Annotated in this window: 327 protein-coding genes, 2 tRNA genes, 1 rRNA gene and 5 pseudogenes (1 of these 335 running past the window's edge); 203 read left to right on the top strand and 132 right to left on the bottom strand. The window is 60.5% G+C overall.

The window, feature by feature from the left end; genetic code table 11:
* The first annotated feature begins 6 nt into the window (after positions 1–6).
* Positions 7–119, top strand: a 5S ribosomal RNA gene (gene rrf, locus CSQ92_RS19350).
* A gap of 238 nt (positions 120–357) precedes the next feature.
* On the opposite strand, the gene CSQ92_RS19345 is transcribed toward rrf, so the two are convergent.
* A complete protein-coding gene (locus tag CSQ92_RS19345) occupies positions 358–930 on the bottom strand; it encodes an acyloxyacyl hydrolase (protein WP_225317447.1) in 573 nt (190 codons plus the stop codon).
* A gap of 93 nt (positions 931–1,023) precedes the next feature.
* On the opposite strand from CSQ92_RS19345, the gene CSQ92_RS19340 reads away from it, so the two are divergent.
* A complete protein-coding gene (locus CSQ92_RS19340) occupies positions 1,024–1,926 on the top strand; it encodes an NAD(P)-dependent oxidoreductase (RefSeq protein WP_373606053.1) in 903 nt (300 codons plus the stop codon).
* Position 1,927: 1 nt separating this feature from the next.
* Here CSQ92_RS19340 and CSQ92_RS19335 read toward each other — a convergent pair whose 3' ends face one another.
* A complete protein-coding gene (locus tag CSQ92_RS19335) occupies positions 1,928–3,121 on the bottom strand; it encodes a M20 aminoacylase family protein (RefSeq protein ID WP_099395075.1) in 1,194 nt (397 codons plus the stop codon).
* A gap of 206 nt (positions 3,122–3,327) precedes the next feature.
* Here CSQ92_RS19335 and CSQ92_RS19330 point away from each other — a divergent pair, with 206 nt between their 5' ends.
* The 4 genes from CSQ92_RS19330 (at position 3,328) to CSQ92_RS19315 (ending at position 10,151) form a co-directional block, all read left to right on the top strand.
* On the top strand, positions 3,328–5,403 hold the full coding sequence (locus tag CSQ92_RS19330) for a molybdopterin-containing oxidoreductase family protein (RefSeq protein WP_099395074.1): 2,076 nt from the start codon (positions 3,328–3,330) through the stop codon (positions 5,401–5,403).
* 1 nt (position 5,404) lies between these two features.
* Positions 5,405–6,454: an aminopeptidase gene (locus tag CSQ92_RS19325; protein ID WP_099395073.1), complete on the top strand. Its 1,050-nt coding sequence runs from the start codon at positions 5,405–5,407 to the stop codon at positions 6,452–6,454.
* Between the two features lie 276 nt (positions 6,455–6,730).
* Positions 6,731–8,413, top strand: a complete 1,683-nt coding sequence (locus CSQ92_RS19320) for a long-chain fatty acid--CoA ligase (RefSeq protein WP_070254814.1) — start codon at positions 6,731–6,733, stop codon at positions 8,411–8,413.
* A 55-nt stretch (positions 8,414–8,468) separates the two neighbouring features.
* Positions 8,469–10,151, top strand: coding sequence for a long-chain-fatty-acid--CoA ligase (locus CSQ92_RS19315; protein ID WP_099395072.1), 1,683 nt, complete (start codon positions 8,469–8,471; stop codon positions 10,149–10,151).
* A 3-nt stretch (positions 10,152–10,154) separates the two neighbouring features.
* Here CSQ92_RS19315 and CSQ92_RS19310 read toward each other — a convergent pair whose 3' ends face one another.
* Both CSQ92_RS19310 and CSQ92_RS19305 read right to left on the bottom strand, forming a co-directional pair.
* Positions 10,155–11,744, bottom strand: coding sequence for an alkaline phosphatase D family protein (locus tag CSQ92_RS19310; RefSeq protein ID WP_099395071.1), 1,590 nt, complete (start codon positions 11,742–11,744; stop codon positions 10,155–10,157).
* A 42-nt stretch (positions 11,745–11,786) separates the two neighbouring features.
* Positions 11,787–12,227 (bottom strand): acyl-CoA thioesterase, encoded by a 441-nt coding sequence (locus CSQ92_RS19305; RefSeq protein WP_052139932.1) that lies wholly within the window; start codon positions 12,225–12,227, stop codon positions 11,787–11,789.
* Between the two features lie 61 nt (positions 12,228–12,288).
* Here CSQ92_RS19305 and CSQ92_RS19300 point away from each other — a divergent pair, with 61 nt between their 5' ends.
* The 12 genes from CSQ92_RS19300 (at position 12,289) to CSQ92_RS19250 (ending at position 24,145) form a co-directional block, all read left to right on the top strand.
* Positions 12,289–14,139 (top strand): ABCB family ABC transporter ATP-binding protein/permease, encoded by a 1,851-nt coding sequence (locus CSQ92_RS19300; RefSeq protein ID WP_099395122.1) that lies wholly within the window; start codon positions 12,289–12,291, stop codon positions 14,137–14,139.
* Positions 14,140–14,334: 195 nt separating this feature from the next.
* Entirely contained in the window at positions 14,335–15,291 is a 957-nt protein-coding gene (locus CSQ92_RS19295; protein ID WP_034778971.1) for an amino acid ABC transporter substrate-binding protein, read from the top strand.
* Positions 15,292–15,391: 100 nt separating this feature from the next.
* Complete coding sequence (locus tag CSQ92_RS19290; RefSeq protein WP_034779060.1) at positions 15,392–16,141, top strand: amino acid ABC transporter permease; 750 nt, start codon at positions 15,392–15,394, stop codon at positions 16,139–16,141.
* A gap of 1 nt (position 16,142) precedes the next feature.
* Complete coding sequence (locus tag CSQ92_RS19285; protein WP_034778970.1) at positions 16,143–16,835, top strand: amino acid ABC transporter permease; 693 nt, start codon at positions 16,143–16,145, stop codon at positions 16,833–16,835.
* A 19-nt stretch (positions 16,836–16,854) separates the two neighbouring features.
* On the top strand, positions 16,855–17,580 hold the full coding sequence (locus tag CSQ92_RS19280; RefSeq protein WP_070254805.1) for an amino acid ABC transporter ATP-binding protein: 726 nt from the start codon (positions 16,855–16,857) through the stop codon (positions 17,578–17,580).
* Between the two features lie 37 nt (positions 17,581–17,617).
* The gene (locus CSQ92_RS19275; protein ID WP_244517445.1) at positions 17,618–19,066 is read left to right on the top strand and encodes an amidohydrolase family protein; all 1,449 of its coding nucleotides are present in this window, start codon (positions 17,618–17,620) and stop codon (positions 19,064–19,066) included.
* Between the two features lie 149 nt (positions 19,067–19,215).
* Positions 19,216–20,280, top strand: coding sequence for a dihydroorotase (pyrC, locus tag CSQ92_RS19270; protein ID WP_099395070.1), 1,065 nt, complete (start codon positions 19,216–19,218; stop codon positions 20,278–20,280).
* Between the two features lie 7 nt (positions 20,281–20,287).
* Positions 20,288–21,106, top strand: coding sequence for a DUF3025 domain-containing protein (locus tag CSQ92_RS19265; protein ID WP_070254801.1), 819 nt, complete (start codon positions 20,288–20,290; stop codon positions 21,104–21,106).
* Position 21,107: 1 nt separating this feature from the next.
* The gene (locus tag CSQ92_RS19260) at positions 21,108–22,112 is read left to right on the top strand and encodes a Gfo/Idh/MocA family protein (RefSeq protein ID WP_099395069.1); all 1,005 of its coding nucleotides are present in this window, start codon (positions 21,108–21,110) and stop codon (positions 22,110–22,112) included.
* A complete protein-coding gene (locus CSQ92_RS19255; protein WP_099395068.1) occupies positions 22,109–23,323 on the top strand; it encodes an MFS transporter in 1,215 nt (404 codons plus the stop codon). Before CSQ92_RS19260 ends, CSQ92_RS19255 begins: the two co-directional genes overlap by 4 nt.
* Positions 23,323–23,448, top strand: coding sequence for a hypothetical protein (locus CSQ92_RS29450; protein WP_257219282.1), 126 nt, complete (start codon positions 23,323–23,325; stop codon positions 23,446–23,448). Before CSQ92_RS19255 ends, CSQ92_RS29450 begins: the two co-directional genes overlap by 1 nt.
* A gap of 205 nt (positions 23,449–23,653) precedes the next feature.
* Positions 23,654–24,145 carry an REP-associated tyrosine transposase gene (locus CSQ92_RS19250; protein WP_099395067.1) on the top strand — a complete coding sequence of 164 codons (492 nt, stop codon included), beginning with the start codon at positions 23,654–23,656 and terminating at the stop codon, positions 24,143–24,145.
* A gap of 116 nt (positions 24,146–24,261) precedes the next feature.
* Here CSQ92_RS19250 and recG read toward each other — a convergent pair whose 3' ends face one another.
* Positions 24,262–26,364, bottom strand: coding sequence for an ATP-dependent DNA helicase RecG (gene recG, locus CSQ92_RS19245; RefSeq protein ID WP_099395066.1), 2,103 nt, complete (start codon positions 26,362–26,364; stop codon positions 24,262–24,264).
* Positions 26,365–26,542: 178 nt separating this feature from the next.
* Here recG and queA point away from each other — a divergent pair, with 178 nt between their 5' ends.
* From queA to CSQ92_RS29100, 9 genes are all read left to right on the top strand, one after another.
* Positions 26,543–27,598 (top strand): tRNA preQ1(34) S-adenosylmethionine ribosyltransferase-isomerase QueA, encoded by a 1,056-nt coding sequence (gene queA, locus CSQ92_RS19240; protein ID WP_099395065.1) that lies wholly within the window; start codon positions 26,543–26,545, stop codon positions 27,596–27,598.
* Between the two features lies 1 nt (position 27,599).
* On the top strand, positions 27,600–28,739 hold the full coding sequence (tgt, locus tag CSQ92_RS19235) for a tRNA guanosine(34) transglycosylase Tgt (RefSeq protein WP_034745502.1): 1,140 nt from the start codon (positions 27,600–27,602) through the stop codon (positions 28,737–28,739).
* A 196-nt stretch (positions 28,740–28,935) separates the two neighbouring features.
* Entirely contained in the window at positions 28,936–29,268 is a 333-nt protein-coding gene (gene yajC / locus CSQ92_RS19230) for a preprotein translocase subunit YajC (RefSeq protein ID WP_034778948.1), read from the top strand.
* 97 nt (positions 29,269–29,365) lie between these two features.
* Entirely contained in the window at positions 29,366–31,231 is a 1,866-nt protein-coding gene (secD, locus tag CSQ92_RS19225) for a protein translocase subunit SecD (protein ID WP_070254791.1), read from the top strand.
* Positions 31,232–31,321: 90 nt separating this feature from the next.
* Positions 31,322–32,344 carry a protein translocase subunit SecF gene (gene secF, locus CSQ92_RS19220; RefSeq protein WP_099376224.1) on the top strand — a complete coding sequence of 341 codons (1,023 nt, stop codon included), beginning with the start codon at positions 31,322–31,324 and terminating at the stop codon, positions 32,342–32,344.
* A gap of 74 nt (positions 32,345–32,418) precedes the next feature.
* A complete protein-coding gene (locus tag CSQ92_RS19215) occupies positions 32,419–33,168 on the top strand; it encodes a hypothetical protein (protein WP_143450403.1) in 750 nt (249 codons plus the stop codon).
* Positions 33,165–33,866, top strand: coding sequence for a helix-turn-helix transcriptional regulator (locus tag CSQ92_RS19210; RefSeq protein WP_180277056.1), 702 nt, complete (start codon positions 33,165–33,167; stop codon positions 33,864–33,866). Before CSQ92_RS19215 ends, CSQ92_RS19210 begins: the two co-directional genes overlap by 4 nt.
* A gap of 74 nt (positions 33,867–33,940) precedes the next feature.
* Complete coding sequence (locus CSQ92_RS19205; protein ID WP_092607177.1) at positions 33,941–34,567, top strand: glutathione S-transferase family protein; 627 nt, start codon at positions 33,941–33,943, stop codon at positions 34,565–34,567.
* A gap of 196 nt (positions 34,568–34,763) precedes the next feature.
* Complete coding sequence (locus CSQ92_RS29100; protein WP_175445094.1) at positions 34,764–34,928, top strand: hypothetical protein; 165 nt, start codon at positions 34,764–34,766, stop codon at positions 34,926–34,928.
* Here the strand turns inward: CSQ92_RS29100 and CSQ92_RS19200 are convergent.
* The 3 genes from CSQ92_RS19200 to CSQ92_RS19190 all read right to left on the bottom strand — a co-directional run bounded on the left by CSQ92_RS19200 (position 34,925) and on the right by CSQ92_RS19190 (position 36,828).
* The gene (locus CSQ92_RS19200; protein ID WP_070254782.1) at positions 34,925–35,773 is read right to left on the bottom strand and encodes an HDOD domain-containing protein; all 849 of its coding nucleotides are present in this window, start codon (positions 35,771–35,773) and stop codon (positions 34,925–34,927) included. The genes CSQ92_RS29100 and CSQ92_RS19200 overlap by 4 nt on opposite strands.
* A gap of 290 nt (positions 35,774–36,063) precedes the next feature.
* Positions 36,064–36,348 (bottom strand): hypothetical protein, encoded by a 285-nt coding sequence (locus CSQ92_RS19195; RefSeq protein WP_034778933.1) that lies wholly within the window; start codon positions 36,346–36,348, stop codon positions 36,064–36,066.
* Between the two features lie 45 nt (positions 36,349–36,393).
* Positions 36,394–36,828: a MarR family transcriptional regulator gene (locus tag CSQ92_RS19190; RefSeq protein WP_170846347.1), complete on the bottom strand. Its 435-nt coding sequence runs from the start codon at positions 36,826–36,828 to the stop codon at positions 36,394–36,396.
* A gap of 131 nt (positions 36,829–36,959) precedes the next feature.
* Between CSQ92_RS19190 and CSQ92_RS19185 the strand changes: the two genes are divergently transcribed.
* The 10 genes from CSQ92_RS19185 (at position 36,960) to CSQ92_RS19140 (ending at position 51,938) form a co-directional block, all read left to right on the top strand.
* On the top strand, positions 36,960–37,904 hold the full coding sequence (locus tag CSQ92_RS19185) for a GlxA family transcriptional regulator (RefSeq protein WP_099389242.1): 945 nt from the start codon (positions 36,960–36,962) through the stop codon (positions 37,902–37,904).
* Positions 37,905–38,044: 140 nt separating this feature from the next.
* Complete coding sequence (astC, locus tag CSQ92_RS19180; protein ID WP_034778927.1) at positions 38,045–39,286, top strand: acetylornithine/succinylornithine family transaminase; 1,242 nt, start codon at positions 38,045–38,047, stop codon at positions 39,284–39,286.
* Between the two features lie 94 nt (positions 39,287–39,380).
* Complete coding sequence (locus tag CSQ92_RS19175) at positions 39,381–40,412, top strand: arginine N-succinyltransferase (protein WP_070281817.1); 1,032 nt, start codon at positions 39,381–39,383, stop codon at positions 40,410–40,412.
* A 13-nt stretch (positions 40,413–40,425) separates the two neighbouring features.
* Positions 40,426–41,478, top strand: a complete 1,053-nt coding sequence (gene astA / locus CSQ92_RS19170) for an arginine N-succinyltransferase (RefSeq protein WP_099395063.1) — start codon at positions 40,426–40,428, stop codon at positions 41,476–41,478.
* Positions 41,471–42,967, top strand: a complete 1,497-nt coding sequence (astD, locus tag CSQ92_RS19165) for a succinylglutamate-semialdehyde dehydrogenase (protein ID WP_099395062.1) — start codon at positions 41,471–41,473, stop codon at positions 42,965–42,967. The genes astA and astD overlap by 8 nt, the downstream gene beginning before the upstream one ends.
* Before the next feature lie 20 nt (positions 42,968–42,987).
* The gene (gene astB / locus CSQ92_RS19160) at positions 42,988–44,328 is read left to right on the top strand and encodes an N-succinylarginine dihydrolase (RefSeq protein WP_099395061.1); all 1,341 of its coding nucleotides are present in this window, start codon (positions 42,988–42,990) and stop codon (positions 44,326–44,328) included.
* A gap of 148 nt (positions 44,329–44,476) precedes the next feature.
* Positions 44,477–49,204, top strand: a complete 4,728-nt coding sequence (locus tag CSQ92_RS19155; RefSeq protein WP_099395060.1) for an NAD-glutamate dehydrogenase domain-containing protein — start codon at positions 44,477–44,479, stop codon at positions 49,202–49,204.
* The gene (locus CSQ92_RS19150) at positions 49,204–50,217 is read left to right on the top strand and encodes a succinylglutamate desuccinylase (RefSeq protein WP_099395059.1); all 1,014 of its coding nucleotides are present in this window, start codon (positions 49,204–49,206) and stop codon (positions 50,215–50,217) included. The genes CSQ92_RS19155 and CSQ92_RS19150 overlap by 1 nt, the downstream gene beginning before the upstream one ends.
* 149 nt (positions 50,218–50,366) lie before the next feature.
* A complete protein-coding gene (locus CSQ92_RS19145; RefSeq protein WP_099395120.1) occupies positions 50,367–51,329 on the top strand; it encodes a DUF2167 domain-containing protein in 963 nt (320 codons plus the stop codon).
* Between the two features lie 99 nt (positions 51,330–51,428).
* Positions 51,429–51,938, top strand: a complete 510-nt coding sequence (locus CSQ92_RS19140; protein WP_180277055.1) for a DUF1993 domain-containing protein — start codon at positions 51,429–51,431, stop codon at positions 51,936–51,938.
* A 109-nt stretch (positions 51,939–52,047) separates the two neighbouring features.
* Here CSQ92_RS19140 and CSQ92_RS19135 read toward each other — a convergent pair whose 3' ends face one another.
* Positions 52,048–52,608, bottom strand: coding sequence for a glycine zipper 2TM domain-containing protein (locus CSQ92_RS19135; protein WP_070254766.1), 561 nt, complete (start codon positions 52,606–52,608; stop codon positions 52,048–52,050).
* Between the two features lie 161 nt (positions 52,609–52,769).
* Between CSQ92_RS19135 and CSQ92_RS19130 the strand changes: the two genes are divergently transcribed.
* The 6 genes from CSQ92_RS19130 (at position 52,770) to CSQ92_RS19105 (ending at position 61,795) form a co-directional block, all read left to right on the top strand.
* Positions 52,770–53,882, top strand: a complete 1,113-nt coding sequence (locus tag CSQ92_RS19130) for an NADH:flavin oxidoreductase/NADH oxidase (RefSeq protein ID WP_099395058.1) — start codon at positions 52,770–52,772, stop codon at positions 53,880–53,882.
* 160 nt (positions 53,883–54,042) lie between these two features.
* Positions 54,043–55,626 carry an ATP-binding cassette domain-containing protein gene (locus CSQ92_RS19125; protein ID WP_099395057.1) on the top strand — a complete coding sequence of 528 codons (1,584 nt, stop codon included), beginning with the start codon at positions 54,043–54,045 and terminating at the stop codon, positions 55,624–55,626.
* Positions 55,627–55,880: 254 nt separating this feature from the next.
* Positions 55,881–56,339: a RidA family protein gene (locus tag CSQ92_RS19120; RefSeq protein ID WP_070254760.1), complete on the top strand. Its 459-nt coding sequence runs from the start codon at positions 55,881–55,883 to the stop codon at positions 56,337–56,339.
* A 116-nt stretch (positions 56,340–56,455) separates the two neighbouring features.
* Entirely contained in the window at positions 56,456–57,886 is a 1,431-nt protein-coding gene (locus tag CSQ92_RS19115) for an amino acid permease (protein WP_034778907.1), read from the top strand.
* A 419-nt stretch (positions 57,887–58,305) separates the two neighbouring features.
* Entirely contained in the window at positions 58,306–59,778 is a 1,473-nt protein-coding gene (locus CSQ92_RS19110) for an amino acid permease (RefSeq protein WP_080753216.1), read from the top strand.
* A gap of 67 nt (positions 59,779–59,845) precedes the next feature.
* A complete protein-coding gene (locus CSQ92_RS19105) occupies positions 59,846–61,795 on the top strand; it encodes a S9 family peptidase (protein ID WP_257219281.1) in 1,950 nt (649 codons plus the stop codon).
* An 11-nt stretch (positions 61,796–61,806) separates the two neighbouring features.
* Here the strand turns inward: CSQ92_RS19105 and CSQ92_RS19100 are convergent, their stop codons facing one another.
* The gene (locus CSQ92_RS19100; RefSeq protein WP_099395056.1) at positions 61,807–63,957 is read right to left on the bottom strand and encodes an FUSC family protein; all 2,151 of its coding nucleotides are present in this window, start codon (positions 63,955–63,957) and stop codon (positions 61,807–61,809) included.
* A gap of 90 nt (positions 63,958–64,047) precedes the next feature.
* Complete coding sequence (locus CSQ92_RS19095; RefSeq protein ID WP_099395055.1) at positions 64,048–65,736, bottom strand: M14 family zinc carboxypeptidase; 1,689 nt, start codon at positions 65,734–65,736, stop codon at positions 64,048–64,050.
* 150 nt (positions 65,737–65,886) lie between these two features.
* Between CSQ92_RS19095 and CSQ92_RS19090 the strand changes: the two genes are divergently transcribed.
* Positions 65,887–66,456, top strand: coding sequence for a hypothetical protein (locus CSQ92_RS19090; RefSeq protein WP_099395054.1), 570 nt, complete (start codon positions 65,887–65,889; stop codon positions 66,454–66,456).
* 68 nt (positions 66,457–66,524) lie between these two features.
* Here CSQ92_RS19090 and CSQ92_RS19085 read toward each other — a convergent pair whose 3' ends face one another.
* From CSQ92_RS19085 to purB, 7 genes are all read right to left on the bottom strand, one after another.
* Positions 66,525–68,678 (bottom strand): S46 family peptidase, encoded by a 2,154-nt coding sequence (locus CSQ92_RS19085; RefSeq protein ID WP_070254752.1) that lies wholly within the window; start codon positions 68,676–68,678, stop codon positions 66,525–66,527.
* 307 nt (positions 68,679–68,985) lie between these two features.
* On the bottom strand, positions 68,986–69,255 hold the full coding sequence (locus CSQ92_RS19080) for a GlsB/YeaQ/YmgE family stress response membrane protein (protein ID WP_034778894.1): 270 nt from the start codon (positions 69,253–69,255) through the stop codon (positions 68,986–68,988).
* A gap of 166 nt (positions 69,256–69,421) precedes the next feature.
* Positions 69,422–69,997, bottom strand: a complete 576-nt coding sequence (locus CSQ92_RS19075) for a YceI family protein (RefSeq protein ID WP_034778892.1) — start codon at positions 69,995–69,997, stop codon at positions 69,422–69,424.
* On the bottom strand, positions 69,997–70,122 hold the full coding sequence (locus CSQ92_RS29445) for a hypothetical protein (protein WP_257219280.1): 126 nt from the start codon (positions 70,120–70,122) through the stop codon (positions 69,997–69,999). The genes CSQ92_RS19075 and CSQ92_RS29445 overlap by 1 nt, the downstream gene beginning before the upstream one ends.
* Before the next feature lie 17 nt (positions 70,123–70,139).
* Positions 70,140–70,694: a YceI family protein gene (locus CSQ92_RS19070; RefSeq protein ID WP_034778891.1), complete on the bottom strand. Its 555-nt coding sequence runs from the start codon at positions 70,692–70,694 to the stop codon at positions 70,140–70,142.
* A gap of 43 nt (positions 70,695–70,737) precedes the next feature.
* Positions 70,738–71,262, bottom strand: coding sequence for a cytochrome b (locus tag CSQ92_RS19065; protein ID WP_099395053.1), 525 nt, complete (start codon positions 71,260–71,262; stop codon positions 70,738–70,740).
* 185 nt (positions 71,263–71,447) lie between these two features.
* The gene (gene purB / locus CSQ92_RS19060; RefSeq protein WP_070281806.1) at positions 71,448–72,827 is read right to left on the bottom strand and encodes an adenylosuccinate lyase; all 1,380 of its coding nucleotides are present in this window, start codon (positions 72,825–72,827) and stop codon (positions 71,448–71,450) included.
* A 277-nt stretch (positions 72,828–73,104) separates the two neighbouring features.
* Between purB and CSQ92_RS19055 the strand changes: the two genes are divergently transcribed.
* The 5 genes from CSQ92_RS19055 (at position 73,105) to CSQ92_RS19035 (ending at position 80,556) form a co-directional block, all read left to right on the top strand.
* A complete protein-coding gene (locus CSQ92_RS19055) occupies positions 73,105–73,719 on the top strand; it encodes a glutathione S-transferase N-terminal domain-containing protein (RefSeq protein WP_070281805.1) in 615 nt (204 codons plus the stop codon).
* 7 nt (positions 73,720–73,726) lie between these two features.
* Positions 73,727–74,755 (top strand): LacI family DNA-binding transcriptional regulator, encoded by a 1,029-nt coding sequence (locus CSQ92_RS19050; RefSeq protein ID WP_099395052.1) that lies wholly within the window; start codon positions 73,727–73,729, stop codon positions 74,753–74,755.
* A 300-nt stretch (positions 74,756–75,055) separates the two neighbouring features.
* On the top strand, positions 75,056–77,350 hold the full coding sequence (locus tag CSQ92_RS19045; RefSeq protein ID WP_099395051.1) for a TonB-dependent receptor: 2,295 nt from the start codon (positions 75,056–75,058) through the stop codon (positions 77,348–77,350).
* A 15-nt stretch (positions 77,351–77,365) separates the two neighbouring features.
* Positions 77,366–79,228, top strand: a complete 1,863-nt coding sequence (locus CSQ92_RS19040; protein WP_257219278.1) for an alpha-amylase family glycosyl hydrolase — start codon at positions 77,366–77,368, stop codon at positions 79,226–79,228.
* A complete protein-coding gene (locus CSQ92_RS19035) occupies positions 79,225–80,556 on the top strand; it encodes an MFS transporter (RefSeq protein ID WP_099395050.1) in 1,332 nt (443 codons plus the stop codon). The genes CSQ92_RS19040 and CSQ92_RS19035 overlap by 4 nt, the downstream gene beginning before the upstream one ends.
* Before the next feature lie 182 nt (positions 80,557–80,738).
* Here the strand turns inward: CSQ92_RS19035 and bfr are convergent, their stop codons facing one another.
* Positions 80,739–81,215 (bottom strand): bacterioferritin, encoded by a 477-nt coding sequence (gene bfr / locus CSQ92_RS19030; RefSeq protein WP_034778875.1) that lies wholly within the window; start codon positions 81,213–81,215, stop codon positions 80,739–80,741.
* Between the two features lie 421 nt (positions 81,216–81,636).
* On the opposite strand from bfr, the gene CSQ92_RS19020 reads away from it, so the two are divergent.
* On the top strand, positions 81,637–82,317 hold the full coding sequence (locus CSQ92_RS19020; RefSeq protein ID WP_070281800.1) for a Fe2+-dependent dioxygenase: 681 nt from the start codon (positions 81,637–81,639) through the stop codon (positions 82,315–82,317).
* 213 nt (positions 82,318–82,530) lie between these two features.
* Here the strand turns inward: CSQ92_RS19020 and CSQ92_RS19015 are convergent, their stop codons facing one another.
* Complete coding sequence (locus tag CSQ92_RS19015; RefSeq protein ID WP_052139928.1) at positions 82,531–83,232, bottom strand: energy transducer TonB; 702 nt, start codon at positions 83,230–83,232, stop codon at positions 82,531–82,533.
* 17 nt (positions 83,233–83,249) lie between these two features.
* Positions 83,250–83,465, bottom strand: coding sequence for a (2Fe-2S)-binding protein (locus CSQ92_RS19010; RefSeq protein ID WP_034745611.1), 216 nt, complete (start codon positions 83,463–83,465; stop codon positions 83,250–83,252).
* Between the two features lie 412 nt (positions 83,466–83,877).
* Here CSQ92_RS19010 and CSQ92_RS19005 point away from each other — a divergent pair, with 412 nt between their 5' ends.
* From CSQ92_RS19005 to CSQ92_RS29095, 4 genes are all read left to right on the top strand, one after another.
* Positions 83,878–84,162: a FeoA family protein gene (locus CSQ92_RS19005; protein WP_034778868.1), complete on the top strand. Its 285-nt coding sequence runs from the start codon at positions 83,878–83,880 to the stop codon at positions 84,160–84,162.
* 2 nt (positions 84,163–84,164) lie between these two features.
* A complete protein-coding gene (feoB, locus tag CSQ92_RS19000) occupies positions 84,165–86,066 on the top strand; it encodes a ferrous iron transporter B (RefSeq protein WP_070281896.1) in 1,902 nt (633 codons plus the stop codon).
* Positions 86,067–86,075: 9 nt separating this feature from the next.
* Positions 86,076–86,351 (top strand): hypothetical protein, encoded by a 276-nt coding sequence (locus CSQ92_RS18995; protein WP_099395048.1) that lies wholly within the window; start codon positions 86,076–86,078, stop codon positions 86,349–86,351.
* A 72-nt stretch (positions 86,352–86,423) separates the two neighbouring features.
* Positions 86,424–86,585, top strand: coding sequence for a hypothetical protein (locus CSQ92_RS29095; protein WP_161784184.1), 162 nt, complete (start codon positions 86,424–86,426; stop codon positions 86,583–86,585).
* Between the two features lie 36 nt (positions 86,586–86,621).
* Here the strand turns inward: CSQ92_RS29095 and CSQ92_RS18990 are convergent, their stop codons facing one another.
* Positions 86,622–87,626, bottom strand: coding sequence for an AraC family transcriptional regulator (locus CSQ92_RS18990; RefSeq protein ID WP_257219277.1), 1,005 nt, complete (start codon positions 87,624–87,626; stop codon positions 86,622–86,624).
* Between the two features lie 44 nt (positions 87,627–87,670).
* On the opposite strand from CSQ92_RS18990, the gene CSQ92_RS18985 reads away from it, so the two are divergent.
* Positions 87,671–88,660 carry an oxidoreductase gene (locus CSQ92_RS18985; RefSeq protein WP_099395046.1) on the top strand — a complete coding sequence of 330 codons (990 nt, stop codon included), beginning with the start codon at positions 87,671–87,673 and terminating at the stop codon, positions 88,658–88,660.
* 45 nt (positions 88,661–88,705) lie between these two features.
* Here the strand turns inward: CSQ92_RS18985 and nagZ are convergent, their stop codons facing one another.
* The 4 genes from nagZ to CSQ92_RS18965 all read right to left on the bottom strand — a co-directional run bounded on the left by nagZ (position 88,706) and on the right by CSQ92_RS18965 (position 94,210).
* The gene (gene nagZ / locus CSQ92_RS18980; RefSeq protein ID WP_099395045.1) at positions 88,706–90,247 is read right to left on the bottom strand and encodes a beta-N-acetylhexosaminidase; all 1,542 of its coding nucleotides are present in this window, start codon (positions 90,245–90,247) and stop codon (positions 88,706–88,708) included.
* Between the two features lie 181 nt (positions 90,248–90,428).
* Positions 90,429–92,039 carry an FMN-binding glutamate synthase family protein gene (locus tag CSQ92_RS18975; protein WP_070254731.1) on the bottom strand — a complete coding sequence of 537 codons (1,611 nt, stop codon included), beginning with the start codon at positions 92,037–92,039 and terminating at the stop codon, positions 90,429–90,431.
* Positions 92,040–92,142: 103 nt separating this feature from the next.
* Entirely contained in the window at positions 92,143–93,156 is a 1,014-nt protein-coding gene (locus tag CSQ92_RS18970; protein ID WP_099395044.1) for a M48 family metallopeptidase, read from the bottom strand.
* Between the two features lies 1 nt (position 93,157).
* The gene (locus CSQ92_RS18965) at positions 93,158–94,210 is read right to left on the bottom strand and encodes a YjgN family protein (protein ID WP_257219276.1); all 1,053 of its coding nucleotides are present in this window, start codon (positions 94,208–94,210) and stop codon (positions 93,158–93,160) included.
* A 163-nt stretch (positions 94,211–94,373) separates the two neighbouring features.
* Between CSQ92_RS18965 and CSQ92_RS18960 the strand changes: the two genes are divergently transcribed.
* The 3 genes from CSQ92_RS18960 to CSQ92_RS18950 all read left to right on the top strand — a co-directional run bounded on the left by CSQ92_RS18960 (position 94,374) and on the right by CSQ92_RS18950 (position 96,348).
* The gene (locus CSQ92_RS18960; RefSeq protein ID WP_070254729.1) at positions 94,374–95,045 is read left to right on the top strand and encodes a glutathione S-transferase; all 672 of its coding nucleotides are present in this window, start codon (positions 94,374–94,376) and stop codon (positions 95,043–95,045) included.
* Between the two features lie 71 nt (positions 95,046–95,116).
* Positions 95,117–95,890, top strand: a complete 774-nt coding sequence (locus CSQ92_RS18955; protein ID WP_034778849.1) for a 5'-3' exonuclease — start codon at positions 95,117–95,119, stop codon at positions 95,888–95,890.
* Between the two features lie 50 nt (positions 95,891–95,940).
* Positions 95,941–96,348, top strand: a complete 408-nt coding sequence (locus CSQ92_RS18950) for a response regulator (protein WP_034779039.1) — start codon at positions 95,941–95,943, stop codon at positions 96,346–96,348.
* On the opposite strand, the gene mnmA is transcribed toward CSQ92_RS18950, so the two are convergent.
* The gene (gene mnmA / locus CSQ92_RS18945) at positions 96,345–97,466 is read right to left on the bottom strand and encodes a tRNA 2-thiouridine(34) synthase MnmA (protein WP_034778847.1); all 1,122 of its coding nucleotides are present in this window, start codon (positions 97,464–97,466) and stop codon (positions 96,345–96,347) included. The two genes, CSQ92_RS18950 and mnmA, sit on opposite strands and share 4 nt — an antisense overlap.
* A gap of 30 nt (positions 97,467–97,496) precedes the next feature.
* Positions 97,497–97,976, bottom strand: a complete 480-nt coding sequence (locus CSQ92_RS18940; RefSeq protein WP_010401817.1) for an NUDIX hydrolase — start codon at positions 97,974–97,976, stop codon at positions 97,497–97,499.
* Between the two features lie 412 nt (positions 97,977–98,388).
* On the opposite strand from CSQ92_RS18940, the gene CSQ92_RS18935 reads away from it, so the two are divergent.
* Genes CSQ92_RS18935 through CSQ92_RS18925 form a run of 3 tightly spaced genes read left to right on the top strand, consistent with a single transcriptional unit; the run spans position 98,389 to position 101,303 of the window.
* On the top strand, positions 98,389–99,501 hold the full coding sequence (locus tag CSQ92_RS18935) for a Re/Si-specific NAD(P)(+) transhydrogenase subunit alpha (protein ID WP_099389220.1): 1,113 nt from the start codon (positions 98,389–98,391) through the stop codon (positions 99,499–99,501).
* Positions 99,502–99,525: 24 nt separating this feature from the next.
* The gene (locus CSQ92_RS18930) at positions 99,526–99,840 is read left to right on the top strand and encodes an NAD(P) transhydrogenase subunit alpha (RefSeq protein WP_034778841.1); all 315 of its coding nucleotides are present in this window, start codon (positions 99,526–99,528) and stop codon (positions 99,838–99,840) included.
* An 8-nt stretch (positions 99,841–99,848) separates the two neighbouring features.
* A complete protein-coding gene (locus CSQ92_RS18925; protein ID WP_034778839.1) occupies positions 99,849–101,303 on the top strand; it encodes an NAD(P)(+) transhydrogenase (Re/Si-specific) subunit beta in 1,455 nt (484 codons plus the stop codon).
* 45 nt (positions 101,304–101,348) lie between these two features.
* Here CSQ92_RS18925 and CSQ92_RS18920 read toward each other — a convergent pair whose 3' ends face one another.
* From CSQ92_RS18920 to CSQ92_RS29440, 6 genes are all read right to left on the bottom strand, one after another.
* Positions 101,349–102,302 carry a GGDEF domain-containing protein gene (locus tag CSQ92_RS18920; RefSeq protein ID WP_034778836.1) on the bottom strand — a complete coding sequence of 318 codons (954 nt, stop codon included), beginning with the start codon at positions 102,300–102,302 and terminating at the stop codon, positions 101,349–101,351.
* Positions 102,303–102,417: 115 nt separating this feature from the next.
* Entirely contained in the window at positions 102,418–103,560 is a 1,143-nt protein-coding gene (locus CSQ92_RS18915) for a UbiH/UbiF/VisC/COQ6 family ubiquinone biosynthesis hydroxylase (protein ID WP_099395043.1), read from the bottom strand.
* 9 nt (positions 103,561–103,569) lie between these two features.
* The gene (locus CSQ92_RS18910) at positions 103,570–104,892 is read right to left on the bottom strand and encodes an aminopeptidase P N-terminal domain-containing protein (RefSeq protein ID WP_180277062.1); all 1,323 of its coding nucleotides are present in this window, start codon (positions 104,890–104,892) and stop codon (positions 103,570–103,572) included.
* Positions 104,892–105,611, bottom strand: coding sequence for an N-acetylmuramate alpha-1-phosphate uridylyltransferase MurU (gene murU / locus CSQ92_RS18905; RefSeq protein WP_099395041.1), 720 nt, complete (start codon positions 105,609–105,611; stop codon positions 104,892–104,894). The genes CSQ92_RS18910 and murU overlap by 1 nt, the downstream gene beginning before the upstream one ends.
* Before the next feature lie 62 nt (positions 105,612–105,673).
* A complete protein-coding gene (locus CSQ92_RS18900) occupies positions 105,674–106,741 on the bottom strand; it encodes an aminoglycoside phosphotransferase family protein (protein ID WP_034778830.1) in 1,068 nt (355 codons plus the stop codon).
* Between the two features lie 53 nt (positions 106,742–106,794).
* The gene (locus tag CSQ92_RS29440) at positions 106,795–107,127 is read right to left on the bottom strand and encodes a hypothetical protein (RefSeq protein ID WP_230520392.1); all 333 of its coding nucleotides are present in this window, start codon (positions 107,125–107,127) and stop codon (positions 106,795–106,797) included.
* Between the two features lie 6 nt (positions 107,128–107,133).
* Here CSQ92_RS29440 and CSQ92_RS18895 point away from each other — a divergent pair, with 6 nt between their 5' ends.
* The 4 genes from CSQ92_RS18895 (at position 107,134) to rsmA (ending at position 112,488) form a co-directional block, all read left to right on the top strand.
* On the top strand, positions 107,134–109,095 hold the full coding sequence (locus CSQ92_RS18895; RefSeq protein ID WP_244517449.1) for an LPS-assembly protein LptD: 1,962 nt from the start codon (positions 107,134–107,136) through the stop codon (positions 109,093–109,095).
* A gap of 103 nt (positions 109,096–109,198) precedes the next feature.
* Complete coding sequence (locus CSQ92_RS18890) at positions 109,199–110,587, top strand: peptidylprolyl isomerase (RefSeq protein WP_240317565.1); 1,389 nt, start codon at positions 109,199–109,201, stop codon at positions 110,585–110,587.
* A 19-nt stretch (positions 110,588–110,606) separates the two neighbouring features.
* Positions 110,607–111,656, top strand: a complete 1,050-nt coding sequence (pdxA, locus tag CSQ92_RS18885; RefSeq protein ID WP_099395040.1) for a 4-hydroxythreonine-4-phosphate dehydrogenase PdxA — start codon at positions 110,607–110,609, stop codon at positions 111,654–111,656.
* Positions 111,657–111,708: 52 nt separating this feature from the next.
* A complete protein-coding gene (gene rsmA, locus CSQ92_RS18880; protein WP_034778823.1) occupies positions 111,709–112,488 on the top strand; it encodes a 16S rRNA (adenine(1518)-N(6)/adenine(1519)-N(6))-dimethyltransferase RsmA in 780 nt (259 codons plus the stop codon).
* A gap of 14 nt (positions 112,489–112,502) precedes the next feature.
* Here rsmA and CSQ92_RS18875 read toward each other — a convergent pair whose 3' ends face one another.
* Positions 112,503–113,420 (bottom strand): LysR family transcriptional regulator, encoded by a 918-nt coding sequence (locus tag CSQ92_RS18875; protein WP_070281784.1) that lies wholly within the window; start codon positions 113,418–113,420, stop codon positions 112,503–112,505.
* Positions 113,421–113,645: 225 nt separating this feature from the next.
* Here CSQ92_RS18875 and CSQ92_RS18870 point away from each other — a divergent pair, with 225 nt between their 5' ends.
* The 7 genes from CSQ92_RS18870 to CSQ92_RS18840 are packed head-to-tail and all read left to right on the top strand — an operon-like array spanning position 113,646 to position 120,573.
* A complete protein-coding gene (locus tag CSQ92_RS18870) occupies positions 113,646–114,761 on the top strand; it encodes a porin (protein ID WP_225317437.1) in 1,116 nt (371 codons plus the stop codon).
* A gap of 57 nt (positions 114,762–114,818) precedes the next feature.
* Positions 114,819–115,841, top strand: coding sequence for an ABC transporter substrate-binding protein (locus CSQ92_RS18865; protein WP_034778817.1), 1,023 nt, complete (start codon positions 114,819–114,821; stop codon positions 115,839–115,841).
* Positions 115,842–115,862: 21 nt separating this feature from the next.
* Entirely contained in the window at positions 115,863–116,702 is an 840-nt protein-coding gene (locus CSQ92_RS18860) for an ABC transporter permease (RefSeq protein WP_099389214.1), read from the top strand.
* Positions 116,699–117,478: an ABC transporter permease gene (locus CSQ92_RS18855; protein ID WP_099395038.1), complete on the top strand. Its 780-nt coding sequence runs from the start codon at positions 116,699–116,701 to the stop codon at positions 117,476–117,478. Before CSQ92_RS18860 ends, CSQ92_RS18855 begins: the two co-directional genes overlap by 4 nt.
* A 13-nt stretch (positions 117,479–117,491) precedes the next feature.
* Positions 117,492–118,523: an ABC transporter ATP-binding protein gene (locus CSQ92_RS18850; protein ID WP_034778812.1), complete on the top strand. Its 1,032-nt coding sequence runs from the start codon at positions 117,492–117,494 to the stop codon at positions 118,521–118,523.
* Positions 118,524–118,542: 19 nt separating this feature from the next.
* Positions 118,543–119,487: a nucleoside hydrolase gene (locus CSQ92_RS18845; RefSeq protein ID WP_249153598.1), complete on the top strand. Its 945-nt coding sequence runs from the start codon at positions 118,543–118,545 to the stop codon at positions 119,485–119,487.
* Positions 119,488–119,511: 24 nt separating this feature from the next.
* Entirely contained in the window at positions 119,512–120,573 is a 1,062-nt protein-coding gene (locus tag CSQ92_RS18840) for an adenosine deaminase family protein (RefSeq protein ID WP_099395037.1), read from the top strand.
* Here the strand turns inward: CSQ92_RS18840 and CSQ92_RS18835 are convergent.
* Positions 120,570–121,952: a short-chain fatty acyl-CoA regulator family protein gene (locus CSQ92_RS18835; RefSeq protein WP_099395036.1), complete on the bottom strand. Its 1,383-nt coding sequence runs from the start codon at positions 121,950–121,952 to the stop codon at positions 120,570–120,572. The two genes, CSQ92_RS18840 and CSQ92_RS18835, sit on opposite strands and share 4 nt — an antisense overlap.
* Positions 121,953–122,109: 157 nt before the next feature.
* Between CSQ92_RS18835 and CSQ92_RS18830 the strand changes: the two genes are divergently transcribed.
* From CSQ92_RS18830 to mmsB, 5 genes are read left to right on the top strand one after another with little or no spacing between them, the layout of a single operon-like run.
* Positions 122,110–123,618 carry a CoA-acylating methylmalonate-semialdehyde dehydrogenase gene (locus tag CSQ92_RS18830; RefSeq protein WP_034778805.1) on the top strand — a complete coding sequence of 503 codons (1,509 nt, stop codon included), beginning with the start codon at positions 122,110–122,112 and terminating at the stop codon, positions 123,616–123,618.
* Between the two features lie 9 nt (positions 123,619–123,627).
* Positions 123,628–124,788 (top strand): acyl-CoA dehydrogenase family protein, encoded by a 1,161-nt coding sequence (locus tag CSQ92_RS18825; RefSeq protein WP_070254718.1) that lies wholly within the window; start codon positions 123,628–123,630, stop codon positions 124,786–124,788.
* Positions 124,785–125,570, top strand: a complete 786-nt coding sequence (locus CSQ92_RS18820; protein WP_092607275.1) for an enoyl-CoA hydratase — start codon at positions 124,785–124,787, stop codon at positions 125,568–125,570. Before CSQ92_RS18825 ends, CSQ92_RS18820 begins: the two co-directional genes overlap by 4 nt.
* Positions 125,563–126,693: an enoyl-CoA hydratase/isomerase family protein gene (locus tag CSQ92_RS18815; protein ID WP_099395035.1), complete on the top strand. Its 1,131-nt coding sequence runs from the start codon at positions 125,563–125,565 to the stop codon at positions 126,691–126,693. The genes CSQ92_RS18820 and CSQ92_RS18815 overlap by 8 nt, the downstream gene beginning before the upstream one ends.
* Before the next feature lie 27 nt (positions 126,694–126,720).
* Positions 126,721–127,623 (top strand): 3-hydroxyisobutyrate dehydrogenase, encoded by a 903-nt coding sequence (gene mmsB / locus CSQ92_RS18810; RefSeq protein ID WP_099395034.1) that lies wholly within the window; start codon positions 126,721–126,723, stop codon positions 127,621–127,623.
* 186 nt (positions 127,624–127,809) lie between these two features.
* On the opposite strand, the gene CSQ92_RS18805 is transcribed toward mmsB, so the two are convergent.
* Entirely contained in the window at positions 127,810–128,424 is a 615-nt protein-coding gene (locus CSQ92_RS18805; RefSeq protein WP_143450402.1) for a hypothetical protein, read from the bottom strand.
* 3 nt (positions 128,425–128,427) lie between these two features.
* Positions 128,428–129,027, bottom strand: a complete 600-nt coding sequence (locus CSQ92_RS18800; protein ID WP_070254715.1) for a hypothetical protein — start codon at positions 129,025–129,027, stop codon at positions 128,428–128,430.
* Between the two features lie 244 nt (positions 129,028–129,271).
* Between CSQ92_RS18800 and CSQ92_RS18795 the strand changes: the two genes are divergently transcribed.
* Positions 129,272–129,997, top strand: coding sequence for an HAD family hydrolase (locus tag CSQ92_RS18795; protein WP_180277054.1), 726 nt, complete (start codon positions 129,272–129,274; stop codon positions 129,995–129,997).
* A 102-nt stretch (positions 129,998–130,099) separates the two neighbouring features.
* Positions 130,100–131,116, top strand: coding sequence for a heat-inducible transcriptional repressor HrcA (gene hrcA, locus CSQ92_RS18790; protein WP_034778783.1), 1,017 nt, complete (start codon positions 130,100–130,102; stop codon positions 131,114–131,116).
* A gap of 48 nt (positions 131,117–131,164) precedes the next feature.
* On the opposite strand, the gene fur is transcribed toward hrcA, so the two are convergent.
* On the bottom strand, positions 131,165–131,596 hold the full coding sequence (gene fur / locus CSQ92_RS18785; RefSeq protein ID WP_034778781.1) for a ferric iron uptake transcriptional regulator: 432 nt from the start codon (positions 131,594–131,596) through the stop codon (positions 131,165–131,167).
* A gap of 195 nt (positions 131,597–131,791) precedes the next feature.
* On the opposite strand from fur, the gene CSQ92_RS18780 reads away from it, so the two are divergent.
* Genes CSQ92_RS18780 through CSQ92_RS18770 form a run of 3 tightly spaced genes read left to right on the top strand, consistent with a single transcriptional unit; the run spans position 131,792 to position 133,579 of the window.
* Positions 131,792–132,415 carry an outer membrane protein assembly factor BamE gene (locus tag CSQ92_RS18780; RefSeq protein ID WP_070281774.1) on the top strand — a complete coding sequence of 208 codons (624 nt, stop codon included), beginning with the start codon at positions 131,792–131,794 and terminating at the stop codon, positions 132,413–132,415.
* A 19-nt stretch (positions 132,416–132,434) separates the two neighbouring features.
* Positions 132,435–133,244 carry a 4-hydroxy-tetrahydrodipicolinate reductase gene (gene dapB, locus CSQ92_RS18775; protein WP_070281773.1) on the top strand — a complete coding sequence of 270 codons (810 nt, stop codon included), beginning with the start codon at positions 132,435–132,437 and terminating at the stop codon, positions 133,242–133,244.
* An 8-nt stretch (positions 133,245–133,252) separates the two neighbouring features.
* Positions 133,253–133,579 carry a barstar family protein gene (locus CSQ92_RS18770; RefSeq protein WP_099395033.1) on the top strand — a complete coding sequence of 109 codons (327 nt, stop codon included), beginning with the start codon at positions 133,253–133,255 and terminating at the stop codon, positions 133,577–133,579.
* Positions 133,580–133,621: 42 nt separating this feature from the next.
* Here the strand turns inward: CSQ92_RS18770 and CSQ92_RS18765 are convergent, their stop codons facing one another.
* Together CSQ92_RS18765 and CSQ92_RS18760 are read right to left on the bottom strand one after the other, a co-directional pair.
* Positions 133,622–134,869, bottom strand: a complete 1,248-nt coding sequence (locus CSQ92_RS18765; RefSeq protein WP_099395032.1) for a CaiB/BaiF CoA transferase family protein — start codon at positions 134,867–134,869, stop codon at positions 133,622–133,624.
* Positions 134,869–136,047, bottom strand: a complete 1,179-nt coding sequence (locus CSQ92_RS18760) for an acyl-CoA dehydrogenase (protein WP_034778773.1) — start codon at positions 136,045–136,047, stop codon at positions 134,869–134,871. The genes CSQ92_RS18765 and CSQ92_RS18760 overlap by 1 nt, the downstream gene beginning before the upstream one ends.
* 159 nt (positions 136,048–136,206) lie before the next feature.
* Here CSQ92_RS18760 and CSQ92_RS18755 point away from each other — a divergent pair, with 159 nt between their 5' ends.
* Positions 136,207–137,112: a LysR substrate-binding domain-containing protein gene (locus tag CSQ92_RS18755; protein ID WP_034778771.1), complete on the top strand. Its 906-nt coding sequence runs from the start codon at positions 136,207–136,209 to the stop codon at positions 137,110–137,112.
* Here CSQ92_RS18755 and CSQ92_RS18750 read toward each other — a convergent pair.
* Together CSQ92_RS18750 and CSQ92_RS18745 are read right to left on the bottom strand one after the other, a co-directional pair.
* Positions 137,109–137,474, bottom strand: a complete 366-nt coding sequence (locus CSQ92_RS18750) for a VOC family protein (RefSeq protein WP_070254874.1) — start codon at positions 137,472–137,474, stop codon at positions 137,109–137,111. The two genes, CSQ92_RS18755 and CSQ92_RS18750, sit on opposite strands and share 4 nt — an antisense overlap.
* Before the next feature lie 76 nt (positions 137,475–137,550).
* Positions 137,551–138,315, bottom strand: a complete 765-nt coding sequence (locus CSQ92_RS18745) for an AraC family transcriptional regulator (protein ID WP_257219273.1) — start codon at positions 138,313–138,315, stop codon at positions 137,551–137,553.
* 155 nt (positions 138,316–138,470) lie between these two features.
* On the opposite strand from CSQ92_RS18745, the gene leuS reads away from it, so the two are divergent.
* The 25 genes from leuS (at position 138,471) to hldE (ending at position 172,560) form a co-directional block, all read left to right on the top strand.
* Positions 138,471–141,110 carry a leucine--tRNA ligase gene (gene leuS, locus CSQ92_RS18740; protein WP_099395031.1) on the top strand — a complete coding sequence of 880 codons (2,640 nt, stop codon included), beginning with the start codon at positions 138,471–138,473 and terminating at the stop codon, positions 141,108–141,110.
* Positions 141,111–141,112: 2 nt separating this feature from the next.
* Positions 141,113–141,703: an LPS-assembly lipoprotein LptE gene (locus CSQ92_RS18735; RefSeq protein WP_070254709.1), complete on the top strand. Its 591-nt coding sequence runs from the start codon at positions 141,113–141,115 to the stop codon at positions 141,701–141,703.
* Between the two features lie 10 nt (positions 141,704–141,713).
* Complete coding sequence (holA, locus tag CSQ92_RS18730; protein WP_034778765.1) at positions 141,714–142,730, top strand: DNA polymerase III subunit delta; 1,017 nt, start codon at positions 141,714–141,716, stop codon at positions 142,728–142,730.
* A 23-nt stretch (positions 142,731–142,753) separates the two neighbouring features.
* Complete coding sequence (locus CSQ92_RS18725; RefSeq protein WP_099395030.1) at positions 142,754–144,025, top strand: glutamate-5-semialdehyde dehydrogenase; 1,272 nt, start codon at positions 142,754–142,756, stop codon at positions 144,023–144,025.
* A gap of 70 nt (positions 144,026–144,095) precedes the next feature.
* Complete coding sequence (locus CSQ92_RS18720; RefSeq protein WP_034745744.1) at positions 144,096–144,533, top strand: CopD family protein; 438 nt, start codon at positions 144,096–144,098, stop codon at positions 144,531–144,533.
* A 10-nt stretch (positions 144,534–144,543) separates the two neighbouring features.
* Positions 144,544–145,161, top strand: a complete 618-nt coding sequence (locus tag CSQ92_RS18715) for a 2-hydroxychromene-2-carboxylate isomerase (protein WP_034778761.1) — start codon at positions 144,544–144,546, stop codon at positions 145,159–145,161.
* Between the two features lie 80 nt (positions 145,162–145,241).
* A complete protein-coding gene (locus tag CSQ92_RS18710; RefSeq protein ID WP_371933489.1) occupies positions 145,242–146,447 on the top strand; it encodes a THUMP domain-containing class I SAM-dependent RNA methyltransferase in 1,206 nt (401 codons plus the stop codon).
* 74 nt (positions 146,448–146,521) lie between these two features.
* Positions 146,522–147,802, top strand: coding sequence for a multidrug effflux MFS transporter (locus tag CSQ92_RS18705; RefSeq protein WP_205412502.1), 1,281 nt, complete (start codon positions 146,522–146,524; stop codon positions 147,800–147,802).
* Positions 147,803–148,005: 203 nt separating this feature from the next.
* Positions 148,006–150,168 carry an HDOD domain-containing protein gene (locus CSQ92_RS18700; RefSeq protein WP_180277053.1) on the top strand — a complete coding sequence of 721 codons (2,163 nt, stop codon included), beginning with the start codon at positions 148,006–148,008 and terminating at the stop codon, positions 150,166–150,168.
* A 5-nt stretch (positions 150,169–150,173) separates the two neighbouring features.
* The gene (locus CSQ92_RS18695; protein WP_099395028.1) at positions 150,174–152,378 is read left to right on the top strand and encodes an EAL domain-containing response regulator; all 2,205 of its coding nucleotides are present in this window, start codon (positions 150,174–150,176) and stop codon (positions 152,376–152,378) included.
* Positions 152,379–152,380: 2 nt separating this feature from the next.
* Positions 152,381–153,955 carry an SEL1-like repeat protein gene (locus CSQ92_RS18690; protein WP_099395027.1) on the top strand — a complete coding sequence of 525 codons (1,575 nt, stop codon included), beginning with the start codon at positions 152,381–152,383 and terminating at the stop codon, positions 153,953–153,955.
* A gap of 175 nt (positions 153,956–154,130) precedes the next feature.
* Positions 154,131–154,835 carry a DUF4197 domain-containing protein gene (locus CSQ92_RS18685; protein ID WP_099395026.1) on the top strand — a complete coding sequence of 235 codons (705 nt, stop codon included), beginning with the start codon at positions 154,131–154,133 and terminating at the stop codon, positions 154,833–154,835.
* Positions 154,836–155,260: 425 nt separating this feature from the next.
* On the top strand, positions 155,261–158,161 hold the full coding sequence (locus CSQ92_RS18680; RefSeq protein WP_373606052.1) for a YjbH domain-containing protein: 2,901 nt from the start codon (positions 155,261–155,263) through the stop codon (positions 158,159–158,161).
* Positions 158,162–158,217: 56 nt separating this feature from the next.
* Positions 158,218–160,128, top strand: coding sequence for an SLBB domain-containing protein (locus tag CSQ92_RS18675; RefSeq protein WP_099395024.1), 1,911 nt, complete (start codon positions 158,218–158,220; stop codon positions 160,126–160,128).
* A gap of 52 nt (positions 160,129–160,180) precedes the next feature.
* Positions 160,181–161,395 carry a GumC family protein gene (locus CSQ92_RS18670; protein WP_070254705.1) on the top strand — a complete coding sequence of 405 codons (1,215 nt, stop codon included), beginning with the start codon at positions 160,181–160,183 and terminating at the stop codon, positions 161,393–161,395.
* A 79-nt stretch (positions 161,396–161,474) separates the two neighbouring features.
* On the top strand, positions 161,475–162,857 hold the full coding sequence (locus CSQ92_RS28865) for a polysaccharide biosynthesis C-terminal domain-containing protein (RefSeq protein WP_139179184.1): 1,383 nt from the start codon (positions 161,475–161,477) through the stop codon (positions 162,855–162,857).
* An 11-nt stretch (positions 162,858–162,868) separates the two neighbouring features.
* Positions 162,869–163,438 carry an acyltransferase gene (locus tag CSQ92_RS18665; protein WP_081345533.1) on the top strand — a complete coding sequence of 190 codons (570 nt, stop codon included), beginning with the start codon at positions 162,869–162,871 and terminating at the stop codon, positions 163,436–163,438.
* A gap of 223 nt (positions 163,439–163,661) precedes the next feature.
* Positions 163,662–164,795: an NAD-dependent epimerase/dehydratase family protein gene (locus CSQ92_RS18660; protein ID WP_070254703.1), complete on the top strand. Its 1,134-nt coding sequence runs from the start codon at positions 163,662–163,664 to the stop codon at positions 164,793–164,795.
* The gene (locus CSQ92_RS18655; protein WP_099395023.1) at positions 164,792–165,673 is read left to right on the top strand and encodes a glycosyltransferase family 2 protein; all 882 of its coding nucleotides are present in this window, start codon (positions 164,792–164,794) and stop codon (positions 165,671–165,673) included. The genes CSQ92_RS18660 and CSQ92_RS18655 overlap by 4 nt, the downstream gene beginning before the upstream one ends.
* Positions 165,674–165,727: 54 nt before the next feature.
* The gene (locus CSQ92_RS28860) at positions 165,728–167,053 is read left to right on the top strand and encodes a hypothetical protein (protein WP_143450401.1); all 1,326 of its coding nucleotides are present in this window, start codon (positions 165,728–165,730) and stop codon (positions 167,051–167,053) included.
* A 73-nt stretch (positions 167,054–167,126) separates the two neighbouring features.
* Positions 167,127–168,188: an acyltransferase family protein gene (locus CSQ92_RS18650; protein ID WP_071653650.1), complete on the top strand. Its 1,062-nt coding sequence runs from the start codon at positions 167,127–167,129 to the stop codon at positions 168,186–168,188.
* Entirely contained in the window at positions 168,169–169,182 is a 1,014-nt protein-coding gene (locus CSQ92_RS28855) for a hypothetical protein (RefSeq protein WP_139144112.1), read from the top strand. Before CSQ92_RS18650 ends, CSQ92_RS28855 begins: the two co-directional genes overlap by 20 nt.
* A 56-nt stretch (positions 169,183–169,238) precedes the next feature.
* Positions 169,239–170,258, top strand: coding sequence for a glycosyltransferase family 9 protein (locus CSQ92_RS18645; RefSeq protein WP_143450400.1), 1,020 nt, complete (start codon positions 169,239–169,241; stop codon positions 170,256–170,258).
* Positions 170,259–170,520: 262 nt separating this feature from the next.
* Positions 170,521–171,102: an SIS domain-containing protein gene (locus tag CSQ92_RS18640; RefSeq protein WP_070254701.1), complete on the top strand. Its 582-nt coding sequence runs from the start codon at positions 170,521–170,523 to the stop codon at positions 171,100–171,102.
* Positions 171,103–171,117: 15 nt separating this feature from the next.
* Positions 171,118–172,560, top strand: coding sequence for a bifunctional D-glycero-beta-D-manno-heptose-7-phosphate kinase/D-glycero-beta-D-manno-heptose 1-phosphate adenylyltransferase HldE (hldE, locus tag CSQ92_RS18635; RefSeq protein WP_099395021.1), 1,443 nt, complete (start codon positions 171,118–171,120; stop codon positions 172,558–172,560).
* Positions 172,561–172,660: 100 nt separating this feature from the next.
* Here hldE and rfbD read toward each other — a convergent pair whose 3' ends face one another.
* The 10 genes and pseudogenes from rfbD to CSQ92_RS28845 form a co-directional block, all read right to left on the bottom strand.
* Positions 172,661–173,533, bottom strand: coding sequence for a dTDP-4-dehydrorhamnose reductase (gene rfbD / locus CSQ92_RS18630; protein ID WP_092607336.1), 873 nt, complete (start codon positions 173,531–173,533; stop codon positions 172,661–172,663).
* A 41-nt stretch (positions 173,534–173,574) separates the two neighbouring features.
* Complete coding sequence (gene rfbC / locus CSQ92_RS18625) at positions 173,575–174,120, bottom strand: dTDP-4-dehydrorhamnose 3,5-epimerase (RefSeq protein ID WP_034745785.1); 546 nt, start codon at positions 174,118–174,120, stop codon at positions 173,575–173,577.
* A gap of 24 nt (positions 174,121–174,144) precedes the next feature.
* A complete protein-coding gene (rfbA, locus tag CSQ92_RS18620) occupies positions 174,145–175,038 on the bottom strand; it encodes a glucose-1-phosphate thymidylyltransferase RfbA (protein WP_099395020.1) in 894 nt (297 codons plus the stop codon).
* A complete protein-coding gene (gene rfbB, locus CSQ92_RS18615) occupies positions 175,038–176,117 on the bottom strand; it encodes a dTDP-glucose 4,6-dehydratase (protein WP_099395113.1) in 1,080 nt (359 codons plus the stop codon). The genes rfbA and rfbB overlap by 1 nt, the downstream gene beginning before the upstream one ends.
* A 108-nt stretch (positions 176,118–176,225) precedes the next feature.
* A complete protein-coding gene (wbaP, locus tag CSQ92_RS18610; RefSeq protein ID WP_099395019.1) occupies positions 176,226–177,689 on the bottom strand; it encodes an undecaprenyl-phosphate galactose phosphotransferase WbaP in 1,464 nt (487 codons plus the stop codon).
* Between the two features lie 77 nt (positions 177,690–177,766).
* Positions 177,767–177,987, bottom strand: a pseudogene (locus CSQ92_RS18605) (cupin domain-containing protein); the annotation flags it as partial.
* Positions 177,988–178,030: 43 nt separating this feature from the next.
* Positions 178,031–178,114 (bottom strand): annotated as a pseudogene (locus tag CSQ92_RS29620) (sugar phosphate nucleotidyltransferase); the annotation flags it as partial.
* 246 nt (positions 178,115–178,360) lie between these two features.
* Entirely contained in the window at positions 178,361–178,717 is a 357-nt protein-coding gene (locus tag CSQ92_RS18595) for a diacylglycerol kinase (protein WP_070254697.1), read from the bottom strand.
* Positions 178,718–179,018: 301 nt separating this feature from the next.
* Positions 179,019–179,255, bottom strand: a complete 237-nt coding sequence (locus tag CSQ92_RS28850) for a hypothetical protein (RefSeq protein ID WP_143450399.1) — start codon at positions 179,253–179,255, stop codon at positions 179,019–179,021.
* A gap of 63 nt (positions 179,256–179,318) precedes the next feature.
* Complete coding sequence (locus CSQ92_RS28845) at positions 179,319–179,675, bottom strand: hypothetical protein (protein WP_143450398.1); 357 nt, start codon at positions 179,673–179,675, stop codon at positions 179,319–179,321.
* A gap of 520 nt (positions 179,676–180,195) precedes the next feature.
* Here CSQ92_RS28845 and CSQ92_RS18590 point away from each other — a divergent pair.
* From CSQ92_RS18590 to CSQ92_RS28840, 3 genes are read left to right on the top strand one after another with little or no spacing between them, the layout of a single operon-like run.
* Positions 180,196–180,972: a sialate O-acetylesterase gene (locus tag CSQ92_RS18590; RefSeq protein WP_180277051.1), complete on the top strand. Its 777-nt coding sequence runs from the start codon at positions 180,196–180,198 to the stop codon at positions 180,970–180,972.
* Positions 180,973–180,987: 15 nt separating this feature from the next.
* Positions 180,988–182,001 carry an acyltransferase family protein gene (locus CSQ92_RS18585; RefSeq protein WP_081345529.1) on the top strand — a complete coding sequence of 338 codons (1,014 nt, stop codon included), beginning with the start codon at positions 180,988–180,990 and terminating at the stop codon, positions 181,999–182,001.
* Entirely contained in the window at positions 181,985–182,737 is a 753-nt protein-coding gene (locus tag CSQ92_RS28840) for a hypothetical protein (RefSeq protein ID WP_143450396.1), read from the top strand. The genes CSQ92_RS18585 and CSQ92_RS28840 overlap by 17 nt, the downstream gene beginning before the upstream one ends.
* A gap of 562 nt (positions 182,738–183,299) precedes the next feature.
* Here the strand turns inward: CSQ92_RS28840 and CSQ92_RS18580 are convergent.
* The gene (locus CSQ92_RS18580; RefSeq protein ID WP_099395017.1) at positions 183,300–184,394 is read right to left on the bottom strand and encodes a hypothetical protein; all 1,095 of its coding nucleotides are present in this window, start codon (positions 184,392–184,394) and stop codon (positions 183,300–183,302) included.
* A 163-nt stretch (positions 184,395–184,557) separates the two neighbouring features.
* On the opposite strand from CSQ92_RS18580, the gene CSQ92_RS18575 reads away from it, so the two are divergent.
* Positions 184,558–185,076 carry a DUF1249 domain-containing protein gene (locus CSQ92_RS18575; protein WP_099395016.1) on the top strand — a complete coding sequence of 173 codons (519 nt, stop codon included), beginning with the start codon at positions 184,558–184,560 and terminating at the stop codon, positions 185,074–185,076.
* 100 nt (positions 185,077–185,176) lie between these two features.
* The gene (locus CSQ92_RS18570; protein WP_099395015.1) at positions 185,177–186,091 is read left to right on the top strand and encodes a GIY-YIG nuclease family protein; all 915 of its coding nucleotides are present in this window, start codon (positions 185,177–185,179) and stop codon (positions 186,089–186,091) included.
* 28 nt (positions 186,092–186,119) lie between these two features.
* On the opposite strand, the gene CSQ92_RS28835 is transcribed toward CSQ92_RS18570, so the two are convergent.
* Positions 186,120–186,524 (bottom strand): hypothetical protein, encoded by a 405-nt coding sequence (locus CSQ92_RS28835; RefSeq protein ID WP_143450395.1) that lies wholly within the window; start codon positions 186,522–186,524, stop codon positions 186,120–186,122.
* A gap of 294 nt (positions 186,525–186,818) precedes the next feature.
* Positions 186,819–187,550, bottom strand: coding sequence for a hypothetical protein (locus CSQ92_RS18565; protein ID WP_143450394.1), 732 nt, complete (start codon positions 187,548–187,550; stop codon positions 186,819–186,821).
* Positions 187,551–188,283: 733 nt separating this feature from the next.
* Here CSQ92_RS18565 and CSQ92_RS18560 point away from each other — a divergent pair.
* The 3 genes from CSQ92_RS18560 to CSQ92_RS18550 all read left to right on the top strand — a co-directional run bounded on the left by CSQ92_RS18560 (position 188,284) and on the right by CSQ92_RS18550 (position 191,527).
* On the top strand, positions 188,284–189,861 hold the full coding sequence (locus tag CSQ92_RS18560) for a hypothetical protein (protein ID WP_143450393.1): 1,578 nt from the start codon (positions 188,284–188,286) through the stop codon (positions 189,859–189,861).
* Positions 189,858–190,850 (top strand): hypothetical protein, encoded by a 993-nt coding sequence (locus tag CSQ92_RS18555; RefSeq protein WP_099395012.1) that lies wholly within the window; start codon positions 189,858–189,860, stop codon positions 190,848–190,850. Before CSQ92_RS18560 ends, CSQ92_RS18555 begins: the two co-directional genes overlap by 4 nt.
* A 395-nt stretch (positions 190,851–191,245) precedes the next feature.
* The gene (locus CSQ92_RS18550) at positions 191,246–191,527 is read left to right on the top strand and encodes a hypothetical protein (protein ID WP_099395011.1); all 282 of its coding nucleotides are present in this window, start codon (positions 191,246–191,248) and stop codon (positions 191,525–191,527) included.
* 1,110 nt (positions 191,528–192,637) lie between these two features.
* Here CSQ92_RS18550 and CSQ92_RS28830 read toward each other — a convergent pair.
* The 3 genes from CSQ92_RS28830 to CSQ92_RS18525 all read right to left on the bottom strand — a co-directional run bounded on the left by CSQ92_RS28830 (position 192,638) and on the right by CSQ92_RS18525 (position 197,068).
* Complete coding sequence (locus tag CSQ92_RS28830) at positions 192,638–195,580, bottom strand: plasmid replication protein, CyRepA1 family (protein ID WP_143450392.1); 2,943 nt, start codon at positions 195,578–195,580, stop codon at positions 192,638–192,640.
* Positions 195,581–195,636: 56 nt separating this feature from the next.
* On the bottom strand, positions 195,637–196,251 hold the full coding sequence (locus CSQ92_RS28825; RefSeq protein WP_143450391.1) for a hypothetical protein: 615 nt from the start codon (positions 196,249–196,251) through the stop codon (positions 195,637–195,639).
* 97 nt (positions 196,252–196,348) lie between these two features.
* Positions 196,349–197,068 (bottom strand): hypothetical protein, encoded by a 720-nt coding sequence (locus CSQ92_RS18525; protein WP_099395006.1) that lies wholly within the window; start codon positions 197,066–197,068, stop codon positions 196,349–196,351.
* A 205-nt stretch (positions 197,069–197,273) separates the two neighbouring features.
* Here CSQ92_RS18525 and CSQ92_RS18520 point away from each other — a divergent pair, with 205 nt between their 5' ends.
* The 3 genes from CSQ92_RS18520 to CSQ92_RS29435 all read left to right on the top strand — a co-directional run bounded on the left by CSQ92_RS18520 (position 197,274) and on the right by CSQ92_RS29435 (position 200,238).
* Positions 197,274–198,065 carry a hypothetical protein gene (locus CSQ92_RS18520; protein ID WP_099395005.1) on the top strand — a complete coding sequence of 264 codons (792 nt, stop codon included), beginning with the start codon at positions 197,274–197,276 and terminating at the stop codon, positions 198,063–198,065.
* Positions 198,066–198,472: 407 nt separating this feature from the next.
* Positions 198,473–199,612 (top strand): tyrosine-type recombinase/integrase, encoded by a 1,140-nt coding sequence (locus tag CSQ92_RS18515; RefSeq protein ID WP_099395004.1) that lies wholly within the window; start codon positions 198,473–198,475, stop codon positions 199,610–199,612.
* A gap of 230 nt (positions 199,613–199,842) precedes the next feature.
* Entirely contained in the window at positions 199,843–200,238 is a 396-nt protein-coding gene (locus CSQ92_RS29435; RefSeq protein WP_180277050.1) for a hypothetical protein, read from the top strand.
* A gap of 111 nt (positions 200,239–200,349) precedes the next feature.
* Here CSQ92_RS29435 and CSQ92_RS28820 read toward each other — a convergent pair whose 3' ends face one another.
* Positions 200,350–200,640 (bottom strand): hypothetical protein, encoded by a 291-nt coding sequence (locus tag CSQ92_RS28820; RefSeq protein ID WP_143450390.1) that lies wholly within the window; start codon positions 200,638–200,640, stop codon positions 200,350–200,352.
* 445 nt (positions 200,641–201,085) lie between these two features.
* Positions 201,086–201,430, bottom strand: a complete 345-nt coding sequence (locus CSQ92_RS18505) for a hypothetical protein (RefSeq protein WP_143450389.1) — start codon at positions 201,428–201,430, stop codon at positions 201,086–201,088.
* Between the two features lie 150 nt (positions 201,431–201,580).
* On the opposite strand from CSQ92_RS18505, the gene CSQ92_RS18500 reads away from it, so the two are divergent.
* The 4 genes from CSQ92_RS18500 (at position 201,581) to CSQ92_RS28815 (ending at position 203,613) form a co-directional block, all read left to right on the top strand.
* A complete protein-coding gene (locus CSQ92_RS18500) occupies positions 201,581–202,021 on the top strand; it encodes a hypothetical protein (protein ID WP_099395002.1) in 441 nt (146 codons plus the stop codon).
* Positions 202,022–202,102: 81 nt separating this feature from the next.
* Positions 202,103–202,813 (top strand): AbiU2 domain-containing protein, encoded by a 711-nt coding sequence (locus tag CSQ92_RS18495; protein WP_099395001.1) that lies wholly within the window; start codon positions 202,103–202,105, stop codon positions 202,811–202,813.
* A gap of 163 nt (positions 202,814–202,976) precedes the next feature.
* Positions 202,977–203,210 carry a hypothetical protein gene (locus CSQ92_RS18490; protein ID WP_099395000.1) on the top strand — a complete coding sequence of 78 codons (234 nt, stop codon included), beginning with the start codon at positions 202,977–202,979 and terminating at the stop codon, positions 203,208–203,210.
* Between the two features lie 109 nt (positions 203,211–203,319).
* The gene (locus tag CSQ92_RS28815; protein WP_143450388.1) at positions 203,320–203,613 is read left to right on the top strand and encodes a hypothetical protein; all 294 of its coding nucleotides are present in this window, start codon (positions 203,320–203,322) and stop codon (positions 203,611–203,613) included.
* Positions 203,614–203,883: 270 nt separating this feature from the next.
* On the opposite strand, the gene CSQ92_RS28810 is transcribed toward CSQ92_RS28815, so the two are convergent.
* The gene (locus CSQ92_RS28810) at positions 203,884–204,588 is read right to left on the bottom strand and encodes a hypothetical protein (protein WP_143450387.1); all 705 of its coding nucleotides are present in this window, start codon (positions 204,586–204,588) and stop codon (positions 203,884–203,886) included.
* A 196-nt stretch (positions 204,589–204,784) separates the two neighbouring features.
* Complete coding sequence (locus CSQ92_RS18485) at positions 204,785–205,072, bottom strand: H-NS histone family protein (protein WP_099394999.1); 288 nt, start codon at positions 205,070–205,072, stop codon at positions 204,785–204,787.
* A 740-nt stretch (positions 205,073–205,812) separates the two neighbouring features.
* Between CSQ92_RS18485 and CSQ92_RS18480 the strand changes: the two genes are divergently transcribed.
* Both CSQ92_RS18480 and CSQ92_RS18475 read left to right on the top strand, forming a co-directional pair.
* Complete coding sequence (locus CSQ92_RS18480; RefSeq protein WP_099394998.1) at positions 205,813–206,004, top strand: hypothetical protein; 192 nt, start codon at positions 205,813–205,815, stop codon at positions 206,002–206,004.
* A complete protein-coding gene (locus tag CSQ92_RS18475) occupies positions 205,997–207,886 on the top strand; it encodes a DNA cytosine methyltransferase (protein ID WP_180277049.1) in 1,890 nt (629 codons plus the stop codon). Before CSQ92_RS18480 ends, CSQ92_RS18475 begins: the two co-directional genes overlap by 8 nt.
* A 2-nt stretch (positions 207,887–207,888) precedes the next feature.
* On the opposite strand, the gene CSQ92_RS18470 is transcribed toward CSQ92_RS18475, so the two are convergent.
* Positions 207,889–208,878 (bottom strand): HNH endonuclease, encoded by a 990-nt coding sequence (locus tag CSQ92_RS18470; protein ID WP_099394996.1) that lies wholly within the window; start codon positions 208,876–208,878, stop codon positions 207,889–207,891.
* Positions 208,879–209,168: 290 nt separating this feature from the next.
* Between CSQ92_RS18470 and CSQ92_RS18465 the strand changes: the two genes are divergently transcribed.
* The 3 genes from CSQ92_RS18465 to galE all read left to right on the top strand — a co-directional run bounded on the left by CSQ92_RS18465 (position 209,169) and on the right by galE (position 211,184).
* A tRNA-Gly gene (locus CSQ92_RS18465) sits at positions 209,169–209,242 on the top strand.
* A gap of 92 nt (positions 209,243–209,334) precedes the next feature.
* On the top strand, positions 209,335–210,015 hold the full coding sequence (trmB, locus tag CSQ92_RS18460) for a tRNA (guanosine(46)-N7)-methyltransferase TrmB (protein WP_099394995.1): 681 nt from the start codon (positions 209,335–209,337) through the stop codon (positions 210,013–210,015).
* A 149-nt stretch (positions 210,016–210,164) separates the two neighbouring features.
* Complete coding sequence (galE, locus tag CSQ92_RS18455; RefSeq protein ID WP_070281718.1) at positions 210,165–211,184, top strand: UDP-glucose 4-epimerase GalE; 1,020 nt, start codon at positions 210,165–210,167, stop codon at positions 211,182–211,184.
* A gap of 176 nt (positions 211,185–211,360) precedes the next feature.
* On the opposite strand, the gene CSQ92_RS18450 is transcribed toward galE, so the two are convergent.
* From CSQ92_RS18450 to CSQ92_RS18410, 9 genes are all read right to left on the bottom strand, one after another.
* The gene (locus CSQ92_RS18450) at positions 211,361–212,647 is read right to left on the bottom strand and encodes a Glu/Leu/Phe/Val family dehydrogenase (protein ID WP_034785857.1); all 1,287 of its coding nucleotides are present in this window, start codon (positions 212,645–212,647) and stop codon (positions 211,361–211,363) included.
* Between the two features lie 162 nt (positions 212,648–212,809).
* Positions 212,810–213,787, bottom strand: coding sequence for a LysR family transcriptional regulator (locus CSQ92_RS18445; protein WP_099394994.1), 978 nt, complete (start codon positions 213,785–213,787; stop codon positions 212,810–212,812).
* 44 nt (positions 213,788–213,831) lie between these two features.
* Positions 213,832–214,326, bottom strand: a complete 495-nt coding sequence (locus CSQ92_RS18440) for a hypothetical protein (protein WP_034785860.1) — start codon at positions 214,324–214,326, stop codon at positions 213,832–213,834.
* On the bottom strand, positions 214,326–216,149 hold the full coding sequence (gene recQ, locus CSQ92_RS18435) for a DNA helicase RecQ (RefSeq protein WP_099389180.1): 1,824 nt from the start codon (positions 216,147–216,149) through the stop codon (positions 214,326–214,328). Before recQ ends, CSQ92_RS18440 begins: the two co-directional genes overlap by 1 nt.
* Positions 216,150–216,155: 6 nt before the next feature.
* The gene (locus CSQ92_RS18430; RefSeq protein WP_034785863.1) at positions 216,156–217,001 is read right to left on the bottom strand and encodes an undecaprenyl-diphosphate phosphatase; all 846 of its coding nucleotides are present in this window, start codon (positions 216,999–217,001) and stop codon (positions 216,156–216,158) included.
* 156 nt (positions 217,002–217,157) lie between these two features.
* Positions 217,158–218,306 carry an MFS transporter gene (locus CSQ92_RS18425; RefSeq protein ID WP_099394993.1) on the bottom strand — a complete coding sequence of 383 codons (1,149 nt, stop codon included), beginning with the start codon at positions 218,304–218,306 and terminating at the stop codon, positions 217,158–217,160.
* Positions 218,307–218,339: 33 nt separating this feature from the next.
* Positions 218,340–219,110 (bottom strand): DeoR/GlpR family DNA-binding transcription regulator, encoded by a 771-nt coding sequence (locus CSQ92_RS18420; protein WP_099394992.1) that lies wholly within the window; start codon positions 219,108–219,110, stop codon positions 218,340–218,342.
* Between the two features lie 90 nt (positions 219,111–219,200).
* Positions 219,201–219,473 (bottom strand): YkgJ family cysteine cluster protein, encoded by a 273-nt coding sequence (locus tag CSQ92_RS18415; protein ID WP_099394991.1) that lies wholly within the window; start codon positions 219,471–219,473, stop codon positions 219,201–219,203.
* Between the two features lie 70 nt (positions 219,474–219,543).
* Entirely contained in the window at positions 219,544–220,413 is an 870-nt protein-coding gene (locus CSQ92_RS18410) for a head GIN domain-containing protein (RefSeq protein WP_099389176.1), read from the bottom strand.
* Between the two features lie 338 nt (positions 220,414–220,751).
* On the opposite strand from CSQ92_RS18410, the gene CSQ92_RS18405 reads away from it, so the two are divergent.
* The 4 genes from CSQ92_RS18405 (at position 220,752) to CSQ92_RS18390 (ending at position 224,041) form a co-directional block, all read left to right on the top strand.
* On the top strand, positions 220,752–221,402 hold the full coding sequence (locus tag CSQ92_RS18405) for a TetR/AcrR family transcriptional regulator (RefSeq protein WP_034788763.1): 651 nt from the start codon (positions 220,752–220,754) through the stop codon (positions 221,400–221,402).
* A 169-nt stretch (positions 221,403–221,571) separates the two neighbouring features.
* A complete protein-coding gene (locus CSQ92_RS18400; protein ID WP_099389175.1) occupies positions 221,572–222,222 on the top strand; it encodes a protein-L-isoaspartate O-methyltransferase family protein in 651 nt (216 codons plus the stop codon).
* Between the two features lie 13 nt (positions 222,223–222,235).
* The gene (locus CSQ92_RS18395; protein ID WP_034788759.1) at positions 222,236–222,559 is read left to right on the top strand and encodes a rhodanese-like domain-containing protein; all 324 of its coding nucleotides are present in this window, start codon (positions 222,236–222,238) and stop codon (positions 222,557–222,559) included.
* A 141-nt stretch (positions 222,560–222,700) separates the two neighbouring features.
* Complete coding sequence (locus CSQ92_RS18390) at positions 222,701–224,041, top strand: TolC family outer membrane protein (RefSeq protein ID WP_070254684.1); 1,341 nt, start codon at positions 222,701–222,703, stop codon at positions 224,039–224,041.
* Positions 224,042–224,116: 75 nt separating this feature from the next.
* Here the strand turns inward: CSQ92_RS18390 and CSQ92_RS18385 are convergent, their stop codons facing one another.
* Entirely contained in the window at positions 224,117–224,584 is a 468-nt protein-coding gene (locus CSQ92_RS18385) for a DMT family transporter (protein WP_099394990.1), read from the bottom strand.
* A gap of 91 nt (positions 224,585–224,675) precedes the next feature.
* Between CSQ92_RS18385 and CSQ92_RS18380 the strand changes: the two genes are divergently transcribed.
* Entirely contained in the window at positions 224,676–225,581 is a 906-nt protein-coding gene (locus CSQ92_RS18380; protein WP_099394989.1) for a LysR substrate-binding domain-containing protein, read from the top strand.
* A gap of 4 nt (positions 225,582–225,585) precedes the next feature.
* Here CSQ92_RS18380 and gloA read toward each other — a convergent pair whose 3' ends face one another.
* The 3 genes from gloA to CSQ92_RS18365 form a co-directional block, all read right to left on the bottom strand.
* Positions 225,586–225,993 carry a lactoylglutathione lyase gene (gene gloA / locus CSQ92_RS18375; RefSeq protein WP_071653386.1) on the bottom strand — a complete coding sequence of 136 codons (408 nt, stop codon included), beginning with the start codon at positions 225,991–225,993 and terminating at the stop codon, positions 225,586–225,588.
* A gap of 124 nt (positions 225,994–226,117) precedes the next feature.
* Complete coding sequence (locus tag CSQ92_RS18370; protein WP_070254681.1) at positions 226,118–226,540, bottom strand: OsmC family protein; 423 nt, start codon at positions 226,538–226,540, stop codon at positions 226,118–226,120.
* Positions 226,541–226,646: 106 nt separating this feature from the next.
* Positions 226,647–226,913: a hypothetical protein gene (locus CSQ92_RS18365; protein ID WP_099394988.1), complete on the bottom strand. Its 267-nt coding sequence runs from the start codon at positions 226,911–226,913 to the stop codon at positions 226,647–226,649.
* A gap of 256 nt (positions 226,914–227,169) precedes the next feature.
* On the opposite strand from CSQ92_RS18365, the gene CSQ92_RS18360 reads away from it, so the two are divergent.
* The 7 genes from CSQ92_RS18360 to can all read left to right on the top strand — a co-directional run bounded on the left by CSQ92_RS18360 (position 227,170) and on the right by can (position 236,124).
* On the top strand, positions 227,170–228,129 hold the full coding sequence (locus tag CSQ92_RS18360) for an NAD kinase (protein WP_231958491.1): 960 nt from the start codon (positions 227,170–227,172) through the stop codon (positions 228,127–228,129).
* 49 nt (positions 228,130–228,178) lie between these two features.
* Positions 228,179–229,846 (top strand): DNA repair protein RecN, encoded by a 1,668-nt coding sequence (gene recN, locus CSQ92_RS18355; protein ID WP_092607376.1) that lies wholly within the window; start codon positions 228,179–228,181, stop codon positions 229,844–229,846.
* A gap of 149 nt (positions 229,847–229,995) precedes the next feature.
* Positions 229,996–231,105, top strand: a complete 1,110-nt coding sequence (gene hemH, locus CSQ92_RS18350; protein WP_099394987.1) for a ferrochelatase — start codon at positions 229,996–229,998, stop codon at positions 231,103–231,105.
* A gap of 344 nt (positions 231,106–231,449) precedes the next feature.
* Positions 231,450–231,986, top strand: a complete 537-nt coding sequence (gene grpE, locus CSQ92_RS18345) for a nucleotide exchange factor GrpE (RefSeq protein WP_034788734.1) — start codon at positions 231,450–231,452, stop codon at positions 231,984–231,986.
* A gap of 91 nt (positions 231,987–232,077) precedes the next feature.
* On the top strand, positions 232,078–234,021 hold the full coding sequence (gene dnaK, locus CSQ92_RS18340) for a molecular chaperone DnaK (RefSeq protein ID WP_034745982.1): 1,944 nt from the start codon (positions 232,078–232,080) through the stop codon (positions 234,019–234,021).
* Positions 234,022–234,182: 161 nt separating this feature from the next.
* On the top strand, positions 234,183–235,316 hold the full coding sequence (gene dnaJ, locus CSQ92_RS18335) for a molecular chaperone DnaJ (protein ID WP_034745985.1): 1,134 nt from the start codon (positions 234,183–234,185) through the stop codon (positions 235,314–235,316).
* Between the two features lie 136 nt (positions 235,317–235,452).
* Positions 235,453–236,124, top strand: coding sequence for a carbonate dehydratase (gene can / locus CSQ92_RS18330; RefSeq protein WP_034788731.1), 672 nt, complete (start codon positions 235,453–235,455; stop codon positions 236,122–236,124).
* 21 nt (positions 236,125–236,145) lie between these two features.
* Here the strand turns inward: can and CSQ92_RS18325 are convergent, their stop codons facing one another.
* On the bottom strand, positions 236,146–236,631 hold the full coding sequence (locus CSQ92_RS18325) for a tetratricopeptide repeat protein (RefSeq protein ID WP_099394986.1): 486 nt from the start codon (positions 236,629–236,631) through the stop codon (positions 236,146–236,148).
* Between the two features lie 211 nt (positions 236,632–236,842).
* Here CSQ92_RS18325 and CSQ92_RS18320 point away from each other — a divergent pair, with 211 nt between their 5' ends.
* From CSQ92_RS18320 to CSQ92_RS18305, 4 genes are read left to right on the top strand one after another with little or no spacing between them, the layout of a single operon-like run.
* The gene (locus CSQ92_RS18320) at positions 236,843–237,727 is read left to right on the top strand and encodes a TauD/TfdA dioxygenase family protein (protein ID WP_070254678.1); all 885 of its coding nucleotides are present in this window, start codon (positions 236,843–236,845) and stop codon (positions 237,725–237,727) included.
* 34 nt (positions 237,728–237,761) lie between these two features.
* Entirely contained in the window at positions 237,762–238,775 is a 1,014-nt protein-coding gene (locus CSQ92_RS18315; RefSeq protein WP_034788721.1) for an ABC transporter substrate-binding protein, read from the top strand.
* Position 238,776: 1 nt separating this feature from the next.
* Positions 238,777–239,622 (top strand): ABC transporter ATP-binding protein, encoded by an 846-nt coding sequence (locus CSQ92_RS18310; protein WP_099394985.1) that lies wholly within the window; start codon positions 238,777–238,779, stop codon positions 239,620–239,622.
* Positions 239,619–240,491 carry an ABC transporter permease gene (locus CSQ92_RS18305; protein WP_099394984.1) on the top strand — a complete coding sequence of 291 codons (873 nt, stop codon included), beginning with the start codon at positions 239,619–239,621 and terminating at the stop codon, positions 240,489–240,491. Before CSQ92_RS18310 ends, CSQ92_RS18305 begins: the two co-directional genes overlap by 4 nt.
* Here CSQ92_RS18305 and CSQ92_RS18300 read toward each other — a convergent pair whose 3' ends face one another.
* Positions 240,492–241,385: an HTH-type transcriptional regulator ArgP gene (locus CSQ92_RS18300; RefSeq protein WP_218964080.1), complete on the bottom strand. Its 894-nt coding sequence runs from the start codon at positions 241,383–241,385 to the stop codon at positions 240,492–240,494.
* Positions 241,386–241,523: 138 nt separating this feature from the next.
* On the opposite strand from CSQ92_RS18300, the gene CSQ92_RS18295 reads away from it, so the two are divergent.
* The 5 genes from CSQ92_RS18295 to CSQ92_RS18275 all read left to right on the top strand — a co-directional run bounded on the left by CSQ92_RS18295 (position 241,524) and on the right by CSQ92_RS18275 (position 247,987).
* On the top strand, positions 241,524–243,953 hold the full coding sequence (locus CSQ92_RS18295) for a penicillin-binding protein 1A (protein ID WP_099394982.1): 2,430 nt from the start codon (positions 241,524–241,526) through the stop codon (positions 243,951–243,953).
* 4 nt (positions 243,954–243,957) lie between these two features.
* Positions 243,958–244,581: a trimeric intracellular cation channel family protein gene (locus CSQ92_RS18290; RefSeq protein ID WP_070254674.1), complete on the top strand. Its 624-nt coding sequence runs from the start codon at positions 243,958–243,960 to the stop codon at positions 244,579–244,581.
* A 94-nt stretch (positions 244,582–244,675) separates the two neighbouring features.
* Positions 244,676–246,565 (top strand): beta-propeller domain-containing protein, encoded by a 1,890-nt coding sequence (locus tag CSQ92_RS18285; RefSeq protein ID WP_099394981.1) that lies wholly within the window; start codon positions 244,676–244,678, stop codon positions 246,563–246,565.
* 49 nt (positions 246,566–246,614) lie between these two features.
* Positions 246,615–247,181, top strand: a complete 567-nt coding sequence (locus CSQ92_RS18280; RefSeq protein ID WP_257219265.1) for a sigma-70 family RNA polymerase sigma factor — start codon at positions 246,615–246,617, stop codon at positions 247,179–247,181.
* On the top strand, positions 247,178–247,987 hold the full coding sequence (locus tag CSQ92_RS18275; RefSeq protein WP_099394980.1) for a hypothetical protein: 810 nt from the start codon (positions 247,178–247,180) through the stop codon (positions 247,985–247,987). The genes CSQ92_RS18280 and CSQ92_RS18275 overlap by 4 nt, the downstream gene beginning before the upstream one ends.
* A 6-nt stretch (positions 247,988–247,993) precedes the next feature.
* Here the strand turns inward: CSQ92_RS18275 and CSQ92_RS18270 are convergent, their stop codons facing one another.
* Positions 247,994–249,139, bottom strand: coding sequence for an MFS transporter (locus CSQ92_RS18270; protein WP_099389165.1), 1,146 nt, complete (start codon positions 249,137–249,139; stop codon positions 247,994–247,996).
* A gap of 282 nt (positions 249,140–249,421) precedes the next feature.
* On the opposite strand from CSQ92_RS18270, the gene CSQ92_RS18265 reads away from it, so the two are divergent.
* The 7 genes from CSQ92_RS18265 to CSQ92_RS18235 all read left to right on the top strand — a co-directional run bounded on the left by CSQ92_RS18265 (position 249,422) and on the right by CSQ92_RS18235 (position 257,688).
* Positions 249,422–250,189 carry a gamma-glutamyl-gamma-aminobutyrate hydrolase family protein gene (locus tag CSQ92_RS18265; RefSeq protein WP_099389164.1) on the top strand — a complete coding sequence of 256 codons (768 nt, stop codon included), beginning with the start codon at positions 249,422–249,424 and terminating at the stop codon, positions 250,187–250,189.
* Positions 250,190–250,243: 54 nt separating this feature from the next.
* Positions 250,244–251,614: a glutamine synthetase family protein gene (locus CSQ92_RS18260; RefSeq protein ID WP_034788700.1), complete on the top strand. Its 1,371-nt coding sequence runs from the start codon at positions 250,244–250,246 to the stop codon at positions 251,612–251,614.
* A 12-nt stretch (positions 251,615–251,626) separates the two neighbouring features.
* Positions 251,627–253,087 carry an aspartate aminotransferase family protein gene (locus CSQ92_RS18255; RefSeq protein ID WP_099394979.1) on the top strand — a complete coding sequence of 487 codons (1,461 nt, stop codon included), beginning with the start codon at positions 251,627–251,629 and terminating at the stop codon, positions 253,085–253,087.
* Positions 253,088–253,224: 137 nt separating this feature from the next.
* Positions 253,225–254,373, top strand: a complete 1,149-nt coding sequence (locus CSQ92_RS18250) for an ABC transporter ATP-binding protein (RefSeq protein WP_099394978.1) — start codon at positions 253,225–253,227, stop codon at positions 254,371–254,373.
* Positions 254,374–254,380: 7 nt separating this feature from the next.
* A complete protein-coding gene (locus tag CSQ92_RS18245) occupies positions 254,381–255,322 on the top strand; it encodes an ABC transporter permease subunit (protein WP_099394977.1) in 942 nt (313 codons plus the stop codon).
* The gene (locus CSQ92_RS18240) at positions 255,319–256,164 is read left to right on the top strand and encodes an ABC transporter permease (RefSeq protein ID WP_099394976.1); all 846 of its coding nucleotides are present in this window, start codon (positions 255,319–255,321) and stop codon (positions 256,162–256,164) included. Before CSQ92_RS18245 ends, CSQ92_RS18240 begins: the two co-directional genes overlap by 4 nt.
* 36 nt (positions 256,165–256,200) lie before the next feature.
* Positions 256,201–257,688, top strand: coding sequence for an aldehyde dehydrogenase (locus CSQ92_RS18235; RefSeq protein WP_099394975.1), 1,488 nt, complete (start codon positions 256,201–256,203; stop codon positions 257,686–257,688).
* A gap of 141 nt (positions 257,689–257,829) precedes the next feature.
* Here the strand turns inward: CSQ92_RS18235 and panB are convergent, their stop codons facing one another.
* The 6 genes from panB to CSQ92_RS18205 form a co-directional block, all read right to left on the bottom strand.
* Positions 257,830–258,705 carry a 3-methyl-2-oxobutanoate hydroxymethyltransferase gene (gene panB, locus CSQ92_RS18230; protein WP_170846355.1) on the bottom strand — a complete coding sequence of 292 codons (876 nt, stop codon included), beginning with the start codon at positions 258,703–258,705 and terminating at the stop codon, positions 257,830–257,832.
* Between the two features lie 110 nt (positions 258,706–258,815).
* Positions 258,816–259,304 carry a 2-amino-4-hydroxy-6-hydroxymethyldihydropteridine diphosphokinase gene (folK, locus tag CSQ92_RS18225; RefSeq protein ID WP_099394974.1) on the bottom strand — a complete coding sequence of 163 codons (489 nt, stop codon included), beginning with the start codon at positions 259,302–259,304 and terminating at the stop codon, positions 258,816–258,818.
* Positions 259,304–260,674 (bottom strand): polynucleotide adenylyltransferase PcnB, encoded by a 1,371-nt coding sequence (gene pcnB, locus CSQ92_RS18220; protein WP_099394973.1) that lies wholly within the window; start codon positions 260,672–260,674, stop codon positions 259,304–259,306. The genes folK and pcnB overlap by 1 nt, the downstream gene beginning before the upstream one ends.
* Entirely contained in the window at positions 260,667–261,338 is a 672-nt protein-coding gene (locus CSQ92_RS18215; RefSeq protein ID WP_099395110.1) for an HAD family hydrolase, read from the bottom strand. The genes pcnB and CSQ92_RS18215 overlap by 8 nt, the downstream gene beginning before the upstream one ends.
* Positions 261,338–262,006, bottom strand: coding sequence for a DnaA regulatory inactivator Hda (gene hda, locus CSQ92_RS18210; RefSeq protein WP_058048421.1), 669 nt, complete (start codon positions 262,004–262,006; stop codon positions 261,338–261,340). The genes CSQ92_RS18215 and hda overlap by 1 nt, the downstream gene beginning before the upstream one ends.
* Positions 262,007–262,222: 216 nt before the next feature.
* Positions 262,223–263,305: an AI-2E family transporter gene (locus CSQ92_RS18205; RefSeq protein ID WP_034788685.1), complete on the bottom strand. Its 1,083-nt coding sequence runs from the start codon at positions 263,303–263,305 to the stop codon at positions 262,223–262,225.
* Positions 263,306–263,493: 188 nt separating this feature from the next.
* Between CSQ92_RS18205 and purM the strand changes: the two genes are divergently transcribed.
* A complete protein-coding gene (purM, locus tag CSQ92_RS18200; protein WP_034788683.1) occupies positions 263,494–264,537 on the top strand; it encodes a phosphoribosylformylglycinamidine cyclo-ligase in 1,044 nt (347 codons plus the stop codon).
* A gap of 67 nt (positions 264,538–264,604) precedes the next feature.
* Here the strand turns inward: purM and CSQ92_RS18195 are convergent, their stop codons facing one another.
* Together CSQ92_RS18195 and CSQ92_RS18190 are read right to left on the bottom strand one after the other, a co-directional pair.
* Complete coding sequence (locus CSQ92_RS18195; protein ID WP_099394972.1) at positions 264,605–265,936, bottom strand: MFS transporter; 1,332 nt, start codon at positions 265,934–265,936, stop codon at positions 264,605–264,607.
* 130 nt (positions 265,937–266,066) lie between these two features.
* Entirely contained in the window at positions 266,067–267,683 is a 1,617-nt protein-coding gene (locus CSQ92_RS18190; RefSeq protein ID WP_099394971.1) for a GMC family oxidoreductase, read from the bottom strand.
* Between the two features lie 163 nt (positions 267,684–267,846).
* Between CSQ92_RS18190 and CSQ92_RS18185 the strand changes: the two genes are divergently transcribed.
* Entirely contained in the window at positions 267,847–268,695 is an 849-nt protein-coding gene (locus CSQ92_RS18185) for an IclR family transcriptional regulator (RefSeq protein ID WP_092607425.1), read from the top strand.
* Here CSQ92_RS18185 and CSQ92_RS18180 read toward each other — a convergent pair.
* The 6 genes from CSQ92_RS18180 to CSQ92_RS18155 all read right to left on the bottom strand — a co-directional run bounded on the left by CSQ92_RS18180 (position 268,692) and on the right by CSQ92_RS18155 (position 276,740).
* On the bottom strand, positions 268,692–269,918 hold the full coding sequence (locus CSQ92_RS18180) for a 6-phosphofructokinase (RefSeq protein ID WP_099394970.1): 1,227 nt from the start codon (positions 269,916–269,918) through the stop codon (positions 268,692–268,694). The two genes, CSQ92_RS18185 and CSQ92_RS18180, sit on opposite strands and share 4 nt — an antisense overlap.
* 33 nt (positions 269,919–269,951) lie before the next feature.
* Positions 269,952–272,039: an alpha/beta hydrolase family protein gene (locus CSQ92_RS18175; protein WP_099394969.1), complete on the bottom strand. Its 2,088-nt coding sequence runs from the start codon at positions 272,037–272,039 to the stop codon at positions 269,952–269,954.
* 88 nt (positions 272,040–272,127) lie between these two features.
* The gene (locus CSQ92_RS18170) at positions 272,128–274,176 is read right to left on the bottom strand and encodes a sodium:solute symporter family protein (RefSeq protein WP_070281689.1); all 2,049 of its coding nucleotides are present in this window, start codon (positions 274,174–274,176) and stop codon (positions 272,128–272,130) included.
* Positions 274,173–274,478 carry a DUF4212 domain-containing protein gene (locus CSQ92_RS18165; RefSeq protein WP_070281688.1) on the bottom strand — a complete coding sequence of 102 codons (306 nt, stop codon included), beginning with the start codon at positions 274,476–274,478 and terminating at the stop codon, positions 274,173–274,175. Before CSQ92_RS18165 ends, CSQ92_RS18170 begins: the two co-directional genes overlap by 4 nt.
* Positions 274,471–276,003: a sensor histidine kinase gene (locus tag CSQ92_RS18160; protein ID WP_373606051.1), complete on the bottom strand. Its 1,533-nt coding sequence runs from the start codon at positions 276,001–276,003 to the stop codon at positions 274,471–274,473. Before CSQ92_RS18160 ends, CSQ92_RS18165 begins: the two co-directional genes overlap by 8 nt.
* 2 nt (positions 276,004–276,005) lie before the next feature.
* Positions 276,006–276,740 carry a response regulator gene (locus CSQ92_RS18155; protein ID WP_034746066.1) on the bottom strand — a complete coding sequence of 245 codons (735 nt, stop codon included), beginning with the start codon at positions 276,738–276,740 and terminating at the stop codon, positions 276,006–276,008.
* 241 nt (positions 276,741–276,981) lie between these two features.
* Between CSQ92_RS18155 and recA the strand changes: the two genes are divergently transcribed.
* Both recA and recX read left to right on the top strand, forming a co-directional pair.
* Positions 276,982–278,085 carry a recombinase RecA gene (recA, locus tag CSQ92_RS18150; protein ID WP_099394968.1) on the top strand — a complete coding sequence of 368 codons (1,104 nt, stop codon included), beginning with the start codon at positions 276,982–276,984 and terminating at the stop codon, positions 278,083–278,085.
* A gap of 228 nt (positions 278,086–278,313) precedes the next feature.
* A complete protein-coding gene (gene recX / locus CSQ92_RS18145) occupies positions 278,314–278,769 on the top strand; it encodes a recombination regulator RecX (protein WP_070254658.1) in 456 nt (151 codons plus the stop codon).
* An 83-nt stretch (positions 278,770–278,852) separates the two neighbouring features.
* Here recX and CSQ92_RS28805 read toward each other — a convergent pair whose 3' ends face one another.
* Positions 278,853–279,062 carry a hypothetical protein gene (locus CSQ92_RS28805; RefSeq protein WP_143450386.1) on the bottom strand — a complete coding sequence of 70 codons (210 nt, stop codon included), beginning with the start codon at positions 279,060–279,062 and terminating at the stop codon, positions 278,853–278,855.
* Positions 279,063–279,260: 198 nt separating this feature from the next.
* Here CSQ92_RS28805 and CSQ92_RS18140 point away from each other — a divergent pair, with 198 nt between their 5' ends.
* The 4 genes from CSQ92_RS18140 to CSQ92_RS18125 all read left to right on the top strand — a co-directional run bounded on the left by CSQ92_RS18140 (position 279,261) and on the right by CSQ92_RS18125 (position 282,639).
* Positions 279,261–279,821, top strand: a complete 561-nt coding sequence (locus CSQ92_RS18140) for a DUF2889 domain-containing protein (protein ID WP_034788654.1) — start codon at positions 279,261–279,263, stop codon at positions 279,819–279,821.
* 72 nt (positions 279,822–279,893) lie between these two features.
* Positions 279,894–281,063: an ADP-forming succinate--CoA ligase subunit beta gene (gene sucC / locus CSQ92_RS18135; RefSeq protein WP_034788653.1), complete on the top strand. Its 1,170-nt coding sequence runs from the start codon at positions 279,894–279,896 to the stop codon at positions 281,061–281,063.
* Positions 281,064–281,076: 13 nt separating this feature from the next.
* Complete coding sequence (gene sucD / locus CSQ92_RS18130) at positions 281,077–281,958, top strand: succinate--CoA ligase subunit alpha (RefSeq protein WP_034746085.1); 882 nt, start codon at positions 281,077–281,079, stop codon at positions 281,956–281,958.
* 216 nt (positions 281,959–282,174) lie between these two features.
* Positions 282,175–282,639 carry a pilin gene (locus CSQ92_RS18125; RefSeq protein ID WP_099395109.1) on the top strand — a complete coding sequence of 155 codons (465 nt, stop codon included), beginning with the start codon at positions 282,175–282,177 and terminating at the stop codon, positions 282,637–282,639.
* 21 nt (positions 282,640–282,660) lie between these two features.
* Here the strand turns inward: CSQ92_RS18125 and CSQ92_RS18120 are convergent, their stop codons facing one another.
* On the bottom strand, positions 282,661–283,383 hold the full coding sequence (locus CSQ92_RS18120; protein WP_070281685.1) for a flagellar brake protein: 723 nt from the start codon (positions 283,381–283,383) through the stop codon (positions 282,661–282,663).
* A gap of 163 nt (positions 283,384–283,546) precedes the next feature.
* On the opposite strand from CSQ92_RS18120, the gene CSQ92_RS18115 reads away from it, so the two are divergent.
* Positions 283,547–283,927, top strand: coding sequence for a DUF6713 family protein (locus tag CSQ92_RS18115; RefSeq protein WP_099394967.1), 381 nt, complete (start codon positions 283,547–283,549; stop codon positions 283,925–283,927).
* On the opposite strand, the pseudogene CSQ92_RS18110 reads toward CSQ92_RS18115, so the two are convergent.
* Positions 283,928–284,125: pseudogene (locus CSQ92_RS18110) on the bottom strand (cyclic pyranopterin monophosphate synthase MoaC); the annotation flags it as partial.
* Positions 284,126–284,626: 501 nt separating this feature from the next.
* Here CSQ92_RS18110 and CSQ92_RS18105 point away from each other — a divergent pair.
* Positions 284,627–285,538: a sialate O-acetylesterase gene (locus tag CSQ92_RS18105; RefSeq protein ID WP_180277048.1), complete on the top strand. Its 912-nt coding sequence runs from the start codon at positions 284,627–284,629 to the stop codon at positions 285,536–285,538.
* Positions 285,539–285,709: 171 nt separating this feature from the next.
* On the opposite strand, the gene moaC is transcribed toward CSQ92_RS18105, so the two are convergent.
* A complete protein-coding gene (gene moaC, locus CSQ92_RS18100) occupies positions 285,710–286,216 on the bottom strand; it encodes a cyclic pyranopterin monophosphate synthase MoaC (RefSeq protein WP_099394965.1) in 507 nt (168 codons plus the stop codon).
* Between the two features lie 196 nt (positions 286,217–286,412).
* Here moaC and CSQ92_RS18095 point away from each other — a divergent pair, with 196 nt between their 5' ends.
* Positions 286,413–288,002, top strand: coding sequence for a beta-barrel assembly-enhancing protease (locus CSQ92_RS18095; RefSeq protein ID WP_099395108.1), 1,590 nt, complete (start codon positions 286,413–286,415; stop codon positions 288,000–288,002).
* Positions 288,003–288,005: 3 nt separating this feature from the next.
* On the opposite strand, the gene CSQ92_RS18090 is transcribed toward CSQ92_RS18095, so the two are convergent.
* The 4 genes from CSQ92_RS18090 to CSQ92_RS18075 form a co-directional block, all read right to left on the bottom strand.
* Positions 288,006–288,596, bottom strand: a complete 591-nt coding sequence (locus CSQ92_RS18090) for a DUF2946 family protein (protein WP_099394964.1) — start codon at positions 288,594–288,596, stop codon at positions 288,006–288,008.
* Entirely contained in the window at positions 288,589–289,626 is a 1,038-nt protein-coding gene (locus CSQ92_RS18085; protein ID WP_099394963.1) for a YheT family hydrolase, read from the bottom strand. Before CSQ92_RS18085 ends, CSQ92_RS18090 begins: the two co-directional genes overlap by 8 nt.
* Positions 289,626–290,051 (bottom strand): YybH family protein, encoded by a 426-nt coding sequence (locus tag CSQ92_RS18080; RefSeq protein ID WP_034746103.1) that lies wholly within the window; start codon positions 290,049–290,051, stop codon positions 289,626–289,628. The genes CSQ92_RS18085 and CSQ92_RS18080 overlap by 1 nt, the downstream gene beginning before the upstream one ends.
* A gap of 74 nt (positions 290,052–290,125) precedes the next feature.
* Positions 290,126–290,320 (bottom strand): zinc-finger domain-containing protein, encoded by a 195-nt coding sequence (locus tag CSQ92_RS18075; RefSeq protein ID WP_034780619.1) that lies wholly within the window; start codon positions 290,318–290,320, stop codon positions 290,126–290,128.
* 258 nt (positions 290,321–290,578) lie between these two features.
* On the opposite strand from CSQ92_RS18075, the gene CSQ92_RS18070 reads away from it, so the two are divergent.
* From CSQ92_RS18070 to CSQ92_RS18020, 11 genes are all read left to right on the top strand, one after another.
* Positions 290,579–291,313 carry an AzlC family ABC transporter permease gene (locus CSQ92_RS18070; protein WP_099394962.1) on the top strand — a complete coding sequence of 245 codons (735 nt, stop codon included), beginning with the start codon at positions 290,579–290,581 and terminating at the stop codon, positions 291,311–291,313.
* Complete coding sequence (locus tag CSQ92_RS18065; protein WP_034780613.1) at positions 291,306–291,656, top strand: AzlD domain-containing protein; 351 nt, start codon at positions 291,306–291,308, stop codon at positions 291,654–291,656. The genes CSQ92_RS18070 and CSQ92_RS18065 overlap by 8 nt, the downstream gene beginning before the upstream one ends.
* 77 nt (positions 291,657–291,733) lie before the next feature.
* The gene (locus CSQ92_RS18060; protein WP_092607451.1) at positions 291,734–292,945 is read left to right on the top strand and encodes a phosphoglycerate kinase; all 1,212 of its coding nucleotides are present in this window, start codon (positions 291,734–291,736) and stop codon (positions 292,943–292,945) included.
* A gap of 112 nt (positions 292,946–293,057) precedes the next feature.
* Positions 293,058–294,506 (top strand): pyruvate kinase, encoded by a 1,449-nt coding sequence (gene pyk / locus CSQ92_RS18055; RefSeq protein ID WP_046684386.1) that lies wholly within the window; start codon positions 293,058–293,060, stop codon positions 294,504–294,506.
* Positions 294,507–294,588: 82 nt separating this feature from the next.
* Positions 294,589–295,653 carry a class II fructose-bisphosphate aldolase gene (gene fba, locus CSQ92_RS18050; RefSeq protein ID WP_010401625.1) on the top strand — a complete coding sequence of 355 codons (1,065 nt, stop codon included), beginning with the start codon at positions 294,589–294,591 and terminating at the stop codon, positions 295,651–295,653.
* Between the two features lie 104 nt (positions 295,654–295,757).
* Entirely contained in the window at positions 295,758–296,651 is an 894-nt protein-coding gene (locus tag CSQ92_RS18045) for a phosphoribosylaminoimidazolesuccinocarboxamide synthase (RefSeq protein WP_034780603.1), read from the top strand.
* A gap of 1 nt (position 296,652) precedes the next feature.
* Complete coding sequence (gene purE, locus CSQ92_RS18040; protein ID WP_099394961.1) at positions 296,653–297,150, top strand: 5-(carboxyamino)imidazole ribonucleotide mutase; 498 nt, start codon at positions 296,653–296,655, stop codon at positions 297,148–297,150.
* A 15-nt stretch (positions 297,151–297,165) separates the two neighbouring features.
* Positions 297,166–298,362, top strand: coding sequence for a 5-(carboxyamino)imidazole ribonucleotide synthase (locus CSQ92_RS18035; RefSeq protein WP_099394960.1), 1,197 nt, complete (start codon positions 297,166–297,168; stop codon positions 298,360–298,362).
* On the top strand, positions 298,359–299,381 hold the full coding sequence (locus tag CSQ92_RS18030) for an L-threonylcarbamoyladenylate synthase (protein ID WP_099394959.1): 1,023 nt from the start codon (positions 298,359–298,361) through the stop codon (positions 299,379–299,381). Before CSQ92_RS18035 ends, CSQ92_RS18030 begins: the two co-directional genes overlap by 4 nt.
* A gap of 239 nt (positions 299,382–299,620) precedes the next feature.
* A complete protein-coding gene (locus CSQ92_RS18025; protein WP_099394958.1) occupies positions 299,621–301,012 on the top strand; it encodes an SGNH/GDSL hydrolase family protein in 1,392 nt (463 codons plus the stop codon).
* A gap of 99 nt (positions 301,013–301,111) precedes the next feature.
* Positions 301,112–301,798, top strand: coding sequence for an OmpW/AlkL family protein (locus tag CSQ92_RS18020; RefSeq protein WP_034780587.1), 687 nt, complete (start codon positions 301,112–301,114; stop codon positions 301,796–301,798).
* A 38-nt stretch (positions 301,799–301,836) separates the two neighbouring features.
* Here the strand turns inward: CSQ92_RS18020 and CSQ92_RS18015 are convergent, their stop codons facing one another.
* Positions 301,837–302,343, bottom strand: a complete 507-nt coding sequence (locus CSQ92_RS18015) for a flavin reductase family protein (protein ID WP_034780584.1) — start codon at positions 302,341–302,343, stop codon at positions 301,837–301,839.
* A gap of 176 nt (positions 302,344–302,519) precedes the next feature.
* Between CSQ92_RS18015 and msrA the strand changes: the two genes are divergently transcribed.
* Positions 302,520–303,053, top strand: a complete 534-nt coding sequence (gene msrA, locus CSQ92_RS18010; RefSeq protein WP_034780844.1) for a peptide-methionine (S)-S-oxide reductase MsrA — start codon at positions 302,520–302,522, stop codon at positions 303,051–303,053.
* 15 nt (positions 303,054–303,068) lie between these two features.
* Here msrA and CSQ92_RS18005 read toward each other — a convergent pair whose 3' ends face one another.
* Both CSQ92_RS18005 and pdxH read right to left on the bottom strand, forming a co-directional pair.
* Entirely contained in the window at positions 303,069–304,304 is a 1,236-nt protein-coding gene (locus tag CSQ92_RS18005) for an SAM-dependent methyltransferase (protein ID WP_034780842.1), read from the bottom strand.
* Positions 304,305–304,431: 127 nt separating this feature from the next.
* Complete coding sequence (gene pdxH / locus CSQ92_RS18000; protein WP_099394957.1) at positions 304,432–305,640, bottom strand: pyridoxamine 5'-phosphate oxidase; 1,209 nt, start codon at positions 305,638–305,640, stop codon at positions 304,432–304,434.
* Positions 305,641–305,752: 112 nt separating this feature from the next.
* Between pdxH and tcdA the strand changes: the two genes are divergently transcribed.
* Positions 305,753–306,613: a tRNA cyclic N6-threonylcarbamoyladenosine(37) synthase TcdA gene (gene tcdA, locus CSQ92_RS17995; protein WP_257219262.1), complete on the top strand. Its 861-nt coding sequence runs from the start codon at positions 305,753–305,755 to the stop codon at positions 306,611–306,613.
* Here the strand turns inward: tcdA and thpR are convergent.
* Positions 306,610–307,128 (bottom strand): RNA 2',3'-cyclic phosphodiesterase, encoded by a 519-nt coding sequence (thpR, locus tag CSQ92_RS17990; RefSeq protein WP_180277047.1) that lies wholly within the window; start codon positions 307,126–307,128, stop codon positions 306,610–306,612. The two genes, tcdA and thpR, sit on opposite strands and share 4 nt — an antisense overlap.
* A 96-nt stretch (positions 307,129–307,224) precedes the next feature.
* On the opposite strand from thpR, the gene CSQ92_RS17985 reads away from it, so the two are divergent.
* Positions 307,225–307,689, top strand: coding sequence for an FKBP-type peptidyl-prolyl cis-trans isomerase (locus CSQ92_RS17985; protein WP_034780576.1), 465 nt, complete (start codon positions 307,225–307,227; stop codon positions 307,687–307,689).
* 185 nt (positions 307,690–307,874) lie between these two features.
* Positions 307,875–308,807: a cysteine synthase A gene (gene cysK / locus CSQ92_RS17980; RefSeq protein ID WP_034780574.1), complete on the top strand. Its 933-nt coding sequence runs from the start codon at positions 307,875–307,877 to the stop codon at positions 308,805–308,807.
* Here cysK and CSQ92_RS17975 read toward each other — a convergent pair.
* Entirely contained in the window at positions 308,768–310,060 is a 1,293-nt protein-coding gene (locus CSQ92_RS17975) for an SGNH/GDSL hydrolase family protein (protein ID WP_257219261.1), read from the bottom strand. The two genes, cysK and CSQ92_RS17975, sit on opposite strands and share 40 nt — an antisense overlap.
* Positions 310,061–310,159: 99 nt before the next feature.
* Between CSQ92_RS17975 and CSQ92_RS17970 the strand changes: the two genes are divergently transcribed.
* Entirely contained in the window at positions 310,160–311,065 is a 906-nt protein-coding gene (locus tag CSQ92_RS17970; RefSeq protein WP_099394954.1) for a LysR family transcriptional regulator, read from the top strand.
* Between the two features lie 100 nt (positions 311,066–311,165).
* On the top strand, positions 311,166–311,567 hold the full coding sequence (locus CSQ92_RS17965; RefSeq protein ID WP_099394953.1) for a ribosomal maturation YjgA family protein: 402 nt from the start codon (positions 311,166–311,168) through the stop codon (positions 311,565–311,567).
* A gap of 2 nt (positions 311,568–311,569) precedes the next feature.
* Here the strand turns inward: CSQ92_RS17965 and CSQ92_RS17960 are convergent, their stop codons facing one another.
* From CSQ92_RS17960 to CSQ92_RS17950, 3 genes are all read right to left on the bottom strand, one after another.
* Positions 311,570–314,395, bottom strand: a complete 2,826-nt coding sequence (locus tag CSQ92_RS17960; protein WP_099394952.1) for a M16 family metallopeptidase — start codon at positions 314,393–314,395, stop codon at positions 311,570–311,572.
* A 90-nt stretch (positions 314,396–314,485) separates the two neighbouring features.
* On the bottom strand, positions 314,486–314,839 hold the full coding sequence (locus CSQ92_RS17955) for a hypothetical protein (protein WP_180277046.1): 354 nt from the start codon (positions 314,837–314,839) through the stop codon (positions 314,486–314,488).
* Positions 314,840–315,568 (bottom strand): hypothetical protein, encoded by a 729-nt coding sequence (locus CSQ92_RS17950; RefSeq protein ID WP_034780566.1) that lies wholly within the window; start codon positions 315,566–315,568, stop codon positions 314,840–314,842.
* Between the two features lie 212 nt (positions 315,569–315,780).
* Between CSQ92_RS17950 and CSQ92_RS17945 the strand changes: the two genes are divergently transcribed.
* Positions 315,781–317,553, top strand: coding sequence for a GGDEF domain-containing protein (locus tag CSQ92_RS17945; protein ID WP_257219260.1), 1,773 nt, complete (start codon positions 315,781–315,783; stop codon positions 317,551–317,553).
* Here CSQ92_RS17945 and CSQ92_RS17940 read toward each other — a convergent pair.
* Entirely contained in the window at positions 317,543–318,025 is a 483-nt protein-coding gene (locus CSQ92_RS17940) for a CinA family protein (RefSeq protein ID WP_099394951.1), read from the bottom strand. The two genes, CSQ92_RS17945 and CSQ92_RS17940, sit on opposite strands and share 11 nt — an antisense overlap.
* 320 nt (positions 318,026–318,345) lie before the next feature.
* Between CSQ92_RS17940 and CSQ92_RS17935 the strand changes: the two genes are divergently transcribed.
* From CSQ92_RS17935 to CSQ92_RS17925, 3 genes are read left to right on the top strand one after another with little or no spacing between them, the layout of a single operon-like run.
* Positions 318,346–318,867, top strand: coding sequence for a YfiR family protein (locus tag CSQ92_RS17935; protein ID WP_034780562.1), 522 nt, complete (start codon positions 318,346–318,348; stop codon positions 318,865–318,867).
* Positions 318,868–320,898 carry an ATP-binding protein gene (locus CSQ92_RS17930; RefSeq protein WP_099394950.1) on the top strand — a complete coding sequence of 677 codons (2,031 nt, stop codon included), beginning with the start codon at positions 318,868–318,870 and terminating at the stop codon, positions 320,896–320,898.
* Entirely contained in the window at positions 320,895–323,471 is a 2,577-nt protein-coding gene (locus tag CSQ92_RS17925; RefSeq protein ID WP_099394949.1) for an EAL domain-containing protein, read from the top strand. Before CSQ92_RS17930 ends, CSQ92_RS17925 begins: the two co-directional genes overlap by 4 nt.
* A 19-nt stretch (positions 323,472–323,490) precedes the next feature.
* Here the strand turns inward: CSQ92_RS17925 and thiL are convergent, their stop codons facing one another.
* Positions 323,491–324,471 carry a thiamine-phosphate kinase gene (thiL, locus tag CSQ92_RS17920; RefSeq protein ID WP_099394948.1) on the bottom strand — a complete coding sequence of 327 codons (981 nt, stop codon included), beginning with the start codon at positions 324,469–324,471 and terminating at the stop codon, positions 323,491–323,493.
* A gap of 89 nt (positions 324,472–324,560) precedes the next feature.
* On the opposite strand from thiL, the gene CSQ92_RS17915 reads away from it, so the two are divergent.
* Positions 324,561–325,154: a hypothetical protein gene (locus tag CSQ92_RS17915; protein ID WP_099394947.1), complete on the top strand. Its 594-nt coding sequence runs from the start codon at positions 324,561–324,563 to the stop codon at positions 325,152–325,154.
* On the opposite strand, the gene CSQ92_RS17910 is transcribed toward CSQ92_RS17915, so the two are convergent.
* Positions 325,151–325,672, bottom strand: a complete 522-nt coding sequence (locus CSQ92_RS17910; protein ID WP_099394946.1) for a MarR family winged helix-turn-helix transcriptional regulator — start codon at positions 325,670–325,672, stop codon at positions 325,151–325,153. The two genes, CSQ92_RS17915 and CSQ92_RS17910, sit on opposite strands and share 4 nt — an antisense overlap.
* Positions 325,673–325,808: 136 nt before the next feature.
* On the opposite strand from CSQ92_RS17910, the gene CSQ92_RS17905 reads away from it, so the two are divergent.
* The 4 genes from CSQ92_RS17905 (at position 325,809) to CSQ92_RS17890 (ending at position 330,516) form a co-directional block, all read left to right on the top strand.
* Entirely contained in the window at positions 325,809–327,017 is a 1,209-nt protein-coding gene (locus CSQ92_RS17905; protein ID WP_099394945.1) for an MFS transporter, read from the top strand.
* A gap of 44 nt (positions 327,018–327,061) precedes the next feature.
* Positions 327,062–327,655 carry an SMI1/KNR4 family protein gene (locus CSQ92_RS17900; RefSeq protein WP_099394944.1) on the top strand — a complete coding sequence of 198 codons (594 nt, stop codon included), beginning with the start codon at positions 327,062–327,064 and terminating at the stop codon, positions 327,653–327,655.
* A complete protein-coding gene (locus tag CSQ92_RS17895) occupies positions 327,639–328,016 on the top strand; it encodes a hypothetical protein (protein ID WP_218964078.1) in 378 nt (125 codons plus the stop codon). Before CSQ92_RS17900 ends, CSQ92_RS17895 begins: the two co-directional genes overlap by 17 nt.
* Positions 328,017–328,197: 181 nt before the next feature.
* Entirely contained in the window at positions 328,198–330,516 is a 2,319-nt protein-coding gene (locus CSQ92_RS17890) for an NADP-dependent malic enzyme (protein ID WP_034780543.1), read from the top strand.
* Between the two features lie 53 nt (positions 330,517–330,569).
* On the opposite strand, the gene CSQ92_RS17885 is transcribed toward CSQ92_RS17890, so the two are convergent.
* The 4 genes from CSQ92_RS17885 to CSQ92_RS17870 all read right to left on the bottom strand — a co-directional run bounded on the left by CSQ92_RS17885 (position 330,570) and on the right by CSQ92_RS17870 (position 337,021).
* Positions 330,570–331,439 (bottom strand): hypothetical protein, encoded by an 870-nt coding sequence (locus CSQ92_RS17885; protein WP_139144108.1) that lies wholly within the window; start codon positions 331,437–331,439, stop codon positions 330,570–330,572.
* Between the two features lie 69 nt (positions 331,440–331,508).
* Positions 331,509–332,345, bottom strand: a complete 837-nt coding sequence (locus CSQ92_RS17880; RefSeq protein ID WP_099394943.1) for a universal stress protein — start codon at positions 332,343–332,345, stop codon at positions 331,509–331,511.
* A gap of 312 nt (positions 332,346–332,657) precedes the next feature.
* Entirely contained in the window at positions 332,658–333,671 is a 1,014-nt protein-coding gene (locus CSQ92_RS17875; protein ID WP_099394942.1) for a response regulator, read from the bottom strand.
* Positions 333,668–337,021 (bottom strand): MHYT domain-containing protein, encoded by a 3,354-nt coding sequence (locus CSQ92_RS17870; protein WP_099395103.1) that lies wholly within the window; start codon positions 337,019–337,021, stop codon positions 333,668–333,670. The genes CSQ92_RS17875 and CSQ92_RS17870 overlap by 4 nt, the downstream gene beginning before the upstream one ends.
* A 290-nt stretch (positions 337,022–337,311) precedes the next feature.
* Between CSQ92_RS17870 and CSQ92_RS17865 the strand changes: the two genes are divergently transcribed.
* On the top strand, positions 337,312–338,118 hold the full coding sequence (locus CSQ92_RS17865; protein WP_092607514.1) for a class I SAM-dependent methyltransferase: 807 nt from the start codon (positions 337,312–337,314) through the stop codon (positions 338,116–338,118).
* Between the two features lie 3 nt (positions 338,119–338,121).
* Here CSQ92_RS17865 and CSQ92_RS17860 read toward each other — a convergent pair whose 3' ends face one another.
* The 3 genes from CSQ92_RS17860 to CSQ92_RS17850 form a co-directional block, all read right to left on the bottom strand.
* On the bottom strand, positions 338,122–338,622 hold the full coding sequence (locus CSQ92_RS17860) for a hypothetical protein (protein WP_099394941.1): 501 nt from the start codon (positions 338,620–338,622) through the stop codon (positions 338,122–338,124).
* Between the two features lie 64 nt (positions 338,623–338,686).
* Positions 338,687–339,433 carry a M56 family metallopeptidase gene (locus CSQ92_RS17855; protein WP_099394940.1) on the bottom strand — a complete coding sequence of 249 codons (747 nt, stop codon included), beginning with the start codon at positions 339,431–339,433 and terminating at the stop codon, positions 338,687–338,689.
* A 7-nt stretch (positions 339,434–339,440) separates the two neighbouring features.
* Positions 339,441–339,857, bottom strand: a complete 417-nt coding sequence (locus CSQ92_RS17850; RefSeq protein WP_034780821.1) for a GNAT family N-acetyltransferase — start codon at positions 339,855–339,857, stop codon at positions 339,441–339,443.
* 147 nt (positions 339,858–340,004) lie between these two features.
* Here CSQ92_RS17850 and CSQ92_RS17845 point away from each other — a divergent pair, with 147 nt between their 5' ends.
* From CSQ92_RS17845 to CSQ92_RS17835, 3 genes are all read left to right on the top strand, one after another.
* The gene (locus CSQ92_RS17845) at positions 340,005–340,397 is read left to right on the top strand and encodes an Imm10 family immunity protein (RefSeq protein WP_099394939.1); all 393 of its coding nucleotides are present in this window, start codon (positions 340,005–340,007) and stop codon (positions 340,395–340,397) included.
* A 68-nt stretch (positions 340,398–340,465) separates the two neighbouring features.
* Entirely contained in the window at positions 340,466–341,044 is a 579-nt protein-coding gene (locus CSQ92_RS17840; protein WP_099394938.1) for an NnrU family protein, read from the top strand.
* Positions 341,045–341,060: 16 nt separating this feature from the next.
* The gene (locus CSQ92_RS17835) at positions 341,061–341,636 is read left to right on the top strand and encodes a GNAT family N-acetyltransferase (RefSeq protein ID WP_099394937.1); all 576 of its coding nucleotides are present in this window, start codon (positions 341,061–341,063) and stop codon (positions 341,634–341,636) included.
* A 63-nt stretch (positions 341,637–341,699) separates the two neighbouring features.
* Here the strand turns inward: CSQ92_RS17835 and CSQ92_RS17830 are convergent.
* The 3 genes from CSQ92_RS17830 to CSQ92_RS17820 all read right to left on the bottom strand — a co-directional run bounded on the left by CSQ92_RS17830 (position 341,700) and on the right by CSQ92_RS17820 (position 345,894).
* Positions 341,700–341,786: transfer RNA gene (locus CSQ92_RS17830), tRNA-Leu, on the bottom strand.
* Between the two features lie 154 nt (positions 341,787–341,940).
* Positions 341,941–343,257, bottom strand: coding sequence for an enoyl ACP reductase FabMG family protein (locus CSQ92_RS17825; protein ID WP_034780514.1), 1,317 nt, complete (start codon positions 343,255–343,257; stop codon positions 341,941–341,943).
* A gap of 273 nt (positions 343,258–343,530) precedes the next feature.
* Complete coding sequence (locus tag CSQ92_RS17820; protein ID WP_099394936.1) at positions 343,531–345,894, bottom strand: DNA polymerase II; 2,364 nt, start codon at positions 345,892–345,894, stop codon at positions 343,531–343,533.
* 133 nt (positions 345,895–346,027) lie between these two features.
* On the opposite strand from CSQ92_RS17820, the gene CSQ92_RS17815 reads away from it, so the two are divergent.
* Positions 346,028–347,707, top strand: coding sequence for an AMP-binding protein (locus CSQ92_RS17815; protein WP_099394935.1), 1,680 nt, complete (start codon positions 346,028–346,030; stop codon positions 347,705–347,707).
* A 74-nt stretch (positions 347,708–347,781) separates the two neighbouring features.
* Here the strand turns inward: CSQ92_RS17815 and CSQ92_RS29665 are convergent.
* The 9 genes and pseudogenes from CSQ92_RS29665 to hutC form a co-directional block, all read right to left on the bottom strand.
* Positions 347,782–347,904 (bottom strand): annotated as a pseudogene (locus CSQ92_RS29665) (PEP-CTERM sorting domain-containing protein); the annotation flags it as partial.
* Between the two features lie 54 nt (positions 347,905–347,958).
* Positions 347,959–348,762, bottom strand: a pseudogene (locus CSQ92_RS17810) (choice-of-anchor A family protein); the annotation flags it as partial.
* Between the two features lie 198 nt (positions 348,763–348,960).
* On the bottom strand, positions 348,961–350,685 hold the full coding sequence (locus CSQ92_RS17805) for an ArnT family glycosyltransferase (RefSeq protein WP_034780504.1): 1,725 nt from the start codon (positions 350,683–350,685) through the stop codon (positions 348,961–348,963).
* Between the two features lie 154 nt (positions 350,686–350,839).
* Positions 350,840–351,109 carry a type B 50S ribosomal protein L31 gene (locus tag CSQ92_RS17800; protein WP_034746247.1) on the bottom strand — a complete coding sequence of 90 codons (270 nt, stop codon included), beginning with the start codon at positions 351,107–351,109 and terminating at the stop codon, positions 350,840–350,842.
* A gap of 278 nt (positions 351,110–351,387) precedes the next feature.
* A complete protein-coding gene (gene rho / locus CSQ92_RS17795; RefSeq protein ID WP_034746249.1) occupies positions 351,388–352,650 on the bottom strand; it encodes a transcription termination factor Rho in 1,263 nt (420 codons plus the stop codon).
* Between the two features lie 155 nt (positions 352,651–352,805).
* Positions 352,806–353,132: a thioredoxin TrxA gene (gene trxA, locus CSQ92_RS17790; protein WP_034780502.1), complete on the bottom strand. Its 327-nt coding sequence runs from the start codon at positions 353,130–353,132 to the stop codon at positions 352,806–352,808.
* Positions 353,133–353,444: 312 nt separating this feature from the next.
* Positions 353,445–353,903 (bottom strand): response regulator, encoded by a 459-nt coding sequence (locus tag CSQ92_RS17785; protein WP_070281875.1) that lies wholly within the window; start codon positions 353,901–353,903, stop codon positions 353,445–353,447.
* Positions 353,904–353,973: 70 nt separating this feature from the next.
* A complete protein-coding gene (locus tag CSQ92_RS17780; RefSeq protein WP_099395102.1) occupies positions 353,974–357,297 on the bottom strand; it encodes a PAS domain-containing hybrid sensor histidine kinase/response regulator in 3,324 nt (1,107 codons plus the stop codon).
* Positions 357,298–357,627: 330 nt separating this feature from the next.
* On the bottom strand, positions 357,628–358,347 hold the full coding sequence (gene hutC, locus CSQ92_RS17775) for a histidine utilization repressor (protein ID WP_070254615.1): 720 nt from the start codon (positions 358,345–358,347) through the stop codon (positions 357,628–357,630).
* Positions 358,348–358,528: 181 nt separating this feature from the next.
* On the opposite strand from hutC, the gene ada reads away from it, so the two are divergent.
* From ada to CSQ92_RS17750, 5 genes are all read left to right on the top strand, one after another.
* Entirely contained in the window at positions 358,529–359,584 is a 1,056-nt protein-coding gene (ada, locus tag CSQ92_RS17770; protein WP_034780498.1) for a bifunctional DNA-binding transcriptional regulator/O6-methylguanine-DNA methyltransferase Ada, read from the top strand.
* Positions 359,581–360,270, top strand: a complete 690-nt coding sequence (locus CSQ92_RS17765; protein ID WP_099394932.1) for a 2OG-Fe(II) oxygenase — start codon at positions 359,581–359,583, stop codon at positions 360,268–360,270. Before ada ends, CSQ92_RS17765 begins: the two co-directional genes overlap by 4 nt.
* Positions 360,271–360,345: 75 nt before the next feature.
* The gene (locus CSQ92_RS17760) at positions 360,346–362,004 is read left to right on the top strand and encodes a mechanosensitive ion channel family protein (protein WP_099394931.1); all 1,659 of its coding nucleotides are present in this window, start codon (positions 360,346–360,348) and stop codon (positions 362,002–362,004) included.
* Between the two features lie 146 nt (positions 362,005–362,150).
* Positions 362,151–362,780, top strand: coding sequence for a GNAT family N-acetyltransferase (locus tag CSQ92_RS17755; RefSeq protein ID WP_099394930.1), 630 nt, complete (start codon positions 362,151–362,153; stop codon positions 362,778–362,780).
* 66 nt (positions 362,781–362,846) lie between these two features.
* A protein-coding gene (locus tag CSQ92_RS17750) for an amidohydrolase (RefSeq protein WP_099394929.1) crosses the window boundary here: on the top strand, positions 362,847–364,124 show its 5' portion. 396 nt of this gene lie beyond the right edge of the window; the window shows 1,278 of its 1,674 coding nt (coding positions 1–1,278); it begins with the start codon at positions 362,847–362,849; its stop codon lies off the right edge, out of view.

The following is a 364,124-nucleotide window of genomic DNA, read 5'->3' as shown; positions in this document are numbered from 1 at the left end:
GTTATGCCTGATGACCATAGCAAGTTGGTCCCACCCCTTCCCATCCCGAACAGGACCGTGAAACAACTTTGCGCCGATGATAGTGCTGCAACCAGTGTGAAAGTAGGTTATCGTCAGGCTTGTTATTTGAAGCAACAGCCCCGGCTGTTGTTTCTTGAGAAAAACCCGATCAGCAATGGTCGGGTTTTTTTTCGCCTGGCGGTTTGTGATGGCGAACCCCAAACGAAGGCTGGGGGCAGACCCCCTCGCGCGTTGGCGTTGAATCTGGCGTTGGCGGTGTGGAGGGTCTGACCCCGGCGGTTCAGCAGGCGTAAAAAAGGCAGCGCTAAGCGCTGCCTTTGTCATGTATTACAACCATTAAAAATGGTAAGCGACTTTGACGTTCAGGTAATTGACGCCGCTATTTGGTTTCTTGTAGCCGCCGTTCGAGAAATGCTGGATCTTCGCAGCGACTTCCCATTTGTTATTGAAGACATAGCCGACGCCAATATGGTCGCCGAACTGGAAGTGGGTCGACAGGCGGTCATCATCGTTGTTGTACAGTTTCGACAGCATGTGCACGCCGATGCCGGCTTCCGCATAAAAACCCAGCTTATTCGTATTTTCAAAACGGAAAACGGGGGTAAAGCCCAGGTCCCACAGTTTTTGATGCTGGCCAGGGACATTCTGATAGCTCTTGGCATCCCAGCCGCCAATGCTGGCATCCCAGTAACCGCTCAGCTGCGTGCCATTCGATACGAACCAGGCCTTATCCCAGTTCGAGGTCACGCCGGCGCGTACCATTTGTACCTTCACGCCCTTGGCATATTCGCCGTAAACGGAGTCGATCAGTTTGCCGTCGGCGGCAAAGCCGGCATTGGCCGCCATCAGCGCGGTCACGGCGGCGATGGATTTGAGGAGATTCTTCTTGAAGAACATAGAGGCTTTCATCGTAAAATTGGCCGATAGGCTGTTGTCTTGTTTGCGCAGACGCAAGCTTGCTTTGCCTGCCGCTTTCGCCACTTGTTGATCTCAGGGGTTCAATTGACATTCTCTACAAAAATCGCATTTCTCGGTATCGGTCTGATGGGGGATCCGATGGTCCGGCGCCTGCTGCACGTTGGATATTCTGTCACAATTTGGAATCGCACGCACAGAAAGGCCCAAGTCCTGCGTGCGGCAGGCGCGCAGCCCGCCGTTTCCGTGGCTGAGGCGGTCAATGGCGCGGACGTGGTCATCTCGATGCTGGAAGCCGGTCCCATCGTGGCGCAGGTGCTGCAGGACGCGTTGCCGGCCCTGGCAACTGGGGCGCTATGGATAGATATGAGTTCCACCAAGCAATCAGAAGCCCAGCAATTTCATGCCATCTTGCACGCGGCAGGCCATGCCTTCATCGATGCGCCCGTGTCGGGCGGCGTCGGTGGGGCTCAGGCAGGCAACCTGGCCATCATGGCTGGCGCCAGCGCCGACGATTATGCGCGCGTGGAGCATATCTTGACGGCCATGGGGCGCCCGACCTTGGTGGGACCGGCCGGCAGTGGCCAGGTCGCCAAGTTGTGCAATCAGCTGATCGTCGGCGCCACCCTGAATATCGTGGCCGAGGCGTTGTTGCTGGCACAGGCGGCCGGCGCCGATGCGAGCGCCGTACGGGCAGCGATCCGTGGCGGTTTTGCCGAAAGCAAGATTTTAGAGGTGCATGGCCAGCGCATGCTGGAGCGCAATTTTGTTGCTGGCGGCCAAGTGAAGAGCCAGGTCAAGGATATGCACAATATCCTCGCGGCGGCCGAGGCTGCACACGTCACCTTGCCGGTGACGCAACTGGTGACGCAGCGCTATGAAAGCATCGCCGCCACCTACCCGACGGCGGACCATGCGGCAGCCTTGCTGGCCCTGGAAGCGTTGAATCCGGGGCAGCGCCTGGGCACCGGTCCGGATAAGCTGGGATAAATCAAGCGACGGGCAGGCTCGCTTCGGCCAGCTTGACCCAGAAACTGGCACCGATGGGCAGCAGCTTGTCGTTGAAGTCATAGCTGCCATTGTGCAAGACGCACGGACCCAGGCCATGGCCACCATCGCGGTGCTCGCCATCGCCATTGCCGATGAAGATGTAGCAGCCGGCCTTTTCTTGCAGAAAGAAAGCAAAATCTTCCGCGCCCATGGTCGGCTCGACATTCGCGTTGACCTTGTCCGCGCCCACCACGCTTTGCATGACTTCGACAGCAAACGCCGTTTCTTTCGCGTGGTTGACCAGCGGCGGATAGTTGCGCTTGAAGTGAAAGTCGACCTCCGCGCCAAAGGCGGCGGCCGTGTGCACGGCGATTTCTCGCATGCGCTCTTCGATCAAGTCCAGCACGGGCGTGGTGAAGGTGCGCACGGTGCCGACCAGGCTGGCGTCATCGGGAATCACATTGGTGGCGCTGCCCGCATGGATTTGCGTGATCGACAGCACGGCCGTGTCGAGCGGGCTCTTGTTGCGCGTGATGACGGTTTGCCAGCTTTGCGCGATTTGCACGGCCACCATGACGGGGTCGATACCCTTGTGGGGCTGGGCCGCATGGGCGCCCTTGCCTTTGACGGTGACGTGGAATTCATTGCTGGAGGCCATCATTGGCCCCTCTACCACGCTCAGGGTGCCCGTTTCGGCGCCTGGCCAGTTGTGCATGCCGTAGATGGCATCCATGGGGAAGCGGGTAAACAAGCCGTCTTCGATCATTTCGCGCGCGCCGGCGCCGCCTTCCTCAGCTGGCTGGAAGACGAGGTAGACCGTGCCATCGAAGTTGCGGTGTTGCGCCAGGTAATGGGCGGCGCCCAGCAGCATGGCCGTGTGGCCGTCATGGCCGCAGGCGTGCATCTTGCCCGGATGGCGTGAAGCATGCTCGAAGGTATTCATTTCCTGCATCGGCAAGGCATCCATATCGGCGCGCAAGCCGATGGCGCGTGTCGAAGTACCATTTTTGATGATACCGACCACGCCAGTGCGGCCCAGGCCGCGTACCACGGGAATGCCCCATTCCGTCAGTCTGGCGGCGACCACGTCCGAGGTGCGCTGTTCTTCGTAGCACAGCTCGGGATGCGCGTGCAGGTCGCGGCGGATACCTTGCAGCTCGGATTGAAACGCCAAGATCGGATCAACTAGTTTCATGGGACTCTCCTGTGGATGCTGGCACGCAGCAATGTATGGCGCGCCGGACCGCGCTCGTTTGATCAAAAACAGGCGCGGCTAATAGTGCATTGTAGCCCTTGTTTGCCGGGTAAATCCAGCGCACGGACGTGCTTGCCACGGCGCCAACAGCAAGCGCGCGGAATGGTTTACAGTATCGCCTTCCCCCAACGTTTTCGGATTGCCCCATGACCACCACCCAAGTGCGCGCCGCCTGCCCGCTCGATTGCCCCGATACCTGCGCCTTGCTGGTCACCGTGACCGATGGGGTGGCCACCGCCGTCAAGGGCGATCCCGACCATCCGACCACGGCTGGCGTGCTGTGCACGAAGGTGTCGCGCTTCACGGAGCGCACCTACCATGCGGACCGGCTGCTGCATCCGCTGCGCCGCGTGGGCAAGAAGGGGGAAGGCAAGTTCGAGCGCATCAGCTGGGAAGAGGCATTGCAGATCATCGCGGCGCGCTTGAAACCGATCGCCGCGCGCGATCCGCAGGCGATCTTGCCGTACAGCTACTGTGGCACCATGGGCCTGGTGCAGGGCGAATCGATGTCGTCGCGCTTCTTCAACCAGCTCGGCGCTTCCCTGCTGGACCGCACCATCTGTGCCTCGGCCGGTGCCACCGGTTACCGCTACACGGTGGGCGCCAGCATCGGCACGGACATGGAGCAGTTCCAGAACGCGAAATTGATCATTATCTGGGGCGGCAACCCGATCGCCTCGAACTTGCACCTCTGGATGCGCGCGCAAGAGGCCAAGCGCAATGGCGCCACCTTGATCGCCATCGACCCCTACCGTTCGCTGACGGCCGAAAAGTGCCACCAGCATATCGCCTTGCTGCCGGGGACCGATGCGGCCCTGGCGCTGGGCTTGATGCATGTGCTGATCACCGAAGATCTGATCGACCATGACTATATCGCGCAGTACACGATCGGCTATGCTGAACTGAAACAGCGGGCCCTGGAATGGCCGCCCGAGCGCGTGGCCGAGGTGTGCGGCATCACGGCCACTGAAGTGCTGGAACTGGCGCGCCTGTACGGCCAGGCATGCCGCTCTGGCGAGGGCGCCGCCATCCGTGCCAACTACGGCGTGCAGCGCGTGCATGGCGGCGGCATGGCCGTGCGCAATATCGCCTGCCTGCCCGCGCTGACGGGCGCCTGGCGCCATCCGGCCGGCGGTATGCAGCTGTCGAGCTCGGGTTCCTTCCCCGTCAACCGCAAGGCCCTGCAGCGCCCGGATTTATTGAAAGGCACGCCACGCACCATCAACATGAGCACCATCGGCGACGATTTATTGAAAGCAAGTTCCGCCGAGTTCGGTCCGCAAGTCGAAGCCGTGATCGTCTACAACTCGAACCCGCTGGCGGTGGCGCCCGATTCCTCGAAAGTGGCGCAGGGATTTGCCCGCGAGGATTTGTTTACGGTCGTGCTCGAACACTTCCAGACCGATACCGTCGATTACGCCGACATCGTGCTGCCTGCCACCACGCAGCTGGAACACGTCGATGCGCATTCCACCTACGGCCACCTGTACATGATGGCGAACAATGCGGCCGTCGCGCCGCTGGGCGAAGCGAAAGCGAATACGGAAATCTTCCGCTTGCTGGCACAGCACATGGGCTTTGATGACCCGTGCTTCCAGGAAAGCGACGATGCGCTGGCGGCCAAGGCGTTCGATGCGACGGATGCGCGCGCCGTGCATTTCGACTGGGAATCGCTGAAACGCACGGGCTGGCAAAAGCTGGCCATGGCCGAGGCGCCATTTGCCGAGGGCGGTTTCCCCACGCCATCGGGCAAGTGCGAGTTCTATTCCAGCGCCATGGCGCAGGCGGGACTCGATCCCTTGCCGGCGTATATCGCACCGCACGAATCGCAAGCCAGCAATCCTGCACTGGCGGCCCGTTATCCGCTGGCCATGATTTCCCCGCCGGCACGCAATTTCCTCAATTCCACGTTCGTCAACGTCAAAAGCCTGCGCGCGGCCGAAGGCGAGCCGCACCTCGATATCCACCCTGACGATTGCGCCGCGCGCGGCATCGCGGCCGGCGACATGGTGCGCATCTTCAATGACCGCGGCAGTTTTATTGCCAAGGCCAGGGTGACGGACAAGGCGAGACGGGGCCTGGTCGTGGGCTTGTCCGTGTGGTGGAAGAAACTCGCCAGCGACGGCAAGAATGCCAATGAAGTGACCAGCCAGCGCTTGACGGACATGGGCCGCGCGCCGACCTTCTACGATACGCTGGTCGAAGTGGAAAAGGCTGCCTGACATGGCGCCTTGGCCGGCCCGCTTGCTTGTCGGCACGGTGTGCCTGCTGCTGGGCGGCTGCACGCAGCTGCGCTACTACACGCAAGCGGCGCAGGGGCAATATGCCTTGTGGTCGGGCGCGCGGCCCATCGGCGACTGGCTCGACGACCCGACCACCGAGCCGCGCCTGAAAGTGCGTCTGGCCAAGGCGCAGCAAATTCGCCGCTTTGCCGTCAGCGAGCTGGACTTGCCCGACAATGGCAGCTACAAGAATTACGCCTCCCTGCGGCGCCCGTTCGTGCTGTGGAACGTGGTGGCCACGCCGGAACTGTCGCTGCAGCCGCTGCAATGGTGTTTTCCCATTGCCGGCTGCGTCAATTACCGCGGCTATTACAGCAAGGAGGAGGCGCTCGCGTATGCCGACGAACTGCGGGCCCAGCATTACGACGTGCAGGTGGGCGGCGTGCCCGCGTATTCCACCCTGGGCTGGTTCGACGATCCCCTGCTGTCGACCTTTATCAATTACAACGATGCGGAGCTGGCGCGCCTGATCTTCCATGAACTGGCGCACCAGGTGGTGTACGTGCCCGGTGATTCGGCCTTCAACGAGTCGTTTGCCAGTGCCGTGGAAGAGGCGGGCGTGCAGCGCTGGCTGGCGCGCGAGGGCAACGACGCCATGCGCGCGGCGTACGCCCAGTACGCCGCGCGGCGCCAGGATTTCCTGGCCCTGCTGCTGAAATACCGGGGTGAACTGGAGTCGGTGTATGCGAGCGACGCCAGCGATGCGGACAAGCGGGCGCGCAAGGCGCAGGTGTTTGCGGCATTGCAAGACGCGTATCAGGTAGTGAAGACAAACTGGGGTGGTTTTGCCGGTTACGACCGCTGGTTCGAGCAGCCATTGAGCAATGCGCACCTGGCATCCGTGTCTACCTACAATGAATTTTTGCCTGCCTTCAAAAAATTGCTGGAAGAAAAAAAGAACTTTCGTGCTTTTTATGCTGCAGTGCACACAATGGCCCAGATCAAGAAGCCTGAGCGCAGGCAGGCGCTGGAACAATTGTCCAGCCCCTGACCCGTAAAGATTGTCTCGCACGTCAGGGCAAACGATCCTGCAACAGTGTATTTGGCATGTTGCGTTGCAGCATAAAATACCCCTAGAGTTGCCGCTCGAATACTGTTGAAAGCGCTTGCATGGAAGCCCGGCGCCCGATAGCATCGCATTAGTAGCATAGAGCAATTGCTCGTCAGAATGCTCAAACTGACTGCAGGACGACAGAATCCGCAGCAATGATCCGCGCCGGCAGGGTGCGCCGGCTCCCCCACGATTGTTCGAGACAAGAGGCACAGGATGGACAAAATTTGGCTGAAGTCGTACCCGCCCGGCGTACCTGCCGACATCAATCCTGATCAATATCGTTCGCTGGTACATTTGCTGGAAGAAGCGTTTCAAAAATATGCGGATCGCAATGCCTATGTCTGCATGGACAAATTTCTCACCTATGCCGAACTCGACACCTATTCGCGCCAGCTGGGTGCCTGGCTGCAAAGCCGTGGCTTGAAGAAGGGCGCGCGTGTCGCTCTGATGATGCCAAACGTACTGCAGTATCCGGTGGCCATTGCCGCCGTCCTGCGCGCCGGCTACACGGTGGTCAACGTCAATCCGCTATATACGCCGCGCGAACTCGAACATCAGCTCAATGATTCGGGCAGCGAAGCCATCATCGTGCTGGAAAACTTTGCCCATACGTTAGAGCAAGTGCTGGGCAAGACGGCCGTCAAGCACATCGTCGTCGCCAGCATGGGCGAAATGCTGGGCGGCTTGAAGGGCATGATCGTCAATTTTGTCGTGCGTAACGTCAAGAAGATGGTGCCCGCGTACTCCTTGCCGAACGCCATGCGTTTCAAGCAGGCGCTGGCGCTGGGCAGCCGCATGAAACTCACGCCTGTCGAGCTGAGCATCAATGACGCTGCCTTCCTGCAATACACAGGCGGCACGACGGGCGTGTCGAAAGGCGCGACCTTGAGCCACCGCAATGTGATCGCCAACGTGCTGCAGAGCGAAGCGTGGTCGGGCGCGGCGCTCGACCAGAACAGCAAGGAGCAGCTGATCATCGTCTGCGCCTTGCCGCTGTACCATATCTTTGCCCTGACGGCGTGCGCCATGTGGGGCACGCGCGTGGGCGCGCTGAATATCCTGATCCCGAATCCGCGCGATATCCCGGGCCTGATCAAGGAGCTGGGCAAGTACAAATTCAACCTGCTGCCAGCGGTCAATACGCTGTATAACGCGCTGGTGAACCACCCTGATTTCGCCAAGCTTGATTTCTCGGGCTTGAAGATCGCCAATGGCGGCGGCATGGCAGTGCAGCAAGCCGTCAACGACAAGTGGCTGCAAGTGACGGGCGTGTCCATCATCGAAGGCTATGGCCTGTCGGAAACGTCGCCTGTCGCTACCTGCAACCGCGCTGACAGCACGGCGTTCTCCGGCACCATCGGCTTGCCGATTCCGTCGACCGATATCGCCATCCTCGACGATGACGGCAAGGAAGTGCCGCTGGGGCAGACGGGTGAAATCGCCATCCGCGGCCCGCAAGTGATGAGCGGCTACTGGAACCGTCCCGACGAAACGGCCAAGGTCATGACGCCTGATGGATACTTTAAATCCGGTGACGTGGGCATCATGGATGAGCGCGGCTACGTGAAGATCGTCGACCGCAAGAAAGACATGATCCTCGTCTCCGGCTTCAATGTGTATCCGAATGAAGTGGAAGCCGTCATCGCGGCCCATCCGGGCGTGCTCGAGTGCGCCTGCGTGGGCGTGCCGGACGAACACTCGGGCGAGGCCGTGAAAGTATTTGTCGTGCGTAAGGATCCGAACCTGACCCAGGCAGTGCTGGCCGCGTATTGCAAGGAACAATTCACAGGCTACAAGCGGCCGAAATACATCGAGTTCCGCGATGAGCTGCCGAAGACCAACGTCGGCAAGATTTTGCGTCGCGCCCTGCGTGACGAAACGAAGATAGCAACATAAACAGTGTGGGATGCGCCAGGAGGCGCATCCCTTTTACAGATAAAGATGAGGCGAGATGGACAAGATTTGGTTGAAGTCGTACCCGGACAGCGTTCCCGCAGAGATTGATTGCACGCAATACCGTTCCGTCACGCATTTGCTGGAAGAGTCGTTCCAGAAATATGCGGACCGCAACGCCTTCGTGTGCATGGATAAATTCCTTACCTATCGCGAGCTCGACAAGCTGTCGCTGCAGATGGGAGCCTGGCTGCAAAGCAAGGGCCTGAAGACGGGCGCGCGCGTGGCGATCATGCTGCCGAACGTGCTGCAGTATCCGGTGGCGATGGCGGCGATCCTGCGCGCCGGCTACACGGTGGTCAATGTCAATCCGCTGTACACGCCCCGTGAATTGCAGCATCAGCTGGTCGATTCGGGCAGCGAAGCGATCATCGTGCTGGAAAACTTCGCCACCACGGTCGAGCAGGTGCTGCCGCATACCCAGGTCAAGCATGTGATCGTCGCCACCATGGGCGACATGCTCGGTGGCTTGAAAGGCACCATCGTCAACTTCGTCGTGCGCAAGATCAAGAAAATGGTGCCCGCGTTTTCCTTGCCGGGCGCCATCAGCTTCAACAAGATGCTGACCGAAGGCGCACGTCTGAGCCTGACGCCGGTGCAGCAGGGGCATGACGATATCGTCTTCCTGCAATACACGGGCGGCACGACGGGCGTGTCGAAAGGCGCGATGTTGTTGCACCGTAACGTGATCGCCAACGTGCTGCAAAACGAGGCGTGGATTTCACCCGTGATGACCAAGGAAATGCGCGCCACCTCGATGGGATTCATGTGCGCCTTGCCCCTGTATCACATCTATTCGCTGACGGTCAGCGCCCTGATGGGCATGCGCGTGGGCGGCTTGAACGTGCTGATTCCCAACCCGCGCGACATCCCCGGTTTCGTCCAGGAATTGTCCAAGCACAAGATCGTCGTCTTCCCGGCCGTCAATACCTTGTACAACGCGCTGCTGAACAATGCCGACTTCGCCAAGCTCGATTTCTCCAGCTATAAAGTGTGCAATGGCGGCGGCATGGCCTTGCAGCGCAACGTGGCCGAGCGCTGGCTGAAGCTGACGGGTTGCCCGCTGATCGAAGGTTATGGCATGTCGGAAACTTCACCCGTGGTGACGGGCAACCGCGTCGATATCACGGAATTTACGGGCACCATCGGCTTGCCTTTCCCTTCGACGGAAGTGGCGATCCTGAACGATGATGGCGTGGAAGTGCCGCTGGGCGAGCCGGGCGAGATCGCCGTGCGCGGCCCGCAAGTGATGGCGGGCTACTGGCAGCGTCCGGACGAGACGGCCAAGTCGATGACGGCCGACGGTTTCTTCAAGACGGGCGACGTGGGTGTCATGGATGAGCGTGGCTATGTGAAGATCGTGGACCGCAAGAAAGACATGATCATCGTGTCCGGCTTCAATGTGTATCCGAACGAAGTGGAAGACGTGGTCGCTTCGTGCCCGGGCGTGCTCGAGTGCGCATGCATCGGCGTGCCGGATGCCAACGCGGGCGAAGCCGTGAAAGTGTTTGTCGTGCGCAAGGATCCAAACCTGACGGTGGAACAGATCCGCGAGCATTGCAAGCATGAATTGACGGCCTACAAGAAACCGAAATACATCGAGTTCCGCGATGAGTTGCCGAAGACCAATGTCGGCAAGATCTTGCGCCGTCAATTGCGCGATGAAAAGAAGGTTGCCTAGGCTTCAGCTTTGCAAGCCAGCCCTGCCGTCGCGCACGACAAAGCTGGCCAGTGTCGCGATGGCAGAGGTGCTGTCGCGCACGTTCTCCAGGCCCTGGAACAGGGTCGTGGTTTTCTCCGGCGTGATTTCCATCCACATATAGCCGCGCTTGTCGCTGCGTCCGTAACGGATGTGCGGGTTCATCGCCACGTACTGCTGCGTTCGCGCCTGCGGGCGGGAACTCGAGGTGATGGAGGTGCCGCAAAACTCCGTGGCCAGCACGGGATTGTCCTTGCCGGTGGGCCGCATGGCATTGCGGCTCAGTTCCGTGGCGTAAAAAGTGTGCACGTCGCCCGACAGCACCAGCGGGTTGCTGGCCTTGCTGCTGCGCAAGGCGTCGAGCAGGTGCTGGCGCGCCAGCGGATAGCCGTCCCAGCCATCGGTCCAGATGCGTTCGTCGCCGGGCCGCAGGATGGGCACCTGGCTCGATTGCGCCATCAGGGTTTGCTGGGCCAGGATATTCCAGCGCGCGGGAGAATCATCGAGGCCGGCTTGCAGCCAGCGCTGCTGTTCCTCGCCCAGCATGGTGCGCTGCGGTTTCAGCAGGTCGGGGCAGTTGCGCGTGGTGACGGAATTGGAGCCGCCGCGACCCGGTCTGGCGCACGCGTGATAGGCGCGGTATTGCCGGTCGTCCAGCACGTGAAAGCGCGCCAGCCTGCCCCAGTCATAGCGCTGGTAGATGCGCATGTCGACGAAGCCCCGCCGTCCCAGCGGCAGCAGCCGTAGCGGCATATGTTCATAAAACGCCTGGTAGGCGGCCGCGCGGCGCCGCAAAAAGGTGGGCGTGAGCAACTCGTCGCGGTCATTGCCGTAATCGTTGGCCACTTCATGGTCGTCCCAGGTGACGATCCATGGCGCGGCCAGGTGCGCGCCCTGCAAGTCGCGGTCGCTCTTGTATTGTGCGTAGCGGGCGCGGTAGTCGTCCAGGCTGAAACTTTCATGCGTGCGCACGGCCCGGCTCGGATGCTGCAACTGGTACGGACCCCATTCATAGATGTAATCGCCGAGGAATGCCACCAGGTCGGGCGCGGCCGCGGCGATGTGCCGGTGCGCCGCATACGCGCCGAATTCCCAGTGCTGGCACGAGGCGACGGCCAGTTTCAGCGAGGCGGGCAGGGTATCGGCGGCGGGCGCCGTGCGCGTGCGGCCCACGGGGCTGACGGCGTCGCCCAGCATGAAGCGGTACCAGTACCAGCGCCCGGGTGTCAAACCGCCGACGTCGACGTGCACGCTGTGCGCGAGGGCGGGTGTGGCTGTGGCCTGGCCCTTGGCGGCGATGCGGCGAAAACCTTCATCGTCAGCCACTTCCCAGCGCACGTTCAGGGCTATGGCGGGCGTGGCGGTCGCGTGCAGCGGGTCGTAGCAGATGCGTGTCCACAGCACGACGGCATCCGGCAAGGGCGAACCGGAAGCGACACCGAGCGCAAACGGGTAGCCGGCGCCATTCAGGCGCGTGGCGGCGCCCGCACTGGAACCGGACAGCACGCTGCCAGCGGCGGCCAGCGCACCGATGCGCGCGGCGCTCTGCAGAAAGATGCGGCGCTGGCTATCCATGCCGTCTGAAAATAAAACGTGGGATTAATGTAACAGCGACAATCAAGGCGACAGCAAGGTCTCGATGGGCGGCACCTTGCGCGGCTTGCGGTCGGAGTCCGTCGCCACGTAGATCAGGGTTGCTTCCGTGACTTTCACGATGCACGCCTGCAGGCGGTTGCGTTCGGCATACACCTCGACATTGACGGTGATCGAGGTATTGCCAACCTTGACGATGTCGGCGTAGAAGGAGAGCAGATCGCCGACGAAGACGGGGTTTTTGAAGACGAAGGAATTGACGGCAATGGTGGCGACGCGGCCGTTGGCGCGCCGCGTGGCCGGCAGGGAACCGGCGATATCGACCTGCGCCATGATCCAGCCGCCGAACACGTCGCCGTACACATTGGCGTCGGACGGCGCGGGCATCATGCGCAATTCCGGCATTTTTCCGGCGGGCAGGCCGGAGGCGAGGCAGTTGTCGGGGCGGTCGGGGGAGGTGCTCATCTTTTATTCTCATGAAAGGCTACAATTGCCCCGATTGAACCATAAAAAGCCGACCTTCGCCATGCGCCGTTCCCAGACTCCCCCTCCTCCCCGCTCGCCAGCTTCCGCCAGCCACAGCGATTTCGCCACCATCAAGACCTTGCTGCCGTATCTGTGGGTCTACAAATGGCGGGTGCTGCTGGCGCTGCTATGTCTGGTGGGCGCCAAGCTGGCCAACGTGGGCGTGCCCCTGATCCTGAAAAAACTCGTCGACGCCATGACGATCACGGCGGCCCATCCGCAGGCGCTGCTGGTGCTGCCCGTCGGCTTGCTGGTGGCATATGGCTTGCTGCGCCTGTCGACCACCCTGTTTACGGAATTGCGAGAATTCCTGTTTGCGCGGGTCACGCAACGGGCCGTGCGCACCATCGCGCTGCAAGTGTTCCGCCACCTGCATGCGCTGTCCCTGCGCTTTCACTTGAACCGCCAGACGGGCGGCATGACGCGCGACATCGAACGGGGCACGCGCAGCGTGGGCTCTCTCATTTCCTATACCTTGTTCAACATCTTGCCGACCCTGGTGGAAATCACCCTCGTGCTCGGCTACCTGGTCTTGCATTACGACATCTGGTTCACCGTCATCACGGCCGTGGCGCTGGTGTCGTATATCGCGTTTACCGTGCTGGTGACGAACTGGCGCACGCATTTCCGCCGCACCATGAACGACCTCGATTCAAAAGCCAATACCAAGGCCATCGATTCGCTGATCAACTATGAAACCGTGAAATACTTCGGCAACGAGGATTACGAAGCGAAGCGCTACGACGAAGGCTTGCAGCGCTATGAATCGGCGGCCGTGAAATCGCAGACTTCCCTGTCCCTGCTCAATACGGGCCAGTCCTTGATCATCGCCACAGCCGTCACCTTGATTTTATGGCGCGCCACGGTGGGCGTAATCGCCGGCACGATGACCCTGGGCGACCTGGTGCTGGTGAATGCCTTCATGATCCAGCTGTATATTCCTCTCAATTTTTTAGGGGTCATTTACCGCGAAATCAAGCAAAGCCTGGCCGACATGGAACGCCTGTTTTCCTTGCTGAATGAAAACCGCGAAATCGCCGACACGCCGGAAGCCAAGCCGCTCGTCACGCGGGGCGCAGCCGTGCGTTTTGACCATGTGGATTTCAGCTACGAAGCCAAGCGGCAAATCCTGTTCGACGTGGATTTCCAGATCCCCGCCGGTACTACCACGGCCGTGGTGGGGCATAGCGGCTCGGGCAAGTCGACCCTGTCGCGCTTGCTGTTCCGCTTCTATGAAGTCGATGGCGGCGGCATCACCATCGATGGCCAGGACTTGCGCGGCATCACGCAGGATTCCCTGCGCGCGGCCATCGGCATCGTGCCGCAGGACACGGTGCTGTTCAACGACACCATCGAATACAACATCGCCTATGGCAAGCCGGGCGCCAGCAAGGATGCCATCGTGGCGGCCGCCAAAGCGGCATCGATCCATGATTTTATTGAAAGCTTGCCAGATGGCTACAGCTCCATGGTGGGTGAGCGGGGCCTGAAACTGTCGGGCGGTGAAAAGCAGCGCGTGGCGATTGCCCGCACCTTGCTGAAAGACCCGGCTATTTTGATCTTCGATGAAGCCACCTCGGCGCTTGATTCGAAGGCCGAGCAGGCCATCCAGGCGCAGCTGAAGGACATCGCCAGGAACCGTACCACCCTGGTCATTGCGCACCGTTTGTCGACGGTGGCCGACGCCCAGCAAATCCTGGTGCTCGACCATGGCCGCATCGTCGAGCGGGGCACGCATCCGCAATTGCTGGCTGCGAATGGCTTGTATGCGCAGATGTGGCAACGCCAGCAGGCGAATATGGACGATGAGGCGCAAGAAGAGGAGTTGGCGGGGCTGGCGCCGGCAAAATAAATCGGGAAGGGGAAATCAGTAGGAAAAATGCTACAGCCGCGCTGATTCAGGCGCGCGTATAGCGCCTATTTGAGGGCAATCGCAGAAAACGGCTAGTCCAGCGCTGAAAATGAAATAAAATTAATTCCATTGGTGGCGTCTGCACCACAGTTGTTTCGTTCGGAGTCCATCCGGTTTGTCCGCCCAGGAGAATTTATGAAATTGACCAAAATCATCGCCACGCTGCTCAGCGTCGGTGTCATCAGCAGCATGTCGCCAGTCCAGGCTCAGGAATTGACCGGCACCTTGGCCAAGATCAAGAAAGCCGGTTCCGTCACCCTCGGTGTGCGCGACGGCTCCGTTCCCTTCTCCTATCTCGATGACAAACAGCAATACCAGGGTTATTCGATCGACCTGTGCATGAAAGTCGTCACGGCCCTGCAAAAGCACCTGGGCTTGAGCGAACTGAAAGTGGTGATGAGCCCCGTGACGTCGGCCAACCGCATCCCGCTGATGGCCAACGGCACCATCGACCTTGAATGCGGTTCGACGACGAACAACCTGGAGCGCCAGCAGCAGGTGGCATTCGCCCCTACCATGTTCGTCATCGGCAACCGCGTGCTGTCGAAAAAATCCTCGAACATCAAGACGCTGGAAGACTTGCGCGGCAAGACGCTGGTCGCCACGGCCGGCACGTCGACCATCAAGCAGATGACCATCCTGAACAAGGAAAAAAACCTGGGCATGACGATTGCCGTCGGCAAGGACCATCCTGAATCGTTCCTGATGCTGGAAACGGGCCGCGCGGTGGCCGAAGCCAACGACGATATCCTGCTGGCGTCGCAAGTGGCCAACTCGAAAAACCCGAACGACTACGAAATCACCAAGGAAGCGCTGTCGGTAGAGCCGTACGGCATCATGCTGCGCAAGGGCGATCCGGCCTTCAAGAAAGTGGTCGACGATGCGCTGATCCGCCTGTACAAGAGCGACGACATCAACCGCATTTACGCGAAATGGTTTACCTCGCCCATCCCGCCGAAAAACATCAACCTGAAATTCCCCATGCCGCCGCAATTGAAGGCCGTGTTTACCAATCCGACCGACTCCGGTGACCCGGCTGCCTATGCGGCCGTGCCCGAAGCGCAGAAGACTTCGGACAAACGGAAAAAGTAACAAGAGTGCGTAACAAATCGGGGGGCGCAAGCCTCCCGATTTATTTGCGGGACGGACGGCCGGCTGGCCGCTGTCCTCGGGCTGCATGCGAAGGATGATCATGAATTACAACTGGAATTGGCGCATTTTCTGGGAGATTTCTCCCGATGGCGTGGGCACGTATATGGACACCCTGTGGTCCGGCCTGATCTGGACCCTGGCCACGGCCGGTACGGCCTGGATCATGGCCCTGATCCTGGGCCTGGTGATCGGCACCGTCCGCACCCTGCCGAACAAATGGCTGGTGGGCGTGGCCAATGCCTACGTCGAATTGTTCCGCAACGTGCCGCTGCTGGTGCAGATGTTCCTCTGGTATTTCGTCATGCCGGAACTGCTGCCGCCCGACCTGGGCGCCTGGGTCAAGTCGCTGCCAAATGCGCCGTTCGTCACGGCCGTGCTGTGCCTGGGATTCTTTACTTCCTCGCGCGTGGCCGTGCAGGTCACGACGGGCATCGAGGCGCTGCCGCGCGGGCAGAAACTGGCCGGCACGGCGCTGGGCCTGACCCTGCCGCAAACCTACCGCTTCATTTTGCTGCCGATGGCCGCGCGCGTCATCATGCCACCGCTGACCAGCGAATTTTTGAACATCATCAAGAACAGTTCCGTGGCACTGACCATCGGCCTGATCGAACTGACGGCCAGCGCGCGCGCGATCCAGGAATTCTCGTTCCAGGTATTCGAAGCGTTTTCGGCCGCCACCATCATCTACGTCGTCGTCAACCTGCTGGTGGTGGTGCTGATGCACCTGATCGAAAAAAAGGTCGCCATCCCGGGCTTCATCGTCGCCGGCGCCAAGACGGGAGGACATTGATATGTTCGGTAACTTCGACTTCGATGTCATCTCCCGCTCATGGGTCTACCTGTTCCAAACCGGCATGGTGTTTACCCTGAAACTGACGGCGCTGTCCATGGTGGGCGGCATCGTGCTGGGCACCCTGCTGGCGCTGATGCGCCTGTCCGGCAGTCGCCTCATTTCGGGCGTGGCGTCGACCTACGTCAACCTGATACGCTCGATCCCGCTGGTGCTGGTGATTTTCTGGTTCTATTTCCTGGTGCCGTACATCGCCGCCTGGGTCATCGGCGCGAACGAGCCCGTGAAAGTGGGCGCGTTTTCCTCCGCGCTGATCACCTTCATCATGTTCGAGGCGGCCTATTATTGCGAGATCATGCGCAGCGGCATACAGTCGATCCCGCGCGGCCAGGTGTGGGCCGGCCAGGCACTGGGCATGAACTACTCGCAGACCATGGCTTTCATCGTGCTGCCGCAAGCCTTCCGCAACATGATTCCCGTGCTGCTGACGCAAACCATCGTGCTGTTTCAGGACGTGTCGCTCGTGTACGTGCTGTCGATCCCCGATTTCGTCGGCGCCGCCTCGAAGATCGCCCAGCGCGACGGCCGCCTGGTGGAGATGTATGTGTTTGTCGCCGTCGTGTACTTCGTGCTGTGCTATGCCTTGTCGTTCCTGGTAAAACGCCTGCAGAAACGCGTCGCCATCATTCGCTAACCGAAAAAGAAAGAACAAGATGATTGAACTCAATAACGTCAGCAAATGGTATGGCCAGTTCCAGGTACTGACCGACTGTACCACCAACGTCACCAAGGGCGACGTGATGGTCATTTGCGGCCCGTCCGGCTCCGGCAAGTCGACCCTGATCAAAACGGTCAATGGCCTCGAACCGATCCAGCAGGGGCAGATCATCGTCGATGGCATCACCGTCAACAATCCGAAAACGAATTTGTCGAAACTGCGCGCGCGCATCGGCATGGTGTTCCAGAATTTCGAGCTGTTCCCGCATTTGTCGATCCGCGAAAACCTCACCATCGGCCAGATCAAGGTGCTGGGCCGCAGCGCCGACGAAGCCAATGCCAAGGGCTTGCAATACCTGGACCGCGTGGGCCTGCTGTCGCAGCAGGACAAGTTCCCCGGCCAGTTGTCCGGTGGCCAGCAGCAGCGCGTGGCGATCGCCCGCGCGCTGTCGATGGACCCCATCGCCATGCTGTTCGACGAGCCGACTTCGGCGCTCGACCCGGAGATGATCAACGAAGTGCTCGACGTGATGGTGGGGCTGGCGCAGGAAGGCATGACGATGATGGTCGTCACCCATGAAATGGGCTTTGCAAAAAGAGTCGCCAACCGCATCGTCTTCATGGACCAGGGCAAGATCATCGAGGATTGCAGCAAGGATGACTTCTTCAACACGACGCGCTCGGACCGCGCGCGCGATTTCCTCGCCAAGATCATCCACTAATTTTCCATCACTTTGAAGTTGAGTACGAATGCCTGACATGAAACAAATAGCCGGCGCCATGCTGGCGCTGGGTCTGCTTGCCCATGCCCACGCGGCAGACAGGATCGCCGTCGACATCGCCCTGCGCGACGCCACCCTGATCGACGTTGCCGCCGGTAGCACCATCAGCGGCAAGACCGTGCTGCTCAAGGGCGACAGCATCGTTGCCGTCGTCGATGACGCGCAGCTGCGCAGCTACGCGCCGAAGCAGACTATCCGCCTGCCCGGCAAATACCTGATGCCGGGCCTGTGGGACACGCACGTGCATTTTGGCGGCGGCCCCGAGCTGATCGACGAGAACAAGCAGCTGCTGCCTTTGTACCTGGCGCATGGCATCACCACGGTGCGCGATTGCTCGGGCGACTTGCCCGACACGGTGCTGGCGTGGCGCCAGCAGATCAATGCGGGCCAGCTGCAAGGCCCGACGATTTTTACCTCTGGCGCGAAACTGGAAGGCATCAAGCCGCTGTGGAAGGGCACCATCGAAGTGGGCACGCCGCAGGAAGTCACGCGCGCGCTGGACGGCCTGCAGGCGCAGCAGGTGGACTTCGTGAAGATCACGGAAAATACCCTGAAACCGGAGCTGTACCTGGAAGCGCTGCGCCAGGCGCGCGAACGGGGCATGCGCACTTCGGGCCATATCCCCGTGCAGCTGACATTGGGGCAGATGGCCGATGCGGGCCTGGGCACGATCGAACATCAATCGTATTTGCTGCGCGCCACCACGCCGCGCGAGCAGGAGCTGACGGCCAAGGTGGCCGCCGGCGCGATGACGGGCAAGGAAGCCATGCGCGAGAGCTTGCAAAGCTACGACGAGCCGACGGCGCGCAAGGCCTTCAGCTACCTGGCTGCGCGCGGCACGGCCATCGTGCCGACCCTGTGGGGTTCGCGCGTGACGGCCTACCTGGACCGCGAAGACCACACGCACGATCCGGCCCTGCAATACATCGGCAAGGGCTTGCGCGCCACCTACGACTGGCGCGTGCAGCGCGCCGCCAAGGATGGCCCGGAAGCCATCGCCCAGCGCCATGCGCAGTTCGAGCAATCGGCCAAGCTGCTGCCGATTTTGCAGCAGCAGGGCATGAGCATCATCGCCGGCACCGATGCGGGATTCTTGAATTCCTTCGACTATCCTGGCCAGGCCCTGCACGATGAAATCGGCCTGTACGTGCAGTATGGACTGACCCCGCAGCAAGCCTTGCAGTCGGCCGTCATCAACGGACCCCGCTTCCTGGGCAAGCTGAATCGCTACGGCAGCGTGGCGGCCGGCAAGGCGGCCGACCTGCTGGTGCTCGACGCGAACCCGCTGCAGGACATCGGCGCCACGCGCCAGATCCGCCTGGTGGTCAGCCGCGGCCACGTGTACGACCGCGCCGCGCTGGACCGGATGCTGGCCGATATTCGCGCCTGGGTGGCCAAACAGGAGACGGCGCCGGCCAAGTCCTGATGTTCTTCGTTCTGATGCCGCAAGCGGCCGGGTGATACCGGCCGTTTTGTTGTCAGGCAGGCAGCAGGCGCAGGCGTCCATTGACTGCGAAGCCGCCCCGCGGCTGGTAAAATGGCGCTATCCGCAATGACCGCCTGAGAGCAGCCGCCATGTCCACACTCGATCACACCCCAGCCGCCGTTCCATCTTCCATCACCATCACCCGTCCTGACGACTGGCATTTGCACCTGCGCGACGGCGCCGTCATGGCCAGCGTGCTGCCGCACAGCGCGCGTCAGTTCGGCCGCGCCATCGTCATGCCGAACCTGAAACCGCCCGTCACCACCACGGCCGATGCTAGCGCCTACCGCGAGCGCATCCTGGCCGCCGTGCCGCAAGGCGTGAACTTCGATCCGCTGATGGTGCTGTACCTGACGAACAACACCTCGCCCGACGAAATCCGCCGCGCGCAAGATAGTGGCATCGTGCAGGCCGTCAAATTGTATCCGGCTGGCGCCACGACGAATTCCGACCTGGGCGTGACGGATTTGAAGAATTGCTACAAGGTGCTCGAAGTGATGCAGGAAGTGGGCATGCCCTTCCTCGTGCACGGCGAAGTGACGGACCCGGAAATCGACATTTTCGACCGCGAAGCCGTCTTCATCGAGCGCGTGATGCGTCCGCTGCGCAGCGCCTTCCCGGCCCTGTCCGTCGTGTTCGAGCACATCACCACCAAGGATGCGGCGCAGTACGTGGCCGAAGCGGAAGGCCCGATCGCCGCCACCATCACGGCGCACCATCTGCTGTACAACCGCAACGAGATTTTCAAGGGCGGCATCCGTCCCCATTACTACTGTCTGCCTATCCTCAAGCGCGAAGAGCATCGCCTGGCCCTGATGACGGCCGCCGCCAGCGGCGACGAGCGCTTCTTCCTCGGCACCGATTCGGCGCCGCACGCGCAAGGCGCCAAGGAAATGGCCTGTGGCTGCGCCGGCTGCTACACGGCCCTGCACGCAATGGAAATGTATGCGGAAGCGTTCGAGCGGGCCGGCGCGCTCGACAAGCTGGAAGCGTTTGCCAGCTTCCACGGCCCGGCTTTCTATGGCGTGCCGCGCAACACGGACACCATTACCCTGAAGCGCGAAAGCTGGACCTTGCCGGCGTCGCTGCCGCTGGGCGACAGCCACGTGATTCCGCTCAATGCGGGCGAGCAGATCAACTGGAAAATGGTGTAATCACTCCATGCTGCCATCGATAGACTGGAGCCGCCCCTGGTTTGCCACGGTGCTGCCGGCGCGACGGCAGCTGGACCTGCAGCGCGACACGGTGATCGCCGCGCTGAACGGACGGGCGAGGGCGCTGGACTTGCGCAATCCGTCCGGCTTGCCGCTGGCCTTCGTGCCACAAGCGGACCTGCCCGAAGGCGTGGCCTACGAGGAGTTCATCGGCGCGACGGGCGGCGTGCCCACGCGCGACAATCTGCACGATTTTTTCAACGCGCTCGTGTGGCTCACCTTCCCGCGCATCAAGCGGCAATTGAATGCGCTGCAGGCGGCGCAGATCGCCCTGTCCGGCGTCGGCAAATCGCGCGGTCCCGCGCGCGATGGCGCGACGATTTTTGACGAAAATTCCGCCTTGCTGGTGCTGCGCGACAGCGATGCGGGGCGCATGCTGGAAGCGGCGTTGCGCGGGCATGACTGGCGCAGCGCGTTTATCGCGCAGCGCGACAGGTTTGGCGCGGGCGGCGACGCCGATATCTGGCTGTTCGGCCATGCGCTGATGGAAAAACTGGTGGCGCCGCGCAAGGCCATCACGGCGCACACGCGCGTGATCTTCGCCGGCGACGCCTACTTTGCGCTCGACGATGCGGCACGGCGCGCCTGGCTCGACGAGCGGGTGGCGCAAGACCTGGCGCAACAAGGCCTCACCACGGCGGACTTCACGCCGCTGCCCGTGCTCGGTTTGCCCGGCTGGTGCGAAGGCCAGGACGACGACTTTTACAATGACGCGGCGGTGTTCCGCCCGAAGCGCAAGGTGGCTGGCGCAGAAAGAGATCAATAGCATGGAAAATACCGTCCGCTGGGGCATCCTCGGTACCGGAAAGATCGCCCGCGCGATGGCCAATGGCTTGCGCGATGCGCCCGGTGCGCAACTGGTGGCGGTCGCCTCGCGCAGCGAGGCTGGAGCACAGGCGTTTGGCGCCGAATTCGGCATCGCACACTGCCACGGCTCCTACCAGGCACTGGCCGACGACGCGGGTGTGGACGTGATCTACATCGCCACGCCGCACACCCTGCATGCGGAAAATGCCCTGATGTGCCTGGCCGCCGGCAAGCACGTCGTGTGCGAAAAACCATTCACCATGAACGCGCGCGAAGCGCAGGCCGTGGTCGATATGGCGCGCGACAAAAAACTGTTCTTGATGGAAGCCATGTGGAGCCGTTTCCTGCCCGCCGTGCAGGAAGCGCAGCGCATCATCGCCAGCGGCGAAATCGGCGTGCTGCAGCAGGTGCAGGCCGATATCGGCTTTGTCGCCAATTTCCCGCCCGAGCACCGCATGTTCAATCCCGCACTCGGCGGCGGCGCACTGCTCGACGTGGGCATCTACCCGCTGTCGATGGCAGCCTTCTTCCTCGGGCCCGTATCGCGGGTGCAGGCGCTGGCCGAGCTTGGCGCCACCGGCGTCGATGAGCAGGTGGTGTTTTCGCTGCGCCACGCGGGCGGCGGCACCTCGTCCTGCGCCTGCAGCCTGCGCGCGCAAACGCCGACGGAAATGACCATTTCCGGAAGCCTGGGCCGCATCCGCCTGCCCAACCGTTTTTACAAGCCCGATCATCTGATCGTCGAAGCAATGGATGGCGAACGCCGCGTCGTCGCCGCGCCGCACCTGGGCAATGGCTACGCGCACGAGGCCATCGAAGCGATGCGCTGCATCCGCGCCGGCCTGCTGGAAAGCCCTGTCATGCCGCACGCCGACAGCGTGGCGCTGATGCACAACCTTGACACCATGCGCGGCCAGATAGGCCTCGTCTACAGCGCCGACCAGGCGTCATCAGGAACTCCATGACATTGCACTCATCCCGTCCCAGCCTGAAAACTGTCCTCATCGCCAGCGGCGTCGTCCTGACCCTGGCGATGGGCGTGCGCCACGGCCTGGGCTTCTGGATGCAGCCGATCTCGCAAGCCAATGGCTGGACGCGCGAAACGTATTCGCTGGCGCTGGCCATGCAAAACCTGATGTGGGGCGTCTTCGGCCCGTTCGCCGGCATGGCGGCCGACCGTTTCGGCACCATGCGCGTCGTCATTATCGGTGCCATCAGCTACATGGCGGGCCTCGTGTGGATGGCGCTCGTGACGCAGCCGACCCTGTTCATCGTCGGCTCGGGCATCCTCATCGGCCTGGCGCTGGCCTGCACGGCCTTTGGCGCCATCAGCGGCATCATCGGCCGCAGCGCGCCGCCCGAGCAGCGCTCATGGGCCTTCGGCATTTCGTCGGCGGCCGGCTCGTTCGGCCAGTTCCTCATGATGCCGGTCGAGCAGCAACTGATTTCCGCCGTGGGCTGGCAAAACGCCTTTTATGTGCTGGCCGCGCTGGTGCTGCTGGCGATGATCCCGATGGCCTTCTATCTGCGCGAGCCGCCCGTCTCGCACGCCAGCGGCCCGCAGCAAAGCGTTGGCGCCGCCTTCAGCGAAGCCATCGCCAGCCGCTCGTTCTGGCTGCTGCTGGCAGGGTATTTTGTCTGTGGTTTCCAGCTGGTCTTCATCGGCGTGCACTTGCCGGCCTACCTGAAGGATCAGGGCCTGATGAATCCGAACATCGCCGTCACGGCGCTGGCGCTGATCGGCCTGTTCAACATCGTCGGCTCCTACTACGCGGGAAAATTCGGCGGGAAAATCGCCAAGCGCTATCTGCTGTCGGCCATCTACGTGACGCGCGCCGTGGTCATCACCATCTTCCTGCTGGCCCCATTGTCGGCGTGGTCCGTGTACCTGTTCGCCGCCGCCATGGGCGTGCTGTGGCTGTCGACCGTGCCGCTGACGAACGGCATCATCGCCGGGATCTTCGGCGTGAAGCACTTGTCGATGCTGGCCGGGATGGTGTTCTTCTCGCACCAGGTGGGCAGTTTCCTCGGTGCGTGGCTGGGCGGCTATCTGTACGAGCACCAGGGCAGTTACCACGTCGTGTGGATGATCACCATCGGCCTGGGCTTGCTGGCCGCGCTGATCAACCTGCCCATCGACGAGCGCGCCGTCAAGCGCGCGGCGGTGGCCGCATAATGGCCAGCTGGCGCACATGGCTGTGGCGCCTGTTGGGCGCCGCGCTGCTGGCCATCGTCTTCCTGGCCTATCTGCGGCCCGACTTCATGCTCGACCTGGCGAATCGCTTCTGGATGTGCATGTAGGATGCGCGGGCGCAAGGTAGATTGCGAAAAGCCGGATTATGCTGGAAGTCGGATTACGCTACGCTAATCCGACCTACCCGACCTGCCGCCGCATATGTGCGTAGGTCGGATTAGGCCGCAAGGCCGTAATCCGACAACATCGGGAACCAGGAAAAGCCATAGCGATTAGGCCGCAAGGCCGTAATCCGACAACACCCATGAAACTATGCGATACCGACGCGCATTCCAGCCAGGCGGCAGCTTTTTCTTCACGGTGGTGACGGCACACCGCCGGCCCGTCTTTGCGTCGGCAACTGCCGTGGATTTACTGCGGAATGCTGTCCGCGCCGTGCGTCAGCAGCGGCCATTCGATATCGACGCCATCGTCATTCTGCCCGATCATCTGCACTGCATCTGGACCTTGCCAGATAGTGATGCTGATTTCATGACGCGCTGGAGGCTGATCAAGACATGGTTCAGCAAGCACAGCGATATTGAAAATGTCTGGCAGCAGCGGTATTGGGAACACGTCTTGCGCGATGCGCGAGACTTTGCCAAGCATGTCGATTACATCCATTACAACCCTGTCAAGCATGGGCTTGTGAGCAAGGTCATGGATTGGCCGCATTCCAGTTTTCACCGGTACGTGGCGTTGGGATGGTGTGCCGCGGATTGGGGCGGGGATGGTGTGGACGTGGCCGGCGTTGGGCGGGAGTGAACGAAGCCAACAGTGTTGTCGGATTACGGCCTGCGGCCTAATCCGACCTACCGTTTGCGTATGTGCGTAGGCGTAGGTCGGATTAGCGCGCAGCGCGTAATCCGACAACACCCGATTTACACCTTCAGGAATTCCTCTTTCCCACCCAGCCAGCGCGCCAGGTGCGCTTCCACGGTGGTCGCGGCAGCCGCCGTGGTGGCATGCAGCAGGTCGTGCGCCACGTCGCGCGCCTGATCTACTAACCATTGATCCGTTTCCAGGTCGGCGAAGCGCAGCATGGCCTGGCCGGACTGGCGCGCGCCAAGGAATTCCCCGGGGCCGCGGATTTCCAGGTCGCGGCGGGCAATTTCAAAACCGTCCGTCGTTTCGCGCATGGTCATCAAACGCTGGCGCGCCACGCCGCCCAGGGGACCCTGATACAGCAGCAGGCAGACGCTGGCGGCCGAGCCGCGGCCCACGCGGCCGCGCAGCTGGTGCAGCTGCGACAAGCCAAAACGCTCGGCGTGCTCGATCACCATCAGCGAAGCGTTCGGCACGTCGACGCCCACCTCGATGACGGTGGTGGCCACCAGCACGTGGATATGGCCGGCAATGAAGGCGTCCATCACTTCCTGCTTTTCCGCCGGTTTCAAACGTCCGTGCACGAGGCCCACCTGCAGCGCGGGCAGGGCTTCGGCCAGCATCATGTAGGTGTCGGTGGCTGTCTGCAGCTGCAGTGCTTCCGATTCCTCGATCAGGGGGCAGACCCAGTACACCTGCCGGCCCTCCAAGGCGGCCGCATACACGCGGGCGATGACTTCATCGCGCCGGTTCTGGTCGATGGCGCGCGTGACGATAGGGCTGCGTCCCGGCGGCAGCTCGTCGATCACGGACACTTCCAGGTCGGCGTAATAGGTCATGGCCAGGGTGCGCGGGATGGGCGTGGCCGACATCATCAGCTGGTGCGGCACTGCCGCGCTGTCGCCCTTGTTGCGCAAGGTCAGGCGCTGGCCCACGCCGAAGCGGTGCTGCTCGTCGACGATGACCAGGCCCAGTTTGGCGAACAGCACATTGTCCTGGATCAGCGCATGCGTGCCGATCACCAGCTGCGCTTCGCCCGATTCGATCAGGGCCAGCGCCGCCGTCTTTTCCTTTTTCTTCAGGCTGCCCGTCAGCCAGGCCACCTTGACGCCCAGCGGCTCCATCCAGGCGGCGATCTTGCGGAAGTGCTGCTCGGCCAGAATCTCCGTGGGCGCCATCAGCGCTGCCTGGTAGCCGCTGTCGATGGCTTGCGTGGCGGACAACGCCGCCACCACCGTCTTGCCGCTGCCGACGTCCCCTTGCAGCAGCCGCTGCATGGGATACGGCTGGCGCAGGTCGGCGCGGATTTCAGCGAGCACGCGGGCCTGCGCGCCCGTCAGCTTGAAGGGCAGGGCGGCGCCAAAGGCATCCGACAGCGTGCCGACGATGGGCAGCGAGGCGGCGCCTTTCGAGCGGCGCGCGCGCTGGGCGCGTTTCAGCGACAGCTGCTGCGCCAGCAGCTCATCGAACTTCATGCGCACCCAGGCCGGGTGCGAGCGGTCCATCAGCGCGCTTTCATCGATGTCCTGCGGCGGATAGTGCAGCAGGTGCACGGCGGCCCGGAAAGGCGATAGCTGCATGTCGCGCAGCAGATGATCGGGCAAGGTATCCTGCCAGTCGATGCGGCGCATGGCGTCGGCGATTTCGCGCCGCAAGACGTGTTGCGACAGGCCTTCGCCGGACGGATACACGGGCGTCAGGGCCGTGGGCAGCGGTGCGCCCTCGTTGACCACCTTGTACGTCGGGTGCACCATCTCGGCGCCGAAGAAGCCGTGTTTGAGTTCGGCGCGCGCGCGTACCCGCGTGCCTTCGGCCAGCTGCTTGACCTGGCTGCCGTAGAAATTCATGAAGCGCAGCAGCAAATTGCCCGTTTCGTCGGCGATCGTCACCAGCAATTGCTTGCGCGGCTTGAAATTGACTTCGCACTTGGTGACGACGCCTTCCACTTGCCACGACTCGCCGCCGCGCAGGCAGGCGTCGCGTATCGTGTAGACCTTGGTTTCGTCCTCGTAGCGCATCGGCAGGTGCAGCACCAGGTCCATATCCGTGCGCAAGCCCAGTTTGGCCAGCCGGCTTTCCGTGCTGACCACTTTTTTGACGGCTTTCGGCTTCGCGGCCGGCTTGGCTGCGGGAGGAAGATCGGGCTTGGGTTCGGACATATCGGAGATTTTTGTGCCGCTAGCGTAAAATAGAGGGTTGTCCGGCACACCCTGTGCGTACCGCAGTTGTAAATTGTTGCGGCGGATTATTGTAATGCCTGTATAGGCGCACAGTATAGTGCCAGATGTTCCATTGCGCACTCCTAATCATTTTTGATGTACTTTTGAAGCAAAACGCATGTATTCGCTTTCCGATTTCGATTTTAATTTGCCGCAAGAAAACATTGCGCAAACTCCGTTGGCCGAGCGCAGCGCCTCGCGCCTGTTGCATCTGGACGGCGACGCTCTGGTCGACCGTCAATTCGCCGACATCGTCGGGCTGTTGCAGGCGGGCGACCTGCTGGTGATGAACGATACGCGCGTGCTCAAAGCGCGCTTCTTTGGCGTCAAGGAAAGCGGCGGCAAGATCGAGGCGCTCGTCGAGCGCGTGCTCGATGACCGCACCGTGCTGGCCCAGGTGCGCGCGTCGAAGTCGCCGCCGCCCGGCTGCCGCATCCGCCTGGCCGATGCCTTCGATGTGACGGTGGGCCAGCGCGCCGGCGAATTTTTTACTTTGCACTTCGAGGCCGACGTGTTCGAGCTGATCGAGGCGCATGGCCGCTTGCCGCTGCCGCCGTATATCGAACACGATGCGGACGAATTCGACGAGACGCGCTACCAGACCGTGTTCAACAAGGTCCCCGGCGCTGTCGCCGCGCCGACGGCCGGCCTGCATTTCGACCAGGCCCTGCTCGACCAGCTGAAGGACAAGGGCGTCAACTTTGCCTATGTGACCCTGCACGTGGGCGCCGGCACCTTCCAGCCCGTGCGCACCGAGGTGTTGGCCGAACACAAGATGCATACCGAGTGGTACACCATGCCGCAGGACACCGTCGACGCCGTGCGCGCCGCCCAACTTGCCGGGCGCGACGTGGTCGCCGTCGGCACGACCAGCCTGCGCGCGCTGGAGTCGGCCTCGCAAAGCGGCCAGCTGGTGGCGGGCAGCGCCGATACGGCCCTGTTCATCACGCCCGGTTATGCCTTCAAGACGGTGACGCGTTTGATCACCAACTTCCATTTGCCGAAATCGACCCTGCTGATGCTGGTGTCGGCCTTTGCCGGCTATGAGCCGATCCGCAGCGCCTATGCGCATGCGATCGCGCAGAACTACCGTTTCTTCAGCTATGGCGATGCGATGCTGCTCACCACGCAATCGCGCGCTGCGCTGAACCTTGATACTCCCGTGAAAGACTGACATGCTGGAATTTACATTACTCAAGACCGACACGAGCGGCCTGACCAAGGCACGCCGCGGCACCTTGAAACTCAACCACGGCGTCGTGCAGACGCCGATCTTCATGCCAGTGGGCACTTACGGCTCCGTAAAAGCCATGTCGCCGCTGGAACTCAACGAGATCGATGCGCAGATCATCCTGGGCAACACGTTTCACCTGTGGTTGCGTCCTGGCAACACCGTCATGGAGAAATTCGGCGGCTTGCATGGTTTCATGGGCTGGAACAAGCCGATCCTGACGGATTCGGGCGGCTTCCAGGTGTTTTCGCTGGGCGCCATGCGCAAGATCACGGAAGAGGGCGTGCATTTCAATTCGCCCATCAACGGCGATAAACTGTTCCTCTCGCCCGAAGTGTCGATGCAGGTGCAGCGCGTGCTGAATTCCGACATCGTCATGCAGTTCGACGAATGCACGCCGTACGAAATCCAGGGTCGCCCGGCCACCATCGAGGAAGCGGCCAAGTCCATGCGCATGTCGCTGCGCTGGGCGCAGCGCTCGAAGGACGAGTTCCACCGCGGTGAAAACCCGAATGCGCTGTTCGGCATCGTGCAGGGCGGCATGTTCGAGATGCTGCGCGACGAGTCCCTGGCCAAGCTGGAAGAGATCGATTTCCCCGGCATCGCCATCGGCGGCCTGTCCGTCGGCGAACCGAAGGAAGACATGATGCGCATGTTGGCCCACGTGGGCCCGCGCCTGCCGGCCAACAAGCCGCATTACCTGATGGGCGTGGGCACGCCGGAAGACCTGGTGGCGGGCGTGTCGAACGGCATCGACATGTTCGATTGCGTCATGCCGACGCGTAACGCCCGCAATGGCTGGCTGTTCACCCGTTTTGGCGACATCAAGATCAAGAACGCCAAGTACAAGGAAGACCAGGCGCCGCTCGACGAGACCTGCAGCTGCTACGCCTGCCGCAATTTCTCGCGCGCGTACTTGCACCATTTGCACCGCTCCAAGGAAATCCTCGGCGCGCGCCTCAATACCATCCACAACCTGCATTATTACCTGGACTTGATGCGCCAGATGCGCGAGGCGCTGGACGAAGACCGTTTCCACGCGTTTACCCTGCAATTCCATGCGGAACGCGCACGCGGAACTTAAGAAAAGCTTAGCTTGAGCTCTGGCGGCAGCATGGCTGGAAGTTTTGTGTATTGGTGCTTGGACTGGGGCGATAAAGCATTGCATAATGCTTTTTTAGCCCCATTTAAAGTTGCCATGGCTGCAATTCGGGTTATGACGTATAGCCAATGCTAGAATACAGCGCTATTTTTTCAAACTGATTAGAACTGGAGTCACCGTGTTTTTCATTTCCAACGCTTATGCGCAAGCCCCAACCGAAGCCCTGGGCCTCGGCGGCAACCTGACCAGCTTCCTGCCGCTGGTATTGATGTTCGTGGTCATGTATTTCCTGATGATCCGCCCACAGCAAAAACGCGCCAAAGAACAACGGGCGATGATGGACGCGCTGGCCAAGGGTGACGAAGTCGTCACCGCCGGCGGCATGCTGGGCCGTGTTGTCAAGGTAGTGGACGCTTACGTCACCATCGAAGTGGCGACCGGCACCGAAGTCACGGTGCAAAAGAGCTCCATTACCACCTTGCTGCCTAAAGGCACCCTGAAGGCACTGTAATTCCTCGCTGTCATTGCTTCGGCAATGATAGACCCGGGGCGGCTATCGGCCGCCCCTCGGGACGCCTCCGACGCTCAACACTGAACGCTGAATCACTATGAATCGCTATCCTGCCTGGAAATACATCATCATCGTCGTCGCCTTATTGCTGGGCGCACTCTATACGGCGCCCAATTATTTCGGTGAATCACCGGCGCTGCAAGTAACCAGCGGCAAGTCGACCGTCAAAGTGACGGGCGATCTGATGACGCAAGTCGAGCAAATATTGACGAAAGAGAACGTCAAGTCGGAAGGTGTCACCATGGATGGCGCCGGCAACCTGGCCTCCGTGCGCGTGCGTTTTGCCGATCCCGATACCCAGTTCAAGGCAAAGCTGGTGCTGGAAAAGGATCTCAATCCTGATTCCACCGATCCCGCGTTCATCGTGACGGTCAATCTGCAAGCCAATACGCCGATGTGGATGCAGAAACTGCATGCCTTGCCCATGTTCCTGGGCCTGGACTTGCGCGGTGGCGTGCACTTCCTCATGCAGGTCGATGCGAAAGCCGTACTGAACAAGAAAGTCCAGGGCGTCCAGTCCGCCGCGCGTAGCGTGTTGCGCGACAAGAATATCCGCCACGCCGGCATCGAGCGCGTGGGCGACAGCGTGCAGATCAACTTCCGCGACGCGGAAACACGCCTGAAGGCAAAGAATGTGTTGTCCGACCAGATGACGGAGCTGGCGTTCGCCGATGCGGGCGAAGGCAGCGACCTGAAACTGAACATCACCCTGAAGCCGGCCGCCCTGAAGGCAACCATCGACGAAGGCGTGAAGCAAAATATTTCCACCCTGTCCAAGCGCGTCAACGAGCTGGGCGTGGCCGAGCCGCTGATCCAGCAGCAAGGTCCTGACCGCATCGTGGTGCAATTGCCTGGAGTGCAGGACGTGGCCCGCGCAAAAGCCATCATCGGCCGCACGGCCACTCTGGAAGTGCGCCTGGTCGATGAAACCATCGTGCCTGGCACCGAACTGTCGAGCGCTATTCCATTCAACTCGGAACTGTTTACGGTTGGCAAGGGTGTTCCTGTCGTGCTGGCGAAAGACGTGATCCTGACGGGCGACTATATCTCCAGCGCCACGGCCAGTTTCGACCAGAACCAGCAGGCGGCCGTGTCGATCGACCTGAACGGCGACGGCGGCCGCAAGATGCGCGAAGCGACGCGCGAACGCGTGGGCAAGCGCATGGCCATCGTGCTGTTTGAAAAGGGCAAGCCGGAAGTGCTGTCGGTTGCCACCATCCAGCAGGAACTCGGTTCGCGCTTCCAGATCACCGGCATGGGCGGCGCGGAAAACGCGAATGAACTGGCGCTGCTGTTGCGCTCGGGCGCCCTGTCCGCACCGATGACCGTCATCGAAGAACGCACGATCGGACCGCAGCTGGGCGCGGAAAACATCGCCAAGGGCTTCCACTCGACCTTGTACGGCTTCATCGCCATCGCCATCTTCATGATCGCCTACTACATGCTGTTCGGCGCCTTCAGCGTGCTGGCCCTGGCCGCCAACCTGCTGTTGCTGATCGCTTTGCTGTCGATGATCCAGGTGACCCTGACCTTGCCAGGTATCGCCGCGATCGCGCTGGCGCTGGGTATGGCGATTGACGCCAACGTGCTGATCAATGAACGTATCCGCGAAGAGCTGCGCGCAGGCAATACGCCGCAAGCGGCGATCGCTGCCGGCTTCGACCGCGCCTGGGCCACGATTCTCGACTCGAACGTGACCACCCTGATCGTCGGCCTGGCACTGCTGGCCTTCGGCAGCGGTCCCGTGCGCGGCTTCGCTGTTGTGCATTGCCTGGGTATTCTGACCTCGATGTTCTCCTCCGTGTTCGTGTCGCGCGGCGTGGTCAACCTCTGGTATGGCCGCAAGAAAAAGCTGACGACCTTGTCGATCGGCACGGTGTGGGTGCCGGGCACCAGCAAATAAGCGACGGCCCAGCCTTACCCAATAGCGTCAACAGCGATAGCGTCCGGTGGCACAGCCGCCGGATGCACAGAATAGAACTCAGAGGATTTCATGGAATTTTTCCGGATTAAAAAAGATATTCCCTTCATGCGCCATGCGTTGATTTTCAACGTGATTTCGGCGGTGACCTTCCTTGCCGCCGTCTTCTTCCTGTTCCACAAGGGCTTGCACCTGTCCGTGGAATTCAAGGGCGGCACCGTGATGGAGGTGAAGTACCCGAAAGCGGCCAACCTTGAAGGCATACGCGGCACCCTGATCGGCCTGGGCTACGAAGAGCCGGGCGTGACCAGCTTCGATACGGCGCGCGACGTGATGATCCGCCTGCCGGTGGAAAAGGGCGTCAGCGCCGCGAACACGTCGCAGCGCGTGTTTGAAGCCTTGTGCAAGGCCGAGCAAGGCACGACCAAGGGCGTCGATACCGTCACCGAAAAGGGCGAGCACGTCATCAAGAGCGCCTGCATGGACGCGGCCGGCAGCGAATCGGTCGTCTTGCAGAAAGTCGAATTCGTCGGCCCGCAAGTGGGCGAGGAACTGAAGCAGAATGGCTTGAACGCGCTGGTGATGGTGATTCTGGGCGTGATGATCTACCTGGCCATCCGCTTCGAGTGGAAATACGCTGTCTCGGCCATTATCGCCAACTTGCATGACGTGGTAATCATCCTGGGCTTCTTCGCCTTCTTCCAGTGGGAATTCTCGCTGACGGTACTGGCGGCGATCCTGGCGGTGCTCGGCTACTCGGTCAACGAATCGGTGGTGATCTTTGACCGTATCCGCGAGAACTTCCGCAAGCAGCGCAAGGCAACCGTGCATGAAGTGATCGACAGCGCGATCACCAGCACCATTTCGCGTACCATCATCACCCACGGTTCCACCCAGATGATGGTGCTGTCGATGTTGGTCTTCGGCGGCCAGACCCTGCACCATTTCGCACTGGCGCTGACCATCGGTATCTGCTTTGGTATTTACTCGTCCGTGTTCGTCGCGGCCTCGATCGCCATGTGGCTGGGCGTCAAGCGCGAAGACTTGATCAAGCCGGTCAAGGAAAAAGACGAAACTGACGGCGCCGTGGTGTAAGCGCAGGTTTTTTTGCAGGTCGAATGAAGAACGATCACCGTTTGCGGTGGTCGTTTTTTTTATGGCGGATGATGATGAAGCGTTTTTTATGGGCAGGTGTGATGGCGGGCGTGACGGCGTTGGCCGGCGCCGCCGATTTCAGCCGTGGTGGCAGTGACAGCATCGCCATGCGCGGCCCGATTGCCGAGGGCGACGTGGACAAGCTGCGGCTGCTGGCCGCTCCGGGTATGACGCTGTTGCGCGTGAATAGCGACGCCGGCGATCCGCTGGCGGCGATGCAGCTGGGTCGCCTGGTGAGCCAGCTGCGGCTCGATATCGCCATCGACACCGTGTGCGCGGGCAGCTGCGCGCTGTATGTCTTCCCGGCCGCGCGCCGCAAGCACATTCCGGCCGATGCCGTGCTGGCGCTGCAGGAATCGGCCTTCCTGCGCGCGCAGGCGAACCGGGCGAACATGCGGCGCAGCCTGGTTGAAGCGGGCGTGGCGGCCGAGGACCTGGACAGCGAAACGGCCGTGCTGGCGTCTCAGTTGGCGCAGACGGCGGCGCTGGAGGCGGCATTTGCCGCGGAGCTGGGCATTGTCCCCGCCTTTTACCGCGACTTCCGGCAAGTGGCAATGCAGGCCGATAGCGTGCGCCTGCGCTTTCCCGACCAGGAGGCGGCCGTCTACTGGTGGCCTGCCGCCACCCGGCTGCAGCGCTGCTACGGCATCGCCGGTGTGGAAGAGGGGACGCGCGCGGCGCGCCTGGCGCCCGATGGTTATCTGTACGTGCCGGCCCTGTCGGCCCTCGTCATGGGCGACCAGGGCTTGCAGGCCTGTCCATGAGCCGCAGCGGCCGTCTGTTCCTGTTGATGGACGCGATGCGCGCCAGGCGCGTGCCCGTCACGGCGGCCCAGCTGGCGCAGCAGCTGGGTGTTTCCGAGCGCACGATCTACCGCGATATCCAGACCCTGGCCGAACTGGGCGCGCCCTTGCAGGGCGAAGCCGGCATCGGCTACGTGCTGCGCCGCGGCGCCTTCCTGCCGCCGCTGATGTTCGGCGCCGATGAACTGGAAGCGCTGGTGCTGGGCGCGCGCTGGGTGCGCCGGCAGGGCGATGCGGGCCTGGCGCAGGCGGCCAGCAATGCCCTGGCCAAGATCGCGGCCGCCTCGCCGCGCGATTTGCGCGACAGCATGGCCGAGACCAGCTTGTGGGTGCCGCTGGGACGCCCCGCCGATGGCACGCAGCCGGCCGACCGCTACGTGCAGCCCGTGCGCGAGGCGATCCGCTACGAACAGAAGCTCACGCTTGCCTATCAGGATGAGCATGGCAGCCCCACCTCGCGCACGGTGTGGCCGTTTGCCCTGGCCTTTTTCGAAGGCAAGCGCCTGCTGGCTGCCTGGTGCGAGCTGCGCGGCGACTACCGGCATTTCCGCATCGACCGCATCGCCAGCGTGCAGCAGCATGAGGAGCGCTATCCCACGCGGCGCCACGTGCTGCTGGAGGCCTGGCGCAAGGCGCATGATATCGATCCTGAATCCTGATTTGCGCTCCTGACAAAAACTGTCAGTGCCTGGGCCTACGATGGTGGCTTCTTCACTCACCGGAGCCATCCATCATGCGTCTGTACCACCACCCCATGTCCTCGAATGCCCGCCGTGCCCTGATGACGGCGATCCACCTCGGCTTGCCTCTGGAACTGGCGGAAGTCGACCTGATGAATGCGGACGACCGCCGCCGCCTGGCCGAGCTGAACCCGAACGGCAAGGTGCCCGTGCTGGCCGATGGCGCTTTCCTGCTGTGGGAATCGTGCGCCATCATGCAATACCTGGCCGAGCAGGTGCCGGGCCAGACGATTTATCCGCCGGCGCCGCAAGCCCGCGCCGACGTCAACCGCTGGCTGTTCTGGGCCGCGCAGCATTTCGCGCCTGCCATCAGCGTGCTGGCCTGGGAACGGGCCTGGAAAGGCATGACGGGCAATGGTCCGGCGGACCCGCTGGAAGAGGCGCGCGGCGAGCGCGACCTGCATGAATGCGCCGTGGTGCTGGATGCGCATCTGGCGGGGCGCAGCTGGGTCAGCGGAGACGATGTGACCCTGGCCGATTTCGCCGTGGCCGCGCCGCTGATGTACAGCGAGGCCGTGCGGCTGCCGCTGGCGCAGTATCAGCACATCCAGGCGTGGTTTGCCCGCGTGCGGCAGTTGCGCGCCTGGCAGGAAACGGAGGTGGAGCTCTTGCCGGGCTAATGTGCGCGCTAAGTGTGCCAGCGCACGGAGCTGGTGCGGCACAGCGCATAAGATAGGGCTGTCTCTTTCAGGACATCCCTAGCTTTGGACTTTACCCGCTTTCGAGCGGGTTTTTTTTGTCCGGCGTTGGAAGGTGGCTTGATAATTTGATACTTGCTGCACATATGGGGCCTATCCCACTGCTAGCAGGTAAGTCATGTTCATGCCACGCCATCCGCAACCCCTGTTGAGTACCAAGGCGGTTGCCACGCAAGTCGCCCAGCAAAAGCAGGGAACGCCGGCCATGGACAAGCATGTGCTGATCGTCGATACGCCCAAGCCGGCGGCACCTCCGCCAGCGAGCAAGAAGCCTGCAGCTTAGTGTACGAGCACCTTCAGCAGCGACTGCACTTCATCGTCCGATTCTTCCATGATGCTCGACAAGGTCGCATCGTCGCCGATCACGCAATCGATGCTGCCGGCGGCCCGGGCGGCGCGCACGGCGATGGCGGCCGGGCTTTCGTTGAGGGGCGAAGAGACGGGCGCCAGGTCATTCGCCAGCAGCAGGGTGTCGCCCAGTGATTCGGGCGGGATGGCGCGCAAGCCTTCCCACAGCGCATCGATGGCCCCCATCACTGCTTCCGGTACCTTCAATTTGGTCAGGACGCCATGGCCGATGGCCTGTTCGCCATGTTCGACCCAGTCCTCCGGTTCGCCGTCGAGGATGCCGGGGAATTCGGCCGCGCGCGACAGCAGATAAAACCCGCCCACTTCATGCATGATGCCGGCAAACAGGGCCGTATCAGGGTCCACCCTGGTGACGCGGCGGGCCAGCACTTGCGACAGGGCCGCCACGTGGGCCGTATGTTCCCACAGCTGGTTGGCCTTCGCTTGCAGCACGGGATCGGTGATGGTGCTGCCCAGCTGGCGCACGATCAGCGATGCCACCACCGACTGCAGGGTGCGTACGCCGAGCCGCTGCACGGCGTTGCGCACGCTGGTGATTTCATTGCCGGAACGGTTGAACGCCACGGAATTGGCGATGGCCACCGTGCGCGCGGCCAGCAGCGGGTCGGCCTGCACCAGCTTGGCGGCGGCCTCGATATGGCAGTCGGGATCGGCCAGCGCCTCTTGCAGCTTGAGCGAAGCGTCCACATTGGCAGGAAAGGTCAGCTCGCCACGAGCGGCTTGTGCGGCGATGCTTTTAAAGGCGTCGAGTCTGTTCATTGAAAAAATTATACTCGCAATATTTCCGTGCGGAACTTTTTAACCGTGATCTTTTCGCAAACAGCCGAGCAAAAGGCAAGCAAAGCCCCGTAAACGGAAAAAGGCATGCTCCTATATGGGGGGCATGCCTTTTTTCTAACGACAGCGTTCGTCACGGCGCTGGACACGACCATCGCGAGCGGATGGGATTTGTGGCTAAGAAGCGCAACCGTACTTTAGTACGGGGGCGCCGAGCCGGTGAGCATCGCCGGCCGCAAAGCGCACCGCGCAGCAGGTACTGTCAAGTGCTACTACAGAGATTCGCTGAAGATGGCGTCGCAGCCTTCAACGAGTTCATCGCTGTCTTCCAGCTCATCCGTCAAGCCCAGGTCGAACAATTCCTCGACGGCGTTCATGAAGCTGTTGTGCTTGGTGGCGCCGATCAGGCGGTAGATTTCGCCGTCTTCGTTGCGCACGCCGATGATCAGTTTTTCCTGGCGCACCAGTTCCGGCGTGCTGGCGTTGAGCAGCAGGTTGCCGATGATGTGTTTATCGAAATGAGCGGGTTTTTTGCCTTCGAGCAGTGAGGTTTTCAACTTGGTTTCCTTTGTCTTGTTTGAATGTCTGTGCTTGGTGAATGGTCAGCCGTGGCCGTTGGCGATGGCGTGTTTCAAGCCCGCCAGGGTGGTTTCCAGCCGCATGAAATCGTCTTCGGTATAGCCGTCGAACAGGCGCTGGCCCTGCCTTGTCAGCTTGGGGAACACGTCCTGGAACACCTGTTCACCCTCGCAGCTCAGGCGCACATAATAGGAACGCTTGTCGCGTGGACAACGTTCGCGTATCACCAGCCCCTTCTGTTCCAGCCGGTCCACCACGCCCGTCAAGGTACCCTTGGTAATCAGGGTTTTCTGGCCCAGTTCCTTGTAGGACATGCCGCAGGTGTTGCCGAGCGTGGCAATGATGTCGAATTGCGCATGCGTCAAGCCGTACTGGCGCACGAAGTCGCTAGAAAACCGCTCGAAGCCTTGCATGCATTCGGCCAGCAGCCGGATACTTTTTAAATATCGTTCACCCATGGGGGTGATTATATCCTTCCGCCCCGCTTTTTTCCGCCGCGTCAGGATGCGTCCTTGCATGAGGGGCTGGAGGGGGCGGAAGTCCGGTATCATGTGGGCAACTCAGCCCTTGCCCCTGGCCCGCCTCGCCGATGTCCTTCGCTAATCTTTCCCGTATCGGCCTCGACAAACCGCTGCGTTTGCTGCTGGTCCATGCCGGCGATGCCGAGTCGATCACCTGGTCCGGCCTGGTGCAGCCGCTGCGCCTGTGCGCGCGGGCGCTGGGGCCGGACGCCCTGCAACTGGAGGTGCGCACGCCGGAACAGGTGGCTGCGCAGGGCGGCAACTGGCATATCGCGCTGCTGGTGGCAGATGAAACGGAAGTGCCGCTGCGCGCCGAGCTGTGCCGGGCCGTGATCGAGCGCTGCCGCTCGGCCCCATTCTGGGGCGGCGTGGGCGCGGCCGTGCTGTGGCTGGCCGACGCGGGCGTCATGGATGGCGTGCGCATCGCCTTGCCGTGGGCCCTGTACGCGGATGCGGAAGCCAAGGCGGAACGGGCCATCCTGACGCCGCACCTGTTCGACATCGACGGCCCGCACATCACGTGTTGCGGCGGCGCTGCCAGCATCGACTTTTCACTGACCCTGATCGAAACCATCTTTGGCGCCGACGTGCAGGCGCTCGTCAAGGAAGCGTTGTGCGTGGACAAGGTGCGCGGCAAGGAAGAGCGCCAGCGCGTGGCCCTGCAGGCGCGCTTCGGCGTGCTGCAGCCGAAATTGTCCGAAGCGGTGACCTTGATGGAGGCCAATATCGAGGAACCGCTGTCGACCGACGACATTGCCAGCCTGGTGGGCCTGTCACGGCGCCAGCTCGAGCGGCTGTTCAAGCAATACCTGGGCAGCCTGCCGTCGCGTTACTACCTGGAATTGCGCCTGCAGCGCTCACGGCAACTATTGCTCGATACACATTATTCCATCGTGCAAGTAGGCCTGATGTGCGGCTTTTCTTCCGGCTCGCACTTTTCCACGGCCTTTGGCACCCTGTTTGGCAATACCCCGCGCGAAGAGCGGCAAAGAAAGCTCATGCCTCCGGCTTGATTCAGGCAAGCCCGTCGGTGATGAATTGTGAAAATCCTTGTCGCAGATTCAAAAGAGTTTTAGCATCCCGCTTTTTATAATGCAGTACACACGTAGCTGTCGTAGCTGCGGAGTACCTAACATATTGATGGGGAAATGCTATGAATGCCAAGCTTGATTCGACCGTAACGGCTCGTCCAGTCACCCGGGAAACCTTTGACCAGGTCCTCGTTCCTACCTACGCTCCCGCTGCCATGGTACCCGTGCGCGGTTCCGGACTGGACCTGTGGGACCAGTCAGGCAAGCATTACCTCGATTTCACCTCCGGCATCGCCGTCAACAGCCTGGGCCACTGCCATCCGGCTCTGGTCGACGTGCTGACCAAGCAAATCAATAATTTGTGGCATTTGGGCAACGGCTATACCAACGAGCCTGTCCTGCGCCTGGCGCTGGCCCTGACGGAAGCGACCTTCGCCGACCGCGCCTTCTTCTGCAACTCGGGCGCGGAAGCCAACGAAGCGGCCCTGAAACTGGCACGCAAGTACGCCCACACCAAGTTTGGCGCGCACAAGTCGCGCATCATCTCGTGCTTCAGCTCCTTCCACGGCCGTACCCTGTTTACGGTCTCCGTCGGCGGCCAGGCCAAGTACACGGAAGGCTTCGAGCCGCTGCCGCCATCGATCGACCATATCGCCTACAACGACATCGAAGCGGCGCGCGCCGCCATCGGCGATGACGTGTGCGCCGTGATCGTCGAGCCGGTACAAGGCGAAGGCGGCGTGGTGCCGGGTAATCCGGAATTCCTCAAGGAATTGCGCGCCCTGTGCGACAAGACCGGCGCCCTGTTGATTTTCGACGAAGTCCAGTGCGGCATGGGTCGCACTGGCGCGTTGTTCGCCTACATGGGCTACGGCGTCACGCCGGACATCCTGACGGCCGCCAAGGCGTTGGGCAACGGCTACCCGATCGGCGCGATGCTGACCACGAATGAACTGGCGCAGACCCTGGCCGTCGGCACCCACGGCACTACCTACGGCGGCAACCCGCTGGCCGCCACCGTGGCCTTGACCGTGCTGGAAACGATCAACACGCCGGCGTTCCTGGCGCGTGTGAAAGAAGCGAGCGTCAACACCATCGCCATGCTGCAAGGCTTGATCACGGATTATCCGCAAGTGTTCTCCGCCGTGCGCGGCAGCGGTTTGCTGCTGGGCCTGGTAGTCACCGATGCCTACAAAGGCCGCGCGAAAGACATCCAGAAAGCGGCCGAAGCGCAAGGCTTGATGGTGCTGATCGCCGGCATGGATGTGGTGCGCCTGGCGCCGGCCCTGATCGTCTCGGACGAGCAGATTGCCGAAGCGGGCCGTCTGCTGCGCGTGGCCATCGACGGCATGCTGAAAGCCTGAGGCTAGCCTCGCTCCCTGTTTGATCACCGGCCCGCCGCTTTGCTGCGGGCCGGCTTGGTTCTACCCCAGCATCGTCAGCATTGAAGGAGTACCCATGTATGTTGTCCGTCCGGTAGAAATTGCGGATATTGCAGCCCTCGAAGCGCTGGCCGCGGTAACCATGCCGGGTGTCCATACCCTGCCGAAGACGCGCGAAAAAATCGCCGCCTCCGTCGAGCGCTCCATCGCCTCGTTTGCCGCCCATGTCGACATCCCCAGCGAAGAGTCGTATCTCTTCGTGCTTGAATCCCTGCTCGACAAGAGCATCGCCGGCACGGCCGCCATCTTTGCCTCGGCCGGCTCGAACGGCACCTATTTTTCCTTCCGCAACGACGTCATCCAGCAAGTCTCGCGCGACCTGAACATCAGCCACAGCGTGCATGCGCTGACCCTGTGTTCCGAGTTGACGGCGTACTCGCAGCTGTCCGGTTTCTATGTGCGCAACATGGAGCAGGCGGGCCTGGAAGCGGCCCTGCTGTCGCGCGCGCGGCTGCTGTTCGCCGTGCTGGCGCCGCACCGCTTCGGCGACCGCTTCTTCGTGCCGCTGGCCGGCATCACGGACGCCAACGGTCAGTCGCCGTTCTGGGATGCGCTGGGCCGCAAGTTCTTCCAGATGGATTTCCTCGATGCCGAAAAAGTCATCGGCGGTGCGCGCAACCGCACCCTGATCGTCGAACTGATGCCGCACTACCCTGTCTACGTGCCGCTGCTGCCCGGCGATGCGCAGGCGGCCATGGGTCAGATCCACCCGAGCGGCGAACTGGCTTTCAATTTGCTGACGGAAGAAGGTTTTGAAGCCGACGATTACATCGACATCTTCGATGGCGGCCCGATCCTGCAGGCGCACAAGCATGCGCTGCGTTCGTTTACGGGCTCGCTCACGCGCCGCGTCGTCGCTGGCGTCACGCCCAGCCGCACGGGCCTGAAAGTCAATTATGCGGTCGCTTCCGGCGCCGAGCGCAATTTCCGCGCCGTCACCTTTGCCTGCGATGCGCTCGAAGCGCAGGACAGCATCGGCTTGCCGGCCGATCTGCTCGAGGCGCTGGCCGTGGCCGAAGGCGACAGCGTCATTTGCGTGCGTATCTAAGGGAGTTAATTTTATGCTAGTAGTACGCGCCATCAACGCCAATGACCTCGATGCCCTGTATGGCCTGGCCAGCCAGGTCGGCACCGGCATGACCACCCTCAAGCCGGACATGAAAATGCTGGGCGACCGCCTGGCCATCGCCTGCGCCTCGTTCGCCGAAACCATTCCACCCGAAAAACGCGACTACATGTTCGTCATGGAGGATACGGATACGGGCCGCCTGGCCGGCGTGTGCGCCATCAAGGGCGCCGTGGGCCTGGAAGAACCGTTCTATAACTACCGCATCGGCACCCTGGTCCATTCCAGCCGCGAGCTCGATGTGTTTACGCGCATGGAGACGCTGTACCTGTCGAACGACCTGACTGGCAGCACGGAACTGTGCTCGCTGTTTTTGCACCCCGATTACCGCAGCGGCAACAACGGCAAGCTGCTGTCGAAAAGCCGTTTCCTGTTCATCGCCCAGTTCCCGCAGCTGTTCACGGAAAAGCTGATCGCGGAAATGCGCGGCTACCAGGCGCCGGACGGCAGTTCGCCGTTCTACGAAGGCCTGGGCCGCCACTTCTTCAAGATGGATTTCCACCACGTCGACGACTTGACGAGCCTCGGTAAAAAATCGTTCATCGCCGAACTGATGCCGCGCCAGCCCATGTACGTGGCCTACCTGCCAGACGAGGCGCAGGAAGTCATCGGCAAGGTGCATCTGAGCACGGCGCCGGCGCGACGCCTGCTGGAACAGGAAGGCTTGCACTTCGAAGGCTATGTCGACATTTTCGACGCCGGTCCCGTGCTGCAGGCGCGCGTGTCCGAACTGCGCGCCATGCGCGACAGCATGCCGGCCGTGCTCGACGCCGAGGCGGCACCGGAAGCCTGTGGCGACGTTGCCCAGGCCGAACCTTACCTGGTGTCGAACACCGACCTGAAAGATTTCCGCATGATCGTCACCAGCGCCAATCCGCATAGCGGCAAGATCGCGCTCGACGACGATGAACTGCATCTGCTGCGCTGCCATCACGGCGACACCGTGCGCACCTTGTCACTCAACCCGAGGAAGCATCCCCATGTCTAAATCGTCGAACCTTAATTCATCTACCGCAGCATCGAACTTCATCAACGGCGCCTGGCTGCCAGGCACGGGCCGCGAACTGCTCACCATCGATCCGTCGAACGGCAAGCAGACCTGGGCCAGCCTGGAAGCGACGGAGCGGGAAGTCGAACAGGCTTGCCAGGCCGCCCGCGCCGCCTTTGAAGAGTGGGCCGACACACCCGTCGACGAACGCATCGCCATCTGCGTGCGCTTTCGCGAACTGTTGAAGGAACATGCGGAAGCGCTGGCGCTCTTGATCTCGGAAGAAGTGGGCAAGCCGTTGTGGGAGTCGCGCACGGAAGTGGCCACCATGGCCAACAAGATCGATATCTCGGTGCAGTCGTACAACGCGCGCACCGGTATCACGCAAAGCAAGATCGCCGATGGCGATGCCGTGCTGCGCCACCGTCCGCATGGCGTGTTCGGCGTCTTCGGCCCGTACAATTTCCCTGGCCACCTGCCGAATGGCCATATCGTGCCGGCCCTGATCGCCGGTAACACCATCGTCTTCAAGCCCAGCGAGTATGCGCCGCGCACGGCCATCAAAACCGTGCAGCTGTGGCAGCAGGCAGGCTTGCCAAATGGCGTGGTCAACCTCGTCAACGGCGGGCGCGACACGGGCGTGGCGCTGGGCGCCAATCCCCACCTCGACGGCGTGCTGTTTACGGGTTCCTGCCAGACGGGCATCAGCCTGCACCGCCAGTTCGGCGGCCAGCCGGGCAAGATGCTGGCGCTGGAAATGGGCGGCAACAATGCCCTGGTCGTATGGGACGTCAAGGATGTCGACGCGGCCGTACACCACGCGATCTTCTCCGCCTTTGTCTCGGCCGGCCAGCGCTGCACGTGCGCGCGCCGCCTGGTGGTGCAGGACAATGCTGCGGGGTCTGCCTTCGTCGCGCGCCTGGTGGAAGTAGCCGCGAAACTGGGCATCGGCGCCTCCGACGCCCAGCCGCAGCCGTTCATGGGTCCCGTGGTATCGAGTGCCGTGGCCGCGCGCCTGGTGCAGGCGCAGGCGGACATGGTCGCCAAGGGCGGCGCCACCTTGCTGCAGATGCGCCAGCTCAACCCGCAGGCGGGTTTTGTGACGGCAGGTATCGTCGACGTTACCGCTGCTACCGGCATCCCCGACGAAGAATGGTTCGGCCCCCTGCTGCAGGTGATCCGCGTGGCCGATTTCGATGCGGCCCTGAAGGTTGCCAACGCCACCGAATTCGGCCTGGCCGCGGCGCTCCTGTCGGACGATCCGGCCCTGTGGCAAACGTTCCAGACGCGTGCGCGCGCCGGCATCATCAACTGGAACCGTCCGACCACGGGCGCGGCCAGCACGGCGCCGTTCGGCGGCATCGGCAAGTCGGGCAACCACCGTCCGAGCGCCTATTACGCGGCCGATTACTGCGCCTACCCGGTCGCCTCGATCGAGAACAGCGCGCTGGAAATGCCGGCCAAGCTGTCGCCCGGCCTGAGTTTTTAAATTTTAAGGACATGCCTTCCATGCACAGCACGCGCGAATACAATTTTGACGGCCTGGTCGGGCCATCGCATAACTATGCCGGACTTTCGTTCGGCAACGTGGCCTCGTTCAGCAATGTGAAAAGCGCTTCGAATCCGAAGCAGGCCGCCTTGCAGGGCCTGGCCAAGATGCGCGCCCTGGCCGCGCGCGGCTTTGCGCAAGCCTTGCTGCCGCCGCAGGACCGGCCGAATTTCCGCCTGCTGCGCGCTATCGGTTTCACGGGCACGGACGCCGAAGTGCTGGCGCGCGCCTACAAGGAGTCGCCCGTCATCCTGGCCTGCGCGTATTCCGCCTCGCCCATGTGGACGGCGAACGCCGCCACGGTCAGTCCGTCGGCGGACACGCAGGATGGCCGCGTGCATTTCACGGCCGCCAACCTGAATAACAAGCTGCACCGCGCCTTCGAGCACGCGCAGTCGGCGCGCAGCCTGCGCGCCATTTTCAGCGACGACAAGCACTTCGCCGTGCACGATGCGCTGCCGTCGACGCCGGCCTTTGGCGACGAGGGCGCGGCCAACCACACGCGTTTGGGTGCAAGCCACGGCGCGCCATCCGTTGAATTGTTCGTGTATGGTCGGGTGGAGTTCGATCCTTCCGCGCCATCGCCGAAGCGCTATCCCGCGCGCCAGACCCTGGAAGCGTCGCAAGCCGTGGCGCGCCTGCATGGCCTCGATGCGAAACGCACCGTGTACGTGCAGCAGAATCCGGACGTGATCGACCAGGGCGTGTTCCATAACGACGTCATCGCCGTCGGCAATGGCAATGTGCTGTTCTATCACGAGCAGGCGTTTGCCGATGAGGAGGCAAGCCTGTCGCAGCTGCGCCGCGCCGTCGCCGCCACGGGCGCGCAACTGGATGCGCTGCGCGTGGACACGGGCCAGGTGCCGATCCAGGATGCGGTGACCAGCTATCTGTTCAACAGCCAGCTGCTGACGAAAGAGGGCGGCAAGATGGCGCTGGTGATACCCCAGGAATGCCAGGAAAACCGCGCCGTGTCGCGCTACCTGGAAGGCCTGGTGGCCAGCGGTGGACCCATCGATGAACTGATACATTTCGACCTGCGCCAGAGCATGCGCAACGGCGGCGGGCCCGCCTGCCTGCGTTTGCGCGTGGCCCTGACGGAAACCGAGGCGCGCGCCATGCACCAGGGCGTGATCATGACGGAAACGCTGTACCATCGGCTGGTGCAGTGGGTGGAAAAACACTACCGCGACCATCTGGAGCCGGGCGACCTGGCCGATCCGCAGCTGGCGCTGGAAGTGCATGCGGCGCTTGAAGAATTGACGATCATCCTCAACTTACCGGGATTGTACGACTTGTAGGCGATAGAAAACACACAGAAAAATCCGAGACAGACTATCCGCAACACAGAATTGGACGGGCGACCCCCGTCTCTTGACACCGCTGCCGCCCAGCCACAAGCCCGAACGACAGCGTTGGACATTCACATTACCGTAATGGAGATGCAAGATGAATCACACGCCACAAGATTTGCGTACACAAACGCTGGAGTTGATTAACGCGGCTGGCAATGCAGGCAAGGCGGCAGCGCCTGTCGTGCAACTGGTGCAGGCATGGCTCGACTCGCTCGACGCCGAAGACCTGGCCGATATCGCGCCCGACAGCCTGGCACCGGTGCTGGTTGACGGCTTCACGCAAGCGGCCAAGCGCACCGGCAGCGGCTGCCAGATCGCCACCCTGCGTTATGCGGATGGCCGTGGCGGCATGGCGAGCGCCTTGCTGATCCTGAACGAAGACATGCCTTACCTGGTCGACTCCATCGTCATGGCCATGCGCCGCCAGCACCTGGCAGTGCGCGGCGTGATGAACACCGTGCTGCCCGTGCGCCGCGCCGCTGACGGCAGCGTCGAAGCGGTGCGCCAGCCGGGCGACCCGCTCGAATCGTATGTGCTGGTGCTGCTCGACGAAGAGCTGGCGCCGGAAGCCCTGGCTGCGCTGGTCGCCGCCCTGGAGACGGTCGCGCGTGACGCCGCGGTGGTGCGCCGCGATAGCGCCGCCATGAGCGAGCGCCTGGCCGCTGTCGCCACGACTGCCGCCCAGCATGGCGAAGAAGGCGCGGAAGTTGCCGCCTTCCTGGAATGGGCACGCAGCGGTGGCTTTGAAGTGTTCGGCTACGCCTACTACCGCGTCAAGCCGGGTGTGCGCGAACTCGAACGCGACATCCCGAGCCGTGTCGGCGTGCTGCAGGATACGGCGCACCCCGTCTACGGCACCTGCCTGGCGAATATCCCGGGCGACTTCGACACCCTGGCCAAGCGCGACTCGGCGCTGTCCATCGTCAAGGCTGACGTGGCAGGCACTTTGCACCGCGACCAGCAGCTGGACTTCATCGGCGTGCGCGACATGGATGCGCAAGGCGCGATCCTGGGCGAGCATTGCTTCGTCGGCCTGTTCACCCGCGCCGGCAATTCCACTCCGCTGGCGGCACTACCGTTTGCGCGCGGCCGTGTGGCCAAGGTACTGAGCCTGGCCGGCGTGCGCCAGCAAGGCTTCCGTGCCGAGAAATTCCGCGAAATCCTCGAATCCCTGCCGCGCACGGAAGCGCTGGAAGCGGACCTCGACTGGCTGGCGCAAGTGTGCGGCGCCGTCGTCTCGCTGTACAAGCAGCCGCGCACCAAGGTCTTCGCGCGCCGCGACGTGTACGCGCGCCACCTGAACGTGCTGGTCTACCTGCCGCGCGAGCGCTACAGCGCCAGCGTCGCATCGAGCCTGGCAAAGGCCCTGCAAGCCAGTTCCGGCGCCACGCATGTGAGCACGCAGACCCTGGTGGCCGACGGCCCGCTGGCGCGCGTCTACCTGATCGCCCACGCCGCGCGCTACCCGCTGGATCTGGAAACGGACATCGAACAGCCGCTCCTGAGCGTGCTCGATGGCTGGCATAACGGCTTTGCCGCCGTGGCCGACGCCGTGCCCGACGTGGCCCTGCGCACCAGCCTGCGTAAACTCTGCGCTACCTTGCCGCTCGATTACGTGGCCGCCACCGCGCCGGCCGTCGCTTTCCGCGACCTCGACACCATCCTGCGCAACACCGATCCGGCGCACGTGGCGGTGCGCATCGAAACGGGCGCCGTTACGACGATCCGTTTGTACTCGGCCAACAAGGTGCCGCCGCTGTCGACCATCCTGCCGGCCCTGCACAATGCGGGCGTGGCGATCGACCGCGAACAGGCGTATTCGGTTTCGCTGTCCGACGGCACGCGTTATTTCGTCACCAGCCTGACGGTCGATGCCGCCAGCGCGGCGAAACTGGCGCAGCCATCGGTCGTCGCCGTGGCACAGGAACTGTTTGCCGCCCTGTTCAACGACACGGCCGAAGATGGCCGCCTGAATGGCCTCGTCATCGAAGGCGGCTTGTCGACGCGTGAAGTGCAACTGGTGCGCGCCTACACCAGCTACTGGCGCCAGACGGGCAGCCGCTTCTCGGTGCGCTACATTGCCGAAAGCCTGCGCAAGCAGCCGGCCCAGGTCAAAGCCCTGGTAGAGGCCTTCCTGCAGCGCTTCGATCCAGCGCTGTCCGACGCGCAGCACGCGGCCGCCCTGGAAAGCATCGCCGCCATCAAGGCCGGCCTGCCCTCCGTGAACCATGCCGATACCGAGGAAATTCTCGGCGCGCTGGCCGACCTGATGGCCGCCACCCTGCGCACCAGCTACTTCCAGAACAATCAAGCCGGCGACAAGATCATCTTCAAGTTTGACACCAGCAGCCTGGCGCTGGTGCCGGAACCGCGTCCTTACCGCGAGATTTTCGTCTTCTCGCGCCGCTTTGAAGGCGTGCACCTGCGCGGCGGCCCTGTCGCCCGTGGCGGCTTGCGCTGGTCCGATCGCATGGAAGACTACCGCACCGAAGTGCTGGGCCTCGTCAAGGCCCAGATGGTCAAAAACGCCGTCATCGTGCCGGCCGGCGCGAAGGGTGGTTTTGTCTGCAAGATGATGCCGAAGGACGCCGTGCGCGAAACCATCGCGGCCGAAGGCGAAGCCGTCTACCGCCTGTTCATTTCCAGCCTGCTGGAAGTGACGGACAACCGCTCGCTGGGCAATATCGTCCCGCCTGTCGATACCGTGTGCTTCGATGAAGCCGATCCATACCTGGTGGTCGCTGCCGACAAGGGCACGGCCACGTTCTCGGACATCGCCAACGGCATCGCCGTGCAGCGCGGTTTCTGGCTCGGCGACGCGTTCGCCTCGGGCGGCTCGAACGGCTACGACCACAAGAAGCTGGGCATCACCGCCAAGGGCGCATTCGAAGCCGTGAAGCGCCACTTCTATGAAATGGACCACGACCTCAATACCACCCCGATCACCATGGTCGGCGTGGGCGACATGTCGGGCGACGTGTTCGGCAACGGCGTATTGCTGTCGCGCCAGCTGAAACTGGTGGCCGCATTCGACCACCGCCACATCTTCCTCGACCCGACACCGGACGTCGCCGTCTCGTTCGAAGAACGCGCGCGCCTGTTCGCCTTGCCGCGCTCCTCGTGGGACGACTACAACAAGGACTTGATCTCGGCAGGCGGCGGCGTGTATCCGCGTTCAAGCCGCACCATCGAGCTGTCGCCGCAGATCCGCGCCGCGCTCGATATTCAAGAGACCTCGCTGGCGCCGGAAGAACTGATGCACCGCATCCTGAAGTCGCCCGTGGACCTGTTCTACAACGGCGGCATCGGCACCTACATCAAGGCTTCGACGGAGACGCACGCACAGGTGAAGGACCGCGCGAATGACCATATCCGCGTCAGCGGCAATGAGCTGCGCGTGAAGGTCGTGGCCGAAGGGGGGAATCTGGGTGCGACGCAGGCTGGCCGCATCGAATTCGCGCTGGCGGGCGGACGCATCTTTACCGATGCGATCGACAACTCGGCCGGCGTGGATTGCTCGGACCATGAAGTGAACGTGAAAATCTGGCTGGACGTGGAAGTCAATGCGGGCAAGCTGACGGAAGAGGAACGCAATCGCGAGCTGTATGCGATGACGGACGACGTCGAACGCCTGGTCTTGCGCGACAACACGCAGCAGACGCATTTGCTGGTACGCGAGTTGCAGGCGCAAAGCGAAAGCGCCGTGCAGGATGGCTATGCCGCCCTGATCGCCAGCCTGGAAGAAGAGGGCGCCCTGTCGCGCGAGCTGGAGCAGCTGCCATCGGTGGCCGAACTGGCACGCCGCAAGCTCGATAACCGTGGCTTGACCACGCCGGAACTGGCGGTGGTGATCGCCAACGTGAAGAACCGCTTCAAGCGCATCCTGTCCGCGCTGCCGTTGACGGATGAAACGTGGGCCGAGCCGGTGCTCAAGCCTTACTTCCCATCCTTGCTGGTGGAAACCCGTTCGGCGCTCGACCACCCGCTGGCCAACGCCATCCTGGCAACCGTGCTGGCCAATGAAGTGATCAACCGCTGCGGCCCGCTGATGATCCGCAACCTGGCGGCGGAGCATGGCGTGGACGAGTCCAGCGTGATCCTGGCCTGGGGCCAGGCCTGGGTGGCGCTGAACCTGGCGCCCGTGTTCGACGCGCTCGACGCCGATGCGCTGACGGTGCCGCGCGACGTGTCGATCAAGGTCGACGCGCAAACGCGCGTGCTGCAGCAAACGATGATCGCCGGTGTCCTGTCCGTGCCGACCGAGCAATTGCGCGGCGCCGGCCTGGCCGAACTCACGCGCCTGTTTGGTGCGGAATCGAAGCGCGAGCTGCTGAAAGCCGTCGGCATCAAGTCGGAAGCGGCGCTGGTGCCGGGCCTGACGCCGGCCTTCGTCCAGGCGTGGGATGCGGTCGATGCGCTGGAAGTCGTCGCCGGCTTCCTGTTCCCGGCCCTGTCCGTGCCGCGTCCTGCGGCGATGGACCTGGCCGCCTTCCTGCAAGTGGGCCTGGCCCTGCGCAGCCAGGCGGGCATCGACACCCTGGAACGTGGCCTGAAGCTGGCCGCGCAAGGCAAGTCGCAGGAACAGTTGCGCAACTACGCGCAGCAAGCCCTGCGCCGCACGCAACAGCGTCTGCTGACGCAGGTGCTGGCGCGCGCCGAGCAAGGCAATGCCGGCCAGGCCGTCGATGCCGTGACGGGCGCGCTTGGCCTGTCGGCCTATGTGGCGGCGACGGAACTGGAGCAAGCCATGCTGGACGTGTGGACCTTGTCGGAAGCCGTGAATAAAATCACGGCGAAATCCACAGCGGAAGCGGCGGTGTAATGACGCAAGAAGTACGACAAGCCGGACAGGGCGCTGGCGGCTTGCCGCCGGCCGTGCAGGCGCTGGCGCAGGCCGATTTCAGCGGCGTGGCGCAGTTGTTCGCCAACGCCGGTTTTACGGTGGCCTTGCCGGCGCCCGGCATGCTGCAGGTCGTCAAGCCGGGAGAAGGGCGCGCCAGCGTGGCCGTCTCGGTGGGCGTGCATGGCGACGAAACGGGGCCGATCGAAGTGCTGGCGCATCTGCTCGATGCGCTGTCGCGCGATGCATCGACGCTGGCCGTCGATCTGCTTGTCTGCGTGGGCAATGTCGATGCGATCCGGGCCGGCAAGCGTTTCATCGACGCCGACCTGAATCGCATGTTCCGCCCCGTGCGGGGAAGCCTGGCGCAAGCGGCGGAAAGCGCGCGCGCCGATGAAATGATCGCCGCCACGGCAGCGTTCTTTGAAGCGGCCGGTCCCGTGCGCTGGCACCTGGATTTGCACACGGCCATCCGGCCTTCCGTGTACCCCACGTTTGCCATCGTGCCCGACCTGGTGGCCGACGACGCCAAGGCGCAGCTGATATCCTGGCTGGGCCAGGCAGCCATCGGCGCCATCATCATGAACCCGCAATCGGCCGGCACCTACAGTTATTATTCGGCCGAGCATTTCGGCGCGGCCGCCAGCACGGTGGAACTGGGCCGCGTAGGCACCCTGGGGCAGAACGATCTGTCCCTGTTCGACGACGTGTCGCGGGCGCTGGACGGCTTGCTGCGCGGCTTGCCTGCGCAGCCGGTCAAGGCAGCGCCGCACGTGTTCAAGGTGGCGCAGGAAATCATCAAGCACAGCGATGAGTTCCGCATGGCGTTTGACCGCAGCACGCAAAATTTCACGTCCCTGCCGCAGCATGCCGTGATCGCCAGCGATGGCGAGCAGGTGTACACGGTGCAGCATGCGGAAGAACTGGTGGTGTTTCCGAACCCGGACGTGCGCGTGGGCTTGCGCGCGGGGCTGATGGTGGTGCGCGTCTTTTGATTGTCCAGTAATCGTCTAGCCTCACAGGCGCCAGCCGGGGAAACCCGCCTGGCGCTTTTTTCATGGTAAAAATGCCGCACGGAAATAATTATCCATTAGGCAATCAGTTGATTTAAAATATTTACCCTTTGCAATTTTTTGGACCGATCATGTTGAAACGCCTGCTGACAGCCCTGCTGTGCCTGACCATTTCCAGCCTGACGGCTGCCGCCCCCGCCGAAGAGAAGGCAGCCGCACCGGAAATGACGGCCGAGCAATTCCTTGCCCAGTTGCACCTGCAGCGCGGCAAGATCACTTTGCCAGGCGGCATCGCCACCCTGGATTTGCCCGCCAGCTTCCGTTACTTGTCGCCGGCGGACGCCGAGCGCGTGCTGGTCGATGCCTGGGGTAATCCGCCGGGCATGGAATCGCTGGGCATGATCGTGCCTGCCAAGACCAGCGTGCTCGAGCGCGACAGCTGGGGCGTGGTGGTGACGTATGAAAAGGAAGGGCATATCAAGGATGACGATGCGGACAGCATCAAGTACGACGAATTGCTCAAGGATATGCAGGCGTCCGTGCTGGAAAACAATGCGGAGCGCAAGAAGCAGGGTTATCCCGGCATCCATCTGATGGGCTGGGCGGAAAAACCCAGCTACGCCAAGGATACGCACAAGCTGTACTGGGCCAAGGATTTGATGGTCGATGGCGGCGAGCATTCGCTGAACTACAACGTGCGCGTGCTGGGCCGCGAAGGCGTGCTGAACCTGAACGCGATTGCCAGCATGCAGCAGATCGAGGCGATCAAGAAAGAGATGCAGCAAGTGACGGCGTTCACGGAATTTACCGACGGTAACCGCTACACGGATTTCGACAGCAAGACGGACAAGGTGGCTGAATATGGCCTGGCGGCGCTGGTGGCCGGCGGCGTGGCCAGCAAGCTGGGCTTGTTTGGCAAGCTGCTGGCGCTGCTGCTGGCCTTCAAGAAAGTGTTGCTGCTGGCGCTGGTGGGCGGCGGCGCGGCCATCGTCAAGTTTTTCGGCGGCAAGCGCAAGGAAAAGCAGGCGCCGCAGGCCGAACCTGCGGAACAGCCCGGCCATGCGCCGGATGGCAAGGTGAATCTGGAAAAGTAGAACGAACTGAGCTGATCCGTGCGTCGGCGCACATGCGCGCGCTGCCGGATAACAGCGCCTCGGGTACACTGGCTCATCGTTCACTATCAGGAGTTCGCCATGTCCGTGTCCATGTATCAGGCAACCATTCCCGTCTTCATCCGCGGCTTGCGGGTCGTTTCGTCCCTGCTGGAAAAAGCGCAAGCCCATGTGGAGGAAGATGGCATCGTGCCCGAGATTCTACTGGGCGCGCAGCTGGCGCCCGACATGCTGGACCTGACGGCGCAGGTGCAGCGCGCCAGCGATACGTCGAAGATGTCGGTCGAACGCCTGAGCGGTGTGCCGGCGCCGAAGTTCGAGGATAACGAGGCATCGTTCGAGCAGCTGCAAGAGCGCATTGCCAACACCATCGCCTATATCGACAGCGTGAATGCGGGCCAGATGGCGGGCAGCGCGCAGAAGGAAGTCGTGCTGAACTGGACGGACGAGGGAACGACATTCTCGGGCGACAATTACCTGCTCAGCTTTGCCTTGCCGAACTTCTATTTCCACGTTTCCATGGTCCACGCCATCCTGAGGAACAATGGCGTGGCCGTGGGCAAGCTCGACTATCTTGGCCCTTACGATTGACAGGCCTGAAAAACCGTCGCGAGCGGCGATGATTTGTGGCCGAGAAGCGCAACTGTGCTGAAGCACAGTGAGCATCGCAGGCCGCAAAGCGCGACGCGCAGCAGGTTTTTTATCGCTGTGGCTGCTGTTGGACCTGGTTCTGCACAGCATTGCCCAGCATGCCGCCGCCGATCACGCCGGCCACCGTCGCCAGTGCCTTGCCGCGGCCGCCACCGACCTGATTGCCGATCAAGCCGCCGATGACGGCGCCCGTGCCGATGCCCACGTAGTTGGGTTGTGCCGGTGCTGGCGCAGGCACTGGCTGCGGCTGGCGCACGGGTTCGCGGTAGGCTGTCTCGCGGTAGCCATCGTCATTGTAGGCAGGACGCGATTGCGCCACTTGCGTGTGGTGCACGACGCGCTTGCGCACGACAGGCGCCGGAGCTGGTGCCGGAGCCGCTTGCGCGACGACAGGCGCGGCTACCGGTGCAGTCACGGGAGCAGTCGCGGGCGCTGCCAGGGCAGCGGCGCTGGCCGGCGTCATGGCGGCCACGTCGGCAGGCACGTTCGCCCGCGAATTGGGCAGGATGCCGGCGATGGACGCCGCGCCCACCAGGCACAGGACCGTCACGGAAATGGCGGCGCCGGCCATCAAAGGGTGGATGCGGCTGGCGGTAGTCGTCGTGTTCATGTGTTCTCCTGGGGTGGCACTGCGGGTGTTATTGATGTGTCCAGATTAACGGTCTCCTCGCCGCAAGGCTAGACGGTGCGCTGTATCAAACGTAAGCAGGTGTAAGGCCCCGATCGCCAAAGCGCAGTAGAATCGGTGCTTCCCCTTTTCCGGAGTCCGCCATGAGCCAGCTATTCACGCCGTATGCACTGGGGCCGCTGCAGGTGGCCAACCGCATCGCCATCGCGCCCATGTGCCAGTACTCGGCCGACAACGGCAACGCCACCGACTGGCACATGATCCACCTGGGCCACCTGGCCCTGTCCGGTGCGGGCTTGCTGATGACGGAAGCGACGGCCGTCTCGCCCGAGGGACGCATCTCGGCCGAAGACCTGGGCCTGTGGTCGGACGCGAACCAGGCGGCGCTGGCCAAGGTGGTGCAGGCGATCCGCCGCCATTCTCCGATTCCGCTGGTGGTGCAACTGGGCCATGCTGGACGCAAGGCGTCGAGCCGCGCGCCGTGGCAGGGCGGCGCCTGCGTGCACCTGGCCGAGGGCGGCTGGCAAACGGTGGCGCCGTCCGCCATCGCCCACGCACCCGGCGAAACCGTGCCGATCGCCCTGGACGAGATGGGTTTGCTGCAAATCAAGGGCGCCTTTGTGGCGGCCGCCCAGCGCGTGCATGCGCTGGGCATCGAGGGCATCGAACTGCATGCGGCGCACGGCTATCTGCTGCACCAGTTCCTCTCGCCGCTGGCCAACCACCGCACGGATGCGTATGGCGGCAGCCTGGAAAACCGCATGCGTTTTCCGCTGGAAGTCTATGAAGCCGTGCGCGCCGCCGTGCCGGCCACGGTGGCCGTGGGCGTGCGTTTTTCCGCCACCGACTGGGTCGAGGGCGGCTGGGAGATCGGGCAAAGCGTGCGCTTCGCGCAGGAACTCAAGCAGCTGGGCGCCGACTTCATCCACGTCTCCAGCGGTGGCATTTCGCCCCAGCAGCAAATTCCCGTGAGTCCCGGCTACCAGGTGGCGTTTGCCGAACGCATCAAGCGCGACAGCGGCTTGCCCACCATCAGCGTGGGCTTGATCACGGAAGCGCAACAGGCGGAAGACATCATCGCCAACGGCCAGTCCGACATGGTGGCGCTGGCGCGCGCCATCCTGTTCGATCCGCGCTGGCCCTGGCACGCGGCGGCCCAGCTGGGCGCGCAAGTGTCGGCGCCACCGCAGTACTGGCGCTCGCAGCCGCGTGAATTCAAGCACCTGTTCGGCGACACGACCCTGGGCCAGCGCTGACCCGGCTGTCTCTGCTACACTGACGCTTCTCCCCATTTCTCCAGGACGCTTCGACATGCGCCATTGATACTGCCGTGCTGTGCACGGCCTCGCCCATCCCGCCACAGCGCCTTGCGCCGCGCGGGTTCGCCAGCCCTGTCTGCACGTACAAGGAGTATCCATGCCCGCATTACTACAACTCGACCGTCTTTCCCTTGTGCTGCCCGATGGCCGCACCCTGTTTTCCGATTTGCAATTTTCCTTTGCCCCGCAACGTATCGGCCTCGTCGGCGATAACGGCGTGGGCAAGAGCGTGCTGGCGCGCCTGCTGGCGGGCCAGGCGCAGCCGTCTTCTGGCGCCGCGCGCTGTGACGGCAGCGTCCATTACGTGGCGCAGGAACTCGATCCGCAGCACTATCCCACCGTGGCGGCCCTCGCTGGCGTGACCAGCTTGCTGGCGGCGCTGGCGCGCATCGCCGAAGGCAGCGTCGACGAAGCCGATTACGCCCTCGTGGGCGAACGCTGGGATGCCCACGCCCGCCTGCGCCAGGCGCTCGATGCGCTCGATTTGCGCCATGTGGACGCGGAGACGCCAACGGCCAGCCTGAGCGGCGGCGAGCGCCAGCGCATCGCCCTGCAAGGGGCATGGCTGTCGCAGGCGGACTGGCTGGTGCTCGATGAACCGAGCAACCATCTCGATGCGCAGCAGCGCGCCCGCCTGGTGGCGCAGATGGCGCGCTGGCCTGGCGGCTTGCTGCTGGTCAGCCATGACCGCGGCTTGCTCGAGCACGTCGATGAAATCGTCGAGCTGTCGCCTCAGGGCTTGCGCAGCTATGGCGGCAATTACGCGATGTATGCGCAGCAGCGCGCGCTGGAGCAGGCCGGTTTTGCGGCCGCCCTGCAGGCGGAAAAGGCCGGCGCCAGACGCGAACAGCGCGAGGCGCAGCAGCAGGCAGAACGGCAACAGAAACGGGTGACGCGCGGTGAACGCGAGGGCCGCGAAGGCAATCAAAGCAAGCTCCTGCTCGATGCGAAAAAGGAGAAAAGCCAGGATAGCCAGGGCAGGCTGCGCGTGCGCGCGCAAGAGGCGCAGCAGGCGCGCCAGCAAAGGGTGATGGACGCCAGCGCCCGCTGCGCGCCCGAGGCCGAACGGTTGCTGCTGGCACCCGAGAGTGCCGTGCCGAACGGCAAGCTGCTGCTGGAGCTGCGCGAATTGGTCTTGCCGCATGGCCAGGCGCACGCCATCAACCTGATACTGAACGGGCCGCGCCGCCTGGCCGTGACGGGCGACAATGGCAGCGGCAAGTCGACCCTGCTGCGCGTGATCGCCGGACAGCTGGCGCCCGCCAGCGGCGAACTGCGCTGCCATGCCAGGGTAGCCTGGCTGGACCAGCATGCGGGACTGCAGGACGGCGAGTGGAGCGCCGTGCAGCGCTTGCAGGAACGCAACAGCATTGTGCCGGAAGGCGAGCTGCGCACGCGGCTGGCGCTGCTGGGCATTGCCGGCGCGCGCGCCACCATGCCCAGCCGTTTGCTCAGCGGCGGCGAGCGCATGAAGGTGGCGCTGGCGGCCGAGCTGTATGCGCAGGCGCCGCCGCAACTGTTGCTGCTTGACGAGCCTGACAACCATCTGGACCTGGCCAGCCTGCAGGCGCTGGAGCAGATGCTGCTGCAATATCAGGGCGCGTTACTTGTGGTTTCGCACGACCAGGCCTTTCTGGATGCGATAAACCTTGACCCGGAGGGCTTGACATTGCACAAGTGACAATTTAATGAAAAAAGTCACGCTCGATGCCTGTAGAGCATGCTTCATGAACCGATGCTGAATTTTGTTTGATTGTCGGTATAATCCACTGAATAACCGGGCCTATTTGTGAACTAAAACTGCTGGTTCACCAATATGATGACGTTTAATCTGGCACTGTTGTCGGTCACTGCCGCGCTGCCAGGGCGTCATCCTCCGTGCCCTGCCGTGCATGAATTTTGGTTTCGCTTATATTGTTTTCTTGGAGAAATAGCATGTCGTTTTACGAAAAACTCAAAGCCCTCAACATCGAACTGCCAGTCGTTGCCGCACCAGCTGCCGCCTACGTGATGCATGCCCGCACGGGCAACACCGTCTTCCTGTCCGGCCACCTGGCCAAGAAGGATGGCAAGGTCTGGGTGGGGCAGTTGGGCAAGGATGTCACGACGGAAGAAGGCAAGATCGCCGCGCGCGGCATCGCCATCGAACTGATCGCCACCTTGCAAGACGCATGCGGCGGCGACTTGAACAAGGTCAAGCGCATCGTCAAGGTCATGAGCCTGGTCAATTCCACTTCCACATTCACGGAACAGCACCTGGTGACGAATGGCGCCTCGGAACTGTTCGTCGAAGTCTTCGGCGACAGCGGCAAGCACGCCCGCTCCGCCTTCGGCGTGGCGCAAATCCCGCTGGGCGCTTGCGTCGAGATCGAGCTGATCGCCGAACTGGCCTGATCATCTGAACATGCCGGCGCTTGCCGCCGGCGCGCCTTTTCCTCCTTTCCAGCAAGAGCGGAACCGCCATTGGGGTGGAGGGATCGGTGTATTCAAGAAAAAAACGGAGACACGTAATGAAAACGAGTGAACAAGGCTTGCACCGCGGCCTGGGCGAGCGGCAGATCCGCCTGATGGCGCTGGGTGCCGCGATTGGCGTGGGCCTGTTTTTGGGTTCCGGCAACGCCATCAAGATGGCCGGCCCCGGCATCATGCTGTCGTACATCATCGGTGGCGCGGTCATCTTCATGATCATGCGCGCGCTGGGCGAAATGGCTGTGCACAATCCCGTGGCCGGCTCCTTCAGCCGCTATGCCCAGGATTACCTGGGCCCCCTGCAAGGCTATCTGACGGGCTGGAACTACTGGTTCCTGTGGCTGGTCACCTGCGTGGCGGAAATTACCGCCGTCGCCATCTACATGGGCATCTGGTTCCCCGACGTGCCGCGCTGGATATGGGCCCTGGCGGCCTTGGGCTCCATGGGCGCCATCAACCTGCTGGCCGTGAAAGCCTACGGCGAGTTCGAGTTCTGGTTCGCCCTGATCAAGGTGGTCACCATCATCCTGATGATCATCGGCGGCACGGGCATGATCATCTTCGGTCTCGGCAACGACGGCGTGGCCATCGGTATCTCGAACCTGTGGACGCATGGCGGCTTCTTCCCGAATGGCGCGCAGGGCGTGCTGATGTCGCTGCAGATGGTGATGTTTGCCTACCTGGGCGTGGAAATGATCGGCCTGACGGCTGGCGAGGCGGCGAACCCGAAGAAATCGATTCCCGACGCCATCAATTCCGTGTTCTGGCGCATCCTGATTTTCTATGTCGGCGCGCTGTTCGTCATCCTGTCGATCTATCCATGGAATGAAATCGGCACCACCGGCAGCCCCTTCGTCATGACGTTCGAACGCCTGGGCATCAAGACGGCCGCCGGCATCATCAACTTCGTCGTGCTGACGGCGGCCTTGTCGTCGTGCAATGGCGGCATCTTCAGCACGGGCCGCATGCTGTACAACCTGGCGCTGCAAGGCCAGGCGCCCAAGGCGTTTGCGGAAACCACGGCCAGCGGCGTGCCGCGCCGCGCCATCCTGGTGTCCGTCGTGGCGCTGCTGATCGGCGTGCTGCTGAACTACATGGTGCCGGAAAAAGTGTTTATCTGGGTCACCTCGATTTCCACCTTCGGCGCCGTCTGGACCTGGGGCGTGATCCTCGTCACGCAGATCCAGTTCCGCAAGACCTTGACGCCGCTGGAAATCAAGAACCTGGCCTTCCGCATGCCGTTCGCGCCTTACGGTTCCTGGATTTCGCTGGCTTTCCTGGCGCTGGTGATCGGTCTGATGGCGTATTTCCCCGATACGCGCATCGCCCTGATGGTCGGACCAGCCTGGCTGATCCTGCTGACGGTGCTGTACTACGTACTGGGCCTGGCGCCGAAAGAGCGGCGCGATGACGTGCCGCAAGGCTACGAGGCAGGCTGGCCGCCGGCCGATGCGCCGCAGGGCAAGAAGTAATCCGGCTCGGCTGAGCTGAACCGAAAGCGCGCCCCTGCTCCAGCAGCGGCGCGCTTTTTCTTTCATATTGGCAATTCCATGTTCCCCTAGCGCCAGTGCGCGTTTTGCGGCGCACGCCTGGCGTTGTTTCCTTGCATCAAACTTCTGTTTAGCTGAGCCGATGAAAGCCCTATAATCGCTTAGTTTTGAAAATGGACGCGATCTTTCCGGTTTTTTGCCAGGTAGGGCCGGAGCGCCGTTTTTAAGTGTTTTTACCCGTCATGTTTCGAACGACACCTGACAAAACCGTAGCGAGCGGATGCGAGTTGTGGCTAAGAAGCGCAGCTGTGCGAATGCACAGTGAGCATCGCAGGCCGCAAATCACGACGCGCAGCAGGTTTTGGCAGGTGTTCAAGTGCATGCCTCATAAAGGAATGCTAGTGAGCCAAACCCTGGTCCAGAAACTTTGCCGCACCAAGCCGATCGATACCACGGTCGAATATGGTGAAGGCCTCAGCAGCAGTGGCTTGAGCCGGTCCATCGGCCTGTTTTCCCTCACCATGATCGGCGTGGGCGCCACCATCGGCACGGGCATTTTCTTTACCATGGTCGAAGCCGTCCCCAAGGCGGGCCCATCGGTCGTCCTGTCTTTCCTGATCGCCGCCATCACGGCCGGCTTGACGGCCTTGTGCTATGCGGAATTGTCGTTCCGCATACCCGCCTCCGGCTCCTCGTATTCGTTTGCCTATGCCACCGTGGGCGAGTTTCTTGCCTTCATCATGGCCGCCTGTCTGCTGCTCGAATACGGATTGGCGGGCAGTGCCGTGGCCATCGGCTGGTCGTCCTACCTGAATAATTTCCTGGAAAACGCTTTCGGCTGGCACATCCCCGAGATGCTGCGCACGCCGATGATCGTTTCCGGCCCGCATGGCATGGAGTTTCATGCCGGCCATATCAACTTGCCGCCGATCTTTTTGATTTGCATGTGCGGCTTTTTGCTGCTGCGCGGCGCCAAGGAATCGGCCCTGATGAATGCCATCATGGTCATCATCAAGCTGGCGATTCTCGTGTTTTTCATCGTCATCGCGTTTTCCGGCTTTAACGCCGACAATTTCTTCCCCTTCTTCAATGCCGACAACAGCAAGGGCTTTGCCGGCATGACGGGCGTCACAGCCGCGGCCGGTACTGTCTTCTTCTCCTTCATCGGCCTCGATACGGTGGCGACGGCGGGGGATGAAGTGAAAAATCCCACGCGCAACGTGCCGCGCGGCATCCTCGGCGCCTTGCTCATCGTCACCGTGTTTTATTTGCTGGTGGCCGTGGCCGCCCTGGGCGCGCAGCAGGCGAAATTGTTCGAAGGCCAGGAAGCGGGCCTGGCGGTGATCCTGCAAAACGTCACGGGCAAGACCTGGCCCGCGCTGGTGCTGTCGGCCGGCGCCGTCATTTCCGTCTTCAGCGTGACCCTGGTGACGATCTACGGCCAGACGCGCATCCTGTTTGCCGTCAGCCGCGACGGCCTGATCCCGAAATCGTTCCAGAAAATCCACCCGCGCACCCTGGTGCCGGTCAGCAATACCATCATCGTCTGCCTGGTGGTGGCCGTGGTAGCCGGTTCCGTCGATGCCACTTACTTGTGGGACATGGTCAGCATCGGTACCCTGACAGCCTTCATGGTGGTCTCGATCGCCGTGCCCGTGCTGCGCCATAAGCAGGGCGCCAACCGCATCGAAGGCTTCAGCGTGCCGTTCGGCCCGTACGTGATTCCTGGCCTGAGCATCCTGGCTTGCCTGTACATCATGCGCGATTTGCCGCATACGACGTTTGTCGTGTTCAGCGTGTGGATGGCGGTGACGGTGGCCATTTACTTCCTGTACAGCATGCGGCATTCGCATCTGGGCAAGAAGGCCCGCTAATGCAGTCTGTTCCATCCAAAACCGCCGCGCTTGCCGGCGGTTTTTTTTATTTCTAACCGGAATTTACATGATGAAAATAACTGATTTGGCCGTTTGCGGCTTGCTGGCAAGCAGTCTTCTGGGCAACACGGCACAGGCCGCCCCTGCAACGGAGCCGGCATTGCGCGATTACCGCGCCGTGGCCCTGTCCGCGAATGGCCAGCGCATCGCCGCCATCGAATCGAGCAAGGCGGGCGAGCAGCCGCAGCGCCCGCATGCGGCCATCGTCGTGCGCGACGCCGCCAACGGCGCCATCGTGCAGCAATTCGATCCGTGTACCGTGTGTTCCTACGACAAGCCCAGCTGGTCGCCCGATGGCCGGCAGCTGGCTTTCATTGGCTACGACGCCAAGGCGGGCACGGCGCAGCTGTACCTGGCCACCCTGTCGCAGGCGCAGGCGCGTGTGTTGACCACTATCAAGGGCGTGGCCAGCACGGTGCGCTGGTCGCCGGATGGCAAGCAGCTGGCTCTGCTGGCCACGGTGGGCGCGCGCAAGCTGGCCGGCGCCGTGGAGGCTGGCGTGCGCCAGGTGGGCGAAGTGGGCAGCGAAGACGATGCCCAGCGCATCGCCGTCGTGCCGGCCAGCGGCGGCGAGCCGCGTCTGCTGTCGCCAAGCGACACCTATGTGTATGAATACAGCTGGACGCCCGATGGCCGCGGCTTTGTCGCCACCAGCGCGCAAGGCAATGGCGACAGCAACTGGTGGGTCGCCAAGCTCAGCCATATTGATGCGGCCACGGGCGCCCTGCGCGTGATCGCGTCGCCAGCCATGCAGCTGAACCTGCCTTCCGTCTCGCCGGACGGCAAGACGGTGGTCTTCATCGGCGGCCTGATGAGCGATTTCGGCTCCATCGGCGGGGATCTCTACACCGTGCCGCTGGCCGGCGGCACGCCGCGCAATCTCACACCCGACTATCGCGGCACCTTCAATGGCGTCGTCTGGCGCGGCGCCGGTTTGCTGGCAACGGCCCTGATCGATTCGCAGCTGGCGTTGGTGCCCGTCGATGCGCAAAGCGGCCCGGCCCGACCGGTGATGCTTGGTGAACTGAGCAGCAGCGGCAGCGATGGCCGCTTGTCGTTCAGCGCCGACGGCCAGTACGCTGCCGCTGCCCAGGAAAACTTTACGCATGCTTCCTACCTGGTGGCGGGACCGGTGGGCCAGCTGAAAAAGATTACGCGCGACAATGACGGCTTTGCGCCGCAGTTGACGGTGCAGAACGTGGGCTGGAACAACGAACAATACAAGGTGCAAGGCTGGCTGCTGGGGCCGTTGAAGACGGAAGCAGGCAAGCGCTACCCGATGATCGTCAACGTGCATGGCGGGCCCGGTGCAGCCGCCTCGCCCCGTTATGTGGGGGCGAGCACCCTGATCCATGAATTGACGCAAAAAGGCTATTTCGTTTTCCTGCCCAATCCGCGCGGCAGCTTTGGCCAGGGCCAGGCATTTACGCGCGCCAATATGGCCGACTTCGGCGGCGGCGACTGGCGCGACATCCTGGCCGGCATCGATATGGTGGAAAAAGTGGCGCCCGTCGATGGCCAGCGCCTGGGCCTGATCGGCCATTCGTACGGCGGCTTCATGACCATGTGGGGCGTCACGCACAGCGACCGCTTCAAGGCGGCCGTGGCCGGTGCGGGCGTGTCGAACTGGATCAGCTATTACGGCCAGAACGGCATCAATCAGTGGATGATCCCGTTCTTTGGTGCTTCCGCCTATGACAAGCCGGACGTCTACCGCCGTGCCTCGCCCATCGAATCGATCAAGGCGGCGAAGACGCCGACCCTGATCTACGTGGGCGAGCGCGACGTGGAAACGCCGGCCGCCCAGTCACTGGAATTCTGGCACGGCTTGCGCGCCATGGGCGTACCGTCCAGCCTGTTCATCTACGATGGCGAAGGGCACTCCTTCCGCAAGCCCGAGCACCAGCGCGACTTGCAGAAACGTACTATCGGCTGGTTTGAGCGCTATCTGAAATAGATCCCGGGGATTTAGCGCGGTGTCACAATATGCACGATCGCCGCGCTATGTACCACGATCTTGTCGGCATCGGCTTGCAACAGGCGGATACGCCGCTGTACCAGCGGCCAACCGGACCAGGCCACGTCGCTGACGGGCGGCGCGGCAGGGGGAGCCAGCGGCGCGCTGATCGTCGCCTGGTTGTCGAGCTGCTCCAGCGCGCGCGACAGGGTCAAACACACTTGCGTATGGCTGTGGCTGAGCAAGGCGTTGACGGGCGCGACAGGCAGCTGGCTGGCGTGGCGTCCGAGGATGGAGCGCAGCGCCGCCACGTGGGCCACCAGCAAGTAATTTTGCACGATGAACAGGTTGATGTCTTCCACGGCCCGCTGCTTGCTGGCCGGTTCGTCGAGCATGCGCACCAGGGCCGAGCTGAGTGCGGCCAGGCTGTCCATCAATCGCTTGCGCTCGATGCGGTAGGCGAAATCATCGAAACATTTTCCCTGCAGCAGCGCGAAGCTGGCCTGCATATAGCTGAGGTTTACATTGAGCACCTGGCGCACCAGGCGCGGCAGGCTCTGGTATTCCCAGTTGGCCAGCACAAAGCTGAACACGGTGGCAACGGCTGCGCCGATCAGGGTATCGATCAGGCGCTCGCTGACGAGGTTCGGGTTGCTGGGCGCCACCAGGTGCATTTGCAGCAGGATCATCAGGCTCACGGCGATGGCCGTGTAGCGGTAGCGCAAATAGATGAAGGTGGGCGTGGCCACGATGGAGAGGAACAAAATGGCCATCAGCACGATATTGCTGTGCACGAAGCGGATCACGATAGCCGTGATCACGCAGCCGATGATGGTGCCGATGATGCGGTCGGCGCGGCGCTGGCGCGTCATGCTGAACGTGGGGCGCAGGATGATGACGATGGTGAGCACAATCCAGTAGCTGTGGGCCGCATACGGCAGCCAGTGGCCGATCAACAGCCCTACCGAGATCGCCATCGATACGCGCAGGGCGAAGCGGAATACGGGCGAATCCAGGCGCAGATTCGACAGCAGGGTTTTCAGTTCATATTTCTGCTGCGACAAGAATGGCGCCATGTCCGCGCCGCTCCAGAACGGTACATTGTCGTAGACTTTCTGGCTGGCCAGGTGCAATTCCGCGATCATTTTCAGAATGGCGCGGATCTTGTTGCGCTGCGCGCGCAGGGTGGCCAGCGCTTCCTGCGCATTTTCTCCCTTTGCCTGCAGGCGGGCAATTTCTCCTTCGATGTCGGCCCATTCCTTGTCGTAACTGATCTGCGCATACGAGGCGCGCTTGCGCGTGACGGCGTATGCTACGGCTTCGATGTCGCGCGCCGCCTTGTAGGCCAGGTCGTGCAAGGATTTCAGCACGTCGGAGTCGGCCAGGTGCTGGCGCAGCAGCGCGTAATCCGTGTGCGTGGAAAGGATCAGTTCATATAGATCGAGCATGCATACGTGCACCTGCACGACGATGGCATCCTTGCTGTTCTTGTGGCTGCGCAAAATCAGGTCGCGCGACGCTTGCTGGCGGTCGGCCAAAATGCTTTGATGGCGCACCAGCTTGTTGAACTGCTCCGTCAGATTGAAACGCGTGTCGTAGAAATCGGCCTTGATATCGATGTAGGCGGCCAGTTCGAACAGGGCTTCGGCCAGCACTTGCTGCTTGATGCGGTGGCGCAAGACCCAGGCGATGGCCATGGCGTAAGCCAGATAGATGAGGCCGCCGAGCATGAACAGGCCCGCATGGTGGAACGATTGCTGCCACGTCATCTGGTGCTCCATCGACATGGTCATGATGAACAGGGCGGCCAGTTGCAAGGGCATGGATTTCTTGCCGTACACCACCATCATGCTGGCAAGGAAACTGACGAGGACGAGCACCGTCATCAACAGCCACTGCACGGGCCCGCACAGGCTGATTAACAAAGTGACGGCGCTGCACAGCAGCACGGAAGCGAGCATTTCATTGAACTTGTGGCGCAGCGGGCTGGGCATGTCCATCAGGGTCGTGCACAGGGCGCCGATGCACACCGTCATGGCGGTGGCGCTGTCGCTGATTTCCTGGGTCAGCAAGGCCAGGCCGACGAGACCGATGGCCACACGCAAGCCCAGATAAAAATAATGGCTGTAAATAAAGGTGCGCAGGTTCAGTGCGTAGTGCATGGGATTACCTTGTGGGTAGGGCACAGAAAGAGGCGCCGCACCGGGGTCTCCGATGCGGCGCCAGGATGTTGCAGTCGCTACAGCCCGGATTTACATCAGGGCGATCACTGGGTAGCGCCGCCATTCCGGCTCGGCAAAGCGCTGGCAGTGTGCAAAGATGAAGTTCAGCACGGCTTCCTGATTGCTCAGCAAGGCGGGATTGGCAGCTTTCCAGTCAGCAAACTTGGCCGCCAGCGCCGGTTCATCGCGCAGCAGTTCGGATGCCATGTCTTCGAACACGTAATCGGAAAACGCTTCTTTCTTCTCCAGCACGCTATTGAAGAAACCCCAGCGGAAGAAGCTGTCGTGCGCCTGCGGCTCCAGCGTTTCCACGGCGTAGCGGGCGTTGTCCTGGTCCAGGCTGACGACATAATCGCCCGCTTGCACGGTGAACTGGCCCGTGCGCGCTTCGAGTTCTACATGGTCGTGGAACATGTGGCCTTCGTAGGCCGTGGCGCGCGTGCCGACGGAGGCGATGTGGTAGTAGCGGGCCGTTAGTGTCTGTTCGGTGGTGATGCGGCTCATTTCGACGCCGTTCCAGCGCAGCCGTTCGATCACTTCGCGCCACGCTTGCGGCACGATATAGGCTTTCGGCGCGGCCACGGTGACGTCCGCATCGAAGCGGTTGTAGTAGGCGATATCGCGTTCCCACGGCTGCGAGCGGTCGTAGGACAGGCGCTGGTAGTCACCCAGCAGACTCGGCGTGTATTGCGCCGCATAGCCCTTGAAGGGGAAGGTTGACGGCTGCTCTTCATTCATGGCCCAGTGGATGGGCCACTCGGCTTGCGTGCGGCCGGCCGCCTTCGCTTGCGCGCGCAGCTGCTTGATCTGTTCGCCATGTTCGATGGTAAACGCCATGGTGATGTCGAGCAGGGTGCGCATGGAAGCGTAGCGGTCGGCAAACGGTTTCAGCATGTGCGTTTCCGGCATGAAACCGATGACGTGATGCAAGGCCGCAAAACCGGTCGAGAAACGGGGCACTTCGAGGAATTCGGCGATGCCGTGGTCGGGGCTATCCTTGACGGGATTAACATATGGGCAGGTGGGCCAGCCGGCCTGTTCCATCTGCGCGAAGATGTGCGGCAGCATGGTGTCTTGCAGGAAGGGACCGAGGCCGTTGCCCAGCTTATCCGTTTGCGTATGGATCAGGGTCATCGTGTACGGATAGTCGGCGCCGTTCGACGTGTGCGTGTCGACCATCACGTCCGGGTCCCAGCTGGCCAGCAGGCGGTTGAACACTTGCGCGTTCAGGCTGTCGCACTTGATGAAGTCGCGGTTCAGGTCCAGGTGGCGGCTATTGCCGCGGAAACCGAATTGCTCTGGGCCATCCTGATTCACGCGCGATGTATTGGCGCGGTTCAGGCTGCCATCGACGTTGTAGATCGGAATGAACAGCAAGACGGTGCTGCCCAGCGCCGCCAGGCGTTCCGGCTGCGTGCAGAGGTCGCGCACGATGGCCATGCAGGCGTCGATGCCTTCCGGTTCGCCCGGGTGGATGCCGTTGTTGTTGAAGAACACCGTGCGGCCCGCGCGCTTGATCTGCTCGCGGTCAAACACGCCGTCCCCGCTGACGACGCCAGCGTGGATGGGCACGCCCGAGTCGGACAGGCCGATCTGTTCGAAGTGCAGCACCTGCGGATAGCGTGCGGCAAGATCTTGATAGAAGGTGATGCATTCCAGCCAGGTCGTGGTCTGGTTGTGGTTACCGAGTTCGTAGGTCGTGCGCAAGTCTGGTGGCATAGCGGTCTGAGTCTGGGAGGGGGAAGGCGCGCTGGGTAAGTACGCCCGCTAGGGGCCAATTGTAGCACCGGCGCTCTTGCCTTGAGGCGCCGCAGGGGCTTGTTGCTGTACTTGTGTTATGAATACGTTTCACGCACGAGGGGAGGCGGCATGGGCAAGTCGGCGATGGCGGCGCTGGTGTGGGGGATATGCCTAGCGGCGCAGGCGGCGCCGTTGCGCTTGCCGGCGGGCAAGGAGCCTGTGGCGCAGGGCGGGTCTGTCACGGCTGCCGCGCAGGGCGCGCTGATACGCTACCGGGGCTGGCTGCTGGCCGTCGATGGCGCCGTACCGGAAGAACGGCCTGACATCGTGCTGACGTCGGCGCAGGCGCGCCACGCGCCGCAGCTGCGGATCGGCGCCACGCGGCGCACCTTGCCCCTGTGGTCCGCCTTCGAGCTCGTCAAGGGAAGCGCGCGCCTGCGCATCACGGCGCTGCCGGGGCCGGATGAGCTTTCCGCGCTGCTGCTGGACTTTGGTGATGGCGACTACCGCATCGTGGTTCCCGCCGCCGGCATCGCGCGCCATGCTTATCCTGCACTGGCGCAGCGCTTTCCCGGCGCCGACCTGGCCTTGCTGCTGCAGGATGGCCGGCGGGTCATGCTGCCGCTGGGAAGTGGCAGGACGCAAGTGTTTGGCGAAGAGCAAGCCGTACCTTACCGTTTTAGCAAAGTAAAACGTTAGGCGAAAAAAAGCCACTCCCGCAGGAGTGGCTCAGGCTAAAGCGCCCGTTGCCGGGTTATTGCTTCTTGTTATTCAGCGCCCATTTCTTTCAGCAGGTTGTCTGCGTGGTCGATGTGTTTCATGTTCCACAGCATGTAGCGCAGGTCGACCTGGATCGAACGGGTGTTGGCCTTGTTGTAGTCCCAATCGGAAATGATCGAGTCCAAGGTGCCATCGAAGGCCAGGCCGATGAATTCGCCTTTGGCGTTCAGGGCAGCCGAACCGGAGTTACCGCCGGTGATGTCCAGGGTGGCCAGGTAGTCGACCGGCACGGTTTTCAGCTTCGGATCGACGAATTTACCGAAGTCCTTGGCTTTGATCGCGGCCAGTTGATTCGCTGGTGCATTGAACTCGCCCTGGCCCGTGGCTTTGGCAACGACGCCATTGACGGTGGTGAAGGCAGACCAGGTGGTGCCGTCGGCGCCGTGGTCACGGCCGGCTACTTTGCCGAACGTCACGCGCAGGGTGCTGTTGGCGTCAGGATAGACGGCTTGGCCTTTGCTCTTCATGAAGGCAATTTTTGCTTTCATGTAGTTGGCGTAGGCTTGCTGGATCTTGCCTGCCAGTTCTTCGTCTTCCGCTTCGTTTTTCAGCGAATCCGGATACATGGCGACGGCTGCCTGGATGAAGCTGTCCTTGCTGGCCTGGAATTCAGCTGGCGTGCGCTTCAGCCACGCTGCGCGTTCTTCCTTGTCGGCCAGCTTGCTGCCGGCATACAGTTTGTCCAGGGCGGCGGACAGGTCGGCTTGCGACATGCCGTCCTTGATGCCGATGGCGGCGTCGAAGCTGGCGCGGCGTTGTGCTGCCGGTTGCGCGGCGTACTTGGTCAGGCTGTTCAGTACCAGTGCCTTGTCGACTTTTTCATCGTAGGTGCGCTCGACCGACGTGATGCTCGACGACAGACGTGGCAAATCGCGCGTCTGGTAGCCGGACTTGCGTTCCGTATCGGCCTTGGTGCCTTCGTTCGACAGGCGGTACAGGCTGCGTGCCGTGTTCAGCAGGCGTGGCTGTGCGTAGCTCAGGAAGAAATCGCGCTTGGTGTCGGCATCGCGCTCGGCGATCAGCTTTTCCACTTGCTCGATGTCGCCGGCAAATTCCGCCTTGCGGGCAGCATTCGCGTTGACCCAGGTTTTCAGGGCTTCGTGTTCCGTCGTCTTGCGCGCCAGGAAGTCGCTGCCCGCGTAGGAATCCAGCATGCCTTGGCGGTTCTTGTAGTAATTGTTCACGCCAGCAACCTGGCCCGCGTATTTCAGGGCAACATCCTTGTTGTCCTTGGTTTCGCGCGCGATGATGGCCAGGGTTTCGCCCGATGCTTTCACGAAGGCCGGGTAGTTCCAGTCAAACGTGTACGCCACTTCCGATGGCAGGCGGTGACGGTTGGTGCGGCCAGGGTAGCCCAGGACCATCACGAAATCGCCTTCTTTCAAGCCATCCTTGGCCAGTTTCAGCACGTGTTTTGGCTGGTAAGGCACGTTGTCCTTGCTGAAGTCGGCAGCTTTGCCGTCTTTGCTGACATAGGCGCGGTAGAAACCGTAGTCGCCCGTGTGGCGTGGCCACATCCAGTTGTCGGTGTCGCCGCCGAACTTGCCGACGCCTGCTGGAGGCGCGTGCACCAGGCGCACGTCGCGGATTTCCAGTTGCTTGATCAGGTAGAACTCCAGGCCGCCGTAGTAGGCGGACACGGTGCAGCGGAAGCCCGCTTCTTTTTCGCATTCGGCCACCAGTTTCTTCTGGTTTTTCTCGATCGCGTCGATGCGTGCCTTGCCTTGCAGCTTGGCCACGTCGGCGGTGATGATCTTGTCGCTGACATTGGTCACGGCCGAGGTCACGAAGATGCGGCTGCCCGGGGCGGCTGGCAATTCTTCAGCGAACGTCTTGGCCAGGAAACCGTTGGCCAGCAAATCGCGCTCTTTGGTCGAATTGACCGCCACGCTGTTGTAGACGCAATGGTGGTTGGTGGCAACCAGGCCTTGCGGCGAGACGAACGAAGCCGAGCAACCGCCCAGGCTGACGATGGCGCCCATGGGGAATTCGGTCAGTTTGGTCAGGTTGGTCGGATCGAGTTTCAGTCCGGCCGCTTTCAGTTCCTTGGCCACTTGTGGCAGCTGTTGGGGCATCCACATGCCTTCGTCGGCGTGTGCGAAGTTGCTCAGGATGGCGAGCGCGATTAAAGATTTTTTCATTCGAGTTCTAGTCTTTTACATGAAGGGAAGTCGGAACCAACGTGTACCCAGTGTTTTTTCTCAGCGGGCGACCTAGAGTATCCGTATCGAACTCGCACTAGTCAATCACATTTTCCCGAGGGCATGTTTGTAGTTGCTTGTAAAAATTGCACTATTTTCGGCATTGCAGGGGCAGGAGTGGGCTGCGAACGGGCATTTTCTCGTGCCGCGGCTGTGGTATTGTCCATACAATTGTCTTGCCGGCAATAAAAAATGGCCGGGCGCTTGCGCGGCCCGGCCACTTGCTGATGCGTTGCCATGTGTCTGCTTAGCGTATTTTGCCGCGGCGCAAGAGATTCACGATGCCCAGCAGGATCACGGCGCCCAGGAACGAGACCAGCAGAGAAGCCAGGCTGAAATTGTCGCTATTGATGGTGCCCGTGCCGAACAGGGGGGCCAGCAGCCAGCCGCCGAGGAAGGCGCCGACGATGCCGACGACGATATTGAGGAAGATGCCCTGTTGCGCATTCGTTTTCATGACCATGCTGGCCAGCCAGCCGATGACGCCGCCAATAACGATCCAGATAATGAAATTCATGTAGTCCTCCGCGCGGTGGATAAGTGGGTGTGCCATGTCAGAACAACATCATGCCAATGGATAGTGATGCCGCACGATAGAAAAGTCCAGCGGATTCGCGCAGTGCATGCAAAAGCCCGCCTGGCTGCGGGCAGCGAGGCGGGCTTGTCATGCGGCAAGGCCGTGTTTAGTCGGCCTTGATGGCTTCCACCTGGATGGCCAGCTTGACTTCCGGCGAGAACGCCGGCATGCCGTAGTTCAGGCCAAAGTCGCTGCGCTTGAATTCCGCCGTGGCATCGGCGCCGCACACTTCGCGCTTGTAGCGCGGATGCATGATGCACTTGAACTTGCTCACGTTCAGCTTGACGGGCTTGGTCACGCCCAGCAGCGTCAGTTCGCCATCGACTTCCACCAGCTGGTCGCCGTCGAACTTCAGCGATTTGCTCTTGTAGGTGATTTGCGGGAATTTTTCGACGTTGAACATGTCCGCTTTTTTCGCGTGCGTGTTCATGGCGTCGAGGCCGAAATCGATCGAATCGGCGTCGATGACGAGGTCCAGGCTACCCGTCTTGGCGGCGCGGTCCAGGGTGACCGTACCCTTGGTCTTGTTGAACTTGCCGCGCCACACGGACATGCCCATATGATCGGCTTCAAAGCTGGGGAAAGTGTGCGTCGGGTCGAGGTTGTAGGTGTCGGTAGCGGCCATGGCCGAACCCACGCCGGCGGCTGCCAGCACGGCGATCATCAAGTGCTTAAGTTTCATCAATATCCTAAAAAGAATCGGTTGGTGGTGTGATTTGAATCAGTAACGGTTGAAAAACGTTCAGGGCCAAGCGCATTGCCGAAGGCAGTACGAATAGTACGACGAGGCAAGAGCAACGCAGCCATGGACGTTTTCTCAGGTGTTACTGCGCGGCGACGTGGAATTTGATGGTGACCTCGTCGGCAACCATGCTCGTGTCTTTCCACTCGCCTTCGCCGATGTTGTAGGTCAGGCGCTTGATCGGCAGGGCGCCGTCGAAGGCATATTTGCCGCCGTCGGCTTTGACCGTCAGGGGGAAGGTCACGTCGGTGGTCTTGCCTTTGATGCTCAGCTTGCCGCTGACCGTCAGCTTGCCCGCACCGGCGGCCTTGATGCTGCTCGAGACAAAGGTGGCTTTCGGGAACTGGGCCGCGTTAAACCATTCTTTCTTGGCCACTTCCTTGTTGTATTCGGGGTCGCCGATATCGATGCTGGCCGTTTCGATTTCCACCGAGGCTTTCGAGGCGTCCGGCGTGGCCGGGTTGTAATCGATGGCGATATTGAATTTCTTGAACTTCGCTTCCACGGGCACGTTCATTTGCTTGAACACGGCCGACACGCTGGTCTTGGCGGGATCGACTTTCAGCAGGGTGGCGGCGGTGGCGGCCACGGATAGGCCCAGCAGGGAAGCGAGGACGATGCGTTGGGTGGTTTTCATCTTATTTTTCCTGGAGTTTCAGTGAGCAAGGGTGAAGTCGGTGTTATGGCAGCATGCGTTTAAGTACGCCGTCTTTGTCGATAAATTGATGCTTCAGCGCCGCCAGCACATGGGCAGCCACGGCGGCGGCCATCGTCATGTTCAGAACATAATGAATCTCTTTTAAAAGTGGCTTAAGTTCCGGGTTCGGCGCCATGATGACGGGCAGCTGGAACAGGCCCAGATAGACTACGGGTACGCCGGAGGCCAGCGTGTACAGGTAGCCGGAAATGGGCACGGCGAAGATCAGCAGGTACAGCAGCACGTGCATGGCGTCGGCCGCCTTCTTTTGCCAGGCCACCATGCTGGCAGGGGGCGGCGGCGGTACGTTGGCCTTGCGCCACAGCAGGCGGATGGCGGCGATGGCCAGCACGGTCACGCCCAGCCATTTATGCCACGAGAAATATTTGAGCTTGGTGGGCGTCAGGCCGGGAATATCGACCATGACCAGGCCCATGATGAAGGCGCTGATGATCAGCAGGGCGGTCAGCCAGTGCAGGATGATGGCGGTGGTGGTGTAGCGTTGCATCGACGGCTTTCTTGAAAGTAGTACGTATTAGGACTAATTCGGCCTAATATACCAAAGAAAAGCAATTTACGCTGCGTGCTGGAGATTCTACAAGAAAGATTGCCGGAAAAACCGCGGGGCGGGCAGCATTTGTGTGCTGGCCGCCCCGCGGGAGTGGGATCGCATGATCCCCATGTGGAAACTGCTTAGATGGCTTTGGCCAATTGCGCCGCGATGCCGATGTAGTTGCCCGGCGTCATGGTCAGGAGCACGTCTTTGGCATCCTGCGGAATGGCCAGGCCATTGACGAAGGTTTGCAGCGCTTCTTTCGAGATGCCCTTGCCGCGCGTCAGCTCTTTCAGCTGCTCGTACGGGTTTTCGATGCCATAGCGGCGCATCACGGTTTGTACGGGCTCGGCCAGCACTTCCCACGTCGCGTCCAGGTCTTGCGCCAGGCGCGCATGGTTCACTTCCAGCTTGTTCAGGCCGCGCAGGCAGCTGTCATAGGCCAGCAGGGTGTAGCCCAGGCCCACGCCGATGTTGCGCAGCACGGTCGAATCGGTCAGGTCGCGCTGCATGCGCGAGACGGGCAGTTTTTCCGACAGGTGTTTCAGCACGGCGTTGGCCAGGCCCAGGTTGCCTTCCGAGTTTTCGAAGTCGATCGGGTTGACCTTGTGCGGCATGGTCGAGGAACCGATTTCGCCCGCTTTCAGTTTTTGCTTGAAGTAGCCCAGCGACACGTACGTCCAGATGTCGCGGTTCAGGTCCAGCAGGATCGTGTTGGCGCGCGCGAAGGCGTCGAACAGTTCGGCCATGTAGTCGTGCGGCTCGATCTGGATGGTGTACGGATTGAAGACCAGGCCCAGGCGCTGTTCGATGACGGCCTTCGAGAATGCCGGCCAGTCGAAGCCGGGGTAGGCCGACAGGTGGGCATTGTAGTTGCCGACGGCGCCATTCATCTTGCCGAGGATTTCCACTTGCTCGATGCGTTTCACGGCGCGCTGCAGGCGGGCCACGACGTTGGCAAATTCCTTGCCCAGGGTGGTCGGGCTGGCCGTCTGGCCGTGCGTGCGCGACAGCATCGGCACGTCGGCGTTGTCGTGCGCGATCTGCGTCAGCTTGGCCACCAGGCCGTTCAATGCCGGCAGCATCACGCCATCGCGGGCGGCTTTCAGCATCATGCCGTGTGAGGTGTTGTTGATGTCTTCCGAGGTGCAGGCGAAATGGATGAATTCCGACGCCGCCACCAGTTCCGGCACGTCCGCCACTTGTTCCTTCAGCCAGTATTCGACAGCCTTGACGTCATGGTTGGTGACCGCTTCGATGGCCTTGATGCGGGCCGCGTCGGCTTCCGAGAAATCGCTCGCCATCTTGTCGAGCAGGGCGCTCGCTTCTGCCGAGAACGGCTTGATTTCAGCGAAACCGGCTTGCGACAGCGCTTGCAGCCAGGAGATTTCCACTTTCACGCGGTGGTGCATGAAACCGGCTTCGGACAGGATCGGGCGCAGCAGATCGGTCTTGCTGGCGTAGCGGCCATCGAGCGGAGACAGGGCCGACAGCGTGGAATACGGAGTAGTAGAAGTCATGAGAGCGGACGCAAGTTAAAGAAACGGTTGGCGTGTGGCGCGCGGGGAGGGCAGGGCTATTGCAATACAGCAACACTGACGGCGCCACAGTAAAGGGCGATTTTACCACCGCTGGCCGCTGGCCAGCCTTCCGTCGGCCGTCGGCGCACCGCAATTTGGCCGAATCCGGCCCCGATGCGGCGTGCCTGCCACACACTGGGGGGCGCCGGGCGCGTGCTGCCAAACACCGCTGCCGCCGATGCTATACTGCTTGCTGCTCCTTTACCTTAAAGTACCTATGAAACTGATCGGTTCCCTCGCCAGCCCGTATGTCCGCAAAGCCCGTATCGTGCTGGCGGAAAAAAAGCTCGACTATGTCTTCGAGCTGGAAAACGTGTGGGTGCCGGAAACCCGCATCGCCCAGGCCAATCCCCTGGGCAAAGTGCCTTGCCTGGTGATGGAAGATGGCAGCACGCTGATCGATTCGAAAGTCATCGTCGAATACCTCGACACGCTCACGCCCGTGTGCAAGCTGCTGCCGGCCGGCGGCAATGGCCGCGAGCGGGCCGATATCAAGAATTGGGAAGCGCTGGCCGACGGCATCCTCGACGCGGGCGTGCTGGTGCGCCTGGAGCGCACGCAGCGCCCACCCGAGCAGCAAAGCGCGGCCTGGATCGCGCGCCAGCTGGAAAAGGTCACCCTGGGTCTGGCGGCGCTGGAAGCACGCCTGGGCGAGAGTGCGTATTGCGCCGGCAAGAACTACACCCTGGCCGACGTGGCTGTGGGCTGCACCCTGGGCTGGCTCAGCTTCCGCTTCCCGGAAATCGACTGGCGCGCGGACCATCCTGCGCTGGCCCGCCTGTTCGACAAACTGTCCGAGCGGCAGTCGTTCAAGGACACCGTGCCGCAGTGAGCGTCCGATGACCGGTACCAATTCGAAGGCGCAGCAGCGCCTGCAGATGGCCGATATCGCGCGCCTGGCCGGCGTGTCCACGTCCACCGTGTCGCGCGCCCTGAGCGGCAGTTCGCTGGTCAATGAAGAAACGCGCGCGCGCGTCATCGCGCTGGCCCGTTCGCTCAAGTACTCCATCAATATCGGCGCGCAAAACCTGCGCCTGAAACAGAACCGCACGGTGGGCGTGGTGGTGCCGTATGACGCGGCCACGCGCCAGCACCTGTCCGATCCTTTCTTTCTGAGCATGCTGGGCAGCCTGGCCGATGCGCTGACGGAGCAGGGCTTCGACATGCTCATTTCGCGCGTGGATGCGGAAACGCTCGATGCGGCCGCCCAGTCCTTCGATAGCGGCCGCGTGATCGGCATCATCCTGATCGGCCAGTGGCGCCACCATGAACAACTGAACCAGCTGGCCGCGCGCCAGGTGCCCATCGTCGTGTGGGGCGCGCAATTGCCGCAGCAGCTGTATTGCACCGTTGGCGGCGACAACGTCGTCGGCGGCAGGCTGGCCACGGAGCATTTGCTGGCGGCGGGACGCCGTCGCATCGCCTTCTTTGGCGACGCCAAGCTGCCCGAGGTGGCGCAGCGCCACCAGGGCTATGCGCAGGCGCTGGCCGCGCACGGACTGGCACCCGATCCGCAACTGTACGTGGCCGGCTCCTTCCTGCCGCAGGGCGGCGCGACGGACGTGCAGGAACTGCTGGATCGCCAGCTCCCGTTCGACGCCATCTTTGCCTGCAGCGACTTGCTGGCCATGAGCGCCATCAGCGCCTTGCGCGCGCGTGGCGTGGCCGTGCCGGAACAGGTGGCCGTGGTCGGCTATGACGATATCGAACTGGCCGCGTATTTCCACCCGCCGCTGACCACCGTGCGCCAGCCGATCCGCGCCGCCGGGCGCGCGCTGGTGGCTTCGCTGCTGGCGCTGGTCGATGGCGCGCCTGCGCCATCCCGGCAATTGCCAACCGAGCTGATCGTACGCGCCTCGGGCCGGTAAAGCGTGGTTGCAACCGATTGCAATAATTTCAAAATTCCCCGCTATTTTTCATGCTGCACGGCAGCATGAAAAACCCTGATCTCGTATCAATTTCCGCCTGTTTCCCTCTTTGCTGCCCGTAGCGCTCCTTTAAAAACAACATAAATTCCATGTTGCAGCGCTCGATTGCAATCGATTGCAATAAATTCTTATTCGTTGAATAATGACGTACCGGTTCAGCCAGCGCGCCACGGCATGCGGCGGCCAGGACTCATAACAAGCGGATACCTCGATGTATCGGCATACAACACTGGAGACAAGATGAAGACACGTACTGCTCAACGCTGCTGCATGGCCGCAGCCGTCGCCCTGGCCCTGCTGCAATGGGGCGCCGCCCAGGCGCAATCGGCCGGCGACACCGCCAGCGCCGCCCCCGCCGATGGCTTGAACCTGGAACGCATCGTGGTCACCGGCACCACCGGCGGCACGTCCAAAATGAAATCGAGCAATTCCGTCAGCAGCATGGAACTCGACACCATCCTGCACAACGCGCCGACCAGCGCCGCCGAAGTCCTGCGCTCGGTGCCGGGCTTGCGGGCCGAGTCCTCGGGCGGCGAAGGCAATGCCAACATCACCGTGCGCGGCCTGCCCATTTCCGCCGGCGGCGCGCGCTATGTGCAGATCCAGGAAGACGGCTTGCCGGTGCTGCAGTTCGGCGACTTCAACTTCACCACGCCCGACAGCTTCGTCAAGATCGATTCCACTCTCGACCACCTGGAAGTGGTGCGTGGCGGTTCGGCCTCCACCCTGGCCACCAACTCGCCGGGCGGCATCATCAATTTCATCAGCAAGAATGGCAAGGAGAAGGGCGGCAGCGTGGCGCTCAGCCGGGGCCTGGGCTACGACCAGACGCGCGTGGATTTCGATTACGGCGCGCCGGTTTCCGAGCGCACGCGCTTCTTCATCGGCGGCTCCTGGCGCACGGGTGAAGGCATCCGCCACAGTGGAGTCAACAGCGAAAAGGGCGGCCAGATCCGCGGCAATGTCACGCATGAATTCGACAGCGGCTTCGTGCGCCTGTCGTTCAAGCACCTCGACGACCAGTCGCCCACGGCCTTGCCGGTGCCGGTCAGCGTGCGCAATGGCCGCATCGGGGAAATCGCCGGCATCGACCCGCGCAAGGCCAGTTTCTATTCGCCGTACTGGGTGCCCGACATGGTGCTGAACAAGGATAACCAGCGCGTGGCCACCCGCGTCAACGACGGTCTGCACGTCAAGAGCGACACCGTGGGACTGGAAGCATCGTTCAAGCTGGGACAGGGCTGGAGCGTGAGCGAAAACTTCCGCTACGCCGACAATTCGGGCCGCTTCATCGGCGTCTTCCCGTCGAATAACGGCAGCGACGGCAGCTACGTGTTTGCCAGCGGCCCGCACCGGGGCCAGCCCTACACGGGGCGCGCGTTTTCCGCCGTGGTGTTCAACACCTCGATCGACGACGCCAGCAATACCCTGAGCGACACCAAGCTGGCCAGGACGTTTGTGCTCGACAGCGGCAAGCTGACCACCACGGCCGGCCTGTACCTGTCGCAGCAAAAGCTGGGCCTGACCTGGAATTTCAATGAAAACCTGCTGCAGGCCACGGGCGACCAGCCGGCGCTGCTGCAAACGGCGAGCAGCACGCCCGGCTACATCGGCCCGGCCTTCGGCGCCTGCTGTTCGCGCGCCGTCGACATGGAATACCGCACGACGTCGCCCTACGTAAACCTGGCCTGGGAAAGCGGCGCGCTGAACCTCGACGGCGGCTTGCGGCGCGACCGCCAGCACGCCAGTGGCACGGCCAACCAGGCCACCGGCGCGCAAGCCTATCTGCCGTCGACGGTGCAGCAGGTCGACTACACCCTGGGCCATACTTCGTACTCGCTGGGCGCGAACTACAAGCTGCAAGCCAACCTGGCCGTGTTTGCCCGCGTCAGCGAAGGCGTGGCCTTCAATGCCGACCGCATCCTGTTCGGCACGCCCCTGGATGGCAGCGTGCCGGTGGCGATCAACACCGTGCGCCAGCTCGAAGGCGGCGTGAAATGGCGGCGGGGGCCCCTGAGCACCTTCGTCACCGTGTTCCAGGCCAAGACGAAGGAAAGCAATTACGAGGCGACGACGCAGCTGCGCACGGCCAACAGCTATGAAGCGAAGGGCGTGGAACTGGAAGCGGCCTACAGCGCCGGCGACTTCCGCATCAATGGCGGATTGACGTTCACGGATGCCGAGATCACGGGCACGGCCGCGGCCGACGTGGCGCTGATCGGCAATACGCCGCGGCGCCAGGCGCGTGTCGTGTACCAGCTCGCGCCCACCTATGAGTGGGGACCTGCCACCCTGGGCGCCAGCCTGGTCGGCACGGGCAAGTCGTGGGGCGATGATGCGCACACGATCACCTTGCCCGCCTACCAGGTGCTCAACGCCTTCGTCAATTACCAGCTTACGCCGCAGATGCAGGTGGCGCTGACGGCGAACAATCTGCTCAACAAGATCGGCTATACGGAAGTCGAGGGCGATGGCCACGCGGCCCGCTCGATCACGGGGCGCGCCGTCAAGGTCAGCCTGAAATACGCATTTTAAGCAAGGATAGGATTCATGATGTCGATACGTAGCCCCCTGGCGCGCCTGCTGGCGCCGCTCCCCACGCATTTGCGCGACGATGCGGCGCGCCGCTATGCGCGCCAGGAGGCGGTCCTGCTCGACCGCCTGGGCAGCCTGTATGGCCAGCGGCCGGATTTCCTGCCCTGGCTGGGCGACCTGATGGAAAGCGTGGGACGGCTGTACGCGGCGCGCGCGCCGGCGCTGCTGCGGCAGGATGCGCAGCGCGAAGCGCAGCCGGACTGGTTTGCCAGCCAGTCCATGCTGGGCTACAGCGCCTACGTGCAGCGCTTCGGCGGCAGCCTGCAGGGCGTGGCCGCGCGCATTGCCCATCTGCGCGAACTGGGCGTGACGTATCTGCATTTGCTGCCGTTTTTGCGGCCGCGTGCCGGCGAAAGCGATGGCGGCTTTGCCGTCGCCAGCTTCGAGGAAGTCGACCCTGCGCTGGGCAGCAATGCCGACTTGCTGGCGTTGACGGCGCAGCTGCGCGCGGCCGGCATCAGCCTGTGCTCGGACCTCATCCTCAACCATGTGGCCGACGACCATGCGTGGGCACTGGGCGCCAAGGCGGGCGATCCGCTGCTGCGCGATTTTTTCCACACTTATCCCGACCGCGTGCAGCCGGACCATTACGAGCGCACCGTTGGCCAGGTCTTCCCGCAGGCGGCACCGGGCAATTTCACCTTCGTGCCGGAGCTCCAGCGCTGGGTCTGGACCACGTTTTATCCCTATCAGTGGGACTTGAACTACGCCAATCCAGCCGTCTTCGCGGCCATGGCCGGCGCCATGCTGGGCCTGGCCAACAAGGGCATCGAGGTGTTCCGCCTCGACTCGACGGCCTTCCTGTGGAAGCGCGAAGGCACGGATTGCATGAACCAGCCCGAAGCCCACAGCCTGCTGCAAGCCTTGCGCGCCATCGCCGCCATCGCCGCGCCTGGCGTGCTGCTCAAGGCCGAAGCCATCGTGCCCACCCCCAAGCTGCCCGCCTACTTTGGCAGCGATAGCGCGCCCGAATGCCATATCGCTTATCACAGCAGCCTGATGGCCGCCGGCTGGGGCGCGCTGGCGGAGGAAAGCACGGACTTGCTGCAGCAGGTGATCGCCGCCACGCCGCCGCTGCCGCCGGCCGCAAGCTGGCTCAGTTATGTGCGCTGCCATGACGACATCGGCTGGAACGTGCTGCTCAATGAAGCGGGCGCGGACGGGCCGGCGCGCCTGGCGCGCATTGCGCAGTTCTTTGCCGGTGCTGCCGGCAGCTATGCGCGCGGCGCCGCCTTCCAGAGCAGCAGCGCCGACAAGGCGCATGGCAGCAACGGCATGGCCGCCTCGCTGGCCGGCCTGCAAAGCGCCACCACGGTGCAGGAGCAGGAATACGCGTTGCGGCGCCTGCTGCTGCTGCATGGCCTGGCATTGAGCTTTGGCGCCTTGCCGGTGCTGTACATGGGCGATGAACTGGGCATGACCAACGACGACAGCTACACGCAGCGCGCCGACCGGGCGATGGACAGCCGCTGGCTGCAGCGTCCCGCGTTCGACGACAGCTTGCTGGCATGGCGCCACGATGGCGTGAGCGCCAGCGGCCGGCTGTACCTGGCGCTGCGTCAGCTGATCGACGCGCGCGGGCGCTTGCCGCCATTGGCCGCCGCTGCGCCGCGCAGCGTGCTGCCCGCCGACACGCCGGCCGTGCTGGCGCTGCTGCGCGGCGACGCGTTTCTCAACCTGAGCAATTTCAGCGGCGCCAGCCAGCGTTTCACCTTGCCCGCGGGCGAATGGCGCAACAGCCTCGATGGCAGCGTGCTGGCCGGCACCGTGGGCCTGCAGCCATGGCATATGCTGTGGCTGGAAAGGGAACCAGCATGAGCGACGCCACCGCGCACCGTCCGCATCTGTCGTTCTGGCAGATCGTCAACATGAATGTCGGTTTTTTCGGCATCCAGTTCAGCTTTGGTCTGCAGCAAAGCAGCATGAGCCCCATCTACAAATACCTGGGCGCCGATGAAGCGAGCCTGCCGTACCTGTGGCTGGCCGGTCCCATGACGGGGCTGCTCGTGCAACCGCTGATCGGCGCCATGAGCGACCGCACGGTGACGCGCTGGGGCCGCCGCACGCCGTACTTCCTGATCGGCGCCATCCTGTGCAGCCTGGGCCTGCTGGCCATGCCGTTCAGTCCCACCCTGTGGATGGCCGCCAGCCTGCTGTGGATACTCGACGCGGCCAACAATGTGACGATGGAGCCGTACCGCGCCTTTGTCAGCGACAAGCTCGACAAGAAGCAGCACTCGCTGGGTTTTCTCACGCAAAGCGCGTTTACGGGACTGGGGCAAACGCTGGCCTACCTGACGCCGTCGCTGCTGGTCATGCTGGGCATGAACAAGGATGCCGTCAATGGCAGCCATATCCCGCACATCGTCATCGCCGCCTTCCTGATCGGCGCCGTCTTTTCCCTCGCCTCGGTGCTGTGGACCCTGAAGACGACGCCGGAAAACCCCCTCACGGCGGCCGAGCTGGCGGCCATCCGCAGCCGCCCGCCGGGCTGGCGCCACACGCTGGCCGATATCGGCGCGGCCCTGCGCGACATGCCGCCGACGATGAAGCAGCTGGCCATCGTCAACCTGTTCCAGTGGTACGCCATGTTCTGCTACTGGCAGTACATTGCGCTGTCGCTGGCGGCGACCCTGTTTCACACGACGGATCCGGCGTCGCAAGGCTTTCGCGACGCGGGCCTGCTGAACGGGCAGGTGGGCGCCTTCTATAATTTCATCGCCTTTGTCGCTGCCTTTGCGCTGGTGCCGTTCACGCGCCGCTTCGGCCCCAAGCGCATGCACAGCCTGTGCCTGTGCGCGGCCGGCGTGGGCATGCTGAGCATCCCGCTGATCCACAGCCCGGCGCTGCTGTTGCTGCCCATGCTGGGCGTGGGCCTGGCCTGGGCCAGCATCATGGGCAATCCCTACATCATGCTGGCCGGCTGCATTCCGCCCGAGCGCACGGGCGTCTACATGGGCATCTTCAACATGTTCATCGTCATCCCGATGATCATCCAGATCTTCACCCTGCCGCTGTATTACCGCAGCTGGCTGGGCGGCAATCCGGAGAACGTCATCCGGCTGGCCGGCGCCCTGTTGCTGTGCGCGGCGGTGGCGGTGCTGTTCGTCAAATTGAACGGGCGCCAGGGCGCTGGACGGCTCTAAGTACAGGCGTAAAAAAACCGGCAATTGCCGGTTTTTCTTGTTCCACCAACGATGTTACGACACCTGACAAAACCGTAGCGAGCGGAAGGAAGAGGTGGCCGAGAAGCGCAACCGTACTCTAGTACGGTGAGCATCGCAGGCCACCTATGCCGACGCGCAGTAGGTTTTGGCAGGTGTCCTCATTACTCTTCAACAGCCATCTGACTTTGCAGGTAATTCTGGATGCCGATCTTGGCGATCAGGTCGATCTGCGTTTCCAGCCAGTCGATATGCTCTTCCGTGTCTTCCAGGATCATCAGGAACAGGTCGCGCGAGACGTAGTCGCCCGCTTTTTCGCTGATGGCGATGCCTTCCTTGACGGTGGCGTGCGCGGCGCGTTCCAGCTTCAAGTCGCATTCCAGCATTTCCGGCGTGTTCTCGCCGATCAGCAGCTTGTGCAGCGCTTGCAGGTTCGGCAGGCCGTCGAGCATCAGGATGCGGTCGATCAGCTTGTCGGCGTGTTTCATTTCGCCGATCGATTCTTCGTATTCTTTCTTGCCCAGCTTTTCCAGGCCCCAGTGCTTGTACATGCGTGCATGCAGGAAGTACTGGTTGATGGCCGACAGTTCGTTGGTGAGCTGTGCGTTGAGCATGCGGATGACTTCTTTATCGCCCTTCATGGGATTTCCTTTGTTCTGTAGTGCGTTCGATGATGAAACCGGAGGCTGCTGGCGTTCACTGCCGGGTGGCTCGGGCTGCCTGGTGGCGCGCAGGTTGCCGGTTTCGCTATGCCCGCATGATAGCGCAAAATATGGGCAATTTCGGGCGGTAAACGGCATTTTTCCGTCTTTTTAACGTAAATATCGTGCGAATAAAACCCATTCTCAAATGGATTGCCACATTTTTCCGTTTTTTATTTGTTAAGGAAAATGAAGGCCATTCTCATTCGCGTTCCCGGTGCTGTTTTGCTGCCGCTGGCGCGCGCGCATGGCCGCGCTGAAAAGGCGGGAAATGTTGGTCCGTTCTTGCTTTTGTGTCTTCTTGGCCGTTGCCTGCGATGCGATAATCAGGCAGCGATGTTTACTGAAAAAGGATAGCAAGATGATGCTGCATATACCCGGCGTGCTGACGCCGGAACAGGTCACGCATTTTCGCCAGCGCCTGGCGCAGACGGACTGGGTCGACGGGCGCGCCAGCGTCGGGGCGCAAGGCGCGCAAGTCAAGCGCAACCGCCAGCTGGCCGAGGGTTCGCCGCTGGCGCTGGAACTGGGCGAGATCGTCAGCCGCGCGCTGATGGCCAATCCGCTGTTCTTTGCCGCCGTGCTGCCGCTGCGCATCCTGCCGCCATTCTTCAACAGCTATGCGGGCGGCGAGCACTATGGCCTGCATATCGACGGCGCCATCCGCACGCCGAAAAACGGCATGCAGTCGATGCGCGCCGACGTCTCGTCGACCGTCTTCCTGAGCGAGCCGGACGAGTACGAAGGCGGCGAGCTGGTGGTGGTCGATGCGTATGGTACGCACGAAGTGAAACTGCCGGCCGGCGACGTGATCGTGTATCCGTCGAGCAGCGTGCATCAGGTGCTGCCCGTCACCAGTGGCGAGCGCATCTGCTCCTTCCTGTGGACGCAAAGCATGGTGCGCGAGGACTGGAAACGCAGCATGCTGTTCGAGCTCGATCAGAACATCCAGAGCGTGCGCGCAGAGCACGGCGATTCACCGGCGACGGTGGGCTTGACGGGGCATTATCACAACCTGCTGCGGATGTGGGCGGAGATGTAAAAAGGGTCAGTCGCTGCGCGAGCGGAATGGGCCCCATTGGGGCCCATTCCCCCCTCGGGGCTGACCCCCAAAAAAAAGTCTGCCTGGCCCGGGGATGTAGGCTGGCAGACTGAAACAAGCAAATCGCTTGACTAAAAACAGGGCACAAAAAAGCAAGCAGGGCACGTGGTGCGGTGCTTGCGGGCTGGCAGCGGCGCAAGGGCCGCCGGAAGGCTAGCTCAGTTGGAAGGTCAGCGGCACTAGAACGTAGACAGGTACGGGCTTGCCGTTTTCGATCATCGGCTTGAACAGCGCGCGCTGGGCGGCCTGGCGGCCCGCTTCATCGAGGTTGTTGTAGCCGGTCGATTTCTGGATCAGGATTTGCTCGGGCAAGCCCTTTTCATTGATCAGGATGCGCAACACCACGGTGCCGCTTTCACCCAGGCGGCGCGACAGATTCGGGTAGATCAGTTGCGGTGCCTTGATGTATTCGACGCTGCTGACGGTACGCGGCGTTGACGGCGCTGGTGGCGTTGGCGACGGTGTCGATGGCGCTGTCGGCGCGGCGGTGGCAACGGGTGCCGCTTCGGCGCGCGTCGGCTGCGGCGGCGTGATCGTCGGCTCGCTCGGTGCCACGGCGATCAGCGGCAGCGGCGGGATCACGGCGCGTGGCACGGGAGCGCTCAATTCCACGGTTTTCGGTACGGATGGCGCCGGCGGCTTGGGCGGCGCCGGCGGGGCGATGATGCTGATGGTGGTGATGGTCGGCATGGCCGCCGTGACGACTTTGCTCAGCAAGCCGCTCTGGATCGCGTAGAACCCGGCCAGATGCAGGACGACGATGGCCATCAGTGGCGCGAATTTGTTGCGCTTCTTGTCGAAGTCGGCAAATTGCTGCACGGCCTGCACCGTTACGGGCGGGGGCATCATCGTCATGGCGTTTATCGCTTTCTTTAGTTTGTCAGTACAGCTCGCATCAATACGGTTTCTTGCAGCGCCACCGTGGCGTTCAGGTGATCGTTCAGCACTTCCCGCGCGCAGGTGTGGCATTTGCCGCAGCAGGTGGCCACGCCCAGGTCGCGGCGCAGTTCGGCCATGCTGGACAGGCCAAGATCGACGGCTTGACGGATTTCACGATCAGATATGTTGTTGCAGACACATACAATCATTGATACACCTTCTGGCTGGAGGATGAACAGACACTAGTGCTGGGAAGCATTGTTGCTAGTGTTTTAATGAGAATCATTATCATTACGTTTCATTGTCGCGCAAAGTGGGGGACAATGCAAGCGATTTTGATCAAGTGTGCGGCACTTGGCAGCCTGGCGCCGCAGCTTGATATGCGATTCGCGCGCATGTCGCAGCCCTTGATGGGGGCGGCTCTCCGGGCTAAATAAAAACTATTCGCATTCATGTTTATAATGCTGGTATTGTCTCGGACGGTTGCCGTCTGGACAGATGGAATGGCCGCTTGTCGGTAATGCGCAACAGTGGCGTTTTACCTCACAAACCTGGCACCAGCGCAAGGCGCCCCGCGCCGCAGCCGGTATCAGGTGTTCTTAATTTGAACGGAATTTGCTCATGACTCTAGTTCCACCCATGATGACGCTCGATGCGCTGGCAGTCGGCCAGAGCGGCACGGTGTTGCATATCACGCCCCACACGGCAGGACAGACGGAGGACGGCGTCGACCTGCCCCGTCGCCTGATGGAGCTGGGATTCGTTCCCGGCGAACGCATCCGCATGCTCAAGCGCGGCATTCCCGGTGGCGATCCGCTGGCCATCAAGGTGGGCAATGCCACGTTCGCGCTGCGTCGCTTCGAAGCGGCGCTGATTACGATTCAACCGCTGCTTCAACCGGAATGACCATGGGTGCTGTCGAAACTATCGTGGATGCGGGCGTGCACAAGCCGCCGCATCAGCCACAAATTGCCTTGCTGGGCAATCCGAACTGCGGCAAGACGGCCCTGTTCAACCGTTTGACGGGCGCGCGCCAGAAAGTGGCGAACTACGCCGGCGTGACCATCGAGCGCAAGGAAGGCCATTTCACCTCGCCAGCCGGCAAACCCGTGCGCGTGCTCGATCTGCCGGGCGCCTACAGCCTGTCTGCCACCACGCCCGATGAAGCCATCACGCGCGACGTGGTGGGCGGCCTGCGCCGCGGCGACCCGCGTCCGGATGCCATCATCTGCGTCGTCGACGCCACCAATCTGCGCCTGAACCTGCGCCTGGTGCTGGAAGTCAAGCGCCTGGGCCTGCCCATGCTGCTGGCGCTGAACATGACGGACGTGGCGCGCAAGCGCGGCATGCTGATCGACACGGCCAAACTGTCGCAGGAACTGGGCATGCCCGTGGTGGAAACCGTGGCGGTGCAGCACGATGGCGAAAAAGCCTTGCTGAACGCCATCGATGCCATGCTGCCGCTGCCGGTCGTGGAAGCGAAACCGCTGGCGGCCATCGATGCCGTCACCGTCGAAGAAACCCAGCGCGAAGTGCGCCGCATCCTGGCCGCCGTCAGCAATGACACGAGCGACAAGGGCAACCTGACGGAAAAGATCGACGACGTGGTGTTGCATCCCATCGTCGGCCCCATCATCCTGGCTGTGCTGATGTTCCTGATTTTCCAGGCCGTGTTTGCCTGGGCCGCCACGCCGATGGAAATGATCACCGATGGCGTGGGCCACCTGGGCGCAGTGCTGACGGCGAACATGCCCGATGGTCACCTGAAAAGCTTGCTGGTGGAAGGCATCATCGGCGGCGTCGGCAGCGTGCTGGTGTTCCTGCCGCAGATTCTGATCCTGTTCTTCTTCATCCTGGCGCTGGAAGACTGCGGCTATCTGCCGCGCGCGGCGTTCCTGCTGGACCGCCTGATGGGCGGCGTAGGCCTGTCCGGCCGCGCCTTCATCCCGCTGCTGTCGAGCTTTGCCTGCGCCATCCCTGGCGTGATGGCGGCGCGCACCATCCAGAACCCGCGCGACCGCCTGGTCACCATCATGATCGCGCCGCTGATGACGTGTTCGGCGCGCCTGCCCGTGTATGCGCTGATCATCGCCGCCTTCATCCCGGAACGCCAGGTATGGGGCTACCTGAGCCTGCAAGGCCTGGTGCTGTTTGTCCTGTACTTCGCCGGCATCATCTCGGCCATGGCCGTGGCCTGGGTCATGAAGCGCGGCATGGGCGTGCGCGGCAACCAGCCGCTGATGCTGGAACTGCCGGCCTATCACTGGCCGCATTTGCGCAACCTGGCCGTCAGCCTGTGGGAGCGCGCGAAGATCTTCCTGACGCGCGTCGGTACCATCATCCTGAGCCTGATGATCATCCTGTGGTTCCTCAGTACCTTCCCCGGCCCGCCGGACAATGCCATCCACCCGCCGATCTACTACAGCCTGGCCGGCATCCTGGGCCGCGGCCTGGAAGTGATCTTCGCTCCCATCGGTTTCAACTGGCAGATCTGCATCGCGCTGGTGCCGGGCATGGCGGCGCGCGAAGTGGCCGTCGGCGCCCTGGGCACCGTGTACGCGCTGTCGCAAACGGGCGACGCGCTGGCGACCACCCTGGAACCGCTGATCGCCCATTCGTGGTCGATGGCCACCGCGCTGTCCTTGCTGGCCTGGTATGTGTTTGCGCCGCAGTGCCTGTCGACCCTCTCCGTGGTGAAACGCGAGACGGGCGGCTGGCGCTATCCGCTGCTGATGGCCGGCTACATGTTTGCCCTGGCCTACGCCGCCTCGTTCATCACATACCGCGTCGCCCTGATGCTGGGCGCTTAGGAGAAAACCATGTGGCAAACCCTCATCGTCACCCTGATCGTCGCAGCCGCGCTGCTGCATTTTTCGACCAAGTACCTGCCGGCGGGCGTGCGCCGCGCCATCGTGCGCGGCCTGGTGCGCTGCGGCCTCGATGAGGCGAAGCTGTCGACCTTCTTCAAGGTGGCGCCGGGCTGCGGCAGCGGCTGCGGTTCCTGCGGTTCCTGCGACAGCCCGCCGCCGCCGTCCGCCACGCCGCCGGCCGACGGCAGCAGCAAGCGCGTGATCCTGATGCAGGTGCAGCGCTAGGGCTTGTATTTCAGTGTAGCCATGGGCCCGCCCGTGGGCTACACTGGGCTTTCCGCATGGCAAGGAGTGGCAATGGCGATACTGTTGATCTTCATGTTTTTGTTTGCGGTCGCCACCTGGCTGCTGGCCAGCCGGCGCGGCCGCCACGGGGGACTCTGGTTCGGCATCGGCCTGTTCCTCGGACCGTTTGCCTTGCTGGCGGTGGCAGCCTTGCCGCCCGTGCCGGCGCGCTGACCTTGTACTATTAAAACCCGCAAGCGCGGGTTTTTTTTACGCCTGCTCGCCCGCGTGGCGCAGCCGGTACTGGCGCGGCGAGCAGGCCATGACGCGCTTGAAGGCGTGGCTGAAGGCGCTGTCGGAATCGTAGCCCAGTGCCTGTGCGATCAAGGTGATGGGTGCGCTGCCGCCCTTCAGGCGCCGCGTGGCCAGGCGCATGCGCCAGCGCAGCAGGTAGTCGAGCGGCGTCACGCCCACCCGCTTCCTGAAGTGCAAGGCAAAGGCGGAGCGCGACTGCCCCGCGACGGCGGCCAGCTGCGACAAGGTCCAGCGCCGCGCCGGTTGCGCGTGCATGGCCTCGATGGCGGCGCGCAGCCGTGGATCGGCTAGCGCGAACAGCCAGCCCACCGGGTGCGAGGCCTGCGCTTCAAGATACTGGCGCAGCATTTGCAAGAGCATCATGTGACCAAGGTGGCGCGTCATCAGCGCCGCGCCGGCCGCCGTCGCCTGCAGTTCCTGTGCCAGCCGTTGCAAGGCCCAGTGCAGCACGCTGGCCTGGTCCGTATCGCCGCGCACGTGCAGCAGCGGCGGCAGGCAGTCGAGCAGGATGGCCGCTTCGTCGCCAAAGTGGAAGCGTCCGCCGATGAGGAAGAAATCGTGCTGCGGCGCGCCGTGGCGGGCCACGCCCTGTTGCGTGTGCCGGTACACTTCCAGCGCTGGCGCGGCCGGCAAGCCGGGCGTGCTGGCCAGGGTGAACGCGCGTCCCGGCGCCAGCAGGAAGCAGTCGCCCGTCTGCAGCGGCACGGGAGCGTCGATGTCCGCGACCGTCAGCCAGCAAGCGCCTTCGATCACGGCGTTGAACTTGATGCCGTCCGGCGGCGGAAAGTCGATGGCCCAGTCGCCGCCCGCCTTCAGGCCGGCAAAGTAGGAGCTGCGCGTATCAAACAGCGAGAGTACATCGGAGAGCAAATCCATGGCGTGGGCAATTCTGGACGATGGCGACAGTATCAAGGATTTTACGCCATTCACCGTCCAGAACGGCTCGCGCAAAATAAGCATGTCGCCAGCCATCCCGCGCTGGCCACCCACATGCAGAGGCAGACATGACACACGGCGATCACAGGCAAATTCCCCTTCATTCCGGCTTCGGCGCGGCCACGACCGCCAGCGAGGTGCTGGCCGGCCGCGACCTGTCCGGCGTGCAGGCCATCGTCACGGGCGGCGCGTCGGGCCTGGGGCTGGAAACGGTGCGCGTACTGGCCGACGCTGGCGCCAGGGTGCTGGTGCCGGCGCGCGACCAGCATCAGGCGCAAGCGGCCCTGGCCGGCATGGCCGGCGTGGAGGTCGCGGCGCTCGACCTGCTCGATCCGCAATCGATCGACGCATTCGCGGCCGCCTTCCTTGCCACCGGCCGCACCCTGCATCTGCTGGTGAACGGCGCCGGCATCATGGCCACGCCCTTGCTGCGCGATGCGCGCGGCTACGAGGCGCAGTTCGCGACGAATCACCTGGGGCATTTCCAGCTGACGGCGCGCCTGTGGCCCGCCTTGCGGCAGGCGCAGGGTGCGCGCGTGGTGTGCGTGTCGTCGCTGGGACACCGGCAGGCGGGCGTTGACCTGGATGACCCGCATTTCCTGCGCCAGCCTTACGACAAATGGCGCGCGTATGCGCAGTCGAAAAGCGCCAATGCGCTGTTTGCCGTGGAGCTGGACCGTCGCGGTGCGGCGCACGGCGTGCGCGCCTACTCGCTGCATCCGGGCGCCATCCTGACGCCGCTGGTGCGCCACCTGGACTTCGACGACTTGCGCCGCGTGGGTGCGCTCGATGAGGATGGCAAGGTGAATCCGCCGCCGCAGTCGGGTTTCAAGAATGTGGCGCAGGGAGCGGCCACCACCGTCTGGTGCGCCACCAGCGCGCAGCTTGACGGCATGGGCGGCGTGTATTGCGAGGATGGCGATATCGCCCCCTTGGTGGAGGACGACAGCATGGGGCCGGGCGTGCGGCGCTGGGCCATCGATCCAGGGCAGGCGCGCCGGCTATGGACGCTGAGCGAACAGATGACGGGCGTGCGCTTCGATTGCGACGCGGCATAAAAAATGCCGGGCAAGGCCCGGCATGTGCAGGAGGGGGGCGTGGCTTTACGCCTTGCCCGCCAGCTTGTCCACCACGGGCACCAGCGCGGCCGGGCGGCAGCCGAAGGCGGCCAGGCGGCCTTGCGCCTTGGGTGCCAGGTTCAGGTCGTAGGGCAAACGGCCCGCCACCAGCCACAGTTTATCGTGCGGCAGGGCTTCGACCAGGCGGCGCTGGCCGCCGACGAACATGGCGTTATACGTTTGCAGCACGATCTGCTGCGCGCCTTGCGCAAAGGCGATGGCCTCGTTGACTTCGTCGTCCAGCGCCTCGGCCGACAAGGCGTACTCGCGCACGTCCAGGCCCGCTTCCAGCAGCGCCGGCAGCATCGAGCTGCGCGCTTCCTTGTTGCGGCCCAGCGCCACTTCGTCGATTTCGCTGCGCGAGCGCACTTCCACCGTCAGCAGGGTCACGGGCAGGCTGGCGTCGAGCGGGCGGTAGTCGCCCTGCACGCGCAAGGCGGCTTTTTGCAGCAGCTGCGACAGGGCCATGGCGGCTGGCTGCATCAGCGCCGGAGGCGTGACGGGGCGGGTGCGCCAGTCGCGCACGGCGCGGTTGCGTTTGAGTTCAGCCACGCGGGCACAAGCGGCATCGATGCGGGAGAGCGCGATGTCACCGCGCTCCACGGCGGCGATGACGGCGTCGATGGCGGCCGTCTGCTGCGCTTCGCGGTGCGAGATGAGGACGATGTCGGCGCCTGCCTGCAGGGTGGCGATGGCGCCCTGGGCGATGCCGATGCCGTCGGCGATGGCCGCCATTTCCAGGCAGTCGGTGATGACGACGCCCTTGTAGCCCATTTCACCGCGCAGCAGGTCCGTCAGCACGCCTTTCGACAGGGTCGCCGGCACGCTGGTGTCGGCTTCGAAGGCGGGGAAGACCACGTGCGCCGTCATGATGGCGTCGACGCCGCCGGCAATCGCGGCGCGGAAGGGCGCCAGCTCCACGGCGCGCAGGCGTTCCTTGTCGTGCGGGACCAGGGCCATGGCGTAGTGCGTGTCGATGGCCGTGTCGCCGTGGCCGGGGAAATGCTTGGCGGTGACGGCCACGCCGCTGGCGCGCTGGCCGCGCATGGCCGCCATGCCGTAGTCGATGACGGTGGCGGCATCCTCGCCATACGCGCGCACGCCGATGACGGGGTTGTTGCGGTTGTTGTTTACGTCCAGCACGGGGGCGAGCAGCATGTTGATGCCCACCTGGCGCATTTCATCGCCGCTGATCTGGTTCATGCGTTCGCAGTCGTCGATGGAGCCGGCCGCCTGGAAGGCCATCGCGGCGGGAATCGGCGTGACGCCCTGCTCGATGCGCATGACCATGCCGCCTTCCTGGTCGATGGAGATCAGCAGCGGAATGTCGGACACTTCCGCATTGATCTCCTGCAGCTCGCGGCACAGGGCGGACACTTGCGCGGGCGTGTGCACGTTGCGGCGGAACAGGATCACGCCGCCCACCTTCTTGTCGCGTATCAAGGTCTTGATATGCTCGTCCGCCTGCAGGGCGTCGAAACCCACCATGAACAACTGTCCTACTTTCTCGCGCAAACCCTGCTCCATGCTGCAACTCCTCCGGGATGTATTGTGACGACGGCATACGTATTCTGGCACCGTGGTGGCGCATCGTGGCGGTCACCGGACAAGCTGCCTTGGTTTTGTACTTGTTTTGGTATTGTATTGGATTTGGGTTTTTGCGCAAGTGGTTATTAAGTGGTATTGCTCCACTTGCGCAATGCCGGCTTTAATCCAGGCGCTGGAACGATGCCGATTGCGCCATGGGCCAGTACAGGCCGAATACGGGCGGCAGTTGCGGCAGCTGGCTCGGGTCGAGCAGCTGGCCCGCTTCCAGGAAGGGCAGCAGGGCCGACGCCAGTTTCACCTGATTCGGCGAGATGCGGCGCACCAGGTGGTGCGGGCGCAGTTCCTGCGGATGCGCGAGGCCGGCGGCGGCGATCAGTTCAGCCAGCGCCTTCATGGTGTTCTGGTGGAAGTGCGCCACGCGGGCGATCTTGTCGGATACCACCAGCGCGCGCTGGCGCTGCGGGTCTTGCGTGGCCACGCCCGTGGGGCAGCGGTCCGTGTGGCAGCTTTGCGACTGGATGCAGCCCAGCGCGAACATGAAGCCGCGCGCCGAATTGCACCAGTCGGCGCCCAGCGCCAGCAGGCGGGCGATGTCGAAGGCCGTGATGATCTTGCCCGAGCAGCCGATCTTGATCCGCTCGCGCAGGTTGGCGCCCACCAGGGTGTTATGCACAAGCACCAGCGCTTCCTGCAGCGGCGTGCCCACGTGGTCCGTGAATTCCAGGGGCGCCGCGCCCGTGCCGCCTTCGCTGCCGTCGACGACGATGAAGTCGGGCGTGATGCCCGTTTCCAGCATGGCTTTGACGATGGCGAAAAATTCCCACGGGTGGCCGATGGCCAGCTTGAAGCCCGTCGGCTTGCCGCCGGAGAGCGTGCGCAGGCGGTCGATAAAGTGCAGCATTTCCAGCGGCGTGGAAAAGGCGCTGTGCGCGGCCGGCGAGACGCAGTCCTCGCCCACCATCACGCCGCGCGTGGTGGCGATCTCGATGGTCACTTTCGGCCCGGGCAGCACGCCGCCGTGGCCCGGCTTGGCGCCCTGCGACATTTTCAGCTCGATCATTTTCACCTGCTCCGAGCTGGCGTTGGCGATGAAGCGCTCTTCCGAAAACGTGCCGTCCTGGTTGCGGCAGCCGAAGTAGCCGGAGCCGATTTCCCACACCAGGTCGCCGCCGTTTTCGCGGTGATAGGGGCTGATGCTGCCTTCGCCCGTGTCGTGCATGAAGCCGCCGCTGCGCGCGCCGCCGTTCAGGGCCAGGATGGCATTGGCCGACAGGGCGCCAAAGCTCATCGCCGAGATATTGAAGACGCTGGCCGAATACGGTTTCGCACGCGGGCAGTCCGGGTGGTTGCCGATCTCGATGCGGAAGTCGTGGCCCGTCACCTTGGCGGGGGCGATGGAATGGTTGATCCATTCATAGCCTGCTTCGTACACGTCGAGCTGGGTGCCGAACGGGCGCTTGTCCGTCTGCTCCTTGGCGCGCTGGTAGACGATGCTGCGCTGGCTGCGCGAGAACGGCGTGGCTTCGCTGTCGCTTTCCAGGAAATACTGGCGGATTTCGGGGCGGATGCTCTCAAAAAAGAAGCGGAAGTGGGCGAGGATGGGGTAGTTGCGGCGCAGGGCGCGCTTGGTTTGCAGCAGGTCGCTGATGCCGACCAGGGTCAGCGCACCGGCCAGCACGGGCAGCCAGTAATGATCGTAGTAAAACAGGGACAGGACAAAGATGGCTGCCGTCGCAATGAAGGTCAGGTAGCGAAATGGTACTAGGTGCATGGGCACTCCGGGGAAGTCAGACTGATAACTGATGAGTCTACCTTCGATTCACGGAACGTGCTGGTCGGAAAGAACGCGGCGCCCGGTGGACGCCGCGTGAGGATCACCGCTGTGCGGCGCGGATGCGTTCGATGCGTTCTGTGCTGGCCGGATGGCTCGACAGGTAAGGCGTACCCTCGTCCAGCTTGCCCAGGGCGACAAACACTTGCGCCAGGTGTTCCAGCGGGATGCCGTTCTGGCGCAGCATGGCGATCGCGTAGTCGTCCGCATCGCGTTCGACATCGCGCGAATACTTCAAGTCCAGCAGCAGCGGCGGCAGGGTGGCCACCACCGTCGAGACGTCGCCGAACAGCAGCGCCGCGCCGGCGCCCACGGCCGAGGTCTGGATGATGCGCCGCGTCAGGTGGCGCTGCTGCAGGTGCCCCAGCTCGTGCGCCAGCACGCCCATGATGGCCTGGTCGTCCGGCAGCAGTGCGATCATCTCGTCCGTCAGCACGATGTCGCCGGACGGCAGGGCAAACGCGTTCGGTCCGATCTTGCTCTTGCGAAACACGATGCGGTGCGCGGGCGTGCTGTCGCCGGGCGTGGCCAGGCGCGCGAACTGGGCGCGCAAGGCTTGCTGGCGCGCGCCATCGAGCTGGCTGGGCGCGAATACATGGCGGTCCAGCATGTCGAGCACGCCCTGGCCCAGCTGCCGTTCGACCGACTGCGGCAGGGTATACGCGATGCCCTTGGCCGCCAGCGGCAGCAGGTATTGATAGCTGAGCCACAGGGCCACGATGGTCGCCACGGTGGCCAGCAGGGCGCCACGCCAGCTTTGCTGCAGCCGCACCACCCAGCCGTCGCGGTGGCCCGTATCGTGCAGCAGGCTGTTGAAGGCCGCCTGGTCGGCGATTTCCAGGTAGGCGCCATCGGCAAAACTCACCTTGCGCACGGCATGGCTGCTGCGTTCGGACACGTGCAGCTCGTCCAGCGGGCAGGTGCGCTCGATGTCGCCGGCCAGCACGGCCATGCCATCGCGCACGCTGAGCGTGACGTGGTACAGGCGCGAGGTCTGGCCGTCGAAATAGCGCGCGGGCACGGGGGCCGCGCCCGGCGCGTCGTGATCGAGCGTCATGCTACAGCGACAGGTCGAAGTCCAGCAGGTCGACCATGCCTTCGCCCGTGGCCGACACTTGCTGGCCCGTGGCGGCGACAAATTCGTCCAGGCTGCCGTGCACCAGCATGGAGGTCGCTTCCAGGCGGTATTTCAGCCAGCGCACATGGGCGAACGGCGTAAACAGGCCCAGGGTGACGACGATGCCCAGCAGGTTGCTCAGCATGACGAAGGTGGTACGGCCCCATGTCAGCTGCGACTGGAACTGGTGCTGCTGCAAGCGCGTATGGTTCCAGATCAGGTTCTGGATCATGGTCAGGAACAGCGGCAGCACGGTGAATGCCCACAGGTACAAGGCGCCGATGGCAAACAGCAGGCTGCCAACCTTGGTCTTGTCATTCGCATTGGCCGCAAACGAGGCGAACACGCTGCCGAAGACGACGAAAATCAGCACCAGCAAGCCGCCCAGCAGCAGCGCGAAGAACAGCAAATAGGTTTTGTAGAAGCTGCCGACCGTGGCGTCAAAGCTGAAATGGGTGGCGCCGAAACGGCTTTGCGTGTGCTGGAAGCGCTTCAGGCGCTGGTGCAGGAAAGGCGTCATCAGGCCGCCCGTGAAGGTATTCAGGATGGGCAGCCACAGGAAGTACTTGTAGGCTTCCCCGGCGCTGCCGCCAAAGCCGAAGCGGATGCCCCGGTAACTGGTGTTGTACAGCTTGAATTGCAGGCTTTTCCAGACCAGCCAGGGCAGGATGGCGGCCAGCAGCACGAACATCAGCAAGCCGACGACGGGCGAGACCTGGAAGGCGATGTTGTAGCCGGCGATCAGCACCACGGCGGCGATGCGGCCTTTCAGGATGGCCACGGCGTTGCCATGGTATTCGAAGCTGCCGCCCGCCAGGTGGGTGCTGGAATAGAAATAGCGGTTGCGGCGCACCTTGGCCCAGGCGGAATAAATGCCCAGGGTGACGATGCTCAGCAGCAGGTTGACGATCCAGATACGGAAGTATTCGCTGCCGGTGGCGCTGAAGGTGATGGCTTCTTGTCGGGGAGGAGTGTTGTTTGCGTCGAAATCCACAGGGGTTTCCTTACTTATTGGAAACAAAACAAGATAAGGGAATATTGAAAAGTTATCAATTGAAAATACTGTTTTTCGCAATTTTTTCGCCGATCCGCTTGTGCCGACCCGATCCGGCCGTCCCGGCTATACTGGAACTCAACCATCGCTTAACGGGAAAACCATGATCGTCGTCCACCATCTGAACAACTCGCGCTCGCAGCGCGTGCTCTGGCTGCTCGAGGAACTGGGCCTCGACTATGAGGTCAAGCGCTACCAGCGCGACCCGAAGACCATGCTGGCGCCCGCCTCGCTGAAGGCCGTGCATCCGCTGGGCAAGTCGCCCGTGATCACGGACGGCGCCAACACCATCGCCGAATCGGGCGCCATCATCGACTACCTGGTCGAGCGCTACGGCAATGGCCGCTTGATCCCGGCGGCCGGCACGCCGGACAAGCTGCGCTGGACCTACTGGCTGCATTTCGCGGAAGGCTCGGCCATGCCGCCGCTGCTGATGAAGCTGGTATTCGACAAGGTCGAATCGTCGCCGATGCCGTTTTTCGTCAAACCCATCGCGCGCGGCATCGCCGGCAAGGTCAAGAGCAGCTTCATCCTGCCCAATATCAACAGCCAGCTGGCCTACATGGAAGCGGAGCTGGAGAAAACCAAATGGTTTGCTGGCAATGAATTCACGGCGGCCGACATCCAGATGAGCTTTCCGCTGGAAGCGGCGGCCATGCGCGGCGGACTCGACGAGCGCCTGCCGAAGCTGACGGCCTTCCTGCAGCGCATCCATGCGCGCCCGGCCTACCAGCGTGCCCTGGAGCGTGGCGGACCCTACGATTTCGCCAAATAAGCGGCATTCAAGCCCGATGTGCAGGGAACCATACGGTAAAATGCCCGATTCAACCAGTATCCACTTACCGCATGGCCAGACTCCTCGCTATCGACGGCTTGAATATCGTACGCCGCGTCTACGAAGCCAGTCCTGAACCCGACTCCGACCTGAAGGCGGAGATCGCGCTGCGCCATGCGCTGTCGTCGTTCCGCACCCTCATCAACGACCACGAGCCGACGCATATCCTGCCGGCCTTCGACTTCGGCGGCCCGACCTGGCGCCACGCCCTGTATGCCGGCTACCGCGAAGGGCGCCAGCCCATGCCGCAGGTGCTGCGCGACGCCTTGCCCGGCTTTTACGCCACGCTGGCCAGCTTCGGCATGCACGTGGTCAGCATCCCCGAGGTCGAAGCCGACGACGTGATCGGCACGGCCGTCATGCGTTGGCTGCACGAGGGGCGCGGCGCGGCCGTCATCGCCACCACCGACAAGGATTTGCATGGCTTGATCGCCCACGGCGCGCTGGTATGGGATCACTTCAAGGGTGTCTGGCACGACCACGCCTGGGTCGAGAAAAAGTTCGGCGTGCCGCCGGAACTGTTGCCCGACCTGCTGGCGCTGATGGGCGACGTCACCGACAGCATCCCCGGCGTGTCGAAGATCGGCCTGAAGACGGGCGCGAAACTGTTGCGCGCCTACGGCAATATCGACGCCGTGATGGCTGGCGCGGGGATTTTGCCCGGCGCGCTGGGCGAAAGCCTGCGAAAAGAGCGGGAAATACTGTATCTTTCAAGAAAGTTAGTGGCGCTGAAAACGGATGTCACGTTAGGCGTGACCTGGAACAAGCTCGTGTGGGAAAAATAGAGCGCTTTTGGCCAGAACACGGAATAAATCAAGCAAGGGAAGTAATCATGATGTTAAAGACAGTCCTGATCGATAGCAGCGCCGTGGCGCGCGGCCTGCTGAACACGGTCCTGACCGATGGCGGCTACGATGTCTGCGGGCAGACGCATACCAGCGCGCTGGGACTGGCGCTGCTGGTCAAGCACCACCCGCATTTCGTGTGCATCGCGCGCGAGCAGGTGGAAGACGGCAGCAATGTGGTGCAAACCATCCGCGCCCAGTATCCGAAGACGCTCATTTTCATGGTCTCGGGCGGCATCGACGCCGCTTCGCTGCAGGCCGCCCACGCCATGGGCGTGTCGGGCTTCATCGTGAAACCGTTCATGGCCGATACTGTCCTGAAAACCGTGCGCAACACGGTGATTGCCATGGTGCGCAAGCAGCAGGCACTCGCCGCCGCCGCGCAAGGCAACTCCTAGCTGCCGGCCAAACCTGTGGCGCTGGCGATGATGCCGCCACCGAGGCACACGTCGCCGTCATACAGCACGGCCGACTGGCCGGGCGTGACGGCCCATTGCGCCTGGTCAAACGCCAGGCTGAAGTGTTCATTCCCATCCGGCAGCAGCTGGCAAGCCACGTCGGCCTGGCGGTAGCGCGTCTTGGCGCTCAAGGCGCCCGCTTGCGGCGCCACACCGGCAACCCAGCTGGCCTGGTCGGCCGTCAGGGATGGCGACAGCAGCCACGGGTGGTCATGGCCCTGCACCACCCACAGGGTGTTGTTGGCGATATCCTTGCGCGCCACATACCAGGCGTCGCTGCTGCCGTCCGCATTCTGGTACGACTTCACGCCGCCGATGCCGATGCCCTTGCGCTGGCCCAGGGTATAAAAACTCAGTCCCACGTGTTCGCCCACGGTCTTGCCATCGGCCGTCTTCATCGGACCGGGCTTGTAGGACAGGTAGCGGTTCAAAAATTCGCGGAATGGGCGTTCGCCAATAAAACAGATGCCCGTCGAATCCTTCTTTTGCGCGTTCGGCAGGGCCAGTTTCTCGGCGATCTGGCGCACTTGCGTCTTCGGGATTTCACCGAGCGGGAACAAGGTCTTCGACAACTGCGCCTGGTTCAGGCGGTGCAGGAAGTAGCTTTGGTCCTTGCTGGCGTCGACGGCTTTCAGCAGCTCGTAGCGGCCCGCATCGGTGGGCGCCTGGCGCACGCGCGCGTAGTGGCCGGTGGCGATCAGGTCGGCGCCCAGGGTCATGGCATGGTCGAGGAATGCCTTGAACTTGATTTCGGCGTTGCACAGCACGTCCGGGTTGGGCGTGCGGCCGGCCTGGTATTCGCGCAGGAAATCGGCGAACACGCGGTCCTTGTATTCGGAGGCGAAATTGACGGCTTCGATATCGACGCCGATGACGTCGGCCACGCTGGCCGCGTCGATCCAGTCCTGGCGCGTGGAGCAGTATTCCGAATCGTCGTCATCTTCCCAGTTTTTCATGAACAGGCCGATGACTTCATAGCCTTGTTCCTTCAGCATCCATGCCGCGACCGAGGAATCGACCCCGCCCGACATGCCGATAACGACTTTCTTCTTGCTCATCTTGCTTTCCAGTTACTTTTAATAATATTGCTATGCGCTATTGAAAACGGACGCATGCGTGTGCAGCAGGGCCAGCGGCGCGCGCCGGCCGGCCAGGTATTCGTCCACGCACTGCAGCACCAGCGGGCTGCGGTGGCGTTCCTGGCACGCCGCCAGCTCGTCGCGCGTCATCCACAGGGTGCGGATGATGCCTTCGTCCAGCGGGCGGTCATGCTCGGCGCCGGCCGTGCCGCAAAAGGTGAAGCGCAAATAGGTCACGTCCTCGCCCGTGCGCAGTGACTGATAGCGCGACATATACATGCCGACCAGTGCCGTGGGGATGAAATCGTAGGCCGCTTCTTCCAGCGTTTCGCGGATCACCGCCTGCTCCAGCGACTCGAACGGATCGAGATGACCGGCCGGCTGGTTGAGCTTGATGCCTTCGCTGGTCTCTTCTTCAATCAGTAAAAACAGGCCGTCGCGCTCGACGATGGCGGCAACGGTGACAGAGGGTTTCCAGATTCTCGGCATGATTCCATCCTTGAAAGAGCCGACATTTTATCTTGTTCTGCGCGCGCGGTTTGAAGCCGGCCTTCTGTTGCGCGGACATATTGATAAATGACAACGTTTTAGCAAATAGCGGTGGGAGGTACTTACGTCTTTCCCGGGGAGCGCACTAGCATGGGGGCATTGGCGGCAAGATGGCAGGAAACGCCCGCTAATATAGGCTTTCCCTGTGGTCAAAACAAGCGCGCACACGTGCTCGACTGTGGTGAGATTGACACACCTTTCCCACAATATGGTCGCCGCGCCGCATGGTGAAACGAATCGTGGGATGCTGGTCAAATTAGTGTCGTACGACTAAAAGTTGCTGGTTCACAAACGTTTAACGCGCTGCTTTCCGTGTTAGATTCTAGTCAGTTTATCAATTAGCGGAGGCATCATGAGGATAGGCATACCGGCCGAAACACGGCCTGGTGAAACGCGGGTGGCAGCAACGCCCGAGACAGTCAAGAAGCTGGCAGCCAAGCATCAGATCGTCGTGCAGTCGGGAGCGGGCCTGCAAGCCTCGATTCCCGATGACGCGTATGCCGCCGCCGGCGCGCAGATCGGCACCGCCCAGGAAGCCTATGGCTGCGCCATCGTGCTCAAGGTGCGCGCGCCCGATGCCGATGAACGGGCCCTGATGGCCAGCGGCACGGTGCTGATCGGCATGTTGAACCCGTTTGACGCGGACAATATCGCCGCCATGGCCACGGCCGGCCTGTCCGCCTTCGCGCTGGAAGCCGTGCCGCGCATCACGCGCGCGCAGTCGATGGACGTGCTGTCGTCGCAGGCGAACATCGCCGGCTACAAGGCCGTGCTGGTGGCCGCGAATACCTATCAGCGCTTCATGCCGATGCTGATGACGGCGGCCGGCACCGTCAAGGCGGCCCGCGTGCTGATCATGGGCGTGGGCGTGGCAGGGCTGCAGGCGATCGCCACGGCCAAGCGCCTGGGCGCCGTCATCGAGGCGTCCGACGTGCGCCCGCCCGTCAAGGAACAAGTGGAGTCGCTGGGCGCCAAGTTCCTCGACGTGCCTTTCCTCACCGATGAAGAAAAAGAGATCGCCAAGGGTTCGGGCGGCTATGCGCGGGCCATGCCGGCCGACTGGATGCGGCGCCAGGCCGAACTGGTGCACGAGCGGGCGAAACTGGCCGACATCATCATCACCACGGCGCTGATCCCCGGCCGCGCCGCGCCCGTGCTCATTTCCGAAGAAACGGTAAAGGCCATGAAACCGGGCTCCGTCATCGTCGACCTGGCCGTGGAGCAGGGCGGCAACTGCCCCCTGTCGGAACTGGGCAAGACCGTGCTGAAACACGGCGTCTACATCGTGGGCGAACCGAACCTGGCGACCCTGGTGGCGGCCGATGCCTCGGCCCTGTATGCGCGCAACGTGCTGGACTTCTTAAAGCTCATCATCGACAAGGACGACCAATTGCTGATCGACCGCGAGGATGAAATCATCAAGGCCAGCCTGGTGTGTGCAGGCAGTGAAATCTTACGTAAATAACGCGGCGCCGGAGAGAACAACATCATGGAAATCAGTCACACCATCATTAACCTGATCATCTTCGTGCTGGCCATTTATGTCGGCTACCACGTCGTCTGGACCGTCACGCCGGCATTGCATACGCCGCTGATGGCCGTCACCAATGCCATTTCCGCCATCATCATCGTCGGCGCCATGCTGGCGGCCGGCCTGACGCAAGGCCCGCTGGCGCAGGCGGCCGGCACCCTGGCCGTGGCGCTGGCCGCCGTCAACGTGTTTGGCGGCTTCCTCGTCACGCAGCGCATGCTCGAGATGTTCCGTAAAAAAGAACCGAAAGCCAAGCAAGGAGCAAAAGAATGAGTCATGCCATGAGCTTCGTCACCATGAACCTGGTGACGATGATGTACCTGATCGCCTCGGTGTGCTTCATCCAGGCATTGAAAGGCCTGTCCTCGCCCTCGACGGCGCGCCGCGGCAATGCCTTCGGCATGAGCGGCATGGCCATTGCCGCCGTCACCACCGTGGCGCTGATCCTGAAACTGAAGGAACAGCAAGCGGGCGGCATGGGCCTGACCCTCGTCATCATCGGCATCGTCACGGGCGGTGCCATCGGCGCCTACCTGGCGAAAACCGTGGAAATGACGAAGATGCCGGAACTGGTGGCGGCCATGCATTCGCTGATCGGCCTGGCCGCCGTGTGCATCGCCGTGGCGGCCGTGTCCGAGCCATGGGCCTTCAATATCGCCGAGCATGGACAGGCGCTGCCCATCGGTAACCGCTTCGAGCTGTTCATCGGCACCTTTGTCGGCGCCATCACGTTCTCCGGTTCGGTGATCGCCTTCGGCAAGCTGTCGGGCAAATACAAGTTCCGCCTGTTCCAGGGCGCGCCCGTCAGCTTCAAGGGCCAGCACATGCTCAACCTGGCGCTGGCGCTGGTGATGATAGGGCTGGGCCTGGTGTTCTGCTTCGCCGACGGGGTGGAGCCAGCCTGGACGCCGTTCATCGTCATGGCCGTCATCGCCTTTGCGCTGGGCGTGCTGATCATCATCCCCATCGGCGGCGCCGACATGCCGGTGGTGGTGTCGATGCTCAACAGCTACTCGGGCTGGGCCGCGGCCGGCATCGGTTTTTCGCTGAATAACTCGATGCTGATCATCGCCGGTTCGCTCGTGGGATCCTCGGGCGCGATCCTGTCGTACATCATGTGCAAGGCCATGAACCGCTCGTTCTTCAATGTCATCCTGGGCGGCTTCGGCGGCGATGCGCCGGCAGCCGGCGTGGCGGGCGCGCAGGAACAGCGTCCCGTGAAATCGGGTTCGGCCGACGATGCCGCCTTCATCATGGGCAATGCGGAAACCGTCATCATCGTGCCCGGCTACGGCCTGGCCGTGGCGCGCGCGCAGCACTCGCTGAAAGAACTGGTGGAGAAGCTGACGCACAAGGGCATCACCGTCAAGTATGCGATCCACCCGGTGGCGGGGCGCATGCCGGGCCACATGAACGTGCTGCTGGCCGAGGCGGAAGTGCCCTACGACCAGGTCTTCGAGATGGAAGACATCAATGGCGAATTCGGCCAGACGGACGTGGTGCTGGTGCTGGGCGCGAACGACGTGGTCAACCCGGCGGCGAAAGATCCGAAATCGCCGATCGCCGGCATGCCGATCCTGGAAGCGTATAAAGCCAAGAGCATCATCGTCAACAAGCGCTCGATGGCGTCCGGCTATGCGGGCCTGGATAATGACCTGTTCTACCAGCCGAACACGATGATGGTGTTTGGCGACGCGAAAAAGGTGATCGAGGATATGTTGAAAGCCATCGAATAAACGCCGCTTGCAGCGACCCTACGGCCCGCCTTGCGCGGGCCGTTTTTATTGGCTGGCCGCTGCCGCGACGACCTGGTTGCGTCCCTGGTGCTTGGCGACATACAGGGCCTTGTCGGCATCCGATATGGCCGCGTCCAGGCTGGCGCCCTGCACCAGCGGCGCCACGCCGATGCTGATGGTGACGTGCAGCGCGCCGCCGTCGGGCAGCACGGTGACCGCCGCCGCCACGGCGGCGCGGATGCGCTCGGCCACCTGGTGTGCCTGCTGCAGGCTGGCGTCGGGGAAGAGCAGGCCGAACTCCTCGCCACCGAGGCGCGCCGCCACGTCGGTGATGCGTCCCGTGTCGCGCAGCGCCTGCGCCACCGTGCGCAGCACGGCGTCGCCCACGGCATGGCCATAGCGGTCGTTGATCTTCTTGAAGTGGTCGAGGTCGGCCACGCCCACGCTCAGGGCGGCGCCGCTGCGCGCCGCGCGCGCCATCGCCTGTTCGGCCTGGGCTTCATAGGCGCGCCGGTTGGGCAGCGACGTCAACGCATCGTGCAGCGCCTGCTGTTCCAGCTGCGCCAGCAGGCTGGCGTTTTTCGCCGCCAGTTCGCGCCGTTCGCGCACGTCGAGCAAGAAGGCGCCGAAATAGCGCATGCCGTCGACCACGCCCAGGTCCAGCGCCTTCATTTCGATGGGGATCATTTGCGTGTCGCGGTGGCGGATGGCGAATTCGCGTATCTTGCCCAGCACGCTGGAAGTGCGCGAGCTGCGGATGTAGTTGATCACGTGGTTGTCGTGCTGCGCGCCGACGGCGTCGGGCAGCAGGCCGTTCAGGGTCTGGCCCAGCAATTCACCGCTGGCATAGCCCGACAGTGCCTGCATGGCGCCATTGATATAGCGGATGCGGCACTGCTCGTCGATGATGATGACGGCGTCGAGGGCGTCTTCCAGCAGGCGGGAAAAGAGTACTTCGGGAAGAGCGGCAGGCGGTGCTGCGGGCAAAGCATCTGTCATGGAACGGTCGCCAAAAGCCAGGTGACAGCCATTGTCGCATCCGCGGGCCGTTTACTCCATGCCGGATCGCCCGCCTGTTTCTTTTTCGCCCGTGCTCTTTCCTTATTGTCAAGACTCAGCGGCGGCCGTACATCATCAGCTCGGCCAGGCTCTTGCGCGCCGGGCTGAAGGCGTCCAGCAAGCCCAGCGACAGGCCCAGCAAGCCTTGCGTGGGCGCGCTGCCCGTGAAGATGCGCGCCATGGTGTCGGTGACGCGCACGGTCAGCCCCCGGTCGGCCTGGCGCAGGCTGGCGTAGCGTTCCAGTCCGGCCGGGCTGCTGTCCTGCGCCAGCACGCGGGCCAGCACGGCGGCGTCGCGCAAGCCCAGGTTCAGGCCTTGTCCCGCCACCGGGTGCAGGGTTTGCGCCGCATTGCCGATGGCGACCGTGCGCGGCGTGCCGCCTCCCTGCGCGTTCAGGCCCAGCGGATAGGCCAGGCGCGACGTCGTGTGGGTAAAGCGTCCCAGGCGGCTGCCGAAGGCGGCGCCCAGGCGGGCCAGGAAGGCAGCGTCGTCCAGGGTCAGCAATTGTTCGGCGCGCGTGGGCGGCACGCACCATACCAGCGCGTAGCCGTCGTCCTGCGGCAGCAGGGCCAGCGGGCCTTCGTCTGTGAAGCGCTCATACGCGCGGTGCGCGATGGGGGCACTTGTGCGCACATGGGCAATGATGGCGCTTTGACCATAATCGCGGCTGACGGCGCGTTCCTGTTGCTGTCCGAACAGGCCGCCCTCGGCTTGCACCAGCAGGCTGGCGCGCAAGCTCGACGCCGCGCCGTCCTGTTCCAGCTGCACGGCCACGCCATCGGCATCCTCGGCACTGCCCGTGACCAGCGCCGGGCGCAGGCTGGCCACGCCCAGGCGCTCGCATACGTCGGCCAGCGCGCTGACGACGGCGCCGTAACGGGCCACATAGCCGAGCGCCTCGACGCCATGCTCGCTGCGGTCCATCAGGCTGCGCCCGAACTGGCCGCGGCGCGAGACGTGAATCTGGTGGATCGGTGTCGCCTCCACGGGCCAGGCGCCCGCTTCCTCGAGAATCTGGCGGCTGCCGTGCGACAGGGCGATGGTGCGCGGGTCGCGCCTGGCTTGCTCGATGGATTTGGCGTCGAGCAGGGCGATGCCGGCGGCGCGGCTGCCGCGCTGCACCAGCAGGGCGGCCAGCGCCATGCCGACGGGGCCGGCGCCGCAGATGGCGAGATCGAAAGTGGACGGTGTATGCATGCGGCGGTGTTAATCCTGTGACATCAGTTGTTCGATTTCAGCGACGCTCTTGGGCGCCGTGCTGAAGACTTCATGGCCTTGCGGCGTGACCAGCACATCGTCTTCGATGCGGATGCCGGTATGCCAGAACTGTTCCGGCACGCCCGCGCCGGGGCGCACATAGATGCCCGGTTCCACCGTCAGCACCATGCCCGCTTCCAGCGCGCGCCACGGCTTGCCCGGAGCACCCGTGTCGCGGTAGGCGCCCACGTCGTGCACGTCCATGCCCAGCCAGTGGCTGGTGCCGTGCATGTAGAAGGGCATATACGCCTTGTCGGCGATGACGTCCTGCGCGCTGCCGTTTTTCTGCCGGTCCAGCAAACCCAGGTCCAGCATGCCCTGCGCCAGCACCTGCACGGCCGCCTCGTGGATGGCGCTGTGCGGCAAGCCGGGGCGCAGCATGTCCAGCGACGCCTGTTGCGCCGCCAGCACCAGTTCATACAGCGCCCGCTGCGGGCCGCTGAAACGGCCGTTGACGGGCCAGGTGCGCGTGATGTCGGAGGCATAGCCATCGAGTTCGCAGCCGGCGTCGATCAGTACCAGCTGGCCGTCCTGCAGCACGGCGTTGTTGGCGCTGTAATGCAGGATGCAGGCGTTGCCGCCGCCCGCCACGATGGAGGAATACGCGGGGAACTGCGCGCCGCTGCGGCGAAATTCGTACAGCAGCTCCGCTTCCAGCGCGTATTCGTGCATGCCGGGCCGCGTGGCGCGCATGGCGCGCACGTGGGCGGCGCTGGAAATGGCGGCCGCGCGGCGCATCAGGCCTTGTTCTTCCGGGTCTTTCAGCAGGCGCATGGCGTCGAGCATGCCATTGATGTCATGCGCGATGGCGGGCGCCGTGACGCCGCTGCGGGCCTTTTGCCGCACGTTGTGCCGCCAGACCTTGACTTGCGCATCGAGGCTGCCGCCCAGCGCGTAGTAAATGGCGGGGACGTCGGCCAGCAGGCGCGTCATTTCCACGTCGAGTTCCTCGATGGGGAAGGCGCTGTCAAAACCGAAGCTGGCGCGCGCCGCCTCGGGGCCGTGGCGGAACCCGTCCCAGATTTCGCGTTCGGTGTTTTTTGCGCGGCAAAACAGGATGGCGCGCGCCGGCGCCGTGGCGCTGGCGGCCACCAGGGCCACGGCGCTATCGGGCTCCGTAAAGCCGCTCAGGTAATAGAAATAGCTGTCGTGGCGATACGGGTAGTCGCAATCGCTGTTGCGCGGCACTTCGGGCGCCGTGGCGAGGATGGCCACGCTGCCCGGCAGCATCTGCGCCAGCAGCGCCGCGCGTCGGGCCGCGTAGTTGGCCATCATGCCGCCGGCGCCTTCGCTGCCACGCCATTGAGCACGTCGAGCTGCGCCGGCGTGCCCACATTCGTCCACTCGCCGGGATAGACTTCGCCGCCCACGCGGCCCTGGTCCGCGTACCGGCGCAGCAAATCGCCCAGTTTGGCGTGGCTGCCGGGCGCGATGCCGTCGAACATCTCAGGGCGGTACACGCCGATATTGGCGAAGGTCCACTTGGTGTCGTCCGTATTGTTGATCGCGAACAAGGTCAAGCCGAAGTCGCCCTGTGGGTGGAAGTCGGGATTGGGCACTAGGTAAGTCCAGGCGATGTCGCGCTGGTCGGCCGGATACGGCGTGCCCAGCACATCCTTGTCGGCCAGCACGTCGAGTACTTGCTTGAAATCAAAGTAGGGGCAATAGATGTCGCCTGAAATGGCGAGAAATGGCTCCTCGCCCAGCAAGTGGCGCGCCTGGGCGATGCCGCCCGCCGTTTCCAGCGGCGTGGTCTCGGGCGAGTACGCGATGCGCGCGCCGTACGCGCTGCCGTCGCCCAGGGTTTCCTCGATCAGGTGGCCCAGGTGAGAATGGTTGATGACGATGTCCGTGATGCCGGCGCGCACCAGGTTCAGCACATGCCAGACGATCAGCGGACGGCCGCGTACTTTCAGCAGCGGTTTGGGACAGGTATCGGTAAGCGGACGCATCCGTTCACCGCGGCCTGCGGCAAAGATCATGGCTTTCATGGGGATTCGTTTTCAGTATCGGTAAGTCGGCTGCGCGGGTATGCCGCGCAGCGGGAAAGTGCCTAGAATGTATAGCCGACCTGCGGCGTCTTGTTTTCGAGGGCGTCCAATAAACGCACCAGCGGCTTGAGTTCCGTATAGCGGTTGGCCGTCTTGCGCACGTAGTCGAGCACGGTTGGCAGGTCGCCCATGTACAGATCCTTGCCGTCGCGGTAATTCAGGCGCGCGAACAGGCCGAGGATTTTCAGGTGGCGCTGCAGGGCCGTGAATTCGAAATCGCGGTAGAAGGCGTCGATATCGGGATTGACTGGCAAGCCCAGCTGCTTGGCGCGCTGCCAGTAGCGGATCACCCAGTCGAGCACCAGTTCTTCATCCCACTGGATATACGCGTCGCGCAGCAGCGAGGCGATGTCGTAGGTGACAGGGCCGAAGACGGCATCCTGGAAGTCGAGGATGCCGGGATTGGGGATGGAACCATCGTTGATGTGCATCAAATTGCGCGAATGGTAGTCGCGGTGCATGAATACTTGCTGCTGCGACAAGATATTCGCCGTGATCGCTTCGAAAACCTTGTCCAGCTGGGTCTGTTGTACATCCGTCAAGGTGGCGCCCAGGTGTTTGCCGATAAACCATTCCGGGAACAGATTCATTTCGCGCAGGATGAAGGCGCGGTCGAATTCGGGCAAGACATCGGGCTGGCTGGCCAGCTGGATTTTCATCAGCGACTCGAGCGCTTCGGCGTACAGCACGCTGGCGTTATCGTGGTTCAGGGCGTCGAGATAGGTGGTCGTGCCCAGGTCGGAGAGCAGCAGGAAACCATTCTCCAGGTCTTGCGCGATGATCTCGGGAACGGACACGCCGGCGCCTTTCAGCAAGCCGGCCACCTTGACAAAGGCGGGCACGTTTTCACGCTCGGGCGGCGCATCCATGGCAATCAGTGTGCTTCCTGGCAATGTTGCATTGCCTGGCAGCACATCGAGACGGTAGTAGCGGCGGAAGCTGGCATCGCTGGAAGCGGGACGGGCGGATTCGGGCGCGACGAGGTTAAGCGAGGTCAACCAGGCTTTCAACAGGGTCAGGCGAGCGTCGGCGGAGGCCGGCGCGGTGGAGGAATTGGGGGAGAATGACATTAAGCGGCCTGTGGAATCGGGTTGATGGTGCAGATTCCCATATAATAAGGGATTCAAATCAAAAAATCGCCTGTCATGGTGCTTGCCCCTTCCAATTCATGAGCTGGTTTTCGGCCTCCCCCCCTTCGCAGCGCTGGGCTTTCGCCATCAGCGCGCTCGTCGCCGCCACGACGGTGCCTGTCCACGCCCAGAAAGCGCCGCGCCCGGTTCATGTGGAAGATCCCGACGCGCCCACCGTCATGACGGCGAACAGCATGAACGGACGCCCCGAAAGGGAGATCAATCTCGATAAAAATGTCGTGATTGAACGCGGAAAAACCACAAAAATGACGGCAGATACAGCTTGTTACAAACAAGTTGAAGATCAGTTCGACGCCGAGGGCCATATCAAGATGTGGCGTTTCGGCGATTACTACACGGGCGACGTCTTGAAGCTGAACATGGAGACCGGCAAGGGTTTCCTGCTCAACCCGACGTACCGCTTTGAAGTGGGCGGCGGCCAGGGCAAGGCCGAGCGCGTCGACTTCATCAACCCCGACGAAGCCACTGTTATCGACGGTACTTACAGTACCTGCGAAGGGCCGAATCCGGACTGGTACCTGAAATCGAGCACCTTGAACCTCGATACGGGCCGCGACGTGGGCACCGGCAGCAAGACCATCATCTATTTCAAGGACGTGCCGATTCTGGGCACGCCTGGCATTTCGTTTTCGCTGTCGGGTGCGCGCCGCTCGGGCTGGCTGGCGCCCACGCCGGGCTTTGCCTCGAAGAACGGTTTCGAGCTGCTGATGCCGTATTACGTGAACATCGCGCCGAACCGCGACCTGACCCTGTTCCCGCGCTACATCCAGCGGCGCGGCATCCAGCTCGGTGCGGCAGGCCGCTACATGGGCGAGACGGATGCAGGCCTGTACCAGGGCGAAACGTCGTTTGAGTTCTTGCCTAACGACAAGCAGACCAAGACCAACCGCTACATGATCAAGTCCAAGCATGAGCAGGCGCTGGCCAAGGGCTGGAGTTACAGCTGGGATCTGCGCGAGGCGTCCGACAATAATTACCCGAACGATTTTTCGAAAACCGTCGCCACCGCTACCGAGCGCCAGTTGCTGCGCGAATTGCGCACCGATTACCGCACCGAGGACTGGAGCCTGACGGCGCGCGTGCAGAATTACCAGGTGCTGCAGGATCCCGATGCGGTCAACAATCCCAGCCTGACCGTTACGCGCCCGTATGACCGCTTGCCGGCGGTGAATTTCCACGCTGGCAAATACGACGTCTGGGGCGGCTTCGACTGGACCTTTGACGCGGAAGCGACGCGCTTCGCCCACCCGACCCTGGTGCAGGGGTCGCGCCTCGTGGCCGTGCCGCAGGTAAGTTTCCCCATCGTGCGCCCGGGATACTTCGTCACGCCCAAGCTGATGCTCAATGCCAGCGCGTATCAGCTCGATAATGACGCCAGGACCAAGGCGAAGTTTGCGGATACGTCGTTTACGCGCGCCGTGCCAACCTTCTCGGTCGACAGCGGCCTGGTGTTTGAACGCGACACGAATCTGTTTGGCGCCAAGGGCGGCACGCAAACCCTGGAGCCGCGCCTGTTCTACGTCTACACGCCGTACCGCGACCAGTCGAAGTTTCCGACGTTCGATACGGCCGCTGGCACGTTCAACCTGACGCAGATCTTCACGGAAAACCGTTTTGTCGGCAGCGACCGCATCGGCGATGCCAACCAGGTCACGGCCGCCCTGGTATCGCGTTTCCTGCAGTCCGATGGAACGGAACGCATGCGCCTGACTTTCGGCCAGCGTTTCTATTTTGCCGACCAGCGCGTGCAACTCGATTCGAGCACACCCGTCAACCAGTCGCGTTCGGATATCCTGCTGGCAGCAACGGGCCGCGTGTCCGAGACTTGGACCGCCGACAGCCTGGTGCAGTACAATCCCAGCGACCGCCAGCTGGTCAGCTACAACTACGCCTTGCAATATCAGCCCGGTGCCAAGAAAGTATTGAATTTTGGCAATCGTTTCCAGCGCGGGGTTTATGGTTGGCGCAATGTTGAAGTGTCGACCCAATGGCCGTTGACGGACCGCCTGTATGGCGTGGGCCGCATCAGTTACTCCGTGAAGGACCGCAGCATGCTGGAAAGCCTGGTCGGCCTGGAATACAAGGGCGACTGCTGGGTGTTCCGCATGGGCGCGCAGCGTTTCGTGACGACGAACAAGACTGTCTCGACGCCGATCTTCTTCCAGCTGGAATTGACGGGCTTGTCGAATGGCCTGGGTCTGGGCGCGAATGGCCTGGAAACTTTTACAAAAACCATCCCCGGTTACCAGACACTGAGCCAGCCACTCCGTTAAGATAGGCACCGTTGCCGCCGCCGGTGTTCCCGGCGCCGGCACAAACCGGTTTTTTTATTCACCTGAACTCATGAGCGCTCTACACATTATGCGTAATGCCAGTATGCACCAACTCAAAATTGCAACGGTCTTGTTGTGCGCCATTTCCGGCGCCACGACCAGTAGTGTCTGGGCGCAACAGGCTGCGCCAGCGCCTGCCGCCAAGCCCGCTGCCGCGGCGCCAGTCAAGGGGTTCACGCCACCGGCCTCGAGCAGTGGCCAGACCATCGATTCCATCGCCGTCGTCGTCAATGACGAGGTGATTACGCGCAATGAAGTGGCGGCCCGTATCAAGAGCGTGGAGCAGCGCATGAAGGCGCAGAACGTGCCCTTGCCCGATCCTGCCGACCTGCGTCGTCAATTGCTCGAGCGCATGATTGTTGAACGCGCACAAATGCAGCTGGCCAAGGAAATGGGCGTGCGCGTGGATGACCTGACCCTGGATCGCGCAATTGGCCGTATTGCTGAACAGCAAAAAATGACGGTGCAAGATCTGCGCAATCAGATGGAAAAAGAAGGCACGCCGTTTGCGACCTTCCGCGAAGAAATCCGCGATGAAATCATCATGCAGCGCCTGCGCGAGCATGAAGTCGACGCCAAGATCCAGATTTCCGATTCCGAAGTGGATAACTTCCTGGAAGCGGAGAAAGCGGCCGCCAGCGAACAGGTGGAGCTGAACCTGGCGCAGATTCTCGTGCGCATTCCGGAAAATTCCAGCCCCGAACAGATCGCCGCACGCCGCGCGCGCGCCGAAGAAGTCAGCCGCCAGCTGCGCACGGGCGCCGATTTCGCCAAGATGGCCGCCACCTATTCCGACGCCAGCGATGCGCTGAGTGGCGGCGATATCGGCTGGCGCCATAGCGACCGCGTGCCGCCCCTGTTCACGGAACAGTTGCTGAAATTGAAGCCGGGCCAGATCACGCCTATCATCAAGAGCAATACGGGCTTCCACATCCTCAAGCTGGTGGACCGCCGCAGTGCTGCCGAGGCGCAAGCCGTCGCCGCCGTGCAGCAGACGCATGCCCGCCATATCTTGCTGAAAATAACGCCGACCTTGTCGGCAGCCGAAGCCAAGCGCAAATTGTCGGAATTGAAAGAGCGTCTCGATAACAAGGCCGCCAAGTTCGAAGACCTGGCCCGCTTGTTCTCGAACGACGGTTCGGCCGCCAAGGGCGGCGACCTGGGCTGGCTGTATCCAGGCGATACCGTACCGGAATTCGAAACGGCGATGAATGCGTTGAAACCGGGCGAAGTGAGCGAGCCGATCGAATCGAGCTTTGGCTTCCACCTGATCGAAGTGCTGGAACGCAAGAGTGATGACGTCTCGAAAGAGAAGCAGCGCGCCGCTGCGCGCAATGCCTTGCGCGAACGCAAGCTGGAAGAAGCGACGGAAAACTGGGCGCGCGAAGTGCGCGACCGTGCCTACGTCGAATTCCGCGCGGACGACCAGTAATGCCACTGATTCATTGCGCATGAGTAACTTGCCCCTTGCACGCCGGCCTGCCATCGCCATTACCTGTGGCGAGCCGGCCGGTGTCGGCCCGGAAATCTCCATACGCGCGGCCTGGGCCATGCGCAATGAAGTCAACTGCATCCTGCTGGGCGACGCCGCCTTCCTGGCGCTGACGGCCAGCCTGATCGATCCGGACATCCGCCTGGCGGCGCTGTCGCTGCAAGCCGTGCGCAACAGCGGCCTGCCCCAGTTCGGGTCTGGCCGCCTGGCCGTGATCGATATTCCCACTGTTAACAATGTCATTCCTGGCGTACTAGACAAGGAAAACGGACGTTCCGTGCTCGCGACCCTGGACGCGGCCGTGGAAGGTGTCCAGGCCGGCTGGTTTGGCGCCATGGTCACGGCGCCCTTGCAAAAGAGCACGATCAACGATGCTGGCGTGGCCTTTTCCGGCCATACGGAATACCTGGCGGAAAAAACCGGCACGCCGCAAGTGGTGATGATGCTGGCCGGCGAACCCGGCCATGGCGAACCGACCCTGCGCGTGGCGCTGGCCACCACGCATCTGCCATTGAAGGATGTGTCCGCCGCCATCACCATGGACAGCCTGGCCGTCACCCTGGATATCATCCAGGCCGACTTGCAACAGAAATTCGGCATCGCCGCGCCGCGCATCCTGGTCACCGGCCTGAACCCGCACGCGGGCGAGGGCGGGTATCTGGGACGCGAGGAAATCGATGTCATCGCCCCGGCGATTGCCGCGGCGCAAGCGCGCGGCATCGATGTGCGCGGGCCGTATCCGGCCGACACCTTGTTCCAGCACAAATACCTGGCCGATGCCGATTGCGTGCTGGCCATGTACCACGACCAGGGCTTGCCCGTGCTGAAATACGCGACCTTCGGGCGCGGCATCAATATCACCCTGGGCTTGCCGTTGATCCGCACCTCGGTCGACCACGGCACGGCGCTGGACCTGGCCGCGCAAGGGCTGGGGCTGGCCGATTGCCACAGCATGGAGCAAGCCCTGCAAACGGCGCTCGACATGCTGCGCGCCAGCAGCCGCGCCTGATCGCCCACCGGTTTTACCCCGCTACACCGCCCCTAGAATAGAAAAACAGAATATGAAACACGTTGCCCGCAAACGCTTTGGCCAGAACTTCCTGCATGACCGCTTCGTCCTCGACGACATCACGGCCGCCATCGGGCCGCAGCCGGACGATGCCATGGTCGAGATCGGCCCCGGCCTGGGCGCCATGACGGAGCAGCTGCTGCGCCATTTGAAGCAGATGCACGTGGTGGAACTGGACCGCGACCTGATCGTGCGCCTGGAAAAGACGTTCAATCCGGCCAAGCTGACGATCCACTCGGGCGACGCGCTGAAATTCGATTTCGCGCAAATCCCCGTACCGGCCGGCCAGAAATTGCGCATCGTGGGTAACTTGCCGTACAACATTTCGAGCCCGCTGCTGTTCCACCTGGCGGACTTCGCACCGCTGGTACAGGACCAGCATTTCATGCTGCAAAAGGAAGTCGTCGAGCGCATGGTGGCCGAGCCGGGCAGCAAGGCATATGGCCGCCTGTCCGTGATGCTGCAATGGCGCTATGACATGTCGCTGCTGTTCATCGTGCCGCCGACGGCCTTCGATCCGCCGCCGAAAGTGGAATCGGCCATCGTGCGCATGATCCCCGTGGCCGAGCGCCTGGCGTGCGACCAGGCCACCCTGGAAGCGGTCGTCATGAAGGCGTTCTCGCAGCGCCGCAAGGTGATCCGCAACTGTCTGGCCGGGATGTTTACGGAAGAGCAGATCAAGGCGGCCGGCATCGATCCGACCCTGCGTCCGGAAACCGTGGGCCTGGAGCAATACGTGGCTTTGGCGAATTTGCTGAAGGCGCCGGCCTAAGCCCCCGGTTTAACTCAAAACCACTGGTCGACCTGCTGCAAATCCTGCCGCAGGGCTGAGAAACAGTCGTCGACATGATGGTTGCGGCTGATTTCATTGCGCCGCATCAAGGCGATCTTGCGCTTGCAGGTGGGCTGGCGCAGCGGTGCCACGTGCAGGTCCTCGTCGTTGAGGAAGGTCGTGTACAGGCTGGGCATGATGCCGACGGCGATGCCGGCGCGCACCACGCCATACAGCGACTCGCTGTGGATCATCTGATACAGGCTCGACGGGCTCAAGCCATGCTGACGCAGGGCGCTCGAAGCGAATTCCCAGATGCTGCCCTTGGTAAACACGACGATTTCCTGCCCCGCCAATTGCTCCCAGCGCACTTCCTTGAGCGGCGCCAGCGCATGGCGTCCCGCCGTCACCAGCACCAGTTCGTCTTCGAACAGGCCCACGCTTTCCAGCGACACGGAACCGGGCACCTCGATACCCACGCAAAAGTCCAGCTGGCCCGAATGCAGGGCGTGCAGCAAGCCGTCGTTGGGCATGTCCGACAGGACGATTTCCACTTCATCGCCATGCTGCTCGCAGTAGCGCGCCACCACGACGGCCGTCATCGCCATGGCCGAGGGGATCGCGCCGATGCGGATGCGGTGGCGGCCGCTGCCGATGGCGCGCTGGATATCGGCAAAAGTATTGCTCGCCGTATTTAATAAATGCGTGGCGTAGTCGAGCGCCAGTTTGCCTTCGCGCGTCAGTTCCAGCTGGTGGGTTGTGCGGTTAAACAACTTTTTCCCCAGTTGATTTTCCAGCAGCTTGATCGAGGCGCTGAGGGCTGGCTGGGTCACGCACAATTCCTGTGCAGCCTTGCTGAAGCTGTTTACCCGGGCTAAGGTGGAAAACGCTTGTAAATGTCGTAAGGAAATCTTCTTGCTCAACTCATGCATGGGTTTGCTTATTAGAAAAAGTAATGGATTTATAAAAATAAACAAATTTTCTTATCCCGCAATTTACCATATTCTGGACTGGTCTTTACTTGTCTTGAAGGCAACAATCTTCAGAGAAGCGCTTGCCAGGCGGCGCCGGTACTCGCGCCAGCACGCCATGCAAGGGACGCATCAATAAAATAATTCCAAAAAAACTCAGGGTTTATTCTTTTTAGGGTGGCGGCGATGAACAAATGGATGACGGGAACGATGGTAGTGGGTGGCTTGCTGGCGGCGCAGGGCGCGGCGCAGGCTCAAAGCAGCGTGCAAGTGTATGGCTTGCTGTCGGCCGGTATCGGCTATGTGTCGGATGAGGGCAAGGGCAGCCGCACGCATGCGCTGAGCGGCACGAATCAGAATCCCCGCATCGGTTTTCGCGGCCAGGAAGACCTGGGCAACGGCACCAAGGCCATCTTCGTGCTGGAAAACGGTTTTAACGTCATGACGGGCACGGCGTCGCAAAGCGGCCGCCTGTTCGGCCGCCAGTCGTATGTGGGTTTGTCCAGCAATGACAAGGGTACGCTCACCCTGGGGCGCCAGTACGAAGCCGTCAAGGACCTGCTGGGCCCGGTCGTCATTGCCAGCAATGGCGTGCATATCGGCGACAACGATAATGGCTACAACAACCTGCGCGTGCAAAATGCCGTCAAGTATGTCAGCCCGAACATCAGCAACCTGTCGTTCACGGGTTTGTACGGCTTCAGTGAAAACCCGGAAGATTCCAACCGCAACCGCGTCTACAGCATGGGTGCCGGCTACAAGGTCGATGCCTTCAGCTGGGCCGTCGCCTACACCAAGATGGACCACCCGAACAGCCCCGATGCGCCGAATGGCGCCATCGGCAATGACTATGGCAGCTCCTTGTTGATCTTCAACAAGAGCGCCGTCAGCGGCGCCGGCGTGAACAGCCAGGCCATTGCCGGCACGGGAGGCTTTTATAATGTGGGCAAGACCAAGTTTGGCGCGCTGTACACCAACGTGCGCTACCACTACCTGGATCAAAGCAATCTGACCTTGCAAAACGTGGACTTGAACGTGAACCACAAGCTGACGGAAGCGCTGAACCTGGGCGCGTCGTATTTCTTTACCACCGGTAAATATGACGTGATCAACAAGACGCCGAAATGGCATCAGGTCAACTTCCAGGCCGATTACTTCCTGTCCAAGCGCACCGATGTCGCCATCACCTGGAGCTACCAGAAAGCGGCAGGCGACGCGACGTTCGCCCGCGTGTTCGGCTTCGGCGCCTCGGGCGGCAAGACGCAAAGCGTGCTAATCGTTGGCATGCGACATTATTTCTGAGTCTGATTCATCTTTACAGGCGCTGTCCCCCAGCGCCGTCCCCTGAAAGGAAGCATCTTGAAAAAGCACCTCATGTTGGCGTTGAGCCTAGGCTTGCTGGCTAACGCCGCCCACGCGGAAAAACGCGAGTTGGTCATTTCGGCCTATCCGATTGCCCAGCCCTTGTTCATGAAGTATGTGTACGAGCCGTTCAAGGCCAAATGCGGTTGCGATATCAAGGTGGAAACGGGGAATAACGCGGACCGTATCGCCAAGCTGGTAGTGCACAGCAAGAACCCGGTGATCGACCTGGTGCTGCTGTCCGATTCCGGCATGCTGGAAGCGGCGCAAAAGGGCGTTATCCAGCCCATGGATTACTCCAAGCTGAGCAATTACAAAGCCCTGTACGACGTGGCGAAAAACCCGATCGGCGGCAATTTCGCCGTCGGCTATACGCTGTACTCGGTCGGCCTGGTGTACCGCAGCGACAAGATCGCCCCGCTGACGTCCTGGAAGGACCTGTGGCGCCCTGAACTGAAGGGCCGCGTGGCCTTCCCCGACGTGAGCACCACGCAGGGCCCCCTGATGCTGCGCATGGCCGATGCGGCCTGGGGCGGCAAGACGGACGACTACGCCACCGGCTTTGCCAAGATCGTCGGCATGAAGGGCAACGTCGTCACGTTCTCGAAAAACAGCGCGCAGCTGGCGGCCCTGTTCGCCCAGGATGAAATCTGGGCCGCGCCCGTGGCGCGCTTTACGTGGTCGCAAATGCTCAAGACGGGCCTGCCCCTGAAATGGAGCATCCCGGCCGAAGGCCAGGCGGCCGGCATGAACGTGATGGGCATCGTCGCCGGTTCGAAGAATGCGGACCTGGCGTACCAGCTGATGGATTTCTGGCTGTCCAAGGAAGTGCAGACGCAGCTGGCCACCAACCTGGTCGACTCGCCCGTCAACAAGGACGTGCGCCTGTCGGTGGCGGCCGCGCAATTCAATACCTATGGCGCCGACCAGATCAATTCGCTGAAATTCGTCAAGCCGGAAACCATCCTCAAGCAGCGCACGAACTGGATGACGCAGTGGAACAAGGCCATGAGCAAATAGTGGTGACGAGGAGAAAACACCATGTTTGCTGATCCAAAAAAGCGCCTGGGACTGCTGCTGGTCCTGCCGGCGCTGATCTTTATCGTCGTCTGCTTCCTGCTGCCCGTGCTGGCCTTGCTGGTCGACGCCTTCCGTGTCGGCGACGGCATGCAGTGGGGCTTCGACCGCTTCATCGAGTTCTTCTCGCAGGAATTCAACCGCACCATCTTCTGGCGCACCCTGCGCATTGCCGCGCTGGTGACGCTGGCGTCGATCATCCTCGGCTACCCGGCCGCGCAAGCCGTGGCACGCGTGTCGCCGAAGTGGCGCGGGCTGGTGGTGGGCATGATGATTCTGCCGCTGATGGTCTCGCCGATTGCGCGTACCTATGCCTGGATCGTATTGCTGGGCCGTAACGGCGCCGTCAACGCGGCACTCGTCAACATGGGCTTGACGGAAGAGCCGCTGCGTTTGCTGTTCAGCGAATTCGCCGTGTTTGTCGGCCTGCTGCAACTGCTGCTGCCATTGATGCTGATGTCGCTGGCGGGCGCGCTGGAAAACCTGCCGCGCGACGTGGAACCGGCTGCGGCGACGTTGGGCGCGAATCCATGGCAAGTGTTTTGCAAGGTCACCCTGCCGCTGACGCAGGAAGGCCTGGTCGTCGGCGGCACCCTGGTGTTTACGGGCTGCGTGACGGCCTATGTGACGCCAGCACTGCTGGGCGGCACCAAGGTGCTGATGCTGGAAACCCTGCTGTACCAGAAGGTCAGCGTGGAGAGCGATTTTGGCGCGGCGAATGTCATCGCCGTCATCCTCGTCTGCATGACTTTGCTGGTGAATGCCGGCCTTAAACGTATTTCCTCGAGCCGGAGTTCCGTATGAAAGAAAGCCTGTTTTCACGTGCCGTTTTATGGCTGGTATTCCTGTTCCTGCTGGGGCCATTCGCCATCGTCGTGCTGGCCGGCTTTAGCGGCGGCGAGACGCTGGCGTTCCCGCCCGAGTCGTACTCGCTGCGCTGGATCATCGAAGTCTGGTCGGCGCCCGAGTTCCGCCGCGCCTTCCAGACCAGCCTGGAAATCGGCCTGATCGCCACCGTCATCGCGCTGCTGCTGGGCATACCCGTCGCGTATGCGTTTTCGCGCATGCCGCCGCCGGGCATCGGCGCCATCCGTCAGATACTGACGTCGCCGCTGATCATTCCCGCCATCCTCGTCGGCCTGGGCTTGCTGCACCACCTGGTGCTGACCATCAACGCGCCCGTGTATGTGGGCCTGCTGATTGGCCATATCGCGCTGCTGATTCCCTATTCGGTGCGCGTGGTGTACGCCAGCCTGGTGAATTTGCGCGTGGATATCGAGGATGCGGCCATTACGCTGGGCGCATCGCGCCTGCGCGCGTTCTTCATGATCGTGCTGCCGAATATCCGCAACGCCGTGATCGCCGCCTTCTTCCTCGCCTTCGTCACTTCGTTCAACCAGGTGCCCGTCTCTCTGTTCCTGACGGGGCCTGGCATCTGCACCTTGCCGATCGAGATGCTGGGCCATATGGAAAACAGTTTCGATCCGTCGATCGCTGCCCTGTCGACCTTGCTGGTCTTGTTCACCATGGCCTTCGTGATGGTGACCGAGAAGGTGCTGGGCATTTCTAAATACATGTAAGAGGCAACACACCATGAGTTATCTGGAACTGCACAAGCTGAACCTCGGCTACGCCAAGAACACGACATCCGTGAAAGACCTGGACCTGCACGTCGAGCAGGGCGAATTGATTTCCCTGCTGGGCCCCAGCGGTTGCGGCAAGACCACCACCATGCGCGCCATCGCCGGCCTGATGCCGCTGCAGTCGGGCCGCATCGTGCTCGACGGCCGCGAAATCGGCAAGCTGGCGCCGAACAAGCGCAATATCGGCATGGTCTTCCAGTCGTATGCGCTGTTTCCGCACCTGAACGTGTATGACAATATCGCTTTTGGTTTGCGCCTGCGCAAGGTGGCGCCGGCCCTGCTGAAAACGAAGGTGGAAGCGGTGATCGCCGCCGTTGGCCTGACGGGCTTTGAAACGCGCTTGCCGGCGCAGATGTCCGGTGGCCAGCAGCAGCGCGTGGCGCTGGCGCGCGCCATCGTCGTCGAGCCGGCCCTGCTGCTGCTGGACGAACCGCTGTCGAACCTGGACGCCAAGCTGCGCGTGCAGATGCGCGCCGAGTTGCGCCGCATCCAGCGCGAACTGGGCATCACCATGCTGTACGTGACGCATGACCAGGAAGAAGCGCTGGCCCTGTCCGACCGCATCGTCGTCATGAACGGCGGGCGCATCGAGCAGCTGGCCGCGCCGGAAGCCGTCTTCAATACGCCGTCGACGCGCTTCGTTGCCAACTTCATGGGCTTCGAGAACCTGTTCGACTACCGCGACGGCGCGCTGCACCACGCGGGCGCCAGCTTGCCGTACACGTCTCCCGTTGCTGCCGGTACCACGGTGCTGGGCTGGCGTCCGGACAAGGTGCGCGTGTGCGCGGCCGACGACGCGGCCGGTCAATACCCGGGTACCGTGCTGGCGCGCGGCTTCCTCGGCGACACCGTCGAATACCTGCTGCAAACGCCGCTGGGCCAGGTCAAGGGCATTTGCGCGGCCGGCGGCGCCGCCTGGCGCGAGGGCACGGCCGTGTCCTTCGTGCTGCCGTCCGACAGCGCCCTGTGGCTGGGCGCCTGATTTCTGAATGGAAACCATCATGACCCAAGCCTTGAAAAAGATCTGGCTCGATACCGATCCCGGTTTCGACGACTGGCTGACGATGCTGCTCCTGGGCAGCAATCCCGGTATCGAGTGGCTGGGCGTAAGCGTGGTGGCGGGCAATGCGCCCGTCGACATCACCTACGACAACGCCTTGCGCATCAAGGCCCATGATGGCTTGACGGTGCCGATCTACCGCGGCTGCGAAGAGCCGCTGGCCGGCGTCATCGAAACGGCGCAGCGCATCCTCGGCGACAGCGGTATGCCCACTACTGGCGAGATCCTGCCGCCCGGCGCGGCCAGTGACGCTGCCGGCCACGCCGTCGACGCCCTGATCGCCGCCGTGCGCAAGCATCCCGGCCAGATCACCATCATGGCGATCGCTCCGATGACCAACCTGGCCACGGCCTTGAGCCGCGCGCCCGACATCGCGGAAAAAATCGTTGAAATCATCCTGATGGGCGGCTCGACCGACCAGGGCAACCACACGGCGGCGGCGGAATTCAATATCTATGCGGACCCGGAAGCGGCCGCCCAGGTCTTCCAGGCCGGCATCCCGCTGCGCATGTTCGGCCTGAACCTGTGCCGCCAGCTGCTGGTCACTAAACTGGAGGTGGCGCAGCTGCGCGCCATCGGCACGCCGCGCGCCCAGCGGCTGGCTGGCTACCTGGAGGCGTATGTGCGCATCCGCAGCGCCGACGGTTCCGTGCCCATGCCGATGTATGACCCGGTGGTGGCCCTGTACCTGGAAGCGCCTCAGCTGTTCCAGTTCCAGCCGGCCCACGTGGCCATCGAATTGACGGGCGAACTGACGCGCGGCATGACGGTGTGCGAGTTCCGCGTGCCGCGCCGCGCGCCCATCAACACGCAGGTGGCGATGCTGGCCGATGGCCCGGCCGCCATTGAACTGCTGATGCAGCGCCTGGCCGGCATTCTCGCCTGATTCCCTCTTAACGAAACGAGTTTCATGTCTAATTCCCCCCTGAGCATTGAACAGTTTTTACGCGCCATGCCGAAAGTGGAGCTGCATTGCCACCTGTTTGGCACGGTGCGCCAGGCTACTTTCCGCGCGCTGGCCGCCAAGACGGGCAATGTCGTCACCCCCGAGGACATCGACGCGTTCTATACGCGCGGCGACAAGCCCGTCGGCGTGCTGCGCGTGCTGCGCGCGCTCGACGCGCACCTGATCGTCTCGCCGACGGACCTGTATTGCCTCGCCTACGAATACCTGGAAGACGTGCATGGCCATGGCGTGCGCTATGCGGAGTTCTTCTGGAACCCCACCGGCACCGTGCGCGTGTCGGGCATCCGCTATGACGCGGCGCAAGACGCCATCGTGGCCGCCATCCGCGATGCGCAGCGCGACTTCGGCGTGATCGGCCGTTTGATTCCCAGCATCGACCGCGAAGCCGCTCCTGCGGAAGCCGTGCAGATGGTGGAATGGATGAAGGCGCACCGCGCGCCGGAAGTCATCGGCATCGGCATCGACTACCGCGAAAACGACCGCCCGCCCGAGCTCTTTATCGAAGCCTACCGCGCCGCGCGCGCCGCCGGCTTCAAATGCACGGCGCACGCGGGCGAATTCGGCATGCCGTGGATGAACGTGGCGACGGCCATCGACGAATTACAGGTGGACCGGGTCGACCATGGCTACACGATTGTCGACAATCCGGAACTGGCGCAGCGCTGCGTGGAGCGGGGCCTCGTGTTTACGGTGGTGCCGACCAATTCGTATTACCTGCGCACCCTGGCGCCCGAGCGCTGGGCATTGGACCACCCGATCCGCGCCATGGCCAAGCTGGGCTTGAAACTGCACCCAAACACGGACGACCCGACCCTGCACCACGTGACGCCGACGGGCGCCTGGATGATGATGCGCGAATTCGGCTTCGGCCTGGACGACATGCGCGGCTTCATGTTGAATGGCCTCGACGCGGCCTGGATAGCCGAGAGCACGCGGCGCGACTGGCGCGCGGAATTCACGCGCGAATTCGACGCGCTGCGCGCCCGCGTCGTCGACGCTTCTTAAGCCGATACGGGCGGCGGCGCCAGCAGCGAGGGAAACGCCCGCTGCGGACACGCCTGCCGCTCGCATACCTTGCAGCCCGTGCCAATGGGCGTGGCGCTGGTCGGGTCGTGCAAATCGAGCCCCTTCGAATAGATCAATCGGTGCGCCTGCGAGATGTCGCAGCCCAGCGCCACGGCAAAGGTCTTGCCCGGTGCCCGGAAGCCCGGCGACGCCGTGCTGACCTGGCGCGCGATCCATAGGTATGTGCAGCCGTCCGGCATGCTGGCCACTTGCGTCAGCACCTGGCCCGGATGGCTGAAGGCATCGTACACGATCCATAGCGGACACGTGCCGCCCACCCTGGAAAAATGGAAGTCCGTGGCCGACTGGCGCTTCGACACATTGCCGGCGCGGTCGACGCGCACGAAGAAGAATGGCAGTCCCGCCGCATCGGGGCGCTGCATGGTGCTCAGGCGGTGGCACACGGCTTCGAAGCCCACGCCGAACTGGTGCGCCAGGCGCTCGATATCGTAGGCGCGCGCTTCCGCCGCCTGCAAGAAGCGTTGATACGGCATCAGCAAAGCGCCGGCGAAATAATTGGAAAATGCCAGGCGCGCGCTCGTTTGCGCGGCCGCACCGGAGAATCCTGCCGCCAGCACCAGGGCATCGATCAGCTCGCTGTACTCGAGCAAGCTGATTTGCGCCGCCATCTGGAAGGCGCGCTGGCCGCCCGTCAGGGTGTCGGGTAGCCACAATATCTGTTGCTGGGCGTCGTAGCGGTGCTTGCGCACCATGCCCGCGTCGCCATCGGACAGTTGCACCTTGACGCCGTGGCGCTCCAGCAAGCGGCCTTGCAGCGCATCGAGCGTGCGCAGGGCGGGATCGAATTCCCCGGCCACCAGCTCCGCCGCCCGGTCCAGTTCATCGATGTAGTTCTGCCGCCGGTTCAGGTATTCGCGCACTTCCTCGTCCGTGGACGGGGCCGCCGAACTGGCGCCGCGGCTGCCGTCGTCGAGACGCGCAGCCAGGGTATCGGCCCGTTCCGCCATGACCCGGTAGCGCCGCTGCAAGAGCAAAATCGAGCGCGCCAGCTCCGGCATGTTTTCCACCAGCATCTTGAGTTCCGCCATCGACGTGGGCGGCGCATCGGGCAATTCGCCGAACACGTCGCGCACGTCGGCCACCAGGCTGGCGCTGTCGTGTTCGGAAAAGATTTGCGGATCGACGCCCAGCACGGTGCCGATGCGCAATAAAATCGGCACCGTCAGCGGACGCTGGTTGCGTTCCATCTGGTTCAGGTAGCTGGGTGAAATGCCCAGGGACTTGGCCAGCGCCACCTGCGTCATGCGCCGTTCCTCGCGCAGCCGCTGCAGGCGCACGCCCATGAAAACCTTTGCCATCGCGTTTCCTCTTCCCCGGTTTGTGGAATCTGCAAATTTACAACATTTGCAGATTAACAGATTCAGCTTTGCATTATCTCGCATTTTCACGCCTTGTTTGTGGCGGCTATTGTGCGAATAATGCAAACAGACCTATACCCACACCAGGAGACTTCAAGTGACCACGCAAAACGCTATTCCAACTGTTCCCCTCTTGATCAACGGCGAGTGGGTTGAATCCCAGACCACCGTCTGGCGCGACGTCGTCAATCCGGCCACGCAGGAAGTACTGGCCAAGGTACCGTTTGCCACGCCGGAGGAAGTCAACGCTGCCATCGCCTCGGCCCAGCGGGCCTTCAAAACCTGGCGCAAGACGCCGATCGGCGCGCGTGCGCGCATCTTTCTGAAACTGCAGCAGCTGATCCGCGAAAACATGGCCGACCTGGCCGCCACCTTGACGATGGAACAGGGCAAGACCCTGCTCGATGCGGAAGGCGACGTCTTCCGTGGCCTGGAAGTGGTGGAACATGCGGCCAATATCGGCACCCTGCAAATGGGCGAATACGCGCAAAACGTGGCCGGCGGCGTCGATACCTACAGCGTGATGCAGCCGCTGGGCGTGTGCGCCGGCATTACCCCATTCAATTTCCCCGCCATGATCCCCCTGTGGATGTTCCCGATGGCGATTGCCTGCGGCAATACCTTCGTGCTGAAACCATCGGAGCAAGATCCGCTCGTGACGGAAAAGCTCGTGCGCCTGGCCTTGCAGGCGGGTATTCCGGCTGGCGTGCTGAACGTCATTCACGGCGGCGAAGACGTGGTCAACGCCCTGTGCGACCACCCGGACATCAAGGCGATTTCCTTCGTCGGTTCCAGCAAGGTGGGCACGCATGTGTACCAGCGCGCCAGCCTGAACGGCAAGCGCGCGCAATGCATGATGGGCGCCAAGAACCACGCCGTCGTCTTGCCGGATGCAAATAAAGAACAGACCCTGAACCAGCTGCTGGGTGCGGGTTTCGGCGCCGCCGGCCAGCGCTGCATGGCGGCATCGGTGGCGGTGCTGGTGGGCGAAGCGCGCGAATGGCTGCCGGAATTGTCGGCCAAGGCGCAAACCCTGACGGTCGGCGCGGGCAAGGACAATCCGGACCTGGGCCCCGTGATTTCCTGCGCGGCCAAAGAGCGCGTCTTCAGCCTGGTCGCCAAGGGCATCGAACAGGGTGCCGTGCTGACCCTCGATGGCCGCGACGTCAAGGTCGATGGCTATCCGAACGGTAACTTCGTCGGCCCGACGATTCTGTCCGGCGTGAAACCGGGCATGGTCGTGTATGACCAGGAAATCTTTGGCCCCGTATTGATCGTCGTCGAAGTCGACACGCTCGATGAAGCGATTGCCCTGGTGAACGCAAATCCGAACGGCAACGGCACGGCGCTGTTTACGCAAAGCGGCGCGGCCGCGCGCTACTTCCAGGAAGAAATCGACGTGGGCCAGGTCGGCATCAACGTGCCCATCCCCGTGCCCGTTCCCCTGTTCAGCTTTACGGGTTCGCGCGGCTCGAAACTGGGCGATTTGGGCCCGTTCGGCAAGCAGGTCGTGCTGTTCTACACGCAGACGCAGACGATTACCCAGCGCTGGTTCACGGACGCGGCCTCGGTGGGCAAGGTCAATACCACCATCAGCCTCAAATAAGGAGCTGGCATGGACTTTGAACTGAGCGACGAGCAGCGCGAGTTCCAGCAGGCGGCGCGCGCGTTTGCCGAAGGCGAACTGGCGCCGCACGCGGCCCATTGGGACGCGGAATCGATTTTTCCCGTGGAAACCATCGCCAAGGCGGGCGAGATGGGCTTTTGCGGCCTGTACACGCCGCAGCGCTGGGGCGGCCTGGGCCTCTCCCGCCAGGATGCGGCGATCGTGTTTGAAGAGCTGGCAGGTGGCTGCACTTCGACCACGGCCTATATCACCATCCACAACATGGCTACCTGGATGCTGTCGCGCTGGGGGCAGGAAGCCCTGTGCGATGAATGGGTGCCGTCCCTGGCCGCCGGCCAGAAACTGGCCAGCTATTGCCTGACGGAACCGCAGTCGGGCTCCGACGCGGCCTCCCTGCGCACCAAGGCAGTGAAGGAGGGCGATTTTTATGTTCTCGACGGCACGAAAGCGTTTATCTCGGGCGCGGGCCAGACGGACATGCTGATCGTCATGGCGAGAACCGGCGGCGAGGGCGCGGCCGGTATTTCCGCCTTTGCCGTGCCGGCCAATTTGCCCGGCATCGTGTATGGCAAGAAAGAAGAAAAGATGGGCTGGAACAGCCAGCCCACGCGCATCATCAGCTTTGACCAGGTGAAAGTGCCGGCAGCGAACTTGCTGGGGGCGGAAGGCGAAGGCTTTGCCATTGCCATGAAGGGCATCGATGGCGGGCGCATCAATATCGCCGTGTGCTCGGTGGGCACGGCGCAGGCAGCCCTCACGCGGGCTCAGGCGTACATGAAGGAGCGCACGCAGTTCGGCCGCGAGCTGGCGCAATTCCAGGCGCTGCAATTCAAGCTGGCCGACATGCTGACGGAACTGGTGGCGGCGCGCCAGATGGTGCGTCTGGCGGCGTGGAAACTGGACCAGGAAAGTCCCGACGCCACGGCATATTGTGCCATGGCAAAACGTTTCGCCACGGATGTAGGTTTTAATGTTGCCAACGATGCGCTGCAATTGCATGGCGGCTATGGCTACATCCGCGAGTATCCGCTCGAGCGCCACGTGCGCGATACGCGGGTGCATCAGATCCTGGAAGGGACGAATGAAATCATGCGCCTGATCGTCGCGCGAGCGATTTTGAAAGACGGCGCCACGGAGAATCTGCGATGACCAAAGTGTATACAAATTTGCTGTTGGAACGCCATGGCCATACGGCCCTGGTGACGCTCGACAACCCGCCTGCCCATACGTGGACCCAGGCCAGCCTGAACGCGCTGACCCAGCTGGTGGCCGACCTGAATGCCGACCCGGACGTGTATGCTCTCGTGATCACGGGCGGCGGCGCCAAGTTCTTCTCTGCCGGTGCCGATCTGAAGGTGTTTGCCGATGGCAACAAGGACACGGCGTTCGCCATGGCCGCCGCGTTTGGCGAGGCGTTCGAGGCGTTGTCCGCGTTTCGCGGCGTCAGCATCGCCGCCATCAATGGCTATGCCATGGGCGGCGGGCTTGAATGTGCGCTCGCCTGCGACATCCGTATTGCTGAAGAACATGCGCAGATGGCTTTGCCGGAAGCGTCCGTCGGCTTGCTGCCGTGCGCGGGCGGCACGCAGCACTTGCCGTGGCTGGTGGGCGAAGGCTGGGCCAAGCGCATGATTTTATGTGGCGAACGGGTCGATGCGGCCAAGGCGCTGGCTATCGGCCTGGTCGAGGAAGTCGTGCCAACCGGCAAGGCTGCCGCCACGGCGCTGGCCCTGGCCGCCAAGGTGGCCCGTCAAAGCCCCAGCAGCGTGACGGCGTGCAAGACCCTGATCCAGGGCGCGCGCAGCCATCCGCTGGTCAATTCCCTGCCCGATGAACGCACCCTGTTCCTGGGCCTGTTCGATACGCAAGACCAGAAAGAAGGCGTGCAAGCGTTCCTGGAAAAACGTCCGGCGGAGTGGAAGAATGGCTGAAAGTACCCTGATTGAAACTGTGAAAATCGAGGAACGCGACTGTCCCGGCGGCATGAAGCTGGGCGTCATCACCCTCGATGCGCCAAAGTCCTTGCATGCCTTGACCCTGGACATGATCCGCGCCATCGATGGCGCCCTCGTGCGCTGGGCCAGTGACGCTGCCATCGCCTGCGTGGTGCTGCAATCGTCGACCGACAAGGCCTTCTGCGCAGGCGGCGACGTGCGCAGCCTGCGCACGGCCATCGTCGAGCAGCCGGGCGTCGTGCCGAATCCGCAGGCGCTGGCTTTCTTTGCCGAAGAATACCGGCTCGACCACCGCATCCATACCTATGCAAAGCCGCTGATGGTGTGGGGCGGTGGCATCGTGATGGGTGGCGGCCTGGGCCTGATGGCCGGCGCCAGCCACCGCGTGGTGACGGAAAGCACGCGCATCGCCATGCCGGAAATTACGATTGGCCTGTTTCCCGACGTGGGCGGCAGCTGGTTCCTGGGCCGCATGCCGGGACGCAGCGGCCTGTTCCTGGGCTTGACGGGCGCGCCATTGAACGCGGCCGATGCCCTGTTTGCGGGTCTCGGCGACTATTTCCTGCGCCAGGAAGAGCGGGCCATGGTGCTCGACGCGCTGGCACTGGCGCAATGGCAAGCCAGCCCGCAGGCGAACAGCGAACAGCTGGACCGCTTGCTGCGCGGCTTTTCGGCGCCAACGACGGTGCTGCCCGTCTCGGAAGTGCGCGCCAACTTCGACGCCATCGCCGCGCTGACGCAAGCGCCCACCTTGCCCGAAGTGGTGGCCGCCATTGCCGCGTATGACGGCGATTCGGCGTGGCTGCAAAAGGCGGCCCACTCGCTGGACAAGGGCGCGCCCACTTCGGCCGCTTTGGTGTGGGCCATGCGCGAACGCACGCGGCATCTGAGCCTGGCGCAAGTGTTCCAGCTGGAATTGATCGTTGCCGTGCAATGCTGCGCCCATGCGGACTTCAGCGAAGGCGTGCGCGCCTTGCTGATCGACAAGGACAACGCGCCGCAGTGGCAGCCGGCCAGCCTGGCCGACGTCAGCGCAGCGCATCTGGACGAGTATTTTGCCGCGCCGTGGACACAGCATCCATTGGCGGATCTACATTAAATAAAAGAATAACTGGAGACTTTCACCATGCAACATATCGCTTTTATCGGCCTGGGCAACATGGGCGCGCCGATGGCCCGCAATCTGGTGGCCGCCGGCTTCCACGTGTCCGTGTTCGACCTGGCGCCAGCGGCCGTGGCTTCGCTGGTCGAGGCGGGCGCCACGGCGGCGGCGTCTGCCAGCGCGGCCGTGCAGACGGCCGACGCCGTCATTACCATGCTGCCAGCCAACAAGCACGTGCAGGAACTGTACCTGGCGGCCGGTGGCGTGCTGGACTCGGCCAAGCCGGGCGCCTTGTTCATCGATTGCAGCACCATTGCCGCCGATGTGGCGCGCCAGGTGGCGCAGGCGGCCAGCGAACGCGGCTTTGCCATGATCGATGCGCCCGTTTCGGGCGGCACGGCGGGCGCGGCGGCCGGCACCCTGACCTTCATCGTCGGTGGCAGCGAAGCGGCCTTGCAGCAGGCGCGGCCTTTGCTGGAGAAGATGGGCAAGAATATCTTCCATGCGGGCGAGGCGGGTGCGGGCCAGGTGGCGAAGATTTGCAACAACATGCTGCTGGGTATTTTGATGGCCGGTACGGCGGAGGCACTGAACCTGGGCGTGGCGCATGGCCTGGACCCGAAAGTGTTGTCCGACATCATGGCCAAGAGCTCGGGCCGCAACTGGACCCTGGAAGTGTACAACCCGTGGCCGGGAGTCATGGACGGTACGCCCGCGTCGCGCAATTACACGGGCGGCTTCGGCACGGCGCTGATGCTGAAAGACCTTGGCCTGGCGCAGCAGTCGGCCCTGTCGGCGAATGCGCCCACGCCCCTGGGCGGTCTGGCGCGCCAGTTGTACCAGATGCATGCGCAAGCCGGTTATGCGCAGCAGGATTTCTCCAGCATCGTGCAAATGCTGCAGCCGGGCTTGAACAAGCCTGCCTGAGGAATTTTGGGCAAAAAAAAGCCCGCTGGTAAAAGCGGGCTAAATCCAATTCTTGGAAGAGTTGGAGGAGACAGATGCATTATGCTGCATCGCCACATATAACTCCAATTTATATTTTGAATATCAAATATAGATTTTCATGATATCTCTTCCCGGTAGCCGCCTGGCGGCTACCGTTGCTGCAACTTAGGCCGGATTGCAGGCGACCTTTACCGATGTCACATTCGCTTCGCCCATGGTGCCGCCGCCTGTGCCCGGCTGTACAACGCACAGCAGACCCTTCGGCTGCACGGAGACGCTGACGCCATAGGTATCGCCATAGGCGACGGAGCCAGCCATGGTAAAGGTCGTGGAGTCCTTGACCACTGTTGTTGTTGTACTACCGTTAATCAGCACCAGACCGTCCACCGTCAGGCCGGAAATCGTGCCACCCACGGTATATCTGTTTTGCGCACAAGCAACAGCGGCGCTGATAGTGAGGTAATGACCAGCCGAACCTGAACCACCGCTGATGCTGCAAGTCATGTGCGCCGGTTGCTGCTGGATGGTGATGTTGTAGTCGGTACCATAGTCGATGCGCTTGGCAAAGGTAAACGCTGTTTTCCCCGCAGGAACCGGCAGGGAGTCGCCGCTATTGACCAGGATCAGTCCTTCATTGTTCAAGCCTGAGATCGTGCCGCTGACATCATACGAGGCCTTGCCGCCGCAAGCGGCCAGTCCCAAGGTCAGCAGCAGTGCGGCGATAGGGCGCAAGCAGGATAACTTCATGTATTTCTCCAAAAAATAGGTGACGGATCGCAAGGATTACTGCGGCTTGCAGTCAAGTGTGGCTGCGGTCGTGGCGGCAGATCCCATCTTGCCGACCGTATCGCTGCCATCGGCACTGCTGGAACCCTGGAAGCGGCACGTCAGGCCCGTTGGCTGAGCCAGTATGGAAATGCCGTACGAGGCACCGTCATCAACGCTTTTGAATTCGTAGGTGGTGGCGCCAGCCAGCAGGGTGGTGCCGTTGGGGCCCATCACCAGGCGCAAACCATCCGTGGTCAGGCCCGTGACCGTGCCGCTCAACGGGTAGGCGTTGGTCTGGCAGTTCACCTGGGCCGTGGTCACGGAGTAGCTCGATGCCTTGCCGACGCCATTGATAATGGTGCAAACGGCACCCTTGGGCTGTTGTGCGATGGTGATATTGTAGCGGTCATCGTTCTTGACCAGCTTGGTGAAAACAAAGCTGGCCTGGCCCGCAGGAATCGGCAAGCTTTCCCCGTCATTCAGGAGAATCAGGCCATCTTTGGCCAGGCCGACGACTTGGCCTTGCAGATACAGGTTGCCGCCGCTGCCACCGCAGGCTGCCAGTGTGACGGCGCAAGCCGCCGCCAGCATCGAGCGCAGGTACAAATTTTTCATACATTCTCCAAAACGAATTAGGTTGGGTAGCGCAACGCGGACGCTGGCGCCGCATTGGAATGGCGCCTATTTTAGTCTATCTGGCAAGCTGAATGATCTTGCCTTGTATCACCCTGTAACAATTTTTCGCCGGGAAGCGCTGGCCCGGCCCCATTTCACGGAGGCGCAGCCATGCCGGCGGCGGCGATCAATGCGACAATACAGGCAGGCTGCGCACTGTGGCGTGGCATCCACCGTGAATCCCATGTCTATTGCCCCTGTAAAACCTGCCGTGCCGCCCAAGGCCATCCTGTTCGACCTCGACGATACCTTGTGGCCCATCGCGCCCGTGATTGCCGCCGCGGAAACCCTGCTGCACGACTGGCTGGCCACGCATGCGCCCAAGGTGGCGCAGCAGTTTTCCATCGAGGTGCTGCGCCAGCACCGCCTGGCCATGCTCCATGAACAACCGCATTTCCATGGCAACCTGATCGAGTTGCGCCGCGCGGGCTTGCTGGCTGCCTTCGAGGCGGCCGGCGAGGATCCTGTCCTGGTCGATGGCGCCATCGCGCAGTTCCTGGCTGCGCGCCATCGCGTCCAGCCGTATGACGACGTCTTGCCTGGCCTTGCCTGGATGGGCCAGCGCATGCTGGTCGGCTCGATTTCGAATGGCAATGCGGACCTTGAAATTATCGGCCTGGCACAGCATTTTAAAGTCTCCATCGCCGCCAGCGATTTCGGCGTGGCCAAGCCTGACGCGAGCATCTTCCTGGCCGCTTGCGCCGCGCTGGGCGTGGCGCCGCATGAGGCCGTGTATGTCGGCGACGACCTGTATTTCGACGTCACGGGAGCGCAGGGGGCGGGCATGCGCGCCGTCTGGATGAACCGCAAGGGCAGCGACGCGCATCTGGCCGCCGGTGTGCAGCCCGACGCCATCTGCGCCAACTTCGATGAATTGCTGCTGTGGCTGCAGGGGCAACTGGAAGATTGATCGCCGCCGGGCGGGCGAACGTGCATAATAGGCGCTGTTGATGCACGTTCGGCCGCTTTCGTTGCCGCTTGCTTAACAACATACTTGCTTAAATAAAACACCATGCAACTCGATACACGTGCCCAAACACTGCTGAAAGCCCTGGTCGAGCGATATATCGCCGACGGCCTGCCGGTCGGTTCGCGCGCCTTGTCGAAAATTTCCGGCCTGGACCTGTCGCCGGCCACGATCCGCAACATCATGGCCGACCTGGAAGAGCTCGGTTATGTGTCCAGCCCTCACACCTCGGCCGGACGCATCCCCACGCCGCGCGGCTACCGCATCTTTGTCGATACCTTGCTGACCGTCCGGCACCTGGACGAGCATCTGGTGGAGTCGCGCATGCGCCTGCAGACGCCGCAACCGCAAAAAACCATCGCCAACGCGGCGCAGATGCTGTCGTCGCTGTCGCAGTTTGCCGGTGTCGTGCTCACTCCGCGCCGCGAATCCGTATTCCAGCAAATCGAATTCCTGCGCCTGTCCGAAAAACGCATCCTGCTCGTCATCGTCGCCCCCGGCGGCGACGTGCAGAACCGTTTATTGCTGACGGAGGCCGACTATACGCCGGCGCAACTGGTGCAATCGGCCAATTACATCAACCAGAATTATGGCGGCCTGTCATTCGATGCCGTGCGCGTGCGCCTGCAGGGCGAATTGCGCCAGTTGCGCGACGATATGGGCAGCCTGATGCAGGCGGCCGTGGAAGCGGGCAGCGAAGCGATGGCCGACCATAGCGATGACATGGTGATTTCCGGCGAGCGCAACTTGCTCAGCGTGAGCGATCTGTCATCGAATATGCATTCGCTGCGTCAGATGTTCGACATGTTCGAGCAAAAAACGGGTTTGATGCAGCTGCTCGACGTATCGAGCAAGGCGACGGGCGTGCAGATATTCATCGGTGGCGAATCGAACCTGGTGCCGATGGATGAGATGAGCGTGGTGACGGCGCCGTATGAAGTCAACGGCAAGATCGTGGGCACGCTGGGAGTGATCGGACCGACGCGCATGGCCTACGAGCGCGTCATCCCGATTGTCGATATCACGGCCAAGTTGCTGTCAAGCGCGCTCAGCCATCATTGATCGTACTGCCTGGCGCGCCAGCCGCCCCGTGGGAGCTGCCAGCTGTGGTCAGGCGGTTTTGTGCGGGCAAGCCGTCTTGATGCAGTTGCCATAGATGGCCAAGGCGTGTTCGGCGATCTTGAAGCCGCGCTCTTCGGCTACCTTTTGCTGGCGCACTTCGATGTCTTCGTCGAAGAATTCCTCGACCCGGCCACAGTCGAGGCACACCAAGTGGTCGTGGTGGGAACCTTCGTTGAGTTCGAAAATCGCCTTGCCGGTTTCAAAATGGTTGCGGTTGAGCAAGCCTGCCTGTTCGAATTGCGTCAGGACGCGGTAGACAGTTGCCAAGCCGACATCCATATTGTCGGCCAGCAGAATCTTGTAGACGTCTTCCGCGGTCAGGTGGCGTACCGGGCTACTCTGGAAGATATCGAGTATCTTCAGCCGTGGCAGGGTGGCTTTCAGGCCGCTTGCCTTGAGATCACTAGGATTGTTACTCATGTTTGTTGCTCGTATGTGGGTCAGGTGCTTTATCATATAGCGTTTTAGCGGGGAGTGCCAAAATATGCATTTTTTGGCAGGCCGGCCACTCCTGGCGTTTTGTTCATCAAATTGAGGTCATTTATGCGCGTAACACCGGCTGTATTGCCATCTCTCTGGCACCGTATTTCATTTCGAGCACCAGTTGTGGCAGGCATGGTCTGTGTCGCGCTGGCCATGTCCGGCTGCGCCAGCCGTGGCATCCTTGGCGAAAAGCCGGCAGCTGCTCAAAAAGAAGGCAAGGAACTGGTCCCCGAACAGGGCGCACAAACGACCACCATTACGCCGCTGCAAAAATTCATGTGGTTTTTCTCGCCCTACCGTCCTGACATTCAACAAGGCAACTTTGTCTCCGAAGAGATGCTGGCCCAGTTGAAAGTGGGCATGACGCGCGACCAGGTGCGTTTCGTCCTCGGCACCTCGCTGCTGACCGATATCTTCCATGCCGACCGCTGGGATTATCCATTCCGCCTGGCCCGGGGCAGTGGCGAAACCACCAGCAGCCGCGTGGTCGTGTACTTCGGCAAAGATGGCAAGGTTGAACGTTTCGAAGGCGGCAACTTGCCGACGGAGAAAGAATACATCGACCGTATCGCCGGCCCGTCGCCGTTCGCCAAGGTCGCCAAGGCCGACGTGCCTGCCGCCGCCGTGCCATCGCCCGTGGCGCCAAGCGCCGTGCCCGTGCCGGCCGATGCCGCGCCCGCCATTCCTGTGAGTAAGCCGGAAGTGACGCCTGCGCCTGCCGCCGAGCCTGCACCTGCTGCCGAACCCACCAAATAAGTTGCTGTAAGAGAATAAAATGACTGAACTGAAAATTGCCATCGCTGGCGCCAGCGGCCGCATGGGCCATATCCTGATCGAAGCGGTCAGCAATGCGCCTGACGCCGTGCTGGCCGGCGCCCTCGACCGCGCTGGTTCGCCTTCCGTCGGCCAGGATGCGGCCGCCTTTCTCGGCAAGCCTGCCGGCGTGCTGATCGCATCCGATCTGGCCACCGGCCTGGCCGGCGCCGATTACCTGATCGACTTCACGCGTCCCGAAGGCACTTTGCAGCACCTGGCGTATTGCGCCGAGCATGGCATCAAGATGATTATCGGCACCACGGGTTTCGATGACGCTGGCAAGGCCGCGATTGCCGCCGCCGCCGAAAAGACGGCCATCATGTTCGCCCCGAACATGAGCGTGGGCGTGAATGTCACCATGAAGCTGCTGGAACTGGCCGCGAAAAGCCTGTCCGAAGGCTACGATATCGAGATCATCGAAGCACATCACCGCTTCAAGGTCGATGCGCCATCGGGCACCGCCCTGCAAATGGGTGAAGTGGTGGCCGGCGCCCTGGGCCGCGACCTGAAGGAATGCGCCGTGTACGGCCGCGAAGGCGTGACGGGCGAACGCGACCCGTCGACCATCGGCTTTGCCACCATCCGCGGCGGCGATATCGTCGGCGATCATACGGTGCTGTTTGCCGGCATCGGCGAGCGCATCGAGATCAGCCACAAGTCGAGCAGCCGCGTCACCTACGCCCACGGCGCCTTGCGCGCCGCGCGTTTCCTGGCCGACAAGCCGACCGGCCTGTTCGACATGCAGGATGTGCTGTCGCTGAAGAACTGAGGAAGACCATGGCCACTGCAATACTGAACGGCAAAGAGATTACCGACGCAGCGAGCTTTCACGCGCAATGCGTGCAAGCCTTCGGTTTCCCCGAGTTCTACGGCAACAGCATGGACGCCTGGGTTGATTGCCTCAGCTATCTGCGCGATGACGAAAACATGACGCAGTTCCGTTTGAAACCGAACGAAGTGCTCGACATTGTTGTGCAGGATGCTGAAAGCATGAAGGCGCAAGTGCCGGACTTGCTGGAAGAAATCACGTTCTGTATCGCCGGCATCAATGAGCGCTATGACGATTATGGCGAGAAGCCGGCGTTGAAGCTGGTATTGAAGTAGGTCGGATTAGCGCGCAAGCGCGTAATCCGACATACCCAACATTTACACGACCTTGCGTTCGCGCAAACCGTCGATCTGGCCGCCATCGAGGCCCAGCCACTGCTGCAGCACCTCGTCCGTATGCTGCCCCAGCAATGGCGGCGGCAAGCGGTATTGCACCGGCGAGTGGGACAGGCGCACGGGATTGGCCACCAGCGCCACCGTGCCCGCCGTCGGATGCGGCATGTCCACTTTCAAGCCACGCGCCACCACTTGCGGGTCGGCAAAGACCTGGTCGATGCGGTTGACGGGACCGCACGGCACGGCTTGCGCCTCGAAGGCGCTGATCCACTCGGCCGTCGTGCGCATGACCGTGGTCTGGCGCATCAGGGGGATCAAGATCGCCCGGTGCGCCACGCGCTGCGGGTTGGTGGCGAAGCGTTCGTCCTGCGCCCATTCCGGGTGGCCGGCGACGGCGCAAAAGCGCGAGAATTGCCCATCGTTGCCGATCGCCAGAATCATGTCGCCGTCGGCTGTTGGGAAGTCCTGGTAGGGCACGATATTCGGATGGGCATTGCCCATGCGCTGCGGCACCTTGCCGCCGCACAGGTAATTGGCCGCCTGGTTGCCCAGCGCGGCCACTTGCACGTCGAGCAAGGCCAGGTCGATATGCTGGCCCAGGCCCGAGCGTTCGCGTTCGGCCAGCGCCGCCTGCACGGCGATGGTGGCGTACAGGCCCGTCAGGATGTCCGTCTGTGCCACGCCCACTTTTTGCGGACCCGCGCCCGGCTGGCCGTCGGGCACGCCCGTGATGCTCATCAAGCCGCCCATGCCCTGGATCAGGAAGTCATAGCCGGCGCGCGCAGCGTACGGCCCATCCTGGCCAAAGCCCGTGATGGAGCAGTAGACGAGGCGCGGGTTGAGTGCCAGCAAGCTGGCCGCATCGAGGCCGTATTGCTTCAAACCATCGAGCTTGAAATTTTCCAGCAGCACGTCCGCTTCGGTCGCCAGCTGGCGCACCAGGGCTTGCCCTTCGGGCACGGCCAGGTCGATGCACAAGGAACGCTTGTTGCGGTTGGCGCACTGGAAATAGGCGGCCTCGGCGGTGTCGCGGCCATCTGCATCCTTCAGGTACGGCGGGCCCCAGGAGCGCGTGTCGTCGCCGCGGCCCGGCTGTTCAACCTTGACGACGTCGGCGCCCAGGTCGGCCAGCATTTGCCCGGCCCACGGGCCGGCCAGCACGCGCGACAGGTCCAGCACGCGCAAGCCGGTCAGCGGCGCGGGCCGCAGGGTGGAAGCCAAGGCGTCCATTAGTTGAACGCGGCTATGCCGGTGATGGCGCGGCCGATGATCAGCGCGTGCACATCGTGCGTGCCTTCATAGGTGTTGACCACTTCCAGGTTGACCAGGTGGCGGATGACGCCGAACTCGTCGGAAATGCCGTTGCCACCCATCATGTCGCGCGCCATGCGGGCAATATCGAGCGCCTTGCCACAGCTGTTGCGCTTCATGATCGAGGTGATTTCCACGGCGGGCGAGCCTTCATCCTTCATGCGGCCCAGGCGCAGGCAGCCTTGCAAGCCCATGGTGATTTCCGTCAGCATGTCGGCCAGTTTCTTTTGCACCAGCTGGTTCGCTGCCAACGGGCGGCCGAATTGCTGGCGGTCCATCGTGTACTGGCGCGCCTTCAGGTAGCAGTCTTCTGCCGCGCCCAGCGCGCCCCAGGCGATGCCGTAGCGGGCGCTGTTCAGGCAGGTGAACGGGCCTTTCAAGCCGCGCACGTCGGGGAAGGCATTTTCTTCCGGGCAAAACACTTCATCCATGACGATTTCACCGGTGATGCTGGTGCGCAAGCCGACCTTGCCGTGGATTTCCGGCGCCGACAGGCCTTTCCAGCCTTTTTCCAGCACGAAGCCGCGGATCGCGCCTTCATCGTCCTTGGCCCAGACGACGAACACGTCGGCAATGGGGCTGTTGGTGATCCACATCTTGGCGCCGGAGAGACTATAGCCGCCCGGCACCTTGCGCGCGCGCGTGACCATGCTGCCGGGATCGGAACCATGGTTAGGCTCCGTCAGGCCGAAGCAGCCGATGAATTCGCCCGTCGCCAGTTTCGGCAGGTACTTCTGCTTGGTTTCCTCGTTGCCGAAGGCGTTGATCGGCACCATCACCAGCGACGATTGCACGCTCATCATCGAGCGGTAGCCCGAATCGACGCGCTCGACTTCGCGCGCGGCCAGGCCGTAGCAAACATAGTTCAGGCCGGCCCCGCCGTATTCTTCGGGAATGGTCGTGCCCAGCAAGCCCAGCTCTCCCATTTCGCGGAAGATGGCGGCATCCGTTCGGCCATGGCGGAACGATTCGAGGACCCGGGGCACCAGGCTGCCCTGGCAATAGTCGCGGGCCGCTTCCAGCACGGCGCGTTCGTCGCCCGTCAGTTGTTCTTCCAGCAGCAGGGGGGAATTCCAGTCGAATACGGTTTTGCTCATCACAGGCCTCGCAGGTGAGCGCCGGTGATCGGCGCAAGATTGAATATGGCTCATGGTAGGTTTTTGCCTAGCCTTGCGCAAACGATTTTTTCGCACCCAGACATGCGTGTTGCGCATATCTTGCGGCATACTAGGGCCTTTCACCGGCCGGATACCCCCATGTCACGCAAAATTCCCATGCTGCAAGCCCTGAACTGCTTCGAGGCGGCTGCGCGGCACCAGAGCTACACCCATGCGGCGCGCGAACTGTCGCTGACGCAAAGCGCCGTGTCGCGGCAGATTTCATCCTTGGAAACTTTTCTTGGCGTGCAATTGTTTCAGCGCACGCGCCATGGCGTGTTGCTGACCAGCGCCGGCGCCGCGTATGCGCGGCAGATCGCGGCCCGTCTCGATGGCCTGGAGCGCGACACGCTCGACACCATGGCGCGCCAGGGCGGCGGCGGCGCCTTGCAGCTGGCCTCGGTACCCACGTTTGCCACGCGCTGGCTGATGCCGCGGCTGTCTTCGCTGGCGCAGCTGCACCCGGACATCGTCGTGCATATTGATGCCTATACGAAACCGTTCATGTTTGCCGATACGGAATACGACGGCGCCCTGTACGCGGGCACGCCCGAGCAATTGGCGCGCTGGCCCGGGACGCGCGCCACCTTGCTCATGCATGAAGAAATCGTGCCCGTTGCCAGTCCGCGCCTGCTGGCGGCGCGCAGCGCCTGGCAGCCGCAGGATTTGCTGGAACTGACATTGCTGCAACAAAGTACGCGCCCGGGCGCCTGGCGCCAGTGGTTTGACGCCATGCAGGTCGAGGGAGAGGGGCGCGATGGAGCGCACTATGGCGCCCGTTATGAACTGTTTTCCATGCTGGCCATGGCGGCCGTGCAGGGGCAGGGCGTGGTCTTACTGCCACGCATGCTGGTTGAAGCGGAGCTGGCGCGTGGCGAATTGCGCATCGCATGCGAGCGCCCACTGCGCGGTCAGCGGGCGTATTACCTGATCACGCCTGAAACGGCGCATGAAAAGACGGCCCTGCAGCAATTGCGCGCATGGCTGCAGGCTGAAGCCGCCTAAACGACCTTGCCGGTATCGAAATGGGGATTGTCGATCAGGCCGATCTGGTTGCCGAACGGATCGAGCAATTCCACCGTGCGGATGCCGTCGCCCACGTCCGTGATCGGGTGGTGCAGACTGCCGCCCAGTGCCACGATGCGCTCGACTTCCTGCTCGATGCCATCCACGCCCCAGTACGTCACGCTGCCCTGCGTGCCAGGCTGGCCGTCTGGCAGCAAGCCCAGCTCGAAGCCGCCGATGGCAAAACCGACATAGAACGGCTGGTCGAAGTAGGGCGTGGTATTGAATACCTGGCTGTACCAGGCCTTGGCCTTGTCCAGGTCGGGGACGGGATAGGTGACGGTGCGTAAACCCTTGATCATGTTCTGCTCCTGGTAAATGAAGAATAACGCCATCATGCCACCGGCGCGCGCGTGGCGATTGTAAAAATGGAAGGTTTCAATGGTGGCGGTGCATAAGCCACGCCTCGGGCGAGCTGCGGGCGAAATCCTGGAAATCGTGGATCAGGTGCGACTGGTCGAAATAGCCAAATTGCAAGGCGACTTGCGCCCAGTCCGGCTGTCCCGCCAGGCTTGTCAGCCCCTGGCTGGCGGCACGAAAACGGCAGATACGGGCAAACAGCTTCGGGCTGATGCCCACTTGCTGGCGAAATTGCAGCGCCAGGTGCTGGCGCGACACGCCCAGTTGCCGCGCCAGGCCATCCACGCGGACCTGGCCGCATGCGCGCTCGATGGCCGCGATGGCATGTTCGGCCGCGCCGGGCTGGCGCCGTGGCGGCACGGTGCGCAGGCGCAGCAGCAGATAGTCTTGCAGAATAGAAATTCTTTGCGCATTGGACAAGGGCTCGCTCCACAGGGCGTCAGCCAGGCGCGCCGCCAGTTCGCGGCCCCACAGCTGCTGCAATCCCGTGCGGCCATCGCTGAGCTCGCACAAGGGCAGCTGAAAGAAGCGGGCCGCCGCGCCCGGCTTGAAGCGGGCCGCCACCGTCTGCACCAGGCCCTGGCTGACGACGGCGATCGGCGCCGTCATCATGCCGACGGCAAAGCTGGCATCCTGCTGGTCCTGGCACAGGATGTCGATGCAATTGTCGGGCAAGACCTGGTGCGTCAGGGGCGTGGCGCCCGTTTGCACGCGGCACGTCCAGACGCAGTCCAGCCAGGGCCGCAGGGCGGGGATGGGCGGATATTCCTGGTAGACGATCATGGCCGGACTTGAAGTAAAGAATAATATTGTTGCATACGACACAGCATAATTGTGCGTCCGTCAAAATATGCGAGACCGGGCCGCCAGCGCGCCGCGCTATCGGGCGGCGACAACCAGTATAATGCTCGGTTCATATCCACTATTGGCCGCACATCATGCAAGATAAATATAGTCCCGCCGACGTCGAACAAGCCGCCCAATCGCACTGGAAGGCGATCGACGCCTATAAAGCCGTCGAACACGACCCGCGTTTCCCAAAAGGCAAGTATTTTGCCTGCTCGATGCTGCCTTACCCTTCGGGCAAGCTGCACATGGGTCACGTGCGCAACTATACGATCAATGACGTGATGTACCGCTACCTGCGCATGAATGGCTACAACGTGCTCATGCCGATGGGCTGGGATGCCTTCGGCATGCCGGCGGAAAACGCGGCCATGGCCAACAACGTGCCGCCCGCGCAATGGACGTACTCGAACATCGCCCACATGAAGCAGCAGATGGAATCGATGGGCCTGGCCATCGACTGGTCGCGCGAAATGACCGCCTGCAAGCCCGAATACTACAAATGGAACCAGTGGATGTTCCTCAAGATGCTGGAAAAAGGCATCATCTACAAGAAGACCGGTACCGTGAACTGGGATCCGATCGACCAGACCGTGCTGGCCAACGAGCAAGTCGTCGACGGCCGCGGCTGGCGTTCGGGCGCGCTGATCGAAAAGCGCGAAATCCCCATGTACTACGCGCGCATCACCGATTACGCGGAAGAATTGCTGGCCTATGTGGATGACAAGTTGCCGGGCTGGCCCGAGCGCGTGCGCACCATGCAGACCAACTGGATCGGCAAGTCGACGGGCGTGCGCTTCGCCTTCCCGCATGACATCAAGGACGCGAATGGCGCCCTGATCGGCGACGGCAAGCTGTATGTGTTTACCACGCGTCCGGACACCGTCATGGGCGTGACCTTCTGCGCCGTGGCCGCCGAGCACCCGCTGGCCATCCACGCCGCGCAAAGCAATCCTGCGCTGGCCGCCTTCAACGCCGAATGCAAGCTCGGTTCCGTGATCGAAGCGGATATGGCAACGATGGAGAAGAAGGGCATGCCGACCGGCCTGTTCGTCACCCATCCGCTGACGGGCGAGCAGGTGGAAGTGTGGGTCGGCAACTACGTGCTGATCACCTACGGCGATGGCGCCGTGATGGGCGTGCCGGCGCACGACGAGCGCGATTTCGGCTTTGCCAAGAAATACGACCTGCCGATCAAGCAAGTCATCGAAGTCAAGGGCCAGGAATTCTCGAAGGACGGGTGGCAGGAATCGTATGGCAGCAAGGATGGCGTCTGCGTCGCCTCCGGCAAATACGACGGCCTGCATTTCGCTTCCGCCGTCGATGCGGTGGCCGCCGACCTGGCCGAACTGGGCCTGGGCGAAAAGAAAACCACGTTCCGCCTGCGCGACTGGGGCATCTCGCGCCAGCGCTACTGGGGCACGCCGATCCCGATGATCCATTGCGCCGATTGCGGCGTGGTGCCGGTGCCGGAAAAAGACTTGCCGGTGGTGCTGCCGGAAGACTGCGTGCCGGACGGCACGGGCAACCCGCTGAACAAATACGAAGCTTTCCTCAAGTGCGACTGCCCGCAGTGCGGCAAGCCGGCGCGCCGCGAGACGGACACCATGGATACCTTCGTCGATTCGTCGTGGTACTACATGCGCTATACCTCGCCAGGCAGCAATGACGCCATGGTCGACGCGCGCAATGACTACTGGATGCCGATGGACCAGTACATCGGCGGCATCGAACACGCCGTGATGCACTTGCTGTACGCGCGCTTCTGGACCAAGATCATGCGCGACTTCGGCCTAGTCAAGTTCGACGAGCCGTTCGTCAACCTGCTGACGCAGGGCATGGTGCTCAACGAAACCTACTTCCGCAAGGACGCGGTGGGCAAGACTACCTGGTTCAACCCGGACGACGTGCGCCTGTCCCTCGATGACAAGGGCCGTCCGCAAAGCGCCGTCCTGGTGGCCGACGGCCAGCCGGTGGAAATCGGCGGCACGGAAAAAATGTCGAAGTCGAAGAACAACGGCATCGACCCGCAAGCGCAGATCGAGCAGTACGGCGCAGACACGGCCCGTCTGTTCACCATGTTCGCCTCGCCGCCGGAACAGACGCTGGAATGGTCGGGCAGCGGCGTCGAAGGCGCGAACCGCTTCCTGCGCCGCGTGTGGAACTTCGGCTACGCCCAGTCGGCGACGATCCAGGCCGCACTGGCTGGCGGCGCCGCACCTGCCACGGGCGACGCGCAGAAAAACCTGCGCCGCGAATTGCACAAGCTGCTGCAGCAAGCCGATTACGACTTGAAGCGCATCCAGTACAACACCGTGGTGTCGGCCTGCATGAAGATGCTCAACACCCTGGAATCGGCCAAGCTCGATGACAGCGCGCAGTCGAAAGCGCTGATCGCCGAAGGCTTCTCCATCTTCCTGCGCCTGCTCAATCCCGTCGCGCCGCACATCACCCACGTGCTGTGGCAGGAACTGGGCTACGCCGGTGTGCACGGCGACCTGTTGAACGTCGCCTGGCCGCAGGTCGACCCGCAAGCATTGGAACAGTCCGAGATCGAGATGATGATCCAGGTGAACGGCAAGCTGCGCGGCTCGATCACGGTGTCCAAGGATGCGGACAAGGCCAGCATCGAAGCGGCTGCGCTGGCCTGCGAAAGTGTGCAGAAGTACGTCGAGACCACGCCGAAGAAGATCATCGTCGTGCCAGGCAAGTTAATCAGCATCGTGGTGTAATCATGACGACTTCCTCTCAAGTATCGCTGTTGGGCCGCCGTGCCGTGCTGGCTTTGGGCCTGACTGTTTTGCTGTCGGCCTGCGGCTTTCACTTGCGCGGCTCGAACGGCAGTTTCATGCTGCCGTTCGCGACGATGTACATCGGCTTGCCCGACACGTCGCCGCTGGCGATCAGCCTGAAACGCTATATCCGCGCCATTGGCAGCACGGAGGTGGTGAACACCAAGGATGGCGCCGATGCCGTCCTTGAAGTGCTCAACGACCCGGAGAGGAATCGTACCAAGACCATTTTGTCGCTGAACCCTAACGGCCGTGTGCAAGAGTACCAACTCGGCTACTCGATCAATTTCCGCGTGGTGGACAAGGCCGGCAACCAGTTGCTGGTACCGACGACCATCAGCCTGGTGCGCCCGATTACCTTCGACGAATCGCAGGTACTGGCCAAGGAAACGGAAGAAGCGGCGCTGTACCGCGACATGCGCAACGACCTGGTGCAGCAGATCATGCGCCGCCTGGCAGCCATCAAGCCGGTGCTGCCGGCCATGTCGGTGGCGCCAGTGACGCCCGTGACGCCGGTCGCGCCGCAGCAGTAACGGGGACGCCATGCAATTGCGGATAGACGCGCTCGATGGGCATGTGGCCAAGCCGCTGGCGCAGCTGTATGTGATCACCAGCGACGAACACTTACTGGCGCTGGAAGCGGCCGACAAGATCCGCCGCGCTGCGCGTGCGCAGGGGTACTCCGAGCGCGACGTGCTGACGGTGGAGCGCAGCTTCAAGTGGGGAGAATTGCTGGCGGCGAACCAGGAGCTGTCGCTGTTCGGCGACAAGAAAATGATCGAGCTGCGCATCCCCACCGGCAAGCCGGGCAAGGATGGCGGAGCGGCGCTGCAAAGCTACGCGAAAAATCTCAGTCCAGACAACCTGACCCTGATCACCTTGCCCAAGCTGGATTGGGCGACGCAAAAGGCGGCCTGGGTCGCCAGCCTGCAGCAGGCGGCCGTGTATATCGACATTCCGAATGTGGAACGGGCGCAGTTGCCTGCCTGGATATCCCAGCGCCTGGCGGCGCAGGGGCAAAGCGCCGAACGGGCCAGCATCGACTTCATCGCTGAACGGGTGGAAGGCAATTTGCTGGCGGCGCACCAGGAAATCCAGAAACTGGGCTTGCTGCATGCCGCGGGCAAGCTGACGTACGAGCAAGTGCAGGACGCGGTGCTGAACGTGGCCCGCTACGATGTCTTCAAGCTGTCCGAAGCCATGCTGGCCGGCGACCCGGCGCGCCTGGTGCGCATGCTCGAAGGCTTGAAAGGCGAGGGCGAGGCGCTGCCGCTGGTCTTGTGGGCCGTCTCCGAAGAAATCCGCACGCTGTTAAAATTGAAGGCCGGCATGGCGCAAGGGCGTCCATTGGGCGCGCTGCTGAAGGAATACCGTATCTGGGGGCCGCGCGAGCGGATGATGGAACCGGCCCTGCGGCGCATTTCGCTACCCGTGCTGGAAGCGGCGCTGCAGCAGGCGGCGCAGGTGGACAAGATGATCAAGGGCTTGCGCGCCAAGGGCTACGCGGGCGATGCCTGGGATGCCATGCTGCAGCTGGGTCTGAAGATCGCCCGAGGCTAGTTTTTTACTATATGGATACGAGCATGGACATCACAGAATATATGCAGGACGTGGGAACGCGCGCGCGCGCCGCCTCGCGCGCCATGGCGCGTGCCGACAGCGCCAGGCGCAACCGTGCCTTGAGCCTGATCGCCGCCGCCATCGTGCGCGATGCCGATCTGCTGCGCGCGGCCAACCAGCGCGACCTCGATGCGGCGGCCGCCGCCGGCCTGGCGCCGGCCATGCTCGACCGCCTGACCCTGTCCGACTCTGCCATTGCCACCATGGTCGAGGGCTTGACGCAGATCGTGTCGCTGGCCGACCCGATCGGCGAAATCTCGAACATGAAATTCCGCCCGACGGGCATCCAGGTGGGGCAGATGCGCGTGCCGCTGGGCGTCATCGGCATCATCTATGAAGCCCGTCCGAACGTGACGGTGGACGCGGCCGGCCTGTGCATCAAGAGCGGCAACGCGACGATCTTGCGCGGCGGCTCGGAAGCGATACACTGCAACCGCGCGCTGGCCAAGCTGGTGGCCGAGGGCTTGCAGGGAGCAGGCCTGCCGGCCGATGCCGTGCAAGTCATCGACACCACCGACCGCGCCGCCGTCGGCGCTCTCATCACCATGCCGCAGTACGTGGACGTCATCGTGCCGCGTGGCGGCAAGGGCCTGATCGCGCGCCTGATGAGTGAGGCTACCGTGCCGATGATCAAGCACCTCGATGGCATCTGCCACGTCTACATCGACGCCAAGGCCGATATCAGGAAGGCGATCGATATCGGCTTCAACGCGAAGTGCCACCGCTACGGCACCTGCAACACCATGGAAACCCTGCTGGTATCGCGCGCCATCGCCGCTACCGTGCTGCCGCAGCTGGCCGAACTGTACCTGACCAAGCAGGTGGAACTGCGCGCCGATCCGGAAAGCCATGCGATCCTGTCCGCCGCCGCTTATCCGCACCTGGTGCCAGCCACCGAGGAAGACTGGTCCACCGAATACCTGGCGGCGATCCTGTCGGTGAAAGTGGTCGACGGCATCGACGAAGCGATGGACCACATCAACCAGTATTCGTCCAAGCATACGGAATCGATCATCACGGAAGACTACAGCGATGCGCTGCGCTTCCTGCGCGAAGTCGATTCCGCCTCGGTGATGGTGAACGCGTCGACGCGTTTCGCCGACGGCTTCGAATATGGCCTGGGTGCCGAGATCGGCATCTCGAACGACAAGCTGCATGCGCGCGGCCCGGTGGGACTGGAAGGTTTGACCTCGCTCAAGTACGTGGTCTTTGGCCACGGCGAAGTACGTAAATAGTCTCTTTCGCGGGCTGCCCACAAGGCGGCCCGTGCTCTCGTTTCTCTCCACCTCCGACACTGGAAACCCCATGCTCTTTCTCTGGACCAAAGCCTTCCACATCATCTTCGTCATGTCCTGGTTTGCCGGCCTGTTTTACTTGCCGCGCATCTTCGTGAACCTGGCGATGGAGACGGAAACGGTAGCCACCGAGCGCCTGCTGCTGATGGCGCGCAAGCTGTACCGTTTCATGTCGCTGCTGGCGCTGCCGGCCATGGTGCTGGGGCTGGCGTTGATGTGGATGCTGTACGGTGGCGGCGAGGGCCGCATGAAGATGCCGGGCTGGATGCATGCCAAGCTGACGTTCGTGGTGCTGCTGCTCGGCTATCACCATGCCTGCGGTTCCATCCTGCGCAAGTTTGAAAAAGGCCTCAACAAGCGCAGCCACACCTGGTTCCGCTGGTTTAATGAAGTGCCGGTGGTGATGCTGCTGGCCGTCGTCGTGCTGGTCGTGGTCAAGCCTTTCTAAGGGAGTCGAGATGAGTGCAAGTCAGAGCAAAGTCGTGCAGTATTTCTTCGCCCCCCACTCGCCATGGACCTATCTGGGTCATGCGCGCCTGATGGCCATTGCCGCGAAGACTGGTGCCCAGATCGACGTGCGCCCTTTTGACCTGGGCAAGGTCTTCAGTGTCTCGGGCGGCCTGCCGCTGGCTAAGCGCGCACCGCAGCGCCAGGCGTACCGCCTGGCAGAATTGGCGCGCTGGTCGGCCTTTTTGCAGGTGCCCTTGACCTTGCAGCCAAAGTTCTTCCCCGTGTCGCCGGAAGCTTCTGCCAAGCTGATCATTGCCACGCGCCTGGCGCACGGCGTGGAAGCATCGCTGAACCTGGCGCACGCCATCATGCGCGGCCTGTGGGCTGAAGAGCGCAACATCGGCGACGAGGAAACCCTGGTGCAGATCGCGCTGGATGCCGGTTTCGATGGCCGCCAGCTGCTGAAAACGTCGGAAACGGCCAGCGTGCAGGCCGAATACGATGCCAATACGGAAGCGGCCACCGCCGCCAGCGTCTTCGGTTCGCCGTGGTATATCGTCGATGGCGAAGGGTACTGGGGCCAGGACCGCCTCGATTTTGTCGAACGGGCGCTGGAGAAGTTGTAGATCGGATTAGCGCTGCGCGCGTAATCCGACAGGTTTTGAAATTTTTAGTTAATTGTTTTTCAACGGATAAAAGGTACACCATGGCTTCATATTTTTGCCCATGCCCGCGCGGCATGGAAGCGGCGCTGGCCGAGGAACTGGGCGAGATCGCCCAGGATAGTTCGACCATGAAGGTCCACAACCAGGTACCGGGCGGCGTACACTGCTCCGGCGACCTGCTGGACTCCTATCGCATCAACCTGCATTCGCGCATCGCCTCGCGCGTGCTGATGCGCATGGCCCATTCCGGCTACAAGACGGAAAACGATATCTATGACCTGACCCTGGCGCAATCCTGGGAAGACTGGTTCGGCGTGCACCACACGATCCGCGTCGACGTCACGGCTGTCAAATCGCCGCTGCGCAGCCTGGAATTCACGACCTTGAAAATCAAGGATGCGATTTGCGACCGCTTCCGCGACCAGTTCAACGAGCGCCCGTCGGTCAACACCAAGACGCCGGACATGCGCATCGTCGGCTTCCTCGACGCACACACGTTTACCGTCTACCTCGACACCTCGGGCGAAGCCTTGTTCAAGCGCGGCTGGCGCGAAGAGACGGGCGACGCGCCGCTGCGCGAAAACCTGGCCGCCGGCCTGCTGCGCGTGTCGGGCTGGAAGCCCGGCATGGTGCTGTTCGACCCGATGTGCGGTTCCGGCACCATCCTGGCCGAAGCGGCGCAAATGCTGCAGGGGATTCCACCGGGCGCCTCGCGCCAGTTCGCGTTTGAAAACTTCCACGACTTCGATCCGGCGCCGTGGAATGCCATGAAAAACGCCATCAAGGTCAATCCGCTGCCAGCCGAACCGACCATTTTCGGCAGCGACATCTCGGGCGACATGGTCGCCATGACGCGCCATAACCTGCGCTGCGCCGGCGTGCGCTTCGACGTGCCCTTGAAACAGATCGAGGCGCAGGAAGTCAAGCCGCCAAGCGAGGTGCCGGGCATCATGCTGACCAACCCGCCGTACGGCGAGCGTATCGGCGTGCGTGGCGACAGCACCATCCCGGAAGATGAACTGTCGACTTCCTTCTATTCGGCCATGGGCACGACCCTGAAGCAGCGTTTCGCCGGCTGGACCGTGTTCCTGTTCACAGCCGACCTGGGTCTGCCCAAGCTGCTGCGTTTGAAGGAAGCGCGCAAGACGCCTTTCTTCAATGGCGCGCTGGAATGCCGTCTGTTCCGCTTTGACATGGTTGCAGGCTACAACCGCCGTGAAGAAGCCAAGCCCAAACCACAGCAGTAAGCGTTCACCGTAAGACACCCGCAGTAACCCCGCGCGCGGACTGAAATTGGTCCGCGCGCCACTTTGGACCCGCCATGTTTCCCACCCCTCCGGCCGATGTGCCGCCCGACCCGGTTACCCCCGTTCCGCCTCCCACGCCGAGCCACATGGCGCCGTTGAGCCGCGGTGCGCTGGCGATGATGCTGGCCGGTCTGTCGATGCTGGGACCCCTGTCGATCGACACGTATCTGCCCGCGTTTGGGGCGATCCAGGGTTCGCTGCAGGCGTCGCCGCTGGAAGTGCAGCAGTCGCTGACGTTCTACATGCTGGCCTTTGCCGGCATGGTGCTGTGGCATGGCGCGATCTCGGATACCTTTGGCCGGCGCAACGTCATTCTCGTGTCCCTGCTGATGTTTGCCATCGGCTCGCTCGGCTGCGCCTCGGCGCACACGGTGCACTATCTGTGGTTCTTCCGCATCATGCAGGGCGTCTCGGCCGGCGCCGGCGTGGTGATCAGCCGCGCCATCATCCGCGACCTGTATGCCGATGCGGCGGCGGCGCGCCTGCTGTCGCTGGTGACGATGATCTTTTCCATCGCCCCGGCCGTGGCGCCGATTCTCGGCGGCTGGATCGTCATCTGGTTCGACTGGCGCTCGATCTTCCTGTTCCTCGCTTTTTACACGGTGGTGCTGCTGGCGTTCTGCTACTGGCGCCTGCCCGAAACCCTGCCCTTGGCCAAGCGCCAGCCGTTCAATCCCCGTTTCCTCGCATCGAGCTATGGCCAGATCCTGCGCTCGCCCCTGTTCCACATCAAGGCCGGCATCGTCGCCCTCAATTTCGCGGGCCTGTTCCTGTTCATCACGGCCGCGCCGGAAATGCTGCCCAGGCAGCTGGGTCTGGGGCCATCGCAATTCGGCTGGCTGTTCATTCCCTGCGTGAGCGGCATCTTCATGGGCGCCGCGGCGGCCAACCGCATCGCTGGCAAGGTCACGTTCGCGCGCCAGATCGGCATCGGCTTTGCCTTCCTGCTGTGCGCCGCCAGCGTCAATGTCGTGTATCACCTGTTCCTGCCGCCATCCTTGCCCTGGTCGGTGCTGCCCCTGTTCTTCTACACTTTCGGCATGTCGCTGGTGGGACCCGGCGCGACCCTGCTGGCGCTCGATCTGTTCCCGCATATCCGCGGCACGGTGGCCTCGTGCCAGTCGTTTGCCAGCACCATGCTCGGCGCCGTGGTGGCCGGCGTGATCTCGCCGCTGCTGTCCGGTTCCGTGCTGTGGCTGGCCTCGGGCCAACTGGCGTTTACGGGCCTGGCGCTGGCGCTGTGGCTGATATCGCGGCGCTTCCGCCACCGTTTGCTAGGTTCCTTCAAGGCATAAGTTTCCACTGTAGAACGCTGGATTTATTTCAACTTAATTTTCTATATTGCAAGTAATATCCGGCGCTTATGATAAGATGAGTTCTTTCCCGGCATCCTCTCAGGCAATAGATTTTTTGGTTACAGGAGTGGAGGATTCCTCTGAACGTGGCCGCGCTTCGCTGCTGAGCGCTCATCCTTTTCGAACCGGCAATGCCTGATACGATGCATCAATCTGATCAAGATATTCGCAATCGCCTGCTGATTGCCCGCCTGCCGGCCATGCCGCAGATCCTCCTCAAGCTGATCGCCCACCTGCAGGCCGACGATGCCGGCATGCCGGAGCTGGCCGCCCTGATCGCCAAGGATGCGGGCATGACCAGCAAGATCCTCGGCGTGGCCAACAGCTCGGCCTATCATCGCCAGAGCAAGGTCGTCAGCCTGGAGCAATCGCTCGTCTCGCTGGGCACGGACATGATCAAGACGCTGGTCATCAGCGAATCCGTCTTCCAGACCTTTAACAGCTTCCCTCATTCCGGCAGCACGGATTTGCGCGCCTTCTGGAAAAGTTCGCTGTCGGCCGCCGTCATGGCGCGCGCGCTGGCCAAGGCCATGGCCTATCCGCATGTCGAGGAAGCGTATCTGGCAGGATTGCTGCACAACGTGGGCCGCCTGGCCTTGCTGGCCACGGCGCCGAAGGAATACGCCTTCAATTTCACGGCGCGCGACGATGCCGCCCTGTGCGCGGTGGAGCAGCGCACCTTGCAGATCACGCATGCCGAAGCGGGCGCCTGGCTGATCGAGCGCTGGCATCTCGATTCCTTCCTGGCCGACAGCGTGCTGTATCACCATGAACCGCTGGCGCGCCTGGAAGCGAGCCATCCCCTGATCCGCATCGTGCGCCTGGCGCACCTGCTGTGCAGCCATGCCGACGATGCGGACGAGGCCGAGTCCATCACGCAGGCGGCAAGCCTGTGCGCGCTGGATGTCGAAGCACTGGAAGACCTGGCCGGCAGCGTCGCGCGCCAGGTGGAGCAGGCCGCGCAGCACCTGGGCATCGACCTGGCCGGCGCGGATGATATCGCCACGCCGCCCGCGTATGCGCCGCCGTCCGTCGATCCGGTGCAGCAGCGCCTGTCCGATGAGGTGCGCAACATGGTGCTGGTGTCCGAAGTGGGGCAGACTTTCGCCCGCCAACAGGGCGAGAGCAGCCTGCTGGAAGCCATCACGCGCTCGGCGCGCATCCTGTTCGACTTCGACACCGCCATCATCCTGCTGCAAAACCCCACCGGCCATGCGCTGGTGGGCGTGGCGGCGGGCGAGCATCAGCAGCGCCTGGCAGGGTTCTCGATCCCGCTGGCCAAGGGCGGCCCGCTGGCCGCTTCGGCGCTGGAGTGCCAGTTGGCATTCCTTAAGCGCGACATGCCGGCGCTGGGCATCGTCGAGGAGCAGCTGTTCCGCATTCTCGGTACCGACAGCCTGGTCTGCGTGCCTTTGGTGGCGGGCCAGCGCAGCCTGGGCGTGCTGATTGGCGGCGTGGCGGCGTGGCAGATTCCCGCTTGCCAGAAGCGCGAGGGTTTCCTGCGTGCGTATGCCAACCAGGCCGCCACGGCGCTGGAAACGGCCATCAGCGCGCGCGGTCTGGCGCGGCGCCAGCTCGATCACGTGGCCGAGGAATACCGCGCCGCGTCGCGCCGCGTCGTGCATGAAGTGAATAACCCGCTGTCCATCATCAAGAATTACCTGAGCGTGCTCGATCACAAGCTGGAGAAGCAGGAGCCGGTCACGGGCGAGATGTCGATCCTGAACGAGGAAATCGACCGGGTCGGCCAGTTGATCAGCGGCCTGGCCGATCTGCAGCCGGTGGCGGCCAGTGGCGTCACCGATTGCGCGCGCGTGGTCGACGACGTGCTGCGCCTGTTCCGCGCCACCGACTTCCTGCCGTCGAAGATCGAAGTGGTCACGCGCATGCAGGACGCGCCATGCGAGGTGGAGGCCGATGCCGACACGCTCAAGCAAATCCTGTTCAACCTGCTGAAAAACGCCGTCGAAGCCCTGCCCGATGGCGGGCGTATCGAAGTGTCTAACCGTGGCCATGTCAACCGCGACCGCCGCCTGTACCTGGAGCTGTGCGTCAGCGACAATGGCGCCGGCCTGTCTCCCGACGTGCTGGCCAATCTGTTTTCCCCTGTGCGCAGCAGCAAGGAAGGGGCGCATCACGGCCTGGGTTTGTCCATCGTGCATGACCTGGTCACGCGCCTGCATGGCATGATCGGCTGCCGCAGCAGCAAGTCCGGCACCTCGTTTGAAATTTTACTGCCCATTCCCTTGCCGACGAGCGCTGCAGCCGCGCTGCCCGCGCCGGGCAATACCGCCTTGTCTTCGTAACGTCCATGAACTCCTCCGCCATTCCGTTTGACCTGGAAAACAGCCCGCGCATCCTGCTGGTCGACGACGAGCCCCGTTTGCTCGCTTCCCTCCACGAACTGCTGAAGGACCGCGGCTACCAGCTGCACACGGCCACCTGCGGCAGCGAAGCGCTGGCGCAGTTGTCGAAACTGCGCTTCGACCTGATCCTGCTCGATCTGCGCCTGCCCGACATGAGCGGCCATGAAATCATGGACCACATCAACCGGCGCGGCATCGAGGGCGACGTGATCGTCATGAGCGGCGACGTCGGCATCGAGGCGGCCATCGGCGCCCTGAAGCGTGGCGCCTACGATTATCTGCGCAAGCCGTACAGCCGCGAGGAGCTGCTCAAGACGGTGGAGAATGCGCTGCAAAAGCGCAAGCTGGCGCTGGAGAACGAGCGCATCGCGCTGCAGCTGGAAAACTCGGAAAAGATGTACCGCTACCTGGTCGACAGCTCGCCCGACATCATCTATACCCTGAACCACGAAGGCCGCATCACCTTCATCAACGACAGGGTGCACCAGTTGCTGGGCTTTAGCCGCGAAGAGCTGATCGGCAGCCATTATTCCATCCTCGTGCACGATGAAGACCAAGAGCGGGCGCGCTATGCCTTCAATGAGCGCCGCCTCGACGAGCGGGCCTCGCGCAATGTGGAACTGCGCCTGAAGTGCCATAGCGGCAGCGGCAGCGACCGTACCTTCAACAATACGCTGATGACGATTCCGCTCAATTCGATCGGCATGCACAGCCACGATCAGGAGGCGAAAAAGCAGGAGTACTTCGGCACCTACGGCGTGGCGCGCGACATCACCGACCGCAAGCGTGCCGAGGAAGTCATCTCCTACCAGGCCTACCACGACATCCTGACGGACCTGCCGAACCGCATGCTGTTCAAGGACCGCCTGGGCCTGGCCGTGATCCAGGCGCGGCGCAAGCTGACGGAACTGGCCGTGATGTTCATCGATCTCGATCGTTTTAAACTGGTCAACGATACCCTGGGCCATGTGAAGGGTGACGAACTGCTGCAGCAGGTGGCGCTGCGCCTGAAGGATTGTTTGCGCCGCGGCGATACCCTGGCGCGCCAGGGCGGCGATGAATTCACCATCGTGCTGCCGGAACTGCGCGACCGCCAGGATGCGCGCCTGATCGCCGACAAATTCCTCGAATGCCTGCACCAGCCGTTCGACCTCGATGGCAACCAGGTGCATATCTCGGCTTCGATCGGCATCGCCATCTATCCGTGCGATGGCGAGACCATCGACGAGCTGCTGCGCCACGCCGACATCGCCATGTACCAGGTCAAGGCGCTGGGCAAGAATGGCCACAGTTTTTATCACGAGTCCATGCTCGACGTGTCGCACCAGAAGATCGCCCTCGAGCAGAGCCTGCGCAAGGCGCTGGAGCTGAACCAGCTGGAGATGTATTACCAGCCGCAGGTGGACGTGATGACGGGCCGCATCGTTGGCGCCGAAGGCCTGATGCGCTGGAACCACCCGCAGCGGGGCTTGCTGACGGCCGGCGAATTTTTGCCGTTCGCCGAGGAAAACGGCTTGATGCTGCCGATCTCGGACTGGATGCTGGGCGCCCTGTGCCGCGACCTGGTGCAGTGGAACGCGGCCGGCGGCGAAGCCGTGCGCCTGTCGCTCAATTTGTCGCCGCAATACCTGGACCGGGGCGACTTTTTCGAGAAGATGCGCGGCGCGCTGACGCGCTATGGCATCGCGCCTGAAAAGATCGAAGTGGAAATCACGGAAAACATCTGCATCCGCAACCCGCAGTATGCGATCGAGCAGTTGAACAAGCTGTGTCAGCTGGGCGTATCGGTCGCCATCGACGATTTCGGCACCGGCTATTCCTCGCTGTCGTACCTGCACCGCTTCCCCATCCACACCATCAAGATCGACCAGTCGTTTGTGAAGGAAATCCACGACGAGCACGGACACTACCCCGTCATCCTGGCCATCATCTCGATCGCGCGCGGCCTGGGTTTGCACCTGATCGCCGAGGGTGTGGAAACGGAAGGACAGGCGCGCTACCTGCAGGACAAGGGCTGCACCACGATGCAGGGCTATCTGTACCACCGGCCCATTTCGCTGGGCAGCTTCATTGGCGTGCTGCAGGAGCAGAACCGGTTGATCGCCAACGCCGCCCCCGCGTTGTCCCAGACGCTGGCCATCGAGGCCTGACCGTGCCGCTTGCCGACCCCCGCTACACTGCTGCTCATTACACGGCTGACTACCTGCGCCTGAAAGGACTGGCCGAGAAGGGCAATGCGAACGCCCAGCACAGCCTGGGTTTCATGCATTTCAATGGCCAGGGGATCGAACAAAGCTATGCGCTTGCCTTGCACTGGTATGGCCTGGCCGCCGCGCAGGGGCTCGAACACGCGCAATACAACCTGGGCGTGATGTGCCAGAAGGGGCAGGGCGTGCCGCAGGATTTTGCGCAGGCGGCGCACTGGTACCAGCAGGCGGCCGAGCAGGGCTACGCGGCGGCGCAGTACAACCTGGGATGGCTGTATGCCAAGGGCCAGGGGCTTGCGCAAGATAGCGGACAAGCCATGCTGTGGTTCAGCCGCGCGGCGGAACAGGGCGACGCGGGCGCGCAGAATAATCTGGGCATGATGTATGACAATGGCAAGGGCGTGCCGCAGGACTTCGTGCAAGCCATCGCCTGGTACTGCAAGGCGGCCGACCAGGGTTATGCGCGCGCGCAGTTCAACCTGGGCCTGCGCTACGACAATGGTCAGGGCGTGCGCCAGGACCGCCAGCAAGCGACGGCCTGGATGCGCAAGGCGGCCGAGCAAGGCTATGCGCCGGCCCAGTTCAACCTGGCGCTGCGCTATGAAAATGGCGACGTGCTGCCGCAGGACAGCCGGCAGGCGATTTCCTGGTACCGGCGCGCCGCCGAACAGGGCCACGCCAGTTCGCAGTTCAATCTGGGCCTGATCTACGACAATGGCCAGGGCGTGCCCTGCGATAAACAGGCGGCGCTCGAGTGGTACGTGAAGGCGGCTGGCCAGGGGCATGCGGCGGCCCAGCACAACCTGGGCCTGCACCATGAACATGGGGCGCAGGACTATACCCGGGCGCAGGAGTTCTACCGCCAGGCGGCCGGGCAGGGTTTTCCCGCCGCGCAGTATCAGCTGGGACTGCTGTATGAGCATGGACAGGGCATGCCTGCCGATGCGCAGGAAGCCATCTTCTGGTACCGCAAGGCGGCCGACCAGGGGCATGTGCGGGCCCAGTTCGACCTGGGTTTGCGCTATGAACATGGACAGGGCGTGCCGCAGGATTTGTCGCTGGCGCTGGAGTGGTACCGTCGCGCTGCCGAGCAGGACTATGCGCCGGCGCAATACATGCAGGGCGTCTTGCATGACCGCGACGATGGCCCGGCGCCCGACAGCCAGCTGGCCTGCGCCTGTTACTGCCGCGCCGCCGCGCAGGGCCACAGCCTGGCCCAGTTTGCGCTGGGCCTGCGGCATGACAATGGCCAGGACGTGCCGCAGGACTATGCCGCCGCCTGGGACTGGTATGCGCTGGCCGCGCGCCAGGGCCATGCGCGGGCACAGATGAATCTGGGCTTGATGGCGGCCTGCGGCCAGGGCGGCCCGCTCGACTTGCAGCAGGCCTACATCTGGCTGTCGATGGCCGTGGCGGCCGGCGTGGCCGGTGCGGAAAAATCCCTGCGCCAGACGGCGGCGCGCATGCGCGAGACGGATCTGGCGCGGGTGCGCGAACAGCTGGCGGCGATAGCAGGCTGAACGCCGGCGTTAGCGTGCGCGGATACAACAGCCGGTGCTGTATAGTCCTTTCCCTTCGCCATCTGTGGCACCCCTTGTTTCCCCCTGGACGCTAAAATTGCTGCGGTATTTGCAGTTTTGATGTGCTAAGGTTCCAGAAGAAGGTGGTCTGTATATTCTTTAGAAAAGGAAAACCATGCGCCTGAACCCTTTCCCTGGCCGTCCGGCCGCCATCCTGTGTGCGCTGGCGTTGCTGTCGTCCGGCGCAGGCGCAGCCGGTCCCCTGGATGCCCTTAGCAACCAGGATGCCAGCAATGGCTTGAAAGCGGCACTGGAAGCTGGTTCGGCCGCTGCCGTTGCCAAGCTGGGCATCGAAAATGGCTTCCTGAACAATGACAAGGTCAAGATCAAGTTGCCCGGCATCCTGGAACAAGCCAAGCCTTTGCTGAAAATGACGGGCCGCGGCCAGCAGCTGGACGATCTGGTGGTATCGATGAACCGTGCCGCCGAGTCGGCCGTGCCCATGGCCAAGCCCTTGCTGCTCGACGCGGTCAAATCGATGAGCGTGAGCGATGCGAAAAACATCCTGTCCGGTGGCGATACTTCCGTGACGGATTTCTTCCGCCAGAAGACTTCGGCACCGCTGGCCGTCAAATTCCTGCCCATCGTGAAATCCGTTACCGACCGTTCCGGCCTGGCCAGCAAGTACAACAGCACCATGAGCCAGATCGGCAAGACGGGACTGGTGCCGCAGCAGCAATCGACGGTGGAAGGTTATGTCACGGACCGCGCGCTTGACGGCCTGTACCTGATGATCGGCGAGGAAGAAAAAGCCATCCGCAGCAATCCGCTTGCGTATGGCAGCAAGATTATCGGCAAAGTGTTTGGCAGTTTGAAGTGATGGTTCCAGCGTGCCGCACGGCTCCAGATGGCGTTTGCGCTGAATAGACAGGTGTGGCGCAAGGGAAACAAGTTAAGCATTTGCTACAAGAAAACAATGTTAAAATTCTGCGACATACATTCCTGAGGCATGCTTAAGCAACGATCTGCTGCCCGGGGGTGCCCAGCTTTAGTGGCGAACTGATGCGTGGCATTGCAACCTGCCCGTCGGTTGGCCTTTTTTCGTTTCATTCACGTTTCCCCAAGCTCATTGATTTTCTGAATACATTCTCAGGAATTCCAGGTGCAGGATATTTTAGGTAGCCGGATTTGTTAAGCGTACTCAGAAAATCAATCAAATATACCTGGTGTGGCTGTCTGGTGCTTGGCGCGCCTTCGGTGATGGCCGCGACCCCGAATCATGGAGGCCAGTCCGGGTATATCAATATGCCCAGCGCCGTGGTGGAAACGGACGGTACTTTCAGCGTCGGCTATAGCTACGACAGCCCGTATGGCCAGTTATGGGCCACGGCAAATATCCTGCCTTTCCTGCAAGTGACGGGGCGTTATGTGTCGATCACGGGCATCCCTGGTTTTACCAACGTGCCCGGTGAATATGGCAGTGGCTATGGCCGCTACAAGGATAAAGTCGTCGACGGTAAATTGCGCCTGTGGACGGAAACGGAGTGGATGCCATCTGTCGCCGTCGGCATGACGGATCTGTTCGGCACCGAGCTGTTCAAGGGGCAATATGTCGTTGCCACCAAGACATTTGGCGCCAGCAAGAATATCGAAGCGAGCCTGGGCTATGCGCACAAGCGCCCGGACGGCGTGTTTGCTGGCGCGCGCTGGACCCCGACTGCGCTGCCGCGCTGGTCGGTGGTGGCGGAATACGATACAACCAATTATCTGCGCGACTTCCGCGCCAGCGAAACGAGTGCGGGCAAGCGCCGCAAGGGCGCTTCCGTGGGCCTGGAGTACCGCTGGGGCTGGCTTGCCCTGCAAGCAGCACGCAGCCGCGACCAGTTCAGCGTGAACGCCTTTATCAGCATTCCGTTTGGCGAACGCGAGTTCATTCCCAAGGTGTATGAGCCACCGTATTTCGTAGACGACAAGAATCCGCCACCGCTGCCGAGCAAGGAAGCATGGCACCGCGACCCCGTCTATGGCGCCGACCTGGTCAATGCCCTGGTAAAGCAGGACTACAAGAACATCCGTGTCGAGCAAGAAGGCAATGTCCTGAGCCTGAGCCTGACCAACAGCCGTATTTCAAACATGGGCCGCGCCGTTGGCCGTGCCGCGCGCACGGCTGTCGCCTTCACGCCGAAGGGCGTGACGACCTTGCGCATCACGTATACCAAGCTGGACCAGCCAATCGCTACCTACGAATTCTTTGACTTGCCAAAACTGAACGACTATTTGGCAGGCAAGATCGACCGCAAGGCCTTCCTCGACGTCGTGCTGCTGCGCTATCCGGAGAAAAGCGATGTCATCCGGGACGATCAGCAAGGCTGGCTGCAAGAATTCCTCGACAAGCCGGCGCCCGTCGCTGCCGCTGCGCCGGCACCTGCTCTCGCACCCGCGCCCGCGCCGGTACTTGCCGCGGCTCCCGCAACTGCAGTTGCGCCAGCGGCACCTTCCCCCGCCATTCCCGCGCTGTCTTCCACCAAGGCTGCCAACGTCATCAAGGACGACGGCAAGCTGGCCGTCGGAGTCGGCGTCGATGGCGACGTGGTGCAAATCAAATCGCTGGACCGCGAGGCGAACCGTTTCAAGATCGCTCCCAAGGTGGGCTTCTTCTTCAATGACCCGAGCGGCGCCTTCCGCTATTCGATTTCGGCCGTGGCCAACTATGACCGCCGCCTGGGTGACGGCCTGTACCTGAATAGCGCCGCCAGCCTGCAGTTGCTGGAAACGGTATCGGGCGTCAAGCAGCCATCGAATAGCAACTTGCCGCACGTGCGTACGGATGTGGCGGAATACTTGCGCGGCGGGCGTTTTTCGTTGAGCCGCGTTTTGCTGAACAAATACAACAATCCCGCCGAGCGCGTGTATACCCGCATGTCGGCGGGCCTGTATGAAGACATGTTCCGTGGCGTTGGCGGCCAGGTGCTATATCTGCCGAAGGATAGCCGCTGGGCGGCCGACGTGGCTGTCGATGCCTTGCAGCAGCGTGGTTACAAGGGCTTGCTCGATTCACGCGACTACAAGACGGTGACGGCGATCGGCTCCCTGCATTACCGCTTGCCGCATGACATTACCGTGACGGCGCGCGCCGGCCGCTTCCTGGCCAAAGACACAGGCGTGCGCATGGAATTCAAGCGCCGCTTCCAGTCCGGCATCGAAGTCGGCGCCTGGTACACGCATACGAATGGCAACGACATCACCAGCCCTGGCACACCGTCGAAGCCGTACCAGGACCGTGGCATCTTCCTGTCCGTGCCGCTGAACAGCATGTTGCCGATGGACACGCAATCGACGGCCGGCTTTGCCATTGCGCCATGGACGCGCGACGTGGGGCAGATGGTGGCTTCGCCAGGTGACCTGTACGACATGTTCGAGCGCCCGCGCGCCGACATGCACAGCTATGATGGCCTGGGTAATTTTGCCGAGCGCCCGGACGAACAGCATCTGCCTGCCGTCAATCCGCCGGACCGGCCGTTTGTCAGCCCATGGCCCGCCATGCGCGCGCGCCTGGAGCAATCCGCATCTGCTACGCCGAGTGCTCCTGAATGGCTCAAGGCGACGGCGGTGGTCGGCGGCGTGGTGTTGGCTTCCGCGCTGGCCGACAAACCGGTCGACCGTTTCGTCAAGAAACATGAAGATTCCAAGGTCTACCGCAACTGGGACAAGCTGGGCAAGGCCATGCCCTACGCGGCAGTGGGCGCCGCTGCCGCTGCTTTCGCCCTGGGCGACGAGCGCATGCAAAACACGGGACTCATTTCCCTGCAATCGGTTGCCGCGGCAACGGGTGTGGCGGTGGCTGGCAAATATGCGTTTGGCCGTGCCCGTCCTGAGGAAGACCTCGGAACGTGGAGCCGCGTCGGCAGCGGCAATTCCCGCTCGAATTCCTCGTTCCCATCCGCGCATGCCGCCATCGGCTTTGCCGCCGTGACGCCGTTTGCCAAGGAATACGATGCGCCTTGGCTGTACAGCGTGGCCGCCGTGGGTTCCGCCGGCCGCGTCTTTGGCCGCAAGCATTGGGTGTCCGACACGGTTGCCGGCGGCATCGTGGGCTACGCCATGGGCAGCTGGCTGTGGCACGCGCAGCGCGACCAGAGCAAATCGGGCCTGTCGATCAATCCGGGACCGAAAGAAATCAGCGTGACCTGGCAGGGCAAGTATTAAGCGCGCATGGCGCTCCCTTTACTCATACAACATCATTTACCCAGACAAAGACCAGCATGAAAAAGCAACTTCGTACTCCCCCGCCTTTCGTGAAACACGTGATTTTCTCGGCTTTCCTGCTGGGCGCAACTTCTGCCTACGCCGCAGGGCAGGACCTGGACATGGCTGATCTGCCGCGCCAGAACCCGTCTCGCGCACAGGCAAGCGAGTTGGGCGCAGGTACCTTGCCTAGTATCCGTAGCGGCCGCAGCGATCCGCGCCAGGAGAAAACGCTGGCTGCCAATAATCTCAGCAAGCAGGCTGTTACCGAAGTCAAGGCGGGCGCTTTCGAAGAGTATGTCGATGGCGTGACAGGCAAAAAACTGAGCATTTTCGGCAAGGATCTGTTCAGCGATGTTCCGTCCACCTTTGCACCGCTCGATGGTGTCCAGGTCAACCAGGAATACGTGATCGGCACGGGCGACGAGTTGCAGGTACGCGGCTGGGGCATGGTTGACATCGACGTCAGCGCCACGGTTGACCGCAGCGGCGCGATTTTCATCCCGCGCGTCGGCTCCATCAAGGTCAGTGGCGTGCAGTACAAGGACTTGCAGGGCTACCTGAAGAAAGCCATTGGCAAGATCTATACCAATTTCGACCTGACAGCGAGCATCGCGCAAACGCGCGCCGTGCAAGTGTACGTGGTCGGCCATGCCGTTCGTCCTGGCACCTATACCTTGAATTCCATGAGCACCCTGCTCAATGCCCTGTTTACGTCGGGCGGCCCGGACGCTACCGGCAGCATGCGCAATATCCAGCTCAAGCGCGGCAAGGATACCGTCAGCACCTTCGACCTGTATGACATGCTGGTCAGCGGTGACAAGAGCCGCGACGTCACCTTGCGCGACGGCGACGTGATCTATATTCCTGAGGTGGGTCCGCTGGTGGCCTTGACCGGCAACGTAAAACAGCCCGCTATTTTCGAATTGAAAGGCAATGCCAGCCTGGCCGATGTATTGAGCTGGGCCGGCGGCTTCGAGTCGGCGGCTGAAACCAAGCAGATCGTGGTCGAAAAGAACATCGATAATCAATATAAAACCGTGCTGGAACTGGTAGCCGACAAAGGTGTGTCCGGCAGTCAGTTGGCCGGCATTGCCGTCAAGCCGACCGATATCCTGCGCGTGTTCGCACCAGGCGCCGTACCGGTCCAGGCACAAATCCAGAATGAATACGTGCGCGTGGCTGGTGAAGCAAAGCAGAGTGGTATTTTCCTGCTGAAAAAAGGTGAAACCCTGCGCGAGCTGATCGCCCGTGTCGGTGGTGCCAACGAAAATGGTTACCTGTACGCCACTCAGTTGAACCGTGAATCCGTACGTCGCGCCCAGCAGATCAAACTGAACCAGGTGGCTGACCGCTTTGAACGTGAGCTGGAGTCGAACGCGACACAGCGCATGGCAGCCAGCAATGACAAAGATAACGCAGCGAAGGCTGCGGCTGAAGTCGAGCAGCAACGCCGCATCGCACAAAAACTGCGCAGCATCAAGGCTGAAGGCCGCATTGTTCTCGACCTCCCAGGCGTCGATACGCAAGTCAAAAATCTGCCCGATCTGCCGCTGCAGGACGGCGATTCCATCCTGATTCCGCGCCGTCCCGGCACTGTGGATGTGCTGGGTTCCGTTTTCCAGCAAAACGCCTTCGTTTATCGCCCACAACGTACGGTCAACGACTATGTTCAGCAGGCCGGAGGTATAACTGCGAATGCGGACAAATCCGAAATGTATGTGATCCGGGCCGATGGCACGGCGCAGAGTGGCCAGGGAACCGGCTGGTTCAGTGGTATTGGCGGCACGGCGCTTAATCCGGGTGACACGGTAGTGGTGCCCGAGAAAATCGAACGCAGCACGTTTATGCAGAGCCTGAAGGAATGGACTGCGATTTTCTATCAGTTTGGTTTGGGAGCAGCTGGTTTGAAAGTGTTGAAGGATTAACACGGCATCTCATCAGATACGCATAAAACCACACTTTATTTGAAAGCGAACGATGTCCGAGCATGTAGAAATTCAAAATAAGCAATATCCAGTAGCCCAGGCAGAAGACGAGGGCATTCATTTGCTCGACGTGTGTGCTGCCTTGGTACGTCAGCGAAAGCTCATCATCATTTTCCCACTGGTGACTGGTGCATTGGCGCTGACAGCCAGCTTGCTGATGACACCGAAGTATGTCAGCACGGCTGTTATCATGCCACCGCAGCAGCAGAGCTCCTCTGTTTCGGCAATGTTGGGGCAACTGGGCGGTTTGGCGAGCGCCGCAGGCAGTATCGCCGGCCTGAAAAATCCCAACGATTTATATGTGGGCATGCTGCAGAGCCGGACAATTGCAGATAACTTGATCGAACGATATAAGTTGAAAGAACGCTTCAACAAAGAATTTCTGGATGATACGCGCGATAAGTTGGCGAATGTGCGCAGCATATCTAACGGTAAAGATGGCTTGATTGGTATTTCTGTCGAAGACAGGGACCCAAAGTTTGCTGCTGATTTGGCGAATGCCTATGTGACAGAGCTGGCTGCGCTGACCAAGAACTTGGCAATCACGGAAGCTGCCAGACGCCGGGTTTTTTTTGAGAAGCAATTGAAGGCTGCCAAAGAGGAGTTAGCGAACGCCGAAGTTGCTATGCGGAAAATGCAAGAAACGACAGGCATGCTTCAATTGGAGGGGCAGGTGAAGGGACTTATTGCCAATGAGGCTCAGCTCCAAGGCACCATCGCAGCCAAAACAGTCCAATTGCAGGCCATGCGCAGTTTTGCGACTGCCAGCAACCCAGAATATATGCGCTTGCAGGAAGAGATGCGCGGGCTGCAGGGTCAGTTGGAAAAGTTGCAAAGTGGACAGGGCCGGAGTGGTGATGTCATGATCCCTAGCGGGAAGCTTCCTGAGGTTGGCGTCGAGTATGTTCGCACATTAAGGGATGTTAAATATTACGAGACCATTTTTGAACTGCTGGCAAAACAGTATGAGCTGGCAAAAATTGATGAGGCCAAGGATTCTTCCATGATCCAGCAACTGGATTTGGCAGTGCCTGCTCAGAAAAAAATCAAACCGAAACCTCTGGTCTTCACTTTGGCCGGCCTGATTGGCGGAGGGGTACTGGCAATCTTCATCGCGATTTTACGGGATGGCTATGTGTCATCTAAGCGCAATGCCAAGAATAATTCTCGCTGGGCCGCGGTATCAAACGCTTGGAAAAATAATTAAACAAATGCCATGGCATGATGCCATTTGAACTGAAATAGCCTGGCATTTTAAGAAATTACAAATAAAATATTGATTACTTATGGCAGCTGCATCATTACGTAAATTGTTTTTAAAGAATGCCGTTGCAAATGTAATTGGTGGAATAGGTACGACATTATTCAATTTATTGCTGCCGGCACTTGTCGTTCGCCATTTGGGGAAATTGGAGTTTTCACTTTGGAGCTTATCGCTGCAAATATTGATATATATGCAGCTTTTTGGTTTTGGATTGCAAACCGCAATGACAAAATTCATTGCACATGGAAATGAAATATCGGATTTGAATGATCAGCGAAAAACCATAAAAGCTGGCTTGGTGTTGGTGTCATTTTTCAGTTTTTTTGCGGTTTTTGCAGTCGTGCTGCTTGCAATATTTTATCCATTATTTTTCAAGAATATTCCTGAGGACTTGGTTGGTGAGTTTAGAACCTGTATAGCCATACTGGGTATGTCGGCGGCATTTCAGTTATTTGCGTTGGTGCCATCAGGCATGTTTATTGGATTGCATCGAAATATAGTGCCGGTCAGCGGACTGCTGCTGACTAGAATGTCAAGTTTATTCTTTATTTGGCTGGTATTGAGTAATGGTGGAACGCTTCTCGAAATTTCTGTCGTATTGGCATTGTGCGGAGTAATGATATTGCCAATAAGCTATTTCTATGCAAAGAAATTGGGCGGAGAGATTGTAAAAAATTTAGGAGCCATTGATTGGGCCAGGTGCAAGGAATTATTTTATTATTGTTCTAGTTTGGCGGTGTGGAGTGTTGCAATGCTGTTTGTCAATGGCATTGACTTGGTGATAGTCGGACATTATGACTTTGAAAAAGTTGCATCTTATTCACTTGCAATAACCGCAATATCCATTCTGGTGGGTGTAATGCAGGCCGTCCTGGGCCCTTTGGTTGCCATTGGAGCGGCCTCGTTTGCCAAAGCAGACAAGCAAGTACGCTTGCCAAAATTGTTGGCAATATCGAGTGCTGGCTGCGCCATATTTCTTGTTTTTGTAATCGTAATTTTTTTCCTATTTGGAAAAGCTCTTCTGTCGTTATGGATAGATAGAAGCTATGTTGATGATGTCTATGCATTGCTTTCTATAATGTTATTTGCTCATGCGATAAGGAATTTGTTGAGCCCATATTCGCTTTTGCTGCTTTCTATTGCCGAACATAAAAAAGCATTCATGCCAGCTATTATAGAGGGCGTTGTTAATTTGTCCTTCAGTTTGATGCTTGCTCCCTCATATGGCGTCATCGGAGTAGTATATGGGACATTAATTGGTGCAATTGCAGGAGTAGTTAGTGCGCTGATTTTTGTTGTGGATAAAACAAAGATATTGTCTATTTCAAGATTGTATTTCTTTAATAGGATAATATTTTTCCCGGCGGTAACGTTGGGCGTGTTATTTTGGCTTTGCCAAAGTTGAGGGCATTAGTCATGAATTTTATAAAATTAATTATTAAGGCTGTATTGTTTAGGCCGAAAGTTGCAAGTTTGGGTACGGGGAGTTATGTTTATCTTCCCCGTAGATTAATAAATAAAGAATTGATTGAAATTGGTCGGAATTGCCGGATCGGTAAAGGTGTAGTGCTGGAGCCCATAACGATGAATGGCCAACAAAGATTTTCCCCTAAAATATTTTTTGGTAACGATGTTTATGTAGGTCGATACTGTCAAATGTATAGTATTGACTCCATACGCATTGAAGATGGATGTGTACTAAGTGAGTATGTCTATCTATCAGATTCTGCGCATGGGTTTAATCCGGATGCCGGCTTGATCATGCAGCAAGATTTGGAATCGAAAGGCCCTATTCATATTGGAAAAAATACATTCATCGGATATGGCGTCTCGATCATGCCTGGTGTATCGCTTGGCAGAAATTGTATTGTAGGAACGAGATCGGTTGTCACTCGGTCTTTTCCAGATTTTTCGATGATTGCCGGTAGCCCGGCCAAAATAATTAAAAAATACTGCCAAGAAAAAAAAGAATGGATTTCTACTTGATCTTTTCTTTTCCGGCAAGGTGATATGATTTTTAGGTAAAAATTCATTGTTTGTGCTGCTCATCTATACTCGGCGCAGATGAATGTATTGCGCCTATAAATGATTGATGTAAGATTCTTAAGTGCATGATGAAAGATTAAGTAATGCCTCACCGTATTTTTAATTATTTAAAAATGCAAGGGGTGGTTAGAAATATATTTAAAAAATAGTATACGGAAATATTATGAAAATTTTGATTACTGGTGGTGCTGGTTTTATCGGGTCCAACTTGGCATTGCACTTGAAAAGCATAGGGCATGAGGTAACAATTCTGGATATATTATCTCCCCAGATTCATGGCGATAATCCATCTGAAACCTCGCCTTTGTATCGGAGCATCAAGGACACCACTAATTTTGTTTTGGGTTCGGTCACTGATGTCGCTGCCTGGGAGGCTGTTCTTCCCGGTCAGGATGCCATCGTGCACTTGGCAGCTGAGACCGGTACAGGCCAGTCCATGTATGAGATCAAGCGCTATGTCGACGTTAATATCGGCGGCACCGGCATCATGCTGGACTTGCTGGCTAACGGTCAATATCAGGTTAAAAAGGTTGTTGTGGCTTCTTCCCGCTCGATTTATGGCGAAGGAAAATACTATTCGGAAGCCTTGGGAATTATCTATCCCGGTGCCCGTAAAGATATTGATATGCAGGCCGGTCGTTTTGAACCGTTATGTCCAAAAACAGGCAACGTGCTGACCTTGCTTGCCACGGATGAGGATTCGAAAATTCATCCTTCGTCAGTCTATGGTATTACCAAGCAAAACCAGGAACAAATGGTAATGACAGTGTGCGACTCGCTGGGTATTGGCGCCAGTGCATTGCGTTACCAGAACGTATATGGCCCTGGTCAATCGCTGAGCAATCCTTATACAGGCATTCTGTCTATCTTTTCCACGCGCATCAAGAACAATAATGGTATCAATATTTTTGAGGATGGCAAGGAAAGTCGGGATTTTGTTTTTATTGACGATATTGTTGCAGCAACGACAGCAGCACTGACACGAGATGCTGCAAATGGCGAGGTATTTGGCATCGGCGCCGGCGTTGCCACAGATGTCTTGACGGTAGCAAACACACTGGTAAAACATTATGGAAATGAGGTACCTATTAAGGTTACCGGCGCATATCGTTTAGGCGATATTCGCCATAATTATGCTGATCTAAGTAAGGCTGAGCGCCTGCTGGGATTCCGGCCCAAGGTTAGTTTTGATCAAGGCATCAAGAAGTTTACTGATTGGGTCAATATGCAAGAGGTGCAGATTGATACTTATGAGACAAGCATTGAAGAAATGAAGAAACGGGGTTTGTATAAATGAAAGCCCGGGTTGGATTGGTCACAGTTCTATTTAATAGCGAGGATGTTCTTCCTGGCTTTTTCGAAAGTTTGTCGACCCAAAAATTTTCAGATTATTGGCTATTCATACTTGATAACAGTCTCAATGATTTTTCCTATAATAAATCTCAGGAGCTAATTGAACAGTACGGTTTGAAAAATGTTACGCTGATAAAAAATCAAAAAAATGTTGGCGTTGCAGCTGCGAACAATCAAGGAATTAATCTTTCTTTAAAAATGGAATGTGATTATGTCCTTCTTTTAAATAACGATATCGAATTTCATGATGTGGATTTATTTGGTAATCTGGTGCAATTTGCCGATAATTCCAATGAGAAATTAATTGTTCCAAAGATATACTTCTACGATTCACGCAAGATTTGGTGTGCGGGCGGTTCATTTAGTAACTTGAAAGGTACTGTAGTACATCGAGGCGAAGGTGAGGTTGATACCGGTCAATATGATAAAGATGGATATATTGGCTATGCGCCGACGTGTTTTATGCTGATTCATAAGCGGGTTTTCGATGCTATTGGTATCATGGACGAGAAGTACTTTGTATATAGCGACGATGCAGATTTTATTTGGCGGGCCAATAAATTCGGTTTCCGTACCTACTATTGGGCCAAGGGCCTAGTGCTGCACAAGGTAAGCAGTAGTACTGGAGGAGGACTTTCTCCTTTCTCTACTTATTATTGTGAACGGAACAGGATTTATTTTATCAGGAAAAATTTTTCTCCTTTTATGAAAATCTTCGCATTGGCTTTTTATATTATTACGCGTCCTTTGAAATGGCGATTTTTTTCAAAGAGATTACGCCCCTCATTTATTTCAGGCGTAGTTGACGGATTTAAGCTGTAAAATCAGGAACTACACTATTTAGGCGGCGAGGGAAATTTGAACTGTATAATTTATTTGATCACCATACTATCAGTATTTCAAGGTATGGTAATTCCCGGTATTGAGTCGCTTGGCATATCACCATTTTTCATCGCTCAAATAGCGGTAGTTCTGTATGCGTTGGTTTATTGGCGCATGCGTGGTTTGATAATACCAAAAGAATGGTATTGGTTCACTTTTTGGTTTACCGCGTTTGTAATATTTTCCGCGATGTCGGCATTTGTTTTTCCATTCGTTTTTCAGGGAATACATGTGTATGTGCCGAAAGGTGGTATCGACGAACAGTATTTATCACCAGGTAAACTGCAAATTTCGTCTTCAAATATAGCGCAGGCAGTTTTTATATTGCTGTACTGGCTGAGCATAATTCTTTTAGTGACGAATAAATCTGAAAATAGAATTAAAATAATTGGACGCGCATATGTTATTTCCGCCATTATTGTTCTATTTTTTTCGTTTTATCAATTGATCAGCATATTGACCGGTATTCCATATCCAGGGGATTATCTGCTGAATAATACCAGTTATGGTATTGCTCAGGATGCTACTTTCGGATTTTTACCACGCATAAATTCGACATTTACCGAGCCTTCTTTTTATGCAATGTTTGTCGGTAGTTTTGCCTCGTGGTTATATATTCGTTTGCTTAATGAAGACAACTCGAAGCGCTTGTGGGCTTGGGGATCTGCACTATGTATTGCGCTTTTAGGTCTATTATTGTCAGCATCTTCAACGGGTTATCTGAGCATGCTTATATTTTTTGCATGCCACAGTGTGGTATCTATATTCTCGAAAAATAAAAGTACACACAACAAACGAATATTTATAATTATTTCTGGTTGTGCATTATTTTTTGCCATATTTTACATGTTTGTGCCAGGCACGGATGTTATTCTAAGCATGATTTTATTTGATAAAGGCGAATCAGAATCATCTTTGCACAGATTCGCAGCGGATGCTTATGCATTTACGGTATTGGAAAATACAGCATACTTTGGCGCCGGACTGGGTAGTAATCGGCCATCAAGCTTTATTACGTTTTTGATCTCAAATGTCGGCATTATAGGCATGTTTTTAATCTTGTTGACCACTTATGTACTGTGGAAAATGGGTGTGCAGGCGAACAATGCTGCCAGACTAAAATCTACGTCCGCGGCTGTGCAGGCATCCGGTTGGGCTCTCTTTACCATGCTCGTTTCCAAGGCTGTCGCAGGGGCGGATCTGAGTTTTCCGCCAATGTGGATACTTCTAATTTATTTCATTAGCTGCATAAGCCATGCTCAAGCGGAGAGAAAAAAATATAGGGAAATTAACAATACTTCCAGGGGAATTGTCGCTTGAAAAGAGCGGTCTAATTTTTCGATTATTGAATAATTATATTTTTACGTGAAAAAATAGATAATTAACAAACCTTATGTATAAAAATAATTTTGATCTTCTAAGGTTGATTTTCGCCAGTATGGTAGTGTTTTTTCATATGGGTATTCTTTCGCAGAACCCTAATCTCTACTGGATGACTCAATATATATCTTCATTATTTGCGGTACAGGCGTTCTTTGTTGTTAGTGGTTATCTCGTAACAATGAGTTATGAAAAATCCAGATCAATGAAAGAATATTGGAGGAAGCGAATTTCTCGGCTTGCTCCAGCATACATCTTCGTCGTAGTGTTTGCTGCCGTTATTTTGTCGATTATTTCCGAATATTCTTTTTCTGAATACTTTTCACATAAGGATTTTTGGCGGTATATATTTTATAACCTTATTTTTGCCAATTTTAGCGCTCCATCCTTACCTGGTGTTTTTTTACACCAATTCGAAAGTGCGATCAATGTATCGCTTTGGACAATTAAGATTGAAGTGCTCTTTTACGCTTGTGTTCCATTAATTGTTTTTGGTTGTCGCCGATGGGGATACCAGAGAACTTTAGTGACGATTTTTTTGCTATCGTTGGCTTGGCGAGAATTTTTCTATCTACGTGGTATGGCAACTGATGCTGAGTTTTACTTTAAGATGGCCAAACAGTTGCCAGGCCAGATGGTATTCTTTTGTGGCGGTGCCTGGTGTTATTATAAAACACGCGATGGCTTTCAGCTTTCTTGGAAATGGGCAGCCGCTGGAATAATTTCTTATATTTTTGCCACTGGTTGGTTTTTTGAATTAATTGCTCCGATCGGGGTAACCTTGTTTGTTACATGGGCTGCTCTGAGTTTGCCGCATGTGCTTAACGTTGGCAAACATGGAGATTTTTCCTTTGGCATCTATCTTTATCATGCGCCAATTGTCCAGTCACTAATATTTTTTGGATTATTTGCATTTCATCCGTTTATTGCGATAGTGATAGGCGTGTTCCTTGTATTGATGATGGCAATAATTTCGTGGAATTTTATCGAAAAGCCTTTCTTGAGTCATCGGAAAGTGAAACCTATTAATAACAACAGCCTAAGTAAGAAGAAAAATGTCTCAGTTGCCAATTAATTTTTTACTGATAGCTCCTGAATTTTTTGGATATGCTAAAGAAATTCAGCATGGCCTTGCCAAACGTGGGGTAGGCGCCTTGCGTTTTGATGACCGTCCTGCCAGCGACACCATGACAAAAATCCTTAACCGGATTTCACCACTGCTGCAACGTGATAAAGCAGATCGTTATTTCGATTCGATTTTTCAGCAGGCAAAGCAACATCCAATCACTCATGTCCTCGTTATTAAAGGGCAATCTCTTTCCCTCTCGGCAATCCGACGCATGCGTGAAGCGTTGCCGCATGCACATTTCACCCTATATTTTTGGGATAGTTACAAAAATATGTCAAGTGATAGTTATGATAAGGTTGCCTTATTTGACAGGGCATTGTCATTTGATCCTGTTGATGTTGAAAATGATGGGCGGCTTGAATATCGTGCGCTTTTCTACCTGGATGAGTATGCTAAGTTGCCGAAGGTGGATGAGGATATTGATTTTTTCTTTTTCGGAACAATCCACTCAGATCGTTATCAAGTTTTGAAAAAACTGAGTAATCATTTTCCTCGCAACGCGTCTTTTAAGAAAATACTTTATTTTCCGTCGAAATTAATTTATTGGGGACGTCGTTTATTTCAACCATCTTTTTGGATGGCAAAAAAAAGAGAGTTTACATTCGAACCGGTTGGGAAGGCCGATTTGAAATCGCTTCTTGCGCGTAGTAAGGTAATTATAGATATTGAGCGTCCAATTCAGGCTGGATTAACTATGCGTACACTGGAAGCGGTTGGCGCAAAAAAGAAAATTATTACAACAAATTCATTTTCCGCAAAAACGGACATTTATAGGCCAGAAAACATACTGGTAATTGATCGGGATAATATTTTTATCCCGGAAAGTTTTATTATGTCTGAATTCTGTGAGTTGCCTGGATCCATTAATCAAAAATATAGCTTGGATGGTTGGCTGGATGAAATTTTTCCATTTGAAAAATTAGGAACTGCTGTTGCGTGATTTTTAAGTAATTGATCGGTATCGCTGCTACTGCTGCCTGCATACACTTTATTCTGATGAAAATGGAAAAACTTGCTTGTTTAATTGTTGCACGTAATTTGGGTGATGCTGTCATCCAGAGTGCTTTTTTGAGAAAATTGGTGGATAGTCACTACGCAGAAAATTACATTGCCTGGGTACGTCCCCAAGTCGCATTTTTATTTAATGATATTCCTAATTGCAAAATTATTTGTTCTCAATTTCCAGTTGGGACGACTAAAGATTTTGGCTGGAAAAATGCACTCGGATTTTTAAAGGCTGCATGGAAAATTCGCGTATTGAACCCAAGTGTCACCATGGATCTGATTGGCGATTTTCGGGAGCGGGCTTTTGCATGGTTGATCAGTGCATCTAAGCATAAACATATAGGCTGGGCTGAGAATCATCCATTTAATTTGATCATTCGTAATCCTTTTGGGAGAGGTAAGCCTGTCTTTGTAGTGCCGGAGAATTGTGACAATATATATTCTTCTTATGGGCTAATGCTGGATTTCCTATCTTCTGGAAAAGAAAAAAGCATTCTGTCAAAGATAAGGCCCTCTCTGAATGAAAAGTTGAAGATCGGGATGCATCCCTTTGCGTCACAACGCTGTCGCCTATGGCCTGAACAGGATTGGCTTGCATTGGCGCAAGATTTGATACGTGATGGCCATCGCTTGACTGTTTTTGGTGCCGGTGTTGAACGGCAAGCGCTGGAGCGGATATTTGCTCCTGTCCTGTCACAGGTTGAAGTGTACACGCGCTCGCTCTCTGAATTTACCAGCAAGGTGAAGGAGTTGGACTTATTAATAGGCTTGGACAGTTTTGGTATACATATGGGGCAGCGGCAAGGGATACGCACGATATTAATTAATGCCGGTAGTAATCCTGCTGTCTGGACACCTCCCAGCACGCAGTTGATTGCTCGCTCTGGTGGCTGTGTACATTATCCCTGTAACAATGTACCAAAATGTGAGGGAACGTTGGGGGAATTCATCTGTATTCGCTCTGTCAGACCTGACGAGGTCGCGGAAATTGTTAAGGTAGCAACTGACTAAATTATCTTTTTCCAATGATGATGTATTTTGGTGATCTTGCTGGAGGCCGCGCAGAGTGTGCGGCGCTATGGCACACAAGAAATGTTGGCCGAGAAAAGTCCGCGTCGCCCGCCTTGCAGTGCGAGGTTATATTTACCGGAAGACTGCAGGATTTTATCTAAGCTGTCGTGGTATGTCTGCATATTTTCTAGTCAGTTTTTTGGAAATTACTGAGATTTTTAAATTTTAGGTATCGCATATTTTGCGTTCATGAAAGAAATATATGAGTATTGATGTTATTAGAAATTCGCTGCTCGAAGCAAAGGCTGGCCTGGATAATTTGATAAAAAATGAAGGCGTTTTATTAAATATTGATCGCTCAGCGGAAATTATAGCGGACTCATTGCGCAAGAACGGCAAAGCCATTTCTTGTGGTAATGGTGGCTCAATGTGTGATGCCATCCATTTTGCGGAGGAGTTATCCGGCCGCTTTCGGAAGGATCGTAAGGCATTGTCTGCACTATCAATCAGTGATCCAGCTCATATTACTTGTGTGGCGAATGATTTTGGCTATGATTTTGTTTTTTCGCGTTTTGTGGAAGCCCATGGAAGGCCAGGCGATTGCCTTATTGCGATTAGTACCAGTGGAACTAGTCGATCGGTCTTGAACGCTGTGAAAAGCGCACAGGAAAATGGCGTTACCGTGATCGGTCTGACGGGGCGCCCTGGCAGCCCTTTGGATGAATTAGCCGATGTCAGTTTATGTACTCCAGCAGGACAATTTGCTGATCGCGTACAGGAATTACATATCAAAATGCTTCATATAATCATTGAATTAGTAGAGAAAAAGCTAGGATTGTCTTGATTAGGCGGAAAGTATATGTTTTCTAAAGATTCAAACCTTGGTCTTGAGTTAGCGCGTGCACGGGTACTTGTGATCGGCGATGTCATGCTGGATCGCTATTGGTCTGGTGCTACCGCTCGTATTTCTCCGGAGGCGCCGGTACCAGTAGTTAATATTGGCAAAGATGACCAGCGTCCGGGGGGGGCCGCCAACGTAGCAGTAAACGTTGCTTCTTTGGGAGCGCAGGTTACTTTGCTAGGTGTCGTTGGGAAAGACGAGGCTGCTGCATTATTAAAGGCATCCATGGAGTGCTATGGTGTGCAGGTGGACTTTGTTGAGGCTCCCGCCAGTCCTACTATTACGAAACTACGTGTAGTTTCGCGTAATCAGCAGTTGATCAGGCTGGATTTCGAATCATCGATGCATGCCGAGCATGCCTTTGACCGCGAGGTTTTATATCAGAAGTTCTGTGCAGTACTGAAGTCTGTAGATACGGTCATATTATCGGATTATGGCAAGGGGACACTGGCTGTCATTGCACCGATGATCAAGGAAGCGCGGCGAATGGGGAAACCAGTCATCGTTGATCCGAAAGGAACGGACTATACCCAGTATGCCGGTGCGACTTTGATTACGCCTAACATGGCGGAGTTTGAGGCCGTTGTCGGCGTTTGTTCCGACGAGGCTGAGATGGTCCGGAAAGGAAACAGACTGCGCGAAGAATTGGAACTGGACGCTCTGCTGGTGACTCGTAGTGAACATGGAATGACGTTGTTGCAGCCGCAGGCCGAACCTGTACACTTGCCAACGGAGGCACGTGAGGTTTTTGATGTAACTGGTGCGGGCGATACTGTGATCGCTACACTGGGAGCCGCTTTGGCAAGTGGTAAGGACCTCGTGACGTCGTGCCGGCTAGGTAATATGGCAGCAGGAGTGGTCGTTGGAAAATTTGGCACAGTCCCTATCACATCGATGGAATTGGAACGCGTCCTATATGGGGTGGGAGGGATGGAAACGCCCATTTTATCCGAGGATGCCATGCTGGTACGTATCAACGAAGCCAAGGCTGGTGGAAAACGCATCGTATTTACCAATGGTTGCTTCGATATTCTTCATGTCGGACATACGCGTTATCTTGAAGCTGCAAGGCGCCTTGGAGATTTACTGATTGTGGCAGTAAATTCAGATGAATCTGTTAAAAGATTGAAGGGGAGTACGCGCCCTATCAATGCAGGTACGGATCGGATGCACGTGCTGGGCGCTTTGAAAAGCGTTGATTGGGTTGTCGAGTTTTCTGAAGATACGCCTGAGAGATTGATCAAGAAGTTGTTGCCGGATGTCCTGGTGAAGGGGGGCGACTATGAGGTTGAGGAAATTGTCGGTTATGATGCCGTGACAAAAGCGGGGGGGCAGGTAATTGCACTTGACTTTCACGATGGGTATTCAACCTCCAAGATTATCGAGCGCTCAAAAAAGTAGTATGTCTTGACTGTCTTCCGGTCTGATATGAATAAAAAAAGCTGCCGTACACTATTCGTGTATGGCAGCTTTTTTAAATATTAACGGGGCTTGAATAAATTCATTCCTGGCAGAGTTTCAATGCGGTTTGCCATTGTGGCAAATTGCAGAAAGTATCGATCAAGCGCTGTGACGACAGGACGGAGTTTGACGGCCGTTTGGCGGGTACCGGGTAATCTTGCGCCAGTATTGGTTTGAGCTTTGGCTTTTTAACGACGGAAGGATGTGCCATGATTGCCTCAGTAAAGCCAAACCAGCTAGTTTTTCCCTGTGCCGTCAAATGATACAAACCTGAGCGTTCATCCCACCATGTCCGTTGGTCCGCTGCGGCCAAGCTTTGCGCAACGATATGCGCAGTGGTGTCGGCAATGGTGCGGCTCCATGTTGGCGCGCCGTATTGATCGGAAACGATGCCTAGCTCTTCACGTTCTTGCGCCAGGCGGCGCATGGTCAGCAAGAAATTCTTGCCGTGCGTGCTATAGACCCAGCTGGTGCGCAGGATCAGATGAGGGATGCCGGCCGCCTGGATGGCTTGTTCGCCAGCCAGTTTGCTGCTGCCGTAGACATTGACCGGGCAGGTCGGATCGGTTTCGACATACGCGCCATCCTTGCTACCATCAAAAACGTAGTCGGTGCTGTAATGGATCATTGCAGCGCCCAGTTTCTTGGCTTCCTCTGCCATGACACCGGGTGCTTCACCATTGATGCGCAAGGCCAGTTCCGGCTCGCTTTCGGCCTTGTCGACCGCTGTATAAGCTGCCGGGTTGACGATCAGGGTCGGCTTGACGCGGCGGATGACATCGCGCACCTGGTCCAGGTCAGCAAGATCCATTTGACTGCGGTCAACGGCGATGATCTCGCCCAAGCCCTGCAGGCTGCGTTCCAGTTCGTAGCCGACCTGGCCGGTTTTTCCTGTGATTAAAATGCGGCTCATGAGGTAGATTGATTCCAGTTGGACAGATTGGTCGATAAGGATCAGGCGAAGACGTCGGCGTTCGCCAGCAGCGTGCCCACTTTGTCTTTACCAGACAGCAGCGGTTCGCCATCCAGAGGCCAGTCGATGCCGATCGCCGGATCATTCCACAGGATGCTGCGCTCAAACTCCGGTGCCCAGTAGTCTGTTGTCTTGTAGAGAAACTCGGCATGGTCGCTAGTCACCACGAAGCCATGCGCAAACCCTTCGGGAACCCACAGTTGGCGCTTATTCGCAGCCGACAAGGTAACGCCGACCCAATGGCCGAAAGTTGCGGAGCTTTTGCGCAAATCGACGGCAACGTCGAACACTTCGCCAGCGGTGACGCGCACGAGTTTTCCTTGCGCTTGCTGGATCTGGTAGTGCAGGCCGCGCAACACACCCTTTGCCGACTTGGAATGGTTGTCCTGCACGAAATCGCGCGTGACGCCAGTCAGCTCGGCGAAGCGCTTTTGATTAAAGCTTTCATAAAAAAAACCGCGATCATCGCCAAATACGGTTGGTTCGATAATCAGAACATCAGGTATTGCTGTCGTTTGAATTTGCATGGTATGAAATGAGCCGTTCAGGCTTTAGTATATTTTTTCTTCGAGGAGACGCAGCAGATACTGGCCATAAGCGTTTTTTTTCAATGGCTGCGCCAGTTGCTCCAGCTTGGCTGCATCAATATACCCCTTGCGGTAGGCGATTTCTTCTGGGCAGGCAACTTTCAAGCCTTGGCGATTTTCGATGGTGGCGATGAATTGGCCAGCTTCCAGCAGGGACTCATGCGTGCCGGTGTCGAGCCAGGCCATGCCACGTCCCATCAATTCCACATTGAGTTCACCGCGCTCCAGATAAACCCGATTCACATCGGTGATTTCCAGTTCGCCGCGTGCTGAGGGCGCGATACCTGCGGCAATTCCACACACTTGACTATCGTAGAAGTACAGGCCCGTGACGGCGTAGTTCGATTTTGGCTTGAGTGGTTTTTCCTCGATGCTGACAGCACGGCGCTGGTCATCGAAATCGACCACGCCATAGCGTTCCGGATCGTGCACGTGATAGGCGAACACGGTCGAGCCGCTGGTGCGTGCCGAGGCTTCGCGTAACTGCGATTCAAAGTCGTGACCGTAATAGATGTTGTCGCCCAGAATCAGCGCCGATGGTGCATCGCCGACAAACTCTTTGCCGATGATGAACGCCTGTGCCAGGCCATCCGGGCTGGGCTGAACGGCATAGGTCAGGCTGATACCCCACTGGCTGCCATCGCTCAGCAACTCCTGGAAGCGCGGTGTATCTTGTGGGGTGGAAATGATCAGGATGTCGCGTATGCCGGCCAGCATCAGGGTGGTCAGCGGATAGTAGATCATCGGCTTGTCATATACCGGGAGCAGTTGCTTCGATACGGCCATGGTGACGGGATACAGGCGCGTGCCGGAACCGCCGGCCAGGATGATGCCCTTGCGTTCGATGGTTGTCGTCATTATTGCTGCTCCTGGGCCGTGTCGCGTGCAGCGTAGTTTTTCTCTACCCACTTCAGGTAGTCGCCCGACTGGACATCGCGTACCCAGGCCTGGTTGTCCAGGTACCACTGGACGGTCTTGCGGATGCCGGTAGCGAAGGTTTCGGCCGGCTTCCAGCCCAGTTCGCGCTCGATCTTGCGCGCATCAATGGCGTAGCGGCGGTCATGGCCTGGACGATCCTGTACGTAGGTGATTTGTTCGCGATAGCTGCCGGATGTCTTGGGATCGAGCGTGTCGAGGATATCGCACAGGGTGTGCACGACTTCCAGGTTGGCCATTTCATTCCAGCCGCCCACATTGTAGACCTCGCCCAGGCGTCCCGCCTCGAGCACGCGGCGAATCGCCGAGCAATGGTCGCCCACGTACAGCCAGTCGCGCACTTGCATGCCATCGCCATAGATAGGCAAGGCTTTGCCGGCACGGGCATTGCTGATGATGAGCGGAATCAGTTTTTCCGGGAAATGGAAGGAGCCATAGTTGTTCGAGCAGTTGGTGGTGAGCACCGGCATGCCGTAGGTATGGAAATAGGCGCGCACCAGATGATCGGACGCCGCTTTCGATGCCGAGTAGGGGCTGTTGGGCGCATATGGCGTTGTTTCCGTGAATGGCGGGTCATTCGGTCCCAGGGTGCCATACACCTCGTCGGTCGAGACGTGCAGGAAGCGGAAGCCATCCTTGGCTTCGCCTGTCAGGCCAGACCAGTAGGCGCGCGCCGCTTCGAGCAGGCTGAAGGTACCGTTGACGTTGGTCGAAATGAATTCGCCGGGGCTATGAATCGAACGATCGACATGACTCTCTGCGGCAAAATGCACGATGGCGCGTGGCTGGTGTTCTGCCAGCAGGCGGGAGATGTGGGCGGTGTCGCAAATATCGCCGCGTACAAAGATATGCCGGGGGTCTTGCTCCAGGCTTGCCAGATTGCTGAGATTGCCAGCATAGGTCAGTTTGTCAAAATTGATCACGGGCTCATCGTTGAGCGCCAGCCAGTCGCGTACAAAATTGGAACCGATGAAGCCGGCGCCGCCAGTCACTAAAATCATGCTGTTATCCTTTTTCTGGAACATTGCCACAATGCCCCCTCGATAAATTGTCTTGAGCGCGAGGGCAATTAAATATTCTTAAATGCAACTATTATCTTAATAACGTTACTAATATGCGCCATCTTTCTTGAAAATGACTTTAACCGTTTTCAGTAGTATGACAATGTCATTGAACAAAGACCAGTTCTTGACATACCAGGCGTCCAGATAAACGCGCGTATCATAGCTGACGTCGTTCCTGCCGCTGACTTGCCATAGGCCCGTGACCCCGGGTTTCGCTTCCAGGTAATAGTCTACCTGGGGACCATAACGTTCCAGTTCCGCATCGACAACCGGGCGCGGCCCGACCAGGCTCATTTCGCCTTTCAGCACATTCCATAGCTGCGGCAATTCATCGAGGCTGGTCCGGCGCAGAAAGTGGCCGATCGAGGTGATGCGCGGGTCATTCTTCAGTTTGAAATCACGGTCCCATTCGGCACGGGCTTCAGGATCGCGCTCGAGTAGCTCCTTGAGCAAGACATCGGCGTTCACGGCCATGGTGCGGAACTTGTAGCAGAGAAAATGCTTGCCATTCTGGCCCACGCGTTTGTGGCCGTAGAAGATGGGACGGCCCGATGCCATGACCTTGGCCGCAATCCACAGCAAAACGGGGGCGCCGACGATCAGCACGCAGATCGAGGCCGCCAGATCAAAGCAGCGCTTAATCAGTTGCAAGCCTGGCCGCGCCAGGTTGTTGCGCATGGTCAGCAGCAGCACTTCATGTGCAAAGAAATGGTTCACCTCCATGCCGTACAGGGGCAAGCCGCGTACGGCAGGTACCACTTGCATATTGGCAACGCAACGGCTGACTTGCTGGATCATGCCCTGATAGGCATCGATGCCGCCTTGCTCGAGGGCGACAACCGTATGCGGGTTGCCCAGCAGCTTGAGCGTTTGCTCCGGGTTCTCGCCCAGCGAAATGAAGGGCACCGCTTGCTTGCTGCGGTTTACATAGTGATGTTTCAGGCGGTCTTGGCCTTCCGGTATCAGGAACGCAATCAGGCGATAGCCCATCAAGGCTTCTTCATCGAAGGCGCGTGCGGTTTGCAAGGCATTGTCACCCCATCCGATGATGACCATGGGGCGTATCCAGCCGCCCGCTTTCATCAGCAAGTATTTGACCATGCCGCGCAGCAGCAAGACACAGCATGGCACCAGCAGCCAGGTGGCCAACAGTGCCTCGCGCGAAGAGTCGCGCTTGTCGAGGAAGACCAGGGCCGCATCGATCAGGCCCATAACCATGGCAATCTTCAGTAGTTCCTTGATTTCATTCGAGTACGGACGGCGTTTGGCATGATGGCCCTTCAGCTTGAAGATCGCTAGGGTTACCACGGATAGCAGGCTGTAACTGAGCAGGCGGGAGCTATCCAGTCCGAAGCTGTTCAAGTCGCTGGCATCGAGCGTCCACTTGCCAGCAAACCAGAATGCCATGAACATGGCAACGGCATCGGCAAAGGTGAGAAAATATTTTTCTGCCCTACTGCTGCAATACCATTTTACTTCTTGTATAAAGATGCCTTCGATTGGTTTCATGATGACTTGCTAAACCTTATAAACTTCAGTGTGAATTCTTGCGGTGCCGCATGTGTTGGGATGACGTATCTGCTCGGTCAAGCGCGCCCGTAGCGGTCTTCAACGCGGACAATATCGTCTTCCCAAGGTAGCTACCCGATTGAATTTCAATCAATTCCAGTGGTAGCTTGCCCGGGTTGGCCAGAGAATGGACGACGCCGAGCGGGATATAGGTGGACTGGTTTTCGGTCAGCAAATATTCCTTGTCGCCATTGGTGATCTGGACCGTGCCCGCGACCACGATCCAGGCGCTGCAGCGTTTGTTGCAGCATGCTGCCTTGAGTGGACAAGCGCAGAAACTGCTTTGGGAACACCTCGCGTGAAAGCGGCCATAAGCGTGTGCCGGAACCTCCGCAAAGAATCACTGGTACGAGGGGAGTAGTCATTTATGCATCAATGTAAATATAATATTGGACGGTGTCGAATAATTGGTCAGTTGGCATATCTTGAGGCTCATCCGGCTTGCCGTACTCTTATGTAGGGAGGTGGACATACGTGCTGGAAAAAAAGTCAATATTGTAAGCAGGGGCAGTATTTTAATAAATTACAAGAATCTTTGTATTTTCTCTCGACTCTATTGGGCACGCACTTTCGTTCGTCTTGTATTGTAGTTTGCCGCCCCTGTATTCTTACTAGCGCACAACGTTTTCAAGCAAAAAAGCAACAAACACGCATATGGCCGTCATGCTGAGGAGCAACACTGCACCTGCAGCGCAGTCCTTGGCAATCTTGATGCTGGGATGTAGGGATGGGTGGAGGTGATCAATCAGATGCTCCAGTGCGGTGTTGAACAATTCCGCAGCCAGGACCAGGCCGCAATTGAGCAATAGCAGGGCCCACCACATCAAGGGTGGTTGGTACCAACAGAGTACGGCGAGCACCATCAGGGCAGCCAGACACTGCAGGCGGAAGCTCGATTCCATGCGGAAGGCCGCGCCTATGCCTTGTAGGGCAAATCCCATGCGCTTGAAGAAGGGCTGGTTCTTCATGGCAACTGAAGCAATGGCGCAGGATATTTGACTGACATAAAGGCGGATCTCTCAATGAATAGATGAGGATCGCAGGCATGACCATACGATATGACATCATTCGTCTACAACAGAAAGACTGGTGCCAATCTTTTTGATGTTTGATAAAAAGTAAAAAAGCCCGTTTTCAAATGAAAAGGGCTCTTATTGCAATAGTTGACATATTTTAGTATGTCAACTATTGCGGTACCAGGCCTTCACCTTTCGGCTCTACATCAAGCTGCAGGATGGGCCTACCTGTCGCTGCCTGGGCAGCCAGGTATTAATGGTGGGTTGGGGTGGTGTGCGCGGTGGTCGAATCCGAGCTTGCTGCACCGGCCACAACGGCAACTGCTGCGCCGATTGCGATCATGGTGCTGACGCTCAGGCCAGCAACGGTGGTGCCTGCAGCGGCGCCAGCTGCTGGTGCTGCTGCTGGTGCAGGAGCCGGTGTCGATTGAGCCATTGCTTGCGCGGAAGCGAAGCACAGGATTGCAGAAGCGATCAGAATTTTCTTCATGAGATACCCTTTTAGGTTGAACAGCGGAAATGCTAGACTGTCACATGATTGTAACAACATTTTTCATGGCAGTCTGCGCAGTACAGTCTGCGGTGCCGAGAATTCACTGTATTTTAGACCAATATTAAAGCTTTTTTTCCTCTTAGTTCTCATGGCGTTGTTCTGCGTAAACAGAATCGATGCTTTTTGTGCATGGATGTCCTGGCTAACTGGGGTATTGACTTGTTGCTTCAAAAGTTGCCAAGTCCTTGCCATGCGGCGTAAAATTGTTGCGCTGTACACAATTCTACCGCCTTCCTCGCGTACTACCTCTAGGTCATGGTTGTGGTTATAACGCGATCCACAATTCGCACCAAGTTGCCTTGACGCCACACTCCCCATCATTTTTCGAACAAAGAAGCTGCTCAGTTGGGCAATCAAGAGGATGATTTCGTTCGGACGTGGCGGGGGGCCGGCAAGAGCAAGCAGCTGCTGCAGATTTCATCAGCGAATAAGAGCAAGCAGAGCGTAGCCCGGAAGAGTCGCTGACGAGGCGTGTCTAGTAACAATGTTTACAAAACAGTAGTGGACGGAAGGATGTTTGATCAAGAAGTGTGCCTGTCTCTCACTTACATGCGAAGGGGCCGCTTGCTTGCCGTCTGGAATCTCGGCCGTGTGGCCGCATCCCCATATATGTGATGGCAATCTGACCCATAGCCACGCCGTTCGTGTGAAATGCTGCATTTTTCTATGTACGTCGGCAGAAGTGATTGTTTTGATGTGTACCTGCCAGTCTGGCAGCTATGCCGGACTTATGATGCTGCAACGGGAACGGGGCGCGCAGGAGGCTAGGCAAGTAGTGGCCATATCTCTACTAGTTCTGCAGGAAAAGCAGATATGTTGTTCAACCTATATAATATTGCGCGCTATCGCAATAAATTCTTGTGAGATAACTAAATTTATGAAGATTTTTATTGTTTTCTTCTCCGCTTTAATATTGACGGCATGTGGTGGTGGCGGAGCAGGCAACCCTGCCCCCATCGCTCCTATTACGCCGATAGTAAATGTGCCATTGGAAGAGATGAAAATTTTGATCATCGGACAATCGATATCGTCGAATTGCAACGAATATGTTTATGGTGCTGTCGATAACGTATTTCAAATAGGTAAAGATGGATCACTGAAGGCTGCACGCGATCCGTTTGAATGGGCAGATTGCGGCAAGGGGGCGATGTGGATGCCTCTTGGAAAAAAATTGATTGAAGCAGGTATTGCTCGAAAGGTGGTATTTATGCCAATCGGGGTGGCTGGAAGTAGGGTGGAAGACTGGCAGGTAGGTGGTGCCGCGTTTGGCAAGTTAACAAATGCCATTACTTTAATGCAAGCACAAGGGTTAAGTTTTGACTTTGCATTTTGGCATCAAGGCTCATCAAACGCCGGTACGGACAAGACCGTATATGCCGAGCGTCTGCGCTCGGTATTGGACTACGTAAACAGTAAAGTAAAAATCAAGCGCTGGCTGATTGCTGTTCATTCTCGTTGCTCTGGCACATATGATAGCGGTATTGAGTCTGCCCAAATTTTAGTTGGTAATGCTCCACAACTGAATCGCTATCCAGGACCTAATACTAATTTATTAGGTAATGAATATAGATATGATACTTGTCATTTGAATCAGAAGGGGCAGGAGAAGATGGCATCGATGTGGCTTGAATCAGTAAGTGCTATTCCTAGATAGAAGATTGGATTTAAAATGAATTCGAAGTTCAGATATTCCTTGGAGAATTTTCGGGGTGTCGCAATTATTTTTGTAATGTTTTCTCATATCGCTTCGATTCAGCAGATGGGGAGGTTTGGGGATTTCTATTATTATATTTTCGCTGATGCGACAAATTGGTTTGTTTTCATTTCTGGATATTTATTTTATTATCTTGAGGTAAATAAATTCAATTATATGAATTATTTGTCAAAGAAGGCTATGTATGTTGTATTGCCATATTTGATTCTATCGATTCTTCCAATAGCATTCTGGATATACTCTTCGCAACACATACTCTACGGTTTGACACCGATAAAATTTGTGCTTTGGTCATTGCTCTCGGGAGGTATTGCCGTCGCTCCTATGTGGTTTATACCCATGATTGTACTTTTCTTCCTGATGACACCAATTTTTAGAATTTTATCAAAGACGAAACTTATCTACGTTCTTACTGCCTGCGCTTTGATTTTTTCCATGTTTTCCTCGCGAACAACACACAATACCAATCCGTTACTGTCTTTTTTGCATTTTCTTGGGGTTTACTTATTGGGTATCATTGCTGCAAAAGATGCTTTTGTTATTGATGGATGGAAAAATTCAACCAAGGGAAAAATTATTGCAATTTCTTTGGTTGTTTTTGTGGTGTTGGGTCTTTTGTTTCCTGGATTTAAAAGTTTGCCACCAAGTTTCTTTAGCGGTCTTGGAACCTTTAACTATATTATGGCGGGTAAGCTGGCGTTGCTGATCGCAATTTTCCTTCTCTTTGAGCGTTTCATGGAGCATAAAAATAATACTCTTGGATATTTTGCTAAGATAAGCTTCGGGTTGTTCTTCATCCACGGAATCATGGAAGCCATATTTCGCAGAGGAGCAAGAGATATTGATTTTGGTAACCAGGTTTTGAGATTTTTCGCTGAAGTTGGTGTTGTTGTTGTTGTTTCTATAGCCGTCGTTTTTGTGCTCAAGAAGATATTAAAAAAATGGAGTCGCTATGTTATCGGTTGCTAAGTCATTTACTGCGGCACTCTTGATGCTTTGCTCAACATTCACGCATGCTCGCGATATGTATATACTCGCAGTCCAGGAAAATGCTTCTGCAGTGTGTGAGGGGAAATATTTTAACGAGGTTGAGGGGGTATATGAAATCGATGAAGGCGGGAACGAGATTCCCGCCGGAATGAAATCTGCCAAGGCTACTTGTGAAAATATGGGAAATATTCTTCCATTGGGAGAAGAAATACTTAAAACGGGTATGGCAAATCGGGTTGTTTTTATGCTGGTCAATGCGACAGGGTCAGATGAAAATTTAATGGATGACGAGGCGTCTAAAAAATTAAAGTCTGCGATTGATTTGGCAAATTCTAAAAAAATAAAATTCGATTTTGCTTTATGGCAAGGAGCGTTGATGGAAAATAATCCGAACGCCAATTACAGCCGTGAAGTTCAAGGCACAGTTAAATCGATAAGCCTGAGTGCAAAAGTGGAGAAATGGGTTATTGGGCTGAGTGCCCATTGTCATCGAGCCGCTGGTGATCCTACAATCTCCATACGGCAAGAACCTTTAATTAATCGTTTCCCTGGTCCTGACATTGGTACGCTTGCCGGAGAGTATCGTACTGATCAATGCAGCGTCAATGATCTTGGGCAAAAAGAAATGGCAAAACTTTGGTACGCAGCGATGAAAAAAGCTGACATTGATAGCGAAAAATATCAGAGGGAATCCTTACTCTATTATTTCAAGTGATACCTTGTTGATTTAACTATGTACCGGTATTTTTTTGCATCTCATTATATGCAGAGTACTGTCAATGGGAAAAAGTGTAAGGGAACTGCGATCTGGATCGCAGTTCGGCGAAAATGCCCATTTCATTTCCCCTCATCGCCACGGACCGCAACGTTGCCAACCGGGGTGAAAGCCGCGTAAAATGCAGGCTTCGCGGGTGTAGCTCAATGGTAGAGCAGAAGCTTCCCAAGCCCCTCCACCTCGTCAAGAGCCGCTGTTCATGCGGCTTCGAAGCGCATGAGTCTGCGATCACACCAAAACACCACCTTAATCAACAAGTTACGCGCCATCACATTTTCGACCCCACATCGAGTCGAAAAAGCTGCTGATACGCGGTGATGGCTGGTCGAAAAATCCGGTTGGTTGGTTGGTGGTGGACCTGGCCATCTGATCTTCTGCGCTAAGCGGCATGATTAGCCGGGAAGCCGTCGTTCGTGCAGATTTCGATGATGGTTGTCATCCGCCAGCAACGGTCTGTTTGCAATGACGGAAGCGAGAAACTTTAGCGGACTGCACTGTTCGACTATGCTGCTTGGATGATAGGTTCAATAGTGCTGAGCTCGGCGCCTGGCTTCCATTCCGGAGCTAAGGCAAGTAGAGCTTCGCGCGCCCCCATGCATCGATACGCGGGATAGTCCTTACGCAGTCGTACGAGGTTAAAGTATGCATACAAATTAAACGCGCCTTCACCGGGACGCGTATAAACCCCATAGCGAAGTCCATCGGTCACAATTAGGCGATGGCAGTCTGTTCTTGTCTCCGCATATCGAAGGGCCTGGGACATTGCCATGAGGCAAGAATCGTCCATTTTCTTTGCTTCGACAACAGCACACAGATTGCTGTCTTTTCGTGGCAAGCGCTCGAACAGTGCAAGGTCCACACGATTCCACTCGACCGCCATGCGCTGCGGCGTCCAACCAAGCGCTCGCAACAGTGGTACAACGAGATAAGCCACGGTTTCATGTTCTGAAGGCTTCTGGGAGCGCTTATACCATTTTCCAATTCGTGTCAGTTCGCCTATTTCATTTAGCAAACTCGTAATCGATGAGCTTGCAACGCCGTGGTCGAACAAGAACGAGGAAATTTCAGGAAGCGCGATTTCTCTGTCTTCTTGCTGAGGTAGCACCGCGACTGGCTTTGTTGCCTGAAAATTTGTATAAATATCAAGCGTTTTAAGCCAGTCGATCACTGGGCCATTCGAAAGGCGTTGCGTTGTATCGCCCTGATTCATCGCATAGGCATCGAAGCGCTTAGGGCCATTTTCTGGCTTCCAATGCCATTTAACTCGACGAACATGTTGGAGATCCCAACCATCAATGTCCCCGAACTCGTCGTGCCATTCATATGGGCCAATAACTTCACCTACTCCATGCACTTCGCTCGTCCCAAGACGAAGTACCACAATATCGCCGGGCGCCATCGTGCTTGAGAACCGCTTCAGATCTGTAATCTTTCTTGGCGTCCAACCATCTGCCTTCAACTTTTCGGCGGCTTGTGGCATCGCGCCTGCATACCCCGGTCCGTTGAGAATGACGTCCCATTCGAGGCAAATATTGACATAATTTCTATTGGTATCGCCTGCAGCCTGCTGCCAGACCGTTCTTTGCTCGAGATTCATAAAGCTCGCAGTGACTTGTTAAGAAGGAACGCGAATTATCAACTATGTCGCTGGCTATGGCGATGCGAAATCTCCAACCGTTTGAACCAGGCGTGTCGGTAGCCCATTTTTCCGAACGTGGTCCGATGCTGGGAAGATAGAAACTTATTTAAATGGTAACTTCATGCATTTTTACATCGTTGGCTCGTCGGCAGTGCTTACCCGGACTGCGTTGTCTGTTTCCGGTTTTCCATGGATGGTTCTCGCATTGAAAAAACGCGGAATCGGCATGGAACTCTACCAACAAAACTATATCAAGCTGCTTCAACTTCTCCCTGGCCTGCATGACATGAGCGGGCCAGCTAAACTCGCGGTATTAGGGCATACAGATGTGAATGTAGACGTGATCGAGCGCCACAAGCATCGCTTGGTACTTCGCATGAGCCACTATCTTGAACGCCTGCATGGTGCTGCGATACCTGACCCTGACATGACCATCGAAGTGTATTTGCTGGCCGAAACGGTCGGCGTACTGACGTACTCTGATTGCTTCGGTTCTCGAAAAGTGTTCTGCCCGGAACTGATGGCCTTCAGCCCACTTGCAAAAGCGGAACTGAACAATTTCATGGGACAGTGGTTAACGAAGATGCTTGCCGAGGGACGAAGGCAGCCGACGTCTGAACTGACGAAAAATGCCACTTAGTACTACATTGTTGTAGTGCAATTGCTAAGGGTTGTTTTTCTCATGGAACCTCTGTGCCGTGTTCTGCTATTGTTCTAGCACTTCAAGCTAGGGTGGACAAATGGGAAAAAGCATAAGGATCTACCTTCCGAACGACACGGTGGCCGGTATTCGTCACGCCGAAATAGCAAACTGGACTGGTCAAGCTCTTGCATGTCCTCGCTCACTTTTCAGCGAATTACGCGAGTGGCCCGAGATCCAACGTCCCGGGGTTTATATTTTGTTCGGTGTGAATGATGAGACTGGGGCCGAAATCGCATATATCGGCGAAGCTGAGGTGCTCGCTGATCGCTTGCACAGCCACCTGTCAGGGAAGGAGTTTTGGTCGGAGTTGGTGAGTTTCAGTAGCAAAGACGAAAACCTTACAAAGGCACATGTGCGCTACTTGGAGGCACGGCTGGTGTCGATGGCAGGTGAAGCAAAACGCTATCAACTTGAGAATAACCAGGCACCGGCACTTCCGGCTTTACCAAGAGCTGATCGGGATGCGATGGAGGAGTTTTTGGCTTTTGCAAAGACGCTCCTTGGGGTCCTAGGGCATCGCCTTCTAGATCCCCTTGTCGTCCGCAGAAACGCTATAGACGCGCAAATTACTGCGGTGGTTCAGAACAGCCCTACGCCTGCTGCCAAAGTTCTTGAGCCGTCTTCTATTTTTCATCTTAGAGTTAGCGGACTACACGCCAAAGCTGTTTGGACGGAAGAGGGCATGGTCGTCTTGGAAGGCTCAGACGCGGCCCTGACGCCGGCTTCGAGTCTTACCGGCGGGGCTGTCGCATTGAGGCAGATGCTGATTGCATCTGGAGTACTTGAAAGCTCAAACGAGAAGATGATCTTTAAGCGAGACCATATGTTCAAGACCGCATCGCAAGCGGCCGGAATCGTCACTGGATACTCGATCAACGGGCGAGACAACTGGAAGCTCGATAATGGCATGACCTTCAAGCAGTATTTCGAAAGTGGCCTTGACCTTATCTAGCGATTGTCCACGCCCGAGGACCGTTTGATCAACCTAGCTTCGCTTTGATCAGTTGGTAGTAGGTGCTGGCACCTGCGGCGCTCAACTTGGCTTCGGCCACGAACTGTTCAACGATCTGCTTGCGTGACATATTTTTCTGCTTCGACGTACGAAGGTAGATGGCAGAGGCGATTTCCATCTTCGTCTGTGCCTTCGGGGTCTTTTCGGCTTTGACCGAAGATGAGGTGCCTGTATCGAGTTTTCCTTCATTCCCCGTCGTATCCGCCGTCGGTATCGATGAAATCGGCGTAGCGGCGTTTTTAATCGGTCCAGTCACGCTGATTGAAGCACCAGCCGTAGCTGTTTGCGAGACAGTGGTCGCGTTTGATGGCATTGTTGACTTGTGGTCGTTCGTTGTCTTCGGCAGCTCGGTTGACGTAATCTTCGCATTCATGATGTAGGCTCTCGCGTGTTTAATGAGCCTTTACCATCAACAGTTTTTCACGACTCGGCAACGGTCAGTCTACAATCCAAGACCTGTTCACTTCGTCGCGCATCATCGATGCCACAGACGCTGTGACCGCAATTTTCGATGGGCAACCACCTCATTTCCCATCACACCCGTTAGGGTATGCGCCAAAGACCCGCATGAGTGCGGCGTTGCGCGAGCTACGTTAGAAGCTTTAAGAGCCGCTCTGCGAGATCCATATCCAACGTGTGATAGAGGATATGATATAAATCGTTTATATTATTTCTGTTCCTGATTAAATTGCCAATGGTTGCGAAGCGCACCCATTAAGCTTAGAAACTGTGCGTTGTGGTCTGCACTTTTCCAACGATTAATAAATTTACATACCACCTGTAGATTGCCTGGTTCATAGTGGCCGCTGCTGCCAATGCGGTCCAGAGACGCTTTCATTTCATCGTCACCGCTAGGTGAGTTGTCAGGGTGAATCGGTAGACCACTAATAGCACAACAAAATTTCTGGCGATCGATCAGATCTGCAACGTATTGGCTAAAATCATCCTGTGATGTAAAGGCATTGTTTTTATTTTTTACCGTTTGCAGCACCTTCTGGCCGTTCGACGAGTTCGTAGTCTGCTGCGCGGTCTTCACCATGCGACGAGCCGTCTGGTCCCACGCGTCGTTAGGCATTAGATCAGGAGGGAGAGTCTCCCTGTCGATAGAGCCGGATGTAACGCTGAGCTTACCGAGCTTCAAATACTCTGCGAACTTAACCAAAGCAGCGTTGTACATGCCGTGTCCTGTGCTATTCCTTTCTATGAAGATAGGAAGTTTTTGGACCGCAGATGAGATCGGCTGAAATGTTGATAAGTCCTCAATGTCGGTAAGAGAACCGCTCAGGATGGAGTTTGCGTTCGCCCATGCGGTTAGAGGCCCACTGACCGCGCTACCGTATTTCTTTACAGACGATGCAGATAAGCCTTGTTGCCGCATCCAGCTTTCGAAGCTATTCATGTTGGTGTTGTTTTGTTGTCAAACACATACTTTAGCAGACTACTGATGCAATTCGGCAACTACCGCATTTCCTACTACAGAATCACTCCGGCACCCCTGAACGGCGCATTAGCGCTGGGTTCGAGAAGGTAAGTCAAAAGGTGCAAACGCCTCGGCTGTGGGACCAATCACTAGTCGGTCAGAAGGTTTAAACGCCTCGGCTGTGGGACCAATCACTGGTCGATCAGAAGGTTTAAACGCTTATGAGCTATGTGTTCGTTTGCTGGCAGGATTGGCCTTGTCGCGAATGTGCCAGCGCCGAATAATGCCTAGTAATGCTACGTCGATCACCCCAATTCCTCACTCAATGTCATGAGCAGGATTGTGTCTTATACGTGGGGCAATTTCGTGTGCAAATTATGCGGTAAAGTAGGTTAGATTTCGCTTCAGATTAACATTGGTTACCCTTGTTCGTGACGCGCATCGGCTCCTATGTTCCACTTGTTAGTTTCGGTGAACTTTCCATCGGGAAAAAATGCTATCGTTCTGCTCGGTGGCTGAGTTCGAATATAACCAGGATTCAACAATGGAAATCACCCTGAGCCCCTGCTGCGCATGCAGAGTTTGAGCACTCGGCCTGTTGGAAAACATGAACGGTGCCATCTCTTGCGATCTCAACGCGAAGGATCGGAATCCGGGGCCTAGCGCGAAGTTTTTGACTAAGCGCTGTCTAACAAATTCATTAGAGGAGCTCATGTTGAGCAAAGAAGCGACAGCAAATGAAACGGTATGGATCGATGACGAGACCGAACGGCTCATTCGCATCATCGAATCTAGCCCACCATCACCAGATAATGAAAAAGTGCTAGATGATCTCCAGGCGGCGCTGCTGAACACACTCATCGGTCCCTTCGGGCTTTCCGCAGATTTGCTAGAGGACGTCGATGGAGGTAACGTTACAACGCTGCATAACTTCGAGCAGGGCGTCACCGCAAATGCCGAAGACGCTTTACGCCGCCAGAACTATGAAAAAGCTCAAACGGAAAGATTTGATCGTACCGATTATGATGCAGAGCGCAAGAAAAAGGGAGCCCGCAAGGAACGCTTCCAAAATCCTGAGCCAGTGGTGGATGCATACACAGGCAAAGAGTTGCCCCGCAACGGTCAAGCGCAACAAGATCACGTAGTGTCCGCATCGGAAATCGAACGCTCTGCGAAGGGGCACTTTGCGCAAACACGCGAAGAGCGTGTCGAGATTGCCAATCAAGACGCAAATATCGTATGGACTGATAGTGGTATGAACCAGTCAAAGGGTGATCTTACTCTCGAAGAATGGGCGAACAAACCCAGCAGAAAAGAGAAGAGCTTACAAAACGCCGAAGCCTTTGATGTCGATCGACAAGCGATGAATGCGGTGGACAAAACAGCTCGTGAAGCCGTCAACAGCGCACAACGCCTAGCCGCACTTAAGAAGAATGCGCAAGATCTGGCGGTGCAAGGCGGACTAGAAGCGGGAAAAGTGGCGTTGCGGCAAATTGTAGGGCTTGCGTTGCGCAGTCTGTTGAAAGGCATAGTGGCAGATATCCGTCAGCTTACGAAAGACGGATTACGGGACGTCGACAAGATAATGTCTATATTGAGCGCGCGTGCAAGAGCCATCGTTGAAGAAATGAAAACACGGTGGGCGGAGTTCCTCAAGGAGGGGCTTGCTGCAGCGGTATCTGGTTTGCTCTCAAATCTCGCGACGTTCCTCATCAATTCATTCGTCACCACTGTACGCAACGTTGTGACGATTATTCGCGAAGTCATCGTCTCACTCGTGCGTGCAGTGAAAGTCGTGGTTGCGCCCGAACCTGGCATGACGCGGTCTGATATTGCGCGCGATGTGTTGGCCATTGTTGGCGGAGCCGCAACCACAGTCATCGGTATCGGCGCTGAAGAAGCAATTGCCAAGATGCTGCTGTCGTTGCCTCCTCTCGCCCCGTTTGCCGAAACACTTGCAACCGTATTGTCTGGCGCTCTTGTGAGTGTCGGCACGATTATCCTTCTGCTGGCATTCGATCATCTCAAAGCAAGCCTTGCATTCAGAAATAAGCAGTTCGCCGATGTACACCGGGGTAATCAGGTGACACTGCTGAAAATGCGCCGCACATGTTTCATGATTGAAACCTCTGCCCAATTAATTACAGCTACTCACACAGAGATGCATAAGCGCATCGAAACTCACTCGGCCGAACGTGACGTCCGCCGTGGCACACTCGATAAGTCGATGAACGAGTACGACGCCGAAGTCAGCGGCCTTCAGCAACTTTTGAACTCTTTCAATCAATGACCGCACTAATTCAACTATTACCGACGAAAACAGCATCGCCACAAGAACAAGCATCACGCATCTTCAGCCTGATAAAGAAATTAGAGGATACCGCCAAGAAGGCCGGTCTCGAGGTCTCAGAGATCGAGAGTCGTGGATGGTGGAAAAACATTGTTTCTAGTAGCAGAGATGACCTTATCTCCACTGCACGGTCACAAGGCGAAATTAATGACTTGCTGGTTAAACTGAACCAGGAAATCATTGGTCTGAATACCTTAGGCTTCGCTTACCTCACAAGCGTCATCGCAGAATTCGAGCGCCAGGTTAATGAAGGCGTGAAAGATAGTGATGGCCGAATTCATGTGCTCTCTGAAAATGGAAAGAATGTCGCAAAAGCCGCAAAAGCGATGTTCAGCGCAATCCTCGACGCGTCGCGCGAAACACAAGGAAGAATTGACGCAAACACTGAGGCTGCAATAGCGTTGCGTCTTGATGTAGACAAACTCTCAGAGTTTGTTTCGTGTAGCATAAAAAACATAGACAATAGATTCGAGGAAGCGACTCGCCAAGCCACCGAACAATCAGCAGGCAACCTTAGGGCACTTCAAAATCTCGAGCATCGCGTCGGAGATGTTACTGAGATTGCGGCATCCTTTGACGCGCGAACGCGCGCGGTCGAAAAGCTGACCGGCAATGCCAGAGTTCGTATTGCAGAACAATTAGCATTAGCGGAGACTCACTCCACGAAGATCAACGAAGCAATGGATTCAGTCCACACGCTCATACAAGGACAGACTGACGCGAGTGCAAAACTCAACTTATTGGCGCATAAGGGCATGGAGCTAGAAAAGCAATTACCCTCGCTTCTGGCGCAGATTGATTTACTCCGAGACAACCATGCTGCGGAAAAGGACCGACTGCAGCGAACAACACGAACTATGAGTGTCGTGATATTTTTCCTGGCATTGATTTGTACCGGCCTGGCTTTACGTGAGTTTCACATTTTGTAGATTTTTCGACTGCACAGTTTCAGCTAGTGACCGCATTCCTTCTACCTGAGAAGTTGGGTATGATTAAAAATGCAAAAATAACTTTATGGAAAAACCCTTAAGTATCTGAAATCAAAAATTTTTATTACTTTTAAAGAAAACGGGATGCCATGACTTGGGTTGTTGGAGGTCGCCATGTTGCTGTCTAAAACTTCGTAGTACAAGGGATGTGCGCTCTTCCTGAAGCAAGCTAACATGGGCATGCAGGCTAGCTATCCGCCCAACATCTAACCTAACTTCGCGTTGATCAGTTGGTAGTAGGTGCTGGGATCTGCTGTGCTCAACTTGGCTTCGGCCGCGAACTGCTCAACGATCTGCTTGCGGGTATATCTTTCTGCTTAGACATGCGTAGGTAGATGGTGGAAGCGAGTTCCATCTTCGTCGGCGCCTTCGGCTTCCTCTCGGCCTCGGCCATAGATGAAACGCCCGAATCGAGTTTTCCTTCGCTCCCCGTCGTATCCGCCGTCAGCATCGATGAAATCGCCGTAGCGGTGTTATTAATCGGTCCACTCACGCTGGTCGAAGCACCGGTCGCAGCTATCTGCGAGACAGTGATCGCGTTGGATGGCATTGCCGGTCTGTGGTCGCTCGTTGTCCTCGGCAGCTCGGTTGAAGTAATATTCGCATTCATGATGTAGGCTCTCGCATTTTTAAAGAGCCTTTACCATCAACATTTTTTAATTATTAGGCAACGGCTAGCTGCCAAGCCTAGACTTGTTCACCTCATCTTGTTCCAGCGGTTTCATCAACGTGGTGTCAGCAATTTTCGGTGGGCAACCACTTCATTTCCCATCACACCTGCGAGGGTATCCGCCTAAGACCCGCACGAATGCGGGGTTACGCGAACTACGTTAGAAGCTTTGAAGGCTCATAACGTACGCACGTCGCCCAGACCCGAGACAAGCTGCCGCATTTCCACCTACAGCGCGACGCCTGTATCCTGCAGACCTGCATGAACGCTCGGTTTCTAGGGCTAGGTCTGAAGGTTCAAGGGCTCATAACCTACGAACGGCGCCCACACCCTCAACAAGCTGCCGCATTTCCGCCTACAGGGCGACGCCTATATCCTACAGACCTGCATCAACGCTTGGTTTTAAGGGGTAGGCCAGAAGGTTCGCTGGCTTGTAACGGACGCAACCGTCCTTCTAACTCAGCTAACACCGCTACGCAAGGTGACAAGGTGGACAGAAAAGGTCGTGATTGTCAAATATGCATCACCTAGGACAACAGGCGCCGTTCGATAGATTAGAAGGAAATGGTGAGTTATCCGAGGTAATGTGATTGGGAGCGTTCGATGATCGTAGGATGAAACGGCAGGTTATTTAAAAGTGAAAGTATGTAGATTTTTTATAAAATGATTTCACGGACAACAGCAGCTGCTAATAGTTTATAGAAGAAAAGAAGATGTTGTCCGAAAAAATATGGTCATGGCGGCGCAGAAAAAAGTGTGGGCAGTGGGAGTAGGGAGGGTATTGCATAATATATGAATTAAAAATATTTTTTGAAGATGTTATTTTTACGGACAACAGCAGCAGCTAATAGTTTATAGAAGAAAAGAAGATGTTGTCATGAAGTATCTTTAACCCTATGAAATTATAAAATTTTCTTCAATGGGGTAGGGTGTTTATCCAATACATGTATAACTGCGGGAAATGGGATAGCATTGGCAGCTCTGCGCTGCCAATGCTATCCCATTTCCCGCAGTTGCGATACGCGGCTATAGCCGCGTATCGCAACTGGTTATATTCTTATACTTTCATCTTTTTTCTCAACTTCTCCCTGTGTGCCATTTCCTTGAGTGACGCATCGATATCTGCATCATGACTTACCCGTGGGAGATATTTAAAAACTAAATCATGCTGTTTTTTATCTAGCTTGTAATAAAATGTCCGGTTTCTATATTTGTCATCACTTTGACCGGATTTTATTGTTTTCATGCCGATCAATTGAAGAATTTTGTTCAGCTGGAAAGATGCTTTTTTATGTACATCGGCTCGAATATTGACATTAAGCAAGGTCTTGATCTCATTGCTTTTCTGCGAACACATCAGAGCAAATTCCTTCAAATCAGCACTTGTAATTTCTAAATTTAATTTGAAATTTAATTTGGCATCTACCAGCCCAGATGTAGAAAGAATTTCTCTTAATAATCCAGCTTTCAACGAAAAATTTTGGCGGTCGATCGCATGACTGTTATTGCGTTCGGCATCTTTTTCCGCAAGACTAAACGGGTTGCTCATCAATAATTCCATCATATGAAGTTGTCTGCGGAATTTCCCATTATTATCTAATAATAAAATTTCCAATGACAATTTTTCCCCGTAAAATTTTTCTACCCTGAATTTCTCAAAAGATAAATATTCGTTTCTACTTTTACTAGTTTTTTTCTTCAAAATTTCGAATTCGTGTTCAGTCAACTCTTTTGCATTTAGAAGTGCAGTTAAATCTTCTTCTATTACTGACTTTCTTGCCTCATGGATGTCGTCTGCAATATCCGAAAAGTCTTCCTCTTCTTTTGCGATGTGGTTAACTTGCCATCCATTGTGTAACTTCAAATCGATGAAGTGTTTTTTGAGATTGTTTTTTGATGCATTGGACATTGACATTACGTTTGCATAAAGCGTCAATATTTTGTCATTCACATTGTACATTGGATGCCCAGCAGCATCGTAACCAGTCAAAGAATCAGTAATTTCACCGGACATCACGCAAAACTCTTTAATAACTTCGGGATTACTTTCAATGTATGAAATCTGCGGGGAAATCCATGCTTTTACAGATTTAGGATGACGCACCCGTGCCAATTGTTGATCCAGATCGAAATGAGTAGTGATGTTTGTATCGAAGAACCCAAAAGTTGTATCTATCAATTGTGCAGCATTATTGAAAGTGATATCAATTCCAGTTCCCAAGGATGGTGATGCAATCAACACGTCGAACTCTAGTATGGCAGTTTTGATTTCCTTGAGGAAGTTAATGATGTTAGTCTCCTGCGAATTTTCCGATGTAATAAGCATGATTTTATTTTCATCTTTACCTCCGGCAATGATTATTTCTTTCATTAATCGAGCCGTGGTCTTCGAGTTACAGCAAATATAATGTCGTCCTCCCGCGAGGACTGTTTCTTTCATATCCATGATTAGCTGATTTTTGCTGTCATAGATATCGATTACAGCCCCACTCGGTTGATGGGAGTTCACAAACATTTTAGTTAGCCTGTTTCGTCCCATCATCCGTTCAACAGTCTGTACTGTGAGGAAGCCCAGATCAGCATCAGACAAAATTACAGACTTCGCATTTTTCAAGAAAAATTCTATTTGGAAATAGCATTGTCTTCGATTTGCACCGAGTGTCTTTGCGACCAGATGTCTAAAAACTTGCTCGGACTCGTCGATTATCACAACATCGTATTTCTCGCGTGCGGTGTTAAGCAAATTTGGCATACTATCGATACAAATAGCGAGGTATTGAAATGCTACTTCTTTATCAAAATTTTTATGGTCAATTTTATCTTTATAGAAGTGTAAGCCAAGATTTCGTGCAAGCTCGCCCAGCAACAAAGTGCGATGCCCGATTACCAATACAGTTTTATAGTTGGCACGGCATTCTTCCACAATTTTTTTTAGAAGAGCAGTTTTACCTGTTCCTTTCTGGCTAGCCAGATACGTGATTCCATTTTTCAGAGGAATATCGGTAAGATACTGTTGATTACGGCGTTGCACTTGGCGAAGATTATTATTCCAATATTCGGTGGGCGCGTCATCATCCAGATGCATCATAGGATCTTCTTCATACTCCATTTTGGTGATGTGACTCTCATAGGAATAGAAGTCATACTCCAAGAGATCGGGGCGTGCATGACCCTCTGGCCAGAATGTTTGATTACATGCCCGGCAGTGCACTCCCTTGATACCAATTTTATTTTCCACGACAAATGCACTAGCGTGTTTGTCGATATGGATTGGACAGAACACAGCTGTACGGGCTGGAAGCTCAGAGAGGAGACAACATTTACTGTGCTGTGTTCTGACTTCCTGGTTATTCAGCAATGTGATTGCTGAGCGTTGTGGCGCATCATTGACGTTTTTACGCTCGTCCCGGCTGCTCGATGGCATAAGCTCGGAGTTGATTTTGTCAGATGCCCCTGTAGATCCTGTTGCACCCGTACCTTCACCGAGCTTGATCAACATGTCGAGCTGTTCTTTGGGTAGTATCTTTCCGATCACGATTGGATCGCAGCCTTTTGAGCCATAGAACATCTGACATACTGAACTGCATGCTTTATCTCCATTGAAGTAATTGATCGCTCCCTTTATCGCGCAGCGCATTTCGAGTGGATCGGAAATCTCGTGTTCAAGTTCAAAGATCACGCGGAGACGGTGTGCTTGCGGAGTGTGACTTACGGTGGTATATACGATTGCAGCGTAGCTTTGCACAAATGGCAATGCCAATATCTCTTCAAGTGTCCATCCGTGGTCCAGGTCCACTGCAATGACTCCAGAGCACAAGAAGTTGACGTCCTTCCGCCTGCCACTGTTTTGGGAACTAAACGGATATCCGCGATTGATACTTTCGGCGAACTGTTGCACCGTAATGTCGACGTTTTTAAAACCAGTCGCGAGTATGCGATGCGATTCCTTGTCATCTTGTGCGGGTTTAAAGTCAATTTCATTACAGGTAGAAAGTTTCATATTGCTCTTATTTCCTGATCTATTTATTTTAAATTACAAATTTTTTCGCACAACTTTTACATATTGTTGAGCATCCATTTTTTAATACTTTGAATTTCTATTGAATAAAAATTTACAGGATCAAATTTTTTAATTATTGCCAACATGCATTGAATAAGAACTTTATCTGACTTTTGATTAACATATTGTTGTATTGTTTCTTTTTGCTTTACTTCTTTGTGACAGTCAAAAGAAATTTGTACTTTATTTATTTCTTTTACGAGTTCATCGATGCCATCTTCCTCCATAACTTCATACATGAATCGAACAATATTTTCGTCGAATCCGCGTGTTTCCCATATCACTGCAAACGGCCCGCGTACTACTTCTTTTTTAAAAGATCCGCGTACCATATGCATGTCGATAGCACCATCATGTTTCACAAAGATAGTTGGCATTTCGTAGATTTCTGGATTTTTTGGGTACATAAATAACCGGTACTGAATACATGTATGGCAAAACGGCTCATTGCTCAGACCTAGACTCTCTACTTTTACGATGAATTCGGCAGATAATTCTTTTGCGAACATGTCGTTCATTATTGATGATAGAAAAAGTTCTGCAGCATTTATTAAATGAGCTTTACAAATTTTCATTTTTCTACGTTGAGCCAAATGCTTTTTGATTTTCATTTTTATTTCAAGCTTCCTAGTTACCGATTTTTCTTGAATTGGTAGCCTTAATAAATTTTATTAAAGCTACCAGCATTGAAATCTTGCGGTGCTATTTTTATTTCATGTTCATCGTACTGGCGAGCAACTCATTCAGTTCATCGAGAACTTTGCACATGACTTCGGTTTTGTTGTCGATGCTGACATTAGTGCTACCGCCGAGCTTCTTGTTGATTTTCGGCCCGCCCAAGCCGTTCGCGGCCAACACCCCTGCGATGAGAATGTGCATCGGTGCCAGGCCCTGGCTATAGAGCGTCTTCGAAACGTCATTCCACATGTCTTCCAGCTCTTGCCACGATTTGTCATCGATGCTGCCTGGGCGCTTCGCACGGGTCATGAGAGCTGACAAGTTGATGCCTTCTTCTGCCTTGCGAACCTTCTTAAGCGTAGGGTGCTGGTCGAGGTCATCAGACGTGAAGAACACAGTTCCAGCGCCGCAAAAGGCACTGAGCGTTTTTTGCGTCATTTCATTCGGGCTGTCAAAGCGGACGTCGAACGTGCCTTTGTAGCGCTGACCGCACTTCGCATTGACTACGGCGCTTACCTGCGATTCGATTTCGCACCGTGCCGATGTGAATTTGCTGGCGAGCTGGTAGCGCAGTGCTTGCTTCGTGGTTGATGGTGTTGTCGCTGCATCAACAGCCTCCAAGACTGGTTGCGTCTCGATGTTGGCGATGACTGTCGCTCCTGGCATATCATGTGGCTGGGCTTGTGGTGCGGGCGTCATCAGGTCGGCGTCATCGTTTGCTTCTACTTGCTGAATAGCTTGGTTTTCCATGTGTACAGTCTTTCATATAGTCTGCAAAAAGCAGCTTGATTAAGGTTGATTGCCCTACGTGTTTTTAACCACACGTATAGGCAGCTTTACTTAGAAAACCGGCCGGTCAAGAAGTAAAGCTAGTTTATGGGAGGCGTAAGATTTCGTATATTTGCATCCATTTTTTCAGTTTTGATTGTATGTAGACATAATTTAGGAGTTCTGAATGGATGAGCAGGTGTACCAATTGTGGTACGAATATTTGAAACGTTCCGTCCGCTATAAAGAATGTTGCTCAAACGGTGGGATAGGGGATTTGGAGCACTTGAAGGACCTGAAGGATGTGTATAGTCATTTTGGTGACGTACACGCGCTGTCTTGGGAAGAATGGTGGCCCACACATCAATTTATATTTTCAGATATCGAGCCGATGTTTGTGATTAATGAAATTGAAACGAAGGCGGATTTTGATTACATGTTCGATGATTATGCAGATGATCTCCTGGGCCTTGTTGTAAATGTTTATGCGCCGAAAGAAGTTATTCTGGCTGAGATTGATAAGGTTTTAAAACGTCGTATTAGTGAAAGCTTAGAACAAGAGCATCAGGAATCATTAAAAATCAATTCGAAGGCTAGGAAAAAAAAGCGACATTCAAACTTAGCTCTAGATTTGTACCATCTTTACGGTTTAAATCCTATTCCGAGCAGTAAAGAAATTGATGTTTTAAAGAGAAGATTGAAGATTTATGACGCTCACAAGAATGATCCATCTATCACTCTTGCAGAACTCGGAGGCGCTGAGAAATTAGATAATTCTATATTGGAGAAAATGAGCCATGAAGAAAAGAAAGATTACGCTGCAAACAATATTGTGATAGCTAATTCGATAGCAAGAGATGTGTATTTTGCAAAAATTATCATAGAAAATACCGAACGAGGGCTATTCCCCAATATCGCTAAGCCGGAGTCTGATGTTTGTGATGAAGCGGTTTCTGCCAGTGAGGTACAGGATTTATAGGAGGTAATCTATTTAAACTTAGGTTATACCTACGACGTTTTGTTGCATAAAATGTCACTTTAATGCGAGGAGTGCACCTGTCAATTTACATGGTATTTTGCTGGTTTCCTTTATGTAACTTTGTAACTCCTTGATGAGCGTTTTAAGCTGTTTTGGAGGCTTTTCAATTACAGGCCTTGTGGGGCGTTACAAATGTTAGGTATGCCTAGGTATGAAGCCGAGCTTTGTAAGGCAGCCAAAGTGTTTCTGCGGGATTGTCTTATTGCTATCTTTTTTGGTGTGCTTGCAGCTAATTTTATTGATGATAGATATATTTTATTATAAATTATTCGGGTGAAATACCTCCGTTGAGCTGTTTGCATAAATAGCTGATGATGTAGTTATTCATTAATTCAGCGGAGAGTATTTTGGGATTACACAAGAGAGAAAACAGCAGCAATTGGTATTACGCATTTCAAGCAAAGAATAAGAAATACGTAGGCAGCACAGGTACGGCAAATAAAACAAAAGCCTTGCAGGTCGAGCGTGAAATGCGAAACAAGATACACAGCGAGGCTTATCTTGGTGAAGCCGAAGAAATTTCCTTGCGTGATGCTGTAGGCAAGTATCTGGAACCACGCAAGCAGTATTCGTACTATCGCGGCATGGAATCGATCTCACGCAAGATGTTCGGCAGCAAGCGCGATCCGAAAACCAAAAAGGAAAATCCTTGCTACGGCCTGCCAGCGACCCTGTTTCTGCATGAGATCCAGACCAAGCACATCGAGCGCTTGGTTGCCAAGCGGAAGGCCGAAGGTGATAAGCCTGCGACGATCAAGCATGAGATCGGGTTGATCAGCTCGACGCTGCGCGAGATGCAACGGCTTGGATACAAAACCAACCGTGACGTCGTGTTTCCGCAGTTGAAAACCTCGTATCGCTTACGCTATCTGGATTCCAACGATGAGGCTGCATTGCTGCGTGAACTCGATCCGAACACGGTGAGAAGCGGCGTTAAAACGCTGGAAGCACGCACACCAGAGATGCAGCGCAACATTCAAGATAACTACGACCTAGTGATCATGCTTCTTGATACCGGCTGCCGATATTCCGAAGCTGCGAACCTGCCTTGGACGGCTGTTAATTTGGACGCCGGAACGCTGAACATCTATCGCAGCAAGGTCAACAATGAAGACGTGCTGTTCATGACGGATCGGCTGCGCGAAGTGGTACTGCGTCGTCATGCGGATCGCCGGCCAGACGCACGCTACCTCTTTGAAAACAAGTTAGGCACAGCACGCGGCTATGCGGCGCAGGCGATCAAGAAGGCGATGGACCGCGCAGGAATGAACGACCCTGATGTGGTGAGGGAAAAGGGCGGCAAGGTCACGATGCATACGCTGCGGCACTCCTATGCCAGCAAACTGGTCAAGAACGGCGTCAGTCTGTTTGAGGTCTCAGTTCTGCTTGGCCACAGCGATCCGAAAATGACGCAACGCTATGCTCATCTTGCACCAAACGACGCCAGCAGGAAGGCCGTGGGCATCATCAATGCGCTGCAAGGCTAGTTGAGTCAGTGTGGCAGGATTCATCAATTCCTGCCGCGTTGCCTTTTTGCATATACACCGCATATTTGCAGATGCGAACCCCGCAAACACGACCATCTATTTTTCACAATCTATCAGTGATTCAGCAGGCAGTGACCACACGGGGGTGAAACGTTCTTTGCCCCGTGACGATGCTTTGCCCGTCATTTTTTTCCTGATAAATACCTCACCAACTTACGCAGGAGCGGCCTATGCCACAATTTTTACAGAACATCGACCAGATCGGTCGTGCCAAGCAACGTGATGTGCTTGGCTTAGAATTTTCCGGATTTCAAGGTCACTACGCAGCAAACCCCATGCGTGAAAAGATCCTGGCGTGGCTTGAACACAAAGGCATCGCATACATGGAATGCGGAGGCTACACCAGTGAGATGAGGATGGAGTCGTATCGAGGGCAGATTTACATCGATTTGCCATACGATGTTGCGGACCCGGCTTACCTTGAACTAGAAGCGTACCTTGAGGATGCAGAGGGCGCGATGCGTTGGGAGGGGGTGAGGTTCACCCTTTACACGCTGGCTTACTGCATGAAAAATGCCCATCATGATGAGCCAGGATTTTGGGAACGTTGGGCAGAAGGGTTTTAATGCAGGTACGACGTTATCATTGCCAAGAAAATGATAACGTCATTGTTGTGGATGAACCAATTCACTGTAAATAATGCAATATCTAATGCCATTGATTTCTGTAAATTCGTTTCAGAAAATAGGTAGTTTTTCTCGATAAATCAGAGCGACGACAACGCAAACAAAAAATGCTGACCACCATAAAAACTCCGGCATATCTCCTATGGTAACTGCAACAAGTATTAAAAGTGGTATGTATAACATAAATGTGTGAAAAACCCACTTAACCATAAACGTCAATAAAGGCTGTATTTCAGAAATATCTGCGCCATGCTCTGCAAAGTATGCATTAAGGTCTGAGCGGCAATGTGGGCATATTTCAGCGATCATTGAAATTTCTCCGCGACAATGTGGACATTTCATATTTTTGTTCCTTCAAATTATTATACGAAAACTCTGTTAAATATTGCTACGAAGCCATTACGAGTTTTCGATCTTTCGTGACGACCACGTTTGAGCAATCGAGTACTTGTATACGTGCGCCAGCATGCAAAGGTCCTGCTGTCCAGTTTTCGTATAGATCGCCATCGCAGCGGTACTTGAACTTGGTCCCGGTAAACCGCAGGTCAGGCAGTGGGCCGCAGCGATCACAGGGAACCTCCACGTATTGAGGATTGACTTCGATCACTTCTACGAACCGAAGACGCGGCTGCTGGGCAGCGCTGGTGGACATCGTCAGTGACAATGCGAGTAACGCAAATCTGACGCGCATGAGCAGGTATCCTTTTTGGTCAAGATGGCAGGTCGTCGGCTGTATGCACAATGCTCGTCGTGAAGAGCTGGCAAACAATGCGGGGATGAGTCGGATTTACTTTCCGCCTAGCGCTGCATTGCAGTTTGGGCACTCGTAGGTCTTCACTGAGCCAGTCGTGAAGATGGCGACGCCGAGGCCGACGATTGCGTGCAGCCACAATGGCAGAATTGATGCACCTTTCATCGACAATACGATGTCGACAAATCCTAGGATGGCGAGAGCAATAATCAAATAGGTCAGCGACTTCTTTGACGAAACACGATTTGTTTTCTGCGCCACGCCCATCATGCCTACATAGCCGCATGCCAAGCACGTCAGTTGCTCATGCTCGATGTACTTGGCTAAGTTCGCCCGGACATGCTCCGGCAGTACGGTCATCCCCTGATTATTTTGATTCATGTGGTCTCACTTCCGCCGTGAAGATCGGCATTGAATTGCTGGAATTGGACGGCAGCGATGCCGATGAGATCATTTTATAGTAACTATACGTTATTGCACAAAGCCAATATTTCTACATAGTTACTATGGTAGTCGGTAGCGTGCTACTACATGCAAAACACCAACGAAAACCTTCGCTTAGAGTTCAGCGAACGGCTGAAAAAAGAGTTCACCCGTGCTGGCTTACCTATCTCCAGTCCCACAGAGATTGCCAGGCAATTTAGTGAGCTTTACCCCGAGAACAAGATTGCCGCGCAAACGGTGCGCAAGTGGCTGCTGGCCGATGCAATACCAACGCAGGCGAAGCTGATGAGTCTGGCTGAATGGCTGGACGTTTCAGCTGAGTGGCTGCGGTTTGGCACAGGAAAGCGGCGAGCTGCGAAGGCCAGCGGCAAGCCTGCGGAAAGTGAAGTAGGAGTTGTGGTGGTCGGCAAGAATCAAGCGGCGATCGTGCCGGTGGTCGAGCTTCTTGCGAAATTGTCTCCGAAGAACATTCGCATGGTAGAGAGCATTGTGCGCTGTGTTCTCAATAGTCAGGAAAATGGCTCTTAGCGGCCTTGAAGCCAGCCGATAGTATGGAAGGGTTCTGTCCATTCTCGGCAGAATCAGCCGCTCAACAAGGAAGGACAGCGTATGGCTCAGTTACCTGAAGCGGTGATAAATGTGAAAGAAGAGGTCTCAAACTCCCGTACCTCCAACGTCCCGACTGGGTTCATTCAGATCTACGACGAGTTGCGCTCTGAGATTACATGGCTCCATGGCAGGTGGATGACTTACCGCGAGCTGTTTGGAGAAAATCCTCGCCGAATTGAACTCCTTGAAGAGTGCGCAGGAACCTTTTTTTATATTATTCAGGATGTTCTGCTCGACGAAGTACAAATTAGCTTAAGTAAACTGACGGATCCTTCAAGCATCGGAAAGCACAGCAATCTTTCACTGGAGCAACTACAATCAAACCTTCAACAACATGGTGAGGCCACACTCGCTGCTAATTGTCGCGCAATACTCGACAAGCTTCATGTTCAATGCAATGCATTCCGCGTTCGGAGACATAAGACGCTGGCGCATTTGGACCTGCTTACTGCATTGAATCAGTTACCGCAACCGCTCCCTGGCGTCTCCCGCCAAATGATTGAAGATGCACTCAAGTCCGTTCGAGAGTACATGAACGCAATCGAAGCGCATTACAACGACAGCGAGTGGGGATACGAGCACTTTATCTTAAATCACGGGGCAGGAGCTCTATTGACAACGTTGCGAGCGGGGCTACGTTACGAAGAGCTAGTTCAGAATCGTGCGCTTCCATATGACGATTGGCGCAGCGGTAAGTGGATTGATGCGTAACGATTGGCAGCAATCGGCCAAAAGCAGATATTTAATGTGAGGCGATATGTAGCGGAAGACGATCTGCTTTGGTAGGCCAGCAGATCGAATAGCGACAGGTTTCGTTGAGGTTTTCGGCGTTCGCATTGACGGTATCAGCACCATCAATGACCGAAAGCCTAGTATGACCCACAAACCGCCCATCACAAGCAAGAGTGTGCCAGTACGCCAACCTACGAAGCTAGACGCTGCCACGCTCAGCAATATGGCCCACCAGCCGGAATCGTCAGGCATCGTGCCGCATGATGATGCGCTTCAGCGTATCGCCGATATGCTCGCGAAGCTATCCCCATCCAACGTGAGTCTGATCACCAACATCATCCAGGTCATTGTTGATCAGCAGACGCCTGCAAAATAAGGTCTTATATTAGAACTGCCGGGGTTGCTAATGCAGCCCCGGCTGTCCACCGTTCTGCTATCATCGTTGGCACTTTTCTTCGTACCAACATTACAAGCAGACGAATTCTATGATTGAACTGAAATACACTGGTATGGCATTTGATGAGCAAGAGCTGATCGATACCATCACGGCGTCAAACAGAAACTATATGGTGCAGGGCCAGCGAGTAGTGACCTTGGGAAATCATCCCAAGCAAAATTCGTTCGATGTATGGTTGCGTAAGCGTTTCCCTAAAAAACGGGATACCAAGCTGGCTGATAATTATGTAATCGACGCACTGGTTGAAACAGGCAAGTTTATCGCAGCAAAGGATTTTTGCCCAGAAAGCGGAAGGCTATGCAAGTCGATTCGTCTTGCATGATTTGATCGTAATTTTTAGAGAAGATATCAGACCACGCTGTTAAAACGACTAGAAACGATTCTACGGCGTGGAGCTTTAAGACGATGCGTCGATGCGCCGAGATGAGATGAAATCGATTCCACGCGTCTTAAAATCGATTTCTAAAGTAGCTGAGCATTTATAGGTTCATCCGAAGTGTGGTAAACACGATTTTATATTGTGATGTTAGTCTGTCAAAGACAGCTTACGGTATCAAATCCATAGTGTTATATAAAATATAAAATTTCATTTTTAATGATTTAATTTTGCATCTAAACTTGACCAAATTTCGTGTAACATATCTTCGTACGAATTGCCGAAGGCTTTACGCGCCGATAAAAGTGTAGCAATAAAATCAAGTCGCTCCTGAAATTCAACAATTGGAATCAAAATTTCCTTTGGAATGTGTTGAACTGGTACAGGTACACTACCCTTTGATTTTTTCTGCGATGAACTGTATCTAGACCAGGTATCTGTAGTTTCGAAACGTCCCATATCTGCAATTAATCTACCTAGCTTTTCTGATGGCGGTGAAAGATCAAGTTCCTCACCGAAACTAAGGATGTGCCCGTAAATCTTTTCCAAGTTATGGCTAGAGCTGAGATCTTTTAAAAGTTTTTCGGTTGGCTTTTGTTTTGATATGTCCAACTGGTTACGAAGATCAGAAATATTAGTTAACCACGTTAGCAGATCTTTTAGCAACAACTCAATCGCGTGTCTCTGAAGGTAAAAAGCCGGTAACCCAATTTCATCTAGAGTTCCGTTTGATCTTCCCTGTTCGATAAGAGCAGATGCTGCTTGAAAGTAGGCTTCAAAATAATTTGGGTGCCGCCAAAATCCACCGAGCCGAGCTACACCGGCTTCGAGATCGCTGGCAATTTTTTCAGCGGACTTACCGCCAACCATTACGTTTTTTCCATCTGTAGCGACGTAAAACGGCTCAGAAAATTTAACCATTTGTGATTTTTGACCAAATAAAAAATGGTATAGATGCAGTCATATTGAACTCCAGTATTCTGAAATAAAAAATTTCCAAGCAATATAGATCGCTCAACGGCCTATCTTCCAGCCCGAAGTCGGCTTTTAGCGATCCTATAGAGCTTTAACTCATCTGACAGCCTGTGTCAGATGAAGTCCTGTCAGTGCGTCTCCATCATTTGATCAAGTACTGATCCTTATCCTTGCCTTCCATCCACTTTGGCGGACGGCCACGTCCTGTCCATGTGTCACCAGTGGCATCATCGCGATACTTCACTGCGACTGTACCTGGAGCCTTGACAGCCTTCGGTTTCGTCTCCCGGAGGTCGTCGATGGTCAAACCATACTGCTTCATAATGGCGGCGATTTGTGCTTTCGCACCTGCGAGTTCGTTCTTACGTGCTGCTTCCGCGAGTTCTTGCAGTTCTGCGATCTTGGCGGTGTATTCTTGATACGTGGTCATGTATTTCCTTTTGCTGTGGTTGCAGATGATACTTTACGCGATTCTGACAATTCTATCCAAAATGTAACGCAAAAAATTCCTGCTGTTGTGGTGTATAGGTATTTTTTTAATGCAATGCCATAGCTAAAAATCAATTAGATCCGAGGCTATCAGGAAAAAATGATGCCAATACAACCGTGAGCCGAATCAAAATTAATCAATCCTAAGCGACTCAAAATAAATTTTAGGCATGATTGAGAATATTAATTTCCATTAAATAGGTCAGCACATAGCGACCATTTTTTTCCTCTCTGAAATGTCTATTAAACACTTATTATAAATCGACTTTCCGGCCGCCATGATGGAATGGAACTAGTAGTCAGAATTTTCGTTGCTAAAGGCCTCGACGCCCCAGAGATATTCCATCATGGTGGCGGTGTTTTGTGCCTTTGTAGCTGCGAGTTCGGTCGTATTGGTGTAGTACTAGCGTTGTTGGCAGGTGTACCCGATCAATCCTCATGTTGGAATTGCAAGTTAGCACTAAATGTTAAATAATTGGCATTAAAATATGCTAATAATGGATTTTACACTGGCAAAAAATCGAAAAATACTGTATAAAAATACAGTATTTACTGTGTGATCATGTTCCGCCAGTGAGTTGTGTTTCGCAAGTAGAGCGTTGACTGCATTGAAAATATGTAACGTTCGGTCTTGCGGCAATGTATAATTGTGTATCCAAAGTGTAGCCAAGGGATTCGAACATGAAAGACGCGGGTATGCGCATCAGAGTAGAAGAGGACTTGCGGCGACAGTTTATCAACGCCTGTAAGAAAAATGATGTTTCCGCAGCGCAAGTAATCAGAGGATTTATGAGAAATTTTGTCGATCGCCACGACATCGGCGATCAATCGTTTCTGTTTCCACAACACGAAAATGGAAAAACGAATGACTAAGAAAATAACGACCCTAAGCCTTTTTTCTGGGGCCGGTGGCCTTGATATCGGTTTTCATCAAGCCGGATTTGATATTGTTGCTTGTGTGGAAATTGAAGCAGCTTATTGCGCAACTCTTAACGCGAATACGGGCAGTAATAAATTCTTCGGAAAAGATAATAGTGTTCATTGTGAAGATATTAGAAATTTTGACCCATATCAGTACAAGGATGCGGGAATTGAGTGCATTATCGGCGGCCCACCATGCCAGACCTTTTCAGCTGCAGGTAGGAGATCTGGTGGAGTTGTTGGTACTCGTGATGCCCGCGGAAGGTTGTTTGAAACATACTGTGAAATTCTAGAAGTTATTCGCCCAAATGTTTTCATTTTTGAGAATGTTTATGGAATTGTTGGTGCTAATGATGGTGAGCCTTGGAAAGAAATTATTAATTCGTTTCAAGATCTAGGATATAAGCTTCGATATGAGGTTTTGGACGCCGCTGACTATGGAGTTCCGCAGCATCGAGAGAGGCTGATCATTGTTGGTTGCAAATCAGGCAGCTTTGAATTTCCAATGCCAACACACGGACCCGATTCATTAGACAATGTTTCGTTAGTGTCAGTACATGATGCAATTGGTAATTTGCAGAGTGATGAAGAAGATTTTGAATTAGGTATTGGCGGTCTCTATGGTCATCTTTTACCTGAAGTCCCGGAAGGACTGAATTATGCTTTCTTCACGGCAGAAATGGGCCATCCCGAACCACAATTTGCATGGCGATCAAAATTCCATGATCTATTGTATAAAGTAGATCGGACAAAGCCGTGTAGGACCATAAAGGCACAGCCTGGGAAGTTCACAGGTCCATTCCATTGGAAGAATCGACATTTTAACGTCGCTGAATTGAAGCGCTTGCAAAGCTTTCCTGATGAATACGAAATTGTTGGTTCTTATGGGAAGGTTGTTGAGCAAATTGGTAATTCAGTTCCGCCAAAAATGGCGTTTGTATTAGCTGTTGCGGTGAAAGAGCAAATTTTTGATCGTAAAAAAACATTTACGTTCCCGATCCGAGGTGTTGATTTTGTCTCCACATTTCGGGTGCGACAGCGTGTTCGCTCTGGAGCATTTAAGGAAACTGCACAGCGTGCGATTGAGAAAAAGTATGGAAAAATTTACAATACAATAAAAACTGTAAAAGTTGAAAAAGAAAGTTTCTACTTGCAGGCAACAAGTTTCTTTTCTCAAAAAAAATATAAGAGAAAACCAAAGAGTATTGATAATAACGAGAGATTGTTTAAATTTCAGATTGAACAGACCAATTCATTGGTTGTAATTGACTCAATCTGCGTTGAGCAGGATTCATCCTCGCGAAAAGTAGGAATTGAAATTCAGGGTTTGGCGAAGTATGTCGGCAGTGTCGATGAATTGGTTTTGAATGCGGAAATTTCGTCATCCTCCGATTTATTCTATCTTTGGACCGCCATCGAAGAAGCATTAGTTGCCCGATCCCGATTTTTTACACTGATTGATATTTACGGTCATTATGCTAATCGAGGGGATACAATTTCAATTGGAATAAAAATGCCGTTCCCCATGGGAAATGTTGAAAAGGGTATAGCATTTTTTGGAAATTCTGAAAATTGCGGAAAATTTATCGAAATTGATGCACTGGCAGATTTGCTTGGTATGACTAGAGACGAGATAGGCTTGATGGTGCAGGAAATGCGAATGTTCCGTTTTGATTTGAGAACAAACGAGACGCATCCTATTATTGGGCCGGATCAGTTAATTTGTACATATCCTTTCCCATTACTTTCGTCCCGCGCACTTGTGAAGAGTAAGGTTCAGTTTTTGAGAGATCATAAAACGGTAGAGGATCTCGCAATGACAACACAATTGTGAAATTAAGGCTTTGCCTTGACCCAAGTGTAATGTTCAGAAAAGTATATATATCTCTTTTCGAACATCTCGGGTCGAGGTAGGTCGATGGCTTTGGCAGGTAACGTCAAGCTTTTGTTGGTTGATTCAAGTAAATGTTTTGCTCCAATATTTTTCTTTGCTTCTTTATGAACGTTTGGGTGGAATTTTATTTCATATGATTTTGGGTCAATCCAAAGAAGATGGTTGTCGAATGCTCCGTGATGATTTCGACAAAGTGAAATTCCATTCCAAATTTCGTCATTTGAACCAGCTGCTTCTACAGGAAAAACATGGGCACCTTCAAGCAGATTTAGAGCTAAGCCACACATCGCACATTGATTGCCGTATGCCGATTTTATTTTTCGCCCTGCTCCAGCCTTTCTAATCAATACGTTCACCGCTTTGCTTGCTCGATTTGCTGCTTGAGTGGTTTCTGCGTTATCATTTGTCGTGTCAAGTACGCCGGATGCTGCGGCAGTTGATGATAACTCATTTGGCGTGAGAATCTCGTGATGAATTAATTGTTCAACGAACGCTGGAAGCAACGAAGGAACAAACGCATAGACACTTTCGCCGGTACTCGATTCGTAGACTGCCCATCCTTTTGATTTTGCCTCTGCGATTATTGAATCATGAAATAGAATCGAAAAGCGCGCTATTCTCCCAACACGAGATCTACCGTCAACTGCCACGAATACTGTGGGATTTTCGTCGTTGTCAAGACCGATCAAGATCGGCAGTGCAGTGTTTTTTTCGTCAGAGACCGGTACGCTATCAGCTGGATTTTGAAAACGCTTTTCGTAGCTCTTGCGGCTGTGCGAAGAAATGCTTGAGACATGAAGTGCGATCGATTCGTTCCCACTAGGAGTTTGAATTGTCACAATCCCTGGCCAGCCAGTTCTTTGTTTCCTATCTCCAACGACTAATGTGCCAAGTGCATTGGTCGCATTAATAAATTTAGCTTCCCGTTTCATTCCCTGCCATCCGTTTTCTGTTGTCAATAACCAATACTGACACGCCGGGTAGGTTAATGTCTATAGTTCCTTACCTTGTTACTCAATTTTTTGAAAAGACATGACATTAAAGGAGTATAAAGAGCTTTTTCTAAGGGGTGACTGTTCTTGTGATTCTACAAGCCTGGCATGAAGTGTGATTGGTAAGAAGGCCATCACACCGCGGGGAAATCGGCCATCGCATTTTCGATCACAGCAACCATGCTGTAACGTTGCCAACAGCGGTGAAAGCCGCGTAAAATGCAGGCTTCGCGGGTGTAGCTCAATGGTAGAGCAGAAGCTTCCCAAGCTTACGACGAGGGTTCGATTCCCTTCACCCGCTCCATTTTTCGCTGGCGCCTGGCTTGATGCGGCGCGGCCACTTATTTCTCCATTCCCATGTCTTCTGATACCCCAGCAAACGGCCCGGCGCGGCCGATGATGTACGATCCGACCGAACACCGCATCCGCAGTTTCGTGACCCGCGCGGGACGGCTGTCTGTCGCGCAGGCGCGCGCGCTCGAGACTCTGGGGCCGCAGTTCCTGTTGCCTTTCGCCAAAGAACCAATGGACTTCGAGCAGGTGTTTGGCCGCAAGGCGCCCGTGATCCTGGAAATCGGTTTTGGCATGGGCGCGACGACCGCACATATCGCCAAAGCCATGCCGGAGAAGGATTTCATCGGTGTTGAAGTGCATACGCCCGGTGTCGGCAGCCTGTTGAAGCTGATCGGCGAAGAATCGCTGACGAATCTGCGCCTGCTGCAGCACGATGCGGTGGAAGTGCTGACGCACATGATACCGGCCAATTCGCTGGCCGGCATCCACGTCTTCTTCCCTGATCCATGGCACAAGGCGCGCCACAACAAGCGCCGCCTGATCCAGTCGCCATTCGTCAAGCAATTGACCGATCGCCTGGCGCCGGGCGGCTATCTGCATTGCGCCACCGATTGGGAGGATTACGCAGTGCAAATGCTGGAAGTGCTGGGCGCCGAGCCGCAGTTGCACAATAGCGCCGACGGCTATGCGCCGCAACCGGCGTATCGTCCCCTGACCAAGTTTGAAAACCGTGGCTTGAAGCTGGGCCATGGCGTGTGGGATCTGGTGTTCATCAAGAAATAACCTGGCGGTTTGCCCACCTGTGCTGTTTGCACGAGAACAAGCCTGCCGCGGCGACGCCGCAGGCTTTTTTAATGCGCGCGCTATCGTGCGCTGGCTAGGCAAGGTGGGCGAATTACGGTAATCTTATCTTTTTTGCATTGATTGATATTATGTCCAAGAAAATACTCGTGACCGGCGCATCCGGTTTCATCGGTTCGCATACCTGTGTCGAATTGCTGGCTGCCGGTTTTGATGTCGTTGCAGTGGATAATTTGTGCAATAGCGCGCGCGAAGCGATGGCGCGCGTGGAGCGCATTTCCGGCAAAAGCGTGCCCTTCTATGAAGCCGACGTGCGCGACCGCGCGGCCATGGCCGCCGTCCTGCGCGAGCACGCCATCGATGCCGTGATCCATTTCGCAGGTTTGAAGGCGGTGGGCGAATCCGTGGCGCAGCCCCTGATGTATATGGACAACAATGTAACGGGCACTGTAGCCCTGCTGGAAGTGCTGGCGGCGGCGAATGTGAAGCGTTTTGTATTCAGCTCGTCGGCCACCGTGTATGGCGACCCGGAAGCCTTGCCGATCCTGGAAGCGTCGCGCCTGTCCGTGACCAACCCCTACGGCCGCTCGAAGCTGATGGTCGAGCAGATCCTGGCCGATCTCGTGCATGCCGATGCACAATGGCAAGTCGGCGTGCTGCGCTATTTCAATCCGGTCGGCGCGCATGCCAGCGGCTTGATCGGCGAAGATCCAGCCGGCATTCCGAACAACCTGATGCCCTTCATCGCCCAGGTAGCCGTGGGCCGCCGGGAGCGCCTGGCCGTGTTCGGCAACGATTACGATACGCCGGATGGCACGGGTGTGCGCGACTACATCCACGTGGTCGACCTGGCGCTGGGCCATGTGGCCGCGCTGAACCGCCTGTTTTCCACCGAGGGCGGCTTTACTGTCAACCTGGGCACGGGCCACGGCTACAGCGTGCTCGACACCGTGCGCGCCTTCGAGGCGGCCAGCGGCCGCCAAGTCCCCTACGACATCGTGCCGCGCCGCCCCGGCGACATCGCCAGCTGCTACGCCTCGGCTGACAAGGCGAAGCAATTACTGGGCTGGCAAGCGCAGAAAAACATCGACGACATGTGCCGCGACCACTGGCGCTGGCAGCACCAGAACCCGCAAGGCTACGCGGCGTAAACAAGCCCGGCAGATACAAAAAATCCCGCTCACACGCAAGTGTGGCGGGATTTTTTAAAAGTGCCAACAACCCAATGGCGCCTGAAAAATGTCTGGGGCTAGGCGCAAGGCCGAAGACAGTACGCTAGTACGGCGAGGCGAAGCAACAACGCCCCAGGCATTTTCTCAGGCAGCCATTAAGGATACAGGCCGCGCACTTCACGAGCCTGGAGAACACGCGTGCATGCCAGGATGAAGGTGGCGGTACGCATCGACACTTTCTTCTCTTGCGACACTTGCCATACCGCGTCGAACGCTTCGCGCATGATGCGGGTCAGGCGGCTGTTGATTTCTTCTTCCGTCCAGAAGAAGCTCGAGAAGTTCTGCGCCCACTCGAAGTAGCTGACGGTCACGCCGCCGGCGTTGGCCAGTACGTCCGGCACGATCAGCACGCCGCGGTCGGTCAGGATGTCGTCCGCTGCCGGCAGGGTCGGGCCGTTGGCGCCTTCCAGGATGATCTTGGCGCGGATGACTTGTGCGCGTTCGGCCGTGATCTGCTGTTCCAGCGCGGCCGGGATCAGGATGTCGCAATCGATGCCCCAGAAATCTTCGCGTGGCACGAATGCCTCGGCGCCCGGGAAGCCTTCGACGCTGCCCACTTCGGCCACGTGTGCCAGCAATTGCGGGATGTTCAAGCCGCCGGCATGCACCACGGTGGTCTTGTGGTCTTGTACCGCGACCACTTTCGAGCCGGCTTCAGCGAACATGCGTGCAGCGACGCCGCCCACGTTGCCGAAACCTTGCACGATGACTTTTGCGCCTTCGAGCGACATGCCGACCTTGGCGGCCGCATCGCAACCGACGACGAAGACGCCGCGGCCAGTCGCATCGCGGCGGCCCAGGCTGCCGCCCAGCGAAATTGGCTTGCCCGTCACCACGCCGGTCGACATATTGCCGCCGATCATGGCGTAGCTGTCCATCATCCACGCCATGACTTGTTCATTCGTGTTGACGTCCGGCGCCGGGATATCCTTGTTCGGTCCGATGATCATGCTGATCTCGCTCGTGTAGCGGCGGGTCAGGCGTTGCAGTTCGTTGCGCGAAAGGGTCTTCGGATCGACACGGATACCGCCCTTGGCGCCGCCGTATGGCACGTTGACTGCTGCATTCTTGACCGTCATCCAGGCCGACAGGGCCATCACTTCCGACAGGGTCACATCCTGGTGGAAGCGCACGCCGCCCTTGCCCGGACCGCGCGACAGATTGTGCTGCACGCGGTAGCCTTCGTAGTGGGCAATGGTGCCGTCATCGCGCTCGATAGGCACGTCAACCGTCAGGATGCGCTTTGGACGTTTCAGCGTTTCCACCCAGCGCGACAGGTTGCCCAGGTACGGCGTAACGCGGTCGATCTGCTCGAGGTAGACGCCCCATGGGCCAAGGTCTTCAGGATTCAGGTAGGAAGGAAGTGCGTGCTTGCTGGTCATGCTTGATAAGCTCCTGGACAATACGAATACGTTAGAGGCACAGCCGATATGCAGCTGCGCGCAGCGGAACCGCATCGTAGGCGATAGCCTCATGCCCCGGCCAATGCTTTGTGCGCATCCGGTTATGCATTTATTGCATAGTTATGTTGCCAGGATTGCCAGTCAGGACCGGACGGCCTCGGTGGCGCGTTTGCGGCGCTTGCCGCCGCGCGCCTTGCCGTCCTGCGCCTGCACCAGGTATTGCCACAGGCTTTCGACGATCTGCTTGCCGGGACGCAGGCTCGATGGGCGTTCGCGGTACAAGCGGATTTCCAGCTCGATTTCCCAGCCTGGCGCGCCGCCATCGGCGCGCGCCAGGTGCTTGTATTTGACGTCGCGCATGACGGCCGACTCGGGCAGGAAGGCGATGCCACGGCCTTCCAGCGCCATCATTTTCAAGCCTTCGGCCATGTCCGTTTCATAGCAGGTTTCCAGGAACAGGGGCGCCTTGGCGTCTGCCACCAGCAATTCCACCATGCGTCCCAGATAGGCGTTGCTGGTGTAGGAGAGGAAGGGCAGCGGCTCCTTGGCGCTGCCGGGCAGGACGAAGTCAGGCACCTTGTCCTGGCCGCAGCGCGCATACGCGCGCAGGGTTTCGCGGCCCATCACCAGCATGTCGTAGCGGCCCGGATCCAGCTGCACCGGCTGGCGCGGATGGTGATAGCACAGCAGCAGGTCGCAGCCGCCATCGACCAGTTGCAGCACGGCGTCGTGGACGTTCAGCGCCATCAGGCGGCTGTTGATCGGCGCAAAACCTTCTTCCAGTGCCGTCAGCCATTTCGGCATGAAGGTCAGCGACAAGGTGTGGGGCACGGCGAAATCGACGCTCGTTTGCGTAGCCGCACGCTTGCCGCGCAACAGGGCGCGCACGCCGTTGATCTGTCCCAGCATTTCCAGCGCCTGCTCGTAGAATACGGCGCCGGCCGGCGTCAATCGCGTGGGATACGAGGTGCGGTCGACCAGGTCGATGCCGAGCCAGTTTTCCAGCGACTGGATGCGCCGCGAAAAGGCCGGCTGGGTGACGTGGCGCAGGGCCGCGGAACGGCTGAAATTATGCGTTTCAGCGAGCGAGATGAAGTCTTCCAGCCATTTGGTTTCCATCGCGGCAGTGTTCTCTTATCAAGGACAAGGGCAAAGTGTGGTGGTCAGGGCGTATCGGGCGATGCCGCCGGCTGATAGAGGGCGGCGGGCAGGCCGAAGAAGGACGGCGGGCCCAGGGTCGTGCCTTCGAGCGAGCCGCCCGCATTCAACGCCTTGTTGATGGCCGACAGCAAGGAGCTGCGGCTGGCCAGGTTTTGTATCAGCGCGCGCGGGCCGTTGTGGAAGGTATGCTGGGCGATATCCGCGGCGACGACAAAGATCGGCTCGCGGCGCAGGGGGAACTCCACCCACTCGCCGTCCTCGTCCTGCGCGCAGAAGGTATCGGGCAGGGTCATGTTGTCGGCGCCGGGCAGGTGCGACACCAGCACCAGGCCGAAGGCTTCCGGCACCACGTCAGCCAGGCGGCGCACGGTGAGATCGTCCTGCACCAGTAACCGTACTTGCGCTTCCACCGCGTCTTCGGCGTCGGGCTGGGCGCCGAGAATTTTCACGGCCTGATAGATCAGGTCGGACGAGAGTGCTTCCATCAAATCTTCCATCAAATCATCTCCAGGATCATGGCGACGATTTCGTCGCCGTACGAGGCCAGTTTTTTCTCGCCCACGCCGCTCACGCCGCGCATCTGCTCCAGCGAGGTGGGTTTGGCCTTGGCGATTTCGCGCAGGGTGGCGTCGACGAAAATGACGTAGGCGGGCACGTTGTGCGTGCGCGCCGTCTCCACGCGCCACCAGCGCAGCTTGTCGAAGATCGCCTGTTCGCTGGTGGACAGGTCCGTCTCGACATAACCCTTCGCCACGCTGGTGCTGCGCTTGCTGGTTTTCACCGGTTTCTGGTACTGGCGCAGCTGCACCTTCTGGCCGCCCTTGAGCACGGGGCGCGAGGCGTCCGTCAGTTTCAGCGAGCTGTATTGTTCATGGTCGACCGAGACGAGGCCCAGCGCGATGGCCTGGCGCAGGATAGCTTTCCACTCCGCCTCGCCCAGGTCCGAGCCGATGCCGAAGACGGACAGTGCATCGTGGTGCCAGGTCTTGATGCGTTCCGATTCCACGCCGCGCAGCACGTCGATCACGTGACCGCCGGCGAAGCGCTGGTCGACGCGGTAGATGGCCGACAGCAGTTTTTGCACGGGCACCGTGCCGTCGAAGGACACGGGCGGCACCAGACACGTGTCGCAATTGCCGCACGGCGAAGCCGGTTCGCCGAAGTATTCGAGCAGGCGCATGCGGCGGCAGCTTAGCGTTTCGCACAGGCCCAGCATGGCGTCGAGTTTCACGCCCAGCACGCGCTTGAAGGTGTCGTCCGCTTCCGATTCGTCGATCATGCGCCGCTGCAGCACCACGTCCTGCAAGCCGTACGCCATCCAGGCGTTGGCGGCCATGCCGTCGCGGCCCGCGCGCCCCGTTTCCTGGTAATAGCCTTCGATGCTTTTCGGCAAATCCAGATGCGCCACGAAGCGCACGTCAGGCTTGTCGATGCCCATGCCGAAGGCGATGGTGGCGACCATGACGATGTTTTCTTCGCGCAGGAAGCGCGCCTGGTTGGCGCTGCGCTTGGCGTACTCCATGCCGGCGTGATACGGCAGGGCGCGGATGCCGCTCTGGTTCAGGAATTCCGCCGTCTCTTCGACTTTCTTGCGCGACAGGCAGTAGACGATGCCGCAGTCGCCCGCGTGTTCCGTGTTGATGAAGTCGAGCAGCTGCTTGCGGCCATTCGCTTTTTCCACGATCTGGTAGCGGATGTTCGGACGGTCGAAGGACGAGACGAACTGGCGCGCGTCTTCCAGCTGCAAACGCAGGGCGATCTCGGCGCGCGTCTGCGGGTCGGCCGTGGCCGTGAGCGCGATGCGCGGCACGTCCGGGAACTGCTCGTGCAGCACCGACAGCTTGATGTATTCGGGGCGGAAGTCGTGGCCCCACTGGGCCACGCAATGCGCCTCGTCGATGGCGAACAGGGAGATCTTCGAGGCCTGGAACAGGTCCAGGCAGCGCTGCGTCATCAGGCGCTCGGGCGCCACGTAGACGACGTCGATGCCGCCCGTGCGCACCAGGCGCTCGATGCGGCTCGCTTCTTCGTAGGTCTGCGTGGAATTGAGGAAGGCGGCGCGCACGCCGACTTCTTCCAGCGCATCCACCTGGTCCTGCATCAGCGCGATCAGCGGCGAGACGACGACGCCGACGCCGTCGCGCAGCAGGGCGGGAATCTGGTAGCACAGCGACTTGCCGCCGCCGGTGGGCATCAGTACCAGCGCGTCGCCGCCGTGGCTGACGTGGTCGACGATGTCGGCTTGCTGGCCGCGGAAGGCCGGGTAGCCGAAAACGGTTTGCAGCAGGTGCAGCGCGCGCTGATTAAGATCTTGATTCATAGTGCCTTATTCTGCCCAAACAACCCAGCCGTAGTGGGCGCTGGCCAACACCAGCAAGCCGAACACAATGCGGTACCAGGCAAAAAACGTGAAGTCGTGCGAGCTGATATAGCGCAGCAGCCAGCGCACGCACAGGAAGGCGGAGATGAAGGCGGACACGGTGCCCAGGCCGAACAGGGGCACGTCGGTGGCCGACAGGATGTCGCGCGCTTTGTACAGCGAGTAGAAGGTGGCCGCCAGCAAGGTCGGGATGGCCAGGAAGAACGAGAATTCGGTGGCCGTCTTGCGCGACAGGCCCAGCAGCATGCCGCCGATGATGGTCGAGCCGGAACGGCTGGTGCCGGGGATCAGCGCGAACGCCTGCGCGCAGCCCACTTTCAAGGCGTCGAACGGCGTCATTTCATCGACCGAGTTGACGCGTACGGTGACGGGATTGGTGCGCGCGCGGCGCTCCACCAGCAAAATCACGATGCCGCCGATGATGAATGCCATGGCGACCGGTACTGGCTTGAACAGCGCGTGCTTGATCATCTTGCCGATGGCCAGGCCGATGATGGCCAGGGGCAGGAAGGCGATGGCCACGTTCAGCACGAACTTGCGCGACTTCGCTTCGCTGCCGAAGGTGGTCAGCACGCTGCCGATGCGCTGGCGGTATTCCCAGCACACGGCCAGGATGGCGCCGGCCTGGATGGCGATCTCGAAGACATCCATGACTTCTTTCGATACATCCTTGGTAAAGTCGAGCAGGCTGCCGGCCAGGATCAGATGTCCCGTGGACGAAATCGGCAAGAATTCGGTAAAACCTTCGACCAGCCCCATGATGATGGCTTTTAACGCAAGAATGAGATCCATAGATGTATAAACGGGTATAAGTGGCAGGATGGGGTGACCGCGTGGCGCCAGCAATGTGCGCGGGGTCGAAGCTTACCATGCCGGAGGCCCGTCGAGCCGATTTGGGCGCTGGCGGGCAGCGGTTTTTTGCCGCCGCCCGCCAGGCAAGGGGAGGGTTCAGGCAGCCTGTTTTGCCGGCGCCACCAGGCGCGCGCTGGCCGCCACCAGCAGCAGGGCGGCGCCCAGCATGGCGAAGGCGATATTCAGGCTGGTGGCGTGCGCCACAAAACCGATGACGGCCGGGCCGGCCAGGATGCCCGCGTAGCCGATGGTGGTGATGGCCGCCACCGCCAGGCTGGCCGGCATGGCGTGCTGCTGGCCCGCCGCCGTGAACAGGATGGGCACGATGTTCGCCGCGCCCAGGCCGATCAGCACGAAGCCGAGCATGGCCAGGCTGGCGTGCGGCGCCAGCACGGCCAGGAAGAAGCCTGCGGCTGCGCACAAGCCGCCGAAAGTAAGCACCCGCTTGCCGCCAAAGCGGCTGACCACCTTGTCGCCCGTAAACCGGCCCACCGTCATGGCGATGGCGAAGGCGGCGTAGCCGAGGCCGCCCTTGGCTTCTTCCACGCCGCGCGTGGTGGTGAGGAATAGGGCGCTCCAGTCGAGGATGGCGCCTTCGGCCAGGAAGACGATAAAGCACAGCAAGCCGATGAAAATGACGGCGCCATGCGGCATGACGAACAGCGGCGTCTTTTCGCCGGAGGCGGACGCCGTCGGCAGCAGATGGCCTTGCGCCGCGCCCAGCACGCCGCACAGCAGCAGCATCACCACCACGCAGGACCAGGCAGGTGTCAGGCCCAGCCACAGCAGCAGGGCCATGCAGGCCGCGCCGGCGAAGCCGCCCACGCTGAACAGGGCATGAAAGCCCGACATCATGGCGCCGCCGTTGGCTTTTTCGATGATCACGGCCTGGATGTTGATGGCCACGTCAAACGTGCCCATGGCCGCGCCGAATACCAGCAGCACCAGGCCCAGCTGCAGCGGCGTGGCCGCCAGCGCCAGGCCTGGCAGCACGGCGGTCAGCAGCAGGCCGGCGCCAACGATGACCTTGCGGCAGCCAAAGCGGCTGGTGAGCATGCCCGTAAACGGCATCGCGCACAGCGAGCCGGCGCCCAGGCACAGCAGCAAAATGCCGAGGGTGGCTTCATCGAGGCCCAGGCGCGACTTGGCGTAGGGAACCAGCGGGGCCCAGGCGGCCATGCCGAGGCCGGCGGCGAAGAAGACCAGGCGCGTGGCGCGTTGTTGCAGGGTGCCGGTGAGATGCATGATGGAACTTTTCAAAGGTCGGGGTGGATAAAATCAGGCGCGGGCGCGCAGCACTTGCACGCCCAGCCGTTCAAAGGCGGCCACGTGGGCAGCGTCGGCATCGGCTTCCAGCACCAGGTGCTGCAGCAAGCCCGTGGCCAGCACGCCGAAGGGCGCGGCGGTGCCCAGCTTGTCGCTGGTGACGGCTACCACCACCGCCTTGCTGGCGCCGGCAATGCTGCGCTTGAACTCGGCCTCGTCGTAGTTGAACGCCGTCACGCCCGCGTCCGCGTCGGCGCCGCAAGCGCCGAGGAAACACAGGTCGGGATGCATGCGCTCGACGGTGCGCAAGGCTTGTGGCCCCAGGCTGGCGCCGGCGCGGCGGTCGACCCTGCCGCCAGCCATGATGAGTTCGATTTCGGGGCGTTCCATCAGGGCCATGGCAATGGCTGGCGCGTTGGTGACGACAGTGAGCGCCAACTCTGGCAACGCGCTGGCGATGGCCAGGTTGGTCGAGCCCGCATCGAGAAACAGCACCTGTCCCGCGCACACGAGGGACACGGCGGCCTGCGCCAGGCGCGCCTTGCGCTCGGGCGCTTCCTGCTTGCGCTGGCTCAAGGTGCCGCCATCGGGCGCCAGCGGCAGGGCGCCGCCATACACGCGCTGGCACAGGCCGGCCGCCGCCATCTCGCGCAAGTCGCGCCGTATCGTATCTTCGGAAACATCGAGCTGGCGGGCCAGATCCAGCGCCAGCACGCGGCCATCGGCGTGCAATTGTTGCTGGATCAGTGCGTGGCGTTGTTTGAGGAGCAGGGTGGCGGACATGGGGTATATTGAAACGTGCAGGAATGTGCATGAATATACGCAAACGTGCAATCGCGGTCAACAGTTATCTGTCAGCCGTCGTCGTGCCACTCAGGGAGCCGTCAGCCTTTCCAGCTCGTCCAGCCAGCGGATGGCATGTTCGCGGCTGCTGCCGCACATGTCTGCCGATGGCTGCAAGCCGCCGCAAAAGGCGGGCCGCTCCGGCTGGCCAAAAATATTGCAACGGTTGTCGTCAGCCAGCTGGATGCAGCGCACGCCCGCCGGTTTTCCATCCGGCATGCCGGGAATCGGGCTGGTGATGGACGGTGCGGTGCAGCAGGCGCCACAGGAGGGGCGGCATGCCAGGGTGGCAGATGGTGACATGGGATTTCAGACGGGCGGGTGAGGAGCCGACAGTATAGCAAGCCGGCTCCCATGCGTCGCCAGGGCGCGATTAGCGCACGATGCTGACGCGCTTGCCCGACAGGGTGCGGCGGGCAGGGTCGCCATGCACGGTGATGCGGCCGGAACCGCTGGCGCGGGCATTGACTTCATGCTGGACGGTGACGTCGATGTCGCCGGAACCGTTGCTCGCCAGATAGGCAACGTCGCTGCGCAGCGACGCCAGGTTGATATCGCCCGAGCCATTCACGTTGGCATCGAGACGCTGCACGATGCCGCTGGCGCTGATGCTGCCCGAGCCATTGACGGCCACGTTGATGCGTTCGCCGCGCACGTTGCCCACCTGGATGCTGCCCGAAGCGTTCTGTACCGCGTCCGTATTGCCGCTGGCGAGGGCCGCCGCGTTGATGCTGCCGGAACCATTGTTGGCCACGTCGAAGCGTCCCACGCTACCCGACAGTTCGCTTTTCATCGAACCGCGCTGCTCCAGGCTGAAATCGTCGCCATTGAGGCCGCTGACCACCAGGCGGCCCGAGCCGGAGATGTTGATCTTCTTCAATTGTGGCGTCGTATAGATGACGTGGATGCCATTGCTGCTGCGAATATTTGTATCGCTCCAGATGCGCAGGGTATTGCCGTTCACGTCGCTGTGGATCAACGGTTGCAGATTGTTGTCCGCTTCGATCACCAGCGATGCCGCCGGGCCGACGCGCACGTCGATCTTGATATCGATGCGCTTCATGTTGTCGATGTCGAGCGCGTTGATGTTGCCGACCTGGCGCACGTCGCGGCTCACTTGCCCGTTGCCCTGGATGGCATTGCCGCCCGATTCGGCATAGCGCACTTCGCCGTCGTTGGGGTTGATGACGATGGCGCAACCGCCGAGGACAACGGCACAGCACAGGGCCAGCAAGGTACGCATGGTGTTTCCTTTATGATTGTTTTAGTTCAGGACAAGAAAAAAGCCGGCTGCCGCGCCGCGGCTGCCGTGCTGTCGATGAGAAGATAGCAAGGCGGCACGGTGGCTTGAAGGGAAATGCGATGAACTGCGCAAAATGGGGGCTGAAACGCATTCTGGCTCACCCGTTACCGAAGGTCAGGGCGGCAAAGGGCGGTGCCGCCGACCCTGGCGCGGAGGGTACAATACGGGGAGTTGGCAGCCTGGCCAAGTGTCTTGCGTGGTGGTACGGCCAGCGCTTGACCTTGACGGTAGACCGGTCTACCATTAATGACTCAAAAGTAAGTTACTTGGAAAGACACATGCAAGCCCCGATTGATACCAAGCCCCGCTGGGAGCGGCGCAAGGATGCCCGCCCGCAGGAACTGCTCGCCGCCGCCCTCGACCTGTTTGTCGAACGGGGCTTCGCATCGACGCGCCTGGAGGATGTGGCCAAGCGGGCCGGCGTGTCGAAAGGCACGCTGTACCTGTACTTTGAGAACAAGCAAGAGCTGTTCAAGGCCGTGGTGCGCGACAATATTGTGCAGTCGATCGGCGAGGCGGAAGACAGCATGGCCGCCTCGGACAGCAGCAGCGCCGAGTTGTTGCGCAAGGTGATGATGCAGTGGTGGGAAGAGTTCGGCGCCACCAAGCTGGCCGGTTTGACCAAGCTGATGCTGGCCGAAGCGAACAATTTCCCGGAACTGGCGCAGTTTTACAACGAAGAAGTCGTTACGCGCGGCAATGGGCTGATCGTCAGCCTGCTGGAACGGGGCATGCAGCGGGGCGAATTCCGCCAGGTCGATCCCGTGCTGGTCAGTACCATCCTCAGCGCGCCCGTCACCATGCTGATGATGTGGACGCATTCCTTCCTGCCGTGCGAGGTCAAGAACATCGACCCGATCGCCTATATGGATGCCTTTATCGACATGAGCTTGCGCAGTCTGCAGGTGGAGGCGCCCGGGAAAAGTTGACATGCCGAGCTTGCCTCTACCGTTCAGTTGCCCCTTTTCCAAGGTTCGCCCCCTCAAATCTGCAGATCGTCGCAAATTTCCTCCATTCCCCGTCTTTATGGTTAACATGTGCTTTCAGCCAGTTCAACGATAAAATGGCGGATTATTACTTCACTTACCGAGTCCAAAGATGAATATCGAACAAGCCCGCTTCAATATGATCGAACAGCAGATCCGTCCATGGGACGTACTGGATATCGACGTATTGGAGCTGTTGAATGTGGTCAAGCGTGAAGATTTCGTGCCGGCCACCTATAAAAACCTGGCCTTCGTCGATACCGAAATCCCACTGGGCGGCGGCGAATGCATGTTGACGCCGAAGCTGGAAGCGCGCATTTTGCAAGACGTAGCCGTCAAAAAGCATGAAAATGTGCTGGAAATCGGCACCGGCAGCGGCTACATGGCGGCTTTGCTGGCGCACAAGGCGCGTCATGTGACGAGCGTGGAAATCGTTCCCCAATTGAAAACCCTGGCCGAACAGACCCTGGCCGCCAACGGCGTGACGAACGTCACCGTGGAACTGGGCGACGGCGCGCAAGGCTGGAGCAAGGGCGCACCGTATGACGTGATCGTCGTGTCCGGCGCCCTGGCCGTGTTGCCGGAAGCACTGTTGCAACAAGTGAAAGTCGGCGGCCGCATCCTGGCCATCATCGGTGAAGCGCCGATCATGTCGGCGCACCTGATCACGCGCAGCTCGGACAAGGCTTACGACACGCGCAAGCTGTTTGAAACCAATGTCACGCCGCTGCAAGCCGTGGCACCGTCGCATTTCCAGTTCTGAGGCGACCGATTCGATGGAGCATTTGAGTGCACCGCAGCTGGCCGCCTGGCTGGCTGACCCTTCCCGCCCGCGGCCGTTTTTGCTGGATGTGCGGGAACAGTGGGAGTTCGACCTGTGCCACCTCGACGGTGCCACCCTGATGCAGATGAACTCCATTCCTGCGCGCATCGATGACCTCGATGAAGACGCCGAGATCGTCTGCATCTGCCATCACGGCATGCGCAGCATGCAAGTGGCGGCCTTCTTGGAGCGCAATGGTTTTGGCAAGATCAGTAATTTGACGGGCGGCGTGCATGCCTGGGCGCTGCAAGTCGATAGCGCGATGCCTAAATACTAAGTTATTTTGCAGTAGATGCACCCAGGCATGTTTTCCTGCATGCCTGCGGAGGCCTGTACCCCGCTCACCCGGCGGGCGCAAGGCAAGCGGTAGCAGATTTTTGATTCCATCAACTTTTGACGACTCCAACGGAGAAATGCAATGCGGAAACCCCTTATCGCCGTGCTGATGACCAGCGCCTTTGTCTCGATGACATACTCGCTGCAAGCGCAGGCGGCCGATCTCATCCAGGTGTACCAGCAGGCGCTGGCCAATGACGCGCAGTATGCGAGCGCGCGGGCGGCCTTGTCGGCCGGGATGGAGCGGGTTCCGCAGGGGCTGGCAGGCTTGCTGCCGCAAATCTCCGCCTCGGGCAGCAATACGCGCGGCAATCAGGAACAGATCGTCCAGAACAATGGCGGCAACAAGATCACTTCGCCATCCGTGAACGTGCGCACGAACAGCTACAACCTGACCCTGGCACAGCCGCTGTTCCGCTGGGACCGCTGGGAAACCTATCAGCAAAGCAAGCTGGCGCAAGCGATTGCTGAAGCGCAATTTGCGCAAGTCCAGCAAGACCTGATCACCCGCGTGGCGCAGGCGTATTTCGACGTGCTGAGCGCGCAGGACAACCTGGGCGCCACGCAGGCGCAAAAGGTCGCCACGACGGAGCAGCTGGCATCGGCCAAGCGCAACTTCGAAGTCGGCACGCAAACGATTACCGACACGCACGAAGCGCAGGCGGCCTACGACCTGGTGGTGGCGCAGGAGTTTGCCGCCATCAATGACCTGGCCAACAAGCGCAGCGCCTTGCAAACGATCATTGGCGAGGCGCCAACGAATCTGGCGCCGATGCGCACGGGCGTGGTCATCAGCGCGCCGGAACCGGCTGCCGTCGAGCCGTGGGTATCATCCGCCGAAGAGCAGAACTATGGCGTCGTCACGGCCCAGTTCAACGTGGAATCGGCCAAGCGCGACATCGGCCGCAACCGCGCCGGCCACTACCCGACCCTGGACCTGATCGCCAACACGGGCCATAGCTACACTTCCGGTGGCGGCAATGGCAGCGGCAATAACAACAATGCCATCGGCGTGCAGTGGAGCATCCCGATCTTCAGCGGCTTTGCCGTCACCAGCAAGGTGCGGGAATCGATCGCGCTGGAAAACAAGGCCCGCAACGACCTGGAAACGGCACGCCGCACGGCATCGCAAGGCGCGCGCCAGGCTTTCCTCGGCGTTAATAGCGGCCTGGCGCAAGTCAAGGCGCTGGAAGCGGCGGAAGTGTCGAGCAAGTCGGCGCTGGAGTCGAACCAGCTCGGCTATCAAGTGGGCGTGCGCATCAATATCGACGTCTTGAATGCGCAGAAACAATTGTTCTCGACACAAAAAGACCTGTCGAAAGCCCGCTACGACACCATCATGAACGGCTTGCGCCTGAAGGCAGCAGCCGGCACCCTGAAGGAAACCGATTTGATGCCGGTGAATGCCTTGCTCGACAAGTAAGCGCGGTCTTGCTGTCAACTTCAAATAAAACCAGCACCGGCAGCGGCGCTGGTTTTTTTTCGTCTTGACGTGTTTTCACACGGTGCGGGTATTGGCGACTTGCGTCACGATCACGCCGGCCACCACCAGCCCCGCGCCGGCCCAGTGCAGTGGAGAAATGTGCCTGCCGGCAAAGCCCAGCAAGCCGTAGCGGTCGATGGCCAGCGCGGCCAGCATTTGCCCGCCGATGACGGCCGCCATGAAGGGGCCGGACCCCATGCGCGGCGCCAGCATCAGCGCGGCCGTAATATAGAACACGCCGGCCGCGCCGCCCAGCCAGGACCAGCCCGGCCCGCGCATGGCGAGGCTGACATCGGGCGCCGGCACCCGCCAGACCAGCATCACGAGCGAAGCGAGCACTGCGCTGACGGCCAGCGAGGCGAGGGTGGCCCACAGCGGGTGGCCCAGGTTGCGGCCCAGCGCGGCATTCGCGCCCGCCTGGAAGGGGACGACGGCGCCGGCCAGCATGGCCAGCGGGGCAAATACGGTAATCCATCCATGCATGTGCGACTCCCACAGTTGAGTTGATGGGGGCATCGTATTATGCTGTCATGATTAAATCCAATTCGTAGTTTGTCATCCAACTATGCACCAAATGAATAATCTGCGCGCCGTCGATTTGAACTTGCTGGTGATCCTGGACGCGCTGCTGAGCGAGCGCCATTTGTCGCGCGCAGCCGAACGTTTGCACATGAGCCAGCCTGCCGTCAGCCATGCGCTGGCCCGCTTGCGCCACCTGCTCGGCGATCCGCTGCTGCTGCGCGGCAAGGGCGGCTTCCAGCCGACGGCGCGGGCTTTGGAATTGGCGCGGCCGCTGGCCGAAGCCTTGCAAAGCGTGCGCTCGGTGCTGGGCGGTGCCGTCTTCGAGGCGGCCACGGCGCAGCGCGTGTTTCGCCTGGCCATGTCGGATTACGGCGCGGCGTTGATCCTACCCCGCCTGTTGCGCCGCTTGCGCGTGGACGCGCCCGGCATCGACCTGGCCATCAGTTACGCCAGCCGTCCGGCCGTGATCGCTGGCGTGCAGGATGGCGAGATCGACCTGGCGCTCGGTGTGTTCCCGCAACTGCCCGAGCAGCTCCATAGAGAAACCTTATTCGAGGAAACGTTCGTGTGCGCGCTCGATCCGGCCAGCCTGGCGGCCGGTGAAATGCTGAGCCTGGAAACCTATCTGGCGCGCCCGCACGTGCTGGTGGCGTCCAGCGAAGGCGGCATGGCGGCCGAAGTCGACGCGGCCCTGGCCCAGCTGGGACAGACGCGCCGCATCGCCGTGCGTGTGCCGTACTGGACGGTCGCACCGGACGTCCTGATGGGGACGGACTTGATCCTGACGGTGGCGCGGCGCGCCTTGCAGGGCAGTGCGGCGCAAGGGCTGGCGCAGTACGCTGCACCGTTTGCCATCGCGCCGTTTGCGTTTGAAGTGATACGACACCGCCGCACGGACGGCGATGCGGGCATCGCCTGGCTGCGCGCGGCCATTGCACAGGCCGCTGAGCCAGGCTGAGGTATTACAGGCCGCCGCCCTGGCCGTCGAACTTGCGCTCGATCAATTCGATCTTGTAGCCGTCCGGGTCGGTGATGAAGGCGATGACCGTGTTGCCGCCTTTCACGGGACCCGGTTCGCGCGTGACGTTGCCGCCATTTGCGCGTGCCGCGTCGCACGCGGCGACGATGTCGTCGGCCGAGATGGCGATGTGGCCGTAGGCCGTGCCCAGCTCATAGCTGGTGGTGCCATAGTTATACGTCAGTTCCAGTTCCGCGTGGTCGGGATTCGAGCCATAGCCGACGAAGGCCAGCGTGTACTGGTATTCCGGGTTGTCGCTGGTGCGCAGCAATGTCATGCCCAGGACCTTGGTGTAAAAATCGATGGAGCGCTGCAGGTCGCCGACCCGTAACATGGTGTGCAAAATACGCATCGTAAATCCTTGATGATGATAGGGGAATGGCAGGATTTTATGCGTTTTACGGCTTTCTTGCCGAGACCGCCCCAGCTGTCCTGGTGCAGGACAGCAGCGGACGGTGACGTTAGTGCCGCTGGATTTACTCCAGATGGGCATCCAGCGTGATTTCCGTGGCCAGCAACTTGGACACGGGGCAGCCGAGCTTGGCGCGAAGGGCCGCATCCTGGAATGCTTCTTCCGTGGCGCCGGGAACGGTGGCCACCAGGGTCAGGTGCACGGCCGTGATGGCATAGCTGCCATCGATTTTTTCCAGGCTGACATCGGCCGTGGTTTTCAGTGCCGTGGCACGCAGGCCCGCTTCGCCCAGTTGGCCGGACAGGGCCATGGTGAAGCAGGCCGCATGGGCAGCGCCGATCAGTTCTTCCGGATTGCTGCCGGGACCGTCTTCGAAGCGTGTGTTGAAGCCATATGCCACATTGTCGAGCGCGCCGCTTTGGGTGGAAATAAACCCTTTGCCATCCTTAAGGCCGCCACTCCAGACGGCTGATCCTGTTTTTTTCATGATGTACTCCTTGCGTGGTTCGAGCGTCCATCATGCGCGCCAGGGCTTGGCGCTTCCGTTCGTTGCGTCACACAGGGGGCGCATGCGCGGCCCACGACAGTTCGACTCAGCGCGCCTTCTTTGGTTCCAGCTGCGCGTCGGGACGGGCCTGTTTCGGTTCGGCCGGCTTGACCTTTTCCACGCCGGGCTGGGCGCGCCGATCCGTATCGATCAGACCCTGTTCCAGGTCGCTGGCCGCCTGTTGCATGATTTTGCGCGGGCGTACGTTTTGCGCGTCGGGCGACTCGTCGCGCTCGTGGGGCAGGCGGTCGACGCCGTCATTCTTGACCTTTTCATCGGTATTGATCTTGCGTTCGCTTGGTGGGGTATGCATATGGCCTCCTGGCAGTAAAGTGAAACCAGTGTCCCGCCGCGCCAGGCCGCCTGCAAGCGGATTTGTCCATGCAGGGAGCGCTGGCGCACGCATGGACGAATCTTTTTCTGCGCTACACTGCGTGCAACACCAAGAACGCCCCTTGCGGGTACACGGCAGCCGCACTATACTGTGCATATATACAGTATCATGCGATGCCGGCGTGCGACGCGACAGCCTGGGGCGGTTTGCCACCGAATTTACTACCGAGACTCTTATGCCCGTCGATACACCCGCCGAACAGCCAGCCGCGCCCTCGCCAGCCCCGGGCGAACGTTTCAACCTGGGCGCCAAGACCATCGCCCTGGTCGTGCGTCAGAATACGGATGGCATTGCCGAACCCGTGAAAAGCATCGTCGATTTCCTGCAAGTGCTGGGTCACACGGTGGTCTTTGAGGCGGAGACGGCCGCGCATCTGAACCTGGCGTTTCCCGGCGTGCGCGCCATGTCGCCGGCCGAGATCGGCGCCGCCGCCGATTGCGCCATCGTCATGGGTGGCGACGGCACCATGCTGGGCATTGCGCGGCAGCTGGCGCCATTCGACGTACCCTTGATCGGCATCAATCAAGGACGCTTGGGTTTCATGACCGATATCCCGCTCGAGCGCATGCTGCCCGTGCTGGCGCAAATTCTCGGTGGCCGCTTCAAGGCCGAACGCCGTACCTTGCTTGAAGGCAGCGTGCTGCGCGACGGCGAGTCGATTCACGTGGGCATGGCCGTCAACGATGTCGTCGTCTCGCGCGGCGCCGGTGCCGGCATGGCCGAATTGCGCGTCGAGGTCGATGGCCACTTCATGTACAACCAGCGTTCGGATGGCTTGATCATTTCCACGCCCACGGGCTCGACCGCGTATTCGCTGTCGGCAGGCGGCCCATTGCTGCACCCGACCCTGGGCGGCATCGTGCTCGTGCCGATCGCCCCGCATGCGTTGTCGAACCGTCCCATCGTCCTGCCCGACTCCAGCCAGATCGTCGTGGAAATCGTGCGCGGGCGCGATATCAGCGTCAATTTCGACATGCAGACCTTTGCCAGCCTGGTGCAGCAAGACCGCATCCTCATCCGCCGTTCGCCGCATACGATTACCTTCCTGCATCCGGAAGGGTGGAGTTACTACAACACCCTGCGTGAAAAGTTGCACTGGAATGAGTACCCGTCGGGCGAGGGCAAGCTCAGCTAACTAGTTTTCTCTACGTCAACCCGCGGTGCGCCGCCTAACCACAGAAGCCATGCTCCATACACTGTCCATCCGCGATTTTGTCATTGTCGATACCATTGAACTGGAATTTTCCGCCGGCTTCAGCGTGCTGACGGGCGAGACGGGCGCCGGCAAGTCCATCCTCATCGATGCGCTGACCCTGGCGCTGGGCGGGCGCGGCGACGCCAGCGTGGTGCGCGAAGGTGCGGCCAAGGCCGACATCACGGCCGATTTCTCCGTCAGCGAAGTGGCGCAGGCCTGGCTTGTGGCGCATGAATTCGCCAACGACGATGGCGGCGCCCTGTTGCGCCGCGTGATCGACAATGCGGGCCGCTCGAAGGCGTATATCAACGGCATCCCCGCCACGGCCGCGCAGCTGCGCGAACTGGGCGACATGCTGGTCGACATCCACGGCCAGCACGCGCACCAGTCCCTGCTGAAAAGCGAAGCGCAGCGCGCCTTGCTCGATGGCCAGGCGACGGCGCGCGAAGCGGGCGCCGAACAGGATGCGCGGCAAGTGGCGGCGCTGCACAAGCGCTGGCGCGCCCTCGTGCGCCAGCGCGAAGAATTCGAAACCAACGCCGCCAACGTGCTGTACGAGCGCGAACGCCTGGAATGGCAAGTGGGAGAGCTGGAAAAGCTGGCTGCCAAGCCCGGTGAATGGACGGACATCACGAACGAGCACAGCCGCCTGTCGCATGCGGCCAGCCTGCTGGAAGGGGCGCAGGAAGCCCTGTCGACTATTTCCGAGTCGGAAGACCACCCGATCGTGTCGCAACTGTCGGCCCTGAACCAGAAGCTGGGCAAGCTCGTCTCCGTCGATGCGGAATTGCAGCCGATTGTCGACCTGATCGAATCGTCGCGCATCCAGTTGCAGGAATCCGTGTACGCGCTGAACAATTACCTGGACCGGGTCGAGCTGGATCCGGAGCGCCTGCACCAGCTCGACGCGCGCATGGAAGCCATGCACAGCACGGCCCGCAAATTCCGCGTCACGCCGGAAGAACTACCCGAGGAACATGCGAAGCTGTCGGAAAAGCTGCAGCACCTGGCCGACGCTTCCGACATCGAAGGCTTGCTGCGCCAGGAAGCGAAGATCGAGGCCGAGTACCGCAGCGTTGCCGAGCGCTTGTCCGACACGCGTCGCGCCGCCGCCCTGGAACTGGGGCACGCCGTCACGCGTGCCATGCAGGAACTGAGCATGACGGGCGGCAGCTTTGAAATCGCCCTGCACCCGTGCGAGCCAGCCGCCCACGGGCTCGAACAAGTGGAGTTTCTCGTCGCCGGTCATGCGGGCACGGCGCCCCGCTCGCTGGCGAAAGTCGCGTCCGGCGGCGAACTGGCGCGCATCGCGCTGGCCATCTCCGTCATCACCTCGCACGCCACCACCACGCCGACCCTGATCTTCGACGAGGTCGACAGCGGCATCGGCGGCGCCGTCGCCGAAGTGGTGGGCCGCCTGTTGAAACGCCTGGGGCAGGGACGGCAAGTGCTGTGCGTGACCCACTTGCCGCAAGTGGCCAGCCAGGCGAATCAGCATTTTCAGGTGGCAAAAAGCACCCTGGACAATGGCAAGACGGCGTCGCGCATCGACATGCTCGACGCCAAGGCCAGGGTGGAAGAAGTGGCGCGCATGCTGGGCGGCCTGGAAATCACGGCCACCACGCGCAAGCATGCACGCGAGTTGCTGGCGATTTAAACGCAGGCTTAAATCCGGGGTCAGACCCCCGGATGCGTTAGCGCTGAGCTTGGCGTTAGCGGCATTGAGGGTCTGACCCCAGTGCCTCGCTATTAACTCAATGCAACTATAATAACTGGCTATCCATCCAACGCCTTCGAAGAGCCTTCATGTCATTTCAAACAGAACCTCCGTACACGCATGGCAGTATCGACCGCAGCGCCGTGGTGCTGGTCAACCTGGGCACGCCCGATGCGCCGACGTCGTCGGCCGTGCGGCGCTACCTGAAGCAATTTTTGTCGGATCCGCGCGTGGTGGAGATTCCCCGCATCGTCTGGTGGTTCATTTTGAACCTGATCATTTTGCCCTTCCGTTCCGGCCAGTCGGCCAAGAAATACGCGTCGATCTGGACGCGCGAAGGTTCGCCCCTGAAAGTGCACACGCAAAAGCAAGCCAAGTTGCTGGCCGGCGCCCTGGCCGAGCGGGGGCACGACGGCGTGACGGTGGCCATGGCCATGCGCTACGGTTCGCCTTCCTTGCCCGAGGTGCTGGCCAGGCTGAAAAGCGAAGGCTGCGAGCGCATCGCCATCCTGCCTGCCTATCCGCAATACTCGGGCACGACGACGGGTTCCATCTACGACGCCGTGTTTGCCCATTACGCCAACGTGCGCAATGTGCCGGAATTGCGCTTTATCAAGCAGTATCACGAGCACGACACGTATATCGACGCCTTGCGCGACTCCGTGCTGAACCACTGGGAAGCGCATGGCCGTCCGGAAAAACTGGTGATGAGTTTTCATGGCGTGCCCAAACGCACCCTGCTGCTGGGCGATCCCTACCACTGCCAATGCCTGAAAACGGCGCGCTTGCTGGCGGAAAAGTTGAAGTTGAGCAAAGAGCAATACGTGGTGACCTTCCAGTCGCGCTTTGGCAAAGCCGAATGGCTGCAGCCGTACACGGCGCCCACCCTCGTGGCGCTGGCGCAACAGGGCGTCAAGCGCGTCGACCTGCTGTGTCCCGGCTTTACCAGCGATTGCCTGGAAACGCTGGAAGAGATCGCCATGGAAGCCAAGCATGATTTTGAAACGGCCGGCGGCCAGCAGTTTCACTACATCGCTTGCTTGAACGAAACACCCGCCTGGATCGCAGGCATGGCGGAAATTGCGGAACAGCACATGATTGGCTGGCCGATGATGAAGACGGTACCGCAGCGCGAAGCGGACAGGAAAGCGGGCGAGCAGGCGCGCACGGCGGCACTGGCGCTGGGCGCGACCAACTGACAACTGCATTTTTCGCCATCTAAAAGCCGCGCTTGCGCGGCTTTGTCATGTCTGGCGCGGCCAAGGGGCTTTCCAAATAGCAACACCGCCAGTGGCGATGGCCGCGGCGGGGCTGGTAGAATGCCCGCTTTGCCATGGGAAGCCTGGAAAATCAAGGGGGCGCGCGCACGGATCGCTGGCCGAAATGGGTGGCGTTTTGTAATAAGCTGTAACATGGATCGCTGTAATCCTGGTTTTGCCACGGATACCCCTTGAAACAATAGGATATAGCCCCATCTGCCCGTTAGTGTTGTAAAGATAGTTAGACTAACTCATTTAAGTCATTGATTGTAGGAGCTTTTCAGATGCAAGATCAGGAAAACCAAGCTGTACCTAATCCGCAAGCGGACGCCGCGGCGACTGCCCCATCGACTCCCGCAGAGCCTACTTTGGAAGAGCAGCTGGCGAGTACCGAAGCGCGTCTTGCAGAGATGCACGATGCCTTCATGCGCGCCAAGGCCGATGGTGAAAATATCCGCCGCCGCGCGCAGGAAGATGTTGCTAAAGCGCATAAATTCGCAGTGGAAAGCTTTGCCGAAGCCATGGTGCCGGTGAAAGACAGCCTGGAAACGGCGCTGACGGTGGAAGCACCGACCATCGAATCGCTGAAAGAAGGCGTCGAGATGACCCTGAAGCAACTGAACGCCGCGTTCGAGCGCAACCGCCTGGTGGAAGTGTTGCCAGTGCAGGGCGAGAAGCTCGATCCGATGAAACACCAGGCTGTTGCCGTGGTGCCAGCAGAGCAGGAAGCCAATACCATCGTGTCAGTCCTGCAAAAGGGCTATATGATTGCGGACCGCCTGCTGCGTCCAGCCATTGTCACGACCGCGCAAGCAAAATAATCAGAGGGCGGCATCAAGCAAGCCTTGAAACCATGCCGCTTTGCCACATATAAGAACCATCTGAAATCTAGCAAATAAAAGGAAATAAATCATGGGTAGAATTATCGGTATCGATCTGGGAACCACGAATTCCTGCGTTTCCATCATGGAAAACGGTCAACCAAAGGTAATCGAAAACGCTGAAGGCGCACGCACGACGCCGTCGATTATTGCTTATCAAGAAGATGGCGAAATTCTCGTCGGCGCGCCAGCGAAACGCCAGGCCGTGACCAATCCGAAAAACACGCTGTACGCAGTCAAGCGTCTGATCGGTCGCAAGTTCGACGAAAAAGAAGTCCAAAAAGACATCGCGCTGATGCCGTACCAAATCATGAAAGCCGACAACGGCGATGCATGGATCGGCGTACGCGACAAAAAACTGGCGCCGCCGCAAATTTCGGCTGAAGTTCTGCGCAAGATGAAGAAAACGGCAGAAGACTACCTCGGTGAAGAAGTCACCGAAGCCGTCATCACCGTGCCTGCGTACTTCAACGATTCGCAGCGTCAAGCCACCAAGGATGCCGGCCGTATCGCTGGCCTGGACGTCAAGCGCATCATCAACGAGCCAACCGCGGCAGCGCTGGCGTTCGGCCTGGACAAGACCGAAAAAGGCGACCGTAAAATCGCCGTGTATGACTTGGGTGGCGGTACGTTCGACGTGTCGATTATCGAAATCGCAGATGTTGATGGCGAGAAACAATTTGAAGTGCTGTCGACCAACGGCGACACCTTCCTGGGCGGCGAAGACTTCGACCAGCGCGTCATCGATTACATCATCGACGAGTTCAAGAAGATCAACGGCATCGACCTGAAAAAAGATCCGATCGCCCTGCAGCGCATCAAGGCTTCGGCCGAGCGCGCGAAGATCGAATTGTCGTCGTCGCAGCAAACCGAGATCAACGAGCCGTACATCGCCATGGCGAACGGCGCACCGGTCCACTTGAACCTGAAGATGACCCGCGCCAAGCTGGAATCGCTGGTGGAAGAGCTGATCACGGCCACGATGGAGCCATGCCGCATCGCCATCAAAGATGCTGGCGTGAAAGTGTCGGACATCGATGACATCATCCTGGTCGGCGGTATGACGCGTATGCCGAAGGTGCAGGAAAAAGTGAAGGAATTCTTCGGCAAGGATCCACGCAAGGACGTGAACCCGGACGAAGCCGTCGCCGTGGGCGCAGCGATTCAAGGTTCGGTCCTGTCGGGCGAACGCAAGGACTTGCTGTTGCTGGACGTCACTCCTCTGTCCCTGGGTATCGAAACCCTGGGCGGCGTGATGACCAAGATGATCCACAAAAACACGACGATTCCGACCAAGTTCAGCCAGGTCTTCTCGACGGCAGACGACAACCAGCCTGCGGTGACCATCAAGGTCTTCCAGGGTGAGCGTGAAATCGCCGCCGGCAACAAGGGTCTGGGCGAATTCAATCTGGAAGGCATCCCGCCAGCATCGCGCGGCACGCCACAGATCGAAGTGACCTTCGACATCGACGCCAACGGCATCTTGCATGTCGGCGCGAAAGACAAGGCTACCGGCAAGGAAAACAAGATCACGATCAAGGCCAATTCCGGCTTGACCGAGGCTGAAATCCAGAAGATGGTGAAAGACGCCGAGTTGAACGCGGAAGAAGACAAGAAGGTCAAAGAATTGGCCGAGTCGCGCAACCAGGCCGATGCTCTGGTACACTCGACCCGGAAATCCTTGACCGAATACGGCGACAAGCTGGATGCGGGCGAGAAAGAGAAGATCGAAGCGGCGATCACCGACCTGGAAGCAAGCATCAAGGCGGGCGACAAGGCTGAGATCGACGCCAAGGTGGAAGCACTGTCGAGCGCATCGCAGAAACTGGGCGAAAAAATGTATGCCGACATGCAAGCGCAGCAAGCTGCCGGCGGCGCGGAAGGTGCACAGCAAGCTGCTGGCGCATCGGACGCAGGCGCCAAGCAAGACGACGTTGTTGACGCTGACTTCAAAGAAGTCAAAGACAGCAAGTAATTGTCTTGCGCTCCCATGAACTGGGGGCAGCCGGGCTGAACGCTACATCGCGGGATTAGCCGCGAAGACCGGCCGAGCCGAGTCGTTGCCCAGTGCAGCACTCGACTCGGCTTTTTCGTGTAATTTTTACATCAGTAGATAGACTGCAAGGTGCCGACAACATGGCAAAGCGTGATTTTTACGAGACACTCGGTGTCGCAAAAAATGCTTCGGAAGAAGAGATCAAAAAGTCTTACCGTAAACTGGCGATGAAATACCATCCGGACCGCAATCCGGATAGCAAGGAATCGGAAGAAAAGTTTAAGGAAGTCAAAGAAGCCTACGAGATGCTGACCAATCCGGAAAAGCGCGATGCGTATGACCGTTACGGTCACGCTGGCGTGGACCCGAACATGGGCGGCGGTGGCGGCTTCGGCGGCGGTGCTGGCGGCTTTGCCGACAGCTTCGGCGATATCTTCGGCGACATCTTTGGCGGTGGCGGTGGACGCAGCCGCAATGCGGGGCCACAGGTGTACCGTGGCGCCGACTTGCGCTACAACCTGGAAATTACACTGGAGCAAGCTGCTCACGGCTTCGACACGACCATCCGCGTGCCGAGCTGGGACAAGTGCGACACTTGCCACGGCAGCGGCGCCAAGCCGGGCACCTCGCCAACCACTTGCGGTACCTGCGGTGGCCACGGCCAGGTGCGCATGCAACAAGGTTTCTTCAGCATCCAGCAAACCTGCCCGAAATGCCATGGCAGCGGCAAGGTCATCACCGACCCGTGCACGCCATGCGGCGGCGCCGGTCGCATCAAGCGCAACAAGACCCTGGAAGTGAAAATTCCAGTCGGTATCGACAACGGCATGCGTATCCGTTCGTCCGGCAACGGCGAACCGGGCACGAATGGCGGCCCGTCGGGCGACCTGTATGTGGAAATCCACATCAAGCCGCACGCCGTGTTCCAGCGCGAAGGCGACGACCTGCATTGCGAAATGCCGATCTCGTTCACCAAGGCGGCACTGGGCGGCGAAATCGAAGTGCCTACCCTGAACGGCAAAGTGTCGTTCACGATCCCGGAAGGCACCCAGTCGGGCAAGACCTTCCGCCTGAAAGGCAAGGGCATCAAGGGCGTGCGCTCCGGTTACGCGGGCGACCTGTTCTGCCACGTGGCCATCGAAACGCCGGTGAAACTGACGGAAAAACAGAAAGACCTGCTGCGCGACTTTGAAAAGTCGACGACCGAGGGCGGTGCCAAGCACAGTCCGCAAAGCAAGACCTGGAAAGACAAGGTCAAGGATTTTTTTGAGTAAGCACACGTAATACCATGCGCCGGGATGCTCACACATCCCGGCGTTTTTTTCACCACGACTGAGAAATGTGCGCGCATCGCCGGCCTATGGGCGCGATCTGCCGCCAATTCAGTCGTATGCACACAATGGGAGCGATATGACCGAACAGAAAAATGGCCCGGCCCTGGCGGAACTGCTGCAGCGTAACCGCCGCTGGGCCGACTCGATGGTGGCGAAAGACCCGAACTTCTTCAAGAACCTGGAAGCGCAAACGTCGCCCGAATACCTGTGGATCGGCTGTTCCGACAGCCGCGTGCCCGCCAACGAACTGCTGGGCATGGCGCCTGGCGACGTGTTTGTGCACCGTAATATCGCCAATGTGGTCGTGCATTCCGACCTCAATTGCCTGTCCGTCCTGCAATTTGCCGTGGACGTGCTGAAAGTCAAACATATCATCATCGTCGGCCATTACGGCTGCAAGGGCGTGCATGCGGCCATGACGGGCACGCGTATCGGCCTGGTTGACAACTGGCTGCGCCACGTCCAGGACGTGGGCCAGAAACACGAGCGCTACCTGGGCGACGTGCTGACGAGCCGCCAGCGCGGCGACCGCCTGTGCGAACTGAATGTGGTCGAACAAGTCTTGAACGTGTGCCAGACCACCGTCGTGCAAGATGCGTGGGAACGGGGCCAGGAACTCAGCGTCCATGGCTGGGTCTATGGCTTGAAGGATGGCTTGCTGAACGACCTGGAAGTGACCGTCACGGCCGGCCACGAGCTGGCGCCGCGCATGGCGACCCGCCTGGCCCGCTACGAAGCAATAGCGTAAGCAAGCAATGCGGGCGCGGCGCTAGGGTGCCGCGCTTTCCAGGCGGCCCAGGTAGTCGGCCGCCTCCCGCACGCCCTCCTGCGCCGCTTGGCGCAGCCAGGTTCTGGCCTGGGGAATGTCCTGCGGCGTGCCCCGGCCTTCGGCCAGCGCCACGCCATAGTGGTAGCGCGCCAGCCGCGCATAGGCGGCGTCATCATTCGTATGCGCGCCGCGCCGCATCAGCGCCGTCGCCTGCGCCAGGTCCTTAGTCACGCCGATGCCCGTTTCATACAACTGGGCCAGCCAAATCATCGAGTACACATCGTTCCAGCGCCGGATGCAATCTTCAAAGATGGCGACGGCGGCCGCATGGTCGCCCGTCTTGTCGGCCGCATAGCCGTACAAACACTTGATGCGCTTGTCGCTGTGGACATAGGCTTTGTAGCTGAGATCACTTTCACCCTGGCTATCCTGGGCGTGGATGGAAGCAGGGAACAGCAAGGCGAGCAGTAGGGCGTAGGTGGGCATGGCTTTCCTGGACGATGGTTAAAGCTTGGTAGATAAGCAAGTTGCGTGCTAGCGCCATTTCCGGGTAAAGCCGGTGCTGCCGTGCCATTGCGTGACAGCCTGTGTTGCAAGCTGGCGCAACGCGCCGCGCATATCCATATAGTAAATGCTTCGTTTGCAAGCAAGGCTGGCCGGCATACAGTGGACTTCCCCTGACTCTAGTCGAGTACCCATGTCGGCCGTCCTGAAACCCGTGCAGTCCACCAGCCACTTCCGTATCGAGACTTTCGATGCGCCCCTGGGCGCGCAAGTGCTGGGGCTGGACCTGGCGCAGCCGCTGTCGCTGGGCGATTTCCAGCGCCTGCACCACGCCCATCTCGACCATCACGTGCTGGTGTTCCGCGACCAGCGCATCACGCCGCAGCAGCAAGTCGATTTCAGCCGCCGCTTCGGCCCCTTGCAAATCCACGTGCTGCGCCAGTTCCAGCTGCCCACGCAAGCGGAAGTGCTGATCATCTCGAACATCGTCGAAAACGGCCAGCCCATCGGCCTGGGCGACGCTGGCCATTTCTGGCATTCAGACTTGTCGTACAAGGAAGTGCCCAGCCTCGGCTCCATGCTGCATGCGCAAGAGTTGCCGGACGAGGGCGGCGATACCGTGTTTGCGAACATGCACCTGGCCTGGGAAAGCTTGCCGGCCGCGCTGCGCCACGCCGTGCGCGGCGCCCGTGCCGAGCACAGCTACCTGAGCCAGTATGAAGAATTGCGCCGCCGCAACCCATGGCGCCCCGCCCTGACGCAGGCGCAGATCGATGAAGTCAAACCCGTGACCCATCCCGTCGTGCGCGTGCATCCGGAAACGGGACGGCGCGCCCTGTTCGTCAGCGAACACTTCACCACGCGCATCGTCGGCTTGCCCGACGACGAAAGCCGCGCCCTGCTCGACGAACTGTTTGCCCACAGCGTGCGCCCGGAGCACCTGTATGTGCACCGCTGGCAGCCGCACGACCTGGTGTTCTGGGACAACCGTTCGCTGATGCACCTGGCGACGGGCTGTCCGCCCGACCAGCGCCGCAAGCTCTACCGCACTACCATCGAAGGCGATGCGCCGTACTGATTTTTTGACTGTTGATCTGACTCAAGGAGTGTCCATGTTGCCGATCTTTACCTTTTCCCGCCGCCTGCTCGCCACCATCGCCCTGCTGTGCATGGCCATGCCCATGGCCCGGGCCGAAGGTCAGATCCGCATCGCGGGCCAGCACGGCATCACCTTCTTGCTGCTCAATATTGCGCAGGAACAAAAGCTGATCGAAAAGCATGGCAAGCAGCAGGGCGTCGATGTGAAAGTCGAGTGGATCACCCTGTCTGGCGGCCCCGCCATCAATGACGCTTTGTTGTCGGGCAATATCGATATCGCGGGGGCCGGGCTGGGTCCGCTGTTGACCATCTGGGACCGGACGAAAGGCCGGCAGAACGTGCGCGGTGTGGCGTCCTTGGGCAATTTCCCCTACTACTTGGTCAGCAATAATCCCAAGGTGAAAACGCTGGCGGACTTGACGGACAAGGACCGCATCGCCTTGCCGGCCGTGTCAGTCTCCGTGCAGGCGCGCATCCTGCAGATGGCGGTGGCAAAGCAGTGGGGCGACAAGGAATTCGCCCGTCTCGATAAAATCACGCAAACCCTGCCGCACCCGGACGCTGCGGCCGCCATCATCGCCGGCGGCACGGAGCTGACCGGCCACTTCGGCAATTCACCGTTCCAGGAGCAGGAACTGGCGCAGAACCCGAACGCCCACATCATCCTGAACTCGTATGACGTACAGGGCGGACCCAGCTCGTCGACCCTGCTGTATGCGACGGAAAAGTACCGCAAGGACAATCCCAAGACTTACCGCGCCTTCATCGCCGCGCTGGCGGAAGCGGCGCAGTATGCGAGCAGCAACCCGCAAGGCGCGGCCGACATCTATATCAAGGTGAATAAAAGCAAAGTGGACCGCAATCTGCTGCTGAAAATCTTTGCCAACCCGCAAGTGCAATTCAAGATCGCGCCGCAAAACACCTATGGCCTGGCGCAATTCCTGCACCGCGTGAGCGCCATCCGCAACCTGCCCGACAGCTGGCGCGATTACTTTTTTGACGACCCCGCCATCACGCAGGGAGGCTGACGTGAACGCGCCCGCTTTTCACCTGGTACGTCCTCCGGTCACCTTGCAGCCCTTGCTCAGTGTCAAGCATGTCAGCCTGGAATACCGCACCGAGCAGCGCACCGTGCGCGCCACGCATGACGTCAGTTTTGACGTGTTCCGCGGCGACCGTTTCGTGCTGCTGGGGCCATCCGGCTGCGGCAAGTCGTCACTGCTGAAAGCCGTGGCCGGCTTCATCGCGCCGCGCGCGGGCAGCATCGCCATGCAAGGCCAGCCCATCCATAAGCCGGGGCCGGACCGCGTCGTCGTATTCCAGGAATTCGACCAGTTGCCGCCATGGAAAACGGTGCTGGAAAACGTCATGTTCCCCTTGCTGGCCAGCAAGCGGCTGGACAAGGTGGCAGCCCGCGAGCGCGCCCATCACTGGATCGTCAAGGTGGGCCTGGCCGGCTTTGAAGATGCCCATCCGCACACCTTGTCGGGCGGCATGAAGCAGCGCGTGGCCATCGCCCGCGCCCTGGCCATGCAGCCGGAAGTGCTGCTGATGGATGAGCCGTTTGCCTCCCTCGATGCCTTGACCCGGCGCAAGATGCAGGAAGAGCTGAGCCGCCTCTGGGAAGAGCTGCGCTTTACCCTCGTGTTCGTTACGCATTCGATCGAGGAAGCCTTGGTCGTGGGCACCCGCATCCTGCTGCTGTCGCCGCATCCGGGCAGGGTGCGCGCCGAACTCAACAGTCATCAGTTCGGTCTCCACAGCGCTGGCAGCGTGGAATTCCAGGCTGCCAGCAGCCGCATCCACGGCTTGCTGTTCGATGAGGAAGCGGTTCCTGTCCCGCAAGCGGATGTGGCACACAGGGAGGCTGTATGAGCGCGCTGCTGGAACCGCCCATCCGCCAGGAGTTCGTGTATGCGGCGCCGCCGCCGGCCGGCGTCACGGTCGAGCAGCCGCTGTCGCGCTGGCAGCGTGTGAGCCAGCACGCGCTGTGGCGCAAAGCTTTCATTTTGCTCAGCCTGGCCCTGCTGTGGGAAGGCGCGGCGCGCTGGACGCAAAATGATCTGCTCTTGCCCAGCTTTCTGCAGACGGCGCAGGCGTTTATCGGCGGCATCGCCAGTGGTGAATTGCTCACGCGCACAGCCGCGTCCCTCGTCGTCTTGCTGCAGGGCTATGCCGTGGGCGTGCTGGCCGCCTTCGTGCTGACCTTGCTGGCCGTGTCCAGCCGCATCGGCCGCGACGTGCTGGAAACCCTGACGGCCATGTTGAATCCCTTGCCGGCCATCGCCCTGCTGCCGCTGGCCTTGTTGTGGTTCGGCCTGGGCCGCGCCAGCCTGATCTTTGTCATCGTCCATTCCGTGATGTGGCCGCTGGCCCTGAACACGTATGCGGGCTTCCAGGGCGTGCCCGAGACCCTGCGCATGGCGGGGCGCAATTATGGCTTGAACGGCTTGCGCCTGGTGCTGCACATCCTCGTGCCGGGCGCCTTGCCCTCCATCGTCTCGGGGTTGAAGATAGGCTGGGCGTTTGCCTGGCGCACCCTGATCGCGGCCGAGCTGGTGTTCGGCACCACCTCGGGGCAAGGTGGCCTGGGCTGGTACATCTTCCAGAACCGCAACGAGCTGTACACGGACAAGGTGTTCGCCGGCCTGGCGGCCGTCATCGTCATCGGCTTGCTGGTGGAAAACATCGGCTTTCGCACTTTGGAGCGCGTCACCTTGAAACGCTGGGGCATGCAACGATAGTTATTTCAGCATGCTGCGCGCCGCCGCGATGATTTGCCGCGACAGTTGCTCCATGCGCGGCGACTGCACTTTCCACGTGTGCCAGTACAGGGCCACGTCGGCCGGGGTCTTGGGCGTGAGCATTTCCACCAGCTCGCCATCCGTGTTCGCCTTCAATAACAGCTCGGGCACCATGCCGTAGCCGAGGCTATAGCGGATGGCATTGAAGTGCGAGGTGGCGCCCGGCACGTAATGGCAGGGGTAAGCGCCTTCGGGCAGCCCCAGCGCTTCTTGCAGGAACGACGATTGCAAGGTGTCCTTGCGCGTGTAGGCGACGACGGGCGCCGTGCGCGCCGCCTTGCGCGTCAGGCCGTGCGCGAACCACTGCTGGCGAAACGCGGGCGTGGCCACCAGCCAGTAGCGCATCACGCCCAGCGGCTCGGCCGTGCAGCCGCGCATGGGTTTGGCTTCCGTGCTGATGCAGCCGATCGCCATGCCCGTCTCCAGCAAGGTGTACGTGTGGTCCTGGTCTTCCACGGTCAGGTCCAGCAGCACGCGCTCGCGTATCAGCACCTCGGACAGGGCGGGGAAGAACCAGGTGCCCATCGAATCCGCATTCAGCGCCAGCACCAGGGTCAGCGGGGCATCCTGCTGCACCGCCAGTTCCGCCTGCAAGTCCGCTTCCAGCAGCTTGGCGCGCTTCAGATACTGCATCAGGCGTTGGCCCATGCGCGTGGCGCGCGCGGGACGGCTGCGCACGATCAAGGCATTGCCCAGCTGGCTTTCCAGCGCCCGCACCCTTTGCGAAATGGCGGGCGACGTCAGATGCAGCCGCAGCGCCGCCTGCTCGAAGCTGCCCGTTTCGACGACGGCGCGGAACGCTTCCGTGTGCTTGGGATTGAGATCCATGGTCACTGCCTTACATAAGAAAAATTTATCAATACTAAATAATACTTACTTTTGATAAGGATTGGTGTGTTGCAGTGCACAATACCTCTTTGATGGAGTGCCACGCGCCAGCGTGCGGCCTCCTGGCAGCAAGGGAATACCACCATGGAAGCACAAGCGAACGGCAGCACCCCCCGCAAGCCCCAGTCTAAGCTGGCGCGCAATCTGAAATTCGGCCTGGGATTGACCCTGGGCCTGGGCATGGCCGCCGCCCTGGCGGGCGGCTGGTGGCTGCGGCAGGCGTGGCAGGATTTGCCGGCCGTCGAGCACCTGGCGCAGTACAAGCCCGCCCTGCCGCTGCGCATTTTCTCCAGCGAAGGAGAGCTGCTGGCTGAATACGGTGAAGAGCGCCGTGAATTCCTGCCGTTGAAAGACATCCCGCTGCGCATGCGCCAGGCCTTGCTGGCCATCGAGGATGCGCGTTTCTACGAGCATGGCGCCGTCGATTTCTATGGTCTGACGCGCGCCACGCTCGCCAACGTCGTCACGGGCCACCACGCGCAGGGCGCCAGCACCATCACCATGCAGGTGGCGCGCGACTTCTTCCTGTCGCGTGAAAAGACCGTGCAGCGCAAGCTGACGGAGATGCTGCTGGCCTACAAGCTGGAACAGCACTACGGCAAGGACAAGCTGCTGGAACTGTATATGAACCAGATTTACCTGGGCGAGCGTTCCTACGGCTTTTCCGCCGCCTCGAATATCTATTTCGACAAGCCGCTGGCCGAGGTCAGCATCGCGGAAGCGGCCATGCTGGCCGGCTTGCCGAAGGCGCCATCGGCCTACAACCCCGTCGCCAATCCGCAGCGCGCCACCGTGCGCCAGCATTACATCCTGCAGCGCATGCGCGAACTCGGTTACATCACGCCGGCCGAGTACACGGCCGCCGTGGCGGAGAAGCTGGCCCTGAACAAGGACCGCAACAGCTCCGTGCACGCGGCCGCGTATGCGGTCGAGGAAGCGCGCCAGCTGATCCTGCAAAGCTATCCCGAAGGCGCCTACAGCATGGGCCTGGACGTGACGACCACCATCCGCATGGCGCCGCAGCGGGCGGCCGACAAGTCGCTGCGCGACGGGCTATTGAATGCGCAGGCGCGGCGCGGCTACCGTGGCCCGGAAGCGCGCCTGGCCGCTTCCGAAGACAGCGTGGCGCGCCAGCTGGCCGCCTACCCGGACAGCGGAGAATTGCGCGCCGCCCTTGTGCGCAAAGTGGAAACCGCCGGCAAGCGCCAGGTGACGGCGCAGCTGCGCAATGGCGACGAGATCGTGCTGGCGGCATCGGATGCGCGCCTGGGCGGCAAGCTGCAGTGGGATGGCAAGCGCGCCATCGTCGAGGGCAGCGTGATCCGCGTGATGCACGACGCGGCAAAGAAGCGCTGGCTGGTGAGCCAGTTGCCCGAGATGGAAGGCGCGCTCATTTCCGTCGAGGCGCATAGCGGCGAAATCGTCGCCATGGCGGGTGGCTTCGATTTCTACCGCAACCACTACAACCACGCCATGCAAGCCTACCGCCAGCCCGGTTCCAGCTTCAAGCCTTTCGTGTATTCGGCGGCGCTGGAAAAGGGATATTTCCCCGGCACGGCCGTGGACGATACGCAGCGCCTGCTGCTGCCGCAGGAAACGGGCGCGCGGCCCTGGCGTCCGCGCAATTACGGCAACAACTATGAAGGCTTCATCAGCGTGCGGCGCGGCCTCGTGCGCTCGAAGAACCTCGTCGCCGTCAGCCTGATGCAGGCGGCCGGTCCCGGCTACGTGCAGCACTACGCCACGCGCTTCGGCTTCGAGGGCGCGCGCAATCCCGTCTCCCTGCCGCTGGCGCTGGGCGCGGGCGCCGTCACGCCGCTGCAGCTGGCGCAGTCGTATGCCGTCTTCGCCAATGGCGGCGTGCAGATGCCGCCGAAATTGATCAAGGAAGTGCGCAGCCGCAGCGGAGAAGTGCTGTTCAGCGATGCGGTGCCACGCGCCAAGGGCGAGCCGGCGCCGGGTACGCAAGTGATCTCCACGCGCAATGCCTACGTCATGGACAGCATGCTGCGCGACGTCGTCAAGAGCGGCACGGGACGCGGTGCGCTGGCGCTGGGGCGCGGCGACGCGGCCGGCAAGACGGGCACGTCGAACAACGCGTATGACGCCTGGTTCGCCGGCTATTCCTCGGGCCTGGTGTCCGTCGTCTGGCTCGGCTACGACCAGCCGAAAAGCCTGGGCAACGCCACCGGGGGGACTTTGGCGCTGCCTGTCTGGCGCGACTACATGCAGGTGGCCGTGCAGGGCCGCCGCGAACAGGTGCTGGCCGAACCGCCTGGCCTGTCCCTGCTCGATGGCGATTACGTGTATGCGGAATACCTGGCCGGCGACTGCCTGAAGGATAAGCATGCCTTTATCCACAGCAGCGTCAGCTGCGGCAGTGGCAGCCTGGGCGCCGATACGCGCCTGGCCAACGGCGAAGAGCGCGGCACCAGCGGCACGGGCCACGAAGCGCGCACCCTGAGCGAAGCGCGCGAACGCGAACAAATTCTCAAATCATTTTCGGAAGAGTAAGAGCATGCTGTTATATACGATTTACCTGGTGGCGATTGTTGCCGAAGCGATGTCCGGCGCCATCATGGGCATGCGGCGCGGCATGGATTTGTTCGGCATCTGCATGATCGGCACCGTCACGGCGCTCGGTGGCGGCACCGTGCGCGACGTGCTGCTGGGGCACTATCCGCTGGGCTGGATCGCGCATCCCGAATACCTGTTGTTTACCATCGGCGCGGCTGTCGTCACGGCCTTTGTCGCGCGCTACCTGCACCACCTGCGTGCCATCTTCCTGCTGGTCGACGGACTGGGCCTGGTAGCGTTTTGCGTGATCGGCTGCGACATCGCCATGTCGGCCAAGATGCACCCGGCCATCGTCGTGCTGGCGGGGATGATCACGGGCGTCTTCGGCGGCCTGCTGCGCGATATCCTGTGCAACCAGATCCCCCTCGTGCTGCAGCGCGAAGTGTATGCCACCGTGGCCCTGTTCACGGGCAGCCTGTATGTCGGCCTGCTGTACTTCAAGGTCGACAGCTCCGTGGCGCAACTGGCGTCCATCGGCGCCGGTTTCCTGTTCCGCTTCCTGGCCTTGCACTTCGAATGGCGCTTGCCGAATTTCAATGGCGACCGCATACGCGGTTTTGAGTAACGGCAGCGGCGTGAATATTTTCACGCGCGTTTAACCCCTTTTTCTCCGTCGCTGCGTTTCATGTTGGACACCCCAGCCAACCGGAGAAGAAGCGATGTCCAGCGCCCTCAAGATCACATTGATACTGTCCCTGCTGCTGTCGGCCGGCAGCCACGCCGCCGGCACGGCGCCGCGCAAGACCCTGGTGCCGTTTGCCAGCGAGCAGGCCTTGAGCAGCTACCTGCAGCAGTTGCAATCGCGCCAGGCGGCGCTGCAAAGGGAGCAGCAGAAACTGCAACGCGCCACGGCGCAGTCCATGGCGGTGCCAGCGCCGGCCCCTCCCGCGCCGATGGCGGCGAAAGCCGCGCCGGCAGCATCGGCAGAAGCGGCGGAATCGGTCACCAATGTGCAGACGGCGGGCGTGGACGAAGGCGGCATCGTCAAGCTGCATGGCAAGCACCTGGTGATGCTCAGGCGCGGCAAGCTGTTCACCGTGCAGGTGGGCGGCAAGGCCTTGCAGCCTGTGTCTTCGCTCGACGCGTTCGCGCCGGGCAGCGACCCGTCGGGCAGCTGGTATGACGAGATGCTGATCGACGGCGATACGGTGGTGGTGATCGGCTACAGCTACAGCCGTGGCGGCACGGAGATCGGTCTGTTCGACGTCAACGCGGACGGCAAGCTGGCCTACCGCTCCACCTATCACTTGCGCTCCAACGATTATTATTCCTCGCGCAATTACGCGAGCCGCCTGGTCGGCAGCAAACTGGTGTTCTATTCGCCCCTGTCGCTGAACTTGCGCCGTGGCGACCCGTTCAGCGGTTTTCCCGCGCTGCGCCGCTGGCGCCCCGACGCCGTGCCGTCCGACTTCAAGCGCATCGCTCCGGCCACGCGCATCTACCGCACCGATGAAGAGCCCGAGATGGGCGCCGACCTGACCCTGCATACGGTCACCGTGTGCGACCTGGCGCAGCGCGACATGCGCTGCGAGGCGACGGCCGTGATGGGGCCGCAGGGCCGCGTGTTTTATGTGTCGGGCGACTCCGTGTTCGTGTGGACCACGCGCCGCGGCAGCGACTCGGGCGTGTTCCGCATTCCCCTCGATGGCAGCGCGCCCAGCGCCCTGAAAGTGGCCGGTGCCCCCGTCGACCAGTTCTCATTCCTGGAAAGCGTTGACGGCCATCTGAATGTCCTGCTGCGTGCCGAAGGCCAGGGTGATGGCATGTGGGATGGCGCAAAAGGGCGGGGCGACATGGCCTTGCTGCGCGTGCCATTGGCGTCGTTTTCCGATGGCCGCGACAGCGCGCCCGCCAGCAGCTACAAGGCGCTGCCCGGTGGCGGTGGCTATGGTTTGCAGAACCGCTATGTGGGACCGTATCTGCTGTACGGCAATCCGGGAAATGCCGGGCGCCGGCAGGCGGATCAGGCCTGGCCGCGCCAGCCCCTGTATGCCGTGCGCTGGGCCGATGCGGGCAGCGTGCAAGCCTTGTCCCTGCCGCACGGCGTGGAGCGCATCGAGGCGCTGGGCGATGACGCCGTGGTGATCGGCGCGCAGGGACGGGATCTGCACTTCAGCAGCATTCGCCTGGGAGCGCAGGCGGCGGTTGCCGCGCGCTATATCCGCGCCGATGCGGCGCAGGGCGAGTCGCGCAGCCACGGCTTTTTCTACAAGCCGCAAGCGGCCGGCGAGGGCATGATCGGCTTGCCCATCCTGGGCGCGGACGAGCGGCCTGGCCTCAACAAGTCAGCCGCATCCGTTCTCTATCTGCGCAACAGTGGCTTGCAATTGACGGAACTGGGCGCGCTGGCGGCGCGGTCCGGCCAAACGCCGGACGATGGCTGCCGCGCATCCTGCGTGGACTGGTACGGCAATGCGCGCCCCTTGTTCCTGCAGGACCGGGTCTTCGCTTTGCTCGGCTATGAATTGGTGGAAGGGGCGTTCAAGGATGGACAGATCCGCGAAGTGCGCCGCATCAGCTATGCACCCATTGCGCCCGCTGCACGCTGACGGCGTAGCGAAATTGTCGCCGCCGCGTAGTTCGGCTACACTGGTCCGCATGCCCGATACCCTGATCACCGCGACGGATGAAGACCTGATGCTGCGCTACAGCGCCGGCGACCTGCCGTCGTTTCGCGAACTGTACCGGCGCCATAGCCAGGGCCTGTATCGCTTCGTGGCCTGGCGTTCGCCGCGCCGCGCATGGGTGGACGAGATCGCGCAGGACGCGTGGGCCAGCCTGCATGCGGCGCGCGCAGGCTACCAGCCGCAGGCGGCGTTCCGCACCTATCTGTACCAGATCGCGCGCAACCGCCTGATCGACATCCTGCGCCAGCGGGAAGGACAGGAACACGACGACGTGGGCGAACTGGCGGGCGAGGGCACATCGCCGCCGCAATCGCTGGAGCAGAAACAGCAGCACGCGCTGCTGCATGCCGCCATCGCCGCGCTGCCGGTGGAGCAAAAGGAAGCGCTGGTGCTGCAGCAGTTCAGCGGCATGAGCATCCTCGAGATCGCCGTGGTGACGGGGGCGGAGGCGGAAACCGTCAAGAGCCGGCTGCGTTACGCCATGCAGAAATTGCGCGCGGGCTTGGACAGCGCCGCTGGCGCGGGAGGACAGGCATGAATACGCACGATACGGATCCTCAAGATCCTCAAGATCCTCAAGATTATCACGACGAAGAATTGAACGCGCTGCTGGCCAGCCTGCCGCAGCCCGCGCCTTCCAGCGCGCTCGATGCGGCCATTCTGGCGGACGCGGAAAAAGCCCTGCACAAGCCGGCAGCGGCGAACGACAGCGCCGATGGCGTGCTGCGTACCTTGCCTGCCAAGAAATCACCGGACTCTCTGCAGCGCTGGCGCGTCCCGCTGGGGCTGGCCGCGGCCGTGCTGTTGACGGTGAACCTGATCGGCGTGGACTGGTTCGGCTCGAAGCCTGCGCAATTTCCCGTGGTCGGGGAGCCGGTCACGCAGGAGGTGATGTCCGAACCGGCCGCTGCGCCCGCGACGGTGTCTGCGCCACCGCCGCCGGCACCGCGTGCCATGGCCAAGGCGGCAGCCAGGATGCCAGCGCAGGCCGAGCCAGTGCCGGCACCCGTGTCAGTGCCAGCGCCAGCGCCACCGGCCCCGCCACCCCCTGCCACGGCAATGCCTCAGGCGCTGGAGCAGCAAGCGGCCATGCAGGCCGAGGCCAGCATGCAGCGCCAGGCACCGGTGCAGCGTGCGCTGGCCAAGCCCGCGCCCGTTGCGGCCCGCTCCGCGCCGATGCCGCCGCCCGCAAAGCTCGACGCTTCCGTATGGCTGGTGAAGATTGACGCCCTCTTGAAGGCGGGCGAAGGTGCGCTGGCGCAGGAGGAGTGGGCGGCGTTCCGGCAAGCGTATCCCGACTACCCTGTGGCCGAGGAATTGCGGCAGCGGCTGGAGAATAAGTAAAAAACGCTAGACGATTCCCTTCCTGCGCTCCCACACGGCGCTGCCCACGAAAATGGCGGCGCACACCCACATCACGGCCGGCAGGGCGTTCACGCCCACCGATTGCATCAGGACCCCCGTCAACAGGGGGCCGCCGCCGCTGGTGACACCCCAGGTGGCATTGACGATGGCGCTGGCGCTGGTCAGCGACAGTCCCGTGAAACGTTCGCCGCAGGCCACCAGCGCCAGCATGTAGATGCCGCCCGCCGCCGCGCCCAGCAACAGCAGCAGGGTCCACCACAGCCACGGCGTGCCGACGGCAAACGGCAGCAGCGGCAGCAGCAGGCAGACGGCCACGCCGCAGCCCGCATGGACTTTGGCGCGGCCGAAGCGGTCGGCCATCCAGCCCAGTGCGAATTGCAGGCCCGTGTCGCCCACCAGCACCACGGTGGCCGACAGCAGCGCCAGGTCCGTGCCGATGCCGTGCTCCATCGCGTACAGCGGCAGCAAGCTCAATGCCAGGGTATCGAACAGGGCGAAGAAGGCGGCGCCCAGCACGATCATCGGCATGCGCGGCAGGATCAGGGTCCACTTCACGCCGTGTTCTTCCTGTTCGCGTTCCGGGCCGCTGTTCGAGATCAGCATCAAGCCCGGCACGGCCAGCAAGAACAGCAGGCCGCAGGCGGCGAAGCTCCAGCTGATCTTGTCGTTGAACAGCGCCACGAGGGCGGGGCCGATCAGCTGGAAAAAGGTAAAGCTGGTGGTGTACATGGCCACCACGCGGCCGCGCGAATTATCGGGCGCCAGGCGATTCACCCACGCTTCGCCGATGGTAAACAGCACGCCCATGGCGCCGCCGAAGAGGAAGCGCAGCACGCTCCACGCCAGCAGGTGGTCGGTAAACTGCATGGCGATCGTCGCCAGCGACGCCGCCCACACGGCGCCCAGCATGGTGGCGCGCGCGCCGAAACGCCCCACCCAGCGCGAGACGAACGGCGAGGCGGCCAGGATGCCGAGGGCGCTGACGGCCGTGATCATGCCGATGATGTCCGTGCCCACGCCGCGCTGGTGCAGGGTCAGGGCGGTGAGCGGCATGGTGGCGCCCAGGCCCAGGCCGACCACGCCGATGCTCACCACGAGGGCGAAGAAATCGCGCCATGGCATGTGCTTCATGGCTGCCCCCGCAGGGTGGAAAAGGTGGTCGGTATGGCTGGAAAACGGTGTGGATGCATGGGAAAGTAAGGGACTTTGCCTGCGGCGCTGGTGTTTGGCGCCGGACGGGCATATGATGATTTTAATAAGGACAATACTGCAAAGCCGTAGTGTAGGCGATGTGTGCCGCCGCTGGCCACGTCCATCCGTGTGGCCGCCCCTGCCGGCTCTGCTGTACAGTGAAGCGAGCGGCAGCGCCGTCACGGTGCTGTCATTGGATCGTCACGCCAGCGAGGAAGCCCCATGCGCCGTCCCATCGTTCTCGTTCCCGCCTGCCAGCGCCAGCTTGGCAGCCACGTCTGGCACATGGCACAGGACAAATACCTGCACGCCGTGCTGCGCGGCGCCGGCTGCATGCCGCTGCTGCTGCCCGCCCTGGGCGCGGATGCGGACCTGGAAGCGGCGCTGCAGATCGCCGATGGCGTGATGCTGACCGGCTCGGCCTCGAACGTCGACGCGCGCCTGTATGGCGAAGATATCCTCCATCCCGACCTGCCGCAAGACCCCGCGCGCGACGCCACCACCTTGCCCCTGATCCGCGCCGCGCTGGCACGCCAGCTGCCCCTGCTCGCCATCTGCCGCGGCTTCCAGGAAGTCAACGTGGCCCTGGGCGGTGGCCTGCACCAGGCCGTGCACGCGGTGCCGGGCATGCAGGACCATCGCGAGAACGTGCTCGATCCCCTGGCGCGCCAGTACGCGCCAGCGCACCGCATCAAGTTGATGCCCGACGGCCTGCTGTCACGCCTGCTGGGCGGCGAGAGCGAAATGATGGTCAACTCCCTGCATGGCCAGGGCATCGCCCGGCTGGCCGATGGCTTGCTGGTGGAAGCCCTGGCCGACGACGGCCTGGTGGAAGCCTATACGGTGGCCAGCGCCGCCGGTTTTACGCTGGCCGTGCAATGGCACCCGGAATGGCAGGTGGAAGACAATCCGCATTCCATGCGCCTGTTCGGCGCCTTCGGCCAGGCTTGCCGCGATTACCAGGAACAGCAGCATAGAAAGACAGGATGACAGGCGCGCCGCACGCAGTACGCGGTGTTCGATCAAGACCAACGAGAGGGAAACATGGCAATACGTGAAAATTTCACCTATACAGATATGGATTTGTGGCTCAATGAAAAGCGCGTCACGGAAATCGAATGCCTGGTACCCGACCTGACGGGCGTGGCGCGCGGTAAGATCCTGCCGCGCGGGAAATTCACCCAGGAGCGCGGCATGCGCATCCCGGAAGCGGTACTCGGCATGACGGTGACGGGCAATTACCCGGTCGACGATGGCGGCTACGACCGCGCCATTTCCAGCACCGACCGCGACATGATCTTGAAGGCCGATCCCACCACCATCACCATGGTGCCGTGGGCAACCGATCCCACAGCGCAAGTCATCCACGACTGCTATTTCGCCGACGGCATGCTGGTCGATTTTGCGCCCCGCTCCGTGCTGCGGCGCGTGCTGAAACTGTATGCGGACAAGGGCTGGAAACCGGTGGTGGCGCCGGAACTGGAGTTCTACCTGACGGCGAAAAACACGGACCCGGACTTGCCCTTGAAGCCGCCCATCGGCCGCAGCGGCAGGGCCGAGACGAGCCGCCAGGTGTACAGCATCGACGCCGTCAACGAGTTCGATCCCCTGTTCGAGGATATCTACGATTACTGCGAATTGATGAACCTTGACGTCGATACGCTGATCCACGAGATCGGCGCGGGACAAATGGAAATCAACTTCCTGCACGGCGATCCGCTGGGCCTGGCCGACAAGGTGTTTTTCTTCAAGCGCACACTGCGCGAAGCGGCCTTGAAACACGATATGTACGCCACCTTCATGGCCAAGCCGATGGCCGGTGAACCGGGTTCCGCCATGCACGTGCACCAGAGCGTCGTCGATGCGAAGACGGGCCTGAACATCTTCAGCAACGAGGACGGTTCGGCCGCGCCCATCTTCAAGCATTACATCGCGGGTCTGCAGCGCTATATGCCGTCGGCCATGGCCATCGTCGCGCCCTACGTGAATTCCTACCGCCGCATCGTGCGCCATACGGCCGCGCCGATCAACATCCAGTGGGGACTGGACAACCGCACGGTGGGCTTCCGCGTGCCCGAGTCGGGCGTGCAGGACCGGCGCGTGGAAAACCGCATCATCGGCGCCGACGCCAATCCCTATCTGGCCCTGGCCGTCACGCTGGCCTGCGGCTATCTCGGCATGACGGAGCAGCTGGAAGCGACGCCGATGATGGTGGGCAGCGCCTATGACATGAAGTTCGAACTGCCGCAAGGCTTGCCCGAAGCCCTGCAGCTGCTGCGCGCGGAAGACAAGCTGCGCACGGTGCTGGGCGAGCGCTTCATCGACGTATATGCGGCCATCAAGGACCTGGAACACCAGGAGTTCATGACCGTCATCAGCCCGTGGGAGCGCGAGCATCTTCTGCTCCACGTTTAAGAAAGGATCGCAATGAGTACAACAAACAATCCGCTGGCGCCGAGCGCCGCCCTGGTCGCCTCCGTGGCGCAGAAAAACGCGGCGCCGCAGGTGTATGACACGGCCGCCATCCAAAAAATGGACTCGGCCCACTACCTGCATCCATTCACCGATTTCCAGGACCTGGCAAGCAAGGGCGCCAGGGTGATGGTGCGCGGCGACGGCGTCTACCTGTGGGATAGCCAGGGCAAGAAGATCGTCGACGGCATGTCGGGCCTGTGGTGCGTGAATGTGGGCTACGGCCGCACGTCGATCTCGCAAGCCGTGTACCGGCAGATGGAGACGCTGCCGTTCTATAACAGCTTCTTTGGCACGACCAACGTGCCGGCCGCGCAGCTGGCCGCCAAGCTGGCGCAAATCTCGCCGCCGCAGTTCCAGCACGTGTTCTTCACCAGTTCCGGCTCCGAAGGCAACGACACGAATTTGCGCATGGTGCGCCGCTACTGGGATATCCTCGGCTACAAGGAGAGACATACCATCATCAGCCGCCACAATGCCTATCACGGCAGCACGGTGGCGGGAGCGTCGCTGGGCGGCATGGATGGCATGCATGCGCAGGGCGGCATGCCCATCCCCGGCATCGCGCATATCGGCCAGCCCAATTACCTGGAGTCGGGCCACGGCTTGAGCCCCGAGGAATTCGGTGTAAAGGCGGCTGGCTGGCTGGAAGACAAGATCCTGGAAATCGGCGCCGACAAGGTGGCCGCCTTCATCGGCGAGCCGGTGCAGGGCGCCGGCGGCGTCATCATTCCCCCATCGACGTACTGGCCGGAGATCCAGCGCATCTGCGACAAGTACGGCATTTTGCTCATCGCCGATGAAGTCATCTGCGGCTTCGGCCGCCTGGGGCGCTGGTTCGGCTCGGAACTGTTCGGCATAAAGCCCGACCTGATCACCTTTGCCAAGGGCGTTACCTCCGGCTATGTGCCGCTGGGCGGCGTGCTGGTGGGAGACAGGGTAGCCAAGGTGCTGATCGAGCAGGGCGGCGAATTCACGCACGGTTTCACGTATTCCGGCCACCCCGTTGCCTGCGCGGCGGCGCTGGAAAACATCCGCATCATCGAGGAAGAGCAGCTGGTGGCGAAGGTGGCCGACGATACGGGACCGTACCTGAAGCAGTGCTTCGCCAGCCTGGGCGAACATCCGCTGGTCGGCTATGCGGACAGCTGCGGCCTGGTCGCGGGCCTGAACCTCGTGCGCAAGAAGGGCGTCACCGTGCATGACAACGAGCTGTTCGACGAGGGCCAGGGCGTGGGCATGATCTGCCGCGGCCACATGTTCGACAACGGCGTCATCATGCGCGCCGTGGGCGAACGCATGATCGTCGCCCCCCCACTGGTGATGACCCGCGCGCAGATCGATGAAATGGTGGGCTTGATACGCGTGTGCCTGGACAAGACGCATGCGGACGTGAAAGCGAAGGGCTGGGTGTAGGTTTTTGCCCCATTTTGCCGCCATCTGCGCATTTTTTGGACCGCAATGGCGGCAGTTCCGCTAAACTTCCATCCTGGCCGCTCTTTGTAGTGGCCAGTTTTTCATTTTGACACCCTCTTACCCAGAAGCCACCCACAATGACGATAGCAACACCCGCCGCGTCGGCCAGCGACGTCCCAGCGCCTTTCTTGCTGATTGATCAACTTGTCAAGGAATTCGATGGCGTGCGCGCCGTCAATGATATTTCCGTGACGATCAACAAGGGCGAGATATTCGCCCTGCTGGGCAGTTCAGGCTGCGGCAAGTCGACCCTGCTGCGCATGCTGGCCGGCTTCGAGACGCCGACATCGGGGCGCATCGCTTTGGCGGGCAACAGCATCGTCGATGTGCCGCCGCACCAGCGGCCCATCAACATGATGTTCCAGTCGTACGCGCTGTTCCCCCATTTGTCCGTGTGGGACAACATCGCCTTCGGCCTGCGCCGCGATGGCTTGCCGAAAGCGGAAGTGGCGTCAAGGGTCGAGCAGATGCTGGCGCTGGTGCAACTGGGGCAGTATGCGAAGCGCAAGCCGCACCAGTTGTCGGGCGGGCAGCAGCAGCGCGTGGCGCTGGCGCGCAGCCTGGCCAAGCGGCCGCAATTGCTGCTGCTCGACGAGCCGCTGGGCGCGCTGGATAAAAAACTGCGCGAACGCACGCAGATGGAACTGGTCAATATCATCGAGCAGGTGGGCGTCACCTGCGTGATGGTCACGCACGACCAGGACGAGGCCATGAGCATGGCCACGCGCATCGCCGTCATGAGCGAAGGGCGCATCCTGCAGGTGGGCGCTCCCGGCGAAATCTACGAGACGCCGAACTGCCGTTTCGTGGCCGACTTCATCGGCAGCGTCAACCTGTTCGACGGCCGCATCACGGAAGATGAACCCGACCACGTGGTCATCGCCACCGCCGATGGCGAGCACTATGTTTCGCACGGCATCACGGGCAACCTGGGCATGGATGTTTCGGTGGCCGTGCGCCCCGAAAAAATCGGCATCCAGATCGAGCCACCTGCCTTGCACGAGCGCGCGTCGCCGGCGGAACACGGCTACAACTGCGCCCAGGGCGTGATCGTCGCCATGGCATATTTTGGCAATGAAACCAGCTACCACGTGCGCCTCGACAGCGGCACGGTGGTGAAAGTCTCGCGCACCAACGCGGCCCGCCACGACGCCGCGCGCCTCGAGCGCGAACAGCGCGTGTGGGTGTGGTGGGATGGCGCCGACATCGTCGTGCTGACCAGCTGAGGCCATCATGACGTCCATTTTGCAAATGCTGCGCGGTCTGGTCACCTTGCGCTGGATAACGGGAAGAAATGCGGGCCGCAGCGCCGTCATCGCCGTGCCCTCGCTGTTCCTGGCGGCAGCCTTCCTCGTGCCTTTCCTGATCGTGCTGCGTATCAGCCTGTCCGACATGGACACGGCGGGCAGCCCCTTCGGCGGCCTGCTGTCGTATGTCGACGGCATCGTCGTGCTGAAGGTCAAAATCGCCAACTACCTGTTCATCGCCGCCGATGAACTGTATCTGCTCACCTATCTCAGTTCATTGAAATACGCGGCCATCACGACCGCCATCTGCCTCTTCATCGGCTACCCGTTCGCCTACTTCATGGCGCGCGCCAGGCCATCGATCCGGCCCGTGCTGATGATGCTGGTGATGCTGCCGTTCTGGACTTCCTTCCTGCTGCGCGTGTATGCGTGGAAGGGCATCCTGGCCAACCACGGCCTGCTCAACGACCTGCTGATCGCGCTGGGCGTGGTAAGCGAACCGTTGCACATGATGAACACCTCGTTTTCGCTGGTGGTGGGCATGGTGTACGCCTATCTGCCCTTCATGATTTTGCCCCTGTACGCGAACCTGGTGAAAATGGATATGCGTTTCCTGGAAGCGGCGGCCGACCTGGGCGCCACGCCCTTGCAGGCGTTCTGGCGCATCACCGTGCCCCTGTCGAAATCGGGCATCATCGCCGGCGCCATGCTGGTGTTCATCCCGTCCGTGGGCGAATACGTGATTCCCGAGCTGCTGGGCGGCCCGGAAACCCTGATGATCGGCCGCGTGCTGTGGGATGAATATTTCACGAACAACGACTGGGCCATGGCTTCGTCGGTGACGGTGCTGGTGGTCTTGCTGATCCTCGTGCCGATGGCCATTTTTAACAAATACAAGACGGACCAGAACGCGGAGGAACGCACATGAACGGACGTAATTTCCTGCAGCGCTGGTTCGGCCGTGGCTGGCTTTCGCTCGGCTATCTGTTCCTCTACCTGCCCATCATCGTGCTGATCGTCTTTTCGTTCAACAGCTCGCGCCAGGACATGGTGTGGAGCGGCTTTTCGCTGCGCTGGTACAGCGAATTGATGAGCGATACGGAAATCATCTCGGGCTTCGGTTTGTCCCTGAAGATCGCCTTCATGTCGGCCACATCGTCCGTCATCCTCGGCACGTTTGCCGCCTTCGCCTTGAGCAGCTACCAGCGCTTCCGTGGCCGCACGGTGTTTTCCGCCATGGTCAGCGCGCCTTTGGTGATGCCGGAAGTGATCATCGGCCTGTCCCTGCTGCTGATGCTGGTGTCCATGCAAAAGGTCTTCGGTTTCCCCGAACGTGGCGTGCTGACCATCTGGCTCGGCCACACCCTGCTGGGCATGGCGTATGCGGCCGTGGTGGTGCAGTCGCGCCTGCAGGAGATGAGTAAATCCCTGGCCGAAGCGGCCATGGACCTGGGCTGCCGCGCGCACCAGGTATTCTTCCTCGTGACCCTGCCGAACATCACGCAGGCGCTGGCGTCGGCCTGGCTGCTGACATTTACCCTGTCGCTGGACGATGTGGTGCTGTCGGCCTTTTTGTCCGGTCCCGGTTCGACGACGATGCCGCTGGTGATTTTCTCGCGCGCGCGCCTGGGGCTCGACCCGCGCGTCAATGCCATCGCCGCGTTGACGATCTTCGTCGTGACACTTGCCGTGATCGCGTATGCCGTGATGCTGGCGCGCGCCGACCGGAGACGGCGCAAGCAGATGTCTGCGGCCTATTTGGCAGACTAGGAGTAAGCTGGCGTTTTCACCTTGCAGGAGACGACCATGACGGAAAACACCAGCTGGCACGCACGTGCCGCAGCGCTCGCGATCGATGGGCGTGCCTTCATCAACGGCGAGCGCGCCGGGGCCAGGTCAGGCCAGACTTTCGACAATCTGTCGCCCATCGATGGGCGCCTCCTGGGGCAAGTGGCCCGCTGCGATGGGGCGGACGTGGATGCGGCCGTGCAGGCCGCGCGCGCCGCCTTCGAGGACCGCCGCTGGGCAGGGAAATCGCCCGCGCAGCGCAAGCGCGTGCTGATCAAGTTCGCCGACCTGGTGCAGAAGTACGGCCCCGAGCTGGCCTTGCTGGAAACCCTGGACATGGGCAAACCGATCAAGTACAGCCAGAGCGTGGACGTGGGCGCCACGGCCAACTGCCTGCGCTGGTATGGCGAGGCGATCGACAAGGTCTACGATGAAATCGCGCCCACGCCCGCCAACAGCCTGGCCCTGATCACGCGCGAACCGGTGGGCGTCGTCGCCGCCATCGTGCCGTGGAACTACCCGATGATCATGGCTGCCTGGAAGATCGCGCCGGCCCTCGCGGCAGGCAATAGCGTGATCCTCAAACCCTCCGAAAAATCCCCATTGACGGCGCTGCGCCTGGCCGACATCGCGCTGGAAGCGGGCGTGCCGGCCGGCGTTTTCAATGTGCTGCCCGGCTACGGCAACGAGGCCGGCGCCGCGCTGGCGCTGCACATGGATGTCGATTGCATCGGTTTTACGGGTTCCACGCGCACGGGAAAATTGATTGTGCAGATGGCGGGCCAGTCAAACCTGAAACGGGCGTGGACGGAATTGGGCGGCAAGTCCGCCAACATCGTTTGCGCCGATTGCCCTGACCTGGACAAGGCCGTGGCGGCCGCCGTCGGCTCCATCTTCTTCAACCAGGGCGAAAGCTGCAATGCGCCATCGCGTCTGTTCGTGGAAGAATCGATCAAGGAAGAATTCCTGGCCAAGGCATTGGCCATGCTGCCGCGCTTCCAGCCCGGCGACCCGCTCGACGAAGCCACCGTCATGGGCGCCATCGTCGACGCCACGCAGATGCAAACCGTGATGGGCTATATCGCTTCCGGCAAGCAGGAGGGGGCACGGCTGCTGGGCGGCGGCGAGGCCGTGCGCGCGGAAACAGGTGGCTACTATGTGCAGCCGACCATCTTCGGCGTGGACGCGGGCATGACGATCGCGCGCGAAGAGATCTTCGGGCCCGTCCTGTCCGTGCTGGGCTTTACGGATATTGCCGAGGCGGTGAAACAGGCCAATGCCACGCCGTACGGCTTGCAGGCGGCCGTATGGACATCCGACATCACCAAGGCCATCCAGACGGCGCGGGCCCTGCGTGCGGGCACCGTGCACGTCAACCAGTATGACGGCGACGACATCACCGTGCCGTTCGGCGGCTACAAGCAGTCGGGCAATGGGCGTGACAAGTCATTGCACGCGCTGGACAAGTACACGGAGCTGAAGACGACGTGGATACAGGTGGGGTAGGGGTTTGCGCCTGTGGTGTTGTCGGATTACGGCCTGCGGCCTCGGCGGCCCCGCCTAATCCGACCTACCCGGCCTACGGCGTTGATGGTCTCGTAGGTCGGCTTGGCGCGCAGCGCGCAAGCCGACTTAAAACAAACTACGTCAGAAGCAGTGTTCCAGCGCCGGGAAGCTGCCATCCTTGACTGCTTTTACATAGCCGGTGACGGCGTCGTCGATGCTGGCCGCGCCTTCCATGAAGTTGCGCACGAAGCGCGCCTTGCGGCCCGGGAAGACGCCCAGCATGTCGTGCATGACGAGCACCTGGCCCGAGCAGTCGGGGCCGGCGCCGATACCGATCGTGGGGATGGTCAGCATGTCCGTCACTTCCTTGCCCAGCTGCGACGGCATCGCTTCCATCAGCACGATGGCGGCGCCCGCGTTTTGCAGCGTCAGCGCGTCGTTCTTCAGTTCCGCCGCGCTTTCCGTGCTCTTGCCCTGCACTTTATAGCCGCCCAGCTGGTGCACGGATTGCGGCGTCAGGCCGATGTGGGCGCAGATGGGGATGCCGCGTTCGGTGAGGAAACGGACGATCTCGGCCAGCCAGGCGCCGCCTTCGATCTTGATCATGTGCGCGCCAGCCTGCATCAGGATGACGGCGTTGGCATAGGCTGTTTCAGGCGTGCCGTAGGCGCCGAATGGCAGGTCGGCCATGATCATGGCCGACTTGCTGCCGCGCGCCACGGATGCCGTGTGGTAGGCCAGTTCGGCCACGGTGACGGGCAGGGTGGAGTTGTGGCCATTGCAGACCATGCCGAGCGAATCGCCGATCAGCAGGATTTCCACGCCGCAGCGGTCCATCAGGGACGCAAAGCTGGCGTCATAGCAGGTCAGCATGGTGATCTTTTCGCCGGCGGCGCGCAGCGTGGCCAGGGTGTGAATGGTCACGGCCTTGTTGGCGACAGGCTTGGATGGCGCCGGCGCCGGTGTGGCGGCCTTGTCTTTTGCGGCCAGATCTGTTCCTTGCAAATAAGCGGACATAGGTATTCTCTAGAGTGAAAGGGGTGCAACGCCGCTAGTGTAGTACTTTATGCGGCCTGCTGCAGGAGCGGCATTGTAGAGGATGGGAGCGAAACGGGTCGGAGCTGGGGTCAGAGCTGACTGATGGCCTGATCGGCCACGGCCGCCAGGTAGTCCTGCGCCGGACCGAGACCGGGCACGATGACGGCGGGCGCCAGTTGGAGCAGCGGCACCAGCACGAAGGCGCGCTCGGTGATGCGCGGATGGGGCACCGTCAGCGTGGCGCTGGCGATCCGTTCATCGCCGTACAGCAGCAAGTCCAGGTCCAGGGTGCGCGGGGCGTTGCGGTAAGGCCGCTCGCGTCCATGCGCCGCCTCGATGGCGTGCAGGGCCAGCAGCAGTTCCTCTGCCGGCAGGGTGGTCGTGATGCGCGCCACGGCGTTGACGTAGTCGTCACCGCTCGAATCGATGGGCGCCGTGCGGTAGCTGGCCGAGGCGTCCAGCAAGCTGGCGCCTGGCAGGCGCGCCAGGCGCGCGATCGCGTCCTGCACATTCGCGCGCGCGTCGCCCAGGTTGGCACCGATGCCGATGTAAGCGGTGACCAGCACAGGTGCGTCCATCATTCCTCGCTGCTGCCGCCGGTGGCCGAGCCGCCGCCGGTCTTGCTGCGCGTGCTGCGGCGTGGCGGGCGCTTTTTCTTGACGGCGCCCGGTGCGGCATTGGCGCTGACGAGCAGCGCTTCGCGCGTTTCCTCGTCGCCTTCATAAAAGGCCGTCCACCATTCGCCGATGTCCATGTCGATCTCGCCAGAGGCGCAGCGCAGCAGCAGGAAGTCGTAGCCGGCGCGGAAGCGCAGGTGCTCCAGCAACTTGTACGGCGCCTTGCCGACCCGGCGCTCGAAGCGCGGCTGCATCGACCAGATGTCGCGCATGTCGGAACCGATCTTGCGCTGCAAGGCCAGCTTTTCCGTCTGCGAATCGAGCACGTCGTCGGCCGCCAGGTGCAGCGCGGGAATCGTCGATTCGCCGGCGGCGCGGTAGGCCGTCCATTTTTCCAGTACCTGGTGCCACAGCAGCGAAGCGAACAGGAATCCCGGCGAGACGGTCTTGCCGGCGGCGATGCGGGCGTCCGTGGCGTCCAGCGCCAGGGTGACGAATTTTGCGCCCAGCGGCTGTTCCAGCACCACGTCGAGCAGCGGCAGCAGACCGTGATGCAAGCCTTCCTTGCGCAGCTGCTGCAGGCAGGCCAGCGCGTGGCCGCTCATCAGCAGTTTCAGCATTTCATCGAACACGCGCGGCGCGGGCACGTTGTTGATCAGCGGCGCCATGATGGGGATCGGCGCGGCCGTGTGCGGCTCGATGGTGAATTTCAGCTTGGCGGCAAAGCGCACCACGCGCAGCATGCGCACGGGATCTTCGCGGTAGCGCTCTTCCGGCTTGCCGATCATGCGCAAGGTGTTGGCGCGGATGTCTTCCACGCCGCCGTGGTAGTCCAGCACTTCCTGCGTGGCCGGGTTGTAGTACATGGCGTTGATGGTGAAGTCGCGGCGCAGCGCATCTTCGTGCTGCAAGCCGAAGGTATTGTCGCGCAGGACGCGGCCATGTTCATCCTTGGGCGCGGAGTCGGCGCCGGCACCGCGGAAGGTCGTCACTTCCAGCAAATCCTGGCCGAACATCACGTGCACGATCTGGAAGCGCTTGCCGATGATGAAGGCGCGGCGGAACAAGCGCTTGACCTGTTCCGGCGTGGCGTTGGTGGCGATGTCGAAGTCTTTCGGCTTCACGCCCAGCAGCAGGTCGCGCACGGCGCCGCCGACGACAAAGGCCTCGAAGCCCGCTTCCTGCAGGCTGCTGGTGACGCGGATGGCATTCGACGACACCAGTTTCGGGTCGATTCCGTGTTGCGCAGGACCGAGCACGATGGGTGCCGTGGTGTCGCGCGCTGCCTCTTTTTTAACGCCGAGGATCTTGCGGATGAATTTTTTAATCATTGAATAAGTGAAGTGATGGCCAGCCGTGGAGGGATGCGTGTGCGCTCAAAGCGGTATTGGGGTTGGTCGCGACAGGGTGGGTCACGACCGACAGCAGGGGAATGTCGTTGTGCGAATCGCTGTAAAAATAGCTGCGCTCGAACTGCCCCAGTTCCTTGCCCATCTTTTCCAGCCAGGCATAGGTGTGGGTCAGCTTGCCCGCGCCCAGGGTCGGCGTGCCTACCAGCTTGCCCGTGACATTGCCTTGCGTGTCATATTCTGGCATGGCGGCCAGCAAGTGCTTGACGCCCAGCGCATCGGCGATGGGTTTGGTGATGAAATGGTTGGTGGCCGTGACGATGGCCAGCAGGTCGCCCGCGTCCTGGTGCTGTTTCAGCAGGGCCACGACTTCCGGGCGGATGGCCGGCATGACCACTTCAGCCATGAATTGCTTGTGCAGCGCTTCCAGGCGTTCGCGCGGGAATTGCGCCAGGGTGCCGAGGGAAAATTCCAGGTATTCCACCGGATCGAGCGTGCCGGCCTGGTATTGCGCGAAAAATTCGTCGTTACGGCGGGTGAATTCGGCGGCGTCCACGGCACCGATGCGTACCAGGAATTCGCCCCACTCGTGATCCGAGTCGATGGGCAGCAGGGTGTGGTCGAGGTCAAACAGGGCCAGATTCATCATTCTTTCGCTTCCGCCTGCAGCAACTCGCGCAACAATGGCAAGGTGATCGGGCGTTGGGTTTCAAGGGAGTAGAGGTCGAGAGAGTCCAGCATCGTCGACAGCGAACGCATGTCGCGCCGGAAATGGGACAGCAGATAGGGTAACACGCCGGGCGACAAGGTCAAGCCGCGGGTGGTGGCCGCCTGGGTCAGGGCGGCGATTTTTTCATCGTCCGTCAAGCCGTGGATTTGATAGATCAGGCCCCAGCCCATGCGCGTGCGCAAGTCTTCGCGCACGGGCAGCACGGCCGGCGGCACGGCGCCGCTGCACACCATGAAGGCCTTGTTGGCGCGGATTTCATTGAACAGGGCAAAGGCATCGATCTGCGCCAGCGGCGACAGCTTTTCGCAGTCGTCGAGCAGATACAGGTCGACATCAGGCGAATACACGAATTCGGACTCGATCGAGAATGGCGAAATGTAGCGCGCGCGCTCGGTGCTGGCCAGGGCCTTGAGCAGGTGGCTCTTGCCGGCGGCCAGTTCGCCCCACAGGTAGGCAAAATGTTCGCGCGAAGTGCGCGCGGCGAACTGGCGCATCAGCTGCGCCACTTCGGCATTCTGTCCCACCTCGAAGGTATCGAGGCTGTGCGCCTGGTCTGTGCCTAAATCGAGCACCAGTTGTTTCATGGCGTACGCCTTGTCCTGTTTTTCATTACTGCTTGTGCGTCGTCATCGCGTTTGTTGTTGGATTTTTATTAATTTAACATTGTAGTCGTCTCGAGTGCCTGACAGAAGCGTAGCGAGCGGCAGCGATTTGTGGCCGAGAAGCGCAACCGTACTGTAGTACGGTGAGCATCGCCGGCCGCAAAGTGCGACGCGCAGCAGCTTATGTCAGTCACCTTGTCACGCATTATAGAAGGTGCTGGACAGGTAGTGGCGTCTTAGATGCTTAAAAGCGACCATCAGGACGGCAGAAGCGGGTAAAGCGAGCAAAACGCCGACGAAACCGAACAATTGTCCGAAAGCCAATAAGGCAAAGATCACGGCCAGCGGGTTCAGGCCGATGCGCTCGCCCACCAGGCGCGGCGTGAGGAAAAAGCCTTCGATGACCTGGCCGCAGCCATAGATGACGGCCACGGCGATGACGCCGCTCCAGTCGGCAAATTGCAGCAGGGCGGCGATCAGCGCCAGCATCAGGCCCAGGCCGAAGCCCAGATAGGGAATGAACACCAGCAAGCCCGTGATGATGCCCACAGGCAATGCGACTTCAAAACCGGCGATGGCCAGCGCCACCGAGTAATACGTGGCCAGCACCAGCATGACGAGCAGCTGGCCGCGCAGATATTGCGCCAGCAGGGTATCGACTTCCTGTGCCATGCCCACCGTGCGGCCGACCCAGCGGCGCGGCACGGCGCCGGCGATGCGCGCCAGCATCGGATGCCAATCCAGCAACAGATAGAACAGCACCACGGGAATCAGCACCACGGTGGCCAGCCAGCCCAGCACGGCCGTGCCGCCGATACGGGCCGAGGCAAGTACCGTGCTCCAGATTTCATCGCCGCTGGTGGCCATCTGCTGGCTCAGCATGCGTTTGATGCCGGTGCCATCGAGGCGCACGCGGATGCCCAGGTCGCGCAGCTTCGGCGCCAGGAAATCGTTCGCCTTGTTCAGGAATTGCGGGATTTGCGCCTGCAGCAGCGGGATTTCCTTTTGCAGCACGGGTACGACGATCAGCACCAGCGCCGTAATGGCGAGGAAAAACAACACTACGACGACCAGCACGGCCAGCGGACGGGGCACGTAAAAATGCTTGTAATGCAGGCGCTGCAACCGGTCGACGCCAGGATTGAGCACGTAGGCGAGGATGGCGGCGGCCAGGAAGGGCGTCAGGATGGGACCGAGGCTGACGAGCAGCAGCAAAAATGCCAGCCAGACCGCGATCCAAAATGCTGTTTGCTTCTGTTCGGCGGTGATGGCGAATGGCATGTAGTTTGTGCTGTTGCGTTAAAAAAAGGCAGTTAATTACGAAATGGCGGGGCAGTTTGATAAAATAGCGACTTGATCGACCGAATTCACCCGCTGGCGTCCTGCCGCACGATGTTGAAAAACATGCTTGCGCGCGCGTGCCGGCGGGTATCCGCCTTCTATTTTACCGCCTCCGCTGCCACCACACCATGAACCAGACTTCTAATGTTTCCCTTTCCTACCGTGACGCTGGCGTCGATATCGACGCAGGCGACGCTTTAGTCGAAGCAATCAAGCCGTTTGCCAAGCGCACCCTGCGCGAAGGCGTGATGGGCGGCCTGGGCGGTTTTGGCGCCATGTTTGAAATCAGCAAGAAGTACAAGGAACCGGTGCTCGTCTCGGGCACCGACGGCGTGGGCACCAAATTGCGCCTGGCGTTCGAACTGAACCGCCATGACACGGTCGGCATCGACCTGGTCGCCATGAGCGTCAACGACATCCTGGTGCAAGGCGCCGAACCGCTGTTCTTCCTCGACTACTTCGCCTGCGGCAAGCTGGACGTGGCGATCGCCACCGACGTCATCAAGGGCATCGCCCAGGGTTGCGAACAAGCGGGTTGCGCGCTGATCGGCGGCGAAACGGCGGAAATGCCGAGCATGTACCCGGCCGGCGAATACGACTTGGCAGGTTTTGCCGTCGGCGCCGTGGAAAAATCGAAAATCATCGACGGTACCAAGATCGCCCCGGGCGACGTGGTGCTGGGCCTGGCCTCGTCCGGCGTGCACTCGAACGGTTACTCGCTGGTGCGCAAGATCATCGAAGTGGCGAAACCTGACCTGGAAGGCGACTTCCACGGCCGCAAGCTGGCCGACGTGCTGATGCAGCCGACGCGCATCTACGTCAAGCCGCTGCTGGCGCTGATGGATGCCATGGAAGTCAAGGGCATGGTGCACATCACCGGCGGCGGCCTGGTGGAAAACATCCCGCGCGTGCTGCAGCCTGGCCTGGTGGCCGAGCTGGATTCGAAGGCATGGACCATGCCGCCGCTGTTCACGTGGCTGCAGCAGCACGGCGGCGTGGCTGACGCTGAAATGCACCGCGTCTTCAACTGCGGCATCGGCATGACCGTCATCGTCTCGCAGGAAAACGCGGACGCCGCCATCGCGCAATTGCAAGCGGCCGGTGAAACCGTCTCGCGCATCGGCACCATCCGCGCCCGCGTGGGTGACGAGCATCAAACGATTGTCATCTAAGTCTTAGTCGACATAAAAAAGGCAGGCACTCGCGAGAGGCCTGCCTTTTTTTACGTCCCGATGGCGCTTACCGCGCGTGAGCCGGCTTCATGCGGCCATCCGGCTGCGAGCCGCCCCTGCCGATCATGGCCACGCTGACGGCCGAGACGAGGGAGGCGAACAGGATGTAGCCGACGATGTGCCACGGTTCGCCATTGCCCGTTTTCAGCAAATAGGTGGCGATGATGGGCGTCAGGCCGCTGGCGAAGATGCCGGAGAACTGGTACACGAAGGAGATGCCCGTGTAGCGCACCTTGGCGTCGAACAGGTCGCAGAACAGGGCCGCTTCCGGGCCGTACACGGCCGAATACAGCACGCCCAGCGGGATGATCACGGAACACCACAGCAGCAACGGATTGTCGGCGTGATGGAGCATGATCCAGAAGGCGGGAATCGATGACACGCCCGTGATCAATGAACCCCAGAAAAACACCTTGGTGCGGCCGATGCGGTCCGACAGGCGGCCGAAGAAAGGAATGCAGAAGCACATCACGACGGCCGACGCCATCACGCCCATCAGCGCTTCCGTGCGGTCTATCTTGATGGTGTTGGTCAGATAGGTGATGGAAAACACGCCGAAGATATTGAAGAACACGCCGTCGATATAGCGCGCGCCCATGCCTTTCAAGACGTTGCCGGGATAGCGTTTCAACAGGTCGAAAAACGGAATCTGCGTCTCCGCATTCTTCTCCTTGACGGCCTGGAATTCCGGCGTTTCCATCACATTCAGGCGTATCCACATGCCGATGAAGACGAGAGCCGCCGACAGGATGAAGGCCACGCGCCAGCCCCAGGACAGGAACTGCGCGTCCGTCAGGCTGTAGGACAGGATCGCCACCACGCCGGAAGCGAGGCACAGGCCGATGGCCAGTCCGATCTGCGGCAGGCTGGCATAGAAGCCGCGCTCCTTGGGTGGCGCATATTCATACGCCATCAGCACGGCGCCGCCCCATTCGCCACCGAGGCCGATACCCTGCAGCACGCGCAGGAACAGCAGCAGGCCGGGCGCCCAGTAGCCGATGTGGTCATAGGTGGGCAGCACGCCGATCAGGAAAGTGGAGATCCCCATGATCATCAGGGTCATCACCAGCATGCTCTTGCGGCCGATCTTGTCGCCGAAGTGGCCGAAGATCACGCCGCCGATGGGGCGCGACAGAAAGCCCACGGCAAAGGTACCGTAGGCCAGCATGGTCGAGACGAGCGGATCGCCGCCCGGGAAATACAGCTTGCTGAACACGATGCCAGCGACGACGCCGTATAAAAAGAAGTCGTACCACTCGATGGTGGCGCCGATCACGCTGGCCATCACGACTTTCCGTAGCTCTTTGGCCTTTTTCGGATTGTTCGTATTGTTATCCATAATATCTAGTCTCCAATCGATATCGATTATGTGTGTTTTTTTGATGCCTGGCTGATTGCCAAGTCATTGAGGGGCGGGGCCGTCTGCCCGCCGCTGGCATCCTCCCGGGTGAGGTGGCGTGGGGCGCGGACTAGGCAGCCTTGGGCAGCCGCACGGCGTCCGCCAGGATCATGTCGGCCGCTTTTTCGGCGATCATGATGGTGGGCGCGTTCGTATTGCCCGAGACGATTTCCGGCATGATCGACGCGTCGACCACGCGCAGGTTCTGCATGCCGTGCACGCGCAGGCGGTCATCGACGACGGCCATGGCGTCATGTCCCATCTTGCAGGTGCCGCTCGGGTGGTAGATCGACTGGCTGAAGCGCCGCGCCGCGTCCAGCAATTCCGCATCCGTCTCGAACTGCGGGCCGGGCACGAACTCGGAAATGATGTGTGGCGCCAGCGACGGTGCGGCGGCGATTTTTCGCGCCACGCGCAGGGCGGCAATTGCCGTCTGCTGGTCGCGCGGGTCGGACAGATAATTCGGATAGATGCCCGGATAGGCGAGGGGATCGGTGGACTTGATCGACACGTGGCCACGGCTGTGCGGGCGCAGTTGGCACACGGACGACGTAAAGGCGGAAAACGGATGCGCGCCTTCGCCCGGCTTGTCGGCGCTCAGTGGCTGCATGTGGAACTGGATGTCGGGCCGCTCCACCTCGGGCGACGACCTGGTAAACACCGTCACCTGGCTGGCCGCCAGGGTCAAGGGCCCCGAGCGGGAAAACACATACTGCATGCCCACCCACAGCTTGCCCCACAGGCTGTTGACTTCATCGTTCAGGGTTTTCAGCCGCGTCTTGAAGACGAGGCGGATTTGCAGATGGTCTTGCAGGTTCTGTCCCACGCCGGGCAAGTCGTGCACCAGCGGCACGCCCACTGCTTCAAGCAGGGCGCGCGGACCCACGCCCGAGCATTGCAGGATCTGCGGCGAGCCGATGGCGCCCGCGCATAAAATCACTTCACCGCTGGCGCGCGCCTGGCGCAGCTGGCCATCCTGGCGGAATTCGATGCCGACGGCGCGCTTGCCCTCGAACAGCACGCGCGTGATTTGCGCGCGCACTTCCACGCGCAGGTTGGCGCGCTTGCGGGCAGGCCGTAAAAAGGCCTTGGCGGTACTCCAGCGCAAGCCCTTGCTGGCCGTCTGCTGGAAGTAGCCGACGCCTTCCTGCGTGGCGCCGTTGTAGTCGGCATTGAAGGGAATGCCGCTTTCCGTGGCGCCAGCAATAAAGTGTTCCGCGATGGGGCGGCGCAGCCGCAAGTCCGACACTTTCAAGGGGCCACCCACGCCGTGGTAATCGCTGGCGCCCCGTTCCTGGTCTTCCGATTTCTTGAAATAAGGCAAGATGTCGGCATAGCTCCAGCCTGCATTGCCCAGTTCGGCCCAGCGGTCGTAATCTTCCTTCTGCCCCCGCACGTACAGCAAGCCGTTGAGCGAACTGGAGCCGCCCAAGACCTTGCCGCGCGGCCATTGCAGCTGGCGCCCGGCGATGCCCGCGTCCGCTTCCGTGCGGTAGCACCAGTCCAGCCTGGGGTCGTGCATGGTCTTGAAATAGCCGACCGGCACGTGTATCCACGGATTGTTGTCCTTGCCGCCTGCTTCCAGCAGCAATACCTGATTGTCGCTGTCGTGCGACAGGCGGTTGGCCAGCACGCAGCCGGCGGAACCGGCGCCGACCACGATGTAATCGTAGTGTGTTTGCAACATTGCTCTTGTCTCCTGCGTTGCGGTATCTAGCCGCCTCGATGGGCGTTTTTTGCGATACACTGGTCTTTATTGATTATTTTTGGAACGTCTGGTTCCATTTATAAAAGACGTGCAGCACCGGGACAAGCGGAAACAGCCGCATACGCGAGAGGTGAAACAGAACATGCATGATGCGTTTCAAAAACGGCAGGCCGAGGCCGAAGAAGACAGCTCGGCGGGTGGCGCGGTAGCTGCCAGCACGGCGGCAAGCCATGGCGACGAGGCGCGGGGCTTGCGCGTGCTGCGCCTGATCGAGCACCTGGCCAGCGCCAGCCAGCCATTGACCTTGTCGCAGCTGGCCGCGCGCATGCAGGTGCCCAAGGCCAGCATGATGCGGCTGCTCGATACCCTGGAACAACATGGTTATGTGCTGCGCACGCCCGTGGGACGCGGCTACGTGCCCGGTGCCGCTTCCACCAACCTGGCGCTGGCCACCCTGCGCAACAATGCCCTGATCCGCGTGAGCCGCAGCATCCTGGGCAGTCTGGTGGCGGTCACGGGCGAGACGTGCAACCTGGCCATTCCCGAGGGTAATGCGATCGTCTATGTGGACCGCGTGGAAACTCAGGAACCGCTGCGCCTGCATCTGGTGCTGGGCAGCCGGGCGCCCATGCATTGCACGGCGAGTGGGAAACTATTCCTGGCGCATATGAATTTGCTGGAAAGGCGCGAGTTGCTGGCCATGCTGACCCTGCAGGCGCGCACGCCGAAAAGCATCACGGATCCCGTGCTGCTGGAACGCGAGATCGTGCGCATCGCCCGCCTGGGCATCGGTATCGACGACGAGGAATTCGTGCACGGCATGGTAGCCGTGGCCGTGCCCATCTGCGCGGCCGACGGGCGCATCGTGGCGGCCGTCGCCTGCCACGCGCCCGTGGCGAGAAAGTCCGTGGAGCAGCTGATGCAGCATGTGCCGCAGCTCAAGGAGGCGGCCGTCAAGCTGCGGCCGCTGTTGCTGGCGGAAAACAGCTAGGGTTTCAAGACCTTGGCCACTTTCGCCGCGCGCAGGCGGAACGCATCGGGCATGCCCGAGCCCAGTAGCGGGCGCAGATACAGGCGGAACGCATCCGTCACGTCCGTGCCGCTGGCGCTGATGAATTCGTCTTCCATGGTGCGCGTCTTGCCTGCTACCTCTGTGAGCGGCAGCAACTCGTAATCGACGGAATAAAAGCCCGTGCGCTTGATGGCGACGGAACCATCGCGGTCGCCCCACATGGCGAACTGCACCGCCTTTTCGCCCACTTCGCGGGCTTCGCGCTGGTCGACGTCGGAGACGCAGCCGATGAAGGAGCGCTGCAGATAGCCGAAGGTATCGCCGCGCACGCGCTTGATGCCCAGTTTCGCCTTGATCTCGTCGCACAGCAGGTCGGCCAGCGCGCCCGTGCCCGACAATTGCACATTGCCGTGCGCATCGCGCTCCACTTCATTGCCCACCTGTTTGGCCAGCAAGCTGGCGATCGGTTCGCCCGAGGCGTCGTGGATGCCTTCCGAGACGGCGATGACGCAGCGGCCATGTTTTTCATAGGTCGCCTTCACGTCGGCAAGAAATTGTTCCAGCACGAAGACGCGCTCGGGCAGATAGATCAGGTGCGGGCCATCGTCTGGAAACTTCTTGCCCAATGCCGCGGCGGCCGTCAGAAATCCCGCGTGGCGGCCCATCACGACGCCCACGTACACGCCGGGCAAGGCCGCGTTATCGAGGTTGGCGCCGGCGAACGCCTGCGCGACGAAACGCGCGGCAGACGGAAAGCCTGGCGTGTGGTCGCTGCCCACCAGGTCGTTGTCGATGGTTTTCGGAATGTGGATGCAGCGCAGCGGATAGCCGGCATTGTGCGCTTCCTCGCTGACGATGCGCACCGTGTCGGACGAGTCGTTGCCGCCGATGTAAAAGAAATGTTCGATCTCGTGCGCGCGCAGCACTTCGAAGATTTGCTGGCAGTAGGCAATGTCCGGCTTGTCGCGCGTGGAGCCGAGGGCTGACGAGGGCGTGGCGGCCACCAGTTCCAGGTTATGGCTGGTTTCCTGCGTCAAATCGACGAATTCTTCATTGACGATGCCGCGCACGCCGTGCAGCGCGCCATACACGCGCGTGACATGTTGAAAGCGCCGCGATTCGAGCACCACGCCCACCAGCGACTGGTTGATGACGGCGGTAGGGCCGCCTCCCTGGGCAACAAGAATTTTTCCAGACGGCATGGGATTTCCTCGTAAGTGGAACGGCCCTCCAGCCTACTCCTTTTTTTCCGGGGCGCTGTCTTTTCCCGTATTCCTGTCGAGGAATTGTTCCACGCGCTGCCAGAAATCCACGCGCGTGGCCGCCAAGCCCCAACGGTCGCCTTCGTCGGCGTACAACTGCCAGTCGACGCGGGGATTGTTCTGCTTGAGCTTGTCGCGCAATTGCGTGCCCTGATAGACGGGGACCTTGCTGTCGGCCCCCCCGTAGGCCAACAGCAGGGGCTGCGTCAACTTTTCGGCCTGATACATGGGGGAGTTGGCCTTGAGCAGGGTGGCATCGCGCACGGGATCGCCGATGCGTTGCGGCATGGTGTATTGTCTTGCTTCCTCGCCCATCCGGTGATCGACGCTCCAGTGCTGCGTAAACATTTTCGGCAAGTCGGTGATGCCGCCCCAGCTCACGCCGCAACGGAACAGATCGCCATCCTTGATCAAGCCCATCAGGGCGGCATACCCGCCATAGGCGCCGCCGCCGATGATGCAGATGCGCTGAGGATCGGCAATGCCTTGTGCGATGGCCCAGCGTGCGCCGTCGGCCAGGTCATCCTGCATGGCCAGGCCCCATTGTTTCCAGCCTGCTCGCAAATACTGGTCGCCACGGCGGCCGCTGCCGCGAAATTCGACTTGCAGCACGGCATAGCCGCGCGAGGCGAGAAATTGCCGCTCGCTCTTCCATTGCCACAGGCTGCCACTCCCGCCTGGCGCACCGAGCACAAACAGCACCATCGGCAGTTTCTTGCCGCCCCCTTTGGGCAAGGTCAGCCAGACAGGAATCTCCATGCCGTCGCGCGCGCGGTATGTCATCAAGTCGGTTTGCGCCATGTGCCGCGCATCGATGGCGGGACGGGCGTCACCGATCTTTTGTAATTGACGGGTTTGCTTGTTGTAGAGCAGGAAGATGCTGGGCTGGCGGTCCGAATATGCCGTCACGATGAGCTGCCGGCTGTCCGCCCTGGCGTTCAGCGAGATCAGGTTGATGGTTGCCGGCAGTTGCGCGTCGATGTCTTGCTGCACCGCCTTCCAGTCGGCGCTGAACCATTCGGTGGTGGTGGCATCATTGGTGTAGTAGACACCCAGCAAGCGTTTCTGGTCCGTGAGGATGCCGCCGTCGAAATCATAGCCAGCCAGCGTCACCAGCGGCTTGCCCGTGACGCGGCCAGCCGCCAGGTCATAGGCATACAGGGCGCGCGTGTCGGCGCCGTTGCGGCTGCTGACATACAAGGTGCCATCGGGAGCGAATTCCAGCGGCGTAATGGCGTGAGGTTCGTTGTCGTAGACATCCTGGCTGGCGATGGCACGCCAGCGCTGCTCGTCCTGTTCAAGGTAGTAGAACGTCTTGCGCCGGCCCTCGACGACCGTTGCCAGGCGCGGTTTGCCGTGCTGGTCGAGCAGCCAGTGAAGCACGCCTTTGGCGGGGGGCGCCACCTTTTCCCATTGCTGGGTAGTGGTATCGAGGCGCAGCAAATCGAATTGTCCGACCCTCGCCGTATTCTCATTGCGCTCCTTGAGCACGACGGCTTTCAGGACATGGATGACGTCGGAATCCTGGGTACCGGACTGGCCCAGCAGATACACGGAGGACGGCAACTTCCTGGACGCGAAGCGCGGATCATCCGGGGTATCATCCATGGAAGCCAATTGGCGGTAATTGCTGCCATCGCGGTCGACGGCGAACATGCCCGGCGCATATTTGCGCTGGCCATCGGCCACCTGCGAGTCCCTGGTATCGAATACCAGTCGCTTGGCATTGACCCATTCCACATTGGCAATGTCGCGGTCGCTGAAGCTGGCAACGACCTTGGCCGACTGGCTCGCCACATCGAGCACGGCCAGGCGCCGGCGCCGGCTGTCGCCCATCAGCAAGATGGCGACCGCGTTGCCGTCGGGCGACAGCGTGACACTGCTGATCTGATCTTCGTCGAAGAAGGCGGCGGCGCCGATGCTTGACGGAGCGACAGCCGAGGTGCTGGCGGCTGCCGTTTGGGCGGGTGCCGGCGGCGATACGATGGCCAGCAACAGGCAGGCCATCGCGGCGCGGACGAGTGCTGCACGGTGGGCCAAAGTGAGGTTGCTGGGTGTCATTCCGCCTCCAGGAAATAGTAAATAAGATATCTATTTATGCACTATTTCTTGAAGGTATCATTGTTTGTACGTTTCAACCAGCAAGGTGCTATTCCGGCGCCCGGATATGCTCGACCAGCCCCGTGCTGCGGCGTCCCGGCGCCGGTGTCAGCCAGCTGACCAGCACGGCGGCGGCCAGGCCTGCCGGCACGCCGAAGATGCCGGCGGAGATGGGCGCGATATGAAACCATTGACCGCTGGCATTACCGCCCAACATGGTGCTGGTGTGCAGCATGTAATACAGGCATACGCCAAAGCCCGTCAGCATGCCGGCCAGCGCGCCCTGGTAGTTGGCACGTTTCCAGAACACGCCCAGCACCAGCGGCGGGAACAGGGTCGAGGCGGCCAGGGAAAACGCCACGCCCACCAGCGACAAAATGTCCGCCGGCTTTTGCGAGGCCGCATAGGCGGCGATGAAGGCCACGGCCAGCAGCAGCAATTTTGAAATCGTCACGCGCTTTTGCGTCGAGGCGCTGGGATCGACCACCTTGTAATAGATGTCGTGCGACAGGGCATTCGAAATGGCCAGCAGCAAGCCATCGGCCGTCGACAGGGCGGCAGCCAGGCCGCCGGCCGCCACCAGGCCGGAAATGACGTAAGGCAGGCCGGCGATCTCGGGCGTGGCCAGCACCAGCACGTCGGCATCGATGGATATTTCCGCCAGTTGCACGATGCCGTCGCGGTTGACGTCGACGATGCTGATCAGGGGACTGAGCTTGTCCACGTTGGCCCAGTACGACACCCAGGTGGGCAGGTTCGCGTATTGCGTGCCCACAAGAGCCGAGTAAATATCGTACTTGACCAGCACGGCCAGCGCAGGAATCGTGAGGTAGATCAACAAGATGAAGAACAGGGTCCAGAAGACGGAGACGCGCGTCTCGTGCACGGACGGCGTGGTGTAGGATCGCATGAGGATATGCGGCAGGGCGGCCGTGCCCAGCATCATGCAAAACACGAGGGCCAGGAAATTGTTGCGCTTGATGTCGGACTGCTCCCGGTCGGCGGCGGGAAATGGCTGCGCATGCGGGATGATCGGCTCGGCGCGCTTCTGGTTGTGCGCCTGCGCGGCTTGCCACAGCGCGCGCGCTTCATCGGGACTTTTCGGATAGGCGATCAGGTAGCGCTCCGCATTGCGGATGTCGAACAGCGAGGCATTGCGCTGGCGCAAACTGTCGAGCTGGCGCTGGGCCGTCAGACGGCCTTGTTCCCAGGAGGCGGGCAAGCCGTCGATACGCGCCTGGTAGCTGATGGCGCGCTGGCGGAAGATGGCACGCACCTCGTTTTCTTTCGGGTCCGTTTCCAGCACGTGTTCGCGCGCGCTCAGTTGCGGCAGCACCTTGCCGTAGGCGATCTGCGGCACGGGATTGTCCGCATGCTTGACCGACAGCCACATGGCGGGAATCAGAAAGGCGACGAGGATGATGATGTATTGCGCCACCTGCGTCCAGGTGATGGCGCGCATGCCGCCAAGAAAGGAGCAGACGAGGATGCTGGCCAGGCCCAGGAAGATGCCGACGGAAAAATCCACGCCCGTGAAGCGCGAGGCGATCAGGCCGACGGCGTAGATCTGCGCCACCACATACGTAAACGAGACGATGATGGTGGCGGCCACGGCCACCACGCGCACGCTGGCGCCCCGTTTGTCGGTACCGCTGCCATAGCGGGCGGCGAGGAAATCGGGAATCGTGTACTGGCTGAACTTGCGCAGGTAGGGGGCGATCAATAGCGCCACCAGGCAATAGCCGCCCGTCCAGCCCATGATGAAGGCCAGGCCGTCAAAGCCGTTCAGGTACAGGCCGCCGGCCAGGCTGATGAAGCTGGCCGCCGAAATCCAGTCGGCGGCCGTGGCCATGCCGTTGAACATGGCCGGTACCCTGCGTCCCGCCACATAGTATTCGGTGACGTTCGAGGTGCGGCTGATGACGCCGATGGTGGCGTACAGGGTGATGGTGACGAGCATGAACAGGTAGCCGATCCATGCGCGCGGCATGCCTTCCTGTTCCAGCACCGACAGGGCCAGCAGGAAGGCGGCGAAACCGGCCGTAAACAGCAGGTAGTAGCGGCACAGCCGCGCAAAGAAGCTGCGCTGGTCGCTCATGCGTGCTCCTCTGCATGAAAAGCCCGGTCGAGGCGCTGCATGCGCCAGGCATACAAGGCGATGATGGCCAGGTACACCAGCGAGGCGCCCTGGGCCGCCATATAGAAGGGCAGCGGCCAGCCGAACAGATTTAAGTGCAACAGTTCGCGCGCATAAAACACGGTCAGGAAGCCCGTCAGCAACCAGACCAGCAGCAGGATGGCCGTCAGGCGCCGCGTCTTGCGCCAGTGGATATCGCGGCGCGCCTGCAGTTCGGGGTTGGGCGTGCGCAACGGCACTGCGGGAAGGCTGGGCTTATCCATACGTGACCTCATCCTCTTCTGGCGCGTCCGGCAACAGCAAGGCGATGCTCAGGCGCAGCAGGGTGCCCGGCAGCTTCGGCGAGTGCGCGCGCGGATTGTTAAAAATATCGACTTCGGCGCCATGCTGCTGGGCAATTTCGCGCACGATGGCCAGGCCCAGGCCGCTACCGTCGACATTGCTGCCGAGAATGCGATAAAAGCGTTCAAAGACGTGGGCCCGCTCGGCCTGCGGTATGCCGGGGCCCGTATCTTCCACTTCCAGGATGGCCAGTTCCAGGGTGCTGCGCACGCGCACCGTGACGCTGCCGCCCGACGGCGTGTAGCGCAGGGCATTGTCGATCAGGTTGCTCAGCAGCTCGCGCAGCATCATGGCATTGCCGGAAATCATGATCGCATAGGCGGGCTGCTCGAAGCCCAGGTCGATATGCTGGGCAAACGAGGCTTGCACCCAGTCCTGCACCACGCCACGCGCCAGTTCGCTCAGCTCGATCGGTTCGAACGCCGTGCCCGCCTGAGGCTGGTTTTCCGCGCGCGCCAAGGCCAGCAGCTGGTTGACCAGGCGCGTGGCCGCTTCCGAACTTTTCGCCAGTTGCAGCAGCGAGCGGTGGATCTCGTCGTGGTCGGTCTGGCGCAGCGCCAGCTCGGATTGCATACGCATGCCGGCCAGCGGCGTTTTCATCTGGTGCGCGGCATCGGCGATGAAGCGCTTCTGCATGTCGATCGACAACGACAGGCGCGCCAGCATCTCGTTGAGCGAACCGACCAGCGGCGTGATTTCCTCTGGTACCTGGCCCGATTCGATGGGCGATAAATCGTCGGGCGGCCGGGCGCGTATGCGTTCCTGCAATTGTGCCAGTGGCGACAGGCCGCGCGCCAGGGCAAACCAGACCAGGGCCAGGATCACGGGCAGGATGATGAACTGCGGCAAGATCACGCCCTTGATGATTTCATTGGCCAACTGAGCGCGTTTTTCCAGGGTTTCCGCCACCTGCACCAGCGCGCGCTGCGGCTCGTCGTTGTTGCTGGACGGAATGTCGAGATAGCTGAACGCCACGCGCACGGGCGTGCCATGGATGGTGTCGTTGCGAAACAGCACCATGCCGCTGCGGTATTTGTCGGGATCCTGCGGCGGCGGCAAATCGCGGTCGCCGTCGAGGTATTCGCCGCGCGGACCCACCACCAGGTAATACAGGGTGTCGATATCGTCGCCGCGCAGGAAGTCGCGGCCCTTGGTGTTACTGTTCTTTTCCGGCACGCGGCGCAGCATGGCGCCGTCGGCCTGCTTGACCTGCTGCGTGAGCACGGTCACGCTGTCTTCCAGCGCATGGTCGAACGGCTGATTGGCGATGCCCTTGGCCACCAGATAGGTGATGGCGATGCTCATCGGCCACAGCAGCAGCAAGGGCGCCAGCATCCAGTCGAGGATTTCGCCAAACAGCGAATGCTCGATGGTGTCGTCCTGCTCCGTGGTGGGCGGCTCGAACCAGTCGTCGTCGTCCGCTTCGTCCGCTGGCGCCTCGCGCACCTTCACTTGCTGGCGGGTCCGCTGGCCGGGCTTGCCGATTCGCCCGCTTCGGCGTTCAGGCGCGCCGCTTCCGAGTATTTTTCCAGGCAATAGCCGAGGCCGCGCACGGTGGCGATGCGCACGCCGCCCACCTCGATCTTCTTGCGCAAGCGGTGCACATACACTTCGATGGCATTGTTCGACACTTCTTCGCCCCATTCGCACAGGTGGTCGACCAGCTGTTCTTTCGAGACGAGGCGGCCGGTGCGGCCCAGCAGGATTTCCAGCAAGCCTAGTTCGCGCGCCGACAGGTCGAGCATCTGGTCGTTGATGTAGGCGCTGCGCCCCACCTGGTCGTAGCTGAGGGGGCCGTGCTTGATGATGGTGGCGCCGCCGCCGGCGCCGCGGCGCGTCAGGGCGCGCACTCTTGCCTCCAGTTCCGACAAGGCGAACGGCTTGGCCATATAATCATCGGCACCAAGATCGAGGCCATTCACGCGCTGCTCGATGGAATCGGCGGCCGTCAGGATCAGCACCGGCAGCAGCGAGGCGCGCGCGCGCAGGCGGCGCAGCACTTCCAGGCCGGACATCTTGGGCAGGCCCAAGTCGAGGATCAGCAAGTCGAATTCCTGGGTGGAGAGCGCCGTATCGGCCTCCTGGCCCGTCTTGACGTAGTCGATCGCATAACCGGACTGGCGCAGCGAGCGGGTCAGGCCATCGGCCAGCACGCTGTCATCTTCGGCAAGTAAAATACGCATGGTGCACTTCCTATGCTTGCGGCGGTAGAAGTTTGTATTGTGTTTCATTTTCCGCAAGGTGGCGAGTTTTTGTGAGAAACCAGGCTTGTATTGATCTGTTTCAAAACAAATCCACGTTCCGCTTGCATTGATCACTGTTTTTTTATACAGTACTGTCTGTGTAAAGAATTTAACCCACTGGCGCTATCGCAGGCTGCGGGATTCACGTGAATCCGCAACTGTAGAACGGCTGAAAGAACATATGGACGATAAAAAAGCTGTAGTACCCGCATCGGAAAAAGCCAAGGCGCTCGCCGCCGCACTGGCGCAGATCGAGAAGCAGTTTGGCAAAGGTTCGGTCATGCGCATGGATGCCAGCGCAGCGATCGAAGAAGTGCAAGTCGTGTCGACCGGTTCGCTCGGCCTCGATATCGCGCTGGGCGTGGGCGGTTTGCCGCGCGGCCGCGTGGTGGAAATCTACGGTCCGGAATCGTCGGGTAAAACCACCCTGACCCTGCAAACCATCGCTGAGATGCAAAAACTGGGCGGCACCTGCGCCTTTATCGATGCCGAGCACGCGCTCGATGTCGGTTACGCGCAAAAGCTGGGCGTGAACCTGCATGAATTGCTGATCTCGCAACCGGATACGGGCGAGCAGGCGCTGGAAATCTGCGACGCCCTCGTGCGTTCTGGCAGCGTCGACCTCGTCGTCATCGACTCCGTGGCCGCACTGACGCCACGCGCCGAGATCGAAGGCGACATGGGCGATTCCCTGCCAGGCTTGCAAGCGCGCCTGATGTCGCAAGCCCTGCGCAAGCTGACCGGTTCCATCAACCGCACGAATACCCTGGTCATCTTCATCAACCAGATCCGCATGAAGATCGGCGTGATGTTCGGCAGCCCGGAAACGACCACCGGCGGCAATGCGCTGAAATTCTACGCCTCCGTGCGCCTGGATATCCGCCGCACCGGCTCGATCAAGTCCGGCGATGAAGTGATCGGCAACGAAACCAAGGTCAAGGTCGTCAAGAACAAGATCGCGCCACCGTTCAAGGAAGCGCACTTCGACATCCTGTACGGCGCCGGCACCTCGCGCGAAGGCGAAATCTTGGATTTGGGCTCGGATGCCAAGATCGTGGAAAAATCCGGTTCGTGGTACAGCTACAACGGCGAACGCATCGGCCAGGGCAAGGACAACGCCCGCGCCTTCCTGCAAGAGCGTCCGGCGCTGGCCCGCGAAATCGAAAACAAGGTCCGCGCTTCGCTGGGCGTGCGCGAACTGCCGCCGCTGGCCGCTGAAAAGCCGGAAAAATCGGATAAAGCCGCCGACAAGGCTGCCAAGGCTGCGGAAGCCAAGGCAGAGTAGGTCGGATTAGCGCGGCAAAGCCGCGCGTAATCCGACAACACCACAGACGTCAACAATGTTGTCGGATCAGACGCCAACAATGTTGTCGGATTACGGCCCAAGGGACCTAATCCGACCTACGCGCGGCTCGCCGCATAGTATGACCACGATCGCCGTCCCGCGCTGTTGCGCCGGGCGGCGATTGTGTTTGGATGGCTTGATCGTGGAATGAAAAGACAAGGTGGGTGTATGGCCGCAGTACAACTAAGCCTGAAGGGCAGGGCGCTACGCTTTCTGTCGATGCGCGAACACAGCCGCATGGAATTGCGGCGCAAGCTGCAGCGCCATGCGCAGGAGGGCGATGATGTGGAAGCCTTGCTCGACAGCCTGGAGCAGGCGAACTGGCTATCGCAGGAGCGCTTTTCCGAGTCGCTGATCCACCGCCGCTCGGCCCGTTTCGGCAATAGCCGCATCATGGCGGAATTGCAAAGCCATGGCATCGGTGGCGAGGCGCTGCAGGAACTCAAGGCGGGCCTGGCCGAAGGGGAGGTTGCGCGTGCCTGCGAGGTGTGGCGCCGCAAATTTGGCGAGGTGGCGCAGGATGCCGAGCAGCGCAACAAGCAGATGCGCTTCCTGATGCAGCGCGGTTTTTCCCAGCGTGCCGTGCAGGTGGCCTTGAAGGGGCTGGAGCCCGAGGACGACTAGGTGCGCGCCGCTGACCGTCCAGCTGGCCCCGGTCTCGCTGTGTTCGATCTGCAACAGTTCATGGCTGCCCTGTACCTTGCTTGTCAGGCAAGCTCGCTCCAGATCATTGTGTTACTGGTAAGTTCACTTTCCTTGCCATCCGCCTGGCAATCGGATGGCATATTGTTGCGCTGCATGGGGCCGGGCTTGGCCGCGCTGCTGTCGGCTGGGCCGGCGCGGCAATCTGAGGTATGTCGCGGCATCCATCGGCCATATCTATCATCACCATCCGTGATAATGGTGTCAATTTCCATGTGTATTCTTTATGCTTTGAAATGTTTTTATCGAAGCAATGAAAAATTATGTTGCGGCGCAACCAGCGCCCAGTGTGCTACACTTTTAGGGTTTTTGCGGCGCCGCAGGTGCGGTTGCTGTTCGTAGAAGCTGCGAACAGAGTGCTTTAGGCACATGGCTGCTTACTAAATTATGGCCGCGCAAGCGGCATCGGTCTTATGCCCCTGTCAACTCCCGTATCCCGGCGCGCCCTACGGCACTCCCGTGTTATCGACGTCCAAGCGTATGTGCGCGACGACGGCCTGTGGGATATTGACGCCCATATCACCGATATCAAAAGCTATGACGCGACCCTGGCCTCCGGCCCCCGTCCCGCCGGCGCCCCTCTGCATGACCTCCATTTACGCATTACCGTCGATCGCGAACTGAACATTGTCGAGGCCGAGGCTGCCTCCGATGCCGTACCCTATCCCGGTTTTTGCGATACCATCGGCCCCGCTTACAGGGCGCTGATCGGTCTGAATTTATTGAAGAATTTCCGCCGCGACTTGAAACAGCGCCTGGCGGGAATCGCCGGCTGTACCCATTTGACCGAACTGGCGCAAGTCTTGCCGACTGCGACGGTTCAGGCATTTGCCGGCGATGTCTGGTCGACCCGCGACGGTGCGAATGCTGACTTATCGCATGAAAAGCCGTTTCAACTCGACAAATGCCACGCCCTGCGCACGGATGGCGGGGCAGTTGCACAGTATTACCCGCGCTGGGTAGCCAAGCCGTGACCCCGGCGCTTTCCTGTTTTTTTTGCACCACTAACCGTATTTTTACACATCAGTATCAGAAGGGAAGCCAGCATGAAAATCCATGAGTATCAAGCCAAAGAAATCCTCCGGCAATTCGGAGTGACGGTACCACGCGGTATTCCGTGCATGTCCGTCGAAGAAGCCGTCAAGGCTGCGGAAACCCTGGGCGGCCCGGTGTGGGTTGTCAAGGCGCAGATCCACGCAGGTGGCCGCGGCAAGGGCGGCGGCGTGAAAGTGGCAAAATCGATGGAACAGGTCAAGGAATACGCTGACCAGATCATGGGCATGCAGCTGATCACGCATCAGACCAGCGCCGAAGGCCAGAAAGTCAACCGCCTGCTGGTGGAAGAAGGCGCCGACATCAAACAGGAACTGTATGTTTCGCTGGTCACCGACCGCGTCACCCAGAAAATCGTGCTGATGGCATCGTCCGAAGGCGGCATGGACATCGAAGAAGTGGCCGAGAGCCACCCAGAGAAGATCCACCACGTCACCATCGAGCCGAGCGTTGGCCTGACCGATGCCCAGGCAGACGACATCGCGACCAAAATCGGCGTGCCTGCCGGTTCCATCGTCGACGCCCGCGTCAACCTGCAAGGCCTGTACAAAGCATACTGGGAAACCGATTGCTCGCTGGCCGAAATCAATCCGCTGATCGTCACCGGCAGCGGCAAGGTCATCGCTCTGGACGCCAAGTTCAACTTTGACCCGAACGCCCTGTTCCGTCATCCGGAAATCATCGCCCTGCGCGACCTGGACGAAGAAGATCCAGCTGAAATCGAAGCGTCGAAATTCGACCTGGCCTACATCTCGCTCGACGGCAACATCGGTTGCCTGGTGAACGGCGCCGGCCTGGCCATGGCCACCATGGACACGATCAAACTGTTCGGCGGCGAGCCAGCCAACTTCCTGGACGTCGGCGGCGGCGCCACGGCAGAAAAAGTGACCGAAGCGTTCAAGATCATGTTGAAAAACCCAGGCCTGAAAGCCATCCTGGTGAACATTTTCGGCGGCATCATGCGTTGCGACGTGATCGCTGAAGGCGTTATCGCCGCAGTGAAAGCCGTCTCGCTGAACGTACCGCTGGTCGTGCGCATGAAGGGCACCAACGAAGACCTGGGCAAAAAGATGCTGGCCGATTCCGGTCTGCCTATCATCGCAGCCGACACCATGGAAGATGCAGCCAAGAGCGTCGTTGCCGCTGCTGCCGGTCAAGCTTAATTAAGGAATCAACATGTCCATTCTGATCAATAAAGATACCAAAGTCGTTACCCAAGGGATCACCGGCAAGACCGGCCAGTTCCACACCCGCGGTTGCCGCGATTACGCGAACGGCAAAGCTGCCTTCGTGGCAGGCGTGAACCCGAAGAAAGCCGGCGAAGATTTCGAAGGCATTCCTATTTTCGCTAACGTTACCGAAGCGAAAAAAGAAACCGGCGCCAATGTTTCCGTGATCTACGTACCGCCAGCAGGCGCGGCAGCGGCGATCTGGGAAGCTGTCGAAGCTGAAATGGATCTGGCCATTTGCATCACCGAAGGCATTCCTGTGCGTGACATGATGGCCCTGAAAGACCGCATGGCCAAAGCCAACAGCAAAACCTTGCTGCTGGGCCCTAACTGCCCGGGCTTGATCACGCCAGACGAAATCAAGATCGGCATCATGCCAGGCCACATCCACAAGAAGGGCCGTATCGGCGTGGTGTCGCGTTCGGGCACCCTGACCTATGAAGCAGTGGGTCAGCTGACCGCGCTGGGCCTGGGCCAATCGTCGGCAGTCGGCATCGGCGGCGACCCGATCAACGGTCTGAAGCACATCGACATCATGAAGATGTTCAATGATGATCCTGATACCGACGCGGTCATCATGATCGGCGAAATCGGTGGTCCGGACGAAGCCAACGCAGCTTATTGGATCAAAGACAACATGAAAAAACCGGTCGTCGGCTTCATCGCTGGCGTAACCGCTCCTCCAGGCAAGCGCATGGGCCACGCCGGCGCGCTGATCTCGGGCGGTGCCGATACGGCACAAGCCAAGCTGGAAATCATGGAAGCTTGCGGCATCACCGTGACCAAAAACCCGTCGGAAATGGCGCGTCTGCTGAAAGCCATGCTGTAATTCCAGCCTGGTCATAGCAGTACAAAAAAGGAGCTTCGGCTCCTTTTTTTTTTGTCCGCAAGACAGGCCGATTCCCGGCCGGGGGGCGACGGTGCTGGTCCGATACGGCCCAAATGCGTCGCTTTTCTTTCCACGTGCGCCGCCGCTGCCCGGGCGCGCCGCTGGCATGGCGCTTGCACCATGCACGGCGTGAGCAATGCACAATGGGAGGATACGATGCGCGCGCAAAGCGGATTTACCCTGATAGAGCTGATGATCGTGGTGGCCATCGCCGGCATCCTGGCGGCCGTGGCCATTCCCCAATATGGCGACTACACGATGCGGGCCAAGGTCAGCAATGTGCTGGCGGCCGCTGCCCCCTTGAAAACGGCCGTGGCCCTGTGCGTGCAGGAAAACGGCGGGCTGGCCACCGCCTGCAGCACGCCCACCCAGGCCGTGCCCAGCACCATCCCCGTGTTCAGCGCCACGCGCGAAGTGGCCAGCGCCACAGTGGACAAGGGCGATATCGTGCTGACCCTGGCGTCCGACCTGGGCACGGGTATCGGTGGACAAACCGTGACGATGACCATGAAGCCGGGCACGAGCAGCCTGACCTGGTTCAATAGCACCACCGTGACGAATGCGGCGGCGAAGGAAGCGATTACCAAAAACAACATTCCCGAGGTGACGCCGACGCTGTAAGTGGCGCCTGCCGCGCCAGCGTCAGACGATTTTTTGCCGGTCCGCGATCAGCGCTTCATAGGTGAGGTTTTGCAGCAGGGTGTAGTGGGTCGGTTCCAGATCGATGAATTGCACACCATACGTATAGATTTCCGCCACGCCGGCGGCATGGCCATTCGACGGCTTGCCCACGCTGACGTTCTGGATGCGGGCGCGCGTGTTGACGCGCATCTGGTGCTTGTTCGGCTGCACCAGCAGGGTAAAGCTCAGTGCCACGCCTTCGTCATCGGGCGTGAGCATGCTGGGCGCCTCGATCAGCGCGCCCGAGACGCTGAGGTTGACGATGAACACGGGCACGGCCGCCACGTCGCGATAGCTGAGCTGCGCCGGAATTTCCACTTTCACGCGCATGGCCGTGCGCAGGCTGGTGCCCTGGATGGCATCGGGAAAGCTCAGGTGGACATAATTGAGGGGGCGGCCAAAGATGCGCAGCACGCTGCAGGAAAACGAACAGACGGTGACGCCGGAAAATACGCGGATGGTCAGCTTGTCGCCTTCGTTGAGGACGATGGACGCGCCGTTTTCCATGGGAATCTTGACGATCAGGTACTCGTCTTTCACATAGCCGATCACGGTCGAGAAATGCTGGATGGGTTTGATGGTGCGGTGCGTGATGAACTGGATGCGTCCCCCCACCTGCAGATTCATGGCCTCGAATTCGAAGTCCTGGAGCTTGGTTTCTGCGGTGGGCTTGTTGCTTGTCATGCGATGCTCATCTGGATATGGACGACTCGCAGTATGCATGATTTCTTAATGAAAAAGCATTTATATCAATGAAATTCATATTGGCATCGAAAAATGCCATGCGCAGGTGCAGGTACGCGGTTCAGGCTTTACAATTGCGTCAATATTGACGAACGTAAACCTTATGCAACGCAGCTACTTCTGGACCATGTTGTTCCTGATCCTGCATCAAATCGACGCTGCCTACTGGAAAGAGTGGGAGATGTTTCATGTGCCGGGCGGCGTGCAGGGTTTTCTCGTGTTTAACCTGGCGGCGATTGCCGTGGTGCTGGCCGGTTACCGGCATGTGTTGCTGAACACCAGACACGCGTCCCGCTATGCGGCAGTATGCGCCGTGCTGGGCGTGGGAACGTGTCTGATCCACGCCGGCTTTGCGCTGGCGGGGCTGCAACAGTTCCACTTGCCCCTGTCCGTGGCCGTCATCGCGCTATGCCTGCTGTGTGGTGCCTGGCTGCTGCGCGACCTGCGCCGCGTCAAGCTCCATCCTGCGCGCCAGGCAAAATAATCACACCTCGGCGTGCCAGTCGCCCGACTTGCCGCCATGCTTTTCCAGCACGCGCACATTCGTCATGACCATGCCACGGTCGACGGCCTTGCACATGTCGTAGATCGTCAATAATCCGATCTGCACGGAAGTGAGCGCTTCCATTTCCACGCCCGTCTTGCCTGTGATATCGGCCTTGACGCTTAAAGGTACTGAGTGCCAGGTACGCTTGGCAGACTATGTATATAGCATCTTTTTGTTTTCCTGCCATAGATTTCCGATTCATGAAGTGTACTGATTCATGTATTGATGACGGCTTTTGGTCAATGCCTTGTTGGTGATCTGAAGTTGTTGCTGATGCAGTGGATTATCAGCTATTCGCAGTCGCTGCCTTGCCTATCAAGTGCGTCAACAAGTCTGCAAGTCTGCAAGTCCCATCCTTCCTGCTTATTACTTGCCACCTTCTATTCTATTGCTGTTTTTGTATTTTGCATGGATTCATGTGAAGACAGCAATGTCATTTTTTCCTATAAGACATATCTTTCGATTTTTCTCAATAAAGAGCGTTTTTTTATTCGATATATTTCAGGAGTGTTGTTAGTGCTTTCTGAGATGTATGAGCAATATCCCCTTCATCCATGCTGCATGGAAGGTGACCTGAATGTGGACGCCTGCGAACACCGTATGCGCCAGACGTGATGTTTTTCTATGGATGTCAACATGACTTCAATGATGAAAAATCTTCGTTTGTTTAAGTATCTTCTCGGGCTATCTTGTATTTTGGTAATTGCCGCATGCGGCGGCGGTACTGGCAGTGCGCCTGACGCACCTGTAATTATTCCCGTCACCCCCGTTCCGCCGTTCACTCCGGTCACTCCGGTGATCCCGGTTACCCCGGTCATCCCAGTCACCCCGGTCCCACCAATCATCCCAGTCATTCCCGTCACCCCCGTTATTCCTGATCCCTTGCCCGAACTACGAATTTTGGTCATCGGTCAATCGATATCGTCGAATTGCAATGAACATGTTTATCCTGCTGTGGATAATGTATTTCAGGTTGGTAAAGATGGCGTGATAAAAATCGCAAGCGATCCCTTTGAGTGGGCCGATTGTAAGAATGGATCAATGTGGATGCCGCTGGGGAAAAAGCTGATTGGAGCCGGTATCGCGCGTAAAGTGATTTTCATGCCGATCGGCGTGGGGGGAACCAAAGTGTCGGATTGGCAGGCAGGTGGCGTGGCATTTGGAAAACTCAACAGTGCAATCGGATTAATCCAGGCGCAAGAAATTAAATTTGATTTTGCGTTTTGGCACCAGGGTTCCTCGGATTTTGGTACAGATAAGGATTTATATGTGCGACGATTGGGTGAGGTAATTGACTACGTCAATAGTAAAGTCAAGGTAAACCGCTGGATGATTGCCGTTCATTCGCGTTGCGGGATGGCATATGACCGTAATATCGAGTCTGCTCAATTAGTATTTGGCAATGCTCCTCATTTGAAGCGTTATCCCGGACCAAACACTAATTTGCTGGGTGATGAGTACAGGTTTGATGCTTGTCATTTCACCGAAAAAGGACAAGAAAGAATGGCGTCGATGTGGCTCGATTCAGTGAAAGCTGCTCTTGAATGACATCTGCATGAAGTCAGCGCCCCTGTGCCCTTAGCCAGGCGATACACGCCATGGCGTTAGTGGTCCTGGCTCTTTTCATGGGAAGCGCCATGCATCTGCCTGCGTGCATCTGGCCGCCAAGCTAACGCCCTGACGGTACTGCGTACTCAACTCGTGGCTTGCCGCTGGGACTCACACGGCCGCTGTCCAGTCGCCCGACTTGCCGCCATGCTTTTCCAGCACGCGCACATTCGTCATGACCATGCCCCGGTCGACGGCCTTGCACATGTCGTAGATCGTCAATAAACCGATCTGCACGGAAGTGAGCGCTTCGATTTCCACGCCCGTCTTGCCCGTCGTGTCGACCTGGGCGCGGCAGTGCACGCTGTTGGCCGCTTCGTCCACTTCAAAATCGACGGTGACGCGCGTGAGGGCCAGCGGGTGGCACAGGGGAATCAGGTCGCTGGTGCGCTTGGCGCCCATGATGGCTGCGATGCGGGCGATGCCCAGCACGTCGCCTTTCTTGGCGGTGCCGGAAATAATCAATGCCAGGGTGGTGGGCTGCATGCGGATGGTGCCGGCAGCCACGGCGCTGCGGCGCGTGTCTTCCTTGCTGCCCACGTCCACCATATGGGCCTGGCCCGTGGCGTCGAAATGGGTCAGTTCCCCGGCGGGGGCTTGCTTGTCTGCTGTTGTCATGGCGTCAAAATAGGTGAGGGGTGGGGGCGCGGCACGCCGGACCACGACGTCATGCCACTGGCATGGCGCATGCTTGGTGCGTGGGAATGGGTGCCGCGAACAAGGTATGATAGCACCCGTGAATTCAAAAACTTCCCTTCCGATCGTCCTTGAAAACGCCGCTGCGGCATGGCTGCGCGGCTCACGGCGCGCGTCGGTGCTGGCCATCCTCTGCTGCGCTGCGCCCTGTGCGCTGGCGCAAACCTATACCTCCGCCCCAGCGGCGCCGGCTGCCAGCGTGTCCGCCAAGCCGGCCAGCAGCTGGACGCCGCTGGCCGTGCCGCCGGCGCCGAACCTGCCGAACCTGGGCGACACGTCGCGCGAAGACCTGTCGCCGGCGATGGAGCGCAAGATCGGCGAGGAAATCATGCGCGGCATCCGCGGCGACCGCGACTACCTCGACGACGCGCCCTTGCTGGAATACCTGAATACCTTCGGCAACGCCCTCGTGGCGGCGCGCCCCAGCGTGCGCGGCGAAACGAATTACGACTATTTCTTCTTTGCCGTGCGCGACCCCCAGCTGAACGCGTTTGCCTTGCCGGGCGGCTTCATCGGCGTGCACTCGGCCCTGGTGCTGGCGGCGCAAACGGAGGCGGAACTGGCTTCCGTGCTGTCGCACGAGATCGGCCATGTGGCGCAGCGCCATATCGCGCGCATGCTGGGCCAGCAGCGCCAGGATGCCCTGATGCCGCTGGCGGCCATGTTGCTGGCGGCGCTCGCTTCACGGGCAGGCGGCGACGTGGCGATGGGGGTGTTTGCCGCCGGCCAGGGCCTGGCCATCCAGCGCCAGCTCAATTTTGGCCGCGACGCCGAACGCGAGGCGGATCGTATCGGCTTCCAGATCATGGGCGAGGCCGGTTTCGATACCACCGGCATGGTGGCCTTCTTTGGCCGCATGCAGGCGGCCAGCCGCTCTTACAGCGACCTGATGCCCGCCTACCTGCAGACCCACCCGCTGACGACGGAACGCATCGCCGACATCCAGGCGCGCATCCGCGAACAGCCCTACAAGCAGCGTGCGGACAGCCTGAGTTTTCACCTGGCCCGGGCCCGCGCCCGGGTGCTGCAGGATGAAAGCGTGCAAGGCCTGTTGAACGCCAAGGCCGTCTTCAAGACGCAGCTGGAACAGCAAAGCCGCTTCCAGGTGACGGCCGCCCACTATGGCTTGTCTTTCGTTGCCGTCAAGCAGGGCAAGCCGGCGGAGGCGCAAAAGGAACTCGATGCGGCCAATGCGGCCCTGCACCAGCCGGCCGGGCCGAATGTATTTACCTCGGGCGGCACGCAAGACCCCAATTCCCTGTTGGCGGCGATGGCGCTGGAAGTGCTGTTGATGCCGGCGCAAAAGAAGGAAGTGGCGCAACAGGCCCTGAAGGCGGCGGACGCTGCGCGTCAGCAGTTTCCTCTCTCGCGCGGCATTGCCCACCAGTATGCGGAAGCGCTGATGGCTGCCGGCAAGCTGGAGCAATCCACCCTGTATCTGCGCGAGCAGGTGCAGCTCTACAAGGAAGAGCCGGAACTCTACGATTTATTGGCGAAAGCCTATGCGGACCAGGGCAAGATGACCTTGCAGCACATGGCGCTGGCCGAATCCTACGTGCTGCAGGGCGCCACCATGGCCGCGCTGGACCAGCTGACGATCGCGCGCAAGTCGACGGACGCGACCTTTTATGACCAGGCCGTGATCGATGCGCGCGAGCGGGAATTGCAGGAAAAACGCCGCGAACAGATCAAGGACCAGAAGGGCTGACTCTTATTCGGCTTGCGGCGCCTGCTGGAAGCCGAAGGTCTGCGCTACGCTGGCATAGGCCAGCGGCTGCACGGCAATCTCCTTGCCGTTATGCAATAACATCAAATTGCCTTGCGCATCTTCCAGCCAGGCCAGCAGCGCTTCGTCGCCCACCGCTTGCCCGTCGAGGCGCAGCGCAGGCAGCACCTGCGCCATGTCGCGGTCATCGACCTGTGCGACGATATCGCCGTGGCGCAGGATCAGCGCGCCGTTATCGCACCAATACGCTTGCTCGATCTGTTCCAGCGGCGCACCCGTCTGCAAGACAAAACCGTGCTGCGGGTCGCTGCGGGCGATATACGGCGTCGCTTCCAGATTCAGATACACGCGCTGCGGGCCGTTCTGGAAAAACCAGCAACCGCGTTCGTCATGATCGTAATTGCGGTTGATAAATCCCAACAGGGCCACGTGGGCGATCTTGTCGCCCGGCAGTTGTTGCTGTTGCGCATGCTGGTCGCGCATGCGCCAGTGGCCGCGCGCGTCCAGGCCCAGCCAGCCGTAGCAGTGGGGCACGTTCGGCCATTTGGCCAGGGCCTGCGTGACGAGTTCATCCATGTGTAGCGTTTTCCGTGTGAGTGCGCGTGCCGTCAGCGTGACAGGTTTGCGGCGCCGATGGCGCCGTGTTGCCGCCTTCAAAAAAATGGATCAGGCGTTGCGGCAGCCAGCGTGTGCTTCCCGGCAACTTGCCAGCGGCAAAGCCGACGTGGCCGCCGTGGCGCGGATATTCGAGCGTGACCTGCGGCGCGGCGCTGCGCGGCAAGAAGCGCCCGGGCAGGAAGGGGTCATTTTGCGCATTCAGCACCAGGGTCGGCACGGTGATGTCGTGCAAGACGTGCTTGGCGCTGGCGCGGTGCCAGTAATCGTCGGCGTCGCGGTAGCCGTGCAGGGGCGCCGTGACGACATTGTCGAAGGCGTGCAAGTCGCGCGCGGCCAGCATGGCGTCGCGCGCGAACAGGCCGGGATACTGTTCCAGCTTGGCCAGGCATTTCGGCTTGAGCGTGTTCAGGAACATGCGCGTGTAGAGCCGGTTGGCGCCGGAGGACAGGGCCTTGCCCCCTTGCGCCAGGTCCAGCGGGGCGGACACGGCCGCCGCCGCATCGATGAAATCGGCCTGGTGCTGCGACTGGCCCAGCCAGCACAGCAGGGCATTGCCGCCCAGCGACACGCCGGCCGCGTAAAATTTTCCCGTGGCGCGCGGGCGCAGCGTGCGCACGACCCAGTCCACTTCCTGCGCGTCGCCCGAATGGTAAAAGCGTGGCGCCAGGTTCGCTTCGCCCGAGCAGCCGCGGAAATGCGGCACGGCGCCCGACCAGCCGCGCGCCGCCACCTCGGCCATCAGGGCGCGCGCGTAATGGCTGTTCGACGAGCCTTCCAGGCCGTGGAACAACACCACGAAGGGCTGGCCCGGCTGGCCGTCGACCAGGTCGATGTCGACGAAGTCGCCATCGGGCGCTTGCCAGCGTTCGCGGCGGAAGGCCACGGCCGGCTTGGCGAGGCACACGGCCGGATAAATCGTCTGCGCGTGGCCGCCAGGCAGCCAGAGCGGGGCGGTGTACGGGGCGTTGTAGATAAGAGGCAAAGACATCAGTGCAGGATCTGCGTCCCCGCGGCGTCGGCCGGTGCGCCGCCGGGGGCGATGGAAGCGTGGTGCAGCACGATGCGCCAGCCGCGCGGCGTTTTTACATACACATTCGTCGCCAGCAGATGCGCCGGACCGCCTTCTTCCTGGGTGACGCCTTCGATCACCGTGTGCACGGAACTCATCAGATTGTGCGTTTCATGCAGCTGGGCCGGCACGATGTGCAGGCCGCCGCCCGCCAAAATGGTTTCCCACGAGGCGCGGATGGCGGCGTGGCCGATCAGGCGCGCGCCGCCCGGGTGGATGCAGACGATCTCTTCATCGTCGGCCCATAGCGCCATCAGCGCTTCGAGGTCGGCGCGGTGCAAGGCATCGTAGAACGCCGCCTCGACTTCGGCGGCGCTGCCATTGAGTTCTTTCAGACGTTTCATGACGACTCCGGCTTGATCGGTACAGCTAGCTGTGTAAATGAAAACGGCGCGCTGGGGGCGCGCCGCTGGGCAGTTTAATGATGGCCGGCGCTGGCGCCTTCCTTCAGGGTGTAGGCCGTGCCGCAGTAAGGGCACTTGGCGATACCGTCCTTGTTGAATTCCAGGAACACACGCGGATGCGACGACCACAGCGGCATGGCCGGGTTAGGGCAGTGGGCTGGCAGGTCTTTACTGTCGAGTTCGACCGCTGGCTGGGTGGTTTTTGTCATCTTGTCATGCTCCGTGAGGCTGTATGGAAGGAAGTCGGCTGCTGCCAAAACCACGATTTTAACGGATTCAGGCAGACAGCAAAAATCATGGCTAAAATGGCGGCTCGATCATCTTCGGCTGCGGCGCGGGTTTTTGCGGAAATATGGCAGCTGCAGCGCCACACTGACTGGATTTGCCTTGCCGGTATCGCCGTTGCGGAGTCTTTCTCCGCGCACCATTGTTGTGCAGTTACCACAATACGCCTGCAGGAGCATCGCGTGAACGCCGTCCCGGCCGCCAGCGACGATGCCCTGCTGAAAGATGCCTGGCGCGCCGGGTTGAACTTGGGTGCGCCCACCCTGCTGGGCATCGCCGCCTGGGGCATGGTGGTGGGCGTGGCCATGGTGAAAAGCGGCCTGACTGTCGCGCAGGCGGGGGCCATGACCCTGTTTGTCTTTGCCGGTTCGGCCCAGCTCGCGTCCTTGCCGCTGCTGGCCGCGCAGGCGCCCGTGTGGGTGATCTTTGCCACGGCCCTCGTCGTCAATTTGCGTTTTGTCATCTTTTCCGTGCTGCTGGCCCCCCATTTTTCCCATCTGCCGTGGCGCCAGCGCTTTGCGCTCGGCTATGTGGCGGGCGACATCACCGTGGGCCTGTTCCTGCAGCGCTACCCCCATGAAACGCCGGACCCGGCCAAGCTGCCTTTCCTGAAAGGCTTGATCTATCCCAACTGGCTGGCCTGGCAAATCGGTTCCTTCATCGGCATCGTGCTGGGCGCCGTCGTGCCGGCCGAATGGGGGCTGGGCTTTGCCGGCACCCTGGCGATCCTGTGCGTGACTGTGCCGCTGATCCTCAGCCGCGCCGCCCTGTGCGGCGTGCTGGTGGCGGGCACGGTGGCCGTGCTGGCCTTCAGTCTGCCGTATAAGCTGGGCTTGCTGGTGGCCGTGGTGGTGGGCATGGTCAGCGCCATGGCCGTGGAAGAGTTGACAGAAAAATGGACAAAACACCATGTTTGACGGCATAGACTGGGGCAGGGCCGACGTGTGGATCGCCATCGCCGTGCTGGTAGTGGCGACAGCCGCCACGCGCAGCACCTTCTGGCTGATCGGCCATCACATCACCATTCCGCGCCGCGTGGGCGAGATGCTGCGCTACGCGCCGGCCTGCGCGCTGGCGGCCATCATCGCGCCCGACATGCTGATGGAGGGGCAGCAAGTGCACCTTGAATTGTCGAATTTGAAACTGTTATCCGGTATTGCCGCTACGCTCTTTTTTGTGATCCGCCGCAATATGCTGCAAACCATCGTGTTTGGCATGCTGGTTTTCACGGGCTTGCGACTGTTGCACGTTTTTCAGTAAAGCAGGACAAATCGGGGATTTGCGCTGGGCATTGCGGTAAAATAGCGCACTTCCTTCCACTCGTCATCTGGATCGCCATGTCAGCTGTTCTCAACTTCATTCGTCTGCAAGATTTGATCGCCCAAAATGCACTGCAAGGCAAGCGCGTGTTTATCCGCGCCGACCTGAACGTCCCGCAAGATGACAGTGGCAAGATCACCGAAGATACGCGCATCCGCGCCTCGGTGCCGGCCATCCGCGCCGCGCTGGACGCTGGCGCCGCCGTCATGGTGACGTCGCACCTGGGCCGTCCGACGGAAGGCGAGTTCAAGCCGGCCGACAGCCTGGCGCCCGTGGCCGCCCGCTTGTCCGAGCTGCTGGGCCAGGAAGTTGCATTGAAGCAAAATTGGGTCGATGGCGCGGGCCTGGAATCCCTGGCTGCCGGCCAAGTCGTCCTGCTGGAAAACGTGCGCGTCAACAAGGGCGAAAAGAAAAACAGCGATGAGCTGGCGCAAAAAATGGCGACATTGTGCGATATCTACGTCAACGACGCGTTCGGCACGGCCCACCGCGCGGAAGCGTCCACGCACGGCATCGCCAAGTTCGCCCCCGTCGCTTGCGCCGGCCCGCTGCTGGCCGCCGAACTCGATGCACTGGGGAAAGCTTTGCACGCGCCCGCCCGCCCGCTGCTGGCTATCGTTGCTGGTTCGAAAGTATCGAGCAAGCTGACCATCTTGAAAGCCCTGTCCGACAAGGTCGATAACCTGATCGTCGGCGGCGGCATCGCCAACACCTTCATGAAAGCCGTCGGCTTGAACGTTGGCAAGTCGCTGGTGGAAGCGGAACTCGTCGAGGAAGCCAAGGCCATCATCGAGATCATGGCCAAGCGTGGCGCGCAAGTGCCGATTCCTGTCGATGTCGTGTGCGCCAAGGAATTCTCGCCTGTGGCCATTGCCACCGTCAAGGACGTGGCCGACGTGGCGGACGACGACATGATCCTTGATATCGGCCCGAAAACGGCGGCCCTGCTGGCACAGCAGATCGCCGCCGCCGGCACCATCGTCTGGAACGGCCCGGTCGGCGTGTTCGAATTCGACCAGTTCGGCAACGGCACCAAGACCCTGGCCCTGGCCATTGCCGATTCGAAAGCTTTCTCCATTGCTGGCGGTGGCGACACCCTGGCGGCGATTGCCAAATACGACATTACCGATAAAATCAGCTATATCTCGACGGGCGGCGGCGCTTTCCTGGAGTTCCTGGAAGGCAAGACTTTGCCCGCAGTAGAAATTCTCATGCAACGTGCTGGCTGATAAAGCCTGACTGTAGTGCAATACCAAGCGCAGCCTGACCGCTGCGCTTTTACCTTGCCGGATGCAGCATCGAGCCGGCCTTGCTCACCTTCGCTCGCGCACAAGGACTCCTATGCCACGCGGTACAAAAATCGTAGCAACAATCGGCCCTGCCTCCACCGACTTCGATATCCTGGTGAAGATGATACGTGCGGGTGTCGACGTGGTGCGTTTGAATTTTTCCCACGGCAAGGCACAAGACCATATCGACCGCGCGGCGCTGGTGCGCCTGGCAGCGGCCGAGTGCGGGCGCGAAGTGGCGATCATGGCCGACATGCAAGGGCCGAAGATTCGCGTCGGCAAGTTTGAAAACACGCGCATCCAGCTCGAAGCGGGCGAGCGCTTCATCCTCGACGCCAAGTGGGGCGAAAACGGCGAACTGGGCAACCAGGAGCGCGTCGGCCTCGACTACAAGGCCCTGCCGCGCGATTTGCACAAGGGCGACGTGCTGCTGCTGAACGACGGCCTCATCGTGCTGATCGTCGAGCGCATCCACGGCAGCGAAATCCACACCACCGTCAAGATTGGCGGCGAGTTGTCGAACAACAAGGGCATCAACCGCCAGGGCGGCGGCCTGTCCGCGCCCGCGCTGACGGCCAAGGATATGGAAGATATCAAGACGGCCATGAGTTTCCAGGCCGACTATCTGGCCATTTCCTTCCCGAAATGCGCGACCGACATGGAAATGGCGCGCCAACTGGCCAATATCGCCGGCGAACCGTACCACCACAAGCCGATGATGATCGCCAAGATCGAGCGCGCGGAAGCCATTCCCGCGCTGCAGGAAATCCTCGATGCGTCCGACGGCATCATGGTGGCGCGTGGCGACCTGGCCGTGGAAGTGGGCAATGCGGCCGTGCCGGCCTTGCAGAAACGCATGATCAAGATGGCGCGCGCGTCGAACAAGCTGGCCATCACGGCCACGCAGATGATGGAATCGATGATCGTCAACGCCGTGCCGACCCGCGCGGAAGTGTCCGACGTGGCCAATGCCGTGCTCGACGGCACGGACGCCGTCATGACGTCGGCCGAAACGGCCTCGGGCAAGTACCCGATCGAGACGGTGGAAATGATGGCCGCCATCTGCGTGGAAGCGGAACAGTCCGAATACAACAAGCTCGATGCCGATTTCCTCAACGTCACATTTACCCGCATCGACCAGTCGATCGCCTACGGTGCGCTGTTTACGGCCCACCACTTGCGCGTCAAAGCCATCGTGGCGTTGACGGAATCCGGTTCCACCGCCTTGTGGATGAGCCGCCACAGTATCGATACGCCGATCTATGCGCTCACGCCCAGCGTGACGACTTTGCGCAAAGCCGCGCTGTACCGCAATGTTCGGGCGTATCATCTGATGCAGAACGCCCCCAGCGCGCAAGTGCTGAAGCAGGCGGAAGAGCTGCTGGTGGCGCAGGGCATCGTCCGCAAGGGCGACATGATCGTCGTCACCTGGGGCGAGCCGATGGGCCAGGTGGGCGGCACGAATGCCTTGAAGATTGTGAAGGTAGGCGAATTCGACTAAGGTCCAAGAATTCAGGCGCCGGCGCGGTTATTGACCACCGCGAAGCGCCGCAACGGTTTCTATTGTTATCTGGAGTATTACCATGTCTCTCGTATCCATGCGTCAACTGCTGGACCATGCCGCCGAAAACGGTTATGGCATTCCTGCTTTCAACGTCAATAACCTGGAGCAAGTGCAAGCCATCATGGCTGCCGCCGATGCGCTCAACAGCCCGGTGATCATGCAAGCGTCCGCTGGCGCGCGCAAGTACGCCGGTGAAGCGTTCCTGCGCCACCTGATCGACGCCGCCGTCGAAGCGTATCCGCACATTCCCGTCGTCATGCACCAGGATCACGGCCAGTCGCCGGCCGTCTGCATGGCTGCCATCCGTTCGGGCTTCACGTCCGTCATGATGGACGGTTCGCTGGAAGCGGACGGCAAGTCGGTCGCATCGTACGAATACAACGTGGAAGTGTCGCGTGAAGTGGTGAAATTCTCGCACGCCATCGGCGTGACGGTGGAAGCGGAACTGGGCGTGCTCGGTTCGCTGGAAACCATGAAGGGCGACAAGGAAGACGGCCACGGCGCCGACGGCACCATGACCCGCGAGCAACTGCTGACGGACGTGGCGCAAGCGGCCGACTTCGTGCAGCGCACCCAGTGCGACGCCCTGGCGATCGCCATCGGCACCTCGCATGGCGCCTACAAATTCACGCGCAAGCCAACGGGCGACATCCTGGCCATCGACCGCATCAAGGAAATTCACGCGCGCATCCCGAACACCCACCTGGTGATGCACGGTTCCTCGTCGGTACCGCAGGAATTGCTGGCCATCATCCGCGAATTCGGCGGCGACATGAAGGAAACCTACGGCGTGCCAGTCGAGGAAATCCAGGAAGGCATCCGTCACGGCGTGCGCAAGATCAACATCGACACCGACATCCGCCTGGCGATGACGGCCGCGATCCGCAAGTACCTGTTCGAGAACCCGTCGAAATTCGACCCGCGCGACTTCCTGAAGCCAGCCCGCACCGCCGCCGAGCAAATCGTGCGCGCGCGCATGCAGGCTTTCGGCTGCGAAGGCCAGGCGTCGAAAATCAAGGTCATCACGATGGAAAAAATGGCCGAGCGCTACAAGGCCGGCGAGCTGTCGCAAATTGTGAAGTAAAATTCTGTCTGGAACGGGCCGGATGCAATGCTCCGTGCCCGATTTTCTCGACCGGCGGGCACCCCCTGCCTGCCGGTTTCGTTTCATCCAACTATTCCCCCGCTATGAACAGCCTCTATCAGACTTCCATCCACTCCCTGCCATTGCTGGGCCACGGCAAGGTCCGCGACAACTACGCCGTTGGTGACGACAAGATCTTGATCGTTACCACGGACCGCCTGTCGGCCTTCGATGTCGTCATGAACGAGCCTATCCCCGGCAAGGGCAAGGTTCTCAACCAGATGAGCGACTTCTGGTTCGAGAAACTGGGCCATATCGTGCCGAACCACCTGACCGGCGTGGCGCCGGAATCCGTGGTGGCGCCCGAGGAAGTGGAGCAAGTCAAGGGCCGCGCCGTGGTGGCCAAGCGCTTGAAGCCGATCATGGTCGAGGCAGTCGTGCGCGGCTATATCATCGGTTCGGGCTGGAAAGATTACCAGGACACGGGCAGCATCTGCGGCATCGCCTTGCCAGCCGGCCTGCAGCAAGCGGAAAAACTGCCGGAACCGATCTTCACCCCGGCGGCCAAGGCTGAACTGGGCGAGCATGATGAAAACATCAGCTTTGCTGAAATGGAAGAGCGCATCGGTGCCGACCTGGCCGCCAAGATGCGCGACGTGGCCATTGCCCTGTACAAGACGGCCGCCGAATACGCTGCCACGCGCGGCATCATCATCGCCGACACCAAGTTTGAATTCGGCCTGGACGACAATGGCGTCATGCATCTGATGGATGAAGTGCTGACGGCCGATTCGTCGCGCTTCTGGCCTGCCGATTCGTATCAGCCTGGCATTTCGCCACCGTCGTTCGACAAGCAGTTCGTGCGCGACTACCTGGAAACCCTGACCTGGGGCAAGACCGCACCGGCGCCAGCCCTGCCGGCCGACGTCATCGAAAAAACCCAGGCCAAGTATTTCGAAGCCATCGAACGCCTGACGGGCGAGAAGCTGAAGGCCTGAGATGAGCGAGCAAAATAAGCCGCTGGTCGGCGTCATCATGGGTTCGTCCTCGGACTGGGAAGTGATGCAGAACGCGGTGGCCATCCTGAAACAGTTTGGCGTGCCGTACGAAGCGCAAGTCATTTCCGCGCACCGCATGCCTGACGAAATGTATGCGTACGCGAAAAGCGCGCGCGCGCGCGGCTTGCGCGCCATCATCGCCGGCGCCGGCGGCGCGGCCCACCTGCCTGGCATGGTGGCCGCGATGACCATCGTGCCCGTGCTGGGCGTGCCTGTGCCATCGAAATACCTGCGTGGCGAAGATTCCATGCTGTCGATCCTGCAAATGCCCAAGGGCGTGCCGGTCGCCACCTTCGCCATCGGCGAAGCGGGCGCGGCAAATGCGGCGCTGACGGCGGTGGCGATGCTCGCGGCCAATGACGACGCCCTGGCCGAAAAGCTGGAAGTCTTCCGTGCCACGCAAACGGCCGCCGCCAAGGCCATGGTCTTGCCTGAATAATGTGTTTGAAAAATAATGAATAGTAAATCGACTTCCCCATTGCTGCCCGCCGCTCATCCACCGGCGTGGCTGGGCGTGATGGGCGGCGGCCAGCTCGGCCGCATGTTTGCCCAGGCCGCCCAGAGCATGGGCTACCAGGTAGCTGTACTGGAACCGTCCGATGCCTGCCCTGCGGGGCAGGTGGCGCAGCGCCTCGTCAATGCCGGTTATGACGATGTGGCGGGTCTCGACGCCCTGGCGGCACAATGCCTGGCCGTCACCACGGAATTCGAAAACGTGCCGGCCGACAGCCTGTCGCGCCTGGCCAACCACGTCTTCGTGGCGCCGGATGCCCACGGCGTATCGGTGGCGCAGGACCGCATCGCGGAAAAGCGTTTCTTTGTCGACTGTGCGGCCAAGTCGGGCGTGCTGCCGGCGCCGCACATGGTCATCGCCACGCAGGACGACATCGATGCCATCGACGACGACTTGTTGCCGGGCATCTTGAAAACCGTGCGCATGGGCTATGACGGCAAGGGCCAGTTCCGTGTGCGCACGCGCGACGATGTGCGCGCCGCCTTCGCGGAAATGGGACAAGTAACTTGCCTGTTGGAAAAGATGCTGCCGCTGGCGTATGAAGTGTCGGTGTTGACGGCGCGTGGCGTGGACGGCGAATCGGTCGTGTATCCGATCGCCGAAAACGTGCACCGCGACGGCGTGCTGTTTACCACCACCGTACCGGGTCCGAACGTGTCGGACGATTGCGCCGCCAAGGCGCAGCGGGCGGCGCAAGCCATGGTTGCCGAACTCGGCTACGTTGGCGTGCTGTGCATCGAATTTTTCGTGCTGGACGACGGCAGCCTGGTGGTCAATGAAATGGCGCCGCGTCCCCACAACAGCGGCCACTACACGATGGATGCTTGCGTCACCAGCCAGTTCGCGCAGCAGGTGCGGGCCATGGCGCGTCTGCCGCTGGGCGACGTGCGCCAGCATTCGCCGGCCGTGATGCTCAACATCCTCGGCGACGCCTGGTTTGCCGACGGCAGCGATGTTGCCTGCGAACCGGCGTGGGACCAGGTGCTGGCGCTGCCGGGCGCCTGTTTGCACCTGTATGGCAAGGATGACCCGCGCCGTGGCCGCAAGATGGGCCATCTGACCCTGATCGCCGCCACCTTGCCGCAAGCGCAGCAGCGCCTGCATGACGCTTGCCTGATCCTGGGAATCGCGCCGTGAGCGTGCCCGCACAAGACCTGGCAGCGGCCGCTGCCGTGCTGGAGGCGGGCGGCCTCGTCGCTTTCCCGACGGAAACGGTGTATGGCCTGGGCGCCGATGCGGAAAACCCGGCCGCCGTGGCGCGCATCTATGAAGCCAAGGGCCGTCCATCGGACCATCCCGTGATCGTGCACGTGGCACCCGGCGCCGACCTGGCGCACTGGTCCGACGACATTCCCGTGGAAGCGCAGCAACTGGTGGCTGCCTTCTGGCCCGGTCCGCTGACCCTGATCGTCAAGCGCGCCGCGCATATTCCCGACGCCGTGTCCGGCGGCCAGGATACGGTGGGCTTGCGCTGCCCGTCGCATCCGGTGGCTATCGCATTGCTACGCACCTTCAAGGGCGGCAACGGCGGCCTGGCGGCGCCGTCGGCGAACAAGTTCGGCAATGTCAGCCCGACCACGGCGCAGCATGTGCGCGATGAATTCGCGGCGGAACTCGATAGCGGCTTGCTGGGCTTGGTACTCGATGGCGGGCAGAGCGACGTGGGCATCGAGTCGACCATCGTCGACCTGTCGCGCCTTGCCACGCACGGTCCCGTGCTGTTGCGTCCCGGCCATATCAGCAGTGAGCAGATCGCTGCCGTCATTGGCCGCGCACCGGCCGTGGCGGACGCAGCTGCGCCGCGCGCCTCGGGCACCCTGGAATCGCACTACGCGCCGCACACGCCTGTTGCGATGCAACACAGCGACGACGTGGGCGCCACCTTGAACCGCCTGCTCAATGACGGGCGCCGCGTGGCCCTGATCCACTACTCGGATCTGCCGCCGGCCAGCGCCAGCGTGCGCCTGGCGGCGACCCCGGAAAATTACGCACATGCGCTGTATGCCTCGCTGCGCACGATGGACCAGGTCGGCGCCGAGCTGATACTCGTCGAAGCACCGCCCACCGGCCCTGCGTGGCTGGGCGTGAATGACCGCTTGCGGCGTGCCGCGTTCGGCTCAAGTGGTATCTTGCAGCAATTCCTGTCCCCATCATAAAAAGCCCCGCAAGGGGCTTTTTCTTGATGCAGCGCAATAGAGATGCTTGCCACGAAACATAGTAAATCCTCCATAATTCAGCGGATCGCCTGGTTGTGACAGGGCACCGGCGGTGTTGTTATTCCGTTGATTTTTAAAACATATTTTCTATACAAGCCTGAGGAACGATGGCATATTAGTTGGGTAGCGAATAGCACGCCCGTTCGTTTAGAAACCAGAAAAAAGACCGAGGAGACAAAATGCATCAAACAAAATTCGCGCTGGCCGTGCTGGCTGCGGCTGTCCTGGCAGGTTGCGGCGGCGCCAGTGGCGGTGATCAAACCTTGAAAGTCAAATACACGGCGCAGGTGTCGTTCGGCGACAGCCTGTCCGACGTCGGCTCGTATGCCGTGGGTACGGTGGCGGCGAAAGGTGGCGGCAAGTTCACCATCAATGGCGACAATACCAAGATCAATCCTGAACTGACGGGCAAGAACTGGACCGAGCACCTGGCCGCGCAATTCGGCCTGGCCGCGCCATGTGCTGCCGAGACTGGGTTGGAAGGCAATGCGGCGCAGGGCTTGGCCGTTGCCCGCGTCAAGCATGCAGGCTGTTTCGGCTACGCCATGGGTGGTTCGCGCGTGACCAATCCGGTTGGCCCGAATAACAAGGCGACGGGCAGTCCGCTGGGCGCCCTGACCGTGCCCGTGGTGACGCAGATCGCGAACCACCTGGCTGTTTCCGGCGGCAAGTTCAGCGGCACGGAAGCCGTTTTCGTGATGGCAGGCGGCAATGACGTGCTGTATCAGCTGGGCGCATTGCAAACGGGCGCGACTGCCGCTGGCCAGGCTGCTGGCGCGGCCGCTGGCGCGCAGGCCTTCGCCACCAACCTGACCATGGCCCTGGCGGCCGGCGCCACCAACCCTACCACGGCAGCGGCTGCCATCGGCGCCGCCGTCAAGACGGCCAGCGCGGCGCCTGGCGCCACGTCGGCGACCATCGTTGGTGCGGCCGTGCAAGCTGCTGTCATTGCCGGTAATACGGCCGTCGCTTCGCCTGCCGTATATGGTCCGCTGGTCGCCAAGGCACAAGCCGATGCGACGGTGACGGGCAATGCTGCCGGCGCCAAGGCTGGCGCTGAATTTGCTGCGGCGAACGGCCCCGCGCTGGTTACGGCAATGGGACAGGCCGGCAAGGAACTGGTGGCACTGATCACCAATCAGATCATCGCCAAGGGCGCCAACTATGTGGTGGTCAACAACCTGCCGGACGTGGCCGGTACGCCATCGGGCTTGAGCAAGGATGCCAACACCAAGGCGCTGATCAATGCCATGGTCAGCGCCTTCAATGGCGAACTCAAGGCGGGCTTGACGGGCAATGCGAAAGTCTTGCTGGTCGACGTGTTTGCCGTCAGCCATGACCAGGGCACCAATCCTGGCCCGTATGGCTTGACCAACGTCAGCGAGACGGCATGCGACCTGAGCGCACCGGGCAATATCCTGGGCAGCTCGCTCGTGTGCAATGGCTCGAACCTGAAAGCGGGCGACGTCAGCCACTACTCGTATGCCGACGATGTGCATCCTACGCCGTTCAACAACCTGTTGCTGGCCCGTTATGTGGCCAAGGACATGGTCGTGCGGGGCTGGCTGTAAGGGATGGCCGCACCGGCTGTGCCTGGGAGGCGCGGCCGGGGCCGGCAGCGACAAGACTCGAAAGCGGAACACTTCGCACATATTGAATCAGGAGACAAGATGAAGAATCGTTTGAATACCGCTGTACGCGTGCTGGCCGCGGCAGCCGCGATGGCCATGGCGACGGGCGCTTCGGCGCAAAGCGCAGGCACCTGGATGGCCAAGGCTGGCCTCAACAAGATCACGCCGCACGTGGACAGTGGCGACATTTCCGCGCCGGCACTGCCGGGCACCAAGGCCGACGTCAAGTCGGATACCAAGCCCATCCTGACCTTTGCCTACATGATCACGGACAATATTTCCGCTGAAATGATCCTGGGCGTGCCGTACAAGCATGACTTGATCGGCGCCGGTTCCATCAAGGGCACGGGCAAGCTGGGGACGGCGGAAGCCTTGCCGCCGACGGCCTTCATCCAGTACCGTTTCTTCCAGCCGAATGCGATGATCCGCCCTTACGTGGGCGGGGGCTTGACGTATGCATATTTCCAGAAGGAAAAAGGCTCGGGCCAGATGACGGCCTTGCTGGATCCGGGTGGAAAACCAGTGACCTACCGCATGGACAACAAGCTGACAGGCAGTCTGGTGGTCGGCAGCACCTTGGCCATCAATGAGCGCTGGTTTGCCGACGTGGCCGTGGTCAAGACCTACCTGAAAACCAGGGCGAAATTCTCGACGGGGCAGACGCAGGATATCAAGCTCGACCCGGTTGCCGTGAGTGTCAGCATCGGGTACAAATTTACCCTGTAAAACAAAAAATCCGCCTCGGCGGATTTTTTTTGTCCCGCTCAGGCTGGCGGTGTATTGAACTTTCCATTGTGGAAGATCAAGGGCGGCTGCGCGGCAAAAGCGCATTGTTCCACTTCGCCCACGAAAATGACGTGGTCGCCTTCCGGGTAGCGGCTGCGGTTGTGGCATTCGAACCAGGCCGATGCGCCTTTCAAGATGGGCTGGCCCGTGCGCGACAGTTCGTATTCCACGTCGTCGAAGGGATTGGGCGTGCGGCGTGAAAAGCGCTGCGCCAGTTCCGCCTGGTCGGCGCCCAGCACGTTGATGACGTAGTGCGAGTTGCCGCTGAAAATGGGCATGCTGTTCGCCACGGAACCGAGGCTCCACAGCACCAGGGGCGGCGACAGCGAGACGGAGTTGAAGGAACTGGCCGTCAATCCACGGAAACTGCCGTCGGCCAGGCGCGTCGTAATGACCGTCACGCCGGTGGCAAACTGCGACAGTGCCTGACGGAAATGTGTCGTATCGAATTCTTGCGCTGGCGCGCGGGGAGAGCGTGTGTTCATGGGTGACCTGTCTATTTGCTGACATTATGCCAAAAATCGGCCGCGCCAGCGCAATCGTGGCCAGCATGCACCTATGTGCGGTGCTTCACGCGCCGTTTCAAGCGACGCTGCAGGCCATGGCGCTTTACGTTACAGTGGTGAAATGATACGTCGCAGAGGCGTTGCAGGAGGGCATCATGAATGAGCAGACGGAAGTGGCGGTATTGGGCGGTGGCTGTTTTTGGTGCCTCGCTGCCGTGTACGCGGAAGTGCGCGGCGTGACGCGCGTCGAGTCCGGCTACACGGGCGGCAGCGTGCCCAACCCCACGTATGAACAGATTTGCACGGGCGACACGGGCCACGCGGAAGTGGTGCGGCTGGAATTCGATCCTGCCGTCATCAGTTACCACGACTTGCTGGAAATCTTTTTTACGCTGCACGATCCCACCACCCTGAATCGGCAGGGCAACGATGTCGGTACGCAATACCGTTCCGTCATCCATTACCAATCGGCCGGGCAGGAAAGCGTGGCGCGCAAGGTACTGGCCGAAATGGCCGGCGTGTGGGATGCGCCCATCGTCACGCAGCTGGCGCCGGCAGCCACCTTTTATACGGCTGAGGATTACCACCAGAATTATGTCGAGCAGCATCCCTTGCAGGGCTATTGCGCCCTGGTCGTCGTGCCCAAGGTGGAGAAATTTCGCGCCATGTACGCGGGGCGCCTGAAGTGATGCCCAGCGTGCCTGTCAGCTGGCGAGCACGGGCGCCGGCTTGGCGTCCTGCGCATACATATAGTTGCGCGACCAGGGCAGGGTGGAAGAGCGCCGGCCCGCCTTGACGCAGACGATTTGGTACAAGCTGATCAAATCTTGCTCGAAGGCATAGGCACAGCCGGCCAGGTAGACGTGCCAGATGCGGAAGCGCCGTTCGCCCGCCAGCGGGCGGATCTGCTCGGCATGGGCTTCAAAATTCTCCGTCCACAGGGCGCAGGTGCGCGCATAGTGGCGCCGCAGGTTTTCCACGTCCAGCACTTCCAGTCCCCCTTGCTGCATGGTCTTGAGCACATTGCCGATGTGCGCCAGCTCGCCGTGCGGAAACACATATTTTTCGATGAATTCCCCGCCGCCATACGGCGTTTCGCCATTGTCAGGATCGGTCGAGGTGATGCCGTGGTTCATCGCCATGCCATCGGGCGCCAGCAGCTTGTTGATGATGGAAAAGTAGTCGGGCAAGTGTTTCAGGCCTACGTGCTCGAACATGCCCACGCTGGTGATGCGGTCGAACTGGCCCGTCACGTCGCGGTAATCCTGCAGGCGGATGTCGATCAGGTGGGCCAGGCCGGCCGCCGCCACGCGCTCGCGCGCCAGCGCGTACTGGTTTTCCGACAGGGTCACGCCCACGCAGCGGGCGCCATATTGTTGTGCGGCACGAATGACGAGGGCCCCCCAGCCGCAGCCGATGTCGAGCAGGGTCTGGCCCGGCTGCAACTGGATTTTTTTCAGGATATGGTCGATCTTCTTGACTTGCGCCTGCGCCAGGGTTTCATCGCCGTGTTCGAAATAGGCGCAGGAATACACGAGGGCGGGGTCGAGAAACTGTTCGTAGAACGCGTTCGACACGTCGTAGTGGTAGCGGATGGCTTCGGCATCCTTGCTCTTGTCGTGCGTAAAGCTGCGCACGATGCGCGCCAGCTTGCCTTCCGGCTTCAAGGTATTGCGGGCCAGGGCATTGCAGATGGAAATCATGTCCATCGCCGTGCCCTTGACCTCGATATTGCCTTCCACGTAGGCCGAGCCCAGATTGGCCAGCGACGGGTTCAGCAGATAGCGGGCCGAGGCGACGGTCGGCAGGCGGATGGTGACTCTGGGCGCTTCGCTGGACAGGTCGACATGCTGGCCATTCCACAATTCTATGCGTAGCGGCAAGGCGGTCTTGCTGCGGATGCTGGCGATCCAGGACTTGAGTTGGTTTTGTACAAACAAAATGGCCTCCAATGCAGCAACCCCAGCTGGGGCCGCAAATTGAGAAACAATGTCATTTAGTAACTTCTACCCTCATAGCCTACACCTATATTGACCAGCTTGCTTTGCGCCGCCTTGCTTATCCTGCTCAGGGTTGCAAGCGCTGCATGCTCCATTGCCCGTCAGCACCGCGTGTAAACACGATGCGGTCGTGGAAGCGCGAACGGCGTCCCTGCCAGAACTCGATGCGTTCCGGCTGCAAGCGGTAGCCGCCCCAATGGGCCGGACGCGGCGGCTGCGCGTCGCCGATGGCGGCGGCCACGGCCGCGTAATGGCTTTCCAGCTCGGCGCGGCTGGCGATCGGTGTACTTTGCTGTGAGGCAATCGCCGACAGCCGGCTTTGCACGGGACGTACATTGAAATACTCGTCGCTCTCGGCCGCCGTGGTCTTCACCACCGTGCCCTCGATGCGCACTTGCCGCTCCAGCTCGCGCCAGAAGAACAGCAGGGCGGCGTTTGGATTGTGCTCGAGCTGCTGGCCCTTGTCGCTGTGGTAATTCGTGTACCAGGTAAAGCCCCGTTCATCGAACTGCTTGATCAGTACGATGCGCGAGCTGGGCTTGCCATCAGGAGTGACGGTGGACAAGTCCATGGCGTTCGGCTCCATCACCTGCGCGTTGACAGCCTCGGCAAACCATTTCTGGAACTGGGCGATGGGATCGGCCAGTACATCCGTCTCGCTCAGGCTGGACTGGACGTAATCGGTGCGCATGGCCGCCAGCACGGCAGCCGCGTCCGGCACTTCGGCGCCTTCTGGCGCATCGGGCGCGATGCCGCGGCGGCGCTGCATGGCCGTGCCCAGCTGTTCCATCTGTTGCGCGCTGAACAGGCGCTTGGCCATGGGCGCCAGTTGTCCCTCTTCCTTGGCCATGTGGGCCTGGTAGGCGGCGGCATAGTCGCGCACGCCATCATGCGACAACTGCGAGTCCGTGCCGGCCGCGATGGCGTCCAGCTCCGGGCGCAGGGTCAGCCAGGCCTGGTCCATGCGCTGGTGGTCGGCCAGGATTTCCGGCACCAGGGTGGCCAGCAAGGCGGCGTCCTCGCCCGTGGCCGTCGCCTGCAGCATGGGCATCAAGTCCTGCTCTTCATCGTCATGGTGCAGATGGGCGGCTTTATTAAAGTATTGCAACACGGCCTTGGCCGCCTGCTGCGCTTCCGGCGTGTTGCCATTCTGTCCCAGGTGGCCCAGCAGGTTTTGCAAGGTCGTCAACTGCTTGCGGATCTTGTCGTGGCAATGCTTGAGCACGGCGATGGGCTGGTCAAAGCCGGGAACGGAGTCGAACAGGGGAGAGGTCATGGCGTGTTCTCGTGGTGGGCGGTGTGGGGGCGCGGCGACAATGCAGCTTGTCGCTGTGTCAATTCGGCTATTTTAGAATATCCGCCAGCGCAGTGTCCGTTAAAATGGCGCCATGCATACCTCCACCAATGAACTAATTTCCATGGACTTGACCGAGATCGATTTTGAGCGGCGCTTCGGCGGCATTGCCCGCCTGTACGGCGCCCCCGCGTTGGCACGCTTCCGCGCCGCGCATGTGTGTGTGATCGGCGTGGGCGGCGTAGGTTCCTGGATCGTCGAAGCGCTGGCGCGCAGCGCCGTCGGCCGCCTGACCCTGATCGACCTGGACAATGTTGCCGAATCGAATATCAACCGCCAGATCCAGGCCATGAGCGACACCATCGGCAAGGCCAAGATCACGGCCCTGGCCGAACGCATCGAACTGATCAACCCGTTTTGCCAGGTCACGCAGGTCGAGGATTTTATTACCCCTGATAATCTGGACCAGTTGCTGGGCGGGTGCGATTTCGACTATCTCGTGGACGCCATCGACAATGCCAAGGCGAAAGCGGCCGTGATCGCGTATTGCCGCGCGCACAACATTCCCATGCTGACCATCGGCAGCGCGGGCGGGCAGACGGACCCGACCTTGATTGCCGTGCGCGACCTGGCGAAAACGGAACAGGAACCGCTGCTCAAGCGTGTGCGAAAACTGTTGCGCACCGAATATGGTTTCCCCCGTGGCGTGAAAAACAAATTCAATGTCGACGCCGTGTTTTCCATGGAACCGTTGAGCACGCCCGAGAGCGCCGAAGCGTGCGCCATCGATGGCGCGCCCGCCGGCGTCACGGGCCTGAACTGCGCCGGCTTCGGTTCCAGCGTGGTGGTGACGGCCAGCTTCGGCATGGTGGCGGCCGCCCATGCGCTGAAAAGCTTGCGCCAAGACAAAGTTGCTGAAGTGCCAGCGCCAATGCCAGTGCCGGACGCCGCCTAGGTTAATTTCCTGCTGGCCAGGATGCGGTAGTCGCCGCTGCTTTTGAACGATTCCACCAGCACCAGCTCGTCCGCCTGCCAGGCGATGGGCGCGAAGTCCTGGCTGGCCGGTGGTAGCGCCTGGCGCGCCAGTGTCACGTGCGGCGTAAAGCGGTCGTGCTCGAAGCGCGGCGCCAGCCCCTGTTCCATCAGGCCGTGCATGCAGGCCGCGCGCACGTCCAGCAGGGCGGGCGAGGGCTGCGCCAGGGCGGCCCAGGCCAGCGCCAGCTTGGGGAAGTGGCTGGCGTGATCGAACAGCAAGGGCATGGGACGCGCCGGCAAGTGCGCCAGGATGTCCAGCAGGACCGGCAGCTCGCTGGCCGGGCGCTGGCCCAGGAAAGCCAGGGTCAGGTGCAGCTTGTCCGGGCGCACGGGCTTGCCGTCCAGCAGCGCCTGCCAGGCGGCCAGCGCCGCGCGCGTGGCCGCATCGGGCCACAGGGCGTAAAACAGGCGGGGGCAATGGGTATCGGGCGACAAGTTTTTCCTATCGTTGCGGCGGTTTGCTATTATTGGCGTTCCCTGCCAGGTTTGTAGATGCAGGGATCTCACCGAAACTCACTGAAAGAATACATCATGACGCGTAGCTCCGTTTTGTTTGCCCTGATCTGCTCCGTCGCCGCGTCGCTGGCGCAGGCACAGGCGCCAGCGCCTGTTCCCGCCTCCGCCGTCTCGCTGAGCCCTGGCCCTGTCGCCGATAAATTGATTCTGATCGACAACAAGGTCGGCACGGGCAAGGAAGCGTCCGCTGGCAGTAATGTCACCGTGCATTACACGGGCTGGCTGTACCGTCCCCTGGCGAAAGATTCGCGCGGCAAGAAGTTCGACAGCTCCGTGGGCCGTGGCCCGTTTGACTTCCCGCTCGGCAAGGGCATGGTCATCAAGGGCTGGGACCAGGGCGTGGCCGGCATGAAAGTGGGCGGCAAGCGCACCTTGATCATTCCAGGCGAACTGGCCTATGGTCCGCGCGGCGCGGGCAACGGCGACATCCCGCCGAACTCGGCACTGATCTTCGACGTGGAATTGCTGGACGTGAAGTAATTGTTCAGTTTCGGCAGCGCACCACGTGCGCTGCCATCGGCACGTAACAAAATGTTCAGGGCTAGGCGCATTGCCGAAGACAGTACGAAAGTACGGCAAGGCATTGCAACAACGCCATGAACTTTTTGTTCAGTGTCCTGAAACGCGGTAGACTGGGTTCTTCTGTCATTGCTGTGGAGACTCCCATGAACATCGCCAACGACGTCACTGAACTGATCGGCAACACCCCCCTGGTGCGCATCAACCGCATCGCCGCCGGCAGTGTGGCCACCATCCTGGCCAAACTCGAATTCTATAATCCCGCGCACAGCGTCAAGGACCGCATCGGCCTGTCCATGATCGTCGCCGCGGAAGCCGCAGGCAAGATTCATCCCGATACCGTCATCGTCGAGCCCACCAGCGGCAACACGGGCATCGCGCTGGCCATGGTGTGCGCCGCGCGCGGCTACCGCTGCACCCTCGTCATGCCCGACACCATGAGCCGCGAGCGGCGCATCCTGCTGCGCGCCTATGGCGCCGAGCTGGTGCTCACGCCCGGCAGCGAAGGCATGCTGGGCGCCATCCGCAAGGCCGAGGAACTGGTGGCAGCCGACCCGCGCTACCTGATGCTGCAGCAATTTAACAATCCCGCCAATCCCGCCATCCACCGCGCCACGACGGCCGAGGAAATCTGGCGCGATACGGATGGACAAGTGGACATCGTCATCGCTGGCGTGGGCACGGGCGGCACGATTACCGGCATCGGCGAAGTGTTGAAGGAACGCAAGCCTGGCTTGCAAATGATCGCCGTGGAACCGGAAGCGTCGCCGATGCTGTCGAAGGGGACCAAGGGCCCGCATCCGATCCAGGGCATCGGCGCCGGCTTCGTGCCGCAGATTTTGAATACGGCCATCTACGACGAAATCATTTGCGTCAAGAATGACGACGCGTTTGCCACGGCGCGCCTGGCCGCCAGCGACGAAGGCTTGTTGGTCGGCATCTCGTCGGGCGCCGCCCTGTGGGCCGCCCTGCAAGTGGCGCGCCGCCCGGAAAACGCGGGCAAGACCATCGTCACCATCATCCCGTCGTTCGGCGAGCGCTACTTGAGCACGGCTCTGTACGCAGGCCTGGGCGACTGATTCAATAGCAGCGGCAGGGCTATCCTTTCCGCCAGCGCCCGGTTGCCTGCATCGCCCGGGTGCAGGTGGTCGCCCGAGTCGTAGGCGGGCAGCAGGCGCAGCGGATGCGCGGGATCGCGCGCCCAGGCATCGAAGTCGAGTATGGCGTCGAACGTGCCGCTGTTGCGTATCCACGCATTCAGTTGCTGGCGCAGCGCATCTTTTTCTGGCTGGTAATAGTCGCTCAGGGGCGTGCCGGGCAGGGCGCCTGCGAACGGCGTCAGGGTGGCGCCGACCACGCGCACGCCGCGGCTGCGGGCCTGGGCGACCAGCTGGACGTAGCCGGCCGTCAACTCCTCCAGGGTCGGCCTTTGTACCCGTGGCGCAAACGCCGTGCCGGGCCAGCTGATGTCATTGATCCCCAACAAGACGACCACCGAGCGCACGCCCGGTTGCGCCAGCACGTCGCGCTCGAAGCGCGCCAGGGCATTGACTCCCATACCATCGGACAACAGCCGCGCACCAGAAATGCCCGCATTGATCACGGCCACTCCCTGCGGCGCCAGGCGAGCGGCCAGGAAATCGGGCCAGCGCGCATCCATCCCCAGGCTGGCGCTGGCGCCATCGGTAATCGAATCGCCAAGGATGGCCACGGCTTGCGTCCCCGGCGCCGCTTGCACCTCAATGGCGCTGAGCAAGAGGCGCGCCGTGGTGGTCTGCACGCCGGCTTGTGCATCATCGATGCGCGCGGCCCGCGTCTGGTCATGCGGGGCGATCCACGCCGTCTCGCGGCCATCCCAGTGAAACGTGGAAGTCGGGCTGGCTTGCGGCAGGTGGACGCTCACCGTCAGCCGGGCCAGGTCCGGCACGGGCAGGTCGACGGGGTCGCTGACGAGCGGCGCGCCCGGCGCCACGCTGGCCGAGGGCTGGCCGGAAAACGTGAGCGTGCGCAGGCTGCCCGCTTCGATGGCCGAACCGGAAGCGGCCAGGGCCACGGTGGCCGCGCCGATGCGCAGCGGCACCTTGCCATACGCATTCGACAGCACGATGCGCACGCGCGGGCCGCCCACGCTGAGGCGCGCCACCTGGCGCACGGTGTGCCCGTGCAGCACGGCGGGCACATTGCTGGGGAACAGGAAGTCGCTGCTCCACACGGCTTGCGGGCTGGCCGTCCAGCTGGCCAGCCAGATGGTATCGGCGTTGGCGGCCTGGACAGGGCTCGTGCCGAGTGCCAGGCTCAGCAGAGCGGCGGGGAGGAGGGAGAATCGTTGCATGGCGGTTCGCTTCATCAAGGGGAATGTGCGCATGATGAAAGCAAAGCCATTTATGTACTAGACTATCTCATCGAAGAACATTTATGAGTTGAATTCACAATGGCCAGACTGGAAGTGAACCGCTCCGGCGAGCTGGAAGTGTTTGTGCGCGTGGTGGAACTGGGCGGCTTTTCCGCCGCCGCGCGCGCCTGCGGCATGACGCCCTCGGCCGTCAGCAAGCTCGTCTCGCGGCTGGAGGAGCGCCTGGGCGCGCGCCTGTTGAACCGCTCCACGCGCCAGCTGCAACTGACGGCCGAGGGCTGCGGCCTGTATGAACGGGGCCGGCACGTGCTGGCGGCCCTGGACGAGGCCGAGCGCTGCGCCGGTGTGCAGGATGTGCCGCGCGGCAAAATACGCGTGAATGCGAACGTGCCGTTCGGCCAGCATTTTTTGCTGCCGCTGGCGCCGCTGTTTCTGGAACGCTTTCCGGAGGTGACACTCGACATCGAGCTCACGGATGCAGTGGTCGATATCCTCGAGCAGCGTACGGATGTGGCCGTGCGGGCCGGTCCCCTGAAAAGTTCCAGCTTGCTGGCGCGCAAGCTGGGCCAGACGCGCATGGTGATCGTGGCGTCGCCAGCCTACCTGGCGCGGCGCGGCACGCCGTTGACGCCCGCCGAGCTGGCATCGCACAATCTGCTCGATGCCAATTACGCGCGCGCCCGCTCGGGCTGGCCGCTGCGCTTGCCTGAAGGCGACATCGTCGTGCCGGTCACGGGCAATGCGCAGGCGAGCGATGGCGAAGCCTTGCGGCAACTGGCGCTGGCGGGCTTGGGACTGGCGCGCCTGGCTGCCTTCCAGGTGCGGGCCGATATCGCGGCCGGCCGCTTGCAGGCCGTGCTGGAAGACTGCAACCCGGGCGACAGCGAGGAAGTGCATGCCGTGTTCGTGGGGCAAGGCGGGCATGTGCCGCTGCGCGTGCGCGTCTTGCTTGATTTCCTGGCGCAGAATGTCGACCTGGGCTGAGCGTGTCCAGGCGCATTAGGCTACAGGCGGACACGGCAGCGCAGTACAATATCGGACGGGCCGCAATGGTTCGGCCCGTATTGTGCCTTTGAATGGAAATATGTTCCTGGTAAAACCTGAACGCCGCCGCCTGCTGCAGGTGGGCGCAACCGTGGCTGTTATCGCGCTGGGCCTGGCCTCGCGCGCCTATCCCCAATTCGTCCCCGCCGCGCTCGGCAAGTATCCGGGCGACGCCCTGTGGGCCATGATGATTGTCTTTGCGCTGGGCATCATCGCCACGCGCATGCGTACCTGGCAACTGGCCTTGTGGTCTCTGTTGATCTGCTTTGCCGTGGAATTCGGCCAGCTGGTCCAGGCGCCGTGGCTCGTCGCGCTGCGCGCGCATCCGCTGGGGCACCTGGTACTGGGTTCCGCCTTCGGCTGGGGTGATTTGATCGCCTACACGGCCGGCGTGGCCGTGGCGGCGATCATCGACAAGCTGGCGCTGTTCAAGCGCCGCTAGCCTTATTTGACGTTACCCTCCGCGTCGCGCAGTTCCACCGGCGCCAGCTTCAGCTTAGACAATTGCGGAGCGATCTTCGCCTTGTCGCCCACGCCGATGACGATCAGCTTTTCCGGCTGCAGGTATTTTTTCGCCACCTGCTGCACCTGCTTGTCCGTCACGCTGGCAAAGCGCTGCGGCAGGGTCGTGTAATAGTCGAGGCCCAGGCCGTAGATGTACGCGTTCGCCATGCTGGCGCTGATGCTGGCGTTCGTGTCGAACTGGCCCGGCAAGGACAGCACTTGCGAGTTGCGCGCATTCGCCAGCTCCTTGCTGCTCAAGGGCTTGGCGATCATGGCGCGGATCTCCTTGACGGTTTCCGATACGGCCGGGCCCGTTACATCGGTGCGCACGCTGGCGGCAATCGAGAATGGTCCAGGCTGATTGCGGTACTGGAATTGCGAGCGCACGCCATAGGTATACCCCTTTTCTTCGCGCAAGTTGGTGTTCAGGCGGCTGGTAAACAAGCCGCCCAGGGCCGCGTTCATCACTTGCAGCGGCGCGTAATCGGGCGTGGCGCGCGGCACGGCGATGGCGGACAGGCGCACGGCCGTTTGCGGCGCGCCCGGCTTGTCGACCATAATCAATTTTGCCTGCGTCGTCTGCGGTGCGGCGGTCACGGACTGCGCCACCGCGCCTGCCTTCCAGCTGCCGAACTTCGCTTCGGCCAGTGCCTTCAATTCCGCCTCGCCGATATCGCCCGAGACGATCAGGGCCGCATTGTTCGGCAGGTAATGCTGCTGCCAGAAACCTTGCAGGTCGGCGCGGCTGGCCGCCTTCAGCGCCGCTTCCGTGCCCAGCTGGATGTAGCCGTACGGATGCTGCGGGCCATACAGGGCCGCCGCTTCCACGCGGGCGGCCACGGCGCCCGCGTTTTCGCGCTGCTGCGCCAGCTGTCCGATGCGGCTGGCGCGCTGGCGCTCGACCTCTTCTTGCGGGAATTGCGGGTGCAGCACCACGTCGGCCAGCACGTCGAGCGCTTGCGGGAACGTGGCTTTGAGCGACGTCAGCTGGGCGAACGAGGCATCCGTGTTGGAACCGGTGCTCAGCAGGGCGCCCAACTGCGCCACATCGTCGGCGATCTGCGGCGCGCTGCGCGTGGCCGTGCCTTCCTGCAGCAATTGCGCTGTAAAGCTCGACAAGCCCGGCTGCGCCAGCGGATTGGCGCCCGAGCCGCTTTTGATGACCAGCTGGCTGGAAACGAGCGGCACGGCCCCGTTGTAATGGTGGATCACGGTCAGACCGTTCGCCAGGGTGAACGATTTTCCTTGCGGTAAAACAATCTTCGGTGCGGGACCGGCCTTCGGCACGGCATTGCGCCAAGGCTCGTCCGCATTGATGGCCGTGCCTGGCGCAGGCTTGACCTTGCCAGGCGCCGGCGTTGGCACTTCCGCGCCCAGATCCGGCTTGCCCGGTACGCCGTAGACGACGACGCGCGACTGGTTTTTCAGGTACTGGTCGACGGCGCGCTGCACGCCGGCGGCCGTCACCTGGCGGTAGCGCTCGATATCCTTGGCCAGGTAGCCGGGGTCGCCCAGGTACTGGTTGTATTCGTTGAGCAAGTTGGCCACGCCGCGCCCGCCCATTTTTTCCACCTGGCTCAGCATGGTGGTCTCGATGCTGTTGCGCGCGCGCTCCAGTTCCTTCTCGGTGGGGCCCTTGGCGCGCAATTGCTCCAGCTCCACTTGCAGCGCTTGCTCGATTTCCTCGGGCTTGCGGCCCGGGCGCGCCGTCGCGTCGATGGTGAAGATGGAGGTGAGGGCGTTCGAGCCCTGGCTGGCGCCCACATCCTGGGCGATCTGCTTGTCGTACACGAGGGACTTGTACAGGCGGCTGGATTTGCCGCCGGCCAGGATGTGCGCCGCCATCGACAGTTCCGCGTCATCCCTGGTGTAGGCGGACGGCGTCAGCCAGGCCATGAAGACGCGCGGCAATTCCACCCGGTCCTGCACCACGATGCGGCGTTCCTGCGTGATGGGCGGCGTCACGACATTCGGTTTCGGCACGGCCGGGCCGCTCTTGAAGCTGCCGAAGTATTTGTTGACCAGCTCCTTGGTCTTCGCCTTGTCGATATCGCCGGCGATCACCAGGCTGGCGTTGTTGGGGCCATAGTATTTGCTGAAGAATTCCTTGATGTCGGCCAGTTTCGCGTTCTGGATATCCGCGTGCGAACCGATGACGCTGGCGTAATACGGGTGGGTCTTGGGAAACAGCTGGTGGTACAGGGCTTCCTGCACGATGCCGTAGGGCGCATTTTCTACGCTTTGGCGGCGCTCGTTGCGCACCACGTCCTGCTGGTTCGTCAGCGCCGTCTGGTCGAGCACGTCAAGCAGGTAGCCCATGCGGTCGGAGTGCGTCCACAGGGCCAGTTCCAGCTGGTTCGACGGTACCGTGTCGAAATAATTGGTGCGGTCGAAATCCGTGCTGCCGTTCGAGTCGGTGGCGCCCGCGCCTTCCAGCAACTGGTCGGCCATGCCGCGCGGCACGTGCTTGGTGGCGGCAAACATCATGTGCTCGAACAGGTGGGCAAAGCCCGTCAGCCCCGGCGCTTCATTGGCCGGTCCCACGTGGTACCAGATATTGACGGCCGTGACGGGCAATTTATGGTCTTCCACGAGAATGACGTCCAGGCCGTTGGGCAAGGTGTATTTTTCATAGGCGATATGCGGCACGGCCGTCGCGCCCAGGGGCGCCGTCGCGGCCGCATCGGCGGCGTGGGCGAGGGTGAGCGGGGCGCCGTACAGCGACAGCAGCAGAGCGGGGAGGGCCAGCAGTTTGATCGGTTTCATGCATGCTTCCAGGGATAGGTGGAGAAGACGCTGCGGCTCGCTCGTGGCTGGCGCAGCGCGACGGTGCTACGGTCGGTGCTACGGTCGGTACTACAGTCTATACAGCAGGGCCGCGCCGCCCAGCACCAGCAATGCGCTGGCGATGGAGACGATGGCCGCCGCGCCCAGCAAACGCCATTCGCGTGGCGTGAAGCCGACGGTTGGCGCCGTCGCATTATCGGCAGGGCTGGCCAGGGCGGCGGGCGGCAGCGCAGGCAAGCCGCCCGCCGCGCGCGCCTGCGCCGCCAGCGCTTGCGTGGCGGCGTCCAGCAAGGCCAGCTGGCGCTCGACGGTTTCCGCCAGCACGGCTTCGTTCAGCGCCACGAGGGCGAATATCGGGTCATCGACGTCGATCTTGATGCCCGTCTTGTCGAATACGTGGCTGCGCAGTTTGTGCTGGTCCATCTACCACTGCACCTTGTCGAGCTGTTCGAAGATGTCGCGGTAGACGACCTTGATGCGCTGCTTTTCCATGATGTTGAACTTGTCGTTCTGCAGCACTTCCTGCATCGTCAGGCGCGCCGTGTTCATCTTCTTGACGTCCGCGCCGAAGGTGTCGGGATTGCGCTGGCTCAAGGTAATGCTGCCTTTCACGCGCACGCGGTTGTCGGCGTACGACTGCGATTCGATAAACTGCTTGCCGGACGCCGATTGCAGCAGGCCGAAATGTTCGTTTTGCCACAGCACCAGCGGCACCTTCGTCGATTGGGCTGTCGCCACAAAACCCGTGGCCGTGTCGTGCAGGGTGTCGCCGCCGCCGACGATGGTGTGGATATAGACCTTGCGGCCCGATTCTTCCAGCAGCGAAAAACAGTCGTTTTCCAGCAGGTAGCCCATCAGCGGCGAAAACGTGTTCGCGCCATTGTCGATCACGCAGTTGCCGTCCGTTTCGAGAATGTCGATCATCAGCGCATCGAAGCGTTTCGGGTCGATGTTGCGCGCATCCGTCATCACGGGCACGTGCTTGACGTTCATCGCCTTGTAGCGCGAGAACGTGGCGTTTTCCTGATCGGTGTCATAACAGCGCAAAGGCGTGTCGTCCTTGCCGCCTATCCACTGGGCCAGCAGGGTAGAGACGAGGGTCTTGCCGATGCCGCCCTTGCCCTGCAGGATGAAATGTACCGTGTTTTGCATTGCGACTACTCCAAGTTGTTGCGTCAGTGACAATCAAAGATCCGTGACAGCGGCGCAAGCGCCCGGCCAGGCCACGACTGGCATTTTTACCACAATCCTTTGCAAATATGCCATGCGGAACAGCGAATCTGGTTATGATGTTAATCAGGATACCATTGATACAGAGCAAGTTTTGTGTGAAAAATGCACCCCAGAGTGTGAACGAGGACGCAGTGCCGATCTCCAGTCTCGATAAAGCCGACATTGACCGTCTGAATCAGCAAGCCCTGGCTTGCCTGGTCGGCAACCGCCGCCAGGCGCGCCGGCTGGCGCAGATGGCGCTGGCGGCGGCGCAACGACAACAGTATGCGTGCGGCGGCGCGTATGCGGAACTCAATCATTGCTGGCTGGCGTATTACGCGGGCGAGGCCGAACCGTCGTGCGAGCGTCTGGGCGCGTATTTCCAGCAAAGCGGCGACCTGGAAGGGGGCATGGAAGTGGCCGCCCTGCAGGGCGCGTATGCGAGCCGGCGCGGCGATTTTGCCGATGCCGAGCAGCATTTCCTGCAGGCGCGCAGCCAGGCCGCGCAGATACCCGACTCCCTGCACAAGTTCATGCTGTACGCGCGCCTGGGCGTCGATGCCCTGAACCGTGGCGATACGCAGGACGGCCCGCGCAATTTCCTGCTGGCGCTCGACATCGCCGAGCGTTTCGGCAGCCCCGCGCACCGGGTCAACAGCCTGTCGAACCTGGCGTCGTCGCAGCATGACCTGGGCAACGATGAAGACGCCATCCCCCTGCTGGTCGAGGCGCTCGAGATCATCGGCACGCAAAAGCTCAAATACCAGCAAACCATCGTTTCGGCCAACCTGGCCATGTGCCTGCTGGCCACGGGCAAGCCGGCCGAGGCGCTGGCGCTGGTGGAACCGTTTTACGAGTGGCCGGAAGAAGACCTGGCCGTGCGCGCCTTTTTGTTCTGTATCGCCGCCCACGCCGCGATCCTGCTGCGCCAGCCCGACAGCGCGCTGCAATTGCTGTTGCGGGCCGAAGAATATGCGCGCCGGGGCCAGGACCTGGAAGAGCAGATGCATGCGTGGCTGGTGCGCGGCAAGCTGGACCTGCACGCGGGCCAGACGGCGCAGGCGCTGGCGTCCCTGACGCAGGCGCACAGCCTGCTGAGCTGGACGCGCAATCCGTTTCACCAGCAGCAGATCCTGCGCGGCTTGTCCGACATCAATGCCCAGCTGGGCGAATGGCAGGCCGCGTATGGTTTCCTGCAGCAATACCAGGCCGCCTACGAGGCCAGCAGCAAGTCGGCGCGCGCCTCGCGCAGCCTGATGCGCAACCTGGAAAAGGAAATGCACAGCCTGAAAGCCGAGCGCGACAAGGCGCTGGAGCTGCAGGCGGCGCGCGAATCGGAAAACGTCAAGCTCGAGCACCTGAACCGGGAACTGGCGCACCAGATCCTGCATGTCAATTCCCTGCAGGACAGCCTGAAGGAACAGGCCATGCGCGACCACCTGACGGGCCTGTACAACCGCCGCCATTTTGAAACCTGCCTCAACGCCATCCTGCATGAGGCCGATGCGGATGCGCCCGTGGCCATCGCCATCATCGACCTGGATTTTTTCAAGCGCGTCAACGATACCTACGGGCATAACTTTGGCGATGAAGTGCTGATCCAGTTCGCGCGCCTGGTGGAAAGCCAGCTGCGCGGCAGCGACATGGTGTGCCGCTATGGCGGCGAGGAATTCTGCCTGCTGTTGCGCGAAGCAGACAGCCTCATCGCCGCGCACAAGATCGACGATATCGCCGCGCGCTACCGCCAGCTGCTGATCCGGCAGGCGCCGCACAGCCTGTCCGGTTGCACCTTTTCGGCCGGCATCGCCGAATATCCGCGCCACGGCGCCGGCCGTCACGAATTGCTGATGCGCGCCGACAGCGCCCTGTACGCGGCCAAGCAGGCGGGCCGCGACCGCGCCTGCATCGCCGCCGCTACTGGATAAAGCGTAGCAGTTCGCGCAAGGCGTGCGCCACGGCCTGCTCGCGCACGGCCTGGCGGTCGCCCGCAAACACCAGCCGCTGTGTTTGCACGCGCCCGTCCATGGCCCAGCCGAAGCAGACGGTGCCGACGGGCTTGCCCGGCACGCCGCCCGTGGGGCCGGCGATGCCCGTGGTCGAGACGGCCACCTGGGCCTCGCTGTGGGACAGGGTGCCCCGCGCCATGGCGGCGGCCACTTCCTCGCTGACGGCGCCGTGCGCGGCGATCAGCTCGGCGGGCACGCCCAGCATGCCCGTCTTGGCCCCGTTGGAATAGGTGACGAAGCCCCGTTCGAACCAGGCGCTCGAGCCTGAAATATCGGTGACGGCCTGCGCCACGCCGCCGCCCGTGCACGATTCGGCCGTGGCCAGCAGCAGGCCCTTCGCCTGCAAGGCCAGGCCGACCGCGGTGGAGAGGGGGACGAGTTCGTTGCTCATGGATGACTCCTGCATGCGGTGAAAATGGTGGCAAGACTGTAGCATGGCCAACGGTAAAAGAAACTTTCCCCGGTACCAGCGAAAATGCGTACACTCTTTTATACATTTGCTACCACTTCGGGCTGGCAGGCGCTCTGTCGCTGCGCCACCCTGGTGCGCATCGCTCGAACAGGCAAGCGGCATGGTGCCGCGCCTTCGTATAGCATTATCTTTACTCGGTTGTCATGGTAATTCTGAACTGGACCTGGTGGCGTCATCCTGGCCCCCTGCGCTGCTCCGCGCGCGGTGCTGGCCGCCGCCCTCTCCGCTGGGAGTGGCTATTGCTGCTCCTGGGCGTGCTGTGTATCGAGGCGCGGGCGCAGGTGCCGGGGGAGCTGGAACGCCAGGTCAAGGCCGGGTATCTGTACAAGTTTGCCGGCTATGTCGAATGGCCCGACGGTAGCTTTGCCCGGCCCGACTCTCCGCTGGTGATCGGCGTGGCGGGCGCCGATGCGCTGGCCGAGCAGCTCGAACAGAGCGTGGCCGGGCATAGCGTCAACGGCCGCGCCGTGCAGGTGAAAAAAGTGCGGCGCGGCGAAGCGCTGGCCGGGCTGCACGTGCTGTACCTGGGGGCGCTGGATAAAACGGCGCTGCAGGAGATGCTGGCCGCCAGCCGTGGCCTGGCGTTGCTGACGGTATCCGATTCGGATGAGGTCTACGCGATGGGCAGCATGATCAATTTTGTGATGGCCGAAGACAAGGTGCGCTTCGACGTGGCCCTGAAACCCGTGGCGCAGGCGCATATCCGCATCAGCGCGCGCATGCTGCTGGCCGCCTACCGCGTGCAGACGGGAGGCGCCTAGATGATACGACTGCGTTCCATCCGCCACAAGCTGATGTCGGTGGTCTTGCTGACCACCCTGGTGGCGCTCGTCATTTCGCTGGGCACCATCGTCGTCTACGACTTGCGCGCCTACCACCGCAACCTGGTGGCCGACATCAGTACCCAGGCCGAGCTGCTGGGGCACATGAGTTCGGCCGCGCTGGCCTTCGACGACGAACGCCTGGCGCTGGAAAACCTCAACCTGATGCGCATCCGCCCGCGCGTGACGGCCGGCGCCCTGTACAAGGCGGATGGCAGCCTGTTTGCCAGCTACCGCGCGAACCAGCATGTGGGCGAGCTGCCGGCGAAGGCGGGCAAGGAAGGCGAAAGCATCCAGGGCAGTTCGGTGGAATTGTTCAAGCCCATCGTCGACAATGGGGAACTGCTGGGCACCGTGTATTTGCGCGCCGATTACGAGCTGGCCGGCCGCACGGCCGATTACCTGGCCATCGCCCTGAGCGTGACGGTGCTGGCGCTGCTGGTGGCCTTGCTGCTGCTGCGCCGCCTCGATTTCGTCATCACGCAACCCATCCTCGATATCGCCGACGTGGCGCGTGAAGTGATCGAGACGGGCGACTATTCGCGCCGCGCGCGCAAGCTCAGCGTCGACGAAGTGGCGCAGCTGGTCGATTCCTTCAACAAGATGCTGGCCGAGATCGAGCTGCGCACGCAGGCGCTGGAGCGCTCGAACGGCGAGCTGGCCAGCGAAGGCGAACAGCGCACCGAGGCGCAGCAGGAAGTCATGCGCCTGAACCAGGAACTGGAAGTGCGCGTGCACGAGCGCACGATGCAGCTGGAAATGACGAATGGCGAACTGGCCATGGCGATGGAAGAGGCGCGCAGCGCCAACTATGCCAAGTCGGCCTTCCTGTCGTCGATGAGCCATGAATTGCGCACGCCGCTCAACGCCATCCTGGGCTTCGCGCAAATCCTCAGTTCCGACCGTCTGCCGTCGACCCTGGAGCAAAAGAAGGAATTTGCCGGGCATATCCTGAAATCGGGGCGCCACCTGCTGACATTGATCAATGAAATCCTCGACCTGGCCAAGGTGGAGTCGGGCACGGTCAGCCTGTCGCTCGAACCCGTGGGCCTGGACGCCATCTTGCAGGAATGCCGCGACATGATCGCGCCGCTGGCCAGCCAGCGCGGCATCGGCATGACCTTTCCCGACACCTGCCCCCTGAACGTGCTGGCCGACCGCACGCGCCTCAAGCAGATTCTGTTGAACCTGCTGTCGAATGCGCTCAAGTACAACCGCGAGCTGGGGCAGGTGGCCATCGATTGCGCGCCGCAGGCGGGCGGCCGGGTGCGCATCAGCGTGCGCGACACGGGCGTGGGCCTCGACGGCGAACAGGTGGCGCTGCTGTTCCAGCCCTTCAACCGGCTGGGACAGGAAGGCGGCACGGAAGAGGGCAGCGGCATCGGCCTGGTGGTCACCAAGCGCCTGGTGGAGCTGATGGATGGCAGCATCGGCGTGACCAGCGCGCCCGGCGAGGGCAGCACGTTCTGGATCGAGCTGCGCGTGGTCGATGCCTTGCCCGCGCCCGCGCCCCCGGCCTTGCCGCGGCCGGACCTGGCCGGGGCGCTGCTCGAACACAGCGCCCCCGTGACCTTGCTGTACGTGGAAGACAATCCCGCCAACCTGACCCTGGTCGAGGAAATCGTGCGCTACTGCCCGCAATTGCAGCTGCTGACGGCAACGGATGGCCGCCTGGGCGTGGATATGGCGCGCACGCATTTGCCGCAGCTGATCCTGATGGACATCAACCTGCCGAACGTGAACGGCACGGACGCGCTGAAACTGCTGCGCGCCGATCCGCGCACGGCGCACATCCCCGTCATCGCCCTGACGGCCAACGCCATGCCGGGCGACGTGGAGCGCAGCATGGCGCTGGGCTTTTACCGCTATCTGACCAAGCCGATCAACCTCGATGAATTTACCGAGGCGATCAACAGCACCCTGGCCTACGTGGCGCAGCAGCGCCGGCAGAAGGGAACAGGCGCGCCATGATCAGCCAGGCCGATATCTATGCGGCGAAAATTCTCATCGTCGACGACCAGGAAGTCAATCTGCGCCTGCTCGAGCATTTGCTGCAAAGCGGCGGCTATACGGCCATCACCAGCACCCTCGACGCGCGCGCCGTGGCCGGCCTGCACCAGCGCCACCAGTTCGACCTGATCATCCTCGACCTGGTGATGCCCGGCATGAGCGGCTACGACGTGATGGATGCCTTGCGCCCGCTGGAACTGGAAGGCTATTTGCCCGTGCTGGTGATCGCCGCCGACCCGGACGCCAAGCTGGCGGCGCTGGAAGCGGGGGCGCGCGACTTCATCAGCAAGCCGTTTGACGCGCTCGAAGTGCTCACGCGTATCCGCAACATGCTCGAAGTGCGGCTGCTGCACCGCGCCGCGCGCCACTACAATACCCTGCTCGAACGCACGGTGGGCCAGCGCACGGCGGAACTGCAGCGCTTTCGCGGCGCCATGGACGCCACCACCGACGCCATCTTCCTCGTCGACGTGCTGGGCATGACCCTGGTCGACGTCAACGATGGTGCATGCCGCCTGCTCGGCTATGCGCGCACCGAACTGCTGGCGCTGGCGCCCGGCAGCTTGCTGCCGTCGCCGCCGGCCCCGCCGCTGGCCGCGCTGCCGGGCGGCCCGGCCCACCTGGCCACGGAAGTGACGGAATGCGAACTGGTGCGGCGCGACCTGAGCCTGGTGCCCGTGGAGCTGGGCTGGCACTGGTATGCGCAGGCGCCCGTGGCGGGCGGACAGGGTGCGGGCGGCTTGCTGCTGATCGCCGTGGCGCGCGACATCAGCGAACGGCGCCAGGCGCAGGAGCGCCTGAAGCACCTGGCCCATTACGATGGCTTGACGGGGCTGCCGAACCGCAGCCTGTTTTACCAGACCCTGGCCCAGGCCGTCGAACTGGCGCAGGAAAAAAGCTGGCGCATCGTGGTGCTGTTCATCGCGCTCGACCGTTTTAAAAGCATCAACGACACCCTGGGCGCGGCGCTGGGCGACGAACTGCTGCGCCAGTTCAGCAACCGCCTGGTCGAATGCGTGCGCCTGCGCGACACCGTGGGACGCCTGGGCAACGACGAATTCGCGCTGATACTCACCATGAGCCGCAACCAGCAGGAAGCCGTGGCCGTGGCGAACCAGGTGCGCGAAGCCTTGCGCGCGCCGTTCGACTTGCGCGGCCATGCGGCCACCCTGACGGCCAGCATCGGCATCGCCATGTACCCGGACGACGCCACCGACCCGGAAACCCTCATCAAATACGCGAATACGGCCATGGGCGGCGCCAAGCAGGCGGGCCGCGACGGCTACCGCTTTTTCACGGCCGGCATGAACGTGCAGGTGCTGGCGCGCCTGGACCTGGAACTGGCGCTGCGCCATGCGCTCGAACACGAGCAGTTCATCCTGTACTACCAGCCCAAGGTGGATTTGCGCACGGGCCGCATCAGCGGCGTGGAAGCGCTGCTGCGCTGGCGCCGTCCCGGCTACGGCCTGGTGGCGCCGGCCGAATTCGTGCCGGTGCTGGAAGACACGGGCCTGATCGTGCGCGTCGGCGCCTGGGTGATCCAGGCGGCCTGCCGCCAGATCGCCGAGTGGCGCGACAGCGAAGTGGGGCCCGTGCACGTGGCCGTGAATGTGTCGAGCCGCCAGTTTGCCGAAGGCGACCTGGAAGGCGAGGTGACGCGCGCGCTGGCGCAGCATGGCGTGGCGCCGGAATTGCTGGAACTGGAACTGACGGAAACGGCGCTGATGTCGAACGCCGAGCGCACCATCGTCGTGCTGGGCAAGCTGAAGAAAATCGGCGTGAAGGTGGCCATCGACGATTTCGGCACCGGTTACTCGAGCCTCGCGTATCTGCAGCGCTTCCCCATCGACAAGCTGAAAATCGACATCGCCTTCGTGCGCAACATCACCAGCAATCCGAACGACGCGGCCATCGCGCTGGCCATCGTCAGCATGGCGCACAGCCTGAAACTGAGCGTGGTGGCCGAGGGCGTGGAATCGCGCCCGCAGCTGGAATACCTGCGGCGCAACCGCTGCGATGAAATCCAGGGTTTTTATTTCAGCCGCGCCCTGCCGGCGCTGGAACTGGGGCAGATGATCGTTGCCGGCGCCGGCCTGCCGCCCGGCCACGACCCGGCCGCGCAGCCCGCGCAAACCCTGCTCATCGTCGACGACGACGTCAACGTGCTGTCGTCCCTGCACCGTTTGTTCCGTCCCGAAGGCTACCAGATTCTCACGGCCAGCACGCCGGCCGAAGGGTTTGAAATGCTGGCCCTGCACAGGGTGCACGTGATCGTCTGCGACCAGCGCATGCCCAGCATGAGTGGCACGGAATTCCTCAGTAAAGTAAAAGAGCTGTACCCGGAAACCATCCGCATCATCCTGTCCGGCTACACGGGCCTCGAAGCCGTGCTCGACTCGATCAACCGGGGCGCCATCTACCGTTTCTATACGAAACCGTGGGACGACACCCAGTTGCGCGACAACATCCGCCTGGCCTTCCAGCACTACTGGATGGTGAACCAGCCGGGGCTGGCGCGGATGGCGGTGCGCTGATTCGGCGGATTCCTTATTTTTATTCGCTGAAGTGGTCGAAAGAATTCAGCGCCAAATCGAGCGGCTGCCCGGCCGCATCCACCAGCCGCAAGCCCGCCTGCGCCTCGATGCTGCCCACGCGCGTGACGGGCGTGCCGCAGCTTGCCGCCAGGGCGGCGATGGCGTCGCGCGAGGAAGCCGGCGCCGTGAAGCACAGTTCATAGTCGTCGCCGCCGGCGGCCGTGTAGCGGCGGCGCACGATGGTCGCCTGTTGCGCCAGCACGGGGCCGGCCGGCAGGGCGTCGACGTCGAGGGTGGCGCCCACCTGCGACGCTTTCAATATGTGACCGAGGTCGCCCACCAGGCCGTCCGAGATGTCGATGGCCGCATGCGCGAGGCCCGCTTCGGCCAGGGCGCAACCGAACGCCACGCGCGGCGTCGGCGTGTGCATGCGCGCGCTTGCTGTCAGCAGGTCGGATGGCGCCAGTTCCTGCTCCATGCGGTAGCCGGCCAGCGCCAGGCGCGCATCGCCCAGGGTGCCGCTGACCCAGATATCGTCGCCCGCCACGGCCGCGCTGCGGCGCAGGGCCTGGCCCGGCGCCAGTTCGCCAAACACGGTGATGCAGATATTCAAAGGGCCCTTGGTGGTGTCGCCGCCGATCAATTCGCAGCCGAATGCGTCTGCCAGCGCAAACAAGCCTTCGGCAAAGCCGGCCAGCCAGGCGCGCTCGGCTTGCGGCAGGGCCAGGGCCAGGGTAAAGGCTACGGGACGCGCGCCCATGGCGGCCAGGTCGGACAGGTTCACGGCCAGGCTTTTGTGACCGAGCATGCGTGCGTCGGCGCCGGCAAAGAAGTGCCGGTCCTCGACCAGCATGTCCGACGAGATGGCGATCTGCTTGCCGGCGCCGGGCGTAATCAGCGCGCAATCGTCGCCGATGCCCAGGGTGGCGCGGCCGGGGCGCTGGCGCACGAAATATTGTTTGATCAGGTCGAATTCGGAAAGCGCGTCGTGTGGGGCCATGGCGTGGTCTGTTCGTTGAGTGGTGGTGAGGCCTGGCTATTATAGGCTGGCATACAATACAGGCCTTTGCCACCGCCGAGCATGCCCCTATGCCCTTCCACGATATCCACGCCCTGATGCAATCCTATCTTGACGATGGCTGGCTGCGCGAGCCGCAGGCCGTTGGCCTGGCCACGTTCACGGCGCCGGAACTGCTGGCGCGGGGATTTTACGAGCTGTGCGATGGCGGCCAGCTGTGCCTGTATGAGGATGAGCGCTGGTTCCGCCGCGCCAGCCGGGCCGTGCAAACATCGTTCAAGGTGTATCTGCAAGGCGGCCGCTTGCATGCGAATGGATTGGAACTCGGTTATCAAGTACGCCTGGCCAGCGTGCTGCGCGCGATACGGCGGCCCTTGCCGCCGTATCGCCTGCTGTTGGAGACAGGGGCGTGCAGCGGTGCGCTGCTGTTCGACAGCGGCCTGGTGCTGCAGTTCGCGACCAACCTGCATGGCGCGCCCCGCCATTATTTCCTGACCCTTGTCGAGGGGCAGTTGCCCGATCCCGGTGCGGGCGAACTCGACCTGCGCGCCGCCAGCGAGGGCCACGTCCAGGCCCTGTATGGACACTGTGCGCCGGAAGAATTGCAGCGCAAAGCCCGGCGCGGCCATGCGGCGCTGCGCGAACTGGCGCGTCTGCTCGCCTAAATTTTCTTCGCCTGCGCCATGCCGTGCAGCAGCTTGGCCAGCAACTGGTCGAGCTGGCGCTGCTCGTCCGAATTCAAAGCCGAGAGCATGGCGCGCTCGTTCTCCACGTGCAGCAGCACCAGCTTTTCAATCAGTTCCAATCCCCTTTGTGTCAGGGCCACCAGCACGCCGCGCCGGTCCGTCGGATGCTTCTGGCGTTCGATCAGGCCGGCCGCTTCCAGCCGGTCGATGCGGTTGGTCATGCCGCCCGAGGACAGCATGGCCGCTTCGTACAGGGCCGTCGGCATCAGGCTGTAGGGCGCACCCGAGCGGCGCAAGGTCGCCAGCACGTCGAATTCGCCCGGTTGCAAGCCGTGTTCGGCGAACAGCGGATTGAGCCAGTCGCGCGCCATCAGCTGCGCCACCGTGCCCAGCTGGCCCACCAGTTGCATGGCACTGGTATCCATCTGCGGCAGTTCGCGCTGCCATTGTGCTGCGGCAAATTGTGCGCGCGTGTGTTCTTGCGGGGCATCTGTCATGGGTATCCTTGTATCTTGGGAACATCTATCTCGACCTCAAGATAGATTTCTATCTTTATGTTAAGATACTTTTCATCGAGTCATATTCTGATGACGCATTAAACCATGTGCCTCCCAGCGAGGCAAGGACTATCCCATGCCCTCCGCACGACCTGCCGCTCCCCTTTCTTCTTCAATGTCTTCGGCCCTGCTGGTGGCCGCCATCATCTTGCTGGGCCTGAATCTGCGGCCCATCCTGGCGGCCATCGGCCCCTTGCTTGACAGTATCCAGGCCAGCACGGGCATCAGCAATGCCGACGCGGGCTTGCTGACCACCGTGCCCGTGTTCGCCATGGGCGTGTGCGCGCTGGCGGGCGCGCAGCTGCAGCGCCGGCTGGGCGTGGCGCGCGGCATCGGTCTCGGCATCGCCATCATCGCTGCCGCCTGCGCGCTGCGCTGGCCCTTGCATGGCAGCGGCGGCCTGATCGCCACGGCGGCCCTGGGTGGACTGGGCATCGCGCTGGTGCAGGCGCTGCTGCCGGCCTTCATCAAGCGCCATTTCCCCGAGCGGGCAGGCCAGCTGATGGGCTTTTATACGACGGGCATCATGGGCGGCGCGGCCATTGCCGCCGCGTCCGCTTCACCGTTGGCGCAAAGCTGGGGCTGGAATGCGCTGCTGGCCCTGTGGGCGCTGCCTGCCGTGGCCGCCGCGCTGCTGTGGCGCCGCGCATCGGCCGCGCGTGTGGAGGTGTCCGGCGGCGCGGGCGCCAGCCTGCCCGTGGGCAGTGGCCGTGCCTGGCTGCTGATGGTGTTCTTTGGCATCGGCACGGGTGCGTACACCCTGGTGCTGGCCTGGCTGCCGCCGTTCTATACGGAACTGGGCTCGAGCGCGGCCGACAGCGGCTTGCTGCTCGGCGGCCTGACCCTGGTGGAAGTGCTGGCGGGGCTGGTGATTTCCAGCATCATCCACCGCTTCCCCGACCGCCGCATCCTGTTGCTGGCCGTATTGTTGTCCGTGCTGGCCGGCCTGGCTTGCCTGATCGTGGCGCCTGCGCAACTGGCGCTGCCCGCCGTGATATTACTGGGCTGCGGCATCGGCTCCCTGTTTCCCCTGTCGCTGATCGTCAGCATGGACCACGTGCGTGACCCGGCCGGCGCCGGCGCGCTGCTGGGCTTTGTGCAGGGCGGCGGCTACATCATCGCCAGCAGCATGCCGTTCATCGCCGGCCTGATCCGCCAGCACTCGTCCAGCCTGGCCCAGGCGTGGATGGTGATGGCCGGCGGCGTCGTGCTCCTGCTGCTGATCGCGGTGCGCTTCGCGCCGGGCGGGACGCTGGTCCAGCCGTGCGCCAGCCGCGCATCCTGAGCTGCTATATTGCGCCCACCCGTCAAATCAGGAACCAGCCACGTATGGACATCGTCGACCGCTACCTCGAAGGCGTGCTCAATGCCTTGCCACCAGAACCGTTCGTGGACCTGGCGATGGCCAGCGGCGCCAGCGCGGCACAACTGGCCAGCTTGCGCCAGACGTATCCGCTGTGCCCGGACAGCCTGCTGCGCTTGCTGGGCACGTACAACGGCACCTATTATCAGGAGTATGCCGGCGGCACGGTGCTGGTGTACATGCTGGGCTCGGACGTGTTCGAGTATCCGTATTACCTGAGTTCCGTCGAGCAGATCCTGCAGGACGGGCTAGCGAACCAGCGCAGCATCGCCGATATCTATGGCCATTACCTGGAACAGGATCCCGGCATCGTCGATGCCCGCATCGACGCCGGCATCAAGCAGGGCCAGCGCCTGTGTTTTTCGCATTGCATGAACAATGGCGGCTCTTCGCGGCTGTATGTCGATTTCACGCCCACGGCGTCCGGCAAGGTTGGACAGATCGTGCGCTTCCTGCACGACCCCGACAACTACAAGGTCATCGCCGACAGCTTCGACGCTTATCTGCAAATGCTGATCGATGACGACTATGCCTTCCTGATCGATGAAAATTTCGAATAGCCCGGCCACGGCACCGTCCCTGCTGCCCGCCAACCGCCGCATCGTGCTGTCCGGCGAGGATGCGCTGCGCATCCTGCGCGAGATCGAATTCCTGCTGCAGTCGCTGCATCACATCGGCCGCCATTATTATCCCGACGGCGACGATGATGGCGCCGATGCCCAGCGCCGCGCGCAGTATTGCGCGGAGACGACGCGTTTCATCGACGCGCAGCAGGCGACGACGCGCCTGGCGCTGATGCGCAGCATTTTGTCCGCGCCGTTCGACAGCAGCCTGGGCGCGGATGACATGGGCGATATCGAGCGCCGTCGCCGCGCTGCCGCTGTGGCGCGCCTCCGATGCTCCATCGAAAAAAATAATTGAAATCTAAAATTTGATAGTTTTTCCTGTTCAGGACGTTTGTGCCGCCGGACGGCCTTACAATGCTAGGTTATGCGTTTTCGTGATATCAGACTGTGGCTAGCGGAAAATACCTAGCTAATTGAAAGAATCGGTCTGATAAAATCCGGAACACCCGATCGACCAAACAGGAAGGCAGCACAGCATGGATTCGTCATCTGATAAAAAAGAAGAATTGCGTCAACAATTGCGCTTGGCCGCACTCGAGTATCACGAGTGCCCGCGCCCCGGCAAAATCAGCGTGACGCCGACCAAACAACTGACCAATCAGCGCGACCTGGCACTGGCCTACTCGCCAGGCGTGGCGGCACCGTGCGAAGAAATCGTCATCGATCCGGCGAATGCCTATAAATATACGGCGCGCGGCAACCTGGTGGCCGTCATCACCAACGGCACGGCCGTGCTGGGACTGGGCAATATCGGCCCGCTGGCCGCCAAGCCGGTGATGGAAGGCAAGGGCGTGCTGTTCAAGAAATTCGCCGGCATCGACGTCTTCGACATCGAAATCAACGAGATGGACCCGGACAAGCTGGTCGACATCATCGCTTCGCTGGAACCGACCTTCGGCGGCGTGAACCTGGAAGACATCAAGGCCCCCGAGTGCTTCTACATCGAACGCCAGCTGCGCGACCGCATGAAGATTCCCGTCTTCCATGACGACCAGCACGGCACCGCCATCATCGTCGGCGCGGCCATCCTGAACGGCTTGAAAGCCGTCGGCAAGAAAATCGAAGATTGCAAACTGGTCGTGTCGGGCGCTGGCGCCGCGGCGCTGGCCTGCCTGGACCTGATCGTCGATCTGGGCTTCCCGCTGAAAAATATCTACGTCACCGACCTGGCCGGCGTCGTCTACAAGGGCCGCACGGAACTGATGGACCCGGACAAGGAACGCTTCGCGCAAGATACGCCGCTGCGCACCCTGGGCGAGATCATCCCGGATGCCGACATTTTCCTCGGCGTCTCCGCCGGCGGCGTGCTGAAACAGGACATGGTGCGCAAGATGGCGCCGAATCCATTGATCCTGGCGCTGGCCAACCCGAACCCGGAAATCCTGCCGGAAGAAGTCAAGGCCGTGCGCAGCGACGCCATCATCGCCACGGGCCGTTCGGATTATCCGAACCAGGTCAACAACGTGCTGTGCTTCCCGTACATCTTCCGCGGCGCCCTCGATTGCGGCGCGACGACGATCACGCGCGAAATGGAAATCGCCGTCGTGCACGCGATCGCCGACCTGGCGCATGCCGAGCAGTCGGACATCGTCGCGACCACCTACGGCATCAGCAACCTGTCGTTCGGTCCTGAATACCTGATCCCGATGCCGTTCGATCCGCGTTTGCTGATCAAGATCGCGCCAGCGGTGGCCAAGGCGGCCGAGGATTCCGGCGTCGCCACGCGTCCGATCAAGGACTTGCAAGCGTACGCGGACAGCCTGCAGCAATTCGTCTACCGCAGCGGCACCTTCATGAAGCCGCTGTTCCTGATGGCCAAATCCACGCCGGCCGAACTCAAACGCATCGTCTACGCCGAAGGCGAAGAAGAGCGCGTGCTGCGCGCCGTGCAAGTGGTGGTCGATGAAAAACTGGCGCGTCCTATCCTGGTCGGCCGTCCGCCCGTGCTCGAAGCGCGCATCCAGAAGTTCGGCCTGCGCCTGAAGCAGGGCGTCGACTTCGACGTCATCAACCCGGACTTCGACGAGCGCTATCGCGATTACTGGAACACGTATTACGCGATGACGAGCCGCAAGGGCGTCACCGAGGAATACGCGAAGCTGGAAATGCGCCGCCGCCACACCCTGATCGGTTCGATGATGATCCACAAGGGCGACGCCGACGGCATGATCTGCGGCACCTTCGGCACCACCCAGCTGCACCTGAAATACATCGACCAGGTGCTGGGCAAGCGCGCCGGCAGCAACGTGTATGCGGCCATGAACGTCCTGATCATGCCGGAACGCCAGTTGGTGATGGTCGATACGCACGTCAATGAAAACCCGGACGCCGAGCAGCTGGCCGAGATCACCATCATGGCCGCCGAAGAGATGACCCGTTTCGGCCTGTCGCCGCGCGCGGCCCTGCTGTCGCACTCGAATTTCGGTTCCAGCGACAGCGCTTCGGCGCAAAAGATGCGCGCCGCCCTGGCGATCATCAAGGAGCGCGCGCCGGACCTGGAAATCGACGGCGAAATGCACGGCGATACGGCCCTGGACAGCAAGCTGCGTCAAAAAATCATGCCCAATTCGGCACTGAAGAACGACGCCAACCTGCTCGTCATGCCGAACATCGAGTCGGCCAACATCGCCTACAACCTGGTGAAGACGGCGGCCGGCAACGGCATCGCCGTGGGTCCGATCCTGCTCGGTTGCGCCAAGCCCGTGCACATCCTGACGCCATCGGCCACCGTGCGCCGCATCGTCAATATGACGGCCTTGTGCGTCGTTGACGCGGTAGCGCAACGCAAAGCCTAAGGGTTTAGCTGCCGCCTGAAAGCCGCGCCATCCGCAAGGAGGCGCGGCTTTTTTTACATGGGCGGCACGGGCAGGGCTGCGGCGGGCGGATGGCGGCGCAGGTAGTAATGGCGGTACAGCATGATCTCGCCCCATACCAGCAGCAGCGCCGCCAGCGCGAACAGGCCCAGCGTGATCTTGAGCGAATTGAAATAGGCGCCGGCTTGCCGTTTGATGGCGTCGATGAAAATCATCGGCACTGACTTGTCGAGTTTGCTGAAGTCGGCATGGCGCGCCACGTCGGTGGTCAGGCGCACGGCCAGATCGGTGCCCAGCGCGGCCAGTTCGCCCGTCGCCTGGCCACGGAAGTTGGCGCCCTTGAGCGCTTCGCCGAGCAGGCCGACCCTGGCGATCAGCTGTTCCTGCAGCACCTGCGTCAGCAGCACGCTGCCGCGGCGCAGAATGAATTCATTGATCCAGCGCGCCTTGCTGCGTTCCCAGTAGCTGCTGGATGTGGGCTGGTAATACATGCCTTGCACGAATGGTTCCAGCAGGCTGCGCACGCTGATGGGCTGGCCCGGGGCGATCAGCTTGACCTGCTGTTCCAGGTAGACGCGCAGCGCCGGCATCTGTGCTTCGACCACGGGCTGCAAGTCGCGCTCGAGGGCCTGGTTGACCACACGGTGCACGCTGTGCACGGCGCCAAAGCCGGCACCGAGGAGCGGCAGCGCGAGCAGGATCAGCACATAGCTGAGCTTGGCGGCCACATGCCAGGCGCGGGGACGGCGCACCAGCAGGCATTTTCTGGCCAGCTGGTAGCAGATGCCGAGCGCCAGCACGAAGCCGGCCGCGCTGCACAGCAGCATCCACGGCAGGGCGGTCCACAGCAGTTCGCCGCCGAATGGCGCCAGGCTATTGCCCCAATTGACGAGTTGTTGGTTCATGTACATTGCTTTGATATGGATAAACAGGCAAGTATATCCATTGTGCAACGACATGGAGCGCGCTTGGTTTCAGTGCGCCATCAGCATGGGCAAGGTCATCTGGCGCAAGATCGTTTCCGTCACGCCGCCGAGTAAAATTTCGCGGAAGCGCGCGTGGCCGTAGCCGCCCATCACCAGCAGGTCCGCATGCACTTCGGCGGCCATGGCCAGCAGCGCCGCGCCGATGTCGCCCGTGGCGATGGCCGGACGCACTTCGACGGGCACGCCATGGCGGCTCAGGTAGGCGGCGATGTCGGCGCCCGGATGGCGGGCCGGCTGTGCATGGCCGGCCGGCGGGTGCAGCAGGGCCAGCACCACCAGGCGCGCCGCGCGCAAGAGGGGCAGGGCGTGGCCGATGGCGCGCGTCGCTTCCATGCTGCCATCCCAGGCCACCACGACGGTGTTTTCGATCTGCGTGAACTTGCCGCTGCGCGGCACGATCAGCACGGGACGGGCCGCGTTCAGCATCACGTAGGGCACCAGGTCGCTCATGGCGCCGGGCAGCGCTTCGCTGTCGTCGTGCTGGCTCAGCACCGTCAAGTCGCTGTAGCGCGCGCTGACGGCCATGCCGCCATCCTCATCGTCTTCGATCAGGCGCCGTTCCAGCGAGACGGTGCCGGCCTGGCGCGCCAGCGTTTCAAACTGGTCGAGGGCTTGTTCCGCCTGCCCATGCAGGGCGTTGATCTGCGCCGCCACGGCGCTGCCGCGCATGCCGCGGTTGTTTTCCACGTAAAAGCGCGACAGGCCCGTCATGGCGGCGCCGATCAGGTGCGCCTGGTGCGCGTGCGCCAGCCGTGCCGCGATGGCGATGCGCTGCGGCGCATGGCGCGACAGGTCGGCGTGGACGAGGATGGATTTATAGGCCATGTTGTCATTCGCTAGTCAGGATGGCAACAAGGCTAGAACGGCAACACGGGCAAGTCCAGCATTGCCTTGCTGGCGGGCGGTTTTCTTATGCTGGGCTTGATGTGGGTCAAAAAAACACGGGCCATGGCCATCCGCAAGTCCACAGCCAGGAAATGCTGATCCATTTGATGTGCATCAAAATGTTTGGCCCGTCGCCAGCCATAATGGCATTGAACTCCTTGCCTTTCCAGTGGTCTGCATCGGCGCCGGCGCCATCTGTCCGGCACTTCCCTGTGTGACGCAACAACGCTGGGCGTGGCGGGAGTTCATTCTTCAAGCGGGCGCGTGGTGTTCCTCTTTCTCTGCCCAGCGCAGCCGGATGGCGTCGATGGCGGGCAGTTCCTGCACAAACAGCTCGACCAGCCGCGCATCGAAATGGCTGCCTTGTTGCCCTTGCAGATAGCCGACGGCGTCCAGTACCGACCACGCGCGCTTGTACGGGCGCACCGAAGTCAGCGCGTCGAAGACGTCGGCCACGGCGACGATGCGCCCCGCCAGGGGAATCGCTTCGCCCGCCAAGCCGTTCGGGTAGCCGCTGCCATCCCATTTTTCATGGTGCGACAGGGCGATCTCGCGCGCCAGCGCCAGCATGCCGCCTTGCGCATGTTCGCCGATAATGTCGCCGCCGATGCGCGTGTGCGTCTGCATGATGGCCCATTCATCCGCGTCGAGCTTGCCCGGCTTTTGCAGGATGCGGTCGGGGATGCCGATCTTGCCCACGTCGTGCATGGGCGCCGCGTGCAGCAGGTCTTCTGCGGCGGCCTCGTCCATGCCGGCGGCCACGCCCAGCAGGCGCGCGTAATGGCTCATGCGGATCACGTGCAAGCCCGTTTCATTGTCCTTGTATTCTGCCGCCAGGCCCAGGCGCTGGACGATCTGCAGCCGCGTTTCCTTCAATTCATCGATGCGCACCAGCGACAGGTGCGTGCGCACGCGGGCGCGCACGATGGCGGGACTGAGCGGCTTGGTGATGTAATCGACGGCGCCCGCTTCAAAACCACTGAGTTCGTCGCGCATGTCGTTCAGGGCCGTGACGAAAATGACGGGAATGGCGGCCGTCAGTGGCGCGGCTTTCAGCTGGCGGCAGGCGTCGTGGCCGCTCATGCCCGGCATCATCACGTCGAGCAGGATCAGGGCCGGGCGTTCCTGCTGCGCCAGTTCCAGTGCCCGCGCGCCATCCTTGGCGAACAGCAGCGCGTAGTCGTTCTGCAATATCTGGCGCAGCAATTGCAAATTGGCCGCCTCATCGTCGACGACGAGAATCACGGGCCTGGCGGGTGCATTCATGGGGACTCCGGTGCGAAGGTGTGCAGCAAGTCGTGCAAGAGCGACTGTGCCAGAGGGAAATCGAAATCGTCGATGGCATGCCGCAGCGGCGCCAGCGCGTCCGCTTGCGCGCCCATGGCGTGCTGCAACTGTGCTTGCGCCGCGTCATCGAGTTCGCCGCGCCGCAAGGCGTGCAGCAGGGAACTGGCCGCTTGCCGGGCGGCGGGCGCATCGATGGCCCCCGCCGTTGCCGCTGGCAATGCAGGCGGCGCCAGCCGGGCGATGGCGGCCAGGGCCGCCGGCCATTGCGTCAGCAGGGCGCCCAAGGTCTCGTCGAGCTGCTGGGCCGTGGCGGGAGCGGGACCGGCGCAGCATTGCTCCAGCGCCGCCAGGCTGGCGGCCAGTTGCTCCAGTCCCAGGTTGGCCACCACGCCGCGCAATTGGTGACTGTGCGGCAAGAGCGCCGCGTGATCGCGCGCCTCGATGGCGGCCAGCAGGGCAGGCGGCAAGCGGGGATGCTCGCGTGCGAAACGGGCCAGCGCCGCGTGGTAGGCACTGTCGTTGCCGGCCCAGCGCTGCAGGGCGCCCGCGTGGTGCAGCACCCGTCCGCCAGCGGGCGCCGCCGGTTCGCCGCCATCGTCGCCAGCTTCTGCCGCCAGGCCCAGCACGCGGGCGATTTCCTGCGACAGCGCCTGCCACTCGACGGGCTTGGTGGCGAAACCGTCCATGCCGGCCGCCCGCGCCGCCTTGCGGTGCGCATCGAGCACGCTGGCCGTCATGGCGATCACGGGCACGCGCGGGCGGCCATCGCGCAGGGCGGCGGCACGGATGGCTTGCGTGGCGGCCAGCCCATCCATGCGCGGCATTTGCAAGTCCAGCAGCAGAATGTCGAAGTCGTCCTGCTGCGCCAGCTGCAAGGCTTGCGCGCCATCGCCGGCCGTCACCACCGTATGGCCGCGCTTGCCCAATAGTAAGCTCAGCAGTTCCAGGTTTTGCGGCACGTCGTCGGCGGCCAGCACGCGCAGGGGCGGCAGGCGCACGCTGCGGCGTTCGCTGGCGGGCAGCGCCGCCTGGCGTGCCGGCAGCAAGGGCAGCATGACGTGGAACACGCTGCCGTGCGGCAAGGCGGCATCGGCCCAGATGCGCCCCTGCATCAGCGTCACCAGTTGCCGGCTGATGGTGGTGCCCAGGCCCGTGCCGCCAAAGCGCCGCGTGGTCGAGGCGTCCGCTTGCACGAACGGTTCAAAGATGGCGTCGCGCCGTTCCGCGGGGATGCCGATGCCGCTGTCCTGCACCAGCAGGTGCAGCTGGCCATCCTCGAAGCGCGCCGCCAGGCTGACGGCGCCGCCGGGCGTGAACTTGATGGCGTTGTCGAGCAGGTTGCCCAGCACTTGCCGCATGCGTAATTCGTCGCCATGCAGCACGGCCGGCAGTTGCGGGTCGTACTGCACCTCCATGCGCAAGCCCTTGGCGCGTGCATGGATGCCATACGTGGATGCCAGTTCATCGACCAGCGCCAGCAGGCTGTAGTCGCGCAATTCCAGCGCCATGGCACCCTTGTCCAGCTTGGCCGTATCGAGTACTTCGTTGAGCAGGCGCAATAGTGAGCGGCCGGACTGGCGCACGGTATCGAGGTGGCGCCGCTGCTCGGGCGCCAGTGGCGAGTCCAGCAGCACATCCGTGAAACCGAGGATGGAATTCATCGGCGTGCGGATTTCATGGCTCATGTTGGCGACAAAGCTGGCCCGCGTGGCGGCCGCCAGCTCCGCTTTTTCCTTGGCCATGCGCAAGTCTTCCTCCATTTGCCGCCGTTCGCTGATGTCGAGGATGACGCCGTCGACCCAGCGCACGGCGCCTGCCGCATCGTGCACGACGGTGCCCCGCTCCCACAGCCAGCGCGCCGTGCCGTCGGCATGCAGCAGCCGGTATTCAAGCAGGTAGGGCTCACCGCTGGCGACGCTGTGGTTGAAGACATCGATGACGTAGGCGCGCTCTTCGCTGGCGATCAGGCCCGTGATGGTGCGGCGCGGCACGGCGCCGAGAAAGTCGGCGGGCGGATAGCCGGTGATGGCTTCCACGCCATCGCTGATGAACAGCATGGGCTGGTTTTCCGCCGTGGTGCAGCGAAAGGCGATGCCGGGAATATTGCCGATCAGCGAGCGCAACTGCTGCTCGCTTTCGCGCAGGGCGGCCAGCATGGCGCGCCGTTCGCTGATGTCCGTAATGAACAGCACATATAAATCCTGGTCGGCCAGGCGCGCGCTGGCCATCGAGCGCTGCACGGCCACGGGGGCGCCATCCTTGCGCAGGTAGACGATTTCCTCGCTGGCGTGGGACGCATCGCCTTCGCCCGTGCGCAGGTAGTACAGCAGGCCGTTCTGTTCCGACTGGCGCACGTCGCTGACCAGCACGCTGACATGGCGGCCGACGATTTCCGCCGAGCGCCAGCCGAGGATGCGCTCGGCGGCACCGTTGAAGTCGACGATGCTGCCGTGGCGGTCGATGGTGATGACGCCGTCGACCGTGCTCGTCAGCAGCGAACGCGTCCAGTGTTCGCTCTGGTTCAGGTGGCGAAACAGTTCGCGGTAGCGCAAGATGCCCACGGCCGAGGCGACCAGGATCGTCAGGGCGATGGTCAGCAGGGTCACGCTGATCACCAGCATGGGCCGGTTGGCATCGGCATCATTGCCTGGGGGAATCGTTCCCACGAAGCGGGCCGCCTGCATGCCCATGTAATGCATCCCGGTAATCGCGCAACCCATGACGCAGGCGCTGATCAGCGTGCGCTGCGCTGCGGCTATGCGGCTGCTCCAGCCGCGCAGGCCGAAGCGTATCCACAGGGCCAGGGTGGCCAGCGCCACGGCAACGGCGAGCGACAGCGCGAACAGCAGTGGTTCGTAGCGTAGCGACAAGCCCATGCGCATGGCGTGCATGCCCGTGTAATGCATGGCGCCGATGCCCAGGCCCACCAGCAAGCCGCTGCGCAGCAGCAGCGGCGCCGTGACGGTGCGCCGGCTGATGGTGGCCAGGGCGACGAACGAGGCCGCCACGCTGGGCACGATGGACAGCAAGGTCAGGCCCGGATCGTAGGCGACGCTGGTGCCCAGCTCGAAGGCCAGCATGCCGATGAAATGCATGGCCCACACGCCGCAGCCCAGGGCCAGGCTGCCGGCCAGCAGGCACAGCAGGTGCAAGCGGCGGCTGATGCTCGCCTGCGCGCGGCTGTACGCCGTCATCTGGAAAGCCATCCACGACGTGAAAATGGCGATCACCAGCGACAGCAGCACCAGTCCCGGCGCATGCACGCCGTGATGCAGCTGGGCCGGATCGGCGGGAACGTGGAACAGGTGCTGGACGCTGGCAGGTATCATCGTAGGCAAACAGGTGACGCGTTTGGCGCTGGCGTGTGCGCCTGCCGCCACTGCGGGTGATCGATGCGGATTACCTTACCAGATTTCAGGAAACAAATATCTTAATTGTAATTATTTTCCCTGTCGTGCAAGCCGTGCCCATGCGCGAAAGTAGGCCGCCCACCTTGCCGTGCCCGTGGAATGGTGGTGCTGGCGAGGAAGTTGTGCACAGGAATTATGTGGTTTTTTTGCAAAGTGCGACGTCGTGCCTGGTGTGATGCTACATTTGCGTCCTGCTTTTTTCTGAAAGGATGACGATGCCTTTAGGTAACAACTTCTTGCGGCATAATCAGCAAGCCTGGGATGCCCAGGCTGCACAGAACAGTCCATGGTCGCAGCCCGTCGACAGCGCCACCATCGCGGCGGCACGCGCCGGGCAGTGGCAAATCCACCTGACGCCCGGACCTCTGCCGGCCGGCTGGCTGGACGCCGTGCAAGGCAAGCGCATCCTGTGCCTGGCCGGCGCCGGCGGGCAACAGGCGCCCGTGCTGGCGGCTGCCGGCGCGCAGGTGACCGTCTTCGACCTGTCTGAGCAGCAACTGGCGAAAGACCGCATGGTGGCCGAACGCGACGGCTTGCAGCTGGCCACCGTGCAGGGCGACATGCGCGACCTGGCCTGCTTTGCCGATGCCAGCTTCGATGTCATCGTCCATCCCGTGTCGAACCAGTACGTGCCGGACATTGCCCCCGTGTGGCGCGAATGCGCGCGCGTGCTGGCCGACGGCGGCGTGCTCTTGAGCAGCTTTTTCAACCCGGCCGTGTTCATCGGCGACCGCGACCCGCAATGGGCAAAACAGGGCTTGATACGGCCCCGTTTCGTGCTGCCGTATTCGGATGTGGAGGATATGCCGCCGGACGCGCTGGCGGCGCGCATGGAGAGGGGCGAGGCACTGATCTTCGGCCATGGCCTGGATAGCCAGATCGGCGGCCAGCTGGCGGCGGGCTTCGTGCTGGCGGGATACCACGAGGAAATGCATCCCCACCCGCGCTTTGAAATTGAAAAGTATTTGCCCAGCTTTATCGCCACGCGCGCCGTCAGGCAGGCGCGCACGGCATAGGTGTTAGTTGTAGGGCTGCAAGTCCAGCCAGACGGCGTACGACAAACGCTTGCCATTCCACAGGCCGCCGCCGCGGATGACGGCGTCGCACGAGGTCAGCTGGCCCACCAGGTCCATGCGGCCCAGGTTGCGGCGCAGGCGCAGCGCGTCGTTGTGCGACAGGTAGCCCACCAGCTGGCCATCGATGAAGACGGCGATGGCCTTGTCCTGGAACGGATTGGCATCGTCGCAGACGAGCAGGGCCAGGCATTTTTCTTCCGCATTGCCGGGACCATGCTCGCCGGCCAGTTTGGCGATGGCGGGCTGGTACATCGATTCGTTTTCCACTTCCGACGCAAAGCGCCCCTCATCGCTCCAGTGATGCGCGGGTGCGCCCGCAGGAATCGCCGGCACGTACTGGCGCACCGACATGAGCGGCTTGTGCAGCGGTTTGGCGGGCGTACGGCCACTGAAGACGTAGTACAGCAGGGCGATGACGATCACGATGGCAAGCAGGTAAAGCATGGTATCTCTCTGATTTCTGAAGGGGGAGCCGGGAGCGCGGGCGCATTGCGCGGCGTTGCCGCTACTATAGCAAGTTCGCCGCCTGGTTCCGGGTAAATCTGGCCATCAGATGGCGGCGCCGGCGCAGCGCTAGCGGGTCGATCAGCACGATGGGCGAGGCGCCCGTCAGTCCCGAATAATACTGGCCGTGCCGGCGCAGGACGAAGGCATAGTCGCGCAGCGCGTGGCCGTGCGCCAGCATGCGCGCGTCGCAATCGACTTCGATGGCAAAGCGCAGCCGGTGCAGCTGCCACCACAGGGGCAGGTTCCACGGCATGAGCACGATCAAGGCGTATGTCATGGCCAGCAGCAGCGGGTCGCGCGCGGCCAGCCGGCATTGTGCGTGCGCCAGCAGCAGCGTCTGCTGTGGCGGCGGAATCAGTTGCAGCCAGACGGGCATCACGATGCGGGGCCGCAGCAGCCCCGCTACGCAGGGACCGATGCCGCCGCTCAGGAAGACGGGCGTGCCCAGCAAGGTGGCTTTTTGCCAGCGCTGCTGGTGCGACAGCAGCCAGGCGCTGCGCAGCGCCAACAGCAGCAGCATGCCGCTCGATAGCATGAACCAGCCCAGTTTCAGCTGCGCCTGTTCCGCCGGCATGGCCGCCAGCACGCCGGGCAGCCACGCCAGGGGCAGGAGGACGGACGCGGCGATGGCCGCCAGCCACAGCCAGCGCGTCGTGCGGCCGCGCCGCTGCAGCGCGCGCTCGGCCTGCCAGGCGGCAGCGCTCAACAGCAGCGCGAATGCCATGGTGCATACGAGCCAGGCCGGCATCGGGCGCCTAGCGCTTCAGCGCCATGCCGACGGAGGCGGGCGCCGTGTGCTTGAAACCGAATTGCGCGTACAGGTCTTGCGCCTGGCCGTCGGCGATCAGGCTGACATACGCGCTTTCCGGCACGTCGCTATCGATGAACTGGCGGATTTCGCGCATGATCAGCTTGCCCAAGCCCTTGCCCTGGTGGGCCGGCAGCACGGCGATATCGACCACCTGGAAGAAGCAGCCGCCATCGCCGATGATGCGGCCCATGCCCACCACCTCGTCGCCATGCAGCACTTGCACGGCAAACAGGGAATTCGGCAAGCCCCTGGCGGCCGCCTCCGTGGTTTTCGCGCTCAGGCCGGCGGCGACGCGCAGGTGCTGGTAGGTGGCGCTGGCGGGAATGGCCAGGCGGATGGTGTAGGGCGATGCTGCGGTCAAGGCGGTCTCCTGTAGAAATAGTTTGGAGCGGTAATTATAGGCGGCGATGGATTTTCGTGACGGCAGGCTTTTTTCGCCGCGCGCTATGTTACCCATGCCGCTTTTGCGCTATGGTGGCGGCATCCCTTGAATTGTTGAAAGCACGCCATGTCCGCAGGATTTACCGCCACCGAGTTGTCCGTCATCAATGAAGACGCCGCCCTGATCACCACCCTGGCCGCGCCAGCCGGCAAAGGCGAGCCCGTCTACCTGATGCTGCAGCGCGCCGACGAGTATGACGAGCAGGACGTGGCCATGGGCATGGACGAACCGTATATCGAATACTGCGGCCAGGAATTTGCCTGGTATGGCCACATGCACGCCGTGATCCTGCATCCGAACCGCCTGTCCGTGCAGATGGATGCCGAGGCCGCCATGCAGATGGATGACGATGGCCAGATCGACGTGCGTTTCAACTTGACGCCCGAGCGCTACGCCCAGCTCCAGCAGGCGCTGCGGACCACGTTCGAGGGCTGCGACTACTATCGCGAAGAACGTTGATCTGCGCGGAAGGCAGCGGCCATGGTGCCGCGTATGCTGGATAGAGGATATGGACTGGGGAGTGGACGATGACGGTGCTGATACTCGGTTTGTTGTTGTTCCTGGGCTTGCATTCGGTACGCATCGTCGCCGACGATTGGCGCAGCGCCCAGCTGGCGCGTCTCGGCGAAAAGCGCTGGAAGGGGCTGTATTCCCTCGTGGCGTTCGCCGGGCTGGGCCTGATCATCTGGGGCTATGGCCTGGCGCGCCAGCAACCGCAGGTGCTGTGGACGCCGCCCATGGGCTTGCGCCACATCAGTGCCCTGCTGATGCTGTTCTCGCTGATTTTACTGGCGGCGGCCAATGTGCCGCGCAACCATATCAAGACCTGGGCGCACCATCCCATGCTGCTGGGCACGCAACTGTGGGCCGTCGCGCATCTGCTGGCCAACGGCAACGTGGCCGACGTGCTGCTGTTCGGCGGCTTCCTTGTCTGGTCATCCGTTGATCTGTATGCCGCCGTGCAGCGCGACCGCGCGGCCGGGGTGGCCTATCAGGGCGGCACCATGGCAGGCACCCTGATCGCCACTGGCGCGGGTTGCGTGTTGTGGCTGCTGCTGGCATTCTGGTTGCATGGCGTGCTGTTTGGCGTGCGGCCGTTTGGATAGCCGGAAGGAGCAAGCGATGGAGATCGCCCTGCGCGGCCAACTCGTTGAGCTGCTGCCGCTGCAGCCGGAGCACGGGCCACAGCTGCTGCAGGCGGCCGCCGATGGCGAACTGTGGAACATGACGGTGACCGTGGTGCCCGGCCCCGCCACCATGGCCGCCTACATCGCCACGGCCCTGGAAGGACGGCGCGCCGGCACTGTCATGCCCTTCGTCATCGTGCAAAAGTCCACGGGTGCCATCGTCGGCAGCACGCGCTTCTGGAAGATCGACCGTATCAACCGCAAGATGGAAATCGGCCACACCTGGCTGGCCGCCTCCGTGCAGCGTTCGGGCGTGAACACGGAAGCGAAATTGCTGTTGCTGACGCATGCCTTCGAGGCCATGCAGGCCGTGCGCGTGCAATTCACGACCGACGAGCTGAACGCCAAGTCGCGCGCCGCCATTGTGCGCCTGGGCGCGGTGCAGGAAGGCATCGTGCGCCACGAACGCATCATGCCGGACGGGCGCAAGCGCAACTCCGTGCGTTTCAGCGTGATCGATACGGAGTGGGATGGAGTGAAGGCGGGGCTGGAGCGCAGGCTGGGGCGCTGACATAAAAAAACCCGCAGCATCTGGCGATGGGCGGGTTTGATCAGCTACGACTAAAGTGTTCTGTGGTGCCGGGAGCCGGAATCGAACCGGCACGCTGTTTCCAGCGCGGGATTTTGAGTCCCGTGCGTCTACCTATTCCGCCATCCCGGCAACGCGAGACGCATTATCACTGATTTATCGCGATACGGCAAGTTTTTCGCTTGGCATACGGTTTAGCCCATTAATCGGATGCTGGCTTTGCATGAAAAACGCCGTCCGGGGCGCGGGCCCGGGACGGCGTTGTCGGACAGCGGCTGGGCCGGTATCAGTTATGCACGGAGTTCAGCTGGCGCGCGATGATGTCGTGGTTGAGCCAGACGACGGGCGCTTGCGGCTCCGACATGGCGTGGAACATCAGCGGGCCCGTGCCTTCCAGGACCAGCGAGCTCAGGTGGTCTGTGATCAGTTCCTTGCGGTCCTTGTGCAGCTTGGTGATGTCGTCCGAGGTGCCGATCATGACGTCGGCCAGCTCTGGCGTGTTGTCCATCGGCCAGGCGGCGAAGTTGCGGAACTGCACGCTGGTGGCGTCGCCATTGTAGGCGGCGATACGGTCGAGCAAGTCTTGCAGCGAGACGCCGTCTTCCAGCAAGCCCTGGCAGATTTTCCACTGCTCTTCGGCCCAGGCTGCGCCGCCTTCTTTTTTCAGCGCGTCGAGCAGGGGGAACAGGGACAGTTCCACGCCGACGAAAATGTCGGACGAGTTCGTGCGGATTTCCGGGCAGTTGAAGACGGTGGCCTTGATGCCTTTGTCCCATGCGGCCTTGGCCACGTTTTCCAGGCGCATCTTGGCCAGGCCCTGGGTGTAGTTGCTGTAGGTTTGCCACTGGTACTTGCCGTCGATCAAGATCTCCGTGCCGTGGTAGCCGTAGGCGCTGTAGCGCACCTGGCCGCCCGTTTGCTCGATGCGGGCGCGGATGGCGGCGCTGCCGTCGATCAGGTGCTGCAGGGTGTTGGCCGTGACTTCGTCGAAGTTCATCAGGATCAGCTTGCCCAGGTCGCTGTCGAGCAGGGCGCGCGAGGACATGAAGCGCTCGCCGCGGCCTTTATAGATGCGGTTGGCAATCGCCAGGAAGACCTTGACTTTCGGAATGCCGCCAGCCATGGTGTGGGCGAAATATACATTGCTGCCGTCGGGAATCAGGCTGTCCAGCTCGGCCATGGCTTTCGCCACGGAAGCGCTGAAGCGGGCGATGCCGGCTTCGCGGCAGCGTTCGATCTGCGCCCAGTCCAGCTTGTCTTCTTGCCAGCTTTTCAGGGTCATGTCGGCCAGCAGGGCTGTCGGGGTCGGTTCGCCCGCTGGCGCGTCGAGGTCGAAACCGGCCATCAGCGGCACATTGATGATGCGGCCGCCCAAGTTGGCTTCGGCTTCCGCCAGCTCTTCCGCATTCAACGGACGCAGCGCCATGTTTTCATCGCGGCGGCCAACCGTCATGCCGACGATATTCATGCCCGCCTTGCGCGCTTCGTCCAGCAAGCCATTTACATAGCCGCGGCCGAACAGCTCGCCGAACAGCACAAAGGTGTCGCCCTTGCGGAAGATATTTTTTTGCGGGATGTCTCTTAAGGACGTGATCTCGGTCATGGTATCAATTCATTCAAAAATTAGCCGGCGGACGATGGGCAGTCCGGCGTACTGGTTCAACATAGTGATAAATTATGCGCCCTTTCAGTGGCGACAATCTTCTTACGAACGATTCTCGTCTGGAGCGGCATCTTCTTCTTGGGTACTGCTCTTATTCTTTCGCCATGGCGTATTTTACGCTGCCGCGGCGCACAGCGCCTGCAAACAGGGGCAGATAAGCCCGGCAGGCGCCGATATTACCTCAGCTTGGTCATGCCGGTCAGTAAAATTGATTTAAAACAAATCCTGCTGGCCCGATACAAGGCGCGAAAAATCGTCGCCCAGGAACGGCAGGATCGCGTCGGCCACCGGCTGCAGCTGGCGCGTCAGGTAATGGTGGTAATCGATGGGCGAGCGCTGCGTTTCCAGCGGTTCCGGGCCGGCCACCGTGATGACATAGCTGATCCAGCCGCCGTTCTGGTATTGCAGCGGCCGGCCCTGCGCCAGGTTGTAGGCGTCGGCCGTGCGTGCCGCGCGCACATGGGGCGGCACGTTGCGCTGGTAGTCGTCGAGCGGGCGGCGCAGGCGCTTGCGGTAAACCAATAGAGCGTCGAATTCGCCGCGCACGGTGCGCGCCACGTAGTCGCGCACATAGTCCTGGTAGGCGGCGCGCTGGAAGATGCGCAGGTACAAGGCTTGCTGGAATTGCTGCGCCAGCGGCGTCCAGTCGCTGCGCACGGTTTCCAGGCCCTTGTAGACCATCTGTTCGCTGCCGTCGGGCTTGCCCACCAGGCCAGCATAGCGCTTCTTGCTGCCTTCTTCCGAGCCCCTGATGGTGGGCATCAGGAAGCGCCGGTAATGCGTCTCGAATTCCAGTTCCAGCGCGTTCTCCAGGCCGAACTCGTCGCGCAAGTGGGCATCCCACCACGCATTCACGTGCGCCACCAGGGCGCGGCCGATCTTGCCCGCTTCTTCATCCGTATGCGCCGTTTTCAGCCACACGAAGGTGGAATCCGTGTCGCCGTAGATGACCTGGTAGCCCTGTTCCGTGATCAGCTCGCGCGTGCGGTGCATGATGTCGTGGCCGCGCAAGGTGATCGAGGAGGCCAGGCGCGGGTCGAAAAAGCGGCAGCCGCTCGAGCCCAGCACGCCATAGAACGCGTTCATGATGATCTTTAACGCTTGCGACAGGGGCGCGTTGCGCTCGCGCTTGGCCGTCTCGCGGCCTTGCCACACCTGTTGCACGATGGCGGGAAGGCAATGTTTGACCCTTGAAAACTGCGCGCCACGGTAGCCGGGCACGGTATCGGCCTCGTCGCCGCTGGTGCCCACCACCAGGCCCACGGGGTCGATCAGGAACGTGCGGATGATGGACGGGTACAGGCTTTTATAGTCGAGCACCAGCACGGAGTCGTACAGGCCCGATTGGGAATCCATGACGAAGCCGCCCGGACTGTTGTCGCCGGACACGTCGCCCAGGTTGGGCGCAACGTAACCTTGCCGGTGCATCAGCGGCAAGTACAGGTGTTCGAACGCGGCCACGGAGCCGCCGCTGCGGTCGGCCGCCAGGCCCGTCACGCTGGCCCGTTCCAGCAGGAAAGTCAACAGCTCGGTCTTGGCGAAGATGCGCGTGACCAGCTCGCAATCCTTGAGGTTGTAGCGGGCCAGCGCCGGTTTATCTTCGCGGAAACGCCGGTCGATCTCTGCCATGCGCTGGTAGGGATTGTCGATGGACTTGCCTTCGCCCAGCAGCGTCTGCGCCACGTTCTCCAGGCTGAACGAGGAAAAATTCCACGTCGCCGACTTCAGGGCTTCGATGCCGTCGATGATCAGCCGGCCTGCGGCGGCCGCAAAATAGTGCTCCTGCTTGCCGCCATGTTCGCGCCATTCCATCACGGCGCCGCCCCGTCCCAGCCTCAACGGTACTTGATAACGCTCTGCATGTTGCTTGAGCACGCGCAAGTCGAACTGCACCAGGTTCCAGCCGATGATGGCGTCCGGATCGTGGCGCTCCATCCATGTGTTCAGGCGCTCGAGTATCTGTGCGCGGCTGTCGCAGTACTCGAGGTCGAAGTCGCGTTCCCCATCGACGCCATTTGGCGGGCCCAGCATGTAGACCTGGCGCTGGCCGCAGCCTTCCAGGGCCAGCGAATACAGCTCGCCATGGGCCGTCGTCTCGATATCGAGCGACACCAGTTTCAATGTGGGGCGGTAGCCGGGCGCCGGTTTCAGCTGCACTTCCTGCAGTGTTTCTCCGCTGAATATTACCGGCGCCGTGATGAAGCGTTCCATCAGATAGCGCTCGGGCGGGCGGATATCGGCTTCGTACACGTCGATGCCGTGCGCGCGCAGCTGCTTTTCCAGCTTCAGCAAGTGCCGGTATTGCTTGCAGTACAAGCCCAGCACGGGACGGTGATGAAAATCGCACAGCGACAGGGGACGCAGCTCCGCATGGCGCTCGCCGCGCAACAGCTGTTGCGCCTGTTCCTGCTGCTCCATGGGAAGGAAGGCGACGGCCGTCTGCACGGGCAGGCGCACGTGGCGGGGGCCGGCATCCGTTGCCAGCCAGAAATCGACTTCCGTGCCGGCGCTGGTATCGCGCCAGTGGCGGGTCAGGATGAAGCCCTGTTCGGGCGGGTGCTGCGTATTGCCTGTCATGGTGCCGTGAGTGTCGGATGTGCTGGCCTGCACATTACAGCAAGCTGACGCATGGCGGGGGCGGTTGCGGCTATAATTTTCTGCATCGAAGACGATAACAAGAGCGCGCCGCGCCACACACCCTGGAGACAGCATGCAAGCAATCAGTTATGTACATGGCGCCCACGAGACGCCGTTGATCGGCGAAACGATAGGCGCCTACCTGGACGGCATCGCCGCCCGCCATGGCCAGCAGGATGCCCTGATCGTGGCGCACCAGAACGTGCGCTGGACGTATCTGGAATTCCAGCAGCGCGTGCACCGCCTGGCCGCCGGCTTGCTGAAGCTGGGCTTGCAGCCGGGCGACCGGGTCGGCATCTGGTCGCAGAATTGCGCCGAATGGGTGCTGACCCAGTTTGCCACGGCGAAAGCCGGCTTGATCATGGTCAACATCAACCCCGCCTACCGGCGTTCGGAACTCGAATACGTGCTCGACAAGGTGCAATGCAGCGCGCTGATCCTGTCGCCCAGCTTCAAGTCCAGCGACTATCTGGCCATCGTGCAAGACGTGGTGCCGGAAATCGCACGTTCGCGCGCCGGCGCCCTGCAGTCGTCGCGCCTGCCGCAATTGCGCCACGTGATCCGCCTGGGCACGGCCGCGACACCCGGAATGCACAATTTCGACGCCCTGATGGAGGGCATTGCCGACGCCGACCTGGCGCACCTGGAAGAAGTGAGCGCTACCTTGCAGTTTGACGACGCCGTGAACATTCAGTTCACATCCGGCACCACGGGCGCGCCGAAGGGCGCGACCCTGACGCACCACAATATCCTCAACAACGGCTTTTTCATCGGCGAAGCCATGCGCCTGACGCAACAGGACCGCTTGTGCATTCCCGTGCCCCTGTACCACTGCTTCGGCATGGTGCTGGGCAACCTGGCCTGCGTCACGCATGGCGCGGCCATGGTGTTTCCCGGCGAAGGGTTTGACCCGAAAGCCGTGCTGGAAACCGTGCAGGCCGAGCGCTGCACGGGGCTGCATGGCGTGCCGACCATGTTCATCGCCATCCTCGACCATCCTGATTTCAAGCAATACGATCTGTCGAATTTGCGCACCGGCATCATGGCCGGTTCGCCGTGCCCGATGGAAGTCATGACGCGGGTCATCGAGCTGATGCACATGGCGGAGATCACGATTGCGTATGGCATGACGGAAACGTCGCCCGTCAGTTTCCAGACGGCGATCGAGGACCCGCGCGAAATGCGCGTGTCGTCCATCGGCAGGGTTCACCCGCACCTGGAAGTGAAAATCATCGATGCGGAAGGGCGCATCGTGCCGCGCGGCGAAAAGGGCGAATTGCTCACGCGCGGCTATTCCGTGATGCAGGGCTACTGGGGCGACCCTGAAAAAACCAGTGAGGCCATCGATGCGGCGCGCTGGATGCACACGGGCGACCTGGCCGTGATCGACGACAACGGCTTTTGCAGCATCGTCGGCCGCTCGAAGGACATGGTCATCCGTGGCGGCGAAAACATCTATCCGCGCGAAGTCGAAGAATTCCTGTACCGCCACCCGAGCGTGCTCGACGTGCAATGCGTGGGCGTGCCGGACGCCAAGTATGGCGAAGAGTTGTGCGCCTGCATCATCCTGCGTCCGGGCACGCAGGCCACCAGCGAGGACATCCGCGCCTTTTGCGATGGGCAGATCGCCTATTACAAGATTCCCCGCTACGTGCGCTTCGTCGAGGAATTCCCCATGACGGTGACGGGCAAGATCCAGAAATACCTGTTGCGCAAGCAGGTGGCGACGGATCTGGGGCTGGGCGCGGACTAAGTCTTTCGCCAGCCCATAAAAAAACACCGGGACGCTCGCGCGGCCCGGTGTTTTTTATTGATTCAGCGTAAAGCTCAGGCCATCGCGGCTTGCGGTGCGCGCGCTGGCGTGCGGCGGCGTACAAAGGCGAGCAAGCCCAGGCCGGCCAGCAGCATGGCGTAGGTGCCTGGTTCCGGCACGGCCGACACGCTGACCGTGTTGAAGCCGGAGCCGTTCATCGACACGTGGCTGTAATTGATCGAGCTGACCGAATTGGCGACCAGGGTGCCGTTCATGCTGCCCGAACCGGAAAACGCGCTGTTCGGCGCCAGGATGCTGCCGTTGATGCCGACGTTGTTCAGGCTGGTGGTGGTGGCATTGGCGAAGTTCAGCAGCGTGCGGTCGGCGAAGCTGCCGAAATTGTCGAAGCCGCCGCTCAAGGTGATGTTGGTGGCCGTGCCGTTGATGATGATGCTGGCCGTGCTTTTCAGCGAGGACAGGTCCAGGGTCAGGTTATGCAGGTTCGACGCATCGATGTTGAAAATATTCACGTCGGCGTTGATGTCGCCCACCAGCTTGAAGCCATTGTTTTGCGAAAGCACGGTGCCGTTCGATTGCAGCTTGGCCACGTCGCCCGACAGGGTCGTCAGTTGTTGCTTGGTACCCGCGAAGTCCAGGGTGGAAGCGTTGCCTTTGCTGATGCTGCCGGTTGGGAACCATTGTGGCGCTGTCAAGGTGGCGTTGGGATTGCTGACGCCATACACGGCGGAACCACCGATGGTGCCCCAGCCAGTGTTCAGGTTGCCGCCAGCAACGATCGCGTTGGCCGCGCTGCCTGGCTTTTTGTTCGTGCCGACGTTGTAGTTGTCCAGATAGATATTGCCGCCGGCGGCGATGCTGCCACCGACGCTGGTGAAGCCGCTGGCGCCGCTGCTGCCGATGTTGCCGAAGATGAAGGCCGAGTAGCCATTGGCGACGCCGAGGTCAATCACGGTTGCCTGGGCCGAAGCGCTGAAAGAGAAGGCGAACAGGGCGGCGCTGATGAGCGGCAAGGTACGGGCAGTAAATAATTTCATGGACAATCTCATAGTGAATTGGGGGACGAATAGGGCGGGAAAGCAAGACACCGCCATCGCGCAGGCCATCATTATAATCTAAAAAACAATTCTAGTTCAATTTAGGTAATTAACTATATTTAAAAGCAACACTTTTCCTGTCGATAGTGATTGTTTTGCGGACATAAAAAAACCGGGGCTGGCCCGGTTTTTTGCTGCTTACCTGACGCGCTGGTACAGGCGGAAACGTTCCACGTCATCCGTGGGACGGCGCCCCTCCCACAGCTTGATCCAGTCCGCGCCATGGTGCTCGGGCAGTTGTTCCTTGCTGTCAGGCACCTTGATGCTGTCTTGCAACAGGAACACATCGCATTGCTGCTGCCCCACGCTGGCAAACGGCAGGTGGCCGAAGTAGGCGAACGAGGCGCGCTGTGCGGCGCCGACGTTGCTGTTGATGCACTTGCTGCCTGGCGGCAGGTGGACGGAAATCTGGTGCGCCACGCTGGCGTAGCTCTTGCTGTAGTTCAACGGCGGCAGGAACAAGGTCATGATCAGCACCCAGATCAGGATCAGGCCACCGGACGACAGGACCACGGCGCGCCACAGCACGGCCGGCTGGCGCGAGATGCGCCAGTGCACCAGCGCCACCCAGCCCGCGCTGGCGCAGGCGGCCACGAAAAAGGCCAGCAAGTCGAGTTCGGGCTTGAAGCCTGGCATCAGTTTCAGGGCATTATGCGACAGTTTCGGCGGCCAGCCCGTCAGGATGGCGAACCAGAACAGCCACAGCGCAAGGGCGCAAATGGTCAGCACCATCACGGAGAACCAGTCGATAGCGTTGATGGCGCCCCGTTTCATGGTCAGCAAGCCGAACGCGGCCATCACGGCCAGCGGCGGCAGCAGCGGCAGCAGCTGGCTCGGGTCGGGATCGGGATGGCACAGGCCCAGGATGGCCAGCATGGCGACAAAGGTCAGCGGCACGACGATGTGCAGCACGTGGTGCTGGCGGCGCCAGGCATACACGGCCCAGGCGGCGAACGGCCATGCTGGCCAGAAGAACCAGATGCCGACACGCAAGAAATACTGCAGGCTTTTCAGGCTCGGGGCGCTGAACTGGCGGCAATTCCATTCCATCCACGCGTGCAGCGGCGAGTGGCCATATGGTTGCAGCCATTCGCCCGGCAGCAGCCAGACGAGGGTCAGCGCGGCGCCGATCAGGATGGCCAGCGCCAGGTGGCGCACGCTGCGCAGCAGCGGCAGGCGCAGGAAGACGGTGCACAGCAGCAGGGCAATGCTCAGCGCTGCCGGCGTGATCCAGCCGCGCGCGAGGGTCAGGCCGCCCATCGCCAGGCCCAGCAGGGCCGCATTGCGGACGGATGGGCCTTCCATGTAGCGCACGGCGCGGTACAGCAAATAGGCCATCAGGGACACGTACAGCGCTTCGGCCGTGATGTCGTGGCTGTGCTGCAGCAGTCCCAGGCAGCCCAGGTAGATGAGCACGGCCGCATCGGCCAGGGTGCGGCCGAAATCGTCCGGCTCGGGCTGGCCGCCGAAGGCCAGGCGCAGCGGCTGGGCATCGTTGCGGCGGCCCAGGTTGAAGGCGGTGTACCAGACGGACAGGGTGCTGACGACGAAGATGCCGATGGTCGACATGCGCGCGCCAAAGACGTCGCCGTCGATCCAGCCGAACAGCTTGATGAAGATGGCGCCCAGCCAGAAGGCCAGCGGGCCTTCATCGGGCAGCGACAGGCCGGCCACGTTGGGCCACAGCCAGTCGTTCAGGCCGCCATGCGCCATGGTCCACATGATGCCGAAACTGGCGGCGTCATCGTTCTTCCACGGTTCGCGGCCGATCAGGCCAGGCAGGATGTACAGCAGGCCGAGCGCAAACAAGGCCCATCGTGGCAGCGCGAGTGTGGCAGCGGCGGGAAGGCGGACTGGCTTCATCGATAGTCGGTATCAGAAAAAAATGGCAAGACGCGACGAATGGCGTCGGGTATGCGCGAGTATAAAGTAAAGCGGCCAAAGACAAAAAAGGCAGCCGTGGCTGCCTTTTTCTTGGTAGCCGAAGCTGCCCTTTTTTGCCGCAGAGCGGCAAAAATTAGCCTGCTGCGACTGCGGTTTTCGAACCAACCGAACCGAACTTCTGACGGAACTTCTCGACGCGACCAGCGGTATCGACGATTTTGTGCTTGCCCGTGAAGAATGGGTGCGATTCAGCCGAAACCTCGATCTTCACCAGTGGGTATTCTTTACCGTCGTGGGTGATTTTTTCGCGGGTTTGGATGGTCGAGCGGGTAACGAATTTGAAATCGCACGACAGATCGTGGAAAACAACTTCGCGGTATTCTGGATGGGTATCGACTTTCATGGTCTTCTCTCTAGTTTGGTAGCCAAACAGCACTTCGTCGGTCGTCCAGCTTCTTGACCCGATTGCCGATCACTTGCCAGGGTTTAAAATAATGCAACCGTCGATTATATAGCGCTTTTCGGCTGCAGGCAATAAAAAAGCCGCTCAATGAGCGGCTTGCACCTAAGTGAGAGGCGAGATAAAACCGTAGCGAGCAGGCCACAGTTGCGATTGAGTAGCGGAACTGTACTTTAGTACAGTGAGCAACGGAGATCGAAAATGTGGCCGCGCAGTAGGTTTTAGCCGCCTCTACGCATCATGTCGAAGAACTCGGCGTTGTTCTTCGTGGCTTTCATCTTGTCGAGAATGAACTCCATCGCCTCGATCTCGTCCATCGAGTACAGCAACTTGCGCAAAATCCAGATTTTTTGCAGTTCGTTCGGCTTGATCAGCAATTCTTCGCGGCGGGTACCCGATTTGTTCAGGTTGATTGCCGGATAGACGCGTTTTTCAGCCAGACGGCGTTCCAGATGCACTTCCATGTTGCCGGTACCCTTGAATTCTTCAAAGATCACGTCATCCATGCGCGAGCCCGTTTCGATCAGCGCCGTGGCGATGATGGTCAGCGAGCCGCCTTCTTCGATATTGCGCGCGGCGCCGAAGAAGCGTTTTGGACGTTGCAGCGCATTCGCGTCGACACCACCGGTCAGGACCTTGCCCGAGGCAGGGATGACGGTGTTGTAGGCACGCGCCAGACGGGTGATCGAGTCGAGCAGGATGACCACGTCTTTTTTCATTTCGACCAGGCGCTTGGCTTTTTCCAGCACCATCTCGGCCACTTGCACGTGGCGCGTGGCTGGCTCGTCGAAGGTCGAGGCAACGACTTCGCCTCGGACCGAACGTTGCATTTCGGTAACTTCTTCCGGACGTTCGTCGATCAGCAGCACGATCAGGGTGATGTCCGGATGATTTGCCGTGATCGCATGGGCGATGTGCTGCAGGATCACGGATTTACCGGATTTCGGCGATGCCACCAGCAAGCCGCGCTGGCCTTTGCCGATCGGGGCGATCAGGTCGATGATGCGGCCGGTGATGTTTTCCTGGCCATTCATTTCACGTTCCAGGCGCAGCGGCTCATTCGGATGCAGCGGCGTCAGGTTTTCAAACAGGATGCGGTGTTTCGACATCTCCGGCGATTCGCCGTTGACCTTGTCGACTTTGACCAATGCGAAATAGCGTTCGCCATCTTTCGGGGTCCGTACCTCGCCTTCGATCGAATCGCCGGTGTGCAGATTGAAGCGGCGGATTTGCGAAGGGGAGATGTAAATGTCGTCGGTGGACGCCATGTAGCTGGCGTCGGGCGAGCGCAGGAAGCCGAAGCCGTCAGGCAGCACTTCCAGGGCGCCATCGCCAAAAATCTGTTCGCCGGACTTGGCGCGTTTTTTCAGGATAGCGAACATCAGCTCCTGTTTGCGCAAGCGGGCTGCGTTGTCAATGTCAAGACCGATCGCCATCTCAAGCAGGGCGGATACGTGTAGGGCCTTTAGTTCGGATAAATGCATATGTGTTGAGTGTCCCGAGACGGGATGTAAAGGTAGGGGAGGGGACTGCGTGGCGTTGATTAATTATTCGGGAAGGCTGTGCACGAATGAGGCAAAGCCGCTTCCCGGTGGTTCCAGTCAGGCGGCGCTGCGGGCGCAGCGCTGCCCATCATACATTAAATGTTGCTGTCGACGAAAGCGGTCAACTGGCCCTTGGCCATGGCGCCCACTTTTTGAGCAGCTGCAACACCATCCTTGAACAGGATCAGGGTCGGGATGCCGCGGATGCCGAATTTGGCAGGCACTGCCTGGTTGGCGTCCACGTCCATCTTGGCGATCTGGATGCGGCCGGCATATTCCTTGGCCACTTCTTCCAGGATAGGGGCGATGGCCTTGCAGGGACCGCACCATTCTGCCCAGAAGTCGACCAGTACTGGCAACTCGGATTTCAGGACGTCTGCTTCAAAAGATGCATCGCTAATGTGTTTGATATTTTCGCTCATATTTTCCTCAAATGAGGGTGGGATCAATAATGCCTGGAATTAACCATACGCTGGTTCGCCATCCATGCTTCCTGGAATGCAGTTAGAAGATGGGGACAATGGGCACGACTTCAATGTCTTGGAAGGTGCGACCAGAGGTATGCAGGCGGGGATGGCTGAAATAATAACCCATTTTTTCAAAGCGTGGCGATTATTGCAGAAAAACTTGAGGCATATCGCCAGCATATCCCTCCTGTGCGTGGCCGCAGGGCGGCAAAGCCGCATGCCTGCTGGCCTGCAGCGCCGTGCCTGCCCTCCCGGCCGGCCCCTCGATCAGGCTTGTACGTTGGCCAGACGCGCCGTGTGCTGCAGTTGCAAGTTCACCATGAGCTGCAATTCCGCGCTTTCCATCGGCTTGCGGAAGGTGCCCAGGATATGCAGGCCATTCGCCATGGCCAGGCGCTCGGCCGCCAGGCGTACGGCCGAATGCAGGCCCGACAGCAGGACCACGCCGCCGCGGAAGCCGTTTTCCGCCGCCATGCGCAAGAATTCGATGCCGTCGATGTCGGGCATGGACAGGTCGCAGATCAGCAGATCGGGCTGGTGCTGCTTGAGGGTGGCCAGCGCCTGATCGCTGTGCGACTCGCAGCGGATGTCGAACTGGCCCATCTGCTCGAGCATGTCGCTGAGCACGTCGAGCATGAAAACGTCGTCGTCCAGCAGCAGCACGCGCAATGGCGCCAGGCCCGCTTCGTTGTGTTCCTGGCTTGTTTGGTTTGATACAGTGTTCATCGTCATGTCTTTCTGTTGATATGCATCGCTGTCGATGCCGATACCTTGCCGCAACCCAATTTGGCGATAGCTAATCGTCATTGGCAAAGCTGGTGTTATTCATGATTTGTTCGGTAATCTGTTCCAGCAGGGGCCACAGGCGCGTGACGATGCGCCGTGCCCGCTCTGCCTCGTCGGCCGGTTCGCCCGGCGCCAGGGTTTCCAGGTTGTGGCACAGTTCGGCCAGTCCCAGGGCGCCCACGGTGCGCGCCGACGACTTGATGCGGTGTCCCAGTTCGCGCACCTGCTGCACGTCGCCGCGCGCCAGGGCCGCATCGATGTCGCCAAAGCCATCCTGCGTGGTCTGCAGGAACTTGAAGGCGAACTTGCGCACCTTTTCCGGGTTGTAGCCCAGCAATTTGGCCAGGATGGACAGGTCGATCACTTGCGGGTCGCCGGCCAGGGTGGTCTTGAAGGCGGGCGCGGCGCGGCTGCGCGCCGGTGGCGGCGGCGTTTCGTGCGCCGGCAGCCAGCTGGCGATGGTCTGGTACATCATGGCCGGCTGGATGGGCTTGGAAATGAAATCGTCCATGCCCGCTTCCAGGCAGCGCACGCGGTCTTCGCTGGTGGCCGTGGCCGTCATGGCCAGCACGCGCAGGTGCGCCAGCTGCGGGTCGGCGCGGATGTGGCGCGTTGCCTGCAAGCCATCCATCAGCGGCATCTGCACGTCCATCAGCACGCAATCGAACTGCGTCTGGCGCAGCAGGTCGAGCGCCTCTTCGCCATTGTTGGCCAGGCAGACGGAGGCGCCTGCTTCCTCCAGCAATTCCAGCGCCACTTGCTGGTTGAACGTATTGTCTTCCACCAGCAGGATGCGCGCATGCTTGAGCGTGCGCATCACCAGGGCCGCGTCGGCGCTGGCGCGCATGGCGGCCGCCGTCTGCACCATGCTGTCAAGCATGGCGGGCGCGGCCTGATCGGAAATGCCCAGGTTGGCCGTGAACCAGAAGGTGCTGCCGGCGCCGGGACGGCTGTCGACGCCCACGTCGCCACCCATCAGCTGTGCCAGCTGCTTGCAGATGGCCAGGCCCAGGCCCGTGCCGCCATATTCGCGCGTGGTGGAGGTGTCGGCCTGCTGGAAGGACTGGAAGAGCTTGCTCATTTCATCCTGCGACAGGCCGATGCCGTGGTCGCACACTTCAAAGCGCACGAGGCAGTGTTTCGCGTCCGCCACCACCCTGCGCACTTTCACGGTAATGCTGCCCTGTTCGCTGAACTTGATGGCGTTATTGGCGTAGTTGATCAGCACCTGCCCCAGACGCAGCGGGTCGCCCACGAGCACGGCGGGCAATTGCGGGTCGATCTCGAACAGCAGTTCCAGGTTCTTGCCGGCGGCGCGTGGCGCCACCACCGTCATCAGCGTTTGCACCACATGGTCGAAACTGAAGTTGACGCGCTCGATTTCCAGCTTGCCTGCCTCGATTTTCGAAATGTCGAGGATATCGTCGATGATGCCCAGCAAGTGTTCTCCGGCGAAGCGGATTTTTTCCAGGTAGTCGCGCTGGCGCGGTTCCAGGTCCGTCTTCAGGGCGAGATACGCCATGCCGATCACGCCATTCATCGGCGTGCGGATTTCATGGCTCATGTTGGCCAGGAATTGTCCCTTCGCCAGGCTCGCTTCTTCGGCCACCTGCTTGGCCTGGTCCAGCTGCTCCGTGCGCTGCGCCACGCGCTCTTCAAGATGTTCATTGAGTTCGCGCAAGGCGCTTTCGCTGCGCTTGTGATACGTGATGTCCGTCAGGCTGGCCACGACCATGCCCACCTTGCCGTATTCATCGCGGATGGCTTCCGTATTCACGGATAGCCACGACAGGCTGCCGTCGGGCTGCTGCACGCCCATCAGCACGTCGCGCATGGCCTCGCCCGTCGACAGGGTGATGTGCACGGGATGGCTGCGCTGGTCGAAGGCGGAACCGTCTTCGCGGATGGCTTGCCACAGGCTGTTGCCGGCCGGACTGGCCGCCAGCATGCGTTCGGCGGCGGCGTTGCTTTCCAATATGTGGCCGTGGCTGTCCTGCACCACCAGGCCATTCGTCACGGCGCCGAACACGGACGCCATGCGCTGGCTGGAGTTCGACAGCGCGATCGACGCCTGGCGCCGCTCCGTGATGTCGGTAATCATCGCCAGGGTGCCGCCCGGTTCGCCATTGTCCGACTGGATGCTGGTACTCGACAGCAAGCCCCACAGGCTGGACTGATCCTTGCGGAAGAAACGGAAATCGACCTGGTCCGGCTGGCTGGCGAAGCTGCCGTGGCTGGCCAGGCGGCGCTGCATCAGCAACTGGCTGTCGCGGTCCATGAAGTCGAGCAGGGGACGGCCCAGCATTTCCTGCACCGTGTAGCCCAGCATGTGCGCCATCTTCGGGTTGACGAACGTGGTCTTGCCGTTCGCATCCGTCATCCAGATGCCTTCGGCGGCCGTCTGCACGATCAGGCGGTAGCGTTCCGAACTGGCGTGCAGCGCTTCCTCGGCGCGTTGCCGCTGCGTCATGTCGCGCAGCGAGACGATGGAAAACACTTGCCCGGCCATGCGCAGCGGCGACAGGCTGACCTTGGCGGGGAAGTGCGTACCGTCGCGGCGGCGCGCCATCATCACCCGGCCCGGCAGGCTGTGCCGCCCTTGCGGGTCGCCCACGGATTGGCTGGGCGTGCTTTCCGGTACCAATTGCTCCAGCGACATGCCTGTCAATTCGGCCAGCGGATAGCCGAAGCAGCGTGCGCCGATCTGGTTGGCATAATGCACCTTGCCCTCGACGTCGGCCACCAGCATGGCTTCGGGTGCCGCTTCCAGCATCGAACGCATGCGCGATTGCTCGTCCTGCTTGCGCTCGCTGATATCGCAGACGATGCCGCTGGCCTGCGTGGCGGCGCCATCCGAGGCGCGCGACAGGACGGCGCCGCGCGCCAGCAGCCAGCGCCAGTGGCCGTCGCTGTGACGCAAACGGAATTCGCAATTGAAGGTGCCGGGCGTCTGGCCGTCCAGATGCTGGCGAAAGGCCAGGCTCAGGCGCGCGCGGTCATCGCGGTGGACTTCGGCCAGCCAGTCGGCCAGTGCATGCTCGAGCTGGGCATGCTTGTCGCCCAAGACGTCCTGGTATTGGGGCGCGAATTGCAGACGGTCGGACTGGCGCCGCCAGGTCCAGCCGGCCATGGTGGCGCCGCGCAAGGCTTGCATGGCATCCTGCTCAGCCTGGGCATGCGCGGGCTGGGGCTGGCGGCGCAACTGCTGGCGCAAGCGCCAGGATTGCCAGCAAGCCAGTCCCGCCAGGGCAGTGGCACTGGCGGCAGCATACGGCCACAGCAGTGCCGGCGCCATGCCGGGCGCCGCCGCCTGCACCGGCAGCGAAAGCGCCATGCCTGCCGCCAGCATCGTATGAGCGAGCCGGCGCAGCGCAGGGCGCCGAGGGCGTGGTGCGCTGAAACTCGTGTGGCTGCAATACGACAAATGCATCCCTTTCTGGGGCGTGATTGGACTAGGCTGGCAGTACATGAGGCGCGCTCAAATAAACGCCTGCGGCGCTTTCTGGCGGCAACTATAGCATCGAATATTTACTCGGAGTATTTAAGTTCAGAAACGGCCAAAACGGGATTTTTTTCACCCCGAAATGGCTGTTTTTTTCGCGATTTGGTGAGAATTCGTGAGAAAGTTGGCGCGAAATCGTGCTACTCAATCGAGGCGATAGCCTTAGCTAAAACTGCCGGCGAACTGATAGCGGTGTCCGGGATGCCACATGGTGGCGATCGAGGCGATCTTGCCGCCCGAGCGGGTCTGGCGGCGCAGCACCAGGCAAGGCTGTTTGGTGTCGATGGCCAGCATTTCGGCGATGTCGCGCGGCGCCGACAGCGCTTCGATGCTGTAGGTGGCGCCTTGCAGGGGCGCGGCGGCCATCAGGTATTCGTTCGGCGTGATGCTGGAAAAATCCTGCGTCATGTAGTCGGGCGCGCACTCGGGATTGACCCAGCGGTCTTCCACCTGGATCGGCACGCCGTTTTCAAAATGCACGATCAGCGAATGAAACAGCGGGTGTTCCGGCGGCAATCCAAATTGCTTGGCCAGCAGGTCGGACGCCTTGGTGCGTTCCAGCAATTGCAAGCTGCTGCGGTGGATATGTCCGCGCGCACGCACTTCATCGGCGATACTCTTGATTTCCAACAAGGTCGCCTGGTACTTTTGCTGCGCCACATAGGTGCCGGATCCCTGGCGCCGCGTCAGCACCTGCTCGCTGGTCAGTTCGCGCACGGCGCGGTTGACCGTCATGCGCGAGACGCCGAATTGCTTCACCAGCGCTTGCTCGGAGGGAATCACGTCGCCTTCTTTCCAGCGTCCGGCAGCGATGCCGGCCAGCAGAAAATCCTTGATGCGCTGGAAAATGGGCGTATTTTCTTGTGTATTGTGGTCGTCCAATGCGGTTTCTCCGGGGCACGGGCAGGGCGCGCCGCCGGCTGGAGGCGCGATGGCCGATTTTAGCACCGAGCGCGATGCCTGCCGCCAGCCTTTTTTTGAATTCAAAAGCAAGCGCCGGAGTGCGGCGCGCATGGGCGCTGGCTATGCTGGAGATTGACTATAGACTTGCACGGAGTTCGCCATGGAACACGCTTACCTGACTGACGATGAACGCTGGGATGCCCTGCAGCGGCGCGCGCCCGACGCCGACGGCGTCTTTTATTATTCGGTGCGCACGACGGGCGTGTATTGCCGGCCATCTTGCGCGGCGCGCCCTGCCTTGCGCCGCAACGTGGCTTTCCACGCCAGTTGCGAGCAGGCGGAGGCGGCCGGCTTTCGTCCCTGCTTGCGCTGCAAGCCGAATCTGCCGCCGCTGGCCCAGCGCCAGGCGGCCATCGTGGCCGATATCTGCCGCCTGATCGACGCCAGCGACGAGCTGCCCGACCTGGACAGCCTTGCCAGGGCCGCCGGCATGAGCCGCTTTCACTTTCACCGCGTCTTCAAGGCGCACACGGGCATCACGCCGAAAGCGTACGCGGCGGCGCGGCGCGGCGAGCGCCTCAAGGCCGGCTTGCAGGGCGCGGGCAATGTCACGGAAACGTTATACGCGGCCGGCTTCAATTCCAGCGGCCGGCTGTATGCCGCCACGCCAGGCTTGCTGGGCATGACGCCGGGCGCGTTCCGCGACGGCGGCAGCGGCGCCGTGATCCGTTTCGCCATCGGCGCCTGCTCGCTGGGCGCCATCCTCGTGGCCAGCACGGACAAGGGCATCTGCGCGATTTTGATCGATGACGACCCGGAAGTGCTGCTGCGCGACTTGCAGGACCGCTTTCCCCGCGCCGAGTTGCGCGGCGCCGAGCCCGAGTACGAGCAGACGGTGGCGCAAGTCGTCGGCCTGGTCGAAGCGCCTGGCCTGGGCCTGGACTTGCCGCTCGACGTGCGCGGCACGGTGTTCCAGCAGCGCGTGTGGCAAGCCTTGCGCGAAATTCCCGCCGGCAGCACGGTCAGTTATGCGGAGCTGGCCCGCCGCATCGGCGCCCCGCAAGGCGCGCGCGCCGTGGCCGGTGCCTGCGCCGCGAATGCCCTGGCCGTCGCCATTCCCTGCCACCGCGTGGTGCGCAACGATGGCGCGCTGTCCGGCTACCGCTGGGGCGTGGAGCGCAAGCAGGCGCTGCTCGAGCGCGAGGGTGAACGGTGAGGGCGCTGGACTGGCAGCAGATCGAGGATGAGCTGAATCAATACGGCTGTGCCGTCGTGCCGGGCTTGCTGGCCGCGGATGCCTGCGCGGCGCTGGCTGCCCAGTACGAAGAATCAGCGCGTTTTCGCAGCAGGGTGGTGATGCAGCGCCATGGTTTTGGCCAGGGCGAGTACCAGTATTTCGCCTATCCCTTGCCTGATCTCGTGGCCACTCTGCGCGAACAGCTGTACGCTCCGCTGGCGGCCATTGCCAACCGCTGGCAGGCCAGCATGGGCATCGACAGCCGCTTTCCCGTGGCGCACGGAGATTTCCTGGCGCGCTGTCATGCGGCGGGACAAACCCGGCCTACGCCCTTGCTGCTGCGCTATCGCGAGGGCGATTACAACTGCCTGCACCAGGATCTGTATGGCGAGCACGTGTTTCCGTTGCAACTGGCCGTATTGTTGTCGCGCCCGCACGAGGATTTCACGGGCGGCGAGTTCGTGCTGACGGAGCAGCGCCCGCGCATGCAGTCGCGTCTGGAGGTCGTGCCGCTGGCGCAGGGCGACGCCGTGCTCTTTCCCGTCGCGCAGCGCCCCGTCAACGGCACGCGCGGCAGCTACCGCGTCAACATGCGCCACGGCGTGTCGCGCCTGCGTTCGGGCTTGCGCCACACCCTGGGCATCATTTTTCATGATGCGAGCTGAAGAGTAGCTGCGGCGCTTGAGTTTCCAGGATTACATGGCATGATGGCTGCTTCTTGTCACTCTTTCATTTCTGCCATGTCCGCGCTGCTCCGCCTGTTGTGCCTGTTGACAATTTTCCTGCTGCCTGCAGCCCATGCGGACGACGGCGTGCCGGCGCTCGTTGCGGAGGCCGCGTCCGTCGTGGCGCCGTCGCAGGCCACGGCGGCCAGGACGGCGCCGCTGATGTTTGCCAACCGCAAGGTGTTTGTCTTCCGCGCCGAGCTGGCCGGCTATCCGCCCGATGAACGGGCCATCGGCGCGCAGCGCCGGCTGGAAGGCGTGCTGGCCAAGAATGGCCCCTTGCAGACGAGCACGCGGATGATTCCCGAAGGCACGCAAGTGCTGCTCGATGGCGTGCAGCTGTTCGTCGTCGTGCCTGGCGACGTCAACCAGCTGGCCGGCGACACGACGGAAAGCGTGGCGAAAACGGCCGCCGGCGAGTTGAGCAAGGCCGTGCTCGATTACCGCGAACAGGGCAGCTGGCGCTACCTGTCGATCGCGGCCGCCGTGTGCGCGGCCGCCACCCTCGTGTTCTGGCTGGTGTGGATGGGCTTGACGCGCCTGTATCACTGGGCCAAGCGCCGCAGCGGCATCCTGCTGGCCTCGCGCCTGCGCGACGTGCGCCTGAAGAATGTGCGCGTGCTCGATGCCGAACACTACATCGCCTTCGCGTATCAGCTGCTGAGCGCCGTGCTGTGGGGCTTGCGCCTGATGGCCACGTATCTGTGGGCCGCCTTCGTGCTGGGCCGCCTGCCCTACACGCGTTCCTGGGGCGAAAGCCTGAGCGGCTATTTGTTCGACGTGGCCGCCGACGTCTTCCACGCCATCATCGGCGCCTTGCCGGGGCTGGTGCTGGTCTGCGTGATCTTCGCCATCGCGCGCCTGATCGCCGCCACGGCCGCCTCGCTGTTCAAGCGCGTGGAAAGCGGCGAATTGCAAATCGGCTGGCTGGACAAGGACACGGCCCTGCCGACGCGCCGCATCGCCAGCGTGGTGATCTGGCTGTTCGCGCTGGCCATGGCGTATCCGTATCTGCCCGGCTCGCACACGGCCGCCTTCCAGGGACTGTCCGTGCTGGTGGGCCTGATGGTGTCGATCGGCGCGTCGAGCATCGTGGGCCAGGGCGCCAGCGGCCTGATCCTGATGTACACGCGGGCCCTGCGCAAGGGAGAATATGTGCGCGTGGGCGACAGCGAAGGCACGGTGGTCGACGTGGGCATGTTCGAAACGCGGCTGCGCACGGGCCTCGGGGAAGAGGTGGCCTTGCCAAACGCCTGGGTGATGTCGCAAACGACAAAGAACTATTCGCGCGCCCAGCCCGGCGGCGGCTTCGTGCTCGACTCCACCGTCACTATCGGCTATGCCACGCCGTGGCGGCAAGTGCACGCCATGCTGGAACTGGCCGCCTCGCGCACGACGGAACTGTCCACCACGCCGAAACCGTACGTGATGCAGCTGGCCCTGCAAGACTATTATGTGCAATACCGCCTCGTCGCCTACGCCAGCGCCGAAGTCCCTCGCCAGCGCGCCGAAGTACTGAACCGCTTGCACCAGAACATCATCGACGTCTTCAACGAATTCGACGTGCAGATCACCTCGCCGCACTACATCGATGACCCGAAAGAGTCGCATGTGGTGCCGCCGGAGCAGTGGTTCAGGGCGCCGGCGCAAAAGCCGGAGGACGGGGCCAAATAAGGTCACGCGACATGCTGTCCGGCCATGGCGCGCTTCGCGTGAGAATGCCAGTGTATGCCCATGGCGCCCTGGTGGCATTGACCGGGCGCAATGCCTGCGCGCTTGCGTTAAGATGCCGGGCGTTACAACCCAAAGAAAGCGACCCCATGTCCAGCCCATCCAGCATCGCAGTTTCCCACGCCGAATCCTCCCGCACCGCCCGCGGCCTGGCCGCCGCCCTGGCCGGCGATCCGTTCTACCGCACCGTCACGGTGGCGTGCGGCGACGACGAGGCGGCGCGGCTGGCCATGCTGGAAGCCTACTTCGCGCTGGCGCTGGAAGAAGGCCGCCAGGCGGGGCGCGTCGACCTGGCGGATGACGCGGGCAATGGCGCCGCCATCTGGACCACAGATACGCCGGCGGCCCAGCGCCAGGCGGCGTATGGGCAGCGCGAAGCCGCCTTGCGCGCGCTGCTGGGGGAGCAGGGCTTCGCGCATTTCACGGCCATCGTCGCGAACATGGAGCACGCGCTGGCGCCGCATGGTTTGCGGGATGCCTGGTATCTGTCGATCGCCGGCATCGCCCCGGCCGCGCAAGGGCAGGGATTGGGCGCGTCCGTGCTGGCGCCGGGCCTGGCGGCAGTCGATGCGGCCGGCGCCGCGTGCTTCCTGGAGACTTACAATGAGCGCAGCCTGCCGTTCTATGCCCGCCTGGGCTTCGTGGCGGCGGGACGCTACGCGGAAGCCGTCACGGGCTGCGACTACTGGCTGATGGTACGAGCGCCCCGCGCTGCCTGATTGACCATTTTTCCAATTTCTATACACTCGTCTTTTTGCTAACGACTAACAGACCTGGAGATGGAAATGCCGACCTTGCCACTGCGCCGCACCTTGCTCACGCTCGCCTGCCTGGGGGCCCTCGGCCATGCGCATGCCGATACCGTCATCGACAATGCCAACGGCTACACGCTCAACGCAGTCGGCAAGGTGGTGCGTTTCACGGCGCTGGCGTTTGACGACGCGGGCAAGCTGCTCGCCGTCGGCAGCGCCGCGCAGGTGAAACGCAAGGCGGCCAAGGGCGCCACGCACGTCGACGTGCAGGGAAAAACCGTGCTGCCAGGCCTGATCGACGCGCACGGTCACGTGTTCGGCCTGGGGACGATCGCCAGCGGCGTGATGCTGTACGGTTCTGCTTCGCTGCCGGCCGCCGTGCAGGCCGTGGGCGACTTCGCCCGTGCACATCCGGAACGCAGCTGGGTCGTCGGCAATGGCTGGAATCAGGAAATCTGGAAGCTGGGGCGCTTTCCCACGGCAGCCGAACTCGATGCGGCCGAAAGCGCGCGGCCCGTGTGGCTGCGCAGGGTCGATGGCCACGCGGGCTGGGCCAACAGCCGCGCATTGGCGCTGGCCGGCATCACGCGTGCCACACAAGATCCGGCGGGCGGCAAGATCGAACGCGACGCGGACGGCAATGCCACTGGAGTGCTGGTCGACAACGCCATGGACTTGATGGATGCCGTGCTGCCCAAGCCGGGCGACGTGGAAAACCGCGCCGCCCTCGATGGCGCGCTGGCGCAGCTGTCGCAAGCGGGCCTGACCAGCGTGCACGATGCGGGCATCGGCCAGATGCAGGACCGGTTGTTCCGCGATTACGCGGACCATGGCAAGTTGACGGTGCGCGTGTACGGCATGATCGCGGATACGACGGACGACTTCGACGCGCTGTCGAAAAACGGCCCTGTAAATAGCTATGCGCGCGACATGTACGCCTTGCGCGCCGTGAAACTGCTGTCCGACGGCGCCCTGGGCAGCCGCGGGGCGGCCTTGCTGGCGCCGTACAGCGACGATCCTGCTACCAGCGGCCTGCTGTTCTACCCTGACGCTGCCATGCGCGCGAAGATGGAAAAAGCCATGCGCGCCGGCTACCAGGTCAATGTGCACGCCATCGGCGACGCGGGCAACCATCAAATCCTCGATGGCTACCAGGCCTTGACCGCGCAATACCGCAGCGTGGGCCTGCGCCACCGCATGGAGCACGCGCAGGTGGTGCAGTTGTCCGACATCCCCCGTTTCAAGGCGCTGGGCATCGTGCCGTCGATGCAGCCGACGCACGCCACCTCGGACCAGAACATGGCGGAGCAG

The sequence above is a fragment of the Janthinobacterium sp. BJB446 genome (assembly GCF_002735655.1).
Classification (GTDB): Bacteria; Pseudomonadota; Gammaproteobacteria; order Burkholderiales; family Burkholderiaceae_D; genus Janthinobacterium; species Janthinobacterium lividum.
This window is presented reverse-complemented; position numbering and strand designations above follow the sequence as displayed.

Coding starts and splice junctions, on each gene's coding strand:
- CSQ92_RS18825 (WP_070254718.1), top strand. CDS start 123,628: ATGGACTTTGAACTGAGCGACGAGCAGCGCGAGTTCCAGCAGGCGGCG.
- CSQ92_RS18485 (WP_099394999.1), bottom strand. CDS start 205,072: ATGACCACGTATCAAGAATACACCGCCAAGATCGCAGAACTGCAAGAA.
- CSQ92_RS18065 (WP_034780613.1), top strand. CDS start 291,306: ATGTTTGACGGCATAGACTGGGGCAGGGCCGACGTGTGGATCGCCATC.
- CSQ92_RS18685 (WP_099395026.1), top strand. CDS start 154,131: ATGCGCCTGAACCCTTTCCCTGGCCGTCCGGCCGCCATCCTGTGTGCG.
- cysK (WP_034780574.1), top strand. CDS start 307,875: ATGAACATCGCCAACGACGTCACTGAACTGATCGGCAACACCCCCCTG.
- CSQ92_RS28850 (WP_143450399.1), bottom strand. CDS start 179,255: ATGAAGAAAATTCTGATCGCTTCTGCAATCCTGTGCTTCGCTTCCGCG.
- msrA (WP_034780844.1), top strand. CDS start 302,520: ATGAATGAGCAGACGGAAGTGGCGGTATTGGGCGGTGGCTGTTTTTGG.
- CSQ92_RS29450 (WP_257219282.1), top strand. CDS start 23,323: ATGGCCAGCTGGCGCACATGGCTGTGGCGCCTGTTGGGCGCCGCGCTG.
- CSQ92_RS19290 (WP_034779060.1), top strand. CDS start 15,392: ATGAATTACAACTGGAATTGGCGCATTTTCTGGGAGATTTCTCCCGAT.
- CSQ92_RS18360 (WP_231958491.1), top strand. CDS start 227,170: ATGCCCGTCGATACACCCGCCGAACAGCCAGCCGCGCCCTCGCCAGCC.
- CSQ92_RS18815 (WP_099395035.1), top strand. CDS start 125,563: ATGGCTGAAAGTACCCTGATTGAAACTGTGAAAATCGAGGAACGCGAC.
- pcnB (WP_099394973.1), bottom strand. CDS start 260,674: ATGATTAAAAAATTCATCCGCAAGATCCTCGGCGTTAAAAAAGAGGCA.
- CSQ92_RS17875 (WP_099394942.1), bottom strand. CDS start 333,671: ATGAATGCACCCGCCAGGCCCGTGATTCTCGTCGTCGACGATGAGGCG.
- CSQ92_RS18935 (WP_099389220.1), top strand. CDS start 98,389: ATGAGGATAGGCATACCGGCCGAAACACGGCCTGGTGAAACGCGGGTG.
- CSQ92_RS19310 (WP_099395071.1), bottom strand. CDS start 11,744: ATGGATAGCCAGCGCCGCATCTTTCTGCAGAGCGCCGCGCGCATCGGT.
- CSQ92_RS17885 (WP_139144108.1), bottom strand. CDS start 331,439: ATGAACCAACAACTCGTCAATTGGGGCAATAGCCTGGCGCCATTCGGC.
- CSQ92_RS19150 (WP_099395059.1), top strand. CDS start 49,204: ATGACGCAAGAAGTACGACAAGCCGGACAGGGCGCTGGCGGCTTGCCG.
- CSQ92_RS18155 (WP_034746066.1), bottom strand. CDS start 276,740: ATGCGTATTTTACTTGCCGAAGATGACAGCGTGCTGGCCGATGGCCTG.
- CSQ92_RS18680 (WP_373606052.1), top strand. CDS start 155,261: ATGCCCAGCGCCGTGGTGGAAACGGACGGTACTTTCAGCGTCGGCTAT.
- CSQ92_RS19070 (WP_034778891.1), bottom strand. CDS start 70,694: ATGAAAACCACCCAACGCATCGTCCTCGCTTCCCTGCTGGGCCTATCC.
- CSQ92_RS17865 (WP_092607514.1), top strand. CDS start 337,312: ATGACGATGCCTTTAGGTAACAACTTCTTGCGGCATAATCAGCAAGCC.
- CSQ92_RS18080 (WP_034746103.1), bottom strand. CDS start 290,051: ATGAAACGTCTGAAAGAACTCAATGGCAGCGCCGCCGAAGTCGAGGCG.
- CSQ92_RS18770 (WP_099395033.1), top strand. CDS start 133,253: ATGGCCACTGCAATACTGAACGGCAAAGAGATTACCGACGCAGCGAGC.
- pdxH (WP_099394957.1), bottom strand. CDS start 305,640: ATGACCTCTCCCCTGTTCGACTCCGTTCCCGGCTTTGACCAGCCCATC.
- queA (WP_099395065.1), top strand. CDS start 26,543: ATGTATTCGCTTTCCGATTTCGATTTTAATTTGCCGCAAGAAAACATT.
- CSQ92_RS19155 (WP_099395060.1), top strand. CDS start 44,477: ATGAATCACACGCCACAAGATTTGCGTACACAAACGCTGGAGTTGATT.
- CSQ92_RS18870 (WP_225317437.1), top strand. CDS start 113,646: ATGAACAAATGGATGACGGGAACGATGGTAGTGGGTGGCTTGCTGGCG.
- CSQ92_RS18315 (WP_034788721.1), top strand. CDS start 237,762: ATGTTGCCGATCTTTACCTTTTCCCGCCGCCTGCTCGCCACCATCGCC.
- CSQ92_RS18855 (WP_099395038.1), top strand. CDS start 116,699: ATGAAAGAAAGCCTGTTTTCACGTGCCGTTTTATGGCTGGTATTCCTG.
- secD (WP_070254791.1), top strand. CDS start 29,366: ATGAATCGCTATCCTGCCTGGAAATACATCATCATCGTCGTCGCCTTA.
- CSQ92_RS29100 (WP_175445094.1), top strand. CDS start 34,764: ATGTTCATGCCACGCCATCCGCAACCCCTGTTGAGTACCAAGGCGGTT.
- recN (WP_092607376.1), top strand. CDS start 228,179: ATGCTCCATACACTGTCCATCCGCGATTTTGTCATTGTCGATACCATT.
- pyk (WP_046684386.1), top strand. CDS start 293,058: ATGCCACGCGGTACAAAAATCGTAGCAACAATCGGCCCTGCCTCCACC.
- CSQ92_RS18400 (WP_099389175.1), top strand. CDS start 221,572: ATGAATATCGAACAAGCCCGCTTCAATATGATCGAACAGCAGATCCGT.
- CSQ92_RS19105 (WP_257219281.1), top strand. CDS start 59,846: ATGATGAAAATAACTGATTTGGCCGTTTGCGGCTTGCTGGCAAGCAGT.
- CSQ92_RS18495 (WP_099395001.1), top strand. CDS start 202,103: ATGGCTCAGTTACCTGAAGCGGTGATAAATGTGAAAGAAGAGGTCTCA.
- CSQ92_RS29440 (WP_230520392.1), bottom strand. CDS start 107,127: ATGGCCCTCGGCGTCGAACTGATCTTCAACTTGTTTGTAACAAGCTGT.
- gloA (WP_071653386.1), bottom strand. CDS start 225,993: ATGCGTATTTTGCACACCATGTTACGGGTCGGCGACCTGCAGCGCTCC.
- CSQ92_RS19145 (WP_099395120.1), top strand. CDS start 50,367: ATGTTGAAACGCCTGCTGACAGCCCTGCTGTGCCTGACCATTTCCAGC.
- CSQ92_RS19295 (WP_034778971.1), top strand. CDS start 14,335: ATGAAATTGACCAAAATCATCGCCACGCTGCTCAGCGTCGGTGTCATC.
- CSQ92_RS18025 (WP_099394958.1), top strand. CDS start 299,621: ATGCATCAAACAAAATTCGCGCTGGCCGTGCTGGCTGCGGCTGTCCTG.
- CSQ92_RS19320 (WP_070254814.1), top strand. CDS start 6,731: ATGGACAAAATTTGGCTGAAGTCGTACCCGCCCGGCGTACCTGCCGAC.
- CSQ92_RS18765 (WP_099395032.1), bottom strand. CDS start 134,869: ATGGACGCCTTGGCTTCCACCCTGCGGCCCGCGCCGCTGACCGGCTTG.
- CSQ92_RS19190 (WP_170846347.1), bottom strand. CDS start 36,828: ATGGGTGAACGATATTTAAAAAGTATCCGGCTGCTGGCCGAATGCATG.
- CSQ92_RS17820 (WP_099394936.1), bottom strand. CDS start 345,894: ATGACAGGCAATACGCAGCACCCGCCCGAACAGGGCTTCATCCTGACC.
- astD (WP_099395062.1), top strand. CDS start 41,471: ATGTCTAAATCGTCGAACCTTAATTCATCTACCGCAGCATCGAACTTC.
- CSQ92_RS18595 (WP_070254697.1), bottom strand. CDS start 178,717: ATGAAGAACCAGCCCTTCTTCAAGCGCATGGGATTTGCCCTACAAGGC.
- CSQ92_RS18020 (WP_034780587.1), top strand. CDS start 301,112: ATGAAGAATCGTTTGAATACCGCTGTACGCGTGCTGGCCGCGGCAGCC.
- CSQ92_RS18910 (WP_180277062.1), bottom strand. CDS start 104,892: ATGGCCAACTACGCGGCCCGACGCGCGGCGCTGCTGGCGCAGATGCTG.
- CSQ92_RS19140 (WP_180277055.1), top strand. CDS start 51,429: ATGTCCGTGTCCATGTATCAGGCAACCATTCCCGTCTTCATCCGCGGC.
- nagZ (WP_099395045.1), bottom strand. CDS start 90,247: ATGGAGCAGGGTTTGCGCGAGAAAGTAGGACAGTTGTTCATGGTGGGT.
- CSQ92_RS18480 (WP_099394998.1), top strand. CDS start 205,813: ATGAAAGACGCGGGTATGCGCATCAGAGTAGAAGAGGACTTGCGGCGA.
- CSQ92_RS18390 (WP_070254684.1), top strand. CDS start 222,701: ATGCGGAAACCCCTTATCGCCGTGCTGATGACCAGCGCCTTTGTCTCG.
- CSQ92_RS18440 (WP_034785860.1), bottom strand. CDS start 214,326: ATGGAAGATTTGATGGAAGCACTCTCGTCCGACCTGATCTATCAGGCC.
- rsmA (WP_034778823.1), top strand. CDS start 111,709: ATGAAACACGTTGCCCGCAAACGCTTTGGCCAGAACTTCCTGCATGAC.
- CSQ92_RS18795 (WP_180277054.1), top strand. CDS start 129,272: ATGTCTATTGCCCCTGTAAAACCTGCCGTGCCGCCCAAGGCCATCCTG.
- CSQ92_RS18660 (WP_070254703.1), top strand. CDS start 163,662: ATGAAAATTTTGATTACTGGTGGTGCTGGTTTTATCGGGTCCAACTTG.
- CSQ92_RS19065 (WP_099395053.1), bottom strand. CDS start 71,262: ATGCAACGCTACACCACCACCGCCATCATCCTGCACTGGCTGACCGCC.
- CSQ92_RS18190 (WP_099394971.1), bottom strand. CDS start 267,683: ATGTTGCAAACACACTACGATTACATCGTGGTCGGCGCCGGTTCCGCC.
- CSQ92_RS18520 (WP_099395005.1), top strand. CDS start 197,274: ATGGATGAGCAGGTGTACCAATTGTGGTACGAATATTTGAAACGTTCC.
- CSQ92_RS18245 (WP_099394977.1), top strand. CDS start 254,381: ATGACGTCCATTTTGCAAATGCTGCGCGGTCTGGTCACCTTGCGCTGG.
- CSQ92_RS17905 (WP_099394945.1), top strand. CDS start 325,809: ATGCCCTCCGCACGACCTGCCGCTCCCCTTTCTTCTTCAATGTCTTCG.
- CSQ92_RS17835 (WP_099394937.1), top strand. CDS start 341,061: ATGGAGATCGCCCTGCGCGGCCAACTCGTTGAGCTGCTGCCGCTGCAG.
- CSQ92_RS18395 (WP_034788759.1), top strand. CDS start 222,236: ATGGAGCATTTGAGTGCACCGCAGCTGGCCGCCTGGCTGGCTGACCCT.
- CSQ92_RS18750 (WP_070254874.1), bottom strand. CDS start 137,474: ATGATCAAGGGTTTACGCACCGTCACCTATCCCGTCCCCGACCTGGAC.
- CSQ92_RS18710 (WP_371933489.1), top strand. CDS start 145,242: ATGGCTTCATATTTTTGCCCATGCCCGCGCGGCATGGAAGCGGCGCTG.
- CSQ92_RS18170 (WP_070281689.1), bottom strand. CDS start 274,176: ATGAGCGACCAGCGCAGCTTCTTTGCGCGGCTGTGCCGCTACTACCTG.
- trxA (WP_034780502.1), bottom strand. CDS start 353,132: ATGAGCGAAAATATCAAACACATTAGCGATGCATCTTTTGAAGCAGAC.
- CSQ92_RS18650 (WP_071653650.1), top strand. CDS start 167,127: ATGTATAAAAATAATTTTGATCTTCTAAGGTTGATTTTCGCCAGTATG.
- ada (WP_034780498.1), top strand. CDS start 358,529: ATGGAACACGCTTACCTGACTGACGATGAACGCTGGGATGCCCTGCAG.
- CSQ92_RS19100 (WP_099395056.1), bottom strand. CDS start 63,957: ATGCACTACGCACTGAACCTGCGCACCTTTATTTACAGCCATTATTTT.
- CSQ92_RS17815 (WP_099394935.1), top strand. CDS start 346,028: ATGCAAGCAATCAGTTATGTACATGGCGCCCACGAGACGCCGTTGATC.
- CSQ92_RS17890 (WP_034780543.1), top strand. CDS start 328,198: ATGGATTCGTCATCTGATAAAAAAGAAGAATTGCGTCAACAATTGCGC.
- CSQ92_RS19280 (WP_070254805.1), top strand. CDS start 16,855: ATGATTGAACTCAATAACGTCAGCAAATGGTATGGCCAGTTCCAGGTA.
- CSQ92_RS17930 (WP_099394950.1), top strand. CDS start 318,868: ATGATACGACTGCGTTCCATCCGCCACAAGCTGATGTCGGTGGTCTTG.
- CSQ92_RS18185 (WP_092607425.1), top strand. CDS start 267,847: ATGCATGATGCGTTTCAAAAACGGCAGGCCGAGGCCGAAGAAGACAGC.
- rfbB (WP_099395113.1), bottom strand. CDS start 176,117: ATGATTTTAGTGACTGGCGGCGCCGGCTTCATCGGTTCCAATTTTGTA.
- CSQ92_RS17950 (WP_034780566.1), bottom strand. CDS start 315,568: ATGCAAAACACGGTACATTTCATCCTGCAGGGCAAGGGCGGCATCGGC.
- CSQ92_RS18720 (WP_034745744.1), top strand. CDS start 144,096: ATGCTCTTTCTCTGGACCAAAGCCTTCCACATCATCTTCGTCATGTCC.
- CSQ92_RS18640 (WP_070254701.1), top strand. CDS start 170,521: ATGAGTATTGATGTTATTAGAAATTCGCTGCTCGAAGCAAAGGCTGGC.
- CSQ92_RS18915 (WP_099395043.1), bottom strand. CDS start 103,560: ATGCATACACCGTCCACTTTCGATCTCGCCATCTGCGGCGCCGGCCCC.
- CSQ92_RS18250 (WP_099394978.1), top strand. CDS start 253,225: ATGACGATAGCAACACCCGCCGCGTCGGCCAGCGACGTCCCAGCGCCT.
- CSQ92_RS19095 (WP_099395055.1), bottom strand. CDS start 65,736: ATGCCACCAGACTTGCGCACGACCTACGAACTCGGTAACCACAACCAG.
- CSQ92_RS28835 (WP_143450395.1), bottom strand. CDS start 186,524: ATGAATGCGAAGATTACGTCAACCGAGCTGCCGAAGACAACGAACGAC.
- CSQ92_RS17880 (WP_099394943.1), bottom strand. CDS start 332,345: ATGGCCTATAAATCCATCCTCGTCCACGCCGACCTGTCGCGCCATGCG.
- CSQ92_RS18410 (WP_099389176.1), bottom strand. CDS start 220,413: ATGCGTACCTTGCTGGCCCTGTGCTGTGCCGTTGTCCTCGGCGGTTGC.
- CSQ92_RS18320 (WP_070254678.1), top strand. CDS start 236,843: ATGTCGGCCGTCCTGAAACCCGTGCAGTCCACCAGCCACTTCCGTATC.
- CSQ92_RS18430 (WP_034785863.1), bottom strand. CDS start 217,001: ATGGATCTCATTCTTGCGTTAAAAGCCATCATCATGGGGCTGGTCGAA.
- wbaP (WP_099395019.1), bottom strand. CDS start 177,689: ATGAAACCAATCGAAGGCATCTTTATACAAGAAGTAAAATGGTATTGC.
- CSQ92_RS19215 (WP_143450403.1), top strand. CDS start 32,419: ATGAAGCGTTTTTTATGGGCAGGTGTGATGGCGGGCGTGACGGCGTTG.
- CSQ92_RS18955 (WP_034778849.1), top strand. CDS start 95,117: ATGGCCAGACTCCTCGCTATCGACGGCTTGAATATCGTACGCCGCGTC.
- CSQ92_RS18840 (WP_099395037.1), top strand. CDS start 119,512: ATGTCTAATTCCCCCCTGAGCATTGAACAGTTTTTACGCGCCATGCCG.
- CSQ92_RS28855 (WP_139144112.1), top strand. CDS start 168,169: ATGTCTCAGTTGCCAATTAATTTTTTACTGATAGCTCCTGAATTTTTT.
- CSQ92_RS19255 (WP_099395068.1), top strand. CDS start 22,109: ATGACATTGCACTCATCCCGTCCCAGCCTGAAAACTGTCCTCATCGCC.
- CSQ92_RS18280 (WP_257219265.1), top strand. CDS start 246,615: ATGCCCGATACCCTGATCACCGCGACGGATGAAGACCTGATGCTGCGC.
- CSQ92_RS18570 (WP_099395015.1), top strand. CDS start 185,177: ATGGGAAAAAGCATAAGGATCTACCTTCCGAACGACACGGTGGCCGGT.
- CSQ92_RS18970 (WP_099395044.1), bottom strand. CDS start 93,156: ATGACGCTCGATCACGACGCGCCGGGCGCGGCCCCCGTGCCCGCGCGC.
- CSQ92_RS19305 (WP_052139932.1), bottom strand. CDS start 12,227: ATGAGCACCTCCCCCGACCGCCCCGACAACTGCCTCGCCTCCGGCCTG.
- CSQ92_RS19135 (WP_070254766.1), bottom strand. CDS start 52,608: ATGAACACGACGACTACCGCCAGCCGCATCCACCCTTTGATGGCCGGC.
- CSQ92_RS19200 (WP_070254782.1), bottom strand. CDS start 35,773: ATGAACAGACTCGACGCCTTTAAAAGCATCGCCGCACAAGCCGCTCGT.
- CSQ92_RS19055 (WP_070281805.1), top strand. CDS start 73,105: ATGAAACTGATCGGTTCCCTCGCCAGCCCGTATGTCCGCAAAGCCCGT.
- CSQ92_RS17955 (WP_180277046.1), bottom strand. CDS start 314,839: ATGGACCAGCACAAACTGCGCAGCCACGTATTCGACAAGACGGGCATC.
- CSQ92_RS29095 (WP_161784184.1), top strand. CDS start 86,424: ATGGCGATACTGTTGATCTTCATGTTTTTGTTTGCGGTCGCCACCTGG.
- CSQ92_RS17845 (WP_099394939.1), top strand. CDS start 340,005: ATGTCCGCAGGATTTACCGCCACCGAGTTGTCCGTCATCAATGAAGAC.
- mmsB (WP_099395034.1), top strand. CDS start 126,721: ATGCAACATATCGCTTTTATCGGCCTGGGCAACATGGGCGCGCCGATG.
- CSQ92_RS28820 (WP_143450390.1), bottom strand. CDS start 200,640: ATGAAATGTCCACATTGTCGCGGAGAAATTTCAATGATCGCTGAAATA.
- CSQ92_RS18265 (WP_099389164.1), top strand. CDS start 249,422: ATGCGCCGTCCCATCGTTCTCGTTCCCGCCTGCCAGCGCCAGCTTGGC.
- CSQ92_RS18760 (WP_034778773.1), bottom strand. CDS start 136,047: ATGAGCAAAACCGTATTCGACTGGAATTCCCCCCTGCTGCTGGAAGAA.
- CSQ92_RS19035 (WP_099395050.1), top strand. CDS start 79,225: ATGAGCGACGCCACCGCGCACCGTCCGCATCTGTCGTTCTGGCAGATC.
- CSQ92_RS18975 (WP_070254731.1), bottom strand. CDS start 92,039: ATGCACCTAGTACCATTTCGCTACCTGACCTTCATTGCGACGGCAGCC.
- CSQ92_RS19330 (WP_099395074.1), top strand. CDS start 3,328: ATGACCACCACCCAAGTGCGCGCCGCCTGCCCGCTCGATTGCCCCGAT.
- CSQ92_RS18140 (WP_034788654.1), top strand. CDS start 279,261: ATGCCCCTGTCAACTCCCGTATCCCGGCGCGCCCTACGGCACTCCCGT.
- CSQ92_RS18425 (WP_099394993.1), bottom strand. CDS start 218,306: ATGCATCTCACCGGCACCCTGCAACAACGCGCCACGCGCCTGGTCTTC.
- bfr (WP_034778875.1), bottom strand. CDS start 81,215: ATGAAGGGCGATAAAGAAGTCATCCGCATGCTCAACGCACAGCTCACC.
- CSQ92_RS19175 (WP_070281817.1), top strand. CDS start 39,381: ATGTATGTTGTCCGTCCGGTAGAAATTGCGGATATTGCAGCCCTCGAA.
- CSQ92_RS18215 (WP_099395110.1), bottom strand. CDS start 261,338: ATGAATCTGGCCCTGTTTGACCTCGACCACACCCTGCTGCCCATCGAC.
- CSQ92_RS18240 (WP_099394976.1), top strand. CDS start 255,319: ATGAACGGACGTAATTTCCTGCAGCGCTGGTTCGGCCGTGGCTGGCTT.
- CSQ92_RS17895 (WP_218964078.1), top strand. CDS start 327,639: ATGAAAATTTCGAATAGCCCGGCCACGGCACCGTCCCTGCTGCCCGCC.
- astA (WP_099395063.1), top strand. CDS start 40,426: ATGCTAGTAGTACGCGCCATCAACGCCAATGACCTCGATGCCCTGTAT.
- CSQ92_RS18555 (WP_099395012.1), top strand. CDS start 189,858: ATGACCGCACTAATTCAACTATTACCGACGAAAACAGCATCGCCACAA.
- CSQ92_RS18670 (WP_070254705.1), top strand. CDS start 160,181: ATGTCCGAGCATGTAGAAATTCAAAATAAGCAATATCCAGTAGCCCAG.
- CSQ92_RS17925 (WP_099394949.1), top strand. CDS start 320,895: ATGATCAGCCAGGCCGATATCTATGCGGCGAAAATTCTCATCGTCGAC.
- pyrC (WP_099395070.1), top strand. CDS start 19,216: ATGTCCACACTCGATCACACCCCAGCCGCCGTTCCATCTTCCATCACC.
- CSQ92_RS18195 (WP_099394972.1), bottom strand. CDS start 265,936: ATGGATAACAATACGAACAATCCGAAAAAGGCCAAAGAGCTACGGAAA.
- CSQ92_RS18120 (WP_070281685.1), bottom strand. CDS start 283,383: ATGACAAGCAACAAGCCCACCGCAGAAACCAAGCTCCAGGACTTCGAA.
- CSQ92_RS18175 (WP_099394969.1), bottom strand. CDS start 272,039: ATGACACCCAGCAACCTCACTTTGGCCCACCGTGCAGCACTCGTCCGC.
- CSQ92_RS18755 (WP_034778771.1), top strand. CDS start 136,207: ATGTCACGCAAAATTCCCATGCTGCAAGCCCTGAACTGCTTCGAGGCG.
- CSQ92_RS18715 (WP_034778761.1), top strand. CDS start 144,544: ATGAGTGCAAGTCAGAGCAAAGTCGTGCAGTATTTCTTCGCCCCCCAC.
- hda (WP_058048421.1), bottom strand. CDS start 262,006: ATGAAACAACTGGTGCTCGATTTAGGCACAGACCAGGCGCACAGCCTC.
- CSQ92_RS18380 (WP_099394989.1), top strand. CDS start 224,676: ATGAATAATCTGCGCGCCGTCGATTTGAACTTGCTGGTGATCCTGGAC.
- CSQ92_RS18015 (WP_034780584.1), bottom strand. CDS start 302,343: ATGAACACACGCTCTCCCCGCGCGCCAGCGCAAGAATTCGATACGACA.
- CSQ92_RS28815 (WP_143450388.1), top strand. CDS start 203,320: ATGATTGAACTGAAATACACTGGTATGGCATTTGATGAGCAAGAGCTG.
- CSQ92_RS18180 (WP_099394970.1), bottom strand. CDS start 269,918: ATGCCGTCTGGAAAAATTCTTGTTGCCCAGGGAGGCGGCCCTACCGCC.
- moaC (WP_099394965.1), bottom strand. CDS start 286,216: ATGACAACAGCAGACAAGCAAGCCCCCGCCGGGGAACTGACCCATTTC.
- CSQ92_RS28830 (WP_143450392.1), bottom strand. CDS start 195,580: ATGAAACTTTCTACCTGTAATGAAATTGACTTTAAACCCGCACAAGAT.
- CSQ92_RS17965 (WP_099394953.1), top strand. CDS start 311,166: ATGTTCCTGGTAAAACCTGAACGCCGCCGCCTGCTGCAGGTGGGCGCA.
- CSQ92_RS18875 (WP_070281784.1), bottom strand. CDS start 113,420: ATGCATGAGTTGAGCAAGAAGATTTCCTTACGACATTTACAAGCGTTT.
- CSQ92_RS18295 (WP_099394982.1), top strand. CDS start 241,524: ATGGAAGCACAAGCGAACGGCAGCACCCCCCGCAAGCCCCAGTCTAAG.
- CSQ92_RS19185 (WP_099389242.1), top strand. CDS start 36,960: ATGTCCTTCGCTAATCTTTCCCGTATCGGCCTCGACAAACCGCTGCGT.
- CSQ92_RS19275 (WP_244517445.1), top strand. CDS start 17,618: ATGAAACAAATAGCCGGCGCCATGCTGGCGCTGGGTCTGCTTGCCCAT.
- folK (WP_099394974.1), bottom strand. CDS start 259,304: ATGGACGCACCTGTGCTGGTCACCGCTTACATCGGCATCGGTGCCAAC.
- secF (WP_099376224.1), top strand. CDS start 31,322: ATGGAATTTTTCCGGATTAAAAAAGATATTCCCTTCATGCGCCATGCG.
- CSQ92_RS28805 (WP_143450386.1), bottom strand. CDS start 279,062: ATGGAAATTGACACCATTATCACGGATGGTGATGATAGATATGGCCGA.
- CSQ92_RS19115 (WP_034778907.1), top strand. CDS start 56,456: ATGAAAACGAGTGAACAAGGCTTGCACCGCGGCCTGGGCGAGCGGCAG.
- CSQ92_RS18900 (WP_034778830.1), bottom strand. CDS start 106,741: ATGTCATTCTCCCCCAATTCCTCCACCGCGCCGGCCTCCGCCGACGCT.
- CSQ92_RS18105 (WP_180277048.1), top strand. CDS start 284,627: ATGACTTCAATGATGAAAAATCTTCGTTTGTTTAAGTATCTTCTCGGG.
- CSQ92_RS19005 (WP_034778868.1), top strand. CDS start 83,878: ATGACTCTAGTTCCACCCATGATGACGCTCGATGCGCTGGCAGTCGGC.
- CSQ92_RS18960 (WP_070254729.1), top strand. CDS start 94,374: ATGATCGTCGTCCACCATCTGAACAACTCGCGCTCGCAGCGCGTGCTC.
- CSQ92_RS18895 (WP_244517449.1), top strand. CDS start 107,134: ATGTGGCGTTTCGGCGATTACTACACGGGCGACGTCTTGAAGCTGAAC.
- CSQ92_RS18845 (WP_249153598.1), top strand. CDS start 118,543: ATGACCCAAGCCTTGAAAAAGATCTGGCTCGATACCGATCCCGGTTTC.
- CSQ92_RS18090 (WP_099394964.1), bottom strand. CDS start 288,596: ATGGATGAACTCGTCACGCAGGCCCTGGCCAAATGGCCGAACGTGCCC.
- CSQ92_RS19080 (WP_034778894.1), bottom strand. CDS start 69,255: ATGAATTTCATTATCTGGATCGTTATTGGCGGCGTCATCGGCTGGCTG.
- CSQ92_RS17985 (WP_034780576.1), top strand. CDS start 307,225: ATGACGCGTAGCTCCGTTTTGTTTGCCCTGATCTGCTCCGTCGCCGCG.
- hemH (WP_099394987.1), top strand. CDS start 229,996: ATGTCATTTCAAACAGAACCTCCGTACACGCATGGCAGTATCGACCGC.
- CSQ92_RS18725 (WP_099395030.1), top strand. CDS start 142,754: ATGGACATCACAGAATATATGCAGGACGTGGGAACGCGCGCGCGCGCC.
- CSQ92_RS17960 (WP_099394952.1), bottom strand. CDS start 314,395: ATGAAACCGATCAAACTGCTGGCCCTCCCCGCTCTGCTGCTGTCGCTG.
- CSQ92_RS28840 (WP_143450396.1), top strand. CDS start 181,985: ATGTTATCGGTTGCTAAGTCATTTACTGCGGCACTCTTGATGCTTTGC.
- CSQ92_RS17975 (WP_257219261.1), bottom strand. CDS start 310,060: ATGCAACGATTCTCCCTCCTCCCCGCCGCTCTGCTGAGCCTGGCACTC.
- CSQ92_RS18780 (WP_070281774.1), top strand. CDS start 131,792: ATGGTCTGTGTCGCGCTGGCCATGTCCGGCTGCGCCAGCCGTGGCATC.
- CSQ92_RS18700 (WP_180277053.1), top strand. CDS start 148,006: ATGCATCAATCTGATCAAGATATTCGCAATCGCCTGCTGATTGCCCGC.
- CSQ92_RS18940 (WP_010401817.1), bottom strand. CDS start 97,976: ATGCCGAGAATCTGGAAACCCTCTGTCACCGTTGCCGCCATCGTCGAG.
- CSQ92_RS18705 (WP_205412502.1), top strand. CDS start 146,522: ATGTTTCCCACCCCTCCGGCCGATGTGCCGCCCGACCCGGTTACCCCC.
- CSQ92_RS18385 (WP_099394990.1), bottom strand. CDS start 224,584: ATGCATGGATGGATTACCGTATTTGCCCCGCTGGCCATGCTGGCCGGC.
- recA (WP_099394968.1), top strand. CDS start 276,982: ATGGACGATAAAAAAGCTGTAGTACCCGCATCGGAAAAAGCCAAGGCG.
- hrcA (WP_034778783.1), top strand. CDS start 130,100: ATGCAACTCGATACACGTGCCCAAACACTGCTGAAAGCCCTGGTCGAG.
- tcdA (WP_257219262.1), top strand. CDS start 305,753: ATGCATACCTCCACCAATGAACTAATTTCCATGGACTTGACCGAGATC.
- CSQ92_RS18405 (WP_034788763.1), top strand. CDS start 220,752: ATGCAAGCCCCGATTGATACCAAGCCCCGCTGGGAGCGGCGCAAGGAT.
- murU (WP_099395041.1), bottom strand. CDS start 105,611: ATGAAAGCCATGATCTTTGCCGCAGGCCGCGGTGAACGGATGCGTCCG.
- CSQ92_RS18820 (WP_092607275.1), top strand. CDS start 124,785: ATGACCAAAGTGTATACAAATTTGCTGTTGGAACGCCATGGCCATACG.
- CSQ92_RS18285 (WP_099394981.1), top strand. CDS start 244,676: ATGTCCAGCGCCCTCAAGATCACATTGATACTGTCCCTGCTGCTGTCG.
- CSQ92_RS18260 (WP_034788700.1), top strand. CDS start 250,244: ATGGCAATACGTGAAAATTTCACCTATACAGATATGGATTTGTGGCTC.
- CSQ92_RS18325 (WP_099394986.1), bottom strand. CDS start 236,631: ATGCCCACCTACGCCCTACTGCTCGCCTTGCTGTTCCCTGCTTCCATC.
- CSQ92_RS17915 (WP_099394947.1), top strand. CDS start 324,561: ATGCCCTTCCACGATATCCACGCCCTGATGCAATCCTATCTTGACGAT.
- CSQ92_RS18565 (WP_143450394.1), bottom strand. CDS start 187,550: ATGAATAGCTTCGAAAGCTGGATGCGGCAACAAGGCTTATCTGCATCG.
- CSQ92_RS18505 (WP_143450389.1), bottom strand. CDS start 201,430: ATGAATCAAAATAATCAGGGGATGACCGTACTGCCGGAGCATGTCCGG.
- CSQ92_RS17900 (WP_099394944.1), top strand. CDS start 327,062: ATGGACATCGTCGACCGCTACCTCGAAGGCGTGCTCAATGCCTTGCCA.
- CSQ92_RS19210 (WP_180277056.1), top strand. CDS start 33,165: ATGAGCCGCAGCGGCCGTCTGTTCCTGTTGATGGACGCGATGCGCGCC.
- CSQ92_RS18835 (WP_099395036.1), bottom strand. CDS start 121,952: ATGGCAAAGGTTTTCATGGGCGTGCGCCTGCAGCGGCTGCGCGAGGAA.
- CSQ92_RS17755 (WP_099394930.1), top strand. CDS start 362,151: ATGTCCAGCCCATCCAGCATCGCAGTTTCCCACGCCGAATCCTCCCGC.
- CSQ92_RS19125 (WP_099395057.1), top strand. CDS start 54,043: ATGCCCGCATTACTACAACTCGACCGTCTTTCCCTTGTGCTGCCCGAT.
- tgt (WP_034745502.1), top strand. CDS start 27,600: ATGCTGGAATTTACATTACTCAAGACCGACACGAGCGGCCTGACCAAG.
- CSQ92_RS19325 (WP_099395073.1), top strand. CDS start 5,405: ATGGCGCCTTGGCCGGCCCGCTTGCTTGTCGGCACGGTGTGCCTGCTG.
- CSQ92_RS18995 (WP_099395048.1), top strand. CDS start 86,076: ATGTGGCAAACCCTCATCGTCACCCTGATCGTCGCAGCCGCGCTGCTG.
- CSQ92_RS18590 (WP_180277051.1), top strand. CDS start 180,196: ATGAAGATTTTTATTGTTTTCTTCTCCGCTTTAATATTGACGGCATGT.
- CSQ92_RS19120 (WP_070254760.1), top strand. CDS start 55,881: ATGTCGTTTTACGAAAAACTCAAAGCCCTCAACATCGAACTGCCAGTC.
- CSQ92_RS17800 (WP_034746247.1), bottom strand. CDS start 351,109: ATGAAAGTCGATACCCATCCAGAATACCGCGAAGTTGTTTTCCACGAT.
- CSQ92_RS28810 (WP_143450387.1), bottom strand. CDS start 204,588: ATGGTTAAATTTTCTGAGCCGTTTTACGTCGCTACAGATGGAAAAAAC.
- CSQ92_RS18930 (WP_034778841.1), top strand. CDS start 99,526: ATGGAAATCAGTCACACCATCATTAACCTGATCATCTTCGTGCTGGCC.
- CSQ92_RS18525 (WP_099395006.1), bottom strand. CDS start 197,068: ATGGAAAACCAAGCTATTCAGCAAGTAGAAGCAAACGATGACGCCGAC.
- CSQ92_RS29445 (WP_257219280.1), bottom strand. CDS start 70,122: ATGGCTGCGTTGCTCTTGCCTCGTCGTACTATTCGTACTGCCTTCGGC.
- CSQ92_RS18060 (WP_092607451.1), top strand. CDS start 291,734: ATGTCAGCTGTTCTCAACTTCATTCGTCTGCAAGATTTGATCGCCCAA.
- CSQ92_RS18450 (WP_034785857.1), bottom strand. CDS start 212,647: ATGACCAGCAAGCACGCACTTCCTTCCTACCTGAATCCTGAAGACCTT.
- CSQ92_RS18085 (WP_099394963.1), bottom strand. CDS start 289,626: ATGTCTTTGCCTCTTATCTACAACGCCCCGTACACCGCCCCGCTCTGG.
- astC (WP_034778927.1), top strand. CDS start 38,045: ATGAATGCCAAGCTTGATTCGACCGTAACGGCTCGTCCAGTCACCCGG.
- CSQ92_RS18920 (WP_034778836.1), bottom strand. CDS start 102,302: ATGACAGATGCTTTGCCCGCAGCACCGCCTGCCGCTCTTCCCGAAGTA.
- purE (WP_099394961.1), top strand. CDS start 296,653: ATGAGCGAGCAAAATAAGCCGCTGGTCGGCGTCATCATGGGTTCGTCC.
- galE (WP_070281718.1), top strand. CDS start 210,165: ATGTCCAAGAAAATACTCGTGACCGGCGCATCCGGTTTCATCGGTTCG.
- trmB (WP_099394995.1), top strand. CDS start 209,335: ATGATGTACGATCCGACCGAACACCGCATCCGCAGTTTCGTGACCCGC.
- CSQ92_RS18950 (WP_034779039.1), top strand. CDS start 95,941: ATGTTAAAGACAGTCCTGATCGATAGCAGCGCCGTGGCGCGCGGCCTG.
- CSQ92_RS17870 (WP_099395103.1), bottom strand. CDS start 337,021: ATGATACCTGCCAGCGTCCAGCACCTGTTCCACGTTCCCGCCGATCCG.
- CSQ92_RS17970 (WP_099394954.1), top strand. CDS start 310,160: ATGGCCAGACTGGAAGTGAACCGCTCCGGCGAGCTGGAAGTGTTTGTG.
- recX (WP_070254658.1), top strand. CDS start 278,314: ATGGCCGCAGTACAACTAAGCCTGAAGGGCAGGGCGCTACGCTTTCTG.
- mnmA (WP_034778847.1), bottom strand. CDS start 97,466: ATGAGCAAGAAGAAAGTCGTTATCGGCATGTCGGGCGGGGTCGATTCC.
- CSQ92_RS18445 (WP_099394994.1), bottom strand. CDS start 213,787: ATGGAAACCAAATGGCTGGAAGACTTCATCTCGCTCGCTGAAACGCAT.
- CSQ92_RS18235 (WP_099394975.1), top strand. CDS start 256,201: ATGACGGAAAACACCAGCTGGCACGCACGTGCCGCAGCGCTCGCGATC.
- CSQ92_RS19130 (WP_099395058.1), top strand. CDS start 52,770: ATGAGCCAGCTATTCACGCCGTATGCACTGGGGCCGCTGCAGGTGGCC.
- CSQ92_RS18270 (WP_099389165.1), bottom strand. CDS start 249,139: ATGAAGCACATGCCATGGCGCGATTTCTTCGCCCTCGTGGTGAGCATC.
- CSQ92_RS19345 (WP_225317447.1), bottom strand. CDS start 930: ATGAAAGCCTCTATGTTCTTCAAGAAGAATCTCCTCAAATCCATCGCC.
- CSQ92_RS18745 (WP_257219273.1), bottom strand. CDS start 138,315: ATGATCGTCTACCAGGAATATCCGCCCATCCCCGCCCTGCGGCCCTGG.
- CSQ92_RS19250 (WP_099395067.1), top strand. CDS start 23,654: ATGCGATACCGACGCGCATTCCAGCCAGGCGGCAGCTTTTTCTTCACG.
- CSQ92_RS18205 (WP_034788685.1), bottom strand. CDS start 263,305: ATGCCATTCGCCATCACCGCCGAACAGAAGCAAACAGCATTTTGGATC.
- CSQ92_RS18675 (WP_099395024.1), top strand. CDS start 158,218: ATGAAAAAGCAACTTCGTACTCCCCCGCCTTTCGTGAAACACGTGATT.
- CSQ92_RS19015 (WP_052139928.1), bottom strand. CDS start 83,232: ATGACGATGATGCCCCCGCCCGTAACGGTGCAGGCCGTGCAGCAATTT.
- CSQ92_RS19300 (WP_099395122.1), top strand. CDS start 12,289: ATGCGCCGTTCCCAGACTCCCCCTCCTCCCCGCTCGCCAGCTTCCGCC.
- sucD (WP_034746085.1), top strand. CDS start 281,077: ATGTCCATTCTGATCAATAAAGATACCAAAGTCGTTACCCAAGGGATC.
- dapB (WP_070281773.1), top strand. CDS start 132,435: ATGACTGAACTGAAAATTGCCATCGCTGGCGCCAGCGGCCGCATGGGC.
- panB (WP_170846355.1), bottom strand. CDS start 258,705: ATGTCCGCTTATTTGCAAGGAACAGATCTGGCCGCAAAAGACAAGGCC.
- CSQ92_RS17940 (WP_099394951.1), bottom strand. CDS start 318,025: ATGAGCAACGAACTCGTCCCCCTCTCCACCGCGGTCGGCCTGGCCTTG.
- CSQ92_RS19085 (WP_070254752.1), bottom strand. CDS start 68,678: ATGAAAAAATCTTTAATCGCGCTCGCCATCCTGAGCAACTTCGCACAC.
- feoB (WP_070281896.1), top strand. CDS start 84,165: ATGGGTGCTGTCGAAACTATCGTGGATGCGGGCGTGCACAAGCCGCCG.
- CSQ92_RS19265 (WP_070254801.1), top strand. CDS start 20,288: ATGCTGCCATCGATAGACTGGAGCCGCCCCTGGTTTGCCACGGTGCTG.
- CSQ92_RS18370 (WP_070254681.1), bottom strand. CDS start 226,540: ATGAAAAAAACAGGATCAGCCGTCTGGAGTGGCGGCCTTAAGGATGGC.
- CSQ92_RS18850 (WP_034778812.1), top strand. CDS start 117,492: ATGAGTTATCTGGAACTGCACAAGCTGAACCTCGGCTACGCCAAGAAC.
- holA (WP_034778765.1), top strand. CDS start 141,714: ATGCAATTGCGGATAGACGCGCTCGATGGGCATGTGGCCAAGCCGCTG.
- purB (WP_070281806.1), bottom strand. CDS start 72,827: ATGACTTCTACTACTCCGTATTCCACGCTGTCGGCCCTGTCTCCGCTC.
- rfbA (WP_099395020.1), bottom strand. CDS start 175,038: ATGACGACAACCATCGAACGCAAGGGCATCATCCTGGCCGGCGGTTCC.
- CSQ92_RS18045 (WP_034780603.1), top strand. CDS start 295,758: ATGAACAGCCTCTATCAGACTTCCATCCACTCCCTGCCATTGCTGGGC.
- CSQ92_RS18475 (WP_180277049.1), top strand. CDS start 205,997: ATGACTAAGAAAATAACGACCCTAAGCCTTTTTTCTGGGGCCGGTGGC.
- fba (WP_010401625.1), top strand. CDS start 294,589: ATGTCTCTCGTATCCATGCGTCAACTGCTGGACCATGCCGCCGAAAAC.
- rfbD (WP_092607336.1), bottom strand. CDS start 173,533: ATGAGCCGCATTTTAATCACAGGAAAAACCGGCCAGGTCGGCTACGAA.
- CSQ92_RS18420 (WP_099394992.1), bottom strand. CDS start 219,110: ATGTCCGCCACCCTGCTCCTCAAACAACGCCACGCACTGATCCAGCAA.
- CSQ92_RS19050 (WP_099395052.1), top strand. CDS start 73,727: ATGACCGGTACCAATTCGAAGGCGCAGCAGCGCCTGCAGATGGCCGAT.
- CSQ92_RS18165 (WP_070281688.1), bottom strand. CDS start 274,478: ATGGATAAGCCCAGCCTTCCCGCAGTGCCGTTGCGCACGCCCAACCCC.
- CSQ92_RS18800 (WP_070254715.1), bottom strand. CDS start 129,027: ATGAAAAATTTGTACCTGCGCTCGATGCTGGCGGCGGCTTGCGCCGTC.
- CSQ92_RS19260 (WP_099395069.1), top strand. CDS start 21,108: ATGGAAAATACCGTCCGCTGGGGCATCCTCGGTACCGGAAAGATCGCC.
- CSQ92_RS18500 (WP_099395002.1), top strand. CDS start 201,581: ATGCAAAACACCAACGAAAACCTTCGCTTAGAGTTCAGCGAACGGCTG.
- rho (WP_034746249.1), bottom strand. CDS start 352,650: ATGCATTTATCCGAACTAAAGGCCCTACACGTATCCGCCCTGCTTGAG.
- hldE (WP_099395021.1), top strand. CDS start 171,118: ATGTTTTCTAAAGATTCAAACCTTGGTCTTGAGTTAGCGCGTGCACGG.
- CSQ92_RS19335 (WP_099395075.1), bottom strand. CDS start 3,121: ATGAAACTAGTTGATCCGATCTTGGCGTTTCAATCCGAGCTGCAAGGT.
- CSQ92_RS18255 (WP_099394979.1), top strand. CDS start 251,627: ATGAGTACAACAAACAATCCGCTGGCGCCGAGCGCCGCCCTGGTCGCC.
- dnaK (WP_034745982.1), top strand. CDS start 232,078: ATGGGTAGAATTATCGGTATCGATCTGGGAACCACGAATTCCTGCGTT.
- CSQ92_RS18925 (WP_034778839.1), top strand. CDS start 99,849: ATGAGCTTCGTCACCATGAACCTGGTGACGATGATGTACCTGATCGCC.
- CSQ92_RS28865 (WP_139179184.1), top strand. CDS start 161,475: ATGGCAGCTGCATCATTACGTAAATTGTTTTTAAAGAATGCCGTTGCA.
- CSQ92_RS19075 (WP_034778892.1), bottom strand. CDS start 69,997: ATGAAACTTAAGCACTTGATGATCGCCGTGCTGGCAGCCGCCGGCGTG.
- CSQ92_RS18860 (WP_099389214.1), top strand. CDS start 115,863: ATGTTTGCTGATCCAAAAAAGCGCCTGGGACTGCTGCTGGTCCTGCCG.
- grpE (WP_034788734.1), top strand. CDS start 231,450: ATGCAAGATCAGGAAAACCAAGCTGTACCTAATCCGCAAGCGGACGCC.
- recQ (WP_099389180.1), bottom strand. CDS start 216,149: ATGAATCAAGATCTTAATCAGCGCGCGCTGCACCTGCTGCAAACCGTT.
- CSQ92_RS17840 (WP_099394938.1), top strand. CDS start 340,466: ATGACGGTGCTGATACTCGGTTTGTTGTTGTTCCTGGGCTTGCATTCG.
- CSQ92_RS18550 (WP_099395011.1), top strand. CDS start 191,246: ATGGTGGAAGCGAGTTCCATCTTCGTCGGCGCCTTCGGCTTCCTCTCG.
- CSQ92_RS18575 (WP_099395016.1), top strand. CDS start 184,558: ATGCATTTTTACATCGTTGGCTCGTCGGCAGTGCTTACCCGGACTGCG.
- CSQ92_RS18560 (WP_143450393.1), top strand. CDS start 188,284: ATGTTGAGCAAAGAAGCGACAGCAAATGAAACGGTATGGATCGATGAC.
- CSQ92_RS18490 (WP_099395000.1), top strand. CDS start 202,977: ATGACCCACAAACCGCCCATCACAAGCAAGAGTGTGCCAGTACGCCAA.
- leuS (WP_099395031.1), top strand. CDS start 138,471: ATGCAAGATAAATATAGTCCCGCCGACGTCGAACAAGCCGCCCAATCG.
- pdxA (WP_099395040.1), top strand. CDS start 110,607: ATGAGTAACTTGCCCCTTGCACGCCGGCCTGCCATCGCCATTACCTGT.
- rfbC (WP_034745785.1), bottom strand. CDS start 174,120: ATGCAAATTCAAACGACAGCAATACCTGATGTTCTGATTATCGAACCA.
- CSQ92_RS19010 (WP_034745611.1), bottom strand. CDS start 83,465: ATGATTGTATGTGTCTGCAACAACATATCTGATCGTGAAATCCGTCAA.
- CSQ92_RS29435 (WP_180277050.1), top strand. CDS start 199,843: ATGCCACAATTTTTACAGAACATCGACCAGATCGGTCGTGCCAAGCAA.
- CSQ92_RS19040 (WP_257219278.1), top strand. CDS start 77,366: ATGATGTCGATACGTAGCCCCCTGGCGCGCCTGCTGGCGCCGCTCCCC.
- CSQ92_RS18415 (WP_099394991.1), bottom strand. CDS start 219,473: ATGTCACCATCTGCCACCCTGGCATGCCGCCCCTCCTGTGGCGCCTGC.
- can (WP_034788731.1), top strand. CDS start 235,453: ATGACCGAACAGAAAAATGGCCCGGCCCTGGCGGAACTGCTGCAGCGT.
- CSQ92_RS18585 (WP_081345529.1), top strand. CDS start 180,988: ATGAATTCGAAGTTCAGATATTCCTTGGAGAATTTTCGGGGTGTCGCA.
- CSQ92_RS17760 (WP_099394931.1), top strand. CDS start 360,346: ATGTCCGCGCTGCTCCGCCTGTTGTGCCTGTTGACAATTTTCCTGCTG.
- CSQ92_RS28825 (WP_143450391.1), bottom strand. CDS start 196,251: ATGAAAATCAAAAAGCATTTGGCTCAACGTAGAAAAATGAAAATTTGT.
- CSQ92_RS18365 (WP_099394988.1), bottom strand. CDS start 226,913: ATGCATACCCCACCAAGCGAACGCAAGATCAATACCGATGAAAAGGTC.
- sucC (WP_034788653.1), top strand. CDS start 279,894: ATGAAAATCCATGAGTATCAAGCCAAAGAAATCCTCCGGCAATTCGGA.
- CSQ92_RS18035 (WP_099394960.1), top strand. CDS start 297,166: ATGAATAGTAAATCGACTTCCCCATTGCTGCCCGCCGCTCATCCACCG.
- CSQ92_RS19315 (WP_099395072.1), top strand. CDS start 8,469: ATGGACAAGATTTGGTTGAAGTCGTACCCGGACAGCGTTCCCGCAGAG.
- recG (WP_099395066.1), bottom strand. CDS start 26,364: ATGTCCGAACCCAAGCCCGATCTTCCTCCCGCAGCCAAGCCGGCCGCG.
- CSQ92_RS18665 (WP_081345533.1), top strand. CDS start 162,869: ATGAATTTTATAAAATTAATTATTAAGGCTGTATTGTTTAGGCCGAAA.
- CSQ92_RS18275 (WP_099394980.1), top strand. CDS start 247,178: ATGAATACGCACGATACGGATCCTCAAGATCCTCAAGATCCTCAAGAT.
- CSQ92_RS18735 (WP_070254709.1), top strand. CDS start 141,113: ATGACGACTTCCTCTCAAGTATCGCTGTTGGGCCGCCGTGCCGTGCTG.
- CSQ92_RS18695 (WP_099395028.1), top strand. CDS start 150,174: ATGAACTCCTCCGCCATTCCGTTTGACCTGGAAAACAGCCCGCGCATC.
- CSQ92_RS17805 (WP_034780504.1), bottom strand. CDS start 350,685: ATGAAGCCAGTCCGCCTTCCCGCCGCTGCCACACTCGCGCTGCCACGA.
- CSQ92_RS18305 (WP_099394984.1), top strand. CDS start 239,619: ATGAGCGCGCTGCTGGAACCGCCCATCCGCCAGGAGTTCGTGTATGCG.
- CSQ92_RS17780 (WP_099395102.1), bottom strand. CDS start 357,297: ATGGCGCTTTCGCTGCCGGTGCAGGCGGCGGCGCCCGGCATGGCGCCG.
- astB (WP_099395061.1), top strand. CDS start 42,988: ATGCACAGCACGCGCGAATACAATTTTGACGGCCTGGTCGGGCCATCG.
- CSQ92_RS18290 (WP_070254674.1), top strand. CDS start 243,958: ATGCTGTTATATACGATTTACCTGGTGGCGATTGTTGCCGAAGCGATG.
- CSQ92_RS19045 (WP_099395051.1), top strand. CDS start 75,056: ATGAAGACACGTACTGCTCAACGCTGCTGCATGGCCGCAGCCGTCGCC.
- CSQ92_RS18645 (WP_143450400.1), top strand. CDS start 169,239: ATGAAAATGGAAAAACTTGCTTGTTTAATTGTTGCACGTAATTTGGGT.
- CSQ92_RS18890 (WP_240317565.1), top strand. CDS start 109,199: ATGCACCAACTCAAAATTGCAACGGTCTTGTTGTGCGCCATTTCCGGC.
- CSQ92_RS17825 (WP_034780514.1), bottom strand. CDS start 343,257: ATGACCGAGATCACGTCCTTAAGAGACATCCCGCAAAAAAATATCTTC.
- CSQ92_RS18580 (WP_099395017.1), bottom strand. CDS start 184,394: ATGAATCTCGAGCAAAGAACGGTCTGGCAGCAGGCTGCAGGCGATACC.
- thiL (WP_099394948.1), bottom strand. CDS start 324,471: ATGGCCCCACACGACGCGCTTTCCGAATTCGACCTGATCAAACAATAT.
- CSQ92_RS19090 (WP_099395054.1), top strand. CDS start 65,887: ATGGGCAAGTCGGCGATGGCGGCGCTGGTGTGGGGGATATGCCTAGCG.
- CSQ92_RS18985 (WP_099395046.1), top strand. CDS start 87,671: ATGACACACGGCGATCACAGGCAAATTCCCCTTCATTCCGGCTTCGGC.
- CSQ92_RS17785 (WP_070281875.1), bottom strand. CDS start 353,903: ATGAACACTGTATCAAACCAAACAAGCCAGGAACACAACGAAGCGGGC.
- dnaJ (WP_034745985.1), top strand. CDS start 234,183: ATGGCAAAGCGTGATTTTTACGAGACACTCGGTGTCGCAAAAAATGCT.
- CSQ92_RS18470 (WP_099394996.1), bottom strand. CDS start 208,878: ATGAAACGGGAAGCTAAATTTATTAATGCGACCAATGCACTTGGCACA.
- fur (WP_034778781.1), bottom strand. CDS start 131,596: ATGAGTAACAATCCTAGTGATCTCAAGGCAAGCGGCCTGAAAGCCACC.
- CSQ92_RS18990 (WP_257219277.1), bottom strand. CDS start 87,626: ATGCTTATTTTGCGCGAGCCGTTCTGGACGGTGAATGGCGTAAAATCC.
- CSQ92_RS18115 (WP_099394967.1), top strand. CDS start 283,547: ATGCAACGCAGCTACTTCTGGACCATGTTGTTCCTGATCCTGCATCAA.
- CSQ92_RS17910 (WP_099394946.1), bottom strand. CDS start 325,672: ATGACAGATGCCCCGCAAGAACACACGCGCGCACAATTTGCCGCAGCA.
- purM (WP_034788683.1), top strand. CDS start 263,494: ATGAACCAGACTTCTAATGTTTCCCTTTCCTACCGTGACGCTGGCGTC.
- CSQ92_RS19205 (WP_092607177.1), top strand. CDS start 33,941: ATGCGTCTGTACCACCACCCCATGTCCTCGAATGCCCGCCGTGCCCTG.
- CSQ92_RS19285 (WP_034778970.1), top strand. CDS start 16,143: ATGTTCGGTAACTTCGACTTCGATGTCATCTCCCGCTCATGGGTCTAC.
- CSQ92_RS19020 (WP_070281800.1), top strand. CDS start 81,637: ATGATGCTGCATATACCCGGCGTGCTGACGCCGGAACAGGTCACGCAT.
- CSQ92_RS18075 (WP_034780619.1), bottom strand. CDS start 290,320: ATGACAAAAACCACCCAGCCAGCGGTCGAACTCGACAGTAAAGACCTG.
- CSQ92_RS18655 (WP_099395023.1), top strand. CDS start 164,792: ATGAAAGCCCGGGTTGGATTGGTCACAGTTCTATTTAATAGCGAGGAT.
- CSQ92_RS18125 (WP_099395109.1), top strand. CDS start 282,175: ATGCGCGCGCAAAGCGGATTTACCCTGATAGAGCTGATGATCGTGGTG.
- CSQ92_RS17860 (WP_099394941.1), bottom strand. CDS start 338,622: ATGCTTTACCTGCTTGCCATCGTGATCGTCATCGCCCTGCTGTACTAC.
- CSQ92_RS17855 (WP_099394940.1), bottom strand. CDS start 339,433: ATGCCGGCCTGGCTCGTATGCACCATGGCATTCGCGCTGCTGTTGAGC.